The following is a 458,559-nucleotide window of genomic DNA, read 5'->3' as shown; positions in this document are numbered from 1 at the left end:
CTGCCCTTGGGCATCCGGCACATGCGGTTGCATGGCTGGCAAATAAGCTATCTGATTTCGATATTTGTTTAAAAGCCGGCGAATTAATCTTACCAGGGGCTCTATCTGCAGCAGTACCAGTTGCGAGCGGGGATGCAGTAAAAGCAGAATTCGGTTCTCTTGGTTCAGTATCCGTACGTTTTGAATAATACCGGAAAGAAGGTGAAGAGTAGTGGAAAAAGTGAAAGCCGCAATTATTGGCTCAGGAAATATTGGGACCGATTTGATGTATAAGCTTCAGCGCAGCGAATTTATCGAGTTAACAGCTGTTCTTGGAATTGATCCGGATTCAGATGGTCTAAAAAGAGCGAGAGAAGCAGGGTATCAAACATACAGCAATGGAATAAAAGCCCTTGCTGAAAATCCAGACCTGGCGGAAATTGTGTTTGATGCTACATCGGCTAAGGCTCACGTTAGACATGCAAAGATTTTAAAAGACTTAGGAAAAATGGTCATCGACTTAACTCCCGCTGCCAAAGGACCTTTTGTGTGTCCTCCAGTTAATCTTGGAGAAAATCTTGAATCAGAAAATGTAAACATGATTACGTGCGGCGGCCAAGCGACGATTCCTATCATTTATGCAATCAACCAAGTTGCAGATGTAACATATGGAGAAATTGTAGCGACTATTTCTAGCCTAAGCGCTGGACCAGGAACACGAGCAAATATTGATGAGTTTACTGTTACCACAAGAAAAGCTATTGAAAAAGTAGGGGGTGCAGACTGCGGAAAAGCTATTATTCTCTTAAATCCGGCTGATCCACCTATTTTAATGCGCGATACAATTTATTGTAAAGTAAAAAATATGAATAAGGAAGCTATTCAAAAGGCTATCAAAGATATGGTCAAAAAAGTACAAGAATATGTACCAGGCTATAATTTAAAGCAAGAACCATTATTTGATAGTAATCAAGTAACAGTCTTTTTAGAAGTAACTGGAGCCGGAGATTATTTTCCTTCTTATGCCGGTAACTTAGATATTATGACGGCTGCTGCAGCGAAGGTTGCGGAAGATTATGCCCGCTATAAACTCGAAGAGAGCTTATATGGAGGAATAAAGAAAGAGAGGGCTATGACGAATGAAACGTAACAGTGATAAGCCTATTAAGATTACAGAGGTCAGCCTCAGAGATGGAAGTCACGTAGTCAAACACCAATTCACAGAAGCCCAAGTAAAAAGTGTCACGAGAGCGCTGGACGATGCAGGGATGCACTATATAGAGGTTAGTCATGGAGACGGGTTAGGAGGCTCGACTCTGCAATACGGAAAGTCTCTCGTTGACGAAATGAAATTAATTGAGGCTGCGGTAGAAGAAGCGAAACAAGCCACCGTTGCGGTTCTTTTAATTCCGGGAATTGGAACGGTACATGAGCTGAAGCAAGCAAATAGCCTTGGGGCAGGCTTAGTCCGAGTAGCTACACATGTGACGGAAGCAGATGTTTCTGCTCAGCACATTGAATATGCTCGGAAACTAGGGATGGAAACCTTCGGTTTTCTAATGATGGCCCATTCAGCACCAGTAGAAAAGCTTGTGGAGCAAGCAAAGCTAATGGAAAGCTATGGAGCACAAGGAGTTTACATAACTGATTCTGCAGGAGCTCTTTTGCCTCATGAAGTTCGTGAACGTGTTAGAGCACTTCGTCAATCCCTTCAAGTTGAAGTAGGTTTTCACGCTCATAATAATCTTTCGTTAGCTGTTGCAAATACGCTTGCTGCTATTGAAGAAGGCGCTACTAGAATAGACGGAAGCGTTCGCTGTTTAGGAGCCGGAGCAGGTAACACTCAAACTGAAGCATTGATAGCCGTATTAAACCGTTTAGGAATAGATGTAGGTATTGATTTGTATAAAATAATGGATCTGGCTGAAGAAGTAGTAGGACCTATCCTGCCAGGCTCTCAAGAGATTCGAAAAGGCAGCCTCGCAATGGGTTATGCAGGCGTGTATTCCAGTTTCTTACTTCATGCAGAGCGTGCTGCAAAGCGTTTTAATTTGGATTCACGTGATATTTTACTTGAACTTGGTAAAAGAAAAGCAGTCGGCGGTCAAGAAGATATGATTCTAGACGTGGCTGCTGAGTTAGCTCAAAGAAAGGTGGAAATGTGATGATGTCTTTAACGAAAAGCGGAAATTTAGAAATCGTTGACTATCTTTTATCTGCAGAAAGAGAAGGGTATGAAGTAACAAGAGTGACGGAACGCTACCCTGATTTGACAATCGATGACGCTTACAGCTTGCAAAGACAATTGATCCAACGAAAAGTACAAGATGGTGTAAAACGAGTAGGTGTAAAGCTTGGTTTAACAAGTAAAGCTAAGCAGGAAATGATGGGGGTACATGAAGCGATTTATGGATACTTAACAAGCGACATGCTGGGATTTGAATGGGAACCTATAGCATTTAATCAGCTGATCCACCCAAAAGCTGAGCCAGAAATTGCTTTTTTAATGGGGGAAGACCTCTGTGGAACCAACTTAACTGAAGAAGATGTTTTAAAAGCAGTAAAATATGTTGCACCAGCTCTTGAAATTATCGACAGCCGTTACTTGGATTTTAAATTTACTCTTCCTGATGTAGTAGCTGATAACTGTTCGTCTTCACGTTTTATTGTAGGGAGCAATTGGATAAAGCCGGACCAAGTGAATCTAGCTAATATCGGAATGGTAATGTCTAAAAACGGAGAGGTTGCTACGGTAGGGGCGGGTGCTGCCGTATTAGGACACCCTGCTAAAGCTGTCGCCTGGGCGGTTAATAAACTAGGTGAACATAAAGAAGGGTTGAAAAAAGGGGATATCGTATTAACTGGAGCGGTATCTGAAGCAATTTCTTTTAGATCAGGTGATAGTATCCAGGCACAGTTCGCTGATTTAGGCAGCGTATCATTCAGCTGCAGCTAACTAGAATTTTTTAATAATTATTTCATCTGAACATAAAGACACTTTGTTGTATAGAAAACTTTAAGGGAAGTCGATAGTATGCCGATTGTACAAGTTCACCTTTTGGAAGGAAGAGAAGAAAAAGACATTAAAAACATGTTAGTAGAAGTAACCGAAGCAATTTCTAACAGCCTTGACGTTGAAAAGGAGAGAGTAAGGATCATTGTCAACGAGGTTCCATCTTCGCACTGGGGAATTGCAGGAGTATCAAGGAAAGAAATAGATATGAATAAGAAGAAATAAGTTGAAAAAATTTGATTAGCTATAATAAAAGAGCGGTATATAAATATACCGCTCTTTTTTGTATACATCGGAAATTATCTAAGGAAAAAGAATCGCTCTTTTAATAGTCGCTTTAAGTTAGTCGATTTTTTTCAGCAGCGCGCGCACAGGACTTCCATCAGCTTCAACTAAAGGAAGAGGAGCTGCGATTAGTTCATAGTCTCCTGAAGGGATTTTATCTAGTAAAACACCTTCTAAAATGTGAATTTTATGGTATGCAAGTTCATGGTGAGCCGCTAGTTCTTTACTATCGAGTGGATCTACTGAAGGCAGATCAATGCCTAGCAGGCGAATGCCAAGCTTAGCTAAGTAAGAAGCTAAGCTTGGTTCAATGTAAGGAATGGTTTTCGGGAAAACACTTCGGTCTTGCCACGCATCTGTTCGAATCAATAAGCGTGTAACACCTTTTAAATTAACATTTGACAATTCATTTATTCCAAAGCTTTTATTAGCTGGGATATGGACAACTTTTGTACGTCCAATATATAAATCTAAGTCCAAATCTATAACCTTTTTTCCGTTATCATCGAAATGAAAAGGTGCATCGATATGAGTGCCGGTATGGATACTCATTGTTATTTTTCCAACATTTACAGAACCGGTCTCTTCTTTACTCCAATTCACTTCATAAGAAAAGGGAGTATCACCAGGCCATCCTGCTGTTTTTTCGTCTAGAGGCTGTGAAATATCAATCCATTTGCTCATTCTTACTACCTCTCTATCTTTTATAAAATATTTATAGCTTCGTTCGCAGGCTCCATAGTTCTGGGAAGAAGTGCTGATCCAGAGCTCTCTTTAAGTAATTCACTCCAGAAGATCCGCCTGTACCTTGTTTGTTTCCAATAATTCTTTCTACTGTACTCATATGACTAAATCGCCACATTTGCTGTTGATTTCCGATATCAACTAATTTTTCTGCTAACTCGTATAAGTCCCAATACTGATCAACGTTACGGTATACGGTAAGCCATGCATCCTCTACGCTGGCATTCGGTTCGTAAGGCTGTGAACAATCTCTTTGTAAAACTTCTTGATCTACCGGCAATCCGCGTTTCATAAGGGCATGAATAGCAGCATCATAGATACTAGGCTCATGAAGAGCCGTTTGCATTTTTTGATATAAATCCGCGTCATGCTGGTAAACAGAGAGTGTATGGACATTTTTATTTCCTAAAGCAAATTCTATCAGGCGATTTTGATAAGATTGAAATCCAGAAGATTGACCTAATTTATCTCTAAATTCCATGTATTCTGCCGGTGTTAGCGTAGAGAGAACACTCCAAGATTGAATTAGCTGCTGCTGAATTCTTGAAACGCGTGATAGCATTTTAAATGAAGGTTCCAGGTTATTAGCACGGATGCACTGAATAGCAGCTGTTACCTCATGTAGAATTAGTTTCATCCATAGTTCACTAGCTTGATGGATGACAATAAACAGCATTTCATCATGGTGATTAGAAAGTCTATGCTGACTAGATAATATTTTATCAAGGTGCAGGTAGTCTCCATATGACATAGCTTTCTGAAAGTCGGTTTGAAGTTCTTTCTCTAGTTCAACTGCATTGGGTGCTTTGTTATTTGTCGTTTTCATTTTGTATCCCCCTTGTTTTTATGTAAAATAACTTGAACGTTAACGTAATTCCTCTAATTCTTCTTTTAAGCTGCTATTAGCCATATCTTCTGCAAAGTGATGGTTACCTTTTCTTTTCTTAGAGATAAAATAAGCAATGGATAAGAATGCTAACCAAGGAATTCCAAACTGAAGCATAATTTTAAAATCTGTAAACCAAGTGGTAATCATTAAACCTAGTAATAAGATGGCTCCTAAAATCGTAAAATAGGGGAAGCCAAGCATTCTTACCGGTAATTTTCTTCCGCCAGATTTCTCCCATTTTTTCCGGAAGTAGAGGTGAGAAACAAATATCATAAGCCATGTGAACATAGCTCCGAACATTGAAATACCCATCATAAAGGCATATGAAGAGCTTGGGAGCAGTCCATTAACTGCTGCCGCAAGAAAAATGCCCAGGGTTGATACAGCAAGGGCCCATAGCGGTACACCTTTTTTGCTTAGTCTCCCTAAAAAAGCTGGTGCATGTTTACTTTGAGAGAGGGAGAACATCATACGTGTGGAAGCATATAACTGACTGTTCATAGCTGATAAAGCAGCCGTTAAAATAATAAAATTCATAATTCCAGAGGCAGCCGGGATATTCAGAATTTCCATTACTTTCACAAATGGACTTTTATCAACTTGAGCTGACTTCCATGGAACAATCATTAACATGATGCCTATAGTCAAAACGTAAAAAGTAGTTAAACGAAACACAGTTGCTTTTAAAGCCTTCGGAACGGCTATATCAGGCTCTTTTGCTTCTCCAGCTGTAACTGCAATCATTTCGGTTCCTAAGAAACTAAAGAGGGAAATAAAGACAGCTACCCACATTCCCCACCACCCGAAAGGAAGGAATCCACCGTCATTTACAAAATTACCTGTACCCATATTAGGACGTGTATCTGTTCCAAACAGAACATAGGACCCTAAAAGAATAAAGCCCACAATTGCACTAATTTTTATCATAGAAAACCAATACTCAAAAGTAGCAAACGTATTAACACTAGTTGCGTTTACATAGATTAGTATAGTAGCAAACACTAAAATCCAGACAATACCCGGAACGCTTGGAAACCAGTACTTCATATACACGGCTATTGCACTTACTTCTACTCCAACGGCGAGGACGTTGGCTATCCAATATGAATAGCGAACCAAAAAGCCTGCCAGGGGATGTACATATTTTTCGGAAATTGTTCCAAACGATCCGGAAGTAGGGTGGGCCACCGTCATTTCTGCCAAACACCCCATTAAAAGTAATACAACAAAAGCTCCTAAAGCATAACTAACCAATACACTAGGTCCAGCTGTTTGAATCGCAAGTCCACTGCCTAAGAACAGTCCAGTTCCAATTGCACAGCCCATCGAAATCATTGTCAATTGACTTGTTTTTAGATTTCGTTTTAATCCCTTTTCTGCGTCATCTTTGTTTGGCAATTGAGTATTGTGGGTTTTCATATTTCATCTCCCTCATAGTTTCAAAATAATGGTTTGGCTGCATATCTACGTAAAATAGCTCCCTTAAGATTTAGAAAGCGCTTACTTTTCTTGTTAAAAAACAAGTAGTTTAGCTTTTACGCCACTACTTCACGTTCATTTTTAAATTTTTCATATTCTTTATCGTTCATAATTTTCTTCAAAGTTTGTACTACTTCCCAGACTTCTGTATAAGAAGTGTAAAGAGCAACAGGAGCAAGGCGAATAATATTCGGAGCGCGGAAATCTGGAATGATACCATTCTCTTTTAATGCTTTACAAATGCGCGCTGCTTCCTTATGTTCAAGACTTACGTGCCCTCCGCGCTTTTTATCTTCTCTAGGGCTTCCAAGGGTAAAATTGAAGTCACTAAGCTCTTTTTCTAATAAATACATTAAATAATGATTGATTTTAAGAGATTTAGCTCGAATATTATCTATACCAGCCTCAGTGAAAATTTCTAGCGATCCAATTAAAGGAGCAAGACTTAAAACATGGGGTGTTCCAATTTGATAAGCACCGGCTGAATCAGCAGGTGTTAATGTGTGCTCCATATCAAACTGCTTTTCTTTTTTTGAACTAAACCAGCCTGCTAAACCAGGTGCTGTTCCAAAATGTTTTTTATTTACATATAAACCGCCTACACAGCCAGGTCCACCGTTTAAGTGCTTATAGTTACACCAATATGCAAAGTCAACATCCCATTTACTAAAGGAGTGAGGAATTGCACCAATAGAGTGGCAGCCATCAAATCCAATCAAAATTCCACGCTTGTGTGCTTCAGCCGTCAATCGTTCCATATCTAATATTTGGCCGCTGCGATAGAGTACAGTCGGTAAGATAATTAAAGCAATTTCATCGGTCATAGCCTCAATAATGTCATCTTCTTCTAAAAAACGGCCATCGCGGCTTTTTACACATATAAGGTGAGTATCTGGATTGTATCCATGGGTTCGCAGCTGACTTTGAAGCGCATAAATATCAGATGGGAAGGTCAGTTCATCAGCTAAAATCTTTGTGCGCGTTCCTTTTGGATTGTAGAAAGTAGCTACAAGCTGATGAAGGTTAACTGTTGTCGAACCAGTTACAATGACTTCTTCGCTAGAAGCCCCAACTAACGGCGCACTCATTTCACCTAATTTTTCGGACAAGGAGAACCATGGGTGTTTCCCTTGAGTCCATCCATCAATTCCTTGTTCTTTCCAATCATTTAATACTTCTATAAGTCTGCGTTCAGCTCTTTTAGAAAGAAGCCCCAATGAGTTTCCATCCATATATATGGAATCAGGCTTTAAATAAAATTCGTCACGAAAACTTGAAAGGGAGTCTTCTTGATCCAACTGTTTGGCATACTCTAATGTGGGTTTAAAGGTATTTAATTGCATAATTTTCCTCCTCTGCATTACTTAATATGTATCCTAGAAGAATCGTAACAAAGAATATGACACAGTGTCAATAATATAATTTTGAAAATTTAAAAAATAATTTTTGTAATAAATTCTCTTTATTTCTTTTCGTTTTGTGAAAACTTCTATATCCTAGAGAGTAAAACGGATAGGGAGGAAGGAGCCTTAATGAATGAAAATAACATTGAAGATAAACGGCATTTACGTTCAATAAAGACTCGACAGAAATTATTAGAAGCTGCAAGAGAAGTATTTATACAAGAAGGTTTTCACAAAGCAACTATCACTCAAATAATAAAAAAGGCAAGGGTTGGGTATGGCACTGCATACGTTCATTTCGAAGGAAAAGAAGACTTTTTAGTTGTATTAATGGAGAATGTTATGGAGAAATTTTATGAAATTGCCGAGGCTGCATTTTTACCCGCCTCTGTAAATGAAGCAGAAGAAATGATTCATAAACAAACGAACGAGTTTTTAAAAATGGCTGAAGATGAACAAAAAATGCTGCAAGTGTTTGAGCAGGCTATTGGTATTTCTCCTCTCGTTTCAGAGAAATGGAAGAACATTCGGGAAAAGTTTATTCAACGAATTTCAGAAGACATTGCCTATGCGCAGCGCAATGGATTAGCCCGTAAAGATGTACATAACGAGCTAGTAGCAAGAGGATGGTTTTTCACCAATGAAATGTACCTTTGGGAAATTGTTCGTAATGAATATGAGCATCCTGTAGAACAAATTGCTAAGAATATCGCATCTATTTACATTAAAGGGCTCTATTTATAATTTTGGTGCGTAAATTGAATTTGTTTGAAACAAGTATATAATATTCCGTTAACACTCAACATTCTCTGCAAAAAAAAGACCGTTTTCCCATATACTCTCTCACGGGTATAGATAATAGTATAAATATAATAAAGCTCACTAAACGTTGAACGTTTAGTGAGCTTTTCCATTTACTCTATGGAAAAGTATTATTTAATTTGAAGAAACCTCCGTTCAAGTCATAAATTTGAACGGAGGTTTTTTATTATCCTCGAAAGGTTAAATTTATTTTTTATTTACTTGGCGTCCACTTTTTTTCTGGCTCTGGGAACTTGTGTTGCCAGTTTGAAATTCATTACCTAATTCAACATCATTTCTTTTATCTTGCTTCTCTACTTGCTCTCTTGTTTGATTCTTTTTCTGTATCCCTTGTTTTGACATTACTTATCTCATCTCGCTTTCATTTAGTATTGTTTTTAATATGTGCAACTATAAGAAAAAACATATAAATTAAATAAATAATTTGTTAGTTGCTTCTGAATCAAAACCCTATTTATCACCAAGCTAACTCCGGCATATAAACAACCGAGCACATCTTACATTACTACCTACACCTCACCTAATGCAGTAATTACTCTTTTTTAGTTTTAGGGTGGACGGACAAGCTTTATGGGATTAATTTGATTTTGGAATAGGTGAGAATAGTATCGTAAAAAGGACACATAATTAGTAAAACAATTACTGTTGTTTAATGTGTCAAGAGATGAAGATTTTACTCATTTTTGGAGGAAGTTGTAATGGAGAAAGATCAAACGTTGAAAAATGCGATGAATGAATGGGCACGTGTAACTGAGGATCCACAAATGTTAATGACTTATGAAGTAAACCAGGAATTCCAAGTAGATGAAACATTGACATTAAAAAAAGCTGAAAAGCAAGGGGAAAAAAGAGCTATTAAGAGAATAGCATTAAGAATGCTGCAAAAAGGTATGGATAATCAAACAATATCTGAATTAACGGAGCTTACAGAAGAAGAGATTGAACAGATGCGTAAATAACGAATGTAAACCGAGGGCAGGAAGGAATAGATCCAAAACAACATTTTATTTTATTACAATAAAAAAAAGGCTACCCAAAAATAGAAAAGAGGTAGCTTGCTCTACTGAAGTAAAAGATTGAATACATTGGTTGAGTTAAAACAACTACATTATTTTAACATGTATAAAATTTTAGTAAAACGCTATCATTTCCAGTTTTATTACCTGATTTCCTCTGCTAAAATGGAATCATAGGGATGAAAAGAGAAGGGTAGATGAGGCATATGAGTACGAGTCTATTGCTAACTTTAGGGGTTATATTTTTGGCAACAATAGCTATAGCCATTTTAATTAAGATTCCAGAAGAAGATTAAACTGAATAATAAAATGAAAAGCTATCTCAAATTATGAATGAGATAGCTTTTTTACTGCTTAATGTCTCAGTTGAAAAATTAAAATTGGTTTTATATAGAGGAATTAAATGCATAAAAATTAATTAAAAACAAATACTTTCACTGTCATAAATAAAAAGGAGGCTAGATAAAGATGGATGCACAAAGAGCACAAGAAATTGCCGATTCAGTGGACATGGCCAATGTCATACATAACGGGAAAAGCATTTACATTGAGCATGTAGACCAACAAAATGGGGTAGCTACAATTCATAACCTGGATGAACCAAATAGTAAGCAAAGTGTTTCTATAACTGAACTAACAGAACAATAATTTACTCTTAGAATAAAAAAGCCGTTTTATGTAGGCTTTTTTATTTTTCTCCCATAGGATAAGAAGAAAAATAACCGCATCAGAAAAGTGTTGTCAGATCAAGGATGTATAAAAATCTAATCGTAATGAACTTCACTTTTAAGTGGAGGACTCAATATAATGAAACACGACTCCTTATAACTTCCACCTTTCAAAGGAATCCCTTCCCAACAACAGAAAATCAAGCAAATAAGAAAACATTGAGAGTTAGGAGTTATTTTTTCGTTTATGTTGACTTCTACGAAATTTTATTGTAGGATAATCTATATCATCAATAAACACATTAAATACTTATCCTACGATGTACGTTATGCCCTATTTGTTTTGAACCGTACTGTTTATTTGGGATTCCTACATTTGTTGACTGATGCCATGCCTGTCTTTGACACAGGATCGCTGAAACGTTAATATGCGGAAACCCACCTGCGAGATCGCGGGTTCACAAAACAGATTGGGAGGACGACATAGGTGGGAATCCATTAACTATACATACCGTGCTAGACGGGGAGATGGCGGTGCCCTGTAACCTGCAATCCGCCTTAGCAGGGTTTAATTCCTAACAGAGGTATGAGTCAGGTAAGGTCTGACTTGGACAAGTGGTGTTGACAACTAGGTCCTGTACAACAGAAACCTATGAACATGGTCAGGTCCGGAAGGAAGCAGCCATAAGTAGATTCTTCTGTGTGTTGCAGCACAGCCCGGTCGAGCTAACTGTACAAGTAACGCTTATTTGATCATGTCAATGACGGGTGCACGGTGTTTTTACTTAGCAATTTTTATTTAGTGTTAAGAAAACTATCTTTAATAGGTCTGGTGGCGATAGCAGAGAGGTCACACCCGTTCCCATATCGAACACGGAAGTTAAGTTCTCTAGCGCCAACGGTAGTGGGGACTTTGTCCTTGTGAGAGTAGGACGTTGTCAGGCAAAAAAACAGCCCATCATATCAATGATGGGCTGTTTTTTTGTATATTAATTTCGTTTAAATTGATTTCTACGAAATTAAATGTTATGTTTTATGTAATTTATTAGTACATGTAGGAGGATTTAGAGTGAAAAAAAATAGCCTAGAAGTTATTCCGTTGATTGATGACTTTAGCCGATGGTTAATAGAATCAGGCAAATCTGATAATACGATTAAAACCTATCGAGCAGTGCTAAACCAATTTCATGAATGGCTTCTAAGTGAAGGTAGACATTTAGAGCAAGTAACAAGAAATAATGTCCAAACTTATATGATTAACCTTGAATCTAATAATAAAAGTGCGTCGACTATAGAAAAAGCTTTTGTCACAATTAGCGTTTTTGCACGCTTTCTTGAAAAATCAGAAATTGTTCAAAATATTGAACGTAAACCAAAAGAGAAAAATAACGAGGTTGTACCAGAGTCATTAGAAGCAAGTGAGCGTGAGCGCCTTTTATCTGAAGTAAATCAACAGGGAAACCTTCGTGATATTGCTATTGTATATACTTTATTACATACAGGGATTCGAGTATCAGAGATTTGTGCTTTGAATCATAAAGACGTAAAGATTAACAAATCTGACGGTTTTTTAATTATCCGTAATGCTAAAGGGTCTAAAAAGCGACTTGTTCCTCTTTCTACAGAAGCAAGAAATAGTTTAAAGAGATATATTGATTCACTTGATTCTAATCATGAAGCTTTATTTGTCTCTAATTTTGATAGAAGAATGTCTGCACGTACGGTTCAGTACATGTTAAAAAAATATAATGTAAATCCTCATAAATTACGTCATACTTTCTGTCATGAGTTAGTTAAGAAAGGGATAGATATTGCAACAGTTGCCGAATTAGCAGGCCATTCTGATGTGAATGTTACAAAACGATACCTAAAATCTTCTACAAGAGATTTAGAAAATGCGATTAAGCAAACCTTTTTATAAAAATAAGCTCTGTAACAAGAATCATGATTCTTGTTACAGAGTTTTTTTATTTAGGTGTATGTTCCTACTTAATAATTGCAAAATTAAGTATCAAAACACAATTTACATAGATGTTGACTTCTGCGAAACTATAAGGTAAAATAATATTTGTTGGTAGCGAAACAAATATTAATTATTAACTTACTAGTGCATGTTTCATATGAAGGGGTAGCATACGGATAAATGTGACTGACTATAAATAATTTTCATACTTATTGGTGGCATAGTCAAGGTCTGCAATACCTTTATCACCGGTTCAAATCCGATTGCCGTCTCCACATTCTAATAGAGAACTTAGAAAGGACCTTTAGCTCAGCAGGTTAGAGCAGACGGCTCATAACCGTCCGGTCGTAGGTTCGAGTCCTACAAGGTCCACCATTGAACCTGAAATATGGAGGAATACCCAAGTCTGGCTGAAGGGATCGGTCTTGAAAACCGACAGGGGTGTCAAAGCCCGCGGGGGTTCGAATCCCTCTTCCTCCTCCATTTATTTTTATCATCATTGCGGATTCAAATCCCGTCATGACTGCCACTTTTTATAGGGGCATAGTTTAAAGGTAGAACTACGGTCTCCAAAACCGTCAGTGTGGGTTCAATTCCTACTGCCCCTGCCAATTTAGATACATATGAGTATTAATTAGGGGCCTATAGCTCAGCTGGTTAGAGCGCACGCCTGATAAGCGTGAGGTCGGTGGTTCGAGTCCACTTAGGCCCACCATATATATTTAAACGAATGGGGCCTTAGCTCAGCTGGGAGAGCGCCTGCCTTGCACGCAGGAGGTCAGCGGTTCGATCCCGCTAGGCTCCACCATACAGTATACGGAGGAATACCCAAGTCCGGCTGAAGGGATCGGTCTTGAAAACCGACAGGGGTGTTAAAGCCCGCGGGGGTTCGAATCCCTCTTCCTCCGCCATTTTCTATTTCGGTCCCGTGGTGTAGCGGTTAACATGCCTGCCTGTCACGCAGGAGATCGCGGGTTCGATTCCCGTCGGGACCGCCATGTTTTAGAAACGAAACACATTGTTTCGTCTTTTTTATTGTTTGAACCATTTTTATATAAAACTTTACCGTCCTTAGGAGCAATCCTAAGGAATTTTTTATATACAAAGAAATTTCCTTATAGAATTGCGATGTTAAAGATTGTTGGATTTCTTACTGGATATGTATAGTCCACAACGTTTACAATATATATATACAGATTGAAATGAGGTTCTGAATGAATGACAGAGATTAACGAATTTACGTTTATGTCTACGTCTCCTGATGAAACTAATCAGCTGGCTGCTCGTCTAGCAACTTTATTAGAAGCTGGTGACGTGCTGCTGCTTGAAGGCGATTTGGGAGCTGGAAAGACAACATTCACAAAAAGTTTAGCTAAAGGATTAGGAATTGAACGCAATGTGAATAGCCCGACATTTACGATCATTAAAGAATACAAAAGCGGTCGCCTTCCTCTTTATCATATGGATGTGTACCGTCTAGGGGATGAATTTGAAGACCTAGGGTTCGATGAGTATTTTGAAGGAGATGGCGTGACGGTCGTGGAGTGGGCTCATCTGATTGAAGAGCAGCTTCCTAATGAATATATTCAAATCAATATTTACCATGAAAACGAAACGACTCGTAAAATCCTTGTAAAAGCGATAGGCAGTCGGTACGTTGAAATATGTAAGGAGCTTTTTAAAAGATGAAAATGTTAGCCATTGATACATCCAATTTTGTCATGGGTGTTGCTGTCGTTGAAGAAAACAAAGTAATTGGAGAAATTATTACGAATCTAAAAAAGAATCACTCCGTTCGTGTGATGAACGCTGTGGAATCTTTGTTAAAGGATTGTGATATTGCGCCAAGCGAGCTAGACCGTATTGTAGTGGCACATGGTCCCGGATCTTATACAGGTGTACGAATTGGCGTTACCATTGCCAAGACACTTGCTTGGACTTTAAATATTCCTTTAATAGGTGTATCTAGCCTTGAAGCACTAGCAGCAAACGGTCGCTATTTTGATGGGTATATTGCTCCGTTATTTGATGCGCGCCGTCAACAGCTTTATACAGGACTATATGAATGGAATAATGAACGAGGTCTTCTAGAAGTTGAAAGTGATCGACTTGTTATTAATAAGGACTGGGCGGAACATTTAAAGTCATACAACAAACCCATTTTATTCATAGGCAATGATCTTCCCATGCATGAAGAGGCGTTAAAAGAAGTGCTGGGTAAACAAGCTGTATTTGCCCATGTTCAGCAGTTTAATCCAAGACCAAGTGAATTGGCTTTTTTAGGAATGAAGAAAGAGCCGCAGTCTGTGCATACTTTTGTTCCGAACTACATTCGTTTAGCTGAAGCCGAAGCTAACTGGCTTGCTTCACAGCAAAAAGGATAAAAGAAGGTATAAACATGAAACTAACAATTAAGTTTCGTTTAATGGAAGTTAAAGATATTGATCAAGTAGTGAAAATCGAAGAGAAGTCTTTTACGACACCTTGGAGTTCAGAAGCGTTTCAAAATGAGTTAACCAATAATCAATTTTCAACTTACATTGTGATGGAAGAAGGAGAAAATATTATTGGGTATTGCGGAACGTGGATTGTTATTGACGAAGCACATGTAACCAACATTGCCCTATTGCCAGACTACCGAGGTAAGGGACTCGGTGAATTGCTGCTGCGCAACGTGATGGACGTTCTTCGAAAACTAGGTGCTGTGTCAATGACATTAGAAGTTAGGGTATCTAATCATATTGCACAATCATTGTATCAAAAGCTAGGTTTTAAACCTGGAGGTATTCGTAAGAATTATTATTCTGATAACAATGAGGATGCATTAGTTATGTGGGTGAATTTATGAGTGAAAATCAATTAATTTTAGCATTAGAAACAAGCTGTGATGAGACAGCAGCGGCCGTGATTCGAAACGGTCATGAAATTGTAGCCAATGTGGTGGCATCACAAATAGAAAGCCATAAACGATTTGGCGGTGTCGTACCGGAGATTGCATCTCGTCATCATGTGGAACAAATTACGGTAGTAGTTGAAGAAACTTTAAAGCAAGCGAACTTGACGTTTGCAGATATTGATGCAATAGCTGTAACGGAAGGACCTGGGCTTGTGGGAGCACTTCTTATTGGCGTAAATGCAGCCAAAGCGCTAGCATTTGCACACCAAAAGCCATTAATTGGTGTTCATCATATTGCAGGACATATTTATGCAAATCAGCTAATCAAAAAATTAGAATTCCCGCTTTTATCGCTAGTTGTATCTGGAGGGCATACAGAGCTTGTATACATGGAAAGTCACGGTCAGTTTAAAGTGATTGGTGAAACGAGAGATGATGCGGCAGGAGAAGCCTACGATAAAGTAGCCCGCACGTTAAACCTTCCATATCCAGGCGGACCTCATATTGACCGCCTTGCACATGAAGGAGAGCCATTAATTGATTTGCCGCGTGCTTGGCTAGAAGAAGGATCCTATGATTTTAGTTTCAGTGGGTTAAAATCAGCAGTTATTAACACTGTCCACAACGCGAAGCAAAAAGGTGAAGAAATTCTTCCACAAACACTTGCTGCTAGCTTTCAAGCGAGTGTTATTGATGTGTTAGTAACTAAAACGGTTAAAGCTGCAAAGGAATATAAGGTTAAGCAAGTGTTAGTAGCAGGAGGAGTTGCTGCTAATAAAGGACTTAGAGCAGCGCTAGAAGAAGCATTTGCACCATTATCAAACATTGAGCTTATTATCCCGCCGCTATCTCTATGCACGGATAATGCCGCAATGATTGGAGCAGCGGCAAGTGTACGATTTGCTCAAGGAAAACGCTCAGATATGTCATTAAACGCAAACCCCGGTTTAGACTTGGAAGAGTAAGAGACGAATGAGATTTATTTCTCATTCGTCTTTTTTGTGGATAAAAATGATTTATCAACAATATTCAATAAATTTAGAATTGACTGTGGATAATTATGTGGAAAAGTCCGTGCACTCAGTACACGGACATGTTATCAACAAGTTTTAATTATGAAAATCAGACAGATATCCACTATTTATTCACAGAGTGGATAAAGCTTGTCCTAAAGCGCACGAACAAGTAAATAGGGTGAATAAATACGAAAAAATATAGGCTATTCTTCTAGAAGCAGCTGTAATTCTTCCCACTCTTCCATTAATGTGGATAACTGTGAAGAAATTTTTTCATTTTCACCGTTTAATCTTGATACTTCTTCGTGGTTTTGATAAATTTCAGGATTACAAAGAAGTTCTTCATTCTCCGCTTGTGCGGCTTCTAATTTGTTTACTTCAGTTTCAATTTCTTCAATTCGGCGCGTTCGCTGCCTCATCAATTTCTTTTGTTCTTTATCTTGTTTATAAGACTGTTTATCTACTTTTACCGTACGTTCTTCGTTGGCTTTTATATTTTCTAATTCTTTGATTTCCTCTATTTCTGCTTTCTTTTCTACATAATAGTCATAATCTCCAAGAAATTCTTCTACTCCTTCAGGAGATAGCTCTGCTATTTTGTTTGCAATACGATTAATAAAATAACGGTCATGTGAAACAAATAATAGAGTCCCTGGGTAATCAATTAACGCATTCTCGAGTACTTGTTTGCTATCTAAATCAAGATGGTTAGTAGGTTCATCCAAAATTAAGAAATTAGCTTTTTGAAGCATAAGCTTCGCAAGAGCCAAACGTGCTTTTTCACCACCGCTAAGCGTCGAAACGATTTTCAGTACATCATCACCTGAAAACAGAAAATTTCCAAGCGCTGTACGAATTTCTTTTTCAGGTTTGGATGGGTAGTCATCCCAAAGCTCATTTAAAACAGTTTTATTAGATATTAAATTAGCTTGCTCTTGGTCGTAATAACCAACCATTACGTTTGAGCCAAAAGAAATGGTTCCAGTCTTGAAGCTTAGTTTATCCACAATACCTTTTAATAACGTAGATTTCCCAACTCCATTAGGGCCAACCAACGCAAGGCTTTCACCTTTTTTAATCCGAAGGTTTGCGTCTTGGACGACATATTTGTTTTCATCATATCCGATGGACACGTTTTCGAGATTTAAGACTTCATTTCCGCTTTGACGCTCAATTTCAAACGAAAAACTAGCTGATTTTTCGCCTTCGTTAGGTCGATTTATTAACTCCATTCGATCGAGCTGCTTACGTCTGCTTTGCGCACGTTTTGTAGTCGATGCGCGGGCGATGTTTCGCTGAATAAAATCATTCAGTTTTGCGACTTCATCTTGCTGCTTTTCGTACTGACGCAACTCTTTTTCATATCGCTCTGCTTTTTGTACAAGGTATTTAGAGTAGTTGCCCGTGTACTTGACCGTTGTTTTTTGTGTGACTTCATACACTTGATTTACGACCTTATCAAGGAAGTAACGATCGTGTGAAACAATTAAAATAGCTCCTTCATACCCTTGCAGAAACTGTTCCAGCCATGCTAAAGTTTCAATATCTAAGTGGTTGGTAGGCTCATCCAGAATAAGCAAGTCTGGCTTTGTTAAAAGCAGTTTTGCAAGAGCCAAGCGCGTTTTTTGTCCACCGCTCAAGGAGGAAATAGGGGTGCTATAGTCAAAGTTTGAGAAACGGAAACCGTGAAGAATAGATCGTGTATCCGCTTCATATTGATAGCCGCCTAAATCTTTGAACGTTACTTGAAGCTGATCGTACTCTTTGGTTAGTTTTTCGTATTGAACTGAATCATTAAAAATGTCTGGATCGCCCATCTTCGTTTCAAGCGTACGTAATTCTTTTTCCATCTTCTTTAACGGAGCAAAGACTGTCATCATTTCTTCCCATATGGAGAGTGTTGACTCAAGAACTGTATCTTGTCCCATATAATCAATGGAAACACCTTTAGGTTTAATAATTTCTCCGCTGTCATAAGAAAGCTGCTCAGCAATAATTTTTAATAAAGTTGATTTACCAGCACCGTTTCGTCCCACTAGGGCAATGCGGTCTTTTGATTGTACTTCTAACTTTATATTCGATAAAATGGGTTCTGCCCCATAGTATTTTGTAATACCGTTCAATTGTAGAATAATCATTTTTTCACCTCTAGTAGTATATCCATAGTGTATTTTAACATATTTTCAACTACAAGTTCTTCCTACAAGCGTTTGTAATTTGTAGAGGGACAAGAACAAATGATGAAGCGAATGTTTTGATTCATGAAATAAAATGATTTTACCTGCACATTTTATACAGGATACTATGTTAAAATAAGAGATAAGTGCATCTCTGAACTTATATATGATGGATGTAGAAAATCCGTCATGACTAACAAACGGATCCTTTGAAGGGCTAATTGCTTCGTTCTAGCTACCGACTTTAAGTATTCCTGGATAGACAAAAGGCGTCGGGGTGTGAAGCGGAGTATATATAAAACAAGAGAAAAGAGAGAGAATTGGAAGCGCTACCTCAAGGCGGTTGAGGCTTTGTGAAAGGTAATGCAATATGACTTGAAAATGTTAGTAATGACATACATGAACTGAGGGGGTACAACGTGAACACTGAACAATTAAAAATACCACAAGCAACGGCTAAACGATTGCCGCTTTATTATCGTTTTTTAAAAAACTTGCATGCTTCTGGTAAACAGCGTGTTTCGTCAGCGGAGTTAAGTGAGGCAGTGAAAGTTGATTCTGCTACTATTCGCCGGGATTTTTCTTACTTTGGAGCATTAGGGAAAAAGGGATACGGCTACAATGTGAATTATTTACTTACATTTTTCCGTAAAACGTTAGACCAAGATGAAGTAACGAAAGTAGCACTGATTGGCGTAGGGAATCTGGGAACGGCCTTTTTAAATTATAATTTTATTAAAAATAATAACACCAAAATTGAGTGCGCTTTTGATGTGATAGAAGATAAAGTCGGTACAAAAGTAGGCGACGTGCCGGTTTATCACCTTGACCAATTGGAAGATTATATGAGTGATGATATCTCAGTGGCGATTTTAACCGTTCCTGCCACTGTGGCTCAGCAAATTACCGATCGTTTAGTGAATTGCGGAATTAAAGGGATTCTAAACTTCACTCCTGCACGCTTAAACGTACCGGATGAGATTCGACTGCATCATATTGATCTGGCTGTAGAATTACAGTCGCTTGTCTACTTTTTGAAAAATTATCCTGTTGAATAAGATGGACTGTGTTACGATTTCCTTAAGTCTAAATTAATAAGGAGAGTGGGAATATGGGGATTGGAGCAGGCAGTTGGATTATTATTGCGATTGTAGCACTGCTTATTTTTGGACCGAAACGGTTACCGGAGCTAGGAAGATCAGTCGGGCAAACGCTTAGAGAGTTTAAGCATGCCGCTAGCGGTGCCTCAGAAGATCGTGAAAAAGATAAACAGCGTCAAGTAGATGACAAAGAGTAAAAGGGTGATCATAGTATGACCGAACAAGAAATGTCAATATATGATCATATAGGAGAGCTGCGAAAGCGCATTTTAATTGTTTTATTTTTCTTTGTCATTGCCACAATTGGCGGCTTTTTTATAGCGGATAAGGTTATTGTCTATTTACAGCATGCTGATGAGGCAAAAAATTTAACGATGAATGCATTTAGGCTAACAGATCCAGTTAAGATTTATATGCAGTTTGCTGTTATTATCGGCTGTGTACTTGCAGCTCCTGTTGCACTGTATCAACTTTGGGCATTTATTAGTCCTGGTTTATATGAAAAAGAGCGTAAGGTAACGCTTGGATATATTCCTGTTTCCATTTTTCTCTTTATCGGCGGTGTCTCTTTTTCTTATTTCGTGTTGTTTCCATTTGTCGTCGATTTTATGACGCGCGTTTCTGATGAGCTGAATGTAAACCAAGTGATTGGCATTAATGAATACTTTTCTTTTTTAATGCAGCTCACACTGCCTTTTGGCCTGTTGTTTCAGCTTCCTGTTGTCGTCATGTTTTTGACGCGATTAGGAATTATCACGCCTATGTTTTTATCTCAAATTCGAAAGTATGCCTATTTCGTACTGCTAGTTATTGCCGCACTTATTACACCACCAGAATTGCTCTCGCACATGATGGTGACAGTGCCGCTCTTAATTTTGTATGAAATCAGCATCATTATTTCCCGCATTTCGTATCGCAAAGTGTTAAAGGCAAGGGCAGAGCAAGAAAGAGAAGATGTTAGTATGTAAAAAAACCACTGAAACAGTGGTTTTTTTATTTAGATGAATCATCTTGATTTTTATATTGCTGCTGCAACTTTTTAATTTTATAGTGCAAGATAAAAATGCGCACCGCAAATCTGAAATCGAACGCGGCTACGAGTGCAAATAAGATCGTGGGGAAATTCCACACGGTTTCCTGAGCATTTTGAATAGCCAGGTAGGTGAATAAAACCCCCATAATAATATAAATAAACCCTCGTGTTAAAGGGATATTCTTCATAAAAACATGCCTCCAAAAATAAACTGCATTTGTTCTGCTTGCTTTTGCATTTCTATAATTTTATCTGCAAAAATAGTTTGAGATAAAATAACGACTGTATTCATCAACACGTGAGCAATAATGGGTACAATAATTAGTTTTGTTCTTGCATAAAGGAATGCAAATACAAATCCCATGGCTGTATACACGAGCAAATGTTTAAAATCCCAGTGTACGGCAGCAAAAATAAGGGAACTAATAAATGCAGAGACAAAGAAATTATATCGTTTGTGAAGAGAGCCGAAAATAATCTTTCGAAAAATAATCTCTTCTAGAATTGGTCCAATAACAGACGTAACGACAATTAGGAACGGCGTTGCTTTAACAAGATTAACAATATTTTGTGTGTTTTCAGATACTTGGGTAATGCCAAGAGCGTGCTCAATCATACCTGCTACAGCTTGACCAGCCATAGCCAGGAACACCCCAAGGACTGACCAGACCACAGTTACCGTTGTTCCCGCATGTTCTATACGCATGGACATGTCACGGCGCAGCAGCAGTAAGACAATAAGTAAACCAAGGATAAAGCTAATGATGGTCCAATAAGTCAAAAGCATGACATTCGCTGTTCGAACTGGATATTGATCAAACATTCCTGTTAATTTTAACAGCGGTATACCAACAACTCCTGAAAACTGCATAAGGATGTAGGTGAGGATAACATACCAATAACGTTTTTCCAATCTTCTATACTCCTTTAAAAGGTTTTTATGTATATATGTCGAAGAAGTACTGTAAAGTTAGTAATTTCTTCTTGCTCGTATTGTAACATACATATTATTGAACAGAGAAAAGAATGCTTTATTTCTCAAAATCGTCGAAATCTAAAACTATTATATGTAGTTTTCGTAAATTTTAAATTTTTTTTGTTTAATACTTGCAAAAAAAACCCACTTTGTTTTAATATAATAATTGTGTTAGCACTCGTTGAGGTTGAGTGCTAATAAAAATGCAAACATATTATTTGAGGAGGTTGTTTCACTTGTTAAAGCCATTAGGTGATCGCGTAGTGATTGAACTTGTAAAATCTGAGGAAAAAACAGCAAGCGGTATCGTGTTACCGGACAGTGCAAAAGAAAAGCCACAAGAGGGTAAAATTGTTGCTGTTGGTACAGGCCGAGTATTAGAAAGCGGTGAGCGTGTAGCTTTAGAAGTAGCTGCGGGCGATCGTATCATCTTCTCAAAATATGCGGGTACTGAAGTGAAATACGAAGGTACTGAATACTTAATTTTACGCGAAAGCGATATTTTAGCTGTAATCGGCTAATGTTAACCACAAACTTATCATACGTAAAAAATAGATTATTAAGAACATCTTGAGGAGGTCAAAGAACATGGCAAAAGACATTAAATTTAGCGAAGAAGCACGTCGCGCAATGCTACGTGGTGTAGATACATTAGCAAATGCTGTAAAAGTAACGCTTGGACCAAAAGGTCGTAACGTTGTATTAGAAAAGAAATTCGGTTCACCGCTTATTACAAATGACGGTGTAACAATTGCAAAAGAAATCGAATTAGAAGACGCATTTGAAAATATGGGTGCTAAATTAGTAGCCGAAGTTGCTAGCAAAACAAACGACGTTGCTGGTGACGGTACAACTACTGCAACAGTTTTAGCGCAAGCAATGATCAGAGAAGGTCTTAAAAACGTAACGGCTGGTGCTAACCCAATGGGTATCCGTAAAGGTATGGAAAAAGCAGTAGCTGTAGCGGTTGAAGAACTAAAAGCAATCTCTAAACCAATTCAAGGTAAAGATTCAATTGCTCAAGTAGCGGCTATCTCAGCAGCTGACGAAGAAGTAGGTCAATTAATTGCTGAAGCAATGGAGCGCGTTGGTAACGACGGCGTTATCACACTTGAAGAATCAAAAGGTTTCACAACTGAATTAGAAGTGGTAGAAGGTATGCAGTTTGACCGTGGGTATGCATCTCCTTACATGGTAACTGATTCAGATAAAATGGAAGCTGTATTAGATGATCCATACATCTTAATCACAGACAAAAAAATCGGTAACATTCAAGAAATCTTACCGGTATTAGAGCAAGTTGTTCAACAAGGCAAGCCTCTATTAATCATCGCTGAAGACGTAGAAGGCGAAGCTTTAGCAACATTAGTTGTGAACAAACTTCGTGGTACATTCACAGCTGTAGCTGTTAAAGCTCCTGGTTTCGGTGATCGTCGTAAAGCAATGCTACAAGACGTTGCGATCTTAACAGGCGGAGAAGTAATCACTGAAGAGCTTGGTCTTGACTTAAAAACAGCAAGCATCGATCAATTAGGTCGCGCTTCTAAAATTGTCGTAACAAAAGAAAATACAACAGTTGTAAACGGTGCAGGAAACGCAGAAGATATCCTAGCACGTGTAAACCAAATCAAAGCTCAGCTTGAAGAAACAACTTCAGAGTTTGACCGTGAAAAATTACAAGAGCGCTTAGCGAAACTTGCTGGTGGCGTAGCTGTAATTAAAGTTGGTGCGGCAACTGAAACTGAGTTAAAAGAACGTAAATTACGTATTGAAGATGCATTAAACTCTACGCGTGCTGCGGTTGAAGAAGGTATCGTAGCTGGTGGTGGTACTGCATTAGTAAATATCTATAATAAAGTAGCGAGCATCGAAGCTGACGGTGACACTGCTACAGGTATCAACATCGTATTACGTGCGATTGAAGAGCCTGTACGTCAAATCGCTCACAACGCTGGTTTAGAAGGATCAGTAATCGTTGAGCGTTTAAAAGGCGAAGCAGTTGGAACTGGATTCAACGCTGCAACTGGCGAGTGGGTAAATATGCTAGACACTGGTATCGTTGACCCAACAAAAGTAACGCGTTCAGCTCTTCAAAATGCTTCTTCTGTAGCGGCTATGTTCTTAACAACTGAAGCAGTTGTTGCTGACAAGCCAGAAGAAGGCGGTGCACCTGCAATGCCTGACATGGGCGGCATGGGTGGANGGATGGAGATCATCTTCGCGTCTAGATGAGTAGCGTTAGCTACACTGTAAGAAAGCGACTTCTTGTCGCACCATAATACCAATTATCGGTAGAAGTAAAACACATTTTAGATAAATATGATAAAATTGAGAAAACTAAACTTAGGGGTAAATATGAAAACAGATGATAAGAAAAAACAGATTCAACAAAAATATAAGGAAGAGCTTGAGAATAAGAGTGAGTCCAAGCATTATCCTAAGAAGTTGCTCATTTTTGCTGTAATTGTTGTTATCTTTTTTGTTTTTAGCTACTACTTTGGAATAAGACCTTTTCCAAAAAAAGAAGAACCTGAAATTATCAAACCAATAAGTGAATAAATAAAAGCCTCCTATATAGCTAGGAGGCTTTTATTTCATATCAATCATTACTTTAATTTAATATTATTGTTGTTTCTTTTTACTTCTTAATAAAACAACGATCCATATTAAAGCAATCGTATTAATTAATTCTAATAAATGGCTAATCCTAGCTAAAAATAAACTAATAACATTCCATAACATTTACTTTTCACAACCTTCTAATCCCAGCTTGATTTGTAACACTTTAAAATGTATGTATCGACTTTTCGCTATGAATACTATATACAACATCAGTTTACATAATTCCTCTTTCCGATACACAACCCAAAAAAGAAGCCTTGTCGCAGAACGGTTCCGCCGAGGGTTCTTTTTCCGGAGTATGCAGCTTTTTATACATCCTTGATGTAGCAACGTTCTCTAGCAAGGGTATTAGCAAAAGTGATGTATAAAAAGTGCACCTTTTATCCATATGCTTGTACGGTAAAATATAGTCTTTATGGAAAGAATATGTTACTATTTATCTAAAGTTATAGAGTTACCTTAAAAAGCAACCTCACTCCAATGCCATTAGAGAATGAGGTTGTTTTTACTCTTTTCATAAAAAACCAAAACTAATCAGTTGAAGTGATCTTTTCTAAGTGGTTTAACAATTGATCAACTAATTGACTGATTAGAATGGTATTATGACTAGTAAACCCTTCTTCTAACCCTACTTTAATCATAAGTTCTCTTGCTGCCTCTATATCTACAAGTAAAGCCTTTCTTAAAGTACCGTCATATCTATATCTCTGCAATTATGTAGTCACCTATCCCTCTAAGTTGTTAAATCTTTATTTAACAACAACTGGACTTCTACCGTATAACAATAATTGTTCTTGTAAAATGTAATTAAGAGCGTAGAATGCGGATTTTAGGGTTTGAACAGTTAAGTTTTTATACTTAATGCATAGTGTAAAAGTACACATTTTTAGTTACCATAATGAAGTTTATAATGATGCTAGAATTGATAAAAAAGGCTTTTCTCTATTAAGAGAAAAGCCTTTTTCTTAATGCCTATCAGTTTGTAAACTGATTTGATCACATATTCATTATTTAATGCGATGAGTTTTATAAGTTTACCTTCCAAGTTCTTGTTCGCCATCTTGATGTATCATTCGCTATATTTGCATGTATAAGCTCTTTTTTCATTTTTATTAGAAAGAACTAAATTAGTAAAAATGCATAACTAGAGGTTTAACTGCAACAAAACAAATACAACTATATAAAAAGCGTATCTCTGTGATAAAATAAAATTCTGTTTTATCTAGTAGATATTGGGTAACTAGACAAAAAACAGTTTTTTTAGATGTTTTATCCACTATCTAGTTACCAAAATAATAGTGAAGTAAAAAGAAAGGGTGAGAGATTTGCCAAAATGGTCGCATATATATATATTCCTAGGCGTTTTTTTTCTATCTGTTTTTCTTACTAATCCAGCGCTGGCAGATGAAGAACTAAGTATTTCGGAAACAGCTCAAAAATACTTGGGTGCTTCTTACCTTACAGACGGTCAAGAACCCAGTGAGGGATTCAGTACAGGTGGACTAGTTCAATATGTCTTTAAAGAAGCTAAAGGTGTAGAGTTACCTTTGTATCCAAGAGAACAATTCAAGCTTGGTATAGATGTGGACAAGGGGGATCTACAGCCTGGTGATCTCGTCTTTTTTAAAGGGGCAAATACGGATAATGTCACAAGTGTTGGCATTTACAATGGCAATAATGAAATGATTATTAGTTCTGTTTCAAAGGGCGTCATAAAGACTGAACTAACAGAGGGAGGCTACTACAATGATAAGTATATTGGTGCAAAACGCCTAGATACTGATAATATCTATCAGGTCGAATCTCCTCTTTTAAAAGAAGCAATGAAATATATAGGTGTAGACTATTCAGACAGTGGAAAGACACCTGATGAGGGCTTTAATTCTGCAGGATTTGTTCAGTATGTGTTTGAACAAGCCTTAAATCTTAAAATCCCAGATAATTCAAGTGAACAGTGGAGTTTAGGACAAAACATATCAAAGGAAAATCTTCAGCCTGGTGACGTTCTTTTCTTTAAAAATCTAGATACAGACTATATTACAACAACGTCTTTTTATCTAGGAAATGGGCAAATGATTTATAGTTCACCTTCAAAAGGCATTACCTTAGCTAATTTTGAGGATTCTTCTTATTGGAATGATCGTTTTTATGGAGCTAAACGAATAGAAGAAGTTGCAGATATTGATCGTGGAGATCCCTTAATCACCGAGGCTTTGAAGTATATAGGGGTACCTTATCTCGAAGGTGGAAAAACACCAAATGGATTCGATTGTTCTGGATTCACAAAATATGTGTATGAAAAAGCGATGGGAATTTACTTGCCAGGTGCACCTGAACAACAATGGGAGGTAGGTACACCTGTTGAAAAGAAGGATATTCAAGTAGGCGATCTAGTGTTCTTTCAAGATACGCATCGACCAGGTATATCCCACGTGGGAATATATGCAGGAAACAATCAAATGATACAAGCGTCAAGAACTGATACGGCACAGGTAAGAATCAATTACTTGTCCTATAATTTCTATACAGAAAAATTCGCTGGTATTAGACGTGTGAGAAATCTAATCATTCCTAAGAATATCCCAGTTGTTAAAGAAGCTACAGATCTTCTAAATGTTCCCTATCAATCAGGGGGGACATCACCCCAAGGGTTTGATACTGGTGGGTTTGTTCAATATGTTTATAAACAAGTAGGTATCAACTTACCTCGTTATGGGAAAGACATGCTTCAAAATGGAACAGAAGTGAAAGAGGAGGATTTACAACCAGGAGACCTCGTATTCTTTGAATCCACTAGCATCATCCCTGCCATCTATGTTGGAAATGGGCAAATTGCAGTGGTTTCGAGAAACGACGGAGTTCAAATTGTTAATTATAAAGTGAGCTCTTATTGGAACCCCATTTATTATGGTGCCAGACATATCAACATCGGAGAGTAAATTATTCTCATCATCGCTTTAACTATGTGATGATGAGAAGTTTTGGTTCTGGTGTAAAAATACTTTTTAGAAATATAAAGCGTCAATTTTGTCCTTAATTTAAAAACTATAAAGAAAGAGAAAGAGAATAATGGATAATTATAATGTATTTAGATTAAATTTGATCTTACGTACGGATAGTATGAGAACCTTGAAATTACTCGTGAATGATATAGTAACAGAGGACATAGACTACTTTTACAAACTTAAAAATCATGAAGGTTTTGTAAAAAGTTTAGAGCATCTGGTAAGTCAAAAATCTATATTGACTAAATCAAATCTCCTGCTATCTGATATGGAATATGTCTTTTTAAATGCAAATAATTATTTATATGATTCATACCTTCAATATTATCTTATTGATAAAATGCCAGAAATAAAGAAAGCGAAGATTATGAGGGTAGGTGAACTAAGAAAATTAATAGAAGAATATAATAAATTACATAAAGAATTACATAAAGAAAATTTTTGACTTCATTCCTTTAACGTTTGAAATGAAAGCAAACACACAGTCCGTAAAAGTATAACTTTACGGACTGTTCCGAGTATTAATTTTTGGAGACTATTCTTAATAAACTTAAGCCTAAATTTGTAATTCAGACATTGTATTCCTCAACATTATAAAGGCTAAAAGAATTATCTAGTTATCAAACTTACCCTTCATAAAACCAAGCTATGTATAGAAAAGATTACTGTGTAGAAATTTGAACAGTAGTTTTCCTTGTTTCTAGACTGTAAAACATATACGTTCTCATTACAAAAATAATTGTAATTATGGAATATAGACTATAGGTGTAAACTTTCTAGGCATCAAGAATTTACGAGTTGCTATAGTAAGATAAATCATTTGTTTTTTCCTCATTATTATAAATTGGCTCACTAAGTAATACTGTGCCAATTTATAATTCTTGTCAAATGGCTTTATCTTGTATTTTTAGTTATATAAAACATTCTTTCACTCAAGTATCCACTAGAGTAGAAAAGTGCTCTATCCACAAGATAATTTCCTATATTTGTTATCTCTTAGCGATCATCTCTATTTCAATTCGTGCACCCATAGGTAAAGAGGCCACGCCTATAGTTGTACGAGCTGGATATGGTGCAGAAAACCGCGAAGCATAAACTTCATTCATTTTCGCAAAATCATCCATATTTGTTAAAAATACATTCACTTTTTTTACATCCTCAGGAGTTAAACCTGAAGCTTCTAATACATTAAATAGATTCTTAAAACATTGCTCTGTTTGGTCTGCGATATCACCTTTCAAAAGTTTTTGTGTCTGTGAATCTATAGGAGTTTGACCAGATAAAAATATTAAATCTCCTGCTTCAACAGCATGAGAATATGGACCAACGGCCACAGCACCTTCGGAATTAAAGCATTTTCGTGTCATGCAGAACATCCCCCTTAGTAATTATCCTTACCATAATTAAATCAATGCATTTATTTGCCCGAACACCAGAGGAGCTAGCTCATCGAATACGTAATGAGATCTATCGTAAAACAAGACTGACAGCTACCGCAGGAATCGGTCCTAATCTCTTACTAGCTAAAGTCAGCTTAGATCATGAAGCAAAGCACAGCCCAACAGGGGTTGCTTATTGGCGATATGAGGATATTCCCTTTAAGTTATGGTGCATTCATCCAATGAAGGATTTCTGGGGGATCTCGTCAGCTACAGAAAGACGCTTAAATCGTTTAGGTATCCATACCATAAAAGAACTCGCTCTTTCTTCGAAGGAGATGTTACAAAAAGAATTTGGCATTATGGGCGAAGAATTACACCAACATGCGAATGGAATTGATTTTAGTCGTATTTCCGATGTGTACATCCCTAGTTCCCGTTCCTTTGGGAAAAGTCAGATTCTCTTTCGAGATAATACAAGCCGAAAAGAAGTGGAATTATTACTATTGGAGCTATTGGACGATGTTTGTTTTCGTTTACGCATGCATCAAGTGGTAGCTCAAACGATCCATTTATCCATTGGCTATAGCAAACAAACAGGTGGAGGCTTCTCAAGACAAAAGAAAATGGGGCGAGCTTCGAACTTAAGCCACGATATCTTTCCGTACTGCTTAACCATTTTACATACGTTTGATAGTGGCATGCCCATCCGTTCTATTGGGATTTCACTATCGGATACGAGCATTGAAGAAGAGGAGCAAATGAGCTTATTTGAGGATATCGATCAGCGTGAAAGAGCCTATGCTCTTGCCAAAACGATAGATGAAATTAGGCTGCGTTATGGGAAGAATAGTGTTCTGCGGGCTTCAAGCTATCTAGATCATTCAACAGCTCGTTATCGAAATGGTCTTATTGGCGGCCATAAAGCTTAAAGGAGGATGATATCATGAATAACCATAGAGGAATGAAAAAATGGCGCCCGTTTGCGAGTATGCCCGAACAATACCTAGGATTGCAGGAAGTTATAAACAAGCAAGCAGAGGTACCTCAACCTCTTTTAACAGAAGAACAAATGGAACATATTAATTTCACCTTGATTAAAGCCTTACATACAAATAAACAAGTTTATCTTACATACTACAAAAAGGGACAATGTATTACAGAAAAGGGATTCATCCAATTTGGTGATTCCCTGGGGAATTTGTTTGTTTTTATCGATGAAGTGTTTGAATTAAAGAACAAAATGAGGTTAAGTGAACTAATTGATGTTCGATTCGTTTAAAATTAAATTTAGTTTCATTATTTTAAGTTAAGTAAGAGTTTTCAGTGGAATCCAAATAATATTTAACTTGAGGAGGAGTTATATTGGCACGTGTTTTATTTATTAATGGTGGATCAGAAGGACATGTCAATCCAACCATTGGAGTTGTACAGGAGCTTATTTCGCGTGGAGAAGAGGTCGTATACTTTTCAATAGAAGAGTTTCAAGAACGTATTGAAAAGACGGGAGCTGATGTGAGAACATTTGACGGCCAAAAATTTTTAAAAGCTTTCATCTCAGGTGGAAGAAATTATTTGATTGAAAGAATTAACGGTCTTTTACATACAGCAGATATCGTTATACCTAGCGTTCTTGAACAGATACAGGGAGAACATTTTGATTACATCATTCACGATTCTATGTTTGGGTGCGGGCGTTTACTTTCTCAAATTCTAAATCTCCCGGCCATTAACTCATGTACATCTTTTGCTCAAACTGAAACATCGTTTAAAAAAATGTTCGAATATCTATCTCAAAATATTCCATTAGAACATGCTAACAGAATAAATGGTGAGTTTCAAAGCTTAACAAGAAAGATTAAAGAGAAATATGGGGTTGAAATCACTTCTCCTTACGAAGTTTTTTGTAATCCTGCACCACTTACTATTGTATATACAACGAGGGAATTTCAGCCTTCTGGAGAAATGTTTGATCAAACATACAAATTCGTAGGGCCATCTATTGCTACAATGGAACCACAAGGAAGCTTTGATTTTTCTGTATTAAAAGGAAAAGACGTTATTTACATTTCATTAGGTACTGTCTTTAATCAAGAGATTGATTTCTATAAACTTTGCTTTAAAGCTTTTGAGAACACTGACTATACCGTCGTTATGTCTATTGGTGAAAAAACTCAACTATCTGATTTAGGGAAAATCCCTAAAAACTTCATTGTGAAAAATTACGTTCCACAAACTGACGTGCTAAAGTACACGAAATTATTTATCACACATGGTGGAATGAATAGCACCAGTGAAGGTCTCTATTATGGGGTGCCACTTATTGTAATCCCACAGAGTGCAGATCAGCCAGTGATTGCTCAACAAGTTGAGCATCTTGAAGCTGGAATGAAGTTGCAAATGCAAAACTTAACTGTAAATCAACTATGTGAAACTGTGAATCATGTGTTGGAACATTCCTCTTTCCAGAAAGCCCTTACAGATATAAGAAAATCTTTTCAAAAATCAGGGGGATACCGTCAGGCTGTAAATGAGATTTTTAAATTTAACAGGAAATTTAATATTTAAATAGAGAGCATATAAGAAATGGAACAGATGAATTTCACCTTAATTGAAGCCTTACATACAAATAAACAAGTGTACCTTACCTATTATAAGAGAGGCCAATGCATAACAGAGATAGGATTCACTCAGTTTGTTGATTCTCTAGGGGATTTATTTATTTTCATCGATGACGTATTTGAGTTAAAGAATAAAATGAGGTTAAGCGAGCTCGTCGATGTTCCCTTGGCCTAGCTCCTGAAGAAATCGCGTACAGGAATCATTTATTTTGGTGGAGGTATATTCATGTGCAATTTTAGAGTATACACCTTACGTGACGGTTCGAAGAGAATCATTAAACTAAAAGAAGGAGAATCATTTCAACAGGAACTCCAAAGAGCAGGTATTCAAGAAACGCAAATTTTTCAGATGCAGCTAGTGGAGAAACCTGAGTAATTTTAACATGCCCCTTTTATATAGACATAAGTGTGTTAGTCTAATAAAAGCCAAATAGAAAAGAGTGATTAACCTGGAAGAAACAAAAGAGCAAGAAACAGATCTTGATAAAGTGTATGAATACGATGAATTTCCGGATAAAGTTAGTAGAAGATGCGATCACTGCAACTCAGCTTACTTCAAAAGTTCCGTAAAAGGTGGCGTTTTCTTACGTGAATGCAGGGAATGTGGCATGAAGAAAAGCATTTAGTTGGTAAGGGTTGAAAGGGATGGGGAAATGAGAGATATTTGGGATGATGGATACAGTCAATCAAAAAAATTAACAGAAGAAATGGTCAACCAAGCAGAAAAGAAGTTGGGTGTGAAGTTACCAAAATCCTATATTGAGTTATGTAAAATACAGAATGGGGGCAATTTAAAGTATTGTGACTATCCTACCTCTGTTCCAACAAATTGGGCAAACGATCATGTAAACGTTCCTGAAATTTATGGAATAGGAAAAGAAGGCATTTTATCCAGTGATTATTATATAGAAGAATGGGACTTACCTAAAGATATTGTTCTGCTATGTGGAGAGGGCCATTGGTGGGTTGCATTTGATTATCGGAATACAAAAGATACTCCTCCTATAATTTATATGGATCTAGAATGGGGAGAAGACACACTTATTTTGGAATTAGCTCCTGATTTCGAAACATTCGTAAATGGCTTATTTATTTATAAAAATGAAGAATGACTACATTTATACAATAAAAAGGAACTGGCAATCAATTGTCGGTTCTTTTTTATTGTTTTCGTATGATTTGATTCACCAAGCTCCCACTTATTCTCCTTTAGTCGTCGGAACCTCTTTGGACCTCGTCCATATTGAGGTATATATGACTCTGTCCCCTAGGAACGTTCTAAATGGTTTCATTATCCTTTATTCTCAGTGATTCAGAATCTTTAACATTATAAAGGGTATTTACACCTGTTAACAATCACTTAAGTGGTTTAGTGGCCTTACTGTTAACCAAATAATGAGCAATTAGATATATGACTATAAAAAACGGAAAAGACAAAATTGAATTCCATCCTGGATAATGATAATAACCTAACCAAAGAAACAAAGGTTCTGCTAAGAACGCTGTTATACTTGCAAAAATTAAAGCTTTAATAAACGGATTTGCCTTTGGTTTAATCTGTAAGAAAAACATTACTGTAACTGGCATCAGAGCAAAATCCCAGGGTATATAATCTGGCATTAATGGTATTAATTTATTATAGTATCTCCATAAGCCCATTGTCACCCCAACATAATCTAACCATGTAGAAATAAACATAGCCCAAAGTCCTCCCAATAATAAAATAGTTTTACTCTCTTTATTTCTAAAGATAAACCATACTATCCATGGGATAACAGTAAGAAATAATGATGTCCACCAACCAAAAGAAAAGACGATATTATCTGTCCAAATTTCCGTTAATTTATTATGAGCATCATCTAACATTCTATATTTTTCGTCAATTTGTGTTTTTATATTTTCTGAAGGACTGAACAATATGGAGGATCTTCCCTTCCTTTTAATTTTATAATAATCTTTTAGTTATAGTTCCCATTCCAGGATTGTTTATCCTTTTTAGACTAACCTGCCCATTCAGCGTTTTTTAACAATTAACTTTGCCTAAATGTTCTATGCCAAGGGCAATAGCCTGAATGTTTTTGTATTACATTCAACTCTAGTCGTTAGGACATCTTTTGCTCTTTTTATAAAAAAGATAAGCTAATAGGCCAAGCCCCACCATGTAAAAACCCATTACTTTTTACATAATTACCTACCCCTTACCTACTGCGATAAGGGTTTTATGTTATTAACTACGCATAGCTGGTTCGGTTGTTCTCCATAAATCAAATCATATCTAATATCGTTCATAATTGACGCACTCAAATTTAAAGAATGATCTATATTTAATCTCCTATAAATTTAATCCAAATCTCTTTAATTCAATGAAGATACTTTCCAATCGTTTCCCTTTTTCCGTTAACGTATATTCCACACGAGGAGGGACCTCTGGAAACACCTTTCTTTCCACTATCCCATGATTCTCCAGTTCCTTAAGGCGTAATGAAAGTGTTTTTGGACTAATTCCATCCATTGATTTCAACAAATCACGGAATCGCATCGTTCCTTCGATAAGCAGATCCCGAATAATTAAAAAGGTCCATTTAGTACCGATCACGTCAAGCGTTTTAGCAATGGGACAAGGCTCCCCTGATGTTCCTTTGGTTAGTACAACCGGCTCAATAGCACTCATCTGACACATCCTTCCTAAAAATTTTTTTGGCTAATTTTCCTTATCATATCACAATAGTATACTTTCAGAAACTTTATGAAATAAATATCACTACTTCCCTAAAGAAACTTACTATACATATAATATCGATGAGCCTATTATTCTAACCCTACATTGAGGAGGTGATCAAAGTTAGTGCGAGCAATCAACCAATCACACTGCCCTTATTGCTCATTACTCTCTTAATCAGTACTTTTGCTATTGGTACTACATATTTTGTCATCATTGATATTCTTCCAAATGTAGCAGAAGGTTTGAATGTTACCTTAGCGCAGCAAGGTTATTGGTTACGTCGTTCAGCTGGTCCCTGAATCGAGGAGAGGAAACGTATCCTACATTAGCTGAGCTTGAATAAATCTGCGTAACTGCAAATTATGTATAAACGTTTATTGATGGAGAGGCACTTTAGAAAAAAGCACAATATCTCATTCCCTTGGGGCTTTCATTGTAAGTCCACACTTAGGGAGAAAGATTCGCAACCTATATCAAAACATTTGAGGAGAAAACATGATGAGGTTACAAAAAAGAACGATTCGATCGATAGTTAGTATTACCATGGCTCTTGGGGTAACACTCATGAGCGCCGCATGTGCCAAGACCAATACTGACTATAAACCTGCTAAAACAGCTCATGCAGACATTCAACTATTAAAGGATTTACCTCAACCAAAATCGATGACAGTCGATCTGTCATTGAAACCAAAAGAAGCTACGGCCATGGTTCAAACCGCCCAGCGTTTTTATGGGTTCTGGAATACTGGAAATGAGGATCTTATTTCACAAGCCGTTGCCTCTAACTTCTTTGATAACACATTGCCGAAGGGAAGACCTCAAGGTCCGGAGGGATTGGCCTTCGCTTCTCGCAACTTTCGTAAAGCTGTTCCTGATTTACGCTGTACTATTGAGGATTTAGTGGTATCTGATAACAAGGCTACAGCCCGTCTCTCATTCACCGGGACATACAAGGGTGAGTTTATGGGGAGAACGCCAACAGGGAAGCCGGTTCATTTCTTTGCCATTGATATTTTGCATATCAGGAATGGGAAAATCGTTGAGGATTGGCACTTAGAGGATAATCTTACATTAATGCAACAGCTCGGAGTAGTGTCTGAAAATTAAAGATCAACGGATTTTTTAAAGATTACAGAATTAAAGGGGACGGAAAAAAATTGAAAAATATACTTGTTATTAACGGCCATCAGAAATATGGTTCAGCGAAAGGGACTTTGAACCAAACATTGATGAACAAAATGATCAGTTTGTTAAGTGAAAAGAACAATATTAAAACAACAAATATTCAAAATGGATATAAAGTCGAAGAAGAACACCAAAAGTTTTTATGGGCTGATATTATAATTTACCAAACACCTATCTATTGGTTCAGTGTCCCAGGCTTATTGAAGACGTATATGGATGAAGTTTATGCTTATGGTTTATTTTTTAAGGGTGCTGATCAATATGGAAGAGGTGGGTTATTGACCGAAAAGAAATATATGTTTTCGACTACCTGGAATGCTCCCGAACAAGCATTTAACAATCCAACTCAATTTTTTGAAGGGAACAGCTTAGAAGATACATTAAGCCATTTACATCGTGTACATAAATTCCTCGGAATGAAACCTTTAAAGAGTTTCACTTGTTATGATGTAATTAAAAATCCCAATATTGAAAAATTTATATTCGAACTTGATATACATCTGAAAGAAGTATTGGATCTTTAATCTATTAAGTAAAATCATGGGGAGGTAAAAGCATGTTAAAAGGTAAAAAAATTGTGATTATTGGTGGAAGCTCAGGGATTGGTTTTGAGTCAGCTAAACAAGTAATAGCTCAAGGAGCAGAAGTAATTATTGCTAGCCGTTCCAAAAATAAATTACAGAATGCAAAAGAGCAACTAGGGGCTAGGGCCACGGCTTTTACGCTAGATACAACTCAAGAACAGCAAGTTCAGTCTTTCTTTGAAAAAGTTGGCCAATTCGACCATCTTGTGGTGAGCGCCGCAGAAACATCCAGTGGGTCATTCCTAGACACCAATACAATCCAAGCTCGGCAATTGTTTGAAAACAAATTTTGGGGCCAATACTACGCAGCTAAATACGGAGCTCCAAAAGTTTTACCACACGGTTCGATCATTTTATTCTCTGGAGTGGTAGCCTACAAATCGATGGTTGGTTCGTCAATGCTAGGTGCAGTCAATGCCGCCGTTTCAAATTTAGCTCAGACCTTGGCATTAGAACTTGCTCCGATCCGAGTGAACATCATTTCACCCGGTATCATTGATACACCTTCCCGCAACAAAATGCCAGAAGAAATCCGTAACCATTTCTATGCTACGATGGGAAACAAACTTCCTGTGAAACGAATAGGAAGAGCTGAAGATGTTGCACAAAGCGTATTATACTTGCTCCAAAATAGTTTTGTGACTGGAACCGTTCTTCACGTGGAAGGCGGGCACATTTTATCTTAATAATTTGAAGAAGAATTAGAAAGAGCATATAGATATGGGGTGCACATTTTATACATCTTATCTTCAATTATCTGCAGAGAAAAACGCGTTCTATCAAGGATGTATAAAAAGAAACAGGACCTTATCTAGACCCCTTCTCCCAAGAGGATTCTTTTTAGCGATGTGTTCTGGGAGGTATTATGTAAACTGATTTTGTATATGGTATACAGTTGTTAATCCCGATAAAGGTATAATTAAAGAGTAACACTTTTCTTCTAAGGAGGGATGGCTGAATGATCGATAATAGATTATCTAAGATTAAGAATCATGAAGTGGATGATTCTTTGAGTGAACTTACTGACACAGACATTTTGTTGAATTTCCAACAAGCAATTACGAGCTTATACCCTCATCTAATTCCCATACATGCTCATGCTTATGATGCTTGGGACGATATTGTCATTCCATTGTTTTATGAAATGGTTTATAAGACGTTTACTTATAAATACGGTATTGAGATTGAGCCAAATGAAACACGCGCTTATATGTTTAGCTTAAGATGTTATGAAGGTATCCATCATATTGAATGCTTTCCAAAAATGATACCCTTTAAAGGCATACTGAATAACGATTATTTTGAGGTTAACGATAAGGAACTAAAAGGAAAAAGGCTTGTTTTCAAGTCTTTTGGAGATAGTGTTCACTATTTAACAACTGGTTTGGATACTGAAAATACTGATGCTATTAATTTTAAATTAGTTGAGGTAGACGTTATATGTTCTCAATCAAACAGGATTACAGATATTGATGGATGTACTACATTTTTTATCCATAAAGACGATGTAGAATTTATGTTTATTGCTGAGACTTTTAATCAAGACTTTCAGATATAAAGAGGAGCTAGAGCTCCTCTTTTTACTTCTTGGAATTTTGATTATGTTAACTAGATATGTATATGATACACACTTCTTATAACGATTGGTATGATATAAATAAAGAAGCTTTTGGGTTGAAAGGTGGCGTTTTTTTGGATCATTTTTTTGTTGGGGTAATTCCCAATGGATTTTACGATTATGAAGAGAGTGAAACGCTACCAGCGCATGATGTAATTCTTCATCCACTGCTTACATATGCTCAGGAATGCTATGTTTATGGCCTTAACAAAGACACAGAGTTATTTCATCAGTGCACGGATATACTTTCTCTTACTCGTAACAAGTATCAACTAGATTTAAAAAAGAAGTTATCAAAGGATATGAACAGCTTTGGAATGCAACAGGATGGCAGAGGGGTTTTATTTTAATCTTTCTAGGGATAGAGAAGTTCAAGGAGCTAAGTATTTTTGCTTCCAGCTATGATCTTGGTATCTTGGAGAATCCGAATACAGGAGAAAGTATTGCAGCCATTAGGTTCTGTAAAGATGTAATCCGGAAAGAAAAAAAGTGGGTCTTTGTTTTTCAGTTTCTAATGGCATTGAGTGGATGAAAGTTTATGCAGAAAAGGATACATTGAAAGAGTTATACCAGTTTGCCATGGTACAGTCATTATCTTCAAGTTCAGACTCTATATATAAAGTTTAAAAAAAACGTAGGAACTTGCCTAAATAGCAAGATCCTAAAATTAACATTAAGTTAACTTATTTTTCTATATGGGTTTCATAGACTAAAGTGGTTTTGTCATGGTACTTAACATGGTTGAGAAAATCGTAACAAATAACCATCTGGATCTTGAACTATAAACTCTTTTTAAATAAATCCACTATAATTATTTAGCATACTCTCTCTAAAAAGTTTGATTCTGTGCCTCTTTAAGTTTTGTAAGATACTTTCTATGTTTTCTACTTCAATTTGAAAGTTGATTCCTCGACCATATGGATATTCAAGTTCTCCAGTTTGCCAGTGTACATTACATTCTTCGATCATTATTTGAGCACCGTTGAGTGAAATAAATGCAAACTTTTCTTCTGCGCGTTCATATATAAGCTGAAATTCAAGAATTTCTAAATAGAATTCTTTTGATCTGTTTATATCTATTACTTTTCATATATTTCCTTTATTTGTAGTGCTATATTAATATTAAAAAGGAAAATTTATACATTTTATGATAAAGAAAAGAAAAAAGATGTTTGCTGTTGTTATCATTGCACTGTTATTAATCGGTTATTTCAAGCTGGCTTATACTCCATCTCATGATGTTGAAGAATTTCCTATACCTCGCGAAGCCCACTTAGTAAAAACAACTGTAGGTGAGGACTATGTCACTGAAAAATATAAATGGTTTATTGCCTCTGAAGCAGGAAGTATTCCTCCTTGGTACCAAGTAAGTATTTGGTTATATGGATGGAGAAAGGGAGAAACAATGGGGGCAGATCAAGTTTATAAAAAAGGTTCTAGAGAAGTTAATCTATCTACTTTTGATAAGGAATTTTACCTTAGTAAATAAAATAAAGATATGGAAAAGGACTTAATATGACCGCAGGCTCCTTAAGAGGAGTCCTTTTTATTAGCGATAACGTTTGTCATATGAACTAACCTTGTATTTTTTATAAATTTATTAAAGATTTGTGCTGAAATCGAAGGAGTAAAGAATGAAAAAAATCGGATACATATTTATGGGATTATTGTTGTTAGTTGGTACAATCTATTTTTTGTTTTTTCATGAACGAAAGGGAACAGACACGGTATATTTAATCCCGAATGGTTATACGGGTTGTGTGGGTATCTTTTATGATGTGAAAGGCAAGGCACCTTTAAAGGTCCAAAATGAGAAAATCATTCATAAAATTTCTAAAGATGGAAGGTTGGAAACGTCTTCCCCAGAATCTTTTGGTTGGTATTCAATGGTAGATTCAGGTTGGCATAACTCAGAATATTATTATGTGAATGAGCAGGGGAAAAAAGTAAAAAAATTAAATTGGGAAAAAGACATTAATTGGGAAATGACGGCTGAAGATGACTACAACGGGAACTATTTTACCTTTTTTGTAGGTGGGAAAGACGATGCTAGCACACTTCAACCCGAATGTTTTAGTCAGTAAGTATAAATTAGTGTTTTTGTATCCTTTTGCCTATAAGTAACATTATGGTAACTAACTTTGTATACGATATACAGCTTAAAAGCAGAAAAAACAACTGGGGCCAATCAGTTGTTTTTTCTATTTCATGAATGATAATCAATGCTTAGCTGACGTTTCAGAACATCTTGGATAATTTATTCAAAACGTTAAAAGTTTATGTTTTACCTATTCAACATTTGGAAATTCATGAGACTTTCTTTGAAGTTTACGCAAATTCCCACGGACGAATATATCTTGAAATTCATCACACCTAAATGGAATAAGAGGTGATAAATACGGTACACCTACTGATTTTAACTGTACAAGATATAGAATAACAATAGTTGAAACAAGCATAATGCTTGGCAAACCAAAGTAATAGCAAGTAAAGAAATATAAAAATCTTAATGAACCTATTCCACTTTGTCCTCGATAAATAACTAAAGTAGATAGATAAACACTTAATCCTGTTACTACTAAGCTTGCGGGATGGATAAGTTTAGCTGAAACAGACATTTCACCAATAACAATAGTTGCTAACAATGTGATGATGATAACCGTTCCTTTGGGAGCACGTGTGCCTATATCAATTAATATACGAAATAAAATAAGTAAAAGGGCTATTTCCCAAAACGTAGGTAATAATTCTCCATGGTTAAATAGATCTTTTTGGATTTTTTTACTGTATGTATCACTATGGAATTTTTCTAGACCAACATAAATGCCAGGAATAAGAATCGAAGTAATAAAGCCAAAATATCGAATAGACCGATTGATCAAACGTCCAGTTTTTAAATGAAAGTCATCTGCGGATTGAAAGAAATCGACAAATAAACTCGGGGCTATAATCGAATAAGGGGATCCATCTACGAATACAATTACTTTACCTTCTAAGAGAGCTGAAGTCGTTGTGTCCACACGCTCTTTTGTCATAACTAGGTTAACAAAAGTTTTAGGTTTTCCTTCAATAGCATCTTCGACTATTCTTGAAGCTAGTATGTAGTCTACATCTATCTTAGAGATTCGATGCTGTACTTCTTGTAAAATGGATCGATTCACCAAGTGTTTCATGTAAATGATAGATATATCTGTTTTTAAATGTGTGCCACATGGTTTTGTATCAATGATTAATTGGGGTGTCTGAATAATACGTCGTATTATATTTATATTGGTCGTTAGAGTTTCTGTGAAACCTACTGCTGGTCCTCTTATCGCTCGTTCTCCTAATGTTTCTTCTAACCCTCGCTCTATCCATTTAGTTGTAGGTATAAGCAATCCACTTGTTTCTCCCTCTATAAGAAGAAAGGTATTTCCTTTAACCAAAGCATCTTGGATCTCTTCAACTGACTGAGTTTCTTTCAGAGAAGCAGAATTAACAATAGTCTTTATTTGCTGGATAGATGGATTATCTTCATTAACCGTTTCCCATGTTTGCTGTAAAGGTTCAATAATATATTTTTGTATCTGGTCTTTATCTACAATTGTATTTAAATAAAATATTGTAATTTTATCTTTTAAAATAGTCCTTTTCTCAAAATCGCTTGTGATTTGAAATTGTCTTTCAATTCTCTTTGAAATATTTTGAGAAGATTTATTTAATGAAGAAGACATTATATTCACCTTTAAATTAGTTTTATTGTTTAATTTGTGCATATTCAACCATTATTATGCGGTGTATATAATCGTTAAGAAAATAAAGCTCTTACCCAATATCAGTTAGAATGGAATATTATATATCATTAAGTAAAAAAACTACCCTTTGCCAAAATAGATTGTTTGGCAGGGTAACTTTTCAATTATAGAAATAGTGAGTGCAAATGTTATACGTTTTTCTTTATTAAACGAGTGGTCTTATGACTCTGAACGTTTGGATACGCAATTCCACCTAGAATGATGATCACACCGATCCATTGAAGGAAGGTGACGGTTTCGTGGAGAACAAGTGTAGACATAATTACGGCCGTTGGTAACTCTGATGCACTTAGAATGGTCCCTAAGCTTCCACCTACTTTAGGCATGCCAATATTAAAAAAAATAGGTGGAACAAGTGAACCGAAGAATCCAGTAAGAAGACCATACATGAATAGTCCATCTGTAAGCGCACTGTTTATAAGAAATACTGGTGGTAATGAAATAAATATAAGCAATGACGCTCCGGTTGTCATAATAGCGCTTTTATAAATAGGATGCACAGATATATTTGTGTTCCCACTTATAAAAATAAAGAAAGCAAAGGAGCAAGCAGCAAGTATACCCCAACTGATTCCAGCAAAAGAAAAAATGATGCCAGTTTGCAAAAATCCAGAAGCAAGGACAGAACCGAGAAGAATAATTATCGTTGAGATGAAGCTTTTTCGACTGGGTGCTTCTTTAGTAAATACATATTGCAAAACCATACTTATCCATGTGAATTGCAGTAGAAGGATGATGGCAAATGAGGCATTAATATAACCAAGCGCTTGATTATAAAAAATACCTGTTAGCCCCATCGGTATGCCTCCTATGGCCAAAGTAACCCACTGTTTACATTTCAAACGGTCTTTTGGAACAAAGATTGCAATAGCCCACAACATGATAGCACCAAAAAAATATTGACTTCCTGTTACTTCACTTAGTCTAAATCCCTCACCATACCCTAATTTGACAAACGTTGATACCACTCCATAAGAACAACCACCCAGAAAAACAAGTAAAGCATAGTTTAAAATTTTCATTATTAAATCCTCCATACAACACAATAAAGCCACCCATCTCAAATATGAGATGGGTGGCGAAAAGTAAAATAATAAATTCAAACGAAAAATCCACCTGCTGTAAACAGACTTTTACAGCTTTTAGTTATTTTAATAATTTATATTATAGAATTCCCACCCTTAAGTATCAAGCTGAAATTTAGAGAAGACGCTGGAAGAACTATAATTTCCGGGAATTTACATTATGGTAACTACCTCTGTATATCACATACTTTCAATATTAGATAATAAAACTTTTTTTATATATAGTAAGTACATAAAGTTAATTATGTTTAGAATGTAGAAGGGGTGCTTAAGGTGAAAATTAGAAAAGCAAACATAAACGATATAAGGGTGATATCAAAGATTTATGTTGATACGTGGAAGACAACTTATAATGGTTTAGTTCCAGACAACTTTCTAAACGAACTATCGTATGAAGAAGCTAAAAATAAATGGATGAAATTTTTTAGTGATTCACTACATAAATCATTTATTTACATTGCTAGTAATGACTCTGAAGAAATTATTGGATTTGCAGCAGCTCAAATTAATAATGACAAGGAATTTAAAGGAGAATTATACGCACTTTACCTGTTACCTGCTGCTCAAGGACTAGGTACTGGAAGAAGTCTAATTTCAACTGTTGCTGAACATTTTATGAATGAAGGTATTTCTTCTATGATGGTATGGGTGATGAAAAATAACAAATCTGGACGTGGATTTTATAAACGTTTGGGAGGTAAGTATTATACTCACCGAGAGAGCCAATTTGGAGAGTGCATAGTAGAAGATGAAGCATATGGATGGAAAGATATTTCCATTCTATCGCTCAGTAATAGAAGTAAATAATTATGAAACAACAAGCATTGTTATTGCCGTGAATACCGTTTGCATTTAATCCTAACCACCTTTTTCCTAATGGGTTGCGAGGATCGCCCCCAGGAATATGTCCTGTATAGTAAGGGCGGTTTTTAATTTTGTTTACCACCTTAAAGAAGCCAACAGATGTTTTTCCCGTTGCTACTGGATCAACGATTTCAATATAACCATTATGAAAATAGGCAAGCTTGTTATAGTACTTGTTAATGATGATTAGATCTTGATTCGCTGGTTTACTTGCTGCTTCTGTTTTCACCTGATTTACTCCACATAATGCGACCATTAATAAGGTAAGAACGGTCATTGATTTCATAAAAATGTTCTTCATAAAAACTCTCCTCTTTTTTATATTTTTATAAGAAACAAAAAAGCACCTTTCAATTAGAAAGATGCTTTCTCGTCACCATCATTTATAAATAAAAACCTAGTTAATCGATTATTTTTCAAGTGAGGCTTTTCTTCTATGATGATTTTTAGTTATTTAAGCTTGAAAATAGTCCGTTTAGTTCTAACGATTGTAGGAGAAAATGTGTTAAAATATTCTGAAAAAAGGAGTGGTGAAGCATGGGAAAAGTAGTAAAAGCGATTCAAGACGAATATCCGGATGATTTTGCATGGTGTTACGGCTGCGGCCGATTAAATCAGGACGGCTATCATTTTCGGACAGGATGGCTAGGAGAAAAAACCATTACCCTTTATACACCTAAGCCTGAACATACAGCCATACCAGGATTTGTTTATGGCGGACTTCTTGCCTCACTGATTGATTGCCATGGAACAGGCTCTGCATCTCTTGCTCTATACCGTAAAAATGGCTACGAAATAGGAGATTCAGCAGAGCCGCCGCGGTTTGTTACCGGTTCTCTCCACGTGGATTTTAAAAAACCAACGCCGCAGGGTGAAGTACTAAAAGCAATAGGAACGGTTGAAGAAATTCACCCGAAGAAATGGAGAGTTAAAACAGAAGTATACGCGAGTGACATCATTGTTGCGACCGGAGAAGTTGTGGCAGTTGTTATGCCAAGTACGTTTAAACGAAAAGAAGACTAAAAAATGCAAAACAGTTACATAAAAAGGGAGGAAAAGGTATGGGTAAATGTAATTTAGACCACTCGGTAGAAGATGTACAGCAGAAGTTTAACTCGCAGTCACAATGGCTGCCAGAAGATATTCGCTCGTTATTTCATGAGTTTCTCGTACGAAATCCTTCGCAAACAACATTAAACGAGATGTTTCACTTGCTGAAGAAATATGATTTGGTTGATGAACACGAAAAAAAAGAGCGAGATCGAAAAATCAAATGGCTGATATTAAATAAAGAAGATACGAACAACTAATATACATGAGCTGAACAGCTTGTGATACGGCAGCTGATTTCCCTACAAGACTTCGCTTTCCGCAGGCGGCAGGAGTCTTCGTCTTGCCCTATCAACAATTAGAAGCAACTACATACATTAAACCTGCGTTTACAACCACAATGAAAACATCCGAACGAGTTGGATTCTCCATCAAGAATCTCGCTTCATCGTTCGGATCTTTCTTCAAATAAAATGCTTTTACCCCAGCCTCTTTTTAACGAGATTAAAAGTAATCACCACCACTTAAACCCGTCGTCTTCTAACAAATGATTTGAAGCTGCTGGGCCCATCGTACCCGCAGGATAAAAATGAAGAGGAAAGCGTTCATTATTAAAAACTTCTAAAATAGGTTGCACCCATTTCCAAGATAATTCAACCTCTTCCCAATGAGCAAAAAATGTGGAGTCTCCCTGTAAAGCATCAGATAACAGCAGTTCATAAGCTTCGGGTACTTCTTTTTGATTTGTTGAGAAATTGATGAAAATAGGTTCGATTTTATTGTCATTCAAAGGATTTTTGCTGTTTAATTGCAGTGAGATACCTTCATTTGGGCTGATTTCGACAACCAAAAGGTTAGGAATAACTTCTTCATCTTTATAAACATCTTTTAAAGGATGTTTAAATTCAATGACGATACGCGTGCATTTTTTACTCATTCGTTTTCCTGTGCGAAGATAGAAGGGTACTCCTTTCCAAAGCTCATGATCAATCCATACCCGGACTGCTATAAATGTGTCATTAACGGAAGTTGCATTGATGCCGGGCTCATCTTTATATCCTATAACGGAACGATTTTGGATTTTTCCTCCTTCGTATTGACCTCTTATGACGTTCGAATGGATAAACTCTTTTTGTAGAGGGCGAAGGCTTTTCATAATTTTTATCTTTTGTTGGCGAGTTTTTGCGATGTTAAGTGTCTTTGGCAGCTGCATGGCAGTCATCATCAGCATTTGAAGCATATGGTTTTGGAACATATCCCTAATTGCACCGGACTGATCATAGTAAGGCGCTCTTTCTTCTACACCAACTGTTTCACTAGCTGTAATTTGGACATTTGCAACGTAGTGATGATTCCATAGTGCTTGTAAAATAGGGTTTGCAGATGCTAGAGCCTCCAAATTTTGAATCATTGGTTTTCCCAGATAGTGGTCGATACGATAAATCTCTTCTTCATTGAACGTTTCAGTAAGCTTTTGATTTAACACTTGAGCAGATTGTAAATCGTGTCCGAAAGGCTTTTCGATAATAAGACGTTTCCAGCCTTTTGTAGATCCCAATCTGCCGCTATTTATATTTGAAGCAATAACGTCTACAAATTCAGGAGCCACTGATAAATAGAAAAGACGATTTTCAGGAATATTTAATTCTGCTTCGCCTTCTTGAATAGCCTGCAGCAACTGGTCATATCCATCACTATTGGTAACATCCATTTTATGATAGCCAACTGTCTTAAGAAATTCTTTTATCTTGGATTCACCTTGGCTAAAGCGCCTTGAAAAAGTCTTTACTGATTCTTCTACATATATTTGAAAGGCATCATTAGACCAGTTGCTTCTACCCGTACCAACAATAGAAAAGGAAGAAGGCAGTTTTTTATCTAAAAATAAATTATATAACGCAGGAAAAATTTTTCTTTTAGCTAAATCTCCTGTTGCTCCAAATAAGATAAAGGTCATGGAATCCACTTCTAACGCTTGTGGTGAATGAGACTTGAGACAATTATCACGTGAACGAGCTACACTGCCCAATTGATCTCCTCCTTTATTTTAACGGTCTATTACAGTGAATATAGTCTTTTACCGTCTTTACAGATTACAGTATAGCAGGTACAATTTTCCTTTATAAGTAGGCACTTTATTTTCATATAGTGTCTAAAACTATACTATTACGCATAAAAAGGGAGGAAAAAGGATTGAGCAGACTTTTTAGCAAAACGTTTAACTGTGAAAAGGAATTAACGTTAACGATTATTGGAGGCAAGTGGAAAATGTTGATTATGTGGCACCTAGGAAAAGAAGGGACGAAACGATTTGGGGAGTTAAAGTCCATGATGCCGGGAATTACTCAGCGAATGTTAGTAAGTCAGCTGCGAGAATTAGAAGAAGATCAAATCGTTCACCGAAAAGTCTATCCGGTTGTCCCTCCAAAAGTTGAATATTCCTTGACTGAACACGGGAGAAGCTTGATGCCCATCCTTGAGAGCATGGATGAGTGGGGAAAAAATTATATGGAAACCGTTATAGATCCTGAAATGAATAATTCCAGCCATATGGGTTAAAACCTTTTGTTGAAAAAGAATAAAACTACCCTTATTATTCAGAATTTTCTAAAATAAACACGAATGATACGCTGCATTGAAGCGTCCATAGTATATTTTTAGTGACTATATGTTTTAAAAGTGCCTACTTTTTTTTTGAAAGTAACGGTTTTACAATGAATTCATGCTAGACAACCCCATTTAATGAAGGAGTGAAGTAAGTATGGAACTTCAATTAGCATTGGATCTTGTAAATATTTCAGAGGCAAAAGAAGTAGTGCAGGAGGTTCAAGAGTATATCGATATTGTAGAAATTGGAACTCCAGTTGTGATTAACGAAGGGCTAAAAGCAGTCAAAGAAATCAAGGAAGCCTTTCCGTCTTTAAAGGTATTAGCTGATTTGAAAATTATGGATGCAGGTGCTTATGAAGTAATGAAAGCTTCTGAAGCGGGGGCTAGTATTATTACCATTCTTGGCGCTACTGATGATTCGACTATAAAAGGCGCTGTAGAAGAGGCCAAAAAACAAGGAACACAAATTCTTGTTGATATGATTAATGTAAAAAACCTTGAACAACGTGCAAAAGAAGTCGATGCACTCGGTGTTGACTATATTTGTGTACACACAGGGTATGATCTTCAAGCTGAAGGAGAAACCCCGTTCGATCACCTTCAAACGATTAAACGAGTTGTGAAAAATGCAAAAACAGCGGTCGCAGGAGGTATTAAACTGAATACACTTCCTGAAATCGTGCAGTCACAGCCGGATCTTGTGATTGTAGGCGGGGGGATTACAAGTGAAAAAGACAAAAGAAACGTTGCAGAAGAAATGAAAAAAGTAGTCAAACAAGCAACTTTGGTCTAAAAATAAGCAAAAGTATTTAGACCTTCAAAATTAATTAATCGGTAAATGGTTGAAAAAGAAGATAGCTAAGTTATTTTAGCTATCTTCTTTCCGTCATTTTTTGGTATAACCATTCATTGATAAGTGTCATTTTGACAGATAGATAGTTTCTTTAAAATTCGTTATTCGAAAGAAAAAGACGGCAGTTTTTCTGGTATTTTAAAGTTAAGAAAGCGTTATCCGAACATTAGCGGAAGAAAGTCTGAAAAAATCTATGTCACACTTTTTAACAAAATACTTTGAAAATTATTAATATTAAAAATATAATTAACTATCGACAATATTTAACATCTTCAAACCAAAAAAGGAGGGAGATATGAAGTGATGGAACATAAGAGGATAGTAGTGATAGGAGCTGGAATTGTCGGGTGCAGCATTGCCTACTATTTAAGCAAAATGGGGCAAAGAAACATAACAGTGATTGAGCAAGGCCCTTTGTTTGAAACGGGAGGATCTACTTCTCACGCTCCGGGGCTTGTATTTCAGCTTAGCTTTTCAAAAATCCTGACAACACTAGCTTCTCAAACAGTCGAGACCTTTAAAGAGTTGAGTACAGATGAACAGCGCTCGTTTTATCCTGTCGGCAGTTTAGAAGTTGCCCGTACACCAGAGCGATTAGAAGACCTAAAGAGAAAGGCTGGTGTTGCCAGCTCATGGGGAATCGAAGCTTTTCTTCTTTCACCGCAGGAATGCGCGCAAAAAAATTCGCTGATTTGTCCTGAGCGTATTTGCGGAGGTCTCTATGTTCCGTCAGACGGTATTGCCAAACCTTTGCATGCCGTTGATAAAATGACTCGTTTTTCTAAAGAGTGTGGAGTAGAATTTTACGGTCATACAGAAGTGAAGAATATCGAAGTGACAAATGGTCAAGTAAAGGCAGTGTACACGAGCGCTGGAAAATTTGAAGCAGATGTAATCGTGTGCTGTGCCGGATTTTGGGGACCTCGCATCGGAGAAATGGTTGGTGTAACGATTCCTCTTCAGCCGATGGCTCATCAATATGTGTTTACAAATGATTTACTTGAATTAAACGGAGAAACGGAAGAAGCCGCGACTCCTCTTATTCGAGATCAGGATAATGCAATTTATTTTCGTCAGGTAGAGAAAGGGCTTGGGATTGGATCATATCAGCATGAGCCGTTTCCAGTCGAACTCAGTGACATTACAAAATACGGAGAAACAAAAGAAATGCCTTCTGTTAATCCTTTTACACCAAAAGATTTTGAAAAACCGTGGGAAGATGCAATGGAATTAATTCCGGCATTAAAACGAGCAGGAATAAAAAAAGGAATCAACGGCATTTTTTCCTTCACACCTGATGGGATGCCGCTGCTTGGCAAATCACAAGCAGTAGAGGGATTTTGGGTAGCCGAAGCCATATGGGTAACGCACTCTGCAGGTGTCGCTAGACAAATGGCTGAATGGATGATGAATGGTGCCCCGACTGTGGATTTGGAGCTATGCGATATCAATCGTTTCGATACGTATGCATGCAGCCCTGTTTATTACAAACAGCGGTCTATTGAAGAGTATGAAGAGGTTTATAGCATTCATCATCCATTTATGCAGCGAAAAGTATCGCGAAACATGCGCGTAAGTCCATTTTATATGCGTCAGCAAGAACTAAAAGCGTATTTTAACGAAAAAGCAGGGTGGGAGCAGCCGCAGTGGTATGAAGCTAACTATCCGCTTATATCCACATATGAAAAGAAGATGGTAATAAGAAAGGGGTGGTCCGCTGAATATTGGTCACCGATTATCGAGGCTGAACAGTTGCATACTCGTCAGTACGCAGCGATTTACGATACAACGGCAGCAAAGAAAAGGTTGGAAATTAAAGGGGAAGGAGCTCTCCAGTTTTTACAGAAGCTAACGACGGGAAATATAGACATTACAGTAGGTCAAAGCATACGTACGTGTATGTTGCATGAGCGAGGCGGCATAAAAGATCAAATAACGGTTATTCGCAAAAATATATCCACTTTCTTGATTGTTTGTACGGGAGCTGTAGAAGCAAGCTGGATTCAAAAACACGTGCCTCAGGACGGTCAAGTTGTTTTTCAAGATGTAACGTCAGGGACATGCAGTATAGCATTAATTGGTCCTAGAGCTAAAGGAGTAATGAAGTCCGTGGCTCAACGATCAGACCTTAGCAGCGCTTGGATTCAAGGGCAAGCGAAAACCCTGTTTATTGAAAATAGTTCAGTTCTTGCTCTGCGTGATTCCTACGGGGGAATGGAGAGCTGGGAGTTGATTACGACTTCTGATCAAGGCCTGAATTTATGGGATTTATTAATTGAACAAGGACAGCCTTATCAGCTGATTGCCGCGGGAGACCGGGCTCTTGAAAATCTTCGAATTGAATCTTTTTCGTTAAAAAGCGGGAAAGACTTTTGGAGTGAGCATCATCCATATGAAGTTAACCTTCATAAAATGGTTGATTTAACAAAACCATTTTTTATTGGAAAAGAGGCATTGCTTGATCGTCAGCGAAAAGATTCTGAAACAGTATTAGCGACGCTCATATTAGATGATCCTTCAGCGATAGTAATGGGATATGAACCGGTCTTTTATGGAGAAACAGCCCTCGGATTTGTGACAAGTGCCGGCTATTCATACAGCTTAGGAAAAGGAATTGTACACACTTTATTATCTCGAGCTGTAGATGAAGAAATGGTTTTAGAAGTCGAATACTTTGGTCAGCGTTATAAAGCAACAATGATGACACACTCCCCAGCGGTAGTTTAATTGATCAATCGAAAGACAGGAGGAATGCAGATGTCAACACATTATGATGTCATTATTATCGGATTAGGAGCTATGGGGAGTACGGCTGCTTATCAGCTCGCCAAAAAAGGTCAGCGGGTATTGGGGCTAGAACAATACGGTCCCGCTCATGACCTAGGATCGAGTCACGGCGGTTCTAGAATCATTCGACAGTCGTATTTTGAAGACCCTGCTTACGTTCCATTATTGCTTCGCGCCTACGAATTATGGAATGAAATTGAAAGAGAAAGCGGTCAAGAAATTCTTACGGTTACCGGTGGACTTATGATGGGACCTCCTGATAGCTTGACGGTTTCTGGAAGCATCGAAAGCTCTAAACAGTGGAATCTTGCGTATGAGATTCTAGAAGCAAAGGATATTTACAAACGGTTTCCGGCGTTTACACCTTCACCTGCTACGGTTGCTCTATATGAAGAAAAAGCTGGATTCGTTAGGCCGGAAGCGAGCGTATATACTCACCTTCTTCAAGCAGAAAAGTACGGAGCTGAGCTTCATTTTTTTGAGGAAGTCGTGTCGTGGGAAGCTCATCCTTCTGGTGAAGGCGTGCGCGTTGTAACAGCTAATGGAATATATGAAGCTGGAAAAATCATTATTTCTGCAGGCGCTTGGGCACCCGATTTATTACGGGATTTAGGTGTTAGCTTACAAGTAGAGCGTCATATGCAAATGTTTTTTGAACCAACACAAGGAATAGATGTTTTTTCAGTGGGAAAACAGCCGATTTATATTTGGGAAGCAGATGATTATGTACAGTTGTATGGTTTCCCTTCTTTTGGATTAAAGGCTGAAGGAGCAAAAGTGGCGTTTTTTCGAAAAGGAACAGCGTGTACGCCGGAAACGATTGATCGAAATATATATGAAGACGAAGTGAACATGATGCGGCACTATCTATCTCAAGGTATTCCACAGCTTAACGGTCGATTTTTACAAGGGAAAACGTGCATGTATACCAATACACCAGATGAGCATTTTGTCATTTCACTGCATCCTGAATATCCTCAAGTAGCGATTGCAGCTGGATTTTCTGGACATGGTTTTAAGTTTGCAAGCGTAGTAGGAGAGATTTTAGCAGATTTAGTGATAGAGGGAAAAACTAATCACCCAATTGATTTGTTTACTCCGCAGCGATTTGCGGCGAATAAAATAGTATAAATCGTCGTCAGCTCTTGCGAATGGTTCTATTTAAATGTTTCTAAAGAAGCGAAGGAGGAATAGTAGATGGTTATGGAACATGGTTTAGTGAATGATAATGGGAGACTTGAGCCCACGTTGAAAGGAGAGCTGTATACATCTTCGGACATTTTTAAGTTAGAAAAAGATCATATATTTTCTAAATCATGGAGTTTAGTTGCATTTGAATACGAAATAGCAGAGCCGGGACAATATATTACGACGAGAGTTGAAGGCGAAAATATTTTAATTACTAGGGGAAAAGATCACGTGCTGCGTGGATTCTTGAACGTATGTCGGCATCGAGGAGCTAAGCTGTGCAGCCAAGCATCCGGTAAAGCAGGTGTTATTCGCTGTCCATATCATTCGTGGAGTTATAGCTTAGATGGTGATTTAGTGGGTGTTCCTAACACAAGCCACTGTCGAGAAGAACTCGTGCATAATGAAAATTACGGACTAACATCCGTTCACATTGAAGTGTGGCACGGTATGGTTTGGGTTAATTTATCTGACAATCCTATGTCTGTTGAATATCAGCTAGACGCACAAATTTTTGATCGTTTTGGAGAACTTTATACGTTTGCTAGATATGAAATTCAAAACTTGAAATCCGCTCATCGTGAAGAATATGAAGTCGAGGCAAACTGGAAGCTTATTGTAGAAAACTTTCAAGAGTGCTATCACTGTTCCTCTATTCATCCTGAACTTACGGCCACGCTGCCTGAATTTCGTTTGGGAGTGGGCACTCAAAATTCCGTGGGAGGCGGAGCTAAGTTTGGAAATGAATTAGAAGCTTTTTCAATCAGCGGGAAAGGAAGCCGTCCTATGCTAAAAGGATTGCTTCCGGAAGATGACCGCACGTATTTTGGCATTACCGTTCTGCCGCTTGTATTTATCAATTTAACACCGGATCACGTTATTATTCATCGTATTATTCCAATTAGTGCGGAAAAGTCTAAAGTGATTTGTGAATGGTTATTCGACCCGGAAGAAATGGCTAAGTCTGATTTTGACCCAAAAGATGCCGTGGAATTATTTCACCGCGTTAATTTACAAGACTTTGAAGCGTGTGAGTGGTGTCAAGAAAATATGAGCTCAAAATCTTATAAAGAAGGAGGTATTTTAGTACCTATCGAACAGCACGTTTCTCATTTTTACAATTATGTATTGGAAGCAATCGGTATGAAGGTCGAATAGTAAGTGGAGGTGGTCTGACACGTTACCTTGAGGTGTCAGACCACCTCTAACAATCTACTTTAAAATAAGGGGGAAATAAATTGAGTACAAGCTCTAAACTAACAGAACCCATTATCCGCGTTACCGATGTTTCAAAAGTATTTGGTCGCCAAAAAGAACAGGCTCTTAAGCTACGAGAAGCTGGAGAAAGTAAATATGAAGTCGAACAAGCTACTAAGACAACCGTTGCTATTTACAATGCTCATTTCGAAGTGAAAAAGGGAGAAACCTTTGTGTTAATTGGATTATCAGGAAGCGGGAAATCTACTTTACTTCGATGCTTGAACGGACTTGTAGAACCGACAGAAGGGACGGTATATCTAGAAAACAAAGATATTTCTCATATGCCAAAAAGACAACTTCAGGAAGTCCGGAGAAATAAAATTGGGATGGTCTTTCAAAATGTGGGCCTCCTTCCAAACCGCACCGTGATTGACAACATTACATTCGGTCTAGAGATACAAGGTGTATCAGCAAACGAAAGAGAAAAGCGAGGGAAAAAGGCCCTTGAAATGGTGGGCTTAAATGGACAAGCTTATAAAAGAATTTATGAACTATCAGGAGGTATGCAGCAGCGGGTTGGACTAGCGAGAGCTCTTGCTTCTGAACAGGAGATTTTGCTGATGGATGAGCCTTTTTCAGCTTTAGATCCTCTTATTCGAAGAGATATGCAAAAGCTATTTCTTGATATTCAGGGAGAAGTACAAAAAACAGTTATTTTTGTGACGCATGATTTAGATGAAGCATTAACTTTAGGCCACCGGGCTGCCGTGATGAAAGACGGGGAAATTGTACAGCTTGGAACCGCTGAAGATATTTTAAGTCAACCGGCAACCGGTTATGTAAAGCTGCTTGTTCAAGACGTTAATTACGGTAAAATTCGCCTTGCTAAAGACGCGGTGGTTCCGGTAGAAACGGCTGCCTATGAGTATGAATCACCGCAAGTCGTATTAAGAAGAATGAGAACCAATCATTTATCTACTATTTTTGTTCTTGATAGTGCTGACCGCTTATTGGGCTTAATGAGCATTTATACGGTGATGGAGCTGATAGAAGCTCATAAGCATGATTTAAAAGGAAAAGAAATGACACAGCCGCATTGTGTTAATCCCGATATGTCTTTACAAGAAATGATTCCTTTATTTACAGACAGTCATTCGCCTGTAGTCATTGTTGATAATCATCATCGCCTACAAGGTATGATTTCCCCAAGCACCCTTATTGCAAATCTCACTGAACGTACTGCAGTGACGGAGCAACAAGAAGTTAAGTCATATCAAATGGAGGTCCGATAAATATGATGGTAAATTCCGCGACGATTCCTCGTATTCCTTTAGATAAATGGGCAAACTCATTTGTTGATTACATGATTGATAGTTTTTCAGGTGTATTTACTGGAATCAACCAAATAATGACCAGCTTAATAAGCAGTCTCGAATGGGTATTGACCGCTTCTCCTCCGCTAGTAACGGTCATTGTTTTTGTTCTATTAGCGCTATGGTTAACAGATTGGAAGATAGCTGTATTTACGTGTTTTGGTTTACTTCTTATTATTAGCTTGAATTTATGGGAAGCATCGATGCTGACCTTATCTCTCGTTTTAGCTTCTACTATTATCTCACTTCTATTTGGCGTTCCTTTAGGCATATTATCACACCGCTTTAACAAAGTTGGAGCAGTGATAAAGCCCATTCTTGATATTATGCAAACAATGCCTGCTTTTGTTTACTTAATTCCGTCCGTACTTTTATTTGGATTAGGGAATGTTACAGCTCTTATTGCTACTTTTATTTTCGCAATGCCGCCTGCCGTTCGTCTGACGCTGCTTGGACTTCAGCAAGTTCCCCAGACCACTTTAGAAGCAGCAGAAGCTTTTGGAGCGACGGAATGGCAAAAATTAATTAAAGTCCAGCTGCCGCTCGCTTTGCCTATGATTATGTCGGGTGTAAACCAGGTTATTATGCTATCTCTTTCGATGGTTGTTATTTCTTCAATGGTCGGTGCAGGGGGCTTGGGTGCCGAGGTATTAAGAAGCATCAGTATGTTGGATGTAGGCTTAGGATTTATCGGCGGGATTGCAGTTGTCATTATTGCCGTTATTTTAGATCGTCTGACGCACCTTTCTACTCAAAAAAGAAAAGGTATTCAATCAAGTAAATAAAATGAATAAAGGTGGGAGTATATGAAACAATCAAAAAAATTTTCTTTTATTATGCTAACAATCGTCATTATGCTGCTTGTCTCCGCATGTGGCAATAGCAATACGGCAAGCAGCACGACGACTAAAAAAGAAATTACAATTGGATACATACCATGGGACGAAGCCGTAGCTGTTACGTTTCTATGGAAGGAATTATTAGAGGAAAAAGGTTATAAAGTTAAAGCAGTTCAAAGCGACGTAGCTCCGCTTTTCTCAGGAGTTGCTCAAGGAAACATTGATTTATTTTTGGATGTATGGATGCCGACCACCCATAGTTCTTATATGAAAAGATTTGGAAAACAAGTTGACGTGCTCGGTACTTGGTATGATCAAGCAGATAGCGGATTGGCCGTTCCCGACTACGTAGACGCGCAGTCACTAGCTGATTTAAAAAATAAGAAAGATGAGTTTAACGGAAAGATTATTAGTATTGAACCAGGATCTGGAATAAATGGTCTTACTAAAGATCATGCGATGCCAAGCTATGGGTTAAAAGACTGGAATTTAGTAGAAAGCAGCACAGCCGCCATGTTATCGGAATTAGATAAAGCCATTGCTAATAAAGAACCCATTGTTGTTACGTTATGGCGCCCGCACTGGGCTTTTGAAAAGTATAATCTCAGATACTTAAAAGATCCCAAAAATACGATGAATCCAACTGGACCTGAAAAAATACAGTCGATTAGCAAAAAGGCATTTAAAGAAGATTATCCAGAAGCAGCAAAGTGGCTGAAAGATTTTTCTATTAGTGCCGATCAACTAGCATCTTTAGAATCAGAAATTAACAGTGCAAAAGACGAAACAAAAGGTGTAAAAAACTGGATTTCTAAAAATAAAAAAGTGACGGAAAGCTGGGCAAAATAATAGAAGGAAAAGAAAAGGCTGTCTCATAAGTGAAGCTATTAACTTAGAGACGGTTTTTTTGTGGGAGAACTTTTTATCTGCAGCTTTTCTAACGGAGTAAGGTCGGTAAAAGCTCAATAAATGAAAGTTTTTTAACCTGATATGTAAATTAAAAAAATATATTTAAATTAAAAAAAGTGGCATTGCTTTCTACTATCCAAGTACAATTTAAATAATGAATGCTTTACGTTTCGCATGTAAGTATTTATTTATACCTATGTTGTCATAATTTATGTGATTCCCCAAAGCATAAATTACTTTTCATTACCTTATTGTGTACAAAAATAGTGTAAGATAGGCTCATGCTTTTAACAGCATGGGCCTATTTTTATAGACAGCTTGAAAATAGATATTTCCAAACTGGAAAATTAATCTTTCCCTCTTGTACAATAAATATTCTTCTGTACAAAAATAGAGTGTATAATAGGAATGTTGAATTGATAGGAAAAAGAGAGAAGCCCTATCAAGCAAAGGAAGATGGAGTGGAGAGTGTGTACTGAAAGTAAAATTGTCCAGCGGCAAAAATAAACATGTTTTTCGGATGCTTCTAGAAGAATATCTAGAATGAAAGTAGGAACATTATGGAAAAGAAAATGAGGTTTGGCATTAAATCCAAAATTATTATTGGATATTTAATTGTTATTGTCTGTTTATTTATTGCATTTATTGTTTTAAACAGTCAAATTTCATCTTTGCAAAAAGAACGAAATTTTATCATTGATCATGATATTGAAGTGCATGATCTGACCAATCGAATTGAAAAACACCTGCTCGATATGGAAACCGGACAAAGAGGCTATATTATTACAGGAGAAGCGAGTTACTTAGAACCTTATAACAGCGCAGCATCAAGTTGGGAAAAAGATTATAATGCACTGTATCAGCTTCTAAATAATAATCCAAATCAGCAGGAGAAACTGGAGAAGATTAAAGGAAGCATTCAAGACTGGATTGAAGCCGCTGGTGAACCGACCATTGCATTAAAAAAAGAAAATAATACAAAAGAGCTTCAGCAGTTTTTTGAGAAAGATCCTGGGCGCCAGTATATGGATGATATACGCAGCCAGTTTACTTCTTTTAGAAATGTAGAGAAAAAATCGACTGAAACAAGAGCAACAGAGTTAGACGAGAAAAATCAAAAAATTAAAATTGGACTTTACGGTTTGCTGTTATTTGTTACGCTTATTTCACTTGCTATCGCTATTGTTTTATCCAATTCCATTGTGAATACGATTAAAGAAGTTACGCAAACGATCAAACGAATTACGGCTTCAAAAGGCGAGTTAAAAGGAAGAATTAAAGTTCGATCTAATGATGAAATTAAAGATTTAGGGATAGCCACGAACGCGTTGTTAGAAAATATTGAAGAGCGAAACTGGCTGCAAACGAACATTGCTCATGCTGTAACGATGTACCAAGGCATAGCATCTGTAGACAAGCTTGCGGAAAAATTTCTCTTTACGGTTTCAGAAATGACAGGAGCTTCTTTCGGAGCATTTTATGTTCGAGAGGAAAATGATAAAGGAGATCTATTCGTCAAACAAGCTGCTTTTGCAGATAGAAAAGGCGACGCGGGAAGAGAGAGCTTTTTGATAGGCCAAGGGCTCATTGGACAAGCTGCTTTAGAAAAAAGAACCCTTGTCATAAACGATGTACCTGACACGTACCAGCTCATTGCTTCAGGATTAGGAGACGTAAAACCTAAGAGTATTTTTATTGTGCCCGTCTTATTTGAAGATGAAGTAATTGCAGTTATCGAGCTGGCATCGCTGCACGAATTTACAGTTTTAGAGCAAGAACTTATTAGTCAAGTGATTGAAACGTTTGGTCTCACTATCAATGGTGTAATCAGACGAATGGAAATTGCCCGTCTATTAAAAGAATCTCAGGCGATGACAGAAGAGCTCCAGGCTCAGTCTGAAGAACTTCAAACACAGTCAGAAGAACTGCAAATGCAGTCTGAAGAGCTGCGTATGATTAATGAACAGCTAGAAGAAAGAACGAAAGATGCAGAAGAAAAATCGTTTGAATTAGAGGCTGCAAAAGAAGATTTAGAAGAAAAAGCGCATCAGCTGGAATTGAATTCTCAATACAAATCTGAATTCCTTGCTAATATGTCGCACGAGCTTCGAACACCGCTTAACAGCATTCTTATTTTGTCTGAAATGCTTGAGGAAAACGCGGCTAAAACGCTATCTGAAGATGAAGAAGAATATGCTCGTATTATCCATTCTTCAGGAAAAGACTTGTTGGCATTAATCAACGACATCTTGGATTTATCAAAAGTAGAGTCTGGAAAACTAGATGTCTTGCTTGCTGAGATGAATATGAGTGAGCTTCCAGATCAAATTGAACGTAATTTCAGCCACGTTGCTGAACAGAAAAAAGTACAATTAAAAATTAATAAAGCACAAGATGTACCTGACATCATTCACACAGATGAAAAGAGATTCCAGCAAATTGTGAAAAATCTTTTATCAAATGCATTTAAATTTACGGAATCGGGATCTGTCACAGTATCTATTCAACGAGTAGCTGACCATCGTCTTACAACAGCTATGCGTACAGTGGATACGGATTGCTGGCTAGAAATAGCTGTAGCTGATACAGGGATTGGTATACCAAAAGAAAAGCATCAGCTTATCTTTGAAGCGTTTCAGCAGGCCGATGGAGCTACGGTTCGCAAGTACGGAGGAACGGGACTTGGCTTATCTATTTGCAGTGAGTTTGCAAAATTATTGGGCGGCTGGATTTCCCTAAGCAGTGAAGTAGGAAAAGGAAGTACGTTTACACTCTATCTTCCTAGTCTCTCTAACGGTCTTGTTGACTATGAAAAAGTAAATTTTGCATATGAAGAAGTAGCAGTATCTGTAGAAGAAGCTGAACCTGAAGCAGAAATAACTGAAATTGATCATCCTGTACAACCAGTTGAACCTTCATTACAAGATGATGAAAATGTATTTCAGGATAAGCGAGTGCTCATCGTAGATGATGACCAGCGCAACATCTTTGCCTTAAAAACTGCGCTAGCTAAACAAGGTATGACCATTATGACAGCTCATAACGGAATAGAGTGTCTTGAAATGATGAAGAATAGTGAACCATTTGATCTCATTTTAATGGATATTATGATGCCGCAAATGGACGGATATGAAGCGATGCAGAAAATTAGAGGAGAGCTAAAGCTTGTTGATTTGCCTATTATTGCACTAACCGCTAAAGCGATGAAAAATGATCGTGAAAAATGCTTGGAAGCTGGAGCATCAGATTATATCAGCAAACCTTTAGATTTAAATCAGCTGTTCTCCGTTATGCGTGTATGGCTAGTAAATTAAGCGGGGTATGAAACATAAATGGATATGAAGCACCTAGACTTAAGTGAAGACTTAGTTATGAATAAAAAAACAGATTTGGAGATTGATTTACTGCTGACGGCTATTTATCGATTAACAGGATTCGATTTCAGACAGTACGCTAAATCTTCTATCTGTCGCCGGGTCTATAATCGAATGAAAATTGAACGTATTCCAACTGTGTCTCGATTGCTAGAAAAAGCGATTCACGAAGAAGAATTTATGAATCAGCTTTTAAATGATTTTTCGATAAATGTGACAGAAATGTTTCGCGATCCGAGCTTTTTTAAAGCATTTCGCACAAAAGTGATTCCGGTATTAAAGGATTATCCGGAAATTCGCATTTGGCACGCTGGCTGTGCAACGGGCGAAGAGGTATTTTCTATGGCGATTCTTTTAGAAGAAGAAGGGTTAATGGATAAAACGGTCATTTACGCAACCGATATGAACGAAGATGTATTAGAAAAAGCAAAACAAGGTGCCTTTTCTTTACGTAAAATGAAGTCATATACAAAAAATTATATTCAAGCCGGTGGAAAGAACGCCTTCTCAGAATATTATCAGACGGATCATCACTATGCATATTTTCATCCGTCGCTGTTAAAAAATATTATCTTTGCTCAGCATAATTTAGTCACGGATCAGTCATTTAATGAATTTCACGTCATCATTTGCCGAAACGTCCTTATTTATTTTACAGCTCAGCTGCAAAATCAAGTGTATAATTTATTTTCAGAAAGCCTTTGTGCAAAAGGATTTCTTGGGCTTGGTGATAAAGAAACGCTTCGCTTTGCTGAAGGAGCAGCTTCTTATATCGAGTTTGCAGGGAACGAGCGCATTTATCAAAAGCAATAAAAAAAGACCTCATTTATGAGGTCTTTTTTTATTGTGCTTGTGCTTGAATCATAAGCACGCACATATCATCAGGCTGATTTAACTTTTGTTCTTCTGAAAAAATTTCATTCATAAATGTCTGCGGATTTGTCCATTTTTGTTCAGTAAGCTTTTGAAGACGAAGGGCAGATTCATTTTCGCAAGGGCCCATTGATTCAAGAGCTCCGTCTGTAAATAGCAAAATTTGCACATCGTTCTCAAAGCTGACAACAGATTTCTGAACGTCCATTTCTTCAAAAAACCCTACAGGGCAGCTTCCTCGTTGAAGAGGAACAAGCGTATGTTCATCCACTAACATATAACCTTCTGGATGCCCGGCATTCACATATTCTACTGTCTTAGCTTCCGTATCAATCACTAAATAAATAGCAGTGAAATAGTAAGGGATTTCATCTTTTTCGCTGTGCAATAATTCCATGTAGCGATTCAACTCTGTAATAACCTGCTCAGGGTCTACGAGAGACTTGATAGCTTCTCTGAGCACAGACGAAATAAACATACAAACAAGCGAGGCAGAGATGCCGTGCCCCATCATATCAAAAAGGATAATTCCGTACCGGTGCTCGTCAATTTTGTGCCAATAGTACATATCACCCGCTAATTTAAAAGAAGGATAATATGAAACTTCCATTTGAATATCTTTCTCTCGTAGAGGGGGACTGAGTAAGTTTTGCTGTACGTGCGTAGCTAAATCTAACTCAGTTTGAATTTTCTTTTCATGTTCCGTGTGCCAGTCAATTTCTTCCTTAAGGCGTAAAGCTACCCGCATACGAGCCAGCAGTTCCACTTTATTGATCGGCTTTGTGACGTAATCTGTTCCACCGGCGTCTAGAGCTTCTACTAATTTGCTGCTGTCCTCTAGAGCTGTGACAAAGATAATTGGAATATGTTTTAAGCGTTCTACCTGTTGAATTCGCCTGCAGGCTTCGATTCCATCAATTTCGGGCATCATAATATCAAGTAAAATCAAATCGACCGAATTCGTTTTTGAGTTCTCATCGTCCAGGTTAAGATAGTCGAAAAGGGCATGGGCAGACGTAAGAGACACACAGTTATCGTAGCCAGCGCCTTTTAAAATTTTTTCAATCACAAATAGATTGACTTGATTGTCATCTACTAGAAGAATGGTCATGCTTTATTTCCCCTTATTATGTTTGAAGACTAATGATTGAATATGTAGTTTTCAAGCATTTTTATACTTTTTCTGTTTTTCTATTTATCTATTATACAGAAAAGACAGCGTTTAGGGTATTTTTTAAGATTATTCTTTTCTATTAAAAAAGTCATTCGTCCCCAGAAAAGGAGACAAATGACTTTTTATAGCAATTTGTATAACGCAAATATCCCGAAAGTCAGTACAACCGCTCCCGAAATACGATTTACCCAGATTAAGCTGTTATTCGTAAACTTCGAACGGGCAAGACTAATAGCAAAACTGAGCGAAAGCCACCAGCAGGCCGATCCTAAAAATACGCCTGCAACCATTGTCAAAGCAGAAGCAGCATCAAATGCTGATTTACTAATGCCTACACCAGAAAATACGCCAATAAAAAATAAGATCGTCATTGGATTCGTAACCGTTAAAAAAAGAACGGATGTATAAGAACGAAGTAAACCTTCTCCTTTAGCAGCGGCAGCGTGCTCTGCAGGTCGAGAACGAAAAGTTTGTACACCTAAATAACATAAAAATAATCCCCCAATCAGCTGAAGCCAAATCTTTTGGGTTAGTAAAAAGGTTGTAATGAACGTTAGGCCAAACGCAGCGATGCATCCATAAAGAGCATCTGCTGTAGCTGCTCCCAGACCAGATACAAATCCGTGTAATCGCCCTTTAGATAACGTGCGATTAATACATAAAATACCAATGGGACCGACGGGTGCAGCAACGGAAAAGCCGATCACTAACCCCTTTAGAAAATAAAATAAGTTCATCTTTTAAGTAGCTCCTAAGAAGTTTTTCTTTAGTATAGTACAAAAGCAATCGTGAATGAAGCCAATTTTGAGAAAGTTGTTAACACATATTTTTAGTCTGTTCGGGTACATCATAATGATGTTATAAAAAACATCACTAGCAAATTTATTTTAATCATTAAAAAGTTCAAAAACTAAATTATTTTACACAGAAAATTAAATGTAGTAAAATAATTCACTGTTACATATATAGAAAGATCTACCACTAAAAAGTAGTCATTCGTAATGAGATGAAGAGAGGTTAGTCATCATGAGTAATCTGTTTGCAAAAAAAGATGTTAACAAGCTGTTAGAGGAAAATGCGGCAAAAGAATCAACTAAGACACTAGGGTTATTTGATGTGATTTTGATGGGAGTAGGAGCAACTATTGGGACAGGAGTTCTGGTTATAGCAGGGTTAGTTGCCGCGAGGGATGCAGGGCCCTCGGTCTCCATTTCCTTTGTTATTTCTGCAGTAGCCTGTATTCTTGTTGCGCTGTGTTATGCAGAATTTGGTTCAGCTATTCCAAGTTCAGGAGGCGCATATACATACATATATGTTTCACTAGGAAAATTTGTAGCGCATTTGATAGGATGGTCCATCGTGGGATGCTATACGGTATCTTTAGCTTCCGTAGCGGGCGGATGGTCATCTTATGTGAATAATGTGCTTACTGAATTTGGTATTAGACTTCCTGAATCGTTCACGGCCATACCAAGCGGTGGAGGTATTATTAATCTTCCTGCGGTATTTATTGTGCTGTGCATGTCGTTTTTATTAACAAGAGGGGTAAAAGAAAGTAAAAAAATAAATAACTTAATGGTTTTAATCAAGATAGGTATTGTTCTTTTATTTGTAGCCGTCGGCGTCTTTTTTATTCATACAAATAACTGGCACCCATTTACTCCTTTTGGTGTGAAAGGAATCTTTGCAGGCGCAGCTTCCGTCTTTTTTGCTTATAACGGATTTGATGCCATTTCTACTTCGGCAGAAGAAGTGAAAAATCCGCAAAGAAACTTGCCGCTAGGCATTTTGATTGCACTAAGTGTTTGTGCAGTCATTTACGTAGTAATTGCATTAGTATTAACAGGAATGGTTTCTTATAAAGAGCTAAACGTAGGTGATGCGTTGTCATATGCGCTCAATAGCGTAGGACAAGAATGGGCAGCGCTCATTGTATCTATAGGAGCGGTTATTGGTATTATGGCCGTCGTATTTGCTTATTTGTTTGTCGTGCCTCGCATACTGATGTCAATGAGCCATGATGGATTATTGCCGTCTCTTTTTGCGAAAGTAAACCGAAAAAACAGCGAACCTGTCATATCCACATGGCTTGTGGGCGCGTTAGGCGCTGTTGTAGCTGGTTTTGTTGATTTAAAACAGCTGGCAGATTTAGCGAATATGCTAGCGATTGTCACGTTTGCTGCCGTTTCATTTTCGATTTTGGTTCTGCGAAAAACTCAGCCTAACCTAAAGCGCGGTTTCAAAGTACCTTTTGTACCATTTATTCCGATTATTGCTATTCTTTGCTGTATCTTTCTCATGTTCAACTTATCAATGAAAACGTGGATGTATTCAATCGGCTGGATGCTGATTGGCGTCTTTATTTACGTTGGATACGGTAGAAATAAAAAGAGCGTTTAGCAAAAAAAGACTCTAAGCGAACAAGCTGGAGTCTTTTTTGTGTATATATTTATCTTGAAAGTGAGCTATGAACATAACGTAAAAATTAAAAATTTATTTGAGACATATGTCCTTTTTATTTTAGGAAATGTTATTGTTTAATAAAAGAAACCGTTATGATGGAGAGGAAAACATGAGGGAAATTACAAGTGAGAAACAGCTGATGGAGTATATAAATACTTATAAATTAGAGTCGGTTTTCAAAAAAGAGTTACTACCGCATTTGTCACTGTATGATGTCGACGCAGGGGAACGTCTTTGTTCTCAAGGAGATGCGTCCCACTGTTTGTACATATTGATGAAAGGCAAGGTTAAAGTTTATACCATATCGCCCGAAGGCAAGACGCTTGTTCTTTCTTTTAAACAGCCCCTGGAAGTAATAGGTGATATTGAGTACGTACAAGATGTTGATATTATGAATACGGTTGAAGCCGTTTCACCTTTAGTTGTTATTGGTATACCATACAAACGATTAAAACAGTATGCGAGCAAGGATCCACAGCTGCTGACGTTTTTATTGGAAATGCTCACAAAAAAGTTTTGCGCAAAATCGAACTCGCTAAGCTTTAATTTAATGTACCCAGTTGAAGTGCGGCTGGCTAGTTACTTACTCTCTATTTTTTGTGAAGAATCGCATTTGGTTATGAATCAAAAAACAGAAAGCTTAAAAGATATAGCTAATTTAATCGGAACGACTTACCGGCATTTAAATCGTGTTCTTCAGAAATTTGTAGCGCAAGGAGTTATTGAAAAAAAGAAAGGCTCCATTATTCTCAAAGATAAGGAAAAACTGAGCTGTCTAGCAAACGACAATATATACGAATAGAAAAAGCAATAGATTAGTTGAAGGGGAGAGAGAAGAATGAAAACATACCGAACGCTGCTATTTGACATTGATAATACACTTTTGGATTTTAACGCAGCCGAAGAGCAGGCTTTACAGCTTCTTTTTGCTAACCACGATATTCCGCTGACTGAGGAAAGCAAAAAACGTTATAGTTTGATCAACCAGGGGTTATGGACAGCTTTTGAAGAAAATAAAATAAGCCGTGAGCAAGTTGTAAATACCCGCTTTTCTACTCTATGTAAAGAATATGGAATAGAAAAAGACGGAAAGCTACTTGAAACAGAGTACCGAACATATTTGAACAATGGCCATCAGCTCATTGACGGAGCGTTTGAGGTAATTAAAAACCTGAGCTGTCACTATGAGTTATATGTTGTTACAAATGGCGTATCGGCTACGCAATATAAACGCCTTCAGGACTCAGGTCTATATCCTTATTTTAAAGAAGTATTTGTTTCAGAAGATACGGGCTTTCAAAAGCCTATGAAGGAATATTTTGATTATGTTTTTTCACGTATAACAGAGTTGTCCGTACATGAAACATTAATTATTGGAGATTCTTTGAGTGCAGACATTCAAGGCGGGCAGCTGGCGGGTATTGACACGTGCTGGCTTAATCCTCAGAAAAAAAAGAATGATACAAATTGGAATTCAACCTATGAAATAGGAAGACTTCTAGAGCTTTATGACCTGCTGAACGTAAATAATGAAGTAGCTCCGGTACAAGTGTAAAAGTGTATAAACGTTAGAAAACGCAAAAAGTGCTAACCTTTTTTAGAACAAAAAGGGTGGGCACTTTTTCTATTTTACGGCTTTCAAAGGCTTAAAATACGCTAGGGATATTGGTCTATAAATAGGATTGTTAAAGTAATCAATACAAATTTAAACAGTTTTATCTCAAAAGCAATAGGGTATTTTACCAATATCCCAGATAAAGTAAGTAACTAGGAGGTCGTAAAAGATGATTAATGGCAAAAGTTTATCTCGTTCAGGAAAGAGTTCATATAGAAGAGAAACAGCGGTTGGAAAAACAGGAATGGTAGCCAGTGCTCATCCAATTGCAACAGATGCCGGAGAACAAGTGCTAAGAGCCGGAGGCAATGCAATTGATGCAGCAATTGCCGTTCAGTTTGGGCTCAACGTTGGAGAGCCGATGATGACGGGTATTGGAGGCAGCGGCTTTTTTATGGTATACCACAATGAAAGCAAAACAACTAAAATTTTTGACGGGCATTCTCAGGCTCCTAAAGCAGCCTATCCTGAAATGTTTCTTGATGAAAATAAAGAAGTTATTCCGTTTAGAAAGCGTTCTACTCATGCAACGGCAATTGGAATTCCAGGGATTTTAAAGGCGATGGAAGCAGCTCGTAAAGAGTATGGAACAAAACCCCTTGCTGAATTGATTGAACCGGCGGCCAAAGCAGCAGAAGCAGGTGTGGAAACAAACTGGGTTCTTGGAGATATTTTAAAAACATATGCCTATCGACTAGGAGAACATGCTAAGCAGCTATATTCTCCAAACGGCAAGCCTATGCAAGAAGGAGATATGATTAATAAAAAAGATCTTGCTAAAACCTTCCGCATTCTTCAAGAAAAAGGTATTGAGGCTTTTTATGAAGGTGAAATTGCAGAAGCCATTATTTCAACGATCAAAGAGCACGGCGGTTTTATGGAACTGTCGGATTTGAAAGAATACCAGATTAAGATTGATGAGCCCGTGTGGGGAGATTATAAAGGATACCGAATTGCTTCTTCCAACATGCCTAGTGCAGGAGGAACCACCGTGCTGCAAATCTTAAAGATATTAGAGGACTTTGATGTGTCTCAGTACGACGTGAAATCTTGGGAAAAGTATTATTTGTTTGCAGAAGCTATGCGTATTGCATTTTCAGATAAAATTGCATTCTCTGGAGATCCAGCCTACAGTGATATTCCACTAAAAGGGCTTTTAAATGATGAATATATAAAGGAACGTCAAAAATTGATTAATTGGAAGCATAAAAATGAGAAAGTTGATTTTGGCAACCCGTGGGATTATGAGAAAGGCCAAAAAGTGAACGTTGTGCGTCAGCCTTATGAACCTGAACGTGAGCTTAGTGAAACAACTCACTTCACGGTAGTTGACCGCTGGGGCAATATTGTCGCTTGTACATCAACTGTGGAACATCCTTTTGGTACAGGAATTATGGTTAAAGACCATGGGTTTTTACTCAACAACGAGCTTACTGATTTTGATGCTATTCCTGGAGGATTAAATCAAGCGGATGCAGGAAAGCGTCCGGTTAGCTGTAAAAGTCCAACCATCGTTTTTAAAGACAGCGAACCTGTACTTACTTTAGGGTCTCCAGGCGGACCAACGATTGTAGGGTCTGTGTTTCAAACGCTTATGAATGTCTTAGACTATGGAATGGATATAAAAGAAGCGATTGAAGAACCAAGAATTTTTAATAGTACAGGATCACTTATCGGTTGGGAAGCCGGAGTGGATATGAATGCCAAGGGAGAGCTAGAAGCCATGGGATTTAATTTTGGAGATGAGCCATTCCCAATCGGAAATGTTCAAGGTATTCAAATTGATAAAGAAACCGGCCGTTTATTTGGAGCAGCTGATTCCAGCCGTGAAGGAAAAGCAACTGGCTTAGACTCTTAATATTCAAAAAATGCATTATACGCTCTCTCTTTTTACAAAAGGGAGAGCGTATAATGCATTAAAAAAGATAAAAATGAGTAGGTAAAAAGAAGGAATATTTTTTTCTAAAAACATACTTTAGACCTTTATTATTATCATCCTAATCTTTAGAAAGGAAAAAGAATAGAACGTTTTCATATCCGGCTAATAAAAAAAAGTACTGATTTTTTCAAGAGATTGATGAAAATAGAATGGTCGGAAAGTATAAAAAACAGAATAGCGCTTTCAATGCTGGAAAGATAAAGTGTTTAATCATGTAGAAAGTATAAAACGCAACGGCTGGAAATCGTGGTTTGAAATATAAAAAAAGCCTTACACTTTTGTTGGAAAAACGGTTACATAAAAAAGGCCCTTACACGTAAACTTTGGTCCTAGTTACAGCTCAAGGAAAAAGATAAAAATGAGAAATAGCTACATTTGGCATGTTTGACTTTCGCCATTTATCCAAGTAATCTTTTGGTTGAACGGAACCGGTTCTGTTTTCGGATTTTTGATAGCTAATTGAATTAATAAATTTATATTCTTTACTAACACAAAAGGAGAAAACATATGAAAATGAAACGAGTTGCTAAGCATACAACTGCTGCTACATTGGCTGCAGCCCTACTAGTAGGCGGGGGATATCAAACATTTGCTAAAGGAAACGACAGCAAAGACTTTAATAATAGCTACGGAATTTCGCATATTACTCGCGATAATATGGTGAAAATTCCACAGCAGCAAAACAGTGATCAGTTTAAAGTTCCTGCTTTTGATGAATCAACTATTAAAAACATTGCTTCTGCTAAAGGAAAAAATGCATCCGGAAATACAATTGACTTAGATGTATGGGACAGCTGGCCATTACAAAATGCTGATGGAACAGTAGCGACTTATCATGGATATCAAATTGTGTTTGCCCTAGCAGGTGATCCAAAAGATTCGAATGACACGTCTGTTTATCTTTTCTATAAAAAAGCTGGAGACAAATCAATTGATAGCTGGAAAAACGCTGGAAGAGTGTTTAAAGACAGCGATAAATTTGTTCCAAATGACCCGCATCTTAAAAATCAAACACAAGAATGGTCTGGTTCTGCCACGTTAACAAAAGATGGTAAAGTTCGTTTGTTCTACACGGATTATTCAGGTAAACAATACGGAAAACAAACGTTAACGACAGCTCAAGTGAACATGTCTCAGCCAAACGATAATACGTTAAAAGTTGATGGAGTAGAAGATTACAAGTCAATCTTTGACGGTGACGGAAAGATTTATCAAACGGTTCAGCAGTTTATTGATGAAGGCGGTTATGACACAGGGGATAACCATACGCTAAGAGATCCTCATTACATAGAGGACAACGGACATAAGTATCTTGTTTTCGAAGCTAACACAGGAACAGAAGATGGCTATCAAGGCGAAGACTCTCTATATAACAGAGCATACTACGGAGGAAACAATCCTTTCTTCCAATCTGAAAAGAAAAAGCTTCTTGAAGGATCTAATAAAGAAAAAGCTTCTTTAGCAAACGGGGCTTTGGGCATTATTGAGTTAAATAATGACTATACGCTCAAAAAAGTAATGAAGCCGCTTATTACATCAAACACAGTTACAGACGAAATTGAACGTGCAAACATTTTCAAAAAAGATGGAAAATGGTACTTGTTCACCGATTCTCGCGGATCTAAAATGACGATTGATGGAATCGGGCAAGATGATGTGTATATGCTAGGCTATGTTTCAAATACATTAACAGGAAAATATAAGCCTTTAAATGATACAGGATTAGTTCTTCATATGGATTTAGATCCTAATGATAAAACATTTACGTATTCTCACTTTGCTGTACCTCAAACAAAAGGCGATAATGTCGTTATTACAAGCTACATGACAAATAGAGGCTTTTATGAAGACAACCACTCTACATTTGCACCAAGCTTCTTAGTGAACATTGACGGTTCAAAAACATCTGTTGTAAAAGATCGTGTTCTTGAGCAAGGTCAGTTAACAGTAGATGAAGACTGAGCGCTTTGCAATAGCAATAAAAGGAAATGGTGATTGTAATCACCATTTCCTTTTGTTTTATTCGATGTAGACAAAAAAGAGAAAGGTTGGGGTTTGTTTGAAGAAAAAAGGTGCTTATAAATGGATAACGCTTGCCGTTCTTTTAGTTATAATAGCCGGACTTATTATAACAGCCGTATCCAAAAAAGAGGATACAAAAGACCAAGGAAAAGAAAAAGAGAATAAAAGTGAATCCACTTATCGCCCGGTGTATCACTTTAGTACGCCTGATAAATGGAAAAATGATCCTCAAAAGCCCATTTATTTTGACGGGAAATATCATTACTATTACTTATACAATCATGATTATCCTAAAGGGAACGGGACGGAATGGCGACATGCAACGTCTAAAGATTTGGTTCATTGGAAAGATGAAGGAGTAGCTATTCCAAAGTATACAAATAAAAATGGCGATATATGGTCCGGATCCGTTGTAGAGGATAAAGATAACACAGCAGGCTTTGGTAAAGACGCAATTGTAGCCATTATGACCCAGCCTTCTGCCGATGGACAAAAGCAAGAACAGTATCTATGGTATAGTACCGATAGAGGAAAAACCTTTAAATCATATAGCAAAAATCCTATCATGCCTAATCCAGGCACCAAAGATTTTAGAGATCCCAAAGTCATATGGGATAATGAACATGACAAGTGGGTTCTCGTCATGTCAGAAGGTGAAAAAATCGGATTTTATGAATCTTCTAACCTAAAGGATTGGACGTATACGGGAGGATTTGTAACTAAAGACATTGGCATTACCGAATGTCCAGATCTTTTTCAAATGAAGGCAGATGACGGGACAGTTAAGTGGGTTCTCGGGACAAGTGCAAATGGAAAAGAAAGCGGAAAGCCAAACACCTATGCTTATTGGACAGGAAATTACGATGGAACAACATTCACTCCCGATATGGACGAGCCGCAATGGCTCGATCATGGTTTCGATTGGTACGGAGCAGTAACGTTTGAAGACGGTAAAAATAAAGGTTCCTTAGAAAAGCGCTACGCTTTTGCATGGATGAACAACTGGGATTATCCGGATAAGACGCCAACGATGAAAGAAGGGTTTAACGGCTTCGATTCAGTAACCCGGGAAATTACGCTTTCAAAACAAGAAGACGATCAGTACAGCCTGTTATCAAAGCCTGTCGAAGAATTAAATCAGCTAACTGATTCAACAAACTCTGTTGAACAAGTAGAAGTAAACGGAGAGAAAAAGTTAAAGGTAAAAGGTGAAGCTTATCAGCTTGATACAGATATTTCATGGTCAGATGCAGAAAATGTAGGCTTACGACTTCGAGAGTCCGCAGATCAAAAGCGGCACATTGATGTGGGCATTTTTGCAAAAGATAACGTCTCATATGTGAACAGAAGCTATAGCAATCAGCCTGATCAAAGCAAAAAGTATGTGGAAAGCCGTGATTACTTTGATGCAGGCAAGAAAAATGTTCATTTGAAGATATTGGTAGATAAAACAAGCATTGAAGTCTTTGTTGATGATGGAAAAACCGTGCATTCTAGCGAAGTGTTTCCGCGTCACAACGACCAAGGAATTACGCTTTTCTCTCAAGGAGGAACGTCTCTCTTTAAAAATATAGAAATCAAACATCTTCGCTCTCTTCAGTAATTTCCCTACTTTTAAAAAGAAGGAGCAGAATATCGCCTTATTGTGGTTTAGGACTAGATAGAAAGGGTACATGTCTACTAACAGCAAATGAAAGGGTGTTTATTCAAATGGAAGAGAAAATGAGACAACTAATAGAGGGACTTAATACCGATTTAGCGGGTGAATATTCGGCGGTTATTCAGTACACTTACTATGCGTCTACAGTAACCGGCCTAGAATATCAAATTTTAAAACCTTTCTTTGAAGGAGAAATTCCTGATGAGCAAGGACATGCCCTTTATTTATCAGAAAAAATCAAAAACCTTGGCGGTGAGCCAACAACAAAGCCAGCTGAGGTGAAGCACGTCTCAAACGTAACGGAAATGCTTAAAGAAGCGAGCAAGGCTGAAAAAGAAACTATCCAGCGCTACGAAGAGCGTAAAAAACAAGCGGAAGAGTTAGGGTTAACAGAGCTTGTTGTAAAGCTTGAAGATATGATTGCAGATGAAACAAATCATATGGAAGAAATGGAACGTTTATTAAAAGATCCCCGCTTAAGTTGATCATACAAAATATATAAAAGCATCCCGTACCAGGTGTTACGGGGTGCTTTTTTGCAATTTAAAAAGGAAATAAAACATCATGTACGCATGTTTCTATCAATGAGAGGAAAGTCATATTTTTGAAATTATCTATCGCTTTGGAAAAATTTATAGTAAAATAATTATTTGGCTGCATATGGCAGCAACTATATGCGGGGCATCACATACATATAAAGGCTAAAAGGGTATCCGTATATTGAAACCGCTTTTATCTTCTATAAGAAAAAACATGGTATGCCCGCAGTTGCAAGGAGAGAGAAAGATGAGGAAACGAATCATGACAGCGCTGCTGCTTGTCACTGTTTTAGCTGCAATGGAAGGAACCATTGTCAGTACGGCTGTTCCAAGAATTACAAGTGATTTGTCGGGCATTGAGCTAGTTAGCTGGGTATATGCCATTTATATGCTGACAACTGCTGTATCTACACCTATATACGGAAAGTTAGCGGATCTATTCGGCCGCAAAAAAGTTATGCTTGTTGGAATCATTATTTTCTTAATCGGATCGATACTTTGCGGACTTAGCTTTTCGATGCAGCAATTAATTGTCTATAGAGCGATCCAAGGGCTGGGCGCCGGGGTCGTTATGCCGCTTACAATGATTATTATTGGCGACTTGTATGAAGAAGCAAAAGAAAGAGCCAAAGCGCAAGGGTGGATTAGCGCAGTTTGGGGAGTTGCGGGAGTTCTCGGGCCTCTTCTTGGAGGATTCTTAGTGGATACGCTGTCTTGGCGCTATATTTTCTTTTTAAATATACCGTTTGGACTAATGGCTTTTTTTGTTCTTTTAGTAAACTATAAAGAAGAAGTGGTAAAAGAAAAACGTTATATCGATTATATTGGAGCGGTGACGTTTTCAGTGGGAACAATTGCGTTTTTATACGCGCTTTTAACCGGAAGTCAGCATCAAAACTGGGGAGATCCGACCATTATAGGGTTATTTGTTCTAGCTGTTCTAACATTCATTGGCTTTATTTATATAGAAAAGAAATCTCCCGAACCTCTTATCCCGCTTGAACTGTTTTCCATTCGAAGTGTATCTGTTATAAACTTATTAACACTTCTTGTGGGATCAGTAGTTATTAGTATTACGGTCTACCTTCCAATTTGGAGTCAAGGAGTGCTGGGGAAAAGTGCAACCGCTGCTGGTTTTGTATTAATGCCTATGCCAGTATGCTGGACGATTGGTTCACTGCTTTCAGGGAATTTAGTAGGGCGTCTTAAAACGCACTCCATCCTTACGCTGGGCACGGCAATTGTAAGTACGGCTTGTTTTATGCTGTTTTTAGTTTCCACTCACTCACCCGTATTTTTAATTTATGTAGCCGTTGGGGTCCTTGGGTTAGGAATGGGTATTATTACGCCTATTTTTATGCTAGTTATTCAATCATCGGTCCCGGCTAGCAAAAGAGGAGTAGCGGTGGCTCTTAATACGTTTACAAATACATTTAGTCAAACGCTAGGTTCTGCGGTGTTTGGTACAATCTTTAATTTAGTGACACTTTCACAAGCAAAGAAATTAGGGCAAGAAAATTTAAATGCTTCGTTTGAGACAGGCGGAGTACCAGCAGAAGAACTGTCAAAGCTGCATGAAATTCTTGCATCAGGTGTGCACATTATTTACAGTGGAACGTTTTTAGCTGCATTACTAAGCTTTGCTGTTTCATGCTTATTAGTAAAAAACGAACATAAAAAAATAAAGACTATATCTATGCAAAAGTAACGAAAGAGGCTGTTACAAAACCAGTTTAGTTGAAGGATAATCCGAACGAGTTTGATTAGGAATCAAATTCGTTCGGATTTTTTATAGGTATGGTGAATGTAGCTTTCACATATCTAGCTGTTGAGTGGATTGATTTCGTTATATATCAGTCTCTTCCTTGGAAGAATTATCAAAGAAAGAAAATAAAAAAGATATTGTCTGATAACGTTCCCGTAAACTCATTCATAATAAGAAGGATTCTTATCAATGCAGAAAATTTTTTATTTTTTGTTTTTTTAGTATGGACATTTACCTAGTTGTTTATTATTATGAATTCTATAAGTATTGAATTTTAAGCGCTTTCAAAAGAAACATTTGTCTTTCTCAGGAATACACTTGATTTTTAACTCATATACTGTAAGTGCTTAGATTAATCTTTTAATGGGGAAAAGAGAAGTTTATAAGAGGCGTTGAACAACAATGAGGGGGATGGAAGATGACAAGCAGACGTTTAAAAGAATTCTTGAATAATAATTTAGAAGATTTAAAAGATAAAGGATTATACAATGTCATTAATCCGGTAGAGGGGCCAAACGGACCTGTGATTCAAATTGAGGGAAAGCAATTAATTAATTTATCATCCAACAATTATTTGGGTCTTGCTACAGACGAGAGGCTTATTAACGCGTGCAACGAAGCCACTGAAAAATACGGAGTGGGGGCTGGAGCTGTCCGAACGATTAATGGAACTCTAGATATTCACATTAAGCTAGAGGAAAAGCTAGCCGAGTTTAAGCATACAGAAGCAGCTATAGCTTATCAGTCTGGCTTTAACTGTAATATGGCAGCCATCTCCGCGGTTATGGATAAACATGATGCGATTTTATCAGATGAGCTGAATCACGCTTCAATTATTGACGGATGCCGGCTATCAAAAGCAAAAATTATTCCTTTTAAGCATTCAGATATGGAAGATCTTCGTGCAAAAGCGGGCGAAGCACAAAAATCCGGTTTATATAATAAAATAATGGTAATTACCGATGGTGTATTCTCAATGGATGGAGACATTGCTAAGCTTCCGGAAATTGTAGAAATCGCAGAGGAATTTGACTTAATCACATACGTAGATGATGCTCACGGGTCGGGCGTATTAGGGAACGGCATGGGCACAGTCAAACATTTTGGCTTATCTGAAAAAGTAGACTTCCAGATTGGAACATTATCAAAAGCGATTGGAGCTGTAGGTGGGTACGTAGCCGGAAAAAAAGACTTAATCGACTGGTTAAAAGTAAGAAGCCGTCCGTTTTTGTTTTCGACTGCTATTACACCAGGCACGGCTGCTGCCTGTATAAAAGCAATTGAAATCCTAAGCACAAGTACAGAGCTGCAGCAGCAAATGTGGGAAAACAGTCGGTATTTAAAGCAAGGACTAAAAGAACTAGGCTTTAACATTGGAGAAAGTGAAACACCTATCACTCCGTGCATCATAGGAGATGAAAACCAAACGCAGATTTTTAGTGAGAGATTAATAGAAGAAGGGGTATACGCTAAATCAATTGTTTTCCCAACCGTTCCAAGAGGGACAGGACGCGTTCGCAATATGCCGACGGCTGCTCATACGAAAGAAATGTTAGATGAAGCACTTCGTATCTACAAAAAAGTAGGCAAGGAAATGAAATTAATCTAAACGTTTAATCTAGGCAGTACACGAGGAGGATATTGACATGAAAAAAGTATTAATAACGGGTTCTTTAGGGCAAATCGGTTCTGAGTTAACGACGAAAATGAGAGAGATATATGGTTCAGAAAATATTATTGCCACCGATATTCGCAAAACGACGAGCGATGTCGTGACTTCAGGTCCATTTGAGATTTTAGATGTAACGGATCAGACTGCGTTATTTACGATCGCTAAAAAGCATAAAGTTGATACGATTATTCACTTGGCTGCGCTGTTATCAGCGACAGCCGAGCAAAAACCGCTTCTAGCTTGGAATCTAAATATGGGCGGATTAGTAAACGCGCTCGAAGTAGCACGCGAGCTGCAGTGTCAATTTTTCACTCCAAGTTCAATTGGTGCATTTGGTCCAACGACTCCAAAAGACTGGACGCCGCAGGATACAATTCAACGTCCTACCACGATGTATGGTGTTAATAAAGTAGCGGGTGAATTACTTTGCGATTACTACCACCATAAATTCGGAGTAGATACACGAGGGCTGCGTTTTCCAGGTTTAATTTCATACGTAACGCCTCCAGGTGGAGGAACAACGGACTACGCTGTTGAAATTTATTATGAAGCCGTTAAGCATAAGCGATATACGTCCTATATTGAAAAAGGAACATATATGGATATGATGTATATGCCTGATGCATTAAATGCTGTTATCCAACTAATGGAAGCAGACGGTTCTAAGCTTAAGCACCGAAATTCATTTAACGTTTCTGCCATGAGCTTTGATCCAGAACAAATGGCGACTGAAATCAGAAAAACGATTCCGGAATTTGTGCTGAATTATCAAGTAGATCCTGTTCGACAAGCAATTGCTGAAAGCTGGCCTAACCATATAGATTCCAGCTGTGCGATAGAAGAGTGGGGATTTAAAACAGAATATAACCTAGAAAAAATGACGAGAGAGATGCTGGGAAAGTTAAAAGTTGAATCACAGCTTGTCTTAACGTAAGTAGAGAAAAATGATTTCTTCTTTGAAAATAAAGTAAGCGCTTACTAAAAGGTGGGTTCCTTGTTTATGCAAGTTCTACTTCGTAACAGTGTTGGACAATACACATAGATCTCCTAATCCTTTAAGTGAGCGCTCGTTCGTTGAATAATCAGCACCTTTTTAGGTACCGTCTGTTAAAATAATAAGGGGATAGAAGGGAGGGAATTACAGTTGAGCAATAAATTTCAACAAGTTAATGATTTTTCAATGGGAAGATTAACATCTTTACTCGTTCTTTTACATAATACGGAACTAGCTGAAGGTATTGAAAAGGAAATTAATGAGAGAGGATACAGCTACACAGTAGGAAAAGTCGGAGCGATGGAGCTGTCTAAAGTCGTGGCGGCAATTGAAACGAGCGCCAAGACAAACAAAATTATTAATGCCCAGTCGTACCGGGAAGTTCACGCTCTTTATCATGCTATACTTGAAGCCATTCAAGGAGTTAGTCGAGGAACGCTGCAGCTGGGTGATATTTTACGGACGGTCGGACTCACATTTTCAATCGTGCGCGGAAAAATTGAGTTTTCAGGATCAAGCGACGAATGGATTAGCGTTTGTGTGTATGGAACGATAGGTGCGCCTAAAAAAGGCTTTGAACATGATACATTAGGCTTTGGTTTTAACCATATTTGAAAAAATAATGAACGAAATAGTATGTATGTAAAAAGTGAAAGATGTACATAGCTGCTTTAAAGAAGATATTTTTCTTATTGAAAGGTTCTGTGCGGCGTGTTAACATAATGATTAATATAATAACTGCCTTTAAGACGGTCCAGAGAGGCCGAAAAGGACGGATCACTCATTTACTGCTTCTATGCCTATCTGTGCCCTTTTGCCCTCTGCGACAAAAGGGCTTTTATGTGTTACTTACCTCTTTTAAACGAAGTCCAGAGAGGCTTCAAAAGAGAATGGAGATATGTTATTTATCCATTCCTTCAAAAAAGAAAGAGCGTTGATACGGAAAGAATACACTGGAGGGTGGAACAATATGAATTATCGTAACAAGACAGTTGTAGCATCAGTAGCAGGTTTGACGTTAGAAGGGATGGACATTATGTTTATCTCGTTTGCTATGTCAATGATTATTGCTGAATTTCACATTGATTTAGCAACAGGTGGACTTATTTCTTCTATTACGAATATAGGAATGCTGATAGGTGGAGTCATCTTCGGAATTTTAGCAGATAAATTTGGAAGGGTGCGGGTTTTTACCTACACGGTTCTTCTATTTGCAGTCGGAACGGCATTAACAGGTTTTGCAGCAAATGTTGAACAAGTGTATGCTTCGCGATTTATTGCCGGAATTGGGGCTGGAGGAGAGTACGGGATCGGTATGGCTCTTGTAGCAGAAGCGTGGCCGAAACATAAGCAAGGACGAGCTTCATCCTATGTTAGTATTGGCGCACAATTTGGAGTGATCCTTGCGGCGCTTTTAAGTTCTCTGATTCTGCCGATTTTCGGATGGAGAGCGCTGTTTTTTGTGGGAATCATCCCCGTCATTTTTGCTTTTATCGTACGAAAAAATTTAAACGAATCTCCTGAGTGGCTACAAGCTCAAAAAGAGAAAACAGCGGTTGTTAAAAATAATGGTAAGCTTCGTCAATTATTCGCTACGCCTAGGACGGCGATGACGACTATTTCGCTGGCAGTGATGGCTACAGTCCAAATTGCAGGCTATAACGGACTTATGATATGGCTTCCGTCTATGCTTCAGCAATCACAAGGCCTCTCTGTTTCAAGTTCAGCTCTTTGGACAATCAGTACAGCCGTTGGAATGATTATAGGCATGCTAACATTTGGTCAATTTATGGACCGTTTTGGATCGAAACGTACTTTTGGAATCTTTCTTCTTGCTTCAGCTTGTGCGGTATTTTTATACTCGTATGCCGAAGGAGGTGCAGGGCTGCTTATAGGAGGAGCTGTGGTCGGATTTTTCTCAAACGGAATGTTCGCGGGATACGGAGCATTGATCAGCAGCCACTATTCAGTAGAAGTTCGCAGCACTGCAACGAACACCATTTTTAACTTTGGGCGAGCGCTCGGAGGGTTATCACCCATTCTTGTCGGCTATCTTTTGCAAAGCTATGATATGACAGTAGCGATGACGTACTTGGCGGGGCTGTACTGTATTTCGTTTATTTTTATGGTAAGTCTTAAAAGAACGGGAGAAAAGAAAGTGAAACAAATGAACGCTCAATCTGCTCTTTAAAATAAAAGATAGATTCTATGCTTTTCTGGAAAAAACCGCGCTTATTCAAAAGGGCGGTTTTTTTGAGTGTATAAAAAATAAATTCAGATATACGGTTGTTTTTTCGCAGGTGCTTTATTAACAAAGACACATTATCTATAAAAATATTTATGGATAAGCAGATATTTTCTAATTTGTATTATAGTAATTCCTCTCTTACAATAGGGTGTGTAAGGCAGAAACAGAAAATACTATCTTTATTTACAGGAGGACGTTACTATGTCTAAACATATATTAATGGTCGTAACAACGGCTGACAAAATGAAAGAAAATCATCCAACAGGCCTTTGGCTTTCAGAATTTGGTGAAGCGTACGTAGAGTTCGAAAAAGCTGGATTTACGATTACTGTAGCAAGTCCTGTAGGAGGAAAAGCGCCGGTGGATGCTCGCAGCCTTGAAGGGGAGACTTCTCAAGAAATCTTAAATACAGCTAAGCATCTAGAGAATACCCTAAAACTTGATACCATTACAGACAGTGCTAAATTCGATGCTGTTTTCTTACCAGGCGGTCACGGCACAATGTTTGATCTGCCAGATAATCAAACGCTCCACGCTTTAATTCGTGAACTATACGAAGGAGACAAAGTAGTAGCCGCTGTATGCCACGGACCCGCAGGCTTAGTAGGTGTTACATTATCAGATGAAAAGCCGTTGGTCGAAGGAAAGGATGTCGCTGCGTTTACAGATGATGAAGAACGTGAAACAACATTGGACCGCTTCATGCCGTTTCTTTTGGAAACACGTCTGCGTGAACTTGGGGCAAATGTAGTAACTGCTCCAAACTGGGCAGATAATGTACAAGCAGATGGCAACCTAATAACAGGTCAAAATCCTCAGTCAACAATCAGTGTAGCTAAAGCAGTCGTGAAACACTTATTGAAATAAGATGTAAAAAAGCCTGTAGGCTTATAGCCTACAGGCTTTTTTATGAACAGCATCAAGAAAGACCGATGTGGATAACATGTATGTTGTGCCGTCTTGAACTAGAGAAATCAATCATCATACAAAAAATATGATGGTCAGTGTAATAAATTCAAAAAGAGGGAAGCTTTTTATGGAGAATATTTTTAAAGAAATGAGGAAAAACGATGTCAGAAATTATTATTAACGCCATTTTGCAAGCCAAGCCAGGAAAAGAAGAAGAGCTTCGATCAGAGTTAGTAAAAGTTATTAAACCATCAAGAGAAGAAAAAGGATGTATTCAATACACTCTCCACCAGGATACAGACAAAGCAGGCACATTTGTTTTTTATGAGAAATGGAAAAGCCAAGAAGATGTTGAAGCTCACATTGAAACACCTCACTATCAACAATACAGACAGCAAACAGAACCGTTAATTGAAAGCAGAGCGGTACATCGTTTACAAGAAGTACGTTAATACAAAAAGAAGGGGAACAAAAGTGTTTTAGTTGAAGGAAGATCCGAACGAGGAACCGAGATTCTTGATGGAGAATCAAACTCGTTCGGATTTTTTTGTGGTTATGGTGAACGTAGGTTTCATTTAGTGAGATCACGCAGAAGCGTAAGCGATGAGGAAAAATAATGTCAGCTGCGAAACGCCGATTGGAAAAGTGGTAAGACAGTGAAAGAAACAAAAAATAATAGAAGCGGTGTTTGAGAAGCAGACAGGCGGGTAGATAAAAACTAGATGACATAGTTCAACAATTAACAAACTAAAAGGAGAGATCAAATCAATGCGTACAAATTTAAAACACTTTATTAACGGAGAATGGATTGAATCAACAGGAAACGAAACGTCAGATGTGATCAATCCTGCTACTGAAAAATCAATTGGCAAAATTAGCTTAGGCACAAAAGAAGATCTAGATAAAGCCGTGGCAGCAGCTAAAGCAGCTCTTCCCACATTTTCAAGAACAACAAAAGAAGAGCGAATTAAAATGCTTCGCAATATTGCAAAAGGATATGAAAAGCGTAAACAGGAGCTTATTGAAGTTATGACTGAAGAGCTTGGCGCTCCTTTAAAGATTTCAGAAGAAGTTCACTATGAAATGGGACTTAGCCACTTTAAAGAAGCAGCTAATGCACTTGAAGAGTACACATTTGAAAAAGATCATGGAAGCTACAAGGTCGTGAAAGAGTCTATTGGAGTAAGCGGACTTATTACACCATGGAACTTCCCAACAAATCAGACCTCTACTAAAATTGCAGGAGCTATCGCAGCAGGAAGTCCAATGGTATTAAAACCATCAGAACTTACACCGTATGCAGCGATGATATTAGCAGAGATCATTGATGAAGCTGGTGTACCAAAAGGTGCCTTTAACCTTGTAAACGGAACAGGAAGCACAATCGGTGACGGTATTAGTTCTCACCCGGACATTGATTTTGTATCATTTACAGGATCAGGTGCTGTAGGCGAGAAAATTATGCAAAACGCGGCTAAAACAATCAAAAAAGTAGCGCTTGAGCTAGGCGGGAAATCACCGCTAGTTGTATTAGAGGATGCGGATGTAGAAGAAGCGGCTAAAATAGCAGTTTCACACATTGCAATGAATACAGGGCAAGTATGTACGGCAGCAACGCGCATTATCATTCCTGCCTCTATGAAAGAAAAATTTGAAGAAGCAGTGAAGAAGGTTCTACCATCATTCCCAGTTGGTGATCCATTAAATAAAGACAACGTAACTGGACCGCTCGTAGCAGAAAAACAGTGGGATCGCGTACAGGATTATATTAAAAAAGGAATGGACGAAGGTGCAACACTTCTTACTGGCGGAACGGGTAAACCAGACGGCTTAGAGACAGGATATTTTGTTAAACCGACAGTCTTTACCGACGTTTCAAATGATATGGTTATTGCACAAGAAGAAATCTTTGGACCTGTAACAACTATTATTACGTATAAGGATCTAGAGCAAGCTCTTGAAATTGCGAATGATACAATTTATGGACTTGCAGGCTATGCGGTCGGAAAAGATCAAGAAACACTTGACTATGTTGCTAAAAATATTAGAGCTGGTCAAATCATTGTTAACGATGCCGAGCAAGACAGAGCTGCACCATTCGGTGGATTTAAGCAATCTGGTATTGGACGCGAGTGGGGAGCATTTGGTATCGAAGAATATTTAGAGCCAAAAGCGATCATGGGTGTTAAAGTTCCGGCAAAAGTATAATTGGTGTAAAAAAAAGAAAGGAGTTTTTCTCCTTTCTTTTTTTATGGATACATAAAAGAGAGCTAGTTAAAAAAAGAATAACGAAAGCAAAGGTGGATAGCATAAACGTGTATGGCGCATATGAAGTGACACGTTAAAGGAGGGAATTATAATTGGATAGAGAGATGCACGGAAGTTCATCAACGGAAAGCTTTATTCCCATGAGCTCTATAGCCAGTGGAAAAGGAGTCGAAGTGGCACCGGATATCTACAGCTACACTACGCAGATTGTTAACATATGTTTTATAGGAAATCCAGATAAAGATAATAGTTTTGTACTTGTGGATGCGGGAATGGCTAATTCGGCTTCTATGATTATCAAAGAGGCAGAAGAAAGGTTTGGAAAAGGAAAAAAACCAAAAGCAATTATTCTTACACATGCACATTTTGATCATATTGGATCTATTATTGAACTAGTGGAGAAGTGGAACATACCGGTATATGCACATCCACTTGAACTTCCATATGTGACGGGTGAAAAAAATTATCCTGCACCGGATGGTACAGTGGAAGGCGGGCTCGTGGCAAAGCTTTCTCCACTATTTCCAACGGAAGCCATTGATTTAGGCTCTCATGTGCAAGCTTTACCAGCCGACGGCTCTGTACCTCATATGCCGGAATGGGAATGGATTCACACCCCTGGCCATTCTCCAGGACATATTTCTCTTTTTAGAAAGCAGGATCTTGCACTTATCGCAGGAGATGCTTTTGTTACCACTAAGCAAGAATATTTACTGGATGTACTAGAGCAAGAATTGGAGATTAGCGGTCCTCCTCGTTATTTAACTACGGACTGGGCATCTGCTAAAAGATCAGTTGAAGTGCTTCAGTCACTTCATCCGTCTGTGGCGGTGACCGGACATGGAAAACCGGTTTCCGGAGAATGGCTTTCAACTAATTTATTGAAGCTTGTTAAAAACTTTGATAAAATTGCCCGTCCGGATTACGGAAAGTATGTATAAGAATAAAGAAATAACTCTAATCTTTACTCAGGTCTTAAAAGTTGCAGATGAAGATCAAAAGCTCTACGAACTCACTGAGTTCGTAGAGCTTTTTTAGTTTTTTCTTATAAAAGTAAGAAAAGAGCTATTTTTACTTTCATTAAAAATTTTGCTGAATAGCCTGCTGGGCTTCGCGTAAATGTCTTAAATGCTCTTCTATTCGTCTTAATTCTTTATCGCCAGACGTTGCTTCTTTTTGTTCATTAATTTGCTGCTGAACGATGTTCAAATGCATTTGAGCATTTTGAAAATTAGCTCCATTCAAATTCATCTGTCCTTGATAAACAGCTTGTTCAGCTAATTGTAGTGCTTCTTTAATATGAGTGTATGAATTCATGCCTCTCATCCTTCTGTATAGTATTTACAGTTAACATGCGCTGGTTTTTCGCAGGTATACAAACGGATTTAGAAAAAAATAAAAATTACGTAGTACAAGCTAAGCAGGCTGCATACATTTATCATAGTTCAATTTATAAAACCTCAGAAGCAGGGAGGGATGCATGTGGGAGCTTTTTTTAGCTATATGTTATTAGGGCTATCGTTAGCCGCACCAATTGGTCCTATCAACGCCGCTCAGCTTGATAAAGGAATCAAAAATGGCTTTTTACATGCTTGGTTCTTAGGGATAGGAGCAACATCGGTTGACGCTCTTTATATGCTTGTAGTTTATTTTGGGTCCGTTCATTTTTTAAGCAGCGATTTTATGAAAACGTTTCTTTTTTCGTTTGGATGCTTCGTATTAATTTATACCGGTATTGAAGGGTTAATGAGCGCAGGGGAAATTACACAGCATCGGAACGCAAAAGGAGATTCGGTCGTAAAGTGTTTTTTTTCAGGTTTTTTAATTTCATTAACAAACCCGCTTACTATTCTTTTTTGGCTCGGTATTTATGGCTCTGTTTTAGCCAAAACAGCTAATACATACGAAACAGAACAGCTTATTTTATACAGCTGTGCTATTTTTACAGGGATTTTATGCTGGGATATTGCTATGGCAGCTTTAGCAAGCACTTTTCGCAGGTATTTAGCAGCGACGTTTTTGACTGCAGTTTCCGTTATATCCGGCCTTTCTCTAATAGGATTTGGTATATATTTCGGCTGGCAAGCTGTACAGCAATTCATTATTTAAAAGGAGAGAAAGCAGAATTGAATTTAAAGCGTTTTCTATCTGCTGAAAAATAATAGAAAGCTGCCTCTTTTTGCGCATAAATTTTTCAAACTATCACACACTACATCGAGGTGTAAGGAGTGATAGTATGAAAAAGAAAATAGGCTGCGGAAGTCAGGTTGAAGGGAAATTAAAATGGTGGCAGCTGTCTTTAATCGGAGTAGGGTGCATCATCGGTACAGGCTATTTTTTAGGATCAAGTATTGCAATAAAAGCCACGGGTCCCTCTGTATTAATTGCTTTTTTACTAGCAGCAGTATGTACATTTATTGTATTTGACGCTCTTGCTAAAATGAGTGCTCAAGATCCTCAAAAAGGTTCGTTTCGCTCGTATGCTAAAAAGGCTTATGGAAGATGGGCAGGCTTTAGCAGCGGATGGGTATACTGGAGTTCAGAGATGTTGATCATGGGGAGTCAGCTCACTGCTTTATCTCTTTTTACACGTTTTTGGTTTGATGGTATTCCACTGTGGGTCTTTGCCTCTATTTACGCTGTTTTAGGCATTGCTGTTGTATTAATAGGAACAAAAGGCTTTGAACGAATGGAAAATGTATTTGCTGTCACAAAAGTGGCTGCCATTTTAATGTTTATTGTATTAGCTAGTCTCGCTTTATTTGGATTTTTAGACGAAGGTGCCAAACAAGGGATGCCGCGAACGATAAGTGAAGTATTTCCCCACGGGTTTTTAGGTTTATGGGGCGCTTTGCTTTATGCCTTTTATGCTTTCGGCGGAATCGAAGTCATGGGGATCATGACGGTTCGTTTGGAAAAAAAAGAAGACGCACCGAAAGCAGGTAGAAGTATGCTTATTCTCCTTGGAATTATTTATATCGCTTCACTGAGTTTAGCTATTTTAATTGTGCCATTTCATGATTTTCATGGAAATCAAAGTCCATTTATAACGGCTTTAGAAACATACCATCTTCCATTTTTCCCTCATGTTTTTAATGGAGCAATGATTATCGCTGGATTTTCAACAATGTCGGCTTCTTTCTTTTCTGTAACAACGATGATTGTCACTCTTTCAGAAGATGGAGATGCTCCTGCATTGTTTTCAAAGCAAAAAAAGAAAAAGCTGCAATTTCCTATACCGGCTTTACTTTTAACAACAGCGGGATTAGTTGTTTCTATTGTTCTTTCCTTGCTATTGCCCGGGAAAATTTATGAGTATATTACAACAGCAGCTGGACTGATGCTGATTTATAACTGGTTCTTTATTTTAATTTCTTTTCATCGCTTAATCAAACAAACAGTTTGGGATAAAGTAAAACAAGCTGTTGGCCTCTTATTAATACTGCTAGCGGTAAGCGGTACGCTGTTAGAATCTGCAAGCAGGCCAGGTTTCTTTGCAAGCTTAGGCTTTTTAATTGTTATAAGTCTTGTTATTTTGAAATTGCGCCATAAGTGGAAAGAAGAAGAAGCCGCTAGCTAACATATATTTAATCTTTATGAGGGACACTATGCACGTTGTACAATTACAAAAATAAAAGGTGGTTATGATCATGCCAAAAAACAAGCAGACTCCTTCTTCACAAGTAGATCAAAAACAAGTAGTAGATGACAAAGCAAAAGCGCTACGAGAAAATAATTATGAAGATGGTCATATTCGCAAGATAACTCAAAGCGGGGCAGACGGCCAATAACAAAAAAAGACGCGTTCGCGTCTTTTTTTGTTGAAGTGTATCCTTACCAACGATGAGCTTTTGCATTACTTCGCAGGATGATGTTCGTTTGAGACATCTCTGTATGTCCATTTACTTGGGACTTTGAACGCTTCGGTCTCGTCCAGTTGTGGCGGAATAGTTCTGAATGCTGATCTACATGATTTTTATCATTCATCATAATCACCTCAAGGATAGGATACTTTCACAAGATATTTGCGGTGAAATATCTCTCTTATAGAATGGGGTAAAAAAGAAGAAATACACCTAACACTTTTAACCATACATATAAAAGCAGTGCCTATTCATAAACTACAGAAGGCCACTTCTAACTTTAGGTTAAGCTTCGGATTTATAAAGCAAAAACTGCCTTAGTGGGGACTAAGGCAGTTTTTTAGTGGAGTAATCAAACTTCAATAATGACAGGAAGGATCATAGGTCTTCTTTTGGTTTGGTTATATAAAAATTGGCCAAGCGTTGTCTTGATTTCTTTTTTCATAATGCTCCATTGGTGAACATGAGCTTTTTGTAATTGGTTTACAATTTTAGTCACTTGTCGGTTAACATCTTTTAATAACTGCTCTGAGTCTCTTGTATAAACAAATCCTCGTGAAATGGTATCTGGACCAGACACAATTTTCCCTTCCGCCTTATTCAGAGTAATAACAATAACCAGCATACCATCTTCTGAAAGCTGTTTGCGGTCACGTAAAACCGCGTTTCCAACATCCCCAATGCCAAACCCATCTACATATACATTGCCTGCAGGGATTTTTCTTGTTTGAACAGCTGTTCCGCCCTTGATATCAACAATATCACCGTTATTTATAATGAAAATGTTCTCTTTTTCCACCCCGACGGATTCTGCTAATAAGCTGTGGTGATGAAGCATTCGAAACTCGCCGTGAATGGGGATAAAATACTTTGGCTTCATCAATGTAGCCATTAATTTTAGCTCTTCTTGATAGCCATGTCCTGATACGTGCATACCTGTTGCGCTTCCTGAACCGTAAATCACATGAGCCCCGAGTGTGAAAAGACTGTCGACAATACGAGAGATATTACGTTCATTGCCAGGAATAGGCCCTGCTGATAAAATAACCGTGTCTTCAGGAAGAATTTCTACTTGTCGGTGATTTCCACTGGCTAATCTAGATAGAGCGGCCATCGGCTCGCCTTGGCTTCCAGTGCAGAGAATAGCGACTTGTTCAGGCGCAAGTGAATGTACTTCATAAGGTTCAATTAGCATCCCTTCAGGAATAGTTAAATACCCTTTCTCTAACGCAACTGATACAACGTTAACCATGCTTCTTCCAAGAAGCGCAAGCTTTCTATTCGTTTTAATCGCTGCATCTACAATTTGCTGTACGCGGTTAACGTTGGAGGCGAAAGTAGAAATAATCACTTTTCGCTTTGCTTTACGAAAAGCTTCTTCTACATGTTTGCCAACTAGCTTTTCTGAAGGCGTAAATCCAGGGCGTTCAGCATTTGTGCTTTCGGATATTAAAGCCAGTACACCTTCACTGCCGATTTTCGCCATTTTATGAAGATCTGGATATTGGTCGTTAACAGGAGTTAAATCAAACTTAAAATCTCCCGTATGCACAACAGCTCCTTCAGGGGTATGAAAGACAATGCCGAGACAATCTGGAATGCTGTGATTCGTTTTAAAAAACGAAAGCGGAATATTGCCTAATATAATTTCGGACTCTTCGTTGATTTCAATAAGCTCCGTCTCAGCAGATAATTGATGCTCTTGAAGTTTAATATCAATTAATCCAAGGGTAAGGCTTGTTGCATAAATAGGGAGATTTAACTGTTTTAAAAGATAAGGAATACCTCCAATATGGTCTTCATGACCATGAGTCACAACCAGTGCGCGAACTTTTTCTCGATTCTCTTGTAAGTATGTAATATCAGGTATGATCAAATCAATTCCTAATAAACTTTCATCAGGAAATTTAGACCCGCAGTCAATCACAATGATGTCATCGTCATATTGAACGGCATACATATTTTTTCCTATTTCATTAATGCCGCCTAAAGCAAAAATGGATAGTGTATTGCTATTTGTACTCACGCTTATTTCCTCCTATATTTTCAAAATGAATATGCAGAATTTCTACTCTTAGTATGAACATTTATTTCTGGTGCATTCTGTTAAATATGGAGATTTTATTTTTATTTAAATAGGAGGAATACAAGCAAAAAGAAAAGAAGGTCATTTTCCTAATACTACCTCTTATTTTCTTTTTATAACTCCATAAAATATAGATGTTACACGTGGAGGTGGATGGAATGAGTAAACAAAATAAAAGCAAAAACCAAGGATTCAGCAGCAGTGAAGCTGCTGTCGATAATGTGAATAAAAGTATTTTATCAAACGATATTCATACAGATGAGCTTCAAAAAGCAAAAGTAAGCCGTCCTAGCAAATAAAAGAATGACAACCAAAAGAGCAGCTTTGAGCTGCTCTTGATAAAATAGAGATAGGGAAGTGAAAAAACGTGTCAGAAAACAAAAGTTCTCAATATAAAGAAGAAAATATGTCAACTCCTAGTCGTCCTCTTGAATATAAAGAACGCGCGAACGAATCAAAAAGTACACGTCAAATGCTGCGCAGTATTCTTGAATATTCAAGTCGTTATCGTTAACAAATTTTACATATAATCATGGGCATATTTCAAAGGGCTCCTATCGACAAATATAAGGTATAAAGAACCTTTTTTGAAAAAATATATATTATTTACAATAAATTTAAAAAAATCATAAATGAACCTGCTATAATCCTCTTGAAAAGACAAGCCTTGCAAAAATTTGAGAGGAGCATTTTATATGCGAAAAAAATATAATCGCGTAGGTTATGCCGTTTTAACAATGTGTACAGCTTTATCTATCTCACTGCCTTTTACTACTCATTCAGCATCAGCAGAAAGCGCTGCTGACCCTGCACCAGAAATTAAAGCCTCTGTCGTAAATGAAAATAACGGTAAAAAAATCTTGTTTGATAATACGCATGGTCAAACTGCGGGTACAGCAGATTGGGTTATTGACGGAGGTTTTTCTGATTTTGGGAAAGGACTGGCAGGTAGTGGGTTTGATGTAAAAGAGCTGCGAAAATCTACGCCGATTACATACAATGACCTCAGTGGCTATAGCGTGTTTGTTGTGCCAGAAGCGAATATTCCGTATAAATCTTCTGAACAAGCCGCCCTTTTACAATATGTTCAGAACGGGGGAAGCGTCTTTTTTATTGCTGATCATTACAATGCAGACCGAAACAAAAACCGGTGGGACTCTTCAGAAGTTTTTAACGGATACCGTCGCGGAGCATGGACAAATCCCGCAAAAGGCATGACAACGGAAGAAGTAACCTCCGATGCAATGCAAAACGTAACAAGCTCTGATTGGTTAGCGAGTAACTTTGGTGTTCGCTTTCGCTATAATGCCATTGGTGATGTGACAGCCAATGATATTGTAGCTCCTTCTCAGGCATTCGGTATTACGCTAGGTGTTTCCACCGTTGCTATGCATGCAGGTTCTACGATTGCTATTACGGACCCAAACAAAGCAAAAGGAATTGTGTATCTTCCTAAGACAACGACAAAATGGTCAAATGCTGTAGATCAAGGAGTGTACAATGGAGGAGGAAGAGCCGAGGGACCTTTTGCTGCTGTTTCAAAAGTAGGGACAGGTAAAGCTGCTTTTATTGGGGATTCTTCACCGGTTGAAGATGCTACACCAAAATATAAACGAGAAGATACAGGATCTTCTAAAACCACATATGACGGATTTAAGGAACAAGACGATTCTACACTGCTTGTAAATATGGTCAATTGGTTAGCGAAGCAAGAAAGCTATACCTCTTTAAATCAAGTCTCAGGACTTCAATTAGATCAGGCTACAGCATTACTTTCGTCGGAAACGCCAAGTCAGTCCACTGAGCCTCAGCCAGAGCCATGGTCAGCACCTACAGCAGGCTATAAATGGTACGATACGTCAACTTTTGCATCTGGTTCATATGGTTATAAAGGTGGAACCACACAGCCCCCAGCTGCTAGTGCTTACGTGTTGGAACATCAAGCCATTTTACCAACGAGCGGCATATTCCAAATACGCGTAAAAGTAAGCGGACTTTCAGCTAACACTACGTACAGCACGTTTAATCTAGGTGCATATAACGGATCAGGAACTCAAATTGCTAAAGTTCAAAACGCAGATGGAAGCTGGCCGTCATCGTATGGATACAGCAGCAATTTTTCAATTACAACGGACGCAGCTGGAAATGGAGAAAAGGTTTTGAATGTCCAATTAAATCCAAGCGCAGCGGGGAGTGCCAATCTTCGCTTACGCCAAAGCGGTACGAATGCATATACAGAAGCTGTGACGGTAGGGAACGTAGCGGTTGAACCATTGCCTTAATAAGGCGGAAGCAAGCACTTGTGCTTGCTTTTTTATTGTTGTATTCTCTATCTTTGAGCGTTAAAGAAGCGTCAGACGAGAGGCTTATCCATAAAGGAGAAATATGATATCTTAGAAGAAAGAATGAAGTAAAAGGAGTCAGCTAATATGTCTAAATATAAAGAATTAGAGACGGGTTATCTAATGGATAAGATTAAAGAATACAAAAACTTAATTTGGAGAGTAGGACCAGGAAGTGAAAGAACTATAGAAGCTGTTCAAGAGATTCAAGGAATGGAAAAAGAGTTAAAAGCACGCAATGCAGAATTTGAAGCTACGGATTGGAAAGCTTTTACTCGGGAAATAAAAGAAAACTACGATTTTACTTATTAAGAAGACACATTCATAATAATGTGATAAGGAAACACGTCTCCAAGTAGAAGGCTTTGTGCTTTCTACTTGGAAACGATAGAAATAGTATGAAGACAATTAAGAAAAATGATCTAATATCAGCGAAGCAAGTAATCCAAGTGCAGCAATTAATCCCGTAATAGAACCTCCTTCTTCATAGGCCTCTGGCATCATTGTAGAACCTACCATAGCAATGATACCACCGCCGGCAAAAGCAGCAATAGCAGCCATAAGTGTCTCAGATGCATGGTCTAAAAAAACAAAACCTGTCCATGAGCTAAAAGCTGAAATGAACAAAACAGCTGCCCATAGGAAAAAAATTTTCTTTTTAGAGAATCCGCTTTTTACTAGACCGGTCGTACTGGACAGTCCTTCAGGAATATTACTTATAAAAATAGCGATAACAAGAAGCCAGCTAACGGTTGCATTTTCAATTAAGCTAGCCCCAATCATAATGGACTCTGGGATGGCATCCATTACGGTTCCTATAAATATAGCAATTCCAGAACTACTCGCAGCCATTTGTTTGGTAGACCTCTTTCTTTTATTCGCTCCTTGACGTGAAATTAGATAGTCTAAAAAAGTAAAAACGACAGCCCCGGCAAGAAAACCAAGAGAAGTAGCTTTTAACCCGCCGTTATGAACCGAGTCTCCAAGCAGCTCATAGGTAGATGCTCCGATTAATACACCTGTCCCAAAAGCCATAATATAACCAATTATCTTTTTGCCGATAGGCAAAAAAACTGCTGCCAAAGCACCAAGAAGGACAGCTGATCCTGAAATTCCGCCCCACATCGCAGCTTGCCACATGAAAAATCCCTCCTCATCTCTATTTTCTATGGATACTTTCCCTAAGAAGAGAAAGAAGAAACGTAAAAGGAGAAGAAAGGAATTTTTTCGATTAAGTAGTGGTTTCATTTCGTTAGCCTTAAGAAATAGAGTGTTCCCGTACCCTGCGCCTATATTTATTTTGAATGTTCATAAAATTTAAATTATACTGAAATAAAAAACTATTTCACTCAAATGATTGATTTAATAAAGGTTAAAGGTTTAATTGAGTGTTTTTCTGAAAAAAACAATTGTATTTCTGAGGGAAATTTATTATTATAAAATAAGTAATTATACAGTCGGATAGCTAAAAATAGAAAAAGTAGTTTAGTTGTAAAGGTACTAGGTAAAAATGGAAGGTTTTAAAAACGATAGCTGTTCCATCAGACACAAAAAGTATCTTTCCTAACAGAGCTATAACAAGTTTAGGAGGAGGAAATGGAATGGCAGACAAAGAGCTAAAAAGAGGCTTAGAATCCCGTCACATTCAAATGATCGCGCTAGGCGGAACAATTGGCGTTGGATTATTTATGGGATCAGCAAGCACCATCCAATGGACAGGTCCATCGGTATTGCTTGCTTACGCAATCTGCGGAATGTTTATTTTCTTTATTATGCGTGCCATGGGCGAAATGCTGTACATGGAACCAAGCACAGGTTCATTCGCTACATTTGGCCACAAATATATTCATCCATTGGCAGGTTATATGGCTGCGTGGAGCAACTGGTTTCAATTTGTAATCGTAGGGATGTCTGAAATTATAGCGGTGGGAGCATATATGCATTATTGGTTCCCACATTTACCAGCTTGGGTGCCTGGTATTATCGCCATGTTGATTTTAGGTACAGCAAACTTAATTTCAGTAAAATCATTTGGAGAGTTTGAATTTTGGTTTGCGATGATTAAGATTGTAACAATTATTTTAATGATTATCGCAGGACTTGGGTTGATTTTCTTTGGATTTGGAAATGGCGGAGACGCAATTGGGTTATCAAACCTTTGGGCACACGGCGGTTTCTTTGCAGGCGGATGGTCAGGCTTTTTCTTTGCTCTATCTCTTGTTATTGCAGCTTATCAAGGAGTCGAGCTAATTGGTATTACAGCTGGTGAAGCAAAGGATCCTAAAAAAACGTTAACAAGCGCAATTCAAAGCATCATCTGGCGAATTTTAATTTTTTATATTGGAGCAATTTTTGTCATCGTGACGGTATATCCGTGGAATGAGTTGGATTCCTTGGGAAGTCCGTTCGTATCTACATTTGCTAAAGTTGGCGTTACAGCAGCTGCAGGTATCATTAACTTTGTAGTTATTACAGCAGCGATGTCAGGCTGTAACAGCGGAATTTTTAGTGCAGGACGCATGCTTTATACGCTTGGTGTAAACGGTCAAGCACCTAAATTCTTCACAAAAATTTCTCGTAACGGTGTTCCGATTTACAGCACACTCGCTGTTATGATTGGGTTAGTAATTGGAGTTATTTTAAACTATATCGCTCCACCGAATGTATTTGTTTATGTATACAGCGCTAGCGTGCTTCCAGGAATGATTCCTTGGTTCATTATTCTTATCAGCCAAATTCGTTTCCGTAAAGCTAAAGGGGCTGAAATGGACAGTCATCCTTTCAAAATGCCTTTTGCGCCTGTAACAAACTATATAACTATTGCTTTTTTACTTATGGTGCTTGTAGGCATGTGGTTTAATGATGAAACGCGTATTTCACTTATTGTAGGGGTTATTTTCCTGGCTCTTGTTGTCATCAGTTTTTACGCATTCGGAATAAATAAGCGCATGATACCTGATACAGAGAACGATCAACTAAAGAAATAACTATGCTTTTTCATAAATGAAAAGCAAAACAAAAAAACGGCTGAGAAAAGCCGTTTTTTTGTTTTGTTTAAATGAAAGATACAAGAAAAATGTTATTGTGCGCTGATAGTTTGGATAAACTATATTCGTTCATATAACGTAAAGGAGCGAATGTTATGAGAAGCCACAGATATATTATCAAAGATTCACTAAAAGCTGATGAAGTTGCTAGAGATTTGGAACTGCAGCTGGATATAAACCGAATGTCGGATGTCAGAATCCTTTCGGTAAATGCACAAAACCAAATACTCGTTCAAATGGAGGAGGAGAACGAAGAAGCAGGAGATGTTATTGATGTATTTATGAAAGAGTATAAAACCGCAGAAATTATTGAATAGCATGTAATTGAGAAGAATATTGAGGGGTTTCGTTGAATAAATAAAAAGAAAACACCTTTAATTTTTATTAAAAAAGGAACGCACGAAGAAAACTTCTTGTTTATCAAGAAGTTTCTTTTGTATCTGAACATTCGTTTGTATAGGTAAGGAGAGGTGATGAAGGTGAAAAGAAATGGTGAGGGTCACGTCTTTTTTATTATTCTTGGAGGCCTGTTTATTTTAATAGGCACACTCTTTGCAAATACTTCCGTTTATTTTCTCATCTCCGGATGGATAGCAGCCGTCTGTTGTTTAGGAATCAGCGCTGCACTAAAGAAAGGAAAAACAAAATCAGTCAGTAAAGAGGAGGAAGAATAATAATTTTTATATAAAAATGGAAAGTAAATATATGAAAAGGAAGAATGGATATCCATTCTTCCTTAAGTCATGGTGTGTATGAAATTGTCTTAGAAACGTCCGCCGCCAAGTTGTTGCTCAGCTAATTGTACAAGACGTTTTGTGATTTCGCCGCCTACTGATCCGTTTGCACGTGCAGTAGTGTCAGCTCCTAAATTTACTCCGAACTCGCTAGCGATTTCATATTTCATTTGATCGATTGCTTGTTCAGCTCCGTATACTAATAATTCATTATTATTGCTGCTTTTGTTGTTTGCCATTGTATTCAACTCCTTTCTGTAACGTTAAGGTGTGAATAAAGGAAGAAGAATATGCAACAAACTGATATTTATTTTATAAAAAATGTATTTTTACGTTGTTTGTCCTTCTAGAAGCTTAACGGGAAGGCAGATTTCACGAGGTATATTGCTGAATTCTCCTTCAATTTCTTTTAGTAAAATATCAATGGCTGTTTGAGCAATCGATTCAATGGGCTGTTGAACTGTAGTTAGACCAGGTAACAAAGTCTGACTGGCCTCCGTTCCGTCATAGCCCACGATTTTTAAATCTCTTGGGATGTTTTTTCCTCTTTTTTGTGCTTCTGCAACTACTAAAGCTGCAAGTAAGTCATCACTTGCAAAAATACCATCTACTTCCGGATTTTCTTCAAAAACCTTAGAAATAGTTTCTCTCTGGATGTTGCGGTCGAAGGTATTTGAAATTTCATACGTGATAGGCTGTTTTTCGTATTTTTTCATCACGTTTTCATAAGCTTTCCTTCTTAAGTTAGCTGGAGTTTCGAGTTTAAGGGGGCCGTTAATATGAATAATATGCTTACAACCTTTTGAAATGAGCAATTCCGTGGCTTGTTTTCCTCCAGCATAGTTATCAGAAGATACGGTAGGAATATCTGTTGATAAATAATGATCCACTGCTACCACAGGAAGACTTTGACTTTCTGAATCAAAAATACCTCTATTATAAGTGACGGCAATCACACCATCTACCTGATTTCTGATAAGCATCTCTACATATTTTTTTTCTTTATCAATTCGATTAAGACTGTTGCAAAGAAGTACTTTGTAGTTAAGAGAAGCACATATACTTTCAATGTGAAAGGCTAACTCTCCGAAAAAAGGGTTGCTCGTTTGCGGGACAATCATACCGATTAAATTTGTTCGCTTATTAAATAATGAACGTGCAATATCATTTGGGAAATAATTAATTTCTTTCATTGCTTTATAAACATTTTCTCGCGTTTCTTTGCTTATGTAACCACGGTTATTTAATACACGAGAAACGGTAGTCGGTGAAACACCTGCAATTTTTGCTACATCACTAATCTTGGCTTTCATCTAGTTTCCTCCTAATTTCTCCAAAACATTGCTTTTATAGTATATATCAGACATGTAAAAGCCTTAAAATAAATTGCAATCAAGCAAATAGCTTTCAGTCGTTACGTTTTCTTTTGAGTGATAAAAATCTATGTAAGGATTGTAAACGGTTTATTAAACAATTTAAACATACCACAAAGCCCACTTTTACACCTAATACAATCTTTTTTTAAATATAAAATGTGAAACCGGTTGACATATGAAACCGGTTGACATAAAATCAAATTGAAAGTGCTTTCATTTTGTTAGATAAAAGATTTTATATCTTAAGCTAAAGGGGTAACTAAAATGAAAAGTTCAAAAAGTTTATATTGGAAGCTGAGTGCATATTTTTTCTTCTTCTTTTTTACGTGGTCGTCAAGCTACTCTTTATTTTCTATCTGGTTAGGGCAAGAGATTAAGTTGAACGGATCAGCAACAGGCTTAATCTTTTCTGTAAACGCTATCTTTGCTTTGTGTATGCAGCCTTTGTACGGATATATATCTGACAGGATAGGTTTAAAGAAACACGTTTTATTTTTTATTAGCTGTCTTTTAGTGTTTGTAGGACCATTTTATATTTTTGTTTATGGACCTTTGCTTCAATACAATGTGTTGATAGGGGCTATTATTGGAGGCCTATATTTAGGAGTAGCGTTTTTGGCGGGCATCGGAGCGATTGAAACATACATAGAGAAAGTCAGCCGAAAATATAAATTTGAGTACGGAAAATCTAGAATGTGGGGGTCATTAGGCTGGGCTGCAGCTACGTTTTTTGCAGGACAATTGTTTAATATTAATCCTCACATTAATTTTTGGGTGGCATCTGTTTCAGCAGTTATCCTAGTGGCTATTATTTTTTCTGTAAAAGTAGAAATGAGCAGTTATGAAATGGAAAAAGCTGAATCCGTCACGCTAAGAGATGTAGGGAGTTTATTTTTATTGAAGGAATTTTGGTTTTTTATGATTTATGTTGTTGGTGTTACATGCGTATATGGGGTATATGATCAGCAATTTCCTATCTATTATGCATCTTTGTTTCCTACTGAATCGATAGGTAACCAAGTATTTGGCTACTTAAATTCGTTTCAAGTATTTTTAGAAGCTGGAATGATGTTCGCAGCACCGTTTATTGTAAATAAGATCGGTGCAAAAAATAGTTTAATTTTAGCAGGGTTTCTAATGGGATTTCGTATTATTGGGTCAGGGCTTGTTGTTGGTCCAATTGGAATATCTTCGATGAAGCTTATTCATGCATTAGAACTTCCTATTATGCTCATTGCCATCTTCAAATATTTGGCAGCTAACTTTGACACGCGCCTATCTTCTATCCTTTATTTGGTTGGATTCCAATTCGCTTCACAAATAGGTGCTTCAGTTCTTTCACCCATAGCGGGAGGATTATATGATAGCGTAGGTTTTTCCCGTACCTATTTAATTATGGGAGGTATGGTTTTGGTATTTAACGTTATTTCAATGTTTACACTACTAAACTCTAAAAAACATAGATTTATAAGAAAAGATGTACAAGAAAACACGCAGATTATATAGGGGGATATGATGATGTTAACGGTAAATAAAATCGAGCAAGCTCAACATTCATTAAATGAAGCAGAGAAAAAGGTGAATCATCAATATCGGTTAGGGTATCATATTATGGCGCCAGCGAACTGGATTAATGATCCCAATGGGTTGGTTCAGTATAAAGGAGAATATCATGTTTTTTATCAACATCATCCTTATGACGAGAACTGGGGACCGATGCATTGGGGACATGTGAAAAGCAAAGATCTTGTTCATTGGCAGCACTTGCCGATTGCTTTAGCTCCTGGAGATCCATTTGATAAAGATGGATGTTTTTCTGGAAGTGCCGTGGATAACGAAGGAGAGCTTACGCTAATTTATACAGGACATAATTATATAGACAAAGAGCTGGATACTTTTTTTCAAAACCAAAATATAGCTGTTAGTAAAGACGGCATTACCTTTGAAAAAGCAGAGGCCAACCCAGTTATTGCTGAGCCGCCAGCAGATAGCTCTCATCATTTTCGGGATCCTAAAGTATGGAAGCACGAAGATTTCTGGTATATGATTCTAGGAAACTCAACAAAGAAACAAGAGGGCCGTGTTATCTTATACCGATCTTCAAATTTACGAAAATGGGAATATGTTGGTGTCCTTGCTAAAAGCGATGGAGATCTAGGGTACATGTGGGAGTGTCCAGACTTCTTTGAGTTAGACGGAAAGCATGTGTTAATGATTTCTCCTCAAGGGATAGAAGCAAAAGGTGATTCCTATCACAACCTTTTCCAAACGGGATATTTAGTTGGAGAATATAATTATGAAACCAATACATTTCATCATGGGTCATTTACTGAATTAGATTACGGCCACGATTTTTATGCTGTTCAAACGCTTTTAGATGATAAAGGGCGGCGAATTGCAATTGGCTGGATGGACATGTGGGAAGCTAATATGCCAACGAAAGAGGATGGATGGTGCGGTGCGCTAACGCTTCCGAGAGAACTAACTTTAAGAGGGGATAAAGTGTTAATGAACCCCGTCCAAGAGCTTACATCACTTCGGAAAACTCAGTATAATATGCTAACCAATAAATCTCTTTCTAACAGTTATGTAGTAGAAGTAAATGAAGACTTGCTAGAGATACAAGCTGTATTTGATTTAGCGGACTGCCAAGCTTCATCGGTAGGAATAAAAATTCGTGGAATAAACAACGAAGAAACGCTTATGTGTTACAACCTTAATGAGCAAAAGCTATTGCTTGACTGTACTCACTCGGGAAAAGAAGATGGAGTGAGGAAAGTAGCGCTACAAGCAGGTGAGACACTAGCTTTACGAATATTTGTGGACCGTTCTTCCGTTGAAGTATTTGCAAACGAAGGCCAAGCGACCATGACGAGCCGTATTTATCCAAAAGAAAGCAGGCTCGGAATTGAATTATTTACTGAAGGAGGAAACGTAATCGTAAAAGAGTTAACGTATTGGAATTTAAAAGATATTTGGGGGTAAAATACAGAGGAAGAAGTATATTAATACTTCTTCTTTTTTGAGCATTTAATAGCTCGTCAACAAAGCGGAGGTATATAAATGGATAAGGCACTTTAGATTAAAAGTACGAGCAAATACGATATAATAGTAAAAGAGAAAATAAATGAAAGAGAAACTGTCCTGCTCTAAGACCCCCAAAAGAAAGCAGGGTAGAGCAAGGCTTACTGCGCTTATAAAACAACGATCAGTAAAGAAAGAATTATTTTTTAAGACACAAAAAGAAAAGGAGATACGATGACTAATCAAAAAGAAACAGGATGGAATTTACGTAATAGCTATGCGGAGTTACCAAACATCTTTTTTACCCCTCTTGATCCTAATCCAGTGAGTTCACCTAAAATAGTTAAATTTAATGACTCTTTAGCCGCGTCTCTAGGATTACAAAAAGAACAGCTGCAAAGCCCAGAAGGAGTTAGCATTTTGGCTGGAAACAGTTTTCCAAAAGGTGCTTTCCCGCTTGCACAAGCTTATGGGGGGCATCAATTTGGCCACTTTAACATGCTAGGAGACGGCCGGGCTATGTTAATAGGAGAGCAAGTTACGCCTTCGGGTGAGAAAGTAGACCTTCAGCTTAAAGGCTCAGGCCGAACACCGTATTCCCGAGGAGGAGACGGCCGGGCAGCTCTAGGACCTATGCTGCGTGAGTATATTATTAGTGAAGCCATGCATGCTCTTGGTATTCCGACTACTCGGAGCCTAGCAGTCGTAACAACAGGTGAATCCATTGTTCGTGAAAAAGAACTGCCGGGGGCGATTTTGACGCGTGTAGCTTCCAGTCACCTTCGTTTTGGCACATTTCAGTTCGCTGCAAAATGGGGAACGGTCGAAAACCTTCAAGCTTTAGCTGACTATGCATTAGAACGTCACTTTCCCCACATAGAAAAGAACGAAAAAAAATATTTATCATTGCTTCAAGAAGTGATTAAGCGTCACGCTACCCTAGTTGCTAAATGGCAGCTTATTGGTTTTATTCACGGCGTCATGAATACGGATAATATGACAATTAGTGGAGAAACAATTGATTACGGACCATGTGCATTTATGGATACCTATGATCCAGAAACTGTATTTAGTTCAATTGATGTACAAGGGCGCTACGCTTATCAAAATCAACCAGGCATTACAGGGTGGAATCTTGCGAGGTTTGCTGAGGCTTTATTACCGCTATTGGATCAAGATATAGAAAAAGCAGTTGAAATAGCGCAAAGCGCTGTGACCGAATTTCCAAAATTCTATCGGGAAAACTGGCTGGCAGGTATGCAGGCTAAACTTGGGCTTTTTAACGAAGAAAAAGAAGATGAAGCATTATTCCAAGACCTTCTTACAATAATGAAAACCTATAAAGCTGACTATACAAATACGTTTCGTGCATTAACTTTCGATAAGCTAGAAAATAGTGACTTGTTTGAAAGCAAAGAATTTGCACAGTGGCATGAGCTATGGCAGAAAAGATTAGGTAGACAAAAACAATCTAAAGCGGAGTCACAAGAGCTTATGAAAAATAATAATCCGGCTGTCATTCCTCGAAATCACCGAGTGGAAGAAGCGTTAGACGCAGCACAAAAAGAAGACTACAGCGTCATGGAAACCCTTCTTGAAGTGCTTTCTAGCCCATATGAATCTCCGATTCAGCCAGAGTATTGTACACCGTCTGCTCCGTCTAATCAGCCTTATCAAACGTACTGCGGAACTTGATTCTTAAATAAGAACTGCTATTTAAAAACAGCATAAATGACGTCAAAAAGAGCTCTTTATAAAGAGCTCTTTTTGATTTCCTGAAAAATGTATTATTGATTCATTAAAATGATAACGATTTCTCGTGAAAAGCTACATAAAATTTAATAGGATGAAAGAATCAATTCAAAAATTAATTATCTAATTCTTTTGTCTCTTATTATTTCCAATAGGAACTATTATATAATAAATTATTCCACTATTTCACAAAAAATACATTAACGATATTTTTTTGAAAATGGCTTACTTAAACAGCTGTAGAAGAGCTTATAAAAAATATCAGGTTAAATATGATGATGAATTTGCCCATTTAATCAAAAAGTTGAAGGTGTAAGACTTTATAACCAAATGAAAAATATAAGGGGAGAAAAAATGAGAGGATTACTCCATTTTACCTATTTGACTTTTCAATATTATGCAAGTAATCTTGGAAAGGTAATGGAACCGGTTCTGTTATTTCGCCAGATTGATATTACTTCTCGATACATAGAAAATGAATTGCTTGTGAGTGACACAAGAAAAGGTATTGTACAAAAGGGAGAAAAACAGATGAATATTAAGAAAATAGCAAAGCAAACTACAGCTTTATCTTTTGCTACAGCTCTGTTAGTAGGTGCTGGATCTCAAACATGGGCTGCTGAAAGCAATCATAAAGATACCAACAATAATTATAGAGTTTCCCATATTACGCGTGATAACATGCTGAAAATTCCTCAGCAGCAAAAAAGCGAACAGTTTAAAGTTCCAGCTTTTGATAAATCAACAATCAAAAATATTGCCTCTGCAAAAGGGTATGATAAATCGGGCAATTTAATTGATTTAGATGTATGGGACAGCTGGCCTCTGCAAAATGCTGACGGAACAGTAGCCAACTATCATGGTTACCAAGTTGTATTTGCACTAGCAGGTGATCCGAAAGATGCTGATGATACATCTATTTATGTGTTTTATCAAAAAATCGGTGAAGATTCGATTGACAGTTGGAAAAATGCAGGAAGAGTGTTCAAAGACAGTGACAAATTTGTACCGAATGATCCTCATTTGAAAAAGCAAACACAAGAATGGTCAGGATCTGCTACTTTAACATCAGACGGAAAAATACGCTTATTCTATACTAACTTTTCAGGTACAAACTATGGAAAACAAACCTTAACAACAGCTCAAGTAAATGTATCCCAGCCAAGTGGAGATACGTTAAAAATTGAAGGTGTTGAAGATCATAAATCCATTTTTGATGGTGATGGTAAAAAGTATCAAAATATTCAGCAGTTTATTGATGAAGGCGCATATGGTTCAGGAGATAATCATACATTGAGAGATCCTCACTATGTAGAGGATAAAGGGCATAAATACCTTGTGTTTGAAGCAAACACAGGAACTGAAGATGGTTATCAAGGTGAAGATTCCCTTTACAATCGAGCTTACTACGGTGGAAATAATCCATTTTTCCAATCAGAAAAAGAGAAATTACTTCAGAGCTCTAATAAAAAGAAAGCCTCTTTAGCAAACGGTGCATTAGGCATTGTTGAACTAAATAACGATTATACCTTGAAAAAAGTAATGGATCCACTGATTACTTCAAACACGGTGACAGATGAAATTGAACGCGCAAATGTATTTAAAAAAGATGGGAAATGGTACTTATTCACAGATTCTCGCGGATCTAAAATGACTATTGATGGTATCGGCCAAGATGACGTATATATGCTAGGGTACGTATCAAATACGCTGACAGGAAAATACAAGCCGCTAAATGATACAGGACTTGTTTTACATATGGACCTCGATCCTAATGACAAAACGTTTACGTATTCACATTTTGCAGTTCCACAAGTGAAAGGAGACAATGTCGTAATCACAAGTTACATGACAAACAGAGGCTTTTATTCAGAGGAACATTCTACTTTTGCTCCTAGCTTCTTGTTAAATATTAAAGGATCAAAAACAGCTGTTGTGAAAAACAGTATTTTACCACAAGGGCAATTAAGTACCGATAAATAATTTTTAAAAACGAAAGAAGATGGCGGTAACTGCTGCTGTTTTCTTTCGTTTTATTATTTAATCAAAAATGTGCTGTAAACGCAGTGCTGATTAAAATAAAAAAGCAGTATATACATTGATAGTTATTTAAAAAAATGAAATATTCAGACAGAATATAACTTTAAGAATGAAACCGGTTGACATGCAGGTTTGACTAACTTAATATATTTACATATAATGGTTTGAAACGTTTTCATAGATTAGTATGACATGAGGGTACTTGTAGATGAAATAGCTTGTAGTAGTAGGGAATGATCATTTCTTTGAAAGAGAAAATTCCAATCGTGAACTGAAAATAAAGAAGGTGCTTCTAATGAAACGAATTGATAAGGTATACAATCAGCTGTTGAGTAATTTTCAAGAGTTTACAGAAGTGGAACTTTTACATAAACAAGGAAGCTCAGCGATTGAAATTGCTGAACAGTTAGATTTAGAGAGATCTAATGTAAGTCTTGAACTTAACAAACTTGTCCGCATGCAAAAAGTAATCAAAATTAAAATGTTCCCCGTTCGCTACGTTCCGCTAGAGGTTGTTGAAACCATTTGCCATCAAAAGTGGGATACGAATAAGATGGAAGTAGAAAAACTAGAGCAGCTATCTAATGGAGGAAAAGAAGAAGCTCTTCCTGCTAATCCTTTTGAATTAATGATTGGAGCTACCGGAAGTTTGAAAAAATCGATTTCTCAAGCAAAAGCTGCTGTTCTTTACCCGCCTAATGGATTACATATGCTGCTATTAGGTCCCACGGGATCGGGAAAATCTCTTTTTGCAAAACGAATCTATCAATTTGCCTTATATTCAGAGAGGCTAAAAACAGATGCCCCGTTCATTACCTTTAACTGCGCTGATTATTACCATAATCCTCAACTACTTCTTTCTCAGTTATTTGGTCATAAGCAAGGGAGTTTCACCGGAGCAACTGAGAGTAAAGTAGGTTTAGTAGAACAAGCAAATGAAGGGATTCTCTTTATGGATGAAGTACACCGGCTTCCTCCCGAAGGCCAAGAAATGCTTTTTTACCTCATTGATCAAGGTACGTACAATCGCCTAGGGGAAACAGATCATAAGCGAACGTCTAAGGTATTAATTATTTGTGCTACAACTGAAAATCCCGGTTCAGCCTTACTGCAAACTTTCTTAAGAAGAATTCCGATGACTATCCATATTCCCTCATTAGAAGAGAGGTCTTTAAAAGAAAAAATTCGCCTCACCACGTTTCTTTTAGAACAAGAGGCTAAACGAATTAATAAAAAGCTAAGTGTTCACATTGATGTATTAAATGCTTTAATCCACACTGAAAAATTCGGAAATGTAGGGCAGTTAAAGTCGAATGTGCAGCTCGTTTGCGCACACGGATTTTTAAATAACCTTGATAGTAAACATATGGTGGAACTTACAGTGCGAGATCTGCCTGACGATATTAAACGAGATTGGATTTCAAATAGTAAAAATATGGAGCGTAGCAAAAAAATTTCTGAATATGTAAACCTTAAAACGATTATCTCCCCGGCTATGGAGAGCCAAGAAATAAAAATGGAGGAAGACGTATCATTTAATTTATATCAGTTAATAGAAGAAAAAGTAGATGTTTTAACAAAAGAAGGTTTATCTCAAGAAGACATCAATCAGTATATTCTTACCGACATTCATTTGAATGTTCGAAGCTTTTTTAATCAAAAAAATGGCCAGAGCTCTAATTTAATGAAATTCGTAGAAGACGATGTGATTCAGCTTACAAAAGAATTAAAACAGTTGGCTGAAAAAGAATTGAACTGTAAATTTGATCGCAGATTTATCCATTTTTTAAGTATGCATATGGAATCCTTTTTAAAACGAAAAAAACAAGTAGACGTATTAAATATAAAGGAGATAGATGAAATTCGTGAAACATATCCAAAAGAATATGCGGTAGCACTGCTTTTTAAAAATCGAATTGAAAAGTGGTTTAACATTAGCGTGCCAGAAATAGAAGTCATTTATCTCACAATGGTTATTCAATCAATTCGAACGTTAGAAGAAAATAAACGAGTAGGGATTGTAGTTGCTGCCCATGGAAACAGCACGGCAACTTCTATGGTTGAAGTTGCTACGGAGCTTTTAGGAAGCACTCCTATTATAGCTATTGATGTGCCTTTGACGGTATCTCCGGTTGAAATTGTAGACAGGTTAATCCAAGGAATTAAGAAAGTAGATGAAGGAGAAGGCGTATTAATGCTCGTGGACATGGGTTCGCTTGCCATGTTAGAAAGCAAGTTGGAACAAAAAACAGGGACTAAAATTAAAACCATCAGCAATGTGACGACGTCTATGGTATTAGACACCGTTAGAAAAGTAAATTATTTAGATTTAAATTTATATGCCATATTTGATTCAGTGCAAAAAGACTTTATGGAATTTATAGATAAGCAGCAGCACGTGTTTGGAAAAAAGAAAGCACTTGTTTCTATTTGTACAACAGGAAGCGGTACAGCAAAACAATTAGAAAAAATCTTAACGATTATTTCACGCAAAGTATCTCAAGAACCTATTAAAATTCTAACCGTTTCTTCTATTAAATTAGCAGCAAACATTCGAGAAATTCAAAAAGAATATGAAATTGTTGCAACGGCAGGTACTAAAAATCCAAGGATTGATGCGCCTCATGTATCATTAGAAGTCCTCATTGAAGGGCAGGGAGAGCGAATACTTCAACAGGCAATTACAAAAGAAACGATAAACTATGATGATGAGAAAACCGAAGCGAATATTGTGGTGCGTGAACTTTGCGAAGAAAACTTGCGAAAGTACCTTCTATTTATTAATCCGTACCTCATAAGTGAAATTCTGTTAGAATGGTTAAGTCATGTACAAGATGAGTTAGAAATGGAATTAAGCAACACTGTTATGATTCGAATTGTGATGCATACAGCCTTTGCTTTAGAAAGAATGATAAAAAATGAACCTCTTACTTTTCCCGAGGATGAAGAAATCACTCACCAGTTAGAAAACATTTATCAAAAAACGGAAAAAACATTACAAGCCGTCGAAAAAAAGCTGAAACTTACCTTAACAAGAGATGAAAAATTATTTATTGCCACCATTTTTGCGGATGAAATGTAAAAATCATATTATAATTCTGAGAAACTAGTTTGATTTATATGCCACTAGTTTCTTTTTTTATCCCATTTTTTAAATAACAGAAAAACCTGTATTAAAACGCATGACGTTTTGATACAGGTTTGTTTATTTTAAGGAACCTGTATCGACAACGCAGAAAAAGGTATTGAAAAATAAATGAAAGCGCTTAATACTCTTTGTTGGCACGATACTTGCAATAAATAAGTGTAGAACGTAAAAGAGAGGAGCAAGTGTACATGATTTCAGTCATTATTAGTGGACATGGTGATTTCGCGCCAGCGTTAGAGGGGTCTTCCAAAATGATATTTGGTGAAGAGAATCACGTAGTAGCCGTACCTTTTCTAAAAGGCGAGGGTATCCAAACCCTTGAAGAAAAATATAAGCAGGCACTAGAGGAGATGCCCTTAGAAAATGAAGTGCTTTTTTTAGTAGATATTTTCGGAGGTACACCCTACAATGCGGCTACTCCCTATATCCTTAAAAATAAAACAGCGGATATGGTATCCGGAGTTAACTTGCCTATGTTATTAGAAGTGTTAGCCATGAGGGAACACGTTACATTAAAAGAGATGCTAGGAAGATTAAAGCAGGTGAATGAAGAAAGTTTTCAAGTGTGCAGTGAACATTTGGAGAAAATCCAGCAAGCAAACCAAATCGGAGAGGATGGATTATTATGAAAATCGTTTTAGCAAGAATTGATGACCGCTTTATTCACGGGCAGGTATTAACAAGATGGATCAAAACAAATGCAGCAGATCGAATTATCATTGTTTCAGATGAGGTGGCAGCGGATGAAATGCGAAAAACGCTTATTCTTTCTGTGGCTCCTTCGAATGTAAAAGCGAGCGCTGTCTCGATTTCTAAAATGACAAAAGCATTTCACAGCCCTCGCTATCAGGATACAACAGCCATGCTGCTGTTTGAAAACCCCGCAGACATTGTCGCTCTTGTTCAAGCGGGCGTACCTATTGAGACAGTAAACGTAGGGGGCATGCGTTTTGCTAATGACCGAAAACAAATCACTAAATCTGTAAGCGTTACCGAAAAAGATATCGATGCTTTTGAGAAACTGCAGGAACTAGGCGTAAAGCTTGAGCTGCGCCAATTACCTTCAGATTCTAGTGAAAATTTTATTCAACTACTGAGAAACGAAACAAAAATCAAATAAGGAGATGAGTTTATGTCTTCCATACAAATTATTTTATTATTAGTCATTGCAGCAATAACTGGCATCGCCAGCGTGTTGGACGAAGGGCAATCCCATCGTCCTCTCATTGCCTGCACGTTAGTAGGCTTGGTGCTTGGAGATTTAAAAACCGGCATTATTTTAGGTGGAACACTGGAATTAATGGCTCTTGGATGGATGAATGTTGGATTGGCGATGGCACCTGATACGGCTATTGCTTCTGTTATTTCAACTATTTTAGTTATCACAGCTGGTCAGGGGATTGGTGAAGGCATTGCGGTAGCCATAGCTTTAGCAGCTGCAGGGCAAGTACTCACCATTTTTGTTCGTACCATCACAGTATTTTTAATTCATCGAGCTGATAAGTACGCGGAAGAAGGAAACTTTAAAGGAATTGAAATTATGCATATTACTGCTATGGGTTTTCAGGCTCTACGCGTTATGATTCCAACTTTAATTGTTACATTAATCAGCGTAAGCGCCGTGCAAACTTTCCTCGGAAATATTCCGGAAGTTATTACAAAAGGCCTGCAAATTGGAGGAGGCATTATCGTGGTCGTAGGATATGCCATGGTTATCAATATGATGAACATTCCTCATTTAAAGCCCTTTTTCTATATCGGGTTCTTATTGGCGGCATTTACAGGGTTTAACCTGGTAGGATTTGGAGCGCTGGGTCTTTGTTTAGCACTTCTTTATCAGCAAGTAATGCAGCAGCGAAATCAAATGCAGCCGGCAGGCGTTCCCGCAGCTACAGGGAGCGAACAAGTATATGATGATGACGATGACGATGATTTAGATGCCTAAACGGCGAACTTAAGGGAGGGATAGAGATGGAGAATGAAAAAAGATTAACGAAAAAAGATATCTTTAGCATGTTCATTCGTTCGAATTTTTTACTCGGTTCATTTAACTTTGAGCGTGTTCAAGCAATGGGCTACTGTTATGTTATGATTCCAGCAATCAAACGCTTATATGGACCAGGAGCTCAGCGAAATGCAGCATTAAAGCGTCATTTAGAATGGTTCAATACACACCCATGGATTTCCGCACCTATATTCGGCGTCACGGCAGCAATGGAAGAAGAAATGGCAAACAAAAAAGATTTTGATGAAAAAGCTATCAGCGGAATGAAAATTGGATTAATGGGCCCACTTGCTGGTGTAGGAGACCCTATTTTCTGGGGAACGCTTCGACCAGTTCTCGCAGCCCTAGGCGCCTCGCTTGCGTTAGGCGGTAACATTGCCGGACCACTGCTGTTTTTCATCTTAATTAATGCAATTCGATTAAGCACAAAATATTATGGATTAAAATATGGCTACTTAAAAGGAACAGAAATTTTAAAAGATTTAGTAGGGAATCGAATTCAAAAACTGACGGAAGGTGCATCCATTTTAGGACTCTTCGTAATGGGAGCGTTGGTTTCGAAATGGACTACTATTAATATACCAGTGGTTGTTTCTAGGATCAAAGATGATTCTGGTAAAGTTGTGGTAAAAACTGTGCAAGATGTACTTGATAGTATTCTACCGGGGCTGCTTCCTTTAGCGCTAACTTTATTAGTAGCATGGATGCTTCGAAAAGGTACAAATCCGCTGCTTATTATTTTCGGTATTTTCTTAATTGGTATAGGGGGTTATTGGATAGGCTTTTTAGGATGATAAATAAGAGGAGTCATCTATTCTTTTAGCATCTGCTGGTGAAAATGTTTTACATAACCAGTATGCAAATAAAGGAGGAAAGGAAGATGAAAAGAACCGTTAAAAAGTTATTGATGATTGGAGTCGCTTGTTCCATAAGCTTGTTTTCTGCATGCCCTGTATTAGCTGATAATACAGGGTATTATCAAGAAAAATACCGGAATCAATTTCATTTTTCTCCAGAAGCGAACTGGATGAACGATCCAAATGGAATGGTCTATTATAACGGAGAGTATCACCTTTTTTATCAGTATTACCCTTACGGTACCACTTGGGGACCCATGCACTGGGGGCATGCAGTTAGTACAGATTTAGTGAAATGGAAACACCTGCCGATTGCTCTTTCTCCAGATGAGAACGGAGAGATTTTTTCCGGAAGTGCCGTTATCGATTGGAATAATACCGCAGGGTTTGGAAAAGAAGCAATGGTAGCTATCTTTACACACTCGGGCAGAAAAGGACAAGTGCAAAGTCTAGCATACAGCAAGGACAGCGGAAGAACGTGGACCAAGTATGAAGGAAATCCTGTTATGCCGAATCCCCCAGTTCCTGACTGGCGCGACCCAAAAGTGTTTTGGCATGACCAAACCAAGCAGTGGGTGATGTCTTTAGCCGCTAAAGATAAAATTATGTTTTATACATCACCTGACTTAAAAAATTGGAAATACACAAGTGAGTTTGGACCTGATGGAGGCATCCAAGCAAACGGTCAAAGTGGTGCCTACACATATACTTTATCCGAACAAAAAGGTCAATCCTTTACTCTGGAGGGAGAAATTACGCTTGTAGAAAAGAATGGACGCGCAGGCGCAGGCGGTCTTGTTTTTCGTTCTAATAAAGACGCAACAAACGCATATACCGTCAATTTAGATGCAGAAAAGAACCTCTTAACACTTAACAAAGTAGAGAAAGGAAACGTAACGACCGTTGTTTCAAAGTCGGTGAGGCTTGATACATCACAAGCATATCATGTAAAAGTAGAAGCAAACAGTCACTACTTTAAGGTACTGTTAAATGGAAAACAAGTTCTAGAAGGCAGTGATGCATCTTTTGAAAATGGTCAGTTTGGATTAACAGCATGGAATTCCACAGCTGTCTTTCGTCATGTTAAATTTACGAATCAATCTAATTTTATAACCAATCTATCTAACTGGAAACCTGTTACGGGAACGTGGAATGATACTGCTGATGGAAAAATCGGTAAATCTGACAGCGATGGATATATTATGAGTGAAGAACAGGGAGATCAGTTCATTTTTAAGTCAAATATGACATTTTTAGATGAAAATCCTGGTTCAGGTGCACTACTCTTTCGGGCAGACGCGGAAGCCAAAAACGGATATATAGCTAGCGTGGACGCTTCTAAAGATACAATCAAACTAGTAAAGCTTCAAAATGGCATTTCAACTGTCCTTGCCGACACAAACGAAAAAATTGATACGAGCAAATCACATCAAGTAAAAGTAACTGCATCGGGAAATAAACTTGATTTGTATATAGACGATAATTTCACCCTTACTGCAAAAGATGAAACTTTTTCAAAAGGATTGTTTGGATTACATGTTCATCAATCTTCAGTCCAGTTTCAAGATGTTAACATGACCAAGTTTATTGATACAGATGAAAAGGAAATTAAAAATAAAAGTTTTGAAACAGGCGATCTCACCGGCTGGAAAACGATAAAAGGAAATGCATTCACAAACGATCATGTAACGGATGCAACCGCAAATTGGAGCGGTCTCTTTGAACAAAAAGGAAAGTATCATTTATGGGGGTTTTCCGATAAGCAAGATGGCGATAATGCCACTGGAGAATTACATTCATCTTATTTTAAATTGAGCGGCTCAGGTGAAATCAATTTGTTAATGGGAGGCGGAAACGACCCCACAAACCGCTATGTCTCCTTAGTCAGGGCCTCTGACGATAAAGAATTGATTCGTCAAGCGAATACAAAGTTTGCAGATGAAAAGTATCAGCGCTACGTATGGGATGCTTCTAAGTATATAGGAGAAGTATTGTATATTAAAGCCGTTGATCAAGCTGTAGGCGGATGGGGGCATATTAATCTAGATGATGTTAATGTATTTAATACAGAAAAAATGCCGGATAAAGTAGACAGTGTAGCAAAAGAACCGGAGGAAGTTAAACAAAGGGAAAGCGGAGAGCTTTCAGATTGGAATACTGTGTCAGGAGAATGGGTGAAATCAACTCATGGAAGCAACGGAGGGATTTGGGAGTGTCCTACTTTACTCGAACTGCCGGTTGATGGAGACAGCACAAAGAAAAAATGGGTGCTGCAGGTAAGCATCAATGATGGAGCGGCAGCTGGAGGTTCAGGTATGCAGTACTTTGTTGGTGATTTTGACGGAAAAACATTTAAAAATGAAAACCCGCCAGAGGAAGTGCTTTGGACAGATTATGGTGCTGACTTTTATGCTGCTGTAGATTGGAGCGGAGTTGAAGGAGATAACGGAGAAAAGTATTGGCTAGGCTGGATGAGCAACTGGCAATATGCAAACAATACCCCAACTACTACTTGGAGAAGCTCTATGTCGATTCCAAGAAAAATAGAACTCACCAACACAGCAAAAGGACTTCGTTTAAAACAAATACCTGTTTCAATTGATTCAATTCGCAATAAGCAAGAAAAAAAGGTGTTGAAGAATCTGATGGTCGTTGAAAATAAAAATCTTCTTTCGGGCATACAGGAAAACAAATATGAAATTATGGCAGAATTCGATGTTTCTAATACAGATGCACAAGAATTTGGTTTTCAAATTCAAAAAGAAGGCAGTGAAAATACAAAAGTCAGCTATAACGTAAACAAGCAGCGATTATTTGTTGACCGAACAAACTCTGGAAATTTTGATTTTGGTGAAAATGTGAAAGGCAAACACTCTGCTTCCATGTTTCCGAAAGACGGAAAGGTTAAGCTTCATATGTTTGTAGACCAGTCATCTGTAGAAGTATTTGGTAATGACGGCACGGAAGTAATAACAGATCAGCTCTTTCCAACGCTTTCAAGCAATAAAATAAGGCTTTATAGCAAAGGAGGAGCTGTGAAATTGAATTCCCTGAAGATGTATCCATTAAAATCTATTTGGAATAAAAGTCCTGTTGAGACAAATTTATCAGTGTGGAAAAGCATTAGCGGACTATGGGCCGATACGATTAATGGAAAACAAGGACGAAGCAAAGAAGATGCCTTTGCTTTATCATCAGAAAAAGCAAAGAATTTTATATATGAGGCAAAGATAAAGGTGTTAGACGATCCTGTTTCAAATTCTACAGGAGCAGGAGCTCTAGTATTCCGTTCGGATGAACAGGCAAATAACGCTTACGCTGCGAATGTAGATGTGCTTAATAATCAAGTAAAACTCATTGCGTTTAGAGACGGAATAGGCAAAGATCTCATTATTTACGATGATGGGGGAAAGCTGGATTTAAAGACAAATACGGATTATCGCTTGAAAGTAACGGCTGAAGGAGAACACATTCAAGTTTATCTCGATGATAAGCTTGTGATTGATGCAGTGGACCATACCTTTTCAGAAGGCTATGCGGGGTTGAATGTATGGAATTCTACTAGTTTGTTTAATGAAGTGAAGTTTGAAACAGTGGATTAAGGGATTGTGAAAGCTTCTGCTTGTTTGAGGGAGCTTTTATATAACATAAAAAAGCATGCTGCGGTAAAGTAGCATGCTTTTTTGAATTTCATAGGTTAATGAAGAGGATTTTGACATATGATAAATATCTTACTAGTCTAATTAATCGTACATTTTAGTTCTTAAAAGGTCTTTTGAAAAATCCTCATAGAAATATGATAAAATCGGATAGGATATATATTTCGAGGAAGGAAAGTGTTTTTTATGATTATTGGTAACGAACAAGATTTAGAAAGTTTACGCAAAATTGGACGCATCGTTGCACTTGCGCGCGAAGAGATGAAAAACCAAGCAAAAGCAGGCATGACAACAAAAGAGCTTGATATGATCGGTAAAAAAATATTGGATGAACACGGTGCTATTTCTGCACCTGAAAAAGAATATAATTTCCCAGGTGTAACGTGCATTAGTGTAAACGAAGAAGTGGCTCACGGTATCCCGGGAGATCGAGTATTAAAAGATGGCGATTTAGTAAATGTGGATGTATCTGCCGTACTTGACGGCTATTATTCAGATACCGGTATTTCATTTGTTATTGGGCAAGACGAAGAAAAAGAAAAGCTGTGCCAAGCTGCAGTAGATGCATTTTGGGCAGCCATGAAAAAAGTAAAAGCTGGTTCAAAACAAAACCAAATTGGTCGTGCTGTCTCTAACTTTGCACATCAAAACGGATATGCTGTTATTGAAAACTTGACGGGTCACGGTGTGGGCCGCAGCTTGCATGACGCTCCTAACCATATTTTAAACTATTATGATCCAATGGATAAAGCCCTTTTGAAAAAAGGCCTTGTTATTGCTGTAGAGCCGTTTATCTCTATGAAAGCTGATCATATCATTGAACGCGGAGACGACGGCTGGACGTTTGTTACACCTGATAATAGTCTTGTAGCACAATGTGAGCATACAATTGTTGTAACAAACGGTGAACCAATTATTTTAACGGAACTATAATCAAGTTTCGCACGTCTTCTTATTTTTATAGATTCCATTAATTAATAAAAAGCTACTTCACTTAGCAATGTTTTTTTATTGTGTTATAGTGAGGTGGCTTTTTTGATTTATTATGCAATCACTGATGATCATATTGATTTGCTTTGTTCAGATAACGTTTGAAAGATAGTGTAATTGAATATGCTCAAGGGAATGCTAAACATAAATCAAAATGAAAAGGGGTATAAAATGTGGAATATGTAAAAAGAGAAACGGCTATAAGTGAACTGACGCATCATATGGATGACATTTTAAACAAATATAACCTTCAAGGCGTCTCCGTATATGAAGAAGAAGGAGAAGGTAATCACTATTATCTTGGCTACACAGTAAAAAAGAATGATCAGGTGTTTATGCTTAACAGACCTTATCTAAAAGATAAAGACGGGAAACTAGCAGTAGAAAAGCAAGAATGGACCGTTCAAGGTAACGAAGGAGAAACAAATGGACATGCTTCACTTGAAGATGCATTTCAAAAAATTGATGAAATCATACATTAAATAAATTTGATGAATTTCACTGCGGATACTTTTCTTTGAACGCTTGAGTACGAGCAGTAGAAGCGCTAATAGGTGACGGGTGTCTTTCATCTATACTATCTAAATTTTCTTTGCTTTAAAATCTAGAAAATTATATAATAAAAAATTGTTTTTTTAGGTTTTACTATATAAATACGGGGTACACATATAGTACAGCAGCTATCATGCAAATGGTTGTTGTCAAAGGTTAAATACTTAGCGTATGAAGGGACTGATTAGTTTTGAAAGGCTTAACAGCGACTTCAGCAAATGTATTACCGCAAATTGAAAGCAGATATTCGTATCTGACACAAGGCACTTTGGTTATGAACCGATATACGTAACGAAAGGGCCTGAATAGGCAAACAAAGGAAAGACTGAATCAACGAGAAGAAGCCTGCATCTAAAAATGTAGGCTTCTTCTTTTTTACAGATGAAACTAAGATGACGAAGGAGTACATAGCGGGTATGAATTCAAAAGATTCACATTCAATCAATTTTCCGTGCACGTTTTTCTTGAAAAAAGGTCATAAGTTGAAGATACTGTATATAACTATGTAAAAGAATTTTTGAAGACAAAATAGTAAATCTGCTTGAGGTGAAAATGATGAGAAAAGCAAATAAAAGTGAATTTCTGTGGAATACGTTAGACGGCTGGCTTTTTATCCCTAGGAACATTCCTTTACTATTTCTTTTTGTATTTCTCTTAGGGGTTTCTTACCTAGGTTGGGTTAAGCTGTTTCATAAATTCGTTTAGATACACCAACAAGCTGAAACAAAAACTGTTTCAGCTTGTTGGCGTGCTGATTGATTTATTTTATGTATAGCTGTACTGTAATTCACCTAAATTATTCATTCCACCCTTTGCATACATCAACCCACTTTAAGCATTTCGAAAATTCTTCTAGTTCGGGTATTGTTAATTCGATTGCACTATTTCCACTTCCACAGGCAGGGAAAACGGTGACAAAACGTTTCAGAGATTCATCTAGATACACGTGAACACCTTCATTAACGGCAAACGGGCATACTCCGCCTACAGCATGACCAATCAGCGTTTCTACTTCACTTGCTCCAAGCATTTTTGCTTTGGTTCCGAACTCTTCTTTATATTTTCGGTTATCAATTTTCGCATCTCCTGCTGCCACAATCAATAGAACAGTTCCTTCGGCGTTAAAAGAAAGACTTTTTGCGATCCGTTTCGGCTCGCATTTTAAAGCTTGCGCTGCTAGTTCTACAGTAGCACTGGACTCATCCATTTCGATAATTCGATTCTCCATACCGTATTGTTTAAAATATGCTTTTACTTTTTCAATCGCCATTTTTTATATCCATTCCTTTCGTTAACTCTTGCAAATATGTATGATTGCCTTACAGAGAATGTGCAGTTGTTCTTTACAGTGAAAAAATCTTATTATTTTAATATACAGAAATCATACAAAACTTTGAAGTTAAAAGCACATATTCGTTTTAATTAAAAAAGTTACGTAGGTAAAGTATTTTTAACTGATTAAAGCAGGATTACGGAACCCTTTGACGAATGTAACTATGTCGGCTGCGAAAACATAGGCATTAGAACGAAAGATAAATGATGAAATTGAAAAGGCGCAAACGTTCTAGTGAAATGAGGAGAAGTAATGCCAAATTTACACACTGTCGTCAGTTTTTTTAGCAGTACATGTATGGCAACGATGAGTATGATTTATTTGTTTTCCCTTGTGCCGCGCGCATGGTCTTTTAAATTTCGATTTGGAGCCATGATTATAGGAATCCCAGTCGGCATTATAATGGGACAGGTTGCTATGCTGATCGGCTGGCACCATCATTAAAACTTTGAACTTTTTAACAAAAAAGGAGACGTGTAAAATGAATATTGTTACATTAAACAACGGTTTAAAAATGCCTCAGCTTGGATTTGGCGTATGGCAAGTAGAAGATAACCAAGCAGCAGCTGCAGTGTCAAAAGCAATTGAGGTTGGGTATACCTCTATTGACACAGCCATGATTTATAAAAATGAAGAAGGAGTAGGTCAGGCGATTAAAGAATCTTCTGTTTCTCGAGAACAGCTGTTTATTACAACAAAAGTTTGGAACAGCGACCAAGGCTATGAAAATGCATTACGTGCATTTGATGAAAGCTTAGAACGATTAGGACTTGATTATGTCGATTTATATTTAATTCACTGGCCTACACCTCAATATGATGAGTATGTGGAGACGTATAAAGCATTAGAAAAGCTTTATCACGATGGAAAAGTAAAAGCAATTGGCGTCTGCAACTTTGAGATTGAGCATTTAGAGCGCTTGTTAAACGAATGTGATGTAACACCGGTTTTAAACCAAATTGAGTGCCATCCGTATCTTGCTCAAAACGAATTAAAAGAGTTTTGCGCCAAACATAATATTTTTGTGGAAGCATGGAGCCCTCTTGATCAAGGAGGAGAAGTGTTACAAGACGAGGTCATTCAAAAAATTGCTGAAGTACATAGCAAAACTCCGGCTCAAGTTGTATTGCGCTGGCACTTACAAAACAACACAATTGTCATCCCTAAATCAGTTACACCGTCTAGAATAGAAGAAAACTTTAACGTGTTTGATTTTGAACTCACTGCCGATGACATGGCAGAGATTAATGGGTTAAACAGCAACCGCCGCAAAGGTCCGCACCCAAGTGACATGAACGTCCGATAACGTTTAAAGAAATAAGAATGTGCAGCTGTGAACCATCGCTGCTATAAGAAATAATGAGTTTATTTCAGATTATTTAAAATTTTCTTAAATAATAATTGACAAATGATTAATTCAGCGTAATACTTAGTGTAGGTACTCTAGTTGCTTTAAGTTGTACAGCTTAAAGTGTATAGTGGTTTAGTCATTTAGTGATTGTTTGTATGTATAAGTTGAAATGCCGATTATTAATAAAAGCCCATAGTGTAAGTAGGTTAGTTTATAGGGGGCTATATCAAAAGGAGCTTGTTTCCTCTTTGATATAGCCCCTTTTTGTGTTCAAAAAAGGTAGTCTACAGTTTAACAAGGGAGCGGATATGATGTTTATTCAAATCGACGGAAATTCACTGACGTTCGACCAAATCTACAAAGTTATTTACCAAGGATACTCCGTGAAAATTAGCGATCACGCAGTTGAACATATACAAAAAAGCAGAACGTTAGTTGAAGAGAGTATTACGAACAACAACGTAATTTACGGAGTAAATACTGGATTCGGAAAGTTTAGCGATACGGTTATTTCAAAAACGGACTTAGCTGATCTGCAGATTAACTTGATTCGCAGTCATGCCTGCGGGCTAGGAGAACCATTCTCTTTAGAGGCAAGCAGAGTGATGCTGCTGTTACGAGCGAATGCATTATCTAAAGGGTATTCAGGCATACGACTGGAAACCTTGCAGCTGCTTATCGATTGCTTAAACCAAAATGTAGTGCCGGTTATCCCAAGTCAAGGTTCACTTGGAGCTAGCGGTGACTTAGCTCCATTATCACATCTAGCGCTGCTGTTAGTTGGAGAAGGGGAAGCTGTATATAATGGTCAGCGAATGCAGGGAGAAGAAGCTTTAAAGCTAGCGGGGCTTGAACCTATCCAATTACAAGCAAAAGAAGGGCTAGCTTTAATCAACGGCACTCAGGCAATGACAGCTGTAGGAGTAGTTTCGTACCTTGAAGCTCAAAAGCTAGCTGATCTTGCTGACGGGATTGCAGCACTGACGTTAGAAGGTCTGCAAGGCATTTTAGATGCATTTATGCCCGAGTCTCATGCGTTAAGACCTTATCCGGAACAACAGCAGGTAGCTGCCCGAATTCTTTCTTATTTACAAGGCAGTCAATTAACTACTTCTCAAGGGCAAATAAGAGTGCAAGATGCTTATTCACTGCGCTGCATTCCTCAAGTTCATGGTGCTATTTATCAAGTTTTAAATTATGTAAAAGAAAAGCTGTTAATTGAAATTAATTCAGCAACCGATAACCCGCTCATCTTTGCCGACAGCGGCAAAGTAATTTCTGGAGGGAACTTTCACGGGCAGCCCATTGCGTTTGCTATGGATTTTCTAGGAATTGCACTGGCGGAGCTTGGGAATATTTCTGAACGGCGCATTGAACGAATAGTCAACCCTCAGCTTAGCGGGCTTCCGGCATTTTTAAGTGCGGATCCTGGTTTAGAGTCTGGGCTCATGATTACTCAATACGCTGCTGCTTCATTAGTTTCCGAAAATAAAGTATTGGCGCATCCATCAAGTGTCGATTCTATCCCATCTTCAGCGAATCAAGAAGATCATGTCAGCATGGGAACGACTGCTGCACGTCATGCTTATCAAATTATCCAAAATACACGAAGAGTTCTATCGATTGAAGCAATTTGTGCGGCTCAAGCAGCCGATATTCAAGGAGTCGATAAACTTGCTTCGGAAACAAGAAAAATTTATTCAAGAATTAGAAAAACCGTACCAACCATTACTAAAGATCGAATTTTCTCACGTGATATTGAAGCGTTAGCAGCTGATTTCAAAACCTTTGTGCAAGATACTAATTATGAACTAGCGCTGTAATAAAAATGTTCGTTTAACAGTTTTTCATTTTTATAGAGGAGGAAAACAAAATGGAGACAAAACAAAGTGGAATGAAAGCACCTCGTGGGACGGAACTAACGACAAAAGGCTGGGTACAAGAAGCTGCTCTTCGCATGCTTCTAAACAATTTAGATTCTGAAGTAGCGGAGCATCCGGAAAAGTTAGTCGTATACGGAGGAATCGGAAAAGCAGCCCGTAACTGGGAGGCGTTCGATCGTATTGTCGCAGCGTTAAAAGAGTTAGAAGAAGATGAAACGCTTCTCATACAGTCCGGTAAGCCTGTTGCGGTTTTTAAAACCCACAGTGATGCACCGCGTGTTTTATTAGCGAATTCGAATCTTGTTCCTGCTTTTGCAAATTGGGAGACGTTCCATGAGCTTGATAAAAAAGGGTTAATGATGTACGGACAAATGACTGCAGGAAGCTGGATTTATATCGGAAGCCAAGGCATTGTTCAAGGAACGTATGAAACATTTGCTGAGTGTGCCAACCAGCATTTTAACGGAACTTTGAAAGGAACGATTACGGTAACAGCCGGATTAGGAGGAATGGGTGGTGCACAGCCGCTAGCCGTTACGATGGCAGGCGGCGTTGTAATTGGAATTGATGTTGATCGCACGCGTATTGAAAAACGTATCGAAACAAAATATTGCGATACGGTAGTCGAAAGTGTAGCTGATGCAATCACGTTAGCTGAAGATGCAAAAAGATTGGGCAAAGCGCTTTCCATTGGGTTAGTTGGAAATGCAGCCGAGATTCTTCCTGAAATGATAGAGCGAGGATTTATCCCAGATATTGTGACGGATCAAACATCGGCACATGATCCACTTAACGGATATTTGCCGATTGGAGTCAGCTTAGCAGAAGGAGAAAGATTGCGGAATACAAATCCAAATGAATATATAAAACAATCAAAAGCCAGTATGGCTATCCACGTTCAAGCCATGTTAGAGATGCAAAGAAAAGGCACGGTTGCTTTTGACTATGGCAATAATATTCGCCAAGTGGCGCTTGATGAAGGCATCAAGAATGCATTTGATTTCCCAGGATTTGTCCCAGCGTATATCCGTCCGCAGTTCTGTGAAGGAAAAGGACCGTTTCGATGGGTCGCTTTGTCAGGAAACCCAGAGGATATTTATAAAACAGATGAAGTCATTTTACGTGAGTTTTCGGATAATACGCATCTTTGCAACTGGATTAAAATGGCGAGAGAAAAAATTGAGTTTCAAGGATTGCCGGCTCGCATTTGCTGGCTAGGATACGGAGAAAGAGCGCGCTTTGGAAAAATTATTAATGATATGGTAGCAAACGGAGAACTGTCAGCACCTATCGTTATTGGCAGAGATCATCTAGATGCCGGTTCTGTGGCGTCGCCAAATCGTGAAACTGAAGCAATGAAAGACGGCAGTGATGCAGTAGCAGACTGGCCGATTTTAAATGCATTAGTTAATACGGCAGCAGGCGCAAGCTGGGTATCTGTTCACCACGGAGGAGGAGTAGGCATGGGGTATTCTCTTCACGCTGGAATGGTTGTAGTAGCAGACGGGACGGAAGAAGCCGCCAAACGTCTAGAACGTGTTTTAACAACAGACCCAGGCATGGGTGTAGTTCGTCATGTAGATGCCGGCTATGATAAGGCCATTCAAACTGCAAAAGAAAAAGGAATACAAATTCCGGGGTTAAATGAATAAAAAAGGAGGGATACGTATGACTATTACGTATATCAAATGCGCTGCACAAGTCATTACGGTTAAGGGAGGAAGTCAGCCTAGACGATCGGAGGAAATGTCAGATCTAGGAATCATTGAAAACGGCAGCGTACTCGTGAAAAATGGAAGAATTGTATTTGTTGGGCCTGACGTCAAAGCGCAGGAATACCTTGAGCATATTCATGAACCTATTAATATAATTGATGCCGAAGGAAAAATCGTAACGCCTGGGTTAATTGATCCACACACTCACCTTGTGTTTGGCGGCAGTCGTGAAAAAGAATTAGAAATGCGCTTAAACGGGGCAAAGTATATTGATATTTTAAAAGCGGGAGGAGGAATTTTACAAACAACCGTTAGTACACGACAAGCAACAGAAGAGGAGCTAATCAAGCAATCTACAAAACGTTTAAATAAATTTCTGCAGTACGGAGTTACAACTGTCGAAGCCAAAAGCGGGTACGGTTTAAATCTTAAAGATGAAATCAAACAATTAAAAGTAGCGAAGAAACTGAATGAACAGCATCCGGTAGATGTTGTTTCAACCTTTATGGGAGCTCATGCGGTGCCAGTTGAGTACAAAGGAAATGAAGATGAGTTTGTTCGTTTCGTTATCGAAGAAATGATACCAATCGTTGCAAAAGAAGAGCTAGCGGAGTTTTGTGATGTATTTTGTGAAGAAGGCGTGTTTACAGTTGAACAGTCAGATCGTATTTTACAAGCTGGAAAAGCATACGGACTAAAACCTAAAATCCACGCCGATGAAATTGTGTCTTTTGGAGGGGCAGAATTAGCGGCTAAAGTGGGAGCTGTGTCAGCGGATCATTTGTTAAAGGCATCGGATCAAGGAATTAAGCAAATGGCTGAAAGCGGAGTTATAGCCGTCCTATTGCCGGGTACTGCATTCTTTTTAATGGAAGAGCCGGCGCGTGCTAGAAAAATGATCGAAGCAGGAGTGCCTGTTGCTTTGTCTACAGATCGAAACCCAGGATCTTCTCCTACGGAATCGCTGCCGTTTATTATGAATTTAGCTTGTTTAACGATGAAGATGACGCCAGCAGAAGTTTTAACCGCCTGTACGATTAACGCGGCTCATGCCATTTGCAAAGGGGATCAAATCGGAAGTATTGAAGTAGGTAAAAAAGCCGATTTAGTGCTATTTGACGCTCCCAATTACCAAACGCTGCAGTATAACTATGCCGTAAATCTTGTAGACACGGTATTAAAAGATGGAAAAGTTGTGGTTGAAGGCGGTGTTTTACATGAACTATCCGTACCCACAGCTTGATCGACCGCCTTTTTGCTGGCAGCGTCAAAGTACTTCTGACCCCAAAGTAAGTGATTGGATTCAGACAGTTGAAGATGGGAGCAACGTCGACTTTACATCGATAGATATTACGGTCTTAGGCGTACCTCTTTCAAGATCTTCCATTAGCGCTTCTGGAGCCAGTGAGACGCCAATGGCCATGAGGAAGCTCTGGAAATCCTTTAACCCGTATCATATCGAGTATGATACGGATTTGACTTCCTTGTCAGTGCTGGATTTAGGAGACGTCAAGCAGCACGTCACGGATATAGGGAAGTCTCATCAGTATATAAAAGAAGCGATGATGTCTATGCGGAAATGCCATCCGCATGCGCTTCCTATTATGCTTGGAGGAGATCATTCTATTACAGCTATGTTAGTAAAAGGGTGGAAAGAGTCATATCCCGAACAGAAAATAGGGATTTTACAGTTTGATACGCACTTTGATTTACGCAGCTTAGAAGATAACGGTCCTTCTAACGGAACCCCTATACGTAATTTAATCGAAAGCAACACGATTGATGCAGCTCATGTATGGAATATCGGACTTCACGGGTTTTATAATTCAAAATCGTTAAAGGAATATGCAGATAGCAAAGGCGTCCATTATGTAACGTTACTGCAAGCAAGAAAAGCAGGAATAACTCATACGGTGAAAGAAGCATTAAAACAGCTGAGCAAAGAGGTAGACATGATCTATTTAACAGTTGATATGGACGTGTTAGATATCGCTTACGCACCGGGAGTTCCAGCAGGAACGACAGGCGGAATGAGGACAGATGAGTTGTTTGAAGCAGTATACACCGCCGGGAGTCATCCGCTTGTTCAAGCAATGGACATTGTATGTCTAGATCCGCTGCGTGATGTAGGAGAAATTACCGTGAAAGCAGGCGTACACGTGTTTTTGAATTTTTTAACGGGCGTTGCAAACAGAAAGTAAGGAAGTGTGCTTCCTTACTTTTTTTATGGCTCTTTTTATAAGATTAAGAAACGATTGTTGAGATTGGGATAAAATAACTTTAGAAGTATGTATGGATTTTAGTAAATATATTTTTACTAAAATAAACGATTTTTATTGTTTTTATTCAAATTTAGTAATAATATATTTACTAAAGAAGGTGGATATCTCATGAAGGAAAAGCTGGCTAAGGAATATATCGCTTTAATACCGGTTTTATTTGAAAATTTCAAGAACTTAAATAAAAATGAAGTGAAATTAACACATTTACAAAATCACGTAGTTGAATTTATGTATATGCAAAAAAAAGATTTGAATATTAAGGAAATTAGCCAAGGGTTAAATATTGCCAAACAACAGTTAACGAATGGTATCAGTGAATTAGAAAATGAAGGATATTTAATCAAAATGCCTGATCCGCGAGATAAGCGTGCGGTTTTAGTCTCATTAACGTCTAAAGGAAAAAGTATTCAAGAGGAAAAATGGAGAGGGATTTATAGTAACTTTCATGCAAATCTTGCGAAGTTAAATGAAGAAGAACAATTAGACCTGCACTTCGCTCTTCATAAATTAAATGTTTTATTAAAAAAGATGGAGGGATAAATCATGAATCAAAGAGAGCGAATTTCACTTATTAGTGTAGGCGTTATAGGCGGGACAGTAATGGGAGTAATTTATAAAGATATATCAAACTGTTTAATTACAGGTGTTATTGTTGCTTCAATCATTACTGTAATGCTCAATCAAAAAGCGAAAAAAACAGCTAGATAGTATGAATAAAAGTAAGTCAGCACCAGCAAGTTGCGAACTCGACGTTCTGGTGCTGATCTTATAAAACCTATCTTCTAGATGAACATTACGAAGCCGAATATGTGTTAAGAGCCTCAATCATTAAATCCCAAAAACCATCTACATCAAGGGTTAAACCAAACTTCGCATTTGCTTTCCTTCCTGTAACTCCAAGCAAATCAACTGAAGTCGTTCCAGCCGTGTATTCTCCGCGTGTTTCTACTACAATATTAACTTCTTTGAGCGTAAATAGTTCTGGAGCTATGCAATAAGCAACGGTTAATACATCGTGAACAGGCGGACCATCAAAGCCAAACGTTTCTTTATAGGCAGATTTAAAAAACGCTAATAATTCACCCACCTTTTTTGCTACGTTATTATCAATGTTCATCACTTGGTTAATAACGTTATCTGTTGCAACGGCTTGATGCGTAATATCTAACCCCATTACTACTAGTGGAATACCGCTATCAAACACTTTTTTAGCCGCTTCTGGATCTGCCCAAATGTTAAACTCAGCCGTTGGCGTCCAGTTCCCGAAGGTTCCACCGCCCATAAGGATAATCTCTTCAATGTTTTCTTTAATTTCTGGAGCTTTTATTAAAGCTAAAGCAATGTTCGTTAAAGGACCGGTAGGCAAAAGCGTAACGGGATCTTCTGACTCTTTGACCATTCGTATAATAGTATCTACTCCGTGTTCTTCGCTCCAGCTGCGAGAGAGAGCCGGGAACTCAGGGCCGTCTAATCCTGAATCCCCGTGTATACTAGGCGCGTTTTCACGTCTGCGCATCATTGGTTCGCTTGCTCCTTTTGAAACAATCACGTTATGTAACGATACTAAATCACACACTTTCAAAGCATTCATCGTCGTTTTTTCAATTTCTGCGTTTCCTGAAACAGTTGTAATCGCTAAAATATCTAATTCCGGTCGTGCGGCAGCCAAAATAATAGCAATAGCATCATCATGACCTGGATCACAGTCCATAATAATCTTTCTTTTTTTCATTATGATCACCTCTATAGAATGGATAAATTGCTGTTAATTTTACATGGATTTTATTTTTTCTAAAATAGCTTCTGTAAACTCCGACGTAGAGGCATGTCCGCCTAAATCTTTCGTTTTCACTTCAGCTAGGAGCGTTTGATAAAGTGCGTGTTCTATTGTAGCAGCTACTTCTGTAAGTTTGTGATCCGCATGTTTTTCAGCCAACCATTTCAGTAGCATGGCTGCTGAAGAAATAATACCGGTTGGGTTTGCTATGTTCAAACCTGCGATATCTGGCGCAGAACCATGAGCTGCTTGTGCCATAGCGATATGTTCATTTGCATTAAGAGAAGGGGCTAATCCTAAGCTTCCTACAAGCTCGCCGGCTAAGTCTGAAAGAATATCACCGTACATGTTTTCTGTCACAATGACATCAAAATCGGCTGCACGACGTACGAGATGAGCAGCCATGGCATCGATATGGTAGTCGTCCACTTTTACTTCAGGATATTGCTCAGCTATTTCTCGACAAACGTTTAGAAATAGTCCGGTACTTAATCTTAAAACATTTGCTTTATGTACGATTGTTACTTTTTTACGACGCTGCATAGCCAATGCAAAAGCTTCACGCGCAATTCTTTCTACGGCTTTTCGCGTAAATACGCCCGATGTCACCACAACGTCTTTTGTAATCTGCCATTCCCCATGTCCAGAATACATATTACGATCGGCATAAAATCCTTCTGTATTTTCTCGGACGATCACTAAATCAGCTTCTTTCACGACGCTTTTAATACCTGGCATTGTTTTAGCAGGGCGAATATTTGCGTAAAGATCTAAACTGTGACGAAGCTCTCCGCTAGGATTACGCTTTTCTTTGTGTTCAAGAGGGTAAGCCGCAGAATCATGCGGGCCAAGTATCCATCCATGCGTATGTTTTAAAGCATCTATCGTTACTTCTGGAAGAGGATCGTTATATTGTTTAATTCCTTCCCATCCCATAGGCAGATAAATCCATTCCATTTTTACTCCTGCTTTGCAAGAAGCATTTTTAACTACCTTAACTGCGGCATCGACAATCTCCGGCCCGATGCTATCGCCCCCCAATACCCCGATACGATAAACAGTCATTGTTTTGAACACCCTTTCATTATGCGCAATGCTTTTATAAATAGATTGAAGGTTTATAGTATTAATCTACTTAAAGAAAAGACAATAATAAAATAGTATTTTTTTATGTTTATAGATTAAATTCTTTTATCTTTCTTTTTGCAGCTTTTTAAAAAAAGAACTAGCTAATGCTTCGTGCTCCAGATTTTCTATCAACCAACATCTTAATTGGCGGTGTTAATTTTTTAAAAACACCCAATTAACACCTAAAACACGATTTAATTATATCATAATTCAGAAAATTAAACGGTTCTACGTTGGCACGAAAATTGCTTGTACTGTATATGAGGAATATAAAAGAAAGGAGCAATATGTAGTCGCAGATAAGGAAGCTGCTTTTAAAGAAAGAGATGTTTGTCTAAAGCTATTATTTCACAATGAAGGGGAGAAGAGGAATGAGTGAACTGCAAAAGGAAATGAGTTCATTAAATCAGGTACGGAAAAAAGAGAGGAAAATAAACGTTTTTGCTTTATTGTTAGGCTTTCTTGTGATTGCTACCATTTTAACGTATATCTTGCCAGCTGGAGAATATGCGCGTGTAGAAGTAGACGGGAGAACAACAGTAGATCCTCAATCGTTTAAATGGATTGATTCTACACCTGTTGGATTCTTTGAAATGGTCAAAGCAATACATACAGGAATGGTAGAAGGAGCCGACATTATCTTTTTTGTATTAATTATCGGCGGTTTCTTTGGTGTACTAAGCGCTACGGGGACAGTAGATGTATTAATTACAACGATGGCTAAAAAACTTGCTACCCGAGAAAAATTATTAATTCCTGTTATGATGTTATTTTTTGCAGTAGGCGGTTCTTTAATGGGGATGGCGGAAGAAACGCTAGCCTATATTCCTCTTTTAATTCCCTTGGCACTTGCTCTTGGATTCGATGCATTAACAGGGACTGCTATTGTGTTAATTGGCGCATCGGCTGGTTTTACTACGGCAGTTATGAATCCATTTACAGTTGGTGTTGCGCAAGGAGTAGCAGAGCTTCCTATGTTTTCTGGAATGGGCTTTCGACTCATCTTGTTTGTAGTTGTTTACGCTGTTTCAGTTTGGTTTGTCTACCGATATGCGATGAAAGTGAAAAAAAGTCCTTCTATTGGGACGTACGGAAAATACAGCATAACCAGCGCAAATAAACTTTTAAACTCGGATGCCAAGTTAACTAGAAAGCATAAATGGATTATGGCAGCATTTCTTGTTAACTACGTAATTCTTGCTTTTGGCGTTATTAAGTATAAGTGGTACATTACTGAAATTGCCTCTTTATTTGTCATTTTGACTGTTGTGATTGGGATTATTGGAAGGCTCTCTGTTGAAAATACAGTTAAGTCATTTACAAACGGGGCAGCAGCACTAGTTGGAGGAGCGCTTGTTATCGGAGTTTCTCGTGCTGTTCTTGTTGTTTTAAATGAAGGACATATTGTAGACCCTATGCTTCATCAAGTATCTGGAGCTATTCAGCATATTCCGGGATATTTAAGCGTCATCGGAATCTATAACTTCCAAGCGCTGATTCATCTTATTTTAGCATCTGGAACAGGTCATGCGATGCTGACGATGCCAATCATGACGCCTCTTGCAGATTTACTTGATATTACAAGGCAAACAGCAGTATTATCTTTTTCTTTTGCAGATGGCATTGGAAATATTATCTTCCCGACAGCTGGAACATTAATGGCTGGTTTAGCGATTGCGGGAATTTCATGGACAAAGTGGGCCAAATGGGTGTTGCCGTTAGTCCTTATTCAATATGTGATTGGTTTAATTGCCGTTGTGATTGCTTATTTTATCAATTACGGACCATTTTAAGCATCAAAATTATATAGAAAAATGTTATTCGTAAGTTGAGCTTACTAGTAGGAGGAATAGAAGTTGTTAACCTTAATCAAAAACGCAGAAGTATATGCACCAGAGTATTTAGGAAAAAAAGACGTATTGCTTGCAGACAGCAAAATCATCCTTATAGAGGATTGTATTGATCATGTAAATACGTCCATTCCTATTCATGTTGTAGACGCTGCTAATGATATTATAGCTCCAGGCTTTATTGACTCACATGTTCATATTATTGGCGGAGGAGGAGAAGGCGGATATAAAACACGCACGCCTGAACTAATGTTAACCGATGCAACGACTGCCGGTGTTACAACTATTGTAGGTGTACTTGGAACAGACGGTACAACAAGAAGAATGGAAAGTCTTCTTGCTAAAGCAAGAGGATTAGAAGAAGAAGGAATTAGCTGCTTTATTCACACAGGTTCTTATCAAATACCAGTAAAAACGTTAACTACCAGCATCGAAGAAGATCTTATTTTAATTGATAAAATTATCGGAGTAGGTGAAATTGCCATTTCTGACCACCGTTCCTCTGAACCGACATTTGAAGAACTGGTAAAGGCGGCTTCTGCTGCCCGCAATGGAGGGATTTTATCAGGGAAAGCCGGAATATTAGAAGTTCATGTAGGGGATGGAAAACGGAAATTATCTTTATTAAATCAAATCGCAGATGAAACAGATCTGCCAATTCGTCAGTTTCATCCTACACATATTAATCGAAATGAAGAACTGTTTAAAGAAGGAATTCAATTTGCAAAACGAGGTGGCTATGTAGATTTTACAACTAGCACCATTCCATATTTTTTAGAAGAAGGCGAAGTTAAGTGCAGCAAAGGGTTACGTATCATGCTTGAAGAAGAAGTTCCAATCTCGAGCATTACGTTCTCATCCGATGGACAAGCGAGCCTGCCGTTTTTTGATGATAACGGAGACTATAAAGGGCTTCAAGTTGGAAAAGTGTCTTCTTTATTTCAAGAAGTACGAGATGCAGTATTAGAAGAATCAGTGCCGTTAGAAACAGCTCTTCAAGTCATTACTTCTAATCCTGCCAAAGTATTAAAACTGGCCAATAAAGGGCATATTCAACCTGGAAAAGATGCAGATTTAGTCCTTTTAGACAAAGAGACACTAACAATTAAAACAGTTTTTGCTCAAGGTAAAGTAATGGTAAAAGACGGTGTCCCTGTTGTGAAAGGAACGTTTGAATAACAGGTTTTAAACATCATTTAACGAAAGTATCGAGGAAGGATACGAGCTAGTCAGAGAAAGGTATTAAAATTTGCGTGGAAAGGATCTTTCAAATGAAAAAGAAACTTGTTTCATGTCTTATCAGCTTTACATTACTTTCTTCTTTGAGTACACCGCTGCTTGCAAAAGCACAAGAAAATACTGAAGACATTAAAGGCAGCCTTGTTATTGCAGGCGGAGGTATAGGGACATCTAATCACGAAATCTATGAAAAGTTTCTCTCGCTTGCTGGAGGAAAAGAAAAAGCAAAAGTAGGGATTATTCCAGCTGCTAGCACAACGCTGCAGTCTTCTAAAAAGTTTAAGGAAGACCTCGTAAAATACGGAGCAAACTCAGATTCTATTAAAATTCTTCCCGTTTCAAATCACGATTTTTCTGATACACAAAAGGACGAATCAACCTGGAAGAATCAAGTAAATGATAAGAAGTTATCCCGTACGATTAAAGGACTAACGGCAGTTTGGTTTGTTGGAGGAGATCAAACCAAAATTGTGGATTCTCTTCGTCAAAATAATGGAAGTGATTCTGAAGCGTTAAAAGCTATTTGGGATATATATCGTAAAGGAGCAGTAATCGGAGGCACAAGTGCAGGAGCTGCAATTATGAGTGACGTCATGATTACAGGAGGAGACAGTCTAGGAGCGTTAAAAGACAGTTTAGAAAACAAGGAAAATAAACATGTAAGCAAAAACAAACGCAGTCAAAAAGAGTACGAGCCTCTATCAATTCAAAAAGGGCTGGGGTTTTTCCAACACGGCATAATTGATCAGCACATGGATGAACGAGCACGACTTGGGCGACTTGCAGTAGCTGCATATATTTCTGAACGTGACAAAGAAAAAAACTTTGCATACGGTGTGGACGAAGATACGGCTATGGTCGTTAACAATAAAGATCAAAAGATTGAAGTTGTTGGACGAAGCGGAGTAGCCGTCTTGGATATGAGCAAAGCTAAGCTTGTATCTAAGCAGAAAGCTCGTTCGGGATTAGAGAATATGAAGGTTAGTTACTTATCTTCTGGAGATAAAATTAACTATCATTTAAAGTCATTTGAATTTCCAAAAGAGAAAGTAGAAACGAAGGGATTTGAATATTACTCGTTTAACGCACTGCCTGCTACGGGTGTTTTTACGCCATATGGCAGATTAAAGGCTTATTTATCCTATTCTCTTGTTGACAATGAATCGATGAAATCTGCGAAAAGCTATGTTTATGACAGTAAAGGGTCGGGATATGAAATTGCTTTTCAAAAGGACAATGATACAAACGGCTACTGGAGATATACTGACGGACAAAAAGACGACTATTCCATTGTAAATGTCAGAATGGATATTACGCCCAAAACCTTCAAATTCCAATCGGATAGAAAAACTAGTTTAACGTATAAAAAACCTACTTTTTCTTCATCTGAAAGTCCTGCATACGATTCGATTAAAGGTAATCTCTTAATTGCAGGAGGAGCGCTTGGCAGCAGCAATTCAAGCGTGTATAACAAGTTTATTAATCTTGCAGGAGGAAAACAAGCCAAAATAGGAATTGTGCCTGCAGCGAGTACTAAGTTCGACTCTTCTAATCAGTTTAAAAGTGATTTAATTAAATACGGAGTGAAAGCGGAAAATATAGAGATTTTACCTATTTCGAACCATGACTTTAAAGGGACTTCTGAAAATGAGTCGACTTGGAAAACAAATATGAACAGTGATAAACTAGCGCAAAAAGTCAAAGGGCTAACGGGCATTTGGTTTGTAGGAGGAGATCAAACCTTGATTACGGGCTCCTTGCGTAATGAAAATGGTTCGGACTCAAAAGTTTTACAAGCTATATGGCATACGTATAAAAACGGGGCAGTACTTGGCGGTACGAGCGCCGGCGCTGCAATTATGAGTAATACTATGCTCGCAGGCGGAGATAGCTACGGAGCTCTTTCTTACGGATTTACAAACACATATAATGATATGACTCAGCAAGAAGGCGGGCCTGCTTATTTGGAAAAAGGTCTTGGCTTTTTCCAATACGGTCTTGTTGATCAGCATTTTGACAACAAAGCAAGACTCGGACGTCTTATTGCAACAGCATATGAAAAAGGAAATAAAAATCAGCTTTCATACGGAATTGATGAAGATACTGCTATGGTGGTAAATAATAAAGCAAAACAAATAGAAGTTGTGGGAAGAGGCGGTATTACGCTAGTTGACTTAGCGAAGGTACAGGCAAATGACAAATTTCCGAGTGATTACAAAAATATTCTTATCTCTTGTATCACTCCAGGCGACAAAGTAAATCTCACAACAAAAGAAATCGTCATAAACCCAGCTAAAACATCTACTAGAAAAAATGAATACTACAGTGAAAAAGTTGGACCAAATACAGGTCTTTTCTCTCCGCACGGTGTACTAAGCAAGTTCTTAGCTTACGATCTTGTTGATAACGCTCAGAGTAAAGAAATAAAGAGCTATGCATTTAACCAAAACAAAGGTTTTGAGCTTACCTTCCGAAAAAGTGCTGAAAGCAATGGTTATTGGGCTTATACAGACGGTCAAAAAGACGATTATTCCATTGTGAAAGTTGCGTTAGATATCAAACCAATAAAAGTAGCTATTAAATAAAAAGAGAACAGACAGTAATTCAATACATCTAGCACTTTAGCATATTGTGCCTCCACCTATTAAAGCGGAGGCACTTTTTTCTACTTATTTTTATTTGCAATAGGGACAAACGTCCGCTAGATGAAATGCAGGGCAACGTATAAAATGATAGGTACAGTATTCCAAGACTAATCTCTGAAGGCAAGCAAATTTAAAGGCCTGTAGAAAGGTGTTCATACGATGAAAAAGAAATTAGTTTTAATAACAGGAAGCAAGCAAACTAGAATCATTTTGCACAATCAATTAAAAGAGCTGCTAGACGATTACATTTTTATTGAATGCTTTGCGATTGACGAAGAATTACCGGGTGAAATTGATGGCGATGTTGTACTCTACTCATCAGAGAGTATAAAGCACGAACTGAAGGACAGATTAGACGTTCAGCATGCACATGAAATTGTAGGAAATAGAACGATTCACCATAAACATATAAATGAATTGCTGCAAATCCCCGCCCATACAAAAGTATTAATTGTAAACGATGACGATAAAGAAACCCTTAAATTAATAGAATCTCTCTATCAAGTAGGTATTAATCATGTTCAGTTTATTCCTTTTAAAAAGCAAAAGACCTATTACGAAGGTGTGGAAGTTGCTGTTTCTCCAGGTGAGATTCACTTATGTCCGCCATATGTAAAACATGTAATTGATATAGGCGTTAGGCTTTTTGATATGGCGACCATTTTTGAACTTATAAAATCATTTGGTTTTAATCAGTCTAATCATTCAATTATTTGGGATCGCTATTTACGAAATATTATTGAGCTGCAAAAAAAGCTAATAGAAGCAGAAGGGCAAATGAAAGAACTTCACCTCCATGTAAAGAGTGTTGTAAATGTAGTAGAAGATGGGATCCTGGCCGTGGATTTCAATAAAAGAATTACGTTATTTAATAAAAGGTTAGAATCATTGTTTCAGCTATCTTCTTCTGATGTTGTAAATCGTGAAATTCAACATGTCATTTCTAACGAAGGCCTTGTGGAGTTTATTACATCGTCCGACGAGAAAAGTCAGTACTTTAACGTAAACGGATACGAAATGGTTATCTATAAGTCTATGATTCAGGAAAGCAATACTACGGTAGCAACGTTTAAAAGTGTGAATCAAGCTGTTGAAATAGAAGGAAAAGCGCAGTCAGAACTTAGAAAAAACGGCTTTTCTGCTAAGTATAATTATCAAGATATTATCGGAGAACACCCAGCTTTGCTTAAAACGATTGAAATTTCCCGGAAAATGGCGGTTACTGAGTACCCTATTTTAATTCAAGGAGAAACCGGTACAGGAAAAGAGCTGTTTGCTCAGGCTATCCATAATCATTCTACACGTAAAAACGGACCGTTTCTTGCCGTGAATTGCAGTGCCATGACCGATACATTGCTAGAAAGTGAGCTGTTTGGGTATGAAGAAGCCAGTTTTACAGGAGCCCAAAAAGGCGGCAAAAAAGGGCTGTTTGAGAGCGCTGATAAAGGTACGATCTTCCTGGATGAAATTGGTGATATCAGTCCGCGTTTACAAACTCAGCTTTTAAGAGTGCTTCAAGAAAAAGAAATTAGACGGGTAGGAGGGACAAGAGTTATTCCGATCAATGTAAGAATAATAGCAGCTACTCACAACAATTTACTACATAAAATGAAAGAAGGGTTGTTTCGAGAAGATTTGTACTATCGTTTACACGTATTATCTTTAACGATTCCTCCTTTAAGATATAGAAGAACCGATATTCCTTTACTGATTCATCATTTTATTTCTAAATCAAAAACGTGGACGCATATCCATCCAGAAGCGATGAAGCTGCTTATCGAATATGAATGGCTAGGAAACATAAGAGAATTAAAAGGAGTCATCGAGTATTTGCTTACTGTCTGCGATGAAAACGAAGTGAAAGCAAAAGACGTAGAGTATAGGCTTAGTAGTCAAAAGGAGGAGCATACTTTACATGAAATTGAAAATGAATCGGTTGACTTGATCGAACTTCAAGAAAATCACGCTCTGTTAGAAACGATAAAGCAGTGTAATGATACAGGAAAAGCAGCAAGCAGAAAGTGGATTACACAGCATTTAAAAGGCTTTACTCTTACAGAACAGCAGGTGAGAAATCGTTTGGATGTACTAGAAGAAAGAGAGTATATTATAAAACGCAGAGGCAGAGCAGGAACGAAAATAACAGAAAAAGGACTGCATTATCTATATCATTTAAAAACAAAACAGCACTTAATCAATCCTTAATATACGGAAGAAAGGGAAACTTCACTAATCAAGTTTCCCTTTTCTATAAAATAGTGTCGTCATAGACTGGGCGTTTACGGCTGATTTCCTCCGTATACTTTTCCTGTAGAGGAAGTAATAACACCGCCGTTTACGTTTAAAGTATAAGCTAACCCTCCAGAACCCGTCCAAGTGGAAAGATTAAAAGTGCTGCCATTAAATAGTTTATAGATAGAAATATTATTAAACGTCAGCGGCTGACCACTTATACAAGTAGCAGGCGCCTTATTCGTTTTAGCTAGATAAACAGCTGCATTTGTAGAGCCTGGCTGTGTTACTACTTTAGCTGAACCATCTTTTTCTACCAGAAGCGCTGACTGTTCATTAACAGCAATTCCCTTGGCGCTTGTTCCAGTTTCTTCTCCGTCTTGGATATTACGTGCAAGAAATGTTAAAAAACGTCCCATTCTATCTCGTTGTTCAAAATGAGTGTCTGTTTGAATGTTATTATTATGCGGGGTTTGAATCAAATAATCTGTAAAAGAAATAAGAGAACTATAGGGATTGTTTAGCGCTGTTTTCGAATCTAAAGTTGTAGAGCCTGCTGAGATAGAGTCATAAACGTGATCACCTTGAATCATGGTGCCGGCACTTGTTCCTCCAAAAGGAATGCCTTGATTAATACGATTATTTAAGGCTGTAAGAGCTGGGGATCCTTCTAAGAAATCTACGTAATCAGCTTGATTGCCTCCAGCAAAAAAGATACCTTCTGCTTTGTTAATTTTGTCAATTAAAGAAGAGTCTGAACCTGCTCTTATTAAATCATCAACAACAATTGTGCTAACAGAGTTAAGGGGCTTACCTATGCTTTTGGCGAGGTCATAGATATATGAATTATAGGCGTCAGTACCCGTCGCTCTTATAACCAAGAAATCTCCGCCGTTTGCCTTTTGAATCATCCATTTGAATGCTTCATCTACATCGATGCTTCCGCCCATATAGACTTGCCCGAAGCTTGTACTAGTAGCTTTGTCTGCAGTACTTCCGACTTGATAAAGCGTATAAGGTACAGAAGCAGCGGAAGTGGAGATTGGAAGTAAAAGAGATGCCGCGAGAACAGCACAAGTAATGACCTGCTTTTTAATACTTTTCTTACGTTCAGCTTTTTTCATAAAGTTCTCCTCCTTTAATAAGTGTTCATAAATGAACATGCAAGTTTTATACCAACTTATTGAACACCGGCAAAATAGTGAAAGAAGGCTTTTTTTAAAAGCTCTATGTGTAATACAGGTTATTTATGGGTCATTATTAAGGTTTTTTACACCCGAAAAATGGCGAGAACAACTCTAACTTGGATATCTAATAGTGAAAAGAAATTGCAAAAGGTATATTACAAGATTACATCCCTCATTGAAAAATCACCTTTAAAAACTTAAAATTATAATAGAAAGGAAAAACAAGGATAAAAAGAAGAGCTGTCCGCAATAGCGACTTATTTATCAAACAGACCTTCATTCTATCAATATCTTCATCTCTTAAACATTTTCCACCAGCATTTCTACGCAGAAAAATTATACATGAGAGGATCTGTCAAAATGAACAAACAGGAAAGTAGCTACAGATGGGTTGTTTTTGGAACCGCTTTATTAGCGTATTATTTGATTGTCAGTCAACGAACAGCCCCTGGACTTATTACAGAACAGTTAATGAAAGATTTTCACGTTTCAGCGTCTGTTATAGGATTAATGACTAGTATACAATTTTTAGCATATGCAGGTCTTCAGATTCCTATTGGTTTACTTTCTGACCGATACGGTCCCAATCGATTTTTGATTATAGGGTCGCTTTTAACAGGAATAGGAAGTCTTATCTACAGCACGTCTCCTAACGAATATGTGTTAATTTTCTCTCGTTTACTAGTCGGTACGGGAGACTCCATGATTTTTGTCAATTTAGTGTTAATTTTAAGTCAGTGGTTTAAGGGAAATGAGTTTGTAAAGCTATTAGGTTTAATTGGGCTGGTAGGAAGTGTAGGTTCATTATCAGCTACCGTGCCTTTGTCTATGTGGATTTCATTTTCAGGCTGGAGGGTTCCCTTTCTTAGCATAGGTCTAGTTTTAATGGCGGTATCCTACCTGCTTTATGTCGTTTTGGTGGTGAAACCTAAACGATTATTTCAAGATGATGCTAAAGCAAATAAATCCTCTGTTAAGACTCCGGAAAGTGTATGGGCGATCCTAAGGAGAGTGATGACGACTCGCCAAGCCTGGGCAACATTTCTTTGTCATTTTGGTGTAGTTGGTACATATATCGGTTTTATTGGTTCTTGGGGAGTTCCTTATGGAATGAATGTGTTCCATTTATCTCGCGCTGATGCAAGTCAGCTTATTATGTATGGTCTGTTTGGCGCTATGATTGGCGGACCTTTAATCAGCTGGATATCAAGCAGGTTAAATTCCATTAAAAAAATTTATTCACTTATTCATCTTATTGTGGTGCTTAGCTGGACTGGGTTATTACTTTCCGGCGTGAAACCTTCATTCATGCTAGTCGTTATTTTGCTTTTTATCATCGGCTTTGGAAACGGCGCAAGCGCTTTGACATTTGCCGTAGTACGTCAATCCTTCTCAGTAAAAGAAGTAGGAGTTGTATCAGGTTTTGCCAATATGGGAGGCTTTTTAAGCGCAGTATTATTACCTAGTATTTTCGGAAATGTCCTGGATTTATTCCCCGAGCGTTCGCTGCATGTTGGTTATCATTATGCTTTTATGATTCCCATTTTGTTTTCAATGATGGGGTTGTTAGGTGTCTTACTAATTAAAGAAAAAGGAAAAAAGGAGCAAAAGGTGCTGAATGCTTCTTAATGTCTTATACAATGAGAGACATGCAAGAAAAAACGGGGCTGTCTGCGCCCACTCTGCGATACTACGAAAAGGAAGGCATTTTACCATTTGTGGAACGAAATGAACATGATCACCGTCTATACAATGACCAGAATATCGAGTGGGTCAAGTTTATTTTAGCCTTACGTGCAACAGGGATGCCGCTTGTCGAGATTAAACAGTATGTAGAATCATATAAAAAAGGAGAAAGTACCATCAGCGAACGTAGAAAGATGATGCTTCAGCATAAAAAGAAAGTGGAAGCAGACATGTCGCAAACCTACCTGCATCTAGAACGAATTAATTATAAACTTGCGCTGTACGATACGTTGGAAGCTGGTTTAAACAATAAACAAATAAAAATTTAAATGCTGATAACAGAGAATCCTGTTCATACCCAAACTATACAGGTGTTAAAAACTGCGAAACAAACAAAACAAGATAACTGCACAGTTATCTTGTTTTGTTTGTTCTATTCTAGTATGTACTGCTTAAATAAAGAGCTACATCGCGAATTGCTTTATCAGTTGCACTTTCTATTAACTCTCTGTCCTTTGTATACGAATAAAGAGTATCGCCGTGAAGAAGGTGGTCTGATAAATTTAATAAGCCGACAGCCCGCTTGTTGAATTTATGAGCAATGACCAAAGTGGTAGCTGTCTCCATATCCACACCGAGAAAACCTGCAAGCGACCATTCCTTTACCATGTCAAGTGTCTCGATCAGCATGGCACCCATACTGACCACGTGTCCTTTTATATAGCTGTAGCCTTTTTGTTCACAATATCTACAGGCGGCTTCCACTAACTCTTGGTCAGCTTCTACAAGCGTTTTTTCTGGTAAATACCAGTGTGATACGCCATCTTGCATTTTTGCTGCAGATACGATTAAGATATCTCCATATTGTATAATAGAAGATAAGCCTCCAAAATATCCCGTTTGAATAAATAAGTCGGTTCCGCTGCCGGCAAATTGATGTACGATGTTTGACGCCATCGGACTGCCGTACACATTCGCAAATCCTATGTTTCTGTTATTTAACTTACCTATTACCGTGTTCCATTTAGGCATATGAACATCAGTGGATAAGATCTCCTTCCATAAATTTATATTATCTTGAAATTCCCACTCACCATGAATAATAAATGCATTAGGCAGCTCTTTTTCTGGTAGCTTTAATACGTTTAGCCAATCTTCTTTTTCAAAATCGCCATACAGCTTCATCTTTTTCTCCTTATTTTCTCATTTAGACTAGTTAGAAAAGAATTCTTCATTACTAGCTTTCATTCCTTTAATTTTTAGAACTAACAAATATAAAAGAAATGACAGTGCTGATTTAAAAATGAAGTTATGCGTGCTTTTTTTGCTCATTTCTCGACAAATATTTAGAATTAAAAAGGAATTCAGTAATAATAAAAGAAATTTCTTACTAACGCTTATTTAAATTAGATAAAGCTGTGAGAAAAGCTCCGTTTAGTGAATGGATAAGAGGAGGGAAGGTACAGGTGTCAAATTATTTTCCCATAATTAAAACAAAAAGGCTTACCCTAAGGGAGATTGTAGCAGAAGACGCAGGCAGTATTTTAAAATACCTATCCGATAAAGAAGTAATGAAACACTACGGTCTAGAGCCTTTTACAACGGTTGAAGATGCTTCAAATGAGATTGCGTGGTATAAATCGATCTTAAACGAAAAATCTGGAATAAGATGGGGTATTACTCTTAAAGAACAAGACGACATTATTGGCAGCTGCGGGTTTCTTAATAGAGTTCATAACCATTACCGTGCAGAAATTGGATATGAGCTAAGCAAAGATTACTGGGGGAATGGGATTGCTAATGAGGCATTGGGCGCTGTTATAAAATATGGTTTTACACATTTTAATTTGCGGAGAATTGAAGCATTAATAGAGCCTGCTAATACTGCTTCACAAAAATTAATAAAAAAGCATAGCTTTATAAAAGAAGGCTTATTAAGAAGCTATGAATTTACGTGTGGAAAATTTGATGATTTATATATGTATTCTTTATTAAAACAAGATTTTGACAGGCTTCAACCACATGAAGGGAATATCTAGACATCGTTATTAAGAATACGAATAGCATAATGACAGATAAGGGGAAAATGTATGGCCCATTTTAATGTTGATATTGTTCACTATCATCCTCAATTTGCTGAACAAACGGTAAAAATGTGGAGAGATAGTAAAGAAAAAGCGATTGAACAAAAGGAAATGCACAGTTTTGACCGTCATGTCTATTTTTTAAATCATATATTGTCAGCACACTATAAAATTGAATTAGCGTTAATGGATGAACAAATAGTAGGAATGATTGCTTATCATGCTGACGAAATTAGCCAACTGTACGTTCATGTAGATTATCAAGGAGGAGGAATCGGACAGCTTTTACTCGAAAGAGCCAAGACAGAATCAAATGGAAAATTAATATTACGTACATTTGAACGAAATAAAAATGCCCAGAGGTTTTACGAGAAACACGGCTTCAGTATTATAAAAAGAGGATGTGAAAACGAAGAGAAACTACCCGATATTACATATGAATGGACAAACAAATGAAGCATACGTAATTTTAATAAAGGAGCGGTTAGTGTGAATACGTTAGCACATGAAACATAACAACGCTGTCTATATGTCCGTGGTCCGCCTTTTACTAGTTTAAGATAGATGATTAATGCTAGCTATAAAAAGGAGGAGTTTAATATGATAACGGACAAACATTTTTTAAACGCTGTAGACGATACAAATGTTGATTTTACTGGATGGGATTTTTCTATTATTACTCGTACTGGTCGTATGGATAGCGACATGCTTTCGTGGTCGTACGGAAGTGAAGCTTTTCGTCTTATTCAAAACTCTAATGCCGCTTTAGATATGGGAACAGGAGGAGGAGAATTTTTATCTTTGTTACAGCCTTTTCCTCACGTTATGTACGCTACAGAAGGATACAAACCTAACGTTCCAATCGCTAAAAAACGTTTAGAACCGCTTGGTGTCACAGTTGTTGAACGAACTGAAGACGCAAATTTACCGTTTAAAGATGATACATTTGATTTGATTTTGAACCAGCACGAATCTTTTTGTGCTTCAGAAGTAAGCAGGATTTTGTCAAAGGAAGGCACGTTTTTCACGCAACAAGTGGGGGGGTTAGACTGTTCACGAATCAATGAATGTATAGGGGTTCCAATAAATAAAGAGTTTTGTAATTGGAACTTAAAGAAAGCAATAGAAGAGCTTAACCAAAGTTCTTTTAACATCATTTCTTGCAAAGAAGAGTTTCCTGTACAGAGATTTTATGATATCGGAGCGCTCGTCTTTTATTTAAAGGCAATTCCTTGGCAAGTTTCTAATTTTGATATCGAAACACATATCGGCGGATTGTATAACATACATCAAATTATAGAGTCTGAAGGTTTTTTCGACGTAGAACAACATCGTTTTATTATTAAAGCTGAGGTAAATAAATAGGTAATCAACCAGAGAAAGCCGATCTCTAACTGGAGACCTGCTTTCTCTGGTTTAATTCTGTAATTGTTTGCTAGATAAATCTAGCTCAAAAAGAAGAGAATTTCGATCTGGATAATCATATTGAACTGTCAGATCCTTTTTGGTCACTTGTTTAAACCCAGCTTTTTTATAGAAATTATGTGATCGAGTAGCTTGAGATGGAGTATCTAAAATAATTTTAGAAAACCCGTGCTTCTGCACAAAAAGAAGTAAAGAAGCATAAAGATTTTTTCCTATTCCAAACTCTTTTCCTCTATAGTGCTTGTAGACAAAAAATTTCTTTAATATGCCTATTTCACTGGTTTTCTTTTGCAACCCAATACATCCTACTACTTCTTGCTTATCATTCAAAGCTATCCAAAAGTTACCGCCGGTATGGGGATAGTTTGACTTAATGTCTAAAATATCCGGCTGTTCTTCAACACTAATACCTACACCAACTTCTACATTTTGTACATGCAATATTAGTTGAATAACTGCTTCTTTATACTTATCTTCATACAATACAATCATTGATTAATAATAACCCCTTTCCTTCATTAAATGTTTCCTCCTCATTGCTCTTATTATCTCTAGTACTATGGTGCAAATCTATTACGATAGTTGAGTAATAAAAATGTATCTATATGGAACGCTTGTTGTCTTGAATATGACTTTGTGAGGTATGAGATTTTGGTAATATGCAGTCTACTGCTTTTTTTGTAATGGGCATAAAAAAATTAAGCAGCACGCCGCCTAAAAACACGGTTAATAGCGTTCCGACACCAATTGGTCCGTTTAAAAGCATCGCAGATAGTAAAAATGTGAAGTAAATCAATGTTCTTGCGAGAAATAAATTTGTGTTAGCTAGTTTTTGTATGATTAATGTTAAGCGGTCAATTGGAATGGGTGCAAAATTTGTATGTAAGTAGGCTGAGGTTCCTACACCTATAATGATTAAACCAATTCCAAAACAACATAATTTGCTGTACCACATTTCAAAGGGAGCCCAACTCTCTAATAGAAAAAGCCATACATCAATACCAAGACCCGTTATGAATGCTGTTAACAGTCCCAGTACTTCCGGCTTTTGTTTGCTTAAAAGGGCATTACCACAAATTAATACACATGCAAGTATAATTTCCCAGCTTCCAACGCTAAGGCCTACGTTTAGGGACAGTCCAACTAAAAGTGCATCAAAAGGTGAAGCTCCTAGGTTGGATTGGATCGTTAAAGAAATTCCCAGAGTTAATAGTAAAATTCCTCCTACATAAACAACATATTTCACTGTAATCAGCTCCTTTACTTATTATTTTTTGTTGCAAATGCAACTATTTTAAGGTACATTAAACGTATATTATTTTTATTGTATTTGCAACAAAAATATGTGCAAAGGAGATATTTATGAGTGAAATTCTGCGTGAAATTGGAATGATAGCAAGAGCATTGGATTCGATTAGTAATATAGAATTTAAAGAGTATGACCTGACTAAGGGGCAGTATTTGTATTTAGTGCGAATATGTGAAAATCCGGGAATCATTCAAGAAAAGTTAGCTGAGTTGATAAAAGTAGATCGAACAACAGCGGCTCGGGCTATAAAAAAGCTTGAAATGAATGGTTTTATTGAGAAGAAAGACGATCCCCACAATAAAAAAAATAAAAACCTTTTTCCAACTGAAAAAGGGAAGAGCGTATATCCAGTTATAAAAAGAGAAAATGATTATTCCGATAAAATGGCATTAGAAGGTTTTACCCAGGAAGAAACAGATACCATTCTTAAGTTGGTTCAAAGAGTAAGAAAAAATATAGAAGCAGACTGGGAGTTTGTCAAAAAAGGAAACAAGAGAAATTATTGAGGATATAAAGGAGAGGCGTATGTCAGTGATGATGGATATAAAAAAGTGTACTCTTGAAGATGTAAATCACCTTCAAGATATTAGTTACAAAACATTTAATGAAACATTTAAAGATCAAAATTCACCTGAAAACATGAAAGCTTATTTAGAAAAAGCATTTACAGTAGAACAGCTACAAAAAGAACTATCAAATACGTCCTCGCAATTCTTTTTTATGTATGTTAATCATGAAATTGCAGGTTATTTAAAGGTTAATACGGGTGATGCTCAATCTGAAGAGATGGGGGAAGAAGCGCTTGAAATTGAAAGAATTTATATAGGTAACAGCTTTCAAAAACAAGGGCTTGGTAAACATTTATTTAATAAAGCAGTAGAGATAGCAACGACACTTAATAAAAAGAAAATTTGGTTAGGTGTATGGGAAAAAAATAAAAATGCGATTGCTTTTTATAAGAAACAGGGATTTGTTCAAACCGGATCTCACTCGTTTTACATGGGAGACGAAGAACAAATAGACTTTATTATGGTTAAAACACTTTTATAGTTTTTTAAAAGATAAATAAAGTACGATAAGGATTATTGACTAATTTAGTTGGTAGAGGATAATCCTTATTGCATACAGAGGTTTTATGATTTTTTTCAAAGCAGATGCTTTTAGAGTAAGCAGTAAGCAAACTAATATGGCTGCTGTGCCAGCACATAGGAGAATGAAATTAATATCACATGCTTACCAATTTACTTTAATTCTATTTGAAATAACATAGACTAATTAGATATATATCGAATTAGAAAGCTTAAAAAATGAACGTTTTTACGTCCATTTTAAAAGATAACGGGCCACATCTCTTTCGGATTTAACTCGTATTCTCCATTTTGCCTATACATAAAATGCTGCATAATTAACTCTCTGCGAATCGTTGCATAATCTTCATGATATTTTTTTATATGTTCATTCAGTTCTTTTTCTTGATACATTTTTCCATGCTGTAAATCACGTATTAAATAAGCTAATATCACGTTCTTTTTCTTTCTTTGACTTGGAATGATCTTTAAAGTTCCATCACTATTTATAAAGTTTTTAACAATCGATAATTTGTCTTTATCCTGTAAATGGTTTTCTTGATTTTCCATCGAATCCTCTCCAATATTCAAAATAGCCTTCGAGTTATATTCGAGTCTTTTAAGGTCTAGATAAAAATAAATAATGTTCCCTTGTCTTCTTTGATAAATAATTCCTACATCTCTTAGCTTTGAAATGTGATGAGTAATAGTTGAAGGCTGTAACCCCAGCTTATAAGCAATGGCTTGCCCATGAAGAGGCCCTTTTTTTAATAGTGAAATAATTCTAATCCTGGTAGGGTCACCAATGGCTTTATGATAATTCACCAACTTATCTAATTGCATAGCGTACTACCTTCTTTCCCTAATTCGATATACATCTAATTAGATAATAATCGAATTAGATGTATATGTCAAAAAAGTAAAAATATTTAAAGTGATCACTTTTCACACTGCGTATAAAAAAATCTGCCCTGTATAGTCTTCAAACTATAAAAAAAGCGTCTATTTCTTCGTATAATTTAACCATTGTTTTTACCTGTTCTTTTTATTATTAAGAAAAAGTTACCATGTTTTCATCAAATAATACCGGGGAACATGTTCAAAGAGATAAATGAATTATTAAAGATACATGTATGTAAATAATAAATAATAAATGAAAAAGGAATGAGTAAATCATGACAGGAAATTCAAAAATTTTAATGGTTGTTACAAATGGACATACAATGGAAAACGGAGAACTTGCTGGCATTTGGCTTACAGAATTCTCTGAAGCATATTTAGCATTTAAGAAAGAAGGATACGAAGTAGTCGTAGCAAGTCCAAAAAGCGGAAAATCACCTGTGGACCCTAACAGCTTAACAGATGATGTGACGGACGAAGACAAAGAAGCAGGAAAACTTTTAGAGAATACAAAATCATTAGCTGAAGTAAGTTCACAAGACTTTGCAGGCATGTTTGTACCTGGAGGGCACGGAACAATGTTTGACTTTCCAGACGATACGCACTTACACCGTTTGTTAACAGAGTTTGCTGAAGACGACAAGCTGATTGCAGCAGTATGCCATGGACCGGCAGCTCTTGTAGGCGGAAAGCTTAAAAACGGTGAGCCGATTGTAAAGGGTAAACGTATTACAGCGTTTACTGATTCAGAAGAGAAAGATACAACGTTAGATAAATACATGCCGTTTCTTCTTGAAACAAAGCTTCGTGAGCTAGGCGCTGAGTTTATTGCAAAAGATAATTGGAGCGATCATATCGAAGTAGACGGAAAGCTTTTAACAGGACAAAATCCACAGTCTACAATCAGTCTCGCAAAAGAATTTGTGCGTGCTTTAAACGCGTAAAAGTATGTATGACCTTAATAGGGATGTCTCATGATTGTTTGAGACATCCCTATTTTCTTTAGGGTGAAATAAAATAGGAATTAAGGAAAATAAAAAGGGCAGCTATCTAAATAGCAGCCCTTTTATTTGTTAGAAGGTTTGTTTCTGAAAATATATGTAGTAATTCCTGTCACAATGATAACAGCCACAACACAAATGATCAGACGAACAATCTGTGTCACAAAGATATTATCTGCAATGCTCATGTTTTTGGTTAAAATCAACGTTCCATAAGCAGCTAAGACAGATAAAAACATATTGACGATTCGTTGAGCCATGTTGTTTTTACTCCTTTCGCTTCACTACTTTACACTTTAACACATGTGTTCGCTGTAAAAAATATTGAATTACAAGTATGTCAGAAAATCAGCACTCCAGTAAAAGAATCTACTTGTAAGGAAGTAGCTGATATCCTATTAGTTATGACAACTAGAGCTCAGAGAAGGAAATGAGGTTTCTTTAGTCGAATTTAACATGCTTGTATTATTTTTTTAGATAGGTGGGAAAAGCTTGTTTGATAAATTAAAAAAGCTATTTATGGATAAACAGGATCAGGAAACAGATGACAAATATATTTTAGTCCCTGAGAGTGAAATAAATGAGAATTTAAAAAGAGATATAGTGAAGTTGGAAGAAGTAGGAGAGGCATACTGCAAAAGTCTTCAGCACAAATATAGAAATAAATTTGAACGTGAGGATAAGCAGAACTTAAAAATATGGGTGTGTCGGGATATTGATGGCGACCAACTGCCAAATCTAAGTTCGGAGCAGTGTTTAGAAAAAGAATATCGTTCCCAGGTTGCAATAAACTTTGAAGGGTTTACAGATGAAGAAGATGCATACGTTCATTACATCCAATTATGGTATTCCTTTAGTGGGTATTTTAAAGGGACAGGCACTTTGTATGATTTGTCAAAAAATCATTTAGAAGCTGATATTGAAGAAAAGTTAGAAGAATTACTGAACCAATTATAGATTTCTACTTAGCACTGAGATTATTTGTTAATACACAGGGGGAAGGAATATGAGGGGGCGGCCAGAGTTAGAAATAGAAAGGGAAAAAGTTTATAAAACGAAAAAAAATCCTAATGGAACATTTATAGCGCGAATTATTCAAGTGCCTAAGGAAGAAAATATGTTAGATTTTATTCTAGAAATCAAAAATTTAAAGAAAAAGGAACTTTCTTATAGAAGTTTATTAGTAAGGACTGAAAACTGGTACTATTCTTTTCGTCTTGCTAGAGGAGATCTGAAATGGGTATCTTTGCATACAGTAGCGGTATGGGACCGGCTAGGACATAAATTAGTTGAGGTAGCGGCCCCAATCGGTAAGGAAAATTATCGTATTTCCGATGAACACTGTTCAGTTTACCGAGAAAAGTAATAGTGACCATATAGTTAAGGAGAAAACGAATGAAAAAGCATTGCTGTGATTATATGAATTATCATGCGAACTTTACGTGTGATATTCACAGTGATCCGTTTGATTGTCCAGATAATCTTATCTTATTTGATAAAACAAATAAGGAATACGGTTTAATTATCCATGATGGTGGTTCATCCATCATTGGAATTTCATTTTGCCCATGGTGTGGTAAGAAGCTTTAACTTAAGTATGAAGGGGAGATCCTCTTCATTTCTGGAATGGGGGATTGGGCTTGATTTTTCGTTATCTAGCTATGTTATCAGGATTAGGAATCGTTTTATTAAACCTTTTTGATCCTATACATCAAGGGGTTACGCGCTGGTTGATGGTCATCTGCGGTTTATTCATCTTTAGTAGCCATTTAAAATTCATCTTAGATAAGAAATCGAAAACAAAGGATAATCAAAAGAAGACCTACTAATAAGAATTTCTTTTGATGTTGTACCTTTGATAATTATGTAAATGAAAACCTAAAGAATATGTAGTAAAGAAATAAAAAAGAAAATTATATGTTATAATAATCATAAATATCCAAATAAAGGAACATTATGTTGTTATGAATCGTAAATTTAATTCTCTATTTATAGTCTATCCTATCGTTTTCTTTGTAGTGCGTACTGTTTTTTCTTTTGTGAAAAATAGCGCTGCGGAATCTGTCTATGAGACGTTAGCTATACTTGCCATGTATTACTTTGCAGCTAGTATTTTCTATTCGATTGACTTGTATATGCAAAAGAAAAATAGTTAATAGATTAGAAAATGCTGAGAGTCAGAGTAAAAACAAACGATATAAAGGAGTCCAACAGTGCGCATTAAGAGCTATTTTTTGTTTATTTTCCCACTCATTTTACTATTATTAGCAAGCTGCGATCCATCTTCTACACCTAAAGAAAAGTACTATTCAAGCACCAAAACAACAAATCTTGAATTAGAAAACGTTAAGTCAGTATCAATAGGAAGTTCTAAATATGACATAGCAAGTTGTTTGAGGAAGAAACCAAAATTTATAGAGGTTACTGAGCAGCCTCCGTATACTACCTACATTTATGGAAAAAGTACAGAAAAGTATGATGTTGAATTTAAAATAGTAGATAATAAAGTCAGCAGGTATGACTTGATTAGTAGCAAGTATAGTACAGAAAAGGGAATACATACTGGTGACAGCAAAAAAGATGTTATTAGGGCGTATGGAGAAAATTATTACGAAAGAGAAGATACCGGAGCAACAATAATAGGGTATTTTGATAAAAATCATAAACTCAATATTGAGTTTTCTTTAGATGACAAGGATAAAGTTGGAGGCATTTTGGTTCAAAAAATAAATAATTAAGATGAGTAATAATCATTTTTGCTGCAGCTTTTAATATGTACTTATTTATGTAAATTGAGTATGTTTGAGCTATAAATCTAAAACAAATAATCAGAAAGGTTTTTTTCCTATTGAGTACGTTTACTAAAGTAGTACCGTCAGCTTTTATACTTCTCTATATAGTATTTTTCTTTTTAGATATTTCTTATCATTATGGTGTTCCTTATTCATATAGCTTTTTTCTTTTTTTATTTTTGTCCTTAATATCTCTAGTTTTATGTTTAGTAATATGGTTTAAGGACAGGGAACGTCTTTTTCTATTTTTGGCTGTAGTTTCAACCCTCCAACTTACGTTTACTGTCTTTATTTATCTTTTGCCAGAAGCAGGAACTAAACCATTAATTTATGAAAAAGCAATCACAAAAGAAGATGTTTTACATAAATAAGCTTACACAAAAAAACTTGAAGAATGTGTATCTAGTATAAGGTTATTAAAGAGATCCCCTTAAATAAAGAGGATCTCTTTGGTGTAGGTGTTTGTAATAGTAATTATATTAACTAGCCCTGTATACTTCTTCATTACAAAGCAGTGTTCCATACTTATTAAAAAAAGAAATGTGTACAGTTTAGTGTAAGAAAAGGGATCTAACAAAAACCATTAATTTATATTTTAACCATAATATGTTATGGTATTCCGGAAATGGTGGTGTGACGATGAGCGAAGATACAGAAACACCTGAAAGAAGAAGAGAGAGATTAAAACACGAAGAGGTAAAGAGAAACCCCACAGGGAATATGAACGATGCATTTAACAGAAATGAAGCTGGAAACCTATCTGGTTTAGCAGGCAGCTTAGGATGGAAGGGGCTAGGTATACTTATTACTGTACTGATTATAGGCTTTATCGTTGTGTCCCTATTTTTAAAATAATATGAGGTTTATAAATTAAGAGTACTGGAGGAGTCATTTTGAAAAATTATGCAGTGTTTATTGGTAGTTTTATAGTGTTACTGTTTGCTTTTCAAATTGTTTCTGGGCTATTTCTTACACTTACATATGTACCTGAGACTTCACAGCATTTGAGTAGCTCAACGCTCAGTATTTTTTCTTTTAATTATCCATTTTTAAGTTCTATTATAGCAGCGACTTTTTCATTTATTATTTCAAACAAAGTATGTAAAGTTAAAAAGAGCACCTATAAATGATTAGGTGCTTTTTTGTGCTAAAAATATTCATTATGGTTTTTAATAACTGCTAATTTTCCTTTTTATGGTATTATATATAGATACGTATTCAGTACTGTTGAAAGAGGGAGATACTTAATGTTGCAATCACTGATTTTTGATATGGATGGAACGCTGTTTCAAACAGATAAAATTTTAGAATTATCGCTTGACGATACCTTTAACCATTTACGTGCACTCAATCAATGGGATACTGGCACTCCTATTGATAAGTATCGTGAGATTATGGGTGTACCTTTACCAAAAGTATGGGAAGCTTTATTACCTAATCAATCAGATGAAATAAGAAAATATACAGATGACTATTTTTTAAAAAGCTTAGTGGAGAATATAAAAAAAGGGAAAGGTGCTTTATATCCCAATGTAAAAGAGGTCTTTAGCTATTTAAAAGAAAATAATTTTTCCATTTACATAGCAAGTAACGGTTTAAAAGAATATTTAGAAGCAATTGTAGACCATTACGATTTGAATAATTGGGTGACAGAGACATTTAGTATTCAACAAATCCAAACCCTCGATAAAGGAGAGTTAGTCAAAACAATTATAAAGAAATATGATATCAAACATGCTGCAGTAGTAGGAGACCGCCTATCTGATATAAATGCTGCAAGAGATAATGGTTTAATGGCAGTGGGGTGTAATTTTGATTTTGCTCAAGAAGCTGAGCTTGTGCAGGCTGATGTGGTAATAGATGATTTGAAGGAGTTAAAAAGGATTGTATCTAACATAAATAGTAGCTTGTCAATCTAATAGACTGATCTTTGTACGTAACCGTTATAGATGGTTAATGTCTCAATTTTATTAAGAGAATAAATTTTTTATATGCTATGTAAAAGGATAGGTCTTTAAAGGCCTATCCTTTTGATTTACCTTACAGCATTGGCATCCACTTGATTTTGAATCTTCACTGCAGTTTCTGCTTCGTCAATGAATTCATACATATAGAAATCTCAATCTATTGAAGTTGAAACATAACTAATGAGTGGTTCCCCTACAACTCTCCAATGTTTACATAATCTTTTCTTGTCATTAATAAATCGTTTACAATCCTGAGCTATGCTTAGGTTAAGATTTCCAAAATAGTTTTATATTAAAAATAATTCTATGAGAAAGGAGATTTTTGATTATGACTTCGCATATGATTCGTAAATCTGATAGCGCTCAGTTATATATTAGAGGATATAAGATAAAATTGACACTCAGCCAGTGGAAGCTTGTAAGCACTCAGAGATAATGAATGGTTAACCCAACTATAAAAAAGGAAACCTCCACCATAATTTAGGTGGGGTTTTTTGCATTTCTTTTATTAACTTTTTAATTGGTTAACTATTTAATTGGTTAACTATTTAGACTTTATAATAAAAAAGACTAATAAAAGTTAAAAAATGTAATAAAAAAGAGGAATATTATTTAAGTGAAATTAAAATAAAGCACAACTAAATATGCATTTTTTAAATGTTTTACCACTTTTTATTGACCATAAAAATTTAAAAGAATTAAAATAAATATAAAGTAAGTAGTTACTTACATTTTAAAACTAATTTGTAGGAGGATGAATATTTTTAATGTATAGTTTAAGTTTTCAAAAGGTGGACGAGGCGAATGAAAAAGTTGGAGCAAAAGCTTTAAACCTTATAAAAATGAAAAAAGAAAATTTACCGATTCCGGATGGCTTTGTTATTCAAACAGAAGCTTTAAAGCGATATATCGAATGGAATGGGATTAATCGTCAAACGGATAATATCCACGAGAGAATTTTGCAAGGGGAAATTCCTATTGAAATTGAATCGGATCTCATAGAGGCATTTAGAAATCTAAAAAGCTCTTATACATCAGTAGCTGTTCGATCATCATCCAGTGCTGAAGATTTAGAAGGTGCATCGTTTGCTGGCCAGTATGAAACCTATCTTAATGTGAAAAGCCCTGAGGATTTTTTAAGTAAAGTAAAAGCGTGCTGGGCCTCATTTTTTACTGAAAGAGTCGAACAATATACTCAAAATATGTATGCTGATTTTGATGAAATTTCAATGGCAGTTGTTGTTCAAGGATTAATTGAGTCCGAAGTATCGGGAGTCATATTCAGCCAAAACCCTGTTACTCATAATACAAAAGAAATGATGATTAATGCCAGCTATGGACTAGGAGAAGCAATCGTATCGGGCATAGTAACACCTGATGTTTACCTGGTTAATAAACAAACCTTTGAGATAGAGAAAGAGAAAGGGCTAAAGGAAGTGAAAATAATTCCACTTGCTGAAGGCGTTGAAGAAATCGAAACAACGGAAGATGAACAGCAAAGGTTTTGTTTAACAGACGAGAAAATCATTGAATTGGGCGAAATAACAAAAGAAGTAGAAGCTCTTTACCAACATCCCGTAGACATAGAGTTTGGTATTCAAGACAATCAAGTATATCTATTACAGGCAAGAGCGATTACCACATTAACAGAATCAAAAGAATTAACTCCTTTCCAAAAAGATATATCTTTAAGTTTCGAGGATATGGAAGAGTTTTGGATTTTAAATGACACAAGTTTTTCTCATGCTGTTAGTCCTTTGTACGCTTCATTTATTATTCCGGCATTTTCTGAAGGAACAGCTGCTAGTTTTAAAAAGTTAAAGTTTATGTTTAATAGACTTAATTTAAAACTTTATAAAGGTCATATCTATACAAAAATGGAGCCTTTTAAAGGAGATTCCAAGAAAAGATTCCAAGAAAATAAAGAATTGATGGAAAGTATTTATCCAATCCTAACAAAACGAATGAATCAAATAATTACGGAACAATTCTTGCCTTACTATAACAAGTTAGATAGCTTTACCGGAGGAAATCTCAATCTTCAGAGAGGAAAAGAGATTCTTCAAAGTTTGACTGATTTTTATAAAACGGCATATGACTTGCATTTTGACATTGTTATGCCTCAAATGTCTTTAAATACTAAGGCTGAAGAATACTATAAAAACCTTACAAATAAAAAATCCGGACATGATGTTTATGAGCTATTGACCGGGAAAATGAACAAATCGTTGGAAACGGATCAACAGCTTTCTAGACTTGCTTTAACAGTTAAAGACGATGCGGAACTTACTAAGATCTTTGAAGAAGAATGTACAGAAACTTTATTAAAGAAATTAGAGGAAAATAAAGCAGCAAAAAGCTTTATGGCTGAAGTAGATACTTTTCTAAAACAGTATGGATATCGAAGCGTCGTAAGTCACGATTTTGTAGGGGAAACTTGGCTAGAGAATCCTCTTCACGCGTTATTGATTATTCAAGGGTATGTTAATGACGGTTACAACTTTGATGAGAATTTCAAACAGACGGTCAAAAAACGTGAACAGAACTATAATGAATTTCTGGAACAGATAGCGGATAGCACACACAAAGAAGAGTTTAAAAAATATTATCAGTGGGCATTAGATGCATCTGTTATAAGAGATGACCACCATTTTTATATCGATGCAATGTTGGATGCAAAAGCTCGTTTATTCCTAATCAAGCTAGGTGATTTATTAGTACATCATCATGTTTTTCTAATGAAAGAAGATATTTTCTTCTTATATCTTGATGAGGTAAAGTCTCTTTTAGAAAATCCGGTAGACGTGACAGAATTAGTTGAGAAACGTAAAAAAGAACACGCAGAACATGAACAAATGCCTAATTTGCCTAGATACTTCGGCGTCCCTGAGCCAGCTCACCTAAAAGAAGCTGAGAAATATATGGGAGCTATTGAAGAAAATGACGATAACAGCGAACATTCTATTAAAGGATTAGCCTCTTCTTCAGGAACCTATACCGGAAAAGTAAAAGTCATTTCAAATACGAAGGAATTTTATAAGCTGGAAAAAGGTGATGTTTTAGTATGTAAAACCACTACTCCACTTTGGACTACTTTATTTCAGACTGCGGGGGCTGTTATTACTGACGCTGGAGGCATTCTTTCTCATTCGGCAATAATTGCACGTGAATATGAAATTCCTGCAGTGGTTGGTACGAAAATAAGTACAAATAAGCTAAAAGATGGCGATATAGTTATGGTGGATGGTACGAATGGAATTGTCACGCTTTTAAATGAATAAATAGTTCTCTTCGCTTCCATTTGACAACAGCTCTTTTTCCTTTATATACTGCCTAATGGAAAGTAAATACTTACATTCAGGAAGCATAAAGGATGATTAACATGAAAAAAGATGAAACAAAAAAGAAGATAACAAAAGCTACAATAGAACTGCTTAAAGAAAAAGGCTACAAAGGTACTACCACTAGAGAAATTGCAGAACAAGCTGGCGTTAATGAATTAACTGTTTTTCGCCACTTTGGCAATAAAGAAGGCATTATTCAAGCTATTGTCAAAACAACAAGCTTTTCGCTTGAAATTTTTGATAAATCAATTGAATGGGAGCTTGAAAAAGATTTGACGAATTTCGGTTACCTGTTACTAAAAGACTTTGATAATAACCGAGACATGATTTCAATTGCTTTAAAAGATCCTTTAATTTTCTCACAAGCGCACGAAGAAATTTTGAAAAAAATTAATGATACGAAAGAAATACTAAAAGAATACTTTGAAGAAATGCAAAGGAAAGGATATATCAAAGAATTAGATTGCTGTACACAAGCGGAGATTTTCCTAAGTACGTATTGGGGATATTTTATGTATAAACTAAATTTTGGAGACAAAGCCTTACATGCCGATTATCAAGATATGATAAAAAACAGCATAAACACGTTTATAAAAGGAATTTCTCTCCACTAAAAGGAGGCAATAATGTTTGGGTAAACATAAAGAGCTTATCTTGATTATTTCATTACTAATTGGGACATTTCTTGTACCAATAAATTCGACAATGATTGCCGTTGCTCTATCAACCATATCGGCTCATTTTAATGAACCACTTGCAAGTATTTCTTGGGTAGTAACTATTTATTTAATTGTAATGGCTGTCACTCAGCCTATCGCTGGAAAGCTAGGAGATCTATATGGAAACAGAAATATCTATTTATGGGGCGTGGTGTTCTTTCTGATAGCATCTTTAGGCTGTATATTTTCAACTAATCTCATTTCTCTTATTATCTTTCGATCACTGCAGGCAGTAGGAGGAGCTTTACTTACTCCAAACACTATAGCAATCATTAGATATGTGGTGCCAAAAGAACGGCTTCCTAAAGTTCTGGGTATATTTGGAATGGGGATGGGTTTGGGTGCTGCAATTGGACCTTTATTAGGGTCTGTCCTGCTTGAAAACTTCAATTTGGAAGCTATATTCTGGGTCAACGTTCCTTTTCTTTTCTTAGCTTTAATCGGCGGAATAGTTATGATTCCTAAATTTAATGTTAAAAAGCAAACAAGTACTTTAGATATTCAAGGTTCCATTTATTTAGCAATTAGCATTTCTTTATTGATCTTATTGACACACGGTATGGAATTTACCAAGGCTTTAATAATGGGAATACTATTTATTTTATCTACAATCTTGTTTATCAAAAGAGAAAATACGGCAGAAAACCCGATTATCGATTTTTCTTTATTTAAAAATTCCACCTTTACAAGCGCTAATTTATCTATTATGCTTAGCAACTTTGTTATGTATGTGATTTTATTAATTATGCCTCTGTTAATGAAGTCTCAATTTCATTTATCTACAGCGCAAACAGGGCTTGTTTTATCAGTTTTTTCGATTTCAATGTCTTTAAGCGGCTGGATAGGTGGATTATTAAACAATAAGTTTAGTTCTAAAAAAGTGATTGGGTTTTCTTTTGCTATGATTATTGTCTCTAATATTCTTTTTCTATCTTTAGAGAACGTTGGATCTATTCTTTTTCTTATAGCGGCTTTAATTATTGGAGGTTTTTCGACCGGAATAGGTTTAACAAGCATGCAGGTTGCCTCGTTGGACTCCGTAAGCAAAGAACAGTCTGGTACAGCCTCTGGTATTTATTCAACGTTTCGTTATTTCGGAAGTATTATTTCGTCCACGCTTATTGCTCTTGTTACAAGTTATAACTACATCTTCATTATTTTAGGGATATCGGGGATAGTAGGTATACTAGTAGCTAGAAGCATTAAATCTAGTAGCCAAGATGTAATAAGCAGCAATAATTCTAGCGCGAAAGCATAGTTGTTTTTGATAAAGCTTTTGTTTATATACACAATTTACTAATTAATCAATAAAAAATAAGTACTGCTTCTAAGATAGGAGCAGTACTTATTTTTTTGCTTAAAAATCTTGGAGAAAATGGCAGATGAATTCATCTGTCCTTCAAAAATGACTTGTTTTAAATAAAAAAATTCTAATAATTCAATCTTGTTATTGACGAATTCGCATTTCAGATGTACACTTAAGTCACAAAGCTAATTAGTATACAAGTTACCTAAGTATACTAAATTATATGTTAATGAATATATCATTTAGAAAACAGCAAGTCATAAATTAATGAGGTGACTAAAATGAAAGAAATTAGTATTGAAGAATTAAAAGAAAAAGCCATTCAATTAAGAAAAACAGCTCTTACAATGATTTATGGAGCACAGTCTGGCCATCCAGGAGGTTCACTTTCTGCGGCTGATATTATGGCAGCGCTTTATTTTAAAGAAATGAATGTTGATTCGCACAACCCTAACTGGGAAGATCGCGATAGATTTGTACTTTCTAAAGGTCACGTTTGTCCCATTCAGTATTCCGCTTTAGCTTTACGAGGATTCGTTCCCTATGAAACGATATACACGTTAAGAGAATACGGTTCTCCGTTTCAAGGGCATCCAGATATGAAAAAGTGCAAAGGTATTGATATTTCAACAGGCTCACTAGGACAAGGACTTTCGTGTGGCGTAGGTATGGCAATCGCAGGTAAACGAGATTTTAAAGACTATAGAGTTTTTTCTTTAGTAGGAGACGGAGAATGTCAAGAAGGACAAATTTGGGAAGCTGCTCAAACAGCAGTTAAGTACCAATTAGATAATTTAGTTGTGTTTGTAGATAATAACAGACTTCAAATCGATGGATTTTGTGATGAAATTATGCCATTGCAAGATTTAGAGAAAAAATTTGATGCATTTGGTTTTGAAACAAAGCGAATTAATGGACACTCCATGGAAGAGATTGTAGCAACATTGGATGAAGTAAGAGTAGCGAAGAATGGAAGACCAAAATGTATCATTTGTGACACGGTAAAAGGTAAAGGCGTTTCGTTCATGGAGGATGTGGCTGATTGGCACGGAGTTGCTCCTAATGAAGAACAATATCATCAAGCAATGGAAGAAGTAGCAGGAGGTTTAAGATAATGAGCATACTAGAAAAAGATCTTACTGTAAAAAAAGCTACGAGAGAGGCCTTTGGAGATGAAATCGTAAAATTAGGGAAAGAAAATAAGAATATTTATGTCATTGATGTAGATATTGCAAAGTCGTGTAAAACAGTAAACTTTATCAAGCAATTACCTGACCAGCATATTAATGTAGGAATTGCAGAGCAAAATGCGGCTGGGTTAGCAGCTGGACTTGCTACGACTGGTAAAATTCCTTTTGTAAGCACTTACGCGGTTTTTGGTTCGTTAAGAATGCTTGAACAAATTAGACAAGAAGTCTGCTATCCTAACTTAAATGTAAAGATTGCTTGTTCACACGGGGGGTTAACGCCAGCTAATGATGGCGGAAGTCATCAAGCTATAGAAGATATGGGTGTATTAAGATCGGTTCCAAATATGACCGTCATTATGGGAGCTGACTATTATTCTACTAGAAAGCTAGTAGAACAAGCTGCTAAAGTGTACGGACCTGTATATCTTCGTTTTACTCGCGATACGGTTCCAATGATTTACGATGAAAATGAAGAGTTTACAATTGGAAAAGCGAAGAAAATTAAAGATGGAAGCGACATCGCTATTATTGCCAACGGCGATACAGTACGACTCGCTTTAGAGGCAACGAAAGAATTAGAGAAACAAGGCATATCTGTGAAATTACTAGACATGCATACGATTAAGCCTTTAGATCGAGAAGCAGTGGTTGATTGCTTAAATATCGGAAAAATCATTACGGTTGAAGACCACAATATTCTAAACGGCCTTGGCAGTGCCGTATGTGAAGTAGTTGCGGAAGAGGGAAAAGGTACAGTTCGAAGAATTGGTGTACAGGATCAATTTGGACAATCTGCACCTTATGAAAAACTATTAGAGTTAAATGGAATTACTGTAGAAAATATTATCAAAACAGCTAAAGAATTGATTTAAGACTAACTATATTAAATAGATAAAGCTAACAAGATGGGGGAAATATAATATGTTTGATTTAAAAGAGAGAGTAGCAATTATTACTGGTAGCGGTTCCAAAAAAGGAATTGGACGTACAATCGCCCTGACACTTGCAGAGCAAGGAGCAGCTGTTGTTATAGCAGATATCAATTTTGATGGCGTGCAGGATACCGTAAATGAAATAAAAGAAGCTGGCGGCAAAGCCCTAGGAATAGAGTTAAATGTAACAAGTAAAGATTCTTGCGATGCGATGGTTAAACAAACACTTGAAGAATTCGGCAGAATTGATATTTTAATTAATAATGCAGGGATTTCTCAAAAGGTTACCGTTCAAGATATGACGCTTGAAGACATTACAAAAGTGTTTAACGTCAATATGTTTGGATTGTTTCTATGTACGCAAGCAGTATTAGAGACAATGAAAGATCAAAAGTATGGTCGAATTATAAGCCTGTCTTCTGTTTCGGCTAAAAGAGGTGGAGGAGTTTTTGGAGGACCGCACTACTCGGCATCTAAGGCCGCAGTACTAGGTTTTTCAAAGAACTTAGCGCGCGAGGTAGCCTTAGATGGTATTACGGTTAACTGTGTAGCTCCTGGACTCGTTAATACAGAAATTTGGAAATCCCTTCCTGAAGAAGATGCAAAGTCTGTGATTGATAGTATTCCTATGGGGAGACCAGGTGAAGTAAAAGAAATCGCAGCTACAATTGCCTTTTTAGCTTCAAAAGAAGCTTCTTATATTACAGGAGAAGAAATTGATATAAACGGTGGCTCACATATGGATTGATATTCAAGTTTGTTATACAGGCATGCCATTATGGTATGCCTGTATAGCTGTTTATTGATAAAATTATTAGTGAAATGAGAAACTGACTACATAAATAAGGATTTTTTTGCTAGAAGGTGCTAGGCTTGTTGCCCCTAAAAATAGAACAGTATATAATAATTATGTCTACTTAATTATGAATAAAATGAGCTAATAATTATAGAGAGAAGTGATTTCCATTAGTTTTAATCCAGTTTCCAATAATAAATTATATATTCAAATTTATAATCAAATTCTTTCTGAAATTCAATCTGGAGCGTTCCAAGTAGGAGACAAACTCCCTGCTGAAAGGGAGCTGTGTGAACAATTTGGTGTAAGTCGAGTACCTGTTAGACAAGCCCTTAGCGCCCTAGAATTGAACGGTTTTATTTATTCTCGCCAAGGAGAAGGTGTATATGTTAAAGAGTTTCAAACAGAAGCTGAAAATTCTCAATCCACACTTTTAACGGAATCTACCTCCCCTGAAGACATTGTGGAAGCAAGAATGAACATAGAGCCTCTTATTGTACGTTTTGCAGCTTTGAGAGCTACAGAAGAAGACATTAAGGATCTGCGTGCAACAATTGATAAGATGGAGGAAGAAACGAACGCAGGCGTGTATGTACCAGAAACAGATGAAGCCCTACATAATGGTATAGCAAAGGCTTCTCATAATGATTTATTTATTAGTATTATGGCAGCTATTAGCAATGCGATGAAACAGCAGGAAATGTGGAAGTTTATAAGAGATCGAACCGTCACGAGACCTGACTACCGAGAAGTTAATTTTAATGAGCATAAATTACTTATTAATGCTATTGAACAGCATAATGAAGAAGAAGCTGTGAGAATTATGAGTTTTCACATGCAAAATTTATATGATCGTTATTGGAAAGCTTAATTCCAACTAATTTTTTATTAGAATAATACCAAATATAGAGGTAAAAGGCAGCTAAAGTGTAGCTGTCTTTTTGCTGTTGAAAAGACAGCATAAAATGAGTAAGATTCAGTGTTTTCTTTCCAAACTAACTGTGTATTTCTTTTCATTTTTAATAAGGTTCAGAAAATATTTAATATAATAATTATATTGACAATTGATAGGTATGTAAGTACACTGTTTATATAAGGTAACTTAGTATACAAGTAGCTAAATCTATAAAACGGAGGTAATGTAAATCTTAAAATTCATTATTCTTTACAGCTCGATATTTTTTGAAGAGATTAGCAGAAGGATTCAAAAATGTAAGCGTTTTTTATCGTTATCGTGCATTACAAATGTTTTGGATTATTAGGATAGAAAGTAGAAAGTAGATTTATAGTGTTTTCATATCGCTAGTAAGGTTTTGGTGTATGATATTTTCTAGTAGTTCTTACTTTTTTAAATGATAAATAATACAGGGGGATACTTCGCTTTTTCATTTTTTATATTCCCATATGAAAGGGATTACAGAAGTAGGGACTAGATTTACTCAGACTTAGAAATAGATCAATCATCTTTTATGTAAACTTTTAATTCTTTCTGTCAATTAGCCTAGAGCAAACACTCAGGTCAAAGACTGAAGAGTATGAAGAATAGAAGGATGGTAACCCAGGGAGGAATTATTTTGGATCCAATTAACTTAGAACGTTCAACTACTAAAAAAGTAACGTTAAGGCTCATTCCATTTCTATTTTTATGTTTTACCATATCGATACTTGATCGAGTAAATATTGGGTTTGCTGCATTACAAATGAATGAAGATTTAGGTTTTTCTAATGCTGTTTTTGGATTAGGGGCAGGAATTTTCTTTCTTGGCTATTTCCTTTTAGAAGTACCTGGCAGTGCTATGATGACAAAGGTCGGGGCTAGAAGATGGATTAGTAGAATCATGATTACATGGGCAGTAATTGCTATTTTAATGGCTTTTATCCAAACACCATGGCAGTTTTATACAGCAAGATTTCTTTTAGGAATTGCTGAAGCTAGCTTTTATCCTTGTATGGTCTTTTATCTAAGTGGTTTTTATCAAACAAAACATCATGCAAAAGCAATTGCTGGATTTATGATTGCGATCCCTGGTGCTAATGCAATAGGATCTCCTCTTTCTACTTATTTATTAGGTATTGACTGGTTAAACATGGATGGATGGCAATGGCTTTTCATTTTGGAAGCGATTCCAGCTTTAATCTTAGGTGTGATATGTTTCTTCTATCTTGACGATAAGCTTGAGGATGTAAAATGGCTGACTAACGAGGAGAAGAAATGGTTAATCGACGTTACAACAAAAGAGAAGTTAGAAAAGCAGGAAGCCAAACACTATACATTCGCTCAGGCCTTAAAAGACCGTGACGTATTAACCTTATCTTTAGGATACTTTTTCTGGATGGTTGGCTACTACGGCATCGTCATGTTTTTACCGACAATTTCAGAAGGTTTATCTAAAACGACTTCTCTTAGCACGCATGCTATGGGGTGGATTTTAGGATTAATGTATGTTTGTGCAATGGTAACCATGATGTTGGTTAGTAACCACTCTGATAAGAAAAATGAAAGACGCTTTCACGTAGTTGCTTGCTTAGTAACAAGTGGCGTGGCATTGATTATCAGTAGCTACGTTGCAAATATGAACATTGTTTTATCATTTATATTCTTAACGATCAGTCTTTGCGGAGCGTTCGGAGCATATTCTCCGTTTTGGGCAATTCCACCGTCTTTCTTAACGGAAGCTGCTGCTGCAGGTGCCATTGCCCTTATTAATAGTATTGGTAATCTAGGTGGTTTCTTCGGACCTTACATCGTGGGATATATTAAAGATATGACCGGATCTTTTAATGCTAGTATGACATTTCTAGGTGTCAGCATGTTCGTAGCGTCCTTTATCGTAGCTTTTTTATTAAAACAATCAGGAAGAGCTATTAAAAAAAATACAGTTGATCGATTAGAAAAAACTAGTTGATTCTTGTTTGAAAGAAATTTGTACTACTAGGAGGGGCGGACAATTAGTTTCTAGAGACTGTCGGCCAACTTTCTTACATGGATAAGAATAACAGGGGTGTATGGCAATGATGAAGCTAGGAGTTTTAACAAGTGGTGGAGACGCTCCAGGAATGAATGCTGCTATTAGAGCAGTAGTAAAAACAGCTAACTATCATAACATAGAGGTAATGGGAATTGAGGGTGGTTACCAAGGTTTAATAGAAGGTAAACTTCATAGATTAACCTCTACGGATGTAGACTACATTGCGGATAAAGGCGGGACATTTTTAAAAACCTCCCGCTGCGCAGAATTTATGAAAGAGTCGGGCAGAATGAAAGCCTTAAGTGTATTAAAGGATTATGGAATTAATCATTTAGTGGTAATCGGCGGTGAAGGCTCTTTTAAAGGAACACAAAAATTACATCAATTAGGTGTAAATGTCATTGGTATACCGGCAACGATTGATAATGATTTATCTTACACAGATTATTCAATTGGATTTGATACTACATTAAATACGATATTAGAATGCCTCGGTAAAATTAAGGATACAGATTTATCTCATGAAAAGACTACCATTGTAGAAGTTATGGGAAGATATTGCGGAGATTTAGCCCTGTACTCTGCTTTAGCAGGCGCAGGGGAAATTATCTCCACACCTGAGAGAAAATTAAGTTTTGAAGAGATATGTTCCAAACTGAACGAGAAAATGAAAAGCGGCAAAAAAGATAACCTAATCCTGATTACTGAAAAAATGTACGATATTCAAGACCTGCAAAAATATGTCGAGGATCGATTAGATATTAGCGTCAGGACAAGTATATTGGGTTTTATTCAAAGAGGAGGACAGCCGTCCGCATTTGATCGTATATTAGCAAGTAAAATGGGGGTCACAGCAGTAGAATTATTACTCAAAGGGTATTCTGGTAGAGCTGTAGGAATCAAAGAAAATGACTTAATTAATGTAGATATTGAAAAAGTTCATTCGAAGTTATCTAGTAACGATGATAAATACAGCTTACTGGATACCATTCTAGCTTAAGGATATCTTTTCTAACATACAATGATTGATCTCTAAAAAAATGTATTTGAATACAAACGAATTTTTCTAATAAAAAGGAGGAAATAGAAATGAATAAGCAGGTTAATGTAAAACAGGGAACTATCGTTTGTCAAGTATGTGGGAAAGTTATTGAGAATGTAGACAACTCTGAAGGGGTTAAAACATGGTACGGGAAGTGTTCTGAAGATTGTTCTAGGAAATAACGTATTGGTAAAAAGAGACTCCCAAAATCATTAGAATTTTAATTAAGACTATAGCTGAACAAGGAGAGTAATCTTATGAAAGTTATAATTGCTTCAGATCATGGTGGGATAAATATTCGTAAAGAGATTATAAATCTATTAGATGAAATGTCCATAATATATGAAGATCTAGGCTGTGAATGCAGCAGTTCAGTCGATTATCCGGACTATGCGATTCCAGTTGCCCAACGAGTAGCAAATGAAGAAGCGGATTTTGGAATTTTAATCTGCGGTACGGGAATTGGCATGAGTATTGCCGCTAACAAAGTAAAAGGAATTCGTTGCGCACTTGTTCATGACGTTTTTTCAGCTAAAATGACGCGTGAACACAACGATACGAACATTTTAGCCATGGGGGAACGAGTAATTGGGCCAGGTTTAGCCCGCGAAATTGTGAAGACTTGGTTAACAACCCCATTTATTGGAGGCCGTCATGAAAATCGTATCTGTAAAATTACAGAATACGAAAATGTATCACAACCTTCTCTTGAAAGAAAATAAAGATAAAAAGGCAAGAATCAATTTGATTCTTGCCTTTTCCTATTATTTCACTTACTGATATGATGATTATAGATCCTATCAGAATAGCAAAACTAACCATTCCAATTCCCATACCAGTTAACCTTCCGTAAAAGCAGCTTATTATGACAACAATGAGACTAATTATTTTTGCAATTAAAATAGATGTAATAAAATATGTCTGATTTATGCTTAGGAGTTAAAGAAGTTTGTTTGCTGATGAAAAAATCTGTACGGTTAGTATCTATATATAGGAGGAAGCGAATATGCAGGGTAAAACGTTGATAACAAAAGTTATGGCTTACATAACTAGGTTTAATGGTCATCATACAGAGTTATTAGTTTACAAACACAAAGATTATCCAGAAGCAGGAGTTCAAGTTCCAGCAGGTACTGTAGAACAGGGAGAAACAATTGAAGAAGCTTTATATAGGGAGGTCAAAGAAGAATCTGGATTAATGGAGTTTTTATCAGTAACAAAATTGAAAACATATATTTATCATCATGAAGGTAAAAGCCAGTATCATGAACGACATGTTTTTCATTTGGAAATTAAAGAAAAAACTGCAGAACGGTGGGAATATAAGGTTAATTCTAAAGGGGAAGATGCAGGATTAATCTTTTCATACTATTGGGCTCCTATTCAAGCTATTCCCAAACTAGCTGTAAATCAAGATGATTGCATTAATCAGTTATTTTTATAGTTCTAAATTTATTAATAAGAGAAATATGTAGGTATCAAAAAGAATAAAAGTAATTTTATATTACATCAAACCGTCCAGATATATAGCAAAGGAGACTAGGAAACATGCTTAATCAATTAAAGCTGTGGGCTAAAAAGTTAAAAAAGCAGCTATTTATCTTATATTTAGCTTATAAAGATGAACGAGTATCTTGGTATATCAAATTATTTACTGCTTGTGTTGTTGCATATGCCTTCAGTCCAATCGATTTAATTCCTGATTTTATACCGGTTTTAGGCTATATTGACGATATAATCATTGTTCCTTTAGGAATTATGCTTGCTTTGAAAATGCTACCTGCAAGTGTTATAGAGGACTGCACAATCAAAGCAGAAGAGCTCATTGGAAATGAACGACCTAAAAATTGGGTTGCGGGTTCAATTATTATCGTAGTATGGCTACTTATTTTTATGTGGAGCTGTTTTACTGTTTTTAAATTATTAAATTGAATGAACTCTTATTAAGAAAAAATATAGTAGGTTTACTATCGATCGTTATGATGCAAAATGGTAAACGATATATATAATTGAAAGGAGTACATTAGAACAAATGCAGCAAATTGATATCCAAGAAAAAAAGATAGACAGAGCTCTCTTTCAATTTGTTTTCCCTTTTTCCTTAAAGCAAGGAACTGAATCTAGTATCTCCCTTTTTTTAAATAAGAGCGGGTTTAAGCTATTTCAATTAAATCAACTAGAAGACGAATGTGCATATTACGGCGATTTTAAAGTCTCACATCGTGATATGGAGGCGTATTATTTGTCTTTCACTAATAAGATACTCTTTCCACACTCAGAAAAAGAAAAAGGCCTTCATAGATATTCAAAACCTTTAAATATAAGAGGTAAGTTAATTACAGATACAGAATGCATTCTTTTTCAAATACACTCTGTTGATTTAACGACATGTCCTTATGAACTTGGGTTTTTAACCATTCGAACTGAGTTGAACCCCTTTACGTCTGTGTCATTGTCTCATTCTTTAGAATTCGCAGATCGCTTTCGCGTATTAGAACCACGAACACGAAAGGATAGCAGTACAAAAATTGAATGCGATGGCAAGATATACAAGGGAGCAGGGGAATTTGTATTTAACAACCTCTTTGAGGGGCTTTCCCGCTTTTTTGAAGGTGATTCAAAGGAGAATTCTTATTTTGAAACCTTTTCTTTTTTTGAAGATGAAAGAATGTATGTCCAATCTTTAGTGGCATTAGAGAAAAATGAAAAAATCGATGTAGTTGATGTTTATCGAATGGGAAGTCTTTGCGGCTTAACTGTAGAGGGGAAGCCATATGTTCATGCTAATAACCTTCCTTACATTCAAGATTATTTACAAAAACATGCTTATCAGCGCTGGGCTCCTAGCACTTATTTTCTGATAGAAGAACATATTTTTACTTGTATAACGATTCAAGATGAACGTACAACTCCTGATTTAGCTAATCAGTTTTATGGAGAATTTTACTACGGGCTTGTATTAAATCTGTTTCACAAGATCGTTTTATTAAAATTAGCTAATACCTATACAGAGCTAAATATTGAAAAAGACGTAAAAGAAATGGAAAAATTAATTTATTCCATTAATTCCTTTACCGCCAATTATTTTTCGCTTGAAATAGTATCTCAGTCCCGGAGCCGTGATATTTTCTATCTTCTTAGGAAAAATTTCAATATTGAGTTGTTATATAAGGAAGCTAAACAATCTCTAGAGAGTTTATTTAGATACCAGGAAAACGTTAATGCGAAAAAAGACAGCCTGTTATTACTGATTTTGACTCTTTATTCCGTAGTAGGTCAAATGCTTGGAATGGGGCTTGTAGTAAATGATTTTATTGGAAGAATCAAATGGAGAAATATACTTGCGTACAATCCTGTAGAATATTTTGCATTAATCCTGGCAGCGAGCGGTGTTATAATTTCTCTGATACTAGGCATACAAAGTTTATATCAATGGATCATTGACCAAAGAAATCGAAAAAAATGGGTGAAACAAACTGTATTATCTTCAACAAAGGAATGAGAGCAGTCCTTTATTTCCTCCATATTTATCTTAAAACAGAAACAAAGATCGTAAGCCCATAATTGATACCTATGGTTATCAATTATGGGCTAATTTATCTCTATGCCTTTTAAAAAAATGTTCAGCTATATCGCTTTACAATTAAAGATAAATGTTGAAATTAAGCTAATTATCCGTTTTTTTAGTGTGTTTTTTTACTGTCCATTTCTTATAGATGTAGTGTAAGAGGAAGCCTCTGTACTGATTTATAATATAGTAACTAACAATATAAAGTATACTTCCAAACAAAAAGCTATTAAGAACCATTCCTATTAAAAAATTCTTTCCTACTTTCGCTCCTAGTTCTAGTCGATTATCTAAATCTTCATCTGCATTCTGAAGCAAAGTTTGATTAAGGTCGATTGGAAATATATATCCTCCCACTACTGTATTCAAGTAAAACATCAACGGAAAGGCCCACATAAAAAACATTCCACCAATAAGGCCTGCTATGCTATTTCCTTTACATAATTTAGCTAAACCTACGGATATTATAAGGCCCAATCCAAAGGTAGGAACAAAGTTCACAACAGAACCTAGACTAAAACCTAGCGCAACTTTATGTGAATGATCTTTTAATCTTAATAGTTTAATAAGTAAGTATTTAAACCGGCGCTTCAAAAACACTAATTTGCTCACATTATTCCTCCTATCTCTTCGCGCTGGCATCCTATCTTTCCTTTTGGTGTCCACCATTACAGAAAGGTTTTTTATTGTATTCAAGATTTAGCGTCACATAAGTAAAAAGAAAAATGAGGTTCAAGAACAACAGATTTAACCATTATAAGTATATTTATACTTTATATGACAAAATAAATAGTTACCTCCTAATAAATCAAGTGATTTTTGAAAATGTCACAAAAAATTCACAAATAGGTTGTTTCTTTTCTCTTTCTCCCTGCTAAAATTTTATAGTCAAGAACAAGAAAAATATAACATCGGGGGATATACTTAGTGAAAAAGATAATTTCTTCATTAGCTCTATGCTCGTCATTGATTGTGTTACCAACAATAAGCCAGGCAGCTTTAGGAGACAAGCTATTAAAAGAAGGTATGACAGATCCAGACGTAAAAGAATTACAGGATGTTTTAAGACAGAAGGGGATATTTTCAGCTACTTCGACTGGCTATTTTGGTTCAATTACAAAAGATTCAGTTTTAAGCTTTCAGCGTTCTCATAGTTTAACCGCTGATGGAATTGTAGGATCTAATACATATCAAGCGTTAATAGGTAATTCAACAAGTACGGTTACAAACGGTACACTTTTAAAATATGGAATGACTAGCAATGAAGTTGAAAAAGTACAGCAATTGTTAAAGGGAAAAGGTTACTTTAATGCCACACCAACAGGATATTTTGGTACAGTTACTCAAACTGCTGTTATGAATTTTCAACGGGATCATGGCTTAGCCGTGGATGGAATAGTAGGTCCGGCTACTTTAAATGCCTTAAATAACGCATCTAACGGCTCCACTGGTTCTTCAACTGTCAATAGTTCAACGCAAGCGACAGCTAGTGATATTGTTGCTTATTCCAAAAAATTCATAGGCGTACCATATGTGTGGGGAGGAACGTCTCCGAGTGGTTTCGATTGCAGCGGTTTCATTTATTATGTATTTAAAAATGGAGGTGGAGTAACTGTACCGCGAACAGTAGCTACCTTGTATCAGTCAGGAAAAAGTACATCTACTCCAAATGTAGGAGATATTGTGTTCTTTGATACTACTGGAGGTCCTTCACATGCTGGAATTTATATTGGAAACGGGCAGTTTATTCATGCTGGCAGTTCAACTGGTGTAACTATTGCATCGTTAAGCAATTCTTACTGGGCCCCTCGTTATTTAGGAAGTAAATCTATTCTCTAATAGATTACTAGTAAAAAAATATAGCAATTGAAACTAAGCAACTTTATTATTTGTGTAAATAAAGTGAAAAGTCCTGATATATAGTCAGGACTTTTTGTTATAGCAGCGAACAATGGTCTTAATATAAAGGGTGAGCTTCCTTGAAAGAATGAGATGTATGTCTCCTGTAGCAGCTTGTTAATAACAATAACGCTAGCTAACATACACCATTTAGCCATTCAGACTAAACACTCCTTATATAAGCTTGTTCCATTGAATGGCTTCTGAATGTTTGAGTGTACGTGTTAAACATCGAAACATTGGTAAGTATTCCTGCAGCAAGCATTAACAATGTAAGCGAAGAACCTCCAAAGCTTATAAAAGGAAGGGTGACACCAGTAATAGGAAGAAGGCCCGTGACAGCCCCAAGGTTTACAAATACTTGAACAGCAATCATAACGGAAATACCGATAGCTAACAGTGCTCCAAAAGGATCACGACACTTAATAGCTGTTTTTAATCCTTTAAAAATAATAAAAAACAGTAGCCCCAATACAAGAAGTACACCCCAAAATCCCAGCTCTTCTGCAATAATGGCCATAATAAAATCCGTATGTGATTCAGGCAAGTAGCCCGTTTTTTGAACGCCTTGTCCTAATCCCATACCTAATATTCCTCCGTTTCCTATAGCCACATAAGAATTAACAAGTTGATATCCATCGCCTTGTTGATTTTCAAAAGGATGCAAGAATCCGGTAAAACGAGCTAAACGCCCCGGAGAAAACAAAAGATCCATGTTTCCGGTTACTAATAAAACGGTTAACATAACAAGTGTTCCAATTAGGCCTAATAAACTAATTTTTAAAATAGATTTCTTTGAAATCCCTGAACATAACACAATAGCTGCAACTGTTCCTAAAATAAGCAAGGCTCCGCCATAGTCAGGCTGCAAGATAATTAAGAAACAAATAAAAAGCACAACCACCATAGGTGGAAGAATCGACCTTTTTAAATCATTGATATACTCTTGTTTGTTTGCAAAAACAGCGGCTAAATAGATAATAAGCGTTAATTTTGTTATTTCTAACGGCTGAATAGCAATAGGCCCTATTTTAAACCAACTTTGTGCATTACCTGCTGTATGTCCAAAAGCTAAAACTAAAATAAGGAGTGAAATAGTGACACCTAATAAAAATTTTAATACTGCTTTTTCTTGATAAATTTTATATGGTACGATAGCTGCTAATGTGAAAAGGGTAAAGCCTGCTATAAGAGCAAGCTTTTGTTTTTTATAAAAATAATCCCCAGATACACCATAACGGCTAATTGCTGTTACCATGCTGGCACTATAAACCATAATTAAACCGATCAGGCTTAGAACAATTAACGCAGCAATAAATTTGTAATCGTAACACTTTAGAATTTTTTTGAACATAAAAAACTCCTCCTAAAAAAACGACCTAATAACGGCTATATACAAGAGAGAAAATAAAAAAATACACATATATTTCAATACTTTTATACGAATCTTTAGGTCTAAATTTATCTCTTTAGCCATTTTTTTATTAGTCATTGTATTACCTCACATCCTGATCAAACATATAAGCTTTTGATCGAAAGCTTATATTTAATACTAGTCCCATCAAAAACATCGTACTCATTAACGCACTTCCCCCGTAGCTTATAAACGGCAGTGGTATTCCCGTTATCGGAAGAAGTCCTATACACATGCCCACATTTTCTAAAACATGAAAGAAAACAATTGAAATAACGCCGGTACAAATGTATGTAGAGAATTGATCTTTCGTATGAAATGCGACAGTAATAATTTGGTAAATCAGCACCATAAATAAGAAAAGAATAAGGCTAGTTCCTAAGAAGCCGTAACTTTCTCCAATTGCACTAAAAATAAAGTCTGAATGTTTTTCGGGCACATATACTGAAAATTTTGATGTATCTCTTCCTGAAATGGATCCGGCACCTATTGCTTTTAACACTTGCATATAGTTGTAAGACAAGCTGCCTGCATAAGATTCTGGATCAAACCACGCATAGATACGATCAAACTGATAGGATTGAACGTGCAAATATTTTTCCAATATTTTTGGGTGGTTCAAAACCATATATAAAATACCTGAAGCAATTCCTATAATTGAAGTAAAGGTAGGAAGAATGAGCTTAAAACTTACTCCTGAAACGAATATCATGACAAAGAATAAAAAGATCATCACAAGTGCCGTTCCTAAATCGGGCTGCTGCATAATAAGAAGAATAGGGACCGCTAACGTAGCTCCTAGCTTTCCAACGAGTAAAACGTCGCTTCTTATATCTCTTACGCGAAATTTTTCGTTATGATTTCGTATCACTTTACTAAATGCTAAGATTAAAGAGATTTTTGTGAACTCTGACGGCTGTATCGATCCAATACCAGGAAGGACGAACCAGCTTTTTGCACCATTTTTGACAGGAGCAATACTTTGGGGAGAAACGATGAGTAAAATAAGGATAAAAATATTTAGCCCATAAAAGAACCATGTGAATCGGTCCCATTGTTCCTCATCGGGCCTCATGGTGATGAAGATAATCCCAATACCTACTGCGTACCATTCAACTTGTTTAATTACGAAGTTTGTAGAATACTGTCCTGTTTTTTGCGCGTTATAAATAGTTATACAGCTAATAATAAAAAACAGCAGCATTGTAAAAGCAAGACCATAATTAAAGCTTTCTGACTTCTTGCGTTCCATCTTTAAAACACCTTTTCTTTATTAAATTTCCATTCCAATTACTGAATATAAGTTTCTCTAATATATGCTAGAAAAATATCAATAAAATAGATTTCTTCTCATGATCTATCACAAACCTCCAATCTGTTTTACCCGTGATGTTTTATATAAAAGGTCTACCATACGATAGCCTGTATAATCAAAACGTGTATTAGCCCTAATTTAGTGAAAAAGATATTTTCTTGACTTCAGCTTATTTTTTTTATTAAATACTATAAATTTGCCTATAGGAAACTTTTTGGGCATAAGAAACCCTTTGGAAATAAAATTTTGACTTAGAACAGACTGAAATGCCTATAGGTATTAACAATTCATATATTTAAATGCTAATTCATTTTTCCTTAGGGAAACAGTTTAACATTGAGGAAAAATATTTGTCTAATAAAAACCTTAAAATTTAACTAAAAACCGAATTACTTTCGTTAAATCAGTATAGAAAACTAATGATGTAACTAACTCTCTTTACACTAAAAAACTGACCATTATGGTCAGTTTTTTAAGGTTAATAAATAAGTTATTTTGCTCACTTCTCATATCGTTTGTAATTTTATCATTGAAAAATGAAAAATAAGTAAAAAAACCAATATTAATACAAATAAGTGAAAAAATATTTAAGTTTGTATAAAATTCATGGTATTCACAAAAATATTGAGAAAGAATGTTCGTTGAAATTTTTAATGTTAACTTTTATATAAAAGCTGTGATTGCTTACAGAATGCAAAGTTTTTTTGAAAGCACCTTTTTATTTTTATGAATATTGAGCTTTATGATACGATATGAAGTGAACTTTTTAAATGAGGGTCTATATGCAAAAAATTAAAGGTAAAAGAATAAAAATCAGTATATTTATGCTGGGATTAGGGATTGTTTTTTTTCTGTTTGCCGGGAAAGAGCTTGTGGTAAACGAAAAGCCGGTAAAATCTGACGTGATTATTGTGTTAAGTGGTGATAATGATCGACTGGAGAAAGGAATTGAATTATATAAAAAAGGCTATGCGGCTCATTTAATCCTTTCGAATGGTCAAGAGAATAATTTTTATCATCAAGCCAAGGAATCAGGGATACCTGAGAATTCAATTATATTAGAAAATCACGCTACAAGTACTACGGAAAACGCTAAATTCACAAAAAGGCTAATGATGAACTATCATTTTCAATCCGCTATCGTTGTTTCTTCCAACTATCATATGAAAAGGGTAGAAAAAAACTTTAATAAAGAATTTAAGGATACCCAAATACAATTAACCTATTGTTCTAGTGGAAGTCGCTATTATAATCCACAGAGATGGTGGGAAACTGCTTTAAATAGAAAAGTTACCTACACAGAATACGTCAAGCTTATTGGCAATTATTTTGGTTTTAGCGGAAAGAAATCTAAAGAATTATTAAGAGAATTTATCTAACAAAATCGTATAAAAAGTCCATAGGGGATGTCTCTATGGACTTTTTGCTATTTAAAATTACGAGTAGTTGAACGTAATCTTGTAAGCTCATATGAAACGGAATGATAATGGATTACTTGTTTAACATAAAGGAAAGCACGGTGCCCCATATAAAGATTACTAAATAGAATAATCTTTGCAGCAGACCGGTAGGCATAGGAACAAAAAATACAAACATAATGAGTATGAGGATGACTAGTAAGGAGACTAAACAGCCATAAGTCCAATACTTGCCGCTGGTTAAAGATGACGCATACATCCAAAGACCAGCTAAAACAGTGATCATGCCAAGTTGAGCGAATATTGAATGCCAAAATAAATTTATATCAGCCGGTATAAAGCCTGAAACAATGTTACCCAAAGCTAATATAAGAATAAAAGCTGTTGCTAGTTGGGTTATTTTTGTTTTCTTTAGGTTTTGTGAAATGTACAGAACACCAATTGAAAGTGTTAATCCGTTTATAATAAACAATACGTTCATCCAGAAATGGTGAGGAGAGCAAATTTCATGAGGTGCAATTGAATAGGTATAGGTTCCACAAGAAGTTACGCCAAGATCACTCATTGCGTGATGTAAAAAACTGTAGGGAGGAGTTGAAGTCAAAATAAAAAAAGGTTCAACTAAAAAATACAAGCAAGTAGCAAACCAGCTTAAAATGCCAAGCTTTTTCGATATATACAGAATCATCACCTCTTAAAAAGTGTTATATACGAATTGTATATCCAAATAATGTTAAACAGAATGGTCTTGAAGCCTATTTTTAAGTAAGGCTTGAGGTTGATGCGAGGAAGGAGGACAAAGTGTTTAAACTTGAAGGTGCTTAGGAAAAGACCTCTTTACTAATGTTTTGTAGCGGTAAAGAGGTCCAAAAGCTGCTTAATTAGAAATGAATAACGGCTGATTATGCACCCCCATACGTAAAGTTAATGTATTCCAAACGCGGTGACATTCAAGACATTTTCTCTAGAATTTTATAATCTGATGTTTTTTGAATATCTACATCATATTCATGTGCAAATATTTCTAACTTCTTAAAAACATTCGGTGGATTAAATAATGCTATTCGCATATTCCACCCGTTTTCTACTTTTACTACTGCCAATTTTGTTTTCCAACTTAACCGTTTAAATACAATTCTTTTAATGTCCATTGGTTTAACGGTTTTTGCATATACTTTAAACCATAATATATATGTTCTATAGGTTAAAGTATCTTTGTCTATTTGAAATTCATATCTGAGGCACAGGGAAAGAAACGAACAAAGGATAGCAAAAAGAAGTAAAAAATCAAATGCTTTATATTGAACCGCTTGAATGCATAATAAAGCATTTAAAGGTAATAGAGTGAAAATAATAGTTTTTTGAGCAGTAGCTTTAAATAACATAGAATCTCCTTTCTTTAGTAAATAAGCCAACTGGTTTTTTCTATGATATTATTTAAGTGTTAATTTAGATTAGATTTATATTGGGAGGTCTTTTACATGTATAATACCATTTCAGATTTTATCAAAGAATGGAACAACGAAGCTATGCTAACTCAAAAAGTTTTGGATAGCTTAACAGATGATTCATTGAAACAACAAGTTTACCCTGAAGGACGTACGTTAGGAAGAATTGCTTGGCATTTTACAACCAATATTCCAGATTATCTAACTGAATTTGGACTGAGCATAGACAGAATAGAAAGTACAGCAAGCGTTCCATCTTCTGCCCAGGAAATCGCTATAACCTTTAAAAATGTAAGTTCTCACGCTGCTAAAATCATTGAACAGCAATGGACAGATGAATCCCTAGAACACACTCAAGAAGCGTTTGGGAGAAAGCAATCAAATGCAGCAATCTTAATGGGACTAATCAAGCATATTGTTCATCACCGGGGGCAAATCACAGTTCTTATGCGTCAAGCAGGACTAAAACCGCCTGGAGTTTATGGGCCTCCAAAAGAAGATTGGGTTCATTTAGGTGTGGAAAACCCACCGCTTTAATAATATCAGGTAAATAAAAAAGAGGCTGCCCATAGAAAATACTATAAAATTTTTTTCTAGGCAGCCTTTAGGTAAAACCTAAATAATCAGTTAGTACTTACTCTGAAAAAGCTTTTGAGTAACGCACAACACCTTGCATATTTTTTAATAATCCCTCTGTTAACTCTAAGGTCATAAAGAATTCTTCAGGAAAGTCAAAATGTTCTTTCTTATCGCTGTATTCTTCATTTAAAAAAGCGCTTTTCACAACTTCTTCAGTTTTATTATATTCTTCAGTGAGTTCTTGTTTAATTAAGATATCCATAATTAGTATGTATATATTTTATAGTGTTATATTTTATGAGTCCACCTTTAATACATAATATTTGTAAATTTTTATGGTGAAATATACTATATATGTTAAATTAGAGTGTGTGAAGAAGGGATAATATCTGATGTTGAACGTATTATTTATATGTTTAGTAAGCTGCTTCATTATTTATATTGGGAAACGTGTATGGAAAAAAGGTAATACTAATTTCATTGCTGGGTATGGAAAGATATTTACACCTAAGAATAAAAAGCAGCTCGCTAAAGGAATTGGCCTTATTATTATGTTATTTGGCTTTGGATCTATAATATTCCCCATTCTCTCTTTGTTTTTTGAAGGGATTGGCTTTTATTATGGATTGCTGGTTGTATTAAACTTCTTCGCTATATTTGGACTTATGATAAAGGATCAGGTGCAGGGAAAAGTCTAAGGAGGAGAAATATGAAAAAGTTCTATCTTGGTTTGTTTATTATGTGTTTGATGTTTATCATTTCCGCTTGTTCAAAAACCGAATATGTAAACAATGTTGAGTACTTAAAATTACAAAAAGCAGAGGTACTATTAACAAATGATAAAAAAATCGTTGGGGAAATGATAGTTCCTGATAAAAAGAATAAAAGTAAACATATCGTTCCAACGGAGTTACGCTATACATTTACGATGGAAAATACGTCTAACAATATTATGGCTCTCTCTGATTTTGCTAAAACAAACATTCGCATAGAACCAGATAAGGAGTTAGTATCAGCTGTAAAAGAAGCAATTGGTTCAAATATTTATAATATGGATAACAACAAGTTAGGTATTGGTATGAGTATAGGAGAAATTCCATCTAAAGGAACAAGTAAATTTACTCTTAGTTATACCTTAGGAGCAAAGGAAAAAAATAATGAATTACCTCTTTTGCCAACTGAAGAAAAACTAAAAAAGCTACAAGCTAATGCGTTAAAGGGTACACTCATTATCTCCCAAGATGACAAGGATATTGCAAAGTTTAGGTTAGATTCAAGCCAATAAACATGATTACAAGTTTAAATAATAGATTAATAGCTCGCTAATTCTGTATATCGTCAGCGTTAGCGAGCTATTGTTTTTATATTTATACGCTTGTATGTGGATTTACTTTTTCAAAAAATAAAATTGATTAGCCTTACTTATTTGGTTACGATAAGCGCTCGAATAATTTCATTCCAATAGTATTTAAAGTTTTTGTCACTTGTATTTTTTTGCATTAGAACGGTTTGTTCCTTTGTATTCTCTTTTTTTATAGACATTATGATTTCCCCTTATCTCTTTATATTTAGTATGTTGTGGTTTGATTTACCATATTTTATAATGAAATTAGCAATCGTTACAGATGAACATTACGATTGAATCAATCGAAATATCCGATTATAAAGAGGTGAGGAAAATCGAAATAAAACAACTGATTACGTTTAAAACAGCTGCAGAAAATTTAAATTTTACATATACAGCTAAAATTTTGAACTTTGCTCAATCAAGCGTTACCGCTCAAATAAAAGCTCTTGAAAATGAACTTGAAACTCCTTTATTTGAACGTCTCGGAAAGCGCTTGGTTTTAACAGAGGCAGGTCGAGAATTTAAAAGGTACGCCGATAAAATGATTCAATTGACTAAGGAAGCAAAAAACGCTGTAAGTGGAGTGGAAGAGCCTGCGGGTACACTTATTATTGGATCTTCTGAAAGCCAGTGCACGTATAGATTGCCTCCAATATTAAAAGAGTTCAAAGATCAATTTCCAAAGGTTAAAATGATCTTTAAGCCCACTTACTCTCAAGCACAAACAAGAGCGCAGCTACTAGACGGCACTCTTGATATCGCCTTTACGATGGAGCCTATCCAGCATCATGATGCAAATCTACATACACAATGTCTTGTTGCAGAAGACTTGAAAATTATTGCTGCTCCTCAGCATCCTTTAGCTGATAAAACGGATATCTACTTAGAAGAGCTTGAAAATGAGACTCTTTTGTATACTGAGTCGGGGTGTTCATACCGGGTAGTATCGGAAAATTTGTTTCGCGAGGCGGGTATTTGTACATCAACTAAATTTGAATTTGCAAGCGTGGAAGCTATTAAGCAATGCGTCATGCTAGATTTAGGTATTGCGATATTGCCCGAAGTAGTAGTAAAAGGAGAGCTTGAGAAAGGCGTGTTAAAAGAATTGGCTTGTACTAAAATTGATACGCCTCTTTATACACAAATGTTTTGGCATAAAGATAAATTTATGTCTCTTCCTTTACAATCTTTTATTCAATTGGCTTACAGTACTTTTGGTTTAAATTATATAGGTATCGAAAGTAAAAAACTCTAGGTGTAATATGCTGACTAAAGAATTACACTGGATACATAAAATAATCTAATATCTTTCCTAATAAGATAAGAGGTGAAGGAAATCTTCATTCCTTCGCTAATATATAGATGAACCTTAATAAACTAGATTTTAATTGGTGAAATCTGAGTTAGGAGTTGATCTAATTTGAAAATGCGAGTAAATCAAATTGAACTAAATGGTTTAACATTTCAATATCGAGAGGCAGGCGAAGCTTCGGCACCCGCTATTATTGCACTTCACGCTTTGGGAATGAGTGCAGAGTCTTGGGATGAAGTAGCAGCTGTATTAGGAGAGGAATATCGATTTTTAGCTTTAGATCAGCGAGGACACGGTGGAAGTGAAAGAACCGGTACCTATACGTTTGAACTTATGTGTGATGACTTACTTCAGTTCGTAAATGTGATGAATTTGGAGCGCTTTACGTTGATTGGGCATTCTATGGGGGGGACGGTGTCCTATCTTTTTTCTGAAACATTTCCAGAAAGGGTAGATCAATTGATTGTTGAAGACACTCCTCCACCTTTTACAGGAGAAAAGTTCGAAATCCCTGCCAAACCGCCTGGTCCTTTACCGTTTGACTGGGAGGTTGTACCTTCAATTCTTCAACAGTTAAACAACCCCAATCCTAAATGGTGGAAAAGTCTTACAGAGATAATTGCACCTACTCTCATCATAGGAGGAGGGTCCAGCCATATTCCTCAAGATAAACTGCAAGAAGTTTCTAAGCGCATTCCAAATTGTAAATTAGTAACGATAGAAGGGACTGGACATGAGGTGCATGCAGGAAACTTATCCGCTTTTTTAACTGCTGTGAAAAGCTTCCTTGATTCGTGACTTTCTGGAGCTTTTATTTAATTCTAAAGTTTGGTTAAGTAAATAATATGGTAAAAGTTATTAAATTTTTATAGAAAGGGAGACTATACGTTAGTCTCCCTTTTAACCTGCAGATATGTTAATATATAGATTATATGTAATAAAATTCATATTAAAATAATTTTTATGGAAGATAAATAAACGCCTTTTAATAGTAATAGGGAATGCTATAGCTCATTAAATGAGTATGTTTGAAAGGGGGAGAGTTTCTTGTTGAAATTTATAGAAAAGGGTTTTTTCTATGGCCTTATTTTAGGAGGATCATTAGGTTTCTTTGTGATTCCATATAAAGAAGTTGAATCAGTCGGTGATGGTGTAACAGAAACAACCTATTTAAACCTTATTGATTTAATTATTCATCTAATTCGTTTTAGTGTAGTTATAGCTGTACTGGGAGCAGGAATTGGATTCTTTCTTTATAGAAAAAAGAGTTTGGAGTGATTCACCCAAGCTTTTTTCTACTGGTGATTAAGTACTTTATGGTAGCTGCTAGTTAAATGGTTCCATATAAGCATATATCTAGTTTGCGGAGGACCAAATTGAAAAAACGTTTTAGTCAATATTCACTGTGGTTATCGTTGCTTGGGATGGTTGTTGGCGTTGGGCAATATTTTACACCCATACATAGCCCTAACATTTTGTATGTATGTGTCACTGTTTACTTGATAGGATTCTCATGTGGAATAAAAGCTTTTGGAAAACAAGAAAAAGGGCTGATGAAATATTTTAGTTTAATCTCTTTTGCAGTAATCCCAATATTTATTATGGCGAGCTTTTTATTTTTTGCAATGAATTTTGGTGAAAAATAAAAGAAGGTAGTTATCATAAATATTTTTATGTTAAAATTTGTATGTGAGATGTAAAAACACAATTCGGTTGGTAGTCCGGATGCATTGATATGTATTAATGTCAGTAACCTTCCCCTCCTCGGGATGTCCATCATTTCATAGTATGTTTAGAGGAGGGAATCGTTATGTCACTAACGATTTACCATGATGGTCAGTTTTGGGTAGGAATTATTGAAGTTGTAGAAGGCGGTAAGTTAAAAGCATTTCGTTATGTATTTGGAACAGAACCAAAAGATACAGAAATATTAGACTTTATTTATGACAGATTGCTAGAGATGATTAATCAATCAGCTCATGCAGGTATTGATGTAAAAATAAAATCTAATAAAAAGGTAAATCCAAAACGTTTACAACGCCAAGTAGCAAAAGAAAGAAATAAAGTTGGTATTTCGACTAAAGCTCAAGAAGCCATGAAGCAAGCTTACGAAGAAAAGAAAAAAAGTAGAAAAAAGAAAGCTAAACGATATCGTGAAGAGCTAAAGGAACAAAAGTATTCCATAAAGAAACAAAAGGCAAAAGCCAAGCACAAAGGCAAATAGAAAACAAATAAAGAGCCTTATTTAAGGCTCTTTATTTGTTCTTATTCTTCTACGATAGGAACATTCTTAAAAAATTGTTCTCGAATAGTTGCCGATTTAACTGCTTTATTAATCTTCTCTTTATTATTATCTATAAATTGCTGTGCGTTTTCTTTATCAAATAACTCATTGCTACTTGGTAAAGTTTGAATGTTTTTGGAAATGAATTGTTTCATTTCTTGTCTAGATACTGAGAATTTCTGATCATCTATTTTAAAACTGTACCCTTCAGCATTAGGTATTAGTATCGCTAAATAAATAGCATTGTAAAGAAAATTTTTCTCTAATGTATTCTTACCGTCAAACCAATATTTTAACATTTCATCTTTTGATAAAGAGCCCTCTTTAGTACCATACATTATTTTTGGTGTTTTATTATGTAAATCAATTTCTTTAAATGTTTCCCCTCCAGGCAATGCTCTTACGATAGCTACTACGTTAGAATTATCTCCAACATAAGTTCCACTGTGGTCTTTAAGATCTTTTACATCAACAGTGTTAATGCTTGTGACTTCTTCTTTTGAAGAACAGCCGGTTATACCTACAAGGATTAATAAGATTAAACCAAAAAGTACCTTAAAATATTTCATAATAACCTCCATTTTCTTACTTTAATACCCTTATGTGGATATTTCACGAATTATCAGTGTATCGTAAATGTGATGTTTTGAAAAGTTGTAGGTACTTTTGTACAAAACACCCTTTGCTATAGGAAACGTTTTGTCTACTGTAAGTAGAAGGAAGGAACTTTGAAACATGAAAAGACCCCAAAGCTTTCTTAAAAAAACGCTTTGAAGTCTTCATATCTCATGTTTTGATTTTAGGAGCTAATCCTTACAATTGATTTGATGATTTGTTCCCAGTCTTCACTATGGACTTCATGTCCCGTACGATCAAGAGCTATTAAATTAGCATGAGCAATAGCTTTTGCAAGAGCAAGTCCATGTTCGTATGGGAGTGCCGGATCTTCTGTTCCATGAATAATCAGTGTAGGTATAGTAATTTCACTCAATCTATCATAATATTGGCCTCCTCCTTGAAGCAAAGCATGGTTAAATCTACTCGGCAGCTGTTTGGCGCGGGCAGCTTCTCTTTCTGCTAGCTTATACATTCTTTTCTCTTCATAAGGTTTTGTTCCACTTAAAATTTTCCATCCACCTGCAAGGTAGGGAACAGTCTCCTTTTGATTTGACCAGTCTATGGAAGCGCTCTTCGTGTGGTAATCAAGTATCCGCTGATCCATTGGGGGCAATTTTTCCGCCTCCGTTCCAAATACGCTTGATGCAATTAAAGTAAGGGAGTCTATGCGATCCGGATATCTAAGAGCAAGGATTTGTCCTATCATCCCGCCCAAAGACATTCCCACAATATGAGCTTTGTCTATAGAGTAAGCATCTAAAACACCAATTGCATCGTCAGCCATATCCGTTATTGTATAGTTAAACGTACCGGGTGGATAAGTGGTAGATCGCCCTAAATCACGATGGTCGTAACGAATAACAAATCTCTCATGTTCAGCGAGGCGAAGACAGAAGTCTTCATCCCACCAATCTAATGAAGACATTGCTCCCATTATTAAAAGTACAGCAGGATTCTTGGGGTTTCCAAAACTTTCTGTACAAATCTCAACGTTATCAATTTTTATTATCTCTTCATTCATTCGTGTACCTCCTTTTAAGTGTTAGAGAAATGAAAAGCAGTCCTTTATTCAGTTCTCTAACATAGGGATATTTCCTTTTAGAATTTTATTTAGGAAATCCATTATTCTACCTATCTCTTTACCTTTTTACTAAAAAGTAAAATATAACGTTCTTGAAAATGTAACTAAGGAAAGAGCCTAAACTTGTTGGAGACTAGGGGGATTCAGCTTTTGCTGTTTGAAACATGTTGATAAGGCAGGAAAGTTGAATGCATATATGGAAAAATACTTATGTGAGGTGAAATAAAAATGAATGATTACTATGGAGAAAATACCTTTTAAACTTTAATTACATTTTTTCATTTATTACAACTTGATAGATTAATATACATATACAGGATTGCTGAGTTCGTGTGCTATTGGTGAGCATATGAATTCAACGTTCTGATGAGGAGATGCTTTATGAAGCGGTTAATAAATAAAATTGCGATTGTTACTGGTGCTAGTCGGGCAAAAGGTATTGGTACTGAAATATGCAGGGAATTAGCTAGAGAAGGCGCAGATATTTTTTTCACTCATTGGTCAAAGTATGATCGTTTAATGGATTATTGCAATGAGGATGATTTTAAATGGTCGAAACATCTTATGGAAGAGATTCGCAGTCTGGGAGTACGATGTGAATCAATGGAATTGGATTTATCGCAACCTGATGCACCAAGAAAGCTGCTTGGTGAAGTTCAAAACAAACTAGGTTCTCCATCAATCCTTGTAAATAATGCAACACATTCCGTGGACGTAGATTTTCGTTCTATAGATGCTGATATGCTTGATGCTCATTATAACGTGAATGTTAGAGGAACGTGTCTTTTGAGTGTTGAGTTTGCACGTCTAATCGAAGGTAAGCATGGCGGTCGAATTATTAATATGGTTTCAGGTCAAGATAAGTCACCTGAGCCTGGGAATTTGGCTTATGTTGCAACAAAAGGGGCTGTTTCTACGTTTACTAAATCAGTTGCCATTGAATTAGCACCTCTTAAAATTACTGTTAATGCTGTAGATCCTGGACCAACTAACACTGGCTGGATGAGCAGTGAGTTAAAGGAAGAGCTACTGCCAAAGTTCCCAATGGGTCGACTTGGTGAGCCCCGCGATGCCGCAAAATTAGTTATCTTTTTAGCAAGTGAAGAATCAGAATGGATTACTGGACAAATTATTCACTCAGATGGAGGCTTTTGGTGATTTAACATAGTAGCGGTCTTCCACTTTTTAGCGGATTTTTGTATGAAACAAGCAGTTAAAAGGATCTTCGAATGAAGATTCTTTTTTATAATGTAACGTAATATGACGATAACCGATTTTCTCCACTTTATTAGTCAGTCCCAAAGGATTGTTGATGGGCTACAAAAGAAAAAGTACGGGCTTTTCTAAATCAGTAGTAAAATGAGATATTTCATTTATGACGAATGCTTTATCATTTTCACTTATTGACGACAAATAGGATATATTTAGGGGGAATGTTTATATGTCAAGCTTTGAGGACGAAGAAGTGCTAACAGGAGGGAATGTCTCTAACGTTTATCGCTTGGGAGATACTGTACGACGAGAATTAAAATCAGATAGTCATAAATTTCATAAACTATTAAAGCATTTAGAGAACAAAGGTTTTAGTTATGCACCAAAATTTTTAGGCATTGATGAAAAAGGGAGAGAGGTCTTGTCATTTATTGAAGGTGAAGCTGGGAATTATCCCTTGAAGAAATATATGTGGTCTGACGATGTTTTAATAGAAATAGGGAAAATGCTCCGTCTTTATCATGATTCAGTGAGTGATTTTTCATTTGATGACAGCTGGAAATCAATAGATAACACTCCTAAACCATTTGAGGTACTATGTCATAATGATTTTGCCATATACAACATCATTTTCAAGCACAAAAGACCAGTAGGCGTCATTGATTTTGATGTTGCTGGGCCTGGTCCAAGAATTTGGGACATTGCTTATACTCTTTATACGTGCGTCCCCTTAAGTAGATTTTATCTTTCTGACACAGGTGAGAGGATTTATTATAATTCATTGCAGCACGCTCAACATATAAACCAAAGAGTGAATTTATTTTTTGAATCTTACGGCGAAGAAGTACAAGAAGGTTATTTGGAATTGGTATTGCTGAGATTAGAGGGGTTATGTAAAACAATTACAAGAAAAGCCAGCGAAGGCGACAGTGCGTTTCAGAAAATGATACACCAAGGGCATCTTGAACATTATCAAAATGATATTAAATTTATTCGTGAACATAGGAAAGAATGGGTTTAAGGATAAGTTTTGATTGAAGAAGCAACACACTTTTATTAAAAAGCATGTCTATAACATCCTTTATGTAAATGATGGCTGTTATTACTGGTAGAGGAGCACTTGTTATGCGAATTATTAATATTAGAGAACAGGTATAGTACAAAGATAAAGCTATTGAATATATTCAGAGATTGTATTTAATAGATTAACTATTAATTTTTATTTAAAATGTTTTTTACTGTTTCAATCAGTGAATAGCGGGTATAAATTGATTATACAAGCGTAGTGCCCCCCAGGAACATGCATGTATATTTCTTTTTCTTACTTACCCTGTTTGAATCCTCTTTTTATGGAGGGTTCTTTTTTTTGCGTCTAAGAGGTATAACTTTTTTAATTATATATATCAAACTCTTTAACATATATGTATTTTATACTCAATAAATCAATGCAACAACAGCAATATAAGATGAAAGAGATTCAGTGTGTTTGTAAGTTGCAGCAACAAAAACAATCGTTATGCACTAAGAGCTAGCTTTTTATATGTGCCCTCGAAAGAGCATCATGTTGACTAGGGGGTAATGTAAGAAGTATTGCAGAAATACTATGGACAGGGATGGCCAAATCTTCAATTTGTAAAATATTTTTTTTGCTTTTACGCGTTTTGCTTATGCCAATTTTTGTTTTTTTTATAGTATGTACTATAAATGTATAGGGAGGTGAAGTTATGCCAGGACGTCGTAGTGGAGGTCGCCGTACATCTCAATCTCAATCTCGTTCTATAGTAGATAATTTTCGAAGAGGAGATAAAATTCAAGTTTTTTCTGCAGGAAGACAGCTTGATGGAAATGGTACGTTTATTCGAGCAGAAGGCGGATTTTTAGTATGGGAAGATAATTCAGGTAATAGAAATACGACTAGTTTAGAAAGTATCAGCGTTCGCAGATTAAGAAAACGTAGTTGCTAATAATTTGGACAGGCTCTGATTTTATATAAATAAAAAACACCTTCAAGCTGATAACCGGGTATGGAGTACCGAGCAATCACTTGGAGGTGTTTTTTCTGATGAAAAAACTGGTGATTCTGTTTTGAATGTATCCATTAGGTAGCATTTTTAGAAATTAAATATTGATAGTTGCTTCCTCACTAGTGGTACATGAGCTAATTTATATAAAAGCGACTTACTCAGTTTGTAAGGGGAAAAGTAACTTTAATCTCTGTTCCAGCATGTTCTTTGCTTTGTATATCAATTTCTCCTTTATGGAGGTTTACAATATTTTTAGCAATAGCTAATCCGAGTCCACTTCCTCCTGAATCCCGTTTGCGGGCTTTGTCTACTCGATAAAACCTTTCAAAAACATGAGATTGTTCGTCTTCTGGTATGCCAATGCCATAATCTTTTATTCGGAGAATCGCTTTATGCTGATCACTTTCCAAAAAGACCTCAATTACATCGGTACTATACTTTATAGCATTATCTAAAAAGATAATGATCACTTGTTTCAGCTTCAATTCATCTCCCTTGATGGAAATGGAGTGGGAATTTTTATGCAGAATAATAGGTCGGTCATAAACTTGCATGAACTGAGTTACAAGGGCTGTGCTGAGAGAGACAAGGTCAACTGATTTTATATCAACAGGTTCGGAGTCCTCTAATTCAGCTAAACTTAATAGTGTTTTAGTCAAATTTTTCATTCTATTTGTTTCTGAATAAATAGCCTCAATTGCTTCTTTTGCTATTGTTTCGTCTTGTGTTCCATGCCTTCTAAGAATCGTAATAAAACTGCTAATAACAGTCACAGGTGTTTTTAACTCATGAGAGGCATCGGAAATAAATTGCCTTTGTTTATCTGAGTTTTCCTTCAGTTTACTAATCATACGGTTAAATGTAGCTGCCATTTTGTACACTTCATCTTTTGTTTCAGTTTGTATACCAATCTTTTTCAGCGTTCCACTTTGTTCAATATCTTCCATTGTAGAGATCATTGATACAATAGGCTTCATAATGATAGCTGATAGCCATCTGCCAGCTAGAAAAGAGAGAAGAACAGAAACCAGGGTAACAGTCCCCATTATGGATAAAATAATATCTTTGCGGCTTTCTAGTCCTGATAACCGCTCACTTATTTCTAACGTGCCGATTACTTTGTGATTCTGATGAATCGGTACGTGAACTACTAAATTTTGATGTTCTTGAAAAGGTCTAAGTTCAAAGTTCTTTTCTGTTGAAAAAGTAGGGGGGATTTTTTGAACAAGGACTTTGTCGTTAGTAACTTGATTAATAGTTGTAGAGTTCGGCCCAACGATTCGAATAAAAGAGTGACTAGCCATGTAAGAGTTTAAAAGGTTTTTGTCTAGTGTTAAGGATTTGGAAATGTGGTATTTTTTCAACATTTCACTCGCATTTTTAAAGACTAAGTGTGCTTCCATATTAACGGTCGTTTTCATAAATAAGAAAAATACAATCGTATTTACAATGAGCAAGCTGACTAACAGAGAAACTGTAATAAACAAGTTAACCTTGGTAGTAATTTTCATATGGTTCCTTTCTTATCACATATCCTACTCCTCTGACGGTGCGAATCAAGGGAGAGTTAATCTCTTCTTCTATTTTCTTTCTCAAATGTCCAATATACACATCTACTACGTTTGTTTCTCCTTCATAATCGTAGCCCCAAACGGTCAAGAGGATATTTTCTCTGCTCAGTACGATATTTTGATTTTTTAGTAAATAAACAAGCAAATCATATTCTTTCGGGGTTAGTATAATCGTTTTGTTTTTTCTTATCACTTCTCTGGTCTCTAAATTCACAGATAAATCTTCTATTGATAAATGAACATCTTTTTTTTCAGTAACTTCTTGAATGATAGCTCCATGGCGAAGACTATTGCGCACTCTAGCTAATACTTCTTCTATTTCGAAGGGCTTGGTGATGTAATCATTTGCTCCATGATCTAGTCCCATCACTTTATCTAGCGTAGTGTCACGGGCTGTCAAAAGAATAACAGGGAGGCAGGCGTTCTTTTTTCTAATTCTTCGAAGGACTTCGATACCGCTAAGTTCTGGAAGCATAACGTCTAATAAAACTAGATCAATGCTATTATGTAAAGCAGCTTCAAGGCTGCTTTTTCCTTCATGCTCTACGAATACTTTGTATCCTTCATGTTCAAGCTCAATTTGAAGAGCTCGTGCAATCATTTCTTCATCTTCAACGATTAAAATACGGTTTTGCATGCAGCTTCTCCTTTCCCGTCGTTCAAAATATAATAAATGCCATTTGGACAAGATAAGTTCCTGTTTAGTTTGACTTTCTTTTTAGTGAACCGCTATAGACTAATACCTTTCATAAGGCGGAAGGTTTCAAGAAGCAAAACGTTTAACCCTAGCCATACTCCTCCAAATACATATCCTGCTGCAATATCGCTGGGATATTGTATGCTGAGGTACAAACGACTAATCGCAATAAGCAATAAAATAAGAATGGCTGCTATTGGTGCTAATGTAGGAGTCCATAATCTTTTAGAGTGTCGAACCAGCATAAATACAGCAAACCCATAAATAACAAAAGCCATCAAAGACTGCTCGCTTGGAAAGGTGTATGAAAGCTGTTCTATCAACGATTTTCTAATAGGGGAGAAATGGTGGAAAATTCGTCTTAGGCTTTCTTCGTATAGCTCTCCGCCGCCTGCAACAGCTACCAGAGATAATAATTCGATTTTTTTATCTCTGCCTTTCCATAAAATCCACACAAGTGTAAAGGAAATTAATGCCACCAGAACTTGCCTGGATCCCAGCATGAAAAATATCCGCATTGGTACATTCCAATCTTTATTAAAAAGGGCTGTTATTAATAGACTCGTTATTTTGTTAAAATCTCCAAACTCGTTTGCGATAAAGTCTTGCGTCATTCCAATCATAAGCAGAATAAACCCTAATGTTACTAATGCTGTAAATATAAAAACAAGCCCTGCCCGTTTCCGCGTATGAAACACATTTACTATCCACTTGAGACAATTAATTGCTATCTTTTTAATCGTTACTTTGAACTTTTTATAAATGTAAAGAGCAACGAACAAACTTACAGCTACAATCATCCCAATGATAAAGTACTTCTTGATAGAATTATGAAACTGTTCCCACTGAGGTCCTAATAACTTTCCTAGAGTAATAAATGTGGTGACCCAAAGAAATGATCCGCTATAGGCGTACAGTGCATACGTACGAAAAGGAAGCCGAGTAATTCCTGAAAAATATCCTGTAATATGTCTAATAACAGGGAGGAAATAAGCAATAATCAACAGTTTGTTTCCATGCACACTAAACCATTTTGACATTCTTTCAATTCGCTCTGGCCCCATATGAAGGGTTTTTCCGTATTTATCAAAAAAAGGAGTCCCTAACTTATAACCAACTCCGTAGGCTATGGTCATTCCAACCATACTCCCCATATCAGCCACCAAGATACTTCCCATCCAGCTCAAATGTCCTTGAAAGGCAAGAACCCCAGCGTAGCCCATGAGCAGCTCCCCTGGAAGAGGAAGAGCGAGCAGTTCCAGCATCAATGCTAGAAACAGCACGATATATCCGTATTGATTTATATAAGATGTGATAAAATCCATGGTTTGCCCTTCTTTCATAATATGTATTTGCCTAAAGCACAGTGAATAACTCAAATATGCTTGAATTTGATTGAAAATAAGCTAAGGGAAAAGGTTAATTTCACCTTTGCTTTTCTTTTAATGTAGCACTATTTATAAAAAAAACTTTCTTTTTCATTGATTTTTAATGTTATTTTTAGCCTATTTTTAACTACAAACCGTAGACTGAAAATGTGCTATTTGAAAGCTCAACCTAAGACTGTATGTGTTTCTAATAAATAGTGTAAGAAATTCCTAAACAATCTATGTAACGAAAAAGAAGAAAAGATACACCACACAAATTGATGAAAAAGGCTAAATACCCGGTATTAATTTTTTTATCATGTTTACTCTTTTATCAGTAGAGTAAATCTTTACTTGCATAAACAAAAGAACAAAAAGATGTGGTGAATATTTCAGGTTCCATCATATGACGAAAGAATAAAAACTATAAGGAGGGAAAGTCATGAATAATCGTGAGAAGGATAAATACCTCATTCTTTCCGCTACATTTGGAGAGGGACATAAACAAGTGGCTAATGCGATAAGCGAGGCAGTAAATGAGATCGCTGCTGATGCTGAGCCCATTACTATGGATATCATGGAGTGGATTCATCCCACCCTCTATCCAATCAGCCACTATATTTATAAAAAAAGCATTAAGAAGTTTCCTCAAGTGTATAGCTTTTTGTATAAAAAAACTCGTGTAAAAAATTCATTTTCCATTAAGCTAAATTCGATCTTTTTGTCGGGCATGCAAACCGTGCTTAAAATCATACAGGAAATAAAACCGAAGGTAGTGGTTAGTACCTATCCATTTGCCGCCGGGATTATATCAAGATTAAAAGAGCAAGGGTTAATTGATATTCCAGCGGTAACCATCATCACAGATTATACGGATCATTCTTATTGGATTCATCCCTCTACAGACCAATATGTGGTAGGGTCTGCTCGATTGCGTGATCAATTAATTGCGTTAGGGGTAGAGGCAGACAAAATTAAAAACACTGGAATACCTGTACGGAAAAGATTTATGGATGTTCTTCCAAAAGACCTTCTCCTAGATAAATATATGATTAATCCAAATATGTTCACCCTGCTCATCATGGGAGGGGGAGACGGATTTTTTGGAAAAGGGATTTCAACCTTTAAGGCATTAGAATCCATTTCCACACCGATTCAACTTTTTATAGTATGTGGTAAAAATAAGAAATTAAAAACACAATTAGAGTGGGAATTAAAAGACTCGAAGCATGACGTGAGAATTTTTGGATACTGTGAAAAGGTTGAAGAATTAATGGCTATTGCAGATTTAATGATCAGCAAGCCGGGGGGAGTAACAACCTCTGAGGCAATGGCGATGGATCTACCAATACTGCTTTATCATTCGTTACTAGGACAAGAAGAAGACAATGCAGAGTATTTATGCCGTTCGGGATTCGCACTGTCTGCACAGTCAGAAAAAGAGTTAATTGCGCAAATTGAAAATCTTGTCCACGATTCAGCACCTTTAAGATGGATGAAACAAAGAATGAAAAAATATCAAACCAAAACATCATCCATAGACGCTCTCTATGTCATTATCGAAGCAGCAAGACGCGGTCCATTACGTAACGTAACAGATAGTAGAACGATACAAAAGCAAAAGGAGATAGAGGTGAGTATATAATATGGAGTTCATGATTTCTGCTATTATTTTTTTTATTTTATTATACACCGTTATTCCGTATTTCTTATCACGTGGTCTAGGAGTGAACGTAGTTAAAAGAGGAAGGGATTTATCTAAAATTGCTTTTACGTTTGATGATGGTCCGAACCCTGTTTATACGCCGATACTTCTTGATTTATTGAAGAAAAATGAGGTGAAGGCAACCTTTTTTGTGGTCGGTACTAAAGCAGAAAAGTACCCTGAACTGATTCAGCGCATGCATAATGAAGGCCACTTAATCGGAATTCATAACTACGTACATCACTCCAACTGGTTTATGTCGCCTTGGAAAGTTAGAAATGGACTTAAGAATACAGCCAAGGTGATTAAATCTATCGCTGGAGTCACACCTATTTATTATCGCCCGCCTTGGGGAATGCTCAACCTTTTCGATTTTATGAGAAGAGGTAAATATAAGATTATTCTATGGTCAATCATGGCGGAAGATTGGCGCACCGCTGGCGGAAGTGAAAAGATCAAAAAACGCCTGGCAAACATAAAAGGCGGGGACGTCATTTTGCTGCACGACTGCGGAGATACGCTCGGGGCTGAATCCGACGCTCCAAGAAACACAATTAATGCGTTAAAAGATGTATTAAAAACAGTGCAAACAAAAGGATTCACTTGTGTCCGTGTTGATGAATTGGTAGAGAAGCTATAGATAGTAAGAGGATTAGAGGATTGTCTTTATTAAAACTTGCGAATGAAATTTTAATTCTTGTTATTTATTACCGTAACTAAATATCTTGTCTGTTATAAAAAAAGAACCTCTATTTTAAAGAGGTTCTTTTTTATGGTCAGTAAAAATATATGGTAATATAATCATATATTGGTTATATTTATAATTTCTTGATTTTTAAAATCTGTGTTGAATCAACAGTCAATTTAAACGAAATCTATGAAAGTAGGGTAGTTCTTGAAAAAAGTTATTTTGAAATTCTTTGTATATTTTTTAATCTTCTTTGGAGGAAACTTAATGATTAATATTCTGTTTACTTCTAATTTTGATCTTTTAACAGCATTTTCAACCGCTTTTGGAGTTTCCTTTGGGATTGCTATCTTTGAGTATTATATACATAAAAAAGGCAAGGTAGCATAAGGTGCAGTGTTTTTCACCCAATACATAAAAGATTTTATTAGAAACTTAAATATCATAGTATTAAATTATAAAAATTTTGAGGTTTGAGATGGGAAATTTGTTGAATTACATTTATTTTTTTATTGCCATTTTAGTTGGCTTGTACTTTTTTATCACCAATAAATACTCCAGAAAGCCACTATTCATGTTGTTACTATCGATGCTTTTATTTTATAGCAGCGCGTATTTCTTTTACTATAAGACTTATCCAATTAACTTACTCAGTACATTATCCATACTTGTGCTTTGGTGGATTATCCTTTTATTGCTAAGAGAGGTTTACTCTAGAGAAGAAAATATTTTCTGGAATCTTTGTTTAATCTATGTAGCGCTATACCACTCTTTGCATTATGTTTTTGATTCATTGGCTCAAAAGAACTTTTTGTATGGATTTATCTTTTATTTTTATACAAATGTAGGATTACTTCTGCTTGGCTTGTACTATTTCTTAAGAGTCTATAAAAATAGAACCGTGCATTAGAATGAAAAAAGCTCTTTGGAGATCAATGTCCGCAATTCTTGTGGCGTTAAATTTTTATAACAGATTGCTTTGCAGAAAATCAATTATTTTTCATCATTTAATAAATATTATTAAATCTCATGGACGCCTTGTATATTTTTATATTATTTACCGCACTTTAAAAGAAAAAGGCGAGGCTGATATAATGGCTAAAATAATTCCATCCTTATGCATTTTGCTCGGGGCTTATGTTCTTATTGTATTCATCGACGTTTTTCAGGGAAGCTATATGTTTCAATCGTTTTATAACCTAAAACAATATTTTGTAATTGCTCGTGGGGAAGATTATTTTTTGGTTATTTTATTTGCTTTACTATTCCTTGCTGTTAGCATTTTTCCTGTTTTAAAAAAACAATAGCCTCCCTTGTCATAAAAGGGTAGGCTTTATTTTTTGTTTTATATATGCTGTAATCAGCAATAGGATGGGAATTGCTATATGAAAAGGGAGGTGCAATAAATAAGGAACAATTTTGAGTCCTTCATTTATATGAGCTTGATAACTAGGAGCAATCATCAGTGAGGAGAAAAAAATAACACCGCCAATTAAATAAATGTTTGTAACAGAAGGTTTCATTCGAAACAAATCAGCCGCGCCAATCACTGCACAAAAGAAATAAATGGTTATTTTAACAAAACCTAAAATGACCATGAGAATGAGAATAAAGGTATCCAGTCTTTGAATAAAACTAGCTATGTTAATGTAACTCACAGCTGTAAGAGCCGGGAAAGAGGATCTTAAAACAGTCTCTGGTCCGAGTACACACAAAAGAATAATTGAATTAATGGTTAAGACCATTCCTCCTATTATGATGGCGGATAACCCAATTGTTGCGGCCTGACTTTTTTTATTTAAATAAGGAAGAATCATAGTAAAGGTAATCAATTCCCCGAAAGGTACAGTAATGCCAAGGGGGACTAACTCTTTTCCTATGTTTCCCCATCCATTCGCTAATACGGGTTGAAGATTCTCCACCTTGATGTAGCCTCCTACTACATACAAAACATTTAATATAAAAAGAGTCAGTAAAATAACAACAAAACATAAGCATGTAACTCGTGCGAATGCTTCTATTCCTAAGTGAACACTATAAATTAACACAAAGGTCATGCATATGCCCAGCGTAATAATCGATGTAACATAGTAAGAAGAGCTAATTAGTAATTCTTCAAAATCACGCAATACTCTGGAAGCAATATAAACAAAATATATAATATAACAAAAGCTGATAGCACCGCCTACGTATTTACCCCAGATTTTAATGAGGTAGCCAGTCAAAGGCATATTAGGGTATCTCTTATATAAGGAGATATAGATTAAATACAGTACACATCCAAAAAAAGTAGCCAGCAGGGGGACTATCCATGCATCTTGCCTAGCAGCCTTTCCGATATCTAAAAGCAACGTACTGCCTAATATAAAAATAAACATCATACAAAATAATTGAAACCCATCGATTTTTATTTTAGTCAATGCTTTTTCAGCTCCTCATCTAATTTACCTCATAAGGATTTGTCCGCATTCCGGTATTTACAATACTGACGTTCACATTCATCGATATTTTAGCGCTTGAAAATAGATTCTCCCAATTCTGTTTATGCTGACGCCAATAACTAGGGTTGGTTCGAGACAAGCTATCACCAAAGCCAAATATATCTGTCTTTTCTTTTTGTGCGATGCGAATAGTTTTTGTGATTTCCTTTTGCAATTCCTTTTGTACTTCTTTTTCCAATTCTTTTAATACCTTAGGGTTGCTTAAATCTTTTTGGCATGTTGTTTCCGTAATTTCTCCCATGACGTTCAAATCTGTATGAATGAAAGGTTGCCTATGGCGGATTGCTGTTTTCATTTGGCTTTTTATTCCGGTCGCTGTAACTGTGATATTCTCATTTATACTGCAAGGGAAAACGAGGGCTGTACTCTTTACTTCAGAAGTAACAAGCTGGACAGATCGAGCCTCATCGCCATCTAGCCATCGAACTAATTTTCCTTTTCTAAACATGGCTAATCCTTTTACCTGCATAGCACTTGGGCTGGTATTCTCTAAATTGCCTGCTTCTTCTGCCTTCTGAGAGGGCTTGTTAATGCTGATTCCAGGAAGAGATAGATCTTTTCCCTCACTTAAAAGCATAGAAATAACTTCATATGCTTGTACATTACTAACTATTCCGTACATTTTTTGATTGTTCTGGCTGGTACTTAGGATACTTTTGACTGGAGTAACCTCAAAAGGTTCAATCACACCGAGCAATTTCTCAGCAGTCCCATCACGTGCAATAAAAACTGGAATACTTGTACGAGCTTGTTTGCCTCGATCCAAAGCATCAAATAATAAGCTAAGGTCATTTCTTGCTAATTTTTCACCTATAATGATAAGCGAAAGATGTGAAGTAATATGTTCTCTTGGAATGACGATGGAGGCTTTTTTTAATGCCTCTACTAGTGTTTTGGCAGTTACTGTGTAGTTAATGACAGGAAGACCCTGTCCTCCTGTCGAACTGCCCTGTGATAAACCACTTGGATTAATGATCTGATAGGTTACTTTATAAGGTTGTTCCAAGTTTTCGTTCTCATCAATTCCCAATCCTATAATAACTCCTATTTGGTTTAATTCTCGGTAATTCGAACATCCTGAAACGCATAAACAAATGGCAGCGATCCATAAAAGCGAAAGATAAGTTTTCATTTTCTATCCTCATTCATCTTTATACGACGTCTATTTATTGTGATGTTTTTTCAACAGAGATGGTAAAGAGAATCGAACTAAAGTATCCTTTTGCTCTTTAAAATCAAAGGGAGCAAAAGGTGAAAAGTAGGGAATACCAAAAGATCTTAGACTACTTATATGAAGCCATATACATAAGGTCATAAGCAAAATTCCATATAAGCCAATAAATGCTGAAATTAGAATCAAGATAAACCGAAAACCACGGGCCGCATTGACAATGCTAGTAGATGGCAGTGTAAAATTGCTGATGGCAGAAATAGCAACAATAATTACAACAGCCGCTGATACAAAACCTGCTTCTACAGCTGCTTGTCCTAAAATCAGTGCTCCTACAATGGAGACTGCTGGTCCGATTGCTCTAGGCATTCGGATTCCGGCTTCTCGCAACATCTCAAAAGCTAGTTCCATCACTACCATTTCTACAATTGCTGGAAAAGGAACTCTTTCTCTTTGCGCCATTAAGCTGACCATTAATGTGTTCGGAATAAGTCCCTGATGATGCGTAATCAATGCTAAATAGATAGCAGATGCATACATAGAAAGAAAAAAAGAACCAAATCTTAGTATCCTTAAAAAGGAAGCAATATAATAATTTTGATAATAATCTTCGGGAGACTGAAAAAATTGAGAAAAAATAGCAGGCGCAATTAATACAAAGGGTGTTCCTTGTACAATAATAGCAATTCGACCTTCTAATAAATTTCCTACGACGGCATCAGGTCGTTCCGTATTTAATAAAAGTGGGAAAATAGTGGTACTATCATCCCGGATAAATTCCTCAATATAGTTCGACTCAAGGACCCCATCTACCTTAATCTCTTTTAAACGTTCTTTGATTTCCTCTACAATACGTTTATCTGCATTCCCTTGAATATACATGATTCCTATATCTGTTTGGGTTACGCTTCCAATTTTCATGCTTTCTAAGCGTAAATTAGAATCCTGAATTCTAGCTCGTATCAAGGAGGTATTAGTCCTTAAATTCTCTGTGAAACTATCTTTGGGTCCTCTAACAACAGTTTGACTGGTTGGTTCTGTTACTGCGCGGGACTGAAGTTTTTTTGTATTGCCAATGAAAATTTTAGAACTCCCATTCAGTAGGATGACCGTATCACCGGTTAAAACGGCTGACATAAATTCATGCCAATTCTCTTTTATAGTCAATTGAGATACAGTTAATATCTGGGGTATTTGTTCTTCTATCTCTTTGACGGTTACTACTTGATTACTTTCTTTAAGCCACTGAATAAGAGGCGTCATGATATTCTCATTTATAATGTTTTCATCTGCTAATCCGTCAAGGTGAATAACGGCTGCTTTTAACGTTTTTTGATAGGGAGACTCAATCATTCGAAACGATACATCAGAACTATTTCCTAATTCGTTTAATAGTCTCTCTATATTTTTATTTACATCATCATATAAGGGAGTTGCTGAACAATCTGTTGTCTTTTCCTTATTAGAATTAGAGCTTTTCAAAAGATATCTTTGTCGCACGTTTTACCACCTTTTATATGAGTGAATATTTGTTATACAACGAGTAACGTTATCATTCCTATAAAATGTAAAAAATATGTACGTGAGGAAAATACATAAAATAAAATGATAGGAAATGCATCTAACTTTGTTTTCTGTTTTGCCGCATTAGTTGAACGTCAAAGTAAAACTGAGGATTCTTTAGAGTTTTTAGATGAAAATCAAAGCGGGTTAGCTAGTATTACTTTATATCCAGTGACAGATCAGAAGGTATTGTTTTAAGAGTTAAGGAATTGGAGAGAAAAGCACCTCACACTTCTCTGGATATCTGATGTTTTTATGGCCGATATCGTACATTATGATAATTAAAAATGAAGTGAATATTCACATTGATTGATTCCAAAATTTCCAATGCAAAAGAATAAAAAGCCCTCTCTTAAGTTTAATTGCTTAGAGATTGGGCTTTTGTATACGAATATCTTCAGTATTATAAATGAATTTCTACGCTACTTTTCTCTTAAACAAATGGGAGTTCTCTTTTATGCTTTAACAGTCTGTTTTTTTACAGGAATGTAGATATCAATCTCTTTATTTTCTGAACCATAACATCTTTTATCATACAGTTCAAATTCCATTGATCCGTAGTGCTCATAACCCGATTCAGGGAACCATTCTGTAAAAACATAATTCCATGTGGACTGAATGGAAGAAGTAAAAGATTCTTCATTTGATTTTGGTGTAGTAAATACGGCATAGTCTAGTTCAGGGAAACTTCTGTAAACTGTTCCTTCAGGCGCTGAAGTGCCTTCCTTTACTTCCATGCCAATTACATAAACAAACTCACCCGTTTCAGGATTAAAATCAGTGCAAATACCAAGCTCCGTGTTTTCTTTTAAGGGATTGGGGATTTTAGAGCCTAATCCATTTTGCATGTACTGTTGCCAAAATTCAGGAATGTCTTTGTTATTCTGGCCACCCTCGTTCTTCGTTTTTAGCTCATATCCAATGACATAAAAAGCAGATTTAGTGACTAGTTTTGGTTCCATCTTATTTCCTCCTGACAAAAGTGTGGTAGTTAGGTAGGCTTTTCCCCGCAGCGGTCCAGATATTCTCCTTGCGTTACGGTATTGCTTCGGTGAAACATCATAAAAGTTTTTGAACGCTCTGTTAAATGATTCTTGATATTGGAAACCAACATCAAGTGCGATATCAATGACTTTTTCATCTGTAAAAAATAAGCGTTCTGCTGCGCGTGTAAGTCTTCGTTTCCTCACATAATCCATCACCGATTCTCCAACCATGGCTTGGAAGACACGGTGATAATGAAAAGGAGAAAAGCAAGCAATTTCTGCTAACTTTTCTAAAGTAATTTGTGTCTCCAAATTCTCCTCAATGTAATTTAGCGTTCTTTGTATACAAGTTACATAATTCATTTACATTCACCTACCTTACGTTCACTATAACAGCAAACAAATCGTTGTTCTTAACATTTTTTGCTATATTCAATTAGATGAGGATAGTTTTGCAATATACGCCTCTAGATGTATACTCCTAAGGGAATTTTAATGCTAAAATTTTCTATGTAAATTAATGGGATTAATACATTGGTAAAGGGAGCGTTTGAATTGAAGAAACTTTATTTTAGCTTAATGATTATTTTTTTATTAGGTGCTTGTTCTTATTGGGAAAGTACAAAAGAAGTTAGTGAAGAAATTGTATTACCAACTTCTATATTTAGTTCATCGAAAAATAATGCTGTAATTAATGAAAAGGAAATGAAAGAAAGTATAAAAACTTACTCAAATACTAACGAGGATTTATCCAATATCAGTGATCAATTTGAAGAAATGATGGATTCTGATCAACAGCTAACTAAAGCTGAAGCGAAAAAACTTGAACAAATAAACGATCTGGTCAAAGAAAATGATCGTAACTTTTCTACATATATCTCGCACAATACTCTACCAGAAGGATATAAAAAAGAGTCAGAGAGAATTAGCCGCTTTATTATGGGTTCCAATCAAATCTTGGATGAACTGGATCAAGTCATCGATGACATGGTTGAGCATATGAGCGAAGGAGATTTTTCTGAAACAGAAATTGATTCACTTATGAATAAAAATGAAGGTGTAAATGGAAGGGAACAGAAAAAGATAGAGAATTTTCTAGATGACAAAAATATTGATACAAAAGCTTTTGGACGAAAGAGTTAAAACAATTTAATAGATTTGCTTTGGTTAGGGGGAGCTTACTATTGGAGTAGTTAAGTCTACAAATAAACTTGCATTTTCTATTGTCTATTTAGTCTTCGGTACAGCTTTGGGGATAGTAGCCAAATATTTAGATACTATTGCAGGTGTTGATGGAAGCTGGTGGATGAATATTCTGCCGTACTTTGGGGATTTGTGTTCTAGGGCCGGTATTTGGGTCCTGATTGCTACTCTTATAGCCGCGTATAGTAAAACCAAAATTAGTGGGGCTCTTAATACATTCATGTTCTTTATAGGAATGCTAACAGGCTATTATATATATTCCGCTTTTCTATTTGGATTTTTTCCAACTAGTTATTTTTTACTGTGGGGAAGTATCGCACTAGCGTCTCCGTTTCTAGCAGCTATTGTATGGATGGCTAAAAATAATTTACGTCTAGCTTGGATATTACCAGCGTTGCCTATGGGGTTATTGCTAAGTCTTTCTTTAGCGGTTGGAGTATTTTATATACATGTAAATTATATTGAAGAGTTCATTATGTATGCTGTTTTATGCAGAGTCTTTTACAGAAATCCAAAGCAGCTAGCAGCAACAATTTCTGTTTCGTTTATCATTTCGTTTATTATCAAACAAGTAAGTCCACTTCACTTTTGATTTAGATGAAGGTTTTAAAAAAATGAAAGTTTACTATGTGAAAAGGGGATTTCGGTAACTAACTATAAATACAATTCAAAACGGCTTTTACATATATATTCTTTAAAATACAGTAATTAGGAAACTTTTATAGAAGTAATTCGTATAAAAGGTAGGAGGTGATGGATATTAACACGGAAAAACGTCTGGATGAAATTGAAAGAAAATTAGATGATTTACATAATAAGATAAGTAATCAAGAAAGTAGAGCAAAGTATAAACCTATCTTTACAATTGTACTCATTTTATCTGCAATTCTCATATTTTTTGTGCTTATAGGTGTTGTAAGCTTTTTTACAGGTTGATTTTTTTACTAATCTCTCAGAATTATTTCTGGGAGACCTTTCATTATTTAAACTAACGACAATTCATTTTGTATAAACTTGTATATAATATACCCGCTTAAAATAAAAGGGGATAAAATTATGATGAGAAATGAAAAGGAACGTTCCACATTTAGTGCGGCTTTCAAAACCTATGAACAGCTATTAAAAAAGATCTTACATATGTTCTTTACTAGATAATATTCTACGCCATGTTAACTAAAGATATATATTTTAATAAAATATAAAGTAGTAAAAATGACATTATGGTGTTTACATGGAGGAAGAGCATGAGAAAGTTTTATATTGCTTTATTTAGTCTTTTCTTTTTTATTTCATTAGTAGTTGGATGTCAAAGTAAAGCTGAGGATCCTTTAGAGTTTTCAGGTGAAACTCAAAGCTGGTCAGCTACTATTACGTTATATCCCGTTGAAAATAGTAAAGAAACAGCTCAAATGAACTTAAATTATCTAGGTGGTAAGGTAGAATCCGTAGGAGATTTTGGGATTAATTTAGACACTTCAAATAATCAAAATGGAATTGCAGTAAGAGACGCAAGGTTAAATAAAGAAGGGAATTTCAAAGAAAAAGTAAAGATTGATGCTAGTAAAGATGTAATTAAACCTGAATATATGATTTTAACGGTTAAATGGAATGAAAAGTCAGAAGATATGATTTTAAAAGTTAAGTAATTAGGGAGAAAAAGCACCTTATACTCATATATATCAAATATTCCCCCAGTTCTTTATCCTTACTATTTGTTAAAATATAATATTATATATCAGGAATTTTATTTTTGCAGTTTAGATTAATATAGTAGCGGTTTTTTGAAAAAGTCCTTAGCTCACATAATTTCTAGTTGATTCCTTAAAAGGTGAATGCCCCCTCATGTCTTCTGAGTAGGGGGGCACTATAAGAATATTTTTAAAAATCTAATAGAGGATTATTAATGCTCACTTTCGTCTATTTCGTCTTATTTTTACGTAAGTAGTCGATGATGTACCAATGACGTTCCCGCAGGAGTCTAATGCTTTTACTTGAAAATAGGGGCCAACTGCCTGAGCATGAATATCTGTTTCGAATCCAGTACAAGGGGTACTAAATACCACTACTGCTAATTTAAAAGGTGTTGGGCCTGCCAGTACCTGCCAAGCGACCGTTTCTGTTGAACCATTCCATGATGCGTAAACTGTAGCTTCACCGTCATGCAATAAGTCTACAGTTATGCTAGGCGGATAAAGTGGTAGACCTACCCACTTATTTTTAAACGCTCGATACGAAAGATTCTGATTTGGATACTGCATATCATATAACAAGTTAAATGAATGGTTTCTCCTTGTATTGCCAGCGTTCCTAAATTCCGAAAGGTACGGTTCTTGCCCCCACCCAATGAGTTGATTTCCATTAGAAAGCTTTTGCGCATTTCCTTGACTTGGAACATATAAAGGTGGGTCATGATAATACGTTCGATCTATACTGGCGATCTTGTGTTTATAATCTAAGTGAAGAATTAAACCACGCGCTTGCTCTTGAGGTGGAGAATCAGGAGAAGCACAGCAGGCATTGTCAAACAAGCTTATCCTGTTTTCGGACCTGTATCGTGCATCATGCTGCCAAGAAAATGTAGCGTTCGGCCCAAGCTTAAAATCACTTTGCTTTCCACCAAGTTGCCAAATTACCTTTCCCGTATCTTTGTCAATGTTATAAATAGCCCACATACTACGCATGCTCACTAAAAGTGTGTTGTTTGGACCTTCTTCGACTGAATTTACGTGGTAACAATCCCATATATTATTAGAACTTGTGGCGGATGAAGCAGGTACCATCGAATCAGCTGGATTAATATGTTTAAGTACATCCCAGAAGAAGAGAAGCTCTCCCGTCTCAATGTCTATTTCTTGAATAGAGTAATTACTAAAATACCCGTGTAATGGCCCTCCATACTTAGATAAATCTGCAGGTACTTGTTTTACCCCTGTGAACAAAGCCGTATTCCGTTTGGTGATTGTAAACTCGTGCAAATCAGAGGTAAACCCTTTTTTAGCAAATAACTTTTTAATGACCTCATAATGCTGATTGATAATTTGAAAATGAGCACCAGGCTCAGGTTCACCCACTGGAAGGTTAGGGTTTGCAGTTTGAGTTCCTGAAATTGTTCCTTGCCACATCGTAAGAACAGGGTTTTCATGGTACATTTGTACTCGAAAGTCTGTGTTTTGGATATACCTACTAGCAAGCGGTCTAAACCACACTGGATTACCCGTCTGATCCATAATTAGTGCCCCAGTTTGCCCAATCATCGCTGCTTCATATACCGTATAGGGCGCAACAAATAATAGGCCGGGAGCTGTTCCAGGCTTATCAACATTAACGCTAACCTTCATGGGATGTAAATTAGGAGCTGAAACAAAATTCCATACTTGCGGGTTTGAATGACTAGTGAATGATTGTGAATTAAAATTATTCATTCCCACTCTCATCTCCTCTAACTTTTATTATTAAACACTGTCTCTTGAGCTATTAATATGTCATTTGCTTCAAAATATGTAGGTGCTGTTTAGGTTTAGTTGTGTCTTTTGTTTGCTCGTGATTAGCAGGTCAAGAGAAGTGTAAAACGAAAAGTAGCGGAGGCTTTATAAATAAAAATAAAGCCGCAAACGGAAGGGAAGAGGAAAAGATAGAGAATTTTCTAGGTAAAAGAATATTAATACGGAAGGATCTTGGACGAAAAAGTTAAAAACAATTTAATAAATAGAAGAGTTTAGTATATTTTAAATACTTATATATAGATAAAACATACTTGAAAAACGAGCTCTTGTTTATGAAGGGCTCGTTTATGCATCATTGGTGTAGAAAGACTTTGATTATGTTTAAAAATTTCTGCTTTGTTGCGAGAGTGATTCTATAAAAGGTAAAAACTAAAGCCTATCGCAATGTAGGTACCAACAAGTAAAACACCTTCGAACCAGTTGGAATCACCGTCGTTCACAACGGTCACCGTCATGAGAGCGGCAAGGATCATCGCAATCATTTCCGCTGTATTAAATACAAGAGGCAAGAAATCATACAAGTATGAAAACAGAACGAGTATAGGAGCAACAAACATGGCCGTTTGGACGGTTGAACCAATGGAAATCTCCACCATTACGTCCATTCTGTTATTATAGGCCATTGCAATTGCTGACACGTACTCTGCAGCACTTCCGACTATGGCCACAACAATAATTCCAATAAAAACGTGACTCCATCCTAAGGCAGCACCTACTGGCTCAATGGTGCCAACAAGTTTTTCACTAATATAAGCTAGTACAATTGTGGCCAGTCCAAGTACAACGATTGCTTTCTTTTTTTCCCATTCTGGTTCCTCTCCATTTTCTTCTGCGTTCCCAGTAAAAATCCCCTTATGCGTGACAAGTTTAAAAAGAAGAGCAAGCAGGTAAATGGTCAGCATCACAATAGCAAAAGAAGTTGATAGAACCTGCATATCTTTATCATCCAAGCGTTTTGCAAAGATAAATGGCAATACAAAAGTTACGATAATAGCAAACATTAAGAGAGAGGTATTATGTCGTGTTTTAAACACACTAAATTTTTGCTTTTTAAATCGAATTCCTCCAACAATCATTGATATTCCGCTCGCAAAAAGTAGATTAACGAGAACTGCTCCAGTAATAGAGGAAATGACGATTGTATTTAGTCCTTTACTTAATGCAAAAAACGAAATAATAATTTCTGCAGCGTTGCCAAACGTAGCATTAAGTAATCCCCCTGCTGTTGGACCTACTACAACGCTAAGGCTTTCAGTAGAACGTCTGATGTAATTAGCCAAACTAATTAATGTCACACAATAAATAAAGAACATTAAAATATAATTCCAATTAAAAATGCTGCCAATAATTGAAAGAGGTACACCAATAATCATAAAAATGAAAAAGACTTTATTCATATTTTCCTCCATGGTCATTTATAGATCCTATAGCAAGAAGAGAAGCTCTATATTATCTTAGCGTTTTTATTAATATAACTCTTAAGACTTTTGTTATTCACATGGAGAGTGCAACTAGCAATCAACTCGACGCATAGAAAGAGAACATACTTAATAATAGCTGGTGTAAAGTTAAAAAAGAAAAGAATCGTACAAGATAAGGCGCTATGAACTCCTCAAGATAAGCTTCAAAGTATATTGAATAGTCTGCTCTGAATAACCAATATGTATCTTTTACATGCTAAAAAGATATGGATTTTTCAAACGCCCATAATTAACGTTTGCGTTAACGTTAATTATGGGTAATGTAGTTTATAGATTTAAAAATAATTAGAATGAAGCACCATTTAAATATGATTCAAACTGGTCATTATCATTAAAGGAGAGAGCTATTATGTATACACTTGGAGAACTATTAGAGCAAAGGGCTACACAATCTGCTGAAAAGGAGGCTTTAATTTGGAGTACATCTTACCATACATTTAAAGAATATAATGACCGTGTCAATCAACTCGCTCATTACCTGTTAAGCCATAACATTAAAAAAGGGGATCGAATTGCAATTCTCTGTCAAAACAATCATCCGTTTCCTACGATTCTGCTAGCCGCATTAAGAATCGGAGCCGTAGCGGTTCCTATTAGCTGGCAGCTTACGAAGTATGAAATTATCGATATTTTAGATAGTGCGCAACCTAAAATTATTTTCTACGACCAAAAATTTCATGAGGTTATTCCTTTTGATTCTGAAATATTAAATGACGTGATTACTTTACAAGTAGGAAGAAAAAATAGTGTGCAGACAGTTGAAGAATATAATGAAATTTTTTCTGCGTATTCTATACTAAATCCCAATATACAGGTCTCTCAAGATGACATAGCTATGCTTCTTTTTACTTCCGGAACAACTGGCAACGCAAAAGGCTGTATGATTGAGCATGGTCATGTGTATTCTTATATACAACCATCTAGTCAACGAATCGATTATGAAAAGGATGGTCGTTTTCTTGCCTCGCATCCTTTTTATCATATGAGTTCTATTAATAATATTTTGAAATCTGTTTCCAACGGGATGGGATTATTTTTGTTGTCAGATCCTACACCGGAAATCATTTGGGAAACGATTGAAACTCATAAGATCACTATGATGTTAGCGTTTCCCTCTATGTACATGCAAATGCTCGAAGCGGTGAAAAATGAAGGGGCAAAGAAATCTTCACTAAAGGTTGCTATTGCTGGAGGGGCAAAAGTTCCTGCTTATCTTATTAAGGAATATGAAAAATTAGACATCAGCATGATACAAGGTTATGGAAGTACAGAAGCATGGACAGTCAGTGTATGGACACCAAATATGGGAAATGAAAAAATTGAATCAGCAGGTAAGCCTCTTTCTGGTGTAGAAGTGAAAATTATTGATCCCGAGTCAGGACAAGAAGTGAAAACAGGAGAAGTTGGAGAAATTATCATAAAAAGCCCCTATTGTTTTAAAGGCTATTGGCATAATCAAGAGGCGACTGACAAAGTCCTTAGAGATGGCTGGTTCTATATGGGGGACGCTGGAAAGGTAGATCAAGACGGCTTTTTATATATTATGGGACGCTTTAAAGATGTTATCGTATATGGCGGTGATAATATCTATCCTGATCAGGTAGAAGAAATAATTGAGCAAATAGATACGGTTATAGAAGCTGCTGTAGTAGGAGTAGAAGACCCAGTTTATGGAGAAAAACCTAGAGCGTATGTGGTAAAAGATCCTCATTCTTCTTTAACAAAAGAAGATATCTTAAAATATTGTAGAGATCGTCTAGCAAGCTACAAAATTCCCGAAGTTTATTTTATTGATCAACTTCCTAAAAATCAGCTCGGTAAAGTATTAAAAAGAGAACTGAAATGAAGATAGTTAAAGCGTGGACTGAATGCAGTCCACGCTTTTAAGATGGGGGAGATCCTACATAACAAAAGCTTCATTATTTTAACGCAAAAATGTTAAGTGGAAAGCTTCTTGATATCAGTGTAACAAATACGAAGGGTATTCTCATATTCAGATTCATAGCCTGTAAATAACACCTTTTTTTCTTTATTATCATAGTGAAATCCGAAGTTTTTTAAATCATTTCTCAATATATCTTCACTAATTTTAATGGAAGAAGCAATATCTTCATAAGTAGCACCATTATTTAGTTTTTGAACAATCTCACTGATTAACAAATTACGACCTCCAGTAGTATACGTGTCTGAAGTAATACTTTATCCTGAATAGCTGCTTTTATGAATTGCAAGTAAAGGTAACAATTTAAATGAACTTGGTATTAAAAGAAGTGTAGAAAGCCACATGTTTCTGCTGAGGAATTGTTCTTCTTACCTTTGTATTTCTCACTAATAATAGTAAGAAGTATCACCCTATGTTATGACCTGGGTTTGCTGAAAAAGCAAAGAGAATATTCTCTTTGCTTTTTTCTTGGTTTTAATATTTACTGCTCTTTTTCTGGTACCATTTCAACTTTACCTGGCCAAAAAGCAAATCTTCCTAAAACTGTAGTAATCGCAGGTACAAGGAACGGCCGCACAATAAATGTATCTAACAGAACACCTAAAGCCGTGATAATTCCAAACTGAACCAGAACTTGAATAGGCAGTGTTGCTAGGACCGCGAAGGTAGCAGCTAAGATGATTCCAGCTGATGTAATAACACCGCTTGTTTCGCTTACGCCTTCTTTAATTGCTTGCTTTAATGGCATATGCTTCTTTTTCTGCCAGATGCTTGAGATCATAAAGATATTATAATCCTCACCAAGCGCCACTAAAAATACAAATGCGTATAAAGGGATCGCTCCTTGGATAGCATCTGCCCCCATGATATTGTGAATAATGAGCCAGCCTAATCCTAAGGCTGCACTGTAGGATAAGATAACCGTTCCAACCAAGTAAAGCATGGCTACAATGGAACGCAAGTAAGCTAATAGCAGGAGCGATATAAAAATAATAATTAATGGGACAATGATACTGTCGTCTTTATCACTCGTGGTCATTGTGTCATACTGTGTTGCTGTTTGACCGCCGATCCATACTTTGGATTTGACTGCAGAAACTCCGGACTGTGACAGCGCCTTTTCAGCTGCATCTCTCAAGTCTGGAATAGCTTTCATTGCTTCTATACTATATGGATTCACATTAAACGTAACGTCATATACTTTTAGATCCTCATTATTTGTACCACTTTGAGGTGCAGAAACAGTACTAATAAGGTCATTTTTCTTTAATGCTTTTTCAAGGTCAACCGATTTCCCTTCCGTATCAATGACTACTTGTGCTGGTGCTAGTTCACCAGGAGAGTAAGCATCAGAAATAATCGTAAATCCTTCACGAGAAGGCATATCTTCAGGGAAAGAAGACAATAAATCATATGTGTACTTGATTTGACTAGAGTAAATGGATAAAGCTCCAAAAAAGACTAGACAAGCTACAATGATTGTCCATGGTTTCGTCGTAACCACATTACCAATCCAATTCCCGAAACGGTTTTTCGCTTTTCGGTCACGCACCGGTTTTCCTTTCTTTTTCGCCAATTCTTCTTCCATTTCAGGAGTACGAGGGACGAAAGGATAAAAAGAACCTCTTCCCATAACCGAAAGCAGGGCGGGAATAAGTGTTAAACTTGCTAATCCCATAATTAGAATAGATAAGCTAAAAGGGATTGCAAAACGGTGGTAAGCACCGTATTTTGCTACAATCAAGGCCAGAAGAGAGATGACAACTGTAAATCCACTCATAGCTATAGCACCTGAAGCACCTTTAAAGGCATTGATAAGGGCTTGTCTCTTCTCTTTTACTTTACGAAGCTCATCACGATAATGAGAAATTAAAAATAAACAATAGTCTGTTCCTGCTCCAAATAACAAGACCGTCATAATGGATATGGACTGCGAGTCAACCGTAATCCATTCTTTATCTGCCAAAATACCGAGAATCGGACTCAGAACCCCATAGGCAAAACCCACACCGATTAAAGGAATAATCGCTAAAATTGGGGAACGATAAATGACAAGAAGTAAAATTAAGACTAATAAAACTGTCGCGATTAGTAAGGAAACGTCTGCTCCTTCAAATAAGCTGGTTGCATCTACTTGAATTCCTACAGGTCCGGTAACGCGCGTGCTTAGCTTATCTTTTGCATCGATATCTGTAGCAAAAGAATCATATGAAACCTGTTCTTTTACTTGTTTTTTAATCGTGTCTAGATTTTTTTCTAGTACATCTGTTTCAACGTTTTCTTTAAAGAAAATGGGCTGTACAAGCGTTGTACCGTCCTTTGAAATCATTTTTTGTAAAGCTGCTAACGGTAATTTGTGCAAAGGCGGAGTAGACGTTTGTTTTTCTAATGGTTTCTTTTCTAAATCTGCCGCCACTTGCTGAATAGATTTTAAGTCATCGGTATTCAAACCGGATTCTTTATGCCATGTAAGTAAGGCAGGAACCCCTGAAGAGTTAGGGAATTCTTTCTTTATAAGATTTTCAGCCTCTACGGAAGGTGAATTCTCACTTAAGTTTGGTGCATTGTTCACTTCCGTTTTATTAACGGCAGGCCAAGCAATTGTTAGAACTGCAGTTGCCAAAATCCATACGGCAATAACAACCCAACGACTCACTTTTCCAGTCATCAATCGACTGAATGTTGCTAAAGGTGATTCTTTCATTAATTCTCCCTCATTTCCAAATCTGTTTGTTTCTATTACAATATATATAGAACCTTCAATAATTATATATACCAGAAGGTTAATTAATCAACTAGTTTAAATGTGCCAATTTCTTGAACTAGAAGGAGGGCCCTTATGAATACGAACCAGACACCGAAAAAAAAGCCTGGCAGACCTAAAATAACAACTGAAAATAATATAACAAGAGAGCAAATTTTAAAAACAGCTGCCCATCTCTTTATGGCATATGGATACGAAAAAGTTTCAATGGAGCAAGTGGCTGAAGCAAGCGATGTGACCAAGGCCAGCGTTTACTACTATTTTAAAAATAAGGCAACTTTGTTTACCGTTTCGGTATCAAGTATGTTCCAACGTATCACAAAACAGACAGAGAAATTATTACAAAACTCCAAAGGACTGAAACACAGATTATATGAGGTAACCTTGGATCATTTAAAAAGACCGCATATTGATTTTGAAACATTATTGCAAGAAGCGACTTCTTCGCTTACAGAAGGTCATATTCATGAAATTCGTGAAGCAGAGAAAGCGATACATGAGGCATTAGAGAACGTATTCAAGCAAGCTGCAAACAGCGGAGAAATCGTCGTAGCAAGTCCCAGATTGCTTGCGCATACATTTTCCACGGTAACAATGATTCGGAACAAGAAAGAATTAATTGCAGAATTAGGAGGCCCTGAAAAAACGGCTCAGGCTCTAGTAGATCTTTTTTGGGTAGGGATTAGTCCTAATTAATTTTCTTATTCCACTAAAAAAACCGGCTGTAACATATTGGTTAATATATTACAGCCGGTTTTTTTATTGTTCACAGGTACTTCTTGAGAAAAGGGGAAGGGCATAACAATAATAGGGTGACTTTCTAACCTATGTAAGTATGTTGACATAAACTATTTACTGACATACTGGAATTTGTATTTATGTTTATCTTAAGAGATGTTCAATTGTTGATTAGTGTTAAAAAAATGAAAATTTTATCTTTTAGAGTTTACTGCAGTATATATGGTTATTCTATTGTAAACAAAACCTTTAGCATAACAGCTTATATTTTGGAAAGGGGAGAAGCGGATGGAATCTATTTGGCTCGAATATGTATGGGCATTATTGATTCTAATCGGGTTAGAAGGATTATTATCAGCTGATAATGCTCTTGTACTAGCAGTTATAGCTAAACATTTACCCGAGGATCAGAAGAAAAGAGCGATTAATTACGGAATTCTTATGGCGTTTATTTTTCGATTTGGAGCTCTTTTTGCCATTTCATTTATCGCCAACGTTTGGTGGATACAGGCGATAGGAGCAGCTTATCTTCTGTATTTAGGTTTAAAGCATGTCATTAAGGCACGGTTTGGGAAAGACAATGAGAATATTCATAATGATGATGAAAAGGAGTCTGCTGGCAAAGGGTTCTGGCCGACGGTGGGCAAAATTGCGTTAGCCGACCTAGCTTTTGCCATTGATTCTATTTTAGCTGCGGTTGCTATAGCACTTGGACTTCCGGATTCACAGTTTGGAGAAATCGGTGGTATGGACGGAGGGCAGTTTGCAGTTGTAGTTCTTGGAGGGATTGCAGGTCTTATTTTAATCAAGTTTGCAGCGACCTGGTTTGTAAAACTCCTTGAAAAGCGACCTGCCCTAGAAACGACAGCATACGCCATTGTTGCCTGGGTAGGGGTGAAACTTGCTGTTATTACTTTTGCACATAAAGATATTGGTGTCTTAGATCCCCATTTTCCTCATAGCACCATCTGGACTCTAATTTTCTATGGAGTATTAGTTGGTATTGCTCTATTAGGTTGGTTTGCACCGGGCAATAAATCATCAGAAAAATCATCGGCCTAGAAGGTAATCGAGTGTGATAATCACCCTGAATTCATCAATTAACCGTACTCTTTCCTTCCAAACGGATCCTCGCTTTAATATTTAAAAGCATGTTTAGATTTTATAGAAAAGTGAGTTATGTTGATTCAAGTGTAACCATCAAGTGCGTTAATCCAAGCTGGGTTAACGCACTTTTTAATTGAAATGGCTGCGCAAATGAACGTGGTTATTTTATTTATGATTTTTGTGCCTTTTGATAATCAGTAAAGCAGGAAATTAAGAAACTCCCAATAAAAAAACCAATAAAAAGACCGATAAGACTTTCTATTTGAACATCTTTTTCTCCAATTATTTGACCGTAAATTACCCTGAATATAACACCAACGAAAGAGAGAACAACAGCCTTGATGGTAATATGTAAAAAATTAATAAAATCACACCTTTTCACAAAATATAGTACCCGATTTTAAACGATTAAAAAGTTCTAGAAAGAAAGACTTACAATTTAAGATTTATTTAAGGGTTACATATTACACCTAAAGGGATTTATTCTGCAATACAATAGAAGGTCAATTGCAAAAACAGGTGATTATTTTTGTTAGTTTTAGTATTACTGTTTCTTTTTCTGGAATTTTTAAAAAATAACGAATACTTGTTTAAATGGAAATGATTTGGGAATATAATTCACAAGTCAAAAAAATGACAAGGAGGATGCAAACATGGCAAAGGGACTAGCTATGCACGAAACGCTAGAAGTTCATGAAATCTTAACGCTTAAAACATCATGTGTAACAAAAGGAACAGCGATGTTGGAATTGGTAGAGGATGAGGAATTAAAAAAGATTCTTGAAGAAGATGTTCAAACATCTACTGAAGCGATTAAAGAATTGAAAAAAATCTTAAAGAAAGCTCAATAAATAGGAGGGGTAGAAAAATGGCCACTAAGAGTACTCTTACTAAAACGTTAGATGATCTTGCTATTGCGACTGATTTATTATTATCAGCTAAGAATGGTGTACGAACATATGCGGTAGCGCTTACAGAAACGGCGACGCCCGAAGTTCGAAAGGTATTAAAAAAGCAATTAGATAAAGCCATCGAGCTTCATGAAAAGATTGCTCAATATATGATTGATAATGAAATGTATCACGCCTATGATGTAGAAGAACAAGTAAATCACGATTTAAAAAAGGCAGATAAAGCGTTAGATTTAGCGAAAGGTTAACTAAAATTCTCCCTCTGACAATAGAGGGGGAATTTTTTTAAGGTTACATAAAAAGTTCTCTTTTGATATTTCTACAAAGGAAAAGAAGTCTATATTTTATTCTCTTAGAAGTAGATAGTTTACCCCATTTTATACAATATTTAGATGATATTTTATAGTCTTTTATCCCATATCCGAATAAATTGGTTTTAATTGGCTGCTGAAGGATACACCTATTAGTAGAACGACATATTCTATAGGGATAGAGGAGGAGAAAATAGTGAAGGAAATTAAAGTAGCAGAAAATAGTGGTCAGGCAAATAAGTTTATTGAAGAGTTTTTTGCTAACGGGTTTCGTAAAAACGAAATTTATTTATTGACCTATAATAAAGAGCGCTCGGAATATTTAACAAATACAACAAATACAAAAGAATATCGAGCTTCTGAACAAGGAGTTTTTGAATCTGCAGTTAATAAGTTATTTTCTCGTGAAGATGAACTTCATTCTAAAATGGCCTCGTTAGGTTTAACCCAAGAAGAAGCTAAACAGTGTGTCGGTGAAATGAAACAAGAACGTATAATCATTATTGCAAAAAAAGATGTGTAATGGTTCTCCTTTGCAATAGCTTTTGAGGAAACTAAGTGATCGAGAAGTATTAGTAAATCATACTAGCATGTTGCTTTATATATAATATTTATTTTTCTGTACGAATGTTTTATAAATCGGAAAGATACTGAACGAAAAGTATATTACTTGAGTCGTTTACTACTCTCATATGGAGGTGAAAGGGTAATGATTCAATTTTTTGGTATCCACATAGGGACGTTATACTTTCCTACAAGTATCCTTCTAATTACTTTATTAGTTTTAGTAGGTTTTGTTATCTATTTTCTTAGTAGAAGAAAAAGAAATAGAGATCAAACGATTCATTCAAATGAGAATAGGGTAAAGGGCAAAAGAGGAAAAGATAAAACTCTGTAAATGATCTAAAAGAAGAATTAATATATTTCGTCATCAAAAAGAATTCTCGTTTGAAATGAAAAAAAAATCATCCTAATCCTACAGTTCCTGATACAGCCTTACACCATGATTTAACTCCTGAGAAAGTATGATTTAAATAAATGCAGAGAGGGCCCTTGAATTCATTTCTAAGGGCTGTTTTTATTTTTGTTCTGTAAAGGACAGACGACCTTTTAATCTTCTATTTCCTTACTATTTCTTATTTATAACTTCAAAAGAAACTTTATTATCATTTTTTAAGATCTTAAACAAGCAATTGAACCCTTGATAAATTTGAAATAGTAGTCTAACCTTCATATTAAGGAGTGAAAATTATGAATGAAAACATTTCGGGTATTGATTATCAGGAAGTCATTGAATATGCGTTAGATCCACTCATTATTCATTCAAATCATAAGATTATATATGTTAACCACGCAGCTGAACATTTTTTTAGAGGCAAAAGGGAAGATATCATAGGTGCCAGTCCTTTAGATATATTTCAAGAAACATCTAAAGCAGCAATAAGGAAAAGAATCCAATCTGCTTATGAACGTCCAGCAGAGCTTATTGAGGAAACCATATTTAGATTGGACGGGACAACTGTTAATGTTGAATTATATTGTCATCCCTTGCTGCTGGGAGATAAAAAAGTAATCCAAACCTATGTGAGAGATATTACGGTAAAAAAAGAGAGTGAAACAAGACAAAAAGAAATAATAAAGCAAATAAATGAACTGTCTACAACCCTCGTTCCTCTTTTAGAGGGAATCGCTGTACTTCCCTTAGTAGGATCCATAGATGAGGAAAGAGCAAACCAACTTTTAATGGCTGTTCCAGTAAAAGTGCAGACACAAAATATAAATTGTTTAATTATAGATTTTTCCGGTATTTATACATTGAATTCAATTGTAACGGAGCATCTTTTTAAAATTAATAGCGTTATGTCACTACTTGGAGTGCAATGTATCTTAACAGGATTAAGGCCCGAATTATCTCGCTCTGCTGTTCAGCTAGGTATTAATTTAGATTCTACCCGGACAATGGCTACTGTAAAAAACGCACTTCATTTTTTAGGAATTACTTCTAGTAAATAATCTTTAAAATGAAAATAACTAAAGTAACTTGTACGTTTTTAAAGATACATATGATATGAATCTTTAGATGGTACTACTGTCAGAGGAAGTTTCTGATTAAAGAAATAGTGGCATCGTCTTTACGATTTCGTGCTGTTTTAAATATTTTTACATGGTTTTTTAAAATGAGATTTGTATCTTGTATACATTAGAAAAACAAAAGAAACTCCTGAACATATATCAGGAGTTTCTTTTGTTTAAAATAACATATTGTGCAATCCCACGTTTGTTAAATAAAAGATAGAAGAATCATTGAATCGCTTTCTTCAGTTTAAGATCTTGTATAAAGCTTCAGAAGCGTTATCTATATCATAATCGTTATAATTTAAGGTTTTTTGATCCGTAAGTGTAGTGATTTGAAAAATCTTAGATGTTTTACAATACGACAGTTCCAGTACTTGAGGAATGGTATGAGTAATAGCACTATCCTCATATTGAATAAGAGTATAAAGCGTTTTTTTTATTTCAAGTATATTCATAAAAGTACCTCTTTCCATTATAAGGAAACCCAGGGTACAAAGAGACCATATAATTTTAATTTATGTTCTTTCTCTATTGTAACATATGAACGTATAGAAAAATACCTGCCGAGAACAGACAGGATGGTAACTGCAATTGTAAATTCTATGCACTTCTAATTCTGCTAGCTGGTCAGTTAAAAAGGTGACCAGCTAGCAGAACATGTTCTTCTTATAATAGAATTACCTTGAATAGATTCAGTAATAAAAAAGAGTAGATTATTAACCTACTTTATTGCTTTATAAACAACTGGTGAGGAAAGTTTAATCAATGTAGATGGCTGCCCAAAAGCCATAGATTCATCAATGAATGTTTCAAGAGATTGAACGGAATTAGTTAAAACTTTTACTAAGTAGTTGTATTGACCTGCCAGACGATGACATTCGATAACTTCAGGGTGTTCTTTGCAATATTCTACAAATTGTCTGCAGTTTGTATTGCTGTATAAAATAAAAGCAGTTACAGGTTTGTTAAAATTTTCAGGATTAATTATTGCTCTATATCCATCTATTATATTTTTTTCTTCAAGTTTTTTTACTCTTTCATTAACAGCAGGGGTAGATAAACCAACCAACTTTCCCAACTGTGTAACGGACAAACGAGCATTCTCTTGTAGATGTAGTAATATATTTTTATCAATTTCATCCATAAAACATACCCCGCTTTAAATTATAAATTAAAATAATAGGTTTTCCGTCAATATTAAAGTTATTACTTAGTAATACAATAAGAAACATATGTAAAAATAGAAATTTATAGAATACAATTTGATTATATCAAAAGGAGGGATTTAATGGCTTTAGAAATGAGAAATACATGCGAAAAGTGCAATAAGAAACTCCATAATAGCTCTGTTGCTTATATCTGTACACATGAATGTACATTTTGTGATAAATGTAGTGAAAGCGAGATGTATATTTGTCCTAACTGTGGAGGAGAACTAGTTAAAAGACCAAGGGGTAAAGAACATTCGTTAAGTTGCTCACTGAGCTTATCGTAAATTTAGACACAACATTCTATAAATAGTGCAGTCAAAACAGCTATGGTCAATGGGGGGGCATTCAACAGCGAACCGCAACAGGTTTAAGTACGGAACAAATTATAAAGCATCATTGTGGTGAAAGTCTACATGGTCATTGCAATGTTGGACACTTTTCAATTGTCAGAAATGCAGAAGAAGACTTGTTTCGTTCGACACATTATTCTTATAGGTAACTAATTGCACGAAGACAAATATTTTTGGAGTACTGAAAATCGAATTCAGTAATCAATTGATTTATAGATAAAACAAAAGGCAATAGCACATAACTAAAATAAAGCCCTAAAAGTGTCTAATTGACGATTGTTAGGGCTTTGTTTCTGCCAATCATTGGGGCTCAATCGGTTTTTATTAAGCAGGAAAGCCTCCTGTTGGCGGTGGCCATGCTCCGTTTAACCTTCTCATAATGACAATTTCACCTAGATGATAGCTGTTGTGAGAAGCAATATTACGCAGTAATCCCCCTGGGGTTTCACTTGGCCAAGCATCCAGAGGTTCTTCGATTGCTAATGTATCAGCTAAGTGACATGCTTCGTCAATTCCATTACAAAAATGCTGGATTGTCTTTTTCCATTCTTCCTCATCAACCGGAGCAGGGTGTTCAGGCCAGCTTTCACTTACACTTTTCGGTCTTTCAGGGTTTTCTCCTTTAGCAAGGGCAAGTAAAAAGTCTTGCCAATAGCTCATATGCTTCACTAATTGATAAATAGAATAAGGTAATTCCTCTTGTTTATGTGAAGCAAGCTCTATATTAATATCAGTTATTGCGTTAATCGTCGGAAGATGGCCTCTTTCACCTCGCAGTGATTTGATAAGCGCATCACGAAATGCTGTATTCGTTTGTGTCATGTTTTTTTCAGCCTTTCTTTTTCAAAGTATTAAGCTTGTAACAGTCTAACACAAATCAGTTTAATATATGTACTTCTGTGATTAACGACTTACTATAACAAAGCCACTAAAACAATTAGTATCAATCACAATTTTTTGTTTGTAAGTCACCTTTATATGAAGAAATATGGTTTAATATAAAATATATAGAAATAAGTAGAAAAAGGTACCCTTTATGGAAAGTGAAAAAGATTATGTGATTTTGAGAAAGACGATAACAACTCTTTCTACAAGCTTTATTTTAGCTTACCTTTTGACAATAACAGGTCTGATTCAACAACTAACTGACGGAGAAGAACTATCGTATCATACTGGAAATGACATGGCAGGATGGTTCCTTGTATATCTTTTTTATGTAGGGGCCGTTATTGCTGTATACGGAAATTTTGTCTCAGTTATACTGGACGCTATTCGAAAGAAATGGCTTCCCAACATGAGGTGGCTATTTGTCTTCTTCCACGGCATATTAGGCTTAATTAACGGTTTGTTTTTTCAAGATACATATTTGGCTTATTACGGGATGGCAGCCGCTATGTTATATGCATGTATAGATTGGTGGGTAGAAAGAAGAATTGACAGGGAAAAAAGTACAAAAGTATTGCTAATTATACCTCTTATTCTTTTACTTCTCAGTTGGAGTATATTAGAAGCGCTATCACCTAGCCTTCCGCCATTTACGAAAGAAGATGCCATAGAGTTTGCGACAAGTGGTGAAGGAACAGATATTGATTTATTTCCTGCTAAAGTTGGAACATGGAAAGGAACTTTTGGAGGGTATCAAATCGAAAGAAAAACTCGTGCTAAAAAATTAAATAAAGAGTTTTATCTAGTGACGTTTGAAGAAAACTGGACTAAAGGTAAACAAAAAGGACGCTATGTAATGTCTTATAAAGTAGATCGCAGCAGTGTCTCAGGGGATGGCGGAAGTGGCACAACACCTCCTTATTATGAAAAGGTATTAGAACAATAAAATAGTAAAAATTAAGTTTATGAATAAAGGAGCTTTGATCTATGTCTAAGATTTCTCTAGCAGAGGCTGTGAAATTGAAAAGTGTATTATCAAAACGAATACATGAATTAGAAGAAGAGATGGACCGAGTTGCATTTATAGAGATCGAAAAAGGGGAGAAGATTCCTCCTCAGGCTCGATCACTATCTGATGTTGAACAGGATTTAGAGGACATTCGAAAGGATTTGCGTCTACTTGATAAATTAATGTATCAAGCCAATATTCAAAATAATATTACTTATAATGAACACAAACTAACAATTGTAGAAGCGATTGAATATGCCACTCAATTACGTGCTAAAGCAAGAAAATATAAGGAGTTTGGTTCATCATCTAAAGAAGAATATCCTTACTACGGAGAAGGGGTATCCATTATTAAAGTGGCTACATTTGATCCTGAAGAATATCGTCTAAGAGGGCTAGAGGTTGAAAAGAAAGCAAATAGATTATCAAATTTAATTAACGCTAAAAACTATCAAATAGAGTTAGAGTTTGATGGAGATAAATATTTTTAACCCTTGAAGAGGTGAGACTCCCTTCAAGGCATAGAAGGAGAATGTTTAGTGTACTCAAAGTACTATTGTGATGGCAAGTGATAAAACCAATAATCCAATGACCCATTACACTGTTACTATTTACCAATAACCAACTATAGCAATGGACGGTCGATGACCAATACCTCCTTGTTTTTAACTCCTTCTATGGTGCCCTTACTTGTAAGTTAAGTAAGGGCCTTATTTATCTTATTTTTATTAGAAAGCTTTCAGTATAATAACACCTGTAATAATAAGAGTAACCGAGATAATCTTTCTTTTGTTTTTTGATTCCTTAAATATATAAATACCTAACAGCGTTGTACTAACAATCGTCAGCCCTGCCCATATAGCAAAAACAATTCCCATTTCAAAATAGTGCGTCGTTAGAGAAATAAAATAAATACAAGCAATGAAGAGTAGAAATGCGCCTATCGTGGGAACAGTTTGTCTAAAGCCTTTAGATAGTTTTACACACATTTGGCCTGCAATGCCTAAAACTAAGCCCATCGTTAAAAATACGTATCCCATTACGCCGTCCTTCTTTCTTTAGAGCTCCCTTTAATGTTAAGAGAAACTGCACCGATTATAATAAGAGAAACTCCTAAAATTTTAGATAAAGAAATAGTTTCATCAAAAAAGATAATACCTGTGACAACAACAAGTACGGTTGCTCCTCCCGCATACAAAGCACTTGCTACTCCTACTTCACCTTTGGCGTTAAGTAGCATATAAGCAGCAATTGAAGAACAATAAAATAGTATGGCGAGAACAGTAGGAACAAAGTTTGTGAATCCATTTGTAAGATTAAGAAAAAATACTGCGATTACCTCCAAGATGATGGCAAGAAACAATAGTAAATAAAACAATTAGATCTCCTCCTTTCAGTCGCCTCATTTTAAGAACTTTACGTAATTGCTACTAAATAGTTGCAGTAGCACTCGGATGTCATTATTTTATCTAGAGCTTGATATCTTGTAAAATAATGATAAATGATTATAGATATCACTATTATTAATACCTAAATGAATGTAAGTGGAAAGGAGGATGTTTATGGAAGTAGAAGATATACGCATATTTATGGCTGTAGCAGAATACGGCAGTGTAAGCCTTGCCGCTGATAAGCTAGGCTATGTTCAACCAAATGTAACAGCACGTATTCGGTCTCTTGAACGAAAAATTGGACACCCATTGTTTCATCGTCACAGACGAGGAATGACATTAAATGTAGAAGGTCGAAAACTTTTAACATATGGAGAACAAATGATGCGGCTGATGGATGAAATACAGAAAGCATTTCAAGATGAGCGTAACCTTGTTGGATCATTATGTATTGGATTAGTTGAAACGGTAGTAGGGTTTCCTGAAATCATTTCTTCCTATCATAATAAGCACAAAAATGTGGATATTTCTCTAGTATCAGGAGTAAGTACACAATTAATAGAGAAAGTTCTTAAGTTTCAGTTAGACGGGGCATTTGTAGCAGAACCAGTAAATGTGTCAACGCTTGATCAAATTCCAGCTTTTGATGAAGAAATTGTACTTGTATGCAGTGTAAATGAAAAAGGGAAGAAGCAGATTCAGTCTGCCAAAGAGTTACTACACTTACCATTCATTTTATTTAATGAAGGCTGCCAATATAGAGAAAGACTGCAGCAGTGGTTAAAAGACGAACAAATAGTATCACCAAAAATCATGGAATTTGCTACACTTGAGACGATTATGGGGACAGTAGTTTCTGGTCTTGGTGTGACACTTATAGCCCGGTCATTAGCGGAAAGATATGAGCGGGAAGGGTTAGTACAACTCTTTTCAATACCTGAACCTTACAGAAACCTCAGGATTGTGTACGTTCGTCGCTCCGACTCCTATCTAGGAGTAACTGAGGGTGAATTTATAAAGACAATCAGCGAAGTAAGAGAAGGGAAAAATCAGAGAACGAATTGAATCGATTATAAAAGATATAAACGAACACACGATTGTAGAAAGAGTTGACTCGGACGAAGTAGGAGGGCTAAAGATCTTTTTATCTCAAGGTTATTTATTGGAGGTATTTCCAGATACGTCAGAAGACGATGAATACAGTGAGTTCTGGAGACTTTTCAACCGGAAGGAAGACACCCCTCACTTTGTTGTCACAGGAAATGGTGTTAAAAACGAGTAATCCTATAATTAAAGAAACGAAAAAAGCACAAACCCGTTGGAACCAAACGTTTTTGTGCTTTTTTCTTATTTTATAATTGAGTTACATATAATCATAAGCGGAATCATCAAAATAGAGCCAGTGATAATATTCAACCTGCGGATCTGTCATCTTCGAAACTTCTTCTTCATTGAATTTTTGATACTCAACTAATTTCTGCACTTTAGAATTTCTTTCCACTTGGCTCATTTTAAATCCTCCTTATAGTTTGAGAAGTAACAATGTATTTAAATATAGAAAGCGTTTTCTTTTTCTTGCTTTTATTATATATCTCAATATGAGATTAAAACAATATCAATTATAGATGATTTTTCAAAAAACAATATAGAAATGGTATTATGGCATCCAATTGGGACAACAAGGCTTCTGCAATCGAAATTAAATAATGGGTGATTTCCAATGGCAAGGCTAAAAATTTTTTGTTAGTATCGTTGCTTAATCCCTAAAAAACATTGTGATAACTAGCTCTATAAATTAGAAATAAAGCTAGCTATGTTAAGCTAGCTTTATATTTTTTATGCTGTTTTCCAGAGCCGTAAATTTTCAACTGTCGTTCACTTTGTTATAAAAACTCTTTAACATTTTCATCATGTTACGTCCTGAAGTTCTTGACATTTGATTATTATCTTCATCATCATGAGTACTCAGGTACCAACTTCCTTTGTTATCTTCATTTAATCTATATACCTTATTGGTTCTACTATCTGTATAAAAGTTTCCATCCTTCAGTCTCACACAATCCCCCCTCTACCAAGTGTCTATCCTGTATTATGCCCAAGATATCAATTTTATGAAAAATTTCATATACACAAAAACAGCAGGTTTCTTAATGCGCTTATTATTTTGTAAGTAATCTATAGAGGTGCAAAAATGGTGAAAGTCCATTAAATTTATGTACTGCTAGTAAACCTTAAATTAGTTCTTATTATGATACCTATATTTCCATTTTAAAATTTTATCTATTTTTCTGTATTTGCTATCTTCGGTTCTGTGTGTTACGCTTAGGTTAATTATTTTTGTTCGGTGTAGGATTGNTCTTCAAAAGGAGTAAAACTATGAAAAAAATATGCTAATTGGCTTCGCAAGTACTATCCTATACCTTTATGGTGAAAAGATAGTGAAAACGATATTAGGATATAGCTCCTATTTTTCCATATTATAGATTCATTTCTCTTTAATAGGGTATACGTTCATTAGAATCGATATAAACTTAAAGAGCTGCCAGGGAGGTATATATATGGAAAAGAAACACGAAGCAACTGCAAATCAGCGCGTGGTTCATCGCACTCGAAATAGCTGGTCAGGCTTTTTGTTTGGCGTAGGGTTAGTTGCTTTTATTGATGAAGCAGTGTTTCATCAGCTGCTTCATTGGCATCATTTTTATGATAAATCCACAACGGCCGCTGGTTTAGTGTCGGACGGTTTGTTTCATGCATTCAGCTGGTTCGCTACAATTGCATCACTTTTTATGGTGGCAGATCTAAGGCGCCGAGGCGGCTGGTGGGTGAAAAGGTGGATAGGAGGAGTATTGCTTGGAGCCGGGGCGTTTCAGCTTTATGACGGGACCGTGCAGCATAAGCTTATGGGACTTCATCAAATCCGGTACGGAGTGAAGATTGCACCTTACGACATTACGTGGAATGTACTTGCATGTTTGATGCTGCTTATTGGCATCATTTTAACATGGTTTACACGTAAACAAGGTGCACATCATGATTAAATATGAAGTATTGTCTCAGCTTTTATTAGCCCTGCCTTTTGTCGCTGCCTTTTTTTTATACATGTGGGCTGTAGCTTCTTCGAATGCAACGTATAGAAAATGGTCATTATATAGGACGTCCAGCTGGACACTTGGTATTTTATGCGCCATATCTTCTGTAGCCGGACCGCTCGCAGCCCGTGCTCATATGGACTTTACTGCGCATATGACGGGGCATTTGCTTTTAGGTATGCTAGCTCCGCTTTTAATGGCGTTAGGAGCACCTCTTACGCTGCTGCTTCGCACGCTTCCGGTTCATGCAGCCAGAAAAGTGTCAAAACTTTTAAAAGGACGGTTTGTTCGGTTCATCAGCAGTCCGGTGACAGCTTCTGTTCTTAACGTAGGAGGACTTTGGATTCTTTATACAACAAGTCTGTATGGCATGATGCATCACTCTTTTTTCGTGCATGTCGCTGTACATATTCACGTGTTTTTAGCCGGCTATTTATTCACCGTATCGATGATTTCAATCGATCCTTCGCCGCATCAAAAAACTTTTACGCACCGGGCATCCGTATTGGTTCTTGCTCTTGCTGCTCACGGTATTTTATCAAAATGTGTGTACGCTCACCCGCCTATGCACGTATCGGCGGAAGGGGCGCAGCAAGGGGCTATGCTGATGTATTACGGAGGCGATTTAATCGACTTATGTTTAATTGTGCTTCTTTGTTATGAATGGTTTAAGCAGGTTCAAAAAGTATCTCTTACATAAAAAACGCGCAGAAAGCATGGTGCTTTCTGCGCGTTTTTTTAGTGAATGTTTCGTTTTTTAAAGCGTCCGCCGCGGACTTCGGTAATATCTGCAACGGCTAAAAAGGCAGTAGGATCAAAATCTTCAACAATGGTTTTTAGCTTTGATTCTTCAAGGCGCGTGATGATGCAGAAAATCACTTTTTTATCATCGCCCGTATAAGCACCTTCACCGTGCAAATAGGTAACGCCTCGACCTAGACGCGCATTAATCGCATCGCCAATTTCGTCGGAATATTCGCTAATAATCCAAGCGGATTTTGATTCTTCCAATCCTTCTACAACCGTATCAATGGCTTTAGCTGCAATGATGTACGCAAGGATGGAATACATGGCGCGGTCCCACGTGAACACAAATCCCGCTGCTCCTAAAATGAAGAAGTTGAAAAACATCACAATTTCTCCCACGGAAAACGGAATTTTTTTACTGATTAAAATGGCAAGTATCTCCGTACCGTCAAGCGCTCCGCCGTAGCGAATTACGAGTCCAATTCCAATTCCGAGAATAATCCCTCCAAAAACGGTAGCAAGAAGAACGTCTGCGGTAAATGCGGGGACATCATGAAACATAGAAGTTAAGATGGATACAACCAGTATGCCAAAAATAGTGGAAAGGGCAAATGTTTTCCCCATTTGCTTGTACCCGATAAATACAAACGGAAGATTTAGTACAAAAAGAAAGATTCCTAGATTTACGCCAGTAAGGTGCGAAAGCATGATGGAAATACCGGTAATTCCTCCGTCGACAACGTGGTTCGGAACGAGAAAAATTTCAAGTCCTGTGGCCATGAGCAGGGCACCGATCGCAATGGCGATGGCCCTACCAAATACCTGTCCCTTGGACAGCTTTCGGTGCTGAATTTTCGCTTTTTCGAGTTCTGTCATTTGCATGTCTCCTTTGATGTCTCCTATGTATTTCTCACTTTAGAAAAGTGAAACTATCTTTAATTATACCTTACTATGCACAATTAGTGGGGATAGACGGCTTAATCACTTGTTTCACCATGCAAAAAAAGCCTGCTTCAGAGTCATAAGCAGGCTTTTTAAGGAGTAAAACGATGAAAAAAGATAGTTGGCTTTACGGCTTTAACTATATAGAAAATTGATGAAAAAACAGTGAAAATGCCGGCATGTGCGGTAAGAAAACCGGGGATACTAGTTAAAAAAGCCAAAAGGAGATGACGAAATGAGCGTGTGGATGATGTATAATCACTTGATGCATTCGCAAATCTTTTTAAGCAGCGTATTAATTAGCGGTATTCTTCTTGTTAGCGGAGGATTTGTGTACGGTAGCATAATGAACAAAAAGTGAACCTAATATTGCCACGGATAGGTTGTTAATGGAAGATGATCAATAGCTGCTTGGTTAATGTTATACTTGCTCCATAAGCATAGCGTGGAGGTGTCAGCATGAGCAAGCATCATGATCTAACAGCATCATACGGAGAATCGTTAGTGACGTGTGAACATCAGTTTGAAGCTAGCTATTACTATCATCAAGTGCGCGAACAGTGCATGAATCACATTCATGAAATAAGCAAAGCGGTAGATGAATTCATCGTTAATTTTACAGATGAAAGTTTGAAAATATTAGAGCTTCTTTACTATGATCTAGAAGACAGCAACTGCTTTGACTATTTTTCGATGACAAAAGAAGAATTCGAAGAGTGTATGGGCGTATACTTTGGTGAAGTGGTTACGTCTACTATTGATGAAGCGCACTGGGTTGTGAAAGAATATCCGCTTATGGAAAACAAGTATGTGACCGGAATTGAAAAAGGGAATCTTTCACTCATGTTTCCTCACGGATTTTTTAACCATAAAGAGCGTCATCCAGAGTGCGTTTTTACTCTTTATCATTTATATAAACAGCTGCAAAAATAGGAAAAAGGTGAACGTAAGTTCACCTTTTTTATTGTCCCAGCTTTATGGGAATATAAATATCCATTTCATATGTATCACTATATAAATTGCTGTGTATAGCTGTATTTACAATTTCAAGAGCAGGACCTTCAATCATGCTGTAAGGAGAGTTCGGCAGCCATTCATTCCAGATGCTGTTGTACGTCGACCCGAGCGATGTAATGGGACCTCTGTGTTTAAACTGCAGGTATGTAAACGAAGGAAACGTATGAACGCTCATACCGTTTGGAATAAAAGCCGTATCAGCCACTTCTGTCCCTGCAATATAAAAATAATTTTCTTTTTTCGGAGCCATGCAAATGCCTGTAACCATATGAGGTTCTTTTGAAGAGCTAATCATTTCTTTTTCTTTAAGTATTTGCTTCAAAAGATTCTCTTTTTGATACTCTCCGTTTTTTGCTATGCCTATCACTGAAAATCCTTCTTTATATACAACTTTACCTTGCATAATCCACCTCGAATTTTTCAAGCTCTAGCTTTTATTCTATCAATCATAAATTACTTTACCGTGATTGTAACATAATCTTAAGTAGATATCGATGCAGAAAATGGAACATGATCAAAGCTTCAAACACGTGCTTGAGATACTCTAATTATTACATAAAAACAGCGCCGGAATTCGCACGCTGTTTTTATTAATGCAACACTTTATTTATATAACGTTTACGAAGAGTAAATCCGGGAAACTCCTTAATATAAGTCAAAATGGTAGCTAAACCAGTAGTCGTCCTGCACATTCTTTGTGTTTGAAGCGACAATATGCTCATGACCTTGTTCGTCTGTGGCAATCCAGTTGTAGTTGATATCCATTTTAATCGGATACATATTGCCTTTTTTAAACAAAATAACGGGGGGAGTTACTTCAACAAACTCGTTTAGTTTTTTAACAACATCTTCTTTACAGCGAATTAGCTCCATGTCTTTTTCTCCTTCGGTGTTATTGCACAATCATATTTTTTGCGTTGTGCACAATATATAATTTAAAATAACAAAGGTAAGTTTAGCACATTTTACAAAAAACAGAGAAATAAAAAGGAGCGATATCGATGAATGAACAAATTTTATTAGCAGAACGCCCAAAGGGAATGCCAACAAAAGATACGTTTAAATACGAAAAAATTGAAATGCCTACAGCGAAAGAAGGCGAGGTACTTGTTCAAACACTGTACCTTTCTGTTGATCCGTATATGAGAGGACGCATGAACGATACAAAATCATATGTTCCTCCATTTGAGCTAAACGCACCGCTTGCAGGCGGCATTGTAGCACGCGTAACGGAATCAAAATCAGATCGTTTTAAAGAAGGCGATATCGTGACGGGTATGCTTCCTTGGAAACGCTATTCAGCTGCAGAAGCAAAAAACTTACAGAAAGTTGATCCAGAGCTAGCGCCAATTACAACGGCTATCGGCGTTCTTGGTATGCCTGGTCTCACAGCTTACTTTGGACTGCTTGAAATCGGTCAGCCAAAAGAAGGCGAAACAGTAGTCGTTTCCGGTGCAGCAGGTGCTGTTGGATCTGTTGTTGGTCAAATCGCTAAAATTAAAGGCGCACGTGTTGTCGGCATCGCAGGTTCTGAAGATAAAATTGCTTATTTAAAAGATAAGCTCGGATTTGATGAAGTGATTAATTATAAAAAAGGAAATGTAAAAGAAGCGTTGAAAGAAGCGTGTCCTAATGGCGTTGATGTTTACTTTGAAAACGTCGGTGGAGAGATTTCAGATGCAGTTGTTAGCTTATTAAATAAATTTGCGCGCATTCCGCTTTGCGGCCAAATTTCACTGTATAACTTAGAAAAACAAGATGTTGGACCGCGTGTTCAAACACCTCTATTAATTAACAGTGCGTTAATGAAAGGCTTTATCGTAGCCGACTATGCAGACAAATTCCCTGAAGGCATTAAGCAGTTAGGGGAATGGGTGCAGCAAGGAAAAATCAAGTACAGTGAAAACGTTGTAGAAGGTTTTGAAAATGTACCTGAAGCGTTCCTTGGTTTATTTGAAGGAGCAAACTTAGGAAAACAGCTTGTAAAAGTAGCAGAATAAGCGTAAAAAACCGTGTGGGATTATTCCCGCACGGTTTTTTACATAGTTGAAGCCGTTTGTTGTTTTGCTTCTTCTTCCATATGTTCACCAGTTCGTTCGATTGGCGAGCGTTTGTGATAGCGTCCAAGCAGTCCTGTCATGATGAAGATACCGATTAACGAATAAAGAACTTGAACTACGCCGAATACCACAGTTGCAGAGCCTACAATCAATACATCTGTCAAAAGCATTGTTTTACCTGGATTAATGCCAAAGCGTTTATCAAGAAACACGCATAGCATGTTGATTCCGCCAAGAGAAGAGCCGTGGCGAAACAAAAAGATCAGTCCAATGCCGACAATAATGCCGCCCACAATCGCAGCTACAAGCGGATGCGGAAGCGCAAACGAAAAGTTGGCAGCTAATAAATCAGACATCACTGACATCAGGCTAACGCTGATGAAGCTTTTTATCGTAAATTGCAGCCCAATTTGCGTAAGAGCCATAAAATAAAATGGTAAATTGATGATAAAGAACAATACCCCAAATGAAATACCGGTTAAATGCTGCAGGACGATTCCAAGTCCTGCTGTTCCGCCAATAACGAGGTTAGAAGCGGTTAAAAATTGAATTCCGATGGCAACGCACAAACAGCCAAAGGTAATCCATCCCCATTGTTTTACGTGATTCATATCTCCATCCCCTTTTGTATATTTATACAATACTTTCGATAGAAAACACCGTCTTTTAATTCACAAAATCTATTTTACTATATATCTTTTCAAAAAAAAGCACTTTTGTGAGAGAATCTAACACAAGATTAAAAGTTAGATAATTCAGATTTATTAAGTTTTTTTGAAGCGAATGAGCGATAAATCAATATGTTTCTAAAAAAAGATTACAAAGAAAGAATGAGAAAAACGGATTTTGGAAAATGTATAAACAAATATTTGGATAATGGTTAAAAAAAGGGAGAAAACATTAGTTAAAACGAACATTTTTTAACTGAAATTAAAATATAATTCGGATTTTTATTGATTTTTTGTTTGATTGAGGTAATATATAACATTATTAGCATAAAAATATGTAGAGATGGAAGTGGATGCGAAATGAATAAGAAATTATCAGCGTTGACAGGGGTGGCTGTACTTGCTTTTTCACTGACGGCATGTGCTCCTCAGCAGGAAAAAGAAGTGTCTGCTGAGAAAAAAGAACCCGCTCAACACCTAGCTGATCAGCAAATCATGGCCGATGCTTGGTACCAAACATCCGGCGAAATGAAAGCTTTGTATTACCAAGGCTATAATACTGGAAAGCTTCGTTTAGATGAGGGGCTTGCAAAAAGTACCGATAAAAAGCCTGCCATTATTTTGGATTTAGATGAAACCGTGCTTGATAATAGCCCATTTCAAGCTTCAGCAATCAAAACCGGAAAAGGATTTCCTTATAAATGGGATGAGTGGGTGCAAGCAGCAAAAGCGAAAGCAGTACCAGGTGCTGTTGATTTCTTGACGTATGCGGATCAAAAAGGCGTAGATATTTACTATATTTCGGGCCGTACAACTTCTCAGCTTGAGGCAACAATTAAAAACCTAAAGAATTTACATATTCCTCAAGCAACCAAAGACCATGTGCTATTAACGGGTCCAAAAGATGAAGGAAAAGAAACGCGCCGTCAAAAAGTAGCGACGAATCATAATGTAGTCCTGCTGTTTGGTGATAACTTATCTGATTTTAGCGGCTTTGATAAAAAGTCCATTACTGATCGAAATAAGCTTGTAGAAGAGCAAAAAGAAACGTTTGGCCAAAAGCTAATCGTATTTCCAAATCCAATGTATGGAGATTGGGAAGGAGCTATTTATAACTACGACTACTCAATTTCGGACAAACAAAAAGATAAGCTTCGCCGCGAACAGCTTCAGTATTTCAACTAAAAAAGAGAGGCTGGGAAAAAAGGTTTTTAACCCAAGTGAAAAACGAACAATTGATCAGCACGTGATCAATTGTTCGTTTTTTTTGTTATGGTGAATATAGTTTCATCTGTCTTGTTTGTTCCTTCTAGCAGGTGATTGGAGGGCAAGGTGAAGACTCCTGCGGGAAAAGCGGAACAGGTGAGACCCCGCAGAAGCGCAAGCGACGAGGAGGCTCAGCGGCCGCCCGCGGAAAGCGAAGCCTTGCACGGAAATCAACTGCGGTGTCATAAGCGGTTCAGTTCATGTATCTCATTTGTTCGTCTTTAGGCTGGATTCATTTCGTTATGTCTTCAACCTCTTTTTAATTTTTCCAATATAGTCAGTTCAAACGATAGCTTGTCCAAATGATCCTGCTTTTTAAGAAAGAAGCCAAGGAGCATAAGGAACTTGCTTCCACTCGTGTTTTAACATGCCATAAATCACAAGGTCATGGTAGTGATCATATAGGTATTCACCTTCTCTGCAAATGCCTTCTTCTGTAAAACCTAGACGCGCAGGGATGGCTTTACTTTTTTCGTTATTAACGCCGCAGCGTATTTCGACTCGATGAAGGTTTAACGTATTAAATGCATAATTCAGGCATCCGTGTACGGCTCTTGTCATAATACCTTTTCCTTGAAAATCATGTCCAATCCAATAGCCAAGACTTGTACTTTTGTTTCCCCAATTAATTCCGTGAAAACCAATCATCCCGGCGATTTCTCCGTAGTACCGAATGATGGCCTGGAATCCTTGGTTATTATAATATTGAGCTCTCCATTCAGGGATGAGTTCATCGTAGTCAGCAATACTTTGCATGCTATCTACCCATGGGAGCCATTCTTTTAGGTAAGGTCTTGACTCGTTAATAAGAGAAAGCAAGGGGAAAGCGTCAGTTGATTCAATCAAATGCAAACTAACTTCGTCATCAATTTTGTATTCAAACATACGAAAGCCTCCTGTGATGATGGGCCTGCTGAGATAAGCGTAGCGTGTAGGCAGTTCTAACATCTAGTTTTTCTTTATTCTACCACAAGTAACAAAGAGGAGAGCGAGGAAGTTTAGGCTAAAAGTAAATAACGCATAAAGTCGATAGGATTTTAATGATTAAAAAAATTAATAATTGAAAGCACTTTTATCAATATTTTTACAGAAAAGAAGCATATACAGTGATACAATGGAAGAAGCGATAAGGCGTTGTAAGTATACATACTTTATAACAAACATGATATTGGATTGATAAAAGCAGGTGGTAAAAACATGGATGTACAACTATTAATAACGGTATTTGCACTCGGGTTTTTCGGGTCATTTTTAGCAGGTATGCTTGGAATTGGAGGATCAGTTGTTTTGTACCCGCTGCTGCTATTTGTTCCGCCTCTTGTAGGAGTGGGAATGTTCAGCGCGCACGAAGTAGCTGGTATAGGAGCCGTACAGTCGCTGTTTGCGTCTGTTTCAGGAGCTCTTGCTTACAAAAAGGGCGGCTATTTGAATAAACCGTTAATTTTATATATGGGTATCAGCGTCTTAGTTGGCAGTCTCATTGGTTCAACGCTATCAAACTCGTTTTCAGAAGGAATGATCAATTTCATTTACGGCGTGATGGCAACAATTGCTGCAGGATTAATGTTTATGCCCAAAAAAAATAATCCAGCGGCCGATTCATTCGAAGTGACGTTTTCAAAACCTTTGGCAGCAGCTCTGGCGTTTTTAGTTGGAATTTGCGGGGGGATTGTCGGAGCAGGAGGCGCATTTTTACTTGTTCCTATTATGATTACCGTGTTAAAAATTCCTGTGCGCGTAACGATTGCAAGCTCATTAGCCGTGACGTTTATTTCGTCTATGGGAACAACATTCGGTAAAGTAATGACGCATCAAGTCCTTTTGCTTCCGGCGCTTATGATTATTGGAGCAAGCTTACTAGCAGCTCCAATCGGCGCTTTTGTTGGGCAAAAGACGAAGGTAGCGTCGCTGCAAGTTATCTTAGCGATCGTTATTACGGCGACTTCGCTGAAAATATGGTTTGATTTACTAATGAAATCTATTCATTAAAAAAAGCTGCCTTTTTAAGGACAGCTTTTTTATTTTGGTGTTGATGACACAAGGTGAGCGACTAAAATATAGCGTTCAGGTGCTGAACCAACGTAATTAAACGGATAACAGGTGCTGACGGTTAAAGTGGCTCTAGGCTTTGGTACAATAACAGTCCGGTCATCCGCATCAACGATTCGTACTTTGTTCACTTTGTATGTGAAGGTGCCTGCTGCCGTGTCCACCACGAGCGAATCGCCTTCACCCACGTCGCCAAGCTTACGAAAGACCGTATCGCGATGTCCTGATAGAACAGAATTGTCGTTTTGACCAGGCAGCACGCTTCCCGCAAAATGACCCACGCCTTTTTCTAATTCATCTTCGTTCGTACCGTGATAGATCGGCAGCTTAGCGTTTAATTTAGGAATATATAATTCTCCCATTAAATCACCGATTTTTGGCTGCTTTGGGTAAGACACATTTGACACTTTCGGCTTTTTTTCCGGGCTAGCAGTACGAGAGTGTACCGTTTTTTTAGCTTCAACAGCAGAAGCTTCAGCAGAAGAGTCCGCTGTTGAAGCGTCCTTGCTTTTAGAAACTGAAGCTGCGGCTGGTTCTTCTGTATCCATTGTTTTAAATGCCAAATAGCCTCTTGCAAATTTATAGGCGTTTGTGGTCGTAAACCAAAGACCAAAGCAAATGACGGCGGCTAAAAGGGAAAGAACAATCAACCGCTTTTTGCGATTGATTGTTCTTCTTGTTTTTCTTGGTTCCATTTTATGCACGTCTCACTTTGCGGAAAAGAACAAAGCCAGCCGCTACAAGTACTAATCCAATTAATGTATTTGTTGCATAATTAGAAGCCGTTTCAGGAAGTTTTCCGCCTTTAACGGTTTTTTGTACAGCACCATTCGTTTGTTTCTTCACCGGTTCTTGTTTCTTTTCTACTGCTGGTTTTTGCGCTTGAGCTGGTTTTGCTACAGCTTCAGCAGATTTTTCTACTTCTTTTCCTGTGTCTGTGATGATATCAGAATTAAACATATCGCCTGTGATCACCATGTCTGCTAAAAATTTACCGTCTGTTGTATAAAGAGAAATTTTTAGACTTGCATTTTTTAATTCTTCTAAGTTGATTAAATCAGTAAGAGAAAGCGGTCTTTCATTTCCGCCTTGTACAAGTGCGAACTTAGCGTCTAAATGGAAGATTGATAGCATTTCTTTATAAATAGACATTAATTCAGCGATTTGATCAGCAGATAATTCTGTTGCTGTATCAAAATCTTCGAATGCCGCTAAGCGCTCGCCTAATTGATCTAAGCGGTTAAGCGTTGCTTCATTTGAAAGCTCATCTTCTAACGATGTAAAATGTGCTTCAATTCGATTTAATTCTTCTGAAGTTAAGCCTAATTCAGACTGCATAAACGATAGTAAGCCGCTTAAATCTTCTTCGCTTAATAATTCATCATCGTAAGAAGCGTCTTCTTCATCATATGACTCATCATCTTCATACCAGTCGTCGCCCTCTAGATAGAAGCCAACATCCTCGTATAAATCATCTAGGTACACATAGTCGTCTAAGCTTTGACCGTTTTCTTTTAACAACGCATTTAAGCTTGTTTTGTCTAAGTCAAAATCTGCATACACATCTTGCACGTTATGTAAGTCAGCTGCAATTGGTTCACCTAAAAAATCTTCTAAATCTGCGATTGTATCGTAGTTTTCAAGACTATCGTCATACAGTGAAAGTGAATATTCAACGTCGTCTTTGGTTACTTCAAAGCCTCGCGTTTGGCTTACCGATTTTAAATACTTGTTGAAATCTGCGTCAAATGTTGACGCTGCTGCGAATGAAGACGTTGGAAATACGCCAACAAACAGCAGAAATGATAATAGTATTGCCCCCAGTTTTTTCATCAATTTTCTCCTTTTTTTACGTTTTCTACAAGATTATATAGGAAGAGTTATAAATTTACAATATATACTTATATTATATATACCTTGAATATAGTGGTAATTTAAGGGATTGATAGAACTATATATTTTGAGAACACCGTACGAAAGGGAGTGGAAAGCCCTAGATAGAAAAAGGAGGAAATAAAGAAAAAGGTTTATAATTTTTTTTAACAGAGGCAGAAATATAAAAAAGTATCAAAAAAGAACAGCACTTAGAAGCTGTTCTTTTTGAAATGATATGTAAGCCTTAGCATAGATAGTTGAAATTCGATACCGTTCCGCTTTAGAAAAAGGTGGTTACGAGTTATGATTTTAGTAAGGATAGTGAAGAAAAGTGAGAGCGCGGTTTTGTCAGCTCTATTTTGATTCCTTTTAGCCTTAAACGTTCTACAAACTGTTTGCGTTTTTTTCGCTTTTCATGCGGGGATTGATTCATATTTGCCTCATCCTCCATATTTAGTCAAGTAGCTAACATATCATTATCATAATCAAAAGATGACGGTTACACAATAAACATTCTCAAATATTCACAAAGATTTAAAATTTGTTACATTGATAGTGTACATGTACCCCATTCTCTTTTTTTATAACATCTCAATGTGCTGTTTTTAAATTGAAGTTTTGTAAATCCTGTCGCAGGCTAAAAAAAGCGCTGACTTTTATATTTTGATTCACTGTGCTTAAAAGCTATACTAGTAGTGCGTATAGAAAAGAGTAAACCGAATTTTTACATCTCATCTATTCGTATACAAAAAAGAAAGAGGGATTTTGATGAAAACAGAACAGCAGTATTTTGAAGAAGGAAAATCAATCCAAACATATATGAACGACATGAGTACATTAAAAGAGGAAAGTTTAGCTGTTTATGAACAATTTCAGCTTCCTAAAGATGGATTGGCTGACAAATTAAAGGCTCACAAGCTTCATTTCTTAGCGATTACTGAAGATTGGTGCGGAGATGCGATGATGATTAACCCAATCATTCGTAAAGTAGCTGAAGCTGCCGGTATCGATGTGCGCGTTGCACTGCGAGATGCAGACACCGAATTAATTGACCGCCACTTAACAAACGGAGGGCGTGCCATTCCGATTATTTTAATTTTTAATAATGAAGGGACGTTACTTGGGAAGTGGGGCCCCCGTGCTCCCGAAGTTCAGCAAATCGTCGATGAGCTTCGTGCCACGCTTCCTTCAAAAGAAGATCCTTCGTTTGAAGAAAAGCAAAAAGAAGTCTTTTCTTCGTTACGAACAAGATATAAAGAAGAACCGGCTCTTTGGTCGTATGTTTATAACAGCTTTAAAGAAACGGTATTAGCTGTTGTGAAATAACTTAAAAGAAAGCAAGATAAAATGAAGCATTCATTTTATCTTGCTTTTTTTCTGGTTATTGCAACAAGATCGTTTGTATATCACTTCAAGGGAAAGGCAGCTCTTATGAATGTTAGTGTTCAAAACGCGTACTTTTAATTAAAAAAACGCACAAAATTCTAAAAATAAAAATATTTTTTATTCACAACGCGTACTTTTTAACTTGATGATGATATAATAACAAATAATAAATGAAGAAAGGGGGCGCGTAAATGAATGGAAAAGCTTTTGGTTAGTATTTTTAAGCAGCATTTTTAAAGTTCAAAATGAATTTTATTTTTTAAATTTAATGAAAGCGCTTAATAACTCACTTCTCAGAAAATATAGAAGAAAGGTGTTAGATACATGAATAACTTACATAGAAAAATGGGAACGTTTTCTCTCATGATGGTTGGCCTTGGATCTATTATTGGATCAGGATGGCTGTTTGGAGCATGGAGAGCTGCTCAAATTGCAGGCCCCGCAGCAATTGCTTCTTGGATTATTGGAATGGTTGTTATTTTATTTATAGCTCTTTCTTACAGTGAACTAGGATCGATGTTTCCAGAAGCAGGAGGTATGGTTAAATATACGCAATACTCGCACGGCTCATTTCTTGGCTTTATTGCGGCTTGGGCAAACTGGATTGCAATCGTATCGGTTATTCCTGTTGAAGCCGTTGCTTCTGTTCAGTATATGAGTTCATGGCCGTGGGAGTGGGCGAAATGGACAGGCAGTTTAGTAGAAAACGGGATTCTTACGGGAAAAGGCTTGGCTATTGCTACAGGACTATTAATCATTTATTTTCTTTTAAATTATTGGACCGTAGGCTTATTTTCGAAAGCTAATTCACTTATTACTGTTTTTAAGATTATAATTCCAGGGCTTACAATTGGTGCTCTTTTATTCGCAGGGTTTCACGGAGGAAACTTCTCCTCTGCAGGAGGCGTTGCTCCAAATGGATGGGCAAGCGTTTTGACAGCTGTTGCTACGTCTGGGATTGTGTTTGCTTTTAACGGTTTTCAAAGCCCTATTAATATGGCGGGAGAAGCGAAAAATCCGGGTCGCTCTATTCCGATTGCGGTAGTAGGATCCATTTTAATTGCGACCGTGATCTACGTATTGCTTCAAATTGCATTTATTGGAGCGGTAAATCCTTCAGAAATCGTAAAAGGATGGAGTCATCTTAACTTTAATTCGCCGTTTGCCGATTTAGCGATTGCGTTAAATATTAACTGGCTTGTTATTGTTTTATATGCCGATGCTTTTGTATCACCATCAGGAACAGGTATTACGTATACAGCTACCACGTCACGCATGATTTATGGTATGGAAAAAAATAAATACTTGCCGAATATACTGGGAAGAGTTCATCCGCTTTACGGAGTTCCCCGTCAAGCCATGTTCTTTAATTTATTTGTCTCATTCATCTTTTTATTTTTATTTAGAGGCTGGGGGATATTAGCCGAAATTATTTCTGTAGCTACATTAATTTCATATCTTACCGGTCCTATTACCGCTATGACGTTAAGAAAAACGGGGACCGATCTTTATAGACCTTTACGTATAAAAGGGTTAAGCGTAATAGCGCCTCTTGGATTTATTTTTGCTTCACTTACTCTTTACTGGGCAAGATGGCCGTTAACTGGACAGGTATTATTTATTATTTTAATTGGTTTGCCAATTTATTTTTATTACCAAGCAAAATCAAAATGGAAAGGCTTTGGTCAAAACTTCCGAGCTGGCGTTTGGATGATTGTCTACTTATTATGTATGATGACAATCTCTTGGATAGGAAGTGAAAAGTTCGGGGGACTCAATATTATTAAATACGGCTGGGATATGGGTCTTATTGCAATTGTTGCACTTTTCTTTTATGCTTGGGCACTTAAAAGCGGATACAAAACTGAGTATTTAAAAGAAGCAATCGATGTTAATAATGAAATGAAAGCAGCGGAAGCACAGACTGCCTCAGCTAAAGAACAGATCATAGAAAAACAAATTAAATAAGTAGTAAAAATGAGGCTGGGAAAAAAGTATTTCAGTTGAAGTCAAATGCGAACTATTAATTATTTTTTGATTGGTAGTTCGTGTTTTTTTGTTGTTATGTTGAATATAGATTTTATGTGTATAGTTGGTTCTAGCAGTTGATTGGAGGGCAAGGCGAAGACTCCTGCGGGAAAAGCGGCATAGGTGAGACCCCGCAGAAGCGCAAGCGACGAGGAGGCTCACCGGCCGCCCGCGGAAAGCGAAGCCTTGCACGGAAATCAACAGCGGTGTAACAAGCAGTCCAGCTTATGTATCCCATTTGTTTGTCTTTAGATTAGATTGATTTAGTTATGTCCCAGCCTCTTCTTTTGTGGATGAATTTTATTTTTTTGAATACTAGATAGTAAAAAATGCTATAATGGTGGGCAAAATCATGCAGGGGGAGAACGACTTATGGATATCGTATCAATCACTTCTTTTTTAGGCGTAGCCGCTTTGCTTACGGTTATGCCTGGACCTGATAACTTATTTGTTTTAGCACAAAGCATATCAAACGGTAGATATGCAGGAATCTCGACTTCATTAGGGCTTTGTACGGGCTTGCTTGGTCATATAGCTGCAGCAACATTGGGTCTATCGGCTGTTATCTATCAATCGGCTTTAGCGTTTGCTATTGTAAAATACGCTGGAGCAGCTTATTTATTATATCTGGCTTATAAGACGTTTACAGCAAAAGATTCCGCTCTCGCTGTTGAAAACAAAGAAGCCGTTGAGTACAAGGTGCTATATAAAAAAGGAGTGATTATGAATCTGCTAAATCCAAAAGTTTCGCTTTTTTTTCTTGCTCTTTTACCTCAGTTTGTTAATCATTCAACCGGACATGCCACACAGCAAATGCTCGTTTATGGCGCCGTATTTTTAGTTCAAGCGCTGATTATTTTTACGTTAATTAGTCTATTTGCAGGGAAAGTAGGGGAGTTTTTGCGAAAATCTCCAGCTCTGTCTAAGCGGCTTAATCTCGTGCAAGGCTCTATCTTTACGCTTATTGGCTTAAAAATTGCTTTTAGTGAGAAATAGCAGGAGATAAGATGGCGAACCTGCTTTTTATCTGCACTAAAAGGCGTGGACGTTAGTTAAAGGAAGATCCGAGCGATAAATTCAATTCGCTCGGATTTTTTATGTCTATGGTAAAAGTAGGTTTCATGTATGCAGTTGCTTCTAGCTGGTGATTGGAGGGAAAAACGAAGCCTTGCACGGAAATCAACAGCGGTGTAACAAGCAGTCCAGCTCATGTATCCCATTTGTTCATCTTTATTTTGTGCTTTAAAACAGCGGAGAATACCTAGCGAAATCCTGCTTTCTTGTGTGAATTTTTTTGAATGTTTTAAGGGGACGAACCCTTCTTGTCCAATTACATATATATATAGAATGAGAGATAAATCATCAGGCAAAGCCGGTGTTAATCACAAGTTCTTTCATATTATGATTGAAAGGAAAGGTTCACATGAAAAAAGTATGGCTAGATGCAGGACACGGCGGTACAGATTCAGGAGCTTTAGGAAATAATTTGCGTGAAAAAGATATTACGCTGCAGCTTGTACTACACGCGCGGGCGTATTTAGAACATAACTATTCCGTAGATGTTCAGGTAACTCGTTCAACCGATGTGTTTGTTTCATTATCAGATCGAGCGAACCGGGCTAATGCATGGGGAGCAGATATTTTTGTTTCTATGCATATCAATGCTGGCAGCGGTACTGGATTTGAAACGTATCGGTATCCATCACAAGAGGGAAGTCAATCTTATCTTTTACAAAAAGAACTGCACACGGAAATTTTAACAACCATGCAGAAATTTGGAACGGTTGCAGATCGCGGTTTAAAAACGGCTAATTACGCTGTACTGCGTGAAACAAATATGCCAGCTGTTTTAACAGAAAACTTGTTTATCGATACGACAGCCGACGCTGAAAAATTAAAAAACGCTACGTTTCTTCGGGAAGTGGGAGAAGCGCACGCGCGTGGAATTGCTAAGTATTTAAACTTATCTTCTAATGGAGTTACATTCTATAGCATTCAATCTGGAGATACATTTTATAGCATTGCAAAGAAGTATAATATCACCGTTCAGCAGCTGCAGGATGCAAACCCTGGCGTAGATCCTGCAAAATTGCAAATTGGTCAGCAAATTGTTCTTCCTGTCGCTACGTATACTGTACAAGCGGGAGATACGTTTTATAGCATTGCGAAAAAATATAGCATGACCGTTCAGCAGCTGCAGGATGCAAATCCTGGTGTGGATCCTGCAAAATTACAAATTGGCCAGCAAATTATCATTCCAGCTGTTTAATATCTGCAAATAAAAAAGATGACACGCTGCCGTGTCATCTTTTTTATTTATTGAACTAATCTTACAAGCATATGGGCAAGGTGATGCTGCTGTTCTTTGTCTCCAACCTTCCACAGTTCGTGAAGCAGGTTTTCCTCTCGATTGCGCGGCTCTTCATGTTTGGCAAGGTAATCAGCTACTTTTTGAGCTGTTTTAGCAAGCTGTTCTTCATTCATCCCTAACTTTTCGCCTTTTGAGACCTTGTCCCCTAGATAACTTTTGAATCCTTCGAAGCTAGAGAGAATATCCTCTTTTTTCTCCTCGCTCATAGAATTAATTGCTCCTTCAACTTTTGCTGAATGATTTGTTTCTACAGAATTACTCATAGTTTTTTTCTCCTCTCATGGTTATATTTGGGTGTTAGAAAGCATATTCCCTGAGGATTCAGTAAATAAACGTCCAAATGTGTTATTTTTACATTATGGCGTTTTACAAGGACTTAAAAAGGTGAGGTCAACCGAGATTTTATCAACCAATAATAAAATTAGTAAAAGACTTTGAATAAAGAAATCAAAGTCTTTTACTAATTTTTATTTTATACTGAAGCATCATACCTGGGGCGTAGGAGTAGGCGGGGCATAGCCTTCCTTATATTTATCATCGATTTCTTGGCGAATGTCTTCGATGCTTTTGCCTTTGCTGTAGTCTACTACAGCTTGAGCCGCTATTTCTAAACAGACGCTGCATTTTGTTCCGTGATCATCCCACGTCACTGCGCCGTTTTCTTTGTTTTCGAAGATAAAACAGTCGTAGTTGTTTTGATGATTAGCTTCTTCTCCACATCCGCAGTAGCAAGGAATATTTTCTAGTAAGGTTTGATGCTTAGCAGCGGCTGCATAAATAAGCTGCATGTCTTCGGACTTGTCACTTAGAAAAGAGGGAAGAGTTTCCCTATTTTTTGTTTCTTCTCGTTTATCACCTAATGTGTGCTGCTGATGTTCTTCATGTTGTGTTGCTTCTGTACGTTTGCTGCCTGAACTTTCTTTACTTTCGTTTCCGCAGCCGGAGACCATGCTTGCTGCAAGGACAACTGTTATGACCTTTGATTTTATCATCAAAATGTTCATCCTTTCTTCAATTAAAGCTAGACAATAGTATGTACATCCATCATGTGAAAAAGGCATCATTCGTCTTTGAAGTCATTCATCAACTTTCTGCAAACTAATTTTCCGATACATACCTTTCAACATGACGCTTGAATTCTCCTTCAAGATAAGCTGATCCCGGCTTGCTTCAAACACATGTTCAAAAGAGAGTCCAATATCCGTTCCTAGTAATTTTACGAAGGGGCGGAATATTTTTTTAGGAAAAGCCGCTGATTTCTTTTTAGTTTCAAATTTATCAAAAATCAGGATAGTTCCCTTAGGCTTTGCTACTCTTGTCATTTCTTTTAAAGCTTGCTCCGCATCAGGTACTACGCTAAGAATTAAGCTTGCTACAACTACATCAAACGAAAAAGAGTCGAATGTTAGCTGCTGAGCGTCCATTTGGTGAAAGGTTATAGATGGATTTTTGTATTTATTTTTTGCTTTTTGAAGCATTTCACTGGAATAGTCTATGGCTGTTACATTTACTTCATGAGGAATAAAAGCTAAATCTGCACCCGTTCCAACACCTACAAATAAAATGCGCTGTTCAGATGAAAAGTGGACGTCTTGAAAGACTTTTTTTCTGGCTCGATAAAACATCCCGTTATTAAAAAACACATCGTAAAAAGGAGCCCAACACTTATAAATAAATTGATTCCAGCGGTTATTCACGTAAACCCTCCTAGAAAATAAGCTTTCCAACGCCTGCTGAAAAGCTTACGGATTACATTTAATTTTTCATTTTGAGTAAGCGAAGACTGTTTAAAATAACAAGTAGCGCTGCTCCTGTATCGCTTAAGACGGCAATCCACAGAGTAAGCCATCCTGGAAAGATAAAAGCTAAGGCAATGACTTTAACAATAATAGAAAACCAAATGTTTTGTTTGATGACAGCTAACGCTTTGCGGCTTAGCTTCATCGTATGAGGAAGCTTTTCTAAATTGTCTGCCATGAGAACAATATCAGCTGTTTCCATAGCCGTATCAGTACCAGCACCGCCCATTGCAATTCCAAGATCAGCAGTAGCTAGAGCAGGGGCATCATTAATCCCATCTCCAACCATAGCCGTTTGATAGCCTTCATCTTGAAGCTGCTGTATGGCTTTCACTTTATCTTCAGGCATCAAATCGGCGAAATAGCGGTCTATCCGAGACTGAGAAGCAATCATTTTAGCTGTTCCTTCGTTATCACCAGTCAACATCACAATTTGCTGCATACCGTTTTGTTTGAGGCTTTCTAAAGCAGATACGGTTGTATGTCTGATGGTATCAGCTACGCTAATAATACCTAGAACACTTTTAGCTGTTCCGACAATAATAATCGTTTTACCTTCGTTTTGAAGCTTTTCAATATGAGACCAGCAGTGGGATAGAGGTGTTTCTAAATCTGAGAATAATTTTGCATTACCTGCGTAATAAACCGTTTCTTGAATTGTTGCCTGCACGCCTTTTCCTGTAAGGATTTTAAAATTTGATCCTTGTAAAGAACCGACTTTTTTCTCCTCTGCATAATCCACGATAGCACGGGCAATGGGGTGATTCGAATAGTCTTCAAGCGTTTTTGTTATCGCTAAAAGCTGATTTTCTTCAGCAGAAAGGGAAACAACCTCTGAAACGGCTGGTTTGCCTTCTGTTAGCGTTCCTGTTTTATCAAAAGCAATCGCATTGATTGCACCAGCTTTTTCTAAAAACGTCCCGCCTTTAATGAGCACGCCATTTTTCGCCGCGTTTCCAATCGCAGATACAATGGCGACGGGAGTAGAAATGACTAGCGCACATGGACAAGCCACGACTAATAATTCAAGCCCCTTGTAAAACCACTCACTCCATGCACCATCAAACAGGGGAGGGATGACCATAATGAATAAAGCTAAAATAAAGACGATAGGCGTGTAAATGGTTGCAAATTTATCAACAAATGCTTGAGTAGGCGCTTTTTTCTCCTGTGCTTCTTCCACTAAATGAATAATTTTAGAAATCGTCGTATCTTCCACTAGCTTTGTTACCTTAATTTCTAACGATGCGCTTTCGTTAATGGTGCCTGCATAAACCGTATCACCGATTACTTTATCAACTGGAATAGATTCACCTGTAATAGGAGCTTGGTTGATACTGGATTCGCCGTTTATAATTTCACCATCTAGCGGAATTCGGTCTCCTGGCTTTACGACAATCGTAGTGCCGATTGAAATATCTTCCGCTGCTTTTTTAATCAGCTGGCCGTTTTCTTTCACCCATGCTTCAGAAGGAGCTAAGTCCATCAAACCTCGTATCGAGTTTCTTGTTTGTTCAATCGACCTTGTTTGCAGAGCAACACCTAAAGCAAATAGCCAAACGACCGTAGCACCTTCAAGCCATTCCCCAATAACAGCTGCTCCAAGTGCTGCAACGGTCATTAAAACATTCATGTCTAAAGAACGGCTTTTAATTCCGTAATAAGCACTTTTAGCCGGCTTATATCCGCTGACAATCATGGCAATAGCGTAGAGTACAGTTGTCATATAAGAAGCAATTCCTGTATGAGAACCGATAAAACCTAATGCGATGAAAATACCCGAAAAAACAATCGGTCCATTTTGCCCTTTATGGTGCCGCGACTCAGCAGACTGCCTGCTGCTGGTTATTAAAGTAGCTGTATACCCAGCTTTAGATACTTCTTTAATAATGTCATCGGCTTCGTTATCGTGCTCAATTTGTGCTTTTCCCGTTGAAAAGTTAACGCGTACATCTTTGACAGCAGGAACTGTTTTTAAATGATTCACAATCGTGTTCGCACAAGCCGCGCAGTCCATTCCTTCAATCAAATACGTTTTCATTTTTTTATTTGATTGGATAGCCTCAATGTTAAACCCTAGTTTTTCTACTGAGCTTGGAATGAGTGACAGAGCTGACTCACTTGCCGCCGCTACCTGGAGCTTTCCTGTATTATAGTTTAGGGTTACGTGTTGAATATCGTTTAATGTTTTTAAACTTTTTTCAATCGTCGCGGCGCAGGAAGGGCAATCCATTCCATATACGCGGTATTCAGCCGTTTCTTCTATGTCACTGTCGCCTGGTACTATATCGTGATCACTGCAGCAAGAATGCTGGCCTTTATCGGTCGTTAACACAATCGTATCTGAACAGCAGCTGTGACTGTGTTCATGACTCTTTGTGCCACAGGAAGAAGGCTCTTCAGTAGAAGCGGCTTCTGAAGAAGAGGAACAGCAGGTCTTGCTTTCAATTTCTGTTGAAGAAGATTCGCTGCAGCAGCTTCCGGTATGCTGATGATTTTTTTTATCTTCGTGTTTCATTATGTCCCACTCCCTATACGGTAAAAAAAACTTAAATGGTTACGTCTTCTTTTTTAGCAAACATGATATCAATTACTTGTTTAATATGTGCATCCCTTAAAGAATAAAAAGCTAACTTTCCTTCTTTGCGATAATTGGCAATTCCTATATTACGCAGCAGTCTTAAGTGATGAGAAGCAGTCGCAACTGTAGAGCCTACAATATTGGCTACGTCACATACACATAATTCCTCGCCTTTATACAGAGCCAAGACAATTTTAAGCCTCGTTTCATCTCCTAACGCTTTGAACAGGGCAGAAACCCCTTGAACAGCTTCGGCATCGATGGCAGGCTTAATACGATTTACTTTTTCTTCATTAAAACAATAAATATCACAGCGGTCTTTTGGCATGATTTCCTCCTTCATTCAAACATTCAAATGATTGTTTGTTTATAATATATGTCAATTTTTAAAAATGTTCAAACATTTATTGAGTATTCGGAATTTTTTTCTGAGCAAAACATAAATATAGGAAGAATAAATATGGAAAGTATGCCTATTAGTGTATGTACTCTGTACTAAATGGTGCGGGCGAAAAGAGAATGACTTTACATGCAGAACAAAACAAAAAGCCACCCCTGTAGGTAGCCTTTTAATGATTTTAAAAATGATAGAAATAATGAAATATAGCTTAGACTTTGTTTACTTAATTAGCGTTTTAATCGGTTAAATAATAAATCTGCTGCATTATTTAACACCTTGTCCGACTCTTTTAATCGTTTGTCCGAGTTTTCTAAATAGGATTGAGCAGATAATACAACATCTAACGGATCCTTGACATTCTTCTTTTCGGTACATACTAAATGTCCTACACCATTTTTCCAATGAATCGTGCATTTAAAATTCACAAATGTATCATCGGTCGTTCTCAAACGCAAATGCCTGATGATGGGGTTAGATGAGGAGTGCTGTGACAGCATCCACATTGCTTGTTTCCGATCGTCTTTATGAATAATGCTCCACAGACTGGAGACTGAAGAAAAATAAGAATGTGCTTGACTAGAAAAATGAAGGATTTCACCTTCTTGATTTAATTGAAAGTAAGGAACGGGGATCCATTTAAGTATGTTACTTTCCATCATGCACCTCTCCCAACTTAAGTAATCCCTTTTACCATATCACAATTACCTAATATTTGTATGATTTTTATTATTTTCCCCATGCTTTTCCCCGTTTTAAGCTGTAAAAGCTAAAGAATTATTCAGTTTAAAACACTTGAAAAAAGAACATACGTTCGATAAACTAAAAATTAAAGGAGCGAATTCTATGCGACAGCTACTTCAAGAAAGCTACTCTTCAAGACGACCTGTTGAAATTATTTATATGGACGATAAAGGGTGTTTGACACAGCGATTTATTATTGTGTATAAAATTTATCCTCAGAGCGTAAAAGCTTGGTGCTTACTAAGGAACGAGAAGCGAACGTTTAAAATAGAGAATATCCTTTCATGCGGATTCAGCAATAAAAGGAAAAGCAGTTTTAGGCAGAAAGCTCACTCAATTTAAGAGGGGCTTTTTCATATCATTTCCTCTTATGGCGTGTGAGTTATTTTCATACACTATATCCACCAGAAAGGGGAATGAACATGACATTAAACCAAGGAAATAAAACTAAACACATCGCTAAAGGAAGAACGGAAAAAGATGATATGACAATGCAGGGTGAGAAAAAACAGCATGAAGCACAAAGTACCTCTTTGTCTCATAATAATTGTCGGGCAAACCTTAACGGAGATTAATCTAAAAAAGGAAAGCTTTCGTTTCCGAAGCTTTCCTTTTTGGTATATATCGCATTTTTAAGTTAACTCGTATTTTTCTGAGCCAATCATAATATAGTCTCTCCTTCGATATATGAATTTTACGGATTTCTCATAAACGTCATACGAGTAATTTTCTAAAACATTGTTTTTTTGATTAATATATTGCATAAAAACGCTTTGGAAATAACCGTTCTCCACAAAAAGTTCACCGGTTTTGCACAGCTTTTCATGTGCTTCTTCCAGCCATTTTGCAATCTGGCTGTCGCTGTTAGTAAATGTAAGGATGTGTGTATAGTGATCTGATAAATCTGTCATATCCTCTTTATCCTGGTCAAAATAAAACACTTTTTCTTTTTTTGACTGCAGCCTTTGTTTATGCAAAGTGATATTTTTTAACAGTTCTTTTTCAACGTCTTCTTCGGGACTTATATAGATGGGGCATGTGCCTGCTACCTCACCTTGATCTGTAAATAATACAACATAGTACAAATCAAACATCATATCTCTCCCTTCACGTGTTCATACTATCCTATCTCGCATCCTTCATTTTTAGAATCATTTTTCTGACGTTTGTGCAACATTGGTTCTAATGTATTACTCATAAGCGAACCTCAGTTTTAACTGGAAAGAAAAGGGGAAGTGAAAATAAAAATTCTGCGTTTCTTCATTATAATAAGAAAAAACGATCTGTTTACTAGTATTTAAATCTTTCGAAAAATCAAAATAAATAATGATTGATTTCGTCACTTTATTGTGGTTTCATAATAAAGTGTAAAAAGACCATTTTTCTTACAGAGAGAAATGAGATAGAGTGCTTCTGTGTTGATTCTTTCTTTTGAATATAGTATACATACAGGGGTATAGAAATTAATTGGGAGGAAAACATGGCGATACTATATATGAGCATAGGTATTTTACTTTTATTAATTTGTTACAGTTTTTATAAACGCTATGTGCCGGTGCAGGGAATAAAGAAAGTGACGACCGTCGACTGTGCTTCTACAACAATTTCGTATGTAGATGTTCGTCATTTTCATGAAATGAAACAAAACCCCTGTCAAAAAGCAATCCATATTCCGCTTCCTTATTTAGAGAGACAGCATGAGGAAATTCCATATAAAGAAGTGGTCGTAATTGTTCCTGACAGCATTTCCCGAAATTTAAGCATTCGGCAGCTCAAAAAACATGGGTATCAGGTCAAGGGATACATGTGTGCGGAAAGATGTGTGTAATAAAAAGAACAGCAAATGACCCTTTATAGGGTTTCCTTTTGGAAAGCTGTGATATATAAGCTGAAAGATACCTGTGTTAAAACGGGTATCTTTTTTTGTTATGAAGATGAGAAGGGGGGCAGAGATCGGTTTCTTTTGGTTCAACAGCTACTGAGTCTTTTAGCGTATTTTTATGACAAAAGGTTTGAAAAATCCCTTTTGTGGTAAAAAAAAACGTAGTTCTCCTAGTGCATAGACAGAGGTTTAATAGGAAGTTATAATTTAGGCAATTACATAAAAGGGGAGTAAGCTAAGGAAGGTGAATAGATGTGCGAAAGATAAAGCGGTTGCTATTTCTGTTCATTTGTATAGCGGTTGTAATTGTTGCGTATGAGATGATTCGATATCCAATTGAAAACAATGCTGCAAGTGTGCAGCAGCATTTGCGAAATTGGGAGCATAAAGAAAGTATTGATGGTTCTGCAAAGATTACGCTGCAAGATTTTAAACGGGTTGATCACTCTAATACATACATAGCCTTATTCTCCATACCTGGTGATAAAGAAGGAATGGCCGTATTGAAGCAAGGATGGAACAAACGCCTGCGTATTGAAGTCAGTACTAAAATGAGCAATTTAGTGGATTATGATGATATCCATACAAATAAAGGGACATATGCGCTGTTTACAGGAACAAATAGAAGTAAACAAATTGAGCGAGTAAAGGCGGCTTTGGTGCACGATACATATACAATTGATGCTGCGGTCCCAAAAAGTGATTATTTTGTGCTGTATGAAAAAATACCGAGTCATATTAAACATCCGTTTCCAGCAACGACAACGCTGCTGGATAAAGCAGGGGATGATATCACGGTTAAAGAATTTATGGATCAAGAGCTGCGTGAATAACACGCAGCTTTTTTCTATAAAAAAAAGCTTTTTAAAAAAATTCACGTTTTGTTCATATTTTCGAAAGAAAGAATTTTAAGCAAAAAAAACAAATATTTGCTATAAAGTAAAGGGGAATTAACGGGCAAAATAAGTTTCATACAGGGCGTCACATTTTCTTTGAAAATTTGTCACAAAATATTCAATTATGTCGATGTGTATTGATATATCAATGTTGAAGCAAACATACAAAGCTAATTTTGCAGTTATTCCTAAAGAAATAGTTAAGAAATGGGAGCTGAATCCTTTTATTTACATTTATTCATACCAAATTATGTGATAGAATATCGCAAGGTTGAAGCACTCTAACCCCATTGGTACAGTCACTATATTAGAATATTTTTAATATAAAAAAATAAAGCAAAAGGGACGAAAAAAATGTCATTTTGTATTACAATAGTAGTGGCCTACAAATAAGGGGGAAGAGAGTCTGTATAAAAATGTCGTTATCTAGCGAAAGATAGCGCATTTTGAATGTTCATCAATATAGGCTTCGCATCATGTGTTGTTAGAAAGGAGAGTTTTAAGTGAAACCAAAAAAAGGATTTTGGAAGCTAGTAGGTTTACTATCTGCGCTTTCACTAGTATTTTTGAGCGGTTGTTCAAAGCTTGCTGTATTGAACCCGCAAGGTCCTGTTGCAAAAACGCAATCTGATTTAATCATTTGGTCTATGTGGATGATGTTGATCGTGGTTGTTGTCGTATTTGCTATTTTTATATTTGTTCTTGTCAAATATCGTGAAAAACCTGAAAACATGGACTATGAGCCACCTGAGCAAGAAGGTAACTTAAAGATGGAGGTTATTTGGACAGCATTCCCAATCATCATCTTAATTCTATTAGCAGTGCCAACTGTTAAAGCGATCTATTCTGCAGAAGAAGTACCGGCAGAATCAAAGGATAAAGATCCAATCGTGATTCACGTTACATCTGCAAACTGGAAATGGATTTTCAGTTATCCGGAACAAAATATCGAGACGGTTAACTACGTAAACATTCCAGCGGATACGCCAGTGAAATTTGAGTTAACAGCTCAAGGGCCTATGAACTCATTCTGGGTACCAGAACTTGGCGGACAAAAATATTCGATGAACAACATGTCAATGCCATTATACTTAGAAGCTGATAAGCCTGGTTCTTATATGGGACGTAGTGCTAACTTCTCTGGTGAACATTTCACTCAAATGCAGTTCGAAGTTCAAGCTCAAACGGACAAAGACTTTAAAGAGTGGGTTAGTGACGTAAAAGGTACAGCTGGTAAATTGACTGAAAAGAAATATGATCAAATCCTAAGCCCAGGCGTTGTTGGTCGTCAAACTTACAACGGTACACATTTAAAATGGATTGACCATGCAAAAGATGTATACATTCCTGGCAAAGAGCTAGAACGTGGTACAGGACATGATCACAGCAAGATGAAAGAAGACGAAAAAACGAGTAATGAAGAAATGGAAAACATGGATCACTCAAATCATGAATAACATTCATTTATTACACTAAATAACGTAATGATTGGGGGAAGACATAATGAAGCTAGATGAATTTTTCGTCACTGGCGAACCTATGATTTACGCTGCTGATGCAGCAATCGCTATGACGGTCATCGGTATCGTTTTTGTCTTAACATATTTCAAGAAATGGAAATGGTTATGGACAGAATGGTTAACAACAGTTGACCATAAAAGACTCGGTGTCATGTACATCCTTTCAGCTGTATTAATGCTTTTCCGCGGCGGAATCGATGGAATCATGATGCGTATGCAGCTTGCATTCCCGGGTATGAACATTTTAGATGAACATCACTACAACGGAGTCTTCACGGCTCACGGTGTTATCATGATCTTATTCATGGCAATGCCATTTATTATCGGACTAATGAACGTAATCGTTCCATTACAAATTGGTGCGCGTGACGTAGCATATCCGTTCTTAAACGCAATTAGTTTCTGGACATTCTTTATGGGAGCAATGCTATTTAACCTTTCTTTCGTAATCGGAGGAGCTCCTGATGCAGGTTGGACAAGTTACTTCCCGCTTGCAGGTAAAGAATTCAGTGAAGGTATCGGAAATAACTTCTATGCCGTTTCACTACAGATTGCTGGTGCTGGTACATTAATGACTGGTATCAACTTCTTTGTAACAATCTTAAAAATGCGTGCCCCTGGCATGACAATGATGAAAATGCCAATGTTTACTTGGTCAATCTTCATCACATCAATTATTATTATTTTCGCGTTCCCTGTATTAACAGTAGCGCTTGCACTTATGACACTTGACCGTGTATTCGGAACAGCCTTCTTTACAATGGCTAACGGCGGTCTTCCAATGATGTGGGCTAACTTATTCTGGATTTGGGGTCACCCTGAAGTATATATCGTTATTTTACCGGTATTCGGTGTCTTCTCAGAAGTTATCAGTACACATTCTCGTAAGAACTTATTCGGTTATAAAGCAATGGTTGTATCAATGGTCGGTATCGCATTCTTAAGTTACCTTGTATGGGTGCATCACTTCTTTACAATGGGTAACTCACCGTCAGTTAACTCGTTCTTCTCAATCACAACGATGTTAATCGCCGTACCAACCGGAGTTAAAATCTTTAACTGGCTCTTTACAATGTATAAAGGCCGTATCAAATTTACGACTGCGATGCTTTGGTCATTAGCGTTTATTCCAAACTTCGTAATCGGTGGGGTAACAGGGGTTATGCTTGCGATGGCATCAGCCGATTATCAATATCATAACAGTTACTTCCTAATCGCTCACTTCCACTATGTATTAATCTCTGGTACAGTGTTTGGCTGTTTCGCAGGTTTATACTTCTGGTATCCAAAGATTTTCGGTCACACGTTGAACGAAAAATTAGGAAAAATTTCATTCTGGATTTTTGTTGTTGGATTTAACGTATGTTTCTTCCCACAATTCTTCCTAGGTTTAGACGGTATGACTCGTCGTATGCAAACTTATGCAGACAACCTTGGCTGGAACGGATTAAACTTAGTTTCAACAATCGGTGCATTCTTAATGGGTCTTGGCTTCTTCGTATTAGTAGTTAACTTATTATACAGTGCATGGAAAAACAAACGCGACACTGCAAACGATCCTTGGGATGGTCGTACACTTGAGTGGTGGACTAAATCACCAGTTCAAGCTTACAACTTTGCAGTAATTCCTCATGTGAAAGAGATGGATGCATTCTGGCACATGAAAAAACGTAATGAAACAGAAATTAAAGCAGAAGACTTAAAACCAATTCACTTACCAAGCAACTCTGGTGTGCCGTTTATCTCAGGTATTTTCTGGTTTATCGGTGGATTTGGCTTAGTATTTGAATGGATTCCAATGGCAATCGTTGGATTAGCAGGTATTTTTGCTTGTATGCTTGCTCGTTCATTTGATTATGATCCAGGCTTCTATGTAAAAGTAGATGAAATCAAGAAGGTTGAAGGAATTACAGGGGGTGACAAATAATGGCAGGACATTTAGATAAATCATTGCCGTTAGAATACCAAGAAGAACAAAGTCGCCTGAATATCCTTGGATTCTGGATTTTCTTAGGTGCCGAGATCGCGTTGTTCTCTACGCTGTTCGTAACGTACTTAACGTACCATACGCGTACAGCGGGTGGCCCTACTGCAGAAGAACTGTTCGTTGTTAAAGATTTTATGATTGAAACGCTGTTACTACTATTCAGTAGTTTCACGATGGGAATTGCCATCTTTAAAATGCGTAATAATGATTTAAAAGGACTTTTAGTTTGGTTCGTGATTACGCTTGTCCTTGGTGGAGGATTCCTTTTCTACGAAATTCGTGAGTTTTACATGTACGCAGTTCACGAAGGTGCAACAATGCAAACAAGTGCCTTCTTATCAGGGTTCTTTACACTACTTGGAACGCACGGTCTTCACGTAACAGTCGGTGTATTCTGGGCAATCAGTATTATTATTCAATTAGTAAGACGAGGATTAACACCAGTTACTGCTCGTAAAGTATTTATTATCGGTTTATACTGGCATTTCCTTGATGTTGTATGGATCTTCATCTTCACGCTTGTATACTTGAACGGATTGGTGGGATAAGACATGGAAAATAAACAAGGCCAAAAAGCAGGTTTTCCGCTTAGTCATGTATTTGGGCTTATCCTTTCACTAGCCTTAACATTCGCAGCGCTTGGTTTAGTAGTGCTAGCTGATCTATCAAGAAGCATTACGATGACTCTTATCATGATCCTAGCGTTATTACAAGCAGCAATGCAGCTAGTAATGTTCATGCACATGACTGAAAGTGAAAATGGTAAAGTACAGGTTGCAAATATTCTTTACAGTTTCTTTATTGCACTTTGTATCGTTGTTGGTACACTGTGGATTCTTGCAGCTCACTTTAACCATTAAAAATAAAACCACTTACTTCGGTAAGTGGTTTATTTTTTTTCATTCAGTTTATATTTCAACGTTTGATATTCTCCTGTGGGAACTTTTTTTACTACTTTTCCTTTATCATCTTTATAAACATTTACTTGTTCGTACACTTCAATTCGGTATCCGCCTCTTTTTTCTGTTTTAACATGAACTTCTTTGACCGACATGTTTAATTGTTCCGCCTCGTCTTCATCTGCAGAGGTTTCAACAGCTCCTCCATCAAGTGAAAGGTGAGATAAGCTGTTAAACGACTGCTGGGAATTGTTATCAACATAGCTTGTCACGACTAAAATGCCGGCAAAAAACAATACTAAAAAAAGCGTCCGGACTTTCATCTTCATCTTAAAACACCCCCGTAAACTGACAAACCAGCACGACTGCACCTAATATCCAAACGTAAATTGCAAACGTTTTTAATGAATGATGCTTTAAATAATTGATCATCCATTTTACCGCTACATAACCAAATAAAGCAGATGAAAGGGTGGCGACGAATAAAAAGAAAACGGAAAGCTGCTCGACTTCACCTGTGACTACATCTTTTAACTGAAGTAACACCGCTCCGCAAATGGCGGGAGTCGACAATAAAAATGAAAAGTAAGCGGCTGTTTCACGGTCTAATTTTCGCATTAACGCAGCTACCATGGTTAAACCAGATCGAGATACAGCAGGGAATATCGCAGCTGCTTGAAACGAGCCGATAAAAAAGGCATCTCCGTATGAAATATGATCCATTTTTTTATAGCCATTTTTTACGGAATCACCAAACCATAACAGCAGTCCTGTCGCAAGAAATTCCCAGCCGATCGTTAAGCCAGATTTAGAAATACTGTCAAAATAGTCTTTGAACAAAAGACCAATCGCAACTGCAGGGATCGTTCCTATCACTAAAAGCCCTGTAAGCTTGCTAAAAGGATGACGAATAATATGCCATAGCTCACGCTTATAAAAGACAAATACAGCAAGCAGAGTGCCCATATGCAGCATCGTATCTAGATACAATCCTGCATCGTCTAAGCCAAATAAGTGGCGCCCTAAATACAAATGTCCCGTGCTGCTTATCGGTAAAAACTCTGTAAGCCCTTGAATGATTCCCAAAATAAATGCTTCAAACCACGACATCTTATCACCTCATACAGCGTGTCCTTATTAGTAGTGTATAGAGGAAGTTCTGAGAACATGACAAAAACATGGAAGTATAGGCATTCATTTAGTGAAATAAATACATAAAAATAGGTCATAGTATAAGAAGAGACGACCATTCTTATCTCCATCTCATCCACAATGAATGGAAAGAGGTGCTAAAAATGATACGAAAATGGGTGGCTGTATGCGTCGTATTCGCTGCTTTTATTTTTCCGCAGGCAGTAAGTGCTGAACAGCCAAAAGTAGAGATATTTCAAATTGAAACGGGCAGAGTCGTTCGTTCAACGCTCAAACCTCCAAATGTTCAAAAAGAAGCTGAAAAAAGTATTGCGTCCATTACTGGTTTATATAAAAAGGCAAGTCCGCTTCCTAAAAAAGGCTATCTTGTTAAAGTACCTCTTGATCCAGCCGTAAAAATTGAAAATAGTGCGGTCAACACGCTGGCAAGTGAAGTTATTTTTGTTCTTGAGCCGAATCAAAAGCCAATCATGATGGTATTTGACAATGAAAATAGAACCTATTTTTTTGAATTCACTCATGATTTAACTCTTCTCAGAAAAGCATTACAGCTATAAGTCATCGAAATGATGGCTTTTTTTTACATAGACAGTTGACAGTTTATTATGATAAATGTAATATATTTAGAAAAGTCAGAAATAATAAGGGGGAGAATTATGTGATAGCTCTACGACCGTTCTCCAAAAAAGACTTTAAACAGCTAATGGATTGGATTCCCTCCGAGTCATTTATGGTGCAATGGAGCGGCTCTAGCTTTTCTTTTCCGCTGACTCCTAGACAGTTAAAACACTACATTCGATATGCTAATGAAGATGGTGCTTCTACCTATGCTTTTTCCGTCATAGATGAAAATGAACAGCTTATTGGGCATATTTCTCTTGCTCATATTGATTATTATCATAAAACAGGAAGAATTGGCCGAGTGCTGCTTGGTGAAAAGTATAGAGGAAAAGGGCTTTGCTCGCACATGTTTGAAAAAGTGTTAGCTTTCGGTTTTGAAGAACTGGGTCTTCACCGAATTTCGCTCGGCGTCTTTGATTTTAACGAGCGGGCGATTCAGTCCTATGAACGAATTGGCTTTACACGCGAAGGCCTTCTTCGAGATGTCCGGCTTGTAGATGGACAGTACTGGAGCTTAATTGAAATGAGTATGTTAGAAAGTGAATGGGCACAGCGTGATGTGCATCAAAAATCAAGCTAAAATCTACTAGTGAAAAGCCAGCTTCTCAACAAGCAGGCTTTTTTGACGTATGCTTAAATTTCTCTAAAAAGGTATAAATTTTCATTCATTAAGGCATATAGAGAGTAAGTGACGTGTAAAGGAGACCATATGAATGAAAAAATACAAAATAGGGATCTTAGCGGCATGTATTTTGCTTTTAGGAACCGCTGGATTTGGAATTGCCTATCAACAGCAAACATCTGCTAAAGAGCAGCCTCACTCGTTTAATGTACTAGTTATGGGCGTAGATGAAAGGCCAGGAGATACAGGCCGCTCAGATGTATTAATGGTGGTCAACTTAGATACGAGCCACAATAAAGCAAAAGTTATGCCGATCCCTAGAGATACGCGCGTGCACATTGATGGAAAAGGAACGGATGAGAAAATTAATCATGCTTATCGATACGGAGGCATTCCTTTAACCGTGCGCACGGTTGAGAACTTCTTAGATGTCGATGTCGATTATTATGTGAAAGTAAATATGGAAGGCTTTAAAGATGTAGTAGATGAACTTGGGGGAGTATACGTTAAGAACCCGTTTCCTTTTGTGTTTGATTCATTTATCTTTCCTGAAGGAGAAAATGCGTTGAACGGCGAAAAAGCTCTTGCCTATGTGCGGATGAGACACGAAGATCCAAAAGGAGATTTAGGTAGAAATAATCGCCAGCGCCAAGTAGTGGAAGCTCTATTAGATAAAGGAATGAACATGTCAACGGTGAAAAACATTCCAAGTCTCCTCACGCTTGTAAAGAAGCATATTCGAACGAATATTGATGTCAGCGATGCATTTACGATGTATAACGTTATTAAGAAGGGCCGGCCTGATTTCGAAACGGTAACCGTAAAAGGAGAAGGACAAATGGTAGATGGTACATGGTATTATGTTGTCAAACCATCTGAAAAAAAACAGCTGAGCGCTATGTTTCAACAAACTCATTAATAAGAAAGAGGACTGAAGAAATTCAGCCCTCTTTTTATTCACCAATTTCTTCTTGACGCTGCAAGCAGGAAATTTGTTTTTTCTCTGGATGGACACCAAATGTATAGCCCCACGTTTGCAATTTATCTAGAATGATTTCGTCTTTTTTAAAGCCAAAGATCATCACTACATCTTGGTTTTCATCTAAAAGCAAATACTTTTCATCTTTGCGCCACATCGTTAAGTTTGACGCATAGAAAAGATTCCAGCCGTTATTCATGCGATGACCGGTTGCTTGGTTTTTATAGTTGACAATCATATTTCTTCCTCCATTAGTGAATCTTTCTAAAAGTAAAACTTCAAAGAATATTATAAACGTTCTATTCCTAGAAATCTATTATTTATCCTGTTGAGGGGAAATCGCCGTGATGTTTATAAAATACATGTGATAAAAGATTTAGTATATAGAGATATATTTGGATAAAACGAGAATTAATAAGTAAGAAAACGGAGAAAAAAAGGGTCTAAAAGCGTATATAATTGAAAAAATTATAAGTTATCTAGCTTTAAAGACTTAAAAACACGCTTTTCAGACCATGGATATGCTTTTTCAAATTTCTACCTACAAGAAAGAAGGCAGAGGCGCGAAATGTGTAGGTGAATCTAAATGAGTTTACGGTAAACATGAGGCCCCAAAACGTGGTACACGCTAGAAAAGGGGGAAATTCAACGATGTCAAAAAAAGCGCTATGGATTAAAAATGCTTCGCAAGTTGTAACGGCCAAAGAAAATAAAGGTCCTTTAGCTGGAAAAGAAATGAGAAACTTAACGGTGATTGAAAATGGCTCAGTCTGGATAGAAGGAGATCAAATTGTGACCGTAGGTACAACAAAAGAGCTAGAACAAAAATATGAAAGGGAAAGAAATGACGCAACGATTATTGATGCTTCTCATAAAATTGTGACTCCGGGTCTGATTGATCCCCATACACACGCTGTGTACGCTGGCTCGCGTGAAGAAGAATTTTATAGGCGGTTTGAAAGGCCAACTTCTTACTTGGATTTATTAGAAGAAGGTGGAGGTATTCACTCCACTGTTGTTCAAACACAGGAAGAGTATGCGTACCGGATTTATCAGCAGAGCTATGAGCGTCTTACGTCTTTTCTAGCTCACGGAGTCACAACTATAGAAGTGAAAAGCGGGTATGGCTTAGAACTAGAAACAGAACTAAAGCAGCTGCAAATCGCTAAAATGCTGAATGATACGCACGCAGTTGATGTAGTAAGTACCTTTTTAGGCGCACACGTCGTACCTCTTGTATATAAAAAAGATACGCAGAAATACGTCAATTTACTTATTCACGAAATGATTCCTCAAATTTCTTCTTATAAGCTTGCAGCATTTAATGATGCTGTATGTCTTCCAAATGCTTTTTCATTCAAACAATGTCAAGAAATACTAGAAGCCGGGAAAAGCCATGGCATGCTTCCTAAAATACATGCCGACCCCTTTGAATACTGCAGAGGAGCGGAGCTCGCAGCAGAGGTAGGAGCGATATCAGCAGATTATCTTTTGTATGCTTCTGATGAAGGATTAAAGAAACTGGCTGAAAAACGGATCGTAGCGACACTTTTACCGGGGAATTCCTTATTTGTTGGAATGAAATGGCCAGATGCTAGAAAAATGATCGATTTAGGCGTTCCGGTTACTCTTTCTACAGACTGCAATCCAGGTTCATCTCCAACGACTTCACAGCAATTTGTGATGAACCTGGCATGTATGAATATGAACATGAGTCCTGAAGAAGTGCTTGTAGCCACAACTATTAACGCAGCTCATGCTATTAATCAAGGAGATAAGATTGGGAGTATTGAAGCCGGAAAACAGGCTGACTTAGCGATTTTTAATGTCTCTAGTTATCGAACCCTTCAATATCAGTATGGCTTAAATCATATTGACTGCGTAGTGAAAAAAGGAGAAGTAGTTGTAGAAAACGGAAAAGTTTTGTAAAAGAAGTTTATAGAAAAAGAGAAAAGGGTAAAGAATAGAGAATTTGTCACACATGCAAAGGCAGGGAATTTAGATATGATTACAAAACAAAATGTTATTCCATTACTAAAAGAAGCTTGCCCATCTTTTGAGCCAAGCGAAGAAGTGGACCTCAACGATAAAGACGAGCTGCAGCATGAATTAAGCCGTGTTGCGGGTCATTTAATCTCTCTTGAATATAACGGCCAGCTCCAGCGTGAACCGGACGTATTTGAAGCGATTGAACAGCTGTATATAGAAGGTGAAGCTGATGTGAAAGAAGCTGTTACAACGGGACTCTTTCAAGCAATGCATGAAATGATTATAGATCAGCAAATTAGCCCAGAAGAAATTGGAATGCTATTAAAACCTCACTCACTGAAGTGGTGGAAAACGATTGACCATTTTAGCGAAAACAGTGGTGAACAGTAAGGAAAAAGAACGTCATGGAAACATGATGTCCGTGACGTTCTTTTCTTTTACTGTTCTTTTTTCAGCTGTCTCTCTAAAATAAAAGGGCCGAACGGAATAACCGACATAAGAAACGCAAATAAAGAGCGGCCGATTGACCATTTATGCGCGAATTTTACATGAACGACTGCAAGAGCGTACAGCACAAAAAGTGCACCGTGTGCTGCGCCTACAACTGATACAGCTTCTGGTATGCCTGCTGCATATTTTAGCGGCATAGCAATGCCAAGCAGCAGTAAAAATGAAATTCCTTCTAAAATTCCTACTAAACGCAGGCGACCGATTGGTGATGTAAGAACCATGTTTTCTCCTCCCGTAACGACGGAATAAATTTCTGTATCAATGACAAAAATGTACCATAGCGAGCTCTTCATATACAAGCATCATTTGTATCTGTCACAAAAAAGTCGAAAACGCTTTAATTTGCTCTATAGAAGTGTTTTGTTTAAAAAACTGACATACTCTTGTGATGCAAGGGATAAAAGAGCACACTACGTGTTGACAAGTTATTTTAATTATTTTATATGTATAGTATCGAAAACGTATGAGAGGATTTTTTACCATGACAAACCGAAAACAGCAGAGAGAGAAAATTTTAGATGCTGCTTTTGAAGTGTTCGGATCCAAAGGCTACTATGAAGCAAAAATGATTGATATTGCTAAACTAGCGGGTGTATCTAAAGGAACGCTTTACTTGTACTTTTCGTCTAAAGAGTCGCTTTATATCGCTGTGAACAATCGTTCGTTTGATGAGTTTTTGTATCATGCAAAGCGAAGAACGGATGAATGCCAAACGTTTCATGAAAAGCTGTATTCAATTGCGAAGCATCATCTGCTCTTTTTTTACGAAACTAAAAAATATCCCGACTCTTTTTGGCAAGCCCCACACCAAATGCCAGAAATGATGGGTCGTCTTCATCAATTTTTTGAGGATTATCACGGGCTTGTTGCTAAATTGATTGAAGAGCAGAAAATAAAAAATGCTTTTTTACACTCAAAAGCGTTTTGCAGCATGTTAAATGGGTATAGGATGGATATCGTTTCCGATGATGATATAACAGAAGAAGATATCATGAACTATGCGGAGTTCATTGTGAACTTATACATTGAAGGCTGCTACTTTGAGACCTAAAAATGACTCGTCGGTACTGGTTGATAATGGAGGGATATGATGGATACCAGCAGCACAGTGATTAATTTTTCATATTTTCAAGAACAAATCGTTACCAAGGTTAACACAGACAATACCCTGCCGTTTTCTCTTGGATTTAGTAAAGGTGGACTTGTGGCAGAATGTCCATGGAGACTAAAAAACAAACGCAGCATCTTGCTTGGTCAAGCGGACTGGAAATCGCTACATTCTGCCGAGCAGCGTCAGCAAGTCGAAGCGCTGCTGCTTGGCCAGCACATTATTTCTATACAGTGGTATGAAGATATCGGTATACTTCGAATTACATTTTCTAATGGGTATGCGCTAGATATGTTTCACGACAGCTCGTTTTTTGAAGGTTGGGATTTATATGGTCAAGATGGCTTTTCCTTTATCTCGCTTCCAGGGGGAGCGTGTGACCATCAAATTTCAGTTTGTATAGACAGTTCATCAGCACATGAAAGGAGGTGAGTTTTTTTTTGTGAAAAACTGACCCGTGGGTACTCTAAAATTGTTGAAAAATTAAGACGGGTCTGCAGCTATTAAAGGATGAAGGCTTCTCAAATAACTTAGTTACGTAACGGAGGAAAAAGATGAATTTTTTGACGAGATTTAGTTTGAAAAATGCGGTAGCTGTGTTTATCGTTTCATTTTTACTTATTTTAGCGGGGCTATATTCATTTTCAAAACTAAAAATTGATTTACTGCCGAATATCGAATTTCCGCAGCTGTCCATTGAAGCAACGTATCCCGGGGCTTCTCCTGATGACGTAAATGAAAACGTCACGTCGAAAATCGAAGACCAAGTGAAAGGAATTGAAGGAATTAAAAGCGTACAAAGCGTATCGTATGAAAACGTTGGCATTATTAATTTAGAATTCCCGTTTAATACGGATTTAGATAAAGTTGAACAGCAAATTAACTCGTCGATAAAAGAATTAGATTTACCAGAGTCATCAAATGTAGACGTAAACCGTTTTTCATTTGGTTCATTCCCGATTTTCAACATTTCACTGTTTGCGAAAGATGATGCAAATCTTGAAAAAGTGTTAAACGATGAAGTGATTCCTGAATTGAATAAAATTCAAGGTATTAACTCCGTCTCAGTTGGCGGCGTGAAAGAGGACCTTTTACAAATTACGGTCGATAAAGAAAAAGCAGCTCAAGCTGGCTTAACGCTTGATGGGATGAAAGAACAAATTAATCAAAAAGCTGTTTCATTCCCAGCAGGAACATTAAACGGAAAAGAGCTTCAAATTCCAGTGCGAGTAGAAGAAAAAGTTGCGACGATCGATGCATTAAAGAAAATCCAGCTGAAATCTACGATGAATCCTGAAGCAAAGCCTGTGAAGCTTGGCGATATTGCCAAAGTCGAAGCCGTAACAGACCAAGGCGAATATACGCGTTATGACGGCAAAGATGCACTGTCGATGGCCATCACAAAAAAACAAGATGCTAATACGGTTGAAGTGGCGAGCGAAACGATGAAAATTTTGAAAAAATATGACGATCAGTTAGACTACGCAATCGGCTTTGATTCAGCTGACGGCATTGAAAAGTCTGTTGAAACATTAGTACGCGAAGGATTGCTCGGAGCATTATTTGCATCACTTGCCGTGCTGATTTTCTTGCGTAACTTCCGCGCTACGATCATTGCGATTATATCGATTCCATTATCGCTGTTAGTATCAGCTATTTTCTTAAACCAGCTTGATATTTCACTTAACATTATGACACTAGGCGGAATGGCTGTAGCCGTTGGGCGCGTAGTGGATGACAGTATTGTTGTGATTGAAAATATTTTTAGACGCGTTCGCCGTTCAGAAGAAGGCATGAGCAACGAGCTTGTCGAATCGTCCACAAAAGAGATTTTAAAAGCCATTACCTCGTCTACCATTACAACGGTTGTCGTATTCTTGCCAATCGGCTTTGTAGGAGGAATTACAGGAGAGTTCTTCTTGCCGTTCGCCTTAACAGTTGTTTTTTCACTGTTAGCATCTCTTCTTGTAGCGATTACAATCGTGCCGATTTTAGCAAAGTTTGCGTTTAAAAAAGTACCGCCTGAAGAAAAAGAAGGAAGGCTGCAGCGCGGATATGCAAAAGCGATTGCATGGTCGCTTAATCATAAAATCAAAATTTTAATTTTATCCTTTATTTTACTGTTTGGCTCATTTGCGCTTGTTCCTTCACTTGGCTTTACGTTTATTCCAAATGAAGAACAAAAGATGCTTCAGGCCAACGTTCAATTACCAGCATCTACATCACTTGAAAAAACAAACGATGTATCTTTAAAAATTGAAAAGATGTTTGCGGATCAAAATGAAATTTCCGATGTGACTACGGAAGTTGGATCACGCGACTTTTCAACAGGTGTAAAACGCCCGAACCAAGTTGGCTATTTCTTGAACGTAAAAGAAGGCGTGAATGTTGATACGTTTATTGATAAAGTTCAAAAGAAAATGGAAAGCATCACGAAAGAAGAATCACCGAAAGCAACAGTTAATGTACAAGAAGCATCAACAGGAGGGCCTCCTACAAATAATAACGTAACGGTTGATTTATATTCTTCTAATTTAGATGACTTGCAAAAGGCAGCTAAGCAAGTGGAAAACCACTTAAACAAAGACAAACGTCTTAAATATGTAACAAATAACTTCTCAGATAAGCAAAAGCAGCTTGTAGTAGAAGTAGATCCTGATAAAGCTGCAGAGTATGGAGTATCTGGATTTCAGCTGCTTGGTACAATCTCCGACCAAACCAAACCAGTATCTGTTGGAGACTTAAAATTAGATAATACAAAACGAGCGGTTCAGCTTTCATACGATAAAGCCCTTAGTTCAGTAAAAGAAATTAAAGATCTTCAAGTATTTACAGAACGAGGACCTGTGTTAGTAAAAGATATTGCTGACGTTCGTACAATTGATACGTTCACTTCTATTCAAAAGCTTGACGGCAAAGTATTTGCGCGAGTGGAAGCAGACATTAAAGGCGATGATGTTCAAGCTGTGACCAAAGATGTTGTAGATGGAGTGAAAAAGTTAGACTTGCCAAAAGATGTGAGCTTGGACGGTGGAGGCGGAAGCGACGAGACAGTGGAAGTCTTCCAATCTCTAGGTCTAGCTATTTTAACAGCAATCGGCCTTGTGTATTTAACGATGCTCGTTACGTTTGGAAAAGCGCGTATTCCATTTATCATTTTATCGTCACTCATTTTTGTGCCAATCGGTTCGTTAGTTGGTCTAGTCCTTGCAAAAGAACCGCTGTCTGTCAGCGTCATGATTGGATTCTTAATGCTGATTGGAATTGTTACAACAAACGCGATTGTGCTTGTAGATCGAATTACCCAAAATCGTGAACAAAAAGGCATGACGATCCGCGAATCCCTTATTGAAGCTGGGAAAACGCGCTTGCGTCCAATTTTAATGACGGCATTTGCTACCATTGCTGCATTAATTCCGCTGGCGCTTACTACATCAAGCGGAACGCTGATTTCAAAAGGCTTAGCTATCACGGTAATCGGAGGGCTTGCGTCATCTACCCTTCTTACCTTAATTATTATTCCAGTGGTATACGAACTCTTCTTCGCAAAGCAAGTGAAAAGAGAAAAACAGCTGGAAAAAGAAACGACATAAGAACTATTTTCTAATAGAGGAAAATATGACCATAGACTATATGTTATAATAAAAGTACGTTTTAACCCCTTATATTATAGAAAAAGAAGCGGCGCTTTCGAGCGCCGCTTCTTTTTTATGTAAAATCATTATTTACAAAAAATGATTAAATGTCTTGTATGGAGGGAAAGAGTGTTAACAGGAAGCTTTACTATATCATCGTAGAGTTATCTAAAAAACATACAAAGTACAGGAGTGTCGTTTTCGTGAGTTCAACAAAGAAAGTTGTATTTATCAGTTCCATTATTTTAAATGTCCTTTTCCTAGGTGTTTTTGCTTTTTATGCTACAAGCAGCAGCGCAATGAAAAATCCGCTGTCATCTAAGGATTCATCTAAGCAAAGCTATAGAGATAATCCTTATTACATTGAACGGACCACTTTGTTTAAGCAATTAAGTATTCCTAAAGAGTCGATCGTATTTCTCGGTGATAGCATTACCCAGCGCTCTGAATGGAGCGAACTTTTTCATAATAAGCAGATTGTCAATCGAGGCGTAGCCGATGATACAACAGAAGGGGTATTGCATCGTCTAAAAAGTATTACAGATGCTAAGCCAAAAAAGATTTTCTTAATGATTGGCATTAACGATTTAAACGAGCAAAAATCTGTAAAAAAAACCAAAGCCAATTATACTGAAATTCTTGAACGTATTCATAAAGAATCACCGAATACAAAAGTCTACATTCAAAGTGTACTGCCCGTGAACAATAAAAAATGCGGCGACGCAGTGGACAATAAAGATGTTATCGCATTAAATAACTATTTAGAGCGTCTAGCTAAGAAACACAACGATTCTTACATTGATCTGTATTCGAAAGTATCTACACATAATCAGTTAAAAAGTAATTTCACGGTTGATGGTCTTCATTTAAAAGGCCAAGGCTATGCTATTTGGAAACAAGAGGTTCAGGCATACGTAAACCAATAAAAAAGCGCTCCGGAAGGAGCGCTTTTTTTAGATAAGCTCTGGTAAATGTTTTTTAGCATCGTATTCGACAAGAGACTCGCCGTTTTTAATGCGCTGTAAATAATCAGGATTTGAAATCAGCGGGCGGCCAATAGCAGCTACGTCGATCCAGCCGGCTTGAAGCGCTTTTTCAGCTGATTCAGGCGTTAAGTCACCTACACCGATAATCGGTCCATCCCAGTACTTACGCGTAATTTCATAAAGATTTTGACCGTTTTGAACATCTTCATAAAAATCCAGCATAGACGGATGGATGATCTCAATTCCTGTTTCTTTAAATGCTTCTGTATACGTTTGAATAGCTTTTTCAGTATCATCCCAGCGGTAGTCTGGTTTATCAAGCTTATGAGGAGAGAAGCGAATCACAACGCGCTCTTTTCCAATGGCGTCGATAACAGCGGAAATCACTTCTTTCATAAACGTTAATCGCTGTGCAAGGTCACCTCCGTATTCATCAGTGCGTTTATTAGACCAGTCTGAATTAAACTGATCGATCAAATAGCCGTGAGCACCGTGAATTTCAACGCCGTCAAATCCTGCTTCAATGGCATTTTTAGCGGCTTGGGCATACTGTCCCACAACTTCTTTAATATCTTCTTTCGACATTTCTTCAGGCTCTTCATAGGGCTTGCGGAAACGAGGCACTTGGCCTTGTGCTGCAATAGCGGAAGGGGCCTGAGGCTTATGCCCATTGATTAACCCGGAATGACTCAAGCGGCCAACGTGCCAAATTTGAGCAATAATCGTGCCGCCTTCTTCATGAACAGCTTCTGTTACAGGCTTCCATGAATCAATTTGTTCTTGGGTATAGATACCCGGAACGCCAGGATTTCCTTTTGCGCGTTCGCTGATAACAATTCCTTCACTAATAATTAAGCCAATACCATCCTTTGCGCGGCGGCGGTAATAGTCTACAACGTCTTGACCGACTACGCCTGTCTCTGGATCAGCAAAGCATCTTGTCATCGGTGCCATTGCTGTACGAGTGTGTAAATCAAATGCTTCAATGTTTGTTGGTTGGAATAGTTTTTCAAATTTACTCATTTTATATTCAGCTCCTTAAGAGGAAAGTATAGCTGCGAACGTTTTGCAGCGGGTTCAGTTTATTGTAACAGGGGATTTGTTTTATCTTCAAACATTTCGACTTCCGAAAAAATTTCAAAAAAAAAGCCGGCTGTCTTTACAGCCAACTTTTACAACATTAATGCTGTTTGTTAGGAAGTTTTTTCTCAGGATGCCCAGTAGCTTGACCCTGCTTATTTTTGCGCTGCTTTTCTTGATTATCGTTCAGCTTTTGAACAAATTCATTTGTGTTTTCCATATTATCTAAACCTCCTTTATGAGCTTTCCCTGTTACTATAACCCATTGCACTCAAAAACATGACGCCAATCCGCTAAAAGCCGCTCCATATATACACCGGTATATAGAAATTAATAGGAAAATCGTGTATACTGTTGTAAAAATAATGTTAATGTTTCGTGAGTTTATAATTTCTTATTCATTCATGAACAAGAAAAGGTGTTACGCAATGAGTGATTTTTTTAGCGGGAAAGAAATGTCGTTTATTTTAATTTTGACATTCAGCGTGTACATATTTGTCTGGAATGTGCCCCTTCAGGCGACAAATGCCATGATGATCTACTTTATCCTGCTGTTTTTGTATACAGTCAGTAAGCTGCTTTTTTCTCCTCAGTTCCGACAATTTCCGCTTGTTAAGGTGCTATTGGCCATTTTATTCGTTCTTATGCTGGCTGAAATAATCGTTGCTTACAGCACTCATAGCATAAAGATTACAGATTTAAATCATATTTTCGATTATTTCAGTCATATGGATTTGTATTCATAGTATGTATAGCAAAAAATGATTTACGACGAAATCCTCTCTGAGTTCTGGCTGTGCTTTTTTATATTTTTTACACATTGCTTGCACAAAGAAAGAGAAAGAGTACGTTCTTTGACCAAAAGATCAGGGGAATGCCAAATTTCTTTGAATAGCTCTGTTAAGATGCTTTCGCAAGCATGTGGATCTTTTACTGCTGAATAGACAAGACGATACAAAAGCGATTCATATCGATTGTAAAGCTGATGAAGTGCTTCTTTCTTTCGGATTTTTATCTCTTGAATGAGTAAAAGATCATTGTTCATAACCGAGCCCCTTCGAAAATCAATTATAGTTCATTGTACCCTTGTTAAGATGAGTATAAACACCTAAAAAGGAGAGGCTTATGAGCTACGTAGTATCAAAAAAACAAGGCAAAATATTCAACGAGATATCAAAGAAGAAAACTTGGGGAAAGTGAGAGACCGCCTGCAAGCTTTGCTCATTACGTATCCAAATGGGCTGATAAGCTTATTGTAGCTGGATGTGCATTGATTTTCCTTACAGTCGTCAGTTTGCTAATCATTGGCATATATACAGTTTGTACATGGCTGTTTTTATAAAGAAAAGGTGCACATCTGTGCACCTTTTCTTTATGAATGCTGTTTTATTAAGTAATTGACAATTTTTTTAGCTGCTGCAGCCGGTCCAGATGCCTGCTGGAAACTTGCGTTGATTTCTTTAATTCCTTTTTTATAGCGATCGTCGCGGACAACTTCTTCAACTGCACTCCTTAAAAGAGAAGCATTTACCGTTTCTTTTGCTAAGCGATACCCGGCGTTTAGTTCCACGAGCCTTTGAGCGACGAGAGGCTGATCTTTCCCATGAGGTAAAACGACTAACGGTACGTTAAAATGAATACTTTCATTTACGCTGTTCATACCTCCGTGCGTGATAAAAACATCAGCTTCTTTTAACACGTCAAGCTGGGGAACATAGGGCGAAATAAGAAAATGCTCTGGTGCTTTTTTTATTTTTTTAAAATCAGCTCGGTCTCCTGCTGCAATCACAACTTTTCCTTCAAAGTCGCTAAATGCGTCGATGCAAAGGTTGAAAAAGCCTTCTACATCATGAAGCACCGTTCCCATTGAAATATAAAGAACTTTTTCGTTCTTTAGCTTTTCTAGCGGAAAATCGTGAGAGCCGTGACGCTTTGGAAAGCTTGGCCCAATAAATAAACAAGAGTCATCAAAATGTTCATGAAGCGGCTGAAAAAAGCGGCTTGTATATACGACCGTTAATTCGCCTTCATTGTTCATAAATTGAAGCAGATTTTTAGGTTCTACCCCAAACTGATTTTTTAGCAAGCTGAGCCCGTACTGAGCTTTTTCGTCAGGTTTAAATGGAACGTCTGAATCGGGATGCAGAGGCATCATTGCTAAGCGTTCTTTTGGCATTAAAAAAGAAGCGGATGATACAATCCCGGGAATCCGCAAATAATCACGGACTAATTCGCCTGCTCCAAACTTGTCGTAAAACACAAAGTCAAAGTCAATTTTTTTTGATAACGTATGAACAAGCTTAAGCGTATCTAAAGACGTTTGGATGTGGATATTTAAAAAAGCGTTGATTCCTTGAGGAGTTTCAGGCTTGATGGATACACCGCTTAAGAAGTCCCGGTGAGTGTGTACGATAGCTCCGGCGTTTTCAAGACGCTCTTTAAAACGCTCGGTCGTAATGTAATGAACGGTATCACCTCGGTCTGAAAAAGCTTTTACCATTCCAAGCGTTGGGTTTACGTGACCTTCAGCGGGAAAATTGATCATTAAAATGTTTGCCATTTTTTCACTTCACTTTCGGTAAGATTTCTTCAAGCGTAATCAAATATAAGGAAGTTGACAACTAATTTGGCTAGCTCATTTATCTTTTCAAATCCTATCTTTGTGTGTAAAATGTGAAAAAATATAACTTTTTTCCTAAAAAATAACATCATTAAGCGGAGATTATGGTAGAATTTTGAGAGCACTAGAGAGAAAGAATCATTTTTGGAGGTTACTATTTTGAGTACGTTATCAACAAATTCAGAACCGGTTTTAAAGCCTAAAAAGAAAAAAGAGTTTACTTACTTCACGCTGCTTCTATTTATCGTGTTGGGCTTTGGTCTGCAGATTATAGCTGGAATTGGAGTAGCTATTTACGATGAAGTTACGGGGTCAAATATGACGGGGATTTTATTAGAAGGACCATATGCTCTGCTGGTAGACGCGGCGTTTTTTCTAGGTGTTGCCGTGCTGTACAGGCCTGTGCGCAGATTTTTAAAGCCTATGTGGAACTTCTCAGTATTAAAAGAAAGAAAAACGTATGTATATATTGTAGTAGGCTTTTTAATTGTAGCCGCGGTGCAGTACGTGATGCTTTCATTTTTAAACGTAGAAAGCGCAGATCAGCAGCAAAAGGATTTAAATCAAGGCAGTTTTAATCAAACGCTGCTTTCGAGCTGGATATTTTTTATAAGTGTAGCAGTTATCACGCCTATTAAAGAAGAACTGCTTTACAGAGGTGTTTTATGTGGTTTCTTAACCAAACGCCATCACGTGCTTGTGGGCGTTTTCGTTTCCGCTCTTGTATTCGGCCTTTTACATATTGGCTTTCCGATTACAGCTACCGTCATGGGACTTGTCTTTGCCATTATTTATTATCGAACAAAATCTATTTTCCCATCTATGATTTTACATATGCTGTGGAATGGATTAGTGAGCATAACCGTGTTCTTTTAAAAGCCGCTTAAGCGGCTTTTTTATTTGGATAAAGACGCAGAATGCTTTACGCGAATTTTCCCAACTATTAATAATCCAAGAGGGTAAAATAGTCCAAATAGCAGACTGTACGGAATCCACGTATCTCTGTCCCACGTTTGTTCATATGGAATGCTTGGATACACGATAAGTGAAAATGTAACGGCAATAATGCCTAGCGGAAGAGTTAAAACTCGGTAGTTTTTTAATTCAAGAATTTGAGCGAGTCCAGAAACGGTCGCATAATAGTAGAGAGATGTTTTAAAATAAAGAGATAAAAACCACATAATAGCCATAATTACTTCAATGTTTTTTAGAAAATCCGCAACTTCAATCCGTCTTGCAAGCTCATAGCTTGGATATAAAGCAATACGTGTATACGTATTTCCAAGTACAAGAATGCCAAGCAATAAAATAATAATCATAATGCCTCCGCCGATTAAGCTTCCCGTAAAAAAAGCCCGGTTCCGCTGGTCTGGTTCCGCTACGTGAGCAGGGAAAACGGTTAGCAATACAATAAAAGTGAGAGACGTAATGCTTGTAAATACCAGAATAGATCTGATAATAGGCTTAACGCCTACCTCTAACAAAGGCTGCAAATTCTCATAATGAATTTGAGGGAAGATCGAAAAAACTAAGATTAAGAACGGAATAACAAACCATGGAAAGAGAATTTCAGCACAGCGGGCAATCGTTTCAATGCCAAGCCGAACGCCGACAATCACAATTCCCATAAACAAAATATGAACAGCAAGCATAGGTGTTTGAATAATAATGCGAGTTGTTAGAAACGAGCCCACGTAAAACAAAACTTGACTGCAAAAAAGAAGAGTAGAAGCGACAAATAAAAGAGAGACAAACTTTCCTAGCCACTTTCCTAAAATGGCTTCGTTTAGTTCTATCAGGGTTTTATTCGGATAAAGGCTAGAGAGTTTGATATACATCCATACCAGTAAAACGCCTACACCTACGCCTAAAATAGCTGGAATCCATGCCTCTTGTTTAGAATCAGCGGTTAAGCTTCCAGGCACGACTAAAATAGTATCGCCTAAACTATAAAAAATGACGAGTATTCGAAACTGTGCTGCGGATAATTTCATCTGACGATGCAAGTTGTTCACTTCCTTTTACTTCAACAGACTGAACAAAAAATCACTAAAAGGTTTTAATAAAAAAGCAATGCCGTCCCCGGGGTTGGGGATTTCAACACCGCCGTATTTTAAACTAACAATCAAAATACTTACTGTGAACAAACTCCAAAACATTCGCTTTTCTTTTTTACTGTTCACTTTTTTTAAATAAGGTATTTCTACTAAACAAACAGCTGCACAAAGTAAAAAAATCCCTAAAAATATAAGCATGTATCAACCTCAATTAGTAACCCTTTAAAAATGATGAAGGGATGTTAAAGACGCCTGTGTTTCAAAGATAGTATGATCCAAAAAGGTTTCATTTATGAAAAGTAAGACTAAAGGCAGGGCAAAACCGTGTTATAATGACCAAGTTGAGCGTTATAATAGAAAAAACATCATGATTACAAACAAGTAGATACATAACAAGGGAAGGATGGGAGAGAGATATATGGCAGATGAGCTCAAAAAAATGCTAGATGACAAAGAAAAGGTGCAGCTTATTATCGCCGCTGTTGTCATGCTTGGAGGCCTGGTCGTTTTGTTAAAAAGTGTTGCAACAGGGCAGGCCATGGGTCAAAAATGGCTAGAAAGTCAAGGGAACGCAGACACGGATCTGTATCTTGAAACGATAAAAAGCTACATACACCTGTATCAAATTGTGGGTGGCGTCATGTTTGGAGGAGGCCTTCTCACGTTACTTCGTGCTAAACTAAAGAAATAAAGCGTCAGCAAAATAAAAGATCATAGTCCAAAAGAAGTGTCATATCTTTTTAATAACTTAAAAAATAGTGAAAAGGAGTTATGTATGAATAATGAAGAAAATACACCGGCTTATCATCTGTTTATGATGATAGGAGCGCTTGCTATGCTGATTTTTGGTGTTGTCGGTTTCTTTATTCAGTATCCTGCTACGTTAAGTTTTGTGATGTGTATTGGCGGAAGTATCATATTTTTGCTGCATTTATTTGAATATATGAAACCTAAAAATGAACTATAGCATCTTCAAACGAGGAAATCTAGAAGCAAAGGAAGATGAGAAATGCGGAAACACCGTACGTATGAAACGCTAGTTGATCTTTATCAAAAAAGCGCCAAAATTCATTATGAAATCGATTATCGAGATAAAAAATCTGTAAAAAAAGGCAATCGAGCTGCAGAAGATATGAAAAAAATTGCGCAGCTCATTCATTTATACTATCCAGGCATGCTGTTTGAATTTGCAACACTGCTGACGAATCCTACTTATCGAATTGATTTATGGGCTGCACATCATATTTTAGAAATCATGAGCTATTCACCAATGCTTGAGGACAATGCGCTTTCCGTCATTGAACGCTACGCCGATGAAAATGATTTTACAGCTTTAGGAAATCGCATGTGGTTAGATCAGTGGAGAGAAAAACAGCGATAAAACTCGGCTAAGCAAACAAGAATAACCAAAAGGAAGATAGGTATATGAGTTTACGTACATTAAAGAACGGTATAGGCGTCAGCATTCGAGAAGCAGCACCAAAAGACGCAGAGAAAATGATTGCTTTTTACAACCGGGTAGGAGGAGAAAGTGATTTTCTTTCATTTGGAGAAGGTGAGTTTCTTACACCCCTTTCAGAGTACGAACTGTTTTTAGCTTCTGTAAAACAAGAGCAAAATGCTCTTATAGTTGTGGCTGAAAAAGAAGAGAAAATCATTAGTATCGCATCCATCACCTCGTCTCAAAACCCGCGTAATAAGCATGTGGGAACCCTCGGTATTGTAGTAGAGAAATCTTATAGCGGGCTAGGGTTAGGCAGACAGCTAATGATTGAGCTGATTGAATGGGCACGTACGCATAAACAAACAAAAAAAATCGAACTTGTGACGCGAGAAGATAACCAAAGAGCTATTTCTTTATACAGGAAGCTAGGGTTTCAACCAGAAGGATTAAAAGAAAAAGACACCTATATAAATGGCGTGTACTATAATACAATGCTTATGGGTCTTCACTTATAAAAAGAGGCTGGGACAAAAGTATATTAAGTGAATGAAAATCCGAACGATGAATCGTTCGGATTTTTTCATTGTGGTGATGAACATAAGTTTCATATAGGCAGGTGCTTCTAGCGGTTTTGAAGGCTCAGCGGCGCCCGCGGAACGCGAAGCCTTGGACGGAAATCAACAGCGGCGGAACAAGCAGGTCAGATTATATATGCCAGTTGTTCGTCTTTAGATTGAATTGATTTAGTTATATCTCATTGTCTTTTTGTTTATTGTTTTTAGCGTCTGCAAATACACTCATCGCCTCGTTCATAAATTTGGCTAATCCTTTTCCGTAGCGGTCAATGGTAGTTGTAAATCGCTCATCTTGCACATACATTTCTCCGAGACCTTTAAAGGCTTCTAATGAATACGTTCCAAAGTTCTCATTTAAAAATTTATACCATTTCCCAATAGCTTTTTGAGCTTCTGTAGAGGATGGTGACAGATCACGAAGCGAAGCTAGGTGAGTGTAGATACTTTCCCATTCGTTTGACATGTGCTGCTGTTCTTCTTGTGAGAAGCTTTGTACTTTTTCATTCGCTTCATCTACCCGCTGGTTTCCCCAGCGCTTCCGTGCTTCTTCTTCGTATGGGTTATGCGAAAAATCCAGTCCTTTAAACCGCTCTTTTTCGTTCATTTCAATCGCTCCTTCTTCATATTGAATCGTTTTATTAATGGTTACAATCATTTGATCGAGCCGACTGCGTTTTTCAATCAGCATGTTTTTTTGCAGTATCAATGCTTCTGTGCGATTAAACGTCGGGTCTGTTATAATCTCGTGAATTTGTTTTAAAGGGAAGCCAAGTTCTTTAAAAAATAATATTTGTTGAAGCATATCGAGATTAGCCGCTGAATAAAGCCGATAGCCGGATTCACTAACGGCATCAGGTTTTAATAGCCCGATTTCGTCATAGTGATGCAGCGTGCGGACGCTGATTCCTACTAAGTCAGCAACTTCTTTTATTTTTCTGTTCATTCTTTCATCTCCCTTCTGAAATCTACTATAAAATATAACGCAGCGTAAGGGTCAATACTAAAAAAGAAATAATTGACTTTTAGTTTATATGCATTTATATTTAATTAGCATTAACTATTTATGACATGAAATAAATAAGCAAGCCTGGAGGAATAGATGTGACAAAAAGCAATCAGTATCTTGGAGAGATTCGTTCATCGCTTCAAGTGCTATTTGAAAAAATGCAGCCCGAAATGATGGAGAGCCTAAATGAGCATGAGATGACTCCTACGCAATTATTTGTTCTTTCTTATTTAAAGAAAGTAGGGAGCAGTAAGGTTTCTCAAATTGCAGAACTCATGGATGTCAAACCGAGCGCCGTGACTCTTTTAGTGGATCGTCTCGAACAGCACAATTTTGTTGTAAGAGAACATAATAAAGAGGACAGACGAGTCGTTGATATTACCTTAACGGAATTTGGGTATCACAAGCTTGAAGATGTGCTGAATGGTCGAAAAGCCATTATGGACCGCTATCTTTTGCATTTAACAGAAGAAGAGCTTTCTATGATGGCTTCTATTACGAAAAAGCTTGCAACGTCAGCTGCTTCTTATAAAGATAAGCAGCAGTAACAAAAAAGAGGAGAGACACACGATGGAAAATCAAAAAAATTCAAAGCGCACGCTCTTATTAATTGGGTTAATTATTGCGATGTTCTTTTCTGCACTTGATGGAACCATTGTCGGAACAGCTATGCCAAGAATCGTAGGAGATCTTGGTGGATTGAGCATGATGACATGGCTGACAACAGCCTATTTATTAACGTCGACAACAGTTGTTCCGATTGCAGGAAAGCTCGCTGATTTAGTAGGACGCAGAGTAATTTATGTTACAGGACTTATTATTTTTATGGTTGCTTCTGCTCTATGTGGAATGGCAAATAACATGACAGAGCTTATTTTATTCCGTGCATTACAAGGAATTGGCGGCGGGGTTATGATGCCGATGGCAATGATTGTAATCGGTGATTTATTTACAGGAAAAGCACGAGCAAAATTTCAAGGAGTATTCGGAGGAATTTACGGTCTTGCTTCTGTCATCGGTCCACAAATTGGCGGGTGGATTGTTGATTCACTGAACTGGAAATGGGTATTTTACATCAACTTGCCGGTAGGGATACTCGCTACCGTTTTTATTGCCCTGGGACTTCAAGGAAAGAAACATACGGGACCTGTGAAATTCGATGTAGCCGGTATGTTCACAATGGTTATTGGAGTAGTGAGCTTGCTTCTTGCCCTGAGCTTTGGAGGAAAAGACTACGACTGGAACTCTTGGCAAATTATTAGTCTATTTACACTTGCTGTTGTGGGGATGATAAGCTTTATTATTGTGGAAAAGAAAGCGAAAGAGCCGATTCTTCCGATGTATTTATTTAAGAACCGAACGTTTACGCTTTTAAATATCATTGGCTTTTTTATGAGCATCGGCATGTTCGGGGCCATTACGTTTGTTCCGTTCTTTATGCAAGGAATCGTTGGAGTCAGCGCCTCGGAATCCGGTACCATTATGACACCGATGATGATTTCAATGATTGTAACAAGTATTATTGGAGGGCAGCTTGTTTATAAAGTTGGAATCAAGCCTCAAATTGTTACGGGTATGCTCATTATGGCAGGAGGGTTCTTCTTGTTAACAACATTAGACCTTCATACTAGCAAACTTGTTGCCACTTCTTATATGGCCATAATCGGTTTAGGAATGGGTCTTGTAATGCCAATTTTAACACTTGCTCTTCAAGAGAGCTTTTCAAAAGAAGAGCTCGGTGTGGTTACATCATCAAGTCAATTTTTCCGTTCAATTGGAGGAACGTTCGGTATTACGATCTTAGGAGCGGTAATGAATGCAAAATCAGGTACGCTTCTTAGTGACAAACTCGTTCCATATTTAAACACATTGCCTGCTCAAGCAAGTGCTTTTGCAGACGGGTTTAAAAAAGCGATTGATACGAATCCTGAAAGTGTGCTGCAGATGCTGTTTAGCCCTGAGGCGCTAAAGAGTATTCCAGCTGCGCTTTCAGACAGCATTGTGCCAATTTTGAAGACCTCGCTAATGAGCGCATTGCACAGCGTCTTTTTCATGGGCTTAGCTTTTATTATTTTAGGAGCGGTATGCACATTGTTCTTAAGGCAGATCAAGCTTTCAAATAAAAAAGCCGAAGAAAAACCAGAAGAAGGCATTGCTGAAGTAGAGCCATCACATTAAAAAAAGCGCACAAATTTGTGCGCTTTTTTCTATATTAACTAGTTGTTTCATTAGGCTTACGAAGAAAAGGAGATTGTTTAGACGTGTCATACGAAATTTGATCAAGCAAATACGTTAAATATAAGTTCAGTTCAAATCGATCTTCCGACACAAAATCTGTAAGCGCTTGCTTATCATCTTTCCACATGGTAATTCCTCCTTAATTTTACATACTAATGAATGGATTTAATATCAGAAAGCAAAAGGGAAACAACGGCTTCATTTTCGTCTTTTACGGATAGAATTTGCTGATGGAGATTTAAGTTGTGCACGCGGCCTTTGCACGTTTGCAACGTCCCATCTTTATAGTAAGAAACAGTTATCGTCCCACTTTTCGTTAATTCTCGTAAAAACATTCAAGAAGCCTCCTTAAAAAAGATTACCTGATTTAAAAGCCAGTCCTTTCATTTGAGATGAGCAAAAGGGAATTGTATGTACTGCAAGCTTCCCTTTATATTCTTCAACGTGTATGAATAGATGGAATAAAAGGTTGCTAGCTCACCTATAAACTGTCCTAAATTTCAGAATATACTGTCTTTTTCGTATAGTGTTTTTTAAAAGGATTAATGTTACATTTATTATGTAACATTCTGATGAGAAAGAAAACCGTTTCTACAAAACTTCTCTAAAAATTACAAAATATTCATATTCATGTGAAGGATGTAGAATAAACAAATATAGAAGTAACTGCGTTTATAAAAAACGTAACGACCGCTTTAATTATTAATGATCTTAATACTAGTTATCAATTATATGTATTTTACTAATTTATTCTTCTCCGATAAAATGCAGGTAGACGAATTTGATAAGAATTTTCTAATGATTTATATAATTAAATTTGATATAATCTATAGGAATAATAATGTATGAAGGGAAACATCATTGATTAATTAGACACAGGTATTAAATGTTGTTGAAGATGATTCGTAAAAGCATACATATTTAAATTATATATTTTTGTGAGGTGGACAGTGTTGCAACTTAAGGTAGTAAACAGCCCTTTTAATCAAGAACAAGCAGATTTGCTTAATCGCCTTCTGCCGACATTAACAGAAGCACAAAAAATGTGGTTGAGCGGTTATTTAACAGCATCTCAATCTACGTCTGCCGAAGGAACGCCAGACGTTTCTACAGCAGCGCCTGCTCAAACGAAGCAGACAGTTTCAAAAGACGTAACGATTCTTTACGGATCACAAACAGGAAATGCTCAAGGACTTGCTGAAAATACAGGCAAAACGCTTGAAGCAAAAGGCTTTAATGTAACTGTATCTTCTATGAATGATTTCAAACCAAATAATTTAAAGAAACTTGAAAATTTATTAATTGTCGTAAGTACACATGGAGAAGGAGAGCCGCCTGATAATGCGCTATCTTTCCATGAATTTCTTCACGGCCGTCGAGCGCCAAAACTTGAGAACTTCCGTTTCTCTGTTTTATCGCTTGGAGACAGCTCATACGAATTTTTCTGTCAAACAGGAAAAGAATTTGATGTGCGCTTAGCAGAACTTGGCGGTGAAAGACTGTATCCGCGCGTTGACTGTGATTTAGATTTTGAAGAGCCCGCAAATAAATGGCTTAAAGGTGTTATTGACGGATTAAGCGAAGCGAAAGGACACAGCGCTTCGGCAGCTGTTCCAGCGGAAGCTCCTGCAGGAACTTCACCATATTCAAGAACAAATCCTTTTAAAGCAGAAGTGCTTGAGAACTTAAACTTAAACGGCCGCGGATCAAATAAAGAAACGCGACACTTAGAACTATCTCTAGAAGGTTCTGGTTTGACGTATGAACCAGGAGACAGTTTAGGTATTTATCCTGAAAATGACCCGGAGCTTGTTGATCTTCTTCTTAACGAATTCAAGTGGGATGCAAGTGAAAGTGTAACGGTTAATAAAGAAGGAGAAACGCGTCCTCTTAGAGAAGCGCTAATCTCTAATTTTGAAATTACCGTTTTAACAAAGCCTCTTTTAAAGCAAGCAGCTGAGCTTACGGGAAACGATAAGTTAAAAGCGCTTGTAGAAAATCGCGAGGAATTAAAAGCATACACACAAGGCCGTGATGTAATTGACTTAGTTCGTGACTTCGGTCCATGGAACGTATCGGCACAAGAGTTTGTAGCCATTCTACGTAAAATGCCAGCGCGTCTTTACTCGATTGCAAGCAGCTTATCAGCAAACCCTGATGAAGTTCATCTAACAATCGGAGCGGTACGCTACGAAGCGCATGGACGCGAGCGCAAAGGTGTTTGTTCAGTCCTTTGTTCAGAACGTTTGCAACCAGGCGATACGATTCCTGTATACCTTCAAAGCAATAAAAACTTTAAGCTTCCTCAAGATCAAGAAACGCCAATTATTATGGTAGGACCTGGTACAGGTGTGGCTCCGTTCCGCTCATTTATGCAAGAGCGTGAAGAAACAGGGGCAAAAGGCAAGTCATGGATGTTCTTTGGAGATCAGCACTTCGTAACAGACTTCCTTTACCAAACAGAATGGCAAAAGTGGTTAAAAGATGGCGTACTGACAAAAATGGACGTGGCGTTTTCACGCGATACAGAAGAAAAAGTATACGTACAAAACCGTATGCTCGAACATAGTAAAGAATTATTCCAATGGTTAGAAGAAGGCGCATCTTTTTATGTGTGCGGAGATAAAACAAATATGGCACGCGACGTGCACAACACGCTAGTTGAAATTATCGAAACAGAAGGCAAGATGAGCCGTGAACAGGCGGAAGGTTACCTTGCTGAAATGAAGAAACAAAAACGTTATCAGCGTGATGTATACTGAGGATTGAAAGGAGATTTTCAACATGGTAAACAAAATTTTAAAAGCGCCCGAAGGTCCTCCAAGTGACGTTGAGCGCATAAAAGATGAAAGTAATTATTTGCGCGGTACATTAGGAGAAACAATGCTCGACCGCATCAGCTCAGGTATTTCTGAAGACGATAATCGTTTGATGAAGTTCCACGGAAGCTACTTGCAAGATGACCGAGATCTTCGTAACGAACGCCAAAAACAAAAGCTAGAGCCAGCTTACCAATTCATGCTTCGCGTCCGTACGCCAGGCGGTGTTTCAACACCAGAACAGTGGCTAGTGATGGATGATTTAGCACAAAAATACGGAAATGGAACGTTAAAGCTGACGACTCGTCAGGCATTCCAAATGCACGGAATTTTAAAGTGGAACATGAAGAAAACGATTCAAGAAATTCATGCTTCGTTATTAGATACAATTGCAGCTTGCGGAGATGTAAACCGTAACGTAATGTGCAATCCGAATCCCTATCAGTCAGAAGTACACGCTGAAGTATTCGAATGGTCAAAAAAATTAAGTGATTATTTATTGCCTCGTACAAGAGCGTACCACGAACTTTGGCTAGATGAAGAGAAAGTGATCAGCACACCGGAAGTGGAAGAAGAAGTGGAACCAATGTATGGTCCGCTCTATTTGCCAAGAAAGTTCAAAATTGGCGTAGCTGTTCCACCGTCTAACGATATTGACGTGTATTCACAAGACCTTGGCTTTATTGCCATTTTAGAAGACGAGAAACTTGTTGGTTTTAACGTAGCAATCGGCGGCGGTATGGGTATGACGCATGGAGATAAAGCAACTTACCCTCAGCTTGCAAAAGTGATTGGGTTCTGTCGACCTGATCAAATTCTAGAAGTAGCTGAAAAAATCATTACGATTCAACGTGATTACGGAAACCGCTCTGTACGTAAAAACGCGCGTTTTAAATACACGGTTGATCGTCTTGGATTAGAAACGGTAAAAGAAGAGCTTGAAAATCGTCTGGGCTGGAGCTTAGACGAAGCAAAATCTTATCACTTTGATCATAACGGCGACCGCTACGGCTGGGAAAAAGGTGTAAAAGGAAAATGGCACTTTACTCTTTTTGTTCAAGGCGGACGTATTGCTGACTTTGAAGACTATAAGCTTATGACGGGTCTTCGTGAAATTGCAAAAGTTCATAGCGGTGATTTCCGTTTAACGGCCAATCAAAATTTAATTATCGCGAACGTATCAACTGAAAAGAAAAAACAAATTAGTGATCTCATCGAACAATATGGATTAACTGACGGCAAGCATTATTCGGCTCTTCGCCGCAGCTCATTAGCTTGTGTATCGCTTCCAACATGCGGGCTTGCGATGGCAGAAGCTGAGCGTTATCTCCCAGTTCTTCTTGAGAAAATTGAAGCAATTGTAGATGAAAACGGCCTTCGCGATAAAGAAATTACCATTCGTATGACGGGCTGTCCTAACGGCTGTGCACGTCCTGCTTTAGGTGAAATTGCTTTTATCGGTAAAGCGCCGGGTAAATACAATATGTATCTTGGAGCAGCATTTGATGGCAGCCGCTTAAGTAAAATGTACCGTGAAAATATCAGTGAAGAAGAAATTTTAAACGAACTGCGCGTCCTGCTTCCTCGCTATGCAAAAGAGAGAGAAGAAGGCGAGCACTTTGGTGACTTTGTCATTCGCGCTGGTGTAATCGAAGCTGTAACAGACGGCACGAATTTCCACGCATAATACGTATCAAGGGACCTTTCTAAACTTACAGAAAGGTCCCTTTTTTCTATTTTAATATTCTCTAACAAATACAGCTACTCCAAATACTCCTAATCTTTCAGCAGTAATTTGTTCAAAGCCGTTGTCAAGCAAACAATGAGCTGCAGTGCGGTAGCGCTGACCTTGAGCTAACAAACGTCCGCAAGGATTTGCGCTGCCGATTACTGTTGCTTCTACGACAGTACGAGGAGCTTGTCTATCCAAAGGATTTCGCTCCCACAGAATTGTCACCACATCCGGAGGACGGGGAATAGATACATTATCTGTGTGTTCATGCATAACCATCACCTCCTTACACTATAGTAAATGCAAAAAATAACAGACTGCTTGTACACACGCTGATTTTTATTAAAAAAGGCGTTCAACTATGTCCCAGTTAACTAATTTCACGGCAATGAAGTAATCAATAGAAACAGCTGATAGAAAAAAAGAATGCTATAATGTAAAAGAAAGGAATTTTCACCAAGGAGGGAGAAACATGCAGCAAAAACGAGTAGCGGTTATTACAGGGGGAGCAAGCGGAATTGGCAAAGAAACTGCCTTAAAGTTTGCGCAAAAAGGAGACGCGGTGGTCATTGCTGATTATGATAAAGGGAAAGGAAAAGATACCCTTCAAAAAATTGAAGAAGCTGGAGGGAGCGCTTTATTTGTGCAAACGGACGTCACAAAGTTTGAAGAAGTGGAAGCACTGATTGAAGAAACCGTGAACCGCTTTGGGCGAATTGATGTGATGTTTAACAATGCAGGTATTGGACGCCCTACGTCTATTTTGGATCAAGACTTAGAAGAATATCACCGCATTATTAATGTGAATCAGCACGGCGTTACATACGGGATTATGGCAGCGGGCAGGAAAATGAGAGAGTTAGGTATTAAAGGCGTCATTATCAATACGGCATCTATTTTTAGCTTCTTAGCCTCACCCGGTACCTATGCCTATCACGCAACGAAAGGAGCTGTTGTGATGATGACGAAATCAGCTGCGCTAGATCTCGCTAAATACGGTATTCGCGTCGTCGCCATTGCGCCAGGATTTGTTGATACGCCCATTATTCAAGGCTATAAAGACAACGGTATGATTGAAGGAATGAAAGCGAAAACGATGAGCAGAAAGCTTACTACACCAAAACAAATTGCAGATATGGTTTATTTGCTTTCCTTAGAAGAAGCGGGAGCTGTAAACGGCAGCGTCATCATGGCTGATGATGGGTATGCGGCATTTAAATAAAAGGAAAAAGGATTCTTCTTAAGAAAAGAATCCTTTTTTATTATGTAGCAGGCAGGGAACTATAAACAAACGTATCATGAGCTTTTCCGTTTTGATACATATAGTTTTTTAACACTCCTTCTTTTTGAAACCCGAGCTTTTCAAGCACATGCTGTGATGCTTTGTTTTCAAGAAACACAACAGCTCCAATCCTCACTAGCTGAAGGGTATCAAAGCCATAAGCCATAACAGCCGAAGCAGCTTCTGAAGCATAGCCGTGACCCCAGTGCTGAGGGAGTAGGTCATAGCCAATTTCCGCGCGCTTATGCTTTTGGTTCCACTGATTAAATCCAACTGTCCCGATTAATTCCCCCGTATCGAGCCGTTCAATTCCCCAGCGCATGCCTTTTTGCTTTCTGTAATTTTCAGCAAAAATATCAATCAGAACCAGAGCCTCTTGAATTGTTGTGAATTTTTCTTGCCCGTAATATCTAATAACTTCTTTCTGAGAGAAGCAGTCAAAGATAGTATCTGCATCGACTTCTGTTATTTCACGCAGTGTAGTGCGAGGTGTAAGAAGAATAGGAAACATACTTTTCTCCTTTCTATTTTATATAGAAAGATTTCGTCAGCTCAGAGAAAATACCTTTTATTTTATTTTTTTGTTATAAATTAAGTGGAAGTACGAGCTAAACGACTGAGAAAAAGACGGGAAAACTTCTAAATAACGCAAACAGTTGTTACGTACTAGCCCTAAAAACAGTATACTAAAAAAACAAATAGAGCTAGCTGCACGTAGAGCAGCTAGCTTTCCTATAGGAAAGAACCTATTTTTTAGTTAACTGATTGCGATCTTCAATTTGAGGAGGCTCTTCAAGCCATCCGTTTTGAATCATGACTTTACCGCCTTCTTTCGCAAAGAAATAAATATCTTTAGCCAGCTGCAGCATCTTCAGTGGCAAATCACTTCGTAAACTAAAAGCGCCTCCTAAAGCATTGCTTCCTAGACCAAAGGTGCTCAGAAGACTCGTGTTGTACATCATTAATTTATCTGAAAAAGGGGAGATCGTTGAGCTTGTCGCTTTTCCTGCATGCGTAGCAGGAGGCTCTATATAGCTATGACGTAAAATATCTCCTAGTTCTGTTTCAATTTTTTTTGAAAGCTTCATTCCGTTGACAAAATGCTGCTGTGCCTCTTTGTTGCTAGCTGCTTGAGCAAAGCCAATCATCAGCTGCATTCCTACAAGATTTGTATCAACCGCATGTTGGATAAGAGACACTTCAATTGTATTAAGTGATCTTTTTTCACTAAGCCAGCTTAACCCTCCGATATAATTTTGTTCGTGGACAAACCGAACTTCTTTTGGCATTGAAACGTAAGGAGGCTTTGCAATGACGCCGGTTTCTAATAATATCTGAGTAGACTGATTGTATATTTGCTGCGCTTCTGCTGTTGCGTTTACGAAAAAACTTCTGATATCTTCCCGGTAGGACATCGTTGAATGCAAAGCGAACAGTCCAGTCTCAATTTGAGCCATTAAGCGTACGTACATGACTTCAAACATAGGGTCGAACAGTTTCGGCACTCCTAGATTTACATCATGTTTAGTAAAGCCTAAAGGAATAACTGCACCTTCGTGCTCTAAAATTTCTTTGATTTGCTCGGTAATATTTAATGAGTAGCTATAATACAGCTCAAAAAGCTCTTTATGATCTTCTTTACCTTCAAGACAATATTCTAAAAACCTCAAAATCATCGTTTTTTCCTGATAAGTCATCCATAAGTTAGCAAGCTCTGAGGACGTGAGCGGCGGAAGTTTTGATGTGCTCATTGTACACATTCCTCCTGAAAATAGTGATAGGTAAATAGTATAGCTTCATTAGTATTTCTTTTATTTATAGGAATATTCTTCTTTTTAATTTATTGAAAAGCTTCAGTAGCGGTTATTATAGTAAGATAATTGAAAGAAATAAACCTTACCAACAAGTCAGTTGTATGATAACTGATATGAATAAAACTAAGTTTTTCTATTACTTTAAATAATTTGACAATTGGTGTTATTCTTACTATTATGGAAACATAAGTTTTACATATATTGCTAGAGTCTGGCAACACATTCTAGCAGCACCATAAGTAAGGAGCTTACGATGAAGCACATTGTCCAAGCAACAGATCATCCTAGAACGAAAGATACATTAAAAGAAGATTTACGCAGGTTAGGCATAACAAAAGGGATGACTATCATGGTTCATTCTTCGCTATCTTCATTAGGGTGGGTAAACGGAGGTTCAGTAGCCGTTGTTCAAGCTTTAATGGAGACAGTGACAGAGGAAGGAACGATCGTGATGCCGTCACAGTCGGTCGATCTTTCGGATCCATCAGAATGGGGCAATCCGGCTGTGCCAAAAGAGTGGTGGGAAACTATTCGGGAAACGATGCCCGCATATGATCCAGCTCATACACCAACAAGCGGTATGGGACAAATCGTGGAAACTTTTCGAACATACCCTGGCGTAAGAAGAAGCAGCCATCCAATGTATTCATTCGCCGCTTGGGGAAAGGGCAGCGAAGACATCTTAAGAGATCATCCCCTTGAATTCAGTTTAGGCGAAAATTCTCCTCTTGAAAGGCTTTACAAAAAACATGCCTTTGTTTTATTATTAGGTGTCGGGTTTGGGAACAATACTTCTTTTCATCTAGCAGAATATCGTATTCCATATCGAAACGTGATTCAAAAAGGATCTCCAGTTATGGATGGAGGAAAGCGAGTATGGAAGACGTATAAAGAATTAGAGTTTAGAGAAGAGCTGTTTGAAAAGATAGGTGAAGCGTTTATTGAAGCAAAAGGAATAAAAGCTGAAAAAATCGGTTCAGCACGTGCATACTTCTTTTCAATGCCTAAAGCCGTCGATTTTGCTGAAACGTATTTGAAAGCGCTATAGTGAGCGGTTGTATGCTTTCTAAGTTGTCTGTATATCAGACAACTTAAAGTGAGACAAACATGAGTTGCCGCTGCGTCTAGACTTTATAATAACAAAGCGCAGAAGTGGTTTAAGCAAGATAGTTTACTTTTTATATTCCTTGTTTCATAATGGCACTTGTCAGTGAATTTATTCGGTCAGGTTGTCTTACAATTATGGAGATAAAAAGCAAGTGTTAAATAAATTCATCAAAAAATTTAAATGTATAGAAAAAAAGGAGAGAATACAATTATGTCACTACGTGATCAAGCACTACATATGCATCAAGAAAAACAAGGTAAGTTAGAAGTTAAATCAAAAGTTGAAGTTCAAAACGCTCAAGATTTAAGCTTAGCTTACTCTCCAGGAGTAGCCGAACCTTGTAAAGAAATTCATGAACATCCAGAAACGGTGTATGATTACACAATGAAAGGAAACATGGTCGGCGTTGTGACAAATGGTACGGCTGTTCTTGGCCTTGGAAACATCGGACCTGCAGCTTCACTTCCTGTTATGGAAGGAAAGGCAATTTTATTTAAAAGCTTTGCAGGCGTAGACGCATTCCCAATTGCACTTGATACAACAGATACAGATAAAATTGTTGAAACTGTAAAATTAATGGCTCACACATTCGGAGGCATTAACTTAGAAGATATCGCAGCTCCACAGTGCTTTGAAATTGAAGAGCGCTTGAAAAAAGAAGTAGATATTCCTGTATTCCATGATGATCAGCATGGTACAGCAATCGTAACGGTAGCAGGACTTGTAAATGCATTAAAAATTGTAAACAAATCAATGGAAGACTTAAAAATCGTCTTAAACGGAGCAGGAGCTGCCGGCATTGCCATTACAAAACTTCTTTATTCTTACGGCGTACGTGACATGATTATGTGTGATACAAGAGGTGCTATTTATGAAGGACGCCCTCAAGGTATGAACAAAGTAAAAGCGGAAGTGGCTTCTTATACAAATGTAAACAAAGAAAGCGGTACGCTAAGCGATGTAATTAAAGGCGCAGATGTATTTATCGGCGTATCTGCAGCAGATGCATTATCTCAAGAGATGGTTAAATCAATGAATGAAGATGCAATTATCTTTGCGATGGCAAATCCTAATCCAGAAATCAAGCCAGGCGCGGCAAAAGAAGCAGGAGCGGCTGTTATTGGAACAGGTCGTTCAGACTTCCCTAACCAAGTAAATAACGTTCTTGCATTCCCTGGAATTTTCCGCGGTGCGTTAGACGTTCGCGCTACTCATATCAATGAAGAAATGAAAAAAGCTGCTGTTGAAGCAATTGCAGCCCTTATTACAGAAGAAGAGCTAAACGCAGATTACGTTATCCCTGGACCATTTGATCCTCGCGTAGCGCCAGCTGTAGCAGAATCTGTAGCAAAAGCGGCAATGGATTCAGGCGTTGCCCGTATTACAATTGATCCAGCACGTGTAAAAACACATACAGAACAATTAACAAAAATCGAAAACTAATAACGGTAAAAAAGCCCTTTGAAACGCTGTTTCAAAGGGCTTTTTGTTTTAAAAATCTGCTGTAACCGCTGTGAAATCTAAACGTAACACCATTTCATCTCCCATATGATGTACAATAAAGAGAAAAGAACCCAGGTTTTGTATCATAAAGGGAGGAACAAAGATGTACACCGTATTTTCAACATTTAATGTACCGGATGAAAAAGCTGAAGAAGTGATTGGAATTTATAAAAGTCGTTCAAAATCCGTCGACGAGGCTCCAGGATTTGTAGACTTTCTACTTCTTCAAAACGATAAGCGAGCAGGGGAGCTCACCGTTCAGCTTACATTTGATACGAAAGAGAATTATTTAAGCTGGGTACGAAGCGAAGATTTCAAGCGTATTCATGATTTAGAGAAAAAATACCCTGATCAAGAACTGGCAGCCGTCATCCCAAAAGTTTCCCAGTACAAAGTGGTGGCACGATGAGTTCACTTCCCGTTAATAAGATCGTCGAAAGAGTAACGGATAAAATCTACGAGTTAGAACCTTCTTTGCTCGAAAAATTCGGAGAGCGCGGCAAAGAAAGATGCCATGAAGATAATCATTATCATATGAAGTATCTTGAGACAACATATAAGTTAGACAACCTGCAAATTTTTACGGACTACGCCTTATGGTTAAACAATTTACTCACAAGCCGAGGCATGAAAACACAGCATATTATTGATAATTTTAATTTTATACAAGAAGCGCTGTTTGAATTAGATAATTACGGTGATAAACAAGTACAGGCGTATGTGACTTACTTAGAAGAAGCAAATCATATACTGAAGCAACAGCAGCTTTAAAAAAGAGGCTAGGACAAAAGTGTTTTAGTTAAAAGAAAATCCGAACGGGTTTGATTCTTGAAAGAGAATTTAATCTGTTCGGATTTTTTCACGAGTAGAATGAACGTAGGTTTCCTGTATGTAGTTATGTCTCACTTTTTTTGTTTTACATATGTATAAAGGTGGAAATAAAAAAGAAAAAGGAGAATACATATGCAAAAACAGCTAACAAAAGGAACCCTGTCTTTAATCGCTATATGTATGATTGGAAGTGCGGCAGCTTGTTCAGGTGAACCAGCTAATAAAACAAAATCTGATAATCATAAAGCAGAGGAAAAACCAATTGAAGACCGTCAAGAATTGACAAAGCTACAGCAGTATTCGAGTGACCCGGACATTAAAAAAGGGAAAGATGAAGATTTTGACTTGATCGGTACGTTAAAAAAAGACGCTGAAAAAGAAATAACGCTGAATATCGATGATCAACTCGTTAAAGTACCAAAAAGCTCTGGGATGGAAGTGGAAGGCTCACAGCTAAAAGATATGATTAATAAAGAAGTAGAAGCTGAAATTGACGCAGCTAAACAAGAAGCAACTAGTATTGAATTAACTCCAAAAGCAAAAGTAGATAAAAATGGCGTTTATGAACAAGATGGAGACGAGCGTAAAATTGTAGGTGTTTTTATAGAAGAAAGTAACAAACATATAAAGGTAAAAGTTCCAAACGGCAAAAAAACGTATCAAAAAAGCACAGACTTTGAAAAAGAAGAAAAGGGCAGTTTAAAAGAAAAGACGGTATACCTTGAAATCAACTCAGCTAATGAAGTAGAAAGTATAGAAAAAGAAGACCGTGAATAAATAAAGCTACAGTTCTTCTTTCCCTCCTTGCTCTCTTGACTTTTCCAACTGTGTCACTTAACGTTACAGTAGAGAAAGAAAAAAGGTGGTTTATGGAAGATGAACAGTGAATTTACCATTGCCGTGCACAGCTTAGTGTTCCTAGCAAATTTACCAGATCACCGAGCAAGCAGTGAATCGATTGCTTATAACATCTGTACCAATCCTGCACGGGTTCGGAAAATAATGAGTACACTCAGAAAAAACAACTTGGTTCGGACAAAAGAAGGGCTAGGCGGCGGTTATACTTTAGGCTGCAGCCCTGCTGAAATAAGTCTTGGATTGATTTACCGGGTTATATCGACAGGAACGCTGAAGCCTCACTGGTGCAGCGGCGACCCTGACGCTGACTGTATTGTCAAATCAAACATTCAAACAGTGATGGACGACATTTTTACAGAGAGTGAGCAAAGCGTAATCAGGCATTTAGATCAAATTACGATCGAAGACGTGCTGAAAAAAGTTAGAACTGCTCACTAAAAAGCACCTTGCATGAGCAAGGTGCTTTTGTTATGACTCTTTGGAAGCGGCTGTTTCAGCCGCTGCTGCTTTTAAGTCGTCATTTACTTTTCTTCCATTCTCTAAATACTCCGTTTTAAAGCCGCTTTTTAAAGCCCATGTGTAGAAGAGAAGAGAAACAACAACAATAATTCCCATATCCCATCCATATTTAATGACGTTAAGGCCCCCAAACTTTTCGCTTCCAAGCCATGAAATAGTCATCATACAAAGTAAGTATACAACCATCCATACGCCACCTTTGAAGTTCTGGCGGAATCCCTTCCATTTAGCCTTTGCTTGATAATAAAAATAAATAGGCAGGCCGATTAAAATAATAAACAAAACTTGTCCAGTTAGCGGCCAGCGCGCCCAATATAGCGTTAATGAAGCAAAAATAAAGCCGAGCGGCGCAATAATGCTTAATCCTTTTAAACGAAGGGGACGATATAAATCGCTTCCAGTTCGTCTTAGCGTCATAACCGTAACAGGACCTGTAATGTAAGAAATAAGCGTAGCGACTGAAATAATTTCAGCAAGCACGCCCCAGCCTCGAAATAAAAACAAAAAGACAAGAGCAACAGCTAAGTTAAAAAACATGGCTTGACGCGGAACACCATAAATAGGATGAAGGCGTCCTAGAACACTTGGCAAATATTTATTTTGTTCCATACCATAAATCATTCGAGCAGTAGTAGCTGTATACGTAATACCTGTTCCAGATGGTGAAACAAACGCATCTGCATACAGGACAATGACAAGCCAGTTAATGTTAAGGGCAATGGCTAAATCTGCAAATGGAGAGTTGAAATTTAAATGACTCCATCCCTTCGCAATATCAGAAGGATTTACCGCCCCGATAAAAGCAATTTGAAGAAGCAAATAAATGACAGTAGCCACTAAAATTGAGCCTACAACCGCAATTGGAATAGATCTCCCAGGATTCTTTGCTTCTCCAGCCATATTAATCGGGCTTTGAAAGCCGTTAAAAGCGAATACAATTCCAGACGTAGCAACAGCTGTTAGCACACTAGCCCAGCCGTTTGGTGCGATGCTGCTTCCAGAAGTGAAGTTCTCGCCGTGAAAGCCGACAAATAAAAGTGCTCCAATTGTAAGTCCCGGTATAACAATTTTAAAAATAGTGATTAACGAGTTGGCCTTGGAAAATAGTCCAACTGTCCAATAATTCAGTAAAAAGTAAATAATCAATAGCACAGTAGCGATAGCTAATCCTTCGCCAGTTAACGTTCCTTTTTCTACGAGGTGGCTTGTCCACTGTGCCCACTTCCAAGGCCACGAACTCATATACTGTACAGAAGCTACTGCTTCGACTGGAATAACGGATACAATCGCAATCCAGTTTGCCCAAGCAGCGATAAAACCAATAAACGAACCGTGTGAGTACTGCGTATACTTGACCATCCCGCCGGCTTCGGGAAACATGGATCCTAATTCACTGTAAGAAAGTGCAATAAATAAAATAACGACCATTCCAATGACCCATGATAAAATAGCAGCCGGCCCTGCAATTTGAGCTGCTCGCCACGCTCCAAATAACCAGCCGGAACCAATAATTGATCCAAGTCCCGTCATGGTTAACGCGAATGTTCCCATTCTTCGATGTAAATTGTTCATCTGACTAACACCTTTCATGTAAAATAAGTCTTTCATTTAAACACTGTTGTAAACATTGTTGCTTTATTATTATTATTCTGAAATCTTTGGTTGTCAACTTTTGTCGTTGCATGCAGTTCTTAATACCTATTGATTTCCAGTTACGCAGGACAGCTATCCTCAACCTTTCTGTCACGATAATTAAAGCGCTTTACTTTCTTTTTCATCCTACAGGAAACCCTACAGAAATAGATAAAAACCGACAAAAAGTTATCAAGTTCATACCTTATGCACTAGCAATATGAAAAAATTAGGGGATAAGTGATAATTATATTCCCTAAATATGTGAAGAGAAAACACACTTCATAATAAAGCCCCTTTTGAATAGAGGAATAAATACCTTCAAAAGGGGGGAGAGTTGGAATTTTATCTTTCTTGATGTTTATACTCGAGTAGTTTTACGACGTTTTCTACATCATTTTCAGCAGAAAGTTCGTTGATATTCACTTTATAAATAAGCGTATCCGTTGCAAAAAATTCATCTTCTCCTTCAGGTTTTACTTTTAAGTTTAAGATTTTCACCCGCACAATATGAGTGAACTTACCGCCTTTACCGGGCTGTATTTCACCCATTTGTATCCCGATATCATCTTTTTTAATAGGGCGAACTTTTACTTTTTTATGCTGTTTACCGTAAACCTTCTCATAATGAGAAGTAATATCTTGATGTACCCAAGGTTCAAGAGATTGATAAATAAAATCTTTTACAACAGGCTGACTTACGTGTGATTCTATATTTTCTTCTGGTATATTTTCTTCTGCGGAAATGGAAAGCGTAAAACAAAAAAAGACAAATGCTGCTAAAAATAAAAATTTTCCCACGAAAAAACCCACCTTACCTGTTCGTTTATGTAGCTGATTTTCTAGATCTGCCTCTTTATCTTTTGAACAAAGGCAGGAAGGTATGCACAAATTTTTTTGTGGAATTTACCTTATTTAAAATCAATTTAGTTTAAATAAAATATGTTCTAAATAATTGATTGAAAATTCAAATGCGGTTTACGTACAAAAAATAGCCAAGTGCGCCTTTACATAGGGGCACTTGACTATTTTCATGAACATTTTATGCTGCTGTTTTCTTATTGCCTTTAAAAATAAAATAAAGAGCTAATAACATAAATGCTACACCAATCCAGCGAGATAGATCAAAGGGTACTTCCTTGCTTCCAAACCAGCCAAAATGGTCGATAATCATACTTGCAAATAACTGACCGATAACAGTTGAGATATTAGCTGCTGTTACACCAATTTTAGGTACAGCTAAAACCGTTAGAAATAAATAAGATGCTCCGAATAAAGCGCAGGTAAGCTGCCATTTAGGGACATCGAAAACCGAGAGAATGTTTCCTTGCCCAAAGAATACGACGACAATTGTTAAAATCATGGCACCTGTTGCAAAGGTTAAAAAAGCTGTTTCAAACGTACCTGTTTTTTTACTTAGTGTGCCGTTAATAGAAGACTGAGCGCTTAGCGTTAATCCTCCTATTAAGGTAAGTATCACCATCAATAAACTCATCGTAAAACCCTCCTAGAAAATAAGTACAAGCGCAATTCCCATACATACAATAGCCATTACGCGTTCTTTGTTAATTTTAATTTTGCTGCTGCCAAGCCAACCAAAATGCTCAATAATCATACTTGTAATCATTTGGCCCACAATAACAGCAACCATTGAAACGCCAATTCCGATAAAGGGGATACTAATCACTAGAATTGTTAAATACACCGTACCTAATAAACCGCCGGTTAAATTCCACTTAGGTGCTTTTAAGACGTAAGGTAAATCTCCTTTTCCAGCAAATAAAGTGGTCAGACCTAAAATGAGTGTTCCCATGATAAAAATATAATAACTGCTTTCAAGTTTCCCCACTATTTTTCCAAGTTCTCCGGCAATAGCGCCTTCCATACTTAAAGCAGCGCCGCCTAGAACCGCAATCAAATAAACCAACAACTTCACGTTTATCACTCCAATATTTCTTTATATTTATATATCTAGAAAAATAGATATAATAAGTGAAAAAAACTCGTTAAAGTTTTTTTCGTAAGAATGAAGAAAGCTCTTGAAGCGTTTCTTCGTTTCGGCGATAGTATGTCCATTGACCGTGCCGAATTGACTCTAACAAACCTGCTTTTTGCATCATGGAAAGATAACTGGACACTGTGGACTGAGACAGCTGAGCTTTTTCCTGAATATCTCCCACGCAAACACCGCCTCTGCTGCTGACCTCCTTAGGCAAATGTGCTTGTTTGTCTTTAAAATGCTTTTCAGGTTCTTTTAACCACTCCAATATATTTAATCGAGTTTCATTAGACAATGCTTTAAAGATATCAATAGGTTTCATACTTATTATTTTATTCGTCACAGCTCAGATGTCAAATGTTCAAGTTTGCATTTTATAGTTGAATAACAAGCGATGGGTTGAATTATAACAGCTGTGAAAAAAAAGTCAACTTATAATAGAGGATAAAAAAGAACGGTTTACCCAGCCCTTTTTCTATTTATATGACCAAGAAGTATCTTATTCTTTTGAGTAGAAAAGGTGACATATTCCTTATTTTTCAAGGGGTAGTTTAGTAAAATAGAAAAAAGTGAATAACAAAGGAAGCTAGTCTATTTACTCAGGGGGAGGGCTGCATATGCAAGGGAAAACAAAACAAGTGCGCTTTCGTAATATGGTAGCGTATGGATTTGGGGATTTGTTTGGCGGAGGATCCTTTTTTATTATCGGCACATTATTTATGGTTTTTTTAACGGATGTAGTCGGGCTTTCTCCTGTAGAAGCAGGAACGATTGTAGCTCTTGGAAAAGTGTGGGATGCTTTGTTAGATCCAACCATTGGGTACATATCTGATCATCTTCAGACAAAAAAAGGACGAAGAAGAGTCTTTTTTCTTTTTGGAATCATTCCAGTTGCCATCACGTTCACTATGCTATGGATTCCTATTGAAGGCTCGCATATGTTCAAATACACCTATTTTATCTTAGCCTACCTTTTATTTAACACGGCGTTTGGTATGGTCATGGTTCCTTACAATACGCTAGCAGCAGAGATGACGACAGATTATAGCATTCGTTCGAAAATGACGGGAATACGCATGGTCTTTTCGCAAGGCGCTTCATTTTTAGGCGCTTTCTTTCCAAAACGAATCATTGATGCGTTTCCAGGTGGACAAGGATATTTAATCATGGGCATTATCTTTGGTCTTCTTTTTGCTCTTCCATGGATTTTTGTCTATAAAGGAACTTGGGATAGCGGAGAAGTAGTGGAACGAAAAAAGAAAAACAGATTTTGGTTAGAATTTAAGCAGCTTTTTATCAGTTTTGGAAGTGCATTTAAAAATAAGTCGTTTAACGTGTACCTTGCCATGTACTTAGCATCTTACATTGCAATGGATGTATTTAATGCTCTTTTCTTTTATTTTATTGCCTATTACATGCTGCGCGAAGCTATTTATGCAGACACCCTAAGCTTTGTGCAAATTACACAGGTGCTATTTATTCCTCTTGTTACATACATAGCCATTAAGTTAGGAAATAAATTAACCTATAACTTCAGCATGATCATCTGGGGAACGGGCATTGTTTTATTCAGTTTCCTAACAACAGACAGCTCTTTAGTTCTTATTTACTTAGCAGCATTTTTCTTAGGAAGCGGTCATTCTGGAGCGATTATGATTCCATGGAATGTACTGCCGTTCGTATCAGATGTAGATGAAATGATTACGACAAAAAGAAGAGAAGGCGTGTATGCAGGGCTGATGTCGTTTATTCGAAAATCTTCTCAGGCGCTTGCGATTTTTCTGGTTGGTGTTGCCTTAAAGAATATTGGCTATGTACCAAACGCCGAGCAGTCAGCGTCTACGCTAGCCGGCTTGCAAAAGCTGTTCATGATTGTACCTGCTATTTTGATTCTCGCTGGAATTATCGCAACTATATGGTTTAAAATAAGTCCGGAAAATCACAAAATCTTATTAACTGAAATTCAAAGAAGAAAAAAGGGAGGCCGAGCGAAAGACGTTACTCCTGAAGCGAAAGCGGTTTGTGAAAGTTTAACGGGTTATAAATACGAACAGCTTTGGAAAGACGTAACCATTTCAAAAGAAATCCGAGATAAAACGGTTGTTTAACCTATAACTTCGCGAAAAAACGCAAAATTTTCAGCGCAAACAATCGCTAATTATATCCAATAAGAAACTTCCTCTGACGTATTGCCTTTTGACAAGAAAAGAAATTTTCCTGTCTATCGACTCATTTTTCAGGTGAATTTTAGAAAGGAAGGATTTCTTGCCATTAAAGATGTGCAATTTGGCACGTCTTGATAGGGTTGATTGTACAACTTATAATAAAATTATAAACTAGCCACAGGCGCTTTCAAGGCGCAGGTATAAATTAGAAAGAAGGAAGGTACAGTTTATGCCAATTCGATATGTTTGTCCACAATGCCAAGGAGCCGGTAAGAAATTTGGATTTATAAAGTGCAAAGTGTGCAACGGCGAAGGAAACATCATCATGTCTTCTAATGAGCCAGATCCAACTAAAAATAAAAAATTAAAATCATCTTCTAAACAAGACAAAGCAATGTAAGCTATTGCTCGTAAAGGTACGTATGAACCCCGCTTTTCTATAAAAAAGCGGGGTTTTCTGCTAGACAGATAAAAGCTTTTCTTATGATACAATAAAATGAAAGTCGCTAAAATAAGGGATAGGGAACCGAAAGAAGAGGGAGATAGATGGAATACACCGCAAAACAATTTACGCCGCAGTTAGAACAACATATACATACAGTTGAAAGATCTATGCAAGAACTTCTCAAATCAATATATGCACAATATAAAGAAGCTTTTGAAAAAAAAGGGATGGAGATTTCTGTAGGTGTGATCCGTGAAGGGGAAAATGCTTTTCAGCCCGGTTACCACACCACTATTCAAGTGGGTATTTTGGAAAAAGATGAGTTTTTAGACAGTCTTTTTATTCCTATCTGGCACTGTGTACGCACGTTTTGGGGCATCCGTTCTTCCAGGAAGCTCCCAGGCAGCAAGATAACCGGCGAGCTGCTGGAAGAAACAGAAGAGGAAATAACAAAAGAAGTAGTAGGGTATTTAGAAATGCAGCTAGAAGATTAGAAGCACCCTGCTTCTAATCTTCTTTAAATTGAAGAAGGTGCAGTTTCTTTTTCAATTTGTCTTTTAGCACGAATAAAAGCCGTCAGCTGCTGAATTTCTTCTTGAGATAGTTCCGCACCGTCGACCGTAATCGTATGAGTTTGAGGCGATGTTAATTCGATGGGTGCATCTGAAAGAGAGTGAGGTTCTTTTTCCTTACCTAGCAAGTAGTCTGTTGATGTATCAAATAGTTCTGCGATTGTAACGAGTGCTTCAAGAGAAGGACGACGATAGCCAGATTCGTATCCTGCGTAGGTGCTTTTAGCAATTTCAAGCTGGTCAGCTGTATATTGAAGAGACCATTTTTTTTCTTTCCTGAGTTGAGCTAATCTGCTTAACATTCATGACGCTCCTTTGTAGGTGTAGTATGTAAAAAACCGAGGCATTCAGCTCGCGCGCAGATCTTTGTAATCAAACCGTGAGCTAATTTACATTTTTATTCATTATATCATTGCTGCAGAGAAAAGTGTACGCGAAACGAATAATTTTTCTCTTGATTTATTGATTTTTGGTTACTATAATTACAGGTGAAGTACGCGAAATGAATATAATTTATTTGATAGATTGTCAGGTTTTTTTACAAAAATTAAGCAAAGGGGATGTCGGTTTTGAAAAAACTATTATTGTTATCAACTGGTGGAACGGTCGCTTCACTTGAAGGTGAAAATGGACTTGTTCCTGGAATGGAGCCAGATCAATTACTAAGCTACATACCTGATTTAAATGAACACTGTCAAATTGACAGCAAATCTCTTATGAATCTTGACAGTACAAATATGCAGCCAGAATGTTGGATAGAGATGGCAAAAGCGATTGAAGAGCATTATAATGAATACGATGGTTTTGTTATTACCCATGGAACTGATACAATGGCCTACACATCGGCAGCTCTTTCTTACATGCTTCAGCATTCTAAAAAACCAATTGCGATTACCGGATCTCAAATTCCTATTTCATTTAGTAAAACGGACGCGAAGCGCAACATTGCAGATGCGATTCGCTTTGCATGTGAAGAAACAGGCGGAGTTTATGTAGTCTTTGACGGTCGTGTGATTCAAGGTACAAGAGCAATTAAGCTTCGTACAAAAAGCTATGATGCATTTGAAAGCATTAATTATCCATACGTGGCGTCTATCCATGATAATACGGTGGAATATACAAAATCCGTTCGCTCTAGTAAAGAAGAGTTGGTGGTTAATACATCTCTTTGTACGGATGTAGCGGTTGTTAAACTGTTTCCCGGCATTAAACCCGAATTTTTCGATGGATTAAAGGATGTATATCAAGGCGTTGTTGTTGAAAGCTATGGAAGTGGAGGCATTCCATTTCAAGTTCGTAACATTTTAGCCAAGCTTGTTGAGTTAACAAACCACGGTGTATCCGTTGTCATTACGACTCAGTGTCTTGAAGAAGGAGAAGACATGGGCATTTATGAAGTAGGCCGAATGATTAATCATGACAGCGTCGTTCGCTCAAAAAACATGAACACAGAAGCCATTGTTCCTAAATTAATGTGGGTGCTCGGACAAACCAAAGATCCTCACCAAGTTAAAAAGATAATGGAAACATCGATTGCAGAAGATATTAATTAAAAAAGAAAGCAGGTACAGCTATGAAACAAGAAACAGCAGGATATCGTACAGAAGCTGATTTTCTAGGAGAAAAACAAATCCCAGCAGACGTATACTACGGTGTACAAACCGCACGTGCCGTAGAAAATTTTCCGATTACGGGTTATAAAGTACATGAAGAAATGATTAAAGCGCTTGCTATTGTAAAAAAAGCGGCAGCGCTTGCAAATATGGATACAAAGCGCTTATATGAAGGTATTGGAAATGCAATTGTTCAAGCAGCTGATGAGATTTTAGCAGGTCAGTGGCATGAATACTTTATTGTTGATCCTATTCAAGGCGGAGCAGGAACGTCAATGAATATGAATGCCAATGAAGTTATTGCGAACCGTGCTCTTGAAATTATGGGAAATAACAAAGGGGAATATGGTAAATTAAGTCCTAACAGCCATGTGAATATGTCTCAGTCAACAAATGATGTATTTCCAACGGCTATCCATATTTCAACGCTGAACTTATTAAATAAACTTCTTGTTACAATGAATGACATGCATGATGTGTTTAAACGAAAAGCGCAAGAATTTGATCATGTAATTAAAATGGGCCGTACGCACCTTCAAGATGCTGTACCCGTTCGTCTTGGTCAAGAGTTTGAAGCATACAGCCGCGTGTTAGCGCGCGACATTAAGCGTATCAGCGCAACGCGTGACCACTTGCATGAAGTAAATATGGGGGCGACAGCTGTTGGAACAGGCTTAAATGCAGATCCTCGCTATATTGAAAATGTAGTCAAACACTTAGCGGATATCAGTGGTCTGCCGCTTGTGCATGCAGAGCATTTAGTAGATGCTACTCAAAATACAGATGCTTATACAGAAGTATCTGCAGCGCTTAAAATCTGTATGACGAATATGTCTAAAATTGCAAATGACCTGCGTTTAATGGCCTCTGGACCTCGTGCAGGTCTAGGAGAAATCAGCCTTCCTGCTCGTCAGCCTGGTTCTTCAATCATGCCAGGAAAAGTAAACCCGGTTATGGCTGAATTAATCAATCAAATTGCGTTTCAAGTAATGGGAAATGACCAAACAATCTCTCTTGCTTCAGAAGCAGGTCAGATGGAGCTTAACGTCATGGAACCTGTGCTTGTATTTAACTTGCTTCAATCAATCAGCATCATGAACAACGGTTTCAGAAGCTTTACAGATCACTGTTTAGCAGGAATTGAAGCAAACGAAACGCGCATGAAAGAATATGTAGAAAAAAGCGTAGGGATTATTACAGCTGTTAACCCTCACTTAGGCTATGAAGTCGTATCGCGTATTGCGCGTGAAGCGATTTTAACAGGAAAACCAATTCGTGAGCTTTGCCTTCAATACGATGTGTTAACAGAAGAAGAATTAGATCTTATTTTAAATCCATTTGAAATGACGAACCCTGGTATTGCAGGAAGTTCATTGTTTGATCGTCAGTAAAAAGAACGGCTTCCATAAGGAAGCCGTTTTTTTTATAAAGACATTTGCTGAATGACGCGGCGCATTTTCTGAGCTGTTGCAGCCAAAGCGTCATTTTTTTCAGCAAACTGGGGAATTTGCGTATAAAAATCTCCGAAACACTCCTCTTTATATCTCGGAACGACGTGCATGTGAAAATGAGTTAACTCGTTAAACATTCCCCCGTTTTGAGAGAGAGTAACTCCGTCTGGAAAAAAGAGCGTCTTTACTGTTTTTGTCATTAGCTTCGCTGCATTCATTACGGCCAGTATGTGTTCAGTATCAAATTCGTCAATTTCCACTATATGTGTTTTAGGAAGAATTAAGACGTGTCCTTCGTTAAACGGCTTGTGATCTAATAGGCACGTCACAAAGGAATCTTCAAATATTATATGTGATTTCTCTTGGTTATTTGCTAATCGACACCCTAAGCAATCTATACGTGGATTCCCCATCATATTTTCTCTCCTTTTTTAAGATAACTAAAGTGTAGCACGAGAAGTATCAGGAGAAATAGTTTGAAATATACACAGGTGTTTTTTCGCTTAGTAAAGAGAGCCCGGATATATGACCTAGGCTCTTTGTTTCGTTCTCTTCATATATTTATCTAAAATTTACCATGGTTTTAATTGTAAAAACAAAACCTTTACAGTATAATGATAGTGTAACAGTTAACTGTAACTAATAAGGGGGGGATTGTTTGAATACGTATACAGGAAAGCAAATTACGGAGTTATTAAATAATGAAGGTGCGGACTTGAACCTGCGTACGGTACGGTATTACACGCAAATAGAAATCGTTCCTCCGCTAGTGCTAGCAGGGAACAAACGCGTGTATATAGATCAGCATGTTCACTACTTTCGAGCCGTTTTAACATTATCAAAAGCAGGGGAGTCACTAGCTTCGATTCAAGAAATGCTGCGTTCAATGAGTGATGAAGAAGTAAAAAATATCGGTGCGCAGTTCCCTCTTTACCAAAGCAAACAAATTCAGAATCAAGAAATGCATCAAGTGAACGAAGATGTGTTTGTCGCTATGAACCGAAATTTATCAGCGGACGTACGGCAAAAAGTAATTGAGTCTGTTACTCAAATTTTAAAGGATCATTCATCGCATGATTAAATTAGCTGTGGCAAAATCAGTGATGGAAAAAGAAGAAGGAATGAACCACCTTTGTATTACATTTGAACGTTCGCAAGTAAAAGTAACAAACATCACGATTGATATTCAGCTGCCCGAAGGCCTGTTTAAAACGACAAACTTAAATGGATACCGGGAAAACGAACAGGGGCAAATCGAAGTAAAACATATCGACGATGAACCTCTATTAATAGAGCTCTACACGGAAGAGGCCGTTTTATATCCACAGGCAGAAATTGCAGTTGCTGTGACTTACCGCGATGAAAGCTTGCATATACAGCAAAAAAGGCATTCTCTAATGATTAAATTTACGGATGAAGATTTGATAGGGGATTCATTTTTAAATCATGAAATCAGTGCAAAAGTGAAAAAATTTGCTCATACTAATTCAGGGGAAAGAGGCGGTCACATGAACTTAACTCCATATGTAGTGGAACAAACAAGCAAAGGAGAGCGTGCCTATGATATTTATTCAAGGCTGTTGCTCGACCGCGTGATTATGCTTACAGGTGAAGTTACGGACGAGGTGGCTACTAGTATTATCGCTCAGCTTCTATTTTTAGATGCCGAAAACCCAGAAAAAGATATCAGCATTTATATTAATTCACCGGGAGGATCTATTACAGCGGGCATGGCTATTTTTGATACGATGCAGCTTATACGTGCAGACGTAAGCACATTGTGTATAGGGCTAGCGGCATCTATGGGTTCATTTTTACTAGCAGGCGGTCAAAAAGGGAAACGTTTTGCTCTTCCTAATAGCGAAGTGATGATTCATCAGCCGCTAGGAGGAGCAAAAGGACAAGCAGCTGAAATTGAGATTCGAGCAAAGCGTATTTTGCGGTTAAAAGACCACTTAAATGAACTGCTGTCTGAACGAACAGGACAGTCGCTTTCAACAATTAAAAAAGACACTGATCGAGATACATTCTTTACAGCGGATGAAGTAAAAGAATATGGCATGATTGATCAAATTTTAGTTCATCAATAAGGAGGATGCCGTGTGGAAAAAATAAATCGTTATTCAGTAGAATATGAATGGGCGAACGTGATTTTTTATCAAGAAGTAGAGGCAATGACTATACAAGAAGCAAAAGAGCGCATTCAACATACAAAAGTAAACGCTGCTATTCGCGCTGTTCATGTCATAGAAGATGTCGAATCGTAACGAAAAACTGGATCCTTTCGGGGATTCAGTTTTTTTGAGCAAATGAAGCAGGGATTTAGATGAAGAAAGGAGAATGCAAAAAGAGATTTAAAAACGAGCAGCTGGTAGCATCATTCAGCAAGAACATCTCATTTCAATTACACAAAGAAAGGTAGATGTAAATGAAAAAAGTATGGTCTGGATTAGTTGTTCTCATTGCTATTTGTTGGGTGATAACAGGATGTCAGCAAAGCAGTGCTTCAAGCGGTACTGTTGAACAAAAGCTCGTAATCGAAAAATACATAGCCGATAATCAATATGGCCATGCGGTTAAAATGAAAGACCAAAATCAAGTGCAGAAAGTGCAGCAGTGGTTAAAAGATGTATCATGGAGAGAAGAAAAAGCTGAAATGATTCGAAAACCTAACTACATTCTTCACTTTGAACCGGTGGAAACAAAAAAGGATATAAAGGTACAATCTTATCGCATGTGGGTCAACTTAGAAAACGAAACCGTTGAATTAGCTACAGATACACACTACGCACAGTTAAAGGGCAAACAAGCAAGATCATTTATTGAATTAGTAGAGCCGAAATAGAAAGCAGCTATACAACAATGTCCAATGAAAGCTAAAACTTCACTTGTTCATATCGAAGCTATCTTCACCGATATGCTTGATGATCTCGAAGGTCCAGAGCTGCTCATTACTAACGCGCTTGATATGAGGGTGTAGAAGTATTAAATGTGAGAGGTGACAAGCGGCAATTATTAAATGTAGCAATAAAGAATTACACTTACAGGTACGTCATTGTTAAAACATTTTGCTACAAGAAGTAAGGAAAAAAGAGAAATCAAGACGCTGATTTCTCTTTTTTATTCAGGCATGTCGATGATTATTATTTCCGCGCATTTTGCGTAAAACAAAACTCACAATTAAGACTAAAATAACAGCACCAATAATAGCAGGAACAATTGCGAATCCGCCGATCTCTGGACCGAAATCTCCAAAAATTAGAGAGCCTAACCATGCTCCAATGAAACCAGCGATGATGTTTCCGATAATTCCACCTGGAACATCTCGTCCCGTTAACACACCAGCAAGCCAGCCGATAAGTCCTCCAACAATAAGCATCCAAATAAATGACATATACCTAACCTCCTTTTTATAGGGAATTCCTTTTCATTCTTTCCTAAAACACATCCTGTCATGCGACATGCTTGCTGCAAACCCTTTTACATTTTTTCATCCATTTACCATATATGCCAAGATAGCGCAACATTAAACTGAAGAGTTATGTATGAGAATTCACTGTGAAAGTAACGATAAAAGGAAGGAGAGAAGTTCAGCTTATGTACGTTTTAGATTCAATTTAGCTCATTCTATTCGCAAAAAGGGACATCCGGTTCATTTTTTAAAGCTTTTTCCCTTAGTTTTACTTTTTTTAAAGGTATTTGTGATATCATTTTAAGTAAACAAATTCTTAACGGGAGAACAATATGGAGTCATTATTATTAGATAAAAAGCTTAAACACATTACGAATTTAATTCTAGAAAAAAAAGAAGAGTTCTCAAAACAAAAAAGATATGAAGAAAAAGATATTCAACAACAGTTAGAACCGTGGCGCGTTCATTTAATTCAAATATATGCTGATTCTGTCTCAACAAATGATACAAAAAACTTTGAAGTGCTTGAGGAGTGGGGAAGAGAAGTAGCGAATTTACTCGTTGTCCTTCAGCTTCCTTTGGATGTAGCATTAGAAGAAATCAGCTATTACCGAAATCTTATCGGGGAAATTATTAAAGAAGAAGCAAAAACTGAAACGTTTACGTTTGATGCCTTCTATCAAGTTATTTCTCGTTTTAACGTAGTAGTAGATAAGGCCGTACACTGGGTTAGTAAATCATATATGACCGACTTTGCAAACAAAATCCAATCGGCTCGCTATGCAATTGATGAACTTTCAATTCCTGTGGTACGCATTACGAAAGAAATTGGCGTGATTCCTCTTGTTGGCGATTTAGATACAAATCGCGCTCAAATTCTAATGGAAAATGCACTTCAACACGGCAGCGACTACAAGCTAAATTGGTTGATTATTGATTTATACGCGGTTCCAATTATTGATACGATGGTAGCGGACCAAATTTTTAAAGTAATCGGTGCTTTAAGATTATTAGGAATTCAAGTGGTTTTAAGCGGGATTCGGGCTGAAATTGCTCAGACGATGGTAAACTTAGGGTTAGATTTGGCTGACATTACGACTTTCAGTAGCCTTCACCAAGCAGTGGAACACGTTAATCAAGCGGACTAATACAACATAAAAGCCCATGAGTATGTAACCATATCATGGGCTTTTATTGGTAGAAGAAAATTTGAAGCTTATTTAATAAAGCATCTAATGATTGACTAACTTGAAGTGTGTTAGGACTTGTCATTCCTTCACGGACAGCCGTTTGAATCATTAACGTTCGTGTCTGTTCGATTTCTTCTATTAGTATTTGGTACATGGATTTGTCTTTTGAGTGGGTTGAAAGCAGCATGTTAATTCCTCTTTTTTCTATAGTGATTATGGTTAAATTAACATTAATAGGTTTATTTTTCAATATTATGAAATTAAAAATAGTAAATTTTAAGAATTTTTCATATAAAAAAAGAACCTCTTTTTCAACGGAGGTTCTTTTTCTAATATAATAATTTATTAGGCATGTTTATGACTGTCACGCATTTTTCTCATAATGAAACTTACGATTAACACTAAGATGATTGATCCGATAATAGCAGGAATAATAGCAAATCCACCTACAACTGGTCCGAAGCTTCCAAAGATAGCTGAACCTAACCAAGAACCGATAAAACCGGCAATAATGTTACCAATAATACCTCCTGGAACGTCTCTTCCCGTAATTAATCCGGCAAGCCACCCAATAATACCACCTACAATAAGTGCCCATAAAAATGACATAAATATCATCCTCCTTTTTAATGATGTATTGCTTATATAGGTTAGTACCCCACTTAAAAGAAAACTATTCATAGAATAGCAAAAAAAATAAAAAAAACTTGTAAAAGGATTTAAGAACTGCGATAGAGTCATAGAAAATAGACTAATTAGTATATAATAGAAAACGGAACATAGTTTAGAAGAGAAAGGAGACATGAAGTGAAAATAAAAAATCAAAGCGATATAGTAGAACAGCACTTGATTCAGCACTGGATGTATTTTCAGCATACGAAGAAATCTGTGAAGGTGGATACATCAGAAATTAAATGGATTTCTGCATCTCCTTACAATCGCGGCATATATGCAGGAACCCGTCACATTGAGCCTGCGTTAGGGATATGCTCTTCGGAAGGGGAGGAACCTCTATGGATTGTCGGTCCATCTTCATATGATAACCTCGGGCCAGTTCTTCATAAAAATGGATTTGTTCCTTATGAAAAATGGATCGGAATGATTCAGCACATTCAAGAAAAAGAATACATACATACAGGAGTAGAAGGGTTTCAATGTAAGCGAGTGCACACAGAAGCTGAATTGAAAGAATGGATAACGGTATACATAGACGGCTATCAAAAACCAAAAGAATATCAAGCTGACTTTCTTAAAAGGTTTAGAGAGCTTATGCAACACGCTGACCAATATCAGTTATATCTGGGCCTTTATCACAACCAGCCAGCTGTAGCTGGGTCTCTCTTTTTTTATGACGGTACAGCTGGCTTGTATTGTATCACTACAGCTAGACATATGAGGAGAAAAGGCCTGGCCACCGCATATTTGAAGGAAGTTCTTACTGAAGCAAAAAAACATGCGGATACGTGTATTTTGCATGCTACAAGTGCAGGAAAGCCAACCTATGAAAAAATTGGTTTTACAGCGGTTAACGAATTTGATGTATACAGGTGGAGAAATAGAGATGGAACGTAATGTGCTGCAGTTTGTGAGAAAAAAGACAAATTTCGACAAATTTTTAAAAAAAGTGTAGCTTCCACTTCGTTTTTGGTGTATCCTAGGAAAAAGCAGCAGCATGAGCTAGTGTTGTACATAGAACACAGATAAAAGGAGTCATTATGAAACATTTTTTTAAAACGAGCACGTTTTGGATAGGTTTGGTTGTCGGAATCGCGCTCACATTTGGGGGATATTTTACTGTTACTAGTATTTATGATTATTATTTAGGACGAGAACAGCTGAAAGTATTGACTGCCTCTCAGAAAAACCTTCAAACTGCTTTTAAAGAGTATAATCAGCTTATGGCCGAAAAAAAAACCAAAAAGCAATTTATCAATGAACTCGATGATATTTCAAATACTATAAACTATGAATATAATGAATTAGCTTCCCTTGATCCTACGATGAAAACGATGTATAAGCATACGGGCGTCATCGATGATATGGAACTGATGATTGATAATATCGATAGCATCTATGAATTAACGATGAATGATCACAAAGACGCAACAAAACCGCTTCAAACCTACGTATCTGATTTAATGGAATATGTAGAAAAAGATATGAAAAAAGAAATAAGCATGCTAAGTAAATAGAACAAAACAGCTGTCTAAACAAATAGGCAGCTGTTTTTTTGTTGATTATAAAAGGAATCTTTTGGTTGCAGGCGAAAGAGTATATTATGCACCCACTCGCTTACGTGCACCACGTTTACAAAAAAGGGAGGACATAGTATGAAGAAAGTGGTGATTATCCTATTTAGTTTGTTTTCATTAGCCGCATGTCAGGTTCCTACAGCTGAAACGCTTGAAGATTCTTATCCACCCGCTATAAAAATAATAGCGGAAGGCAAAGAAGCCATCATCAAGCCCTTATTCTTTTGCTGGACCGAATGTGAAGCTGATTTTGGCGAACGAAGAAATTTTCGACAAATTGTTATGAAAAATAGTATTCCCGTCTCTGAAGGTGGTCAAGTGTCCATTAAAATAGATGGTAAAAAACCTAATGCCCTTTATTACAAACAAATTCGTAATCAGTCTATTTATGAAAACATAGTAGAAAAAAAGGACATAAAAAAAACATCTGCTATTACAGTAGATTCTGCCTCTCACAGTGACAGTGATCGGTATATACTCGTAGCAGATTGGAAAGATAGCAAAGGGAAAAAGTTAATTGGGCGTGTCTACTACACCCCCGTAAAATTTGAAACACCATAGATATGGCTCTCTATGCTGTAATAGAGAGCCATATGCTTAACCAATAGAATTAAGTGCTTGTGCAAGAGAAGAAGTAGTTTTAACATGTTCAAATGAAAGCCCTAAACGAATGGCAGTTTGAGAAATTTCCGGTCGAATTCCAGATAAAATTGTTTGCACACCAATTAAACGAAGAGCTTTTACCAAATTAAAAATCTCTTGTGCCATCATCGTATCAATCGTAGCTACCCCGAGCAGGTCAATACATAAATGTTCAACGCCTTTTTCCGAGCATTGCTGAAGCGTGTTTTCTAAAATAAACTGACTTTTGACCGTTCCAATATCCCCCACAAGAGGCAGAAGTGCAACTTTGTTTTGAAGCATGATAACAGGAGAACTTAATTCATTAATTAACTCTTTCTGAGCGTTCAGCTGCTCTTGCGTATTTTTATGATATTCTTGAATAAAGATATAAATAGATAGATCAAAAGCTTTAACAATAATGTCATACCACATAAATATCTTATCTACGCTTACCTCATTCGAATGCAAAGAGATAAACTTCTTTAAGTAATTAACGGCAATTTTTTGGGAATTAAAATATTCTCGAATAATAAAGTGAAGAGGCGTACTTAAATGCTTTGGATCACGCGCTAGTTCTATCGACCACTGCTGAAAATCTGAAAAAAAATACTCCTCATCTCTTATAAATACGTCAAATAAATGCTGAAAATAATCTTGATTTTGCTGCTTCAGTTCTTTCACAATTGCTGGATTTTTACTCGAATAGACAGAGAACTCATTTTCATCGTCGAGCTGATTGTACCAGTCTTCGGTTAATTGAAGAGAATGTTCTTTGAAAAAATGATATAAGTCCTGATTTTTATGCATGAAGACTCTCCTTATATATGTATAGTCTAATTGATTTAATAAATAAAGGCATAAAAGCATCCCCTGATCTAGAGTGAGGATGCTTATAAATAAATCCATTATGAAGCGCATTTATTTTCCTATACGCCTTGTTTTCCCTAACTGTATACTCTCAAACCCAATTTATTAAAAAATAAACATTTTTTGACTACCATATTCATGCATTTTACCTATTTTTCATAAAGAACCACTTCTTGTGCTTATAGCTTTAGCTTGGGTAAGGCATCTTTAATGCTTTGATAGACTAAAATAAAGGACATATCATCTTCCATAGTGCTCATATGTATGGCCATGTCAGGAGAAATTCCTGTTAAAACAAGCTGAGTTCCCATGAGCTTCAGCCAATTGTAAATATTAAGAATATCACGGCCGAATGAATCATTAAATCGCGCTAACCCTGAGACGTCTAGGATTAAATAACGGTCTTTGCTGCTTGTGTTACGCGAGGTGAAGCTATTAAATAGCATTTCTATACGCCGTTCGTTTAACGTTCCGATTAATGGAAGAACAGAGATTCCTTCCTCTATTGGCACGATAGGGGTGGATAGCCTTTCAACTTCTTCCAAAGCTTGCTGTAGCTGTTCCTGGGCTGTAATCTCTATTGTTACATCTTTTTGAACGCCAATAAAGTAGTATTTATCTTCTTCTTCTATATATGTCGGGTCAATCGTTAGCTGATTATGAAAGAAAGAGCCGTCTTTTCGATAATTAACGAGCGTAACAGAGACTGATTGATTGCGGCTAATAGCGCTGCGAATTTCATCAATGTGGTGCGGGTTTGTTAGAGGCCCTTGCAGAAAACGGCAATTTTCTCCTAATACTTCTTCTTCCTTATAGCCGGTCATAAGGGAAAACCCTTGATTGAGGTAAATAATTGGGTTATCAGGCAAAGAAGGGTCTGTCACGATAACGCCAGATTGTGAGCTATGAAGGGCTTTATTTAAAATGGACCATTTTGAATCTTGAGCTTCAGGTGTAGTCAATGCATTCCCTCATTCCTTGGAATTTTTATAAAAATATTGTGACATAAACACATTAAAAAAACAATTTTCGACGCGTTTGCTCCTAGAGAAAGAATGAAGATAAGGAAAAATATGTTATAATAGTTTCAGGGGCAAAGGGAGTGTGAACAAACGTGATAACCATCAATTTATTTAATGTTAGTTTCTTTGTGATGGCGCTAGTAGGCTTTATTCTTATTTTTTGTTTGCGTCTAAAGTTTAACCGGCCACTGTCATTATTTAAATGGTCTTTTTTGTTCGGAACGGTGCTGCTGTCGCTAAGCTTATACTTGTTTATGGCGACCAGCCAATATATTCATTTGATATGCAATACAATCGGCTCAGTTATGACAGCGCTCTATCTTATCAGTATTATGGTCGGAGCAGAAGAGTCATAAATACATATGTTTGAAAGTCTATTGAAAGTGGAAAAAAGGAAAGATGCATAAAAGAAAAAGAGACGCACTTACATTCTTTTAGCCGACGAAATGATAACAACTTGAAAAACACCTCGGTACAAAATGCCGAGGTGTTTTTCATAAATAAAAGGAAAAGGAGAATATTTAGAGAAATACTAGTCATATTTTACTGAGTGTAGTAAAATAAAAAGTTATTATTCTATTTTTAGGTTGTTGCTATTGGCAACATGTGTTAGTCTAAAAGTGGTATACATTTTAGGCGATCTTGAAAAAGAGAGACGAGAAGCTTTTATTCAAGTTTCTTAAAAGCTTTACGTTTACTGAGGTGAAACAATGAAATCTCAAGTACAAAAATTTGTAGGCTATTTATTAGCTGGTGATCAAGACAGCGCTTGGGAAATTGTGCTGGAAGAAATCCAACAGGGAAAGAACAGCCTAGATATTTATGAAAATTTAATTACAACCGCAATGCGAGTAACTGGAGATATGTGGGAAGAAAATATCATTTCTGTAGCTGATGAGCATGTTGCAACTACGACATGTGATTATGTGCTAACTCGCTATCGCTTTTATAAAAAAATTCAGGGACACGCTTCAGACACCGCTCCAAGGGCACTGCTTCTATGCTTGGAACAAGAACAGCACTTCATTGGTTTAAAGATGGTGGCTTTATTGTTTGAGGAACATGGTTGGAATACTCGCTTTTTAGGGGCCAATCTCCCTCTGGAATACGCTGAGAAAATGGCTATAGAATGGAAGCCGCACATGGTAGGATTATCTGTCAGCATCCCTTATCATATTGAGAGGCTTGCTGAATACACCAAAACTTTGGACAAATTAGAACCAAGACCAACGGTAATGGTAGGAGGGCGCTTAGTTTCTCAAATTGATTTCCGTTCTTACTGTTCTGAGCATACACGCCTAATTCCGGATCTTTACCAACTAAATAACTGGTTACTCAGTTATCACAAAGGAGTGGAAGTTAATGTCGATGCTTGAATATGTTCCAATTCCTTACTTTTTAGTGGATACTGAATTTAATATTTTGGAATGGTCGCAACAATCAGGTCATTCATTTAAGCCTTCAGCTAATTTTTTAGATCTTGTAGACGTATTTAGTCAAGAAAAGGCAAGAAAGTTTTTAAGCTTGCGCCAAAAAGATTCTCGAGAATTGTCTGTAGACGAACCCCATGATGAGCAAACGCTTGTCCAAAGCCGAGGCCAGGCTATTCAGAAAGTAGAGCTCGTGATGCAAACCAATGATTCGCCTTATTCACTGTTTGAATGCTTAATTCAATGGGATAGCGATATAGGTCATTTAGTTTGTATTCGCCAAGATGAACGTATACAAGAGTTAACGAGTCTTGTTCAAGACCATCGGAAACGATTAGCAGATACAGATTTTGAACTGCTTGAACAAAAAGAACGTCTTGAAAAATCATTACAGAAAATCAAGCAATTGTCCGCTTCTTTTATTAAGTTATCCTCTAAAGTAGGACTTATACCTCTTTTTGGAGACTTAGATACAGATCTTGTAGCTGAAAATACGTCCATTTTGCAAAACTTTGCGCATGAAGGAAATTACACCACGCTTCTATTTGACTTTGGAGGACTAGATATATTAACGACCGAAGGAATTCAAGCTTTTGCAGGCTTTATGCAGTCCTTCTATCTCATGGGTATCACATGCTATATTATTGGCATGAAGCCGCACCATACGGCTGCTTTGAAAAATAGAACGTTTGGTGATCAAATTATTTATATGAATAACCTGAGTGAAATTATTGCTGTGAATAAAAATGTGAGTTAAAAGAGTGGAGGAGAAGAAAGTTATTCTTCTCCTCTTTCTGTATACACTTCTCTTCTTATAATTAAACATCTATTAAAGAATCTTTTTATATTTCAGCTGAAAGAATGGCGTTAAGACGTTGAAGTCCTGTGTTCAAATCAGTATCACTAAGGAGGGAATAGCTTATTCGAATGTAAGCATGAAGCGGTCTATGAACAAAACAAGCTTCACCAGGTAAAAAGCAGATATTGTGCTCCTGGGCTTTTTTTAATAACTCAAATGTGTTTACTTTTTGAGGCAGTTTTAACCATAAGTTGAATCCTCCTTTAGGAACTTGGAATTGAACGGATTCGGAAAGAGACGAAAGCAGATCGCTTGCATGATCTCTTCTCAGTTGCAAAGCGGTCCTCAGTTTTTCCATGTGATGTTTCATTCGCTCAGTGCGTAAAAAAGCTAGCACGGCTTTTTGAGTTAGTAAGGGACTACCAATATCCATCAGTGCTTTAACCGCATATAGCCAATCAAATACAGAACCCTGTGCATAAAGTAATCCTATTCGAAGTCCTGGAGCCAAGGTTTTACTAAACCCCTTCAAGAACAAAACATGCCCATTTTTATCAAACGTTTTGATCGGTGGAGGCACCGATATATCATCGAAATAAATCTCTCCAAACGAATCATCTTCAACAATAAAAAAGTGATACAATTCGGCCAAATCAACTAGTTCTTTGCGACGCTGTCTGCTCATTAGTATACCTGTAGGGTTTTGAAAAGAAGGGTTCACGTACAAAAGCGAAGGCTTTATTTTTTGGCAGACTTCTTCTACTAAATCAGATTGTATTCCTTCTTCATCTAGTTCAATTGAAATGACATTAACACCTTTATTGGTGAAGACATCAATTGCAGCTCCGTAGCATGGACTCTCTACTATAACCGTATCCCCTGGCTTTAAAAGCGTTTGAGCAATTAAATCAATACCTTGCTGAGCGCCACTTGTAATCATAATTTCATGAGGATCAGCTTTTATTCCTTGCTCTCTCTGTAAATAAGAAGAAAGCTCTATGCGAAGCTCACGATCTCCCTGAATTGGACCGTATGTCGCTAAAACAAGCTCATCGGCACGTAACAGACTTTGCATTTCTTGCGCTAAAAACTGATTAGGAAGGAGACGAGGGAAAAGAATAGCCTGAGAGAAATCATAATATTTACGATCACGATTTAAGCTATACTGAGAGCGCGTGATATTTACGTTTAATTCATCTTGCCATGAAAAATTATTTAATACCTTGGAAGAACCTTTAGTAACCCCTTTAACAAAAGCTCCTTTTCCTGACTGTATTACGATTAATCCTGATTTTTGTAAGAGCTGATACGCTTTTCGTACCGTTAATAAGCTTATTTCTAACTCTTGTGATAGCTTGCGTAAAGAAGGGAGCTGATCACCAGGTTTTATCATGCTCGTTTGGATGCGATAACGAATCTGCTCATAGATTTGCTGATAAATGGGGGTAGAAGATTTTTTATGTACATTAAATCTCATTGTGTCACCTAACTATTCTTTTTCTTTAGTTAACCTCAAAATAAGCATGGGCGCAACTGGAAAAACAGCAACTGTTATAGTCAAGGTTTTACTGTTATACTTCCTTTCTTTTATACTCGTGGCATATTTAAAGGAGGAAGATATATGATTATTATTAATTACGTACTTATCTGTTTTATTTTCGGCACGACATTTTTAACTATTAAATTAGGGATTGAAGCAGGAATGCCTCCACTTTTCTCAGCCGGAACTCGCTTTCTTTTAGCAGGAATCTTAGTAATCTCGTACTTTGCATATAAAAAAGACGTTCGACGCTCGTTATTATTTTCAAAAAAAGTGATGATGGTAGGGTTTTGTTTGACCTTTATGACATTTTCAACGCTCTATTGGGCAGAACAACATGTGACATCGGGTCTTGCAGCTGTTTTATCTGCTACTGGCCCAATGATAATATTGCTTATTCAAGTGATGCAAAGAAAAATGGAATTAAAAAAAGAGCAGTTATTGGCTTTGCTCCTGGCTTTTACCGGTGTTATTTGCATTTCACTTCCAAATGTGACAGCCACTATGTCTTATTCGTGGACGTTAGGGTGTATCATTATCATAGTAGGAGAGGTATTTTACGGCATAGGCAGCAATTATTCGAAAGCCTTGTTAAATGAACTAAAAGAAGTGTCACCATTTTTAATTAACGGTATTCAAATGTTTTACGGGGGAATATTTCTGCTGGTGCTATCTTTATGTACAGAGCAGATCCATGTTTCAACTATTATCCCTCGAAACGCAGTATGGTCTATTGTATATTTAATTTTTGTTGGTTCAATTGCTGGACACGGCTTATATTATTGGCTCATCGCCCAAACAAATCCGGTTTTTCCATCTACTTGGTTGTATGTATCTCCTTTAATCGCGGTGTTAATCGGCTATGTAGTCTTAAATGAAGCTATTACGCCTTCTATTATTGGCGGAGGCCTTCTTATTTTAATAGGAGTGTTTATGGCCAATCGTGAAGCTTTGGGAGTACATTTAAAAAAAGGTGTGCTATTCAAAAAGCAGCTGTAAAACAAGTCGCCATTTGCTGACTTGTTTTTAGTTGATCGCAAGACAAAAAAGATTGAAGAAAGATATAAAAGATGACTAAAAGCCTCTTCCTAATGAAAGAAGAGGCTTTTTTGTTAAGAGTTTGCTGACATCGTATGAGACGGTAAAATGATATCTTGGTCGACGAGAAAGGATAAAAGTTCCCGTGTAGCATATGACATATAGCGATCTTTTTTCAAAATGATGCCGAGCTCCCACATTGGAGTAGGTGCGGCAATTGGAATACTTTTAATAAAAGGGTTATTGATCTTTGGAAACACGGACTTTGGTAAAATTGCAATACCTAATTCAGAAGCGACTAGTTCAATAATTAGGTCCCATTGAGAACTTTCGTACGCTATTTTCGGATGAAAACCCGCTTGAATGCACTCATGAATAATGCGATCATGAAGAGAGAAATCTTTGCTGAATAGGACAAACGGTTCTTCTCTAAGCTCGCTCAAAGCAACGATTGATTTAGCTGCCAGCGGATGCTCGTGATGAATGTATAAATTAAACTCTTCTTCAATAAACGGATAGACGTGAAAAAGAGGGTTTTGAATAGGCAACACGATAATGCCAAGGTCTACTTGTTCGTTTTCTACAAGTTCGACAATTCGCTTTGCGCCAAGCTCCACAAGCTCTAATTTCACCTGAGGATGTTTTGATGTAAAGTTTTTTGCAATCATCGGGAAAACAACAGTCCCTACTAAAGGAGGAATTCCTACTTTAATATCTCCTGTAGGGAGATTTCGTAAATCATCTAACAGAGCATGCAGCTCGTGAAGAGTGGATACCAGCTTTTGGCTTTGCCCATACACAATCTGTCCTGCATCGGTTAACGTCAGCTTTCGAGTAGAGCGATCAAAAAGATCTACGCCGAGTTCTTCTTCTAGTTTTTTTACAATTTTACTTAATGCTGGCTGAGACAAGTGAATTGCGGCTGCTGCTTTTGTGAAACTTTTTTGATTAACTACTTCCATGAAATGTTGCAGTTCTCGAATATCCATAAATTCTCCTCACTAGTATTCTTAGTTTTCATACTATTTATTCTATTTATCTATTTTACTTATGATTCAAATAAATGTAAACTCTTACATAAGGAAGTGAATAGTGATTCATCTAAAAATAGTACATCAAATTCCTCTAAATACGTTAGAAACCCGCATGTTTGTAAGCGTTAACAAAAAAGCACCCTCGAAGAAAATCCTAGAAAAATATTTTTTTCTCCCGTAAAACAAAGCCGCGAGCGCAGAAATAACGCGTGTTGAAATGTTCATTTTGTATACTGTTCTGACAATTAAGAAAGAGGAATAAAATGGTATAGTGCACCACTAAGGTGAGTCTATTCATTCTGCAAACGAGCCGTACATAGAAAAAAGGGCCTGTTTGTTAAAAATAATTGGGGGAGTGGTTGAGATGACATACGTTAAAGGATTAGAAGGAATCGTTGCAGCTGAAACAAAAGTAGGGCATGTTGATGGAGAGAAAGGTCAGCTGATTTATCGCGGATATTGGGCAAAAGATTTGGCGATCAATTATTCTTTTGAAGAAGTTTCTTATTTAATTTGGAACGGCACGCTGCCAAATCATGATGAGTTAAAAGTATTTAAACAAAAAATGGTGACTCATCGTACGCTTCCGGCTAATATTGTTGCATTAATGGACTGTTTGCCAAAAGATACAGAAGTGATGAGCGCGCTTCGCACATGTATCTCAGCTTTAGGAGACCCTTCATACAGCTGGCCTCCGACAAAAGAGCAGGCACTTGCGATTACAGCCGTCACACCTACCATTATTGCCTATTGGTATCGTAAAATGAATGATTTAGAAGTAGTAGAGCCTAACGAGCATTTGGATCATGTAGCAAACTATTTATATATGATTAACGGAGAAATTCCAGATCAAAGTTTGGTTACTGCACTGAACGCATATTTTGTTTTGACAATTGAGCATGGGATGAACGCCTCAACCTTCTCATCACGCGTTATTTCATCTACCGAATCTGACATGGTTTCAGCTATTTGCGGAGCAATTGGCGCGATGAAAGGTCCGCTTCACGGAGGAGCTCCTTCTGGTGTTATTACCATGTTTGATGAAATTGGAAGTGAAGAGAATATTGAGCCTTGGGTTCGTAAAAAATTAGATAATAAAGAGAAAATCATGGGATTTGGTCATCGCGTTTATCGTACACATGATCCAAGAGCAGAAGCATTAAAAGAAGTATCGAAACAAATCTCAGGAGACAACGGGCTATTTGATTTAATTGTTAAAATTGAAGATAAAACCATTGAATTACTCAATGAATACAAGCCGGGTCGAGGCATTTATACCAATGTAGAATATTTCGCTGCAGCGGTTATGAAAGCGGTTGAGCTTCCGTCTGAACTATTCACACCAACCTTCACAGCAAGCCGTGTAGTTGGCTGGACAGCTCATGTCGTAGAGCAGTCAGAAAATAATCGTATTTACCGACCTCAGTCTGCGTATATAGGTTATACGCCAGTTGAACAAAATCAATAAATAAACTCGCTTTCACATAAAAAACGTCGGTAGATCCGACGTTTTTTTCATATGGTTAAATATATTCTTTTTGAGAATAAAATTGCTTTAATAAATAGAATAATCCGACTGCTAAGCATAAACTTGCTGCAGCTAAGCTAGAGGTAATCATGGCGTGCTCACCTTCGGTAGGGGTATGTGAAAGTTTATAGCTGCTGTAGCATAAGAGAGCTGTGATACATAAACAGCAGGAGCTAATCAATCCATACCGCTTTTTGAAGCCAATAATAGATAGTAATACAATCAAATAAATTCCGCTCACCATCATCATAATTGGAAACTGAGGGTGGAATTTAATTGTATATAACAAATAATCGATGTGAGAATAGTGATGAACCGCCGAGGACTTTGTTAGCCCTCCGGTCAAACTAGCTGATAAAGGTCCTTCAAGCATCGAAGAGCCGTTATACCAAGTAGCGACTGAGGAAAGTAAAAAAACAAAACAACTTGCAAATAGCTGCGTCATGCATTTTATTGACACGTATAGAAAGCTCCTCTCAATAACCATCTTTTGTTAATACAAGTCCGAAAATTATTATAGCAGGTTTTGAAAGTAAAAAAAGTACTATTGGAATGGTTTCATAAAACGTTCATATTTGAAAAGGTTTGTTTTTTTAAAAGAAAGGGAAAAAAAGTGAAACGGAAGATATGAATAGAGGAGAGAGAAAGATGAAGGCAGCAGTGATTTTGAATCCAAACGCAGGAAACAAAAAATTAGTAAATGAAATTGACTTTATATGTGATCGGTTAAACACTGCATTTGAGACGGTTACTTTATATAAAACAGAGCAACCTGGAGATGGCGCCGATCTGGTAAGGAAATTGGAAGGCAAAGCGGATGTCATTATTGGAGCAGGAGGAGACGGGACAATTTATGAGCTCATCAATGCTCTTGCTCCGCTGCAGCAACGTCCTGTATTTGCTATTTTACCTGGTGGAACGTGCAACGACTTTTCGCGTGCAATTGGAATGAATCAAAATCCTTTAAAGGCAGTGGAGCAAATTATAGAAAAGCAGACGGAGGCAGTGGATGTTGGAAAACATGGCGAAGATTATTTTTTAAACTTTTGGGGAATCGGCCTCGTAGCTGATGTATCTGAAAATATTTTGGAAGAAAATAAAGAGAAATTTGGTAAGCTCTCTTACTACATGAGCGTAGGCAGAACTTTAAATCAAGCAGAGCCTTTTCAATTAAAAATTACGAGCGAAAAAGCTTCCTATGAAGGAGAAGCTGTTATGGTGTTAATTGGAAACGGCCCTTTTTTAGGAGGAACTCGCGCTATGCTAGGAAACAGCTCATTTCAAGACGGATTATTAGATGTATTCGTTATTAAAGAAATGGGAATCGAGCCGGTTATGGCATGGTTACAAACAAGCCCTGATGAGGAACAGCTTAACCCTGAAAGCAACCTTATGCATTTTCGTGCAAAAGAAGTTCATATTGAAACTACTCCTGAAAAAACGGTAGATTGTGATGGAGAAAAAGAAACGACGACACCTTCAACGGTTACGGTTCTCCACAATCACATCAATATGATAGTCGGAAACAGATAAAAAAACGCTGGAAGTTCCAGCGTTTTTTTTATGAAGACAGCCATCGCGGAGAAGTAAAGAGCATAATCATTATGCTGCTCATCGTAATAACAAGCATGGAGTAGCAAAAAGCAGTAAATCCGATAATATGTAAGCCCACTATCATAATCGTACTGTCTAAGATAAAAATGGTTATTCCTATATTGATTTTCCATTTTTTCGATACAATAATGGCAATTAAATCAAGCCCATCCGAACTGATGCCGTAGCGAAGCATCAGTCCTATTCCCATTCCTACGAGTGCGCCTCCAAGCAATGAGCTAAAGAGCAAAGGAAGCTCTAGCGTGCCTTCGAGAATAGACAGCCATTCTGTCATAAAAAAAGAAACAAATAAACCTATACTTCCGTAAAAAAAGTTTTGACGATGACGAAAAAAAGCATATAAATAGACAGGTACGTTCAAAAAGAAAATGGACAGTCCGATAGGAGTTCCAAACACATAATATACGATAAGTCCAAATCCTATAAGTCCACCGTCTAGTAAGTGATACGGAGCAATAAATCCGTTTAGCCCTAGTCCAATTAATAAGCTGCCACAGCAAATCGAAACCACCCTCGAAAAAATATTCCTCACCCTATACGTTAAATTTTAATAGGAGTACTCGTCCCTCTATGTATATGGCGAGCTTAGGTTATTTAGAAGTGAAGAAGAAGAAAAAGAAAATTATGTAAAAAGTATTGATTCTATAACTCTGATATTCTATAGTTAATCTAACTTCGTTTTCACGACAATTTCTTGATTTTTTACGATACTGTTTAACTGTTTGTATTTTTACTATATAAAAAAGGTTCGTTCTGCAAAAAGCATACGATTGTAATAATTCGATAAAAGCAAGCCGCTATATAAAAGGGGTTGATTACGTGTAGGATTCTCTTTCTTTTCAGTCATACTAAAAAGAAAGAGGGATTGTCGTGAAAAATCGTTCCGTACTTTTTTTATGGTTTGGTCAAAGTCAAGCCAATTTAGCAGATGTATTATATATTGTTGCGTTAATCAGTATTCTTTATGCTCAAAATAGTTCTCCTGTGCTGCTTTCATGCATTCCATTTACCATTACGACTGCTAAGTTTTTGAGCAGTTTTATTGTGCCTTTTCTTATAGATCGCTACAGGGCTAAGCGTATTCTTGTTGTGTCTCAGCTGTTAAAAACCAGTGTTTTATCTATGTTTTTCTTGTGGCATATGTCGCTTATCAGCATGCTGTGCTGCGTGGCGCTTATTGCTTTTTTCGATGGGTGGGCAGCTCCGGTTCAAAGCTCTATGCTTCCTCATTTAGTAGATAAAGAGAAGCTGTTGAAATGGAACAGTATGTTTAACGTCACTGATCAAACGATTCAAATTGCAGCCTATCCGCTTGGAAGCTTTCTGATCATTAGCTGGGATGCTACTGGCCTTTTATGGCTGTCATTTTCGTTATTCAGTTTGTCAATCGTATTTATGCAGGCTATTCGCATTAACGCTCATTCTTCTAAAATGAAGCAAAAACAAGGGTTAAAAGAGGGATGGAAGCTAATTTGGCATTATCCGCGCCTGCGGGTTTTATTAGTCATGGAGATTTTAGAAGGAATGGCTGCCGGCGTTTGGGCATCAGCAATTGTCTACGTGTTTGTGAAAGAGATATTAAATAAAAATGAAGCTTGGTGGGGATATATCAACAGCAGTTTTTTTGTTGGAACGGTTCTTGGAGGTTTCGTTTTGTTAAAGATTTCAGTTGAACAAGAGAAAAGTCTTTATCATATCGTAACACTAGGCAGTCTTTTATCAGGTTTCTTTACATTATTGTTCGGAGTGATGCCTGCTCCTTTTCTTTCACTTTTACTTAGTTTTGCTATTGGCATTGCCCTTCAAATAAGCGCTACATGTTCTTACACGCTTACACAAACGGCCGTTCCTTTAGAAAAGCTTTCGAAGGTACTTTCCGCTACGCTTAGCGTTTCATATGTGACGTTTGGGCTTTCGGTGCTGCTGCTTGGAGCTGTTGCTTCGCTAAATGTAACGGCGGCGTTTCTAACAGCAGGAGGACTGATTGTAATCAGCGGCTGTGTAGGTTTATTCTTGCGAAATTATGCGCTTGCTAACTAAAAAAGGTTGCTATTTGCAACCTTTTTTTAAACATCGTATTTTCTCTCATCGACCATAAGCCGTATAAGGTTGTTTGCTTTAAATACCCCTTGTGTAAAAGTAGAGAGCTTTTCACGAAAACGAAAGGAAAAAGAGTATGGCTATCGAATTATGTTAAGAGCGTTGAGCTAAAAGGAGTGATTAAATGGTTGTCATTCGACAGGCGGTTGAAACTGATCGAGAGCGACTGGCTACGTTAATGCAAGAATATATAGTGAAATTCTGTGAGCAGCCTGCCCCTTCCAGGAAAGTTTTAACTTTACATATTAAGCGCTTATTGAATAATCCTTCCTATGGTATCCAGTTTGTTGCTGAATTGGAAGGGAAACTAGTAGGTTTTGCGACGGTGTACCTATCGTGGAACACCTATTATTTTAAAGAAACAGCCGTCTTAAAAGACTTGTACGTATCTCCTTTAAACAGAGGAAATAAAATTGGTGAACGTTTGTTTAAGATCTGCCTGGCCTATTCTCAAAAGTATGAGTTTGCAGGGATGACCGCTGAGTGCAGCAGTGAAAATAAAGTGGCTCAAAACCTTTATCAAAAAATGAACGGTAAAGAAAATGCAGGGGTTCAATATCGTTTTTTTTAAGAGAAGTGCAGCTTTTACTTTTAAGACTTCTACTAAATGGCAAAAATATGTTATAGTATGAAAAGTGAAATTGATGAAAATGTCGGTGGGCTATATGTTAGATGATCGTATCAATAGTAGGGGGAAGTTGGACTAGCTGTTTGAAAGGCGGCCATCCTATTTTTAGTATAGCCGCAAGGAAGGAGCAGGACCTTGAAAAAAAATCCAATCTTAAACGCGTGGAAAATAGTAACTGCGACGGGCGGTTTTTTACTTGCGCTGTTTATCTTTAAAGTCCGAAAAGGAAGATAACCATATAAAGAAAGCTCCTCGATTGAGGAGCTTTTTATTATTTAGTAATAGGAAACTTCAAGGGAGTCACTGTTGATAAAGAACCTCTGTAAGAATGATAGGTGAAATAATGACGTGTTGGACTATAAATAGTCATGTAAAGTAAATAATCATATTTCGTTTCCATATAGAAAAAAACCCCGTCTGCGCGCAGTGTATAAAAAGAGTACGAAATCCCGAGCAGCGTTTGCTTTTGTACGCTTGTGCTTGGATTTTCTTTAATCCATTCATACAGTTCAAACACACTCACTCCTGGTGATGATTGCAGCGTATGTACTTTGTCATATAACTTATCAGATACATCGGAAACCGACTGTTTTAATTGGTGAAATAAGTTGGACATTTGTTCTTTCATAGTGGTGATCTCCTTTACCGGTAGTCAGCTATTAGCATGCTCAGAGAAATCCACGCTTATGTATAAGTTAGTGGATGGCTGATTTGAATTTGCCGCCATGCGCTTCTTGGGTATCCATAATGGTTGTAAAGGCATGCGGATCTATTTCGGAAATAATGGTTTTAAGCTTGGTAATTTCTAAACGCGTCACCACTACGTATATGACTTCTTTTTCCGTACCTTCAAATCCGCCTTTACCATACAGTTTCGTCACACCACGGCCTAGACGATGCGTAATAGCATCTGATAGCTCTTCATAGTGATTTGAAACAATAAAGGCTGCTTTTGTTTCATCAAGTCCTTGAATAATCGCATCGATTGTTTTAGAAGCAATATAGTACGTAAGGATCGAGTACATGGCCTGTTCCCAACCTAGCACAAAACCTGCCCAAGCAAAAATGAAGATATTTAAAAACATCACAAATTCGCCCACAGAAAACGGGATTTTTTTTGTTAATAAAATACCTAAAATCTCAGTTCCGTCTAACGCTCCGCCGTGACGGATGACCGTTCCTACACCTGCTCCTAACAGCAGCCCGCCAAATACAGTAGCAAGAAGCGGTTCAGATGTTACAGCTGGAACATGGTGCAACTGAGATTCTACAATGGATAAAGCAACAACTGCAAACATAGATGAAAAGCAGAAGTTACGACCAATTTGTTTGTATCCACTATATAAAAAAGGGAGATTAAAGATGATGATAAGAAGACTGAACGGCAATTTCGTTAAGTAAACTAAAATTAGAGAAATACCGATAATACCGCCATCAATTACAGAATTTGGGACTAAAAATAATTCGATAGAAACGGCAGCCAAGGAAGCCCCAATTAACATCATAATGTAGCGATAAATGAGCCGACCTGCCTTTTCCTTTTTGTGCTGTTTCGTTGTCATAAAATCTTTCCTTTCAAAATACTGCCTATACGCAACTCTTACTAGTATAACTAAGTCTTGGGAACTCTATCCAATTATCTACTTTAAAAAAGACTAGCCAGAATAAACAAAATCCTGTTAAATTAAACGGTAGACATTTGCTGAAATAAAGGAGCTGTACATATGATAAACGTTTATATTCCAGCGCTTGAAACAAGCGCTGGCGAAAAAGCGGCACGCTATATTGATACATTAACCAAACCGATAGGAAGCCTTGGAAGACTCGAAGAAATAGCAGTGGAATTAGCGGCCATGACCGGGGAAGTTTTTCCGACAGTCACGCCGCCAGGAGTCCTCGTTTTTGCAGGCGATCATGGAATTGTAAAAGAAGGAGTTTCAGCTTATCCGCAAGACGTAACGGCACAAATGGCGCTGAATTTTTTGCAGGGAGGAGCAGCTATTAACGTGTTTAGTCAGCAAATAGATGCCCAGTTCAAACTGATTGACATCGGAATTGCTTCTGACCTTTCCCATACGGACCTTGTACAACGCAAAGTGAAGCTGGGCACAGCAAGTTTTTATAAAGAAGATGCGATGACGCGCAGTGAGGCAGAACTGGCTGTTCAAGTCGGATATGAAGAAGCTGAAGAGCTTATTGCCCAAGGAATTAAATGTTTGATTGTAGGAGAAATGGGCATCGGAAATACTACATCAAGCACGGCTATTTTAGCTGTATTGACAGGAGAAAAAGTCTCTAAGCTTGCAGGAATGGGCACAGGGATTTCTGACGAACAACTGCGCCACAAAGTGAATGTGATTGAAGAAGCGCTGCAAAACAGGCACATTAACCCTCAGGATCCGATTGATATTATTAGTAAAATAGGGGGGCTTGAAATTGCCGGGATGACAGGTGCTATGCTGGCGGCAGCTGCTCACCGTATTCCTATTTTAGTAGATGGTTTTATATGTACAGTTGCAGCCCTTCTAGCGACAGAAATCAATACACAAGCAAGAGACTATATGTTTGCTAGTCACGAATCTGTTGAACAAGGTCATGCGTGTGCAATGAAGCTTCTTGACAAGAAACCGCTCCTCAACCTCAATCTTCGTTTAGGTGAGGGAAGTGGAGCTGCTGTTACATTTCCACTGCTGCACTCAGCTTCACTGATGATTGCCAATATGGCCACATTTCAATCTGCGGGAGTGTCTGAGAAAGAATAAACCTAAAAAAGACATGGGAACAAAACCATGTCTTTTTTCTTTATTTTATAAAAAAATCTTATATTTTTAACATCATAAACCAATAAATGCTAAAGCTAGCACCTGTTAAAATAAATGATCCAATAATTAACAATACCAGTGCAACGCGTCGTTTAATCGCTTGAATTTCTCTATCTTTTGGCAAACGTCCCATTGGTCTTCCTCCATTATGTAAATATTTCACGTATTTTCCTATTTTACTTCGCTTTAAAAAGAGAGAACATATGTCAAAGTTACTAAAAATCAAATTATTTTACAAAAAAATTGTATCCCCGTTACAGTAGGGCAAAGAATACGTATTTTTTCAGTTAGAAAAGGACTGCTCTAAAGGTTTACTTACATGGCAACAACCTTTATCATATAACTGACTATACTATGATGTTATCCAAAGTTGGAAGAAATCTCAATAAATGTGAGTGTTATAATTACATGATAAGAGTCAGAAAATTTCAAAAAAGAGTGTGAGCAAACAATGAACGGTATGTTGATTATTCGGAACGGTGCTCCTTTTTATGAAGGAGCTTCCGTGCCTATTCCAAAAGATAAAGCCTGTATTATCGGACGAAGCAGTGAAGAATGGGAGCCTTATCTGGCCTTCCAAAGTGCTTACATTTCACGCAAGCATTTTGAAGTAACGTACGAAAGCAATGCCTTTTTCATTACAGACTTGTTTAGTAAACACGGGACAAAAGTAAACGGAGAAGAGTTACAGCCTGGAACCCCTCGTTTATTGAAAGAGCAGGATGTCATTACCTTAGCAAATGAGGAGGCAGCTTTAGTATTTAGAAATGATGATATGGATGCAACCCTCGATTTAGGACCTTTGCTAAAACAAATAAATAAGCCATTTTACACATTAGATCCAATTTTGCAGAAAGTAAAAGTAAAAGAGGAAACGTATATTCTGTCAGATAAAGAATACTCGTGCTTAGCTTATCTTCTAGAATACAACAATCAATTTGTTTCAAAAGAAGCATTAAAAAAAAGCGTTTGGCCTGAACGAGTAGAGTCAAATGGAGAAATTCTAGTAGCAGCAGAAGAGCTGAATGCGCTGATTTACCGGGTTCGCAAAAAAATAGGAACATATTTAGAAATCGAAGTGATTCGAGGAAAAGGGTATTGGCTGCACTTTAACGAAAATGGACGTGAATAGAATCACGTCCATTTTTTAATCTCGTTTTACAGCATGTACACGTATATGTTTAGCTTCTGCTAGCCAAGATCCATTTTGAAATAGTTTGTCTTGCATTCGATTTTCTAAGCGCGTAATGAGAACATTTTTAGTTTCTGTCGTCACGTGAGCAAAAAGAGGGGCTGCATTTGTTTCCAGCCAATTACGCAAGCCGTTTTCCCCTTTTAACAAGAAGGGACGGCTGTAGTGAATAGCCGTGGTGACTTGAAAATTCTGTGATTCCAAAAGAGAAGAATATTCAGCTACAGAAGGAAAGTACCATGGGAAATCTACATCGTTATAAGGGATATCAAACGTTTTAAATTGACGAATGATTTCTGTGAAAATTTCGTCCATGTTTCCTTTTCCCCAAAATTCTGCTACAAATCGGCCGTTTGGTTTTAAAGCATTGTAAATGTTTTTAATGACAAGGTGAGGGGGATGGATGTCGTGTAAAGTTGCATTTGAAAAAACTGCGTCAAATTGTTCGTAATAAGGAAGGTTAAGGGCATTTAACTGTTCAAAGGATAGAGTCGGGTACTGATGACGAGCTTGTTCAATCATATTTTCAGAGCAATCGATGCCCGTTGCACGGACATGAAGCTTATGGAGCTGCGAAATAAATTCGCCAGTGCCGCAGCCAATATCTAAAATATGTTCGCCAGCTTGAGGAGAAAGAAGGTTCATAGCACTTCCTCCAAATGAAGAAACAAACGGAAGATGATACACTTGAGCAATTTTTTGTTGGTTAACAGTTTGACTCATGAAGTGATTCCTCCTTTGTAAAAGATGATGACTATCGTTTTATAAGAAGAAACAAGCTTTGAATAGTAGATATGAAGTTATTGATAGAATTATACCATATATCTTACTTATTATGCCGAAAACTGCAAAGAAAAAGCGCACCAAACTTCTAGCTTGGGCGCTTACAAGCACGAACTATTTTATAACCATTAACTTAACCAAACTGAACAAATAGGGGAAGATCCGTATGATCCATCTCACGTACGTAGACGTATAAATTTCCTTTATGATGAATTTCATGGTCAATGGCCATTTGTAAAAGTTGACTTCCAGGAAGCTTTCTTCCAAACGCTGCAGTGGCGTCAATTGTTTTGTTTAAATCATCTTCGCTAAGTGAACGTAATACGTCTACTGTTTTTTGGGTATATTCAGCTGCAAGGTCCGATAATGACTTACCGCTAAAATCAGCTTTTTGACCAAGTGGCGATAAATCACCGGATTTTACCACTGATGCAAATGCATAAAAGGATGTTAAAATATGCGTAGATAAGTCAAAAGCGGACATAGATGTCGGGGCAGGCTTGTATTCGTAGTGATCTGCTTCAATTTTGTTGATTAATTCATTAGTTACGTTTCGATGTGCTAAAAAGTGATGAGTCATTTGTTCAACTGTCATGATAAAAGGCTCCTTTATTATGTATTCGCTTCTGAGTATAGCATCTGGAAATCAGAAAGCGAAGAAAAAACTTTAACAAAAAGAAAAACAGCTGCATGTGAGCAGCTGCTTTTCTTTTTATTAGAAATTACGTTGTTTTAATTCTTCAAGCAATAACTCCATACCTTCGCGGCTTAAAGTTAATTTGCCATCTGCGATTGTTACGTTGTCAGAAGATACTTCGCCAGTAATCGCACAAGCACCGTTCGGCTCATATTTCTTTAAAATAATTCGATCTGTTTCGACAAAAATTTCAACAGGATCTTTTACATCTATTTCAAGAACACGTCTTAACTCTTTAGGAATTACGATACGACCTAAATCATCTACTTTTCTTACAATACCAGTCGATTTCATTTTTTAATCACCTTTACTTTTATATTTTATTGAGTACGCAAAATATTATTTTTGGAATTTCTAAGATGATTATATACTAGATAACCGCTAAATTTGTCGAAGTTATTAATATGTAAATGAACTGTAATATTATTGAAATATTATCTGTAAATACAAATCCTCCTACAATATGGAATATGTAGGGCTCTTTGTATGATATAGGAGATGCAGGAATTAATTACATTTGACATACAATTTTTTTTATGTTTATACAGCAGCGTGGGGGTAGAGTACATCTAAGCGTGAAAGCAAACAAGTTGAAAAAATGAAGCAAATATGATTAAATTTAAAAAGTAACTTGCTCAAAATAATTAAATCGTAATGATTACGTATTTCAAATAAAAATTATTAAAACGAAAGGATGACAAAGAGTTTGGCTAAAAAATCAAAAGTGGTAAAAGAACAAAAACGTCAAGAGATGGTAGCGGAGTATGCGCAATTACGCCAGGAGCTGAAGGAAAAAGGAGATTACGAAGCGTTAAAAAAATTGCCTAGAGATTCTTCACCAACGCGTTTAAATAATCGCTGTCGCGTTACCGGTCGTCCGCGAGGCTATCTTAGAAAATTTGAAATGTCACGCATCGCGTTTAGGGAATTGGCCTACAAAGGACAAATTCCAGGGGTTAAAAAAGCAAGCTGGTAGTATAAAAGCCCTCATTATGAGGGCTTTTATTATTTATTAGCTGCAAAATATCGAGCAATCCCTTGGTAAATACCTGTAGATATTTGCTGCTGATACGCGTTAGAAGAAACAACTTGCTCATCGTGAGCATTTGATAAAAAGCCTAATTCAAGAAGTACAGCCCGCTGGTTGTTTTCTCGAGTAACATAATAATCTCCAAAACGAACCCCCATATCCTTCATAGAAGGCGCGTTTTCAGCCATGCTTTCTTGAATGTATTTTGCTAATTCTTTATCTTTAGATTCACTGTAATAAAATGATGCGATGCCGTTTGCAGAAGATGAAGTAGACGCGTTATAGTGAATGCTGATAAATGCATCTGCATGCTTTGCTTCACTAACATTCACCCGTCCGCTCAGTGAAATAAAAGTATCGTTTGAACGCGTCATAAATACATTTGCTCCAGCATTAGCTAAGCGGCTTGCCACAAGTTTTGCTGTTGTTAACGCTAAATTTTTCTCAATCGATGACTTGCCTGAAGTGCCAGGATCATATCCGCCGTGCCCAGCGTCTACTACAATAATTTTATCTTTTAAAGCAGCAGATGAGGAAGGCAAGCTAGCTGAAGTTGTAGAATCAGCCGCAGCTGTTAACCCTTTTGATACCCATGCTGTTTGACTGGCAGAGTATTGAATTTGCACCCAGTCATTCGTTTCGTTTACTTTTTTGAATCTTTCACCTGCTTTTGCTACACGGATAATTCCAGCACTTAAACTCGGCTGAGTGCGTAAATTTGAAGCTTTTGTAATTTGAATCGACTGGGCTGTTTGTGAAGACTGTCCAGAACCTGTTTGTAAGTATTGACTTGCCACCCAGCCTGTTTTGCCGCTTGCTGTTTTAATCTGGGACCAGGATCCGCTTTCTTTTAACACGGTTACTTTTGCATTTCGCGGTAAGTTCGTCACGATGGACGCGCTTGTGCTCGCAGAAGAACGAACGTTTAATGAACTGGCGTTAACGACCGCTGGCTTGGTTGCCGTAGACCCAGAATCTTTAGCTGGCGCAGAAGAACCGGAGTCTGCTTTTAAGTACTGACTTGCCACCCAGCCCGTTTGACCGCTTGCCGTTTTAATCTGTGACCAAGACCCGCTTTCTTTTACCACCGTTACTTTTGCATTTCGCGGTAAGTTTGTCACGATGGATGCGCTTGTGCTTGCAGAAGAGCGAACGTTTAATGAGCTGGCATTAACGACCGCTGACTTCGATGTCGAATTTGCGGTAGACGTACTGTTTATTTGCGTTTTATTTATGTATTGAGATGAAATCCAAGCTTCTTTACCGTTATAGGTAATTTTAGCCCATCCTTTGCTTTCATCTACTATATCAACGGTGTTTCCCTTCGTTATTTTTCCAACGATAGCACCGCTTGTACTAGGCGTTGCACGTACATTTAACGATGTAGCAGTTACTTTGGCCGATTCAGCTGCATCTGCATCAATTGAATGCAAAAGCAATGAAGAGCTTAAAAGAACAGAAGAAACGGCTGTGTACATGACATGTTTTTTATTCATTTTTTCCTCCTTGCAAATTACAAATTTCAACATAAGGTTATTGGTATACAAAGCATATATCGGCAAATAGTCCAAAATTTTGAGTTAAATCTACTATTATCTCATAATACCGATATTATCCATCATACTATATGTCGAAATTCAATTGTATAATGAATTTGAACTATCTGCCATCCTTAACGATAAAATTTTACATTAATGTAAAATATAATTATATTAAAGGTGGAATTTAGCGATATTAAAGACCTTTAATCCTTTGTTCATCTACATTTTGAGGATATGTCTTCTACTAGTAAGAACGTAAAATAGTATAAAACAGCTGAGTGTGAATATGATAGAGGAGAGATAGAAAATAAAAGCGTATCTATCTTTTGGAGGGGGAAACATCCACAATTATGAAACATGTAGAATAAAAATAACAAAAATATATAAAATAATACAAAGCCTGTCTGGAGGAGTATAAAGCTCGTAGCATAAACTAAAAGTAAATAGTTAGAAAATTCTTTCTTTTTACTTTGAAACATGGTACAGTATAAAAAAGTGAAAGGGTGGAAACTGATATGCGAAAGATTGTTCAGTATGAAACAAAGTGGTCGCTTTTGTATCAAATGGAAAAAGAAGCGTTGCTTAATACACTAAAAGATTTTTCAGTAGACATCGAACATATTGGAAGCACGTCCGTTCCAGGATTAGCTGGTTCACCAATCGTTGATATTTTAATCGGAGTCAAACGCGAAGAAGATATAAATGAAGTGCGCGCTATATTAAAAAATAAATCTCACGTATATGTAGCGGAAAAAGAGATGTTTGTCTTATTAAAAGAAGGCGTTCCAGCTGCACACTACCCTCCAATTATGACAGCTAAAAATGCCCGTAAACTCATTCCACATGATGCGAGAAGAAGTCATGTGTACGTAACGGTCAGTGAATCACCTTACTGGAACGAACGAATTAATTTCAGGGAGCAGTTACGCTCGAACGAACGTGCTAGAAAAAAATATGAAGGTATGAAATACGAGCTTTCAAAACGACTGTGGAACGATATTTCTACCTATGAGTACAAAAAAGAGGAATTCATTCAGCGCAGTCTATAAAAAACGTCATTTCAATTGAAATGACGTTTTTTTTAATTAATTATCTTGTAAAACAATGGTCTCAAGCTTGTCAGCAGTATTTACTGCGAGAACCGTATAGTTTTTACCGCTTTGAAGATTTGTTCCAGGAAGACTTAGTATTTCTTTTCCATCTGCCGTGGAAACAGATAGATCATACGAACCCGGATTTACTACTTGATAACCTGAAATGCTTTTAAAAGACAGATCTTTAAATAAAGGAGCAGCACCTTTAGGACCTACGTTTACCGCAGGAGCATCAGGAGATAAATGAGCAACACGTAAGCTTGCTTTTCCATCCATTCCTTGCTTATTATTCGTGAAAGCTTGTAGTTCAAGGTTTTCTGCTTTATTTACAGCGGCCACTGTATACGATTTTCCGCCGTCTACAACAAGGGTAGCTTCGATGATGGAATCTTTTGTCCCTTTTGTCTTCGCTTCGTATACTTCTACTTTATGAGAACCGGCTGCCAAAGGCAAAGAGTTGGCGACATCTTTAAACTTTGCTCCTTCTACTAAAGCTTTGTCATCCACAAAAATGTCTACAGCCGGAGCATCCGGTGAAGCATGAACGATGCGAACTTCTGCATTTTGAGCTGTTCGCTCATCTGCAGCAGGAGGTGTTTCAGCGGCAAATACTAACATGCGGCTAAGTGCCAAGAAGGCAATCACTGCTGCCATTACGAATAGTCGTTTCATCAAGTATCACTCCTTTTTTAGTATACACAGCTTTATGTAAAGAGAAGGACTGTGCAGTTGTTAGCGTATACTAAATAAAATCAACTATTCGTTTGTTTGTTAACTTTTGATGTGTTTACTGAGATTTCTGACGAAAAAATCGAAGAATAGCCAAAATATTGTACAGAGCTGTTAAGAGCCATGTCAGTAAAAAGCCTAGGCCAAGCCCAATATTGGCATCTATATACGTATGCGTGAAGTCATCATATACGACGTAGGAAAGAGGAGCAATCGACAGTAAAAATAGAAGAAAAAACAAAAGCGTTTTCCATTTGTTTGAAGTGAAGGTTAAACAAAAGAAAAGGAAAGCAGCGAACAATAGAAGACCGTCTCGAATAGCCCAAGGTAAAACGCCGATATGTGGATTAGCAAGAAGAAAAGTCGGAACAATTGAAAGGAGGAAAAGGAGAGAAAGTAAAGTCACGTGAAGAGTGTGCTTTTTTGTAAAAGCCGGCACCAATAAAAACGCTGCGGTTGCGCTTAAAAGAAAATTACAAATTAAAATAAACTCCATATCAACACCTCATTTATCGAGTATTACTTTTAGTCTATTCAGCACGCTGTTAAAGTAGATAAAAAAGCTGCGATGTTCATCGCAGCTTTTGGTTATTCGAATTTAAATCCTTGTTTTTCAAGCATCGCTCGCACTTCTGGGTAATAAATGGTTTTATAAATAGCTGATACAGTTTGTGACCAGTTGCGGTCATCAGCACCGTTTGTTCTCTTTTTCATATACTCTGCCATTTCAGCATCATAGTCTTGAATCAATGACTTTAAGTCGTGATTATAGCTTTCACGATGGTGCACAGCAGCTTGTGGCAATCGAGGTTTTTTCGCAGAATGATCTGCCGGATGTCCAACCACAAGACCGCTTACTGGGAATACGTATTCCGGTAAATCTAGCAGTTCAATGACTTCTAGCGGCTTTCTGCGAATTCCTCCGATTGGAACTGTACCTAAACCGAGTGATTCTGCTGCAACTGTTGCGGCTTCTAAAGAAATTCCAGCATCAGTTGCCCCGACTAAAATTGACTCAAGCCCATCGGTTACGCCAAGAGGGGCATCGTTAAGTTCAGCTGCAATCTTAGCACGATTAAAATCTGCACAAAAGATTAAAAATAGAGGAGCTTGGTCAATCCACGCTTGGTTGCCGGCAAGCTCTGAAAGTTTTTTCTTCTTTTCTTTATCTTGGACGCTAATAATAGTCACTTGCTGTCCATTAATAGAAGAAGCGGCTGACTGAGCAGATTGAATAATCGTATCTAAATGCTCGTCACTTACTGCTTCGTCTGTATACTGACGGATAGAACGATGATCTTGAATTGTACGAATTGCTTCATTCATGATGCGTCATCCTTTCAAAGAAGTTATGATTAACCTTGTAATGTTTTTACATCTAAAGGTGCTACAAGTACGCCAGTTTGAGCAAATGCTACAAAACTTTGGAAGTGAGCTGATTTATTGTGTGCTTGAATTGCTTCTTCGCTTTTCCACTCTTCAATCATCATAAATGTGTTAGGTGTAAAAGCATCTTCAAATAGTTGATAGTTGCTGTTTCCTTCTTCTTGTAAAGAATGCTTAATTAGTTCTTGTACGTTTTCTAAAAATTCTTCTCTTTTTGCTGGGTTAACTTTCATTGAAGCTTGTAAATGAATCATGGGTGATTCCTCCTTTAATAATGATGGTGCTTTATATTATTTGTTTTGTTTTTAATCTTTCATTCAATTTATGATTAAAATGAAGATAAGTTCGAATATCATCGAACAATGAAACTATAACATCGATTAAATAACAGTGCAAGGAATTTAGTTCGAAAGTTATCGAACATTGATACACAAAAGAAGCTGTGTTATATTTTAAGCATGAGAAAACCTTATCAACCACCGAAATCTGAAATTAAATTAACGCCTATTTTACACGCGTTGAGTGATCCTAACCGGCTGCGAATTGTACAGTGTTTAGCGACAAGAAAGGAGCAGACCTGTTCGTATTATCAAAAATTAAATGTATCAAAATCAACGCTATCACATCATATTAAAGTACTTCGCGAAGCTGGAATTATCAAACTACGTATAGAAGGTACGCAGCACTATTATTCCTTGCGTTTAGAAGAACTTGAGGAATTGTTCCCAGGTCTGCTTCCTTCCATTATAAATATAGATGAGCAGTTATTTTAAAAGCTGAACAATGTTTTGTTCAGCTTTTTTGTTCAAAATAAATGTGTCCATGCAGGCTGCATCCAGGATTAAAAGAAGAACGACAGTGAGGGCAAGTCGAGTTACAGGTTAAATATTCATGAATTGATAGCTCATGTTTACATACTCCGCAAAGAATAGCTTTTTCATTAAACATAGCTTTTGGCCACTTTTTAATATCATGATCAGCATATCCGTTATGACATTGATAGCATGGATAATATGTATTACAGCAATAAAATTTTATTGCAATAATATCTTTATCCGTATGATAGTGTGTACAGCGCGTTTCGGAATCCACCGTATCACCTTTTACTATAGGTGCAGATTTGTTCATTATCATCACTCCCTATGAAAAGTATAGCATGCTTTTATACGCCTTATCATACATATGTAAAAAGAAAAATGCTATAATAAAACCATCGTTTTACATGTCAGATTGCATGCTAAAAAGATCAGATAAAAATTGATGTCAAAACAGATCGATTAAGTGAAGTAAAGAGAGGAAGAAAAAATGAGTAAGCAAGTTATCGTTTTTACCGGAGGCGGAACAGCTGGACACGTAACACCAAACATTGCCATTATGAAAGAATTAGACAGTGAAAAATGGGATATCCATTATGTCGGTTCTCATAATGGTATTGAGAAAGAATTAATTACAAAATTAAACGTTCCATATCATGCGATTTCAAGCGGGAAGCTGCGTCGATACGTAGATATGGAAAATGTAAAAGATGTATTTCGAGTAGCAAAAGGAGTTGGCGATGCACGTCGCGTGCTGAAAAAGTTAAAGCCTTCTCTTGTGTTTTCAAAAGGCGGTTTTGTCACAGTTCCTGTTGTAATGGCTGCTAAATCGCTAAACATTCCCGTGTTCATTCATGAAAGTGATTTAACACCGGGACTGGCAAATAAAATTGCGCAGAAATTTGCAACTAAAATTTTTACTTCTTTTGATGAAGCGGCAAACTATTTTCCAAAAGAAAAAGTGCAGGTTGTTGGTTCACCTATTCGAAAAGAATTATTTAGCGGAAGCGCAGCGAACGGGGAAAGCTGGCTTCGCTTTTATGATAAGCGCCCAATTTTAACCATTATGGGCGGAAGTTTAGGAGCACGTCGCATCAATGAAATTGTTCGAGAGTCCTTGCCTGAACTGCAAAAGAAATTTCAAATTGTACACCTGTGCGGGAAAGGTAATGTTGATACAAGCCTTGAAAAAGAGTCAGGCTACCGTCAGTTAGAATATGTAAATGAACAGCTTCCAGATGTTCTAGCGGCCACTGATTATGTGATTACACGCGGCGGATCAAATGCTATCTTTGAGTTTTTAGCCCTTCATAAACCGATGATGATTATTCCTTTGTCAAAAGCACAAAGCCGGGGAGATCAAATTTTAAATGCACAGTCCTTTAAGAAAAAAGGCTACTGTATGGTTGTGGAAGAAGAACAGTTAACAAAAGAAGTGTTTTTGCGTGAAGTAAATGAACTTCAGCAGCAGGCAAGTACGATGAAGCGTACAATGCGTGAAGCAACAAAAACGGATGCCATTTCAATTCTTGTAAATGAAATTGAGAAAATGAGCTAAAAAAAGCGTTCTTATCTCCTCGATAAGAACGCTTTTTTCTAAAAGAGGCGGAGGAAACATACCGTAAAATAATTCATGATAAAATGGAAAGTATTTTGTCACGCGCGGCGGAACAAAATTTTGTACCAGTTGTAGATGACCAAAACATTTTTGTTGGACTTGTGCGGCGAAGAGAGATTATAGAGTATTGCATCTCCCAACTTTTTATACGTGGAGAAGCGCCTTTAAATGTGAAGATTTAGTTAAGTTTACGTAAAAAACATAATTTTTACATAAAAGGTAGTCTCTTTTTATATAATTAATGTTATAATAAGAGATGTAAAGACGAAACTTGCGTAATGTAAGCCTCTAACATTTGTTAGAGGTTCTTTTTTTACATAACATAAAACATTTGATTTCAGTTCTTTCTATGGTTAAGTTAGAATAAGTGTTAAAGTAAGAGGTTTCTTGCTTTTTTACATAAGAAAAGTGAGCTGTACAAAGGAGACAAAGTATATTGACTACGGAAAAAACAAAAAGCGATCAATTACGCAGCATATTCAAAACTATTATCTTCGCTATCGCTCTAGTATTTATGATTCGCGCATTTTTATTTTCTCCGTATATTGTAGAAGGCGCTTCAATGAACCCAACGCTGCATAACGGAGAGCGTTTGTTTGTGAATAAACTGTCGTATTCGCTCCATGATATTCGCCGCGGAGATATTGTGATTATTAAAGATGAGGCTAAGAATAAGCATTATGTAAAAAGAGTAATCGGTCTGCCAGGTGAAAAAATCGAAATGAAAAAAGATCAGCTCTATATTGATGATAAAAAAGTAAGTGAACCTTATTTAAAAACGAATCGTCAAATTGCCAATAACATGGATATGGAGCTTACGGGAGATTTTGAACCCGTTCAAATACCTAAAAACGAAGTATTTGTAATGGGTGATAACCGTCTGTACAGTATGGATAGCCGCAACGGTCTAGGTCTCATTGATGAAAAACGGATTGTCGGAAAAAGCGAATTTGTATTTTACCCCATTAAAAAAATAAGAAAAACAACGTAAAAAGAAATGCCGGCGAAGGTATTTCTTTTTTTGTGCCTATGTCTACTCGGCTTCTAGATGGGCAAGCTAAGGAAAAAAGGTGTGAATGAATTGAAGACAGCCTATGAAAAATTATTTAAGCATTTTAAATTTGTTGATGCTCTTGAGATGAAAAACCGATTAGCAATGGGACCTATCCTCACATACGCTTCACGGGAAAACGGAGAAATATCTGATATCGATCTGACTTTTTACGAAAAACGAGTAGGGGGCGTCAGTACGGTAATTGTCGGCCCTGCGTTTATCACAGAAAATGGCCAAGTAGCACATGGTCAAATCGGCATTCATCGTGATCAGGTCATACGAAAGCTTCATCAACTAACTCAAATGATTCATAGGAGAGGAGCTAAAGCGATTCTTCAACTATCGCACGGGGGAAGAAAGTGCGTAGAAATGAAAAATAAACGGCAAGCCATTAGCCCAAGTGAAAAGCCTCATAAACGTAAAGGGAAAAAGCCTGTTCAAATGACCGAGCGCGATATAACTTATATTGTTCAAGCGTTTGGCGAAGCTACCACCAGAGCTATGGAAGCAGGGTTTGATGGAGTAGAAATTGACGGAGGAAATGAATGTCTACTGCAGCAGTTTATGTCAAGGCAAGCCAATGAACGAATTGATTCTTATGGTGGAGGTGCAGAAAATCGCTTCACTTTTGCACTTGAAGTTATTCGTGAAGTGACGCGTCGAGCAGCACATGCGGGCAAACCATTTATTGTGGGATATACATTAGCGCCCAAAGAAAAAGGCTATTTAGGAAATAAAGTGGAAGATACATTTGAGTGGATTGATCGTCTTGTTTATACAGAAATTGATTATTTGCATATCAGTGCTTTGCATGAACCTACCTTAAATAGTGAAGAAAATCGTTCACTTCTTTCTTCGATTATTAAGCACGTCAATCACCGGGTCCCTCTTGTGGGTACAGGAGGACTTACGGCAACAGAAGTAGCAGAAGCTTTTGAGCAAGGTCTGGCTTTAATTACGATTGAACAAGCATTAGTCGTACAGCCAGATTGGGTAAAAAAAGTGATAAATAGCGATGAGCCCGCTTCTATGGATGTGACGTCATTAGATAAAGATGTGAGTTTGCCACCTGAAGTGCTAGCTCACTGGCAAGATACGCATAAAAACGACCGCCCTTATTAAGTGAGCGGTCGTTTTTATGTTGTTGACTTAACAAGAAGAATTTTATTTTACTGATACTATAACCAAGCAGCGTACATAGACTAAAAGAAAAACCAAAAACACAGTTGACTTCTAGGAATAGTTAGGATTACAATATAAACAACTTATTCATAAAACGGACAGCTGATCGGACATACCGAAGGCTTCTAGCAAACAACTGTTGGAGGCCTTTTTGTGCTTTCTAACAGAAGATGAAAGTGGAGGGACAACATGAAAAAGTTAATTACGTTTGCACTTATTGGCTTTTTAGCTCAGTTAATTGATGGATCACTCGGAATGGCATACGGAGTGACATCAACTACGCTGCTTTTAACGTTTGGAATTGCACCAGCTGTGGCTTCCGCATCTGTTCACTTAGCAGAAGTTGTAACAACGGCAGCTTCGGGTGTTTCGCATATTAAATTTGGAAATGTAGATAAATCGATGGTGTTAAAACTAATTATTCCAGGTTCCATCGGAGCTTTTGTAGGAGCCTGCTTTCTAAGTAATTTACCCGGAGATGCAGTAAGACCTTACGTTTCAACATTCTTATTGCTCCTAGGAGTTTATGTGTTATTTCGTTTTTTATTTACGTTTAAAACAAACGAAGAAAAGAGCACCAAACCTTTATCGACGAAGCAGTCCATTCCGTTGGGATTAATTGCTGGATTTGCTGATGCTACAGGAGGAGGCGGCTGGGGGCCGATAGCAACGCCTGTATTGCTAGCTAAAAAAGGCACAACAGCACGGAAAGTCGTTGGAACCGTGGATACAAGTGAATTTGCTATTGCTGTCTCGGCTACACTTGGCTTTTTAATTTCTCTTGGCTGGGAGCAGGTAAACTGGTTCTGGGTAGGCGCCCTTATGATTGGCGGAATTATCGCGGCTCCGATTGCTGCATGGTTTGTTCGTATTATCCCGGCTCACTTGCTTGGTTCACTTGTTGGTGGGTTTATCATTTTAACAAATGCTCGAACACTCTTAAACACATGGGTATCCAGCAGCTCAACTCAGATAGCTGTATATGTATTCATACTTATTGTGTGGGCAGCAGCCATCATTTACTCACTGTTACAAGGGAAAAAATATAATCAAAATCGAAACGTAGAAGTTTCGTAATAAAGAGGATGGAATAAAAGTAGCTTAGTTAAAGGGAGATCTGAACGTGTTTGATTCTTGATGGAGAATCAAATGCGTTCAGATTTTTTTATGGTTAGGGTGAAGGTAGTTTCATGTATGTAGTGGCCTCTAGCTGTTGGCTGGAGGGCAAGGCGAGGACTCCTGCGTGAAAAGCGGAACAGATGAGATCTGGCAGGAGCGACCGCCCTCGAAAAGCGAAGTCTTGTACGGAAATCAACAGCGGTGTCACAAGGGATCCCTATTAGCGCATTATCCCATTTGTTCGTCTTTAGAGTGGGGTGATTTCCTAATGTCTCAATCTCTTTTATTATCTGAATTCCGTAAAATAGAGAAGCGTAGATATTTTTTTTGCGTCTTATGATACAATAGACGAGTTCATTCATGAGTGGGAATACTTTCTAACACATATAAAATTCATTGAATCGTCGAGGTGTGAAGAGTAAGTGGTCTATTTTATTTTAGTATTAGTAGCAGCTATCGAAGTAATTGTCTTATTGATTAATCGACCTGTATTTGCAAACATTCCGTATGTTCAAGTATATATTGTTCCTTTGTTAATAGTAATTGTCATCACGATGTTACTTTCGCGAAATCCAAAGAGATTTATGCGGTGGTTCAAACAAGGGCTTATTACGATTTCAGTCGTTGTGCTTGTATTCGTACCGGTTCTCTATGCCAAAAATCTCCCGCTGTATGGTTATAATGAAGCAAAAAAAATGCTTGCGCAAAGAGAACAGCTCTTACTAAGTCAGTTCCAAAAAGGAAAATACGTATATCCAGCAAAAGACAGCCCTAAAAAATACCGTTATCTATTTAAAGTCAATCGTGGAAACGGCATGCTTGAATATGTATTCGACCCATACACAGGCGGTTATGAAGTTGTGACAGATGTGATAAAAAAATAAAGGTTTAGCTTATTTAAAGCTAAGCCTTTTAATATGAGAAAAATTGAAACTTTTTGAAAATCTGTGCGTATTTATTAAAGAACGTTCACAAAAAAGTCACAAAAGGAGTTGCACAATGGGGAAGTTAGAATACCGACTGCTAAAGCCTGATGATACGTTTGTATCTATTTATCACTATCAATCTATTGAACTTGAACAAATTTTAGCAAGAAGAGAATGCGAATTTTTTGTTAAAGAAGGAGTAACGTATAAACAAACTTCATCTGCAGTCGAAGATGATATACATATTATTTATGTAAAAGAACATGAACATGGGCCGAAAGAGCAAGCAGAAGACGATAACAGAGAGATTACGTTAGAAGTACGCGAACTGAATTCTCTTCGAGGACATCCGATTTTATTCGTCTCTTCATTTTATACGCATTTGGACGTATTGAGCTATATCGGAACAGTTTATACATACTACAATGGATGGGAATGGGAAAGAGACTCTGCGGAAATTGATGAAGATCGCAGCGTGTACAGTTTATATGTAACAAAAACAGGCGTAACGTATGAGGGGGAGAAGGCGTAATGTCAAAAACAAAAAAAATGATGGCCGGGGTTTTGACCACAGCTTTAATGACATCGCTCGTTGCCTGTGGTTCAACTGATCAGGCAAGACCAGCTAAACCGAAAGATAAATCGTGTGACAAGTGGAAGTGGGATGAAGATACCCAAACGTACTACTGTTCAGATTCTTCTTCTTCGCACAGCGGCTCATATTATCACGGAGGCCGCTACTACGGCTCTAAAAAACAGTTGACCTCATCATCGGCCTATAAATCATTTAAATCAAGCAGCTCGTATAAATCTGGAATTGGGAGCGGCTCTAAAGGCGGTTTTGGCGGGTAATGCATAAAGAAAAGCGAGAAATGTTTTATAAAGAAATTGAAGATTTTTGGCACGATTTATACGGAACAGAGTATGCTCTTTATGACGTACATACAGAGTCTTCTCATATCATTGATTCTATTAAAGAAGCTGCAAATCAAATTGGTGAATTATTTTTTAAAACTGCACCTTTACTTCGTTCGTTAGATGATCAGACGCTTTTTTCTTTAGGATTTCCAAAAGACACCCTCCCGTACCTACGACTGAAAACGATGGAAACAGAAAGTGTGATTTCGCGCCTTGATTTTGCTGTTACGACTGATCAAATCAAGCTTTTAGAACTAAATGCGGATACGCCTACGTTCATTAAAGAATTATTTCATGTAAATGAATTAGTCTGTCGGCATTTTCAAGTACAAAACCCTAATAAGCTTGAAGAAAAAAAGCTTGCTTTAGCATTAAAACACGCCATTTTTGAAGCTTATAACGAGCTCGATAGAACGAACTATCCAAACGTCGTTTTTTCTTCACACGATACGCATGAAGAAGATAAGTTAACGACTCTTTATTTAATGAAGCTAGCCGATGTAGATGCTACATACGTTCCATTATCGCAGCTTCGAATTGTCCCTTCCTCTACAGTGGAAGAAGGTGAACATATAGAAGCGGGCGTGTATGATCAATATGGACAAAAAATAGACGTACTCTATCGCCAAACTTATCCGCTTGAACATTTAATTGAAGATGAAGATCCGAGTACGCATGAAAAAGTCGGACACATGCTTTTAACATTAGCACAGCAAAAACAAGTAGCCATAATCAATCCGCCTTCTGCATTTTTGCTACAGTCCAAAGCCGTGCAAGCACTCATTTGGGCTTTGCATGAACAACATCATCCTTTCTTCACTAAAGAAGAGCATCACATCATTGAAACATACTTTTTACCAACGTATTTAGAAGAAGATACATTTATTGGAAGAAAACAAGCGTTTGTGAAGAAACCATCCTTTGGTCGTGAGGGAGATACCGTTGAAATTTATAATGAAGACGGTATCAAAATAGACGAAGATCAGCATAAGACATATCAAGAATACACGGCTGTGTATCAACAGTTTATTCCTTTGCCAACTGCAACGATGAAGACTCAAACGCAAACAATAGAGGCTCATATCATGTACGGGTGCTTTTTATTAAATGGAAAAGCAAGCGCAGTAGGAATACGAGCTGGAAATCAAATTACGGATAACGAATCGTATTATTTGCCGATTGGATTAAAATGAAAAGGGGAATAAAAATGACACAATGGATTGATTGGGCTAGTATAGGGAGTTTTTTATCTCACGTAGCGGTAGGGTTAGGGTTATTATTTATCGGAGTTATGGTATTTGAATTAACAACAAAATTTAATGACCGTGAACTCATAAAAAAAGGCAATGTGGCGGTCGCTTTGAAGTTATGGGGAAAAGGAATTGGGCTTGCTATTGTCATTTTTACTGTATGGAGCAACAGCTTAAATTTAGTAGATGCAACTCTTTGGGGAGTAGTAGGTATCATTACTCAAGTAGTAGCATATTGGATTATTGAATTTATCATGACGCCTAAAACGAGCCTAGCCAAAAAAGTAGAAGAAGGAAATATAGCGGTTGGAGTAACTCTTTTTGCAGCGTCGGTTGCCGTCGGCCTTATTGTAGCCGGAAGCTTAACATATTAAAAGAAGGCGATTCCTGTTTTACGGGGAATCGCTTTTTTTATGTCCAGATTGCTCGTGTTCACTTAGTAATAATGTACGTGTATTTTCACGGTCGGCACGAACAATTTTTTGCTGTGTGTAAAGCGGAATGACAAAGAGCAAAATAAATAAAAAAACATAGCTCATTTTTGTTATCCTCCCATGTAAATTGTAAACGCCTGCTAATAGTGTGTGACAAACAATACGTAAATATAGCATATTTGACTGGGTGAACTGGAAAAAATTGAGGGATGCAAAAAGAATATAATCTCACCTTCAACAAAAACTAAAAGCAGTATAGAGGCACGTCTTTTATTAAGAAAGGAGTTGGAAAAAGTGAAAAGGTGGCTTATTTTGTGCTTATTGATTGTAATCGCAGCTGGATGTGGACGCCCAGATGAAACGTCTCAACCGAGCATTTTCCTTATACCAGAAGGGTACAAAGGATGGGTTATGGTCGAATATGATAAAGATAACGGAAACCCCAGCAAGACAGAAGGAGACTACACTGTATTTAAAGTAAATGACCAGGGAGTCGGGAAAACCAAAACGCTTTTAAGCGGCGGCGGCTGGGCAAGAAATAAATATTTCTATGTAAATAAGAATGGAGAGCGAAAGCAATTGAAGCAGGGGAAGATGATTCATGGAACGACTCAAGGTAACAAAAATCATACGGTAACCTACTTTTTCGTCGGCACCGCAAAAGAGTTCGATAAGGCCGGAGACTATCGAAGAAAACTTACCGAAGAAAGTTCTTCGTAAAAAAAGAAACGTTGCCTCTTCGGCAACGTTTCTTTTCTATCTTCATTTGAATGTGCAAAAGACGGTATCTTTTAAACGTTGAATTTCGCTTAATGCTTCTTCTTGCTTATGAATTACCCAATCTGGCAATGAATGTTCAACCGACAGCTCGTCGAAACAAGCCCCGCATGTTTTAACTTCAATATAAGATTCTATATACTGAAGGTGATCTAAGTTATAAGCCCAAAGTCGACGTTCAGGGCATATCGTTTCTAAGTAAAGCGGAAGCTGAAAAAAAGGATCTACTGCTTCAGAAAGTTCTAACGGTCCTTGGCTATCAGCGTTGGTTACGTCTAGATAACCGCAGTGAGGACACGTGCATGAGTGCGTTGACCCGCTCAATTTTTTATCCAGTTTTACAACTCGCGCACATAGTTCGCAGTTTGGACATTTTACTAAGATAAAGTCAAGGAACTTATCTAAAAATTGTTGCTGTATTACTTGCTGATTTGTCATTTTTTGTACCTCTAACTGTCAAACTTTTTTTAGTTACGAAAATAAATCATGAAACCTACATACTATTCATAACACATGATGAGGGTTAAAACAACAAAAACCCTTTTCGACAGAAGGGTTGTGTGCTATAGTATGACAAATCAGAATAAATAAAGAAAAATGGTGAGAAAAAATGAGTCAAAACGAACAATGGACATCAAAACTCGGCTTTATCTTGGCATCTGCCGGTTCTGCAATTGGAATCGGAGCCATTTGGAAACTGCCTTATGTAGCCGGAACAAGCGGAGGAGGGGCCTTCTTTTTACTGTTTATCTTGTTTACAGCAATTATTGGTTTGCCGCTTTTACTTGCTGAATTTGTACTAGGTAGACATACACAAAAAGAAGCAATTCGTGCATATGATGCAGTTGCTCCCGGTTCCCTATGGAAAGCAATCGGGTATTTAGGCGTGATTACATGCTTTATTTTATTATCCTTCTATAGTGTAGTAGGAGGCTGGATTTTGCAATATATTTTTGCAAGCGTCACGGGTCAGCTGAATGGAGTAAGTAACTACGGGAGTTTATTTAACTCGACCATTGCTAATCCAACACGTGCTGTTATCTCTCAATTTGTTTTTCTTCTTTTAACAATTGTTGTAGTCGCAAGAGGCATTCAAAATGGTATTGAAAAAGCAAACAAAATTTTAATGCCTGCTCTCTTTATTTTATTTATTATTATCATTATTCGTTCTTTAACATTAGAAGGGGCAATGGAAGGCGTATCTTTCTTTTTGTATCCAGATTTTTCAAAGCTTACATCCCAAACCATTTTGTTTGCGATGGGACAAGCATTCTTTTCCCTTAGCGTAGGCGTTTCAGTTATGGTTACGTACAGTTCGTATCTATCTAAGCAGCAAAACTTGCCAAAATCGGCTATTTCAATTTCAGCGTTAAATATTTTGATTTCTTTACTAGCAGGACTGGCAATTTTCCCTGCGGTCTTTTCAATGGGTGTAAAACCGACGGAAGGACCAGGTCTTTTATTCATTGTATTGCCTTCTATTTTTGAACAGCTTCCGTTCGGAATTGTGTTTCAAACTTTCTTTTTGGCGCTGTTTTTATTTGCCACTTTGACATCTGCGTTTTCGATGTTAGAAATTATTGTTGCTTCTTTAGCCAAAGGAGAGCAGCATAAGCGTATAAAGCTATCTTGGATTTCGGGCTTGCTAATCTTCGTGGTAGGAATACCTTCAGCGCTATCATATGGTTTATTAAGTGACGTATCGATCTTTGGAAAAAGTATCTTTGACGCTTTCGATTTTCTTGTAAGTAATATCCTTATGCCACTCGGAGCTCTTTTAATTGCCATCTTTGTTCCTTGGAAAATGAAAAAAGATGTGCTAATTGAAGAATTTAAGCACGGTTCAACGAATGTGAAGCGCTGGTTCTCTTTATGGCTTCTTGCCATTCGATATATCGCACCTGTTTTAATTATCATTGTATTTATTAATATGCTAGGCTTTATCTAACAAAAAAACGCTGTTAAAACGCTTGGTTTTAACAGCGTTTTTTTGAAGGAAGAGGAGGAGTATGATGCTTGATTTCTTGTATGATATGTTTGTAGGGGCAGGGGTATTCATTTTATTAATAATTCTGTTGCTAGTAGCGAGAACGTCAGGGAAACGCAAGAAATAGGCGGGTATAATTCCCAGTGTAAAAACCCCAAAAAAGACTAACACCACAGAATTAAACTATGATAATATATTATCCTATGAGCATAATCAATGCTCACATATGTTGTGATGAAGCGTTTTTTAGAAAGAGGGATCATCTTGAGCGGAGAAGTTCTTGTCAAGATTTTATCTCAAGCGTATGAACAAAAAAAGACATTACCAATCGTCTCATTCTCGTCTTTTTTTGAACAAAAAAAGGTGGGCTTTCGTTTAAATAACGATGTGTCCGCTGATATTATCTACCATACGCTTATGTGTATTCAGAGAAAAACGTGTGTCCAAGATGTGTTAGTGGAAGTACTAAAAGTTGATAGTCCAAACAATGACGGGGCATTTTCTGATTGTGTATATATTTTAGCAAATGGTACAAAACAGCAAGTGAAAGAATGGGTTCAACCCTTACATCCTAAAAGAGTGAAACAAGGATATCAGCACGGGACACCCATTGATGCGCCACAGTTAAAAAATGACTACCACGTGTTTGCCGTTACTTGGTCATAAGCGTTTAACCCAAAAAACATCCTGCTGTCGCTGCAGGATGTTTTTTTGTTAATAAGGATGAGCATCGTGTCCTTTTTCATTAGCTTCTTCTACCGCATCAGCAGCTTTGTTACTTCCTAACGGTGAACCGCCTTCTTTTGGCAATTTCCCGTATGTAGGAGTCATTTCTGCTCCCATTTCAATTTCTAGAGAACCATCATCATGCATCAGAAGACCAATGCCATTTGCTACGCGATTGCCGTAGTCAAAATCACATTGAGTTAAAAGCTCAATCATCTTTGTTTGAACGGTATGGTGACAACATTTTAAGCCGTCTACTAAATTTTGAATAAGCTCATCACGTTCCCAGTCCTCTAGTAAATGATAGCGTTCACCAGCTTGCTTAAAGTCATTTGTACGATCAATTTTTTCTTTTTTTATATTTCCTTCAACATAAGGCTGATGAGGTTTTGGATGGTCATGCGCTTCTTGAAGACCTCCAAGAGAAGAAGGCTCATAATTCACATGCGGATTCTGACCTGGAGCAGCATCTACATGATAGGCCATTTGACCATCGCGTTGATTTGTTGCTACATGTTTTTTCGGCGCGTTAATAGGCAGCTGCAAGTAGTTTGTTCCCACCCGGTGACGCTGCGTGTCGGAATAAGAAAACGTTCTTCCTTGCAGCATTTTATCATCAGAAAAATCTAGCCCGTCTACAAGTACACCCGTACCAAATGCGACTTGCTCCGTTTCAGCAAATACGTTGCTTGGATTTTTATCTAGGACCATTTTACCTACTGGGAGAAATGGAAATTGGTCTTCCGGCCAAATTTTCGTGTCATCAAGCGGATCAAAATCCAGTTCGGGATGCTCTCCATCTTCCATGATTTGTATACAAAGTTCCCACTCGGGGTAGTTACCGCTCTCAATCGCTTCATACAAGTCTTGAGTGGCGTGACTAATATTTTTAGCTTGAATTTCTTCTGCTTGCTTTTGGGTCAAATTTTTAATTCCTTGTTTTGGTTCCCAATGGTATTTCACAAGAAACGCATCGCCATCTTTGTTTACCCACTTATATGTATTAACACCGGAACCTTGCATTTGCCGATAGTTAGCAGGTATGCCCCAAGGTGAAAATAAAAAAGTAATCATATGCATAGCCTCAGGGGTGTGAGAAATAAAATCAAAAATACGCTCGGTATCTTGACGGTTTGTCACAGGATCGGGCTTAAAAGCATGAATCAAATCAGGGAATTTAATAGCATCGCGGATAAAAAATATTTTAAGGTTATTTCCTACTAAGTCCCAGTTTCCGTCTTCTGTGTAGAACTTTACAGCAAATCCCCTTGGGTCTCGCATTGTTTCTGGAGAGTCCTTTCCATGAGTTACGGTAGAAAATCTGACAAAAACGGGCGTCTGTTTGCCTGCTCCTGAAAAAACTTTTGCGCGGGTGTATTTTTCAACGGGCTCGTCACCAAGCTTTCCGTACGTTTCAAAATACCCGTGAGCTCCCGTTCCCCGGGCATGAACAACACGTTCCGGTATACGTTCACGATCAAAATGCGAAAGTTTTTCAATCAGCTGGTAATTTTCAAGAGTAGCAGGGCCTCTGTTGCCTACCGTTCGAGAATTTTGGTTATCACGAATGGGGTGACCTTGACGCGTCGTAAGCGTCTGCTCGTTTTCTCCGGCTGCATAGCGTTTGTCTTCCGAGTCACCTGATCCGCTAACATTTGTACCATGAATGCCTTTATGGCTCATAAAATAATCCTCCTTGTTTCCAACATAACAAGACTATTTTTTTCAGCCCTTGCTTTTTTATTCATTAATATGGAAATAATATAAATTTTTAGAAGAAAAGCTGTTTTACTAGAGAGGGAAACAAATTCGCTAAACGAATAAATTTTAAAAAAGTTTCACATTTCAAAAAAAAATAAATTGTTTTTTTTGAAATATAAAGATAATGTTACGGGTGATTTTTTACCTATTATTAGTGTAGGAAAAGGAATAATATTGGAATATATTAGCTTTTTTGTCGAACTTATTAAGTGTTAAACGACAATAAACTACGACAATATACACCATACAGCTGCGCTACTGTCGTTTCCTGTAACATAAATGTAATATTAGTGATGTTATTTTGTAATAATGTGTTGTTACAATGTAAACGTCTTATAGATTAGTAGATTATGGCATTGGAGGAACCTTTTTTTATGAAAAAGTTGATATATTCGTTAGCGTTATGTGGATCTTTAACAGTAGTACCTACAATTAGTGAAGCTGCTTTAGGAGATGCTACGCTGCACCCAGGAACAAGTAATTCAGATGTGAAAGAATTACAGCAAAAATTAAAAAACAAAGGTTATTTTACATACGGTACAACAACAAACTATTACGGTTCAATCACGACTAGCGCAGTAAAGTCGTTTCAGCGTGCAAATGGTTTATCTGCAGATGGCATTGCAGGTCCATCTACATTTAATAAGCTGCTAGGAAGCTCATCAAGTTCATCAATTAGCTCAAGTTCATTGCTGCGCGTTGGTTCAACTGGACCAAATGTACAATCTTTACAGCAGCAGCTAAAGAATAAAGGCTATTTTAAAGGAACTACGACTCAATACTTCGGTTCAATTACAAAAAATGCAGTAATGGCATTTCAACGTGCAAACGGACTGTCTGTGGACGGAATTGCGGGTCCGGCTACGTTAAGCAAGTTAAAAAATGGCGGTTCTAGCGCTTCAACTGGTGGTTCTAGCTCTAGCAGCTCAACTATTTTACGTCAAGGTATGAAAGGTTCAGCAGTAAGCAGCCTTCAGCAAAAACTAAAAAATAAAGGTTACTTCTCAGCTGGTGTAACAGGCTACTTTGGCTCAATTACAACAAGTGCAGTAAAATCATTTCAACGTGCAAATGGTTTATTAGTAGACGGAGAAGCGGGTCCAGATACGCTGAATAAATTAAATTCAAGCAGCTCTAGCAGCTCAAAACCTTCAACATCAACAGGAAGCAGCACAAGCTCAAGCTCAGCTTCAAAAGTTATTTCATACGGTAAACGTTTTATGGGAACACCTTATGTTTGGGGTGGAGCTGCGCCTGGAGGATTTGATTGCAGTGGTTACCTTAACTATGTATATCGCAATGCAGTAGGTGTAAGTCTTCCTCGTACAGTTGCTAGCATCTATCAAACTGGTACGCGTGTAAGTTCACCTCAGCCTGGCGATATCGTTTTCTTTGAAACGTACCAACCAGGAGCTAGTCATGCTGGCATTTATATCGGAAACGGTCAATTCATGCATGCAGGTTCTTCAACAGGCGTGACAATCACATCACTAAGCAACTCTTACTGGTCAAAACGTTACTTAGGAGCAAAGCGTTACCTATAAGAGTGTAACAAAAAGGAGTAGTTGTAGAACTATTCCTTTTTTCTATACACTATAAACGTAAAAGTAGGAAATTTTTGCGCGATTTGGTATGATAACTAGGGAACAAATAAAAGGAGTGTATAACATGGCTATTGTAGATGTAACCATTATTCCGGTAGGTACGGAAACGCCAAGCGTGAGTCAGTACGTAGCTGATATTCAAAAAGTGTTGGCCAAGCATGAAGATGAAATTACATATCAATTAACCCCTATGAATACATTGATTGAAGGGGAATTAAGCACGCTGCTAAACATTGTTCAAGAGATGCATGAAGTGCCTTTTGAAAATGGTATTCAGCGCGTATGTACAAATTTACGAATTGATGATCGCCGTGATAAAGAAAATCATACGATGGCTGGGAAATTACAATCCGTCCAGTCTAAATTAAAAGCGAAATAAAGAATATGCAATACAATAAAAAACGCTTGAGTATCCACTCAGGCGTTTTTTATTGTATTTATACTTAATTAGCATGCACAAGAGAAAAAATTTGAAAAGCTACGCGCAGCCGAAGGGTTTCCTCTGACGTGTGAATAGGTCTTTTTAATAACTCTTCGCATTTTTCAATTCGATAGATCACCGTGTTCCGATGAACGAATAACTGCTTAGCAGTCTCTGAGATTTGGCAATTGGAATTTAGATATGTTTCAAGCGTGTCAAGTAAGATGGAGCGATCTTTCTTATCGTACTGCAGCAAACCTTCTAATGTTTGAGAATAGTAATCCTGTAAATCGTTTGCTGGAAGCAACCTCAGCAGTTCTTTAAACTGTTTTGGCTGATAAAATTGAATAAGCTTCGACTGATCTTTAAAATGGATGGTTTCAAGAGCTTCAACAGCTTCTTTATATGAGTCAGCGATTGTAAGTAGGGATTGGCTTTGGTTTCCAACTCCAAATGACATTCGCTTGTCGTAGTGACGGTAAACAGCTTCCTGCAAGCGATGCAAGCATTCTATAATCATAGGTTGAGAATGAGGTGTAAACAAAAGAATATAAAGATTGTCATAGAAAAACAAAACGGCCTCTGTATGACCTGTTGATAACTCATATTGAAGGAGCTCATAGATCATATCATCATCGCTGTAAGGCGTGAATGTAGAGTGGATTTTCCCGACGGCGCAAATATAGCTGTTTCCTGCTGATAAGCCCATCATCTGTGCTTGAAAGGAAGCATCTTCAAGCGTTTTATAATAATTGTTAACAAGCTGATTGAAAAAATCGTTTTTTCGTCGCCGTTCAGCTTCATACAAAGCCTGCTGTCTCATCATTTCGAAGGATAAAACGTTTGTCGCTTGTTCAATCGTTAGGAGCGCTGAATCGGATAAAGAAACTTGGTGTTCAATAAGTAAATAACTGTATTTTCTTGTATGAGTAGCAATCGGAAAAAGCGTAACGGTTTTTTTGGTGTGTAAAAAGGAAAAGGTTGTATATTTTACCGTTCGTAAAAACAGCTGCTTAGCGCCCGCTATCGCTTCTTCCATCGGGAGTGAAAAGGGTTCGCGTTTGTTTGTATAAAAGAGTTCATGGCCATGGGTATCAAAAAGGGCAACGTGAGCATTGCATAACGTTTGAATAGATTGCATAATTTTCTCAATGCCTTTTCCTTGTAAGATGTACGAGGAAAATAGCTGATGTGTGACCATCGCTTGCTGAAGCTCGGCTGTTTTTTTATCTAAAATAAAGCTGAGAGATTCGTTAATAACTGCGCCTAACGTTTCGTCCGTTTGGAAATCAATGATCGGAAAGTGAAGTTCATCAGCTAGCTGACAAATAGAAGCAGGCACGTGTTCGAAAAAGCGCTTCGTTTTTATGGCCAATCCTGCACATTTCTTTTTAGCCATTCCTTCTACAAGTTTTGCTAAGCTTTCTTCATGTTCTTTGAAGTGATAACCCGTTGTAATTAAAAACTCTCCTTCTTTTAAAAAAGATAAAATATCGGGTGCATCCATCATATTGACGTTATGTACTTTGCGGGTGACTCCTTTTTGCCCGGCTACTACAGATGCTTTTTCATAAATTGGAATGCGTAAAAGAGTTTGTAGTTCCATTATTTATTACTCCTTTTGTTAAAAATTCTCACATTTCCCTGCGCGTATTTTTATCTATCTTTTATTTTATAAGAAAGTTTAGTTAAAATAAATAAAATTTTCAGAAAAAAATGTATAAATTGTTAATGAAGAAGTATATTCAATCCTGTAAGATAAAGTAAATAACATATAATGTTAGAAAAAGTGACGCATATAAGACTTTGTATATTTAGTGATAATAGCTAAAAAAACACTAAATCATTGTAGAAAGTGTTAATGAAAACAATCAGTCATTTTCTTAAAATGAAGATAGCAGGAGGGATAGCAATGGTTGCAGATATGACGGGAAAATCTAAGCTTTGTCAGCAAATCGAAGAAAACGTTAGCTGGTTGTCACAGTTTGGGTTAGATGAAAAAGAAGGGGTCACGAGGCTTTTATATACGGAACAGTGGAATGCAGCTCAAAAGGCATTGGAAGAAAAAATGAAGGGACTTCACCTCAAAACATATTACGATGATGTAGGAAATTTATTTGGACGGTTGCAAGGAACGGGTTCAGAACAACAAGTTATTTTAACAGGATCCCATATCGATACCGTGATAAACGGAGGAAAGTATGACGGGGCGTTTGGTGTTGTGGCAGGTATCATTGCTCTACAGTACCTATATGCACATTACGGCTCCCCTACAAAAACCTTAGAGGTCGTATCACTTTGTGAAGAAGAAGGCAGCAGATTTCCTCTTACGTATTGGGGATCAGGCAATATGAATGGATTACACAGCAAAAGTGATGCAAAACATGTTATAAATAAAGAAGGGGTTAAGCTGGATGACGCAATGAAACAGCTCAATTTCGGAAAAGGCCTCCACAGCGAGCCATACCGCACGGACATCGCTTCTTTTATTGAACTGCATATCGAACAAGGAAAGCAGCTTGAAATGTCTCGTTGCGATATCGGAATTGTTTCTAGTATCGTCGGGCAGAAACGATTTACAGTATCTGTTAAAGGTGAAAGTAACCATGCGGGCACAACCCCGATGAACATCAGAAAAGATGCATTTTATGCGAGCTGCAAACTTGCTAAAGCATTTATTGAATTGAGCGAAAAATATCATAACGCTTTATACGTAACGGTTGGCAAAATTACACTTTCTCCAAATGCACCGAATGTAATACCAGGATATGTAGAATTCACGGTTGATATAAGACATCATGAATATGAGGTTTTACAAGAGACAGAACGAGAAATGAAGGAAATTATAAAGCGAACATCAGGGGATTTAGATGTCAATATCGACTGCTGGATGGATGAAAAACCTGTCGCCATGAGTGAAGAATTATCTGAACTTTCCAAAATTATTTCCTCGGAAAAGAATATCTCCTCCCGAGAATTAGTAAGCGGTGCAGGACACGACTCGCAGGTATTCGGACGAAGAGTTCCCACATGTTTGTTATTCGTACCGAGCCAAGATGGAATCAGCCATTCCCCAAAGGAATTCACCAAAGGAGAACAGTTAGAAAAAGGAGTAAAGGTCTTAATAGAACTATTATATAAACTTGCCTACTAGGAGGAATTTGACATGACTATAACAAAACAGCTTCATACACCGCCGCGTACGATTATGACACCCGGACCCGTAGAAGCAGATCCCCGCGTATTAAGAGCATTAGGAACACCTATTTTAGGTCAGTTTGACCCCGCATTTACGCACATTATGAACGAGACGATGGAAATGCTTCGTGAACTATTTCAAACCAAAAACAAATGGGCTTTTCCCGTTGATGGAACGTCTAGAGCTGGGATTGAAGCCGTTCTTGCAAGTGCAATTGAGCCTGGCGATAAAGTGTTCGTCCCTATTTTCGGCCGCTTCGGCTATTTATTAACGGAAATTGCCGAGCGCTACGGAGCTGATGTACACAACATTGAATGCGAATGGGGAGAAGTGTTTGACCCTGAAACAGTTATTCGTGAAATAAAAAAAGTAAATCCGAAAATTGTTGCAATGGTTCATGGTGAAACGTCTACAGGAAGAATGCAGCGGCTTAAAGAAATTGGTGCTGCATGCCGCAACCAAGATGTTTTATTTATCGTCGACGCAGTAGCCACTATTGGCGGTACGGATGTAAAAGTAGATGAGTGGAACATTGACGCATTGATTGCAGGCACACAAAAGTGTTTATCTGTTCCGTCCGGCATGGCACCTATTACGTACAATGATCGTATTGAAAAAATTATCATGGAACGTAAAAAAGTTGAAAAAGGAATTGCGACAAAAGCAGATGCTCAAACTGTTCGTCTGCGTCCGAATATTATCAGCAACTATTTTGATTTGAGTCAGCTTCAAGACTATTGGAGTGAGCGTAGATTAAATCATCACACGGAAGCAACGTCCATGCTCTATGCTTTAAGAGAAGGGCTGCGCGTTATTTTAGAAGAAGGATTAGAGGAAAGATTTGCAAGGCATCGCCTCCATGAAAAAGCACTTGTAGCCGGTATTAAAGCAATGGGATTATCTTTATTCGGAGATGAGGATTCAAAAGTTCCAACCGTTACTTGTGTTTTAATTCCCCTAGGTATTGACGGAGAGGAAGTTCGTTCTACGCTTCTTGAACAATTTGGGATTGAAATTGCAAGTTCTTTTGGGCCAATGCACGGAAAAATATGGCGTATCGGTACAATGGGATACAGCTGTCGAAAAGACAACGTTCTCTTTACATTGGCTGGTCTTGAAGCAGTGCTTATTCGAAACGGGGCAAGCGTGAATGCAGGTTCTGCTTTACAAGCAGCATTAGAAGTTTACGAGGAAGAAGTAGCGCTGTCTAGTCTGTAAAGATTCGTTTTATTCATCATATAAAGAAAAGAGAAGATTTTCTATGAGCGAATACTTTTTTACACACCCCTATGCATCGCAGCGTACGTGTACGTTTGGAAAAAACGGAATGGTAGCAACTAGTCAGCCTCTTGCCGCTCAGGCGGGTCTTGAAATGTTGAAAAAAGGAGGCAATGCGGTAGATGCTGCTATTGCCTCGGCAGCTTGTTTAACGGTTGTAGAGCCCACGTCAAATGGAATTGGCGGAGACGCATTTGCTCTCGTGTGGATAAATGAAGAGCTATATGGACTCAACGCGAGCGGTCCTGCTCCTGCTTCTATCTCTATTGAGGCTCTGCGTGCCATGGGGATAAAAGAGATGCCGGCTCGCGGTTTTGTTCCTGTTACGGTCCCAGGTGCCCCCAGCGCGTGGGTGGAGCTGTCAAAACGCTTTGGCCGGTTATCGTTAAAAGAAGTGCTGCAGCCTGCTATTTCGTATGCACAAGAAGGGTTCCCAATCTCCCCGATTTTAGGGTACAATTGGGAACGAGCGTTTGAACGATTTACACACGCATTAAAAGGTGACGAATATAAGCACTGGTTTGAGACGTTTACCAACAATGGATCAGCTCCTAAAGTAGGGGAAGTGTGGCGATCACCGGACCATGCTGCTACGCTGCTTGAAATTGCCGAAACGAATGGAGAATCTTTTTACAGAGGGGATTTAGCTGATAAAATAGCAGCTTTTTCGAAAAAATACGGCGGATTTTTAGCAAAAGAAGATTTAGCAGCTTTTAAAGCAGAGTGGGTGAAGCCAATTTCAACTTCTTACCGAGGATATGATGTGTGGGAAATTCCGCCTAACGGCCAAGGCCTTATTGCACTTTTAGCTTTAAATACGCTAAAAGGCTTCTCTTTCGATGCCAAAGATTCTGTCGATACATATCACAAGCAAATTGAAGCCATGAAGCTAGCGTTTGCAGATGGACAAAAATTCATTACGGATGCTGATAAAATGACAGTAGCAGTTGAAGATTTGTTGAATGATTCTTATGCAAACAAGCGCAGAGGGCTGATTGGTGAAAAAGCGCTTATTCCTGAAGCCGGACAGCCGTCTCATAGCGGCACGATCTATTTAGCGACAGCTGATGGAGAAGGAAACATGGTATCATTCATTCAAAGTAATTACATGGATTTTGGCTCAGGACTTGTCGTACCTAATACGGGCATATGCCTGCAAAACCGCGGGCATAATTTTTCGTTAGATCCACAGCACCATAACCGATTAGAACCAGGAAAACGAACCTATCATACCATTATTCCTGGATTTTTAACAAAGAATAAAAGTGCTGTAGGTCCATTCGGTGTAATGGGCAAATTCATGCAGCCTCAAGGACATGTGCAAGTCGTCATGAATATGATCGATTTCCATCTAAATCCTCAGGCAGCTTTAGATGCACCAAGATGCAGTGGATTGAACATAAAAAGGTTCTTGTGGAAAAAGAAATGCCTTCACATATTGTAGAAGCATTAGAACGCAAAGGGCATGATATTCATGTGGCTACGAGCAGACATACGTTTGGAAGAGGGCAGATCATTTTAAGAGACGAACAAACCGGTGTATTATACGGCGGCACAGAAGCGCGAACAGACGGAGCTGTCGTTGCTTATTAGATCACAGAGAAAGGAGTGCGAGAAATGCGACAATTGGATATTTTTATAGCGTTTTTTCGCTCAGGTATGCTCGGCTACGGAGGCGGACCTTCAGCTATTCCACTTGTAAAAAAAGAAGTGGTCGATACGTACAAATGGATGGATGACGATGAATTTGGCGATTTATTAGCAATCGCCAATACGCTGCCTGGGCCTATTGCTACAAAGCTGGCTGGATACATCGGCTATCGAGTCGGCGGTATTTTGGGTCTCGGGACAGCTTTATTTGCAGCCGTTATTCCAACCGTTTTTTTAATGGTATTGCTGTTAACAACTTTAACGCAATTTAAAGATCAGCCGTGGGTTATGGGCATGACCAAAGCAGTTGTTCCTGTAGTAGGAGTTATGCTCGCGGTTATGACGTGGGACTTTTTTAAAAAATCAACGTCTGGTCTAGGGTGGACGCCAGCTATTATCTTACTGATTATTAGTTTAGGGCTAATGGAATTTGCCCATATCCATCCAGCGGTCATTATTATTGTTCTTATGGCAGCAGCTTGGATTCCGCTAAAACGAAAAGGAAAAAAAGGTGAAAGTGCTGAACACAAGCAAAAGAGGGAATCGGTATGATTTATATTCAGCTATTTATGGCGTTTTTTGTTTCAAATATTTTAGGCTATGGAGGCGGACCTGCGTCGATTCCGCTTATTCAAAAAGAAGTCGTGGATCACTATCATTGGCTTACGGTCAAAGAGTTTAGTGAAATGCTGGCAATTGGAAATGCGCTGCCTGGTCCGATTGCAACAAAAATGGCGGGGTTTATCGGATATCAGCAGGCAGGGATTTTAGGCTCGGTGGTTGCTCTTTTTGCAACGATTGCTCCATCGGTTTTACTTTTAGTTATTTTACTTCGAATATTATTTAAGTATAAAGATTCGCCAAATGTTAAGAAAATGACGAACTACATTCGTCCCGTTATCGCCATTTTACTTGGCTTGATGGCATATGAATTTTTTATGAATTCATACGGTGATTCAGGTATATGGCAAACTTTATTTTTAGTAGCAGCCAGTTTTCTATTATTGGAAAAATTGCGCGTGCATCCAGCGTTCGTTATTGTCGGAGCACTCGTATACGGAGCTGTTTTTCTTGCTTAAATGAGGCTCTCGAAGGATGAGAGTTTTTTTGTGTAAAAGAGACGAAAAGAGGGGAAGTCATGGTTGAAAAAGCAGCGCTAGAAAACGTTCAGGATTTGGTTAAACTGCGAATGTTGCTCATGAAAGAATTGGGAGAATTAAACGGGAATGAGGAGCTGTTTCGAAAAGCTACAGAAGAATATTTTACTGCAAATATAAATAATCCACATAGCTATACGGCTATTTTAAAAGCGGATGGAGAAATTGTATCAGCAGGAAGCATCGTCTTTTTTATACGTCCGCCTTCACCGAGTAACCTCCAAGGAAAAGAAGCATATATTATGAACATGTATACAGCTTTTAATCACCGAAAGCACGGCTGTTCTTCAGCTATTTTAAAGCATTTGATGCAGTACTGCCAAAAAAATGGTGTAAATCGAATATGGTTAAATACTTCTTCCGCTGGAAAAAGCTTGTATCAAAAACATGGATTTATTGAATATGAATCTGAAATGGAATATAAGTTTGAAAAAAATTAGAGCAGCAAAACTCTTGATAGATATGGGTTTGAAGGAGCTATGGTTTTTGAAAAATAAAAAAAATTAATAAAAAGTGTTGACGAAGATAAAAAAACCATTCATAATACAAATCAACATCACACAACATTACACACAACTTGGAAGCGACAAACAGTTTCAAACGATCGGAACTGATTATCCAAGTACACATACATAGTCAATACTGAGCGTTGATAGGAGCACTAGTAGAAAAAATTTCCCTGTAACAGAGAGCTGACGGTTGCTGCGAGTCAGAACACAAATTTTTTCGAAGTACATTCCTTGAGCATCTTTTCCGAGTAGGAAAAGACGGCCTAGCCGTTATTTTAATGAAGAGGCAAGCAAAATGCTTGCAACTAGGGTGGTACCGCGAATTTTCGTCCCTACTGACTCTTAAGAAAAATCTTAAGGGTGAGTAGGGACTTTTTGTATTTCGGCCCATTATAATTTTATATCCATTACAAGCGATGAAAAGAGCATAGTAGCAAAATCTTCCCTGTATTCAGAGAGCTGATGGTTGGTGCGAATCAGTACAAAAGAGATTGCGAATTACATTCTTGGAGCTTTCTTTTGGCAATAGTCAAAAGCGGCAATAGCCGTTATCTTAATGAAGAGGCAAGCAATGCTTGCAATTAGGGTGGTACCGCGATCAATTCGTCCCTACTGATACAATCAGTAGGGACTTTTTGTATATCCGCATAAGCGGCTGTGTAGGTGTAAAACGGATTTTTCAATACAAACTAAACGAGAAGATCCGTTCAAGGTTATAAAATCAAAGGAGGATTTTTAAAATGACAAAATCACTAGAACAATTACGAGGACAAATCGACGAAATAAATTTAGAAATTTTAGAATTATTAAATAAACGCGGTGAAATCGCACAAGAAATCGGAAAAGTAAAAGGTACACAAGGTGTGAATCGCTTTGATCCAGTTCGTGAACGTAAATCGTTAGATCAAATCTTAGCTAACCATAATGGACCATTCGAAGCTTCAACAATTCAGCATATTTTCAAAGAAATTTTCAAAGCAAGCTTAGAGCTTCAAGAAGACGATCACCGCAAAGCACTTCTTGTATCTCGTAAAAAGAAATCTGAAGATACAATCGTTGACATCAACGGTACAAAAGTAGGACCTGGAAACTTAGAATTTGTAATGGGACCATGTGCAGTAGAAAGCTACGAACAAGTAAAAGAAGTGGGCTTAGCGCTTAAAGAACAAGGTATTACGTTAATGCGCGGCGGAGCGTTCAAACCACGTACATCACCTTACGATTTCCAAGGTCTTGGAGTGGAAGGCTTAAAAATCTTACGTCAAGTAGGCGATGAACTAGGCCTATCAATTATCAGTGAAATTGTTTCTCCTCAAGATATTGAAACGGCTCTCGACTACGTAGATGTGATTCAAATTGGTGCACGTAATATGCAAAACTTCGAGCTATTAAAAGCTGCAGGTTCTGTAGACAAACCGATTCTTTTAAAACGTGGATTGGCAGCAACAATTGAAGAATTCATTAACGCTGCTGAATACATTATGTCTCGCGGAAATGGAAACATTATTCTTTGTGAACGCGGTATCCGCACATACGAGCGTGCAACACGCAACACATTAGATATCTCAGCTGTTCCAATCTTGAAAAAAGAAACGCATTTACCAGTTGTAGTAGACGTAACGCATTCAACAGGACGCAAAGACTTATTATTACCATGTGCAAAAGCAGCGATTGCTATCGGCGCAGATGCTGTAATGGCAGAAGTTCATCCAGACCCAGCAGTAGCACTATCAGATTCAGCACAGCAAATGAACATTCCTGAATTCCACAAATTCATGGAAGAATTAAAAGGTGCAGCAGTAAAATTATCTTAATTTCATAGTGATACAGCGATAAGAAACTAGTAGCAAACATTTCCCTGTCTCAGAGAGCTGACGGTTGGTGGAAGTCAGTACACAAATGTGAGCGAATTACACTCTTTGAGTACTCTTTTACAGAGCGGTCAGCGGATCGTTAACAATTCGAGGTGGCAAGCAATGTTTGCAACTAGGGTGGTATCGCGAGAAAAACTCGTCCCTATGGCGTAGGGGCGAGTTTTTTTATTTTTATAACAGAAAGGAATCGATAATATGAGATATTTAACAGCAGGAGAATCGCACGGACCTCAATTAACAGCGATTATTGAAGGAGTACCGGCAGGGCTTGAATTGACAGCCGAACATATTAATGAAGATTTAGCAAGAAGACAAAAGGGACATGGGCGCGGACGCCGCATGCAGATTGAAAAAGATCAAGTTCAGATTAAAGGCGGGGTTCGCCACGGTGAGACGCTTGGTTCACCTATTGCTTTAGTCGTTGAAAACAAAGATTTTACTCACTGGAGAAATATTATGGGTGCTGATCCAGTCGATCATGATGAAGAAGTAAAGCGACAAATTACAAAACCTCGTCCAGGTCATGCTGATTTAAATGGAGCGATTAAATACGGTCACAGAGATATGCGAAACGTATTGGAACGTTCATCTGCTCGTGAAACGACGGTACGAGTAGCCACAGGCGCAGTTGCCAAACAAGTACTAAAAGCTGTAGGCGTAAATATTGCATGTCACGTGCTTGAAATCGGCGGTGTGAAAGCTGAAAAAACGGCATATGAGTCACTGACAGAACTTCAGGAAAAAACAGAAGCGTCACCTGTTCGCTGCTTAGATGAAGAAGCGGGACAGAAAATGATGAAAGCAATCGATGATGCAAAAGAAAATGGAGACAGCATTGGTGGCGTAGTGGAAGTAGTAGTAGAAGGAATGCCTACTGCAGTGGGAAGTTACGTGCACTATGATCGTAAGTTAGACTCAAAGCTAGCTGCTGCTATTATGAGCATTAACGCGTTTAAAGGCGTTGAAATCGGCGTAGGCTTTGAAGCAGCTCGCAGACCGGGAAGTGAAGTCCATGATGAAATTCTATGGGATGAACAAAACGGCTATACGCGTAAAACGAACAATGCTGGAGGTCTAGAAGGAGGCATGACAACAGGGATGCCGATTGTTGTGCGAGGCGTCATGAAACCTATTCCTACCTTATACAAGCCGCTGCAAAGTGTAGATATTGATACAAAAGAGCCATTTGCTGCAAGTATTGAACGCTCAGACAGCTGTGCAGTACCGGCGGCAGCGGTTGTAGCAGAATCAGTGATTGCTTGGGAACTAGCATCTGCTATTATCGATCAATTTGGGGCAGATCGAATTCAGTTAATTCAAGAAAACGTAAAAAAACATGAAGAATACGCAAAGCAATTTTAATGAATAGAGGAGAATGAAAGGTGAAAACACGTGTATTACTTATTGGCGTCGGCCTTATTGGAGGATCATTAGCGCTAGCTATGAAGAAGCATCGTCACGTCACAGTCGTTGGAGCTGATATCAATACAAATGAAGTACAAGTAGCCAACCAGCTAGGTATCGTTGATTATGTAGCTGAAGATATAAAAACAGAAGCAGCCCAAGCAGATTATATCGTGCTTGCTACTCCAGTAGAGTACACGACAGCATGGATACACGACCTTTCTACTTGGAAGCTTAAAGAAACGGTTATCGTAACGGATGTCGGAAGTACCAAAGGTGAAATTATGAAAGCAGCCGAAGCGCTGAATAAGAAACGTATTTCATTTATTGGCGGACATCCGATGGCTGGTTCTCATACGAGCGGTGCAGTCAATGCACGAGCGGATTTATTTTGTTCGGCGCGCTATATTTTAACGCCGTTTGAAAATGAGCAAAAAGAAAAAATAGATGCGCTTATGCATTTGCTAGAGCCTACAGGTGCACAATTTGTACCGCTTGATGCAGCTACTCATGACCAAATCACTGGAGTTGTCAGTCATTTACCTCATGTGATTGCGACCAGTCTTGTAAGACAAGTAAAAGGATATTCAGCACAGAATCATCTTGTCACGGAAATGGCAGCAGGCGGTTTTCGAGATATTACGAGAATTGCTTCAAGCAATCCTCATATGTGGAGAGATATACTAAAACAAAACCGTTCTATGCTTTTAACATTGCTTGATGACTGGATGAAAGAAATGGAACAAGTAAAACTATTAGTAGAAAAAGGTGACGGTCACGAATTATTTGATTACTTTTCAGATGCCAAAGAATTTCGTGATTCGCTTCACGCATAAAAGGAGAGACATATTGTGACAGTAAAAGCTTTACGAGGAACGATTCAAATTCCAGGAGATAAATCTATTTCTCACCGTTCCGTTATGTTTGGTTCGATTGCAGAAGGAACAACAACGATTAACGGGTTTTTGCCAGGTGACGATTGTCTTAGCACTATTTCCTGCTTTCAAAAACTAGGTGTAGATATTCAAATGATTGATGAACAAAGCGTGGTAGTGAAAGGAAAAGGGATACAAGCTCTAAAAGAGCCATCTGATATTTTAGATGTTGGCAATTCGGGCACCACGATTCGCCTCATGATGGGGATTTTAGCAAATACACCCTTTCATTCAACATTGATTGGAGACGAATCTATTGCCAAACGCCCTATGAAGCGTGTGACCGGTCCGCTTCGTGATATGAATATTCATTTAGACGGTCGAAAAGATGCTAATTTTACACCGCTTGTTATTCGAGGTGGGAAAGCAAAAGGTATACACTATACATCGCCCGTTGCAAGCGCACAAGTAAAATCAGCTATTTTACTTGCTGGACTGCAGGCGGAAGGAATAACTTCTGTAACGGAACCGGCGAAATCACGTGATCATACAGAACGTATGCTAGAGGCATTTGGTGTTAAAGTCGAAGAAGAAGGCTTAACCGTTTCAATTGAAGGCGGTCAAACGTTAAGAGGAACGCATGTAGAAGTCCCTGGTGATATTTCGTCAGCTGCATTCTTTTTAGTAGCGGGGGCTATTATTGCAAACAGCCGCATTGAAATCCAAAAAGTTGGAATGAATCCGACTCGAACGGGTATTTTAGATGTGCTTTCAGATATGGGCGCTTCAATCGAAACAGTCAAAGAAACAAAAGAAACAGCGGAACCCTATGCAGATTTAGTTGTAGAAGCTTCTCACTTAAAAGGTACGGAAGTAGGCGGACACTTAATTCCACGCCTAATTGACGAAATCCCAATTATTGCACTAGCTGCCACGCAGGCAGAAGGGATTACAGTTATTAAAGATGCTGCAGAGTTAAAAGTCAAAGAAACAAACCGTATTGATACGGTAGTGAATGAGTTAACCAAAATGGGCGCTAACATTGAAGCAACGGAAGATGGAATGATTATTCACGGAGGTGCAAAACTTCACGGAGCAAATGTAAACAGCCACGGAGATCACCGTATCGGTATGATGCTTGCTGTTGCCTCTTGTATTGCAGAAGGGGAAACAATTATTGAAAATCGTGACGCGGTATCCGTCTCTTACCCGCAGTTTTTTGCTCACTTAGAGTCTTTACAGCAGTAAATTCCCTTATTATGTTAAAATAGCAGTTTGAAAGTTATAAGGAATTTATAAAATTAAAACCAATGACTCTATATTTCGCCTGAGAAATCCGATATAATCATTACAACACCTCTAGTATTAAATAGAATTTGGTGAATGATTATGTTTTTGATGATTGTCTACATCGGGGCCATTTTATTTTTTATAAAAATGTTTATGGATCGAGATTTTATTTGGTTTTTATTCCTATTGCCATTTTTGATGTTTGTTATGTTTTTTGAAACAGACTATCTTGATCATGTCCCTGAATCTGGAAGGTTAATTATCTTTACATTTTCTTTTTTAGTCATTTATGCAATGGTTTTGGTGTATAATCGATACTTTAGAAAAGAAGAATGTAAAGAGTAAACTCAAATGTGAATCCATTGATAATGATAAAAAAAGCATGCCCTACGGCGTGCTTTTTTTATCGCTTGAATTGACATCCACTGGTGTAAGCGGCTTTTTAGCAGGGCCTTCTACCACAGATCCGTCGTAAGAGAAACGAGAGCCGTGACAAGGGCAGTCCCACGTGCGGTCACCAGCGTTCCAATTTACTTCACATCCTAAGTGCGTGCATGTAGTATCGACGCAGTGAAGGTTACCCTGAGGATCTTTATAAGCCCCCGTACGTTTGCTGTTTACATATACGACCGACCCTTCATCATTTTGGAGCTGATCCAGTCCTTTTTCAGGCATTGAAAACTTACCGGTAATAAAGTGTTCAGCCACATCAAGATTTTGACGAAAGAAATGTTTAAGGCTAGGGTCCGCATAAAAACGAGATGGATTATACAAATCTGCATATGGGTTGTCTTTTCCGGTTATTGCATCTCGAATAATATGTGCTGCAATGGTGCTATGAGTCATCCCCCATTTTTTAAATCCGGTGGCAATAAAGATATTTGGCTTGCTTTCTTTAATGGGACCGATATATGGAATTTTATCAAGCGTAAATAAATCTTGTGCAGACCATTTATAACGAAAATGTTGAACAGTAAAATTTTCTTCGGCAAACCTCTGAAGGGACTCATAGTGGAACATAGTATTAATTCCTTGTCCAGCTTTGTGGCCTTCTCCACCAATTAAAATGAGTTCTTCTCCGTCAACTTTTGTTGAACGCAGAGAATGAGTAGGCTGATCAGCACTTAAATACATGCCTCCAGGGTAAGTTTGTTCAACTTTTGCTGCTAACACATACGAACGTTTGGCATACATACGCGTATAGTAAAAGCCCGCTCCATCATAAAATGGAAAGTGTGAACACGCCACTACATATTTGCAAGAAATTCGATGTCCGTCTCTTGTGACAACGGTGGGCGACGTGCTTTCTTCTACATCCGTTGCTACGGTGTTTTCAAAAATCAATCCGCCGTTTTCTGTGAATTTTTTTACTAAATGAAGCAGGTATTTTAACGGGTGAAACTGAGCTTGATCTTTCATAATAGCTGCTGCCCTAATATCAAAACTAAAAGGAATCTCTGTTGCAAATTCACATGGAATATGTAATCGCTGATAGGCTCGAAATTCTTTACGAACTCGATGATCAAACTCCAGCGTTTCTCCGTACAAGTAAGCATCTTGTATCGAAAAATCACAGTCAATGTTTTCCGTTTGAATTAAGTTTTTCATAAACTGCAGTGCTTGTTCGTTTGCTTTATAATACAGCAGCGTTTTTTCTTCGCCAATGTGTGAAAGCAGCTCATCGTAGATAACGTCATGCTGAGCTGTAATCTTTGCTGTTGTGTGACCGGTTGTACCATTTAAAATATTATCAGCTTCAATTAACGCCACGTTCAGTCCTTCTTTTTGTAATAAATAAGCTGTTGTAATACCGCTAATACCGCCTCCTACTACTACAACATCAACTTTTCGATTTTCTGAAAGAGATGGGTATGTTGGAAACTTTAAATGATCGCGCCAGTAGGGCTCAGTATCCTTTGGGATATTTGCCAATTTATTCACCTCCATATGATAAGTCTTATTTTTACCATAGTTTTCTAAAAAATGTATACAAAATAAAGGAATCTACCCCAATAGCATCTCTTTGCTGTACCTATTTAAGCAAAAGGAAGGGAAAAGAGTGATTGCAACCAGCCTTTGTATGATTGTTGCGAACGAAGAAGAGGTTAAACCAAAAACATTTGCTCTTTAAGGTTCTTCTTTTTCAACGTGGCTTCCGCACCTGCACCTTGCCATTTGCTGCGAAAGAATTGGTGAATAAAAAGCAAAATATAAAATAGTAAAGGTTACAGATTTAAACATGAAGAGCAATAAATTCATATAAATGATAGGGAGCATCATATAATAAAAGTATAGAGGCTTAATTCGGCAAAAGGTATTTAAACATCAAGGTCCAAATAAAAGGGCAAACGGCATGTTTGTCCTTTTTTCATGATTATAGTGACAATTTTCATATATAGTAATAAAGTATATATATAGCAAAAAAATCCCAAATTTCAAGAAGATAAAAAACGCCTTAAAACCAAAACAAGTGGTACTCTTAGAGTATGTAGAACGTGCAAAAAAACGAAATAATATGTAGTATTGTAATACAGGACGTAATTGGGAAGAAAAATGAAAACGTTGACAAAAAGAGGAGGGGTACCATGTTGGGTTCACTACCTAATGTTATAAATACGTCAACGCTTGTGTCTTCAAGTGAACAACAAGAAGCGTCATCTGAATCATTTAAAACATATACTCATAAAGGAAAAAAATTCAAGGTCTATTTACCTAAATCCTATCATATTTTAAAATCTTACCCACTAATGGTTATGCTGCATGGATGTACACAAAATGCAGATGATTTTGCAATAGGCACGCAAATGAATGAGCTCGCCGACGAAAAAGAATTTATTGTCGTATACCCACAGCAGTCTTCTAACTCAAATATGAATAAATGCTGGAACTGGTTTGAACCTCTTCATCAAATTAGAGGGTTTGGCGAGCCAGCTATTATTGCAGGGATTGTAAAAAAAGTCCAAAACATGCACTTTATTCAGAAAAATAAAGTGTTTATTGCCGGTCTGTCAGCAGGAGGAGCAATGAGCATCGTTATGGGGGTAACGTATCCAGAACTGTTTGCTGGAATAGGTGTGTCAGCAGGTATCGAATATCAGGCGGCTCTTAACGTATTTAATGCGTATTCTGTCATGGCCAGTAAAGGTCCTTCCCCCGTTAAACAAGGAAGAATTGCTTATCAGCAAATGGGAAAACGGGCAAAGCCACTGCCGCTCATTGTATTTCATGGTAACGCTGATTCTACGGTAAATGTAGCCAATGCAGATCAAGTGGTTCACCAGTGGATTACAACGAATAATCTTGCTTATAACGGAAGAATAGATGGATGGATTCAAGATAGCCCGGTTAAAACGAGAGAAGAAAAAATTCTCTTTGGACGGGATTATACAACATATCGCTACGAAAGCAGTAAGGGAGAATTGGCTATTGATAAATATATTATCAATGGAATGGGGCATGCATGGTCAGGAGGGAATTCAGCGGGCAGCTATACAGACCCTAAAGGCCCCAATGCTAGTCGAATCATGTGGGACTTTTTCATGAGTCAAAAAGTATAAACAGAGCATATAATGAGGTTCAGTTGCGTTCTTATCGCAGAGAAGAAGAGCTGAAAGTAGCTCTTCCGGCCCTTATTAGTATAAAGAAGCAGCTGCAGGAACCATTATTTTAACTAGACGTGTTTTTCTAAAAATTAGGATTTGATTATTTAGAAAACGGGTACTGTAATAAAGAAAATAAGAAGTCAAAATTACATAGCTTAGGATTGACAGCTTATAGTTGTAAATGTAAGATAACTGCGAGCTGCATTTTGTATGATTAAAACATTAAAATAAGCCGAAAACTGAAAAAATAAATAGAAATTGTAAGATGAGCGGGTAAGGAAAAGGAGATTAAAAAATGAATATTGCATTTTTCTTAGTACCAAAAAGTGATGTTGTAACACTAAATATTCAATCCACATTAAGACAGGCTCTTGAAAAAATGGAGTATCATCGCTATTCTACAGTTCCGCTAGTTGACGATGATGGTAAATATGTGGGCGTTCTTACTGAAGGAGATCTTCTTTGGAAGTTAAAAAGCCTAGGAGACTATCGCTTTCAAGATACGGAAAATATTAAATTAACAGAGATTGACCGCTATCAAGATTATAACCCAGTTGCTATATATGATGAAGTTCAAAACATCCTTTCAAAGGCAATTGACCAAAATTTTGTTCCTGTAACGGATGATCAAGGTGTATTTATTGGAATTGTGAGAAGAAGAGAAATTCTAGAGTTTTATGCAGAAAGTGCAAGTAAAGTGAAAAATCAAATATAAAAAAAGCCATCTAGAGATGGCTTTTTTTCTTGTCTTATCTCCCCCGTACATCCTCCTAAAAACAGGCTTAGGTCATGGCCCACAGCAATGCACTTCCTTGTACTAGTTTACATAATCTATTTATATATAGGTATAAAATTGCCTATATAAATCTTATTTATAGATAAGGATGGTTTATGTGAGTTACAACAATAATAAGAAGTGTTGCTGGTGTTCTAATCAGTATTATTACAAAACTTCTGGCTATGATCCAAGAAGTAGCCATGAAGGAAAATGCTGTCATAACGATTATAAGCATAACGATCATTGTCCTAAACATGATGATGATCATCGTTCTGGACATAAAAAATGCCATCATGGTAGCAACCATGGCGGAGATCACGGGGGCAGTCATGGCGGAGGTCACGGGGGCAGTCATGGCGGAGGTCACGGCGGTNAAAATGGCAGGGGCAGTAGGAATCGAACCCACACTGACGGTTTTGGAGACCGTAGTTCTACCTTTAAACTATGCCCCTAGAAATGATTTCTTCAAAAGAACCTCGTTTATCAACGACGCTATATCATAATAAAACATATATGGAATTTCGTCAATAGGTCTTTTGATGAATCATAACTAGTACTAGGGGTTTCAAAAAAACTGTGAGGCATATCACAGTTTTTTACACATTCCCTTCACCAGCTGCAGTCCTCTTTAATCTCCGCTATTTGTTTTTAAAGACTCTGCTGTAACACAGTACTATACAAAATGTCTCCAAAATCGTGTAAAGACCGAAAGAATATGTAGGAGTGCAGATTTTACGGGAGGCACGTTTTTTTGAGAATCCGTATTAACATCCACAGGTTCTCCCTCATTCCCCACAAGCGTACTGTGAGAAATTTTAGTTTCAATAGCTCCTGTTAACTCGGCTGCAAATTCTTCACTATCTATCATAACCATGGATTCAGTATTTAAAAATGCAGAGCGTGAATCTAAGTTAAAAGAACCAACTGCACTTAAACGCTGATCATAAACAACAGATTTCCCGTGAATTGAATAGGGCTTTTGATATTCATAAAGCTTCGAACCAGCTTTTATAACGCGATTCTTCACTCCCAAGTATGCAGAAAAAGCCATAGCATTTGGAGTGGATGTAATAGAATTAGTTAAAATAATTCTTTGCACTTTTGGTTTTACTTGCTTATCTATATACTGTTCCATTTCTTTTGTTGGTACGATATAAGGGCTTTGAACAACAATGGATTTTTCAGCTTGCTGGGAAAGCTTAATAAATGTTTTCCATATAAAAGGGCTTTTATTTATTCGTTGAATAGGATTTGTAATAAAAGAAATCTTTCTTGTAGGCATCGTTGCTTCTCTCCATACAATATAAGGATGGACAAAAGGTTCGTTTACTTTTTTGGCCTCTTCGTATTGATCTATCAATAATTTTTTTCCTGAAAGACCGCGAAATTGTTTAGTTTTCTTGGGCTTTGGAAAAGCTTTTCGTGTATACGGATGATTCCATAATTTTTCTATATACTTCTCCATTGAGAGAATGACACTATGACTTTCTTGCTTTGTGTTATAAATCAGTACATCACGGTCATAGACAAAATTTTTATTTGGTTGACTAGCCAAGTATTTATCTCCAATATTTCGTCCTCCACTAATACCTAATTGGCCATCGACTACTATTATTTTATCGTGAAGACGGTTATGCCATGTCCAAGGTTTAAAAATAGTAAAGGGCTCATAGTACTTTAATTCAATATTATTGTGGAAAGCTAGAGCATAAAGAACATTTTTCCTCTTGCCTTTTAACCCATGAGCGATCCCATCTAACAACACGCGAATACGTATACCTCGATCCGCAGCTTCGAATAAAGCGCCCATAAGTAAATCCGAAGAACGGCCTTTACCGATGGAAAAGTATGCAATATCAATTGTATGCCTCGCTTCTTGAATCATCTGCATCCGAACAAGCCCTGAAAAATAACCATTTTCTAAAAGCATAACTCGATCTGTGGATTCTTTCTTCCCGTAAAAATTCTCAGTATTCATTACTTTTAAGTCTTTTCCCTTGTGTAAAGGGACATAAAACAGTACCACTGCAGTTACGAATACATATATGAAGTACAATACGACAATCATTATTAGTATGTTTATTAGCATATTTCCTGTCACAATCCCTTTCCATTCTTATCGTTCTGTTTTTATTAGGATTCTTACTTTTTTAACTTCTATACCTTTTAAAATAAGAATGGAATGATGGATTATTTGTTACACCACTGTTGATTTCCGTGCCAGTCTTCGCCTTTCCCTCCAAACAACAGCTAGAAGCAATTATATACACGAAACCTACGTTTACACTACCAATAAAAAAAGCAGAAGTTCATTACCTTCTGCTTTTACAATTTATACTCTCTATTGTGAACCTGCCTAAGTAAAACAGCGGCTCTTTTATTGATTAAGGTCGTTCTCCATATCTTTTATATCTTGCTGAAACTCTGTTAAACGCTGACGCTGTGTTTCAGAAGCATTTTCAAGCGCATTTTCAATTTGCTGAGAGGCTTCATTCACTTCACCTATCGCTTGCTTCGCTTCATGGCCGTACGATGCATCATTTTTAGCTTCATTTGCCTGTTCATATGCATCTACTGCTTCTTTATGCCCCTGCTGTGCTGCTTGAAACGATTGTTGTTTATCTTTATTGTATGGGTATTTTTTCATCATAGTGCTCCTTTCCATTTGTTCACTCTTTAGTGTGGCATTTTTCTACTTATTCATACGACGCTTCAATAGGTTAAAGCTAAATGAATATTCCTCATAACAAATCCTTCAATCATTTAAGAGCCCTACAAAATATCTTCTATCTCCTGAAATACTTTCTATATTTTACAAAAATGTATAATCACTTTCTTTAGCGGACATCATACGAATAGCTTATCTGAACGAAAAAATGTATTGGGGTTGACTGCATGCACTTGTTTCTTTCCTTTTTGATCATTTGTGCAGGGATTATATGGATGGAAATAAAAAGATTACCTCAACACTCCCATAAAAAGGAACGGAACATTTTTATTGTGTTTATGACAATCAGTATCATAATCGCTCTTGCAAAAATCTTTCGTCTGCCTCTACCGAATCCTTCTGATTGGGTAGAAGTAATGTTTCAACCTTTAAGTCACTTATTATTCCGTTGGATCACTTAATTAGTGTATATGGCAAAAGGATGTGCTCATTTTGCTTAATGAAATCAATATTTCAGCTGCGCAGTTTCGCAAGCTAGTAACGTTATATAGTATTGGCAGCACCATTATTGTTGTACCTGCTGCTATTACAGCTGATGCTCATCAAGATGCTTGGATTGCCGCACTTTTCGGTGTAGCATCAGGAATTGGCTTAGTTTTGCTTTTCACCTCACTAGGAAACATGTTTCCAACGCTTACGCTTATGGAAATGAACGAAAAAATTTTAGGCAAAATAGCCGGAAAGATTGTATCAGTTGTTTTTGTGTTATCCAATTTATTCATCAGCAGTCAAGTTCTTTACTATGTAGGAAATTTTCTCACTACACAAATTCTTCCCTACACGCCGCTTACAGCCATCCATATTGCATTTATGGGCGTGGTCATCGTAGGAGTACGCCTAGGAATAGAAGTTATTGCACGAAGTGCCGAAATTTTATTCCCTTGGTTTGTCGGATTATTCGGACTTCTCATTTTGTCTATGATTCCTCAAATTAAAATAGAGCATATTCAGCCTGTGTTCGAAATCCATCCAAAAGCTTTTATTCGTGCTGTTTTAACCTTTTTAAGCATGAGTTCTTTGACTTATACTATCCTGCTTATGATTTTTCCTTCCCATACACCAGACACAAAAAAGGCAACTCAATCTTTTTATATAGGTAATATAGCAGGTGGACTAGTGATGGTGACGTTAATCTTACTCGGAATTTTAGTGCTTGGCCCTTATTACTCCCAAATCACCATGTTTCCAAGTTATGAATTAGGAAGAAGAATTGATGTAGGAAACTTTCTCCAAGGAATTGAAGTAGTCATTGCTATTTTGTGGTTTATTACTCTCTTTTTTAAACTTTGCATTTATTTTTACGCTACTCTTTTGGGGTTTGCCAATGTATTTCATATAAAGGACTACAAGCTATTTTCTTTTCCAGTCGCGCTCATTATGATTACCCTTTCCCTTATTGTGTATCCAAGCGTTTCTTATCAAAAGGATTGGGATACAAAAACGTGGATTCCCTACAGCTTACTTGTAGGCATCTTATATCCATTTTTCCTTTTAATAGCAGGGGTTATTCAAAACAAAAAGCGGCGTTCTAGCAATGGATAGAAACTCAAAAACCTTTAATAAAGAATGCACCTTCAGTATAAGTAATTATTTTTCAGAAAAATATAACACTAATTATTCATGTATAGGAGCTAGTGTATGCTAGGGGTATTGGGGTTACTTATTGTTGGCACGCTCGTCATTTGGTTTGAAGTACCTAAACTACGGCAAAAAAAAGCAAAGAAAGAACTGTGGCTATTCTATACAGTTCTTGCAATTGGAATGGTCGTAAGCATCTGTAAAGCACTTGGTTTAAATGTTCCAAATCCTTCTGATTTATCAGCTGCTATCTTCAAGCCAGTCAGCATATTTTTACTTCATTTACTATCTTAAGACGTTAAGACGAGGAAGTGAATACAGTGAAACCTGTAGTTAAAATTTCAACGATTCAATTTCGCATGCTCGTTATGCTTTATACAATTGGAAGCACAATTGTTATTGCTCCAGCAGCTATGACTGTAGATTCTAAACAAACCGCTTGGATTCCAGCTATCCTTGGAGTAGTATGCGGATTTGTATTAGTGAAAGTATATATAGCTCTCGGACTTTTATTTAAAGATAAAAATCTGATAGAAATCAATGAAGCAGTGTTTGGAAAATATTTAGGAAAAGGTGTATCTTGTTTATTTGTCACGTCTACTGTCATAACATGCAGCCGCATTGTATACTACGTGGGGAGTTTTTTAAATACACATATTATGATGGAAACTCCGCTGATTGCTATTCACATTATTTTTATGCTTGTGGTTGTGTTTGGAGCAAGACTTGGACTAGAAACCATCGCACGCTGCTGTGAAATATTTTTCCCTTGGCTTATTGGCCTTCTCGGAATTTTCATCTTCTCACTGACTCCTCAAATGAAAGTCGAAAACCTTACGCCTTTATTAGATATTCACTTAAAGCCGCTGACTCATTCGGTTTTCACCTTTCTTAGCATCACTTATTTTACTTTTGCTCCTTTAATGATGGTATTTCCTCTTCATTTAAGAAAACCTGAAAAAGGTGCTAAAGCTTTAATGAGCGGAAGTCTGTTAGGTGGATTTATTATGGTAGCGATTATTCTCTTTTGTATAATGGTTATTGGCTCTTATCATTCTTCAACTACCATGTTTCCTGTATACGAAATGGCTAAGCGAATTGAACTGGGGAATTTTTTGCAAGGAATTGAAGTAATTATTGCTATTATATGGTTTCTTACTCTTTTCTTTAAAGTTTCTCTTTATTTTCATGCTTCTATCGCTGGGCTTTGCCACATTTTTAACGTTAACGAAACTCGATTTCTAACGTTACCGATGGGGTTAATCGTTACAACTTTTTCTATTATCGTTTATCCAACTATTATCTATCAAAAAACATGGTTAGCCGAAACGTGGATTCCCTATAGTTTTTTCGTAGGAGCTTTTTATCCTTTTATTCTCCTTACTATAGGCTGGATCCGCTTTAGACCTGCTAAAATAAAAAAGATAATAAAACCCACATAAAAAAAGCAGGTAGTCACCTGCTTTTTTATGCTTGAAGCGCTTGAAGTCCTGCTTGGTTTAAGAAATGCCAAGGCTTATTAAAATGCGGCTGAAAGAAAAAGTCCATAAAGCCAAGCTCATCGATCGTCATTTCCTGCTGTACACATACAGACAATGTATTGATTGCTTGAGTAGCATCAATTTTAGAAATAACCTGTGCACCTACAATTCGTCTTGTTTCTTCTTCATATACTACTTTTAACGTAATATTTTCGTACGTTGGCATGAATTCAGGTCGGTTATTCTCTGATATTGTGATACTTTTCACATTCATATCAAAAAGAGAAGCTGCTGTTTCTGTTATGCCGGTAGATGCAACATTGTAATCATAAATATGCAAGCCTGACGTTCCTTGTGTTCCCATATACTTAATTGTCGGCTTAACAAGGTTTTGAGCTACTAATGTTCCCATTCTAACCGCATTGGTAGCAAGCGGAATATAAGCATGTTTCTTAATCGGATTGTAGTAAATGGCACAGCTATCTCCGGCAGCAAATATATCTTTTTTGCTTGTTTGCATATATTCATCAACCACAATTGCCCCGTTTGGAAGCATATCTACTTGTCCTTTTACTAAGTCTGTATTTGGACGGAAGCCAACACACAGAATAACAAGATCCGCTTCGTATTCGCCATCAGTTGTCACTACTTTTTCAACAGATCCCTCACTGCCTACAAATTTAGTAACCGCTTGGTTTAATGCTAATTTAACTCCTCGATTTTCAAACTCCGTTTCCATTAAATTCGTAAATTCTGGATCAAGATATTTATTTAAAATACGATCAGCACTATCAATAAACGTCACTTCTTTTCCATACACTTCGAATGCTTCTACTAATTCTGCACCAATATAGCCCGCACCAATTACGGCTATTTTCTTCGCTTGCTTCGCTTTTTCAATAATGTGATTAGCATGCTGATAGTTTTTACAAAGCACAACATTATTTAAATCGATGCCTTCAAGGTTTGGAATAATCGGCCATGATCCAGTTGTCATCACTAGTTTATCAAATGTATCTTCAAATTCTTCGTTGGTTTCTAAATTTCGTACAGCTATTTTTTTACCATCTGTATCAATATTCGTAACTTCATGCTTCATTTTCATATTTACACCCATCTCTTGCAATTCAGACGGTGAAGAGTAAAATAAGCCATTTGCATCTTTTACGACCCCGCCTACATAGAGCGCAATTCCACAAGACAAAAATGAAACATTATCATTTCGCTCATAAACTGTAATTTTAGCTTCTGGATAAAGTTCTGCCATATTTTTTACTGCTGCCGTTCCTGCATGTGTACACCCTACTACTGCAATTTTCATAGATGATATCCCCCTTAGGATTATAGAAAATATGATATTGTCAAGTTTTTCACATATATTGTGAAATGTTTCACATATCTTTTACAATTCTTATTATACAAACATGTTTGTCCTTTTTCAAGAGATATGTGAAAAAAATCACATACTTTTTTAAAAAAATATGTTACAGGGTTCTTTAAATAGCGTTGAAGCTTGATATGATGAGCTTTTCTTGCTGATGCGCTGCTGATGAGAAACTTCATCAGCTTGTTTTTTTACGTAGAAATTCACTATTCAATGCACTCTCCATCAAAAAAAATAAGACGGATAAAAGAGTCACCGCTAAAATAGATACAGTGATGCCGCTCACAAGCGAGTCTGCTATATAAACTGATAGAAAAGTAAAAAATATATCTACAAAAGCTGCGGATGTTACACATAGTACTCTATTCAGTCTGGCATTCTTCATTTAAAAAATGAGTGCCTTTGAAAAAAAGCTCTGTGATAGAGCCAAATACAAAAATTAAAAATAGAAATAAACATATGGCCCAGTAGGACTCATATTCCACTCCCATTACTCTAAGGAAGCCTATAAAACCAAAAAAGTAGCTTCCCATTAGTATCGCTAAAATGATTAGTACCATCGCTCCTACTATAAAGAACGCGATTAAATGATCCATTCCCCTGCTTTTTCTTTTCATTATTCCACTCCACCTTACTTACTCATCACTTAATCCATATTATACGAAAAAAGTGCGATACCGTGGTATCGCACTTTTCCACATTATTTATCTTTTTTATCTTGAAGGGCTTGTTTTAAAGCATCACCCAAGCTTGAACCAAATGCTCCATCATCGTTGTATTTGTTGAGAAGCTTTCGTTCTTCTCGTTTTGAAATCTTTTTCTTTTTGTCCTCAGCTTTTTCCACTACTTGACATGAACGGCATTGGAAGTACGTGCCCGCTTTTCCTGAGTGAATTTCCATTCGCTTATGACACTGCGGACAGCGTCGATTTGATAGTTTAGGGTCTTTTGCGCGTCTATAGCTGCACTCCAGGCTTGAACAAACGAGCACTCTTCCTTGCTTTGTTTTCTTTTCTTTCAAGAAAGAACCGCATTCCGGACACTTAGAGCCCGTTAAATTATGAGGTTTGTACGTTTGATTACTCGTTTTTACTTGCTTAACTAGCTTTTCTGTTTGTTCGCGAATATTTGTTAAGAACTCTTTTGCATTTCCTTTTCCTTTAGCAATTGCTTCTAAGTCACGTTCCCACTTAGCCGTAAGCTCAGGCGACTTTAACTCATCTGCTACTAGGTCAATCAGCTGCTTCCCTTTTTTAGTTGCGTGCAGACGATTGTTTTGGCGATCAATGGATTCATTCTGCAGAAGTTTTTCAATAATATCTGCACGTGTTGCCGGGGTACCTAAATTATGTTTTTCCATTTGTCCAAGAAGATCCGCTTCTGTATAGCGCTGCGGCGGCTCTGTAAATGCACTCTTCATCGTTACATCTTGAATGAGCAGCTTGCTGCCTTCTTCCATATCAGGCAGCTTCACCGTTGCTTCTGAGTCTCCGCCAGAAACTTTTTTGAAGCCTGCATTCACGACTTGCTTTCCGCTTGCTACTAACTGTTCCCCATTTACTTCAAGCTCTGCTTTAACCACTTCATACTCATATGCAGGATAAAATAATGAAATAAATCGCTTTGCAATTAAGTCATACAGCTTTCGTTCATCAGCTGATAAGTCCTGTAGAAATACAGGCTGATCCGTTACGATAATAGCATGGTGATCATTTACTTTTTCGTTATTAACCACTCGCTTTGGCAACTGTGCATTTCTTAAAATTGGACGAACCTCTTCTTTATATACAGCAGAGATGCTTTCCAAGCGCTCTTTCATAGTAGAAACCATATCTGTTGTTAAATAACGGGAATCTGTACGCGGATACGTGACTAACTTATGCTGTTCATATAACTTTTGAAGTACATTCAATGTCTTCTTAGCAGAGAAGTTAAAGCGTTTGTTAGCATCTCGCTGCAGTTCGTTTAAGTCATAAGGAAGCGGCTGCGCTTCTTTATGCATTTTGCGCTTAATTGTTTTTACAACTGCCTCACCTGATAATTTTGAGTGCAGCTCTTTTGCGCGTTTTTCATCAAAGATGCGCTTTTCATTGCCCTTTTGCCAAGCCGCTTCAAAAGATGAAAACTGAGCTGTAAGCGTCCAATATTCACTAGGTTTGAATGTATTAATTACTTGTTCACGCTCAATTATCATCGCCAGCGTCGGTGTTTGTACCCTTCCTGCCGACAATGGTTCTTCATATTTAGTCGTTAACGCTCTCGTTACGTTTAAACCGATAAGCCAATCGGCTTCTGAACGGCAAACGGCTGAATCATACAAGCGATTAAACTCTTTTCCTGGTTTTAACTGTTTAAACCCGTCACGAATTGCTTTATCCGTTTGAGACGAAATCCAAAGGCGTTTAAACGGCTTGTTCCAGCGTACCTTTTCCATAATCCAGCGTGCTACAAGTTCTCCTTCACGCCCTGCATCAGTCGCAATAATTAACTCTCCAATATCCTTTCTTTTTGCTAGATCGGATACTGTGCGAAACTGAGAACTCACTTTACGAATTACTTTTAATTTCATTTTCTCAGGCATGATTGGCAGATCTTCTAATCGCCACGTTTTATATTGGTTATCATAATCCTCTGGTGTTTGTAATTCAACTAAATGACCGAGTGCCCATGTTACGACATACTTTGGTCCTTCAATATACCCTTTTTTTGTTTGGGTGCTGCCAAGTACGCGCGCAAGATCACGTGCTACACTTGGCTTTTCTGCTAATACAAGTGATTTCATTTTATGTATACCTCCAATTCACTTGTTCCATTATACATGATTGTATACTTTTTGTACGACTTCAAGATTAAGTTTACATAATAATATTATAATAAATAAAGCTGAAGAATTTCTCTTCAGCTTCTAGCTACTTCTTTTTATAAAATAGTCGCGAGATAATTAAACCGATAGCTCCTAAGACAATAAATAACAAGGCCCGTATAGCCATTGGGATAAAAGGTAAATCGTATAAAACGAGTTTAAAAAGTGTTAAGAACAAAATGCCCACGCCGATATACGTTGCTGTTTTAAACGTTTTAAGTGATCCTATTATAAATGCTGCAATGGACAGTCCTAACCAAACGGCCGTCATAATAAGCGTTTGCGGATTAGCGGAAAGATGATTGGTGCCAGCGGCCGCAACTTCCGTAGCAAAAATTAAAGAAAGAATAGAAAAAACAATACCTCCTCCAATTTTGAACGTATCGTGCTCATCTTTTTCTGTTTTTTGAATGCTGATCCAAATAAATACTAGAATAGAAGCTAACACAACAAGCCAATTTAATGTCGGAAGAGACAGTACTTGTTCGATTGGTGTAACTAAGATATACGTTGCGCTCAGTATATAAATCGTATAAGAAAATAGTTGATGAAGTAGATTTTTATACGTCATGGCGATATAGTAAACAGCCAGTCCTTGAATCACATATAAAATGACTCCTTCTCTTAAATCGACGAGCTGATGAATAAAAAACGCTACTGCAACAATTAAATAGGTAATAAAAAATTCAAATTTCTCTTTAGAACTTCTTACGGCGTAAACACCTAATGCGTAAATAATAACTAGCGCAAGCAGCACCATTGTGGTCGTGCCATCGTCAAAAACGGCGAGCAGCCAGCCGTACGTAACTGCTAAACTCGATAGAAGGGTAAACGCATATACTTGGAGTACGGATTGTGATAGAAAAAAACTTGAAATTAAGCATAAATGCTGAATAAGAATCGCCATACCTAATAACTCTTTTACACCATTATCACCAACAAACGAGTAATAAATGAGTAGCGTAAGATTTAATAGTACCGCGGAAAGAACATATAAAATTGAATATTTTTGTTTGATTGCCACATATAAAAAGGCAATATACAGAAGCGTTTCATAGCCAATGAAAACGAGCGCATTAGGCGAATTACTTTCAATAAGAAAAGGAACGAGTACGCCTCCAACTGCGCTAATAATACCTAATGCCTGTGAACGATAAAAGACTGTCGCGATAATCCCTAGGATAATCCAGCTCGCATTTAGTATAAAAGCAAGCGTTGGTCCCGCTAAATGATACAGGCTATGCATCGCAAACGTCGTTAACATGAGAATAGGAATAGCTCCTCCTGCAAGTACTTGCCCGAGCACCAACCTGCCCTTTTTAATTTGGAAATGACCTGTCACAGCAAAACCTATTGAAACAACGAAACCGAGAACAACTTTTGCTTTTTCATTCATTAACCCATAGTCAGAAGCTGCTTTAAATCCCCATAGCACGCCAATAATAAATACAAAAATAAAAATTCTCGGCAGCCATGTTTGAAAAAGGACTTTTTCCCAATCAACAGGTTCTTCTATTGCCTGTGAACTTTTAGCTGTTGTTTGAGCAGGACGTTTAGTGGTCTCCTCGCGCTGCTTGGGAGGAAGATGAACTGTTTTTGGCTTTGGAGAATTTGTTTTATATACGAGCGACTTTAGCCTGGCTACGTCTTCTTCTAAACTGCTTATTTTTCGTTCAAGTTCTTCTATTCTTTCTTTTTCCATGTTTCCTCACCCTTTCTCTTTAAAGTATTTGTGGTTTTTATATGTATATCTTACAGAACTTAACTATTATACCATTAAAAGGAATATTACTTAGAAACATTCTATTTTTAGCAAAAAAAAATACAGCGCCCTTTTCAAAAGAAAAGTTCGTTGTATAGGATGTGCTGCATTTTTTATGTCACTTTCTCGCTGTATGTACTATGAAATCCCGCTTCGATGTGGGCTACTTGAAAGCTATGGTGACCAATTAAATATTTAACAATATCCACACGGTCAATTTTACCGGGCTTATTATTCATTGCTTCTCGCACCATAGATTGAAATGTTTCTTTGCAAAACTTCTTTTCATGAAGCAGAATCGTTTCACAATACTCTTCATGGTCTCCCTCTGAAATACGATAATAATGCATTTCTTTCACCCCTTTTTAATGTTATACCTATTACATACCCCAAATATTGCTATTTTAACAAATTAATTTTATTATTCTTTATTTTTCCATATATAATATATGGTTTATAGGGCAACGTTTCGAAACTCGTCGTTATAAATGCTAATTTGAAGCCGCTGAGAAAAACGTTCTTGTTCGATATATGTTTCAGGCATTAATCCAACAGGATATACCTTAGGGTTTTCGCCACTGCCTAATATGTATACATACATCTTTCCTTCGCTTGTATATCGAACTTTCGTCGAAATACCCCCTTGCCCTTGAAGAGGCGCATAAACAGCTCTTACATTATCTCTTATTTCTTGTACAAACCCATGTAGTTCAATATCAGAATCATAATAATGGTTTGCTTCATACAAGCCGTAAATCCGAGACTTGTCGATATCACATAATATGTTCCAAAATTCAGATAAATTCTCTTGGAACAACACTTGAATAAAATTCCGTGCAGCTTCTTGCTGTTCGTTTGTTAATTCTTTTGTTAGCGCAAACTCTTCATTTTTTAACATCTCAGTCACCTCCCTTTTGTATGTAATACGACAAGCGATAAAAATAACCTCTTTTTTTCAACTTATTAGCAAGTAATTTATTTTTTTACATTAAAAATTGAAAAGTTATTTTGACTAAGGCGTCAGAATAACTTTTCAATTACTGTAGAATAATTACGTAAAGTATTCGATTTTTGCATTCGGAAAATACTGATCAATGTAATATTCTAATGTTTCTCTTAATTCTTGTTCTTCATCTTTTGCGTATACATATTTTCCAATTCCGTAACGCCCCCACTTGTAGCGGCGCTCCTCTTCATTCATCTCAAGCTTTGTTTTCGGATAATTTTTCTCGATTACCCGCTTGGCCGGCTTGGTAAAGCGATGCTGAATCATTTCAAACGTAATATCATCTCTGGACTCCTCAGGTATAGAGGCGTCCAGCTTTTCAAACAACTGACGGTATCCCTCTTGCCAACCTTCATGAATGTAAATAGGCGCCACAATAAAGCCAAGTGGATATCCGGCTTTTGCAACTTTATTAGCAGCTTCAATCCGGTAATCAAGAGGAGATGTACCAGGTTCAAAGTTTTTTATAACATAATCTGCATTTATGCTAAAGCGGAAGCGCGTGCGACCATTATGTTTAGCATCCAATAAATGATCCACGTGATGAAATTTAGTCACAAAGCGCAGTTGACCTAGTTCACTTTCCCCAAAATACTCAATCGCCCGCTTTAATGAATGTGTTAAATGGTCAATTCCTACGATATCAGATGTACAAGCCGCTTCAAATCGCGTTATTTGAGGGGCTCTCTCCTGCATATATTGCTCTGCTTGACCTAATATTTCTTCAACATTCACGTACGTGCGAATATATGGTTTGCTTCCCATTGTTGTCTGCAAATAGCAATAGTGACAATGCCCCATACACCCTGTTGCAAATGGTATTGCATATTCAGCTGACGGTTTAGATGTATCAAATTTCAATGTTTTACGCACGCCAACTACTAAAGTCGACTTGGCATTGCGGTATTTTTGCAAATCATTTTTTCCCGGTATATTACGCACTTGATTATGAGAAGTTGTTTGACGAATCTCAATTCCCATCTTCTCAAATTTTTCTTTTAATTGAACACCAAGCGGGTACTCCATTGCCCCTGGCTCAATATATACTAATTGAGGTACAAAAGGTTTTATCATCATGTACACTTCCTTTTTTCTAGTACTAATAGCGTTTGAAAAATAAAAAGACTCTATCCTTGGTAATTATTTTTCAAACAAAAAAGACTCTCCGTTAAGAGAGCCTTGCATCAGTCATATTGTTCATAATCAAATATCTTATTATACATTTTTTCAGCTTCTTCATACGTTGAATATACGGCATCATCTTCAGCTAACAAATGGTAAGACTCATGTAAAAACAGCGCCTTTTCACCTTTGTTTTCGGGATGTTCAACAATTTCAGCCTGATTAATATTCGCAACGTTTGCCGTATGAGGATTTCGGTAAATAACAAATACTTGATCTCCCACTTGATATTCTTTTTTCTCCACGATCATCATCCTTTTCTTCTTTCTTTACTCGTATGATGTCCGCTTTTGCTCATTTTATCCGGTAAAAACACCTCATGGCATCATCAAGAATTCATACGCTTTTACGCTCAATAAACCGAAAAGGGAGCTCAATTTTCTGAAGAACCTTGCTTCCCACTAATGTAAAAAGCGTTTCTCCCATTTCCTTAAGAGGAAGTTCGATCGTTGTTATTTGTAAATAAGAAGAAAGCGGATGATTATCAAAACCAATGATAGCTAATTCACCAGGAACTGAAATACCCGCTTGTTCGCACTGAGCTTTTATTCCGATAGCTACTTGATCGTTTGTTACTAAAAGCGCCTGAGGCCGATTTTTCATCTGCACTAGTTTTTCCACCACTTTTTCACCATCTGTCACGTTCAAACAGCCTTGAAAAACCCATTCCGGATGATAAGGCTGATTTATTCTTTCTACATATTCTTTGTATGCTTGTTGCCGCTGTTGACTATTCGTACCCGTCATCCTTCCAATACAGTAGCCAATATCCGTATATCCTTTTTCTTTTAAATACATAAGCGCCTGCTTAAAAGCTGCATAATGATCAACGTAAACGGAGCGAATAGAACGATTCTGTACGTTTTCGCACACGGCTATCGGCCCGTACTGCTGATAATATTCAATCGTGCTCCAGCTGCTTGCTCTAGAACAAATAATCACTCCATCAACTTGCTTTGTTTTTAGCATATGAAGCGCTTCTTCTTCTTTTTTTACATCATAGTTCGTCTGACAAATAACAAGCTGATACTGCTTTTCTAACGCCTGAGATGCCACTCCTTCTAAAAGCAGACTAAAATACGGATGATTAATAAAAGGCAAGACGACGGCAATCATATTTGTTTTCCCTTTTGATAAGTGAACGGCATTAATGTTTTGTTCATAATTAAGTTCGTGAATAACCTGCTCTACCAGCCGGCGTTTTTCTTCTTTTACATACGGATGATGATTTAGCACCCGGGATACAGTCGAAACAGATACACCAGCTTTTTTTGCGATATCTCGGATATTTGTCATGTTTTCACCTTTTTCTCTTGCGCTGAAACGCGTTTCATACTTTATTCTCATTATAAAGTGAAACAGCAAGAAGCTAAACCCGTTACCATCGTGTTTTTACTCATTTACGTAAGGAGGTCATTTCATGGGTATTTTATTATTCATTTTATTATGCGGAATTGAAATTGGAGGAGCGGCTTATGCACTTAAACAGAACGAGACGCTTTGGAAGGAGTTAGATGATGAAAAGCCGACTGATTTTTTTAAACAGTAAAAAACCCTTAAAAAGAACATTCTTTTTAAGGGTTTGATATTACGCAGCTTCTTTAGATGACTTTGACTTTTTATTTAAACGAGGAAATCCAATTACAATTGCAATGATCCCGCAAACCGCTGTTAACATTGGGTAGAATGTAAATGGAATAATCTCAATCGGTGAAACTTTAGCAAATCCTGCTGCGAGAAGCATTTGCGCGCCGTAAGGGATAAGCCCTTGAACGCTGCATGAAAACAAGTCAAGCAGACTGGCTGATTTACGATTATCAATTGAATACTTATCAGAGATTTCTTTTGCTAACGGACCTGCCGTAATAATTGAAATCGTGTTATTAGCCGTTGCTAAATTTGTTAAACTTACCAGTCCAGCGATGCTGAATTCTCCGCCTTTTTTTGTTTGAATGCGTCGTGTTAATAAATTCAATAAGAACTGAATACCGCCATTATAGCGAATAAGCTCAACCATTCCGCCGATTAGCAGAGATAAAATAATTAACTCTGACATTCCGCCAATACCTTCTGTCACAGTTTTAGCAAGAGAAGAAAGCGTGTAGCTTCCGTCAGCTAATCCAATCACGCCGGCTAGCACAATTCCTCCGGTTAAAATGCTTAATACGTTTGCACCAAATATGGCAGCAACGAGTACGCCGACATAAGGCAAGATTTTAAACCAGCTAAAATCTTTAATTTCTACTGATGATGTATTGCCTAGCGTCATTACAAGCAATAAAATTACCGTAACAATCGCTGCAGGAAGGACAATAAAAAAGTTTACTTTTAATTTATCTGACATATTTGTTTTTTGCGTACGAACTGCTGCAATGGTTGTATCAGAAATTATCGATAAATTATCTCCAAACATTGCACCACCAATAACGGCAGCAATGGCCAATGTAATGGATACATGCGCTTGCTCACTGATTCCTACAGCAATAGGCCCTAGCGCAGCGATTGTTCCCATTGATGTTCCCATCGAAATGGAAATGAATGCGCCAATAACAAAGATTCCGACTACCACTAAGCTTTGCGGAAGCACAGAAAGCGCTAAGTTTACCGTTGAATCAACAGCTCCCATGCCTTTAGCAACTTGAGAAAAAGCACCTGCTAAAATAAAAATAAGCACCATAATAATGATATCAGGATGCCCTGCTCCTTTAGCAAAACGCTCCACTTTTACATTAAGTGAATCTTTGCGGTTCATAGCCAGCGCCACGATGGCTGCAATGATAATGGCTACTAATACAGGCAGCTTATAAAAATCTCCCGTTATAATTCCTGATCCGACAAACAGGACTAAAAAGACGCCCAGCGGTAACAGCGCCCAGCCGTTTCCTTTTTGTTGTTCCATTCTTAACACCTCTTGTTTACGTAATAAAAAAAGACCTCTTCTTATTGATAAGAAGAGGTCTCTTATTTGTATCATAAGATTACCCTTCTCATCTTCCAAACGAAACATCGTCTGCTGGATTTGGCACCGCACTGCGTACAGCCAGTTGCCGAGACATCATAGGGCCAGTCCCTCCGTCTCTCTTGATAAGAAGTTTATAGTTGTTTTAAAAATAGTCTTTCACTACTGTAATCTCTTTTTATTTAATTGTCAAATGCTATTTTAGAAAAATATATAGTGCGAAAATTCTCACATTAATTAGCTACGTCTCGTTTTAAAAACGCTGCCCAAGCTACGCCCATAAAGAAGACAAAATGAGCGACTAAAATAAAGATTGAAAATGGAATCGTCATGCCGTCAAACAGCGGCTTCATTCCGTCCATATACTGCACAAAGTTCGTGTTGGCAAATAATAAAAATTTCCCCCACCATAAGCCTAATTCTGATACCAGTCCTGCTACAGCTTTCGCCCCGATACTTACGACAATAGCCAGACTGGAAGCAAGCGCGCTGTTTCTAAATAAAGACGACAGCATGAATGCAAATGTCATCATCATAAACGTTTCCATATACGCGCTGTCATACGTAAGCGTAATGTTTTTAAGCAGCTGCGCATCTCCTTCTAGACTGGTAAAGCCAAAGAACAATGCTCCCCATACAAACGAAAAAAGCAAATAGCTCAGTAAATAATACAAGCTAATTAAAATGAGGGTTATGTACTTGGATGCTAAAATCGTTGAACGTCTAGCAGGGCGAATTAAAAGAAGCTTAATGGTACCTGCTTCAAACTCTTTTGCAACCATTGACCCTCCAACAGCAAGCGCGAAAAATTGAACGAGAATCAGCATACCTGAACTAAATGACAGGAAGTTCAAAATGTTGTCTTCTGTTCCTGCACTGTTTGCTACTTTCTTCATTAAAAGAGCCATACAAAGAGTTAAAATACCGATTGTAATAAACGTGACTTTTGTACTTCTTTTATGAAACCATTTCATATGTTCATTTTGAATTAGCTTAAGCATGGTGCTCTCCTTCCGTAACGGACATAAACGAATCTTCAAGCGTCTCATACACAGGAGTGATTCGGTAGACTAAAATATCGCTGTCCACTAATTTTTTATTCACAGCTGGAATTTGTTCTTTTACAATCGTCACGTCGATACTATGTGATCTCATCGTTACTTCAAATTCTTGTGATAAAAGATCCGCTGCTTTTTGCGCATCAGACACTTCAAATTCTACGTACGTTCCTTGATCTTGACGATTTGGAGATAGATCTTGAATGGCTTTTAACTCACCGTCTTGAATAATGCCAACGCGGTCACATAGTGCTTCTACTTCTTTTAATAAGTGGCTCGCGATTAAGATCGAAATTCCTTCTTCCCTGCAGAGGGTTTGTAAATATGTACGAAATTCTCTCATTCCCGCTGGGTCTAGACCGTTTGTTGGTTCGTCTAGTAAAAGCAATGCAGGCTTATGTAAAATAGCTTGAGCTACTCCTAAACGCTGTCTCATCCCAAGAGAATACGTCTTCACTTTTGCATGAATGCTGTTTTCAAGCTTTACTAAAGCAATCACTTCATCCAAGCGTTCTGATGTGATCCCTTCATGCATATTCGCAAAGTGTTTTAAATTTTGATAGCCCGTCAGATAATCATAAAACTCAGGGTTTTCAATAATCGCTCCAATTGATTTCATAGCTGATGTAAACTGTTCTTTTAAAGGAAATCCATTGACGATAATTGTTCCCTCTGTTTCTTTGATGAGTCCTACGACGGTACGAATTAACGTTGTTTTTCCAGAGCCGTTCGGACCAAGCAATCCGAAAATCTCACCGCGCTCAACCGATAAGGATACATCATGCAAAATGGTTTTCTTCCCAATTACTTTACTGACATGATCTACTTGTAGCACTGTTTCTGTCATCATGTACATCCTTTCTTTAATTAGCAATACGCTTTCTATTGTTTCTCTTTTTTAACTATTTGTCTACTATAACCTTATTTTTGGAAAAGTAGCCCATTCAAATCATTCGTATTATCGGCTTACATTTGATAAAATAAAACAAACTTTAGTTAGAGGAGGACTTCTACATAATGAACTTAACCGTATACCTTGCCGGGCAAATTCACGATAACTGGAGAGACGAAATTAAAAACCAAGCAGAACAATTAAACCTTCCCCTTACCTTTGTCGGTCCCATGACAGACCATGACCGCTCCGACAACATTGGAGAAGAAATTTTAGGAAAACAGCCTAACGCTGTCTTAAAAGATGAAGCTGCTTCTCAAATTAATAATTTACGTACGCAGGTGCTCCTTAAAAAATCTGATGTGGTTATTGCTTTATTTGGCGAAAAATACAAGCAGTGGAACAGCGCAATGGATGCGGCGACAGCCATTGCATTAGATAAACCGCTAATTTTGGTTCGCCCTGAAAAACTGCACCATCCGCTTAAAGAACTGTCAAACAAAGCCCAGGTTGTAGTCGAAACGCCAGAACAGGCTCTTCAAGCATTAGCTTATATTTTTGAATAACAAATAAGAGCTGTCGAAAACCGGCAGCTCTTATTTGTTATTTGTTGAGGTCTCCGTACTAAGCATGTGATGAGTATTTCGTGGGAAGTTCTGAGCTCATTATTCTTGGGGGCTTTTTTCATTTCTGACATAAAAATAAGCAAAGTTACAGTCGGTTGCTTACTTTTTTGAGCCGGATGCTCCATAATCTTTAATCGTTAACTTTACATCATAGTCAATTGGCACTTCACTAAATGTTTGATCCCAATTTTCTTTGACCCTCATCCATGCTCTGGGCTGCTTAATTCTCAATTGATTTCCAAATCCCGCCACATCAACTTTATATTTTGTTTGCATTTTTTCTAGTACGTGTCTTACCAGGTTCTTTACTTTTTTTTCTGAAGTTTTTTGCGCGTTTTGTAAAAATTGATTGTTAAAAGAGCTCCCTGAGGTCATCCAGCTTTCAGATAGCCTTCCCACTGATTCAATGTGTACATCAAAAGAGATATTATTTCCTTTAACATGAGGTTCAATATGACTTTTCATAGATTCTATTTCGTATACAATCAGCTGACCGGTCTTTTTATCAAAGCTTTTCACTAGTCCGCCTTTCCCTTTGCCTGTGATCCAAGTCAGACCATCTAGTTCTTCTTCATTCAAAAACCCAATCATTTTGTTTGTTTTCCCTTTAATTATAGCAGCACCAGCAAATTTGATTTCCCCATTTGCCGATAATACATTTTGCAACAGAAAACTAGATCCTGTTTGAATTTTGCTTGCTAATTTAATAAGCTGCATGGGTGGTAAAATTCGCATTGTTCGATAAGTATTGTCTATCATTCCATACAAGTGGAAAGCTGGGATCTCTCCTGGTGTTTTTGATTCTAACGTGTCGCTAGCTCTTCCTTTACTAATAAACACAAGGCAACTAGGTCTAAAATCATTGTCCCGAAGAGTTTGGTCCACTAATTGCTCTAAACTATACGCTCGTGCAAGGGCCTCACTGATAACCATTACTTTCATATGGGGACTAGTTAAAGGAGTGTCACTTCTTAAAGATAATTCACGAAGCATTTGAAAAGGAGAATCTCCTGTTTCCGAGATATTTACGTAAGATTTCTGCTGCGGTCCTCCTTGTTTAGTAGTTGAACTTGCGACTTGAGGAGTGATAAGTTGATAAGTTGACGTAATCAGGTTCTTTTTAGTATATCCTTCTCCTTGTTCATCAAATTCTTTTTCAGCTATGGACTCCTTAACTTTATCATAGGCCACACCCACTCCAAAACTTTGCTCTTCAATTTCATGACTGCTCCAGCAGCCTGCCAGAGGAAAGAGCAAAAAAACAGAAAACAAAATCAATAGGAACTGGAAATGGTCAAAGGTCGGTTTCATACTTTACTCCCTTTACTTTTGAAATAATGAGAAGAAGCAGCGGCAAAAAGCCAAATAAAACTAAGGCGATATTGCCAATCACATCTCCCAATTTAAATACATCATTAATATTTTTAGGAATCATGGAAATAAGATATATAACCGGAAGCAAACCATACATAAATGGATGAATGTTTTTTTGGAAAAGCTGAGACAGTCCTAATGAAGCGGCGTAATGATTAATAGTAAAAGAAGCAAACATCTGCATGATCCATACAACTAGCAGCAAGGAATCAAATCGTTCAAAAATCAAGCCTGTCAGCTCAAAACTCCTTATTAAATCGAGCGTTGGCCATGTTCTTATTACTACTCCATCAATCGATAATGCTCCGATAACCATTACAACAGTAATCACATAAATAAATATAGGAATAGTAATTCCAACCAGCACAGCTTTTCCTGCTTTGTGTGGTTCTTTCATAAAAGCTAAAATGATTAATATGATTTCAGGACCCGTGAAGGCAAGAGCAGTTGTTTTTACCCCTTTTAGTACAGGAAGGACTCCTGATCCAAGTACTGGGCGCAGATTATCTATTTCAAATATTTTCATACTCATAAAAGCTACCAGTAAAAAAAGAATAACGGTAATGGGGAATATAATTTCAAACAGTCGAGCGATTGGATTAATGCCCCCTCTAATTAAATAGAGGCTTATCCACATAAATGGCATAATAATAGCCCACGTCGGCGTTCCTTCCAGCAAGAGATATCCAGTTACTTCTGCTAATGAACGGGCGTGAAAACCACCAAGCAGTAAAAAATAACCTATCATTAGTAAGCTAATTAACTTACTCAACCATTTCCCTGTAATTTCTTTACTGTATTGATAAAACGTCTTCCCAGGGAATTTTCGGCTTAATCTCACCATGATTATCGCTGCTATCATGGTGACTATTCCTCCTAGAATAACAGTTAACCACACATCTGGTGTTTTCACTTGTTCCGCAGCTGTTCGAGGCAACGTCAGAATACCGGTTCCAAGTATAAAATTGATGACAATAATAGCTGTTTGTGGCGTCGTAATACGATCGTTTGAATTTATCATTACCACTAGTTCACTTCCTTTTATCATAAGCTGCTATCCTTTTCGTAGAGAATCTTTGGTATGCATCATCTTTGGACGTCTTTTCATCATCATAAGAGGCATACGGACCATCAAATCTTTCCATTCACTTAAACGATAGGGTACCGCTGGACTCATATAAGATACGCCAAAACTTTTTAGTTTCACCAAATGACTGGTCATAAAAAGGAAAAATAAAACGACTCCATATAATCCAAGTATGGCAGCACATAGCATAGCTATAAAGCGAAGAATACGCAATGAAATCCCGACGCTATATTGCGGAATAGCAAACGATGAAATGGCAGTTAACGCTACAATAATAACTAAAATAGGGCTAACAATCCCTGCCTGCACAGCAGCTTCTCCAATAATTAATCCACCGACAATCCCCATTGCTGGACCAATTGGTTTTGGTAGCCTGAGTCCAGCTTCTCTCAAGATTTCGATAGCTATTTCCATAAATAAGGCTTCTATAAGGGCTGGAAATGGCACTCCAGACTTTGTTCCTATAATGGAAATAGCCAATTTAGTCGGAATCATCCCTGGGTGAAATGAAATAAACGCAATATACAAAGCCGGTGTAAAAAGGGAAAGAACCACTGCGATATAACGAAGAAAACGAATGAATGTACCAGGAATCCACCTTTCATAATAATCTTCCGGCGACTGTAACATCATGCTAAACGTAACAGGGGCGATCAAAGCAAAAGGCGTCCCGTCTAATAAAATGGCTACTCTCCCTTCCATCAAAGCAGCAATTACACGATCGGGACGCTCCGTATTCTGCACCTGGGGAAAGGGACTAAGGTAATTATCTTCAATGAGTTGTTCAACATATCCTGACTCCGGCACATTATCAAGATCAATTTTTTTAATTCGTTTTTCTACTTCTTCAACTAGCTCTGGATCAACAATCTCCTTTATGTAAGCAACAACCAAGTCTTTTTTGGAACGCTTTCCTACTTGAAATTTCACCAGCGACAAATTTTCAATATCTCCGCTTCCTCTTAATAAAGAAGTATTATCACTTAACGATTCAGTGAAGCCTACTCTTGGCCCTCTCACCAATGCTTCTGATACGGGCTCTTCAATTGTCCTTGTTTTTACTTTGCTTGTACCAAGAATTAAAGCAGGTGATATTCCGTCAATTAAAAGAGCCGTAGATCCTGTTAAGACTTTTGATATTACTTCTTTAATAGAATGGACCTCTTCTACATCACTAATTGATAATACTTGGCTTTTAATAAACTGTTTTGAAAGGCTTCCCTTTACGTAAAGCTGATCCTGTTGATATTCTTTTGAAAAATCAGCCATCAATGATGACAAAATATGTTTTTCAATAAGATCTTTATCTGAGAGCCCCTCTACAAAAATAATAGCTGCCTGAATGCTGGTGCGTCCTATAATAAACTCACGAAAATGAACGTCGGAATTATGACCAATTTCATTTTTAATTACTTCTAGCGTTAAAGCTAAATGATCCGTAACATGATTAGATGAATCTTGATGTATAGATTCCTGTTTCTTTTCCTTCTCGTTCGCATGGTTACCTATTTTTTTTACTGCCGATTTCCATTTTTTCACTTCCATCACTCTTCCTCTGAATTACGAATCCCGCTTAATAATTTGTAGATTATATACGGGATGAAAAAAACCAGAACTGCTTGTATAAAAACTGGCCCTTCTGGAAGATAGGAAACAACTAATTTCCACATGATAATCACCCTATTTATGTCTATGTCAAACCAATTTTAGAAATAAACACCCATAAAATATCAGTGTTTACTTCATAAAAATTCTTTTATTTACCAGGTAGTATTATTCTTCTTTTTGTTTCTTATACAAAAGAATACAACATCCATCTTAAAAATGAAAAAGAGCTGATTACTGAAGGATTATACATGCTGGTTTGCTGCTCAATGTTTTGGTGAATGCTAGAATAATTAAAGTTTTACCTCTCAAAAATCCCCTTAAATAGTTGACGAGTGCTTAAAGTGTCGGTTACACTTTATGTTTGAAATATTGTATTCATATCGCTCTTATCTCAAAAGAATGGTATAATTTTATAGATATTGAATTTGGAGGACTGCTCATACATGATTACAGTTAGTAATGTAAGTTTACGATTTGGCGACCGAAAGTTATTTGAAGATGTGAATATTAAATTCACGCCTGGTAACTGTTATGGATTAATCGGCGCAAACGGTGCTGGAAAATCAACGTTTTTAAAAATTTTATCTGGTGAAATTGAATCTCAAACTGGTGATGTACATATGGGCCCTGGCGAACGCCTTGCTGTCTTAAAACAGAACCACTTCGAATATGAAGATCAAGAAGTTATGAAAACCGTTATTATGGGGCACGCTCGCCTTTATGAAGTAATGCAAGAAAAAGATGCTATTTATATGAAAGCAGACTTCACAGATGAAGACGGAATGAAAGCAGCTGAGCTTGAAGGTGAATTTGCTGAATTAAACGGTTGGGAAGCAGAATCAGAAGCAGCTATTCTTTTAAAAGGATTAGGTATTTCTGAAGATCTTCACGCAAAAAAAATGGCTGAACTAACGGGTAGTGAAAAAGTAAAAGTGCTTCTTGCACAAGCTTTATTCGGAAAACCTGATGTATTACTTTTAGATGAGCCTACGAATAACTTGGATATTCAAGCAATTCAATGGTTAGAAGAGTTCTTAATTAACTTTGAAAACACAGTCATTGTTGTATCTCATGACCGTCACTTCTTAAACAAAGTATGTACGCACATTGCTGACCTTGACTTCAGTAAAATCCAAGTCTACGTTGGTAACTATGATTTCTGGTATGAATCAAGTCAATTAGCACAAAAAATGGCGTCAGATGCGAACAAGAAAAAAGAAGAAAAAATTAAAGAGCTTCAAGCCTTTATCGCTCGCTTTAGCGCAAATGCATCGAAATCAAAACAAGCAACGTCTCGTAAAAAATTGCTTGATAAAATTTCATTAGATGACATCCGCCCTTCTTCTCGTCGCTATCCGTATGTGAACTTCACGCCGGAACGTGAGATTGGAAATGACGTACTTCGCGTTGAAGGTCTAACAAAAACAATTGACGGCGTAAAAGTGCTTGATAACGTAAGCTTTATTATGAATAAAGATGACAAAATCGCTCTTGTAGGCCGCAACGAACTTGCAAATTCAACATTAATGAAGATTTTAATGGGTGAAATGGAAGCAGACAGCGGTACGTACAAATGGGGTGTGACAACGTCTCAAGCCTTTTTCCCAAAAGACAACTCCGAGTACTTTGAAAACGGAGATTTAAATTTAGTAGACTGGCTGCGTCAGTATTCACCTAATGACCAAAGCGAAAGCTTCTTACGCGGTTTCTTAGGCAGAATGCTATTCTCTGGTGAAGAAGTGTTGAAAAAAGCCAACGTTCTTTCCGGAGGAGAAAAAGTTCGCTGTATGCTTTCTAAAATGATGCTAAGCGGTTCAAACGTTCTTTTACTAGACGATCCTACGAATCACCTTGACTTAGAATCAATCACAGCACTAAACAATGGACTTATCAGCTACAAAGGTTCAATGATTTTCACATCTCATGACCATCAGTTCGTTGAAACGATTGCAAATCGTGTAATTGAAATTACGCCAAACGGAGTAATTGACAAGCAAATGACGTACGATGAGTATTTAGAAGACAGCAACCTGCAAAAACAAGTAGCTAGCATGTACGCTTAATAAGAAATCCCCTTTCTCTAGAGAAAGGGGTTTTTTTTATATACGCACCTCTTGATTTAGCGATGATTTCGGAGAATACGTTAAAAACGCTAAGCTAGCAAATACTAGTGCTGCTCCACATATGTTCACCAAAGTTAGAGATTCTCCTAAGAAAAAGACGCCCAATAAAAAAGCGGTAACGGGCTCTGCTAATGATAACGTCACGGCGGTAGACGCATGCACCGACTTAAGCGCTGTAGAAAATAATACATAAGCAAGAGCCGTCGTAAGTATTCCTAAGTGAAGAGCAATGCCCATTCCATTTAAAGAAACTAGCCAGCTCATATCATATATAAACCAGCATGGGATTAGTAGAACAGCAGCTGTTGTGAACACAAGAGAAGCGCCTACTTGCGGATCAACATGCTGAACAATTTTTTTATTAACAGTCGTATAGCAAGCAAAAGACGCCCCTGCTCCTATCGCCATACCTAAACCTATCACGTCGATTTGACTATCTTTTTTTAACAACAAGCTGCAGCACCCTATAATACCCGTAAACGTAGCAAGCAACCACTTTTTTGTAGGTTTCTTGCGGTACACTATGTAATCTAACATTCCTGACAAAAGCGGCGCACTCCCAATTGCTACCATTGTCCCTACTGCAACACCCGTTTTGATAACGGCTGAAAAAAACAGCGGCTGATAAGCGGCCATACTTGCTGCAGCAACCGCAAGGGGCAGAATAGGAAGGTTTCTTACGTCCACTTTCTTTTTTGGAATAAGACAAGCTGCAAGAAGCGACAGTCCCCCTACAGCTAAACGCACCGCTCCAATTGCCACGGAATGTACTTCAGCAGATGCTAAAGCTTGGGCAGTCCCTGTTGTTCCCCATAGTACAGCTGCACATAAAATAAGTATTTTTGATAATGAAGTATTCATATTTCCATCTCCTTTCTTTTATCATAGCTAAAAGAAAGAAAAAAGTTTTTCCGCTTTTATGATATTATTTGTCTGTTTTTAAGATACTTCGATATTGCGTGGGTGAGACTCCTTCTTGTTTTGCAAACCATTTGGTGAATGAAGACAAGCTGTAATAGCCGACTTCGTGCGCAATATACGTTATCGAATAGCTGCTCTCTTTTAACAATTCTTTTGCTTTCTTTAAACGTATACGCGCTACATAGCTTTGAGGCGAATAGCCCGTTTTTTGTTTAAACCAAGCAGAAAAATAGGCAGGATGGTAATTTTCCATCTTGGCAAGACTTTCTATGTTTAGCTCTTGATTAAAGTTAGCATGAAGATAATCAATGGATTTAAACGTTTGTTTCTTTGGCAAATAATGCTGAATGTAACGGACTAAATCTTCAAGCGCCCCTCTGTCAGCGCTTTTTTGAAGCCCATCAAGTAAAAGGTAGCGAATTGCTTTCCATGTTGAATCCCATTGAATAAAAGCGGCTTGTTGAGAAAGATGCGCACTTTCTGTAAATTTCAACGGAATATCAACAACTAAACATTCATTTGTATTTTTAGCTTGATACGTATGAAGCTGACGAGGCGGAATGTAAAAGCATCCTTCTTGTAGCGTTAAGTGCTGCTCACTTGCTTGAATATCAAGAGCACCTGCTAGCGGAAACAAAAGCTGACTGTAGTTATGATTATGAGTATGAGGTGAATAGCTGTAGGCTCTTTTTTCGCAAATAATTTCACGTAGCGTATCCATTTTTTCCTCCTTTCCTTACTTCCTATCTCAAAGAACCTTTTCTATGCCATTCAAAACGGTTTCTAGCGCCTTTAACGATTCCACAGGAGAATACAAAACGTCCAATGAATGATCAGCGTTTTCAATCACTTCAATATTCATCTTGTTTGTTTTTAATCGGTAAACTTCTTCGGCATAATAGTAATCACGACTTCCTATTACAAGAAGACCTTTATGAGTGTTTTCTAGTAAACTTTCAAACAGTTCCGACCTGGTTAAAAGCGGCGTCAGTAAAAGCATCACTGCATCTTTGTAGACTTCATCTTTCATAACTCGCTGAATCAGTGGAATCGTCCCAAGTGATTTTCCTGCAAATATGATATTTTTATAGTTATTGTGAGATAAAACGTCTTGCAGCACAAGGTCAATGTCTTTCATCATAACGTCTGCAATCTCATCTGTAGACTTTGTCATGAGCTCTTTTGAATATGTATAGTGAATATGAACAACGTCAATTCCGTGTTTTAGCATCAGCATTGTCACATAATACAACAGCGGCTTTTCGTACGTATAGCCTAGACCTGAAAACATAAAACAAATGCGAGGCCCTCCTGTTTTAATATGTGTATAGGTAATCTTATTAGTTTGGTTGCTTACACTTTTTTGATCTACGTGCATGTCACTCCTCCTTTTTAAATATTCTAACATTTAATCCCGTAAAAAAACCCCATCTTTTTCTTAAAAAAATGAGGGTTGAGGAAATAGCTCTGCAAGCAGTTCATAAGACTTCTTTTTTGCTTCATAATCATGGATATTTGTAATAATTAAAAATTCGTCGTTATCATATTTTTGCTGCAGCTGAGTTAATCCTTGTTTTACTTCAGCTGGATTTCCTACGATCATACGAGGACGATTGGTGCTTATTTTTTTGAGCTCTTCTTCTGAATAAGAACGATTGCGCACTTCCTCTATCGATGAAACCGTTGTATCTCCGCCTTTAGCTACTTTCAACAGCCAATCATCTAACGTTTTAGCGTGTTCCTCAGCTTCTTCTGTTGTTTCTGCACATACTACAAATACGCATACGTTGGTTTTAGGCGTTGATTGATACGAAGAAGGGATAAATTCTTGTTTATAATGACGAATGGCTTCTTGTCCTCCAACTGAATAAATAAAGTGTCCAAACGTAAAAGAGATGCCCAATTCAGCAGCTGATCTCGCTCCTCTTTTATTAATACCAAGATGCCACAGTTCTGGCTTTGTTTCGCTCAGCGGATAAGCCGTCACGCCGTAATACGGATGATCCGACGGCAAATTATGCTCAAGATGTCCTTTTAACGCTTGAATTTGCCGAGGGAATTCATTGAGGCTTTTACGAACTCCATCTGTCAGCGCTAGCCGGGTAAGCGCATCACCTCCAGGTGACCGTCCAAGACCTAAGTCAATTCGATTCGGAAACAGATTTTCAAGCAGCTGAGCATCTTCTGCTACTTTATACGGACTGTATTGAGGAAGAAGGACTCCTCCAGATCCAATGCGGATTCGGCTCGTTTGAGAAGCTAAGTGCGTCATTAATAGTGTCGGAGATGAACCCGCAAGACCATTCGTATTATGATGTTCCGCTACCCAAAAGCGATGGTAGCCCAACTCTTCCGTTAATTTAGCCAGCTCTACCGTGCGTTTCAACGCTTCCTTTGGTGTTGATCCGCTTGAAACAGGAGACTGATCCAATACGCTTAGCTTAATCATAGGTGATTCTTCCTTTCGATTTTCAATTTCTATTGTCTCTATTGTAGGAGAAAAATATGAATCCGTCTTGAAATTTGCTTCACGCTCATAGAAAAAGCAAACGCTAAGGCGCGTTTGCTTTTTCTTTTTCTTATTTTGCTTCGTGCATTTCTTTCACACGCTTATCGCTCGGTAACAGCCATGTTAGCAGCCCTAGAATTGGAAGATAGCTGCAAAACAGCATAATAAACTGAAGGCTGAAGACGTCGGCTAATTTACCGAATACAACAGCTCCTAAAGCTCCCATTCCAAAAGCAAGACCTACAATTAAGCCGGAAACCAAGCCGATTTTTCCTGGCATCAGCTCCTGAGCATAGACGACCGTGACGCTGAAACTTGACTGAAGAATAAAGCCGATTAGTACTAAAAGAGGTGCTGCCACTCCTAGAGAAACATGAGGCAGTAATAAAGTAAACGGTACTGAACCTAACATAGAAAACAATAGAATATTTCGTTTTCCGAAACGATCGGCAAGCGGACCTCCAAAGAATGTTCCAAACACCCCTGCAATCATAAATAAAAAAACGTAAAGCTGAGCGCTTTTGATAGGCAAATTAAATTTTTCAATGATATAAAACTGAAAGAAATTAAGGATGCCTGCTCCGTACCATGAACGTGCAAAAACTAGAAAAATTAAAAGTCCAACTGCAAAAATAATTTGCTTGTTCATCGTAAATGAAGCATCTGACTGCTTTTTCTTTAAGCGTTGACGAGTAGCTAACTCCGATTTATACCATTTAGAGACGCTATACAAAACCACTACGCCGATACCTGCAATTAACGTAAACCAAATCGTTCCAAACTGACCAAGTCCGATAAAGATAAATGCCGTAAATAGCGGAGCCATCGACTGTCCTGTATTTCCGCCAACTTGATAAATAGACTGCGCCAGCCCCCGTTTTCCCCCTGCTGCCATATACGCTACGCGAGAACCTTCGGGGTGAAAAATAGCTGAGCCAAATCCTACAAATAAGACAGATATAATCACAAAATAAAAATTTGGCGCTAAAGCGAGCCCAACCATACCAATCATGCTTAAACACATTGCAATTGGCAATAAAAATGGCGAGGGACGCTTATCGGCAAATACGCCGAACACCGGCTGCATAATCGATGACGTCATGTTTAAAGCAAAGGCAATCCAGCCGATTTGCGTGTAGTTTAAATTCATCGATTTTTCAAGGACAGGAAAAAGTGCCGGTATAACGGACTGCATACAATCATTTAGGAAATGGCCTAAACTAATAGCAAATAAAATACGATAAATCGTCGCCGGCTGCGCTTGCTGCGTTCGTGCTGCTGCTTGCATTCATAACCCTTCTTTCTTATTTAATCTACATCAAAACTGTTAAAGTCTTACAATGTCTTTTTCTATTATACAGTGAAAAGTAAGATTGTAGTTGTTTTCTTTTTTATAAAAAAGGGAAAATTGCCTGTGAGGTGAAAACAGTGAAAAAACATGTGCATATGATTGTGGACGGACGCGTTCAAGGAGTTGGGTTCCGTCACTACACGCAGCTAAAAGCAATGGAATGCTCCATTAACGGATGGGTACGAAATCGAGACGATCAAAAAGTCGAAATTGATGCTGAAGGTGAAGAAAGCAACATCCAAAAATTTATTGAAGAAATAAAAAAAGGTCCCTCACCGTTCGCTTCTGTTAGCAATGTGGAAGTAAAGATAGTAAACACCCCTTCCCACACCCATTCTTTTCGCGTGAAGTATAGTTAAAAAACTCGCTAAATTAAGATAATTTTTGATAAAATGGAAAAGTAAGCGATTTTATATTTTCTACATATAAGGGGGAAAAAACGATGGTTGAAAACAAAATTGTGTTAATTACAGGTGCAGCTCAGGGTATTGGTTATCAAATTGGTGAGCGCTTTGCTGAAGACGGAGCGACTGTTGTCTTAACTGACTTAAATGAAGATGGCGTTAAGAAAGCAGCAGATAAATTGAAGACAAAAGGCTACGAAGCATTAGGCATTAAAGCAGATGTGACAAAGGAAAGTGATATTGAACAAATGATTGCTCAAACGGTTGAAACATATGGCCGCCTTGATGTATTAATTAACAATGCTGGCATGCAATTTGTTTCCCCTCTCGAAGAATTTCCTACTGAAAAATTTGAACTTTTAACGAAAATTATGCTTGTTGCACCTTTTGTTGCGACTAAGCATGCGTTTCCTATTATGAAAAAGCAAAAATTCGGCCGCATTTTGAACATGTCTTCCATTAACGGTTTGATTGGTTTCTCAGGAAAAGCAGCGTACAATAGCGCTAAGCACGGCGTAATTGGCTTAACGAAAGTGGCTGCTCTTGAAGGTGCAGAGCACGGCATTACGGTAAATGCGATTTGCCCTGGTTATGTTGATACGCCGCTTGTTCAAAATCAATTAAAAGATTTGGCACGTACGCGAAATGTAGCGCTTGAAAAAGTACTAGAAGAAGTCATTTATCCTCTTGTTCCTCAAAAGCGCTTGCTTGCTGTCGATGAAATTGCAGATTATGCCATGTTTTTAGCAAGTGATTTAGCAAAAGGCGTAACCGGCCAAGCTGCTGTAATCGATGGTGGATATACGGCTCAATAAAAAAAGAGTGTCAGTTAGACTGGCACTCTTTTTTTTTATTTATTTAATTTCGAATTCTCCTAAAGAACCGGTCGTCTGACCTGCTTTTACTGCTTCTGCGTATAAATAATACGTTCCCGCTGGAAGAGCTTCACCATTAATCTTTCCGTCCCACGTTGCGCTAGAGAATCCTTTTCCTACATTCGTATACGAACTTAACAATTCCCCTTTTTCTAACGTTGCATCGTAAATGTAATAGCTAAGCTTCTCTGCTCCGCCTGGTAAATAACTGCCGTATTCAAATGATCCATTTCCAAGTACATCTACATACGCAGAAGTAACGCGAGGATAATCCGGCTCTTTTACAAATAAGATGGTTGGAACATCGTACGTTTCTTTATTGTTACTTACGGTAATTGTCCCTTCGTAATAGCCAGGAGATAATTTCCCTGCATCTACTTTTACATTCAGGTTTACTTTTTGCGTTTTTCCTGCATTAACAACTAAATCGTTTGTTGATTTAACGTCAATTGCCTGATGGCTTTTCTTAAATTTTACTTTGACCGAGTATTTTTGACTGTGATTTGATAGATTTTTAATCTTAAAGCTTTGTTTTTCTACTTGTTTCCCTTTATCTTTATAAAAGACACCGTACGAGTGACTTCCTGGTGTAATAAGCGTTTTTGCTTTAATTGCATCTACTACGCGCATGCTTCCTGCACCTTGCGTATTATGAGGATAAACCAGCCCGTTGCGGTCACGAAGCAGTTCCGTTGTATTCATTAAAGATGCTTTTACATCTTCTACTTTATAATTTGGATGCGCCTGTAAAATTAACGCTGCTGCTCCTGCTACGTGGGGTGCTGCCATACTTGTTCCTTGCTTTGATCCATATCCATGAGGGTTGCTTGGATCATTGGTTGGCACTGTGCTGATGATATCGACTCCAGGTGCCGAAATGTCCGGCTTAATCATCCATGTATCAACAACCGGTCCGCGAGATGAAAAGTCAGCCATTGTTTCATCAACTGTCTGATCAAATGTTGCAGTAAAAGAGCCCGTAACGGATCCTTTTGCTAAAGAAGCTGCCAAAGCTTGTCCATCAGCTTTTGATAGGCGAATACTTGGCAGAGATGTGCCTGGAATATCAGGGATTGTCCCTTCTACGTTGTTGTAAATCACCGTTGCCACAGCACCGGCTTTTTTCGCATTGTCAACTTTGTCTACAAACGCAATGTCGCCGCGAGAAATAACCGCTACTTTTCCTTTTACATCCTTTCCTTCAAAGTCTTCTGGTTTTCCGAGTCCGACAGGTACAAATTCATACTTTTTACCACTTGCATCTAGTAATGCCTTGTCATTTGGAAAGCCCATTACTTCAGCTGAAGCATAGCTTGCGTTATCCACAGTTAATGTCGTTTTATACAAATTGTAAGGAAGCTGAGTTGCACCAACTGAAATAGCTTCACGAGATGTTCCCGGAGACCCTACTGTCCAGTTAGCTGGTCCACTGTTTCCATTTGACGTAACGGCAACTACTCCTTCTTCCATTGCCCAATCTAATGCAATACTCGTTGCCAAGTCCGGATTATTAATCGTATCTCCAAGCGACAGGTTCATTACATCCGCTCCGTCTTCTACCGCACGGTCAATACCGGCGATCACGTCTTCTGTTGTACCTGTTCCTCCTGGCCCTAGTACACGATAAGCAAGTAAATGAGCATCAGGAGCTACCCCTTTAATTTTCCCGTCCGCTGCAATTGTTCCTGCTACGTGCGTTCCGTGCGTTGTTGCTTCGCCTTTTGGATCTCCAGCAGGCGTTTCTTGAGGATCTTTGTCATCATCTACAAAATCCCATCCTTTATATTTCTCAAACGCTGACTTTAAATCCGGGTGGTCGTAATCAACGCCTGTATCGATAACGGCTACGGTCATATTTTTACCTGTATACCCTGATTTCCACGCTTGATCTGCTCCCACATAGTAAATGCTTTTATCCATTTCAGAACCGTATTCTTCCGCGCTCACTTCTTTCGATTTCACTTCTGTTGTATGATATTCAACGCTTGGGTAAATAGCTTTTACTCCGGGCAAACTTGCTACTTTTTCAAGGTCATTAGCCGGAAGTTCCGCTGAAAACCCGGAAAACACTTGGTCATATTCACGCTTTACTTTTGAAGTTTTAGAGGCTTTTGAAAGCTCTTTTTTCACTTCGTCACGCGCTTTTTTAATCTTTCCTTTACTTTGCGCTACTCCTTTTTTCTTTGCTTCCGCTACAGACTCTTCATTTAACTCCACAATAACTTTTACTTTTTTAGCCGACTTTAAGTTATAGTCTCCTTGAATTTTAACTAAAGACGGTTCAAGCGCTGGTTTTGAATTTCCGTTGGCGGATGCTCCCATTGCAAAAGAAGATAAAGCAACCGAAAATGCTACTGTACTTAATACAGACCGAATTGATACTTTTTTCATTTTGTTTTCCCTCTCCATTTCTCTCTATACTTCGTGCTACTATGTATGCCTTCATCCCCAGAACATACGCATCTTTCGCTTAGCTAGTGAGTTAAAAACTAGAATAGTATGGAAGTTCTATATATTACTATAAAATCCTTGAGTCTATGGAATCATTTTATATATTCGTGCAAATTAAGCACTAATGCTCAAAAAATAAAGAATTTTGTCTGTTTCTCTTCTTTATGTAACTTTTTTATTCCTAAAATTATGAAGAGATTAGATGAATATACAAGAATACTGACGAATTTCTGTTAATTTAGCTATTTTTATCAGGGACTCATTCCTACTTTTCCTTTGCTTACTTATAAGGTTTTTTTATTATTTTAAGAAAATTGTTCTTATGAGCGTTTTTTATTTTATCACTTATTATTTAGAACATAGTTTAATTTAATATAAAATATCGCACTTAATTAAATGAAATTTTAAAAAATTACGAATAATAAAATGAGATCTTGCAGATACTAACGTCAACGCTCGCACAAAGGGAGGCATGATTATGATAGATTTAAATTTCATCCTACTCATCCTTGATCTTCTCTCATCACTTGTCACTATTGGCATCTACTTTACAACCAAGTAGTACCTAACCTTCTCTTTACTCTTCTAGCGCATGTACTTAAGCTATTACAAAAAAGAAGCAAGCCAATTTTTATTGGCTTGCTTCAGCTATATAATAAAGTAGTTAAAGTGGAAGGGATTTATCCGCGTCTTCCGCCTCTGCCACCTCGTTTTGATTCAGTGCTGCGTTTTAGTGTAGATAAATTATCTTCACTATCTTTTAAGAAACGCGCCATTTTTTGTTCGAAGTTTTCCTTTGGTTGGAAGTTGCTTTTAGAACGATTATCATTATTTCTTGCCTGACGTGGCGGGCGTTGTGAATAAGAAGATGAGGGTCTTTCAGGTTTATCTATTGCTTTTTTAATCGATAATCCAATTTTTCCGTCTTTCTCATTAACGACTTTCACTTCAATCTCTTGACCAACTTTAAGATGGTCATTAATGTCTTTTACATAGCTGTCAGCTACCTCACTAATATGTACAAGCCCAGTTTGACCTCCAGGTAATTCTACAAATGCTCCAAAATTAGTAATACCTGTTACTTTACCTTGTACCTTGCTACCTACTTCAACTGCCATAAAAAATGTTCCTCCTCAATAATATTAAAAGCACTTCATTATACCAAAGTGCGTAAGAATAACAAAGTGTGTATGAGAAAACAATTTGTTAAATTACACTTTTTCCGCCTCTTTTTTGTTTTATGAAAGAAATAAGTCAAAATAATGCCCATATTAGATATACCTAATATGGGCATTTCTCTCATTTCCACCATTCATCAAACATGCTAGCCGGTAACTGACGTTTATGTTCCGTAATACGATAGCGCTGTTCAATTTTTTCAGCGGCTTCTTGTGATACTTCTTTTCCTTCCAAATAATCGTCTAGTTCATCATAAGAAATTCCTAATTCCGTTTCATCAGATTGACCAGGACTATTATCTAACAAGTCAGCTGTTGGTACTTTTTCATACAATCGTTTATCTGCACCTAATTCTTTTAGCAATGCTTTTCCTTGACGTTTTGTTAGTCCCGTTAGAGGCAGCACGTCTGCTCCGCCATCTCCGTATTTCGTAAAAAAGCCTGTTACTGCTTCTGCTGCATGATCGGTTCCGATAACTAAAAGGCCGTTTTCTCCTCCGATTGCATACTGTACAATCATACGCGTACGTGCTTTGACATTTCCTTTATGAAAATCAGACAGCGCTATATCTGTCGCACCTGTAAACGAACTTTCAAATGCTTCCACCGTGTTTTTAATATTAAACGTATATGTTTCATTAGGTTTAATAAATTCTAGTGACGCCTTCGCATCCGCTTCATCATGCTGCGTGCCATGGGGCAAGCGAACGGCTACAAATTTTGCTTCATATTCTTCTTTTCGCAATTCGTCTACAGCAATCTGTGCTAATCGTCCAGCTAAGCTAGAGTCCTGCCCACCGCTTATACCTAATACAAAGCCTTTTGCATTTGCTGACTTTAGGTAGCTTTTCAGAAAATCAACGCGGGCACGAATTTCTTGTGCTGGATCAATTTCAGATTTCACATGTAGCTCTTTTCTTATTTTTTCTTGCATGTCTGACATGATACATGCTCTCCTTCCATTATATGTAGATTTCTTACTGATACAGTCCATGTTTTTTACTATAAAAATAACAGAGATCAGGCATTAAATATCTTGGTTCTCCGCCCCGGGCAAATTCTTGACGAATATAAGTAGAGCTGATTTCCATCGCCAGCCCTTTATCAAGAAGCTGAAACCGGCCGTCGTCATAATTTCGAAGCAAAGGAGAATGACTAATAGCTTTCAACATGTCTATTCCCTCTCTTGCCATGATGATAAACTGGTTTTTACTAATAAGTTCATCTGCTTTCTTCCACTTGCCTTCACCAATATCTTGCAGTAAGTCGGCTCCCATAATAAAAAATAAATCAGCGTGTGGAAGCAATTTTTTAAAGTGCTCCATAGTGTAATATGTGTAATGATAGCCCGGCAATACGTCTAGCTCATACGTATCGAGCAAAAATTTGGGGTTATCTTTAATCGCTAAGCTAACCATATTTACACGGTGCTCATCCAACGTCTGGAGCTTTTTATCTGTTCGTTTGTGCGATGAAGGCAAAAAGATAATAGCATCTAGCTTCTTTCGATGCGCAACCGTTGATGCCGTCCAAAGATGAACATTGGTAACCGGATCAAAAGAAGAACCATAAATACCAATTTTCGCTCCTTTTTCTAAAAGCTTATCTATTTTTTTATCAGGGTTTAGCTGTTGAAAATAAGCAAGCGTATCTGACATGTCTCCAGCTCCCTACTATTTTTTATTTAGGGCTTCTGCTACTTTTTGTTTTACGTACGCAATTTGACGCGTTTTATTTTCCCAACATTTTTCGCTTAAATCTACTGGATATTCTTCAGGATTGCGCGTGCGCTTATATTCATCCCAAAGCAGCTCTAAATTATCTTTTACGTACTGCTGAATTTCCTGAAGTTCTTCTGTTTCATACACAAGCTCTCCGTTTACAAAGATATCATGCTGGAGTTCTTTTGCTTCAAAATTTGTGACGAATTTACTGATAAACGTATGAACAGGATGGAACATTTTTAAACGTTCTTCGCTTTGAGGATCTTCGTCTTCCATCGTGATATAATCCCCTTCAGATTTCCCATTCAAATTATTAATAATACGATATACGCGCTTTAATCCTGGTGTACTCACTTTTTCAGGATTTGCGCTAATTTTAATCGTATCCATCATCTCGCCATTTTCTCCTTCAATAGAAACGAGTTTATACACTGCACCAAGCGCGGGCTGATCATATGCAGTAATGAGCTTAGTACCAATCCCCCACATGTCTATTTGTGCCCCTTGCGACTTTAAATGCATAATCGTATCTTCATCTAAATCGTTGGAAGCAACAATTTTTGTCTCTGTAAACCCTGCTTCATCTAACATTTGACGAGCTTTTTTAGACAAATATGTTAAATCGCCGCTGTCTAAGCGAATCGCTGTAAAATTAATTTTATCGCCTAATTCTTTTGCTACTTTAATGGCGTTGGGAACTCCTGATTTTAACGTATCGTACGTATCAACTAGAAACACGCAGTTTTTATGGCGACGAGCATATTTATGAAATGCAATATATTCGTCTTTATAAGCCTGCACCATGGCATGAGCATGCGTTCCTGCAACTGGAATTCCAAATTTCTTTCCTGCTCGCACGTTAGAAGTAGCACCAAATCCGCCAATATAGGCTGCTCTTGTTCCCCAAATGGCAGCGTCCATTTCTTGAGCGCGGCGTGTTCCAAATTCCATTGCCACTTGATCTCCTACTACATGTTTGATTCGAGCTGCTTTCGTCGCAATCAGCGTTTGGTAATTCACAATATTCAAAATAGCTGTTTCTACGAGCTGAGCTTCAATTAATGGTGCTTCTACACGTAAAATTGGTTCATTATGAAATACAAGCTCACCTTCACGCATACATCGAATCGTTCCAGTAAACGTAAGATCTTTTAAGTAAGCTAAATAATCTTCTTTAAAACCTAATTCTTCATGCAAGTAGGTTAAATCTGATTCGCTAAATTTAAATGCTTTAATATATTCAATAATTCTTTCTAATCCAGCAAAAACAGCATAGCCATTTCCAAAAGGAAGTTTGCGGAAGAAAACTTCAAAAACAGCCTTCTTTTGATGAATATTATCTTCCCAGTACGTTTCTCCCATATTAATTTGATATAAATCGGTGTGTAGCATTACGCTGTCATCTGTAAACATATTCATTGATTTCCTCCACTTTTATGTCCTTAAATAATTTCTGCCCCGAGGCAAGATTTAAAATGTTCAAGCGCCCACTCATGGCCTTTTTGATTAAAGCTTGCTACGGCTTTTTCATAAATATAAATAGCAAATCCTTTATTATAGGCATCTACTGCTGTATGAAGTACACAAATATCCGTACATACACCTGCTAAGTAGACATCGGTAATTTGTCTTTCTCGAAGTTTAATCTCCAGATCTGTTCCAGCAAATGCGCTGTATCTCGTTTTATTCATCCATTCTACATTTGCCTGTGATCGATACACATTATATAAATCATTTAACTTTCCGTATAGCTCTCTTCCTGCAGAACCTTCAACATTATGAGGCGGAAACAGCGCTGATTCTGGATGTAAGGAATCATTTTCTTTATGAAAATCAATGGCGAACACCACATACTCGTTTTGCTCAATAAATTGACGCGTAATATCGCTTATGAATGTTTCTATTTGTCTCCCTGGTTCTCCGCATGTCAAAGCTCCGTTTTCAGCTACAAAATCATTTGTATAATCGATGTTAATCAGTGCTTTTTTCATTATGTTTCCCCCTCATACGTAAAAATTAACAGTTAACATATTGTTAATTATTTAAATTGAAAGTTTTTCTTTTAATAGCGTGCTGTATAGATTGGCTTCATCACATTCATTTCAACAAACTGGTAGAGCTTTGTTGGTTTTTTAGACGTTCTCGTCGTTGTTTTTCCGTCTACTTCTTCAATAAATGGCAGCATTCTTATTTTTCGTGCAAAGGCCTGATCACTTTTAATCGCTGCATCATCCGTTACGGTAAGCAGCACAGCCTGCAGCTCAGAGTATGTAAACTGAGAAGGCAGAAATTTCTGGGCAATGGTCGTTTGCAATAAATCTTTCTTAATTTCCTTGATTGCATCTCGAATGATGATTTCATGATCAAAAGCTAAAGGCAATGAAAAGATTTCATCTATTTTAAACAATTCAACTCGAGCGGCATCATCATTCGCTTTTCGCTTTATTAGACTATCTTCTGGGACGATTGCATAATGTGCGTTTGTAATGACCCATCCTCTATCGTCTCTGCCAGGCTCATCATAGACACCATAGTGTTTTAAATGAATATCCTTTACGCCAGTTTCTTCTTCGAGCTCTCTTTTGGCCGCTTCAAAAGCTGATTCATCAGGATGGACAAATCCGCCGGGAAGCGCCCACTTTCCTGCTTCGCTGTTCTTTTCTCCCTCTGCATTCACCATTGCTCGTTGGATAAGCATTAATTTCAAACTCATTTTAGGTGGTTTGTATGGTTCTTTTTCTTCCGTCACAATCGTAAATACAGCAATATCTGACGTATAGCCATAGGGTTTAGGGTATTCTTTTTTCGTTTGATTCGTCATTGCTTTATTGTTCGACATTCATCATTTCTCCTGATCGCTCTTTTTACAATTAACAATATGATTAATGTTAATTATATTTGTTTTATGGAAAATGTCAATACTTTTCCCACTAATTATAAAGAGAAGGTAATTTATGTTGTAAATAACGTTATGTTTCGTATTTTTTAGATTTTATATGCATAAAAAGCTGAGTGAAGAAGTTCTAATTCGCCTCCTCTCTCAGCTTTTTTTCCTTTTAATTAACGTGCTGCTAAACCAATCATCATTTTACCGTCTTTAAAATACTCAATTACATAGTCAACAGACGGACAGTAAATAAATGCTTCTTCTGTCAGATCAGCTGTTTGTTGAAAAAACAGTAAAGCCTGAGCTAAATCGACGCTTACAGCTTTAGTTGCTCGTTTCCAGAATAAAACAACCTGATGTTCTTTTATATTCATCTCTTGAAGCCATTTTTTGATTTCTTCAATATGCCGGGTGGACTTTTTAATTAATACTTTTCTCCAATTAATTTGCATGATTGTTAAAAAAGGAAAGGTGTTTGAAAGTTTTTCGAAGTAAATGCTTGTCTGCCTTTTTGTTAGCAAATCTGCACTGTTACCCAATGTTTGAATATAATGTTCTACTTTTGTCATAATCATCCTCCAGTCGAAATTGGAGTTTGCTAGAATTTTCAGAAACGATCTCTACTCTTCTTGCTAAAAATCCTGCAGCTTTCCAACCGTGCTTTTTCTCAACAATTTTGAAATTTAACCTTTTTATACAAATTATTCAAAATAATTTGTGTATTTTAGTTTACCATAAAACTTAATCTTTGACTTTGATTATATAGAACCTTATTTGTGTTTTGTCCAAAGAGCGAATTTCATAGAAGAAAAGCTATAAAAAAGTTGACATTAACATTTATAAAAGTTAATATACTTACTAAAAGTAACTTAATTGCATATAACAAACAAGGTGAAGAAAATGAACTATCGAACAGAAGTGTGTATAATAGGAGCCGGACCAGGCGGTGCTCTACTGGCCTATCTACTGGCTAAACAAAATATATCAACTATACTGATAGAGAGATCTGATACGCTTGGAAAAGAATTTCGAGGCGAACATTTAAATGAAAATGGAGAAATGATTCTTAAGAAACATCATATATTTGAAGAAATTGAAAGCTTAGGCCTCCTTCGAATGTCTAGGGTCGAATACTGGAAGGATGGACATATATTCAAAACGATAGAATCTGAACTTGGACATGCAGGAATTCATGTGCCACAGCAGCATCTCCTTCAGTCTATAAATAACCAAGCAAGCATCCATCCCTCCTACAAACTTATGCTGGGCACAAAAATAACGGAACTAATGCAGAATGAAAAAGGCCAATATACTGGAATAAAAGCTCAGCAAAAAGGCCAAGGTGAAATAATAGTTGAAAGTAAAATCATTATTGGAGCAGATGGTCGATATTCAACTGTTCGCAAACTTGCGCACATAAAAACCAATATCCACAATCATGGATACGATTTGCTTTGGGCGAAAATTCCTGCACCAGCCAATTGGGAGCCTTCTATTAAATTTGCACTTGTGAAGCAGCAGCAGGTGGCGCTTTTTTCTCAAGCAAAAGGCTTTGTTCAAATCGGATGGAATATTGAAAAAGGCAGCTATCCTGCTCTTCGGAAACAATCGTTTAGACCGTTTATTCAGCGTTTAATAGACGCTTTCCCTAGCTTAAACCTTTCAATAGAAAGGTTTATTACGTCGTGGTCAGACTTTACGCTTCTTTCTGTGCAAAGCAGCATAAGCGAAGTATGGTCAAAGCATCACCTGTTATTATTAGGGGATGCTGCTCATACGATGACCCCCACTGGCGCTTTTGGATTAAACGAGTCATTAAAAGACGCTGACTTACTGTCTGACTTACTGCATCAAGTTTTTTATCAAAACAAAGAGATTTCAGAAACATTGAGACAGTTTGAACAGAAAAGAAAGCCTAAATTAATAACTCTTGAACGTATTCAGTTTCAGCGAGAAAAAGAATTCTCGTCCCATTTTATTTCTTCTTAAGCCTAAAAAAGAGATTCCATAGATAAATGGAATCTCTTTTTTGTAATCATGATTTTTTAGCAGTTATTCTATGTAAGTTCTCTTTTATGTATATTCCGCGAAGTTAATCTTGCTTTGCCCGCTGCCATTTTTGAAATTCAAGAAATTGTTTAAACTGCTCTTTGCTTATTCCTGACTCCGCTGCTTCTTTTGCTAACTCAAGCCACTCATCATCAATATCCAACGATTCAGATTTATCCATAGGCTCATGAATTAATCTATCAATACTCACGTTCAATGAGGTAGAAATTTTGTTTAGAAATTGAATAGATGGGTTGAGCTGAATTCCTCTTTCTACTGAAGATATGTAGGATTTAGCAACACCCGCTCGGTTTGCAAGTTCTGTTAGCGATATTCCTTGTTTCGTTCTGAGATCTCGAATACGTTGGCCAATTGTCATTTTAATCACCCTTACTAATGCTTACTTATCGATAATAATACCATAATTTCACTTTACCGTGCATTATAAATAAACGTTCTTACCATAAAGGGGTGATTATACATCTAAAAAAGGGTGATTATGCATCTAGTGAAGATAGCTTGAGACTGGTTATAAAGGTTATCTATACTTGGGAACGATTTATTCCCTTATCATTGTATCGGCTAAGCATTTGAACTAATGCTTTGTAAAAATTGTCTAACTTCCTCGATGCTTATACCTGTTTGTTTTGCTTCCATTATGAGCATAACCCATTCTAAGTCTAACGTATTTTCGTCTTTAAAATTCATAATTCTCCTCCTTTCTTCTTTTTTCGAAATTGATAACGTTTTCTTTTTTCTATTTTTGGGCATTCTCTCTTATTTCTCACTATGGTTTTACAGTATAATGGATATTACTAGAACATTAGACATTTTTTAATTACTAAAAAGCACCTATTTTTTTGAAATTTTTGTCTATTCTTATCATAATAATTTTACCGTTACACAAACGCTACAGTTAGACACTAGGAGGATTGTTTTTATGCCTTTTCTGCATACGGCGACAGAAAAAATTTACTATGAAGTTCATTCGCCCGCGTTCACTGACCAGACAGACACCATTGTGATGATTCATTCTGTTATCACTGATCATACGCTTTTTGATTCTATTACTGCAGAATTAACCCAACATTATTCTGTTATTCAATACGATTTGAGAGAGACAGGAAACAGCGCCTCCGCTACAGGGGAGATATCGTTCGAGGCTCATATTGAAGATCTTTTCCACTTATTACATACGTTACATATAAAAAAATGTTACTTAGTTGGAGTGGGATTTGGAGGACAAATCGCTGTTAAATTTGCTGCTCGCTATGAATTTCTTATTGAAGGACTGATACTATTGTCTCTTCCTTTTTATTCCGATAGCACCCTTCAAAAGATTAAGAGATGTTACAACGAAGAAAGTAAAAACCAAATACCGGTAGAAAAAATTTTCGAATTAGGCAAACTAGAGAGTCTGGAACCTACAAACATACAACAGGTAATTGAAAGACTAAAAAAAATGGATCCCGGGGTATATTTCCGCTTTCTTAAACTATCTATTACAGACAATCTATTTCAAGAGTTGACTAGTATTTCACTTCCTGTACTCACTTTATCTGGCCAACATGATTTGCTGCTTTCATCACAGTATCTGATTTCAAAAACGATGTTTTTAAAAAACTACAGTCATATGACCATACCTAACGCTCATTCTTCATTTCTAGTAAAAGAAAAAACAGCTTTACTCAAAGAAATTGTTATAGATTTTATTAAGAGTAATACACAACAATTACCTTCTTTAAAGAATGATCCTATGAAAATACTTAAGAACTGGGAAAGTGACACAGCTATAGATATACAAAAAGATTTTCATGCACATACACCCTCTCTTAAAGTAGATTTTTTGTACTCTTTTTCCGTATATGTAAATGGCCAGCTTATTACAGAAGGCTGGAATAAGCGCTTTGCTCAAGAAATTTTACTATATCTTATTTTTCATCATTCTATCAGCAGAGAACAGCTATGCGAAGCGCTGTGGCCTGATGTACCTTTAAGCAATGCCAGAAAGAATTTACGCGTCTACTTGTCTCATTTAAAAAAGTTATTGAACGCAGAAAAGGAAGAGCCAGTTTTACTTGTTAACAGGCAGCTCATTTCTTTAAACGCCGATGTGTCAAGCGATGGATTAGACTTACTAACTGACCTTCAGTGGATTACCGAACAGTCTGATCCGGCGTTGAAATTTAAGGAAGCTGAACAGCGACTGCACCAATTAGTTCCTCATTATTTAACAACGATTTATGACGATTGGTTCCTTGATATCCGAGTAAAAATAGAGATTATTCTTCTTGACTTATTAATCTGGATGAAAGAATGGCTTTGTGAGAATGGAAAAGTTTCAAAAGCCGTATTTTTACTCATTAAATTTATTGATTTAGTAGAAGAAAAGGAATTCATTTATGATGAAATTGTCGATTGCTATATTAAGCTCGATAACAATGAAAAATCAGAGTACTGGCTCGATCAAAAAATGCGGTATTTAGTTGAATAAAAAGGATGTGAATATATGAATTCGTATTGTGAGACGGTATTTAATCAAATAAACGTTAACATCCATTCCCTAACCGCAATTATTAATGACGTTACAGAAGAAGAGCTTGCTTATCGTCCCCTCCCTCACAAGCGGTCTATTCAAGAGCTGCTTCAGCATTTATGTCTCATTTGCAGTGCAGACTATTATATTTCCTTAGGCTACTCTGCAGATAAAATGAATGACTTTTATCTGCAGCATCCAGCTTATACAAAGCTTGAACTCAAAGTAGCTTTAGTAGAGGGCTTCAATCAGCTAAAAGCAGTTTACTCTTCTTTTGACGAACAAAAGCTATTTTCACTGCAGACATCCTATTGGGGATGCACGTATACACGTTTTGAGTGGCTGCTTGAAATTCAGTCTCATTTATACCATCACCGTGCAGAACTGTATACGCTTCTAACCTGTTACCGCAGAAACGGATTGGATGTAGTGCTTTTTGAGTGATATAATTCTTTACTCTCTATATTTTCGTAGATTTTTAGAGTCCTAAAGGAAGCTTCTTTTATTTATTTACCATTTTCCATCCATTATGAAATATAATAGGAGAAATAGTAATAGCTTTTGTATATAGAAAGCATTAAAAGAAAATGAGGTTGGGTTATGAGAGAAACAATCGTTGCAGCTTTAAAGAAAATTGAAGAAGATTACGACGTAAAAGTATTATACGCTTGTGAATCTGGAAGTAGAGCGTGGGACTTTCCATCTAAAGATAGCGATTATGATGTTAGATTTATTTATATTCATAAGAGGAATAAATATTTAAGCATTGATCCAATGGGTGTAGGTAAAAAGCGAGATGTAATAGAGCTACCTATTAATGACCTATTAGATGTTAGCGGCTGGGACGTAACCAAGACATTAAAACTTTTTAGAAAATCAAACCCACCCTTACTAGAATGGATACAATCAAACATTGTATATTACAAGGCGTATTCAACATTTGATAAAATGAAAGAACTACATTCTAACATCTTTACTCCTACTTCTTGTATATACCACTATTTAAATATGGCTAGAAATAACTTTCGAGAGTATTTACAAGGTGACGAAGTAAAAATCAAAAAATATTTTTATGTTTTAAGACCTGTGCTAGCTGCTAAGTGGATTGAGCAATATAACGAATTTCCTCCACTAGAATTTCCTATTCTCTTAGAGAAACTGTTACCAGAAGGAGAATTAAAAGAAGAGGTTAGCAAGCTGTTAAAGCGTAAAATTAGTGGTGATGAGTTAGATTTAGAACCACGCATCAATGTTATTAATGAATTTTTGAACTTAGAAATTGACCGTTTAGACAAATACGTGAGAACTTTATCCGTAGAATTAGATGACCCTACATATGAATTAGATCAATTGTTTAGAGATACTTTAGACGAAGTTTGGAACTAAGTATAAAACAAAAAGGCTTATCCCTAATGCAAGTAGCAGCGGATAAGCCTTTTATTTATAATTTCTATTAAAGCAGTATATTATTATTCGTATTTTTTGTTTCATTTAAATAGCTCTCCACATATATTTGTTCTGCATCTGTAGCATTTTCAATTCCATCCTCCGGACTAAATTCAATGCTTCTCCTTACGGCTACACGATCTGCAATGTAACCCATTGCTAACAAAAACACTATACATCCGCCTGCCCACAGCCACATTGTCATTTTACTACCCCCTTTTTTAATTTCAATATTACATTTGATTACCTCTTAAAAATTTGATTAGTTTTACTAACCCCTCCTTTTGCTGACCCAATAAAAGGATTAATTTCATAAGTTAAATCGCTTCAGGTCCCTTTTTTTCTTTAGTTCACCTAGCGTCGCGTAATACAGCATATATCCTCCGACTGTATATTAAATGTTTTTCCGCAAAACGGAATTTAAATTAACATTCCCTATACTTACTATACGTTTTAGCACGAAGAAAAGTTTCAGAAAATTACATTAATAATTTTTGGATTGATTTTCAACAAATCTGATTATAATTTTTTATGTTTCATCCTAAATAATTTCAAAACTGCTGCCAATCTATCTACAAAGCATTTGAGGCTTTACGCCGCTTCAATCAGATCTACTATTATTGCCAGATGCATTAATTATGGTGCCTATTATGACTGCAGGTATGAACCAATTACCTCACCATTTAATTTCTCACGGTACAGCTTTAAGTAATACAATTCGTCAAGTTCCAGGTTCGATTGGTACGGCTATACTTGTTACAATTATGACACAGCAAACTACTGAACATCTTTCAAACTACACTAATACACTAACAACTAACAATGATTTCTTTAGTAGTCAACTTAGTCAGTTAGGTAATAGCGGTATTATATCGCTATACGCTAAAGCAATAACAACTCCGACTATAGATGGTAGGAACGATGTATTCTTATTTGCTACATTATTAGGTCTGGTTGCACTTTTACTCTCTTTCTTCTTGCGTACACCAAAGATCAATAGAGAGAAATAGTAAAAAGCCGTTTCTTTGGTTAAGAAACGGCTTTTTATTTTAATAAACAATTGTATTTAAAGCATATATCTTACATTTGGATATCATATTTAGATTCAAATGTAGACACTTTTTCTTTAGCATCTAAAAATTGTGTTTCAGCAGCTTTTGTGTTTTCTTCTAAAGTTGATTTATCCTTACCACTTTCTTTTTGTAGAACTTCTAGCATTTCAACTTGTTTATTTAATGACGAAGTTACGCTAGTGACTGCGGAATTCAATTGATTATATTCTTCAGTACTAAAGCTATCTTTATATTTCTCCAACTCTTCCTTAATAAGCTTTATTCTTTTCATAGGCATTCCTTGTATAGACTTAATAGCCTCAGTTGCGTCTGCATCAATTTTTTCATAATCGTAGCTATCTGCATTAAAATCTTTGTCTAACTCAATCGTGTTTACTGCATTAAAGTGCTGAGTAATATCGGCTTTCGTTAATACAATATGCATATGAGTACCTATTGCAGCCTCGTACACATCTACTGCCGAACCGTAACGCTTTTGAGCTTTTATTGCTTGATCATTACTTAAATTGTCTATCTCAGTTTTTAAGTCTTTTAAGTGTTTGTCTAGTTCACCATCATCGCCTTGAAGAATATTCTTGCTTTCAATTGACTTTGCAAGTATGTTAAAGTCTGCTTCAAAAACAAGATAATCATCAGATTCCATATATCCTTTTTCTTTTGTATATTCTTCATACTTACTCTCTAATTTAGAGAGTTTTTGTTCGAGTTTCTTCTGCTCTTTCCCCATTTGTTTCTGCTCTTGCTTAGCAGATCCTTGTTTTTGTTCTTCTTTTGTTGACCCACAAGCTACTAAACTAATAGATAGCAAAGATGCTACAAGTCCTAGGCCGATTCTTCTTAATTTTTTCATTTGTTTCTCCTTTTTTTGGTATGTAGTTTTTTCACCCAACAATGATAGCATATATTATGTACTCCAAAAGAACGATTTTAGTAAAATTATCAAGTTTTCTATAGATGAACCATTAAAAGCAACAGTATTTTATCTGTTAGTAGCAGCTTTAAAAACCTCTTATCCGCAGTTTTACTAACAATTACTTAATTATTAGACCTTTTATCTGATGCGCAATAAAACTAATTAGAAAAAAAGTAAAAACCGTTTCACTGTTTAGAAAACGGTTATTTACCTTAACATATAATTCTATACTTAGAGTTAATGTGATATTTCAACCCCCTATTTGTGATTCAAAATAATAAATTTACAATTTTTGTAGCTCACTGACTTGTTTTTCTAAAGTGGAAATTAACCATTTTCCTCATAAAAATAGTACTATTTTCAAGAGGAATCTTTTATTTCTCCTGAAGATAGTACTACACTATATTAGATAACCTTTATTTTTGTTTTAATTGTATAATATGTATCTGCTATGAGTCCTACTGCAAGTCCGCTAATCATCCCGTATGGTAATACACCTGGTACATTTTGATAAAAAGTGCCGATTAACATCGCAGCTAGGATGCCGAAAAGTACGCCTATCACAATATGCGAACCAAACTTCACCTGTTTTGCGGTATACATTCTTCCTCCTCCTCACTTTTTTTCCATTATATCACAACAGTATCGTTTATTTAATGATAACTGAGCGAGGAATGCGAATGTAATAAAACTGTAACCTTATATAACTATTTTAATACTACTCTTCTGGCGAATAAAATGTCATATGAGGCTTTTCTTCTTGATAATACGCTAAACGGTCTTGGAGCGTACCAGTGTGAAATTCAAATTTATGACCGTCCGGATCCGTAAAATAAATAGATTTTCTGTCTCTTTCGTCGCGGTTTCTTCCCGGTAAGATGGTTACATTATGCTGTTTTAACAGTTCTCTTGCTTCGTCAAAGTTTTCAATAGAAATAGAAAACGCTAAATGAGTATACGAATACTGAATGTCTGATCTAGGAATATTTTTTTCTTCGTTTAACGCCAGCCACAGTCCATTCAGACTAAAGTAAGCGGTGGATTTTCCTTTCACTAAAAGTTCCGCTCCTAGCACTTTCTGATAAAATATGATGGATTGTTCTAAATTTGACACAGAAAAGCACATATGATTAATTCCTTGAATCATCTTTACCCCTCGCTTTCTAGAAAAAAGTACTTCTTTCTATTACATAACTTTCCTTTTAGCATCTATTTTACTGAAAAAACATACTTTTTGCCATGTAAAGAGCTACTCCCCAAATCATACATGCAGAAGCCTTATTCACCCAAATCATTATTTTCCCATTTGAATCCATTTTTCCTACTGCTTTTCCTGCAAAAGCTAAGGACAAAAACCATATCCATGAAACGGATATTGTCACCAGCGTAAAAACCCATTTTTCCTTTCCGCTGTACAGTAGAGAATTTGTTCCAATCACGCCCATAATATCCATCAGCGCGTGAGGATTTAGCAGAGATACAGAAGCAGCAAATAAAATTTGTGCTTTCACCGTCATTTCTTCCTTTACTGACGTTTTTGACGGTTCGCTCTTCCACGTCACAAAGCCCATATACGCTAAAAAAAGAAGACCTATTCCAAAAATAAGCGTTTGAAAAAATGAAAAAGCAGCGGCTGCTGCTGAAACTCCCAGCACTGCTACTAGAATTAAAATCGTATCACAAACAGAAGCCGTGAAAACTACGGGAAGCGCCTGTTTGAACGTTCGTTGATTGGCTCCTTGATTAAAAACAAACACATTTTGTACCCCTAAAGGTAAAATCAAACCGAATGCTAACAATAAAGCATGTATAACCACTGTAAACATGTTGTTCTCTCCTTTCTCTTTTATACTACAATTGACATCCCCTGTTGTCTCCACCCAAGTTTTGATTTATAATACCAACCAAATTATAAAAAGGTGGTCTCACATGAACTGGACTCCAGATCCGGCTGATAAAAAGCCAATGCACAAACAAATTCAAGAGTATATGAAAGAGAAAATCATAAATGGAGAGTGGCCTATTGGAACTAAAATTCCTTCGCAGCGCCATTTAGCTGCTAGCTTTTCTGTAAATAGAAGCACGGTGGTGACAGCAACCGAAAACTTAATTGCTGAAGGACTGCTCAGCGGAAACAAAGGCGGTGGCACCAAGGTCATTAACAATACGTGGAGCTTACTAGCATCAGGTTCTCACATGAACTGGAATTCGTATGTAGAAGCAGGAATATACCAACCAAATTCTCCGACTATCCGTCATATTAACGAAGCTGAATTTCAACCGGGCATTATTCGTTTAGGAACTGGAGAGTTAGCACCTGACCTGCTTCCTTCCCAGCAGCTTTCGGAACTATTTAGCGGAATTAATCATAGAAGCGTACACTTGGGCTACGAGCACCCAAGAGGAAATGATGAACTCCGACAAGAGTTAGTCAAGCATGTAAAAAAACGAGGCATTGAAACTTCTCCTTCATCTATTTTAATTGTATCCGGTTCACTTCAAGCCCTTCAGTTAATTTCAATCGGCCTGCTGCCTCCAGGTGCCAATATATTAGCTGAAAAGCCTTCTTATCTTTATTCTCTGCCGTTATTTCAGTCCGCACAAATGAAAATAACGGGCGTTTCGTTAGACGAAGAAGGAATGCATTTAGCTTCATTAAAAGACCAGCACGAAAAAGAAAAAGGCACAGCTTTATATACAATACCGAACTTTCATAACCCCACCAATGTAACGATGAGTGAAAAAAGGCGCCAAGAGCTGCTTCGCCAGTGTGAAAGAATGCATTTGCCTATTATTGAAGATGATGCTTACGGAGAGCTTTGGTTCCATTCACCGCCTCCACTTTCGTTAAAAGCTCAAGATAAAAATGGAATGGTTCTTTATTTAGGAACGTTCTCTAAAACATTCAGTCCAGGATTTCGAATTGGATGGATTATAGGGCCTGAACATGTAATTGAGCGATTAGCTGACCTTAAAATGCAAGTTGACTACGGAGCCAGTTCCTTATCTCAATGGGCTGCTGCTGAAGCTCTCAAAACCGGACTCTATGACAAGCATGTGGCCAGCGTACGCTATAAATTAAAAGAAAAATCTCAGCAAACACTGGCTATTCTAGAGAAGTATTTGAAGAATCTCGCTGTGTGGAATGCTCCGAGCGGTGGTTTTTATTTTTGGCTTACGCTGCATAAGCCTGTTTCGATGCGGAAGTTATTTAAGCACTGTCTCGACGAAGGAGTTCTTTTAAATCCAGGCGCATTGTATGACCATGAGGCTTCACAGCATATCAGAATATCCTTTTCTTATGCGACGCTTGCAGAATTTGAATACGGCATCAAAATAGTCGCAAAAAGCCTTAAGAATCTTTACAAGTGATTCTTAAGGCTTTCTTGTGTTAACGGCAGCTTTATAAAAAAAGTGAGCTTATTATGCTGACGTTCCGCTCGTATCTCTCCTTGATGCAGCTGAATAATTTGTTTTGCAATAGCCAGTCCTAAACCTGAACCATTCGCGTCCGTTCTTGATTCATCACCTCGATAAAATCGATCAAACAACTTTTCTACCTCAATTTTTTCACTGATGTTAATGCTGTTCCTAAAAGAAATAACTATGTAACCCTCGTCAATCTCCTGATTCACCTCTAATACGGAAGGCTTTTTGCTGTATTTCTTGACATTTTCGAGCAAGTTTTGAAATACTCTTACCATTTTTTCCACATCAATAAATGCATTCCATTCACAAGCAAAGGTAGTATGAACATCAATGCCTTCTCTTGTTAAAATTGGCTCGTACTCTCCTATTACCTGTTGAAGCAAACGTTTCATATCGACCTCATTTCGTTGAAGCTGAAGATCAGGACTCGTTAATTTTGTATAGTCGAACAATTCTTCTATTAAATCAGTTAAGTATTTTGCTTTTGAATCAACAATATATAAGTAGCTATATAATGTTTCATCATCCATACTTTCTCTTTTTTTGATTAAATCTAGGTACCCAACGATGGATGTTAACGGCGTACGCAAATCGTGAGATACACTGGATATTAGCTGATTTTTTGCTTGCTCCAGCTCTCGTTCACGATCAAATTTTGTACGAAGCTGCGCAGACATTTTGTTAATGTTTTGACTTAATTCAGCCAGTTCATCTTTTCCTCGTACATGGATGGTTGCGCCTAAATCTCCATTTGAAATTTTTTGAACTTGTTTAGAGATTTCTTTCAGATAACGAATATGAGAACGAATAAGTGCTAAAAAAACAAAAACAAAGACCACAACGGCGATAAAGAAAAGTCCAAACGCTAATACATTATATGCAGGGACATTCATTTTCTCTTCTTGTATATACCTGCTCAAAACAAGCCTAGCAATTAAAATAAAAATTAAATTGGTAGCCAAAAAACTTATAATGATAGCAAAAAGAAGCTTTACACTTATTCTTCTCATATTCTGTATCCTACGCCCCATATGGTTTTAATATAAATTGGCTTTTTCGGATTATCCTCAATTTTTTCGCGAATCTTTGTAATATGAACCATTACGGTATTATCCGATTTAAACGCATCTTCTTGCCATACGGCTTCATATATTTTCCCCATACTCATCACCGTTCCTTTGTGGCGTACCAGCAGCTCTAAAATATCAAACTCTTTTGGTGTTAAACGAATCTCTTGGCCGCGCACAAAGACAAGCCGGGTGCTGCGGTTAATTTCCAAATCGCCAATTTGAATAATATCGCGCTCAGCACGTTCATTGTATTTTTTATAGCGTCTAATTTGTGATTTTACTCGTGCGATGAGCTCGAGAGGATTAAATGGTTTTGTTAAGTAATCATCTGCGCCTGCTGTTAACCCAGAAATCTTGTCCATATCTTCTGACTTAGCCGACAGCATAATAATGGGCATGTTTTTTTCTTCACGTATTTTAAAAGCAGCATCGATTCCATTCATCTGCGGCATCATAATATCTAATATAATTAAATCTACTTCTTGTTCCTCTAAAAGCGCTAATCCAGATACAGCATTAGAAACTTTCAGCGCTTCAAATCCTTCATTTTCTAAGTAAATAGCAATTAAATTACGAATTTGCTCATCGTCATCTATAATTAAAATTCTGTCTTTCATTTACAAACTCCTTATATCTGATTTTTTTCGCATGTAAAAATATATGCAGGAGGAACATTTCTCCACTCTTTTTCCACTTTAATCTGAGGGAAAAACGAGCGGATCAGCTGTTTTTTTAAATTCGTATACTGAAACGTAATAAATTTCCCTTCCTTCGCTAATACGCTGCGCGTGTTTTGCAAAATACAGTCCGACACTTCAGACGTTAAAGAAGCAAAAGGAAGACCTGATAGTACGTAATCCACTTTTGGAATATCATACTGTATCAAGTACTTTTGAACATTTTCAGCGGATCCGTGTATCACATACACATTTTTTTCATCTCTTACTTGTTCCTTTACTTTTTCGTAAAAATGCCGATTGTATTCGATAAGAAGCAAAGTTGTACAAGCGCTTCGTCTTCTTATTAATTCACGGGTAAAAACTCCGGTTCCTGGCCCGTACTCTACTATACAGTCTGCATGTTCAAAATCAATCCCTTTTACCATTTTTTTCGCTAAGTTCGTAGAGCTCGGCAAAAGTGCGCCTACCGTTCGCGGCTGGTGAAAATATTGATACATAAAAGCTAAATTCATTTTCTATTCCTTCTTTCTACTCTTTCTTTCTAGAATAGAAAAAAAATCTAAAGAAACGTTAAGTAAATTTCTTAAGAATTCTTAAGAAAACAAAAAGGAGGATGGGACAAACGTATTTTAGTTGAAGGAAGATCCGAACTATGAATTAAAATCCTTTATTGAGAATTAAGTGCATTTGAATTTTTCATGGTGATAGTGAACGTAGGTTTCATGTATGTAGGTGCTTCTAGCTGTTGATTGGAGGGCAAGGCGAAGACTCCTGCGGGAAAAGCGTAACAGATGAGACCCCACAGGAGCGCAAGCGACGAGGAGGCTCATCGGCCGCCCGCGGAAAGCGAAGCCTTGCACGGAAAGCGACAGCCGTGTAACAAGCGCCATACTAAATTATTTATCCCATTTGTGCGCCTTTGGATTGATGTAGTTAATGTCTCCATTCCTTTTGAAAGAGTATTCAGCGCAAATAACATCCGCTATTTAAATCGAAAGTGGCTCCTGTATAATGTTTTGCTTGAGGGCTCAGTAAAAAAAGAACCGTATCTGCCACGTCTTGAGGCGTAACAAAGCTTGGAATCAGCTGATGAGCAATGTATTCATTTTTGCGCCATTCTGGAATATTTTTCATCATATCGGTATTTACCATTGTAGGTGCTACGGCATTCACCCGGATATAAGGAGAAAAATTCATCGCACAGCTCTTGGTTAATCCTAGTATTGCTGCTTTAGACATTCCATATATAGCATCGGAGCTTCCTTCCATTCCTGACACGGAGGATATATTAATAATCGCTCCTTCCGTTTCTTTTTTCATTAATAATTCGCCAAAGTACTTGGAAAAATAAACATATCCTTTAATATTAATGTCCATCACAAAATCTATTTCGTTTTCTTCATAGTCCAATAAATTTTTTCCTAAATATACGCCCGCATTATTGACTAACCCATACAAATTTTTATCTTTTATTTGGTAAAAAAGATCTTTTACATCGTTTCCTTTTTTAACATCTACTACGTGTGTTTCAATATGGCCCTTTGTATCTTCAGCTAGCTGTTTCAAAGCTCCATCGTTAATATCACAAGCAATAACTGAATAGCCCTTCGACACACACTCTTTTACAATTTCTTTGCCAATTCCAGAACCTGCACCCGTAACGATTATCCATTTTTCTTTCATCTCGACACCTCTTATTTACTTCTGTTAGAAATACTTGTTATGTAAATATTCAAACATTTATTATACCATTATTTTCTATATAGGCATCCCTTTCTTGCGTTCTTTTTTAGCTTGCCTGACAAAGCGCGTATAGTTTTTTATGGGAGTGATAACGATAAGACAGTACATTATTTCAAACAAGAAAGAGATGATAAGACGTGGCAAAAGTACTTTATATTACAGCTCATCCTCACGATGAGTCTCAATCATTCAGTATGGCAACTGGAAAAGCATTTATCGATGCTTACAAAGAGCACAATTCAAGTGACGAAGTTGTACATATTGACCTTTATAAAGAAAATATCCCTCATATTGATGCGGATGTATTTAGCGGCTGGGGCAAACTTCAGTCTGGCTCTGAACTTTCTTCTCATGAACAGGAGAAGGTCAATCGCCTTGCAGAATTGAGCGAACAGTTTGTATCAGCGGACAAATATATTTTTGTAACGCCTATGTGGAACTTTTCGTTTCCACCGGTTATGAAAGCCTATTTAGACTCTGTAGCCGTAGCGGGTAAGTCATTTAAATACACGGCAGAGGGTCCGGTTGGACTATTAACGGATAAAAAAGCGCTTCATATTCAAGCGCGCGGAGGCATTTATTCTGAAGGCCCTGCAGCTGATATGGAAATGGGGCATCGCTATATTGGGATTATGATGAATTTCTTCGGAGTACCTTCGTTAGACGGCATTTTTGTGGAAGGGCATAACGCAATGCCAGATAAAGCCCAAGAAATTAAAGAAAAAGGAATAGCAGAAGCAAAAAAACTTGCCCAAACTTTTTAATATAAAGAGGCTGTAACAAAAATATTTTAATTGAAGGAAGATCCGAACGAGGACTCGAGACTCTTAATGGAGCATCAACTTTGTTCGGATTTTTCTGTTGGTAAGATGAACGTAGCTTTCATGCATGGTGGCTGCTTCCAGCAGTTAATTGGAGGGCAATGCGAAGACTCCTTCGGGGAAAGCGGAACAGATGAGACCCCACAGGCGCATAAGCGACGAGGAGGCTCATCGGCCGCCCGCGGAAAGCGAAGCCTTGCACGGAAATTAACTGCGATGTAACAAGCCATTCATACTAGATCATTTATCCCGTTTGTTCGTCTTTCGATGGAAGTGATTTCGTTATGTCTAAGTCTCTTTTCTACGTAAAAAAACTTTCTCTTTCCTTTTCGATCCACCTGTCCATTTCTCTATCACTTTTTTCTACAAGTCTGTTAACGAGAATATCATGCCAAATATAATTTTCAAGTAAATTAATGTTGACTGCGTTATTCGTATAGTACGCCATTTCTTTATGACCATAAATCATTTCACTGCTGTCAACAGATATAATAAACCAGTTTTGATTCCCAATGTTTTCGGTATAGCTTGTATGGCGGTGCCGGTCAAATTCCTCCATCGCTTCATCTTGTTCAAACACAATTCCTTTTAGTGTGACGCTCTCCCTTAGCTGTAATAAAAGAGGCTTCAACTCATTATAAATATCGGGCCAAAGCGAGATGACAATTTTATTTTTTGCTTTTAACAATAGCGACTCACAAAAAGCAAGAATGGCTGTTTCTCCTTTCATCGTCATAACCCGGCTTTCTTCTATAGACTCTGCAGCTTCAAGACGTTTAAGCGTTTCGCTAACGTCTTCATACGTTTCGTGCCATTTTTTTTGCAGCGAATGCAAAAAAGCATCGACGGGCAGCGATGTGTACTGGGTGCCATCATTACTCTCTTCTTTTAACACCATGCCTTTTTCCTCTAGTGTTTGTAAAATATCGTATACACGCGCTCTTGGCACACCTGAATGTTTACTAATGCTATAAGCAGTGGAAGATCCTTTTTTGACAAGCGTCACGTATACTTTTGATTCATACTGATTAAATCCAAGCGACTGCAGCTGCTGAATAATATTTTCCATAAAGGAAACCTCCCTGTTTTTTAAGTTATTTGAAATTTTCATCATTTACATATTTACAACTGCTTTTTATATAGTTACTATTTAAGTAGTCACTATATATTATGACATGAGGAAGGTGCTTTATGGAAGAATTAAGTTTACAGATTGTTCTTTTGCTTTTACTATTTGGTTTTTTAGCCGCATTCATTGACTCTGTAGTTGGCGGAGGCGGTTTAATTTCAACGCCTGCCCTTTTATTTTTAGGCCTGCCTCCTGCTGCTGCCTTAGCTACAAATAAGTTAGCCGGAACGATGGGCGTGTTAACGAGTACCATTCGATTTGTCAAATCCGGAAAAGTCGATTTTCGCGTCGTAGGTAAATGGTTTCCTTTTGTATTTATTGGTTCTTTAGGAGGTTCAATCACCGTTCATTTTCTATCCTCCGCTTTTTTGAAACCTGTTATTTTGATTCTCCTTGTTTTAGTTGCTATTTATACAATCTTCAAAAAAAACTGGGGCACCACGTCTACGTATAAGCCGCTGTCTATTAAGAAACTTATTTTCTTTACCGCACTTATTTTTATTATTGGCTTTTACGATGGATTTTTAGGAGCAGGCACAGGTTCATTTATTTTATTTGCTTTTTTATTTATGGGATTTGATTTCCTGCAGTCAGCAGGCAGCGCAAAATTTTTAAATTTCGGCAGTAACTTAGGTGCTTTGCTTGTGTTTTTATATTTCGATTCTGTTGTATTTTCTTACGGATTAATTATGGGGTTTGCGATGATCGCGGGTTCTTTTGTCGGGTCAAATGTCGCTCTATCAAAAGGCGTGACGTACGTCCGAACGCTTTTTATCCTTGTCACTTTAAGCCTTATTAGCAAAAACATATTCGATTATGTGAATCAGTACAAATAGATCAATGGTTTCTTTAGAACCATAACAATGAACCTATATATCTATTAGATGAATAAAAACGCCTCTTACTATTTTCTTATTTTTGGGTAAATGTGTAAAAAAACACTAAAATTGTTGTATACTGGTCCATGTTGTTTTACATAATTTTGAAATATTATACAGAGGTGAACATTTTGTTTAAGAAATTCAGGTTTTTATGGTTTATTTTGCTGATCTTTGCACTTATTTTTGTCAAAAATACGTTCTTTTCTTCTTCAGAGAACGCTGCTGAGACTCTAGCAACGTCAGATGTTCCACAAGCCGCGGCTACTTTCAAAGAGGGAAACAATCAGCAGGACGGAGTCATTATTCAAAAATATCGCAAACAGCTAGATGCAGCGCAGAAAAAAAACGACGAAAAAGCGACGAAAGAAATACAAGAAAAAATTTATGAAGACGGAAGACAGGCGGCACTAAACTTTTTACCGCGCAATAAATTTCAAAGAGCTTTTTCCCAGGCTTCTAAAAAATCAGCCGATGACATTTATAATTTTCTAATTGCCCAAGTGGGGTTTGGAGGATATGATTCTCTTTATCAAGAAGCAATAGCCGCAAAAAACGATGCAGCTTCTTCTACTGATGAATTAAATATGAGTGGCATTCAAGCTAAAACCGCTGCACTTACATACGGCACACTAGCACAAAGAGAGCAACTGCTTATTACAAGTCTTGCCTATGACTTAAGCAGCGTAGGCGTCATTTCTTCCGATACAGCTAAAGATATTGATAAAAAAGCTACTCATATGCTAGAAGTTAGAAAAGAAGGAATAAATGCCGCGATGCAAAAATAGTTTTGGGAAGTGAAAAGCAGCAGGTAAAAACTGCTGTTTTTTTATTCTAACGTTCAGGTATTTCACTATTTTAATAGCCGATCATTTAATAACACTGGTTAAAGCTTTCATACAATGATATAAAAATGGAGGTAATTTCTATGAAAGAAGCGATTGTTTATCAATACGATGCGTTCAGTACGCGCCCTAATAAAGGAAACCCTGCAGGAATTGTGTTTAATGGAGATGATTTTTCAGCTGAAGAAATGCAGATGATTGCTTATCAAGTACAGTTTAACGAAACGGCTTTTATCATGAAGTCTTCCCGCGCTGATTTACGAATTCGATATTTTACACCCGGACAAGAAGCAGATTTGTGCGGTCATGCGACCGTCGCTTCTCTTTATGCTTTACACAGTAAAAACAAACTTCCAAAAACTACATTTACAGTGGAAACAAATGCTGGAATTTTGCCGATGACTGTACAGAATAGAAACGGACAACCTGTTATCACCATGAGTCAAGCTTCTCCGCAGTTTCATCCGTTTTCAGGTTCAAAAGAAAAACTGGCAAAAGCTCTTAATCTTCATATTGATGACCTTGATCAAAGACTGCCTATTGTATATGGAAGTACAGGGAACTGGACGCTTATTGTACCTTTAAAAAATTTAGATGCCTGTAAAAAGATGAAGCCTAATCAAGAAGATTTTCCTCATATTTTAACAGATATGCCAAAAGCATCTATTCATCCCTTTTGTTTTGAAACGATTCACTCAGAAGCTCATATGCACGGAAGACATTTCTCTTCACCATTTTCAGGTACGGTAGAAGACGCCGTAACTGGAACAGCATCAGGCGTAATGGGCGCCTATTATGCGAGATATGTGGACCAGCAAGATAACGGCCGCTGGCAATTTGTCATTGAGCAAGGACAGGAAATAGATAAAGATGGCTTCGTTCATGTAGAAATTACAAAAACAGAGAATACGTATGGTGTGGTAATCGCAGGAGAAGCTGCCTATGTAACCAAGCAAATCGTTTCTCTTTCCTAATAAAAACGTGTCCGCCTATTTGGCGAACACGTTTTTTGTTTAGTAAATAATAGCCTGTACGCTCATTATTGTAACGGTTAAAATAAGAATCACATTCCCTATAATTAACCACGGCTTTGCGCTTCCTCTTCTACCTTTAATAGCCGTGATTAGTCCAGCAATGGGCAATAAAGCCATAACGATGACCCAAATTTTACGAAGAATGCTGGAATCCAAATAAAAACCAAACTGCATCATCGCAAATAACACGACTGTGATAAGGAAGAAAAGTGTAGGCACAGCTAAATGAATACCTCTTGGTCTCATTGAGTAGTACACAACATCACTTTCTTTCTATGTAAAATCTTACGTAAAATAACGTTATCATTTACAAAGAGTTTTGACAACTTTTTGAAGGAATTTGTCAACAAATTTTAATAATCTAGAAGAAATTACTTTTTACTCAGCTGCCCTAAGACTGCCGGCAGTGCAGAAATAACGTCGCTTGCTAACATATCCATCATTGTATGCCCCTGATCGAGCAGCACATCCGCTGCTTTTCCGTGAACATATACCGCATTACTGATTGCTTCTTGAAGAGAATCATGCTGCATAATAAAAGCGAGGATGATCCCTGTTAACGTGTCACCCGTTCCGCCTTTTGCAAGTCCCGCGTTTCCAGTGGTATTTACGTATTGTTTTCCGTCAGGTGTTGTAACAATCGTGTTTGGACCTTTTAATACAAGGTACACACCATGTTCTACTGCGTATTGCCTAGCTATTGAAAATCGATTTGCTTCTACTTCGGCGATTGTTGTGTCCACGAGCCTTGCCATTTCTCCCGGATGAGGCGTTAAAATCGTTGCATGTTCTCTTTCTTTTACTTCTTTTTCTAAATGGGGAAGATGAAAAAGAGCATCGGCGTCCACCACAACAGAAACCGGCTGGTGAAGCACTTGTTCGACGACTTTCTTCGTTTCTTTGGTTCTCCCAAGCCCTGGTCCGACTGCAATTGCATCATACTTCCCTTCTTCTAAAGGAATCTCGCCTGCAAAAAATCCTTCTTTGCTTGGACATGGTTTATACATCACTTCCAGCATGTGAGCAGCTGCAATCGCATGAATATCGCTCGGAAGCGCAAGTGTTAAAAGTCCCGCTCCGCTTGTGAGCGCTGCTTTTGACGTTAGCATCGGCGCTCCGGGTGTTTGAAGCGAACCTCCTATTACGATTCCTTTTCCATGTGTACCTTTATTAGACGAAGCGTTTCGAATGGGAAAAGATTGTTTAATATGCTGAGTTGACCATACTTCCTTAAGAGATGAACTTTTTTCAATTGCTAGCGGCGGAATACCGATATCTACTACAATCAATTCACCGTAACTTTCTTTACTCGGGTATGTAAATGCCGTGACTTTCGGCTGCTGAAGCGTAATCGTAGCATCTGCACGTACCGTAAGCTCTTGCTTCTGTTCCATTACTCCACTTGGGACATCGATGCTGTATATGTAAGCATTAGAATCGTTTATTTTTTTTATAATGTCATCGTAAGGAGATTTGATACTGCCTTTTACGCCTATACCTAATAAACAATCAATAAGAACCGTATACTTTTTCACAGAGAAGTTGTCTCCAGCCGATTGCCACGTGAACCCAGCATTTTCATAGATGATCATGGCTTTTTTAGCCGCGTCTTTTATTTTTTCCCGTGCAGGAACTACCCAGACGTCAACTTCATAGCCTTTTGACTTCAAAGCACGGGCAATAACAAAGCCGTCTCCTCCATTGTTTCCCGTTCCTATAAGCAGCCCTATGTTTTCATGTTTTTTGATTCGCTCACTCAGCGCGTTGGCAGCAGCCTGCCCGGCATTTTCCATAAGGGACTCTTCACTCATCCCAATTGTATTCATCATATAATCATCCACTTGATACATCTCTTGATTCGTTACAATTCTCATTATGCTGCTCCTTACTGAAACGGAAATGGTTCATCTGTATTTACCGTTCCTTTTATTTTCGTTATAGTTAATTGTTCTCCTTTCACCCAATCTTCAAACGAGAAAATGAGAGGCTTTGCTTTTCGTCCAATCCCCACAATGACTTGCAGCGTCTTCGGTACATATGCTACTGTATGAAGCGTTCCAGCAGAATTCCGGTAATCTTCTTTAAAAATACCGTATTCATCTTCATTAAATAAAGAGAAAGCTTCAAGAGGCGATAGCTTTTTTTCAATATGATCTCGAATATGATCGAGCCTTTCCTTTGACTCTACCAAATGATGACGATTTTCTTCGACCAGCTGATTAAAATGGTTCGTACATCCCATCATCGTCCCTCTTTGTACATGAACGCCTCTTCCAGATGCTTCGACTACTGCTCCCTGTCCGCTGCGGTCATAAATGGAATAATTAAACGCATGACGATGCGGTGCTCTTTCTAAAATAGCAATAGCCTCTTCTGTCGTTTCACATGTTTCTAAAATAAACCGAGCGAGCGTACAGCAAATAAATCCGTTTGTTTGACGGCGGCGATTAACAAAATGATAGCCAATTGCCAGTCCTTTTTCATTCATTCCATCCATTCGCCCAATCATTCTCGTTCCAAATCCGACGCTTGCATATCCTTCATTTGGCTGAAAAAGCAAAAATCGACCTTCGTACGTTTTAGGATGATAATCGTAGTTTCGTACATACACGCCGTGCTGCATAAGAGCAGAACATCCCGTTTTTTTCCACTCTTGCTGATACCCGCTGTATTCATGAATAACGTCTTCAAGAGGCCAATCTAAGCCTTCTGCTAAGCCCACTAGCTCATCCCACAGTCCACGAGCAAATAAGTCGTAATAATGACGAGCTTCTTTTGCTATCGTTTGATAGCTTCGTAATGAACGTTTTCTTCTTTTTTGATGATTTTCAAACAGCTTTGTTCCTTTATGTAATTTCCCTTGCATTTTACCAAGCTCTCGGTAAGAGCCTCGTCCTTGAATGACTTCTACCTGTATTTCTTTCACTTCTATCACTCCAATTTTCCATTACCTTTATTGTGCAGCAAGCGCTCTATTCTTTGCAACTTTCTCCTCTCATAGAACTCTCTTCCTTTGAATACAGTTATAAAGAAACAGGTCGAAAGATTGAAAAGCATTATCATAAGAGGTGATCATATTGCTAAAGGAAGTTCAGCTAGAGATTCAGCGAAGAATCGCCTATCTGCGCCCAACACAAAAAAATGACGGGTCATTTCGCTACTGTTTTGAAACAGGCGTTATGCCTGATGCGTTTTTAATTATGCTTCTTCGCACCTTTGATTTAGATAAAGAAGTGTTGATTAAACAATTAACCGAACGGATCGTTTCCCTTCAAAATGAAGATGGTCTTTGGACGTTGTTTGATGATGAAGAACATAACTTATCCGCCACTATTCAAGCTTATACAGCTCTTTTATATTCAGGGTATTACCAAAAAAACGACCGGATTTTGCGAAAAGCAGAAAGATATATTATAGATTCGGGAGGCATTTCGCGCGCTCATTTTCTCACAAGATGGATGCTTTCTGTTAACGGTTTATACGAGTGGCCAAAGCTATTTTACCTCCCGCTTTCTCTTTTGCTCGTGCCTACCTATGTACCGCTTAACTTTTATGAATTAAGCACTTATGCCAGAATTCACTTCGTTCCGATGATGATAGCAGGAAACAAAAAATTCTCACTTACTTCTAGACATACACCTTCTCTTTCTCATTTAGATGTAAGAGAACAGAAACAGGAATCGAAGGAAAATGCTCAAGAATCACGCGCTTCTATTTTTTTAGTCGACCATTTAAAACAGCTGGCTTCTTTACCTTCTTACATCCACAAGCTTGGTTATCAAGCAGCCGAGCGTTACATGCTAGAAAGAATTGAAAAAGATGGAACACTCTACAGCTACGCCACCTCTACTTTTTTTATGATTTACGGTCTTTTGGCTCTTGGCTATAAAAAAGATTCATTTGTGATCCAAAAAGCAATTGACGGGATTTGTTCACTACTTAGTACATGCAGCGGCCACGTGCACGTAGAAAACTCCACGTCAACCGTTTGGGATACCGCGCTGCTCTCTTACGCTCTACAGGAAGCAGGTGTACCGCAGCAAGATCCCATGATTAAAGGCACAACTCGCTATTTAAAGAAAAGACAGCATACAAAGCTTGGAGATTGGCAGTTTCATAACCCAAATACAGCGCCTGGAGGCTGGGGGTTTTCCGATATTAATACGAATAACCCTGACTTAGACGATACGTCTGCTGCTATCAGAGCTCTTTCTAGAAGAGCGCAAACCGACACAGATTATTTGGAGTCTTGGCAAAGAGGCATTAACTGGCTGCTATCCATGCAAAACAAAGACGGGGGTTTTCCTGCATTTGAAAAAAATACCGACTCTATTTTATTTACTTATCTACCGCTTGAAAATGCAAAAGATGCAGCGACGGATCCGGCTACTGCCGATTTAACCGGTCGAGTGCTTGAGTGTCTCGGAAACTTTGCTGGCATGAATAAATCCCACCCTTCGATTAAAGCTGCAGTAAAATGGCTGTTTGATCATCAATTGGATAACGGGAGCTGGTACGGCCGGTGGGGAGTTTGCTATATTTACGGAACGTGGGCCGCTATTACAGGACTCCGTGCTGTAGGGATTTCTGCTTCTGATCCGCGTATCATCAAAGCTATCAACTGGCTCAAAAGCATTCAACAAGAAGACGGTGGATTCGGAGAATCATGCTATAGCGCTTCTTTAAAAAAATATGTGCCACTATCGTTTAGCACCCCTTCTCAAACGGCTTGGGCTCTCGATGCTTTAATGACAATATGTCCGTTAAAAGATCGATCCGTTGAAAAAGGAATTAAATTTTTACTGAATCCAAATCTTACAGAGCAGCAAACTCATTACCCCACGGGAATTGGTCTTCCTGGACAATTTTATATTCAGTACCACAGCTACAATGATATTTTTCCTCTTCTTGCACTTGCCCACTACGCAAAAAAACATTCTTCGTAAAAAAACATTCTTCGTAAAAAGGGTGGGACAAAAGGAGTTTAGCTAAAGGAAGATCCGAACGATGAATCGAGATTCTTGCTTGAGAATCCAACTCGTTCGGATTTTTTTATTTGTAGGATGAACGTAGGCTTGCTTCATATATGTAGAGCAGTTAATGGGAAGCCAAGTCTTGCACGGAAATCAACCGCGGTGTAACAAGCACTCCATACTAGCACATTGATCCCATTTGTTTGTCTTGAGATTCGATGGACATAGTTGTGTCTCAATTTCTTTTTATACGTAAAAGCAGGTTTTTTAAGAAACAAGTGGAATACCTTTTTAAATGTTAGAAAAGAAAGGATGCATCAAATGAATAATGTTTCACCATTTTTAAAAGGAAAAAACGTGATACTAAGAAAACCAAAGGACAGCGATGTAAATGACTACCTAGCATGCAAACAAACAAAAGAACTTATTCGCATGTACGGAGGCGATACCCGAAACTTAAAACCTCTTACATTACAAGATGCCAAGCGGCACGTCGAGTACATAAAGTCTCAAAAGCTGAATTGGTGCATTGAATATCAGCAGCGTTTTGTTGGAGAGGCCCGGCTGACCGTTAACGAGTACGACCGGCGCGCACGGTATGCAATTGGTTTATTTGATTCCTCCGTTTGGAATCAAGGGCTAGGCACTGAAGTTACAAAATTGGTACTTGCGTATGCATTTGAACACCTTCACTTGCACAGAGTCGATTTACGAGTGCTCGAATACAACCATAGAGCCATTGCTTGTTATGAAAAATGCGGTTTTGTAAAAGAAGGAATAGAGCGTGAAGGTGCTTTTATTGAAGAAGCATTTCAGACAGATCTTATCATGAGTATACTCGAACAAGAATATTATCAGCTGTAGAAAAGAGAACCAGCTGTCATCATCTTACTTCTTTAAAAGTTCGTATAGCCCAAGCCTTTTGTGAATAAAGTAACATAACGATATAATCAAAGGAGCCAACGATGACAGCTTATGATTCCTCTTCTTTTGTATTTGTAACCATTGATAAACATGACATTGCTGCTTTTTTACTAATTGATATTATTTGCGGCACCACTATTTATGTAGCATGTAAACATTATCTTCACAATGAGCTTGTTTCCATTGCAAGCAGCGCTCTTTTTCCCATTGTATGTAAGAAGGTTTCTCGACGTTAGATCAGCTTTTTACCGGTACCGGTTCTTTTAATAACAGCCAAGTGCGTTCCTTCTGCTGCTTAATCTCTACGGAGTGATTAAAAAATTTAGAAAGATGCGGCTCAGTGAGCTGGTCTTTCGTTTTTCCAGAAGAAAACACTTCTCCTTGGCGCATACAAAGCGTATGGGTAAAGCAAGGCAAAATTTCTTCTACATGGTGAGTAACATAAATAAGCGTAGGCGCTTTTGGCTGCTCTGCCATTTTTGCAATCAGCTGAAGAAGCTGTTCTCGGGCCATTATATCTAGACCTGTACATGGCTCATCAAGTATTAAAAGCTTTGGTGAAGCCATAAGAGCTCGGGCAATTAGCACCCGCTGGCGCTCTCCTTGAGAAAGTGTTCCGTACGCCTGATTTTGTAAATCTGCGCAATTTAGCAGCTGCATTAATTCTATGGCTTGGTTCATATCTTTTTGCTCCACTTGTTCATATAAACCAATAGATGCAAATTTGCCGCTTAAAATCAATTCTAAAACCGTATCGTCATCTCGAAACCGCTGCTGAAGCGAAGAACTTACCCACCCGATTTCTTTTCTGAGCTCAGACAGATTTGTTTCTCCAAATTTCCTTGAAAGAACTTCTACTTGACCTTTTGTAGGCCAGATATATCCGTTGATTATATTTAAAAGCGTCGTTTTTCCGGAACCATTTAACCCAAGCAAACACCAATGTTCCCCTTTTTCCACTAACCACGACACGTTTTTTAAAATTTCTTTTTCTGCTCGTTTTACCGAAACGTTCTTAATTTTGATCATGCTACCACTCCTATACTCTCATTTTTCATTATATATACTATAAAAGAATAACGATTTATCCCATTTGTTAACTTGCTTTTCTTTTTTCATGCCAATTCTTTCAGCCACTTTAATCGATGGGAAATTGTCAGGATCTATTAATGATATAATCTTCTGAAATTTCAGCGTATGAAGTCCATAATCTAAGCAAGCTTTTGCTGCTTCACTCGCATAGCCTTCCCCCCAGCGGCTGCGTAAAAATAAATAACCAAGTTCTGGATCTACCTTTCCGTCTACTTTTTGAAGAACCATGCCACACTGCCCTAGAAACTCTCCTTTCTGTTTATCCTCAGCGATCCACATGCTAATGCCGTACGTTTGATAATGCTGCTTCATCCATTGAATCCAGCGGCGTGTGTCTTGTTCGCTTTTAGTAGAAGAATAATACTTCATTGCTTCAGCATCCTCAAAGATTTTCAGTAAATTTCCTGCATCGCTTTCGGCCATGGCTCGCAGCGTCATTCGTTCTGTCTCAATAATCGTATGAATCCTCTCCTTTCTTACATTCCAATATCTTCTATCTTTATTATCCGCTACTATTTTCTTTTCGTAAAGTTTTCCTTTTTTTATTTAAATGAACGAGAAAAAACGCACCAAAAAAGGCTGCTACACACAGCCCTTTAATCTGGATCACACGTTTTCCCGTACCGTAATACGTTATATATAGCACGTCCATCACTTGCAGTTGTCTCTGTATATTGAATTGGCAGCAGTGAGAAAATAACATAATAGACTGAAAAATAAACAAATTGATAGCAAAATATATCTTCAGGCAGAATATTAGCCATAATTAATCCATTTATTATAAAAATAGTAAGCAAATTAAACAGTACACCACCAGCATACACCACTGCATGAGAAATGCGACTGTCATTCTTAAGATTTTCATATTTACAAAACGAGTCTAAAAAGTAGACTGACTTAATTTTAAACTTCCCCATTTTAAGAATCGTTTTCCCTCGCCCAATAGTAAAATCGACCTTCCCTCCGAAAATAATTGCCATGACGGAATGCCCCAGCTGATGAACAAATGATACAAGTGGCAATACAAGACAGAATGACCACACAAATTTTGGAAGATCATTTAACCCAAACACGTTTATCCCTCCTTTTTGTTTCTTCTCTCTACTTTTCCTCCCCGTTTTCACTTAAAACTACATTTAATTTCTTTTTTAAAACTCATACGAAATAACCAGCATACACATCATGTCTTATGACCTAGACAAAACCCAATATATGTATCTTATGAAAAATACATTTTTCGAAAAATAGTTGGCGTAACGTTTTCCTGTTCTTTGAAACGCTTGATAAAGTAGCTTGGATGTTCATACCCTACTTGTCTTGCTATATCTTGTACAGAGATTTGGTTGTTTTTAAGCAACAGTTTCTTTGCTTTTTGAATCCGCACGCGCGTTACGTATTCAAATGGCCGGATGCCAAGAGATTGTTGAAAAAGCAAACACGTATACTGCTCCGTTACGTTGAGCTGCTGCGCCAGTACTTCTAGCGTTAACGGCTGATGATAATATTCCTCGATATAACGAAGGACTGGGTTTAGCTGAGTAATTTGCTGCAGACGACTTTTACTTTCTATATATACGCTGTCTTGGCGAAGTTTTAAAATGACGCTGTATAGTAGTTCAGAGCACTGCATGGTGCTAGAGGTATGATTTTCTTCTAACCGATCCATTAGTTCTTGAAGCATCCTGTAAAGACTTTCAGGATTTGTAAGGACGATTTTTCCCGAATTAATAAATTGAAGAGAAAGCATGATATCATCAATCACACTTCCGTTAAAAGAAACCCAGCATACTTGCCATTCGCTCGTAACGGGATAGTATTCGTGCGGAACGTGCGGCGTCAGAAACATCCCTTCATTTTCTTTTATAATATAAACCTCGTCGTTTACACGAAGCTCGCCTCTTCCTTTTAGGCATTGAATCCATTGATAATCAGGAAACTCTCCCTGACGCTTAATATGCGTTTGGTGTCTCCAGCTTCCAGCGCTTGTAACATAGAATGGCAGTTTCATATCTTCATCTGAAAGAGCCGGAAAGTACATACGGTCCACATTACTTCCCCCTTTTTATGTGAATATAGTTATATTATCATGAAAATAATTAGATTGATAAGGTTTTCAGAAAACGTTATCATTTTCATATAAACTAATAACCTAGTACTTTAGAAATGAGGGATCGACGTGTTAAAAACCGGCAAGAAATTTCATTATACAGCACCTGCAAACGGATACCCTGAATGGAATAACAACCCTGAAATTTTTCAATTGAACCGTTCAAAAGCACACGCTTTACTTATGCCTTATCAAACGGTCGAAGAGGCCTTGAAAAATGATAGAAAATCTTCTGTTTACTATCAAAGCTTAAATGGCAGCTGGTATTTTCATTTTGCTGAAAATGCAGATGGCCGCGTCAAAAACTTTTTCGCACCTGAGTTTTCATATGAGAAATGGGACTCTATTTCAGTTCCTTCACACTGGCAGCTGCAAGGATATGACTATCCTCAATATACAAACGTGACATACCCTTGGGTTGAAAATGAAGAGCTCGAACCTCCTTTTGCACCGACTAAATATAACCCTGTCGGTCAGTACATCCGTACTTTTACACCTAAATCAGAATGGAAAGATCAGCTGGTGTACGTCAGCTTCCAAGGCGTCGAATCTGCTTTTTACGTATGGATTAACGGTGAGTTTGTTGGTTACAGCGAAGACAGCTTTACTCCAGCTGAATTTGATATAACTTCTTACCTTCAAGAAGGTGAAAATACGATAGCAGTAGAAGTATATCGCTGGAGTGATGCAAGCTGGCTTGAAGACCAAGATTTTTGGCGAATGAGCGGCATCTTCCGAGATGTGTATCTCTATTCTACTCCACCGGTTCACATCTATGACTTTAGCGTTCGTTCGTCGCTTGATAACAACTACGAAGATGGTGAACTTATCGTTTCAGCTGATATTTTAAATTACTTTGAGCACGATACTCAAGGTCTAACATTTGAAGCCATGCTGTATGACGCCAATGGCCAAGAAGTACTACAAGCTCCGCTACAAACAAATTTAAGTGTGAGCGATCAACGTACAGTCTCCTTGCGTACACACATTAAAAGCCCTGCAAAATGGAGCGCAGAAAGTCCTAATTTGTATACGCTTGTACTCAGCTTAAAGAATTCTGCTGGTTCTATTATCGAAACAGAAAGCTGTAAAGTCGGCTTCCGTACGTTTGAACTAAAGAACGGTCTTATGACAATCAACGGCAAACGTATTGTACTTCGAGGAGTGAATCGCCACGAATTTGATTCAGTAAAAGGCCGGGCAGGCATCACGCGCGAAGACATGCTTCACGACATTTCGCTGATGAAACAGCATAATATTAACGCGGTGCGTACATCCCATTATCCTAACGATTCAGTATGGTATGAACTATGTGATGAATACGGGCTGTACGTTATTGATGAAACCAATTTAGAAACGCACGGAACGTGGACTTATTTACAAGAAGGTGAGCAAAAAGCCGTTCCAGGAAGCAAGCCAGAATGGAAAGAAAACGTATTGGATCGATGTCGTTCCATGTACGAACGTGACAAAAACCACCCTTCTATCATTATTTGGTCGCTTGGAAACGAATCATTTGGCGGAGAAAACTTTCAGCATATGTATACCTTTTTTAAAGAAAAAGATTCCACGAGACTTGTTCATTATGAAGGAATCTTCCATCATCGCGACTATGATGCTTCAGATATAGAAAGCACGATGTACGTTAAGCCAGCAGATGTAGAGCGCTATGCATTAATGAATCCGAAAAAACCTTACATCTTATGTGAATACAGTCATGCAATGGGTAATTCATGCGGGAATCTGTACAAATACTGGGAGCTGTTCGATCAATATCCGATCTTACAAGGCGGTTTTATATGGGACTGGAAAGATCAAGCCCTTCAAGCAACAGCAGAAGACGGTACTTCTTACTTAGCTTACGGGGGAGATTTTGGTGATACTCCTAACGATGGCAACTTCTGTGGAAACGGCTTAATCTTTGCTGATGGGACAGCTAGCCCCAAAATTGCAGAAGTGAAAAAATGCTATCAGCCCGTAAAGTGGACAGCAGTCGACACTGCAAAAGGAAAGTTTGCCGTTCAAAACAAACACTTGTTTACAAACTTGAACGCCTATGATTTTGTTTGGACTGTTGAAAAAAACGGTGAACTCGTTGAAAAGCATGCGTCTCTTTTAAATGTAGCTCCTGATGGTACAGACGAACTGACGCTTTCTTATCCTCTTTGTGAGCAAGAAAATGAAGCTGACGAATTTGTTTTAACTCTTTCTCTCAGATTGTCTAAAGATACAGCCTGGGCTTCAGCTGGATATGAAGTGGCGTACGAACAGTTTGTACTGCCTGCCAAAACCGCTGTGCCTTCAGTAAAAGCTGCTCATCCTGCTTTAACCGTTAACCAAAATGAACAAACGCTTACGGTTACAGGAACTAACTTCACGGCCATTTTTGATAAGCGAAAAGGACAGTTTATTTCTTACAACTACGAGCACACCGAGCTGCTTGCGTCGGGTTTCCGTCCAAATTTTTGGCGTGCAGTAACCGATAATGACCTCGGGAATAAACTGCATGAAAGATGTCAAACGTGGCGTCAAGCAAGCTTAGAGCAGCATGTGCAAAAAATAAGTGTTCAGCCGCAAATTGACTTTGTTATCATTTCGGTTGAACTAGCTTTAGACAACTCTCTTGCTTCTTGCTATGTAACGTATACGCTATATAACGATGGTGAAATGAAAATTGAACAATCTTTAGCACCTTCTGAGACAATGCCTGAAATTCCAGAAATCGGCATGCTGTTTACGATGAATGCGACTTTTGATTCTTTAACATGGTACGGAAAAGGACCTCATGAAAATTATTGGGATCGTAAAACTGGCGCTAAGCTGGCCCTTCATAAAGGCAGTGTAAAAGAGCAAGTCACACCGTATTTACGCCCTCAAGAATGCGGAAATAAAACGGACGTTCGATGGGCCACTATTACAAACGATCAAGGACGCGGCTTTTTGATAAAAGGTTTGCCAACAGTCGAGCTGAATGCTTTACCTTACTCACCTTTTGAACTGGAGGCTTACGATCATTTTTACAAATTGCCGGCAAGCGATTCAGTAACCGTGCGGGTTAACTACAAGCAAATGGGCGTTGGCGGAGACGATAGCTGGCAAGCTAAAACACATCCTGATTACACACTATATGCTAACCGCTCGTATACAAACACGTTTACGCTAAAACCTCTATAAAAACAAGAAGGACTTTCATTTGAAAGTCCTTTTTACTTATGACGTCACCTCTGGCTTTCGCTGAGAAAGTAAAAATACCGTAGCGATAATAAGAATCGTACCTAACCACTCCGTCCATCCAAAGGTCACATGAAGCCATAGAACAGAGAGCGCCGCTGCTGATAAAGGCTCTGCTGACGCAAGAACAATGGCTTCAGAAGCGCTAATATGCTTCAAGCTTTCCAAATAGCAATAAAATGCAATGAGCGTTCCGAATATGATTACAAATAACACCGCACACAGCGACAATAGCGACCATTCACCTGCTATATGCCACGGCGGGTGAATAAATGAAAAACTTACGCCGCCTATCACCATTCCCCAGCCTACTACTTCAATTGAGCTCCATTTCGTAAGAAGACGCTTAGGCTGAAGCGTATAAAAAGCAGACGTCACAGCTGCCCCAATTCCCCAAAACAACGCCCATCCTGTAATAGACAGCTCGTTAAAATTCCCGCTTGTTGCAAGAAAAAAGGTCCCCATTATGACGAGCACAACAGAAATCATTTCTACTTTCACCGGCCACTTTCTTGCTTGCACAGCTAAATAGCCAATAATAAATATTGGCGACGTATATTGAAGCACTGTAGCTGTAGCAGCGTTTCCTGCTTCAATAGCTGCAAAATATGTATACTGCACGCCGAGCATACCGATTACACCAAACAAAAGCAGCGAAGTCCTCTCTTCTTTTGTTTTCCAAATTGCAAAAATATTGCGCTGCTTAGAGGCTATTGCCAAAAGCAGCAATCCGGATACTAACATACGAACGACAACCAGCCACTCTGCGTTAAAACTTTTATGCTGAAATAAATATTGAGCCACCGTGCCAGATACTCCCCACATTGTGGCGCCAATGATTACAAGCAGCAGCCCCCATGCTCTTCTAGATGACGTTTGAACTCCTTCCACTTGCCATTCCTTCTCTCTTTTTCATATATATTTAACTTACCTCGCTCTTCTTTAACGGTCAATAGCAAAAAAAGTCGAAGCAATATGCTTCGACTTTTTTAAATGCTTTTATGAAGTAATTTCTTGAGTAAAGGAAATAGCACATCGGGAAGTTCTTCGATGTTTGGTACTAGAATACTATATTTCCCGTACATATTTTGAATGGTTTTCTTTTGTCCTTCATCAATTTCCCCGTTGGATAAAAAGACGTTGATGACTTCAATTCCGTGCTTGCGTGCTTCTAATACCGCTTCGTGCGTATCTACAATACCATTTTGTTCATATCCCATAGCGGCTGGTTCACCGTCTGAAAACACAAGTAAAAACTTCTGCTGTTCAGAACGCTGAAGCAAGCGGCGTGTCATATGGCGAATGGCAAATCCATCACGGTTGTCTTCTTCAGGCTCAAGCTGCATAATTTCAGGACCGCTTTTACGCTTTAAAGATGCTTGAAAGTCCATAACTGTCTGCAGGTAGTTAGGCTGGCTCGTTTCGGTGGCATCATTTGTATCTTCCCAAAACCCTACAATTTGATGAGGCACCATAACAGACTTTAACGCTTCATGAAATAGCGTAATCCCAAGCTTCGTTTCATCCATTTTGTCGTACATTGATGCGGAACAGTCAACTAAAAGAGAAAAGACGGCATCAATTTGCGCAGAATCTTCATCTTTTTTATAAAATAAACGAGGATTGTCGTCTGTCCATAGTTTTAGAAGCTTTTTATTTAATCGGCCAAAGTGCAGCTCGCTTCTAGGAAGCGTTTTTTTATGTTCAAGCGTTTTTTCAATCATTTGCTTTAATTTTTTTTGATACGATGCAATAATTTTTTTATTCTCATCATACTGAACAACATGATCGTCGTTCGGAAGTTTAGAATCTATAAAAACAGCATAGGCATGCTTATTTTCTTTCCCATACTCATAATCCGCTTCCCCGTCTTTTTCCGGATGCGTTTGCTCCATGGCTTCGATTTGAGAATAATCGTTCCGCGATGTTTTTTGAGAAGACCCTTGCACCATGCCCATTGCTTGATCTCCATCGTCGCCTTCACGAACACCATCGCCTAGCATGTCTGTTTTTGAGCCTTGATCCATATCAAACTGTAGAAAACTTTGCGTCGCTTCGCTTGTCTCTCGATGCCACATTTCCATTTTCTCTTCGTGAATGTCTTCATCTCCGTCTTTTTCATGCTCTAAAATATCATCGTTCACTAATGAATCTTTGCGTTTTAGATCTTCAAATGTTAACCCTTCTTCTAACTGATCATACTGAAGTTCAGCCAAGAAGAAATAAGTATTAAGCATATCTTTTTCAACAATATCATCAAAGACATCTACAAGTTCAAGACAGATGCGCGATACATCTTTTGTTGTTTTAGCTTCATATACATTTGTTAGCTGTCTGCGGATAAAAGGCATCGCTAAATTAATCGATTCACTCATTGAAGGAATTTCTTCAAATGGATTTTCAGCCGTCAATAGCAAGTAGATGCCGTTAAAAAGTGCATCCGTATACACGCTTTTTGTTAGATTTGCGCTCATTTGTGTAGCAAAATATTTTCTGTAGAGCTGTCTTCTGACGGCGAAGGCTTTTTTCGTTCCAGGGCGTTCGCGTTTGCATACTTCTTCTAAACGAATATCTTCAAACAGCATAAACAGCTGCTTAGCTAAGCCAGGTACCGAGGTTTTATTTATTTTCTTTAAATATGCATTAATTTCTTTGAAGTTTGAATGCTTATAGCTTCCAATACTTCTTAAAAATACATCACTTTTTAAGCCGTACACTTTGTCTTCTTCTGGACGGTTATCCCAAAAGTGACTGAGGTAAATAATGCCGTGTACAGGATCATAATAAGAAGAAACGCGATACTCTACTTCAATTTCATCATTTTTTGTTAATGTTTTCGTTAAATCTGCCAGCTCCATATAGAGAAAGGAATCTACATTTTTGTCGTTAAATTTAATAAATCGCATAGCGCCACTCCTTACTCAAATAATGTTTCAGCAATATTTTGAATGGCGGCTTTTTCCCTTTCATCTTCTAGCTTTTCAATAATACCGCGTCTAATCGCGCGAAGAGGCGGCATATAAAGAGCTAAATCACACGTATCGATAAGCGCACGAATAGACGCAGCTTCTTCTGATACATGGCCGCTTTGAACTTGAGTAATTAAATCCGCAGAGAGCGTGACAAATTTATCAATTAATTTTTCGTCTTTTAACTGAGACTGAGACATCAGAACTTGCTTTAAGCTGCCTCCTTGAATATACGGCACTTCAATAACAACAAAACGATTTTTTAACGCTTCGTTTAATGGAACGGTACCAACATACCCCTCATTAATAGCCGCTACTACGCCGAACGTTTGCTGACCGCGTACTACATCTCCAGTGAATGGGTTCGTAATCATTTTTCGGTAATCAAGAACCCCATTTAAAATAGGAAGTGTTTCAGGTTTAGCCATGTTAATTTCATCAATATATAATAAATGCCCTTTTTTCATTGCCTGAATAACAGGTCCTTCCACAAACTCAATACCTGTTTTCCCTTCTTGTTCAGCAATTGTTTTAAAACCAAGCAGCGCTTCTGCATCTAAGTCAACCGAGCAGTTAACGCTATGCATCGGCTGAGAAAATAAATGCGACAGCGTTTCAGCAAGCTTTGTTTTACCTGAACCTGTTGGTCCTTTTAAAAGTACGTTTTTCCCTAGTGACAAGGCAATAATAGCATCTTCTAAAATATCTGCTTCTTCTGCTGTATAGCCGCCTTTTCCAATTAATAGCTGATCAGCATCGGACAAGTTTTCATATTTACGATTCGCTAAAAGCGAAAGAACCTCTTGTGGTAATGATAATTGTGATAGTTGAATTGACATAACAAAAATCCTTTCTTTCTGCATACTTTCTATAGTTTACTAAAAAACATTCTTCTTCTCAAAGAATTGCTTTACCTACGCTTTTCTCTAAGGTTTCCGATAGAAAAACCGCAGTCTTTAAACATATATTCAGTAAAAAAAAGTAGGTTATTCACCTACTTTTTTACGATTTTATAGTTTTTATGATTAACGACTGTTTTCATGGATTCGCCCGTTTCAGCATCTTTCCCAAAATCTACGATAACCGAATTGTCTCGCACTACCATAACAATTCCTTTAAATCCTTTATAGTCGCCTTTTTTTGGCTGAATGGTATCGCCAACTTTAGCTGCTTTGACTTTAGGTGCTTGTTCTTCTGTACCTTGTGTATTTTCTACGTCCATCATGACCCCACCTTTTCCAATTTACCGTGTTTTTTATAAGTGAAAACACAATTTAATTTACTTTTTGTTGAAAATACTTAGTTTATTTTCCCACAAACATCCATGGTTAAACACCATGTGTTTGTCCATTTTTATTTTGCAAACAAACGCTGTATTTTTTATTATGTATGTAGCTGTTTTTTGTAAGAGCACATCCTTGTTCTATCATAACATTTTCTGTTTCCTTCGAACACCAATTACCCTTTAGTTTTTTAAAAAAATGACAAATTACATGGAATTATGTCGAATTTCATATGGTTTTCTTTTTAGTATGATAAGCTATATATCGTATTTTAAGCATCTTTTATCTATTACATACGATTTTTGATAAAAAAACCGAAACTTTTATCCACAAATTGCGTTGATTAAATGAAAGGGGGAGAAAATGGCACAACAGCATAACTTTGAACACATTTATAAACAGCACATGCATGATTTGCTGCGCTATCTTCTCTCTCTTACTCGCAGAAAAGAATCAGCGGAAGATTTAATGCAGGAGACCTTTTACCGGGCACTTTTACACTTAGAAACATATAAAGGCGAAGAAGTGAAGCCTTGGCTGTTCAAAATTGCTTATCACGCCTTTATTGACTGGTATCGAAAAGAAAAAAAACGCCCTACTGTCGAAATAGAAGAATGGCACTTTACTCCTCAGCCAAGTGCTGAAGAACAAGTGATGATTCAAAGTGAAATCGACGGCTGGCTTTCTGATGTATCTGCTTTGCCTCCGGCTAAGCAGAATATTGTACTGTTACGAGATTATCACGGCTTCACATATGAAGAGATTGCAGAAATGACTGGCTATACTCTGTCAAAAGTGAAAATGGACTTGTATCGTGGTCGTCAACAATTGAAAAAAAGAAAGGAAGAGGACGGATGAGCTGTCAAGATATGAAGCATCAATGGGAAAAATATAAAAACGGCACTTTGACAGACAAAGAAGCAGAAGCACTTGAAGAACATACGGAAAATTGTGAAGCATGCTCGGCTCATTTGGAGCACTTGCTAACTGAAGATGAACTGTTATCGCCAACTTCATCAGCTACTTCACTAAGTGACGATACGATGTTGGATAATAAAAAAGTTAAAAAGTCCATTTATATCGCCAAATGGAAGCAGCGCCTTTCAAATGTGACAACTGTCATTGGCTCTGTCGTTCTGCTATGGATAATCGGCAGCTTTTTATCTATTGTATATTATCATCAATCAAAAACCGAATACATAAACAGCGTGAATCAAGCGGCTATCGAATCTGCTTTTCCGAACGTTCATATACGTGAAACCACTTCTGATACACAGTCCTTTTTCCGCATGCAGTCGCAAATGGAAGCTTATAAGCAAATTGGACGTGAAGAGCAGGCCATTGGGACGTTTACATTTCATCAGCTGTTTGATAAAACAAGCGGTGTAGAAAAAGAATTTTCCGGCGGCAAATACGACCTTAACCTTTCTTTTGTCTATCCTGATCCCAAAAAACTAAAGCTGCATGCAAAAGAGTATAAGGAATGGACAAACGAAACATGGAAAGCGTTAGAAAATCTACCAAAAGGAACGGTAAGCGAAGTGGCTATTTCTTTTGATGATACGTATTCGCTAAAAGAAGTTCAGCAAAAAATGAACGCCATCGACAGCCGTGATTTTTCTACCTCTTGGTACGCGCTTAATACAGGGCACGAACAAAAAACAAGCACAAAAGATGAGCCATTAATTGACTTAACATCAACATTTGGCTTTCCAGAGTTTTTAGACTTACCTTACGATCACAAAGGAAATCAAACCCACTCTACTAGCAAGTCGAATGTTTTAAATATGATGAAATTATTAGCCGATAATGAAGAAACGGTCCAAAAAGTTCGTCAGCTGGACCATTCCGATCTGTTGCTAAAGCAGCGATATTCTTATGTAAAAAAACACGGCGTCGGTGTGTACGGCGTTGTGATTACAGGGCCTACAAAAAAGCTTCTGAAATTAAAGAATGATCCGTCGATCACATATGCGTCACTTGGAGATGTAGAGCTATGGAATTGGTTCAGTCGTCCCTCATCAGGTACGTTAATGAATCAGTAGTGGCTGAGACAAAAGTATAGCAGTGGAAGAAAAATCCGAACGATAAATCAAGACTCTTAATGGAGAATCAAATTCGTTCGGATTTTTTTATGGATAGAGTGAACGTAGGTTTCATATATGCAGTGATTTTGTTATGTCCCGGCCTCTTTTTATTCATTCGTTAATTGTTCAAACCTTTTTACCGCTTCGCTTTTATCAAATGAACTAAACCATCGATAGTCTTGGTCATCTAAAATGCGATAGTGCTGACTAATCATATTTTGCTGCAGACGAAAAAAGTCTTCTTTTTGAATTTCTTTCCACCATACTCTTCCTCCGAGCGTTTTATCTTTTGGAGAAGATACGCCGTTATGAGCAATGATTTCTACTACTTCTAAAGGAACGTCTCCCAAAACCGATTGAAGGATTTCACTGTCACCAAACAAACCGCATACTGCAACAGTGGTCGTCCACCCTGCTTCTGTGCGCCCTTTTTCAATTTGAACCAATGTTTTTTTAGAAATACCAATGACTTCAGCCATTCTGTCTTGTGAATAGTTTCTTTCTAAACGAATTAATCGTATTTTATCCGATACTGATTTAATTACTTCTTGTTTATTCATTTTCACAGCCCTTTCTTTCTATACACGTACATTTCTTTAGTGTAATATTACACCTAATTAAAGAAGAGTTTCAAGCGTTTCCCTTCGTCACAAGACGGGGAAATATACTGAAATGGTTTTTGTACACTAAAACAATTAAAAGGAGTTGAGAATATGTATATCATTGTATGGGCTATGCTTGTACTATACGCCTTGCTGCTAGCTCCAGGAGCAAGCGCCGGTAATGATTTGCTGTTTAAAAATCTTATCACAGGAAATTTTCAACAGGTAGATCCGCTCGTGGTTATAGTATTCTCTTTTTTAGGACTTTTCCCAGTATTGTTTATGGTAATGATCTGTAAAAAAGATACATACAAACTGCTTGGATGGCCATTTTCTCTTCTATCATTTGCGCTTGGAGCTTTTTCTCTTTTGTTCTATTATCATTGGAAAGGACAAAAAGTTCGAACACGTTCGCGTATTCCTTCACGTTTCATTGCTATCATTTCTTCTCGTCTATGGATTGGATTATGCTTAGCGCTCACGATTGCAGGTTACGCATACGGACTATCCTTAGGTTCAATAAAAGCTTATGGAGATGCTTTTATGCAGTCACAGCTTGTTAGCGTGATGACCGCTGATTTTTTTGTTTTAACGTGGCTTTCTTACTCCGTTATGACAAAAGAAAGGATAGCATCCCGGCCTTACCTTCTTTTATGTTTCATTCCAGTTGCGGGCCCTTTTCTTATTTTGTTGCTGTTTCCCCGCCAAGATGTTAGAGAAGAAAAACTTTAAATAAAAGTCTTGCGTTCCATTCATTATTCCGTTATAATCATTTCTTGTACGATGAAAGTTGATTAATTAGAAAACATTTATATATCGGCATTTTATTTACATTTGTTATACATACCTGCGCTGTGCGTATACTCATGTTGTCTTAAACCTTTGAGTGTTAAAAGGGAGCTCAAAATTTAGCTGCAGATAGCACGCCCTTCTTGGGACGCTAAACCCGGCTATGAGGGCACCCACCTAGTAGATCTGGGTATTTAAGACACTTAGGGTTACGGCAGTGCGGGCTTATTTTTTAGTTAGCTGTAGCTAGCTTTTTTTATTTTTCATTTTACTAGTTTACATAATTATTTTATTGTTAACTTATATTTTTTTTAGACATGTATGTTTTATTTATCTTCGATTGAGGAACATAAAAAGTAATAAAGGAGATGGATAAAATGAATGAACAAAAAATTGCTAAAAAAGTAAACGAAGTATTAGAAGGAAATCGTGTAGGAACATTAGCCACAGTTGTAAACAACAAACCCCACTCTCGCTATATGACATTCTTTAGCGATGAAGATGGTATCGCTCTTTACACACCAACAAATATCAATACACATAAGGCAGAGGAAATCGAAGCCAATCCGAACGTGCACGTACTATTGGGCTACAGCGGCGAAGGATATGGCGATCAATACTTAGAATTATCTGGTACAGCTGTTCTTCGTACTGGTGATCAATTAAAAGGGCGTATATGGAACGATCACATGAAAGAATGGTTTGACGGTCCAAATGACCCTGAGTATGTTGTTCTTGAAATTACGCCGAACGAAATTCGCTTTATGAATGAAGGCGAAGAAACTCCTCAAACTGTTCAGCTATAATAAAAAAGCGCACACTGTGCGCTTTTTTTATTTTCTTACCGCTTCTTTCAATTGAGCTGCTTTTTCTTTTGGAGACGCTGCTAAGCTAATCGCGGTAATAATAGAAACGCCATCTGCACCTGCTTCTACTACTTGTTTGGCATTTTCAGGCGTGATCCCGCCGATTCCTACAATTGGAAAGTCAATATTCTGGTTTCGCACTTCTTCAATTAACTTTGTACCTTGCACTGCTTTTGCGTCTTTTTTTGTAGAAGTAGGAAAAACAGGTCCCATTCCTACATAATCCGCCCCGTCTCTTATCGCTTGCTGCAGCTCTTGTACATTATGAACAGAGACGCCCACAATTCCTTTTCCTATTTTCTCTCGAACAATATGAGCTTTTTCATCTTCTTGTCCAATATGAACGCCATCTGCTTGTAAGCGGATCGCTAAGTTTAGATCATCATTCACCACAAAAGGAACGCTGTGCTGCTGACAAATTTGCTGAAGTTCCTTCGCCAGCTGATATTTCGCTTCTCCTGTTAAGGCACCCTCGCCTTTTTCACGGAATTGAAACACGGTAACGCCGCCTTCAATTGCTTCTTTCAACACTTCTTTCGGATCTTTTTTACAGTTATTGCTGCCCATTATAAAATAAACTTGCAGCAGCTTTTTGATTTCTTCATTTGTCATTTTCCGGCTCCTTTTAACGTTGATGTACTCTTGCATATGATTCAATATCCTGCCCAGATAAAAGATGAAGCTGATTTAACAGCTCAATTTGAAAGCTTCCCGGCCCTTCTTCACCTTTTTTCGCTGCGGCGATTTCACCTGCCACTCCGTAAAAACTTAAAGCAGCAACGCTTGCCTCGACATATTCTTTTTCTACAGCAGCGAAAGCTCCTATAATTGATGTTAGCAGACACCCAGTCCCCGTCACTTTCGTAAATAACGGGTGACCGTTGTCTACTGTATACGTTTTGTTTCCATCTGTGATTACATCTTGTTTACCCGTGATAACAATCACCGTATCTAATTTGTTCGCTGCTTTTTCAGCAAGTTCAATGACGTCTCCTTGCCCTTCTAATGAATCAACGCCTTTAATGAGCCATGACTCGCCTACGACATTCGCAACTTCAGCAGCGTTACCACGAATAACTGCCATATTTAATTCTTCTACAAGCTGACGTGCTACTTCTGTACGAAACGGTGTCGCTCCGGCTCCTACAGGATCGAAAATAACCGGCACGCCATTTTCATTTGCTGATTTTCCTGCTATTCTCATCGCTTCTACTTCTTGAGCCGTCAGTGTACCCATATTTAAGACAAGCGCTCCGGCGATTCGTGCCATGTCAGCCACTTCTTCCTTCGCATAAGCCATAACAGGTGAAGCTCCTAGTGCAAGCAGTCCATTTGCTGTAAAGTTGGTTACCACAACATTCGTAATATTATGAACAAGCGGACTTGTATCTCTTACTTTTTCTAATTGAGCTGAAATTTTACTAATATCCATGTTTTTTTCACTCTTTTCATTTAGTTTTAACACTGCAAAAAAAAGACAAAAAAGCACCTTGCATGCGCAAAGTGCTTTGGTATGTACTCACATTCCCTGCGCTGGCATTATCCAACAGGTTCAAATGGTCAACAGGCGTCCCTGTACTCTCAGCCTGCCCCGCGCAAGCTCCCATACTATTCTTGTTACGTTTAAAGTTTACTATTAACCTTTTTTATTTGCAACCATTTCACTGTTTTGCCGATAAAATAAAGCTTCTCTATAGGGTGAGTGGCGCTTTAAACCTTACACCATTCCTAAAAGAATAATCAATAGACCTCCAGTAAGCTACTCGAGGTCTTCAATTCCCTAAGAATTCTATCATTTTTTCCTTATGGTTATTTCTCTTGAACCGCTTGATTTCTCACAGCTGTTTTTCTGTCCTTCCCTGCTCTTAAAGATAAAAGAAAACAAAGCAGCAGTACAAGTGCAGCTGATACGTACGGATAATTAATGTTTATATCAAAAAGAAAGCCTGCTACAACGGGTCCAATAATATTCCCAAGACTTGTATAAGCAGAATTTAGTCCGGCTACATACCCTTGGTCGTCTTGTGCCATCATCGACATTTGCGTGCTGATTGCCGGACGTAAAATATCTGTTGCTAAAAAGACGATGAATGTCACAACAATAATAAGCCAGTACGTGTGCACAAACAGCGTAAGTAAAATAAAAAGTCCCGTCATCATCAAGCAAAACGAAATCACTCTTTTTTCACCAAACTTATTTAAAATCCAGCCAAAAATCGTAACCTGCACTACGGCCCCCGCAATAGAGCCAAACGTAATAACAAACGCAATATCTTTGGGCGTAAAGCTAAATTTATGATCAACAAATAGCGAAAAAATCGTTTCATAATTGGATAATCCAAACGATGTCACAAAAACAATAATTAAACTTAGAAAATAAGGTTCTTTATAGGAATTCATAAGCTGGAGTAGCAGCCGATCTTCTTTTGGATTCTCATTGTTTGAAACAGCATGATTTTGTACAGGACGAGACTCTGGCAAAACAAAAAGCGTAATCACTGCAGCCAAGCCTCCTGCTACTGCGGCCATATAAAATGGTACACGCATGCCGTATTCAGCTAAAAAGCCGCCGATACCAGGTCCAATAATAAATCCTGTTGTAATCGCCGCCGTCACATAGCCCATTCCTTTAGCACGTTCTTTAGCAGACGTCACGTCCGCTGTATAGGCCATAACAGCAGGCATAATGAGCGCGGCCCCGACACCGCCTAACATTCTCGATACAAATAATAAAAGAGGTGTACTCACTGAACCAAAGAACCATTCAGACAAGGCAAAAACAATCATTCCCGCTACAATAATTTTCTTTCTCCCTAACGAATCTGATAACCGACCCGCTAAAGGTGAAAACAAAAATTGAGTCAGTGAAAACACCGCTACTAAGAGGCCCATCACGCTGCCGTTGATATGAAGCTCCGTCATATATGTTGGCATAATTGGAATAACGAGACCGATTCCTGTAAAAATAATAAAAATGTTTAGCATGAGCAGCAAAATCGCCGCTCGATTTCTTAACAATAATGACATATAAACCTCCTGATTACAAAAATACTGAACGTTCGGTCTATAAAAATACAAAATAATGAGGGATTACTCATTACCGCAATAAGCATCCCCGATTATTTAAGAAGACCTTGCTATAATTCCATTTAAAAATACATCGATTGCTGAATGGTATAGCTGCAGGGCATTTTCCATGTTCGTTTTTCGAGACATGCGGCTCATTCCAACAAACAGCCCTTCTAAAATCACTGCAAGCTGTTCTGCATTTTTAGGAGAAAACTCTCCTTCATCAATGCCTTTTTGCAAAAGCTCCCGGTTAAACTCCACGTGTCGTTTCACCATCTCATCAATTCGCTCTTCGATGTCGCTGCCCTTTTCCTCGTTGTTAAAAAACTCATCGGCAGCTTTCGTAAGAGGATGATTTAAATCATCTAAAATGATTTGCTCCGCAATTCCAAAAAGCTTATCTCTTGTTGTTTTGTAAAGAGACTCTCTTTCTTTCCAGTTTCGTTCCCACTCGAGATCCCATTCGTCTATTAAATAGAGAAAAAGCCCTTCTTTACTTTTAAAGTGATAATAAATATTCCCTTTACTGCTTCCCGTAGCTTCTACAATTTCCTCAACAGATGTAGCTTTATAGCCTTTTTGAGAAAACAATGCTTTAGCGGCATCTGCCACTTTTCTTTTGGTTTGTTCACTTTGAAGCTTTTTTTTATTCAAGCTATTTCCACCGCCCCGCACATTTATTATTTATACTGAACATTCGTTTTGTATTATCTGACACCTATACTACATAGGAAAATCCTTTTTGTCTAGTGAAAAAACCTAGTTTATACCTTTTTATATGAATTATGACAAAACAAAAAACAAAGAGGTTGAGACATAACTAAATCAACCGCTAGAAGCCACTACATATATGAAACCTACGTTCACCATCACCATAAAAAATCCGAACGAGTTGGATTCTTCATCAAGAATCTTGATTCATCGTTCGGATCTTCTTTGACTAAAATACTTTTGTTACAGCCTCTTTTAATCAATCATTCAATTTCTTTGTCATAAATACACTGTATGGATCTTCTTTGTAGGTAGAAAACGGTTCGCACTCGTAAAATCCAAAACTGGCGTACAGCTTTCTAGCCGGTTCAAAAGCAGACGCGGATCCTGTTTCTAAGCTTAAGCGTCGGTACCCTCGTTTTTGCGCTTCATTTATTATGTACTGCAGCAGCTCTCTAGCAATTCCTTTTCGCAAATGAGCTGCGGCTGTTCGCATCGATTTAATTTCTCCGTGGTGCTCATCTAACTCTTTTATAGCCCCGCATCCTGCTAGCTGGCTGTCTTCCCACACGCTCCAAAACGTAATATCACGGTGTTTTAAGCTTTCAACATTTAGAGCATGAATACTTTCAGGGGGTGAATGTAAGTTCATTCCTTGAAGGTGAGAACTTACTAGTTCAATAACTTCATTGTTCGTTAAGTGGTCTCTTTTTATTTTAATCATTTTCTCTTCCTTCCTGCTACTAAGGGGTGGTCAACTACAAACCGACTTATGAATAAATTCACTGCCGACCTTTAAAAATCCTTTTATACACTCCCTTCTTTTTCTCCAGTTATTAAAACCGACTTTGCCAAGCAGATATTTCATACATTGTTAAACGGAGGTGAAATTCGTTGAAGAAGGTTTTATTTTGTCTTGTCCCTCTTTTGTTTTTATTATCCGCCTGCTTTAGTGATCCTGTTCAAGATGATTTAATCGACTATAACAACCAAGATTTAAAAAAAGCCGCTCAGCTTGAAAAAGAAGCGATTGACGCATACGATTCTGTTACAGGCGCTAACTACACAAGTGACGCAGTGATGTATGATACGATGACGAGTGAAGTCATTCCTACTTATCGTAAATTTGTTGACGAACTGGAAAACATCGATGTAGAAACCGACGATCTTCGAAAGGTTCATGAAGGCTATATAAAGGCTGCCAATACCCAGTATAACGCTTTCATTAAAATTGTCAGCGCTTTAGAAAAGCAGGACCGCAACCTTATTGCTGAGGCAAATGCTATGCTTGATGAGGCACGAAAAGGCATACGCGATTACAATGCAGCTATTAAAAAGCTGGCTAAAGAACATGATGTAAAAATTGAAGAACCAAAAACACAGCGAGAAAACAGCCTATAGTTTTGATGCAAAAAGAAGGTCTCTAAAAATAGTAAGAGACCTTCTTTCGTATGCTGTTTCAATTTCTCCACGTTCGTGCGATAAATGAAGAAGAGTATTAAGAAATATTGCTTAACGATGCATAATAAGAGGCAATAATCTCTTCATCTGAATGCGGAATTTCGTTGCCTTTTACAAGCTGAGCGCCGTTAATACAGCCGCTTGTAAGTAAAATAATGTCATTCGGCTTTCCTAAAGAAAGCGACTTTAATACTCCTTCTGTTCGAGTAGGGGCACGGTGAATATTACTTGCGCTTGGATTTGAAAAGCCTGTCATTACTTGATCTACAATTACGTTCGGATCATGATGACCTGGATGATCAACAGTTACGACAATTTCATCAGCTTTTCCTTCAATGACACGCGCCATTTTAGGCATTTTATTAAAATCTCGAATGCCAATGCCTGCAATCATGACAATTAGCTGGTTATACTCCATCTTTTTTACTTCTTCTATTAGACGCGTAAGGGCAACAGGCGTATGGGCATAGTCTAAAATCACTTTTTGGTTATTAGGACCTTCTATCACTTGAAAGCGCCCTTCTGGACTTTCCAATTGAGGAAGCACGCTAATAATATCCTCAATGTGGTATTCAAAGTGAAGAGCTGTACCAATGGCTGCTAGCACGTTAGCAATGTTGTAATCGCCATATACAGGCACTGCTACTTTGTATGACTGTCCTTTATACAGCAAATCAAAGAAAGAGCCCCCTTCTTTGACAGTAATATTTTTTGCTTGCAGAGTGGCCTCCGCATTATTTAATAAGCTATACGTGACTTTAGGTCCTTTAAATAGCCTGCTTAAGTCTTTACCCATGTCCTGATCATCTATATTAATAACGGCATGTTTTGCCTGCTGAAATAATTTCATCTTGCACTTTTTATAGTGTTCAAACGTTTTATGATACTCTAAATGCTCTTCTGAAAGATTTGTGTGAATGGCTACATCAAAATAAATATTTTCTACTCGCTGCTGATCAATCGCAATTGAAGATACTTCCATCACTGCCGCTTCATCGCCTCTTGTATACAAATCATAAAAAATTTTATGCAAGTCTATCGATTCAGGTGTTGTAGGCGTACTTTTTTTATAAACTAACTTCTTCTTTGATGACCAAATGCCGGTCGTGCCAATCGATCCTGTCGGCAATTTTAAAAGAGTTAAAAGCGACCTTACGTAAGCTGCTACGGTTGTTTTACCATTTGTACCTGTAACGCCAATTGTCTCAATCTTTTCATCCGTATAATCAAAATACATTTTAGAAAAAGACGCCATTACTTTGCGAACGTCGTCAACAGCTAAAAACGTACAGTGAGAATACTGAGTGCTTAAAAGACGCAGCTCCTCAATGCTTGTCCCAAAGACTGCTACGGCTCCTCTAGCTATAGCTTCTTTAATATATTGATGTCCATCTTCATTTTCACCTTTTATACTAAAAAATACTGATCCGTCGTGAACCTGCTTTGAATGATATGTCAGATGGTTGATCGTTTGAGATGCAGGCCCAAAAATATGTTTAATTGATAAGTTCATTAATGTATCAAAGTGGATGTTCATAGCTATTCCTCACAGTGTATAAATTTTATTTTTAATATGTTCTAAAATCCCTTAAATACTCTTTGAAGGATATTTTTTCCTTATTTCCATTTATAAAGAACTTTCTACAATTCAATCTTTTTATTTTGCTTTCATGTGTAGAACGAAAATAAAGAAAAGACGGATCACTAATTTTTAAAACTAAAAGCATGTAAAATATGGATGAACTGTGTATATCATACCAGCAGCAAATGCGAAGTATTGTAGTAAAATATTCCCCCTATACGTGCAAAACGAAACCATTCTTTAAAATAAAATAATTTCATAGAGTAAGTTGAATCATGATAAATACTTGAACGTGGAGTAAGAAAGATTACTGTATTAATCAGTGCCTTTCTTTGCAAAATAACAAAGAAAACATCATAATAAAACATGCGCATAACAGCGTGAATGACTCTGTTTTGAAAGGATGGACTACAGCAAATGACGCGTTCTCTTTTAGCGATTGAACCACTTCCTCTTTTATTTTATCAACAGCCTACACTTGAATTAGCTCAGTCGCTGTTAGGATGTCTTCTTGTTCACGAAACGGCAGAAGGAACTGCATCTGGTTTTATTGTAGAAACTGAGGCTTATAAAGGGCCTTTCGACCGAGCAGCTCATAGCTTTAATAACCGGCGCACAAAAAGAACGGAGGTAATGTTCGGTCCTCCTGGTCATGCCTATACGCATACAATGCATACACATTGTTTACTCAATGTTGTAAGCAGCGACATCAATTGTCCAGAAGGCGTCCTCATTCGAGCTATTGAGCCATTTAGCGGAAAAAATTTGATGAAAAATAGACGTCGAGGGATGGAAAACGAAACAAATTGGACAAACGGTCCTGGGAAACTAACAAAAGCACTAGGGGTTTCAATGGATTTGTACGGTCATGATTTAACCAGCCCTCCTCTTTATATTGCTCGTGGCTTCACTCCTTCAGAGATTTCCGCCGGACCTCGCGTTGGCATTGATAATTCTGGTGAAGCGAAGGATTACCCTTGGCGCTTTTGGGTTGCCAATCACCCGTTTGTATCGAAATTCAGGTGAACAAAAGGCGAATTGATTTATTAACAAAAATAAAAGAAGCACCTCTTTTTAGAGGTGCTTCTTTTTGCTTACGCCCACCACATTTGTGAGGGAGTTTCTTCAATTAATACACTTTGTAAGTTTGTAACCGCGCGTTTAAATCCTTCTTCGATCGACATGATTGGATCTTCATGCTCAATGCTGACTACATAATCGTATCCGTATGTGCGAAGTGCACTCATCATATCAGACCACTCTTTTACATCATGTCCGCACCCTACGGATCTAAACGTCCATGCACGCGTTTGGACTTCTCCGTATGGCTGCATATCCGTCAGGCCATACATATTAATATTATCCTGGTCCAAGTACGTATCCTTTGCATGGAAATGATGAATCGCATTTTCTTTTGCTAAAATTTTAATAGCTCCTACCGGATCAATTCCTTGCCACCATAAATGACTTGGATCAAGGTTAGCGCCAATCGCTGGACTTGTTTTTTCGCGAAGCTTTAGGAGCGTATGCGGAGTATGAACTAAAAATCCGCCGTGAAGTTCTAAACCAATTTTCACGTTATGCTCCTCCGCTAGTTCTCCAATTTCTTTCCAATAAGGAACAAGCTTATTTTCCCACTGCCAATTCAATACGTCTCCATACTCGTTAGGCCAGGGAGTAACAGGCCAGTTTGGGTACTTCGCTTCTTCGTGATCTCCTGCTGTTCCAGAGAAGCAGTTAACCACTGGAACACCTACTAGTGATGCTAGTTGGATGGTCTTGCGAAGCGTTTCGTCAGATTCTTTTGCAAAACTTGCCTCAGGTGAAATAGGATTGCCGTGGCAGCTAAATGCGCTGATTGTAAGTCCGCGGTCTTTTATCTGCTTCATATAGACTTCTCTTTTTTCTTCATCTTCAAGCAGCTCATCTAGCGGACAATGGCTGTTTCCCGGATAGCCGCCCGTTCCGATTTCAACAGCATGAAGACCTGCTGCTTTTACTTTATCTAGCATCTCTTCAAAAGAAAGATCCGCAAATAAGACCGTAAATACTCCAAGTTTCATTTTAATTTCCCCCTGTGCGATATATTTCGTCAATAATAGCTGAGACTTGAAGCGCTTCTTGTGGCTTTACCACTAATTCAGCATTTCCTTTACACGCTTCAACGAAATTTTTAGCCTGACTCAGGCTGTAATCATCTTCTCCATCTATCCAAGGTGACGTACTGTTCATGAGCATACCGTTTTTAGACGTGTATAGTTCAAACGGAAACACGCTTAAACCGCCATCTACCCCTGATATGCTTACGTGCTCTTCATCATCTGCGATATTAGCAGCCCAAGAAGTTTCTAAAAGAAGCGACGCTCCATTTTCAAATTTAATATAGGCCGTTACATGATCATCCACGCTGAATGTTTCATGATCAAATGCTCCCCATTGATTTAATTGGTTAGGCGTTTTACTCAGGTCATTATATGTACTTCCCAGCACTTCAGTATGCTTTGGGTTTCCCATCAGCCAAAGCGTTAAATCAAGCAAATGGCAGCCGTAATCAATTAAGCTGCCTCCTCCTTGAAGATCTTTGTTCGTAAATACCCCCCAACCGGGAACCTTTCGGCGACGCATTGCTCTGACACGTGCAACTAATGGGCGCCCTACCTCTGTCATCATTTTTTTCGCTGCCTGCGCTTCTTTCATGAATCGGTAATGATACGCAATCGCTAACTGCTTACCTGATTCTCTAGCAGCAGCAAGCATTTCTTCACCTTGCTCTTTAGACATCGCCATTGGCTTTTCACATATGACGTGAACGCCTGCTTTTAGCGCTTCTACTGCAAACTCGGCGTGAAATTTATTCGGTGTACAAATACATACAGCATCCACTTCTTTAAACATATCTTTGTAATCAACAAATACGTGAGGAATATTATGCTCATTGGCTACCTCTGTGGCTCTTTCACTATTAATATCGCTAAGCCCCCAAATCACACATTCATCACCCAGTTGTTTGAATGCTGGGATATGCCTGCTTACAGCAATCCCTCCTGCTCCGATTATGCCAATTCTCACGTTTTTCACCTCTTACACGCGCGTAATTTGTTTCGTTTGACTTGATTTTAAAGCTGCTAAAATAACAGCAAGTGATTTTAATCCTTCTTCACCAGGAACAGGAGATTCTTTATCTTCTGCAACTGCATCTACAAATTGTTCAATGACGTGAGAATTACTTTGTCCGCCTTCATCGTTCGACTGGATTTTTCCTAATTCATAGTTCACCACTTCACCCGTTGCATATTGTGCAACTAATGAATACGTCGGATCGTCCTCTAAACGAAGAATCCCTTTCTCTCCGTAAACAATCGTGGAGTTATCTTCTTTTCCATTGTAAGCCCAGCTTGCCGCAAGCGTCCCGATAATCCCGCTTTGCGTTTTTAATACGCATACAGCATTGTCGTCTACATTTGCAAAGTCTTTTGCATTGCTTTCTACAAATGCACCGACTTCTACAATTTCTTCATTCAATATGTAGCGGAGCATATCGGTTTTGTGAACGCCTAAATCCCCCATAGCCCCAATAAACGCTTCGTCTTTTTTGAAGAACCAGCTGTCTTTTCCGTCCACGCTCCAACCTTCAGGACCGCCGTGGCCAAATGCCGTGCGGAAACTGTAAATTTTACCGATTTCCCCTTTTTCAATAAGTTCACGAGCTTTTTGATGAGAAGCTACAAAGCGCTGATTATGTCCGATCATTAGTTTTTTACCGTTTGTTTTTGCTGCTTCAATCATTGCTTTCGCTTCTTCTTCTGATGTTGCCATCGGCTTTTCACACAGGACATGAACTCCGCTGTTTAACGCTGCAACCGAAATAGGCGCATGAAGATAGTTGGGCGTACATACGCTCACTGCTTCCACTGTACCGCTTGCTAAAAGTTCTTCGTAGTTTGTGTAAGCTTTTACACCGTACTGCTGCGCTACGCTGTTTGCACGTTCTGTGTTTATATCGCAAACGGCTACTAATTCTACTTGTTCATTCATCTTATATTCTGGTAAGTGACGGTGTTGCGCAATGCTTCCGCACCCAATAACGCCAATTTTTACTTTTGCCATCTTTCCTATCCCCTTTGCTTAAGCATTATTAATTAGTTTTTAACAGCGATTGATTCAAGCGGTTGCGCATTGCCGTAAACAGGACGTTTTCTCTCTGCTGGCTTCGCCCATTTAATAGCATTCATAATGACACGCTGAATGTCTTTGTTATGGTATGTTGGATATGTTTCATGTCCAGGTCTGAAATAAAATACTTTTCCGTTTCCGCGTTTGTACGTGCAGCCGCTTCTGAAAATTTCTCCGCCTTCAAACCAGCTCGTGAAAATCAGTTCATCAGGTGCTGGAATATCAAAGTGCTCTCCATACATTTCTTCGCGCTCAAGCTCGATAAATTCACCAATACCTTCCACAATCGGATGGCTCGGTTCTACTACCCACAAGCGCTCTTTTTCATCTGCTTCACGCCATTTTAAGTCGCAGCTTGTGCCCATTAACGTTTTAAAAATTTTAGAAAAGTGACCTGAGTGCAAGACAATAAGCCCCATACCGTCTAGCACGCGCTGCTTTACTTTCTCAACGATGTCATCTTTCACTTCGTCATGTGCTAAATGACCCCACCATACTAAAACATCCGTTTGATTTAATACTTCTTCAGTCAACCCGTGTTCTACTTCGTCTAATGTTGCAGTGTGTGTACGAAACCCTCCTTCTTCTAAAAAAGAAGCGATGGCACCGTGAATGCCTTCAGAGTAAATTTCTCTTACAACCGGATTTTTCTGTTCATGACGATTTTCATTCCATACTGTAACATTAATCATTTTCATATCCCCTTTTTTTGTGAATGCTAACTTATATCCCCTTTTTTCATAAATGCTAAACTTTGGTTAACCGGTTAACTTACTGCGGTTCACCCGCGCTTAGCAGTCGAATCTCGAATAATAAGTTCAACCGATAATTTCACATGCTGCAGCGTGCTGAAACGGTGTTCAATTGCTTGAATAACCGACGTCGCAGCTACGACTCCTTTGTTAAATACATCTTGACGAATGGTTGTTAGACTGGGAGATGCATAGCTACTAAACGTTATGTCATCAAACCCTACGATTGAGTAGTCCTGCGGAATTTTTTTCCCCTTTTCTTGCAGTGCTTTCATAATTCCAAGCGCCAGCGTATCAGAGGAAGCAAAAACCGCCCGAATATCCTTATGATCTTTCAGCAGCTTGTTCCCTAAATTGTAACCGTTATCAAACGAACTTTCGTTCACTTCAAAAACAAACGTCTTTGATGGCGTAATGCCCGCTTCTTTTAATGCTTTCTCGTAGCCTATATACCTCTTTTTATCCACTGGACTATTGACGAGGTGATGAGCAACAAAGGCAATTTCTTTGTGCCCCAAATTCACTAAATGTGTTGTAGCTAGATATCCTCCATACTCATCGTCTACAGAAATATGATGATAATCACGTTCGTACCTTTCATATGTATCTACTAGCACAATCGGATTCGATAACGCTTTCATTTTCTCATACAATCGATGCGGGAAGGCTCCTAAAAACAGAAGACCATCAATATTTCTCGTTCGAATCCATTTTAGACAATCAGCTGGGCTACTCGCTCCAGATATGACTAGATCATAACCATGCTTACGGATTACATATTCAATTCCACTAATCATTTCACTGTAATAATGGTTATCTTTAAATATAGTAGAAAGTGAATCATCTGTAAGCGGGAACATAACGCCAATCATATTTGATTTTTGTTTCGAAAGACTAACGGCGGTTAAATTTGGTTCGTAGTTTAATTCTTTTACCGCTGTTAAAATTCGCTCTTTTGTTTCATCGGATACTTTGTTAATTCCGTTTAAGACGTAAGATACTGAAGCTGCAGATACCCCTGCATGCTTCGCTACATCACGAATCGTTATCTTTTCTCCCATAAAATCTCTCCAGTTAAACGGTTAACTATTTACTCGTTCATTATAATTCACTCCTTTATTATCAGTCAACGTATTTTTCAAATTATCTGTTAACTATTATAATATCTTCCTAGATTGGTATGTTTTAAGCAGTGACAAGATGTATTGACACCTGTTAATCTTTGAAACGTACATATAAAGTTCGGTGCACAGCACGCACCGATCCGTGATAAAAGGGGCGTTCAAAAGGATTTCAGGAGGTACTTACTTTATGTTTAAGAAACTAGCAATTATTGGAGCACTGGCAGTTCCTATGTTCGGCATGAGTCACGGGGCAAATGCCGCTGAAACAACTCATCGCGTAAAAGCCGGAGAGACTCTTTACAAGATTGGCACTGAATACGGCGTTACGGTTAAACAGTTAAAAGAAGCGAATCACAAATCTACGGACTCTATTAATGCAAATGAAACACTAACAATCCCTAACTCTATTAGCGAAAGTGATAAAGAATTGTTAGCTCGCCTTGTACAAGCTGAAGCAAAAGGCGAACCTTACGCTGGCAAAGTGGCTGTAGCAACAGTCGTCTTAAATCGCGTGGATAGCGATTCTTTCCCAAACTCTATTCATGATGTCATTTATCAAGGTACACAGTTTACACCTGTACAAAACGGTGAAATTAATAAAGCAGCTGATGCTGAAGCAAAAAAAGCTGTAAATGAAGCACTAGCTTTTAGAGGTCAAGGAAAAGGTTCATTATTCTTCTTTAATCCAGATAAAACAAGCGACCAATGGCTTCGTCAAAAACAGGTTACGATCACAATCGGAAATCACGTGTTTGCAAAATAAACAAAAAAAGCACTCAGATGAGTGCTTTTTTTAATATGCAACAAGTAAGCTTAATAAAACAGCTATAATAATAATAGGCAATACGTATTTAACTAGAAAGAACCATGCGTTGAATAATTTAGCGCCTTTTGTACTTCCTGAAATAAACTCTTCGTACACGGCTTCTTTTTTCATTTTAAATGCCACAAAAATCGCAATGGCTAAACTTCCCAGAGGCAGCATTAAGTTGCTCACAAAAAAGTCAGCTACATCAAATATACTTCTGCCAAAAAGTGAGACATGTTTTAGTACACCAAACGAAAGCGCTGATGGGATACCTACCACAAACACAAGAATCCCTGATAAAGAAGCGTAGCGAGTTCGTTTTGTCTGATCGTCTTTGGTTAAAGCAGCTACGATAATTTCCAGCAGTGAGAAAGCAGACGTAAGCGTAGCAAATAGAAATAAAATTAAAAACAGTGCTAAAAAGACGGTACCAAACGGCATTTTCTCAAATACTGTTGGCAAGACCACAAACAAAAGTCCAGGTCCTTCAGTTGGCTTTAATCCAAATGAAAAAACGGCTGGGAAAATAGCCAAACCCGCCAGCAGCGAAACAAACAAGTTCAAAATAGCAATAGTCCCAGCTGAACGCGTCAAGCTTACTTTTTTCCCTAAATAAGAGCTATATGTCACCATGCAAGATAATCCCACGCAAAGCGAGAAAAACGACTGACCGAGCGCATAGAGAACAGATGACCCTGTAATGGCTGAAAAATCCGGTTTCAAAAAGAACTTTACTCCGTCCATTGCTCCGTCTAATGTTAAAGAACGCACCACGATAATGATAAAACAAATAAATAACAGCGGCATCATGTATTTATTAGCACGCTCTATTCCTTTTTGTACGCCTTTTGAAATAACAAACACTGTAATTAATAAAAACAGCGCCTGTGCACCTAATACTACATAAGGTTGGCTAATGACGGCATTGAACAACGGACCGTACTCTTTTCCGCTTAGCATACCGGTTACGCTCATAATCGTATATAAAATCACCCAGCCGCCAACGACGCTGTAAAAGGAAAGCAAAACGACACAGCTTAGTACTCCCAGCCTGCCAATCCATACCCAAGCGGATTTTGGAGCAATTGCCTTATAAGCACTAATCGCTTCTTTCCCCGTATGTCTTCCAATGATAAATTCTGCCAACAGAAGCGGCAATCCAATAAAAATCGTAAATAAAATAAACAACGCAAAAAACGCTCCACCGCCACTGGTTCCCGTTACGTATGGAAACTTCCATATCGCTCCTAGACCAATTGCTGCCCCAGCAGATGCTAAAATAAAACCGAGGCGTGAAGACCACTGATTTCCTTTACTCATATAATGTTACTCTCTCCTCTTCTAAACTCAAAACTCACCTGATTAGTACTGTACCATAAATGCAGAAGAAAATCATTCCCGTTTTACTTTTTTCTATAAAACGATATCTATATAGAATAGAAAAAATGAAGAAGCAGCTGCTTCTTCATTTTAAGGTTGGTGTTTCTATTCAAAATTTATTCTCTGTACGAGGATTCATCTCCACGGTAGGCTTCTTGATTTGAAATTTCTTCAATATGCATATGCCCTTCTCTCTCTAAACGAAGGACCGTACGCTCTGCATCTTCATAACTCTCGCACGTCACTTGTTTATATTCCATATCATCTTTATCCGTGTAAGCGACTAAATATGTTTCCATTTTAACTCCTCCTAATATAACCTGTATGTAACGTATGTTGCCTTTTTCGTTTATTTCTAAACATATAGGCTCCAAACATAAAGCCTAGCATACTATAATAGCGGAACTTCAATTTAAAAAAGTTGAATTTTTCATTATGCACCGATGCAACATGGAGGTTACACTTATGACATTTATTTTATCATTCGTACCAATTGTTGTTCCTTTTGGTATTTTAATTAGCTTAATTGCTTTTACAGCTGCTTTTTTACAATCAAAAGAGCATCATAAAAAGCTCTAGCTTACAAAAGCTAGAGCTTCTTTTTAAAAACGTCTATAGCGTTTAATCAATCCCACAATAATGGCAATTGCTAATAAAACAACTGAAATGATGACAGTAATGACAATTGGCTGATTTCCACTTTGCTTCACTGCAATGGCAATATAAGCCCAAATAAAAACAAGCGGATAAACAGCGTCTCGGTTTTTTAATGTAAACATGATGCCCAGCACAGCTCCTACCAGCAGCATAATAATCGTCCATGCTAACTCGTTTAAGCCAAGCAAGTGCTGTATTCCATTTGCTTGAAATACGACAAACACATTGACAATAGTCGCAACAGAAATCCATCCAAGATAAAGCGAAATCGGCAGACGCATAAACCATGTCGTCATTCGAGAATGCTGAATAATGGAATACACAATCATTAATGTGCCTAGAATAAAGAGCATAACTAAAAGAGATAACTTATAGTAATCGTTTTGGAAAATAAAGATCCACGCACTATTTAACAAACAGTTTAGAAAAAACCAAATGCCGATACGTGCATATATTTCCTTTTGATCTTCTCTTGCAAAAAATTGGCGTATAACCCAAATGGTTAATAATAAATAAATAACGCCCCAGATAGCAAAAGCATAACCCGCTGGTGTAAACAACGTAGGAACTTGCGCAGAAGCTTCTCCCGTTGTTTTGCCTCCTATTGGAATGGCATTTGCTAAATAATTCACAAGCAGTGTAATAGCCAAGCCTACTGTATTTAATACAGCATACAAACGAAATTTCGCCATTTTGTTCTCTCCTTTCTTCTATTTATATGGGAGTGTTTCGGAGACGAAAACGGCTCTTCCCTTCATTAATACCTCTTCTTCCCTAAAAATATGCATTTTTAAACAAAAATGATTAAAAATAGCTTTAAGAAATTTCCTCTTTAAGAAAGAAAAGCGGTTAGCACACAATTTCCCATAACGCTTTCTATTTTTCAGAATATATGGTAAGTTAAACTTAGATTAATAGGAAGTCCACTAGGGGTGCCACCGGCTGAGACAAGTTTTCTTGATCCCTTTGAACCTGATCTGGCTCATACCAGCGTAGGAAAGTGGCAATGTTCAGTTTTTTACTGTCCTTTGCCACTCCGTTTATAAACGGAGTGTTTTTTATTTCCTTTATGTGCTTGTTTGTGACTTCCTCATATTAAAGGAGGATTTTGATGTCATTTTCATCTCAATTAAGACAAGAAGCAAACTATATTTACGAAGCCATTTTTAACCATCCTTTTATTAAAGGAATTGCTGAAGGAAACGTGCCAAAAGAAGCGCTTATTCACTACGTTTCTCAAGATTACGAATACTTAACAGCATTTGTTCGCATTTACGGCGCTGCTTTAACAAAATGCCGCACGCGTACCGAAATGGAAGCCTTTAATGCCGGCATTTCTACGGTATTACATAGTGAAGTACACCCTCACAATAATTTTTGTGAAGTAGCAGGCGTACGTTATGAAGACCTTCACACTGAGACGCTTTCACCGACGGCCAGCCACTACATTAACCATATGACAAGTGTTGCGCATACAGGCAGCTTAGCAGAAATCATTGCAGTGCTTCTTCCATGTCCATGGACGTACGTTGAAATTGGCCAGCGCATTACAGAACAAGTAAATCCATCTCCTTCTCATCCTTTTTATGAATGGATTCAGTTTTATAATAATGAAGAAATGAATGGCACAACACAATGGTTTTGTAACAAGCTTGATGAACTCGCCGAACAAGCTACTGAAGAAGAACGTAACCGTATGAAAGATCACTTCATCAAAAGCTGTGAACTGGAGTATTTATTTTGGGAAATGGCATATACCCAAGAAAAATGGCCGCTTTCTCAGCTTTCACTTTCAAAATAACGAAAAAGCCTCCTATCAGGAGGCTCTTTTATTTCAATAGTTTTTTGATCATTTTCAAGCTTTGTTTTTCCGAAGGATAGCGGAATGACAAATCAAACTTGGTTGTTTGAGACAGCATGCTTTTAAAATGAGTGAATGTCTGAAAGCTGTCTTTTCCATGATATTGACCCGTGCCGCTTTCTCCCACTCCGCCAAACGGCAAATATGGCGTAGCGATATGCATAAGCGTATCGTTTATACAGCCTCCTCCAAATGAAAGGCGCTCCGTTATCACGTTTTGCACATCTTCACTTTCTGTAAATAAGTAAAGAGCTAACGGCTTAGCTTTTTCTTGAACTTTATGAATGACTTCGTCTAGTGTTTCATATTCAAGCATAGGAAGAATAGGCCCAAAGATTTCTTCTTGCATAACATCTGATGTCCAGCTTACTTCACTTAACACCGTAGGTTCTATTGTTAGCGTGTTTTTATTGTACCCGCCTCCAACTATAGCATTTCCGTCTTTTAAAAACTCAACTAGCCGAGTAAAATGACGCTCACTGACAATACGGCCGTAGCGGTCGCTTTCAAGTGGATTACTACCGTAAAATTGAGAAATTGCTTCGCGAAGTTTCTCTACAAGCTGCGCTTTCACTTTTTGATGCACGAGCAAATAATCAGGAGCAACGCACGTTTGGCCTGCATTCATCCCTTTACCAAACATAATTCGCTTCGCTGCAAGATCTAGGTTTGCGTCTTCATGTACAATGCACGGACTTTTTCCGCCTAGCTCAAGCGTGACTGGAATAAGCTGCTTCCCTGCTTCTTGCATAATAATTTTCCCTACATTTACACTTCCCGTAAAGAAAATATAATCAAGCGGCTGTTTTAAAAGGAGGCTCGTCGTGTCTACAGCGCCTTCAATCACCGTCACAAATGCTGGGTCAAAAGCTTCAGCCAGTAATTCTTGTATAACGCGAGATACGCTAGGCGTTAATTCAGAAGGTTTTATAATCGCCGTGTTTCCAGCGGCAATCGCTCCTACTAAAGGAGACAATGCTAATTGAAACGGATAGTTCCACGGAGCAATAATTAACGCGACTCCATACGGTTCAGGAACAATTTTCCCTTTAGAGCCCACATGTGTTAAAGCGGTTTTTACTTTTTTAGGCTTCATCCATTTTGCTAAATGCTTAAGCGTAAACCGAATCTCCTCTAGTAAAATCCCAATTTCCGACGTGTACGCCTCTACTTCAGATTTATTTAAATCTTGTTTTAAAGCATCCATAATTCTCTGCTCGTTTTGTTTGACTGCGTCTCTTAGCTTATTCAGCGCTTGAATACGGCTGCTGATACTCTTTGTCTTTTGCGCATAGAAATACTGCTTTTGTGTAGAAACAATATGTTCAATGACCGTTTCATCTGTGATATAAAATCGCTCGTGGTTCATCTCTTTCATCTCCCTATAAACATTCGCTTTCAACTGTAGCAAGCAAGTTTTTTAATAGCTCGACTGCCTCATTTAAAGCTAATGAATAATATCTCTGCGTTCCTTTTTGCTCAATTTGCACAAGCTTTTGATCGCGTAGAATTTTTAAATGATGAGAAATTGCCGGTCGTGATAGCGTAGACTCATTTGCAATTTCATTTACGGTTAAAGGCTCTTTTTCCGCGAGCAGCAAAATAATATCTTGTCTTGCTGAATCACTTAGCGCCTGAAAAATAGGAATGCTGGCACGAAATAACTCGACTGCTTTTTGACTCATATAGATTCTCCTTTATTTAATTTCTTGTGTTCTGCGGACAACGGATGTAAGCCACTTTCTTGGCACGAAGCGCGGGATGAACGTAGCGAGACGAAACTGTACTCCTGGTACGATAACCGTCTGCCCTTTCATAAATTTTTTATAGCCAACTTTCGTTACTGTTTCTACATCCATTGCACCGCTTTGAAAAAGCTTGGAGTTACTTAGCTGGGCTCGGTCGCTAAAACCCGTTTTAGTTGGACCCGGGCATAGAGCACTTACCGTTACATTGGTACCTTTTAATTCATTTTCAAGGGCCTCTGTGAAAGATAATACGTACGCTTTCGTTGCGTAATATACCGTCATAAGTGGACCTGGCATAAATGCAGCAACAGATGCAATGTTTAAAATTTTCCCGCGATTTCTTTTGACCATATCCGGTAAAAATAATTTTGTTAAATGAGTTA

General features: G+C 37.5%; 476 protein-coding genes, 8 tRNA genes, 1 rRNA gene, 3 other RNA genes, 5 pseudogenes, 3 riboswitches and 3 other annotated features (2 of these 499 only partly in view). Of the genes and pseudogenes, 298 read left to right on the top strand and 195 right to left on the bottom strand.

The genetic code is table 11. The features are described from left to right. The 5 genes from ACFX4W_RS21705 to ACFX4W_RS21685 form a co-directional block, all read left to right on the top strand. Positions 1–188: the end of a 2-keto-4-pentenoate hydratase gene (locus tag ACFX4W_RS21705; RefSeq protein ID WP_043981033.1), read on the top strand. It extends 592 nt beyond the left edge of the window; only the last 188 of its 780 coding nucleotides appear in the window; the start codon falls outside the window, past its left edge; its stop codon occupies positions 186–188. Positions 189–211: 23 nt separating this feature from the next. After that, positions 212–1,129: an acetaldehyde dehydrogenase (acetylating) gene (locus ACFX4W_RS21700; RefSeq protein ID WP_043981035.1), complete on the top strand. Its 918-nt coding sequence runs from the start codon at positions 212–214 to the stop codon at positions 1,127–1,129. Continuing rightward, complete coding sequence (gene dmpG / locus ACFX4W_RS21695) at positions 1,119–2,144, top strand: 4-hydroxy-2-oxovalerate aldolase (RefSeq protein ID WP_043981038.1); 1,026 nt, start codon at positions 1,119–1,121, stop codon at positions 2,142–2,144. The genes ACFX4W_RS21700 and dmpG overlap by 11 nt, the downstream gene beginning before the upstream one ends. 2 nt (positions 2,145–2,146) lie before the next feature. Next, entirely contained in the window at positions 2,147–2,935 is a 789-nt protein-coding gene (locus tag ACFX4W_RS21690) for a 2-keto-4-pentenoate hydratase (protein ID WP_043981623.1), read from the top strand. A 78-nt stretch (positions 2,936–3,013) separates the two neighbouring features. Continuing rightward, positions 3,014–3,217 carry a 4-oxalocrotonate tautomerase gene (locus ACFX4W_RS21685; protein WP_016765049.1) on the top strand — a complete coding sequence of 68 codons (204 nt, stop codon included), beginning with the start codon at positions 3,014–3,016 and terminating at the stop codon, positions 3,215–3,217. Between the two features lie 117 nt (positions 3,218–3,334). Here ACFX4W_RS21685 and kynB read toward each other — a convergent pair whose 3' ends face one another. The 4 genes from kynB to kynU all read right to left on the bottom strand — a co-directional run bounded on the left by kynB (position 3,335) and on the right by kynU (position 7,732). Continuing rightward, positions 3,335–3,961, bottom strand: coding sequence for an arylformamidase (gene kynB, locus ACFX4W_RS21680; RefSeq protein WP_043981040.1), 627 nt, complete (start codon positions 3,959–3,961; stop codon positions 3,335–3,337). Between the two features lie 31 nt (positions 3,962–3,992). Continuing rightward, complete coding sequence (gene kynA / locus ACFX4W_RS21675) at positions 3,993–4,847, bottom strand: tryptophan 2,3-dioxygenase (protein ID WP_013058270.1); 855 nt, start codon at positions 4,845–4,847, stop codon at positions 3,993–3,995. A gap of 39 nt (positions 4,848–4,886) precedes the next feature. Further along, a complete protein-coding gene (locus ACFX4W_RS21670) occupies positions 4,887–6,329 on the bottom strand; it encodes an amino acid permease (RefSeq protein WP_043981043.1) in 1,443 nt (480 codons plus the stop codon). A 116-nt stretch (positions 6,330–6,445) separates the two neighbouring features. Next, complete coding sequence (gene kynU / locus ACFX4W_RS21665; protein ID WP_043981045.1) at positions 6,446–7,732, bottom strand: kynureninase; 1,287 nt, start codon at positions 7,730–7,732, stop codon at positions 6,446–6,448. 189 nt (positions 7,733–7,921) lie between these two features. On the opposite strand from kynU, the gene ACFX4W_RS21660 reads away from it, so the two are divergent. Further along, a complete protein-coding gene (locus ACFX4W_RS21660) occupies positions 7,922–8,536 on the top strand; it encodes a TetR/AcrR family transcriptional regulator (RefSeq protein WP_013058267.1) in 615 nt (204 codons plus the stop codon). A gap of 264 nt (positions 8,537–8,800) precedes the next feature. On the opposite strand, the gene ACFX4W_RS21655 is transcribed toward ACFX4W_RS21660, so the two are convergent. After that, positions 8,801–8,956, bottom strand: a complete 156-nt coding sequence (locus ACFX4W_RS21655) for a hypothetical protein (protein ID WP_013058266.1) — start codon at positions 8,954–8,956, stop codon at positions 8,801–8,803. A 356-nt stretch (positions 8,957–9,312) separates the two neighbouring features. On the opposite strand from ACFX4W_RS21655, the gene ACFX4W_RS21650 reads away from it, so the two are divergent. The 17 genes from ACFX4W_RS21650 to tsaD all read left to right on the top strand — a co-directional run bounded on the left by ACFX4W_RS21650 (position 9,313) and on the right by tsaD (position 16,122). Continuing rightward, positions 9,313–9,573, top strand: coding sequence for a hypothetical protein (locus ACFX4W_RS21650; RefSeq protein ID WP_340448989.1), 261 nt, complete (start codon positions 9,313–9,315; stop codon positions 9,571–9,573). A gap of 525 nt (positions 9,574–10,098) precedes the next feature. Further along, complete coding sequence (locus ACFX4W_RS21645; protein ID WP_028409545.1) at positions 10,099–10,278, top strand: small acid-soluble spore protein H; 180 nt, start codon at positions 10,099–10,101, stop codon at positions 10,276–10,278. A gap of 329 nt (positions 10,279–10,607) precedes the next feature. Beyond that, positions 10,608–10,796, top strand: a non-coding RNA gene (gene ssrS / locus ACFX4W_RS21640) — 6S RNA. Positions 10,797–10,809: 13 nt separating this feature from the next. Further along, positions 10,810–11,074, top strand: an RNA gene (gene ffs / locus ACFX4W_RS21635) — signal recognition particle sRNA large type. 52 nt (positions 11,075–11,126) lie between these two features. Next, positions 11,127–11,242, top strand: a 5S ribosomal RNA gene (gene rrf / locus ACFX4W_RS21630). A 125-nt stretch (positions 11,243–11,367) separates the two neighbouring features. After that, positions 11,368–12,219, top strand: a complete 852-nt coding sequence (locus ACFX4W_RS21625; RefSeq protein ID WP_237074286.1) for a tyrosine-type recombinase/integrase — start codon at positions 11,368–11,370, stop codon at positions 12,217–12,219. A gap of 340 nt (positions 12,220–12,559) precedes the next feature. Further along, a tRNA-Ile gene (locus ACFX4W_RS21620) sits at positions 12,560–12,636 on the top strand. A gap of 15 nt (positions 12,637–12,651) precedes the next feature. Then, a tRNA-Ser gene (locus ACFX4W_RS21615) sits at positions 12,652–12,744 on the top strand. A 54-nt stretch (positions 12,745–12,798) separates the two neighbouring features. After that, positions 12,799–12,872: transfer RNA gene (locus ACFX4W_RS21610), tRNA-Trp, on the top strand. A gap of 27 nt (positions 12,873–12,899) precedes the next feature. Further along, a tRNA-Ile gene (locus tag ACFX4W_RS21605) sits at positions 12,900–12,976 on the top strand. A 17-nt stretch (positions 12,977–12,993) separates the two neighbouring features. Then, positions 12,994–13,069, top strand: a tRNA-Ala gene (locus ACFX4W_RS21600). Between the two features lie 10 nt (positions 13,070–13,079). Further along, a tRNA-Ser gene (locus ACFX4W_RS21595) sits at positions 13,080–13,172 on the top strand. 11 nt (positions 13,173–13,183) lie between these two features. Further along, positions 13,184–13,259, top strand: a tRNA-Asp gene (locus tag ACFX4W_RS21590). Positions 13,260–13,479: 220 nt separating this feature from the next. After that, positions 13,480–13,950, top strand: coding sequence for a tRNA (adenosine(37)-N6)-threonylcarbamoyltransferase complex ATPase subunit type 1 TsaE (tsaE, locus tag ACFX4W_RS21585; RefSeq protein ID WP_013081426.1), 471 nt, complete (start codon positions 13,480–13,482; stop codon positions 13,948–13,950). After that, positions 13,947–14,645, top strand: coding sequence for a tRNA (adenosine(37)-N6)-threonylcarbamoyltransferase complex dimerization subunit type 1 TsaB (tsaB, locus tag ACFX4W_RS21580; protein ID WP_043977179.1), 699 nt, complete (start codon positions 13,947–13,949; stop codon positions 14,643–14,645). The genes tsaE and tsaB overlap by 4 nt, the downstream gene beginning before the upstream one ends. Positions 14,646–14,659: 14 nt before the next feature. After that, positions 14,660–15,109 (top strand): ribosomal protein S18-alanine N-acetyltransferase, encoded by a 450-nt coding sequence (gene rimI / locus ACFX4W_RS21575; protein WP_043977177.1) that lies wholly within the window; start codon positions 14,660–14,662, stop codon positions 15,107–15,109. After that, positions 15,106–16,122, top strand: a complete 1,017-nt coding sequence (tsaD, locus tag ACFX4W_RS21570; protein WP_377560555.1) for a tRNA (adenosine(37)-N6)-threonylcarbamoyltransferase complex transferase subunit TsaD — start codon at positions 15,106–15,108, stop codon at positions 16,120–16,122. Before rimI ends, tsaD begins: the two co-directional genes overlap by 4 nt. A 254-nt stretch (positions 16,123–16,376) precedes the next feature. On the opposite strand, the gene ACFX4W_RS21565 is transcribed toward tsaD, so the two are convergent. Continuing rightward, positions 16,377–18,311 (bottom strand): ABC-F family ATP-binding cassette domain-containing protein, encoded by a 1,935-nt coding sequence (locus ACFX4W_RS21565; RefSeq protein ID WP_280560711.1) that lies wholly within the window; start codon positions 18,309–18,311, stop codon positions 16,377–16,379. A 458-nt stretch (positions 18,312–18,769) separates the two neighbouring features. Between ACFX4W_RS21565 and ACFX4W_RS21560 the strand changes: the two genes are divergently transcribed. Genes ACFX4W_RS21560 through tatC form a run of 3 tightly spaced genes read left to right on the top strand, consistent with a single transcriptional unit; the run spans position 18,770 to position 20,418 of the window. Next, positions 18,770–19,408 (top strand): redox-sensing transcriptional repressor Rex, encoded by a 639-nt coding sequence (locus ACFX4W_RS21560; protein WP_013055021.1) that lies wholly within the window; start codon positions 18,770–18,772, stop codon positions 19,406–19,408. Between the two features lie 53 nt (positions 19,409–19,461). After that, positions 19,462–19,647 carry a twin-arginine translocase TatA/TatE family subunit gene (gene tatA, locus ACFX4W_RS21555; protein ID WP_013055022.1) on the top strand — a complete coding sequence of 62 codons (186 nt, stop codon included), beginning with the start codon at positions 19,462–19,464 and terminating at the stop codon, positions 19,645–19,647. 15 nt (positions 19,648–19,662) lie between these two features. Next, positions 19,663–20,418, top strand: coding sequence for a twin-arginine translocase subunit TatC (gene tatC / locus ACFX4W_RS21550; RefSeq protein WP_013055023.1), 756 nt, complete (start codon positions 19,663–19,665; stop codon positions 20,416–20,418). Between the two features lie 25 nt (positions 20,419–20,443). Here tatC and ACFX4W_RS21545 read toward each other — a convergent pair whose 3' ends face one another. After that, a complete protein-coding gene (locus ACFX4W_RS21545; protein WP_043977171.1) occupies positions 20,444–20,671 on the bottom strand; it encodes a YdiK family protein in 228 nt (75 codons plus the stop codon). After that, positions 20,668–21,396 (bottom strand): CPBP family intramembrane glutamic endopeptidase, encoded by a 729-nt coding sequence (locus ACFX4W_RS21540; RefSeq protein ID WP_043977169.1) that lies wholly within the window; start codon positions 21,394–21,396, stop codon positions 20,668–20,670. The genes ACFX4W_RS21545 and ACFX4W_RS21540 overlap by 4 nt, the downstream gene beginning before the upstream one ends. A gap of 299 nt (positions 21,397–21,695) precedes the next feature. Here ACFX4W_RS21540 and groES point away from each other — a divergent pair, with 299 nt between their 5' ends. The 3 genes from groES to ACFX4W_RS21525 all read left to right on the top strand — a co-directional run bounded on the left by groES (position 21,696) and on the right by ACFX4W_RS21525 (position 24,018). Continuing rightward, positions 21,696–21,980 carry a co-chaperone GroES gene (gene groES / locus ACFX4W_RS21535; RefSeq protein WP_013055026.1) on the top strand — a complete coding sequence of 95 codons (285 nt, stop codon included), beginning with the start codon at positions 21,696–21,698 and terminating at the stop codon, positions 21,978–21,980. A 67-nt stretch (positions 21,981–22,047) separates the two neighbouring features. After that, positions 22,048–23,691, top strand: a complete 1,644-nt coding sequence (groL, locus tag ACFX4W_RS21530; RefSeq protein WP_377560052.1) for a chaperonin GroEL — start codon at positions 22,048–22,050, stop codon at positions 23,689–23,691. Positions 23,692–23,814: 123 nt separating this feature from the next. Next, on the top strand, positions 23,815–24,018 hold the full coding sequence (locus tag ACFX4W_RS21525; protein ID WP_043979244.1) for a hypothetical protein: 204 nt from the start codon (positions 23,815–23,817) through the stop codon (positions 24,016–24,018). 593 nt (positions 24,019–24,611) lie between these two features. Here the strand turns inward: ACFX4W_RS21525 and ACFX4W_RS21520 are convergent. Then, a complete protein-coding gene (locus ACFX4W_RS21520) occupies positions 24,612–24,794 on the bottom strand; it encodes an aspartyl-phosphate phosphatase Spo0E family protein (protein ID WP_043979242.1) in 183 nt (60 codons plus the stop codon). 612 nt (positions 24,795–25,406) lie between these two features. Here ACFX4W_RS21520 and ACFX4W_RS21515 point away from each other — a divergent pair. Together ACFX4W_RS21515 and ACFX4W_RS21510 are read left to right on the top strand one after the other, a co-directional pair. Next, positions 25,407–27,020 (top strand): C40 family peptidase, encoded by a 1,614-nt coding sequence (locus ACFX4W_RS21515; protein ID WP_237074713.1) that lies wholly within the window; start codon positions 25,407–25,409, stop codon positions 27,018–27,020. 130 nt (positions 27,021–27,150) lie between these two features. Then, the gene (locus tag ACFX4W_RS21510) at positions 27,151–27,531 is read left to right on the top strand and encodes a hypothetical protein (RefSeq protein ID WP_237074714.1); all 381 of its coding nucleotides are present in this window, start codon (positions 27,151–27,153) and stop codon (positions 27,529–27,531) included. 544 nt (positions 27,532–28,075) lie between these two features. On the opposite strand, the gene ACFX4W_RS21505 is transcribed toward ACFX4W_RS21510, so the two are convergent. Then, a complete protein-coding gene (locus ACFX4W_RS21505; RefSeq protein WP_043979237.1) occupies positions 28,076–28,453 on the bottom strand; it encodes a RidA family protein in 378 nt (125 codons plus the stop codon). A 44-nt stretch (positions 28,454–28,497) separates the two neighbouring features. Here ACFX4W_RS21505 and ACFX4W_RS21500 point away from each other — a divergent pair, with 44 nt between their 5' ends. From ACFX4W_RS21500 to ACFX4W_RS21470, 7 genes are all read left to right on the top strand, one after another. Next, positions 28,498–29,397, top strand: coding sequence for a DinB/UmuC family translesion DNA polymerase (locus ACFX4W_RS21500; RefSeq protein ID WP_237074715.1), 900 nt, complete (start codon positions 28,498–28,500; stop codon positions 29,395–29,397). Positions 29,398–29,411: 14 nt separating this feature from the next. Beyond that, entirely contained in the window at positions 29,412–29,747 is a 336-nt protein-coding gene (locus tag ACFX4W_RS21495) for a YolD-like family protein (RefSeq protein ID WP_237074716.1), read from the top strand. Between the two features lie 83 nt (positions 29,748–29,830). Further along, positions 29,831–31,033 (top strand): macrolide family glycosyltransferase, encoded by a 1,203-nt coding sequence (locus ACFX4W_RS21490; RefSeq protein WP_043979231.1) that lies wholly within the window; start codon positions 29,831–29,833, stop codon positions 31,031–31,033. Between the two features lie 18 nt (positions 31,034–31,051). Further along, positions 31,052–31,261, top strand: coding sequence for a YolD-like family protein (locus ACFX4W_RS21485; RefSeq protein ID WP_340448508.1), 210 nt, complete (start codon positions 31,052–31,054; stop codon positions 31,259–31,261). Positions 31,262–31,312: 51 nt separating this feature from the next. Then, positions 31,313–31,462: a hypothetical protein gene (locus tag ACFX4W_RS21480; protein WP_165575345.1), complete on the top strand. Its 150-nt coding sequence runs from the start codon at positions 31,313–31,315 to the stop codon at positions 31,460–31,462. 73 nt (positions 31,463–31,535) lie between these two features. Beyond that, positions 31,536–31,712 (top strand): DUF8096 family protein, encoded by a 177-nt coding sequence (locus ACFX4W_RS21475; protein ID WP_471872888.1) that lies wholly within the window; start codon positions 31,536–31,538, stop codon positions 31,710–31,712. Between the two features lie 27 nt (positions 31,713–31,739). Beyond that, positions 31,740–32,198 (top strand): SMI1/KNR4 family protein, encoded by a 459-nt coding sequence (locus ACFX4W_RS21470; protein WP_043979228.1) that lies wholly within the window; start codon positions 31,740–31,742, stop codon positions 32,196–32,198. Between the two features lie 244 nt (positions 32,199–32,442). On the opposite strand, the gene ACFX4W_RS21465 is transcribed toward ACFX4W_RS21470, so the two are convergent. Next, on the bottom strand, positions 32,443–33,003 hold the full coding sequence (locus tag ACFX4W_RS21465) for a CBO0543 family protein (RefSeq protein WP_052500314.1): 561 nt from the start codon (positions 33,001–33,003) through the stop codon (positions 32,443–32,445). Positions 33,004–33,418: 415 nt separating this feature from the next. Further along, entirely contained in the window at positions 33,419–33,757 is a 339-nt protein-coding gene (locus tag ACFX4W_RS21460) for a winged helix-turn-helix transcriptional regulator (RefSeq protein WP_029324137.1), read from the bottom strand. A 546-nt stretch (positions 33,758–34,303) separates the two neighbouring features. On the opposite strand from ACFX4W_RS21460, the gene ACFX4W_RS21455 reads away from it, so the two are divergent. The 7 genes from ACFX4W_RS21455 to ACFX4W_RS21425 all read left to right on the top strand — a co-directional run bounded on the left by ACFX4W_RS21455 (position 34,304) and on the right by ACFX4W_RS21425 (position 39,279). Then, the gene (locus ACFX4W_RS21455) at positions 34,304–34,915 is read left to right on the top strand and encodes an ester cyclase (protein WP_043979224.1); all 612 of its coding nucleotides are present in this window, start codon (positions 34,304–34,306) and stop codon (positions 34,913–34,915) included. 50 nt (positions 34,916–34,965) lie between these two features. Then, the gene (locus ACFX4W_RS21450) at positions 34,966–35,517 is read left to right on the top strand and encodes an NAD(P)H-dependent oxidoreductase (RefSeq protein ID WP_043979221.1); all 552 of its coding nucleotides are present in this window, start codon (positions 34,966–34,968) and stop codon (positions 35,515–35,517) included. Between the two features lie 32 nt (positions 35,518–35,549). Next, the gene (locus ACFX4W_RS21445) at positions 35,550–36,263 is read left to right on the top strand and encodes an SDR family oxidoreductase (RefSeq protein ID WP_043979219.1); all 714 of its coding nucleotides are present in this window, start codon (positions 35,550–35,552) and stop codon (positions 36,261–36,263) included. Positions 36,264–36,535: 272 nt separating this feature from the next. Beyond that, positions 36,536–37,135, top strand: coding sequence for a hypothetical protein (locus ACFX4W_RS21440; protein WP_043979217.1), 600 nt, complete (start codon positions 36,536–36,538; stop codon positions 37,133–37,135). A 134-nt stretch (positions 37,136–37,269) separates the two neighbouring features. Next, on the top strand, positions 37,270–37,545 hold the full coding sequence (locus ACFX4W_RS21435) for a hypothetical protein (RefSeq protein WP_241771354.1): 276 nt from the start codon (positions 37,270–37,272) through the stop codon (positions 37,543–37,545). A gap of 797 nt (positions 37,546–38,342) precedes the next feature. After that, a complete protein-coding gene (locus ACFX4W_RS21430) occupies positions 38,343–38,684 on the top strand; it encodes a hypothetical protein (RefSeq protein ID WP_043979213.1) in 342 nt (113 codons plus the stop codon). Between the two features lie 145 nt (positions 38,685–38,829). Then, complete coding sequence (locus ACFX4W_RS21425; protein ID WP_043979212.1) at positions 38,830–39,279, top strand: DUF6843 domain-containing protein; 450 nt, start codon at positions 38,830–38,832, stop codon at positions 39,277–39,279. Positions 39,280–39,483: 204 nt separating this feature from the next. Here the strand turns inward: ACFX4W_RS21425 and ACFX4W_RS21420 are convergent, their stop codons facing one another. Together ACFX4W_RS21420 and ACFX4W_RS21415 are read right to left on the bottom strand one after the other, a co-directional pair. Further along, the gene (locus tag ACFX4W_RS21420; protein WP_237074720.1) at positions 39,484–40,908 is read right to left on the bottom strand and encodes a spore germination protein; all 1,425 of its coding nucleotides are present in this window, start codon (positions 40,906–40,908) and stop codon (positions 39,484–39,486) included. Positions 40,909–41,117: 209 nt separating this feature from the next. Continuing rightward, entirely contained in the window at positions 41,118–42,011 is an 894-nt protein-coding gene (locus ACFX4W_RS21415; protein ID WP_043979210.1) for an EamA family transporter, read from the bottom strand. Positions 42,012–42,347: 336 nt separating this feature from the next. Between ACFX4W_RS21415 and ACFX4W_RS21410 the strand changes: the two genes are divergently transcribed. After that, complete coding sequence (locus tag ACFX4W_RS21410; protein ID WP_043979207.1) at positions 42,348–42,881, top strand: GNAT family N-acetyltransferase; 534 nt, start codon at positions 42,348–42,350, stop codon at positions 42,879–42,881. Here the strand turns inward: ACFX4W_RS21410 and ACFX4W_RS21405 are convergent. Continuing rightward, positions 42,862–43,239, bottom strand: coding sequence for a L,D-transpeptidase (locus ACFX4W_RS21405; protein WP_280559333.1), 378 nt, complete (start codon positions 43,237–43,239; stop codon positions 42,862–42,864). The two genes, ACFX4W_RS21410 and ACFX4W_RS21405, sit on opposite strands and share 20 nt — an antisense overlap. A gap of 236 nt (positions 43,240–43,475) precedes the next feature. Between ACFX4W_RS21405 and ACFX4W_RS21400 the strand changes: the two genes are divergently transcribed. Both ACFX4W_RS21400 and ACFX4W_RS21395 read left to right on the top strand, forming a co-directional pair. Beyond that, positions 43,476–43,961, top strand: a complete 486-nt coding sequence (locus tag ACFX4W_RS21400) for a PaaI family thioesterase (RefSeq protein ID WP_043979205.1) — start codon at positions 43,476–43,478, stop codon at positions 43,959–43,961. Positions 43,962–43,999: 38 nt separating this feature from the next. Beyond that, positions 44,000–44,248, top strand: coding sequence for a hypothetical protein (locus ACFX4W_RS21395; protein ID WP_043979204.1), 249 nt, complete (start codon positions 44,000–44,002; stop codon positions 44,246–44,248). Positions 44,249–44,502: 254 nt separating this feature from the next. Here the strand turns inward: ACFX4W_RS21395 and zwf are convergent, their stop codons facing one another. Next, the gene (gene zwf, locus ACFX4W_RS21390) at positions 44,503–46,017 is read right to left on the bottom strand and encodes a glucose-6-phosphate dehydrogenase (protein ID WP_080781609.1); all 1,515 of its coding nucleotides are present in this window, start codon (positions 46,015–46,017) and stop codon (positions 44,503–44,505) included. A 164-nt stretch (positions 46,018–46,181) separates the two neighbouring features. Here zwf and hxlR point away from each other — a divergent pair, with 164 nt between their 5' ends. From hxlR to ACFX4W_RS21340, 10 genes are all read left to right on the top strand, one after another. Beyond that, positions 46,182–46,547, top strand: coding sequence for a transcriptional activator HxlR (gene hxlR / locus ACFX4W_RS21385; protein WP_043979201.1), 366 nt, complete (start codon positions 46,182–46,184; stop codon positions 46,545–46,547). A 202-nt stretch (positions 46,548–46,749) separates the two neighbouring features. Then, positions 46,750–47,391 carry a 3-hexulose-6-phosphate synthase gene (hxlA, locus tag ACFX4W_RS21380; RefSeq protein WP_043979199.1) on the top strand — a complete coding sequence of 214 codons (642 nt, stop codon included), beginning with the start codon at positions 46,750–46,752 and terminating at the stop codon, positions 47,389–47,391. A 363-nt stretch (positions 47,392–47,754) separates the two neighbouring features. Beyond that, positions 47,755–50,178 carry a GcvT family protein gene (locus ACFX4W_RS21375; protein WP_043980543.1) on the top strand — a complete coding sequence of 808 codons (2,424 nt, stop codon included), beginning with the start codon at positions 47,755–47,757 and terminating at the stop codon, positions 50,176–50,178. Positions 50,179–50,208: 30 nt separating this feature from the next. Continuing rightward, entirely contained in the window at positions 50,209–51,369 is a 1,161-nt protein-coding gene (gene solA, locus ACFX4W_RS21370; RefSeq protein WP_043979198.1) for an N-methyl-L-tryptophan oxidase, read from the top strand. Between the two features lie 66 nt (positions 51,370–51,435). After that, positions 51,436–52,584 carry an aromatic ring-hydroxylating oxygenase subunit alpha gene (locus ACFX4W_RS21365; RefSeq protein WP_043979196.1) on the top strand — a complete coding sequence of 383 codons (1,149 nt, stop codon included), beginning with the start codon at positions 51,436–51,438 and terminating at the stop codon, positions 52,582–52,584. Positions 52,585–52,664: 80 nt separating this feature from the next. Further along, the gene (locus ACFX4W_RS21360) at positions 52,665–53,918 is read left to right on the top strand and encodes a quaternary amine ABC transporter ATP-binding protein (protein WP_043979194.1); all 1,254 of its coding nucleotides are present in this window, start codon (positions 52,665–52,667) and stop codon (positions 53,916–53,918) included. Positions 53,919–53,920: 2 nt separating this feature from the next. Next, the gene (locus ACFX4W_RS21355) at positions 53,921–54,784 is read left to right on the top strand and encodes an ABC transporter permease (RefSeq protein ID WP_043979191.1); all 864 of its coding nucleotides are present in this window, start codon (positions 53,921–53,923) and stop codon (positions 54,782–54,784) included. Between the two features lie 21 nt (positions 54,785–54,805). Further along, positions 54,806–55,687 (top strand): glycine betaine ABC transporter substrate-binding protein, encoded by an 882-nt coding sequence (locus ACFX4W_RS21350; protein WP_043979189.1) that lies wholly within the window; start codon positions 54,806–54,808, stop codon positions 55,685–55,687. 620 nt (positions 55,688–56,307) lie between these two features. Continuing rightward, positions 56,308–59,061 carry a CHASE3 domain-containing protein gene (locus ACFX4W_RS21345; protein WP_043979186.1) on the top strand — a complete coding sequence of 918 codons (2,754 nt, stop codon included), beginning with the start codon at positions 56,308–56,310 and terminating at the stop codon, positions 59,059–59,061. Between the two features lie 18 nt (positions 59,062–59,079). Then, on the top strand, positions 59,080–59,934 hold the full coding sequence (locus tag ACFX4W_RS21340) for a CheR family methyltransferase (RefSeq protein WP_013056253.1): 855 nt from the start codon (positions 59,080–59,082) through the stop codon (positions 59,932–59,934). Positions 59,935–59,962: 28 nt separating this feature from the next. On the opposite strand, the gene ACFX4W_RS21335 is transcribed toward ACFX4W_RS21340, so the two are convergent. Next, complete coding sequence (locus tag ACFX4W_RS21335; RefSeq protein WP_043979183.1) at positions 59,963–61,105, bottom strand: SpoIIE family protein phosphatase; 1,143 nt, start codon at positions 61,103–61,105, stop codon at positions 59,963–59,965. Between the two features lie 185 nt (positions 61,106–61,290). Beyond that, a complete protein-coding gene (locus ACFX4W_RS21330) occupies positions 61,291–61,905 on the bottom strand; it encodes a LysE family translocator (RefSeq protein WP_043979180.1) in 615 nt (204 codons plus the stop codon). 289 nt (positions 61,906–62,194) lie between these two features. Between ACFX4W_RS21330 and ACFX4W_RS21325 the strand changes: the two genes are divergently transcribed. The 16 genes from ACFX4W_RS21325 (at position 62,195) to ACFX4W_RS21250 (ending at position 82,203) form a co-directional block, all read left to right on the top strand. Continuing rightward, a complete protein-coding gene (locus tag ACFX4W_RS21325; RefSeq protein ID WP_043979177.1) occupies positions 62,195–63,568 on the top strand; it encodes an amino acid permease in 1,374 nt (457 codons plus the stop codon). A gap of 172 nt (positions 63,569–63,740) precedes the next feature. Next, complete coding sequence (locus tag ACFX4W_RS21320) at positions 63,741–64,433, top strand: Crp/Fnr family transcriptional regulator (RefSeq protein WP_043979174.1); 693 nt, start codon at positions 63,741–63,743, stop codon at positions 64,431–64,433. Between the two features lie 36 nt (positions 64,434–64,469). Then, a complete protein-coding gene (locus ACFX4W_RS21315) occupies positions 64,470–65,186 on the top strand; it encodes a YjjG family noncanonical pyrimidine nucleotidase (protein WP_043979171.1) in 717 nt (238 codons plus the stop codon). Between the two features lie 229 nt (positions 65,187–65,415). Next, on the top strand, positions 65,416–67,104 hold the full coding sequence (gene ggt / locus ACFX4W_RS21310; protein WP_043979169.1) for a gamma-glutamyltransferase: 1,689 nt from the start codon (positions 65,416–65,418) through the stop codon (positions 67,102–67,104). 588 nt (positions 67,105–67,692) lie between these two features. After that, the gene (locus ACFX4W_RS21305) at positions 67,693–69,147 is read left to right on the top strand and encodes a glycoside hydrolase family 68 protein (protein ID WP_043979166.1); all 1,455 of its coding nucleotides are present in this window, start codon (positions 67,693–67,695) and stop codon (positions 69,145–69,147) included. Positions 69,148–69,244: 97 nt separating this feature from the next. Further along, positions 69,245–70,810, top strand: coding sequence for a glycoside hydrolase family 32 protein (locus tag ACFX4W_RS21300; protein WP_165575336.1), 1,566 nt, complete (start codon positions 69,245–69,247; stop codon positions 70,808–70,810). 107 nt (positions 70,811–70,917) lie between these two features. After that, the gene (locus ACFX4W_RS21295) at positions 70,918–71,352 is read left to right on the top strand and encodes a ferritin-like domain-containing protein (protein WP_013056263.1); all 435 of its coding nucleotides are present in this window, start codon (positions 70,918–70,920) and stop codon (positions 71,350–71,352) included. Between the two features lie 301 nt (positions 71,353–71,653). Beyond that, positions 71,654–73,114, top strand: a complete 1,461-nt coding sequence (locus tag ACFX4W_RS21290) for an MDR family MFS transporter (protein WP_043979162.1) — start codon at positions 71,654–71,656, stop codon at positions 73,112–73,114. A 475-nt stretch (positions 73,115–73,589) separates the two neighbouring features. After that, entirely contained in the window at positions 73,590–74,780 is a 1,191-nt protein-coding gene (locus ACFX4W_RS21285; RefSeq protein ID WP_043979160.1) for a glycine C-acetyltransferase, read from the top strand. Positions 74,781–74,817: 37 nt separating this feature from the next. Beyond that, positions 74,818–75,777 carry an L-threonine 3-dehydrogenase gene (locus ACFX4W_RS21280; protein ID WP_043979157.1) on the top strand — a complete coding sequence of 320 codons (960 nt, stop codon included), beginning with the start codon at positions 74,818–74,820 and terminating at the stop codon, positions 75,775–75,777. 210 nt (positions 75,778–75,987) lie between these two features. Then, positions 75,988–76,452, top strand: a complete 465-nt coding sequence (gene hutP, locus ACFX4W_RS21275; protein WP_013056267.1) for a histidine utilization transcription antiterminator HutP — start codon at positions 75,988–75,990, stop codon at positions 76,450–76,452. Positions 76,453–76,807: 355 nt separating this feature from the next. Continuing rightward, complete coding sequence (locus ACFX4W_RS21270; protein ID WP_028408110.1) at positions 76,808–78,028, top strand: MFS transporter; 1,221 nt, start codon at positions 76,808–76,810, stop codon at positions 78,026–78,028. A gap of 258 nt (positions 78,029–78,286) precedes the next feature. After that, complete coding sequence (locus tag ACFX4W_RS21265; RefSeq protein WP_043979154.1) at positions 78,287–78,952, top strand: type 1 glutamine amidotransferase domain-containing protein; 666 nt, start codon at positions 78,287–78,289, stop codon at positions 78,950–78,952. A gap of 203 nt (positions 78,953–79,155) precedes the next feature. After that, positions 79,156–79,446: a putative quinol monooxygenase gene (locus ACFX4W_RS21260; protein WP_028408112.1), complete on the top strand. Its 291-nt coding sequence runs from the start codon at positions 79,156–79,158 to the stop codon at positions 79,444–79,446. 316 nt (positions 79,447–79,762) lie between these two features. Beyond that, on the top strand, positions 79,763–81,202 hold the full coding sequence (locus tag ACFX4W_RS21255) for an aldehyde dehydrogenase family protein (protein WP_043979153.1): 1,440 nt from the start codon (positions 79,763–79,765) through the stop codon (positions 81,200–81,202). A 152-nt stretch (positions 81,203–81,354) separates the two neighbouring features. Then, positions 81,355–82,203, top strand: coding sequence for an MBL fold metallo-hydrolase (locus ACFX4W_RS21250; RefSeq protein WP_043979152.1), 849 nt, complete (start codon positions 81,355–81,357; stop codon positions 82,201–82,203). A 139-nt stretch (positions 82,204–82,342) separates the two neighbouring features. Here ACFX4W_RS21250 and ACFX4W_RS21245 read toward each other — a convergent pair whose 3' ends face one another. Next, positions 82,343–82,579, bottom strand: a complete 237-nt coding sequence (locus ACFX4W_RS21245) for a hypothetical protein (protein WP_043979151.1) — start codon at positions 82,577–82,579, stop codon at positions 82,343–82,345. 165 nt (positions 82,580–82,744) lie between these two features. On the opposite strand from ACFX4W_RS21245, the gene ACFX4W_RS21240 reads away from it, so the two are divergent. From ACFX4W_RS21240 to ACFX4W_RS21230, 3 genes are all read left to right on the top strand, one after another. Then, positions 82,745–83,371 (top strand): LysE family transporter, encoded by a 627-nt coding sequence (locus ACFX4W_RS21240; protein WP_280559338.1) that lies wholly within the window; start codon positions 82,745–82,747, stop codon positions 83,369–83,371. Positions 83,372–83,498: 127 nt separating this feature from the next. After that, positions 83,499–84,842 (top strand): amino acid permease, encoded by a 1,344-nt coding sequence (locus tag ACFX4W_RS21235; RefSeq protein ID WP_097823860.1) that lies wholly within the window; start codon positions 83,499–83,501, stop codon positions 84,840–84,842. Positions 84,843–84,912: 70 nt separating this feature from the next. Continuing rightward, positions 84,913–85,053, top strand: a complete 141-nt coding sequence (locus ACFX4W_RS21230) for a hypothetical protein (RefSeq protein WP_013082476.1) — start codon at positions 84,913–84,915, stop codon at positions 85,051–85,053. Between the two features lie 43 nt (positions 85,054–85,096). Here the strand turns inward: ACFX4W_RS21230 and ACFX4W_RS21225 are convergent, their stop codons facing one another. Continuing rightward, positions 85,097–85,249 carry a YpzG family protein gene (locus ACFX4W_RS21225; protein WP_014460817.1) on the bottom strand — a complete coding sequence of 51 codons (153 nt, stop codon included), beginning with the start codon at positions 85,247–85,249 and terminating at the stop codon, positions 85,097–85,099. Between the two features lie 228 nt (positions 85,250–85,477). After that, entirely contained in the window at positions 85,478–87,151 is a 1,674-nt protein-coding gene (locus ACFX4W_RS21220; RefSeq protein ID WP_043979148.1) for a ribonuclease J, read from the bottom strand. A 218-nt stretch (positions 87,152–87,369) separates the two neighbouring features. Between ACFX4W_RS21220 and ACFX4W_RS21215 the strand changes: the two genes are divergently transcribed. From ACFX4W_RS21215 to ACFX4W_RS21200, 4 genes are all read left to right on the top strand, one after another. Next, complete coding sequence (locus tag ACFX4W_RS21215) at positions 87,370–87,510, top strand: hypothetical protein (protein ID WP_165575335.1); 141 nt, start codon at positions 87,370–87,372, stop codon at positions 87,508–87,510. 68 nt (positions 87,511–87,578) lie between these two features. Continuing rightward, positions 87,579–87,725: a hypothetical protein gene (locus tag ACFX4W_RS21210; protein ID WP_157842256.1), complete on the top strand. Its 147-nt coding sequence runs from the start codon at positions 87,579–87,581 to the stop codon at positions 87,723–87,725. 181 nt (positions 87,726–87,906) lie between these two features. Next, positions 87,907–89,493, top strand: coding sequence for a type 1 glutamine amidotransferase family protein (locus ACFX4W_RS21205; RefSeq protein WP_162213950.1), 1,587 nt, complete (start codon positions 87,907–87,909; stop codon positions 89,491–89,493). A 147-nt stretch (positions 89,494–89,640) separates the two neighbouring features. Further along, positions 89,641–89,865: a hypothetical protein gene (locus ACFX4W_RS21200; protein WP_028408120.1), complete on the top strand. Its 225-nt coding sequence runs from the start codon at positions 89,641–89,643 to the stop codon at positions 89,863–89,865. A gap of 96 nt (positions 89,866–89,961) precedes the next feature. Here the strand turns inward: ACFX4W_RS21200 and ACFX4W_RS21195 are convergent, their stop codons facing one another. After that, a complete protein-coding gene (locus ACFX4W_RS21195; protein ID WP_043979143.1) occupies positions 89,962–90,693 on the bottom strand; it encodes a ZIP family metal transporter in 732 nt (243 codons plus the stop codon). A gap of 461 nt (positions 90,694–91,154) precedes the next feature. Here ACFX4W_RS21195 and ACFX4W_RS21190 point away from each other — a divergent pair, with 461 nt between their 5' ends. The 3 genes from ACFX4W_RS21190 (at position 91,155) to ACFX4W_RS21180 (ending at position 93,274) form a co-directional block, all read left to right on the top strand. Beyond that, the gene (locus ACFX4W_RS21190; RefSeq protein WP_043979140.1) at positions 91,155–92,540 is read left to right on the top strand and encodes an amino acid permease; all 1,386 of its coding nucleotides are present in this window, start codon (positions 91,155–91,157) and stop codon (positions 92,538–92,540) included. Positions 92,541–92,695: 155 nt separating this feature from the next. Next, positions 92,696–92,917, top strand: a complete 222-nt coding sequence (locus ACFX4W_RS21185; RefSeq protein WP_043979137.1) for a hypothetical protein — start codon at positions 92,696–92,698, stop codon at positions 92,915–92,917. Positions 92,918–93,073: 156 nt separating this feature from the next. After that, positions 93,074–93,274, top strand: a complete 201-nt coding sequence (locus ACFX4W_RS21180; protein ID WP_165575332.1) for a hypothetical protein — start codon at positions 93,074–93,076, stop codon at positions 93,272–93,274. Positions 93,275–93,363: 89 nt separating this feature from the next. Here the strand turns inward: ACFX4W_RS21180 and ACFX4W_RS21175 are convergent, their stop codons facing one another. Next, positions 93,364–93,573, bottom strand: coding sequence for an alpha/beta-type small acid-soluble spore protein (locus tag ACFX4W_RS21175; protein ID WP_013058452.1), 210 nt, complete (start codon positions 93,571–93,573; stop codon positions 93,364–93,366). A gap of 90 nt (positions 93,574–93,663) precedes the next feature. Next, complete coding sequence (locus tag ACFX4W_RS21170) at positions 93,664–94,647, bottom strand: LacI family DNA-binding transcriptional regulator (RefSeq protein WP_043979135.1); 984 nt, start codon at positions 94,645–94,647, stop codon at positions 93,664–93,666. Between the two features lie 327 nt (positions 94,648–94,974). On the opposite strand from ACFX4W_RS21170, the gene ACFX4W_RS21165 reads away from it, so the two are divergent. The 12 genes and pseudogenes from ACFX4W_RS21165 to ACFX4W_RS21110 all read left to right on the top strand — a co-directional run bounded on the left by ACFX4W_RS21165 (position 94,975) and on the right by ACFX4W_RS21110 (position 112,667). After that, positions 94,975–96,216, top strand: coding sequence for an MFS transporter (locus tag ACFX4W_RS21165; RefSeq protein WP_043979132.1), 1,242 nt, complete (start codon positions 94,975–94,977; stop codon positions 96,214–96,216). 12 nt (positions 96,217–96,228) lie between these two features. Next, positions 96,229–97,695, top strand: coding sequence for a glycoside hydrolase family 32 protein (locus tag ACFX4W_RS21160; RefSeq protein WP_043979130.1), 1,467 nt, complete (start codon positions 96,229–96,231; stop codon positions 97,693–97,695). Positions 97,696–97,968: 273 nt separating this feature from the next. Then, the gene (locus tag ACFX4W_RS21155; protein ID WP_280559348.1) at positions 97,969–99,429 is read left to right on the top strand and encodes a protein adenylyltransferase SelO; all 1,461 of its coding nucleotides are present in this window, start codon (positions 97,969–97,971) and stop codon (positions 99,427–99,429) included. Between the two features lie 588 nt (positions 99,430–100,017). Beyond that, positions 100,018–101,469, top strand: coding sequence for a glycoside hydrolase family 68 protein (locus ACFX4W_RS21150; protein WP_043980541.1), 1,452 nt, complete (start codon positions 100,018–100,020; stop codon positions 101,467–101,469). 352 nt (positions 101,470–101,821) lie between these two features. Continuing rightward, positions 101,822–104,608, top strand: a complete 2,787-nt coding sequence (locus ACFX4W_RS21145; RefSeq protein WP_280559354.1) for a sigma-54-dependent transcriptional regulator — start codon at positions 101,822–101,824, stop codon at positions 104,606–104,608. 254 nt (positions 104,609–104,862) lie between these two features. Next, entirely contained in the window at positions 104,863–105,303 is a 441-nt protein-coding gene (locus ACFX4W_RS21140) for a mannose/fructose/sorbose PTS transporter subunit IIA (RefSeq protein WP_014460796.1), read from the top strand. Then, on the top strand, positions 105,300–105,794 hold the full coding sequence (locus tag ACFX4W_RS21135; RefSeq protein WP_013056296.1) for a PTS sugar transporter subunit IIB: 495 nt from the start codon (positions 105,300–105,302) through the stop codon (positions 105,792–105,794). The genes ACFX4W_RS21140 and ACFX4W_RS21135 overlap by 4 nt, the downstream gene beginning before the upstream one ends. A gap of 12 nt (positions 105,795–105,806) precedes the next feature. Continuing rightward, entirely contained in the window at positions 105,807–106,619 is an 813-nt protein-coding gene (locus ACFX4W_RS21130) for a PTS mannose/fructose/sorbose transporter subunit IIC (RefSeq protein WP_280559359.1), read from the top strand. A gap of 26 nt (positions 106,620–106,645) precedes the next feature. Next, on the top strand, positions 106,646–107,473 hold the full coding sequence (locus ACFX4W_RS21125; RefSeq protein ID WP_013056298.1) for a mannose/fructose/sorbose PTS transporter subunit IID: 828 nt from the start codon (positions 106,646–106,648) through the stop codon (positions 107,471–107,473). An 86-nt stretch (positions 107,474–107,559) separates the two neighbouring features. Continuing rightward, positions 107,560–111,138 (top strand): GH32 C-terminal domain-containing protein, encoded by a 3,579-nt coding sequence (locus tag ACFX4W_RS21120; protein ID WP_322551934.1) that lies wholly within the window; start codon positions 107,560–107,562, stop codon positions 111,136–111,138. Between the two features lie 194 nt (positions 111,139–111,332). After that, positions 111,333–112,128 (top strand): annotated as a pseudogene (gene map / locus ACFX4W_RS21115) (type I methionyl aminopeptidase). A gap of 230 nt (positions 112,129–112,358) precedes the next feature. Then, entirely contained in the window at positions 112,359–112,667 is a 309-nt protein-coding gene (locus ACFX4W_RS21110; protein ID WP_052500311.1) for a DUF5634 family protein, read from the top strand. Positions 112,668–113,533: 866 nt separating this feature from the next. Here the strand turns inward: ACFX4W_RS21110 and ACFX4W_RS21105 are convergent. Further along, positions 113,534–114,007: a YbaK/EbsC family protein gene (locus ACFX4W_RS21105; RefSeq protein ID WP_013082511.1), complete on the bottom strand. Its 474-nt coding sequence runs from the start codon at positions 114,005–114,007 to the stop codon at positions 113,534–113,536. Positions 114,008–114,322: 315 nt separating this feature from the next. On the opposite strand from ACFX4W_RS21105, the gene ACFX4W_RS21100 reads away from it, so the two are divergent. The 8 genes from ACFX4W_RS21100 to ACFX4W_RS21065 all read left to right on the top strand — a co-directional run bounded on the left by ACFX4W_RS21100 (position 114,323) and on the right by ACFX4W_RS21065 (position 122,009). Continuing rightward, positions 114,323–114,514, top strand: a complete 192-nt coding sequence (locus ACFX4W_RS21100) for a hypothetical protein (protein ID WP_034275619.1) — start codon at positions 114,323–114,325, stop codon at positions 114,512–114,514. A gap of 37 nt (positions 114,515–114,551) precedes the next feature. Beyond that, positions 114,552–115,376 (top strand): aldo/keto reductase, encoded by an 825-nt coding sequence (locus ACFX4W_RS21095; RefSeq protein ID WP_043979105.1) that lies wholly within the window; start codon positions 114,552–114,554, stop codon positions 115,374–115,376. Between the two features lie 356 nt (positions 115,377–115,732). Continuing rightward, positions 115,733–117,244 (top strand): histidine ammonia-lyase, encoded by a 1,512-nt coding sequence (gene hutH, locus ACFX4W_RS21090; RefSeq protein ID WP_165575984.1) that lies wholly within the window; start codon positions 115,733–115,735, stop codon positions 117,242–117,244. A 50-nt stretch (positions 117,245–117,294) separates the two neighbouring features. Further along, positions 117,295–118,956, top strand: coding sequence for a urocanate hydratase (gene hutU / locus ACFX4W_RS21085; protein WP_043979099.1), 1,662 nt, complete (start codon positions 117,295–117,297; stop codon positions 118,954–118,956). A 16-nt stretch (positions 118,957–118,972) separates the two neighbouring features. Further along, positions 118,973–120,262, top strand: a complete 1,290-nt coding sequence (gene hutI / locus ACFX4W_RS21080) for an imidazolonepropionase (RefSeq protein ID WP_043979098.1) — start codon at positions 118,973–118,975, stop codon at positions 120,260–120,262. Next, positions 120,237–121,220 carry an agmatinase family protein gene (locus ACFX4W_RS21075; protein ID WP_043979095.1) on the top strand — a complete coding sequence of 328 codons (984 nt, stop codon included), beginning with the start codon at positions 120,237–120,239 and terminating at the stop codon, positions 121,218–121,220. The genes hutI (ACFX4W_RS21080) and ACFX4W_RS21075 overlap by 26 nt, the downstream gene beginning before the upstream one ends. A gap of 189 nt (positions 121,221–121,409) precedes the next feature. Further along, complete coding sequence (locus ACFX4W_RS21070; protein ID WP_165575328.1) at positions 121,410–121,841, top strand: MarR family winged helix-turn-helix transcriptional regulator; 432 nt, start codon at positions 121,410–121,412, stop codon at positions 121,839–121,841. 3 nt (positions 121,842–121,844) lie between these two features. Continuing rightward, the gene (locus ACFX4W_RS21065) at positions 121,845–122,009 is read left to right on the top strand and encodes a hypothetical protein (RefSeq protein ID WP_164797590.1); all 165 of its coding nucleotides are present in this window, start codon (positions 121,845–121,847) and stop codon (positions 122,007–122,009) included. Between the two features lie 85 nt (positions 122,010–122,094). Here ACFX4W_RS21065 and ACFX4W_RS21060 read toward each other — a convergent pair whose 3' ends face one another. Both ACFX4W_RS21060 and ACFX4W_RS21055 read right to left on the bottom strand, forming a co-directional pair. Continuing rightward, a complete protein-coding gene (locus tag ACFX4W_RS21060) occupies positions 122,095–123,033 on the bottom strand; it encodes a nucleoside hydrolase (RefSeq protein ID WP_230184315.1) in 939 nt (312 codons plus the stop codon). 39 nt (positions 123,034–123,072) lie between these two features. Next, on the bottom strand, positions 123,073–124,143 hold the full coding sequence (locus ACFX4W_RS21055) for an isocitrate/isopropylmalate dehydrogenase family protein (RefSeq protein ID WP_280559362.1): 1,071 nt from the start codon (positions 124,141–124,143) through the stop codon (positions 123,073–123,075). Between the two features lie 434 nt (positions 124,144–124,577). Here ACFX4W_RS21055 and ACFX4W_RS21050 point away from each other — a divergent pair, with 434 nt between their 5' ends. From ACFX4W_RS21050 to ACFX4W_RS21035, 4 genes are all read left to right on the top strand, one after another. Then, positions 124,578–125,999, top strand: coding sequence for a YfcC family protein (locus ACFX4W_RS21050; protein WP_043979084.1), 1,422 nt, complete (start codon positions 124,578–124,580; stop codon positions 125,997–125,999). Between the two features lie 63 nt (positions 126,000–126,062). Then, the gene (gene iadA / locus ACFX4W_RS21045; RefSeq protein ID WP_043979081.1) at positions 126,063–127,235 is read left to right on the top strand and encodes a beta-aspartyl-peptidase; all 1,173 of its coding nucleotides are present in this window, start codon (positions 126,063–126,065) and stop codon (positions 127,233–127,235) included. Between the two features lie 92 nt (positions 127,236–127,327). Next, a complete protein-coding gene (locus tag ACFX4W_RS21040; RefSeq protein WP_043979078.1) occupies positions 127,328–129,880 on the top strand; it encodes a cyanophycinase in 2,553 nt (850 codons plus the stop codon). 219 nt (positions 129,881–130,099) lie between these two features. After that, positions 130,100–132,145 (top strand): sigma 54-interacting transcriptional regulator, encoded by a 2,046-nt coding sequence (locus tag ACFX4W_RS21035; protein WP_097823840.1) that lies wholly within the window; start codon positions 130,100–130,102, stop codon positions 132,143–132,145. Between the two features lie 74 nt (positions 132,146–132,219). Here ACFX4W_RS21035 and ACFX4W_RS21030 read toward each other — a convergent pair whose 3' ends face one another. Continuing rightward, positions 132,220–133,296 carry a cyanophycinase gene (locus ACFX4W_RS21030; protein WP_043979073.1) on the bottom strand — a complete coding sequence of 359 codons (1,077 nt, stop codon included), beginning with the start codon at positions 133,294–133,296 and terminating at the stop codon, positions 132,220–132,222. A gap of 423 nt (positions 133,297–133,719) precedes the next feature. On the opposite strand from ACFX4W_RS21030, the gene ACFX4W_RS21025 reads away from it, so the two are divergent. Both ACFX4W_RS21025 and ACFX4W_RS21020 read left to right on the top strand, forming a co-directional pair. Beyond that, positions 133,720–134,988: an MFS transporter gene (locus ACFX4W_RS21025; protein WP_043979070.1), complete on the top strand. Its 1,269-nt coding sequence runs from the start codon at positions 133,720–133,722 to the stop codon at positions 134,986–134,988. Beyond that, positions 134,988–135,374, top strand: coding sequence for a MerR family transcriptional regulator (locus tag ACFX4W_RS21020; protein ID WP_043979067.1), 387 nt, complete (start codon positions 134,988–134,990; stop codon positions 135,372–135,374). The genes ACFX4W_RS21025 and ACFX4W_RS21020 overlap by 1 nt, the downstream gene beginning before the upstream one ends. 109 nt (positions 135,375–135,483) lie before the next feature. On the opposite strand, the gene ACFX4W_RS21015 is transcribed toward ACFX4W_RS21020, so the two are convergent. Continuing rightward, positions 135,484–136,230, bottom strand: a complete 747-nt coding sequence (locus ACFX4W_RS21015; protein WP_043979065.1) for a phosphorylase family protein — start codon at positions 136,228–136,230, stop codon at positions 135,484–135,486. Between the two features lie 281 nt (positions 136,231–136,511). Between ACFX4W_RS21015 and ACFX4W_RS21010 the strand changes: the two genes are divergently transcribed. From ACFX4W_RS21010 to ACFX4W_RS21000, 3 genes are all read left to right on the top strand, one after another. Then, positions 136,512–137,084, top strand: a complete 573-nt coding sequence (locus tag ACFX4W_RS21010) for a GNAT family N-acetyltransferase (RefSeq protein ID WP_043979063.1) — start codon at positions 136,512–136,514, stop codon at positions 137,082–137,084. A gap of 51 nt (positions 137,085–137,135) precedes the next feature. Continuing rightward, the gene (locus ACFX4W_RS21005) at positions 137,136–137,585 is read left to right on the top strand and encodes a GNAT family N-acetyltransferase (RefSeq protein ID WP_165575324.1); all 450 of its coding nucleotides are present in this window, start codon (positions 137,136–137,138) and stop codon (positions 137,583–137,585) included. Between the two features lie 144 nt (positions 137,586–137,729). After that, the gene (locus tag ACFX4W_RS21000) at positions 137,730–138,494 is read left to right on the top strand and encodes a class I SAM-dependent methyltransferase (RefSeq protein WP_043980676.1); all 765 of its coding nucleotides are present in this window, start codon (positions 137,730–137,732) and stop codon (positions 138,492–138,494) included. A 51-nt stretch (positions 138,495–138,545) separates the two neighbouring features. Here ACFX4W_RS21000 and ACFX4W_RS20995 read toward each other — a convergent pair whose 3' ends face one another. Both ACFX4W_RS20995 and ACFX4W_RS20990 read right to left on the bottom strand, forming a co-directional pair. Beyond that, positions 138,546–139,046 (bottom strand): GNAT family N-acetyltransferase, encoded by a 501-nt coding sequence (locus ACFX4W_RS20995; RefSeq protein WP_043980677.1) that lies wholly within the window; start codon positions 139,044–139,046, stop codon positions 138,546–138,548. 109 nt (positions 139,047–139,155) lie between these two features. Continuing rightward, the gene (locus ACFX4W_RS20990) at positions 139,156–139,800 is read right to left on the bottom strand and encodes a YczE/YyaS/YitT family protein (RefSeq protein WP_043980679.1); all 645 of its coding nucleotides are present in this window, start codon (positions 139,798–139,800) and stop codon (positions 139,156–139,158) included. A 116-nt stretch (positions 139,801–139,916) separates the two neighbouring features. On the opposite strand from ACFX4W_RS20990, the gene ACFX4W_RS20985 reads away from it, so the two are divergent. Together ACFX4W_RS20985 and paiA are read left to right on the top strand one after the other, a co-directional pair. Then, positions 139,917–140,369, top strand: a complete 453-nt coding sequence (locus ACFX4W_RS20985; RefSeq protein WP_043980681.1) for a MarR family winged helix-turn-helix transcriptional regulator — start codon at positions 139,917–139,919, stop codon at positions 140,367–140,369. Between the two features lie 19 nt (positions 140,370–140,388). Beyond that, positions 140,389–140,913 (top strand): spermidine/spermine N(1)-acetyltransferase, encoded by a 525-nt coding sequence (paiA, locus tag ACFX4W_RS20980; protein ID WP_043980683.1) that lies wholly within the window; start codon positions 140,389–140,391, stop codon positions 140,911–140,913. Positions 140,914–141,191: 278 nt separating this feature from the next. Here paiA and ACFX4W_RS20975 read toward each other — a convergent pair whose 3' ends face one another. Continuing rightward, entirely contained in the window at positions 141,192–141,773 is a 582-nt protein-coding gene (locus ACFX4W_RS20975; RefSeq protein WP_043980685.1) for a DUF2087 domain-containing protein, read from the bottom strand. A 332-nt stretch (positions 141,774–142,105) separates the two neighbouring features. Between ACFX4W_RS20975 and ACFX4W_RS20970 the strand changes: the two genes are divergently transcribed. Further along, entirely contained in the window at positions 142,106–142,774 is a 669-nt protein-coding gene (locus ACFX4W_RS20970; RefSeq protein WP_043980686.1) for a type 1 glutamine amidotransferase domain-containing protein, read from the top strand. A gap of 122 nt (positions 142,775–142,896) precedes the next feature. Here ACFX4W_RS20970 and ACFX4W_RS20965 read toward each other — a convergent pair whose 3' ends face one another. After that, positions 142,897–143,091 carry a hypothetical protein gene (locus ACFX4W_RS20965; RefSeq protein WP_025749210.1) on the bottom strand — a complete coding sequence of 65 codons (195 nt, stop codon included), beginning with the start codon at positions 143,089–143,091 and terminating at the stop codon, positions 142,897–142,899. 232 nt (positions 143,092–143,323) lie between these two features. Here ACFX4W_RS20965 and ACFX4W_RS20960 point away from each other — a divergent pair, with 232 nt between their 5' ends. From ACFX4W_RS20960 to ACFX4W_RS20865, 20 genes are all read left to right on the top strand, one after another. Next, on the top strand, positions 143,324–143,788 hold the full coding sequence (locus ACFX4W_RS20960) for a hypothetical protein (protein ID WP_043980687.1): 465 nt from the start codon (positions 143,324–143,326) through the stop codon (positions 143,786–143,788). Between the two features lie 49 nt (positions 143,789–143,837). Further along, entirely contained in the window at positions 143,838–144,197 is a 360-nt protein-coding gene (locus ACFX4W_RS20955; RefSeq protein ID WP_043980689.1) for a hypothetical protein, read from the top strand. A gap of 29 nt (positions 144,198–144,226) precedes the next feature. Next, entirely contained in the window at positions 144,227–144,421 is a 195-nt protein-coding gene (locus ACFX4W_RS20950; protein ID WP_016763636.1) for a DUF6980 family protein, read from the top strand. 623 nt (positions 144,422–145,044) lie between these two features. After that, positions 145,045–145,569, top strand: coding sequence for a hypothetical protein (locus ACFX4W_RS20945; RefSeq protein WP_043980690.1), 525 nt, complete (start codon positions 145,045–145,047; stop codon positions 145,567–145,569). Between the two features lie 693 nt (positions 145,570–146,262). Further along, entirely contained in the window at positions 146,263–146,478 is a 216-nt protein-coding gene (locus tag ACFX4W_RS20940; RefSeq protein WP_043980691.1) for a DUF6366 family protein, read from the top strand. A gap of 392 nt (positions 146,479–146,870) precedes the next feature. Then, positions 146,871–147,542, top strand: coding sequence for an HAD family hydrolase (locus tag ACFX4W_RS20935; RefSeq protein WP_043980694.1), 672 nt, complete (start codon positions 146,871–146,873; stop codon positions 147,540–147,542). Positions 147,543–148,357: 815 nt separating this feature from the next. Further along, positions 148,358–150,871: a PEP/pyruvate-binding domain-containing protein gene (locus ACFX4W_RS20930; protein ID WP_322551940.1), complete on the top strand. Its 2,514-nt coding sequence runs from the start codon at positions 148,358–148,360 to the stop codon at positions 150,869–150,871. 92 nt (positions 150,872–150,963) lie between these two features. After that, the gene (locus ACFX4W_RS20925) at positions 150,964–151,548 is read left to right on the top strand and encodes a TetR/AcrR family transcriptional regulator (protein WP_028409962.1); all 585 of its coding nucleotides are present in this window, start codon (positions 150,964–150,966) and stop codon (positions 151,546–151,548) included. 16 nt (positions 151,549–151,564) lie between these two features. Beyond that, positions 151,565–152,911, top strand: a complete 1,347-nt coding sequence (locus tag ACFX4W_RS20920; protein WP_165575320.1) for an MFS transporter — start codon at positions 151,565–151,567, stop codon at positions 152,909–152,911. Positions 152,912–153,222: 311 nt separating this feature from the next. Then, on the top strand, positions 153,223–154,074 hold the full coding sequence (locus tag ACFX4W_RS20915) for a transketolase (protein WP_308115081.1): 852 nt from the start codon (positions 153,223–153,225) through the stop codon (positions 154,072–154,074). Next, positions 154,074–155,021, top strand: coding sequence for a transketolase family protein (locus tag ACFX4W_RS20910; RefSeq protein WP_013056350.1), 948 nt, complete (start codon positions 154,074–154,076; stop codon positions 155,019–155,021). Before ACFX4W_RS20915 ends, ACFX4W_RS20910 begins: the two co-directional genes overlap by 1 nt. A 49-nt stretch (positions 155,022–155,070) precedes the next feature. Next, positions 155,071–155,829, top strand: coding sequence for an SDR family NAD(P)-dependent oxidoreductase (locus tag ACFX4W_RS20905; RefSeq protein ID WP_043980703.1), 759 nt, complete (start codon positions 155,071–155,073; stop codon positions 155,827–155,829). Positions 155,830–156,037: 208 nt separating this feature from the next. Next, the gene (locus tag ACFX4W_RS20900) at positions 156,038–156,748 is read left to right on the top strand and encodes a FadR/GntR family transcriptional regulator (protein WP_043980704.1); all 711 of its coding nucleotides are present in this window, start codon (positions 156,038–156,040) and stop codon (positions 156,746–156,748) included. A 703-nt stretch (positions 156,749–157,451) separates the two neighbouring features. Next, the gene (locus tag ACFX4W_RS20895) at positions 157,452–158,783 is read left to right on the top strand and encodes an MFS transporter (RefSeq protein WP_237074739.1); all 1,332 of its coding nucleotides are present in this window, start codon (positions 157,452–157,454) and stop codon (positions 158,781–158,783) included. Between the two features lie 106 nt (positions 158,784–158,889). Then, a complete protein-coding gene (pfkA, locus tag ACFX4W_RS20890) occupies positions 158,890–159,846 on the top strand; it encodes a 6-phosphofructokinase (protein WP_162213975.1) in 957 nt (318 codons plus the stop codon). Between the two features lie 89 nt (positions 159,847–159,935). After that, positions 159,936–160,070 (top strand): GapA-binding peptide SR1P, encoded by a 135-nt coding sequence (locus ACFX4W_RS20885; RefSeq protein ID WP_107917869.1) that lies wholly within the window; start codon positions 159,936–159,938, stop codon positions 160,068–160,070. A gap of 75 nt (positions 160,071–160,145) precedes the next feature. Further along, positions 160,146–160,610 (top strand): ribose 5-phosphate isomerase B, encoded by a 465-nt coding sequence (gene rpiB, locus ACFX4W_RS20880; protein WP_165575318.1) that lies wholly within the window; start codon positions 160,146–160,148, stop codon positions 160,608–160,610. A gap of 284 nt (positions 160,611–160,894) precedes the next feature. Beyond that, on the top strand, positions 160,895–161,332 hold the full coding sequence (locus tag ACFX4W_RS20875; RefSeq protein WP_162213977.1) for an NUDIX hydrolase: 438 nt from the start codon (positions 160,895–160,897) through the stop codon (positions 161,330–161,332). A 104-nt stretch (positions 161,333–161,436) separates the two neighbouring features. Continuing rightward, positions 161,437–161,820 carry a YkvA family protein gene (locus ACFX4W_RS20870; protein ID WP_043980709.1) on the top strand — a complete coding sequence of 128 codons (384 nt, stop codon included), beginning with the start codon at positions 161,437–161,439 and terminating at the stop codon, positions 161,818–161,820. 100 nt (positions 161,821–161,920) lie between these two features. Further along, complete coding sequence (locus tag ACFX4W_RS20865; RefSeq protein ID WP_043980710.1) at positions 161,921–163,390, top strand: hypothetical protein; 1,470 nt, start codon at positions 161,921–161,923, stop codon at positions 163,388–163,390. Between the two features lie 165 nt (positions 163,391–163,555). Here the strand turns inward: ACFX4W_RS20865 and ACFX4W_RS20860 are convergent, their stop codons facing one another. Further along, the gene (locus ACFX4W_RS20860; protein ID WP_043980711.1) at positions 163,556–164,068 is read right to left on the bottom strand and encodes a DUF2062 domain-containing protein; all 513 of its coding nucleotides are present in this window, start codon (positions 164,066–164,068) and stop codon (positions 163,556–163,558) included. A 315-nt stretch (positions 164,069–164,383) separates the two neighbouring features. Here ACFX4W_RS20860 and ACFX4W_RS20855 point away from each other — a divergent pair, with 315 nt between their 5' ends. After that, a complete protein-coding gene (locus tag ACFX4W_RS20855; RefSeq protein WP_043980712.1) occupies positions 164,384–165,295 on the top strand; it encodes a C40 family peptidase in 912 nt (303 codons plus the stop codon). Positions 165,296–165,518: 223 nt separating this feature from the next. Here ACFX4W_RS20855 and ACFX4W_RS20850 read toward each other — a convergent pair whose 3' ends face one another. Both ACFX4W_RS20850 and ACFX4W_RS20845 read right to left on the bottom strand, forming a co-directional pair. After that, positions 165,519–166,709: an FtsW/RodA/SpoVE family cell cycle protein gene (locus ACFX4W_RS20850; protein WP_237074744.1), complete on the bottom strand. Its 1,191-nt coding sequence runs from the start codon at positions 166,707–166,709 to the stop codon at positions 165,519–165,521. A gap of 142 nt (positions 166,710–166,851) precedes the next feature. Continuing rightward, positions 166,852–168,021, bottom strand: coding sequence for an FtsW/RodA/SpoVE family cell cycle protein (locus ACFX4W_RS20845; RefSeq protein ID WP_237074745.1), 1,170 nt, complete (start codon positions 168,019–168,021; stop codon positions 166,852–166,854). Between the two features lie 845 nt (positions 168,022–168,866). Between ACFX4W_RS20845 and ACFX4W_RS20840 the strand changes: the two genes are divergently transcribed. After that, positions 168,867–169,463, top strand: coding sequence for a YdcF family protein (locus ACFX4W_RS20840; protein ID WP_043980719.1), 597 nt, complete (start codon positions 168,867–168,869; stop codon positions 169,461–169,463). Positions 169,464–169,575: 112 nt separating this feature from the next. On the opposite strand, the gene ACFX4W_RS20835 is transcribed toward ACFX4W_RS20840, so the two are convergent. Both ACFX4W_RS20835 and ACFX4W_RS20830 read right to left on the bottom strand, forming a co-directional pair. Then, a complete protein-coding gene (locus tag ACFX4W_RS20835; RefSeq protein ID WP_280559391.1) occupies positions 169,576–170,190 on the bottom strand; it encodes a DUF998 domain-containing protein in 615 nt (204 codons plus the stop codon). A 262-nt stretch (positions 170,191–170,452) separates the two neighbouring features. Then, positions 170,453–170,887: a diguanylate cyclase gene (locus ACFX4W_RS20830; protein WP_162213980.1), complete on the bottom strand. Its 435-nt coding sequence runs from the start codon at positions 170,885–170,887 to the stop codon at positions 170,453–170,455. Positions 170,888–170,983: 96 nt separating this feature from the next. Between ACFX4W_RS20830 and ACFX4W_RS20825 the strand changes: the two genes are divergently transcribed. Next, the gene (locus ACFX4W_RS20825) at positions 170,984–171,487 is read left to right on the top strand and encodes a DinB family protein (RefSeq protein ID WP_043980722.1); all 504 of its coding nucleotides are present in this window, start codon (positions 170,984–170,986) and stop codon (positions 171,485–171,487) included. Between the two features lie 199 nt (positions 171,488–171,686). On the opposite strand, the pseudogene ACFX4W_RS20820 reads toward ACFX4W_RS20825, so the two are convergent. Beyond that, a pseudogene (locus ACFX4W_RS20820) lies at positions 171,687–171,791 on the bottom strand (GNAT family acetyltransferase); the annotation flags it as partial. A 130-nt stretch (positions 171,792–171,921) separates the two neighbouring features. On the opposite strand from ACFX4W_RS20820, the gene ACFX4W_RS20815 reads away from it, so the two are divergent. From ACFX4W_RS20815 to ACFX4W_RS20785, 7 genes are all read left to right on the top strand, one after another. Further along, on the top strand, positions 171,922–172,227 hold the full coding sequence (locus ACFX4W_RS20815; protein WP_043980725.1) for a hypothetical protein: 306 nt from the start codon (positions 171,922–171,924) through the stop codon (positions 172,225–172,227). An 11-nt stretch (positions 172,228–172,238) separates the two neighbouring features. Continuing rightward, the gene (locus ACFX4W_RS20810; RefSeq protein WP_043980727.1) at positions 172,239–172,814 is read left to right on the top strand and encodes a hypothetical protein; all 576 of its coding nucleotides are present in this window, start codon (positions 172,239–172,241) and stop codon (positions 172,812–172,814) included. A gap of 394 nt (positions 172,815–173,208) precedes the next feature. Continuing rightward, entirely contained in the window at positions 173,209–174,132 is a 924-nt protein-coding gene (locus tag ACFX4W_RS20805; protein WP_377560551.1) for a LysR family transcriptional regulator, read from the top strand. A 165-nt stretch (positions 174,133–174,297) separates the two neighbouring features. After that, a complete protein-coding gene (locus tag ACFX4W_RS20800; protein WP_080781646.1) occupies positions 174,298–174,987 on the top strand; it encodes an alpha/beta fold hydrolase in 690 nt (229 codons plus the stop codon). Between the two features lie 249 nt (positions 174,988–175,236). Beyond that, positions 175,237–175,467 carry a hypothetical protein gene (locus tag ACFX4W_RS20795; protein WP_043980729.1) on the top strand — a complete coding sequence of 77 codons (231 nt, stop codon included), beginning with the start codon at positions 175,237–175,239 and terminating at the stop codon, positions 175,465–175,467. A 98-nt stretch (positions 175,468–175,565) separates the two neighbouring features. Beyond that, positions 175,566–175,835 (top strand): hypothetical protein, encoded by a 270-nt coding sequence (locus ACFX4W_RS20790; RefSeq protein ID WP_043980731.1) that lies wholly within the window; start codon positions 175,566–175,568, stop codon positions 175,833–175,835. 164 nt (positions 175,836–175,999) lie between these two features. Then, on the top strand, positions 176,000–176,413 hold the full coding sequence (locus tag ACFX4W_RS20785; protein ID WP_043980733.1) for a YjdF family protein: 414 nt from the start codon (positions 176,000–176,002) through the stop codon (positions 176,411–176,413). 41 nt (positions 176,414–176,454) lie between these two features. Here ACFX4W_RS20785 and ACFX4W_RS20780 read toward each other — a convergent pair whose 3' ends face one another. Together ACFX4W_RS20780 and mle are read right to left on the bottom strand one after the other, a co-directional pair. Then, on the bottom strand, positions 176,455–177,042 hold the full coding sequence (locus ACFX4W_RS20780; protein ID WP_043980734.1) for a DUF4825 domain-containing protein: 588 nt from the start codon (positions 177,040–177,042) through the stop codon (positions 176,455–176,457). 230 nt (positions 177,043–177,272) lie between these two features. Further along, positions 177,273–178,112 carry an alpha/beta fold macrolide esterase gene (gene mle, locus ACFX4W_RS20775; RefSeq protein ID WP_377560017.1) on the bottom strand — a complete coding sequence of 280 codons (840 nt, stop codon included), beginning with the start codon at positions 178,110–178,112 and terminating at the stop codon, positions 177,273–177,275. A gap of 441 nt (positions 178,113–178,553) precedes the next feature. Here mle and ACFX4W_RS20770 point away from each other — a divergent pair, with 441 nt between their 5' ends. From ACFX4W_RS20770 to ACFX4W_RS20760, 3 genes are all read left to right on the top strand, one after another. Then, complete coding sequence (locus tag ACFX4W_RS20770; RefSeq protein WP_377560014.1) at positions 178,554–179,330, top strand: SDR family oxidoreductase; 777 nt, start codon at positions 178,554–178,556, stop codon at positions 179,328–179,330. 283 nt (positions 179,331–179,613) lie between these two features. Beyond that, positions 179,614–180,405, top strand: coding sequence for an aminoglycoside phosphotransferase family protein (locus ACFX4W_RS20765; RefSeq protein WP_043980740.1), 792 nt, complete (start codon positions 179,614–179,616; stop codon positions 180,403–180,405). Between the two features lie 703 nt (positions 180,406–181,108). Further along, the gene (locus tag ACFX4W_RS20760; RefSeq protein ID WP_043980742.1) at positions 181,109–181,348 is read left to right on the top strand and encodes a hypothetical protein; all 240 of its coding nucleotides are present in this window, start codon (positions 181,109–181,111) and stop codon (positions 181,346–181,348) included. 218 nt (positions 181,349–181,566) lie between these two features. Here ACFX4W_RS20760 and ACFX4W_RS20755 read toward each other — a convergent pair whose 3' ends face one another. From ACFX4W_RS20755 to ACFX4W_RS20745, 3 genes are all read right to left on the bottom strand, one after another. Continuing rightward, the gene (locus ACFX4W_RS20755) at positions 181,567–182,919 is read right to left on the bottom strand and encodes a sensor histidine kinase (RefSeq protein WP_377560012.1); all 1,353 of its coding nucleotides are present in this window, start codon (positions 182,917–182,919) and stop codon (positions 181,567–181,569) included. Further along, a complete protein-coding gene (locus ACFX4W_RS20750) occupies positions 182,897–183,616 on the bottom strand; it encodes a response regulator transcription factor (protein ID WP_377560010.1) in 720 nt (239 codons plus the stop codon). Before ACFX4W_RS20750 ends, ACFX4W_RS20755 begins: the two co-directional genes overlap by 23 nt. A 92-nt stretch (positions 183,617–183,708) precedes the next feature. Further along, positions 183,709–185,001: a VTT domain-containing protein gene (locus tag ACFX4W_RS20745; RefSeq protein WP_377560008.1), complete on the bottom strand. Its 1,293-nt coding sequence runs from the start codon at positions 184,999–185,001 to the stop codon at positions 183,709–183,711. A gap of 484 nt (positions 185,002–185,485) precedes the next feature. Here ACFX4W_RS20745 and ACFX4W_RS20740 point away from each other — a divergent pair, with 484 nt between their 5' ends. From ACFX4W_RS20740 to ACFX4W_RS20725, 4 genes are all read left to right on the top strand, one after another. After that, entirely contained in the window at positions 185,486–186,688 is a 1,203-nt protein-coding gene (locus ACFX4W_RS20740; protein WP_377560006.1) for an MGDG synthase family glycosyltransferase, read from the top strand. A 1-nt stretch (position 186,689) separates the two neighbouring features. Next, positions 186,690–187,388, top strand: a complete 699-nt coding sequence (locus tag ACFX4W_RS20735; RefSeq protein WP_323618825.1) for a polysaccharide deacetylase family protein — start codon at positions 186,690–186,692, stop codon at positions 187,386–187,388. A 315-nt stretch (positions 187,389–187,703) separates the two neighbouring features. Then, on the top strand, positions 187,704–187,826 hold the full coding sequence (locus tag ACFX4W_RS20730) for a hypothetical protein (RefSeq protein WP_280559401.1): 123 nt from the start codon (positions 187,704–187,706) through the stop codon (positions 187,824–187,826). 521 nt (positions 187,827–188,347) lie between these two features. Continuing rightward, entirely contained in the window at positions 188,348–188,743 is a 396-nt protein-coding gene (locus ACFX4W_RS20725; protein ID WP_377560003.1) for a YczF family membrane protein, read from the top strand. Between the two features lie 9 nt (positions 188,744–188,752). Here ACFX4W_RS20725 and ACFX4W_RS20720 read toward each other — a convergent pair whose 3' ends face one another. The 4 genes from ACFX4W_RS20720 to ACFX4W_RS20705 all read right to left on the bottom strand — a co-directional run bounded on the left by ACFX4W_RS20720 (position 188,753) and on the right by ACFX4W_RS20705 (position 194,020). Continuing rightward, positions 188,753–189,856, bottom strand: coding sequence for a GerAB/ArcD/ProY family transporter (locus ACFX4W_RS20720; RefSeq protein WP_043980756.1), 1,104 nt, complete (start codon positions 189,854–189,856; stop codon positions 188,753–188,755). A 19-nt stretch (positions 189,857–189,875) separates the two neighbouring features. Continuing rightward, positions 189,876–191,069 (bottom strand): Ger(x)C family spore germination protein, encoded by a 1,194-nt coding sequence (locus ACFX4W_RS20715; protein WP_080781648.1) that lies wholly within the window; start codon positions 191,067–191,069, stop codon positions 189,876–189,878. Between the two features lie 30 nt (positions 191,070–191,099). Further along, a complete protein-coding gene (locus ACFX4W_RS20710; RefSeq protein WP_377560001.1) occupies positions 191,100–192,608 on the bottom strand; it encodes a spore germination protein in 1,509 nt (502 codons plus the stop codon). A gap of 518 nt (positions 192,609–193,126) precedes the next feature. Continuing rightward, entirely contained in the window at positions 193,127–194,020 is an 894-nt protein-coding gene (locus tag ACFX4W_RS20705; protein ID WP_043980763.1) for an AraC family transcriptional regulator, read from the bottom strand. 192 nt (positions 194,021–194,212) lie between these two features. Here ACFX4W_RS20705 and ACFX4W_RS20700 point away from each other — a divergent pair, with 192 nt between their 5' ends. The 4 genes from ACFX4W_RS20700 to ACFX4W_RS20685 all read left to right on the top strand — a co-directional run bounded on the left by ACFX4W_RS20700 (position 194,213) and on the right by ACFX4W_RS20685 (position 196,506). Beyond that, on the top strand, positions 194,213–194,800 hold the full coding sequence (locus ACFX4W_RS20700) for an NDxxF motif lipoprotein (RefSeq protein ID WP_377559998.1): 588 nt from the start codon (positions 194,213–194,215) through the stop codon (positions 194,798–194,800). Positions 194,801–194,963: 163 nt separating this feature from the next. Beyond that, positions 194,964–195,452, top strand: a complete 489-nt coding sequence (locus ACFX4W_RS20695) for a hypothetical protein (RefSeq protein WP_377559997.1) — start codon at positions 194,964–194,966, stop codon at positions 195,450–195,452. Between the two features lie 161 nt (positions 195,453–195,613). Continuing rightward, positions 195,614–195,796 (top strand): hypothetical protein, encoded by a 183-nt coding sequence (locus ACFX4W_RS20690; RefSeq protein ID WP_025749161.1) that lies wholly within the window; start codon positions 195,614–195,616, stop codon positions 195,794–195,796. A 308-nt stretch (positions 195,797–196,104) separates the two neighbouring features. Continuing rightward, the gene (locus tag ACFX4W_RS20685; protein ID WP_377559996.1) at positions 196,105–196,506 is read left to right on the top strand and encodes a hypothetical protein; all 402 of its coding nucleotides are present in this window, start codon (positions 196,105–196,107) and stop codon (positions 196,504–196,506) included. A 261-nt stretch (positions 196,507–196,767) separates the two neighbouring features. On the opposite strand, the gene ACFX4W_RS20680 is transcribed toward ACFX4W_RS20685, so the two are convergent. Beyond that, entirely contained in the window at positions 196,768–198,282 is a 1,515-nt protein-coding gene (locus ACFX4W_RS20680; protein WP_377559994.1) for an arylsulfotransferase family protein, read from the bottom strand. A gap of 434 nt (positions 198,283–198,716) precedes the next feature. After that, a complete protein-coding gene (gene cax, locus ACFX4W_RS20675) occupies positions 198,717–199,760 on the bottom strand; it encodes a calcium/proton exchanger (protein WP_097823790.1) in 1,044 nt (347 codons plus the stop codon). Between the two features lie 433 nt (positions 199,761–200,193). Between cax and ACFX4W_RS20670 the strand changes: the two genes are divergently transcribed. Continuing rightward, the gene (locus tag ACFX4W_RS20670) at positions 200,194–201,690 is read left to right on the top strand and encodes a class I adenylate-forming enzyme family protein (protein WP_280559408.1); all 1,497 of its coding nucleotides are present in this window, start codon (positions 200,194–200,196) and stop codon (positions 201,688–201,690) included. A 92-nt stretch (positions 201,691–201,782) separates the two neighbouring features. Here the strand turns inward: ACFX4W_RS20670 and ACFX4W_RS20665 are convergent, their stop codons facing one another. After that, a complete protein-coding gene (locus ACFX4W_RS20665; protein WP_043980769.1) occupies positions 201,783–202,004 on the bottom strand; it encodes a hypothetical protein in 222 nt (73 codons plus the stop codon). A gap of 263 nt (positions 202,005–202,267) precedes the next feature. Further along, positions 202,268–204,490 (bottom strand): MMPL family transporter, encoded by a 2,223-nt coding sequence (locus ACFX4W_RS20660; RefSeq protein WP_377559993.1) that lies wholly within the window; start codon positions 204,488–204,490, stop codon positions 202,268–202,270. A 135-nt stretch (positions 204,491–204,625) separates the two neighbouring features. On the opposite strand from ACFX4W_RS20660, the gene ACFX4W_RS20655 reads away from it, so the two are divergent. The 6 genes from ACFX4W_RS20655 (at position 204,626) to ACFX4W_RS20630 (ending at position 209,630) form a co-directional block, all read left to right on the top strand. Then, entirely contained in the window at positions 204,626–205,246 is a 621-nt protein-coding gene (locus tag ACFX4W_RS20655) for a TetR/AcrR family transcriptional regulator (protein ID WP_043980773.1), read from the top strand. Between the two features lie 330 nt (positions 205,247–205,576). Then, positions 205,577–206,350 (top strand): TerC family protein, encoded by a 774-nt coding sequence (locus ACFX4W_RS20650; protein WP_043980775.1) that lies wholly within the window; start codon positions 205,577–205,579, stop codon positions 206,348–206,350. Positions 206,351–207,048: 698 nt separating this feature from the next. Next, positions 207,049–207,246, top strand: coding sequence for a hypothetical protein (locus tag ACFX4W_RS20645; RefSeq protein WP_016766364.1), 198 nt, complete (start codon positions 207,049–207,051; stop codon positions 207,244–207,246). Between the two features lie 17 nt (positions 207,247–207,263). Next, the gene (locus ACFX4W_RS20640) at positions 207,264–207,554 is read left to right on the top strand and encodes a spore coat protein (protein WP_013056394.1); all 291 of its coding nucleotides are present in this window, start codon (positions 207,264–207,266) and stop codon (positions 207,552–207,554) included. A 259-nt stretch (positions 207,555–207,813) separates the two neighbouring features. Beyond that, complete coding sequence (locus tag ACFX4W_RS20635) at positions 207,814–208,140, top strand: YflT domain-containing protein (RefSeq protein ID WP_043980779.1); 327 nt, start codon at positions 207,814–207,816, stop codon at positions 208,138–208,140. Positions 208,141–208,868: 728 nt separating this feature from the next. Beyond that, entirely contained in the window at positions 208,869–209,630 is a 762-nt protein-coding gene (locus ACFX4W_RS20630; protein ID WP_043980783.1) for a PAS domain S-box protein, read from the top strand. Positions 209,631–209,935: 305 nt separating this feature from the next. On the opposite strand, the gene ACFX4W_RS20625 is transcribed toward ACFX4W_RS20630, so the two are convergent. Further along, positions 209,936–210,148 carry a hypothetical protein gene (locus ACFX4W_RS20625; RefSeq protein WP_016766369.1) on the bottom strand — a complete coding sequence of 71 codons (213 nt, stop codon included), beginning with the start codon at positions 210,146–210,148 and terminating at the stop codon, positions 209,936–209,938. A 266-nt stretch (positions 210,149–210,414) separates the two neighbouring features. Further along, entirely contained in the window at positions 210,415–210,837 is a 423-nt protein-coding gene (locus ACFX4W_RS20620) for an Lrp/AsnC family transcriptional regulator (protein WP_016766370.1), read from the bottom strand. Positions 210,838–210,981: 144 nt separating this feature from the next. Between ACFX4W_RS20620 and ACFX4W_RS20615 the strand changes: the two genes are divergently transcribed. After that, positions 210,982–211,188: a DUF1272 domain-containing protein gene (locus tag ACFX4W_RS20615; protein WP_080781682.1), complete on the top strand. Its 207-nt coding sequence runs from the start codon at positions 210,982–210,984 to the stop codon at positions 211,186–211,188. 390 nt (positions 211,189–211,578) lie between these two features. On the opposite strand, the gene ACFX4W_RS20610 is transcribed toward ACFX4W_RS20615, so the two are convergent. Continuing rightward, positions 211,579–212,076, bottom strand: a complete 498-nt coding sequence (locus ACFX4W_RS20610; RefSeq protein ID WP_102813306.1) for a DinB family protein — start codon at positions 212,074–212,076, stop codon at positions 211,579–211,581. 214 nt (positions 212,077–212,290) lie between these two features. Between ACFX4W_RS20610 and ACFX4W_RS20605 the strand changes: the two genes are divergently transcribed. Then, complete coding sequence (locus tag ACFX4W_RS20605) at positions 212,291–213,085, top strand: hypothetical protein (RefSeq protein WP_280559411.1); 795 nt, start codon at positions 212,291–212,293, stop codon at positions 213,083–213,085. A gap of 41 nt (positions 213,086–213,126) precedes the next feature. Further along, complete coding sequence (locus ACFX4W_RS20600; RefSeq protein ID WP_162214005.1) at positions 213,127–213,639, top strand: DIP1984 family protein; 513 nt, start codon at positions 213,127–213,129, stop codon at positions 213,637–213,639. Positions 213,640–213,876: 237 nt separating this feature from the next. Here ACFX4W_RS20600 and ACFX4W_RS20595 read toward each other — a convergent pair whose 3' ends face one another. Beyond that, positions 213,877–214,188, bottom strand: a complete 312-nt coding sequence (locus ACFX4W_RS20595) for a DMT family transporter (RefSeq protein ID WP_047932960.1) — start codon at positions 214,186–214,188, stop codon at positions 213,877–213,879. Next, on the bottom strand, positions 214,188–214,526 hold the full coding sequence (locus tag ACFX4W_RS20590; RefSeq protein ID WP_016766376.1) for a DMT family transporter: 339 nt from the start codon (positions 214,524–214,526) through the stop codon (positions 214,188–214,190). The genes ACFX4W_RS20595 and ACFX4W_RS20590 overlap by 1 nt, the downstream gene beginning before the upstream one ends. Before the next feature lie 184 nt (positions 214,527–214,710). On the opposite strand from ACFX4W_RS20590, the gene ACFX4W_RS20585 reads away from it, so the two are divergent. Further along, the gene (locus tag ACFX4W_RS20585; RefSeq protein ID WP_043981800.1) at positions 214,711–215,604 is read left to right on the top strand and encodes a LysR family transcriptional regulator; all 894 of its coding nucleotides are present in this window, start codon (positions 214,711–214,713) and stop codon (positions 215,602–215,604) included. 298 nt (positions 215,605–215,902) lie between these two features. Here the strand turns inward: ACFX4W_RS20585 and ACFX4W_RS20580 are convergent, their stop codons facing one another. After that, the gene (locus ACFX4W_RS20580; protein WP_013056404.1) at positions 215,903–216,049 is read right to left on the bottom strand and encodes a BH0509 family protein; all 147 of its coding nucleotides are present in this window, start codon (positions 216,047–216,049) and stop codon (positions 215,903–215,905) included. 1,048 nt (positions 216,050–217,097) lie between these two features. Between ACFX4W_RS20580 and ACFX4W_RS20575 the strand changes: the two genes are divergently transcribed. Then, positions 217,098–217,580 carry a DUF2243 domain-containing protein gene (locus ACFX4W_RS20575; RefSeq protein ID WP_043981423.1) on the top strand — a complete coding sequence of 161 codons (483 nt, stop codon included), beginning with the start codon at positions 217,098–217,100 and terminating at the stop codon, positions 217,578–217,580. Further along, positions 217,573–218,331 (top strand): cytochrome c oxidase assembly protein, encoded by a 759-nt coding sequence (locus tag ACFX4W_RS20570; RefSeq protein ID WP_377559988.1) that lies wholly within the window; start codon positions 217,573–217,575, stop codon positions 218,329–218,331. The genes ACFX4W_RS20575 and ACFX4W_RS20570 overlap by 8 nt, the downstream gene beginning before the upstream one ends. A gap of 38 nt (positions 218,332–218,369) precedes the next feature. On the opposite strand, the gene ACFX4W_RS20565 is transcribed toward ACFX4W_RS20570, so the two are convergent. After that, positions 218,370–219,254, bottom strand: coding sequence for a YitT family protein (locus tag ACFX4W_RS20565; protein ID WP_043981425.1), 885 nt, complete (start codon positions 219,252–219,254; stop codon positions 218,370–218,372). Positions 219,255–219,555: 301 nt separating this feature from the next. Here ACFX4W_RS20565 and ACFX4W_RS20560 point away from each other — a divergent pair, with 301 nt between their 5' ends. Together ACFX4W_RS20560 and ACFX4W_RS20555 are read left to right on the top strand one after the other, a co-directional pair. Then, complete coding sequence (locus tag ACFX4W_RS20560; protein ID WP_272911084.1) at positions 219,556–219,681, top strand: hypothetical protein; 126 nt, start codon at positions 219,556–219,558, stop codon at positions 219,679–219,681. Positions 219,682–219,779: 98 nt separating this feature from the next. Further along, positions 219,780–220,253, top strand: a complete 474-nt coding sequence (locus ACFX4W_RS20555) for a hypothetical protein (protein ID WP_043981426.1) — start codon at positions 219,780–219,782, stop codon at positions 220,251–220,253. Between the two features lie 28 nt (positions 220,254–220,281). Here ACFX4W_RS20555 and ACFX4W_RS20550 read toward each other — a convergent pair whose 3' ends face one another. Together ACFX4W_RS20550 and ACFX4W_RS20545 are read right to left on the bottom strand one after the other, a co-directional pair. After that, complete coding sequence (locus ACFX4W_RS20550) at positions 220,282–220,740, bottom strand: GyrI-like domain-containing protein (protein WP_013083918.1); 459 nt, start codon at positions 220,738–220,740, stop codon at positions 220,282–220,284. A 242-nt stretch (positions 220,741–220,982) separates the two neighbouring features. Beyond that, a complete protein-coding gene (locus ACFX4W_RS20545) occupies positions 220,983–221,210 on the bottom strand; it encodes a hypothetical protein (RefSeq protein WP_016764806.1) in 228 nt (75 codons plus the stop codon). A 128-nt stretch (positions 221,211–221,338) separates the two neighbouring features. Here ACFX4W_RS20545 and ACFX4W_RS20540 point away from each other — a divergent pair, with 128 nt between their 5' ends. After that, positions 221,339–222,337 (top strand): NADP-dependent oxidoreductase, encoded by a 999-nt coding sequence (locus ACFX4W_RS20540; protein WP_043981428.1) that lies wholly within the window; start codon positions 221,339–221,341, stop codon positions 222,335–222,337. A gap of 38 nt (positions 222,338–222,375) precedes the next feature. Here the strand turns inward: ACFX4W_RS20540 and ACFX4W_RS20535 are convergent, their stop codons facing one another. Beyond that, complete coding sequence (locus ACFX4W_RS20535) at positions 222,376–223,008, bottom strand: YitT family protein (RefSeq protein WP_013083915.1); 633 nt, start codon at positions 223,006–223,008, stop codon at positions 222,376–222,378. A 417-nt stretch (positions 223,009–223,425) separates the two neighbouring features. On the opposite strand from ACFX4W_RS20535, the gene ACFX4W_RS20530 reads away from it, so the two are divergent. Next, a complete protein-coding gene (locus ACFX4W_RS20530) occupies positions 223,426–224,250 on the top strand; it encodes a 5'-nucleotidase, lipoprotein e(P4) family (protein ID WP_043981429.1) in 825 nt (274 codons plus the stop codon). Between the two features lie 396 nt (positions 224,251–224,646). On the opposite strand, the gene ACFX4W_RS20525 is transcribed toward ACFX4W_RS20530, so the two are convergent. Next, a complete protein-coding gene (locus ACFX4W_RS20525) occupies positions 224,647–225,216 on the bottom strand; it encodes a GNAT family N-acetyltransferase (RefSeq protein ID WP_043981430.1) in 570 nt (189 codons plus the stop codon). Between the two features lie 312 nt (positions 225,217–225,528). Here ACFX4W_RS20525 and ACFX4W_RS20520 point away from each other — a divergent pair, with 312 nt between their 5' ends. Further along, positions 225,529–226,320, top strand: coding sequence for a sulfite exporter TauE/SafE family protein (locus tag ACFX4W_RS20520; protein ID WP_013057848.1), 792 nt, complete (start codon positions 225,529–225,531; stop codon positions 226,318–226,320). 29 nt (positions 226,321–226,349) lie between these two features. Here ACFX4W_RS20520 and ACFX4W_RS20515 read toward each other — a convergent pair whose 3' ends face one another. From ACFX4W_RS20515 to ACFX4W_RS20505, 3 genes are all read right to left on the bottom strand, one after another. Then, a complete protein-coding gene (locus ACFX4W_RS20515) occupies positions 226,350–227,075 on the bottom strand; it encodes a class D sortase (RefSeq protein WP_043981431.1) in 726 nt (241 codons plus the stop codon). A gap of 1 nt (position 227,076) precedes the next feature. Continuing rightward, a complete protein-coding gene (locus ACFX4W_RS20510; protein WP_043981432.1) occupies positions 227,077–228,213 on the bottom strand; it encodes a processed acidic surface protein in 1,137 nt (378 codons plus the stop codon). A 343-nt stretch (positions 228,214–228,556) separates the two neighbouring features. After that, positions 228,557–228,688: a hypothetical protein gene (locus ACFX4W_RS20505; RefSeq protein ID WP_013057845.1), complete on the bottom strand. Its 132-nt coding sequence runs from the start codon at positions 228,686–228,688 to the stop codon at positions 228,557–228,559. Between the two features lie 335 nt (positions 228,689–229,023). Here ACFX4W_RS20505 and ACFX4W_RS20500 point away from each other — a divergent pair, with 335 nt between their 5' ends. The 4 genes from ACFX4W_RS20500 to ACFX4W_RS20485 all read left to right on the top strand — a co-directional run bounded on the left by ACFX4W_RS20500 (position 229,024) and on the right by ACFX4W_RS20485 (position 233,938). Continuing rightward, positions 229,024–229,581, top strand: coding sequence for a thioredoxin family protein (locus ACFX4W_RS20500; RefSeq protein ID WP_025751101.1), 558 nt, complete (start codon positions 229,024–229,026; stop codon positions 229,579–229,581). Positions 229,582–229,965: 384 nt separating this feature from the next. Next, entirely contained in the window at positions 229,966–231,609 is a 1,644-nt protein-coding gene (locus ACFX4W_RS20495; protein WP_043981433.1) for a glutamate/serine transporter AimA, read from the top strand. Between the two features lie 432 nt (positions 231,610–232,041). Beyond that, positions 232,042–232,665 carry a LysE family translocator gene (locus tag ACFX4W_RS20490; RefSeq protein ID WP_013057840.1) on the top strand — a complete coding sequence of 208 codons (624 nt, stop codon included), beginning with the start codon at positions 232,042–232,044 and terminating at the stop codon, positions 232,663–232,665. Positions 232,666–233,092: 427 nt separating this feature from the next. Next, a complete protein-coding gene (locus ACFX4W_RS20485; protein WP_043981434.1) occupies positions 233,093–233,938 on the top strand; it encodes an N-acetylmuramoyl-L-alanine amidase in 846 nt (281 codons plus the stop codon). A 47-nt stretch (positions 233,939–233,985) separates the two neighbouring features. Here ACFX4W_RS20485 and ACFX4W_RS20480 read toward each other — a convergent pair whose 3' ends face one another. The 6 genes from ACFX4W_RS20480 to ACFX4W_RS20455 all read right to left on the bottom strand — a co-directional run bounded on the left by ACFX4W_RS20480 (position 233,986) and on the right by ACFX4W_RS20455 (position 239,476). Next, positions 233,986–234,303: a DUF3243 domain-containing protein gene (locus ACFX4W_RS20480; RefSeq protein WP_013083905.1), complete on the bottom strand. Its 318-nt coding sequence runs from the start codon at positions 234,301–234,303 to the stop codon at positions 233,986–233,988. A 222-nt stretch (positions 234,304–234,525) separates the two neighbouring features. Then, on the bottom strand, positions 234,526–235,032 hold the full coding sequence (locus tag ACFX4W_RS20475) for a PCYCGC motif-containing (lipo)protein (protein WP_043981435.1): 507 nt from the start codon (positions 235,030–235,032) through the stop codon (positions 234,526–234,528). Between the two features lie 84 nt (positions 235,033–235,116). Continuing rightward, positions 235,117–235,737, bottom strand: a complete 621-nt coding sequence (locus tag ACFX4W_RS20470; RefSeq protein WP_043981436.1) for a class I SAM-dependent methyltransferase — start codon at positions 235,735–235,737, stop codon at positions 235,117–235,119. A gap of 58 nt (positions 235,738–235,795) precedes the next feature. Further along, on the bottom strand, positions 235,796–238,357 hold the full coding sequence (locus ACFX4W_RS20465; protein ID WP_043981437.1) for a heavy metal translocating P-type ATPase: 2,562 nt from the start codon (positions 238,355–238,357) through the stop codon (positions 235,796–235,798). A gap of 31 nt (positions 238,358–238,388) precedes the next feature. Further along, a complete protein-coding gene (locus ACFX4W_RS20460; protein WP_013057833.1) occupies positions 238,389–238,748 on the bottom strand; it encodes an ArsR/SmtB family transcription factor in 360 nt (119 codons plus the stop codon). Between the two features lie 299 nt (positions 238,749–239,047). Continuing rightward, positions 239,048–239,476, bottom strand: a complete 429-nt coding sequence (locus ACFX4W_RS20455) for a PAS domain-containing protein (RefSeq protein ID WP_237074405.1) — start codon at positions 239,474–239,476, stop codon at positions 239,048–239,050. 507 nt (positions 239,477–239,983) lie between these two features. Here ACFX4W_RS20455 and ACFX4W_RS20450 point away from each other — a divergent pair. Further along, positions 239,984–240,136 carry a hypothetical protein gene (locus ACFX4W_RS20450; RefSeq protein ID WP_165574950.1) on the top strand — a complete coding sequence of 51 codons (153 nt, stop codon included), beginning with the start codon at positions 239,984–239,986 and terminating at the stop codon, positions 240,134–240,136. Positions 240,137–240,193: 57 nt separating this feature from the next. On the opposite strand, the gene ACFX4W_RS20445 is transcribed toward ACFX4W_RS20450, so the two are convergent. Beyond that, a complete protein-coding gene (locus tag ACFX4W_RS20445) occupies positions 240,194–240,655 on the bottom strand; it encodes a hypothetical protein (RefSeq protein WP_043981439.1) in 462 nt (153 codons plus the stop codon). 386 nt (positions 240,656–241,041) lie between these two features. Between ACFX4W_RS20445 and ACFX4W_RS20440 the strand changes: the two genes are divergently transcribed. From ACFX4W_RS20440 to qoxD, 6 genes are all read left to right on the top strand, one after another. After that, positions 241,042–241,389, top strand: a complete 348-nt coding sequence (locus ACFX4W_RS20440) for a rhodanese-like domain-containing protein (protein WP_033580561.1) — start codon at positions 241,042–241,044, stop codon at positions 241,387–241,389. A 308-nt stretch (positions 241,390–241,697) separates the two neighbouring features. Further along, the gene (locus ACFX4W_RS20435) at positions 241,698–242,276 is read left to right on the top strand and encodes a hypothetical protein (RefSeq protein ID WP_025751110.1); all 579 of its coding nucleotides are present in this window, start codon (positions 241,698–241,700) and stop codon (positions 242,274–242,276) included. A gap of 566 nt (positions 242,277–242,842) precedes the next feature. Next, a complete protein-coding gene (gene qoxA, locus ACFX4W_RS20430; RefSeq protein WP_013057827.1) occupies positions 242,843–243,796 on the top strand; it encodes a cytochrome aa3 quinol oxidase subunit II in 954 nt (317 codons plus the stop codon). Positions 243,797–243,842: 46 nt separating this feature from the next. Continuing rightward, on the top strand, positions 243,843–245,786 hold the full coding sequence (gene qoxB, locus ACFX4W_RS20425; protein ID WP_013083896.1) for a cytochrome aa3 quinol oxidase subunit I: 1,944 nt from the start codon (positions 243,843–243,845) through the stop codon (positions 245,784–245,786). Continuing rightward, positions 245,786–246,394 (top strand): cytochrome aa3 quinol oxidase subunit III, encoded by a 609-nt coding sequence (qoxC, locus tag ACFX4W_RS20420; protein ID WP_013057825.1) that lies wholly within the window; start codon positions 245,786–245,788, stop codon positions 246,392–246,394. Before qoxB ends, qoxC begins: the two co-directional genes overlap by 1 nt. A gap of 3 nt (positions 246,395–246,397) precedes the next feature. Further along, complete coding sequence (qoxD, locus tag ACFX4W_RS20415; protein ID WP_013057824.1) at positions 246,398–246,706, top strand: cytochrome aa3 quinol oxidase subunit IV; 309 nt, start codon at positions 246,398–246,400, stop codon at positions 246,704–246,706. Positions 246,707–246,735: 29 nt separating this feature from the next. Here the strand turns inward: qoxD and ACFX4W_RS20410 are convergent, their stop codons facing one another. Both ACFX4W_RS20410 and ACFX4W_RS20405 read right to left on the bottom strand, forming a co-directional pair. Beyond that, the gene (locus ACFX4W_RS20410; RefSeq protein ID WP_043981440.1) at positions 246,736–247,074 is read right to left on the bottom strand and encodes a hypothetical protein; all 339 of its coding nucleotides are present in this window, start codon (positions 247,072–247,074) and stop codon (positions 246,736–246,738) included. Position 247,075: 1 nt separating this feature from the next. Then, positions 247,076–247,855, bottom strand: a complete 780-nt coding sequence (locus tag ACFX4W_RS20405) for an undecaprenyl-diphosphate phosphatase (RefSeq protein WP_025751115.1) — start codon at positions 247,853–247,855, stop codon at positions 247,076–247,078. A 185-nt stretch (positions 247,856–248,040) separates the two neighbouring features. On the opposite strand from ACFX4W_RS20405, the gene ACFX4W_RS20400 reads away from it, so the two are divergent. The 3 genes from ACFX4W_RS20400 (at position 248,041) to ACFX4W_RS20390 (ending at position 250,059) form a co-directional block, all read left to right on the top strand. Continuing rightward, a complete protein-coding gene (locus ACFX4W_RS20400) occupies positions 248,041–248,454 on the top strand; it encodes a hypothetical protein (protein ID WP_016764790.1) in 414 nt (137 codons plus the stop codon). Positions 248,455–248,555: 101 nt separating this feature from the next. Further along, on the top strand, positions 248,556–249,098 hold the full coding sequence (locus ACFX4W_RS20395) for a GNAT family N-acetyltransferase (protein ID WP_013057820.1): 543 nt from the start codon (positions 248,556–248,558) through the stop codon (positions 249,096–249,098). 133 nt (positions 249,099–249,231) lie between these two features. After that, complete coding sequence (locus ACFX4W_RS20390; protein WP_043981441.1) at positions 249,232–250,059, top strand: LCP family protein; 828 nt, start codon at positions 249,232–249,234, stop codon at positions 250,057–250,059. 34 nt (positions 250,060–250,093) lie between these two features. Here ACFX4W_RS20390 and ACFX4W_RS20385 read toward each other — a convergent pair whose 3' ends face one another. Further along, positions 250,094–250,357 (bottom strand): hypothetical protein, encoded by a 264-nt coding sequence (locus tag ACFX4W_RS20385; protein WP_013057818.1) that lies wholly within the window; start codon positions 250,355–250,357, stop codon positions 250,094–250,096. Positions 250,358–250,770: 413 nt separating this feature from the next. Between ACFX4W_RS20385 and hutI (ACFX4W_RS20380) the strand changes: the two genes are divergently transcribed. Continuing rightward, complete coding sequence (gene hutI / locus ACFX4W_RS20380) at positions 250,771–252,048, top strand: imidazolonepropionase (RefSeq protein ID WP_043981442.1); 1,278 nt, start codon at positions 250,771–250,773, stop codon at positions 252,046–252,048. A 75-nt stretch (positions 252,049–252,123) separates the two neighbouring features. Next, positions 252,124–252,498 carry a DUF7674 family protein gene (locus tag ACFX4W_RS20375; protein WP_013057816.1) on the top strand — a complete coding sequence of 125 codons (375 nt, stop codon included), beginning with the start codon at positions 252,124–252,126 and terminating at the stop codon, positions 252,496–252,498. Between the two features lie 47 nt (positions 252,499–252,545). Here the strand turns inward: ACFX4W_RS20375 and ACFX4W_RS20370 are convergent, their stop codons facing one another. After that, positions 252,546–252,839 carry a DUF3817 domain-containing protein gene (locus ACFX4W_RS20370; protein ID WP_013083888.1) on the bottom strand — a complete coding sequence of 98 codons (294 nt, stop codon included), beginning with the start codon at positions 252,837–252,839 and terminating at the stop codon, positions 252,546–252,548. Positions 252,840–253,099: 260 nt separating this feature from the next. Here ACFX4W_RS20370 and ACFX4W_RS20365 point away from each other — a divergent pair, with 260 nt between their 5' ends. The 4 genes from ACFX4W_RS20365 (at position 253,100) to ACFX4W_RS20350 (ending at position 258,287) form a co-directional block, all read left to right on the top strand. Beyond that, the gene (locus ACFX4W_RS20365) at positions 253,100–253,669 is read left to right on the top strand and encodes a TetR/AcrR family transcriptional regulator (RefSeq protein WP_016764786.1); all 570 of its coding nucleotides are present in this window, start codon (positions 253,100–253,102) and stop codon (positions 253,667–253,669) included. 39 nt (positions 253,670–253,708) lie between these two features. Then, the gene (locus ACFX4W_RS20360) at positions 253,709–254,158 is read left to right on the top strand and encodes a DUF6188 family protein (RefSeq protein ID WP_043981443.1); all 450 of its coding nucleotides are present in this window, start codon (positions 253,709–253,711) and stop codon (positions 254,156–254,158) included. A gap of 122 nt (positions 254,159–254,280) precedes the next feature. Beyond that, positions 254,281–257,319 (top strand): efflux RND transporter permease subunit, encoded by a 3,039-nt coding sequence (locus tag ACFX4W_RS20355; RefSeq protein ID WP_377559983.1) that lies wholly within the window; start codon positions 254,281–254,283, stop codon positions 257,317–257,319. A 245-nt stretch (positions 257,320–257,564) separates the two neighbouring features. Then, a complete protein-coding gene (locus ACFX4W_RS20350) occupies positions 257,565–258,287 on the top strand; it encodes a GDSL-type esterase/lipase family protein (RefSeq protein WP_162214550.1) in 723 nt (240 codons plus the stop codon). 27 nt (positions 258,288–258,314) lie between these two features. Here ACFX4W_RS20350 and ACFX4W_RS20345 read toward each other — a convergent pair. Together ACFX4W_RS20345 and ACFX4W_RS20340 are read right to left on the bottom strand one after the other, a co-directional pair. Continuing rightward, positions 258,315–259,355, bottom strand: a pseudogene (locus ACFX4W_RS20345) (alkene reductase); the annotation flags it as partial. Positions 259,356–259,527: 172 nt separating this feature from the next. Continuing rightward, entirely contained in the window at positions 259,528–259,647 is a 120-nt protein-coding gene (locus ACFX4W_RS20340; protein ID WP_013057809.1) for a DUF4023 domain-containing protein, read from the bottom strand. A 208-nt stretch (positions 259,648–259,855) separates the two neighbouring features. Here ACFX4W_RS20340 and ACFX4W_RS20335 point away from each other — a divergent pair, with 208 nt between their 5' ends. Further along, entirely contained in the window at positions 259,856–260,173 is a 318-nt protein-coding gene (locus tag ACFX4W_RS20335; protein WP_013057808.1) for a hypothetical protein, read from the top strand. A gap of 20 nt (positions 260,174–260,193) precedes the next feature. Here ACFX4W_RS20335 and ACFX4W_RS20330 read toward each other — a convergent pair whose 3' ends face one another. Next, a complete protein-coding gene (locus tag ACFX4W_RS20330) occupies positions 260,194–260,472 on the bottom strand; it encodes an RNA polymerase sigma factor (RefSeq protein ID WP_028409216.1) in 279 nt (92 codons plus the stop codon). Positions 260,473–260,799: 327 nt separating this feature from the next. Beyond that, complete coding sequence (locus tag ACFX4W_RS20325) at positions 260,800–261,987, bottom strand: macrolide family glycosyltransferase (protein WP_043981447.1); 1,188 nt, start codon at positions 261,985–261,987, stop codon at positions 260,800–260,802. 219 nt (positions 261,988–262,206) lie between these two features. On the opposite strand from ACFX4W_RS20325, the gene ACFX4W_RS20320 reads away from it, so the two are divergent. After that, complete coding sequence (locus ACFX4W_RS20320; protein WP_043981448.1) at positions 262,207–262,923, top strand: CPBP family intramembrane glutamic endopeptidase; 717 nt, start codon at positions 262,207–262,209, stop codon at positions 262,921–262,923. A gap of 20 nt (positions 262,924–262,943) precedes the next feature. On the opposite strand, the gene ACFX4W_RS20315 is transcribed toward ACFX4W_RS20320, so the two are convergent. Both ACFX4W_RS20315 and ACFX4W_RS20310 read right to left on the bottom strand, forming a co-directional pair. Then, on the bottom strand, positions 262,944–264,053 hold the full coding sequence (locus ACFX4W_RS20315; RefSeq protein WP_025751128.1) for a GerAB/ArcD/ProY family transporter: 1,110 nt from the start codon (positions 264,051–264,053) through the stop codon (positions 262,944–262,946). A gap of 15 nt (positions 264,054–264,068) precedes the next feature. Then, the gene (locus ACFX4W_RS20310) at positions 264,069–264,302 is read right to left on the bottom strand and encodes a hypothetical protein (RefSeq protein ID WP_043981449.1); all 234 of its coding nucleotides are present in this window, start codon (positions 264,300–264,302) and stop codon (positions 264,069–264,071) included. A gap of 220 nt (positions 264,303–264,522) precedes the next feature. Between ACFX4W_RS20310 and ACFX4W_RS20305 the strand changes: the two genes are divergently transcribed. The 4 genes from ACFX4W_RS20305 (at position 264,523) to ACFX4W_RS20290 (ending at position 266,063) form a co-directional block, all read left to right on the top strand. Then, positions 264,523–264,795, top strand: a complete 273-nt coding sequence (locus ACFX4W_RS20305) for a hypothetical protein (RefSeq protein WP_025751130.1) — start codon at positions 264,523–264,525, stop codon at positions 264,793–264,795. A gap of 84 nt (positions 264,796–264,879) precedes the next feature. Then, the gene (locus ACFX4W_RS20300) at positions 264,880–265,071 is read left to right on the top strand and encodes a hypothetical protein (protein WP_014459359.1); all 192 of its coding nucleotides are present in this window, start codon (positions 264,880–264,882) and stop codon (positions 265,069–265,071) included. A gap of 42 nt (positions 265,072–265,113) precedes the next feature. Continuing rightward, positions 265,114–265,485: a hypothetical protein gene (locus tag ACFX4W_RS20295; RefSeq protein WP_013057801.1), complete on the top strand. Its 372-nt coding sequence runs from the start codon at positions 265,114–265,116 to the stop codon at positions 265,483–265,485. Positions 265,486–265,529: 44 nt separating this feature from the next. Continuing rightward, positions 265,530–266,063 (top strand): GNAT family N-acetyltransferase, encoded by a 534-nt coding sequence (locus ACFX4W_RS20290; protein WP_043981450.1) that lies wholly within the window; start codon positions 265,530–265,532, stop codon positions 266,061–266,063. A 232-nt stretch (positions 266,064–266,295) separates the two neighbouring features. Here the strand turns inward: ACFX4W_RS20290 and ACFX4W_RS20285 are convergent, their stop codons facing one another. After that, positions 266,296–267,066: a MerR family transcriptional regulator gene (locus tag ACFX4W_RS20285; RefSeq protein WP_043981451.1), complete on the bottom strand. Its 771-nt coding sequence runs from the start codon at positions 267,064–267,066 to the stop codon at positions 266,296–266,298. A gap of 158 nt (positions 267,067–267,224) precedes the next feature. Here ACFX4W_RS20285 and ACFX4W_RS20280 point away from each other — a divergent pair, with 158 nt between their 5' ends. Continuing rightward, positions 267,225–267,677, top strand: coding sequence for a MarR family winged helix-turn-helix transcriptional regulator (locus tag ACFX4W_RS20280; RefSeq protein WP_043981452.1), 453 nt, complete (start codon positions 267,225–267,227; stop codon positions 267,675–267,677). A 22-nt stretch (positions 267,678–267,699) separates the two neighbouring features. Next, positions 267,700–269,307 carry an MDR family MFS transporter gene (locus tag ACFX4W_RS20275; RefSeq protein ID WP_043981453.1) on the top strand — a complete coding sequence of 536 codons (1,608 nt, stop codon included), beginning with the start codon at positions 267,700–267,702 and terminating at the stop codon, positions 269,305–269,307. Between the two features lie 34 nt (positions 269,308–269,341). Here the strand turns inward: ACFX4W_RS20275 and ACFX4W_RS20270 are convergent, their stop codons facing one another. Further along, positions 269,342–269,494 carry a hypothetical protein gene (locus ACFX4W_RS20270; protein ID WP_165574954.1) on the bottom strand — a complete coding sequence of 51 codons (153 nt, stop codon included), beginning with the start codon at positions 269,492–269,494 and terminating at the stop codon, positions 269,342–269,344. 25 nt (positions 269,495–269,519) lie between these two features. Beyond that, positions 269,520–269,702 carry a YolD-like family protein gene (locus tag ACFX4W_RS20265; RefSeq protein WP_013083869.1) on the bottom strand — a complete coding sequence of 61 codons (183 nt, stop codon included), beginning with the start codon at positions 269,700–269,702 and terminating at the stop codon, positions 269,520–269,522. Between the two features lie 618 nt (positions 269,703–270,320). Between ACFX4W_RS20265 and ACFX4W_RS20260 the strand changes: the two genes are divergently transcribed. Together ACFX4W_RS20260 and cysI are read left to right on the top strand one after the other, a co-directional pair. Next, positions 270,321–272,129: an assimilatory sulfite reductase (NADPH) flavoprotein subunit gene (locus tag ACFX4W_RS20260; protein ID WP_043981454.1), complete on the top strand. Its 1,809-nt coding sequence runs from the start codon at positions 270,321–270,323 to the stop codon at positions 272,127–272,129. A 22-nt stretch (positions 272,130–272,151) separates the two neighbouring features. After that, positions 272,152–273,873: an assimilatory sulfite reductase (NADPH) hemoprotein subunit gene (gene cysI / locus ACFX4W_RS20255; RefSeq protein WP_016764771.1), complete on the top strand. Its 1,722-nt coding sequence runs from the start codon at positions 272,152–272,154 to the stop codon at positions 273,871–273,873. A 51-nt stretch (positions 273,874–273,924) separates the two neighbouring features. On the opposite strand, the gene ACFX4W_RS20250 is transcribed toward cysI, so the two are convergent. Continuing rightward, entirely contained in the window at positions 273,925–274,191 is a 267-nt protein-coding gene (locus ACFX4W_RS20250) for a hypothetical protein (RefSeq protein ID WP_043981455.1), read from the bottom strand. A gap of 199 nt (positions 274,192–274,390) precedes the next feature. On the opposite strand from ACFX4W_RS20250, the gene ACFX4W_RS20245 reads away from it, so the two are divergent. Next, complete coding sequence (locus tag ACFX4W_RS20245) at positions 274,391–275,140, top strand: SDR family NAD(P)-dependent oxidoreductase (RefSeq protein ID WP_043981456.1); 750 nt, start codon at positions 274,391–274,393, stop codon at positions 275,138–275,140. Between the two features lie 40 nt (positions 275,141–275,180). On the opposite strand, the gene ACFX4W_RS20240 is transcribed toward ACFX4W_RS20245, so the two are convergent. Together ACFX4W_RS20240 and ACFX4W_RS20235 are read right to left on the bottom strand one after the other, a co-directional pair. Continuing rightward, positions 275,181–275,711: a GNAT family N-acetyltransferase gene (locus ACFX4W_RS20240; protein WP_043981457.1), complete on the bottom strand. Its 531-nt coding sequence runs from the start codon at positions 275,709–275,711 to the stop codon at positions 275,181–275,183. Positions 275,712–275,946: 235 nt separating this feature from the next. Then, positions 275,947–276,951 carry a DUF3231 family protein gene (locus ACFX4W_RS20235; protein ID WP_043981458.1) on the bottom strand — a complete coding sequence of 335 codons (1,005 nt, stop codon included), beginning with the start codon at positions 276,949–276,951 and terminating at the stop codon, positions 275,947–275,949. Between the two features lie 316 nt (positions 276,952–277,267). On the opposite strand from ACFX4W_RS20235, the gene ACFX4W_RS20230 reads away from it, so the two are divergent. From ACFX4W_RS20230 to ACFX4W_RS20205, 6 genes are all read left to right on the top strand, one after another. Further along, on the top strand, positions 277,268–278,062 hold the full coding sequence (locus ACFX4W_RS20230; protein ID WP_162214542.1) for an AAC(3) family N-acetyltransferase: 795 nt from the start codon (positions 277,268–277,270) through the stop codon (positions 278,060–278,062). Between the two features lie 270 nt (positions 278,063–278,332). After that, positions 278,333–279,565, top strand: a complete 1,233-nt coding sequence (gene ystJ, locus ACFX4W_RS20225; RefSeq protein ID WP_043981460.1) for an NADP-dependent malic enzyme — start codon at positions 278,333–278,335, stop codon at positions 279,563–279,565. 163 nt (positions 279,566–279,728) lie between these two features. Continuing rightward, complete coding sequence (locus tag ACFX4W_RS20220) at positions 279,729–280,034, top strand: antibiotic biosynthesis monooxygenase family protein (protein ID WP_043981461.1); 306 nt, start codon at positions 279,729–279,731, stop codon at positions 280,032–280,034. Beyond that, a complete protein-coding gene (locus ACFX4W_RS20215) occupies positions 280,031–280,396 on the top strand; it encodes a hypothetical protein (RefSeq protein WP_043981462.1) in 366 nt (121 codons plus the stop codon). The genes ACFX4W_RS20220 and ACFX4W_RS20215 overlap by 4 nt, the downstream gene beginning before the upstream one ends. 192 nt (positions 280,397–280,588) lie before the next feature. Further along, a complete protein-coding gene (locus ACFX4W_RS20210) occupies positions 280,589–281,233 on the top strand; it encodes a hypothetical protein (protein ID WP_165574955.1) in 645 nt (214 codons plus the stop codon). Between the two features lie 99 nt (positions 281,234–281,332). Continuing rightward, complete coding sequence (locus tag ACFX4W_RS20205; protein ID WP_013057782.1) at positions 281,333–281,752, top strand: Rrf2 family transcriptional regulator; 420 nt, start codon at positions 281,333–281,335, stop codon at positions 281,750–281,752. Positions 281,753–281,782: 30 nt separating this feature from the next. Here ACFX4W_RS20205 and ACFX4W_RS20200 read toward each other — a convergent pair whose 3' ends face one another. The 5 genes from ACFX4W_RS20200 to ACFX4W_RS20180 form a co-directional block, all read right to left on the bottom strand. Then, on the bottom strand, positions 281,783–283,405 hold the full coding sequence (locus ACFX4W_RS20200; protein ID WP_043981464.1) for a glutamate/serine transporter AimA: 1,623 nt from the start codon (positions 283,403–283,405) through the stop codon (positions 281,783–281,785). A gap of 405 nt (positions 283,406–283,810) precedes the next feature. Then, positions 283,811–284,266 (bottom strand): hypothetical protein, encoded by a 456-nt coding sequence (locus ACFX4W_RS20195; RefSeq protein WP_014459377.1) that lies wholly within the window; start codon positions 284,264–284,266, stop codon positions 283,811–283,813. 241 nt (positions 284,267–284,507) lie between these two features. Further along, the gene (locus ACFX4W_RS20190; protein WP_013057779.1) at positions 284,508–284,960 is read right to left on the bottom strand and encodes a DMT family transporter; all 453 of its coding nucleotides are present in this window, start codon (positions 284,958–284,960) and stop codon (positions 284,508–284,510) included. A 12-nt stretch (positions 284,961–284,972) separates the two neighbouring features. Continuing rightward, positions 284,973–285,401 (bottom strand): DMT family transporter, encoded by a 429-nt coding sequence (locus ACFX4W_RS20185; protein WP_377559979.1) that lies wholly within the window; start codon positions 285,399–285,401, stop codon positions 284,973–284,975. A 70-nt stretch (positions 285,402–285,471) separates the two neighbouring features. Next, a complete protein-coding gene (locus ACFX4W_RS20180) occupies positions 285,472–285,786 on the bottom strand; it encodes an ArsR/SmtB family transcription factor (RefSeq protein ID WP_013083854.1) in 315 nt (104 codons plus the stop codon). Between the two features lie 295 nt (positions 285,787–286,081). Here ACFX4W_RS20180 and ACFX4W_RS20175 point away from each other — a divergent pair, with 295 nt between their 5' ends. The 3 genes from ACFX4W_RS20175 to ACFX4W_RS20165 all read left to right on the top strand — a co-directional run bounded on the left by ACFX4W_RS20175 (position 286,082) and on the right by ACFX4W_RS20165 (position 288,568). Then, positions 286,082–287,572, top strand: coding sequence for an MFS transporter (locus tag ACFX4W_RS20175; RefSeq protein ID WP_043981466.1), 1,491 nt, complete (start codon positions 286,082–286,084; stop codon positions 287,570–287,572). A 286-nt stretch (positions 287,573–287,858) separates the two neighbouring features. Next, positions 287,859–288,029 (top strand): hypothetical protein, encoded by a 171-nt coding sequence (locus ACFX4W_RS20170; RefSeq protein ID WP_013057775.1) that lies wholly within the window; start codon positions 287,859–287,861, stop codon positions 288,027–288,029. Positions 288,030–288,175: 146 nt separating this feature from the next. Next, positions 288,176–288,568, top strand: coding sequence for a hypothetical protein (locus ACFX4W_RS20165; RefSeq protein WP_043981467.1), 393 nt, complete (start codon positions 288,176–288,178; stop codon positions 288,566–288,568). 23 nt (positions 288,569–288,591) lie between these two features. Here the strand turns inward: ACFX4W_RS20165 and ACFX4W_RS20160 are convergent, their stop codons facing one another. Continuing rightward, complete coding sequence (locus ACFX4W_RS20160; RefSeq protein WP_013057773.1) at positions 288,592–288,948, bottom strand: helix-turn-helix domain-containing protein; 357 nt, start codon at positions 288,946–288,948, stop codon at positions 288,592–288,594. A gap of 267 nt (positions 288,949–289,215) precedes the next feature. On the opposite strand from ACFX4W_RS20160, the gene ACFX4W_RS20155 reads away from it, so the two are divergent. After that, a complete protein-coding gene (locus ACFX4W_RS20155) occupies positions 289,216–290,199 on the top strand; it encodes an asparaginase (RefSeq protein ID WP_043981468.1) in 984 nt (327 codons plus the stop codon). A gap of 20 nt (positions 290,200–290,219) precedes the next feature. After that, entirely contained in the window at positions 290,220–291,650 is a 1,431-nt protein-coding gene (aspA, locus tag ACFX4W_RS20150) for an aspartate ammonia-lyase (RefSeq protein ID WP_013057771.1), read from the top strand. Between the two features lie 32 nt (positions 291,651–291,682). Here aspA and ACFX4W_RS20145 read toward each other — a convergent pair whose 3' ends face one another. After that, positions 291,683–292,126, bottom strand: coding sequence for an HIT family protein (locus tag ACFX4W_RS20145; RefSeq protein ID WP_080781661.1), 444 nt, complete (start codon positions 292,124–292,126; stop codon positions 291,683–291,685). A gap of 242 nt (positions 292,127–292,368) precedes the next feature. Here ACFX4W_RS20145 and ACFX4W_RS20140 point away from each other — a divergent pair, with 242 nt between their 5' ends. The 4 genes from ACFX4W_RS20140 to ACFX4W_RS20125 all read left to right on the top strand — a co-directional run bounded on the left by ACFX4W_RS20140 (position 292,369) and on the right by ACFX4W_RS20125 (position 294,555). After that, entirely contained in the window at positions 292,369–292,791 is a 423-nt protein-coding gene (locus ACFX4W_RS20140) for a MerR family transcriptional regulator (protein ID WP_165574956.1), read from the top strand. A 427-nt stretch (positions 292,792–293,218) separates the two neighbouring features. Next, on the top strand, positions 293,219–293,800 hold the full coding sequence (gene clpP / locus ACFX4W_RS20135; protein ID WP_043981643.1) for an ATP-dependent Clp endopeptidase proteolytic subunit ClpP: 582 nt from the start codon (positions 293,219–293,221) through the stop codon (positions 293,798–293,800). 12 nt (positions 293,801–293,812) lie between these two features. Continuing rightward, positions 293,813–293,977, top strand: a complete 165-nt coding sequence (locus ACFX4W_RS20130; RefSeq protein ID WP_165574957.1) for a hypothetical protein — start codon at positions 293,813–293,815, stop codon at positions 293,975–293,977. 161 nt (positions 293,978–294,138) lie between these two features. Next, the gene (locus ACFX4W_RS20125; protein WP_016764756.1) at positions 294,139–294,555 is read left to right on the top strand and encodes a YhfM domain-containing protein; all 417 of its coding nucleotides are present in this window, start codon (positions 294,139–294,141) and stop codon (positions 294,553–294,555) included. A 279-nt stretch (positions 294,556–294,834) separates the two neighbouring features. Here ACFX4W_RS20125 and ACFX4W_RS20120 read toward each other — a convergent pair whose 3' ends face one another. Continuing rightward, positions 294,835–295,104, bottom strand: coding sequence for a GlsB/YeaQ/YmgE family stress response membrane protein (locus ACFX4W_RS20120; protein ID WP_043981471.1), 270 nt, complete (start codon positions 295,102–295,104; stop codon positions 294,835–294,837). A 350-nt stretch (positions 295,105–295,454) separates the two neighbouring features. Between ACFX4W_RS20120 and ACFX4W_RS20115 the strand changes: the two genes are divergently transcribed. Further along, a complete protein-coding gene (locus tag ACFX4W_RS20115; RefSeq protein WP_043981472.1) occupies positions 295,455–296,270 on the top strand; it encodes an STAS domain-containing protein in 816 nt (271 codons plus the stop codon). Between the two features lie 43 nt (positions 296,271–296,313). On the opposite strand, the gene ACFX4W_RS20110 is transcribed toward ACFX4W_RS20115, so the two are convergent. Continuing rightward, entirely contained in the window at positions 296,314–296,499 is a 186-nt protein-coding gene (locus ACFX4W_RS20110; RefSeq protein ID WP_013057763.1) for an aspartyl-phosphate phosphatase Spo0E family protein, read from the bottom strand. 158 nt (positions 296,500–296,657) lie between these two features. After that, complete coding sequence (locus tag ACFX4W_RS20105; RefSeq protein WP_377559975.1) at positions 296,658–296,921, bottom strand: GlsB/YeaQ/YmgE family stress response membrane protein; 264 nt, start codon at positions 296,919–296,921, stop codon at positions 296,658–296,660. 198 nt (positions 296,922–297,119) lie between these two features. On the opposite strand from ACFX4W_RS20105, the gene ACFX4W_RS20100 reads away from it, so the two are divergent. From ACFX4W_RS20100 to ACFX4W_RS20090, 3 genes are all read left to right on the top strand, one after another. Continuing rightward, on the top strand, positions 297,120–297,884 hold the full coding sequence (locus ACFX4W_RS20100) for a GNAT family N-acetyltransferase (RefSeq protein ID WP_043981473.1): 765 nt from the start codon (positions 297,120–297,122) through the stop codon (positions 297,882–297,884). 143 nt (positions 297,885–298,027) lie between these two features. Then, positions 298,028–298,504: a hypothetical protein gene (locus ACFX4W_RS20095; RefSeq protein WP_014459392.1), complete on the top strand. Its 477-nt coding sequence runs from the start codon at positions 298,028–298,030 to the stop codon at positions 298,502–298,504. 138 nt (positions 298,505–298,642) lie between these two features. After that, complete coding sequence (locus ACFX4W_RS20090; protein WP_043981474.1) at positions 298,643–299,125, top strand: hypothetical protein; 483 nt, start codon at positions 298,643–298,645, stop codon at positions 299,123–299,125. 36 nt (positions 299,126–299,161) lie between these two features. On the opposite strand, the gene ACFX4W_RS20085 is transcribed toward ACFX4W_RS20090, so the two are convergent. Beyond that, positions 299,162–299,995: an STAS domain-containing protein gene (locus tag ACFX4W_RS20085; protein ID WP_043981475.1), complete on the bottom strand. Its 834-nt coding sequence runs from the start codon at positions 299,993–299,995 to the stop codon at positions 299,162–299,164. A gap of 239 nt (positions 299,996–300,234) precedes the next feature. Beyond that, the gene (gene ytvA / locus ACFX4W_RS20080; RefSeq protein ID WP_043981476.1) at positions 300,235–301,017 is read right to left on the bottom strand and encodes a YtvA family blue-light photoreceptor; all 783 of its coding nucleotides are present in this window, start codon (positions 301,015–301,017) and stop codon (positions 300,235–300,237) included. Positions 301,018–301,169: 152 nt separating this feature from the next. On the opposite strand from ytvA, the gene ACFX4W_RS20075 reads away from it, so the two are divergent. The 3 genes from ACFX4W_RS20075 (at position 301,170) to ACFX4W_RS20065 (ending at position 303,264) form a co-directional block, all read left to right on the top strand. After that, complete coding sequence (locus ACFX4W_RS20075; protein ID WP_080781662.1) at positions 301,170–301,433, top strand: hypothetical protein; 264 nt, start codon at positions 301,170–301,172, stop codon at positions 301,431–301,433. Between the two features lie 354 nt (positions 301,434–301,787). Next, complete coding sequence (locus tag ACFX4W_RS20070) at positions 301,788–302,453, top strand: cobalamin B12-binding domain-containing protein (RefSeq protein WP_034650750.1); 666 nt, start codon at positions 301,788–301,790, stop codon at positions 302,451–302,453. Next, the gene (locus tag ACFX4W_RS20065) at positions 302,440–303,264 is read left to right on the top strand and encodes an STAS domain-containing protein (RefSeq protein WP_025751158.1); all 825 of its coding nucleotides are present in this window, start codon (positions 302,440–302,442) and stop codon (positions 303,262–303,264) included. The genes ACFX4W_RS20070 and ACFX4W_RS20065 overlap by 14 nt, the downstream gene beginning before the upstream one ends. 85 nt (positions 303,265–303,349) lie before the next feature. Here ACFX4W_RS20065 and pdxR read toward each other — a convergent pair whose 3' ends face one another. Continuing rightward, positions 303,350–304,783 (bottom strand): MocR-like pyridoxine biosynthesis transcription factor PdxR, encoded by a 1,434-nt coding sequence (pdxR, locus tag ACFX4W_RS20060; RefSeq protein WP_043981477.1) that lies wholly within the window; start codon positions 304,781–304,783, stop codon positions 303,350–303,352. 144 nt (positions 304,784–304,927) lie between these two features. Here pdxR and ACFX4W_RS20055 point away from each other — a divergent pair, with 144 nt between their 5' ends. Beyond that, positions 304,928–305,845, top strand: coding sequence for a DMT family transporter (locus ACFX4W_RS20055; RefSeq protein WP_043981478.1), 918 nt, complete (start codon positions 304,928–304,930; stop codon positions 305,843–305,845). A 113-nt stretch (positions 305,846–305,958) separates the two neighbouring features. Here the strand turns inward: ACFX4W_RS20055 and ACFX4W_RS20050 are convergent, their stop codons facing one another. Further along, positions 305,959–306,873 (bottom strand): LysR family transcriptional regulator, encoded by a 915-nt coding sequence (locus tag ACFX4W_RS20050; protein WP_013083830.1) that lies wholly within the window; start codon positions 306,871–306,873, stop codon positions 305,959–305,961. Positions 306,874–307,282: 409 nt separating this feature from the next. Here ACFX4W_RS20050 and ACFX4W_RS20045 point away from each other — a divergent pair, with 409 nt between their 5' ends. Beyond that, positions 307,283–308,386: a citrate synthase/methylcitrate synthase gene (locus ACFX4W_RS20045; RefSeq protein ID WP_043981479.1), complete on the top strand. Its 1,104-nt coding sequence runs from the start codon at positions 307,283–307,285 to the stop codon at positions 308,384–308,386. A 55-nt stretch (positions 308,387–308,441) separates the two neighbouring features. Here ACFX4W_RS20045 and ACFX4W_RS20040 read toward each other — a convergent pair whose 3' ends face one another. After that, positions 308,442–308,906 (bottom strand): DUF4306 domain-containing protein, encoded by a 465-nt coding sequence (locus tag ACFX4W_RS20040; RefSeq protein WP_230183450.1) that lies wholly within the window; start codon positions 308,904–308,906, stop codon positions 308,442–308,444. Between the two features lie 188 nt (positions 308,907–309,094). Here ACFX4W_RS20040 and ACFX4W_RS20035 point away from each other — a divergent pair, with 188 nt between their 5' ends. Further along, a complete protein-coding gene (locus ACFX4W_RS20035) occupies positions 309,095–309,979 on the top strand; it encodes a diacylglycerol/lipid kinase family protein (protein ID WP_043981480.1) in 885 nt (294 codons plus the stop codon). A 28-nt stretch (positions 309,980–310,007) separates the two neighbouring features. Here ACFX4W_RS20035 and ACFX4W_RS20030 read toward each other — a convergent pair whose 3' ends face one another. Next, the gene (locus ACFX4W_RS20030) at positions 310,008–310,571 is read right to left on the bottom strand and encodes a YitT family protein (protein WP_016764744.1); all 564 of its coding nucleotides are present in this window, start codon (positions 310,569–310,571) and stop codon (positions 310,008–310,010) included. A 359-nt stretch (positions 310,572–310,930) separates the two neighbouring features. On the opposite strand from ACFX4W_RS20030, the gene ACFX4W_RS20025 reads away from it, so the two are divergent. Both ACFX4W_RS20025 and ACFX4W_RS20020 read left to right on the top strand, forming a co-directional pair. Further along, positions 310,931–312,100: an MFS transporter gene (locus ACFX4W_RS20025; protein ID WP_043981481.1), complete on the top strand. Its 1,170-nt coding sequence runs from the start codon at positions 310,931–310,933 to the stop codon at positions 312,098–312,100. A 184-nt stretch (positions 312,101–312,284) separates the two neighbouring features. Further along, positions 312,285–312,731: a GNAT family N-acetyltransferase gene (locus ACFX4W_RS20020; RefSeq protein WP_043981482.1), complete on the top strand. Its 447-nt coding sequence runs from the start codon at positions 312,285–312,287 to the stop codon at positions 312,729–312,731. A 328-nt stretch (positions 312,732–313,059) separates the two neighbouring features. Here ACFX4W_RS20020 and ACFX4W_RS20015 read toward each other — a convergent pair whose 3' ends face one another. Further along, positions 313,060–313,416, bottom strand: a complete 357-nt coding sequence (locus ACFX4W_RS20015; RefSeq protein ID WP_043981483.1) for a hypothetical protein — start codon at positions 313,414–313,416, stop codon at positions 313,060–313,062. A 67-nt stretch (positions 313,417–313,483) separates the two neighbouring features. Further along, positions 313,484–314,350: a YitT family protein gene (locus ACFX4W_RS20010; protein WP_013057742.1), complete on the bottom strand. Its 867-nt coding sequence runs from the start codon at positions 314,348–314,350 to the stop codon at positions 313,484–313,486. Positions 314,351–314,512: 162 nt separating this feature from the next. Here ACFX4W_RS20010 and cobT point away from each other — a divergent pair, with 162 nt between their 5' ends. After that, positions 314,513–315,550: a nicotinate-nucleotide--dimethylbenzimidazole phosphoribosyltransferase gene (gene cobT, locus ACFX4W_RS20005; protein ID WP_237074425.1), complete on the top strand. Its 1,038-nt coding sequence runs from the start codon at positions 314,513–314,515 to the stop codon at positions 315,548–315,550. Positions 315,551–315,608: 58 nt separating this feature from the next. Here cobT and ACFX4W_RS20000 read toward each other — a convergent pair whose 3' ends face one another. After that, positions 315,609–315,743: a hypothetical protein gene (locus tag ACFX4W_RS20000; RefSeq protein WP_013057740.1), complete on the bottom strand. Its 135-nt coding sequence runs from the start codon at positions 315,741–315,743 to the stop codon at positions 315,609–315,611. 318 nt (positions 315,744–316,061) lie between these two features. Between ACFX4W_RS20000 and ACFX4W_RS19995 the strand changes: the two genes are divergently transcribed. Further along, positions 316,062–316,742, top strand: coding sequence for an FHA domain-containing protein (locus tag ACFX4W_RS19995; protein ID WP_043981485.1), 681 nt, complete (start codon positions 316,062–316,064; stop codon positions 316,740–316,742). 15 nt (positions 316,743–316,757) lie between these two features. On the opposite strand, the gene ACFX4W_RS19990 is transcribed toward ACFX4W_RS19995, so the two are convergent. From ACFX4W_RS19990 to ACFX4W_RS19980, 3 genes are all read right to left on the bottom strand, one after another. Continuing rightward, the gene (locus ACFX4W_RS19990) at positions 316,758–317,525 is read right to left on the bottom strand and encodes a class I SAM-dependent methyltransferase (RefSeq protein WP_043981486.1); all 768 of its coding nucleotides are present in this window, start codon (positions 317,523–317,525) and stop codon (positions 316,758–316,760) included. Positions 317,526–317,718: 193 nt separating this feature from the next. Beyond that, the gene (locus ACFX4W_RS19985) at positions 317,719–318,180 is read right to left on the bottom strand and encodes a DinB family protein (RefSeq protein WP_043981487.1); all 462 of its coding nucleotides are present in this window, start codon (positions 318,178–318,180) and stop codon (positions 317,719–317,721) included. A 120-nt stretch (positions 318,181–318,300) separates the two neighbouring features. After that, entirely contained in the window at positions 318,301–318,576 is a 276-nt protein-coding gene (locus tag ACFX4W_RS19980) for an AbrB/MazE/SpoVT family DNA-binding domain-containing protein (RefSeq protein WP_013057736.1), read from the bottom strand. 412 nt (positions 318,577–318,988) lie between these two features. On the opposite strand from ACFX4W_RS19980, the gene rpsN reads away from it, so the two are divergent. Then, on the top strand, positions 318,989–319,258 hold the full coding sequence (rpsN, locus tag ACFX4W_RS19975; protein ID WP_043981488.1) for a 30S ribosomal protein S14: 270 nt from the start codon (positions 318,989–318,991) through the stop codon (positions 319,256–319,258). 29 nt (positions 319,259–319,287) lie between these two features. Here rpsN and ACFX4W_RS19970 read toward each other — a convergent pair whose 3' ends face one another. Further along, complete coding sequence (locus ACFX4W_RS19970) at positions 319,288–320,808, bottom strand: N-acetylmuramoyl-L-alanine amidase family protein (RefSeq protein ID WP_377559967.1); 1,521 nt, start codon at positions 320,806–320,808, stop codon at positions 319,288–319,290. A 560-nt stretch (positions 320,809–321,368) separates the two neighbouring features. On the opposite strand from ACFX4W_RS19970, the gene ACFX4W_RS19965 reads away from it, so the two are divergent. Further along, on the top strand, positions 321,369–321,902 hold the full coding sequence (locus tag ACFX4W_RS19965; protein WP_013083815.1) for a GrpB family protein: 534 nt from the start codon (positions 321,369–321,371) through the stop codon (positions 321,900–321,902). Positions 321,903–321,938: 36 nt separating this feature from the next. Here the strand turns inward: ACFX4W_RS19965 and ACFX4W_RS19960 are convergent, their stop codons facing one another. The 4 genes from ACFX4W_RS19960 to ACFX4W_RS19945 all read right to left on the bottom strand — a co-directional run bounded on the left by ACFX4W_RS19960 (position 321,939) and on the right by ACFX4W_RS19945 (position 324,316). After that, positions 321,939–322,619 carry a DUF4397 domain-containing protein gene (locus ACFX4W_RS19960; RefSeq protein WP_025751171.1) on the bottom strand — a complete coding sequence of 227 codons (681 nt, stop codon included), beginning with the start codon at positions 322,617–322,619 and terminating at the stop codon, positions 321,939–321,941. A 115-nt stretch (positions 322,620–322,734) separates the two neighbouring features. Continuing rightward, entirely contained in the window at positions 322,735–323,172 is a 438-nt protein-coding gene (locus tag ACFX4W_RS19955) for a hypothetical protein (RefSeq protein ID WP_016764734.1), read from the bottom strand. A gap of 92 nt (positions 323,173–323,264) precedes the next feature. Next, on the bottom strand, positions 323,265–324,002 hold the full coding sequence (nfsA, locus tag ACFX4W_RS19950; RefSeq protein WP_016764733.1) for an oxygen-insensitive NADPH nitroreductase: 738 nt from the start codon (positions 324,000–324,002) through the stop codon (positions 323,265–323,267). 29 nt (positions 324,003–324,031) lie between these two features. Next, on the bottom strand, positions 324,032–324,316 hold the full coding sequence (locus ACFX4W_RS19945) for a putative quinol monooxygenase (RefSeq protein WP_013057729.1): 285 nt from the start codon (positions 324,314–324,316) through the stop codon (positions 324,032–324,034). A 204-nt stretch (positions 324,317–324,520) separates the two neighbouring features. Between ACFX4W_RS19945 and ACFX4W_RS19940 the strand changes: the two genes are divergently transcribed. Further along, the gene (locus ACFX4W_RS19940) at positions 324,521–324,835 is read left to right on the top strand and encodes an ArsR/SmtB family transcription factor (RefSeq protein WP_013083811.1); all 315 of its coding nucleotides are present in this window, start codon (positions 324,521–324,523) and stop codon (positions 324,833–324,835) included. Between the two features lie 19 nt (positions 324,836–324,854). On the opposite strand, the gene ACFX4W_RS19935 is transcribed toward ACFX4W_RS19940, so the two are convergent. Beyond that, positions 324,855–325,190, bottom strand: a complete 336-nt coding sequence (locus ACFX4W_RS19935; RefSeq protein WP_016764731.1) for a CHY zinc finger protein — start codon at positions 325,188–325,190, stop codon at positions 324,855–324,857. Between the two features lie 177 nt (positions 325,191–325,367). On the opposite strand from ACFX4W_RS19935, the gene ACFX4W_RS19930 reads away from it, so the two are divergent. The 9 genes from ACFX4W_RS19930 (at position 325,368) to ACFX4W_RS19890 (ending at position 333,318) form a co-directional block, all read left to right on the top strand. Then, entirely contained in the window at positions 325,368–326,435 is a 1,068-nt protein-coding gene (locus tag ACFX4W_RS19930; RefSeq protein ID WP_013057726.1) for an undecaprenyldiphospho-muramoylpentapeptide beta-N-acetylglucosaminyltransferase, read from the top strand. Positions 326,436–326,931: 496 nt separating this feature from the next. Beyond that, positions 326,932–327,486, top strand: coding sequence for a signal peptidase I (lepB, locus tag ACFX4W_RS19925; RefSeq protein WP_013057720.1), 555 nt, complete (start codon positions 326,932–326,934; stop codon positions 327,484–327,486). Between the two features lie 81 nt (positions 327,487–327,567). Beyond that, positions 327,568–328,671, top strand: a complete 1,104-nt coding sequence (locus tag ACFX4W_RS19920) for an oxidoreductase (protein WP_241771381.1) — start codon at positions 327,568–327,570, stop codon at positions 328,669–328,671. A 249-nt stretch (positions 328,672–328,920) separates the two neighbouring features. Further along, on the top strand, positions 328,921–329,808 hold the full coding sequence (locus ACFX4W_RS19915; protein WP_043981491.1) for a sulfite exporter TauE/SafE family protein: 888 nt from the start codon (positions 328,921–328,923) through the stop codon (positions 329,806–329,808). 464 nt (positions 329,809–330,272) lie between these two features. Next, positions 330,273–330,734, top strand: coding sequence for a hypothetical protein (locus ACFX4W_RS19910; protein WP_013083806.1), 462 nt, complete (start codon positions 330,273–330,275; stop codon positions 330,732–330,734). A 115-nt stretch (positions 330,735–330,849) separates the two neighbouring features. After that, positions 330,850–331,308 (top strand): hypothetical protein, encoded by a 459-nt coding sequence (locus tag ACFX4W_RS19905; RefSeq protein WP_322552227.1) that lies wholly within the window; start codon positions 330,850–330,852, stop codon positions 331,306–331,308. Continuing rightward, a complete protein-coding gene (locus ACFX4W_RS19900) occupies positions 331,308–331,628 on the top strand; it encodes a hypothetical protein (protein ID WP_013057715.1) in 321 nt (106 codons plus the stop codon). Before ACFX4W_RS19905 ends, ACFX4W_RS19900 begins: the two co-directional genes overlap by 1 nt. Then, on the top strand, positions 331,628–332,887 hold the full coding sequence (locus ACFX4W_RS19895; RefSeq protein WP_043981493.1) for a glutathionylspermidine synthase family protein: 1,260 nt from the start codon (positions 331,628–331,630) through the stop codon (positions 332,885–332,887). The genes ACFX4W_RS19900 and ACFX4W_RS19895 overlap by 1 nt, the downstream gene beginning before the upstream one ends. 14 nt (positions 332,888–332,901) lie before the next feature. Beyond that, positions 332,902–333,318, top strand: coding sequence for a DUF350 domain-containing protein (locus tag ACFX4W_RS19890; RefSeq protein ID WP_013083802.1), 417 nt, complete (start codon positions 332,902–332,904; stop codon positions 333,316–333,318). Between the two features lie 18 nt (positions 333,319–333,336). On the opposite strand, the gene ACFX4W_RS19885 is transcribed toward ACFX4W_RS19890, so the two are convergent. Beyond that, positions 333,337–333,483: a hypothetical protein gene (locus ACFX4W_RS19885; RefSeq protein WP_016764718.1), complete on the bottom strand. Its 147-nt coding sequence runs from the start codon at positions 333,481–333,483 to the stop codon at positions 333,337–333,339. A 189-nt stretch (positions 333,484–333,672) separates the two neighbouring features. Between ACFX4W_RS19885 and ACFX4W_RS19880 the strand changes: the two genes are divergently transcribed. Beyond that, positions 333,673–334,098: a DUF6843 domain-containing protein gene (locus tag ACFX4W_RS19880; protein WP_025751186.1), complete on the top strand. Its 426-nt coding sequence runs from the start codon at positions 333,673–333,675 to the stop codon at positions 334,096–334,098. 42 nt (positions 334,099–334,140) lie between these two features. Here ACFX4W_RS19880 and ACFX4W_RS19875 read toward each other — a convergent pair whose 3' ends face one another. Next, a complete protein-coding gene (locus ACFX4W_RS19875; protein WP_013083800.1) occupies positions 334,141–334,593 on the bottom strand; it encodes a hypothetical protein in 453 nt (150 codons plus the stop codon). Between the two features lie 172 nt (positions 334,594–334,765). Between ACFX4W_RS19875 and ACFX4W_RS19870 the strand changes: the two genes are divergently transcribed. Together ACFX4W_RS19870 and ACFX4W_RS19865 are read left to right on the top strand one after the other, a co-directional pair. Further along, positions 334,766–336,103, top strand: coding sequence for a sodium-dependent transporter (locus ACFX4W_RS19870; RefSeq protein ID WP_043981494.1), 1,338 nt, complete (start codon positions 334,766–334,768; stop codon positions 336,101–336,103). Between the two features lie 303 nt (positions 336,104–336,406). Then, positions 336,407–336,808: a hypothetical protein gene (locus tag ACFX4W_RS19865; protein WP_013057709.1), complete on the top strand. Its 402-nt coding sequence runs from the start codon at positions 336,407–336,409 to the stop codon at positions 336,806–336,808. Positions 336,809–337,026: 218 nt separating this feature from the next. On the opposite strand, the pseudogene ACFX4W_RS19860 reads toward ACFX4W_RS19865, so the two are convergent. Further along, positions 337,027–338,551: pseudogene (locus tag ACFX4W_RS19860) on the bottom strand (catalase); the annotation flags it as partial. 452 nt (positions 338,552–339,003) lie between these two features. Here ACFX4W_RS19860 and ACFX4W_RS19855 point away from each other — a divergent pair. Next, entirely contained in the window at positions 339,004–340,173 is a 1,170-nt protein-coding gene (locus ACFX4W_RS19855) for a C40 family peptidase (RefSeq protein WP_043981496.1), read from the top strand. 124 nt (positions 340,174–340,297) lie between these two features. Beyond that, positions 340,298–340,612, top strand: a complete 315-nt coding sequence (locus ACFX4W_RS19850) for an MTH1187 family thiamine-binding protein (protein WP_013083795.1) — start codon at positions 340,298–340,300, stop codon at positions 340,610–340,612. A gap of 64 nt (positions 340,613–340,676) precedes the next feature. On the opposite strand, the gene ACFX4W_RS19845 is transcribed toward ACFX4W_RS19850, so the two are convergent. Beyond that, positions 340,677–342,260 carry a PucR family transcriptional regulator gene (locus ACFX4W_RS19845; protein WP_043981497.1) on the bottom strand — a complete coding sequence of 528 codons (1,584 nt, stop codon included), beginning with the start codon at positions 342,258–342,260 and terminating at the stop codon, positions 340,677–340,679. A 306-nt stretch (positions 342,261–342,566) separates the two neighbouring features. On the opposite strand from ACFX4W_RS19845, the gene allC reads away from it, so the two are divergent. The 11 genes and pseudogenes from allC (at position 342,567) to ACFX4W_RS19790 (ending at position 354,235) form a co-directional block, all read left to right on the top strand. Next, the gene (gene allC, locus ACFX4W_RS19840; protein WP_237074430.1) at positions 342,567–343,808 is read left to right on the top strand and encodes an allantoate deiminase; all 1,242 of its coding nucleotides are present in this window, start codon (positions 342,567–342,569) and stop codon (positions 343,806–343,808) included. Between the two features lie 12 nt (positions 343,809–343,820). Beyond that, a complete protein-coding gene (locus ACFX4W_RS19835; protein WP_043981499.1) occupies positions 343,821–345,071 on the top strand; it encodes a pyridoxal-phosphate-dependent aminotransferase family protein in 1,251 nt (416 codons plus the stop codon). Positions 345,072–345,114: 43 nt separating this feature from the next. After that, positions 345,115–346,724 (top strand): annotated as a pseudogene (locus ACFX4W_RS19830) (gamma-glutamyltransferase family protein). Positions 346,725–346,748: 24 nt separating this feature from the next. Further along, on the top strand, positions 346,749–347,333 hold the full coding sequence (locus ACFX4W_RS19825; RefSeq protein WP_013057701.1) for a chromate transporter: 585 nt from the start codon (positions 346,749–346,751) through the stop codon (positions 347,331–347,333). Next, complete coding sequence (locus ACFX4W_RS19820) at positions 347,330–347,860, top strand: chromate transporter (RefSeq protein ID WP_013083789.1); 531 nt, start codon at positions 347,330–347,332, stop codon at positions 347,858–347,860. Before ACFX4W_RS19825 ends, ACFX4W_RS19820 begins: the two co-directional genes overlap by 4 nt. 59 nt (positions 347,861–347,919) lie before the next feature. Continuing rightward, the gene (locus tag ACFX4W_RS19815; protein WP_043981501.1) at positions 347,920–348,378 is read left to right on the top strand and encodes a GNAT family N-acetyltransferase; all 459 of its coding nucleotides are present in this window, start codon (positions 347,920–347,922) and stop codon (positions 348,376–348,378) included. 200 nt (positions 348,379–348,578) lie between these two features. After that, positions 348,579–348,784 (top strand) — a binding site (T-box leader). Positions 348,785–348,854: 70 nt separating this feature from the next. Beyond that, positions 348,855–349,061 (top strand) — a binding site (T-box leader). Between the two features lie 126 nt (positions 349,062–349,187). Then, on the top strand, positions 349,188–350,261 hold the full coding sequence (locus ACFX4W_RS19810) for a bifunctional 3-deoxy-7-phosphoheptulonate synthase/chorismate mutase (RefSeq protein WP_013057698.1): 1,074 nt from the start codon (positions 349,188–349,190) through the stop codon (positions 350,259–350,261). 6 nt (positions 350,262–350,267) lie between these two features. Continuing rightward, positions 350,268–350,468: a binding site (T-box leader), on the top strand. Positions 350,469–350,516: 48 nt separating this feature from the next. Then, on the top strand, positions 350,517–351,683 hold the full coding sequence (gene aroC, locus ACFX4W_RS19805) for a chorismate synthase (RefSeq protein WP_013057697.1): 1,167 nt from the start codon (positions 350,517–350,519) through the stop codon (positions 351,681–351,683). A 20-nt stretch (positions 351,684–351,703) separates the two neighbouring features. Further along, entirely contained in the window at positions 351,704–352,561 is an 858-nt protein-coding gene (locus ACFX4W_RS19800; RefSeq protein ID WP_013057696.1) for a prephenate dehydrogenase, read from the top strand. A 15-nt stretch (positions 352,562–352,576) separates the two neighbouring features. Then, positions 352,577–353,848 (top strand): 3-phosphoshikimate 1-carboxyvinyltransferase, encoded by a 1,272-nt coding sequence (gene aroA / locus ACFX4W_RS19795; RefSeq protein ID WP_043981502.1) that lies wholly within the window; start codon positions 352,577–352,579, stop codon positions 353,846–353,848. Between the two features lie 141 nt (positions 353,849–353,989). Continuing rightward, complete coding sequence (locus ACFX4W_RS19790) at positions 353,990–354,235, top strand: hypothetical protein (protein ID WP_043981503.1); 246 nt, start codon at positions 353,990–353,992, stop codon at positions 354,233–354,235. A 42-nt stretch (positions 354,236–354,277) separates the two neighbouring features. On the opposite strand, the gene ACFX4W_RS19785 is transcribed toward ACFX4W_RS19790, so the two are convergent. After that, on the bottom strand, positions 354,278–355,822 hold the full coding sequence (locus ACFX4W_RS19785) for an FAD-dependent oxidoreductase (protein ID WP_080781664.1): 1,545 nt from the start codon (positions 355,820–355,822) through the stop codon (positions 354,278–354,280). Positions 355,823–356,475: 653 nt separating this feature from the next. On the opposite strand from ACFX4W_RS19785, the gene ACFX4W_RS19780 reads away from it, so the two are divergent. Both ACFX4W_RS19780 and ACFX4W_RS19775 read left to right on the top strand, forming a co-directional pair. After that, entirely contained in the window at positions 356,476–357,447 is a 972-nt protein-coding gene (locus ACFX4W_RS19780; RefSeq protein ID WP_016764703.1) for an extracellular catalytic domain type 1 short-chain-length polyhydroxyalkanoate depolymerase, read from the top strand. 340 nt (positions 357,448–357,787) lie between these two features. Then, positions 357,788–358,207 carry a CBS domain-containing protein gene (locus ACFX4W_RS19775; RefSeq protein ID WP_013057690.1) on the top strand — a complete coding sequence of 140 codons (420 nt, stop codon included), beginning with the start codon at positions 357,788–357,790 and terminating at the stop codon, positions 358,205–358,207. A 441-nt stretch (positions 358,208–358,648) separates the two neighbouring features. Here the strand turns inward: ACFX4W_RS19775 and ACFX4W_RS19770 are convergent. The 3 genes from ACFX4W_RS19770 to ACFX4W_RS19760 all read right to left on the bottom strand — a co-directional run bounded on the left by ACFX4W_RS19770 (position 358,649) and on the right by ACFX4W_RS19760 (position 360,917). Further along, positions 358,649–358,722: transfer RNA gene (locus tag ACFX4W_RS19770), tRNA-Trp, on the bottom strand. Positions 358,723–358,943: 221 nt separating this feature from the next. Beyond that, positions 358,944–360,338 (bottom strand): phospholipase D-like domain-containing protein, encoded by a 1,395-nt coding sequence (locus ACFX4W_RS19765; protein ID WP_162215258.1) that lies wholly within the window; start codon positions 360,336–360,338, stop codon positions 358,944–358,946. Positions 360,339–360,647: 309 nt separating this feature from the next. After that, positions 360,648–360,917, bottom strand: a complete 270-nt coding sequence (locus ACFX4W_RS19760) for a hypothetical protein (protein ID WP_013083053.1) — start codon at positions 360,915–360,917, stop codon at positions 360,648–360,650. Positions 360,918–361,421: 504 nt separating this feature from the next. Here ACFX4W_RS19760 and ACFX4W_RS19755 point away from each other — a divergent pair. From ACFX4W_RS19755 to ACFX4W_RS19745, 3 genes are all read left to right on the top strand, one after another. Further along, the gene (locus tag ACFX4W_RS19755) at positions 361,422–362,540 is read left to right on the top strand and encodes a GerAB/ArcD/ProY family transporter (RefSeq protein WP_237074879.1); all 1,119 of its coding nucleotides are present in this window, start codon (positions 361,422–361,424) and stop codon (positions 362,538–362,540) included. 96 nt (positions 362,541–362,636) lie between these two features. Next, positions 362,637–362,870, top strand: a complete 234-nt coding sequence (locus ACFX4W_RS19750; protein WP_043982337.1) for a hypothetical protein — start codon at positions 362,637–362,639, stop codon at positions 362,868–362,870. 26 nt (positions 362,871–362,896) lie between these two features. Then, entirely contained in the window at positions 362,897–364,018 is a 1,122-nt protein-coding gene (locus tag ACFX4W_RS19745; RefSeq protein ID WP_080781695.1) for a GerAB/ArcD/ProY family transporter, read from the top strand. Positions 364,019–364,043: 25 nt separating this feature from the next. Here ACFX4W_RS19745 and ACFX4W_RS19740 read toward each other — a convergent pair whose 3' ends face one another. The 10 genes from ACFX4W_RS19740 to ACFX4W_RS19695 form a co-directional block, all read right to left on the bottom strand. After that, on the bottom strand, positions 364,044–365,378 hold the full coding sequence (locus ACFX4W_RS19740; protein WP_162214191.1) for an FAD-dependent oxidoreductase: 1,335 nt from the start codon (positions 365,376–365,378) through the stop codon (positions 364,044–364,046). Between the two features lie 241 nt (positions 365,379–365,619). Further along, complete coding sequence (locus ACFX4W_RS19735) at positions 365,620–365,826, bottom strand: YrvL family regulatory protein (protein ID WP_277813735.1); 207 nt, start codon at positions 365,824–365,826, stop codon at positions 365,620–365,622. After that, a complete protein-coding gene (locus ACFX4W_RS19730; protein ID WP_280559556.1) occupies positions 365,804–366,058 on the bottom strand; it encodes a YrvL family regulatory protein in 255 nt (84 codons plus the stop codon). The genes ACFX4W_RS19735 and ACFX4W_RS19730 overlap by 23 nt, the downstream gene beginning before the upstream one ends. 83 nt (positions 366,059–366,141) lie before the next feature. Then, on the bottom strand, positions 366,142–368,223 hold the full coding sequence (locus ACFX4W_RS19725; protein ID WP_280559555.1) for a DNA topoisomerase III: 2,082 nt from the start codon (positions 368,221–368,223) through the stop codon (positions 366,142–366,144). 127 nt (positions 368,224–368,350) lie between these two features. Next, positions 368,351–370,006 (bottom strand): DUF2339 domain-containing protein, encoded by a 1,656-nt coding sequence (locus ACFX4W_RS19720; protein WP_280559554.1) that lies wholly within the window; start codon positions 370,004–370,006, stop codon positions 368,351–368,353. Positions 370,007–370,179: 173 nt separating this feature from the next. Further along, positions 370,180–370,416 carry a hypothetical protein gene (locus ACFX4W_RS19715; protein ID WP_013056931.1) on the bottom strand — a complete coding sequence of 79 codons (237 nt, stop codon included), beginning with the start codon at positions 370,414–370,416 and terminating at the stop codon, positions 370,180–370,182. 104 nt (positions 370,417–370,520) lie between these two features. After that, complete coding sequence (locus ACFX4W_RS19710) at positions 370,521–370,964, bottom strand: hypothetical protein (RefSeq protein ID WP_029321599.1); 444 nt, start codon at positions 370,962–370,964, stop codon at positions 370,521–370,523. Positions 370,965–371,117: 153 nt separating this feature from the next. Next, positions 371,118–372,146: a spore photoproduct lyase gene (gene splB / locus ACFX4W_RS19705; protein ID WP_025752275.1), complete on the bottom strand. Its 1,029-nt coding sequence runs from the start codon at positions 372,144–372,146 to the stop codon at positions 371,118–371,120. Between the two features lie 110 nt (positions 372,147–372,256). Continuing rightward, complete coding sequence (locus ACFX4W_RS19700; RefSeq protein ID WP_016764006.1) at positions 372,257–372,505, bottom strand: transcriptional regulator SplA domain-containing protein; 249 nt, start codon at positions 372,503–372,505, stop codon at positions 372,257–372,259. An 85-nt stretch (positions 372,506–372,590) separates the two neighbouring features. Continuing rightward, positions 372,591–373,550 (bottom strand): LacI family DNA-binding transcriptional regulator, encoded by a 960-nt coding sequence (locus tag ACFX4W_RS19695; protein WP_043982330.1) that lies wholly within the window; start codon positions 373,548–373,550, stop codon positions 372,591–372,593. Positions 373,551–373,674: 124 nt separating this feature from the next. On the opposite strand from ACFX4W_RS19695, the gene ACFX4W_RS19690 reads away from it, so the two are divergent. After that, positions 373,675–373,803: a hypothetical protein gene (locus ACFX4W_RS19690; protein WP_013083044.1), complete on the top strand. Its 129-nt coding sequence runs from the start codon at positions 373,675–373,677 to the stop codon at positions 373,801–373,803. 39 nt (positions 373,804–373,842) lie between these two features. Here the strand turns inward: ACFX4W_RS19690 and ACFX4W_RS19685 are convergent, their stop codons facing one another. The 3 genes from ACFX4W_RS19685 to ACFX4W_RS19675 all read right to left on the bottom strand — a co-directional run bounded on the left by ACFX4W_RS19685 (position 373,843) and on the right by ACFX4W_RS19675 (position 377,118). Continuing rightward, a complete protein-coding gene (locus tag ACFX4W_RS19685) occupies positions 373,843–375,153 on the bottom strand; it encodes a Na+/H+ antiporter NhaC family protein (RefSeq protein WP_043982329.1) in 1,311 nt (436 codons plus the stop codon). Positions 375,154–375,238: 85 nt separating this feature from the next. After that, positions 375,239–375,345, bottom strand: a riboswitch (SAM riboswitch). Positions 375,346–375,446: 101 nt separating this feature from the next. Then, complete coding sequence (locus tag ACFX4W_RS19680; RefSeq protein ID WP_280559553.1) at positions 375,447–376,214, bottom strand: ABC transporter permease; 768 nt, start codon at positions 376,212–376,214, stop codon at positions 375,447–375,449. Continuing rightward, positions 376,207–377,118 carry an ABC transporter ATP-binding protein gene (locus ACFX4W_RS19675; protein ID WP_043982326.1) on the bottom strand — a complete coding sequence of 304 codons (912 nt, stop codon included), beginning with the start codon at positions 377,116–377,118 and terminating at the stop codon, positions 376,207–376,209. Before ACFX4W_RS19675 ends, ACFX4W_RS19680 begins: the two co-directional genes overlap by 8 nt. A gap of 170 nt (positions 377,119–377,288) precedes the next feature. On the opposite strand from ACFX4W_RS19675, the gene ACFX4W_RS19670 reads away from it, so the two are divergent. After that, positions 377,289–377,729 (top strand): YtoQ family protein, encoded by a 441-nt coding sequence (locus tag ACFX4W_RS19670; protein WP_025752263.1) that lies wholly within the window; start codon positions 377,289–377,291, stop codon positions 377,727–377,729. A 159-nt stretch (positions 377,730–377,888) separates the two neighbouring features. On the opposite strand, the gene ACFX4W_RS19665 is transcribed toward ACFX4W_RS19670, so the two are convergent. Genes ACFX4W_RS19665 through ACFX4W_RS19655 form a run of 3 tightly spaced genes read right to left on the bottom strand, consistent with a single transcriptional unit; the run spans position 377,889 to position 381,795 of the window. Continuing rightward, positions 377,889–379,100, bottom strand: coding sequence for a Ger(x)C family spore germination protein (locus ACFX4W_RS19665; protein WP_043982322.1), 1,212 nt, complete (start codon positions 379,098–379,100; stop codon positions 377,889–377,891). Then, positions 379,084–380,211, bottom strand: coding sequence for a spore germination protein (locus tag ACFX4W_RS19660; protein ID WP_043982321.1), 1,128 nt, complete (start codon positions 380,209–380,211; stop codon positions 379,084–379,086). The genes ACFX4W_RS19665 and ACFX4W_RS19660 overlap by 17 nt, the downstream gene beginning before the upstream one ends. A gap of 6 nt (positions 380,212–380,217) precedes the next feature. Further along, complete coding sequence (locus ACFX4W_RS19655) at positions 380,218–381,795, bottom strand: spore germination protein (RefSeq protein WP_043982319.1); 1,578 nt, start codon at positions 381,793–381,795, stop codon at positions 380,218–380,220. A 506-nt stretch (positions 381,796–382,301) separates the two neighbouring features. Here ACFX4W_RS19655 and ACFX4W_RS19650 point away from each other — a divergent pair. Further along, the gene (locus ACFX4W_RS19650) at positions 382,302–383,921 is read left to right on the top strand and encodes an ABC-F family ATP-binding cassette domain-containing protein (RefSeq protein WP_013083037.1); all 1,620 of its coding nucleotides are present in this window, start codon (positions 382,302–382,304) and stop codon (positions 383,919–383,921) included. Between the two features lie 36 nt (positions 383,922–383,957). On the opposite strand, the gene ACFX4W_RS19645 is transcribed toward ACFX4W_RS19650, so the two are convergent. The 5 genes from ACFX4W_RS19645 to ACFX4W_RS19625 form a co-directional block, all read right to left on the bottom strand. After that, positions 383,958–384,842, bottom strand: coding sequence for a DMT family transporter (locus ACFX4W_RS19645; RefSeq protein ID WP_043982315.1), 885 nt, complete (start codon positions 384,840–384,842; stop codon positions 383,958–383,960). Positions 384,843–384,906: 64 nt separating this feature from the next. Then, the gene (locus ACFX4W_RS19640) at positions 384,907–385,623 is read right to left on the bottom strand and encodes a helix-turn-helix domain-containing protein (protein WP_043982313.1); all 717 of its coding nucleotides are present in this window, start codon (positions 385,621–385,623) and stop codon (positions 384,907–384,909) included. A gap of 27 nt (positions 385,624–385,650) precedes the next feature. Then, positions 385,651–386,280 carry an alpha/beta family hydrolase gene (locus ACFX4W_RS19635; RefSeq protein ID WP_043982311.1) on the bottom strand — a complete coding sequence of 210 codons (630 nt, stop codon included), beginning with the start codon at positions 386,278–386,280 and terminating at the stop codon, positions 385,651–385,653. Positions 386,281–386,340: 60 nt separating this feature from the next. After that, positions 386,341–387,351, bottom strand: a complete 1,011-nt coding sequence (locus tag ACFX4W_RS19630) for an LLM class flavin-dependent oxidoreductase (protein WP_043982309.1) — start codon at positions 387,349–387,351, stop codon at positions 386,341–386,343. Positions 387,352–387,481: 130 nt separating this feature from the next. Next, positions 387,482–388,699: an MFS transporter gene (locus tag ACFX4W_RS19625; RefSeq protein WP_013083032.1), complete on the bottom strand. Its 1,218-nt coding sequence runs from the start codon at positions 388,697–388,699 to the stop codon at positions 387,482–387,484. Positions 388,700–388,839: 140 nt separating this feature from the next. Here ACFX4W_RS19625 and ACFX4W_RS19620 point away from each other — a divergent pair, with 140 nt between their 5' ends. Together ACFX4W_RS19620 and ACFX4W_RS19615 are read left to right on the top strand one after the other, a co-directional pair. After that, on the top strand, positions 388,840–389,121 hold the full coding sequence (locus tag ACFX4W_RS19620) for an acylphosphatase (protein ID WP_028408645.1): 282 nt from the start codon (positions 388,840–388,842) through the stop codon (positions 389,119–389,121). 83 nt (positions 389,122–389,204) lie between these two features. After that, positions 389,205–389,981: a 3-hydroxybutyrate dehydrogenase gene (locus tag ACFX4W_RS19615; RefSeq protein WP_025752250.1), complete on the top strand. Its 777-nt coding sequence runs from the start codon at positions 389,205–389,207 to the stop codon at positions 389,979–389,981. A gap of 39 nt (positions 389,982–390,020) precedes the next feature. Here ACFX4W_RS19615 and ACFX4W_RS19610 read toward each other — a convergent pair whose 3' ends face one another. The 8 genes from ACFX4W_RS19610 to ACFX4W_RS19575 form a co-directional block, all read right to left on the bottom strand. Then, on the bottom strand, positions 390,021–392,432 hold the full coding sequence (locus tag ACFX4W_RS19610) for a S8 family serine peptidase (protein WP_043982306.1): 2,412 nt from the start codon (positions 392,430–392,432) through the stop codon (positions 390,021–390,023). A gap of 740 nt (positions 392,433–393,172) precedes the next feature. Then, positions 393,173–393,610 carry a S1 domain-containing RNA-binding protein gene (locus ACFX4W_RS19605; RefSeq protein ID WP_013056909.1) on the bottom strand — a complete coding sequence of 146 codons (438 nt, stop codon included), beginning with the start codon at positions 393,608–393,610 and terminating at the stop codon, positions 393,173–393,175. Between the two features lie 181 nt (positions 393,611–393,791). Continuing rightward, positions 393,792–394,613: an ammonia-dependent NAD(+) synthetase gene (gene nadE / locus ACFX4W_RS19600; RefSeq protein ID WP_013083029.1), complete on the bottom strand. Its 822-nt coding sequence runs from the start codon at positions 394,611–394,613 to the stop codon at positions 393,792–393,794. 34 nt (positions 394,614–394,647) lie between these two features. After that, positions 394,648–395,328 (bottom strand): nicotinate (nicotinamide) nucleotide adenylyltransferase, encoded by a 681-nt coding sequence (gene nadD / locus ACFX4W_RS19595; RefSeq protein ID WP_025752246.1) that lies wholly within the window; start codon positions 395,326–395,328, stop codon positions 394,648–394,650. A 15-nt stretch (positions 395,329–395,343) separates the two neighbouring features. Beyond that, positions 395,344–396,813 (bottom strand): nicotinate phosphoribosyltransferase, encoded by a 1,470-nt coding sequence (locus ACFX4W_RS19590; RefSeq protein ID WP_043982238.1) that lies wholly within the window; start codon positions 396,811–396,813, stop codon positions 395,344–395,346. A 23-nt stretch (positions 396,814–396,836) separates the two neighbouring features. Then, entirely contained in the window at positions 396,837–397,385 is a 549-nt protein-coding gene (locus ACFX4W_RS19585; RefSeq protein WP_043982237.1) for a cysteine hydrolase family protein, read from the bottom strand. Between the two features lie 71 nt (positions 397,386–397,456). Further along, complete coding sequence (locus ACFX4W_RS19580; RefSeq protein WP_043982236.1) at positions 397,457–398,233, bottom strand: NUDIX domain-containing protein; 777 nt, start codon at positions 398,231–398,233, stop codon at positions 397,457–397,459. Between the two features lie 221 nt (positions 398,234–398,454). Next, positions 398,455–398,850, bottom strand: a complete 396-nt coding sequence (locus ACFX4W_RS19575; protein WP_013056903.1) for a CDI toxin immunity protein — start codon at positions 398,848–398,850, stop codon at positions 398,455–398,457. A 331-nt stretch (positions 398,851–399,181) separates the two neighbouring features. Here ACFX4W_RS19575 and ACFX4W_RS19570 point away from each other — a divergent pair, with 331 nt between their 5' ends. Then, positions 399,182–400,270 (top strand): FAD-dependent monooxygenase, encoded by a 1,089-nt coding sequence (locus tag ACFX4W_RS19570; RefSeq protein WP_043982235.1) that lies wholly within the window; start codon positions 399,182–399,184, stop codon positions 400,268–400,270. Between the two features lie 103 nt (positions 400,271–400,373). Here ACFX4W_RS19570 and ACFX4W_RS19565 read toward each other — a convergent pair whose 3' ends face one another. Together ACFX4W_RS19565 and ACFX4W_RS19560 are read right to left on the bottom strand one after the other, a co-directional pair. Further along, positions 400,374–400,709, bottom strand: coding sequence for a helix-turn-helix domain-containing protein (locus ACFX4W_RS19565; RefSeq protein WP_013056901.1), 336 nt, complete (start codon positions 400,707–400,709; stop codon positions 400,374–400,376). A gap of 203 nt (positions 400,710–400,912) precedes the next feature. Next, complete coding sequence (locus tag ACFX4W_RS19560) at positions 400,913–401,038, bottom strand: anti-repressor SinI family protein (protein WP_013083022.1); 126 nt, start codon at positions 401,036–401,038, stop codon at positions 400,913–400,915. A 232-nt stretch (positions 401,039–401,270) separates the two neighbouring features. On the opposite strand from ACFX4W_RS19560, the gene ACFX4W_RS19555 reads away from it, so the two are divergent. The 3 genes from ACFX4W_RS19555 (at position 401,271) to ACFX4W_RS19545 (ending at position 404,252) form a co-directional block, all read left to right on the top strand. Then, positions 401,271–402,824, top strand: a complete 1,554-nt coding sequence (locus ACFX4W_RS19555; RefSeq protein ID WP_043982234.1) for an alpha/beta hydrolase — start codon at positions 401,271–401,273, stop codon at positions 402,822–402,824. 15 nt (positions 402,825–402,839) lie between these two features. Further along, on the top strand, positions 402,840–403,310 hold the full coding sequence (locus ACFX4W_RS19550; protein WP_043982232.1) for a DinB family protein: 471 nt from the start codon (positions 402,840–402,842) through the stop codon (positions 403,308–403,310). Positions 403,311–403,466: 156 nt separating this feature from the next. After that, positions 403,467–404,252, top strand: coding sequence for a nucleotidyltransferase domain-containing protein (locus tag ACFX4W_RS19545; protein WP_043982231.1), 786 nt, complete (start codon positions 403,467–403,469; stop codon positions 404,250–404,252). A 67-nt stretch (positions 404,253–404,319) separates the two neighbouring features. On the opposite strand, the gene ACFX4W_RS19540 is transcribed toward ACFX4W_RS19545, so the two are convergent. Next, positions 404,320–404,517 carry a hypothetical protein gene (locus ACFX4W_RS19540; protein WP_043982230.1) on the bottom strand — a complete coding sequence of 66 codons (198 nt, stop codon included), beginning with the start codon at positions 404,515–404,517 and terminating at the stop codon, positions 404,320–404,322. Between the two features lie 445 nt (positions 404,518–404,962). Here ACFX4W_RS19540 and ACFX4W_RS19535 point away from each other — a divergent pair, with 445 nt between their 5' ends. Next, entirely contained in the window at positions 404,963–405,322 is a 360-nt protein-coding gene (locus tag ACFX4W_RS19535; protein WP_241771393.1) for an efflux MFS transporter permease, read from the top strand. Positions 405,323–405,392: 70 nt separating this feature from the next. On the opposite strand, the gene ACFX4W_RS19530 is transcribed toward ACFX4W_RS19535, so the two are convergent. The 4 genes from ACFX4W_RS19530 to ACFX4W_RS19515 all read right to left on the bottom strand — a co-directional run bounded on the left by ACFX4W_RS19530 (position 405,393) and on the right by ACFX4W_RS19515 (position 408,124). Continuing rightward, positions 405,393–406,235, bottom strand: a complete 843-nt coding sequence (locus ACFX4W_RS19530; protein WP_043982228.1) for a hypothetical protein — start codon at positions 406,233–406,235, stop codon at positions 405,393–405,395. Between the two features lie 468 nt (positions 406,236–406,703). Further along, complete coding sequence (locus ACFX4W_RS19525) at positions 406,704–406,901, bottom strand: hypothetical protein (RefSeq protein ID WP_016763981.1); 198 nt, start codon at positions 406,899–406,901, stop codon at positions 406,704–406,706. 115 nt (positions 406,902–407,016) lie between these two features. After that, a complete protein-coding gene (gene fosB / locus ACFX4W_RS19520; protein ID WP_025752225.1) occupies positions 407,017–407,445 on the bottom strand; it encodes a metallothiol transferase FosB in 429 nt (142 codons plus the stop codon). 67 nt (positions 407,446–407,512) lie between these two features. Beyond that, entirely contained in the window at positions 407,513–408,124 is a 612-nt protein-coding gene (locus tag ACFX4W_RS19515; protein WP_043982225.1) for a LysE/ArgO family amino acid transporter, read from the bottom strand. Between the two features lie 103 nt (positions 408,125–408,227). Here ACFX4W_RS19515 and ACFX4W_RS19510 point away from each other — a divergent pair, with 103 nt between their 5' ends. After that, positions 408,228–409,670: an aminotransferase-like domain-containing protein gene (locus ACFX4W_RS19510; RefSeq protein ID WP_043982224.1), complete on the top strand. Its 1,443-nt coding sequence runs from the start codon at positions 408,228–408,230 to the stop codon at positions 409,668–409,670. Here ACFX4W_RS19510 and ACFX4W_RS19505 read toward each other — a convergent pair. The 3 genes from ACFX4W_RS19505 to ACFX4W_RS19495 are packed head-to-tail and all read right to left on the bottom strand — an operon-like array spanning position 409,661 to position 411,989. Continuing rightward, positions 409,661–410,737, bottom strand: a complete 1,077-nt coding sequence (locus tag ACFX4W_RS19505) for a HAMP domain-containing sensor histidine kinase (protein ID WP_043982222.1) — start codon at positions 410,735–410,737, stop codon at positions 409,661–409,663. The genes ACFX4W_RS19510 and ACFX4W_RS19505 overlap by 10 nt on opposite strands. Next, the gene (locus ACFX4W_RS19500; RefSeq protein ID WP_028408662.1) at positions 410,734–411,414 is read right to left on the bottom strand and encodes a response regulator transcription factor; all 681 of its coding nucleotides are present in this window, start codon (positions 411,412–411,414) and stop codon (positions 410,734–410,736) included. Before ACFX4W_RS19500 ends, ACFX4W_RS19505 begins: the two co-directional genes overlap by 4 nt. 11 nt (positions 411,415–411,425) lie before the next feature. Beyond that, positions 411,426–411,989: a class I SAM-dependent methyltransferase gene (locus ACFX4W_RS19495; protein WP_043982220.1), complete on the bottom strand. Its 564-nt coding sequence runs from the start codon at positions 411,987–411,989 to the stop codon at positions 411,426–411,428. Between the two features lie 233 nt (positions 411,990–412,222). Here ACFX4W_RS19495 and ACFX4W_RS19490 point away from each other — a divergent pair, with 233 nt between their 5' ends. Continuing rightward, positions 412,223–412,357 (top strand): hypothetical protein, encoded by a 135-nt coding sequence (locus tag ACFX4W_RS19490; RefSeq protein ID WP_272911204.1) that lies wholly within the window; start codon positions 412,223–412,225, stop codon positions 412,355–412,357. An 83-nt stretch (positions 412,358–412,440) separates the two neighbouring features. On the opposite strand, the gene ACFX4W_RS19485 is transcribed toward ACFX4W_RS19490, so the two are convergent. Beyond that, the gene (locus ACFX4W_RS19485; protein WP_043982219.1) at positions 412,441–413,160 is read right to left on the bottom strand and encodes an SDR family NAD(P)-dependent oxidoreductase; all 720 of its coding nucleotides are present in this window, start codon (positions 413,158–413,160) and stop codon (positions 412,441–412,443) included. A 197-nt stretch (positions 413,161–413,357) separates the two neighbouring features. Between ACFX4W_RS19485 and ACFX4W_RS19480 the strand changes: the two genes are divergently transcribed. Together ACFX4W_RS19480 and ACFX4W_RS19475 are read left to right on the top strand one after the other, a co-directional pair. Beyond that, complete coding sequence (locus tag ACFX4W_RS19480; protein ID WP_043982218.1) at positions 413,358–413,984, top strand: FMN-dependent NADH-azoreductase; 627 nt, start codon at positions 413,358–413,360, stop codon at positions 413,982–413,984. A 120-nt stretch (positions 413,985–414,104) separates the two neighbouring features. Continuing rightward, on the top strand, positions 414,105–414,263 hold the full coding sequence (locus ACFX4W_RS19475; RefSeq protein ID WP_377559947.1) for a hypothetical protein: 159 nt from the start codon (positions 414,105–414,107) through the stop codon (positions 414,261–414,263). A gap of 79 nt (positions 414,264–414,342) precedes the next feature. Here the strand turns inward: ACFX4W_RS19475 and ACFX4W_RS19470 are convergent, their stop codons facing one another. After that, positions 414,343–415,110 (bottom strand): TrmB family transcriptional regulator, encoded by a 768-nt coding sequence (locus ACFX4W_RS19470; RefSeq protein ID WP_043982216.1) that lies wholly within the window; start codon positions 415,108–415,110, stop codon positions 414,343–414,345. Between the two features lie 122 nt (positions 415,111–415,232). On the opposite strand from ACFX4W_RS19470, the gene ACFX4W_RS19465 reads away from it, so the two are divergent. From ACFX4W_RS19465 to ACFX4W_RS19455, 3 genes are all read left to right on the top strand, one after another. Further along, positions 415,233–416,006 carry a sulfite exporter TauE/SafE family protein gene (locus ACFX4W_RS19465; RefSeq protein ID WP_025752213.1) on the top strand — a complete coding sequence of 258 codons (774 nt, stop codon included), beginning with the start codon at positions 415,233–415,235 and terminating at the stop codon, positions 416,004–416,006. 164 nt (positions 416,007–416,170) lie between these two features. Then, positions 416,171–416,836, top strand: a complete 666-nt coding sequence (locus tag ACFX4W_RS19460; protein ID WP_241771400.1) for a hypothetical protein — start codon at positions 416,171–416,173, stop codon at positions 416,834–416,836. Positions 416,837–416,976: 140 nt separating this feature from the next. After that, positions 416,977–417,867 (top strand): PhzF family phenazine biosynthesis isomerase, encoded by an 891-nt coding sequence (locus ACFX4W_RS19455; protein WP_043982212.1) that lies wholly within the window; start codon positions 416,977–416,979, stop codon positions 417,865–417,867. A 39-nt stretch (positions 417,868–417,906) separates the two neighbouring features. Here the strand turns inward: ACFX4W_RS19455 and ACFX4W_RS19450 are convergent, their stop codons facing one another. The 3 genes from ACFX4W_RS19450 to ACFX4W_RS19440 all read right to left on the bottom strand — a co-directional run bounded on the left by ACFX4W_RS19450 (position 417,907) and on the right by ACFX4W_RS19440 (position 420,853). Beyond that, positions 417,907–418,185 (bottom strand): hypothetical protein, encoded by a 279-nt coding sequence (locus ACFX4W_RS19450; protein ID WP_223268911.1) that lies wholly within the window; start codon positions 418,183–418,185, stop codon positions 417,907–417,909. A 113-nt stretch (positions 418,186–418,298) separates the two neighbouring features. Next, positions 418,299–419,801 (bottom strand): bifunctional ADP-dependent NAD(P)H-hydrate dehydratase/NAD(P)H-hydrate epimerase, encoded by a 1,503-nt coding sequence (locus tag ACFX4W_RS19445; protein WP_043982211.1) that lies wholly within the window; start codon positions 419,799–419,801, stop codon positions 418,299–418,301. Positions 419,802–419,812: 11 nt separating this feature from the next. Next, positions 419,813–420,853, bottom strand: a complete 1,041-nt coding sequence (locus ACFX4W_RS19440; RefSeq protein WP_043982209.1) for a C45 family autoproteolytic acyltransferase/hydrolase — start codon at positions 420,851–420,853, stop codon at positions 419,813–419,815. 142 nt (positions 420,854–420,995) lie between these two features. On the opposite strand from ACFX4W_RS19440, the gene ACFX4W_RS19435 reads away from it, so the two are divergent. The 3 genes from ACFX4W_RS19435 to ACFX4W_RS19425 all read left to right on the top strand — a co-directional run bounded on the left by ACFX4W_RS19435 (position 420,996) and on the right by ACFX4W_RS19425 (position 424,060). After that, on the top strand, positions 420,996–422,873 hold the full coding sequence (locus ACFX4W_RS19435) for a terpene cyclase/mutase family protein (RefSeq protein WP_043982207.1): 1,878 nt from the start codon (positions 420,996–420,998) through the stop codon (positions 422,871–422,873). A gap of 348 nt (positions 422,874–423,221) precedes the next feature. Further along, positions 423,222–423,764, top strand: a complete 543-nt coding sequence (locus ACFX4W_RS19430) for a GNAT family N-acetyltransferase (RefSeq protein WP_043982205.1) — start codon at positions 423,222–423,224, stop codon at positions 423,762–423,764. A gap of 101 nt (positions 423,765–423,865) precedes the next feature. Then, positions 423,866–424,060 (top strand): hypothetical protein, encoded by a 195-nt coding sequence (locus ACFX4W_RS19425; protein ID WP_043982203.1) that lies wholly within the window; start codon positions 423,866–423,868, stop codon positions 424,058–424,060. A 1-nt stretch (position 424,061) separates the two neighbouring features. On the opposite strand, the gene ACFX4W_RS19420 is transcribed toward ACFX4W_RS19425, so the two are convergent. The 4 genes from ACFX4W_RS19420 to ACFX4W_RS19405 all read right to left on the bottom strand — a co-directional run bounded on the left by ACFX4W_RS19420 (position 424,062) and on the right by ACFX4W_RS19405 (position 426,954). Beyond that, positions 424,062–424,853, bottom strand: coding sequence for an ABC transporter ATP-binding protein (locus ACFX4W_RS19420; protein WP_043982201.1), 792 nt, complete (start codon positions 424,851–424,853; stop codon positions 424,062–424,064). 18 nt (positions 424,854–424,871) lie between these two features. Then, positions 424,872–425,354 carry a GNAT family N-acetyltransferase gene (locus tag ACFX4W_RS19415; RefSeq protein ID WP_043982199.1) on the bottom strand — a complete coding sequence of 161 codons (483 nt, stop codon included), beginning with the start codon at positions 425,352–425,354 and terminating at the stop codon, positions 424,872–424,874. Positions 425,355–425,512: 158 nt separating this feature from the next. Continuing rightward, on the bottom strand, positions 425,513–425,989 hold the full coding sequence (locus tag ACFX4W_RS19410) for a site-2 protease family protein (RefSeq protein WP_013082995.1): 477 nt from the start codon (positions 425,987–425,989) through the stop codon (positions 425,513–425,515). Positions 425,990–426,135: 146 nt separating this feature from the next. Next, complete coding sequence (locus tag ACFX4W_RS19405; RefSeq protein WP_237075032.1) at positions 426,136–426,954, bottom strand: AraC family transcriptional regulator; 819 nt, start codon at positions 426,952–426,954, stop codon at positions 426,136–426,138. Positions 426,955–427,092: 138 nt separating this feature from the next. Between ACFX4W_RS19405 and lacZ the strand changes: the two genes are divergently transcribed. Then, on the top strand, positions 427,093–430,197 hold the full coding sequence (gene lacZ / locus ACFX4W_RS19400; protein ID WP_043982195.1) for a beta-galactosidase, LacZ type: 3,105 nt from the start codon (positions 427,093–427,095) through the stop codon (positions 430,195–430,197). Positions 430,198–430,233: 36 nt separating this feature from the next. Here lacZ and ACFX4W_RS19395 read toward each other — a convergent pair whose 3' ends face one another. From ACFX4W_RS19395 to ACFX4W_RS19380, 4 genes are all read right to left on the bottom strand, one after another. Further along, positions 430,234–431,145 carry an EamA family transporter gene (locus ACFX4W_RS19395; RefSeq protein WP_043982193.1) on the bottom strand — a complete coding sequence of 304 codons (912 nt, stop codon included), beginning with the start codon at positions 431,143–431,145 and terminating at the stop codon, positions 430,234–430,236. Between the two features lie 98 nt (positions 431,146–431,243). Next, complete coding sequence (locus ACFX4W_RS19390; RefSeq protein ID WP_043982191.1) at positions 431,244–433,160, bottom strand: vWA domain-containing protein; 1,917 nt, start codon at positions 433,158–433,160, stop codon at positions 431,244–431,246. An 11-nt stretch (positions 433,161–433,171) separates the two neighbouring features. After that, complete coding sequence (locus ACFX4W_RS19385; RefSeq protein ID WP_043982189.1) at positions 433,172–434,086, bottom strand: AAA family ATPase; 915 nt, start codon at positions 434,084–434,086, stop codon at positions 433,172–433,174. A 131-nt stretch (positions 434,087–434,217) separates the two neighbouring features. Then, positions 434,218–434,448: a YkvS family protein gene (locus tag ACFX4W_RS19380; RefSeq protein WP_013056869.1), complete on the bottom strand. Its 231-nt coding sequence runs from the start codon at positions 434,446–434,448 to the stop codon at positions 434,218–434,220. Positions 434,449–434,869: 421 nt separating this feature from the next. Here ACFX4W_RS19380 and ACFX4W_RS19375 point away from each other — a divergent pair, with 421 nt between their 5' ends. Continuing rightward, positions 434,870–435,364, top strand: a complete 495-nt coding sequence (locus ACFX4W_RS19375) for an RNA polymerase sigma factor (RefSeq protein WP_016763958.1) — start codon at positions 434,870–434,872, stop codon at positions 435,362–435,364. Then, positions 435,361–436,551 (top strand): anti-sigma factor, encoded by a 1,191-nt coding sequence (locus tag ACFX4W_RS19370; protein ID WP_043982187.1) that lies wholly within the window; start codon positions 435,361–435,363, stop codon positions 436,549–436,551. The genes ACFX4W_RS19375 and ACFX4W_RS19370 overlap by 4 nt, the downstream gene beginning before the upstream one ends. Positions 436,552–436,700: 149 nt before the next feature. Here ACFX4W_RS19370 and ACFX4W_RS19365 read toward each other — a convergent pair whose 3' ends face one another. Further along, positions 436,701–437,153, bottom strand: a complete 453-nt coding sequence (locus ACFX4W_RS19365) for a helix-turn-helix transcriptional regulator (protein WP_043982186.1) — start codon at positions 437,151–437,153, stop codon at positions 436,701–436,703. A 153-nt stretch (positions 437,154–437,306) separates the two neighbouring features. Between ACFX4W_RS19365 and ACFX4W_RS19360 the strand changes: the two genes are divergently transcribed. The 3 genes from ACFX4W_RS19360 to ACFX4W_RS19350 all read left to right on the top strand — a co-directional run bounded on the left by ACFX4W_RS19360 (position 437,307) and on the right by ACFX4W_RS19350 (position 438,790). Beyond that, positions 437,307–437,927: a hypothetical protein gene (locus ACFX4W_RS19360; protein ID WP_043982185.1), complete on the top strand. Its 621-nt coding sequence runs from the start codon at positions 437,307–437,309 to the stop codon at positions 437,925–437,927. Positions 437,928–438,036: 109 nt separating this feature from the next. Then, positions 438,037–438,214, top strand: a non-coding RNA gene (gene ssrS / locus ACFX4W_RS19355) — 6S RNA. A 147-nt stretch (positions 438,215–438,361) separates the two neighbouring features. Then, a complete protein-coding gene (locus tag ACFX4W_RS19350; protein ID WP_013082985.1) occupies positions 438,362–438,790 on the top strand; it encodes a pyridoxamine 5'-phosphate oxidase family protein in 429 nt (142 codons plus the stop codon). A gap of 27 nt (positions 438,791–438,817) precedes the next feature. Here ACFX4W_RS19350 and thiE read toward each other — a convergent pair whose 3' ends face one another. The 5 genes from thiE to ACFX4W_RS19325 form a co-directional block, all read right to left on the bottom strand. Next, on the bottom strand, positions 438,818–439,462 hold the full coding sequence (gene thiE, locus ACFX4W_RS19345; RefSeq protein ID WP_377559943.1) for a thiamine phosphate synthase: 645 nt from the start codon (positions 439,460–439,462) through the stop codon (positions 438,818–438,820). 13 nt (positions 439,463–439,475) lie between these two features. Next, positions 439,476–440,282 (bottom strand): hydroxyethylthiazole kinase, encoded by an 807-nt coding sequence (gene thiM / locus ACFX4W_RS19340; protein WP_043982183.1) that lies wholly within the window; start codon positions 440,280–440,282, stop codon positions 439,476–439,478. Positions 440,283–440,358: 76 nt separating this feature from the next. Beyond that, positions 440,359–440,467, bottom strand: a riboswitch (TPP riboswitch). A 192-nt stretch (positions 440,468–440,659) separates the two neighbouring features. Continuing rightward, entirely contained in the window at positions 440,660–441,877 is a 1,218-nt protein-coding gene (locus ACFX4W_RS19335) for an MFS transporter (RefSeq protein ID WP_013056861.1), read from the bottom strand. Positions 441,878–441,973: 96 nt separating this feature from the next. Beyond that, positions 441,974–442,573: a TetR/AcrR family transcriptional regulator gene (locus tag ACFX4W_RS19330; RefSeq protein WP_043982181.1), complete on the bottom strand. Its 600-nt coding sequence runs from the start codon at positions 442,571–442,573 to the stop codon at positions 441,974–441,976. 316 nt (positions 442,574–442,889) lie between these two features. Continuing rightward, positions 442,890–443,354 (bottom strand): GNAT family N-acetyltransferase, encoded by a 465-nt coding sequence (locus ACFX4W_RS19325; protein WP_035335654.1) that lies wholly within the window; start codon positions 443,352–443,354, stop codon positions 442,890–442,892. A gap of 170 nt (positions 443,355–443,524) precedes the next feature. On the opposite strand from ACFX4W_RS19325, the gene ACFX4W_RS19320 reads away from it, so the two are divergent. After that, entirely contained in the window at positions 443,525–444,031 is a 507-nt protein-coding gene (locus tag ACFX4W_RS19320) for a hypothetical protein (RefSeq protein WP_013082979.1), read from the top strand. A 97-nt stretch (positions 444,032–444,128) separates the two neighbouring features. Here the strand turns inward: ACFX4W_RS19320 and ACFX4W_RS19315 are convergent, their stop codons facing one another. Further along, positions 444,129–445,628, bottom strand: a complete 1,500-nt coding sequence (locus ACFX4W_RS19315; protein WP_165575223.1) for a UDP-N-acetylmuramoyl-L-alanyl-D-glutamate--2,6-diaminopimelate ligase — start codon at positions 445,626–445,628, stop codon at positions 444,129–444,131. Positions 445,629–446,090: 462 nt separating this feature from the next. On the opposite strand from ACFX4W_RS19315, the gene ACFX4W_RS19310 reads away from it, so the two are divergent. Continuing rightward, positions 446,091–446,699: a DNA-3-methyladenine glycosylase gene (locus ACFX4W_RS19310; RefSeq protein ID WP_043982178.1), complete on the top strand. Its 609-nt coding sequence runs from the start codon at positions 446,091–446,093 to the stop codon at positions 446,697–446,699. A gap of 68 nt (positions 446,700–446,767) precedes the next feature. Here ACFX4W_RS19310 and ACFX4W_RS19305 read toward each other — a convergent pair whose 3' ends face one another. From ACFX4W_RS19305 to ACFX4W_RS19285, 5 genes are all read right to left on the bottom strand, one after another. Continuing rightward, positions 446,768–447,736, bottom strand: coding sequence for a sugar phosphate isomerase/epimerase family protein (locus ACFX4W_RS19305; protein ID WP_043982177.1), 969 nt, complete (start codon positions 447,734–447,736; stop codon positions 446,768–446,770). Position 447,737: 1 nt separating this feature from the next. Further along, entirely contained in the window at positions 447,738–448,742 is a 1,005-nt protein-coding gene (locus tag ACFX4W_RS19300; RefSeq protein ID WP_043982176.1) for a Gfo/Idh/MocA family protein, read from the bottom strand. Positions 448,743–448,754: 12 nt separating this feature from the next. Then, entirely contained in the window at positions 448,755–449,780 is a 1,026-nt protein-coding gene (locus tag ACFX4W_RS19295; RefSeq protein ID WP_043982175.1) for a Gfo/Idh/MocA family protein, read from the bottom strand. A gap of 32 nt (positions 449,781–449,812) precedes the next feature. Then, positions 449,813–450,538 carry a ThuA domain-containing protein gene (locus tag ACFX4W_RS19290; protein ID WP_028413517.1) on the bottom strand — a complete coding sequence of 242 codons (726 nt, stop codon included), beginning with the start codon at positions 450,536–450,538 and terminating at the stop codon, positions 449,813–449,815. An 89-nt stretch (positions 450,539–450,627) separates the two neighbouring features. Continuing rightward, positions 450,628–451,659: a LacI family DNA-binding transcriptional regulator gene (locus tag ACFX4W_RS19285; RefSeq protein WP_016763945.1), complete on the bottom strand. Its 1,032-nt coding sequence runs from the start codon at positions 451,657–451,659 to the stop codon at positions 450,628–450,630. A gap of 250 nt (positions 451,660–451,909) precedes the next feature. Between ACFX4W_RS19285 and ACFX4W_RS19280 the strand changes: the two genes are divergently transcribed. Continuing rightward, a complete protein-coding gene (locus ACFX4W_RS19280; RefSeq protein ID WP_043982174.1) occupies positions 451,910–452,485 on the top strand; it encodes a cell wall hydrolase in 576 nt (191 codons plus the stop codon). A gap of 30 nt (positions 452,486–452,515) precedes the next feature. Here ACFX4W_RS19280 and ACFX4W_RS19275 read toward each other — a convergent pair whose 3' ends face one another. From ACFX4W_RS19275 to ACFX4W_RS19265, 3 genes are all read right to left on the bottom strand, one after another. Then, positions 452,516–453,850 carry a sodium-dependent transporter gene (locus tag ACFX4W_RS19275; RefSeq protein WP_043982172.1) on the bottom strand — a complete coding sequence of 445 codons (1,335 nt, stop codon included), beginning with the start codon at positions 453,848–453,850 and terminating at the stop codon, positions 452,516–452,518. Between the two features lie 176 nt (positions 453,851–454,026). Next, positions 454,027–454,209: a hypothetical protein gene (locus ACFX4W_RS19270; RefSeq protein WP_013056847.1), complete on the bottom strand. Its 183-nt coding sequence runs from the start codon at positions 454,207–454,209 to the stop codon at positions 454,027–454,029. Positions 454,210–454,512: 303 nt separating this feature from the next. Beyond that, the gene (locus ACFX4W_RS19265) at positions 454,513–455,259 is read right to left on the bottom strand and encodes a TspO/MBR family protein (RefSeq protein ID WP_043982170.1); all 747 of its coding nucleotides are present in this window, start codon (positions 455,257–455,259) and stop codon (positions 454,513–454,515) included. Between the two features lie 226 nt (positions 455,260–455,485). Continuing rightward, positions 455,486–455,583: riboswitch (TPP riboswitch) on the top strand. 95 nt (positions 455,584–455,678) lie between these two features. Here ACFX4W_RS19265 and tenA point away from each other — a divergent pair. Beyond that, positions 455,679–456,368: a thiaminase II gene (gene tenA / locus ACFX4W_RS19260; protein ID WP_013056845.1), complete on the top strand. Its 690-nt coding sequence runs from the start codon at positions 455,679–455,681 to the stop codon at positions 456,366–456,368. 28 nt (positions 456,369–456,396) lie between these two features. Here the strand turns inward: tenA and ACFX4W_RS19255 are convergent, their stop codons facing one another. The 3 genes in view from ACFX4W_RS19255 to ACFX4W_RS19245 are tightly spaced (at most 13 nt apart) and all read right to left on the bottom strand, a layout consistent with a single transcriptional unit that may run on beyond the window. Beyond that, positions 456,397–457,797 carry an aldehyde dehydrogenase gene (locus tag ACFX4W_RS19255; protein ID WP_280559541.1) on the bottom strand — a complete coding sequence of 467 codons (1,401 nt, stop codon included), beginning with the start codon at positions 457,795–457,797 and terminating at the stop codon, positions 456,397–456,399. 13 nt (positions 457,798–457,810) lie between these two features. Beyond that, positions 457,811–458,113 (bottom strand): ArsR/SmtB family transcription factor, encoded by a 303-nt coding sequence (locus ACFX4W_RS19250; RefSeq protein ID WP_025752152.1) that lies wholly within the window; start codon positions 458,111–458,113, stop codon positions 457,811–457,813. Positions 458,114–458,125: 12 nt separating this feature from the next. Further along, a protein-coding gene (locus tag ACFX4W_RS19245; RefSeq protein ID WP_043982166.1) for an SDR family NAD(P)-dependent oxidoreductase crosses the window boundary here: on the bottom strand, positions 458,126–458,559 show its 3' portion. The gene runs 346 nt beyond the window's last position; 434 of the gene's 780 nt are visible here — the last part of the coding sequence; its start codon lies off the right edge, out of view; it ends in the stop codon at positions 458,126–458,128.

The sequence above is a fragment of the Priestia sp. YIM B13489 genome, assembly GCF_042787645.1.
GTDB classification, from domain to species: domain Bacteria; phylum Bacillota; class Bacilli; order Bacillales; family Bacillaceae_H; genus Priestia; species Priestia megaterium.
This window is presented reverse-complemented; position numbering and strand designations above follow the sequence as displayed.

Bases quoted from the DNA above. Each gene is read 5' to 3' on its own strand.
- ACFX4W_RS20745 (WP_377560008.1), bottom strand. From the start codon at position 185,001: ATGGATTTTATCACATCTTATATAAATCAATACGGATATATCGTGCTG.
- ACFX4W_RS20610 (WP_102813306.1), bottom strand. From the start codon at position 212,076: ATGACACAAACGAATACAGCATTTCGTGATGCGCTTATCAAATCACTG.
- ACFX4W_RS21155 (WP_280559348.1), top strand. From the start codon at position 97,969: ATGACTAATCAAAAAGAAACAGGATGGAATTTACGTAATAGCTATGCG.
- ACFX4W_RS21060 (WP_230184315.1), bottom strand. From the start codon at position 123,033: ATGAAAAAAAGAAAGATTATTATGGACTGTGATCCAGGTCATGATGAT.
- ACFX4W_RS20550 (WP_013083918.1), bottom strand. From the start codon at position 220,740: ATGCAAGGTAAAGTTGTATATAAAGAAGGATTTTCAGTGATAGGCATA.
- ACFX4W_RS20910 (WP_013056350.1), top strand. From the start codon at position 154,074: ATGAGCATACTAGAAAAAGATCTTACTGTAAAAAAAGCTACGAGAGAG.
- ACFX4W_RS20450 (WP_165574950.1), top strand. From the start codon at position 239,984: ATGACATTAAACCAAGGAAATAAAACTAAACACATCGCTAAAGGAAGA.
- ACFX4W_RS21270 (WP_028408110.1), top strand. From the start codon at position 76,808: ATGAATTATCGTAACAAGACAGTTGTAGCATCAGTAGCAGGTTTGACG.
- ACFX4W_RS20220 (WP_043981461.1), top strand. From the start codon at position 279,729: ATGTACACCGTATTTTCAACATTTAATGTACCGGATGAAAAAGCTGAA.
- ACFX4W_RS20925 (WP_028409962.1), top strand. From the start codon at position 150,964: ATGATTAACATGAAAAAAGATGAAACAAAAAAGAAGATAACAAAAGCT.
- ACFX4W_RS21255 (WP_043979153.1), top strand. From the start codon at position 79,763: ATGCGTACAAATTTAAAACACTTTATTAACGGAGAATGGATTGAATCA.
- ACFX4W_RS19565 (WP_013056901.1), bottom strand. From the start codon at position 400,709: ATGACAATTGGCCAACGTATTCGAGATCTCAGAACGAAACAAGGAATA.
- ACFX4W_RS20285 (WP_043981451.1), bottom strand. From the start codon at position 267,066: ATGAACAGAAAAATAAAAGAAGTTGCTGACTTAGTAGGAATCAGCGTC.
- ACFX4W_RS19710 (WP_029321599.1), bottom strand. From the start codon at position 370,964: ATGTTAAAAAATGAAGAGTTTGCGCTAACAAAAGAATTAACAAACGAA.
- ACFX4W_RS20115 (WP_043981472.1), top strand. From the start codon at position 295,455: ATGGAGTCATTATTATTAGATAAAAAGCTTAAACACATTACGAATTTA.
- ACFX4W_RS21175 (WP_013058452.1), bottom strand. From the start codon at position 93,573: ATGGCAAACAACAAAAGCAGCAATAATAATGAATTATTAGTATACGGA.
- ACFX4W_RS20540 (WP_043981428.1), top strand. From the start codon at position 221,339: ATGAATGAACAAATTTTATTAGCAGAACGCCCAAAGGGAATGCCAACA.
- ACFX4W_RS21015 (WP_043979065.1), bottom strand. From the start codon at position 136,230: ATGAAGCTGTATGGCGATTTTGAAAAAGAAGATTGGCTAAACGTATTA.
- ACFX4W_RS21455 (WP_043979224.1), top strand. From the start codon at position 34,304: ATGATGAGGTTACAAAAAAGAACGATTCGATCGATAGTTAGTATTACC.
- qoxB (WP_013083896.1), top strand. From the start codon at position 243,843: ATGAAGCTAGATGAATTTTTCGTCACTGGCGAACCTATGATTTACGCT.
- paiA (WP_043980683.1), top strand. From the start codon at position 140,389: ATGTCAGTGATGATGGATATAAAAAAGTGTACTCTTGAAGATGTAAAT.
- ACFX4W_RS20870 (WP_043980709.1), top strand. From the start codon at position 161,437: ATGCTTAATCAATTAAAGCTGTGGGCTAAAAAGTTAAAAAAGCAGCTA.
- ACFX4W_RS19965 (WP_013083815.1), top strand. From the start codon at position 321,369: ATGCGAAAGATTGTTCAGTATGAAACAAAGTGGTCGCTTTTGTATCAA.
- ACFX4W_RS19815 (WP_043981501.1), top strand. From the start codon at position 347,920: ATGGTTGAAAAAGCAGCGCTAGAAAACGTTCAGGATTTGGTTAAACTG.
- ACFX4W_RS20680 (WP_377559994.1), bottom strand. From the start codon at position 198,282: ATGAATAATTTTAATTCACAATCATTCACTAGTCATTCAAACCCGCAA.
- ACFX4W_RS20010 (WP_013057742.1), bottom strand. From the start codon at position 314,350: ATGACAACGAAACAGCACAAAAAGGAAAAGGCAGGTCGGCTCATTTAT.
- ACFX4W_RS20390 (WP_043981441.1), top strand. From the start codon at position 249,232: ATGAAAAAATACAAAATAGGGATCTTAGCGGCATGTATTTTGCTTTTA.
- ACFX4W_RS20935 (WP_043980694.1), top strand. From the start codon at position 146,871: ATGTTGCAATCACTGATTTTTGATATGGATGGAACGCTGTTTCAAACA.
- ACFX4W_RS20850 (WP_237074744.1), bottom strand. From the start codon at position 166,709: ATGTTCAAAAAAATTCTAAAGTGTTACGATTACAAATTTATTGCTGCG.
- ACFX4W_RS21005 (WP_165575324.1), top strand. From the start codon at position 137,136: ATGGCCCATTTTAATGTTGATATTGTTCACTATCATCCTCAATTTGCT.
- ACFX4W_RS19570 (WP_043982235.1), top strand. From the start codon at position 399,182: ATGAACTATCGAACAGAAGTGTGTATAATAGGAGCCGGACCAGGCGGT.
- ACFX4W_RS20600 (WP_162214005.1), top strand. From the start codon at position 213,127: ATGTCTAAGATTTCTCTAGCAGAGGCTGTGAAATTGAAAAGTGTATTA.
- ACFX4W_RS20290 (WP_043981450.1), top strand. From the start codon at position 265,530: ATGAGTTTACGTACATTAAAGAACGGTATAGGCGTCAGCATTCGAGAA.
- tatA (WP_013055022.1), top strand. From the start codon at position 19,462: ATGGGGATTGGAGCAGGCAGTTGGATTATTATTGCGATTGTAGCACTG.
- ACFX4W_RS19380 (WP_013056869.1), bottom strand. From the start codon at position 434,448: ATGATGGACGTAGAAAATACACAAGGTACAGAAGAACAAGCACCTAAA.
- ACFX4W_RS20340 (WP_013057809.1), bottom strand. From the start codon at position 259,647: ATGGAAAACACAAATGAATTTGTTCAAAAGCTGAACGATAATCAAGAA.
- ACFX4W_RS19980 (WP_013057736.1), bottom strand. From the start codon at position 318,576: ATGAAATCGACTGGTATTGTAAGAAAAGTAGATGATTTAGGTCGTATC.
- ACFX4W_RS20520 (WP_013057848.1), top strand. From the start codon at position 225,529: ATGGATGTACAACTATTAATAACGGTATTTGCACTCGGGTTTTTCGGG.
- ACFX4W_RS19280 (WP_043982174.1), top strand. From the start codon at position 451,910: ATGTTTAAGAAACTAGCAATTATTGGAGCACTGGCAGTTCCTATGTTC.
- ACFX4W_RS21145 (WP_280559354.1), top strand. From the start codon at position 101,822: ATGAAACGAATTGATAAGGTATACAATCAGCTGTTGAGTAATTTTCAA.
- ACFX4W_RS20940 (WP_043980691.1), top strand. From the start codon at position 146,263: ATGAGCGAAGATACAGAAACACCTGAAAGAAGAAGAGAGAGATTAAAA.
- ACFX4W_RS19295 (WP_043982175.1), bottom strand. From the start codon at position 449,780: ATGGCAAAAGTAAAAATTGGCGTTATTGGGTGCGGAAGCATTGCGCAA.
- ACFX4W_RS19870 (WP_043981494.1), top strand. From the start codon at position 334,766: ATGAGTCAAAACGAACAATGGACATCAAAACTCGGCTTTATCTTGGCA.
- ACFX4W_RS20750 (WP_377560010.1), bottom strand. From the start codon at position 183,616: ATGCAAAACCGTATTTTAATCGTTGAAGATGAAGAAATGATTGCACGA.
- ACFX4W_RS20815 (WP_043980725.1), top strand. From the start codon at position 171,922: ATGTTGAACGTATTATTTATATGTTTAGTAAGCTGCTTCATTATTTAT.
- ACFX4W_RS21405 (WP_280559333.1), bottom strand. From the start codon at position 43,239: ATGAAGAACATTTTTATGAAATCAATGACCGTTCTTACCTTATTAATG.
- ACFX4W_RS21160 (WP_043979130.1), top strand. From the start codon at position 96,229: ATGTTAACGGTAAATAAAATCGAGCAAGCTCAACATTCATTAAATGAA.
- ACFX4W_RS19585 (WP_043982237.1), bottom strand. From the start codon at position 397,385: ATGAAAAAAGCACTGATTAACATCGATTATACAAATGATTTTGTAGCT.
- ACFX4W_RS20405 (WP_025751115.1), bottom strand. From the start codon at position 247,855: ATGTCGTGGTTTGAAGCATTTATTTTGGGAATCATTCAAGGGCTTACA.
- ACFX4W_RS19325 (WP_035335654.1), bottom strand. From the start codon at position 443,354: ATGATTAAAATAAAAAGAGACCACTTAACGAACAATGAAGTTATTGAA.
- ACFX4W_RS21180 (WP_165575332.1), top strand. From the start codon at position 93,074: ATGAAGGTGAAAAGAAATGGTGAGGGTCACGTCTTTTTTATTATTCTT.
- splB (WP_025752275.1), bottom strand. From the start codon at position 372,146: ATGATAAAACCTTTTGTACCTCAATTAGTATATATTGAGCCAGGGGCA.
- ACFX4W_RS19855 (WP_043981496.1), top strand. From the start codon at position 339,004: ATGAAAAAGTTGATATATTCGTTAGCGTTATGTGGATCTTTAACAGTA.
- ACFX4W_RS20695 (WP_377559997.1), top strand. From the start codon at position 194,964: ATGAATATTCTGCCGTACTTTGGGGATTTGTGTTCTAGGGCCGGTATT.
- hutH (WP_165575984.1), top strand. From the start codon at position 115,733: ATGTTTATTCAAATCGACGGAAATTCACTGACGTTCGACCAAATCTAC.
- ACFX4W_RS19740 (WP_162214191.1), bottom strand. From the start codon at position 365,378: ATGAAAATTGCAGTAGTAGGGTGTACACATGCAGGAACGGCAGCAGTA.
- ACFX4W_RS21280 (WP_043979157.1), top strand. From the start codon at position 74,818: ATGAAAAAAGTATTAATAACGGGTTCTTTAGGGCAAATCGGTTCTGAG.
- ACFX4W_RS20865 (WP_043980710.1), top strand. From the start codon at position 161,921: ATGCAGCAAATTGATATCCAAGAAAAAAAGATAGACAGAGCTCTCTTT.
- ACFX4W_RS21020 (WP_043979067.1), top strand. From the start codon at position 134,988: ATGTCTTATACAATGAGAGACATGCAAGAAAAAACGGGGCTGTCTGCG.
- ACFX4W_RS20485 (WP_043981434.1), top strand. From the start codon at position 233,093: ATGAAAAAAGTATGGCTAGATGCAGGACACGGCGGTACAGATTCAGGA.
- ACFX4W_RS20045 (WP_043981479.1), top strand. From the start codon at position 307,283: ATGACATACGTTAAAGGATTAGAAGGAATCGTTGCAGCTGAAACAAAA.
- ACFX4W_RS19970 (WP_377559967.1), bottom strand. From the start codon at position 320,808: ATGAATAAAAAACATGTCATGTACACAGCCGTTTCTTCTGTTCTTTTA.
- ACFX4W_RS19465 (WP_025752213.1), top strand. From the start codon at position 415,233: ATGGAAGAATTAAGTTTACAGATTGTTCTTTTGCTTTTACTATTTGGT.
- ACFX4W_RS19545 (WP_043982231.1), top strand. From the start codon at position 403,467: ATGAGAGAAACAATCGTTGCAGCTTTAAAGAAAATTGAAGAAGATTAC.
- ACFX4W_RS21150 (WP_043980541.1), top strand. From the start codon at position 100,018: ATGAATATTAAGAAAATAGCAAAGCAAACTACAGCTTTATCTTTTGCT.
- ACFX4W_RS19275 (WP_043982172.1), bottom strand. From the start codon at position 453,850: ATGAGTAAAGGAAATCAGTGGTCTTCACGCCTCGGTTTTATTTTAGCA.
- ACFX4W_RS20840 (WP_043980719.1), top strand. From the start codon at position 168,867: ATGCAAAAAATTAAAGGTAAAAGAATAAAAATCAGTATATTTATGCTG.
- allC (WP_237074430.1), top strand. From the start codon at position 342,567: ATGGTTGCAGATATGACGGGAAAATCTAAGCTTTGTCAGCAAATCGAA.
- ACFX4W_RS19455 (WP_043982212.1), top strand. From the start codon at position 416,977: ATGAAAGAAGCGATTGTTTATCAATACGATGCGTTCAGTACGCGCCCT.
- ACFX4W_RS20535 (WP_013083915.1), bottom strand. From the start codon at position 223,008: ATGAATCACGTAAAACAATGGGGATGGATTACCTTTGGCTGTTTGTGC.
- ACFX4W_RS19265 (WP_043982170.1), bottom strand. From the start codon at position 455,259: ATGGCGAAATTTCGTTTGTATGCTGTATTAAATACAGTAGGCTTGGCT.
- ACFX4W_RS21425 (WP_043979212.1), top strand. From the start codon at position 38,830: ATGAAAAAAATCGGATACATATTTATGGGATTATTGTTGTTAGTTGGT.
- nfsA (WP_016764733.1), bottom strand. From the start codon at position 324,002: ATGAATGAAGCAATTCGTACAATTCAAGATCATCGTTCTATCCGTCAG.
- ACFX4W_RS20645 (WP_016766364.1), top strand. From the start codon at position 207,049: ATGGCAAAGGGACTAGCTATGCACGAAACGCTAGAAGTTCATGAAATC.
- ACFX4W_RS19850 (WP_013083795.1), top strand. From the start codon at position 340,298: ATGGCTATTGTAGATGTAACCATTATTCCGGTAGGTACGGAAACGCCA.
- ACFX4W_RS19560 (WP_013083022.1), bottom strand. From the start codon at position 401,038: ATGAATTTTAAAGACGAAAATACGTTAGACTTAGAATGGGTTATGCTC.
- ACFX4W_RS20385 (WP_013057818.1), bottom strand. From the start codon at position 250,357: ATGATTGTCAACTATAAAAACCAAGCAACCGGTCATCGCATGAATAAC.
- ACFX4W_RS20145 (WP_080781661.1), bottom strand. From the start codon at position 292,126: ATGATGGGGAATCCACGTATAGATTGCTTAGGGTGTCGATTAGCAAAT.
- ACFX4W_RS20725 (WP_377560003.1), top strand. From the start codon at position 188,348: ATGAAAAAAGCTCTTTGGAGATCAATGTCCGCAATTCTTGTGGCGTTA.
- ACFX4W_RS21330 (WP_043979180.1), bottom strand. From the start codon at position 61,905: ATGAACTTATTTTATTTTCTAAAGGGGTTAGTGATCGGCTTTTCCGTT.
- ACFX4W_RS19405 (WP_237075032.1), bottom strand. From the start codon at position 426,954: ATGTACTTTCCGGCTCTTTCAGATGAAGATATGAAACTGCCATTCTAT.
- ACFX4W_RS20530 (WP_043981429.1), top strand. From the start codon at position 223,426: ATGAATAAGAAATTATCAGCGTTGACAGGGGTGGCTGTACTTGCTTTT.
- ACFX4W_RS20330 (WP_028409216.1), bottom strand. From the start codon at position 260,472: ATGAACAATGATCTTTTACTCATTCAAGAGATAAAAATCCGAAAGAAA.
- ACFX4W_RS21185 (WP_043979137.1), top strand. From the start codon at position 92,696: ATGAGAAGCCACAGATATATTATCAAAGATTCACTAAAAGCTGATGAA.
- ACFX4W_RS19580 (WP_043982236.1), bottom strand. From the start codon at position 398,233: ATGTCGAACAATAAAGCAATGACGAATCAAACGAAAAAAGAATACCCT.
- ACFX4W_RS21070 (WP_165575328.1), top strand. From the start codon at position 121,410: ATGAAGGAAAAGCTGGCTAAGGAATATATCGCTTTAATACCGGTTTTA.
- ACFX4W_RS19370 (WP_043982187.1), top strand. From the start codon at position 435,361: ATGAGCTGTCAAGATATGAAGCATCAATGGGAAAAATATAAAAACGGC.
- ACFX4W_RS20110 (WP_013057763.1), bottom strand. From the start codon at position 296,499: ATGCTGCTTTCAACCCACTCAAAAGACAAATCCATGTACCAAATACTA.
- pdxR (WP_043981477.1), bottom strand. From the start codon at position 304,783: ATGAGATTTAATGTACATAAAAAATCTTCTACCCCCATTTATCAGCAA.
- ACFX4W_RS19615 (WP_025752250.1), top strand. From the start codon at position 389,205: ATGGTTGAAAACAAAATTGTGTTAATTACAGGTGCAGCTCAGGGTATT.
- fosB (WP_025752225.1), bottom strand. From the start codon at position 407,445: ATGATTCAAGGAATTAATCATATGTGCTTTTCTGTGTCAAATTTAGAA.
- ACFX4W_RS20810 (WP_043980727.1), top strand. From the start codon at position 172,239: ATGAAAAAGTTCTATCTTGGTTTGTTTATTATGTGTTTGATGTTTATC.
- ACFX4W_RS21505 (WP_043979237.1), bottom strand. From the start codon at position 28,453: ATGACACGAAAATGCTTTAATTCCGAAGGTGCTGTGGCCGTTGGTCCA.
- ACFX4W_RS21230 (WP_013082476.1), top strand. From the start codon at position 84,913: ATGCCAAAAAACAAGCAGACTCCTTCTTCACAAGTAGATCAAAAACAA.
- ACFX4W_RS19900 (WP_013057715.1), top strand. From the start codon at position 331,308: ATGTCAAAAACAAAAAAAATGATGGCCGGGGTTTTGACCACAGCTTTA.
- ACFX4W_RS20905 (WP_043980703.1), top strand. From the start codon at position 155,071: ATGTTTGATTTAAAAGAGAGAGTAGCAATTATTACTGGTAGCGGTTCC.
- ACFX4W_RS19510 (WP_043982224.1), top strand. From the start codon at position 408,228: ATGAACTGGACTCCAGATCCGGCTGATAAAAAGCCAATGCACAAACAA.
- ACFX4W_RS20095 (WP_014459392.1), top strand. From the start codon at position 298,028: ATGAAACATTTTTTTAAAACGAGCACGTTTTGGATAGGTTTGGTTGTC.
- ACFX4W_RS21500 (WP_237074715.1), top strand. From the start codon at position 28,498: ATGCATTTATTTGCCCGAACACCAGAGGAGCTAGCTCATCGAATACGT.
- ACFX4W_RS21460 (WP_029324137.1), bottom strand. From the start codon at position 33,757: ATGAGTGCTATTGAGCCGGTTGTACTAACCAAAGGAACATCAGGGGAG.
- ACFX4W_RS20995 (WP_043980677.1), bottom strand. From the start codon at position 139,046: ATGATTGTATTGTATGAAGATAAGTATAAAGAAGCAGTTATTCAACTA.
- ACFX4W_RS21690 (WP_043981623.1), top strand. From the start codon at position 2,147: ATGTCTTTAACGAAAAGCGGAAATTTAGAAATCGTTGACTATCTTTTA.
- ACFX4W_RS19385 (WP_043982189.1), bottom strand. From the start codon at position 434,086: ATGCAGAAAGAAAGGATTTTTGTTATGTCAATTCAACTATCACAATTA.
- ACFX4W_RS21670 (WP_043981043.1), bottom strand. From the start codon at position 6,329: ATGAAAACCCACAATACTCAATTGCCAAACAAAGATGACGCAGAAAAG.
- hutU (WP_043979099.1), top strand. From the start codon at position 117,295: ATGGAGACAAAACAAAGTGGAATGAAAGCACCTCGTGGGACGGAACTA.
- ACFX4W_RS20105 (WP_377559975.1), bottom strand. From the start codon at position 296,921: ATGTCATTTTTATGGGCACTTATTGTAGGTGGTATTATTGGGTGGCTT.
- ACFX4W_RS20365 (WP_016764786.1), top strand. From the start codon at position 253,100: ATGACAAACCGAAAACAGCAGAGAGAGAAAATTTTAGATGCTGCTTTT.
- ACFX4W_RS20235 (WP_043981458.1), bottom strand. From the start codon at position 276,951: ATGAGCACATCAAAACTTCCGCCGCTCACGTCCTCAGAGCTTGCTAAC.
- ACFX4W_RS19790 (WP_043981503.1), top strand. From the start codon at position 353,990: ATGTTTTTGATGATTGTCTACATCGGGGCCATTTTATTTTTTATAAAA.
- cobT (WP_237074425.1), top strand. From the start codon at position 314,513: ATGATAAACGTTTATATTCCAGCGCTTGAAACAAGCGCTGGCGAAAAA.
- ACFX4W_RS20830 (WP_162213980.1), bottom strand. From the start codon at position 170,887: ATGTTATTTAAAGCTACTGCTCAAAAAACTATTATTTTCACTCTATTA.
- ACFX4W_RS20310 (WP_043981449.1), bottom strand. From the start codon at position 264,302: ATGCTTATATTTTTAGGGATTTTTTTACTTTGTGCAGCTGTTTGTTTA.
- ACFX4W_RS19750 (WP_043982337.1), top strand. From the start codon at position 362,637: ATGCTAGGGGTATTGGGGTTACTTATTGTTGGCACGCTCGTCATTTGG.
- ACFX4W_RS19895 (WP_043981493.1), top strand. From the start codon at position 331,628: ATGCATAAAGAAAAGCGAGAAATGTTTTATAAAGAAATTGAAGATTTT.
- ACFX4W_RS19650 (WP_013083037.1), top strand. From the start codon at position 382,302: ATGATTACAGTTAGTAATGTAAGTTTACGATTTGGCGACCGAAAGTTA.
- ACFX4W_RS19625 (WP_013083032.1), bottom strand. From the start codon at position 388,699: ATGCAAGCAGCAGCACGAACGCAGCAAGCGCAGCCGGCGACGATTTAT.
- ACFX4W_RS21305 (WP_043979166.1), top strand. From the start codon at position 67,693: ATGAAAATGAAACGAGTTGCTAAGCATACAACTGCTGCTACATTGGCT.
- ACFX4W_RS20510 (WP_043981432.1), bottom strand. From the start codon at position 228,213: ATGAAAAAACTGGGGGCAATACTATTATCATTTCTGCTGTTTGTTGGC.
- ACFX4W_RS21345 (WP_043979186.1), top strand. From the start codon at position 56,308: ATGGAAAAGAAAATGAGGTTTGGCATTAAATCCAAAATTATTATTGGA.
- ACFX4W_RS19575 (WP_013056903.1), bottom strand. From the start codon at position 398,850: ATGACAAAAGTAGAACATTATATTCAAACATTGGGTAACAGTGCAGAT.
- ACFX4W_RS20555 (WP_043981426.1), top strand. From the start codon at position 219,780: ATGAGCAAGCATCATGATCTAACAGCATCATACGGAGAATCGTTAGTG.
- ACFX4W_RS21100 (WP_034275619.1), top strand. From the start codon at position 114,323: ATGCCAAATTTACACACTGTCGTCAGTTTTTTTAGCAGTACATGTATG.
- ACFX4W_RS19945 (WP_013057729.1), bottom strand. From the start codon at position 324,316: ATGATTCATTTACAAGCTTCAATGAAAGTTAACCCAGCAAAAAGAGAA.
- ACFX4W_RS20480 (WP_013083905.1), bottom strand. From the start codon at position 234,303: ATGAGTAATTCTGTAGAAACAAATCATTCAGCAAAAGTTGAAGGAGCA.
- ACFX4W_RS20690 (WP_025749161.1), top strand. From the start codon at position 195,614: ATGGATATTAACACGGAAAAACGTCTGGATGAAATTGAAAGAAAATTA.
- ACFX4W_RS20985 (WP_043980681.1), top strand. From the start codon at position 139,917: ATGAGTGAAATTCTGCGTGAAATTGGAATGATAGCAAGAGCATTGGAT.
- ACFX4W_RS21685 (WP_016765049.1), top strand. From the start codon at position 3,014: ATGCCGATTGTACAAGTTCACCTTTTGGAAGGAAGAGAAGAAAAAGAC.
- ACFX4W_RS20000 (WP_013057740.1), bottom strand. From the start codon at position 315,743: ATGGGACGTTTGCCAAAAGATAGAGAAATTCAAGCGATTAAACGACGC.
- ACFX4W_RS20455 (WP_237074405.1), bottom strand. From the start codon at position 239,476: ATGGAAAGTAACATACTTAAATGGATCCCCGTTCCTTACTTTCAATTA.
- ACFX4W_RS20875 (WP_162213977.1), top strand. From the start codon at position 160,895: ATGCAGGGTAAAACGTTGATAACAAAAGTTATGGCTTACATAACTAGG.
- ACFX4W_RS21325 (WP_043979177.1), top strand. From the start codon at position 62,195: ATGAGTAATCTGTTTGCAAAAAAAGATGTTAACAAGCTGTTAGAGGAA.
- ACFX4W_RS19845 (WP_043981497.1), bottom strand. From the start codon at position 342,260: ATGGAACTACAAACTCTTTTACGCATTCCAATTTATGAAAAAGCATCT.
- ACFX4W_RS20580 (WP_013056404.1), bottom strand. From the start codon at position 216,049: ATGAGCCAAGTGGAAAGAAATTCTAAAGTGCAGAAATTAGTTGAGTAT.
- ACFX4W_RS20245 (WP_043981456.1), top strand. From the start codon at position 274,391: ATGCAGCAAAAACGAGTAGCGGTTATTACAGGGGGAGCAAGCGGAATT.
- ACFX4W_RS19875 (WP_013083800.1), bottom strand. From the start codon at position 334,593: ATGACAAATCAGCAAGTAATACAGCAACAATTTTTAGATAAGTTCCTT.
- tsaB (WP_043977179.1), top strand. From the start codon at position 13,947: ATGAAAATGTTAGCCATTGATACATCCAATTTTGTCATGGGTGTTGCT.
- ACFX4W_RS21545 (WP_043977171.1), bottom strand. From the start codon at position 20,671: ATGAAGAATATCCCTTTAACACGAGGGTTTATTTATATTATTATGGGG.
- ACFX4W_RS21565 (WP_280560711.1), bottom strand. From the start codon at position 18,311: ATGATTATTCTACAATTGAACGGTATTACAAAATACTATGGGGCAGAA.
- clpP (WP_043981643.1), top strand. From the start codon at position 293,219: ATGAACTTAACTCCATATGTAGTGGAACAAACAAGCAAAGGAGAGCGT.
- ACFX4W_RS19505 (WP_043982222.1), bottom strand. From the start codon at position 410,737: ATGAGAAGAATAAGTGTAAAGCTTCTTTTTGCTATCATTATAAGTTTT.
- ACFX4W_RS20760 (WP_043980742.1), top strand. From the start codon at position 181,109: ATGCCAGGACGTCGTAGTGGAGGTCGCCGTACATCTCAATCTCAATCT.
- ACFX4W_RS20445 (WP_043981439.1), bottom strand. From the start codon at position 240,655: ATGTTTGATTTGTACTATGTTGTATTATTTACAGATCAAGGTGAGGTA.
- ACFX4W_RS19445 (WP_043982211.1), bottom strand. From the start codon at position 419,801: ATGAGAATTGTAACGAATCAAGAGATGTATCAAGTGGATGATTATATG.
- ACFX4W_RS21165 (WP_043979132.1), top strand. From the start codon at position 94,975: ATGAAAAGTTCAAAAAGTTTATATTGGAAGCTGAGTGCATATTTTTTC.
- ACFX4W_RS20845 (WP_237074745.1), bottom strand. From the start codon at position 168,021: ATGGAACGCAAGAAGTCAGAAAGCTTTAATTATGGTCTTGCTTTTACA.
- ACFX4W_RS21315 (WP_043979171.1), top strand. From the start codon at position 64,470: ATGAAAACATACCGAACGCTGCTATTTGACATTGATAATACACTTTTG.
- ACFX4W_RS19515 (WP_043982225.1), bottom strand. From the start codon at position 408,124: ATGTTTACAGTGGTTATACATGCTTTATTGTTAGCATTCGGTTTGATT.
- kynU (WP_043981045.1), bottom strand. From the start codon at position 7,732: ATGCAATTAAATACCTTTAAACCCACATTAGAGTATGCCAAACAGTTG.
- ACFX4W_RS20620 (WP_016766370.1), bottom strand. From the start codon at position 210,837: ATGGATGAAATTGATAAAAATATATTACTACATCTACAAGAGAATGCT.
- ACFX4W_RS21430 (WP_043979213.1), top strand. From the start codon at position 38,343: ATGATAAAGAAAAGAAAAAAGATGTTTGCTGTTGTTATCATTGCACTG.
- ACFX4W_RS19990 (WP_043981486.1), bottom strand. From the start codon at position 317,525: ATGAGTCAAACTGTTAACCAACAAAAAATTGCTCAAGTGTATCATCTT.
- ACFX4W_RS20035 (WP_043981480.1), top strand. From the start codon at position 309,095: ATGAAGGCAGCAGTGATTTTGAATCCAAACGCAGGAAACAAAAAATTA.
- ACFX4W_RS20465 (WP_043981437.1), bottom strand. From the start codon at position 238,357: ATGAAACACGAAGATAAAAAAAATCATCAGCATACCGGAAGCTGCTGC.
- ACFX4W_RS20545 (WP_016764806.1), bottom strand. From the start codon at position 221,210: ATGGAGCTAATTCGCTGTAAAGAAGATGTTGTTAAAAAACTAAACGAG.
- ACFX4W_RS19995 (WP_043981485.1), top strand. From the start codon at position 316,062: ATGAACGGTATGTTGATTATTCGGAACGGTGCTCCTTTTTATGAAGGA.
- ACFX4W_RS19885 (WP_016764718.1), bottom strand. From the start codon at position 333,483: ATGAGCTATGTTTTTTTATTTATTTTGCTCTTTGTCATTCCGCTTTAC.
- ACFX4W_RS19905 (WP_322552227.1), top strand. From the start codon at position 330,850: ATGGGGAAGTTAGAATACCGACTGCTAAAGCCTGATGATACGTTTGTA.
- ACFX4W_RS19775 (WP_013057690.1), top strand. From the start codon at position 357,788: ATGAATATTGCATTTTTCTTAGTACCAAAAAGTGATGTTGTAACACTA.
- ACFX4W_RS20970 (WP_043980686.1), top strand. From the start codon at position 142,106: ATGACAGGAAATTCAAAAATTTTAATGGTTGTTACAAATGGACATACA.
- ACFX4W_RS20730 (WP_280559401.1), top strand. From the start codon at position 187,704: ATGATTAATATTCTGTTTACTTCTAATTTTGATCTTTTAACAGCATTT.
- ACFX4W_RS20335 (WP_013057808.1), top strand. From the start codon at position 259,856: ATGAGTGATTTTTTTAGCGGGAAAGAAATGTCGTTTATTTTAATTTTG.
- ACFX4W_RS20625 (WP_016766369.1), bottom strand. From the start codon at position 210,148: ATGAATATACTTGAAATAAAAAAAACGCTTTATACTCTTATTCAATAT.
- qoxD (WP_013057824.1), top strand. From the start codon at position 246,398: ATGGAAAATAAACAAGGCCAAAAAGCAGGTTTTCCGCTTAGTCATGTA.
- ACFX4W_RS20375 (WP_013057816.1), top strand. From the start codon at position 252,124: ATGATTACAAAACAAAATGTTATTCCATTACTAAAAGAAGCTTGCCCA.
- aroC (WP_013057697.1), top strand. From the start codon at position 350,517: ATGAGATATTTAACAGCAGGAGAATCGCACGGACCTCAATTAACAGCG.
- ACFX4W_RS21265 (WP_043979154.1), top strand. From the start codon at position 78,287: ATGTCTAAACATATATTAATGGTCGTAACAACGGCTGACAAAATGAAA.
- ACFX4W_RS19820 (WP_013083789.1), top strand. From the start codon at position 347,330: ATGATTTATATTCAGCTATTTATGGCGTTTTTTGTTTCAAATATTTTA.
- ACFX4W_RS20325 (WP_043981447.1), bottom strand. From the start codon at position 261,987: ATGGCAAACATTTTAATGATCAATTTTCCCGCTGAAGGTCACGTAAAC.
- ACFX4W_RS19685 (WP_043982329.1), bottom strand. From the start codon at position 375,153: ATGGAACAACAAAAAGGAAACGGCTGGGCGCTGTTACCGCTGGGCGTC.
- hutI (WP_043981442.1), top strand. From the start codon at position 250,771: ATGTCAAAAAAAGCGCTATGGATTAAAAATGCTTCGCAAGTTGTAACG.
- qoxC (WP_013057825.1), top strand. From the start codon at position 245,786: ATGGCAGGACATTTAGATAAATCATTGCCGTTAGAATACCAAGAAGAA.
- tatC (WP_013055023.1), top strand. From the start codon at position 19,663: ATGACCGAACAAGAAATGTCAATATATGATCATATAGGAGAGCTGCGA.
- ACFX4W_RS20570 (WP_377559988.1), top strand. From the start codon at position 217,573: ATGATTAAATATGAAGTATTGTCTCAGCTTTTATTAGCCCTGCCTTTT.
- ACFX4W_RS19720 (WP_280559554.1), bottom strand. From the start codon at position 370,006: ATGGAAAAAGAAAGAATAGAAGAACTTGAACGAAAAATAAGCAGTTTA.
- ACFX4W_RS19735 (WP_277813735.1), bottom strand. From the start codon at position 365,826: ATGAAGAATGCCAGACTGAATAGAGTACTATGTGTAACATCCGCAGCT.
- ACFX4W_RS20585 (WP_043981800.1), top strand. From the start codon at position 214,711: ATGGAAGTAGAAGATATACGCATATTTATGGCTGTAGCAGAATACGGC.
- ACFX4W_RS20190 (WP_013057779.1), bottom strand. From the start codon at position 284,960: ATGAGTTTATTGATGGTGATACTTACCTTAATAGGAGGATTAACGCTA.
- ACFX4W_RS20560 (WP_272911084.1), top strand. From the start codon at position 219,556: ATGAGCGTGTGGATGATGTATAATCACTTGATGCATTCGCAAATCTTT.
- ACFX4W_RS19425 (WP_043982203.1), top strand. From the start codon at position 423,866: ATGACAGCTTATGATTCCTCTTCTTTTGTATTTGTAACCATTGATAAA.
- ACFX4W_RS21355 (WP_043979191.1), top strand. From the start codon at position 53,921: ATGATGGTAAATTCCGCGACGATTCCTCGTATTCCTTTAGATAAATGG.
- ACFX4W_RS19835 (WP_043981499.1), top strand. From the start codon at position 343,821: ATGACTATAACAAAACAGCTTCATACACCGCCGCGTACGATTATGACA.
- ACFX4W_RS19285 (WP_016763945.1), bottom strand. From the start codon at position 451,659: ATGGGAGAAAAGATAACGATTCGTGATGTAGCGAAGCATGCAGGGGTA.
- ACFX4W_RS21095 (WP_043979105.1), top strand. From the start codon at position 114,552: ATGAATATTGTTACATTAAACAACGGTTTAAAAATGCCTCAGCTTGGA.
- ACFX4W_RS20770 (WP_377560014.1), top strand. From the start codon at position 178,554: ATGAAGCGGTTAATAAATAAAATTGCGATTGTTACTGGTGCTAGTCGG.
- ACFX4W_RS19475 (WP_377559947.1), top strand. From the start codon at position 414,105: ATGCATGGTGGCTGCTTCCAGCAGTTAATTGGAGGGCAATGCGAAGAC.
- ACFX4W_RS21320 (WP_043979174.1), top strand. From the start codon at position 63,741: ATGAGGGAAATTACAAGTGAGAAACAGCTGATGGAGTATATAAATACT.
- ACFX4W_RS21480 (WP_165575345.1), top strand. From the start codon at position 31,313: ATGTGCAATTTTAGAGTATACACCTTACGTGACGGTTCGAAGAGAATC.
- ACFX4W_RS19630 (WP_043982309.1), bottom strand. From the start codon at position 387,351: ATGATTAAGCTAAGCGTATTGGATCAGTCTCCTGTTTCAAGCGGATCA.
- ggt (WP_043979169.1), top strand. From the start codon at position 65,416: ATGATTAATGGCAAAAGTTTATCTCGTTCAGGAAAGAGTTCATATAGA.
- ACFX4W_RS21395 (WP_043979204.1), top strand. From the start codon at position 44,000: ATGGGTAAATGTAATTTAGACCACTCGGTAGAAGATGTACAGCAGAAG.
- ACFX4W_RS20165 (WP_043981467.1), top strand. From the start codon at position 288,176: ATGGAATACACCGCAAAACAATTTACGCCGCAGTTAGAACAACATATA.
- ACFX4W_RS19675 (WP_043982326.1), bottom strand. From the start codon at position 377,118: ATGACAGAAACAGTGCTACAAGTAGATCATGTCAGTAAAGTAATTGGG.
- ACFX4W_RS20240 (WP_043981457.1), bottom strand. From the start codon at position 275,711: ATGTTTCCTATTCTTCTTACACCTCGCACTACACTGCGTGAAATAACA.
- ACFX4W_RS21120 (WP_322551934.1), top strand. From the start codon at position 107,560: ATGAAAAGAACCGTTAAAAAGTTATTGATGATTGGAGTCGCTTGTTCC.
- ACFX4W_RS19695 (WP_043982330.1), bottom strand. From the start codon at position 373,550: ATGACAAATATCCGAGATATCGCAAAAAAAGCTGGTGTATCTGTTTCG.
- ACFX4W_RS19890 (WP_013083802.1), top strand. From the start codon at position 332,902: ATGACACAATGGATTGATTGGGCTAGTATAGGGAGTTTTTTATCTCAC.
- ACFX4W_RS19420 (WP_043982201.1), bottom strand. From the start codon at position 424,853: ATGATCAAAATTAAGAACGTTTCGGTAAAACGAGCAGAAAAAGAAATT.
- ACFX4W_RS19760 (WP_013083053.1), bottom strand. From the start codon at position 360,917: ATGAAAAAATACCCATACAATAAAGATAAACAACAATCGTTTCAAGCA.
- ACFX4W_RS20250 (WP_043981455.1), bottom strand. From the start codon at position 274,191: ATGCATGAACACACAGATAATGTATCTATTCCCCGTCCTCCGGATGTG.
- ACFX4W_RS20015 (WP_043981483.1), bottom strand. From the start codon at position 313,416: ATGAAAGAACAAATGTCCAACTTATTTCACCAATTAAAACAGTCGGTT.
- ACFX4W_RS21260 (WP_028408112.1), top strand. From the start codon at position 79,156: ATGTCAGAAATTATTATTAACGCCATTTTGCAAGCCAAGCCAGGAAAA.
- ACFX4W_RS20885 (WP_107917869.1), top strand. From the start codon at position 159,936: ATGAATAAGCAGGTTAATGTAAAACAGGGAACTATCGTTTGTCAAGTA.
- ACFX4W_RS20950 (WP_016763636.1), top strand. From the start codon at position 144,227: ATGAAAAAGCATTGCTGTGATTATATGAATTATCATGCGAACTTTACG.
- ACFX4W_RS20305 (WP_025751130.1), top strand. From the start codon at position 264,523: ATGGCAGATGAGCTCAAAAAAATGCTAGATGACAAAGAAAAGGTGCAG.
- ACFX4W_RS19290 (WP_028413517.1), bottom strand. From the start codon at position 450,538: ATGATTAATGTTACAGTATGGAATGAAAATCGTCATGAACAGAAAAAT.
- ACFX4W_RS21125 (WP_013056298.1), top strand. From the start codon at position 106,646: ATGGAGAATGAAAAAAGATTAACGAAAAAAGATATCTTTAGCATGTTC.
- kynA (WP_013058270.1), bottom strand. From the start codon at position 4,847: ATGAAAACGACAAATAACAAAGCACCCAATGCAGTTGAACTAGAGAAA.
- ACFX4W_RS19700 (WP_016764006.1), bottom strand. From the start codon at position 372,505: ATGATCGTGGAGAAAAAAGAATATCAAGTGGGAGATCAAGTATTTGTT.
- ACFX4W_RS21170 (WP_043979135.1), bottom strand. From the start codon at position 94,647: ATGAAAGCCAAGATTAGTGATGTAGCAAAAATTGCAGGTGTTTCACCG.
- ACFX4W_RS20230 (WP_162214542.1), top strand. From the start codon at position 277,268: ATGAAGCACATTGTCCAAGCAACAGATCATCCTAGAACGAAAGATACA.
- ACFX4W_RS20715 (WP_080781648.1), bottom strand. From the start codon at position 191,069: ATGAAAACTTATCTTTCGCTTTTATGGATCGCTGCCATTTGTTTATGC.
- ACFX4W_RS19960 (WP_025751171.1), bottom strand. From the start codon at position 322,619: ATGAAACGACTATTCGTAATGGCAGCAGTGATTGCCTTCTTGGCACTT.
- cax (WP_097823790.1), bottom strand. From the start codon at position 199,760: ATGAATAAAGTCTTTTTCATTTTTATGATTATTGGTGTACCTCTTTCA.
- ACFX4W_RS21130 (WP_280559359.1), top strand. From the start codon at position 105,807: ATGTCTTCCATACAAATTATTTTATTATTAGTCATTGCAGCAATAACT.
- ACFX4W_RS19470 (WP_043982216.1), bottom strand. From the start codon at position 415,110: ATGGAAAATATTATTCAGCAGCTGCAGTCGCTTGGATTTAATCAGTAT.
- ACFX4W_RS19955 (WP_016764734.1), bottom strand. From the start codon at position 323,172: ATGGAGTTTATTTTAATTTGTAATTTTCTTTTAAGCGCAACCGCAGCG.
- ACFX4W_RS19250 (WP_025752152.1), bottom strand. From the start codon at position 458,113: ATGAGTCAAAAAGCAGTCGAGTTATTTCGTGCCAGCATTCCTATTTTT.
- ACFX4W_RS21050 (WP_043979084.1), top strand. From the start codon at position 124,578: ATGAGTGAACTGCAAAAGGAAATGAGTTCATTAAATCAGGTACGGAAA.
- ACFX4W_RS20050 (WP_013083830.1), bottom strand. From the start codon at position 306,873: ATGGATATTCGAGAACTGCAACATTTCATGGAAGTAGTTAATCAAAAA.
- hxlA (WP_043979199.1), top strand. From the start codon at position 46,750: ATGGAACTTCAATTAGCATTGGATCTTGTAAATATTTCAGAGGCAAAA.
- ACFX4W_RS21470 (WP_043979228.1), top strand. From the start codon at position 31,740: ATGAGAGATATTTGGGATGATGGATACAGTCAATCAAAAAAATTAACA.
- ACFX4W_RS20705 (WP_043980763.1), bottom strand. From the start codon at position 194,020: ATGAATTATGTAACTTGTATACAAAGAACGCTAAATTACATTGAGGAG.
- ACFX4W_RS21660 (WP_013058267.1), top strand. From the start codon at position 7,922: ATGAATGAAAATAACATTGAAGATAAACGGCATTTACGTTCAATAAAG.
- pfkA (WP_162213975.1), top strand. From the start codon at position 158,890: ATGATGAAGCTAGGAGTTTTAACAAGTGGTGGAGACGCTCCAGGAATG.
- ACFX4W_RS20525 (WP_043981430.1), bottom strand. From the start codon at position 225,216: ATGTTTGAATACAAAATTGATGACGAAGTTAGTTTGCATTTGATTGAA.
- ACFX4W_RS19310 (WP_043982178.1), top strand. From the start codon at position 446,091: ATGACGCGTTCTCTTTTAGCGATTGAACCACTTCCTCTTTTATTTTAT.
- ACFX4W_RS20595 (WP_047932960.1), bottom strand. From the start codon at position 214,188: ATGGGATACGTATTTTTAACGATGGGCTTAGTTTTAGGCATTGCAGGC.
- ACFX4W_RS21235 (WP_097823860.1), top strand. From the start codon at position 83,499: ATGAAAAAGAAAATAGGCTGCGGAAGTCAGGTTGAAGGGAAATTAAAA.
- ACFX4W_RS21140 (WP_014460796.1), top strand. From the start codon at position 104,863: ATGATTTCAGTCATTATTAGTGGACATGGTGATTTCGCGCCAGCGTTA.
- ACFX4W_RS20615 (WP_080781682.1), top strand. From the start codon at position 210,982: ATGGCTTTAGAAATGAGAAATACATGCGAAAAGTGCAATAAGAAACTC.
- ACFX4W_RS21030 (WP_043979073.1), bottom strand. From the start codon at position 133,296: ATGAAAAAAGCTGAACGTAAGAAAAGTATTAAAAAGCAGGTCATTACT.
- ACFX4W_RS20640 (WP_013056394.1), top strand. From the start codon at position 207,264: ATGGCCACTAAGAGTACTCTTACTAAAACGTTAGATGATCTTGCTATT.
- ACFX4W_RS20160 (WP_013057773.1), bottom strand. From the start codon at position 288,948: ATGTTAAGCAGATTAGCTCAACTCAGGAAAGAAAAAAAATGGTCTCTT.
- ACFX4W_RS19525 (WP_016763981.1), bottom strand. From the start codon at position 406,901: ATGTATACCGCAAAACAGGTGAAGTTTGGTTCGCATATTGTGATAGGC.
- ACFX4W_RS19635 (WP_043982311.1), bottom strand. From the start codon at position 386,280: ATGCACGTAGATCAAAAAAGTGTAAGCAACCAAACTAATAAGATTACC.
- ACFX4W_RS20670 (WP_280559408.1), top strand. From the start codon at position 200,194: ATGTATACACTTGGAGAACTATTAGAGCAAAGGGCTACACAATCTGCT.
- ACFX4W_RS20205 (WP_013057782.1), top strand. From the start codon at position 281,333: ATGAACAGTGAATTTACCATTGCCGTGCACAGCTTAGTGTTCCTAGCA.
- ACFX4W_RS20650 (WP_043980775.1), top strand. From the start codon at position 205,577: ATGGAATCTATTTGGCTCGAATATGTATGGGCATTATTGATTCTAATC.
- ACFX4W_RS20965 (WP_025749210.1), bottom strand. From the start codon at position 143,091: ATGGCTCAACGAATCGTCAATATGTTTTTATCTGTCTTAGCTGCTTAT.
- ACFX4W_RS20440 (WP_033580561.1), top strand. From the start codon at position 241,042: ATGGCGATACTATATATGAGCATAGGTATTTTACTTTTATTAATTTGT.
- ACFX4W_RS21365 (WP_043979196.1), top strand. From the start codon at position 51,436: ATGGTTATGGAACATGGTTTAGTGAATGATAATGGGAGACTTGAGCCC.
- ACFX4W_RS19350 (WP_013082985.1), top strand. From the start codon at position 438,362: ATGAATGAACAAAAAATTGCTAAAAAAGTAAACGAAGTATTAGAAGGA.
- ACFX4W_RS19430 (WP_043982205.1), top strand. From the start codon at position 423,222: ATGAATAATGTTTCACCATTTTTAAAAGGAAAAAACGTGATACTAAGA.
- ACFX4W_RS21055 (WP_280559362.1), bottom strand. From the start codon at position 124,143: ATGACTGTTTATCGTATCGGGGTATTGGGGGGCGATAGCATCGGGCCG.
- ACFX4W_RS19365 (WP_043982186.1), bottom strand. From the start codon at position 437,153: ATGAATAAACAAGAAGTAATTAAATCAGTATCGGATAAAATACGATTA.
- ACFX4W_RS20400 (WP_016764790.1), top strand. From the start codon at position 248,041: ATGATACGAAAATGGGTGGCTGTATGCGTCGTATTCGCTGCTTTTATT.
- ACFX4W_RS20300 (WP_014459359.1), top strand. From the start codon at position 264,880: ATGAATAATGAAGAAAATACACCGGCTTATCATCTGTTTATGATGATA.
- ACFX4W_RS21650 (WP_340448989.1), top strand. From the start codon at position 9,313: ATGGAGAAAGATCAAACGTTGAAAAATGCGATGAATGAATGGGCACGT.
- ACFX4W_RS19655 (WP_043982319.1), bottom strand. From the start codon at position 381,795: ATGGAAGTGAAAAAATGGAAATCGGCAGTAAAAAAAATAGGTAACCAT.
- ACFX4W_RS20930 (WP_322551940.1), top strand. From the start codon at position 148,358: ATGTATAGTTTAAGTTTTCAAAAGGTGGACGAGGCGAATGAAAAAGTT.
- ACFX4W_RS20740 (WP_377560006.1), top strand. From the start codon at position 185,486: ATGAATAATCGTGAGAAGGATAAATACCTCATTCTTTCCGCTACATTT.
- aspA (WP_013057771.1), top strand. From the start codon at position 290,220: ATGAAACAAGAAACAGCAGGATATCGTACAGAAGCTGATTTTCTAGGA.
- ACFX4W_RS20660 (WP_377559993.1), bottom strand. From the start codon at position 204,490: ATGAAAGAATCACCTTTAGCAACATTCAGTCGATTGATGACTGGAAAA.
- ACFX4W_RS20265 (WP_013083869.1), bottom strand. From the start codon at position 269,702: ATGTTTTTACGAGAATTAACGAAAAGTGGGACGATAACTGTTTCTTAC.
- ACFX4W_RS19535 (WP_241771393.1), top strand. From the start codon at position 404,963: ATGACTGCAGGTATGAACCAATTACCTCACCATTTAATTTCTCACGGT.
- ACFX4W_RS19690 (WP_013083044.1), top strand. From the start codon at position 373,675: ATGGGTATTTTATTATTCATTTTATTATGCGGAATTGAAATTGGAGGA.
- ACFX4W_RS21350 (WP_043979189.1), top strand. From the start codon at position 54,806: ATGAAACAATCAAAAAAATTTTCTTTTATTATGCTAACAATCGTCATT.
- cysI (WP_016764771.1), top strand. From the start codon at position 272,152: ATGGTAAACAAAATTTTAAAAGCGCCCGAAGGTCCTCCAAGTGACGTT.
- ACFX4W_RS21075 (WP_043979095.1), top strand. From the start codon at position 120,237: ATGAACTATCCGTACCCACAGCTTGATCGACCGCCTTTTTGCTGGCAG.
- ACFX4W_RS20475 (WP_043981435.1), bottom strand. From the start codon at position 235,032: ATGATAAAATCAAAGGTCATAACAGTTGTCCTTGCAGCAAGCATGGTC.
- ACFX4W_RS19550 (WP_043982232.1), top strand. From the start codon at position 402,840: ATGAATTCGTATTGTGAGACGGTATTTAATCAAATAAACGTTAACATC.
- ACFX4W_RS20975 (WP_043980685.1), bottom strand. From the start codon at position 141,773: ATGCAATTAGATAAGTTGGTGAATTATCATAAAGCCATTGGTGACCCT.
- ACFX4W_RS20655 (WP_043980773.1), top strand. From the start codon at position 204,626: ATGAATACGAACCAGACACCGAAAAAAAAGCCTGGCAGACCTAAAATA.
- ACFX4W_RS19765 (WP_162215258.1), bottom strand. From the start codon at position 360,338: ATGATTGTCGTATTGTACTTCATATATGTATTCGTAACTGCAGTGGTA.
- ACFX4W_RS19715 (WP_013056931.1), bottom strand. From the start codon at position 370,416: ATGCATTATTATCGTATTTCAGAGGGAGACCATGAAGAGTATTGTGAA.
- ACFX4W_RS19500 (WP_028408662.1), bottom strand. From the start codon at position 411,414: ATGAAAGACAGAATTTTAATTATAGATGACGATGAGCAAATTCGTAAT.
- ACFX4W_RS19315 (WP_165575223.1), bottom strand. From the start codon at position 445,628: ATGAACATCCACTTTGATACATTAATGAACTTATCAATTAAACATATT.
- ACFX4W_RS19725 (WP_280559555.1), bottom strand. From the start codon at position 368,223: ATGAAATCACTTGTATTAGCAGAAAAGCCAAGTGTAGCACGTGATCTT.
- ACFX4W_RS19665 (WP_043982322.1), bottom strand. From the start codon at position 379,100: ATGAAACCGACCTTTGACCATTTCCAGTTCCTATTGATTTTGTTTTCT.
- ACFX4W_RS19730 (WP_280559556.1), bottom strand. From the start codon at position 366,058: ATGAAAAGAAAAAGCAGGGGAATGGATCATTTAATCGCGTTCTTTATA.
- ACFX4W_RS21655 (WP_013058266.1), bottom strand. From the start codon at position 8,956: ATGTCAAAACAAGGGATACAGAAAAAGAATCAAACAAGAGAGCAAGTA.
- ACFX4W_RS20175 (WP_043981466.1), top strand. From the start codon at position 286,082: ATGCAAGGGAAAACAAAACAAGTGCGCTTTCGTAATATGGTAGCGTAT.
- ACFX4W_RS20685 (WP_377559996.1), top strand. From the start codon at position 196,105: ATGAGAAAGTTTTATATTGCTTTATTTAGTCTTTTCTTTTTTATTTCA.
- ACFX4W_RS19530 (WP_043982228.1), bottom strand. From the start codon at position 406,235: ATGAAAAAATTAAGAAGAATCGGCCTAGGACTTGTAGCATCTTTGCTA.
- ACFX4W_RS21245 (WP_043979151.1), bottom strand. From the start codon at position 82,579: ATGAATTCATACACTCATATTAAAGAAGCACTACAATTAGCTGAACAA.
- dmpG (WP_043981038.1), top strand. From the start codon at position 1,119: ATGAAACGTAACAGTGATAAGCCTATTAAGATTACAGAGGTCAGCCTC.
- ACFX4W_RS19605 (WP_013056909.1), bottom strand. From the start codon at position 393,610: ATGGCAGTTGAAGTAGGTAGCAAGGTACAAGGTAAAGTAACAGGTATT.
- ACFX4W_RS20515 (WP_043981431.1), bottom strand. From the start codon at position 227,075: ATGGAACCAAGAAAAACAAGAAGAACAATCAATCGCAAAAAGCGGTTG.
- ACFX4W_RS20125 (WP_016764756.1), top strand. From the start codon at position 294,139: ATGAAAAAAGTATGGTCTGGATTAGTTGTTCTCATTGCTATTTGTTGG.
- ACFX4W_RS20360 (WP_043981443.1), top strand. From the start codon at position 253,709: ATGGATACCAGCAGCACAGTGATTAATTTTTCATATTTTCAAGAACAA.
- ACFX4W_RS19825 (WP_013057701.1), top strand. From the start codon at position 346,749: ATGCGACAATTGGATATTTTTATAGCGTTTTTTCGCTCAGGTATGCTC.
- ACFX4W_RS19590 (WP_043982238.1), bottom strand. From the start codon at position 396,813: ATGAATATGTTTACAGATGACAGCGTAATGCTACACACCGATTTATAT.
- ACFX4W_RS21340 (WP_013056253.1), top strand. From the start codon at position 59,080: ATGGATATGAAGCACCTAGACTTAAGTGAAGACTTAGTTATGAATAAA.
- ACFX4W_RS21135 (WP_013056296.1), top strand. From the start codon at position 105,300: ATGAAAATCGTTTTAGCAAGAATTGATGACCGCTTTATTCACGGGCAG.
- ACFX4W_RS20765 (WP_043980740.1), top strand. From the start codon at position 179,614: ATGTCAAGCTTTGAGGACGAAGAAGTGCTAACAGGAGGGAATGTCTCT.
- ACFX4W_RS21445 (WP_043979219.1), top strand. From the start codon at position 35,550: ATGTTAAAAGGTAAAAAAATTGTGATTATTGGTGGAAGCTCAGGGATT.
- solA (WP_043979198.1), top strand. From the start codon at position 50,209: ATGTCAACACATTATGATGTCATTATTATCGGATTAGGAGCTATGGGG.
- ACFX4W_RS20460 (WP_013057833.1), bottom strand. From the start codon at position 238,748: ATGCCAAAAGACCGCTGTGATATTTATTGTTTTAATGAAGAAAAAGTA.
- ACFX4W_RS20090 (WP_043981474.1), top strand. From the start codon at position 298,643: ATGAAGAAAGTGGTGATTATCCTATTTAGTTTGTTTTCATTAGCCGCA.
- ACFX4W_RS20825 (WP_043980722.1), top strand. From the start codon at position 170,984: ATGTATAATACCATTTCAGATTTTATCAAAGAATGGAACAACGAAGCT.
- ACFX4W_RS20070 (WP_034650750.1), top strand. From the start codon at position 301,788: ATGAAATCTCAAGTACAAAAATTTGTAGGCTATTTATTAGCTGGTGAT.
- ACFX4W_RS21290 (WP_043979162.1), top strand. From the start codon at position 71,654: ATGAGGAAACGAATCATGACAGCGCTGCTGCTTGTCACTGTTTTAGCT.
- ACFX4W_RS20275 (WP_043981453.1), top strand. From the start codon at position 267,700: ATGGAAAATCAAAAAAATTCAAAGCGCACGCTCTTATTAATTGGGTTA.
- ACFX4W_RS20065 (WP_025751158.1), top strand. From the start codon at position 302,440: ATGTCGATGCTTGAATATGTTCCAATTCCTTACTTTTTAGTGGATACT.
- tenA (WP_013056845.1), top strand. From the start codon at position 455,679: ATGTCATTTTCATCTCAATTAAGACAAGAAGCAAACTATATTTACGAA.
- ACFX4W_RS20370 (WP_013083888.1), bottom strand. From the start codon at position 252,839: ATGGTTCTTACATCACCAATCGGTCGCCTGCGTTTAGTAGGAATTTTA.
- ACFX4W_RS21335 (WP_043979183.1), bottom strand. From the start codon at position 61,105: ATGACCATTCTTCTAGTAGATGACAATCAAGTCAATCTATTTGTGATT.
- ACFX4W_RS20500 (WP_025751101.1), top strand. From the start codon at position 229,024: ATGAAAACAGAACAGCAGTATTTTGAAGAAGGAAAATCAATCCAAACA.
- ACFX4W_RS19670 (WP_025752263.1), top strand. From the start codon at position 377,289: ATGAACTTAACCGTATACCTTGCCGGGCAAATTCACGATAACTGGAGA.
- nadD (WP_025752246.1), bottom strand. From the start codon at position 395,328: ATGTCAGATACGCTTGCTTATTTTCAACAGCTAAACCCTGATAAAAAA.
- hutI (WP_043979098.1), top strand. From the start codon at position 118,973: ATGACTATTACGTATATCAAATGCGCTGCACAAGTCATTACGGTTAAG.
- ACFX4W_RS19810 (WP_013057698.1), top strand. From the start codon at position 349,188: ATGACAAAATCACTAGAACAATTACGAGGACAAATCGACGAAATAAAT.
- ACFX4W_RS19305 (WP_043982177.1), bottom strand. From the start codon at position 447,736: ATGAAACTTGGAGTATTTACGGTCTTATTTGCGGATCTTTCTTTTGAA.
- ACFX4W_RS20295 (WP_013057801.1), top strand. From the start codon at position 265,114: ATGCGGAAACACCGTACGTATGAAACGCTAGTTGATCTTTATCAAAAA.
- ACFX4W_RS19375 (WP_016763958.1), top strand. From the start codon at position 434,870: ATGGCACAACAGCATAACTTTGAACACATTTATAAACAGCACATGCAT.
- ACFX4W_RS21065 (WP_164797590.1), top strand. From the start codon at position 121,845: ATGAATCAAAGAGAGCGAATTTCACTTATTAGTGTAGGCGTTATAGGC.
- ACFX4W_RS20170 (WP_013057775.1), top strand. From the start codon at position 287,859: ATGCCAATTCGATATGTTTGTCCACAATGCCAAGGAGCCGGTAAGAAA.
- ACFX4W_RS20490 (WP_013057840.1), top strand. From the start codon at position 232,042: ATGGATATCGTATCAATCACTTCTTTTTTAGGCGTAGCCGCTTTGCTT.
- ACFX4W_RS20215 (WP_043981462.1), top strand. From the start codon at position 280,031: ATGAGTTCACTTCCCGTTAATAAGATCGTCGAAAGAGTAACGGATAAA.
- ACFX4W_RS20955 (WP_043980689.1), top strand. From the start codon at position 143,838: ATGAGGGGGCGGCCAGAGTTAGAAATAGAAAGGGAAAAAGTTTATAAA.
- ACFX4W_RS21525 (WP_043979244.1), top strand. From the start codon at position 23,815: ATGAAAACAGATGATAAGAAAAAACAGATTCAACAAAAATATAAGGAA.
- ACFX4W_RS19335 (WP_013056861.1), bottom strand. From the start codon at position 441,877: ATGTCATTATTGTTAAGAAATCGAGCGGCGATTTTGCTGCTCATGCTA.
- ACFX4W_RS21485 (WP_340448508.1), top strand. From the start codon at position 31,052: ATGGAACAGATGAATTTCACCTTAATTGAAGCCTTACATACAAATAAA.
- ACFX4W_RS20055 (WP_043981478.1), top strand. From the start codon at position 304,928: ATGATTATTATTAATTACGTACTTATCTGTTTTATTTTCGGCACGACA.
- ACFX4W_RS19930 (WP_013057726.1), top strand. From the start codon at position 325,368: ATGAGTAAGCAAGTTATCGTTTTTACCGGAGGCGGAACAGCTGGACAC.
- ACFX4W_RS19540 (WP_043982230.1), bottom strand. From the start codon at position 404,517: ATGACAATGTGGCTGTGGGCAGGCGGATGTATAGTGTTTTTGTTAGCA.
- ACFX4W_RS21205 (WP_162213950.1), top strand. From the start codon at position 87,907: ATGCGAAAAAAATATAATCGCGTAGGTTATGCCGTTTTAACAATGTGT.
- kynB (WP_043981040.1), bottom strand. From the start codon at position 3,961: ATGAGCAAATGGATTGATATTTCACAGCCTCTAGACGAAAAAACAGCA.
- ACFX4W_RS20835 (WP_280559391.1), bottom strand. From the start codon at position 170,190: ATGATTCTGTATATATCGAAAAAGCTTGGCATTTTAAGCTGGTTTGCT.
- ACFX4W_RS21295 (WP_013056263.1), top strand. From the start codon at position 70,918: ATGGAAGAGAAAATGAGACAACTAATAGAGGGACTTAATACCGATTTA.
- ACFX4W_RS21040 (WP_043979078.1), top strand. From the start codon at position 127,328: ATGAAAAAGAAACTTGTTTCATGTCTTATCAGCTTTACATTACTTTCT.
- ACFX4W_RS20200 (WP_043981464.1), bottom strand. From the start codon at position 283,405: ATGAACAATTTACATCGAAGAATGGGAACATTCGCGTTAACCATGACG.
- ACFX4W_RS20605 (WP_280559411.1), top strand. From the start codon at position 212,291: ATGGAAAGTGAAAAAGATTATGTGATTTTGAGAAAGACGATAACAACT.
- ystJ (WP_043981460.1), top strand. From the start codon at position 278,333: ATGTCACTACGTGATCAAGCACTACATATGCATCAAGAAAAACAAGGT.
- ACFX4W_RS21495 (WP_237074716.1), top strand. From the start codon at position 29,412: ATGAATAACCATAGAGGAATGAAAAAATGGCGCCCGTTTGCGAGTATG.
- ACFX4W_RS21000 (WP_043980676.1), top strand. From the start codon at position 137,730: ATGATAACGGACAAACATTTTTTAAACGCTGTAGACGATACAAATGTT.
- ACFX4W_RS20410 (WP_043981440.1), bottom strand. From the start codon at position 247,074: ATGAAGATGAAAGTCCGGACGCTTTTTTTAGTATTGTTTTTTGCCGGC.
- ACFX4W_RS20505 (WP_013057845.1), bottom strand. From the start codon at position 228,688: ATGAATCAATCCCCGCATGAAAAGCGAAAAAAACGCAAACAGTTTGTA.
- ACFX4W_RS21195 (WP_043979143.1), bottom strand. From the start codon at position 90,693: ATGTGGCAAGCTGCGATGTGGGGCGGAATTTCAGGATCAGCTGTCCTT.
- tsaE (WP_013081426.1), top strand. From the start codon at position 13,480: ATGACAGAGATTAACGAATTTACGTTTATGTCTACGTCTCCTGATGAA.
- ACFX4W_RS21375 (WP_043980543.1), top strand. From the start codon at position 47,755: ATGGAACATAAGAGGATAGTAGTGATAGGAGCTGGAATTGTCGGGTGC.
- ACFX4W_RS21400 (WP_043979205.1), top strand. From the start codon at position 43,476: ATGGGAAAAGTAGTAAAAGCGATTCAAGACGAATATCCGGATGATTTT.
- ACFX4W_RS19640 (WP_043982313.1), bottom strand. From the start codon at position 385,623: ATGGATACGCTACGTGAAATTATTTGCGAAAAAAGAGCCTACAGCTAT.
- ACFX4W_RS21225 (WP_014460817.1), bottom strand. From the start codon at position 85,249: ATGAATGATAAAAATCATGTAGATCAGCATTCAGAACTATTCCGCCAC.
- ACFX4W_RS19985 (WP_043981487.1), bottom strand. From the start codon at position 318,180: ATGACAGTTGAACAAATGACTCATCACTTTTTAGCACATCGAAACGTA.
- nadE (WP_013083029.1), bottom strand. From the start codon at position 394,613: ATGTCAGACATGCAAGAAAAAATAAGAAAAGAGCTACATGTGAAATCT.
- ACFX4W_RS21025 (WP_043979070.1), top strand. From the start codon at position 133,720: ATGAACAAACAGGAAAGTAGCTACAGATGGGTTGTTTTTGGAACCGCT.
- ACFX4W_RS19680 (WP_280559553.1), bottom strand. From the start codon at position 376,214: ATGCTTAAGCTAATTCAAAATGAACATATGAAATGGTTTCATAAAAGA.
- ACFX4W_RS20780 (WP_043980734.1), bottom strand. From the start codon at position 177,042: ATGAAATATTTTAAGGTACTTTTTGGTTTAATCTTATTAATCCTTGTA.
- ACFX4W_RS20210 (WP_165574955.1), top strand. From the start codon at position 280,589: ATGCAAAAACAGCTAACAAAAGGAACCCTGTCTTTAATCGCTATATGT.
- ACFX4W_RS21105 (WP_013082511.1), bottom strand. From the start codon at position 114,007: ATGGCGATTGAAAAAGTAAAAGCATATTTTAAACAATACGGTATGGAG.
- ACFX4W_RS20495 (WP_043981433.1), top strand. From the start codon at position 229,966: ATGAATAACTTACATAGAAAAATGGGAACGTTTTCTCTCATGATGGTT.
- rpiB (WP_165575318.1), top strand. From the start codon at position 160,146: ATGAAAGTTATAATTGCTTCAGATCATGGTGGGATAAATATTCGTAAA.
- ACFX4W_RS20630 (WP_043980783.1), top strand. From the start codon at position 208,869: ATGAATGAAAACATTTCGGGTATTGATTATCAGGAAGTCATTGAATAT.
- ACFX4W_RS20785 (WP_043980733.1), top strand. From the start codon at position 176,000: ATGTCACTAACGATTTACCATGATGGTCAGTTTTGGGTAGGAATTATT.
- ACFX4W_RS19415 (WP_043982199.1), bottom strand. From the start codon at position 425,354: ATGACGCTGCGAGCCATGGCCGAAAGCGATGCAGGAAATTTACTGAAA.
- ACFX4W_RS21440 (WP_043979217.1), top strand. From the start codon at position 36,536: ATGATCGATAATAGATTATCTAAGATTAAGAATCATGAAGTGGATGAT.
- ACFX4W_RS21190 (WP_043979140.1), top strand. From the start codon at position 91,155: ATGGCAGACAAAGAGCTAAAAAGAGGCTTAGAATCCCGTCACATTCAA.
- thiE (WP_377559943.1), bottom strand. From the start codon at position 439,462: ATGACAAATGAAGAAATCAAAAAGCTGCTGCAAGTTTATTTTATAATG.
- ACFX4W_RS19780 (WP_016764703.1), top strand. From the start codon at position 356,476: ATGTTGGGTTCACTACCTAATGTTATAAATACGTCAACGCTTGTGTCT.
- ACFX4W_RS21285 (WP_043979160.1), top strand. From the start codon at position 73,590: ATGACAAGCAGACGTTTAAAAGAATTCTTGAATAATAATTTAGAAGAT.
- ACFX4W_RS19255 (WP_280559541.1), bottom strand. From the start codon at position 457,797: ATGAACCACGAGCGATTTTATATCACAGATGAAACGGTCATTGAACAT.
- ACFX4W_RS20735 (WP_323618825.1), top strand. From the start codon at position 186,690: ATGGAGTTCATGATTTCTGCTATTATTTTTTTTATTTTATTATACACC.
- ACFX4W_RS19485 (WP_043982219.1), bottom strand. From the start codon at position 413,160: ATGAAAGAAAAATGGATAATCGTTACGGGTGCAGGTTCTGGAATTGGC.
- ACFX4W_RS20565 (WP_043981425.1), bottom strand. From the start codon at position 219,254: ATGACAGAACTCGAAAAAGCGAAAATTCAGCACCGAAAGCTGTCCAAG.
- ACFX4W_RS21415 (WP_043979210.1), bottom strand. From the start codon at position 42,011: ATGAAAATTTTAAACTATGCTTTACTTGTTTTTCTGGGTGGTTGTTCT.
- ACFX4W_RS20575 (WP_043981423.1), top strand. From the start codon at position 217,098: ATGGAAAAGAAACACGAAGCAACTGCAAATCAGCGCGTGGTTCATCGC.
- ACFX4W_RS19610 (WP_043982306.1), bottom strand. From the start codon at position 392,432: ATGAAAAAAGTATCAATTCGGTCTGTATTAAGTACAGTAGCATTTTCG.
- ACFX4W_RS19270 (WP_013056847.1), bottom strand. From the start codon at position 454,209: ATGGAAACATATTTAGTCGCTTACACGGATAAAGATGATATGGAATAT.
- ACFX4W_RS19915 (WP_043981491.1), top strand. From the start codon at position 328,921: ATGAAAAAGTTAATTACGTTTGCACTTATTGGCTTTTTAGCTCAGTTA.
- ACFX4W_RS21645 (WP_028409545.1), top strand. From the start codon at position 10,099: ATGGATGCACAAAGAGCACAAGAAATTGCCGATTCAGTGGACATGGCC.
- ACFX4W_RS21215 (WP_165575335.1), top strand. From the start codon at position 87,370: ATGAGTAAACAAAATAAAAGCAAAAACCAAGGATTCAGCAGCAGTGAA.
- ACFX4W_RS20355 (WP_377559983.1), top strand. From the start codon at position 254,281: ATGAATTTTTTGACGAGATTTAGTTTGAAAAATGCGGTAGCTGTGTTT.
- ACFX4W_RS19940 (WP_013083811.1), top strand. From the start codon at position 324,521: ATGAGAAAACCTTATCAACCACCGAAATCTGAAATTAAATTAACGCCT.
- ACFX4W_RS20755 (WP_377560012.1), bottom strand. From the start codon at position 182,919: ATGAAAATTACTACCAAGGTTAACTTGTTTATTACAGTTTCTCTGTTA.
- ACFX4W_RS19645 (WP_043982315.1), bottom strand. From the start codon at position 384,842: ATGAATACTTCATTATCAAAAATACTTATTTTATGTGCAGCTGTACTA.
- tsaD (WP_377560555.1), top strand. From the start codon at position 15,106: ATGAGTGAAAATCAATTAATTTTAGCATTAGAAACAAGCTGTGATGAG.
- ACFX4W_RS19495 (WP_043982220.1), bottom strand. From the start codon at position 411,989: ATGAATTTAGCTTTTATGTATCAATATTTTCACCAGCCGCGAACGGTA.
- ACFX4W_RS19935 (WP_016764731.1), bottom strand. From the start codon at position 325,190: ATGAACAAATCTGCACCTATAGTAAAAGGTGATACGGTGGATTCCGAA.
- ACFX4W_RS19390 (WP_043982191.1), bottom strand. From the start codon at position 433,160: ATGCGATTTATTAAATTTAACGACAAAAATGTAGATTCCTTTCTCTAT.
- ACFX4W_RS21510 (WP_237074714.1), top strand. From the start codon at position 27,151: ATGGATAATTATAATGTATTTAGATTAAATTTGATCTTACGTACGGAT.
- ACFX4W_RS20270 (WP_165574954.1), bottom strand. From the start codon at position 269,494: ATGTGGAAAGATGATAAGCAAGCGCTTACAGATTTTGTGTCGGAAGAT.
- thiM (WP_043982183.1), bottom strand. From the start codon at position 440,282: ATGGATATTAGTAAAATTTCAGCTCAATTAGAAAAAGTAAGAGATACA.
- ACFX4W_RS20120 (WP_043981471.1), bottom strand. From the start codon at position 295,104: ATGTCATTTATTTGGATGCTTATTGTTGGAGGACTTATCGGCTGGCTT.
- ACFX4W_RS20180 (WP_013083854.1), bottom strand. From the start codon at position 285,786: ATGAAACCTATTGATATCTTTAAAGCATTGTCTAATGAAACTCGATTA.
- ACFX4W_RS19360 (WP_043982185.1), top strand. From the start codon at position 437,307: ATGTATATCATTGTATGGGCTATGCTTGTACTATACGCCTTGCTGCTA.
- ACFX4W_RS21200 (WP_028408120.1), top strand. From the start codon at position 89,641: ATGTCTAAATATAAAGAATTAGAGACGGGTTATCTAATGGATAAGATT.
- ACFX4W_RS21035 (WP_097823840.1), top strand. From the start codon at position 130,100: ATGAAAAAGAAATTAGTTTTAATAACAGGAAGCAAGCAAACTAGAATC.
- mle (WP_377560017.1), bottom strand. From the start codon at position 178,112: ATGAATGAAGAGATAATAAAAATTGATAACGTTGAGATTTGTACAGAA.
- ACFX4W_RS19555 (WP_043982234.1), top strand. From the start codon at position 401,271: ATGCCTTTTCTGCATACGGCGACAGAAAAAATTTACTATGAAGTTCAT.
- ACFX4W_RS20020 (WP_043981482.1), top strand. From the start codon at position 312,285: ATGGTTGTCATTCGACAGGCGGTTGAAACTGATCGAGAGCGACTGGCT.
- ACFX4W_RS21420 (WP_237074720.1), bottom strand. From the start codon at position 40,908: ATGTCTTCTTCATTAAATAAATCTTCTCAAAATATTTCAAAGAGAATT.
- ACFX4W_RS20085 (WP_043981475.1), bottom strand. From the start codon at position 299,995: ATGCATAAAAATCAGGACTTATATCATTTTTTCAAAGAACATTCTCTT.
- rimI (WP_043977177.1), top strand. From the start codon at position 14,660: ATGAAACTAACAATTAAGTTTCGTTTAATGGAAGTTAAAGATATTGAT.
- ACFX4W_RS19660 (WP_043982321.1), bottom strand. From the start codon at position 380,211: ATGATAAAAGGAAGTGAACTAGTGGTAATGATAAATTCAAACGATCGT.